At 64.8% G+C, this 455,266-nt stretch carries 416 protein-coding genes, 2 tRNA genes and 2 pseudogenes (2 of these 420 cut by a window edge); 223 read left to right on the top strand and 197 right to left on the bottom strand.

The features are described from left to right. The 10 genes from KT882_RS30045 to KT882_RS30000 form a co-directional block, all read right to left on the bottom strand. On the bottom strand, positions 1–230 hold the 5' end (the start) of the coding sequence (locus KT882_RS30045) for a thiamine pyrophosphate-binding protein (protein WP_228894026.1). 1,453 nt of this gene lie to the left of the window's left edge; only the first 230 of its 1,683 coding nucleotides appear in the window; it begins with the start codon at positions 228–230; its stop codon lies off the left edge, out of view. After that, complete coding sequence (locus KT882_RS30040; RefSeq protein ID WP_161071044.1) at positions 223–1,026, bottom strand: SDR family oxidoreductase; 804 nt, start codon at positions 1,024–1,026, stop codon at positions 223–225. Before KT882_RS30040 ends, KT882_RS30045 begins: the two co-directional genes overlap by 8 nt. 36 nt (positions 1,027–1,062) lie before the next feature. Next, entirely contained in the window at positions 1,063–1,899 is an 837-nt protein-coding gene (locus KT882_RS30035; protein ID WP_161071043.1) for an IclR family transcriptional regulator, read from the bottom strand. Positions 1,900–1,924: 25 nt separating this feature from the next. Beyond that, the gene (locus tag KT882_RS30030) at positions 1,925–2,848 is read right to left on the bottom strand and encodes an alpha/beta fold hydrolase (protein ID WP_161071042.1); all 924 of its coding nucleotides are present in this window, start codon (positions 2,846–2,848) and stop codon (positions 1,925–1,927) included. Position 2,849: 1 nt separating this feature from the next. Next, complete coding sequence (locus KT882_RS30025; RefSeq protein ID WP_161071041.1) at positions 2,850–3,389, bottom strand: cupin domain-containing protein; 540 nt, start codon at positions 3,387–3,389, stop codon at positions 2,850–2,852. A gap of 15 nt (positions 3,390–3,404) precedes the next feature. Continuing rightward, positions 3,405–4,166, bottom strand: a complete 762-nt coding sequence (locus KT882_RS30020) for an SDR family oxidoreductase (protein WP_228894025.1) — start codon at positions 4,164–4,166, stop codon at positions 3,405–3,407. An 11-nt stretch (positions 4,167–4,177) separates the two neighbouring features. Further along, complete coding sequence (locus KT882_RS30015) at positions 4,178–5,014, bottom strand: ABC transporter permease (protein WP_228894024.1); 837 nt, start codon at positions 5,012–5,014, stop codon at positions 4,178–4,180. After that, complete coding sequence (locus KT882_RS30010) at positions 5,015–5,992, bottom strand: ABC transporter substrate-binding protein (protein ID WP_161071120.1); 978 nt, start codon at positions 5,990–5,992, stop codon at positions 5,015–5,017. It abuts the gene before it with no gap. Positions 5,993–6,022: 30 nt separating this feature from the next. After that, positions 6,023–6,814 (bottom strand): ABC transporter ATP-binding protein, encoded by a 792-nt coding sequence (locus tag KT882_RS30005; protein WP_228894023.1) that lies wholly within the window; start codon positions 6,812–6,814, stop codon positions 6,023–6,025. 257 nt (positions 6,815–7,071) lie between these two features. Next, a complete protein-coding gene (locus KT882_RS30000; RefSeq protein ID WP_161071038.1) occupies positions 7,072–7,362 on the bottom strand; it encodes a hypothetical protein in 291 nt (96 codons plus the stop codon). Between the two features lie 151 nt (positions 7,363–7,513). On the opposite strand from KT882_RS30000, the gene KT882_RS29995 reads away from it, so the two are divergent. From KT882_RS29995 to KT882_RS29985, 3 genes are all read left to right on the top strand, one after another. Next, positions 7,514–8,626 carry an NADH:flavin oxidoreductase/NADH oxidase gene (locus tag KT882_RS29995; RefSeq protein ID WP_228894022.1) on the top strand — a complete coding sequence of 371 codons (1,113 nt, stop codon included), beginning with the start codon at positions 7,514–7,516 and terminating at the stop codon, positions 8,624–8,626. 132 nt (positions 8,627–8,758) lie between these two features. Beyond that, complete coding sequence (locus KT882_RS29990) at positions 8,759–10,231, top strand: APC family permease (protein ID WP_161071036.1); 1,473 nt, start codon at positions 8,759–8,761, stop codon at positions 10,229–10,231. A 4-nt stretch (positions 10,232–10,235) separates the two neighbouring features. Then, positions 10,236–12,191: a S9 family peptidase gene (locus KT882_RS29985; RefSeq protein ID WP_228894021.1), complete on the top strand. Its 1,956-nt coding sequence runs from the start codon at positions 10,236–10,238 to the stop codon at positions 12,189–12,191. A 56-nt stretch (positions 12,192–12,247) separates the two neighbouring features. Here KT882_RS29985 and KT882_RS30725 read toward each other — a convergent pair whose 3' ends face one another. Both KT882_RS30725 and KT882_RS29980 read right to left on the bottom strand, forming a co-directional pair. Further along, positions 12,248–12,370: a hypothetical protein gene (locus KT882_RS30725; RefSeq protein ID WP_260048463.1), complete on the bottom strand. Its 123-nt coding sequence runs from the start codon at positions 12,368–12,370 to the stop codon at positions 12,248–12,250. A gap of 2 nt (positions 12,371–12,372) precedes the next feature. After that, positions 12,373–12,603 (bottom strand): hypothetical protein, encoded by a 231-nt coding sequence (locus KT882_RS29980; RefSeq protein ID WP_161071035.1) that lies wholly within the window; start codon positions 12,601–12,603, stop codon positions 12,373–12,375. A gap of 182 nt (positions 12,604–12,785) precedes the next feature. On the opposite strand from KT882_RS29980, the gene KT882_RS29975 reads away from it, so the two are divergent. Beyond that, positions 12,786–14,597, top strand: coding sequence for a diguanylate cyclase (locus tag KT882_RS29975; protein WP_228894020.1), 1,812 nt, complete (start codon positions 12,786–12,788; stop codon positions 14,595–14,597). On the opposite strand, the gene KT882_RS29970 is transcribed toward KT882_RS29975, so the two are convergent. Continuing rightward, a complete protein-coding gene (locus tag KT882_RS29970) occupies positions 14,594–14,917 on the bottom strand; it encodes a YkgJ family cysteine cluster protein (RefSeq protein ID WP_161071034.1) in 324 nt (107 codons plus the stop codon). The genes KT882_RS29975 and KT882_RS29970 overlap by 4 nt on opposite strands. A gap of 84 nt (positions 14,918–15,001) precedes the next feature. Between KT882_RS29970 and lhpI the strand changes: the two genes are divergently transcribed. Further along, on the top strand, positions 15,002–15,937 hold the full coding sequence (lhpI, locus tag KT882_RS29965) for a bifunctional Delta(1)-pyrroline-2-carboxylate/Delta(1)-piperideine-2-carboxylate reductase (RefSeq protein WP_161071033.1): 936 nt from the start codon (positions 15,002–15,004) through the stop codon (positions 15,935–15,937). 6 nt (positions 15,938–15,943) lie between these two features. Here the strand turns inward: lhpI and KT882_RS29960 are convergent, their stop codons facing one another. The 4 genes from KT882_RS29960 to KT882_RS29945 form a co-directional block, all read right to left on the bottom strand. Then, on the bottom strand, positions 15,944–16,450 hold the full coding sequence (locus KT882_RS29960; RefSeq protein ID WP_161071032.1) for a hypothetical protein: 507 nt from the start codon (positions 16,448–16,450) through the stop codon (positions 15,944–15,946). Positions 16,451–16,522: 72 nt separating this feature from the next. Further along, a complete protein-coding gene (locus KT882_RS29955) occupies positions 16,523–18,715 on the bottom strand; it encodes an FUSC family protein (protein ID WP_228894018.1) in 2,193 nt (730 codons plus the stop codon). A 7-nt stretch (positions 18,716–18,722) separates the two neighbouring features. Next, entirely contained in the window at positions 18,723–20,411 is a 1,689-nt protein-coding gene (locus KT882_RS29950) for a M14 family zinc carboxypeptidase (RefSeq protein ID WP_228894017.1), read from the bottom strand. 104 nt (positions 20,412–20,515) lie between these two features. After that, positions 20,516–21,079 carry an NADPH-dependent FMN reductase gene (locus KT882_RS29945; protein WP_228894016.1) on the bottom strand — a complete coding sequence of 188 codons (564 nt, stop codon included), beginning with the start codon at positions 21,077–21,079 and terminating at the stop codon, positions 20,516–20,518. Positions 21,080–21,268: 189 nt separating this feature from the next. Here KT882_RS29945 and KT882_RS29940 point away from each other — a divergent pair, with 189 nt between their 5' ends. Beyond that, positions 21,269–22,276, top strand: a complete 1,008-nt coding sequence (locus KT882_RS29940; RefSeq protein ID WP_161071028.1) for an alpha/beta hydrolase — start codon at positions 21,269–21,271, stop codon at positions 22,274–22,276. 6 nt (positions 22,277–22,282) lie between these two features. On the opposite strand, the gene KT882_RS29935 is transcribed toward KT882_RS29940, so the two are convergent. After that, positions 22,283–22,732, bottom strand: coding sequence for a LysR substrate-binding domain-containing protein (locus KT882_RS29935; protein ID WP_161071027.1), 450 nt, complete (start codon positions 22,730–22,732; stop codon positions 22,283–22,285). Between KT882_RS29935 and KT882_RS29930 the strand changes: the two genes are divergently transcribed. Next, complete coding sequence (locus tag KT882_RS29930) at positions 22,731–23,210, top strand: glutathione S-transferase family protein (protein ID WP_228894015.1); 480 nt, start codon at positions 22,731–22,733, stop codon at positions 23,208–23,210. The two genes, KT882_RS29935 and KT882_RS29930, sit on opposite strands and share 2 nt — an antisense overlap. A 1-nt stretch (position 23,211) precedes the next feature. Beyond that, complete coding sequence (locus KT882_RS29925; protein WP_161071025.1) at positions 23,212–23,529, top strand: DMT family transporter; 318 nt, start codon at positions 23,212–23,214, stop codon at positions 23,527–23,529. Between the two features lie 97 nt (positions 23,530–23,626). Here KT882_RS29925 and KT882_RS29920 read toward each other — a convergent pair whose 3' ends face one another. Both KT882_RS29920 and KT882_RS29915 read right to left on the bottom strand, forming a co-directional pair. Further along, positions 23,627–25,783: a S46 family peptidase gene (locus tag KT882_RS29920; protein WP_228894014.1), complete on the bottom strand. Its 2,157-nt coding sequence runs from the start codon at positions 25,781–25,783 to the stop codon at positions 23,627–23,629. A gap of 132 nt (positions 25,784–25,915) precedes the next feature. Beyond that, the gene (locus KT882_RS29915) at positions 25,916–26,185 is read right to left on the bottom strand and encodes a GlsB/YeaQ/YmgE family stress response membrane protein (RefSeq protein WP_161071023.1); all 270 of its coding nucleotides are present in this window, start codon (positions 26,183–26,185) and stop codon (positions 25,916–25,918) included. Positions 26,186–26,412: 227 nt separating this feature from the next. On the opposite strand from KT882_RS29915, the gene KT882_RS30855 reads away from it, so the two are divergent. Further along, a complete protein-coding gene (locus KT882_RS30855; RefSeq protein ID WP_161071022.1) occupies positions 26,413–26,970 on the top strand; it encodes a glycine zipper 2TM domain-containing protein in 558 nt (185 codons plus the stop codon). Between the two features lie 39 nt (positions 26,971–27,009). Next, positions 27,010–28,128, top strand: coding sequence for an acyl-CoA dehydrogenase family protein (locus KT882_RS29905; RefSeq protein ID WP_161071021.1), 1,119 nt, complete (start codon positions 27,010–27,012; stop codon positions 28,126–28,128). A 6-nt stretch (positions 28,129–28,134) separates the two neighbouring features. Here KT882_RS29905 and KT882_RS29900 read toward each other — a convergent pair whose 3' ends face one another. Next, positions 28,135–29,097, bottom strand: a complete 963-nt coding sequence (locus KT882_RS29900) for an HD-GYP domain-containing protein (RefSeq protein WP_228894013.1) — start codon at positions 29,095–29,097, stop codon at positions 28,135–28,137. Positions 29,098–29,313: 216 nt separating this feature from the next. Here KT882_RS29900 and KT882_RS29895 point away from each other — a divergent pair, with 216 nt between their 5' ends. Beyond that, on the top strand, positions 29,314–30,474 hold the full coding sequence (locus tag KT882_RS29895) for an AraC family transcriptional regulator (RefSeq protein WP_228894012.1): 1,161 nt from the start codon (positions 29,314–29,316) through the stop codon (positions 30,472–30,474). Between the two features lie 50 nt (positions 30,475–30,524). Here KT882_RS29895 and KT882_RS29890 read toward each other — a convergent pair whose 3' ends face one another. From KT882_RS29890 to purB, 4 genes are all read right to left on the bottom strand, one after another. Further along, a complete protein-coding gene (locus KT882_RS29890; protein ID WP_161071018.1) occupies positions 30,525–31,091 on the bottom strand; it encodes a YceI family protein in 567 nt (188 codons plus the stop codon). Between the two features lie 41 nt (positions 31,092–31,132). Further along, complete coding sequence (locus KT882_RS29885; RefSeq protein ID WP_161071017.1) at positions 31,133–31,687, bottom strand: YceI family protein; 555 nt, start codon at positions 31,685–31,687, stop codon at positions 31,133–31,135. Positions 31,688–31,720: 33 nt separating this feature from the next. Further along, the gene (locus KT882_RS29880) at positions 31,721–32,257 is read right to left on the bottom strand and encodes a cytochrome b (protein WP_161071016.1); all 537 of its coding nucleotides are present in this window, start codon (positions 32,255–32,257) and stop codon (positions 31,721–31,723) included. Between the two features lie 283 nt (positions 32,258–32,540). After that, positions 32,541–33,917 carry an adenylosuccinate lyase gene (gene purB, locus KT882_RS29875; RefSeq protein WP_161071015.1) on the bottom strand — a complete coding sequence of 459 codons (1,377 nt, stop codon included), beginning with the start codon at positions 33,915–33,917 and terminating at the stop codon, positions 32,541–32,543. Positions 33,918–34,049: 132 nt separating this feature from the next. On the opposite strand from purB, the gene KT882_RS29870 reads away from it, so the two are divergent. After that, positions 34,050–34,658 carry a glutathione S-transferase family protein gene (locus tag KT882_RS29870; RefSeq protein ID WP_161071014.1) on the top strand — a complete coding sequence of 203 codons (609 nt, stop codon included), beginning with the start codon at positions 34,050–34,052 and terminating at the stop codon, positions 34,656–34,658. Beyond that, positions 34,658–35,050: a hypothetical protein gene (locus KT882_RS29865; protein WP_161071013.1), complete on the top strand. Its 393-nt coding sequence runs from the start codon at positions 34,658–34,660 to the stop codon at positions 35,048–35,050. Before KT882_RS29870 ends, KT882_RS29865 begins: the two co-directional genes overlap by 1 nt. Positions 35,051–35,054: 4 nt before the next feature. Here KT882_RS29865 and bfr read toward each other — a convergent pair whose 3' ends face one another. Further along, positions 35,055–35,525 carry a bacterioferritin gene (gene bfr, locus KT882_RS29860; RefSeq protein WP_161071012.1) on the bottom strand — a complete coding sequence of 157 codons (471 nt, stop codon included), beginning with the start codon at positions 35,523–35,525 and terminating at the stop codon, positions 35,055–35,057. A 202-nt stretch (positions 35,526–35,727) separates the two neighbouring features. Here bfr and KT882_RS29855 point away from each other — a divergent pair, with 202 nt between their 5' ends. After that, the gene (locus tag KT882_RS29855; RefSeq protein WP_161071011.1) at positions 35,728–36,408 is read left to right on the top strand and encodes a Fe2+-dependent dioxygenase; all 681 of its coding nucleotides are present in this window, start codon (positions 35,728–35,730) and stop codon (positions 36,406–36,408) included. 1 nt (position 36,409) lies between these two features. Here KT882_RS29855 and KT882_RS29850 read toward each other — a convergent pair whose 3' ends face one another. Then, positions 36,410–37,060, bottom strand: coding sequence for an energy transducer TonB (locus tag KT882_RS29850; protein ID WP_228894011.1), 651 nt, complete (start codon positions 37,058–37,060; stop codon positions 36,410–36,412). Positions 37,061–37,083: 23 nt separating this feature from the next. Next, on the bottom strand, positions 37,084–37,290 hold the full coding sequence (locus KT882_RS29845) for a (2Fe-2S)-binding protein (RefSeq protein WP_161071009.1): 207 nt from the start codon (positions 37,288–37,290) through the stop codon (positions 37,084–37,086). Positions 37,291–37,485: 195 nt separating this feature from the next. Between KT882_RS29845 and KT882_RS29840 the strand changes: the two genes are divergently transcribed. From KT882_RS29840 to KT882_RS29830, 3 genes are read left to right on the top strand one after another with little or no spacing between them, the layout of a single operon-like run. After that, positions 37,486–37,758 (top strand): FeoA family protein, encoded by a 273-nt coding sequence (locus KT882_RS29840; protein WP_161071008.1) that lies wholly within the window; start codon positions 37,486–37,488, stop codon positions 37,756–37,758. Positions 37,759–37,761: 3 nt separating this feature from the next. After that, positions 37,762–39,651, top strand: a complete 1,890-nt coding sequence (feoB, locus tag KT882_RS29835) for a ferrous iron transporter B (RefSeq protein ID WP_228894010.1) — start codon at positions 37,762–37,764, stop codon at positions 39,649–39,651. A gap of 1 nt (position 39,652) precedes the next feature. Further along, positions 39,653–39,925, top strand: a complete 273-nt coding sequence (locus tag KT882_RS29830) for a DUF6587 family protein (RefSeq protein ID WP_161071006.1) — start codon at positions 39,653–39,655, stop codon at positions 39,923–39,925. A 103-nt stretch (positions 39,926–40,028) separates the two neighbouring features. On the opposite strand, the gene KT882_RS29825 is transcribed toward KT882_RS29830, so the two are convergent. Further along, positions 40,029–41,633: an FMN-binding glutamate synthase family protein gene (locus tag KT882_RS29825; RefSeq protein ID WP_228894009.1), complete on the bottom strand. Its 1,605-nt coding sequence runs from the start codon at positions 41,631–41,633 to the stop codon at positions 40,029–40,031. Between the two features lie 149 nt (positions 41,634–41,782). After that, positions 41,783–44,131, bottom strand: a complete 2,349-nt coding sequence (locus KT882_RS29820) for a catecholate siderophore receptor Fiu (protein WP_228894008.1) — start codon at positions 44,129–44,131, stop codon at positions 41,783–41,785. A gap of 194 nt (positions 44,132–44,325) precedes the next feature. Between KT882_RS29820 and KT882_RS29815 the strand changes: the two genes are divergently transcribed. Genes KT882_RS29815 through KT882_RS29805 form a run of 3 tightly spaced genes read left to right on the top strand, consistent with a single transcriptional unit; the run spans position 44,326 to position 46,284 of the window. Then, positions 44,326–44,997, top strand: coding sequence for a glutathione S-transferase (locus tag KT882_RS29815; RefSeq protein WP_161071003.1), 672 nt, complete (start codon positions 44,326–44,328; stop codon positions 44,995–44,997). Between the two features lie 59 nt (positions 44,998–45,056). Then, positions 45,057–45,833 carry a 5'-3' exonuclease gene (locus KT882_RS29810; RefSeq protein ID WP_161071002.1) on the top strand — a complete coding sequence of 259 codons (777 nt, stop codon included), beginning with the start codon at positions 45,057–45,059 and terminating at the stop codon, positions 45,831–45,833. Between the two features lie 22 nt (positions 45,834–45,855). Next, positions 45,856–46,284 (top strand): ANTAR domain-containing response regulator, encoded by a 429-nt coding sequence (locus KT882_RS29805; protein ID WP_161071001.1) that lies wholly within the window; start codon positions 45,856–45,858, stop codon positions 46,282–46,284. Here the strand turns inward: KT882_RS29805 and mnmA are convergent, their stop codons facing one another. Together mnmA and KT882_RS29795 are read right to left on the bottom strand one after the other, a co-directional pair. Beyond that, the gene (mnmA, locus tag KT882_RS29800; RefSeq protein ID WP_161071000.1) at positions 46,285–47,394 is read right to left on the bottom strand and encodes a tRNA 2-thiouridine(34) synthase MnmA; all 1,110 of its coding nucleotides are present in this window, start codon (positions 47,392–47,394) and stop codon (positions 46,285–46,287) included. It abuts the gene before it with no gap. Positions 47,395–47,427: 33 nt separating this feature from the next. Beyond that, on the bottom strand, positions 47,428–47,910 hold the full coding sequence (locus KT882_RS29795; RefSeq protein ID WP_161070999.1) for an NUDIX hydrolase: 483 nt from the start codon (positions 47,908–47,910) through the stop codon (positions 47,428–47,430). 265 nt (positions 47,911–48,175) lie between these two features. Here KT882_RS29795 and KT882_RS29790 point away from each other — a divergent pair, with 265 nt between their 5' ends. Genes KT882_RS29790 through KT882_RS29780 form a run of 3 tightly spaced genes read left to right on the top strand, consistent with a single transcriptional unit; the run spans position 48,176 to position 51,089 of the window. Beyond that, on the top strand, positions 48,176–49,288 hold the full coding sequence (locus KT882_RS29790) for a Re/Si-specific NAD(P)(+) transhydrogenase subunit alpha (protein WP_161070998.1): 1,113 nt from the start codon (positions 48,176–48,178) through the stop codon (positions 49,286–49,288). Between the two features lie 11 nt (positions 49,289–49,299). Beyond that, the gene (locus KT882_RS29785; RefSeq protein WP_161070997.1) at positions 49,300–49,620 is read left to right on the top strand and encodes an NAD(P) transhydrogenase subunit alpha; all 321 of its coding nucleotides are present in this window, start codon (positions 49,300–49,302) and stop codon (positions 49,618–49,620) included. After that, complete coding sequence (locus KT882_RS29780) at positions 49,617–51,089, top strand: NAD(P)(+) transhydrogenase (Re/Si-specific) subunit beta (protein ID WP_228894007.1); 1,473 nt, start codon at positions 49,617–49,619, stop codon at positions 51,087–51,089. Before KT882_RS29785 ends, KT882_RS29780 begins: the two co-directional genes overlap by 4 nt. Before the next feature lie 13 nt (positions 51,090–51,102). On the opposite strand, the gene KT882_RS29775 is transcribed toward KT882_RS29780, so the two are convergent. The 5 genes from KT882_RS29775 to KT882_RS29755 are packed head-to-tail and all read right to left on the bottom strand — an operon-like array spanning position 51,103 to position 56,345. Beyond that, entirely contained in the window at positions 51,103–52,038 is a 936-nt protein-coding gene (locus tag KT882_RS29775) for a TIGR02285 family protein (protein ID WP_228894006.1), read from the bottom strand. An 18-nt stretch (positions 52,039–52,056) separates the two neighbouring features. Further along, positions 52,057–53,220, bottom strand: a complete 1,164-nt coding sequence (locus KT882_RS29770) for a UbiH/UbiF/VisC/COQ6 family ubiquinone biosynthesis hydroxylase (RefSeq protein WP_161070994.1) — start codon at positions 53,218–53,220, stop codon at positions 52,057–52,059. After that, positions 53,217–54,557 (bottom strand): Xaa-Pro aminopeptidase, encoded by a 1,341-nt coding sequence (pepP, locus tag KT882_RS29765; RefSeq protein WP_161070993.1) that lies wholly within the window; start codon positions 54,555–54,557, stop codon positions 53,217–53,219. The genes KT882_RS29770 and pepP overlap by 4 nt, the downstream gene beginning before the upstream one ends. Then, entirely contained in the window at positions 54,554–55,270 is a 717-nt protein-coding gene (gene murU / locus KT882_RS29760; protein WP_161070992.1) for an N-acetylmuramate alpha-1-phosphate uridylyltransferase MurU, read from the bottom strand. Before murU ends, pepP begins: the two co-directional genes overlap by 4 nt. 10 nt (positions 55,271–55,280) lie before the next feature. After that, positions 55,281–56,345, bottom strand: coding sequence for an aminoglycoside phosphotransferase family protein (locus KT882_RS29755; RefSeq protein WP_228894005.1), 1,065 nt, complete (start codon positions 56,343–56,345; stop codon positions 55,281–55,283). A gap of 99 nt (positions 56,346–56,444) precedes the next feature. On the opposite strand from KT882_RS29755, the gene KT882_RS29750 reads away from it, so the two are divergent. From KT882_RS29750 to rsmA, 4 genes are read left to right on the top strand one after another with little or no spacing between them, the layout of a single operon-like run. Continuing rightward, positions 56,445–58,688 (top strand): LPS-assembly protein LptD, encoded by a 2,244-nt coding sequence (locus KT882_RS29750; RefSeq protein WP_161070990.1) that lies wholly within the window; start codon positions 56,445–56,447, stop codon positions 58,686–58,688. 57 nt (positions 58,689–58,745) lie between these two features. Continuing rightward, positions 58,746–60,104: a peptidylprolyl isomerase gene (locus KT882_RS29745; protein WP_161070989.1), complete on the top strand. Its 1,359-nt coding sequence runs from the start codon at positions 58,746–58,748 to the stop codon at positions 60,102–60,104. 16 nt (positions 60,105–60,120) lie between these two features. Beyond that, positions 60,121–61,254, top strand: coding sequence for a 4-hydroxythreonine-4-phosphate dehydrogenase PdxA (pdxA, locus tag KT882_RS29740; protein WP_161070988.1), 1,134 nt, complete (start codon positions 60,121–60,123; stop codon positions 61,252–61,254). 17 nt (positions 61,255–61,271) lie between these two features. Beyond that, positions 61,272–62,048 (top strand): 16S rRNA (adenine(1518)-N(6)/adenine(1519)-N(6))-dimethyltransferase RsmA, encoded by a 777-nt coding sequence (gene rsmA, locus KT882_RS29735; RefSeq protein WP_161070987.1) that lies wholly within the window; start codon positions 61,272–61,274, stop codon positions 62,046–62,048. A 189-nt stretch (positions 62,049–62,237) separates the two neighbouring features. On the opposite strand, the gene KT882_RS29730 is transcribed toward rsmA, so the two are convergent. The 3 genes from KT882_RS29730 to KT882_RS29720 form a co-directional block, all read right to left on the bottom strand. Continuing rightward, positions 62,238–62,858 (bottom strand): hypothetical protein, encoded by a 621-nt coding sequence (locus KT882_RS29730; RefSeq protein WP_161070986.1) that lies wholly within the window; start codon positions 62,856–62,858, stop codon positions 62,238–62,240. 14 nt (positions 62,859–62,872) lie between these two features. Next, positions 62,873–63,448: a hypothetical protein gene (locus KT882_RS29725; RefSeq protein ID WP_161070985.1), complete on the bottom strand. Its 576-nt coding sequence runs from the start codon at positions 63,446–63,448 to the stop codon at positions 62,873–62,875. A gap of 146 nt (positions 63,449–63,594) precedes the next feature. After that, positions 63,595–65,052 carry a metallophosphoesterase family protein gene (locus tag KT882_RS29720; protein ID WP_228894004.1) on the bottom strand — a complete coding sequence of 486 codons (1,458 nt, stop codon included), beginning with the start codon at positions 65,050–65,052 and terminating at the stop codon, positions 63,595–63,597. 73 nt (positions 65,053–65,125) lie between these two features. Here KT882_RS29720 and KT882_RS29715 point away from each other — a divergent pair, with 73 nt between their 5' ends. Continuing rightward, positions 65,126–65,836, top strand: coding sequence for an HAD family hydrolase (locus tag KT882_RS29715; RefSeq protein ID WP_161070984.1), 711 nt, complete (start codon positions 65,126–65,128; stop codon positions 65,834–65,836). A 37-nt stretch (positions 65,837–65,873) separates the two neighbouring features. Next, positions 65,874–66,890 carry a heat-inducible transcriptional repressor HrcA gene (hrcA, locus tag KT882_RS29710; protein ID WP_161070983.1) on the top strand — a complete coding sequence of 339 codons (1,017 nt, stop codon included), beginning with the start codon at positions 65,874–65,876 and terminating at the stop codon, positions 66,888–66,890. 92 nt (positions 66,891–66,982) lie between these two features. Here the strand turns inward: hrcA and fur are convergent, their stop codons facing one another. Next, positions 66,983–67,411, bottom strand: a complete 429-nt coding sequence (gene fur / locus KT882_RS29705) for a ferric iron uptake transcriptional regulator (protein WP_161070982.1) — start codon at positions 67,409–67,411, stop codon at positions 66,983–66,985. A gap of 121 nt (positions 67,412–67,532) precedes the next feature. Here fur and KT882_RS29700 point away from each other — a divergent pair, with 121 nt between their 5' ends. The 5 genes from KT882_RS29700 to KT882_RS29680 are packed head-to-tail and all read left to right on the top strand — an operon-like array spanning position 67,533 to position 70,419. Further along, on the top strand, positions 67,533–68,138 hold the full coding sequence (locus KT882_RS29700) for an outer membrane protein assembly factor BamE (RefSeq protein ID WP_228896803.1): 606 nt from the start codon (positions 67,533–67,535) through the stop codon (positions 68,136–68,138). Positions 68,139–68,159: 21 nt separating this feature from the next. Beyond that, positions 68,160–68,966 (top strand): 4-hydroxy-tetrahydrodipicolinate reductase, encoded by an 807-nt coding sequence (gene dapB / locus KT882_RS29695; protein WP_161070980.1) that lies wholly within the window; start codon positions 68,160–68,162, stop codon positions 68,964–68,966. Between the two features lie 2 nt (positions 68,967–68,968). After that, complete coding sequence (locus tag KT882_RS29690) at positions 68,969–69,652, top strand: MotA/TolQ/ExbB proton channel family protein (protein ID WP_161070979.1); 684 nt, start codon at positions 68,969–68,971, stop codon at positions 69,650–69,652. Positions 69,653–69,670: 18 nt separating this feature from the next. Then, entirely contained in the window at positions 69,671–70,093 is a 423-nt protein-coding gene (locus tag KT882_RS29685) for an ExbD/TolR family protein (protein WP_161070978.1), read from the top strand. Then, positions 70,093–70,419: a barstar family protein gene (locus KT882_RS29680; RefSeq protein WP_161070977.1), complete on the top strand. Its 327-nt coding sequence runs from the start codon at positions 70,093–70,095 to the stop codon at positions 70,417–70,419. Before KT882_RS29685 ends, KT882_RS29680 begins: the two co-directional genes overlap by 1 nt. Before the next feature lie 182 nt (positions 70,420–70,601). On the opposite strand, the gene map is transcribed toward KT882_RS29680, so the two are convergent. The 4 genes from map to KT882_RS29660 form a co-directional block, all read right to left on the bottom strand. Continuing rightward, complete coding sequence (gene map, locus KT882_RS29675; RefSeq protein WP_161070976.1) at positions 70,602–71,387, bottom strand: type I methionyl aminopeptidase; 786 nt, start codon at positions 71,385–71,387, stop codon at positions 70,602–70,604. Further along, positions 71,380–71,622 (bottom strand): ParD-like family protein, encoded by a 243-nt coding sequence (locus KT882_RS29670; protein WP_161070975.1) that lies wholly within the window; start codon positions 71,620–71,622, stop codon positions 71,380–71,382. Before KT882_RS29670 ends, map begins: the two co-directional genes overlap by 8 nt. 64 nt (positions 71,623–71,686) lie before the next feature. Beyond that, positions 71,687–72,052 (bottom strand): VOC family protein, encoded by a 366-nt coding sequence (locus KT882_RS29665; RefSeq protein WP_228894003.1) that lies wholly within the window; start codon positions 72,050–72,052, stop codon positions 71,687–71,689. A 73-nt stretch (positions 72,053–72,125) separates the two neighbouring features. Beyond that, positions 72,126–72,896, bottom strand: coding sequence for an AraC family transcriptional regulator (locus KT882_RS29660; protein WP_228894002.1), 771 nt, complete (start codon positions 72,894–72,896; stop codon positions 72,126–72,128). A 55-nt stretch (positions 72,897–72,951) separates the two neighbouring features. Between KT882_RS29660 and leuS the strand changes: the two genes are divergently transcribed. The 13 genes from leuS to KT882_RS29595 all read left to right on the top strand — a co-directional run bounded on the left by leuS (position 72,952) and on the right by KT882_RS29595 (position 91,260). Further along, positions 72,952–75,600 carry a leucine--tRNA ligase gene (gene leuS, locus KT882_RS29655; RefSeq protein WP_228894001.1) on the top strand — a complete coding sequence of 883 codons (2,649 nt, stop codon included), beginning with the start codon at positions 72,952–72,954 and terminating at the stop codon, positions 75,598–75,600. Positions 75,601–75,602: 2 nt separating this feature from the next. Further along, on the top strand, positions 75,603–76,187 hold the full coding sequence (locus tag KT882_RS29650; RefSeq protein WP_161070971.1) for an LPS-assembly lipoprotein LptE: 585 nt from the start codon (positions 75,603–75,605) through the stop codon (positions 76,185–76,187). A gap of 18 nt (positions 76,188–76,205) precedes the next feature. Further along, positions 76,206–77,222, top strand: a complete 1,017-nt coding sequence (gene holA, locus KT882_RS29645) for a DNA polymerase III subunit delta (RefSeq protein WP_228894000.1) — start codon at positions 76,206–76,208, stop codon at positions 77,220–77,222. Between the two features lie 130 nt (positions 77,223–77,352). Continuing rightward, a complete protein-coding gene (locus tag KT882_RS29640) occupies positions 77,353–78,618 on the top strand; it encodes a glutamate-5-semialdehyde dehydrogenase (protein ID WP_161071115.1) in 1,266 nt (421 codons plus the stop codon). Positions 78,619–78,628: 10 nt separating this feature from the next. Then, complete coding sequence (locus KT882_RS29635) at positions 78,629–79,057, top strand: CopD family protein (protein ID WP_228893999.1); 429 nt, start codon at positions 78,629–78,631, stop codon at positions 79,055–79,057. A 15-nt stretch (positions 79,058–79,072) separates the two neighbouring features. Further along, the gene (locus KT882_RS29630; RefSeq protein WP_161070968.1) at positions 79,073–79,675 is read left to right on the top strand and encodes a 2-hydroxychromene-2-carboxylate isomerase; all 603 of its coding nucleotides are present in this window, start codon (positions 79,073–79,075) and stop codon (positions 79,673–79,675) included. A 54-nt stretch (positions 79,676–79,729) separates the two neighbouring features. Next, a complete protein-coding gene (locus KT882_RS29625; RefSeq protein WP_371869324.1) occupies positions 79,730–80,932 on the top strand; it encodes a THUMP domain-containing class I SAM-dependent RNA methyltransferase in 1,203 nt (400 codons plus the stop codon). Positions 80,933–81,178: 246 nt separating this feature from the next. Further along, positions 81,179–82,138, top strand: coding sequence for an IS110 family RNA-guided transposase (locus KT882_RS29620; RefSeq protein WP_228892791.1), 960 nt, complete (start codon positions 81,179–81,181; stop codon positions 82,136–82,138). A 107-nt stretch (positions 82,139–82,245) separates the two neighbouring features. Then, positions 82,246–83,517, top strand: a complete 1,272-nt coding sequence (locus tag KT882_RS29615; protein ID WP_161070967.1) for a multidrug effflux MFS transporter — start codon at positions 82,246–82,248, stop codon at positions 83,515–83,517. 262 nt (positions 83,518–83,779) lie between these two features. Continuing rightward, positions 83,780–85,882 carry an HDOD domain-containing protein gene (locus KT882_RS29610; RefSeq protein ID WP_161071113.1) on the top strand — a complete coding sequence of 701 codons (2,103 nt, stop codon included), beginning with the start codon at positions 83,780–83,782 and terminating at the stop codon, positions 85,880–85,882. After that, positions 85,882–88,116 (top strand): putative bifunctional diguanylate cyclase/phosphodiesterase, encoded by a 2,235-nt coding sequence (locus tag KT882_RS29605; RefSeq protein WP_161070966.1) that lies wholly within the window; start codon positions 85,882–85,884, stop codon positions 88,114–88,116. The genes KT882_RS29610 and KT882_RS29605 overlap by 1 nt, the downstream gene beginning before the upstream one ends. A gap of 16 nt (positions 88,117–88,132) precedes the next feature. Further along, positions 88,133–89,773, top strand: coding sequence for a tetratricopeptide repeat protein (locus KT882_RS29600; RefSeq protein WP_161070965.1), 1,641 nt, complete (start codon positions 88,133–88,135; stop codon positions 89,771–89,773). 59 nt (positions 89,774–89,832) lie between these two features. Further along, positions 89,833–91,260: a flagellin N-terminal helical domain-containing protein gene (locus KT882_RS29595; protein WP_161070964.1), complete on the top strand. Its 1,428-nt coding sequence runs from the start codon at positions 89,833–89,835 to the stop codon at positions 91,258–91,260. A gap of 82 nt (positions 91,261–91,342) precedes the next feature. Here KT882_RS29595 and KT882_RS29590 read toward each other — a convergent pair whose 3' ends face one another. Continuing rightward, on the bottom strand, positions 91,343–92,533 hold the full coding sequence (locus KT882_RS29590) for a dienelactone hydrolase family protein (protein ID WP_161070963.1): 1,191 nt from the start codon (positions 92,531–92,533) through the stop codon (positions 91,343–91,345). Positions 92,534–92,614: 81 nt separating this feature from the next. On the opposite strand from KT882_RS29590, the gene KT882_RS29585 reads away from it, so the two are divergent. The 3 genes from KT882_RS29585 (at position 92,615) to KT882_RS29575 (ending at position 96,079) form a co-directional block, all read left to right on the top strand. Further along, the gene (locus tag KT882_RS29585) at positions 92,615–93,625 is read left to right on the top strand and encodes a TraB/GumN family protein (RefSeq protein ID WP_161070962.1); all 1,011 of its coding nucleotides are present in this window, start codon (positions 92,615–92,617) and stop codon (positions 93,623–93,625) included. 91 nt (positions 93,626–93,716) lie between these two features. Beyond that, the gene (locus KT882_RS29580; RefSeq protein WP_228893998.1) at positions 93,717–95,171 is read left to right on the top strand and encodes a zinc-binding metallopeptidase family protein; all 1,455 of its coding nucleotides are present in this window, start codon (positions 93,717–93,719) and stop codon (positions 95,169–95,171) included. Between the two features lie 2 nt (positions 95,172–95,173). Then, positions 95,174–96,079, top strand: coding sequence for a LysR family transcriptional regulator (locus KT882_RS29575; protein WP_228893997.1), 906 nt, complete (start codon positions 95,174–95,176; stop codon positions 96,077–96,079). 35 nt (positions 96,080–96,114) lie between these two features. Here KT882_RS29575 and KT882_RS29570 read toward each other — a convergent pair whose 3' ends face one another. The 3 genes from KT882_RS29570 to KT882_RS29560 all read right to left on the bottom strand — a co-directional run bounded on the left by KT882_RS29570 (position 96,115) and on the right by KT882_RS29560 (position 100,629). After that, positions 96,115–97,779, bottom strand: a complete 1,665-nt coding sequence (locus KT882_RS29570; protein WP_228893996.1) for a methyl-accepting chemotaxis protein — start codon at positions 97,777–97,779, stop codon at positions 96,115–96,117. 139 nt (positions 97,780–97,918) lie between these two features. Further along, positions 97,919–99,184 (bottom strand): M28 family metallopeptidase, encoded by a 1,266-nt coding sequence (locus tag KT882_RS29565; protein ID WP_228893995.1) that lies wholly within the window; start codon positions 99,182–99,184, stop codon positions 97,919–97,921. 41 nt (positions 99,185–99,225) lie between these two features. Next, positions 99,226–100,629, bottom strand: a complete 1,404-nt coding sequence (locus KT882_RS29560; protein ID WP_228893994.1) for a PKD domain-containing protein — start codon at positions 100,627–100,629, stop codon at positions 99,226–99,228. Positions 100,630–100,800: 171 nt separating this feature from the next. Between KT882_RS29560 and KT882_RS29555 the strand changes: the two genes are divergently transcribed. The 4 genes from KT882_RS29555 (at position 100,801) to KT882_RS29540 (ending at position 103,679) form a co-directional block, all read left to right on the top strand. Beyond that, positions 100,801–101,748 (top strand): alpha/beta fold hydrolase, encoded by a 948-nt coding sequence (locus KT882_RS29555; RefSeq protein WP_228893993.1) that lies wholly within the window; start codon positions 100,801–100,803, stop codon positions 101,746–101,748. Between the two features lie 82 nt (positions 101,749–101,830). Continuing rightward, positions 101,831–101,904, top strand: a tRNA-Gly gene (locus tag KT882_RS29550). Between the two features lie 219 nt (positions 101,905–102,123). Next, positions 102,124–103,191, top strand: coding sequence for a helix-turn-helix domain-containing protein (locus KT882_RS29545; protein WP_228893992.1), 1,068 nt, complete (start codon positions 102,124–102,126; stop codon positions 103,189–103,191). Beyond that, a complete protein-coding gene (locus KT882_RS29540; protein ID WP_228893991.1) occupies positions 103,188–103,679 on the top strand; it encodes a PIN domain-containing protein in 492 nt (163 codons plus the stop codon). The genes KT882_RS29545 and KT882_RS29540 overlap by 4 nt, the downstream gene beginning before the upstream one ends. A 26-nt stretch (positions 103,680–103,705) precedes the next feature. On the opposite strand, the gene KT882_RS29535 is transcribed toward KT882_RS29540, so the two are convergent. Both KT882_RS29535 and KT882_RS29530 read right to left on the bottom strand, forming a co-directional pair. After that, entirely contained in the window at positions 103,706–105,187 is a 1,482-nt protein-coding gene (locus KT882_RS29535; RefSeq protein WP_228893990.1) for a DUF4214 domain-containing protein, read from the bottom strand. A 26-nt stretch (positions 105,188–105,213) separates the two neighbouring features. Further along, entirely contained in the window at positions 105,214–105,693 is a 480-nt protein-coding gene (locus KT882_RS29530) for a hypothetical protein (RefSeq protein WP_228893989.1), read from the bottom strand. Between the two features lie 200 nt (positions 105,694–105,893). Between KT882_RS29530 and trmB the strand changes: the two genes are divergently transcribed. Continuing rightward, positions 105,894–106,574: a tRNA (guanosine(46)-N7)-methyltransferase TrmB gene (trmB, locus tag KT882_RS29525; protein WP_161071110.1), complete on the top strand. Its 681-nt coding sequence runs from the start codon at positions 105,894–105,896 to the stop codon at positions 106,572–106,574. On the opposite strand, the gene KT882_RS29520 is transcribed toward trmB, so the two are convergent. Further along, entirely contained in the window at positions 106,561–108,330 is a 1,770-nt protein-coding gene (locus tag KT882_RS29520) for an amidohydrolase (RefSeq protein ID WP_228893988.1), read from the bottom strand. The two genes, trmB and KT882_RS29520, sit on opposite strands and share 14 nt — an antisense overlap. 17 nt (positions 108,331–108,347) lie before the next feature. Next, positions 108,348–109,250, bottom strand: coding sequence for a DMT family transporter (locus KT882_RS29515; RefSeq protein WP_161070949.1), 903 nt, complete (start codon positions 109,248–109,250; stop codon positions 108,348–108,350). A 225-nt stretch (positions 109,251–109,475) separates the two neighbouring features. Between KT882_RS29515 and KT882_RS29510 the strand changes: the two genes are divergently transcribed. After that, on the top strand, positions 109,476–110,360 hold the full coding sequence (locus tag KT882_RS29510) for an AraC family transcriptional regulator (RefSeq protein WP_161070948.1): 885 nt from the start codon (positions 109,476–109,478) through the stop codon (positions 110,358–110,360). Positions 110,361–110,443: 83 nt separating this feature from the next. Here KT882_RS29510 and recQ read toward each other — a convergent pair whose 3' ends face one another. Both recQ and KT882_RS29500 read right to left on the bottom strand, forming a co-directional pair. After that, entirely contained in the window at positions 110,444–112,270 is a 1,827-nt protein-coding gene (recQ, locus tag KT882_RS29505) for a DNA helicase RecQ (protein ID WP_161070947.1), read from the bottom strand. An 8-nt stretch (positions 112,271–112,278) separates the two neighbouring features. Continuing rightward, positions 112,279–113,112, bottom strand: coding sequence for an undecaprenyl-diphosphate phosphatase (locus KT882_RS29500; RefSeq protein WP_161070946.1), 834 nt, complete (start codon positions 113,110–113,112; stop codon positions 112,279–112,281). 201 nt (positions 113,113–113,313) lie between these two features. Here KT882_RS29500 and KT882_RS29495 point away from each other — a divergent pair, with 201 nt between their 5' ends. Beyond that, a complete protein-coding gene (locus KT882_RS29495; protein ID WP_228893987.1) occupies positions 113,314–114,513 on the top strand; it encodes an MFS transporter in 1,200 nt (399 codons plus the stop codon). Here the strand turns inward: KT882_RS29495 and KT882_RS29490 are convergent. Then, the gene (locus KT882_RS29490) at positions 114,452–115,378 is read right to left on the bottom strand and encodes a LysR family transcriptional regulator (protein ID WP_161070944.1); all 927 of its coding nucleotides are present in this window, start codon (positions 115,376–115,378) and stop codon (positions 114,452–114,454) included. The two genes, KT882_RS29495 and KT882_RS29490, sit on opposite strands and share 62 nt — an antisense overlap. Positions 115,379–115,482: 104 nt before the next feature. On the opposite strand from KT882_RS29490, the gene KT882_RS29485 reads away from it, so the two are divergent. Both KT882_RS29485 and KT882_RS29480 read left to right on the top strand, forming a co-directional pair. Then, positions 115,483–116,463, top strand: coding sequence for an aldo/keto reductase (locus KT882_RS29485; RefSeq protein ID WP_161070943.1), 981 nt, complete (start codon positions 115,483–115,485; stop codon positions 116,461–116,463). 93 nt (positions 116,464–116,556) lie between these two features. Further along, positions 116,557–116,730 (top strand): hypothetical protein, encoded by a 174-nt coding sequence (locus KT882_RS29480; RefSeq protein ID WP_161070942.1) that lies wholly within the window; start codon positions 116,557–116,559, stop codon positions 116,728–116,730. Between the two features lie 6 nt (positions 116,731–116,736). On the opposite strand, the gene KT882_RS29475 is transcribed toward KT882_RS29480, so the two are convergent. Beyond that, a complete protein-coding gene (locus KT882_RS29475; RefSeq protein ID WP_321170312.1) occupies positions 116,737–116,901 on the bottom strand; it encodes a Fe-S-cluster oxidoreductase in 165 nt (54 codons plus the stop codon). Positions 116,902–117,107: 206 nt separating this feature from the next. Here KT882_RS29475 and KT882_RS29470 point away from each other — a divergent pair, with 206 nt between their 5' ends. From KT882_RS29470 to KT882_RS29460, 3 genes are all read left to right on the top strand, one after another. Beyond that, positions 117,108–118,454 carry a dsDNA nuclease domain-containing protein gene (locus KT882_RS29470; protein WP_228893986.1) on the top strand — a complete coding sequence of 449 codons (1,347 nt, stop codon included), beginning with the start codon at positions 117,108–117,110 and terminating at the stop codon, positions 118,452–118,454. Next, the gene (locus KT882_RS29465) at positions 118,451–120,262 is read left to right on the top strand and encodes a hypothetical protein (RefSeq protein WP_228893985.1); all 1,812 of its coding nucleotides are present in this window, start codon (positions 118,451–118,453) and stop codon (positions 120,260–120,262) included. Before KT882_RS29470 ends, KT882_RS29465 begins: the two co-directional genes overlap by 4 nt. 138 nt (positions 120,263–120,400) lie before the next feature. Next, positions 120,401–121,534 carry a hypothetical protein gene (locus tag KT882_RS29460; RefSeq protein WP_228893984.1) on the top strand — a complete coding sequence of 378 codons (1,134 nt, stop codon included), beginning with the start codon at positions 120,401–120,403 and terminating at the stop codon, positions 121,532–121,534. Between the two features lie 225 nt (positions 121,535–121,759). Here the strand turns inward: KT882_RS29460 and KT882_RS29455 are convergent. Further along, positions 121,760–122,010: pseudogene (locus KT882_RS29455) on the bottom strand (hypothetical protein). Positions 122,011–122,436: 426 nt separating this feature from the next. On the opposite strand from KT882_RS29455, the gene KT882_RS29450 reads away from it, so the two are divergent. Beyond that, complete coding sequence (locus tag KT882_RS29450; protein ID WP_228893983.1) at positions 122,437–129,045, top strand: DUF3320 domain-containing protein; 6,609 nt, start codon at positions 122,437–122,439, stop codon at positions 129,043–129,045. 113 nt (positions 129,046–129,158) lie between these two features. On the opposite strand, the gene KT882_RS29445 is transcribed toward KT882_RS29450, so the two are convergent. Then, a complete protein-coding gene (locus KT882_RS29445) occupies positions 129,159–129,452 on the bottom strand; it encodes a YkgJ family cysteine cluster protein (protein ID WP_228893982.1) in 294 nt (97 codons plus the stop codon). Positions 129,453–129,803: 351 nt separating this feature from the next. Between KT882_RS29445 and KT882_RS29440 the strand changes: the two genes are divergently transcribed. The 6 genes from KT882_RS29440 to KT882_RS29415 all read left to right on the top strand — a co-directional run bounded on the left by KT882_RS29440 (position 129,804) and on the right by KT882_RS29415 (position 134,112). After that, complete coding sequence (locus tag KT882_RS29440; RefSeq protein WP_161070939.1) at positions 129,804–131,042, top strand: SpoIIE family protein phosphatase; 1,239 nt, start codon at positions 129,804–129,806, stop codon at positions 131,040–131,042. Between the two features lie 13 nt (positions 131,043–131,055). Next, the gene (locus KT882_RS29435; protein WP_161070938.1) at positions 131,056–131,613 is read left to right on the top strand and encodes a SiaB family protein kinase; all 558 of its coding nucleotides are present in this window, start codon (positions 131,056–131,058) and stop codon (positions 131,611–131,613) included. A 16-nt stretch (positions 131,614–131,629) separates the two neighbouring features. Beyond that, a complete protein-coding gene (locus tag KT882_RS29430) occupies positions 131,630–132,019 on the top strand; it encodes a DUF1987 domain-containing protein (protein ID WP_161070937.1) in 390 nt (129 codons plus the stop codon). 4 nt (positions 132,020–132,023) lie between these two features. Continuing rightward, positions 132,024–132,734 carry a GGDEF domain-containing protein gene (locus KT882_RS29425; protein WP_228893981.1) on the top strand — a complete coding sequence of 237 codons (711 nt, stop codon included), beginning with the start codon at positions 132,024–132,026 and terminating at the stop codon, positions 132,732–132,734. A gap of 74 nt (positions 132,735–132,808) precedes the next feature. Beyond that, complete coding sequence (locus tag KT882_RS29420) at positions 132,809–133,396, top strand: sigma-70 family RNA polymerase sigma factor (RefSeq protein ID WP_161070935.1); 588 nt, start codon at positions 132,809–132,811, stop codon at positions 133,394–133,396. Continuing rightward, positions 133,393–134,112 carry an anti-sigma factor gene (locus tag KT882_RS29415; protein WP_228893980.1) on the top strand — a complete coding sequence of 240 codons (720 nt, stop codon included), beginning with the start codon at positions 133,393–133,395 and terminating at the stop codon, positions 134,110–134,112. The genes KT882_RS29420 and KT882_RS29415 overlap by 4 nt, the downstream gene beginning before the upstream one ends. Here KT882_RS29415 and KT882_RS29410 read toward each other — a convergent pair. The 5 genes from KT882_RS29410 to KT882_RS29390 form a co-directional block, all read right to left on the bottom strand. After that, on the bottom strand, positions 134,109–136,211 hold the full coding sequence (locus tag KT882_RS29410) for a TonB-dependent receptor (RefSeq protein WP_228893979.1): 2,103 nt from the start codon (positions 136,209–136,211) through the stop codon (positions 134,109–134,111). The two genes, KT882_RS29415 and KT882_RS29410, sit on opposite strands and share 4 nt — an antisense overlap. A gap of 29 nt (positions 136,212–136,240) precedes the next feature. After that, positions 136,241–137,398: a HupE/UreJ family protein gene (locus tag KT882_RS29405; RefSeq protein ID WP_161070932.1), complete on the bottom strand. Its 1,158-nt coding sequence runs from the start codon at positions 137,396–137,398 to the stop codon at positions 136,241–136,243. After that, positions 137,395–138,681: a hypothetical protein gene (locus KT882_RS29400; protein WP_228893978.1), complete on the bottom strand. Its 1,287-nt coding sequence runs from the start codon at positions 138,679–138,681 to the stop codon at positions 137,395–137,397. The genes KT882_RS29405 and KT882_RS29400 overlap by 4 nt, the downstream gene beginning before the upstream one ends. Before the next feature lie 69 nt (positions 138,682–138,750). Then, positions 138,751–139,005 carry a hypothetical protein gene (locus tag KT882_RS29395; RefSeq protein WP_228893977.1) on the bottom strand — a complete coding sequence of 85 codons (255 nt, stop codon included), beginning with the start codon at positions 139,003–139,005 and terminating at the stop codon, positions 138,751–138,753. 7 nt (positions 139,006–139,012) lie between these two features. After that, a complete protein-coding gene (locus KT882_RS29390) occupies positions 139,013–140,518 on the bottom strand; it encodes a DUF4331 domain-containing protein (RefSeq protein ID WP_228893976.1) in 1,506 nt (501 codons plus the stop codon). Between the two features lie 162 nt (positions 140,519–140,680). Between KT882_RS29390 and KT882_RS29385 the strand changes: the two genes are divergently transcribed. The 8 genes from KT882_RS29385 to KT882_RS30710 all read left to right on the top strand — a co-directional run bounded on the left by KT882_RS29385 (position 140,681) and on the right by KT882_RS30710 (position 151,788). Then, complete coding sequence (locus tag KT882_RS29385) at positions 140,681–141,607, top strand: cytochrome-c peroxidase (protein WP_228893975.1); 927 nt, start codon at positions 140,681–140,683, stop codon at positions 141,605–141,607. Continuing rightward, the gene (locus tag KT882_RS30715; RefSeq protein WP_267478632.1) at positions 141,604–143,418 is read left to right on the top strand and encodes a DAHL domain-containing protein; all 1,815 of its coding nucleotides are present in this window, start codon (positions 141,604–141,606) and stop codon (positions 143,416–143,418) included. Before KT882_RS29385 ends, KT882_RS30715 begins: the two co-directional genes overlap by 4 nt. Positions 143,419–143,594: 176 nt before the next feature. Beyond that, a complete protein-coding gene (locus tag KT882_RS29365; protein ID WP_228893974.1) occupies positions 143,595–145,682 on the top strand; it encodes a sensor histidine kinase in 2,088 nt (695 codons plus the stop codon). After that, positions 145,679–146,299 carry a response regulator transcription factor gene (locus KT882_RS29360; RefSeq protein ID WP_161070925.1) on the top strand — a complete coding sequence of 207 codons (621 nt, stop codon included), beginning with the start codon at positions 145,679–145,681 and terminating at the stop codon, positions 146,297–146,299. The genes KT882_RS29365 and KT882_RS29360 overlap by 4 nt, the downstream gene beginning before the upstream one ends. 70 nt (positions 146,300–146,369) lie before the next feature. Beyond that, positions 146,370–146,759 carry a response regulator gene (locus KT882_RS29355; protein ID WP_228893973.1) on the top strand — a complete coding sequence of 130 codons (390 nt, stop codon included), beginning with the start codon at positions 146,370–146,372 and terminating at the stop codon, positions 146,757–146,759. Positions 146,760–146,781: 22 nt separating this feature from the next. Continuing rightward, positions 146,782–148,926 (top strand): EAL domain-containing protein, encoded by a 2,145-nt coding sequence (locus KT882_RS29350; RefSeq protein ID WP_161070923.1) that lies wholly within the window; start codon positions 146,782–146,784, stop codon positions 148,924–148,926. A gap of 22 nt (positions 148,927–148,948) precedes the next feature. Further along, a complete protein-coding gene (locus KT882_RS29345) occupies positions 148,949–149,911 on the top strand; it encodes a cytochrome-c peroxidase (protein ID WP_228893972.1) in 963 nt (320 codons plus the stop codon). Continuing rightward, positions 149,908–151,788, top strand: coding sequence for a DAHL domain-containing protein (locus tag KT882_RS30710; RefSeq protein WP_267478631.1), 1,881 nt, complete (start codon positions 149,908–149,910; stop codon positions 151,786–151,788). Before KT882_RS29345 ends, KT882_RS30710 begins: the two co-directional genes overlap by 4 nt. Here the strand turns inward: KT882_RS30710 and chrA are convergent. From chrA to KT882_RS29305, 5 genes are all read right to left on the bottom strand, one after another. After that, positions 151,710–153,050 (bottom strand): chromate efflux transporter, encoded by a 1,341-nt coding sequence (chrA, locus tag KT882_RS29325; RefSeq protein WP_228893971.1) that lies wholly within the window; start codon positions 153,048–153,050, stop codon positions 151,710–151,712. The two genes, KT882_RS30710 and chrA, sit on opposite strands and share 79 nt — an antisense overlap. Further along, entirely contained in the window at positions 153,047–154,552 is a 1,506-nt protein-coding gene (locus tag KT882_RS29320; protein WP_161070919.1) for a serine hydrolase domain-containing protein, read from the bottom strand. The genes chrA and KT882_RS29320 overlap by 4 nt, the downstream gene beginning before the upstream one ends. Before the next feature lie 73 nt (positions 154,553–154,625). After that, positions 154,626–155,024 (bottom strand): VOC family protein, encoded by a 399-nt coding sequence (locus KT882_RS29315; protein ID WP_228893970.1) that lies wholly within the window; start codon positions 155,022–155,024, stop codon positions 154,626–154,628. A 7-nt stretch (positions 155,025–155,031) separates the two neighbouring features. Further along, positions 155,032–155,727, bottom strand: coding sequence for an SDR family oxidoreductase (locus tag KT882_RS29310; RefSeq protein ID WP_228893969.1), 696 nt, complete (start codon positions 155,725–155,727; stop codon positions 155,032–155,034). Between the two features lie 16 nt (positions 155,728–155,743). Beyond that, positions 155,744–156,859 (bottom strand): alkene reductase, encoded by a 1,116-nt coding sequence (locus KT882_RS29305; protein ID WP_228893968.1) that lies wholly within the window; start codon positions 156,857–156,859, stop codon positions 155,744–155,746. A 103-nt stretch (positions 156,860–156,962) separates the two neighbouring features. Between KT882_RS29305 and KT882_RS29300 the strand changes: the two genes are divergently transcribed. Together KT882_RS29300 and KT882_RS29295 are read left to right on the top strand one after the other, a co-directional pair. After that, positions 156,963–157,886 carry a LysR family transcriptional regulator gene (locus tag KT882_RS29300; RefSeq protein WP_228893967.1) on the top strand — a complete coding sequence of 308 codons (924 nt, stop codon included), beginning with the start codon at positions 156,963–156,965 and terminating at the stop codon, positions 157,884–157,886. Between the two features lie 195 nt (positions 157,887–158,081). Next, on the top strand, positions 158,082–159,242 hold the full coding sequence (locus tag KT882_RS29295) for a zinc-dependent alcohol dehydrogenase (RefSeq protein ID WP_161070915.1): 1,161 nt from the start codon (positions 158,082–158,084) through the stop codon (positions 159,240–159,242). A gap of 86 nt (positions 159,243–159,328) precedes the next feature. Here the strand turns inward: KT882_RS29295 and KT882_RS29290 are convergent, their stop codons facing one another. From KT882_RS29290 to KT882_RS29270, 5 genes are all read right to left on the bottom strand, one after another. Continuing rightward, a complete protein-coding gene (locus tag KT882_RS29290; RefSeq protein WP_161070914.1) occupies positions 159,329–159,844 on the bottom strand; it encodes a hemerythrin domain-containing protein in 516 nt (171 codons plus the stop codon). A 54-nt stretch (positions 159,845–159,898) separates the two neighbouring features. Then, the gene (locus KT882_RS29285; RefSeq protein ID WP_161070913.1) at positions 159,899–160,366 is read right to left on the bottom strand and encodes a KGG domain-containing protein; all 468 of its coding nucleotides are present in this window, start codon (positions 160,364–160,366) and stop codon (positions 159,899–159,901) included. 346 nt (positions 160,367–160,712) lie between these two features. Continuing rightward, positions 160,713–161,696, bottom strand: a complete 984-nt coding sequence (locus KT882_RS29280; protein WP_228893966.1) for an IS5 family transposase — start codon at positions 161,694–161,696, stop codon at positions 160,713–160,715. A 244-nt stretch (positions 161,697–161,940) separates the two neighbouring features. After that, positions 161,941–162,090: a helix-turn-helix domain-containing protein gene (locus KT882_RS29275; protein WP_228893965.1), complete on the bottom strand. Its 150-nt coding sequence runs from the start codon at positions 162,088–162,090 to the stop codon at positions 161,941–161,943. A gap of 160 nt (positions 162,091–162,250) precedes the next feature. Next, positions 162,251–163,060: a hypothetical protein gene (locus KT882_RS29270; RefSeq protein WP_228893964.1), complete on the bottom strand. Its 810-nt coding sequence runs from the start codon at positions 163,058–163,060 to the stop codon at positions 162,251–162,253. 189 nt (positions 163,061–163,249) lie between these two features. On the opposite strand from KT882_RS29270, the gene arsN2 reads away from it, so the two are divergent. The 4 genes from arsN2 to KT882_RS29250 all read left to right on the top strand — a co-directional run bounded on the left by arsN2 (position 163,250) and on the right by KT882_RS29250 (position 166,057). Continuing rightward, positions 163,250–164,143, top strand: a complete 894-nt coding sequence (gene arsN2, locus KT882_RS29265) for an arsenic resistance N-acetyltransferase ArsN2 (protein WP_228893963.1) — start codon at positions 163,250–163,252, stop codon at positions 164,141–164,143. 17 nt (positions 164,144–164,160) lie between these two features. Beyond that, positions 164,161–164,652, top strand: a complete 492-nt coding sequence (locus KT882_RS29260) for an arsinothricin resistance N-acetyltransferase ArsN1 family B (protein ID WP_228893962.1) — start codon at positions 164,161–164,163, stop codon at positions 164,650–164,652. Positions 164,653–164,786: 134 nt separating this feature from the next. Then, complete coding sequence (locus KT882_RS29255; protein WP_228893961.1) at positions 164,787–165,332, top strand: hypothetical protein; 546 nt, start codon at positions 164,787–164,789, stop codon at positions 165,330–165,332. Positions 165,333–165,388: 56 nt separating this feature from the next. Next, positions 165,389–166,057 (top strand): hypothetical protein, encoded by a 669-nt coding sequence (locus KT882_RS29250; RefSeq protein WP_228893960.1) that lies wholly within the window; start codon positions 165,389–165,391, stop codon positions 166,055–166,057. A gap of 44 nt (positions 166,058–166,101) precedes the next feature. Here the strand turns inward: KT882_RS29250 and arsH are convergent, their stop codons facing one another. The 5 genes from arsH to KT882_RS29225 are packed head-to-tail and all read right to left on the bottom strand — an operon-like array spanning position 166,102 to position 168,907. Continuing rightward, on the bottom strand, positions 166,102–166,809 hold the full coding sequence (gene arsH / locus KT882_RS29245; protein ID WP_407682061.1) for an arsenical resistance protein ArsH: 708 nt from the start codon (positions 166,807–166,809) through the stop codon (positions 166,102–166,104). A 2-nt stretch (positions 166,810–166,811) separates the two neighbouring features. Further along, positions 166,812–167,540 carry an MIP/aquaporin family protein gene (locus KT882_RS29240; RefSeq protein WP_228893959.1) on the bottom strand — a complete coding sequence of 243 codons (729 nt, stop codon included), beginning with the start codon at positions 167,538–167,540 and terminating at the stop codon, positions 166,812–166,814. Beyond that, a complete protein-coding gene (locus tag KT882_RS29235; protein WP_228893958.1) occupies positions 167,537–168,037 on the bottom strand; it encodes an arsenate reductase ArsC in 501 nt (166 codons plus the stop codon). Before KT882_RS29235 ends, KT882_RS29240 begins: the two co-directional genes overlap by 4 nt. A 14-nt stretch (positions 168,038–168,051) precedes the next feature. Further along, a complete protein-coding gene (locus KT882_RS29230) occupies positions 168,052–168,531 on the bottom strand; it encodes an arsenate reductase ArsC (RefSeq protein WP_228893957.1) in 480 nt (159 codons plus the stop codon). Positions 168,532–168,568: 37 nt separating this feature from the next. After that, the gene (locus KT882_RS29225; protein ID WP_228893956.1) at positions 168,569–168,907 is read right to left on the bottom strand and encodes an ArsR/SmtB family transcription factor; all 339 of its coding nucleotides are present in this window, start codon (positions 168,905–168,907) and stop codon (positions 168,569–168,571) included. Positions 168,908–169,086: 179 nt separating this feature from the next. On the opposite strand from KT882_RS29225, the gene KT882_RS29220 reads away from it, so the two are divergent. The 4 genes from KT882_RS29220 to KT882_RS29205 all read left to right on the top strand — a co-directional run bounded on the left by KT882_RS29220 (position 169,087) and on the right by KT882_RS29205 (position 175,529). Next, entirely contained in the window at positions 169,087–169,476 is a 390-nt protein-coding gene (locus tag KT882_RS29220) for a hypothetical protein (RefSeq protein ID WP_228893955.1), read from the top strand. Between the two features lie 73 nt (positions 169,477–169,549). Further along, positions 169,550–170,869, top strand: a complete 1,320-nt coding sequence (locus KT882_RS29215; protein ID WP_228893954.1) for a TolC family protein — start codon at positions 169,550–169,552, stop codon at positions 170,867–170,869. Then, positions 170,866–172,404 (top strand): efflux RND transporter periplasmic adaptor subunit, encoded by a 1,539-nt coding sequence (locus KT882_RS29210; protein WP_228893953.1) that lies wholly within the window; start codon positions 170,866–170,868, stop codon positions 172,402–172,404. The genes KT882_RS29215 and KT882_RS29210 overlap by 4 nt, the downstream gene beginning before the upstream one ends. Continuing rightward, positions 172,401–175,529: an efflux RND transporter permease subunit gene (locus tag KT882_RS29205; protein ID WP_228893952.1), complete on the top strand. Its 3,129-nt coding sequence runs from the start codon at positions 172,401–172,403 to the stop codon at positions 175,527–175,529. The genes KT882_RS29210 and KT882_RS29205 overlap by 4 nt, the downstream gene beginning before the upstream one ends. 68 nt (positions 175,530–175,597) lie before the next feature. Here KT882_RS29205 and KT882_RS29200 read toward each other — a convergent pair whose 3' ends face one another. Beyond that, positions 175,598–176,488 carry a hypothetical protein gene (locus KT882_RS29200; RefSeq protein ID WP_228893951.1) on the bottom strand — a complete coding sequence of 297 codons (891 nt, stop codon included), beginning with the start codon at positions 176,486–176,488 and terminating at the stop codon, positions 175,598–175,600. Beyond that, the gene (locus KT882_RS29195; protein ID WP_228893950.1) at positions 176,489–177,481 is read right to left on the bottom strand and encodes an MOSC domain-containing protein; all 993 of its coding nucleotides are present in this window, start codon (positions 177,479–177,481) and stop codon (positions 176,489–176,491) included. Between the two features lie 268 nt (positions 177,482–177,749). On the opposite strand from KT882_RS29195, the gene KT882_RS29190 reads away from it, so the two are divergent. Beyond that, positions 177,750–178,421, top strand: a complete 672-nt coding sequence (locus KT882_RS29190) for a DNA adenine methylase (RefSeq protein WP_267478629.1) — start codon at positions 177,750–177,752, stop codon at positions 178,419–178,421. Then, positions 178,418–179,263, top strand: a complete 846-nt coding sequence (locus KT882_RS29185) for an 8-oxoguanine DNA glycosylase (protein ID WP_228893948.1) — start codon at positions 178,418–178,420, stop codon at positions 179,261–179,263. The genes KT882_RS29190 and KT882_RS29185 overlap by 4 nt, the downstream gene beginning before the upstream one ends. On the opposite strand, the gene KT882_RS30955 is transcribed toward KT882_RS29185, so the two are convergent. The 5 genes from KT882_RS30955 to KT882_RS29165 all read right to left on the bottom strand — a co-directional run bounded on the left by KT882_RS30955 (position 179,171) and on the right by KT882_RS29165 (position 182,649). Continuing rightward, complete coding sequence (locus KT882_RS30955; protein WP_407682060.1) at positions 179,171–179,866, bottom strand: nitroreductase family protein; 696 nt, start codon at positions 179,864–179,866, stop codon at positions 179,171–179,173. The two genes, KT882_RS29185 and KT882_RS30955, sit on opposite strands and share 93 nt — an antisense overlap. Then, positions 179,853–180,458 carry a 7-cyano-7-deazaguanine synthase gene (locus KT882_RS29180; RefSeq protein WP_228893947.1) on the bottom strand — a complete coding sequence of 202 codons (606 nt, stop codon included), beginning with the start codon at positions 180,456–180,458 and terminating at the stop codon, positions 179,853–179,855. The genes KT882_RS30955 and KT882_RS29180 overlap by 14 nt, the downstream gene beginning before the upstream one ends. After that, positions 180,455–181,669 (bottom strand): PfkB family carbohydrate kinase, encoded by a 1,215-nt coding sequence (locus KT882_RS29175; RefSeq protein WP_228893946.1) that lies wholly within the window; start codon positions 181,667–181,669, stop codon positions 180,455–180,457. The genes KT882_RS29180 and KT882_RS29175 overlap by 4 nt, the downstream gene beginning before the upstream one ends. Next, on the bottom strand, positions 181,662–182,006 hold the full coding sequence (locus KT882_RS29170) for a hypothetical protein (RefSeq protein WP_228893945.1): 345 nt from the start codon (positions 182,004–182,006) through the stop codon (positions 181,662–181,664). Before KT882_RS29170 ends, KT882_RS29175 begins: the two co-directional genes overlap by 8 nt. Before the next feature lie 241 nt (positions 182,007–182,247). After that, positions 182,248–182,649: a hypothetical protein gene (locus tag KT882_RS29165; RefSeq protein WP_228893944.1), complete on the bottom strand. Its 402-nt coding sequence runs from the start codon at positions 182,647–182,649 to the stop codon at positions 182,248–182,250. A 71-nt stretch (positions 182,650–182,720) separates the two neighbouring features. On the opposite strand from KT882_RS29165, the gene KT882_RS29160 reads away from it, so the two are divergent. Then, entirely contained in the window at positions 182,721–183,737 is a 1,017-nt protein-coding gene (locus KT882_RS29160) for an IS30 family transposase (protein ID WP_267478628.1), read from the top strand. A 70-nt stretch (positions 183,738–183,807) separates the two neighbouring features. On the opposite strand, the gene flgB is transcribed toward KT882_RS29160, so the two are convergent. The 15 genes from flgB to KT882_RS29085 all read right to left on the bottom strand — a co-directional run bounded on the left by flgB (position 183,808) and on the right by KT882_RS29085 (position 204,002). Beyond that, positions 183,808–184,272 carry a flagellar basal body rod protein FlgB gene (gene flgB / locus KT882_RS29155; protein ID WP_228893943.1) on the bottom strand — a complete coding sequence of 155 codons (465 nt, stop codon included), beginning with the start codon at positions 184,270–184,272 and terminating at the stop codon, positions 183,808–183,810. Positions 184,273–184,308: 36 nt separating this feature from the next. Beyond that, the gene (locus KT882_RS29150; RefSeq protein WP_228893942.1) at positions 184,309–186,897 is read right to left on the bottom strand and encodes a heavy metal translocating P-type ATPase; all 2,589 of its coding nucleotides are present in this window, start codon (positions 186,895–186,897) and stop codon (positions 184,309–184,311) included. 63 nt (positions 186,898–186,960) lie between these two features. Then, complete coding sequence (locus KT882_RS29145) at positions 186,961–187,545, bottom strand: cation transporter (protein ID WP_228893941.1); 585 nt, start codon at positions 187,543–187,545, stop codon at positions 186,961–186,963. A 53-nt stretch (positions 187,546–187,598) separates the two neighbouring features. Next, the gene (locus KT882_RS29140) at positions 187,599–190,778 is read right to left on the bottom strand and encodes a CusA/CzcA family heavy metal efflux RND transporter (protein ID WP_228893940.1); all 3,180 of its coding nucleotides are present in this window, start codon (positions 190,776–190,778) and stop codon (positions 187,599–187,601) included. A gap of 14 nt (positions 190,779–190,792) precedes the next feature. Beyond that, positions 190,793–192,046 (bottom strand): efflux RND transporter periplasmic adaptor subunit, encoded by a 1,254-nt coding sequence (locus KT882_RS29135; RefSeq protein ID WP_228893939.1) that lies wholly within the window; start codon positions 192,044–192,046, stop codon positions 190,793–190,795. Positions 192,047–192,054: 8 nt separating this feature from the next. Next, a complete protein-coding gene (locus tag KT882_RS29130; protein ID WP_228893938.1) occupies positions 192,055–193,230 on the bottom strand; it encodes a TolC family protein in 1,176 nt (391 codons plus the stop codon). Between the two features lie 223 nt (positions 193,231–193,453). Continuing rightward, complete coding sequence (locus KT882_RS29125; RefSeq protein WP_228893937.1) at positions 193,454–193,816, bottom strand: hypothetical protein; 363 nt, start codon at positions 193,814–193,816, stop codon at positions 193,454–193,456. Positions 193,817–194,293: 477 nt separating this feature from the next. Then, positions 194,294–194,854 (bottom strand): cation transporter, encoded by a 561-nt coding sequence (locus tag KT882_RS29120; RefSeq protein ID WP_407682026.1) that lies wholly within the window; start codon positions 194,852–194,854, stop codon positions 194,294–194,296. Between the two features lie 144 nt (positions 194,855–194,998). Then, complete coding sequence (locus tag KT882_RS29115; protein WP_228893936.1) at positions 194,999–195,421, bottom strand: MerR family transcriptional regulator; 423 nt, start codon at positions 195,419–195,421, stop codon at positions 194,999–195,001. 59 nt (positions 195,422–195,480) lie between these two features. Next, positions 195,481–196,632 carry a TniQ family protein gene (locus tag KT882_RS29110; protein ID WP_228893935.1) on the bottom strand — a complete coding sequence of 384 codons (1,152 nt, stop codon included), beginning with the start codon at positions 196,630–196,632 and terminating at the stop codon, positions 195,481–195,483. Positions 196,633–196,662: 30 nt separating this feature from the next. Further along, complete coding sequence (locus KT882_RS29105; RefSeq protein WP_228893934.1) at positions 196,663–198,459, bottom strand: TniQ family protein; 1,797 nt, start codon at positions 198,457–198,459, stop codon at positions 196,663–196,665. Between the two features lie 2 nt (positions 198,460–198,461). Then, a complete protein-coding gene (locus KT882_RS29100; protein WP_228893933.1) occupies positions 198,462–199,967 on the bottom strand; it encodes an ATP-binding protein in 1,506 nt (501 codons plus the stop codon). Next, a complete protein-coding gene (locus tag KT882_RS29095; protein WP_228893932.1) occupies positions 199,967–202,351 on the bottom strand; it encodes a hypothetical protein in 2,385 nt (794 codons plus the stop codon). The genes KT882_RS29100 and KT882_RS29095 overlap by 1 nt, the downstream gene beginning before the upstream one ends. Further along, the gene (locus tag KT882_RS29090; protein ID WP_228893931.1) at positions 202,348–203,346 is read right to left on the bottom strand and encodes a PDDEXK family nuclease; all 999 of its coding nucleotides are present in this window, start codon (positions 203,344–203,346) and stop codon (positions 202,348–202,350) included. Before KT882_RS29090 ends, KT882_RS29095 begins: the two co-directional genes overlap by 4 nt. A 227-nt stretch (positions 203,347–203,573) precedes the next feature. Continuing rightward, on the bottom strand, positions 203,574–204,002 hold the full coding sequence (locus KT882_RS29085; RefSeq protein WP_228893930.1) for a helix-turn-helix domain-containing protein: 429 nt from the start codon (positions 204,000–204,002) through the stop codon (positions 203,574–203,576). 288 nt (positions 204,003–204,290) lie between these two features. Here KT882_RS29085 and KT882_RS29080 point away from each other — a divergent pair, with 288 nt between their 5' ends. From KT882_RS29080 to KT882_RS29065, 4 genes are all read left to right on the top strand, one after another. Then, entirely contained in the window at positions 204,291–204,947 is a 657-nt protein-coding gene (locus tag KT882_RS29080) for a TetR/AcrR family transcriptional regulator (protein WP_161070912.1), read from the top strand. Between the two features lie 155 nt (positions 204,948–205,102). Beyond that, complete coding sequence (locus KT882_RS29075) at positions 205,103–205,753, top strand: protein-L-isoaspartate O-methyltransferase family protein (protein WP_161070911.1); 651 nt, start codon at positions 205,103–205,105, stop codon at positions 205,751–205,753. A gap of 18 nt (positions 205,754–205,771) precedes the next feature. After that, positions 205,772–206,095 carry a rhodanese-like domain-containing protein gene (locus tag KT882_RS29070; RefSeq protein ID WP_161070910.1) on the top strand — a complete coding sequence of 108 codons (324 nt, stop codon included), beginning with the start codon at positions 205,772–205,774 and terminating at the stop codon, positions 206,093–206,095. Positions 206,096–206,120: 25 nt separating this feature from the next. After that, entirely contained in the window at positions 206,121–207,443 is a 1,323-nt protein-coding gene (locus tag KT882_RS29065) for a TolC family outer membrane protein (protein ID WP_161070909.1), read from the top strand. A 141-nt stretch (positions 207,444–207,584) separates the two neighbouring features. Here KT882_RS29065 and gloA read toward each other — a convergent pair whose 3' ends face one another. From gloA to KT882_RS29045, 4 genes are all read right to left on the bottom strand, one after another. Then, positions 207,585–207,995: a lactoylglutathione lyase gene (gene gloA, locus KT882_RS29060; RefSeq protein WP_161070908.1), complete on the bottom strand. Its 411-nt coding sequence runs from the start codon at positions 207,993–207,995 to the stop codon at positions 207,585–207,587. A 67-nt stretch (positions 207,996–208,062) separates the two neighbouring features. Continuing rightward, entirely contained in the window at positions 208,063–208,584 is a 522-nt protein-coding gene (locus tag KT882_RS29055; RefSeq protein WP_161070907.1) for a PRC-barrel domain-containing protein, read from the bottom strand. A gap of 65 nt (positions 208,585–208,649) precedes the next feature. Next, positions 208,650–209,915, bottom strand: a complete 1,266-nt coding sequence (locus KT882_RS29050) for a PQQ-dependent sugar dehydrogenase (protein ID WP_228896790.1) — start codon at positions 209,913–209,915, stop codon at positions 208,650–208,652. A gap of 167 nt (positions 209,916–210,082) precedes the next feature. Next, positions 210,083–210,340, bottom strand: a complete 258-nt coding sequence (locus tag KT882_RS29045; RefSeq protein ID WP_161070905.1) for a hypothetical protein — start codon at positions 210,338–210,340, stop codon at positions 210,083–210,085. Positions 210,341–210,487: 147 nt separating this feature from the next. On the opposite strand from KT882_RS29045, the gene KT882_RS29040 reads away from it, so the two are divergent. After that, a complete protein-coding gene (locus KT882_RS29040) occupies positions 210,488–211,405 on the top strand; it encodes a DUF3667 domain-containing protein (RefSeq protein ID WP_228893929.1) in 918 nt (305 codons plus the stop codon). A gap of 4 nt (positions 211,406–211,409) precedes the next feature. Here KT882_RS29040 and KT882_RS29035 read toward each other — a convergent pair whose 3' ends face one another. After that, complete coding sequence (locus KT882_RS29035) at positions 211,410–211,790, bottom strand: VOC family protein (RefSeq protein ID WP_161070903.1); 381 nt, start codon at positions 211,788–211,790, stop codon at positions 211,410–211,412. A gap of 162 nt (positions 211,791–211,952) precedes the next feature. On the opposite strand from KT882_RS29035, the gene KT882_RS29030 reads away from it, so the two are divergent. The 27 genes from KT882_RS29030 to KT882_RS28900 all read left to right on the top strand — a co-directional run bounded on the left by KT882_RS29030 (position 211,953) and on the right by KT882_RS28900 (position 245,591). Beyond that, the gene (locus tag KT882_RS29030) at positions 211,953–212,855 is read left to right on the top strand and encodes an NAD kinase (protein WP_161070902.1); all 903 of its coding nucleotides are present in this window, start codon (positions 211,953–211,955) and stop codon (positions 212,853–212,855) included. Positions 212,856–212,885: 30 nt separating this feature from the next. Next, positions 212,886–214,553 carry a DNA repair protein RecN gene (gene recN, locus KT882_RS29025; RefSeq protein WP_161070901.1) on the top strand — a complete coding sequence of 556 codons (1,668 nt, stop codon included), beginning with the start codon at positions 212,886–212,888 and terminating at the stop codon, positions 214,551–214,553. Between the two features lie 112 nt (positions 214,554–214,665). After that, on the top strand, positions 214,666–216,159 hold the full coding sequence (locus KT882_RS29020) for a patatin-like phospholipase family protein (protein WP_161070900.1): 1,494 nt from the start codon (positions 214,666–214,668) through the stop codon (positions 216,157–216,159). A 127-nt stretch (positions 216,160–216,286) separates the two neighbouring features. Beyond that, the gene (gene hemH, locus KT882_RS29015) at positions 216,287–217,396 is read left to right on the top strand and encodes a ferrochelatase (RefSeq protein WP_161070899.1); all 1,110 of its coding nucleotides are present in this window, start codon (positions 216,287–216,289) and stop codon (positions 217,394–217,396) included. A 398-nt stretch (positions 217,397–217,794) separates the two neighbouring features. Then, positions 217,795–218,340, top strand: a complete 546-nt coding sequence (gene grpE, locus KT882_RS29010; protein ID WP_161070898.1) for a nucleotide exchange factor GrpE — start codon at positions 217,795–217,797, stop codon at positions 218,338–218,340. Between the two features lie 85 nt (positions 218,341–218,425). Beyond that, a complete protein-coding gene (dnaK, locus tag KT882_RS29005; protein WP_161070897.1) occupies positions 218,426–220,369 on the top strand; it encodes a molecular chaperone DnaK in 1,944 nt (647 codons plus the stop codon). 111 nt (positions 220,370–220,480) lie between these two features. Further along, entirely contained in the window at positions 220,481–221,611 is a 1,131-nt protein-coding gene (gene dnaJ, locus KT882_RS29000; RefSeq protein WP_161070896.1) for a molecular chaperone DnaJ, read from the top strand. A 115-nt stretch (positions 221,612–221,726) separates the two neighbouring features. Next, positions 221,727–222,413, top strand: coding sequence for a carbonate dehydratase (gene can / locus KT882_RS28995; protein ID WP_161070895.1), 687 nt, complete (start codon positions 221,727–221,729; stop codon positions 222,411–222,413). Positions 222,414–222,570: 157 nt separating this feature from the next. Next, a complete protein-coding gene (locus KT882_RS28990) occupies positions 222,571–223,812 on the top strand; it encodes a putative DNA modification/repair radical SAM protein (protein WP_228893928.1) in 1,242 nt (413 codons plus the stop codon). Beyond that, on the top strand, positions 223,788–225,272 hold the full coding sequence (locus tag KT882_RS28985) for a UdgX family uracil-DNA binding protein (protein WP_321170309.1): 1,485 nt from the start codon (positions 223,788–223,790) through the stop codon (positions 225,270–225,272). Before KT882_RS28990 ends, KT882_RS28985 begins: the two co-directional genes overlap by 25 nt. 187 nt (positions 225,273–225,459) lie before the next feature. Beyond that, positions 225,460–226,335, top strand: coding sequence for a TauD/TfdA dioxygenase family protein (locus tag KT882_RS28980; RefSeq protein WP_228893927.1), 876 nt, complete (start codon positions 225,460–225,462; stop codon positions 226,333–226,335). Positions 226,336–226,353: 18 nt separating this feature from the next. Then, complete coding sequence (locus tag KT882_RS28975) at positions 226,354–227,358, top strand: ABC transporter substrate-binding protein (protein WP_161070891.1); 1,005 nt, start codon at positions 226,354–226,356, stop codon at positions 227,356–227,358. 7 nt (positions 227,359–227,365) lie between these two features. Further along, complete coding sequence (locus tag KT882_RS28970) at positions 227,366–228,241, top strand: ABC transporter ATP-binding protein (RefSeq protein ID WP_161070890.1); 876 nt, start codon at positions 227,366–227,368, stop codon at positions 228,239–228,241. Beyond that, complete coding sequence (locus KT882_RS28965) at positions 228,238–229,110, top strand: ABC transporter permease (RefSeq protein WP_228893926.1); 873 nt, start codon at positions 228,238–228,240, stop codon at positions 229,108–229,110. The genes KT882_RS28970 and KT882_RS28965 overlap by 4 nt, the downstream gene beginning before the upstream one ends. Before the next feature lie 168 nt (positions 229,111–229,278). Then, positions 229,279–230,205, top strand: coding sequence for a MerR family transcriptional regulator (locus KT882_RS28960; protein ID WP_228893925.1), 927 nt, complete (start codon positions 229,279–229,281; stop codon positions 230,203–230,205). A 56-nt stretch (positions 230,206–230,261) separates the two neighbouring features. Further along, on the top strand, positions 230,262–230,675 hold the full coding sequence (locus KT882_RS28955) for a BLUF domain-containing protein (RefSeq protein ID WP_161070887.1): 414 nt from the start codon (positions 230,262–230,264) through the stop codon (positions 230,673–230,675). An 80-nt stretch (positions 230,676–230,755) separates the two neighbouring features. Then, entirely contained in the window at positions 230,756–232,459 is a 1,704-nt protein-coding gene (locus tag KT882_RS28950) for a methyl-accepting chemotaxis protein (RefSeq protein WP_228893924.1), read from the top strand. A gap of 93 nt (positions 232,460–232,552) precedes the next feature. Then, positions 232,553–233,800: a dipeptidase gene (locus KT882_RS28945; protein ID WP_228893923.1), complete on the top strand. Its 1,248-nt coding sequence runs from the start codon at positions 232,553–232,555 to the stop codon at positions 233,798–233,800. A 62-nt stretch (positions 233,801–233,862) separates the two neighbouring features. After that, complete coding sequence (locus KT882_RS28940) at positions 233,863–234,480, top strand: ANTAR domain-containing response regulator (protein ID WP_161070884.1); 618 nt, start codon at positions 233,863–233,865, stop codon at positions 234,478–234,480. Positions 234,481–234,527: 47 nt separating this feature from the next. After that, positions 234,528–235,670, top strand: coding sequence for a CmpA/NrtA family ABC transporter substrate-binding protein (locus tag KT882_RS28935; RefSeq protein WP_228893922.1), 1,143 nt, complete (start codon positions 234,528–234,530; stop codon positions 235,668–235,670). 32 nt (positions 235,671–235,702) lie between these two features. Continuing rightward, positions 235,703–236,383, top strand: a complete 681-nt coding sequence (locus tag KT882_RS28930) for a methyl-accepting chemotaxis protein (RefSeq protein WP_161070882.1) — start codon at positions 235,703–235,705, stop codon at positions 236,381–236,383. 23 nt (positions 236,384–236,406) lie between these two features. Then, positions 236,407–237,210: a uroporphyrinogen-III C-methyltransferase gene (cobA, locus tag KT882_RS28925; RefSeq protein ID WP_228893921.1), complete on the top strand. Its 804-nt coding sequence runs from the start codon at positions 236,407–236,409 to the stop codon at positions 237,208–237,210. Between the two features lie 213 nt (positions 237,211–237,423). Beyond that, positions 237,424–238,722: an MFS transporter gene (locus tag KT882_RS28920; RefSeq protein WP_228893920.1), complete on the top strand. Its 1,299-nt coding sequence runs from the start codon at positions 237,424–237,426 to the stop codon at positions 238,720–238,722. Between the two features lie 18 nt (positions 238,723–238,740). Next, a complete protein-coding gene (gene nirB / locus KT882_RS28915) occupies positions 238,741–241,272 on the top strand; it encodes a nitrite reductase large subunit NirB (RefSeq protein WP_228893919.1) in 2,532 nt (843 codons plus the stop codon). An 11-nt stretch (positions 241,273–241,283) separates the two neighbouring features. Then, a complete protein-coding gene (gene nirD, locus KT882_RS28910; protein WP_161070878.1) occupies positions 241,284–241,631 on the top strand; it encodes a nitrite reductase small subunit NirD in 348 nt (115 codons plus the stop codon). Further along, a complete protein-coding gene (locus tag KT882_RS28905; protein ID WP_161070877.1) occupies positions 241,631–242,839 on the top strand; it encodes an NAD(P)/FAD-dependent oxidoreductase in 1,209 nt (402 codons plus the stop codon). Before nirD ends, KT882_RS28905 begins: the two co-directional genes overlap by 1 nt. 19 nt (positions 242,840–242,858) lie before the next feature. Next, a complete protein-coding gene (locus KT882_RS28900) occupies positions 242,859–245,591 on the top strand; it encodes a nitrate reductase (RefSeq protein WP_161070876.1) in 2,733 nt (910 codons plus the stop codon). A gap of 176 nt (positions 245,592–245,767) precedes the next feature. Here KT882_RS28900 and KT882_RS28895 read toward each other — a convergent pair whose 3' ends face one another. After that, complete coding sequence (locus tag KT882_RS28895) at positions 245,768–246,901, bottom strand: MFS transporter (RefSeq protein WP_161070875.1); 1,134 nt, start codon at positions 246,899–246,901, stop codon at positions 245,768–245,770. 102 nt (positions 246,902–247,003) lie between these two features. Here KT882_RS28895 and KT882_RS28890 point away from each other — a divergent pair, with 102 nt between their 5' ends. The 7 genes from KT882_RS28890 (at position 247,004) to KT882_RS28860 (ending at position 255,321) form a co-directional block, all read left to right on the top strand. After that, positions 247,004–247,759, top strand: a complete 756-nt coding sequence (locus KT882_RS28890; RefSeq protein WP_228893918.1) for a gamma-glutamyl-gamma-aminobutyrate hydrolase family protein — start codon at positions 247,004–247,006, stop codon at positions 247,757–247,759. 76 nt (positions 247,760–247,835) lie between these two features. Continuing rightward, positions 247,836–249,206, top strand: coding sequence for a glutamine synthetase family protein (locus tag KT882_RS28885; RefSeq protein WP_161070873.1), 1,371 nt, complete (start codon positions 247,836–247,838; stop codon positions 249,204–249,206). Positions 249,207–249,219: 13 nt separating this feature from the next. Continuing rightward, on the top strand, positions 249,220–250,596 hold the full coding sequence (locus KT882_RS28880) for an aspartate aminotransferase family protein (RefSeq protein ID WP_223149300.1): 1,377 nt from the start codon (positions 249,220–249,222) through the stop codon (positions 250,594–250,596). Positions 250,597–250,797: 201 nt separating this feature from the next. Next, positions 250,798–251,934, top strand: coding sequence for an ABC transporter ATP-binding protein (locus tag KT882_RS28875; RefSeq protein WP_161070871.1), 1,137 nt, complete (start codon positions 250,798–250,800; stop codon positions 251,932–251,934). Between the two features lie 27 nt (positions 251,935–251,961). After that, on the top strand, positions 251,962–252,879 hold the full coding sequence (locus KT882_RS28870; RefSeq protein WP_161070870.1) for an ABC transporter permease subunit: 918 nt from the start codon (positions 251,962–251,964) through the stop codon (positions 252,877–252,879). Continuing rightward, entirely contained in the window at positions 252,876–253,727 is an 852-nt protein-coding gene (locus KT882_RS28865) for an ABC transporter permease (protein WP_371869322.1), read from the top strand. Before KT882_RS28870 ends, KT882_RS28865 begins: the two co-directional genes overlap by 4 nt. A 106-nt stretch (positions 253,728–253,833) precedes the next feature. After that, the gene (locus tag KT882_RS28860) at positions 253,834–255,321 is read left to right on the top strand and encodes an aldehyde dehydrogenase (RefSeq protein WP_228893917.1); all 1,488 of its coding nucleotides are present in this window, start codon (positions 253,834–253,836) and stop codon (positions 255,319–255,321) included. Between the two features lie 156 nt (positions 255,322–255,477). Here the strand turns inward: KT882_RS28860 and panB are convergent, their stop codons facing one another. From panB to KT882_RS28815, 9 genes are all read right to left on the bottom strand, one after another. Further along, on the bottom strand, positions 255,478–256,380 hold the full coding sequence (gene panB, locus KT882_RS28855; protein WP_161070868.1) for a 3-methyl-2-oxobutanoate hydroxymethyltransferase: 903 nt from the start codon (positions 256,378–256,380) through the stop codon (positions 255,478–255,480). Positions 256,381–256,500: 120 nt separating this feature from the next. Beyond that, entirely contained in the window at positions 256,501–256,836 is a 336-nt protein-coding gene (locus KT882_RS28850; protein ID WP_107873822.1) for a DMT family protein, read from the bottom strand. Between the two features lie 12 nt (positions 256,837–256,848). Then, positions 256,849–257,289: a DNA-binding protein gene (locus tag KT882_RS28845; protein ID WP_161070866.1), complete on the bottom strand. Its 441-nt coding sequence runs from the start codon at positions 257,287–257,289 to the stop codon at positions 256,849–256,851. Beyond that, complete coding sequence (locus tag KT882_RS28840) at positions 257,228–257,851, bottom strand: nucleotidyltransferase domain-containing protein (protein WP_161070865.1); 624 nt, start codon at positions 257,849–257,851, stop codon at positions 257,228–257,230. Before KT882_RS28840 ends, KT882_RS28845 begins: the two co-directional genes overlap by 62 nt. A gap of 53 nt (positions 257,852–257,904) precedes the next feature. Further along, the gene (gene folK, locus KT882_RS28835) at positions 257,905–258,402 is read right to left on the bottom strand and encodes a 2-amino-4-hydroxy-6-hydroxymethyldihydropteridine diphosphokinase (RefSeq protein ID WP_161070864.1); all 498 of its coding nucleotides are present in this window, start codon (positions 258,400–258,402) and stop codon (positions 257,905–257,907) included. After that, on the bottom strand, positions 258,399–259,973 hold the full coding sequence (gene pcnB, locus KT882_RS28830; protein WP_161070863.1) for a polynucleotide adenylyltransferase PcnB: 1,575 nt from the start codon (positions 259,971–259,973) through the stop codon (positions 258,399–258,401). The genes folK and pcnB overlap by 4 nt, the downstream gene beginning before the upstream one ends. After that, positions 259,966–260,637: a histidinol-phosphatase gene (locus KT882_RS28825; RefSeq protein ID WP_228893916.1), complete on the bottom strand. Its 672-nt coding sequence runs from the start codon at positions 260,635–260,637 to the stop codon at positions 259,966–259,968. Before KT882_RS28825 ends, pcnB begins: the two co-directional genes overlap by 8 nt. Next, positions 260,637–261,305, bottom strand: coding sequence for a DnaA regulatory inactivator Hda (gene hda / locus KT882_RS28820; protein WP_161070861.1), 669 nt, complete (start codon positions 261,303–261,305; stop codon positions 260,637–260,639). Before hda ends, KT882_RS28825 begins: the two co-directional genes overlap by 1 nt. Positions 261,306–261,341: 36 nt before the next feature. Then, positions 261,342–262,424, bottom strand: a complete 1,083-nt coding sequence (locus KT882_RS28815) for an AI-2E family transporter (RefSeq protein WP_161070860.1) — start codon at positions 262,422–262,424, stop codon at positions 261,342–261,344. Positions 262,425–262,563: 139 nt separating this feature from the next. Here KT882_RS28815 and purM point away from each other — a divergent pair, with 139 nt between their 5' ends. From purM to KT882_RS28800, 3 genes are all read left to right on the top strand, one after another. Then, the gene (gene purM / locus KT882_RS28810; protein ID WP_161070859.1) at positions 262,564–263,607 is read left to right on the top strand and encodes a phosphoribosylformylglycinamidine cyclo-ligase; all 1,044 of its coding nucleotides are present in this window, start codon (positions 262,564–262,566) and stop codon (positions 263,605–263,607) included. A 209-nt stretch (positions 263,608–263,816) separates the two neighbouring features. After that, the gene (locus KT882_RS28805) at positions 263,817–264,371 is read left to right on the top strand and encodes a flavodoxin family protein (protein WP_161070858.1); all 555 of its coding nucleotides are present in this window, start codon (positions 263,817–263,819) and stop codon (positions 264,369–264,371) included. An 11-nt stretch (positions 264,372–264,382) separates the two neighbouring features. Further along, positions 264,383–265,339: an enoyl-CoA hydratase/isomerase family protein gene (locus tag KT882_RS28800; RefSeq protein ID WP_228893915.1), complete on the top strand. Its 957-nt coding sequence runs from the start codon at positions 264,383–264,385 to the stop codon at positions 265,337–265,339. 404 nt (positions 265,340–265,743) lie between these two features. Here the strand turns inward: KT882_RS28800 and KT882_RS28795 are convergent, their stop codons facing one another. Beyond that, complete coding sequence (locus KT882_RS28795) at positions 265,744–266,661, bottom strand: LysR family transcriptional regulator (protein ID WP_161070857.1); 918 nt, start codon at positions 266,659–266,661, stop codon at positions 265,744–265,746. 126 nt (positions 266,662–266,787) lie between these two features. On the opposite strand from KT882_RS28795, the gene KT882_RS28790 reads away from it, so the two are divergent. Genes KT882_RS28790 through KT882_RS28775 form a run of 4 tightly spaced genes read left to right on the top strand, consistent with a single transcriptional unit; the run spans position 266,788 to position 268,899 of the window. Continuing rightward, entirely contained in the window at positions 266,788–267,528 is a 741-nt protein-coding gene (locus tag KT882_RS28790) for an SDR family NAD(P)-dependent oxidoreductase (protein ID WP_161070856.1), read from the top strand. 33 nt (positions 267,529–267,561) lie between these two features. Further along, positions 267,562–267,801 carry a tautomerase family protein gene (locus KT882_RS28785; protein WP_161070855.1) on the top strand — a complete coding sequence of 80 codons (240 nt, stop codon included), beginning with the start codon at positions 267,562–267,564 and terminating at the stop codon, positions 267,799–267,801. Then, complete coding sequence (locus KT882_RS28780) at positions 267,798–268,448, top strand: DsbA family protein (RefSeq protein WP_228893914.1); 651 nt, start codon at positions 267,798–267,800, stop codon at positions 268,446–268,448. The genes KT882_RS28785 and KT882_RS28780 overlap by 4 nt, the downstream gene beginning before the upstream one ends. A gap of 58 nt (positions 268,449–268,506) precedes the next feature. Further along, positions 268,507–268,899: a nuclear transport factor 2 family protein gene (locus KT882_RS28775; protein ID WP_161070853.1), complete on the top strand. Its 393-nt coding sequence runs from the start codon at positions 268,507–268,509 to the stop codon at positions 268,897–268,899. Here the strand turns inward: KT882_RS28775 and KT882_RS28770 are convergent. The 8 genes from KT882_RS28770 to KT882_RS28735 all read right to left on the bottom strand — a co-directional run bounded on the left by KT882_RS28770 (position 268,889) and on the right by KT882_RS28735 (position 280,867). Beyond that, positions 268,889–270,103 (bottom strand): 6-phosphofructokinase, encoded by a 1,215-nt coding sequence (locus KT882_RS28770; protein ID WP_161070852.1) that lies wholly within the window; start codon positions 270,101–270,103, stop codon positions 268,889–268,891. The genes KT882_RS28775 and KT882_RS28770 overlap by 11 nt on opposite strands. A gap of 42 nt (positions 270,104–270,145) precedes the next feature. After that, positions 270,146–272,140 carry an alpha/beta hydrolase family protein gene (locus KT882_RS28765; RefSeq protein WP_161070851.1) on the bottom strand — a complete coding sequence of 665 codons (1,995 nt, stop codon included), beginning with the start codon at positions 272,138–272,140 and terminating at the stop codon, positions 270,146–270,148. Next, the gene (locus KT882_RS28760; RefSeq protein WP_228893913.1) at positions 272,140–274,176 is read right to left on the bottom strand and encodes a S9 family peptidase; all 2,037 of its coding nucleotides are present in this window, start codon (positions 274,174–274,176) and stop codon (positions 272,140–272,142) included. The genes KT882_RS28765 and KT882_RS28760 overlap by 1 nt, the downstream gene beginning before the upstream one ends. 20 nt (positions 274,177–274,196) lie before the next feature. Beyond that, a complete protein-coding gene (locus KT882_RS28755) occupies positions 274,197–276,209 on the bottom strand; it encodes a S9 family peptidase (protein WP_228893912.1) in 2,013 nt (670 codons plus the stop codon). A gap of 77 nt (positions 276,210–276,286) precedes the next feature. Continuing rightward, positions 276,287–278,335: a sodium:solute symporter family protein gene (locus tag KT882_RS28750; RefSeq protein ID WP_228893911.1), complete on the bottom strand. Its 2,049-nt coding sequence runs from the start codon at positions 278,333–278,335 to the stop codon at positions 276,287–276,289. Beyond that, a complete protein-coding gene (locus KT882_RS28745; RefSeq protein WP_161070848.1) occupies positions 278,332–278,640 on the bottom strand; it encodes a DUF4212 domain-containing protein in 309 nt (102 codons plus the stop codon). The genes KT882_RS28750 and KT882_RS28745 overlap by 4 nt, the downstream gene beginning before the upstream one ends. Then, positions 278,633–280,171: a sensor histidine kinase N-terminal domain-containing protein gene (locus KT882_RS28740; protein ID WP_407682025.1), complete on the bottom strand. Its 1,539-nt coding sequence runs from the start codon at positions 280,169–280,171 to the stop codon at positions 278,633–278,635. The genes KT882_RS28745 and KT882_RS28740 overlap by 8 nt, the downstream gene beginning before the upstream one ends. A 3-nt stretch (positions 280,172–280,174) precedes the next feature. Further along, on the bottom strand, positions 280,175–280,867 hold the full coding sequence (locus KT882_RS28735) for a response regulator (protein ID WP_161070847.1): 693 nt from the start codon (positions 280,865–280,867) through the stop codon (positions 280,175–280,177). 160 nt (positions 280,868–281,027) lie between these two features. Here KT882_RS28735 and recA point away from each other — a divergent pair, with 160 nt between their 5' ends. From recA to KT882_RS28695, 8 genes are all read left to right on the top strand, one after another. After that, positions 281,028–282,095, top strand: coding sequence for a recombinase RecA (gene recA / locus KT882_RS28730; protein ID WP_228893910.1), 1,068 nt, complete (start codon positions 281,028–281,030; stop codon positions 282,093–282,095). Between the two features lie 121 nt (positions 282,096–282,216). Continuing rightward, on the top strand, positions 282,217–282,693 hold the full coding sequence (gene recX / locus KT882_RS28725; RefSeq protein ID WP_228893909.1) for a recombination regulator RecX: 477 nt from the start codon (positions 282,217–282,219) through the stop codon (positions 282,691–282,693). Then, on the top strand, positions 282,662–284,284 hold the full coding sequence (locus KT882_RS28720) for a phosphoethanolamine transferase (protein ID WP_228893908.1): 1,623 nt from the start codon (positions 282,662–282,664) through the stop codon (positions 284,282–284,284). Before recX ends, KT882_RS28720 begins: the two co-directional genes overlap by 32 nt. Positions 284,285–284,516: 232 nt before the next feature. Next, the gene (locus tag KT882_RS28715) at positions 284,517–285,089 is read left to right on the top strand and encodes a DUF2889 domain-containing protein (protein WP_161070843.1); all 573 of its coding nucleotides are present in this window, start codon (positions 284,517–284,519) and stop codon (positions 285,087–285,089) included. A 68-nt stretch (positions 285,090–285,157) separates the two neighbouring features. Further along, on the top strand, positions 285,158–286,327 hold the full coding sequence (gene sucC / locus KT882_RS28710) for an ADP-forming succinate--CoA ligase subunit beta (protein WP_161070842.1): 1,170 nt from the start codon (positions 285,158–285,160) through the stop codon (positions 286,325–286,327). Between the two features lie 13 nt (positions 286,328–286,340). Continuing rightward, positions 286,341–287,222: a succinate--CoA ligase subunit alpha gene (gene sucD / locus KT882_RS28705; protein ID WP_161070841.1), complete on the top strand. Its 882-nt coding sequence runs from the start codon at positions 286,341–286,343 to the stop codon at positions 287,220–287,222. Positions 287,223–287,289: 67 nt separating this feature from the next. Beyond that, positions 287,290–287,964, top strand: coding sequence for an FHA domain-containing protein (locus tag KT882_RS28700; protein WP_228893907.1), 675 nt, complete (start codon positions 287,290–287,292; stop codon positions 287,962–287,964). Between the two features lie 182 nt (positions 287,965–288,146). Then, the gene (locus KT882_RS28695; protein WP_321170308.1) at positions 288,147–288,644 is read left to right on the top strand and encodes a pilin; all 498 of its coding nucleotides are present in this window, start codon (positions 288,147–288,149) and stop codon (positions 288,642–288,644) included. 80 nt (positions 288,645–288,724) lie between these two features. Here the strand turns inward: KT882_RS28695 and KT882_RS28690 are convergent, their stop codons facing one another. Beyond that, the gene (locus tag KT882_RS28690; protein WP_161070838.1) at positions 288,725–289,438 is read right to left on the bottom strand and encodes a flagellar brake protein; all 714 of its coding nucleotides are present in this window, start codon (positions 289,436–289,438) and stop codon (positions 288,725–288,727) included. Between the two features lie 156 nt (positions 289,439–289,594). After that, positions 289,595–290,092: a cyclic pyranopterin monophosphate synthase MoaC gene (gene moaC / locus KT882_RS28685; protein ID WP_228893906.1), complete on the bottom strand. Its 498-nt coding sequence runs from the start codon at positions 290,090–290,092 to the stop codon at positions 289,595–289,597. 74 nt (positions 290,093–290,166) lie between these two features. On the opposite strand from moaC, the gene KT882_RS28680 reads away from it, so the two are divergent. Then, positions 290,167–291,708, top strand: coding sequence for a beta-barrel assembly-enhancing protease (locus KT882_RS28680; RefSeq protein ID WP_161071104.1), 1,542 nt, complete (start codon positions 290,167–290,169; stop codon positions 291,706–291,708). A gap of 119 nt (positions 291,709–291,827) precedes the next feature. Here KT882_RS28680 and KT882_RS28675 read toward each other — a convergent pair whose 3' ends face one another. From KT882_RS28675 to KT882_RS28660, 4 genes are read right to left on the bottom strand one after another with little or no spacing between them, the layout of a single operon-like run. After that, positions 291,828–292,430 carry a DUF2946 family protein gene (locus KT882_RS28675; RefSeq protein ID WP_228893905.1) on the bottom strand — a complete coding sequence of 201 codons (603 nt, stop codon included), beginning with the start codon at positions 292,428–292,430 and terminating at the stop codon, positions 291,828–291,830. 3 nt (positions 292,431–292,433) lie between these two features. Then, positions 292,434–293,426, bottom strand: coding sequence for a YheT family hydrolase (locus KT882_RS28670; RefSeq protein WP_228893904.1), 993 nt, complete (start codon positions 293,424–293,426; stop codon positions 292,434–292,436). 10 nt (positions 293,427–293,436) lie between these two features. After that, positions 293,437–293,856 carry a YybH family protein gene (locus tag KT882_RS28665; protein ID WP_161070834.1) on the bottom strand — a complete coding sequence of 140 codons (420 nt, stop codon included), beginning with the start codon at positions 293,854–293,856 and terminating at the stop codon, positions 293,437–293,439. Between the two features lie 22 nt (positions 293,857–293,878). Next, entirely contained in the window at positions 293,879–294,085 is a 207-nt protein-coding gene (locus KT882_RS28660) for a zinc-finger domain-containing protein (RefSeq protein WP_161070833.1), read from the bottom strand. 152 nt (positions 294,086–294,237) lie between these two features. Here KT882_RS28660 and KT882_RS28655 point away from each other — a divergent pair, with 152 nt between their 5' ends. The 13 genes from KT882_RS28655 (at position 294,238) to KT882_RS28595 (ending at position 308,507) form a co-directional block, all read left to right on the top strand. Then, positions 294,238–294,996, top strand: a complete 759-nt coding sequence (locus KT882_RS28655; protein WP_228893903.1) for an AzlC family ABC transporter permease — start codon at positions 294,238–294,240, stop codon at positions 294,994–294,996. After that, positions 294,989–295,321 carry an AzlD domain-containing protein gene (locus KT882_RS28650; protein ID WP_161070831.1) on the top strand — a complete coding sequence of 111 codons (333 nt, stop codon included), beginning with the start codon at positions 294,989–294,991 and terminating at the stop codon, positions 295,319–295,321. Before KT882_RS28655 ends, KT882_RS28650 begins: the two co-directional genes overlap by 8 nt. A gap of 63 nt (positions 295,322–295,384) precedes the next feature. Beyond that, on the top strand, positions 295,385–296,599 hold the full coding sequence (locus KT882_RS28645) for a phosphoglycerate kinase (RefSeq protein ID WP_321170307.1): 1,215 nt from the start codon (positions 295,385–295,387) through the stop codon (positions 296,597–296,599). Positions 296,600–296,723: 124 nt separating this feature from the next. Continuing rightward, the gene (pyk, locus tag KT882_RS28640; RefSeq protein ID WP_161070829.1) at positions 296,724–298,172 is read left to right on the top strand and encodes a pyruvate kinase; all 1,449 of its coding nucleotides are present in this window, start codon (positions 296,724–296,726) and stop codon (positions 298,170–298,172) included. A 49-nt stretch (positions 298,173–298,221) separates the two neighbouring features. After that, positions 298,222–299,286 (top strand): class II fructose-bisphosphate aldolase, encoded by a 1,065-nt coding sequence (gene fba, locus KT882_RS28635; RefSeq protein WP_161070828.1) that lies wholly within the window; start codon positions 298,222–298,224, stop codon positions 299,284–299,286. Positions 299,287–299,412: 126 nt separating this feature from the next. Beyond that, positions 299,413–300,306, top strand: a complete 894-nt coding sequence (locus KT882_RS28630) for a phosphoribosylaminoimidazolesuccinocarboxamide synthase (protein WP_228893902.1) — start codon at positions 299,413–299,415, stop codon at positions 300,304–300,306. Between the two features lie 2 nt (positions 300,307–300,308). Further along, the gene (purE, locus tag KT882_RS28625; RefSeq protein ID WP_161070826.1) at positions 300,309–300,815 is read left to right on the top strand and encodes a 5-(carboxyamino)imidazole ribonucleotide mutase; all 507 of its coding nucleotides are present in this window, start codon (positions 300,309–300,311) and stop codon (positions 300,813–300,815) included. Continuing rightward, positions 300,808–302,013 carry a 5-(carboxyamino)imidazole ribonucleotide synthase gene (locus tag KT882_RS28620; RefSeq protein WP_228893901.1) on the top strand — a complete coding sequence of 402 codons (1,206 nt, stop codon included), beginning with the start codon at positions 300,808–300,810 and terminating at the stop codon, positions 302,011–302,013. Before purE ends, KT882_RS28620 begins: the two co-directional genes overlap by 8 nt. An 8-nt stretch (positions 302,014–302,021) precedes the next feature. Then, positions 302,022–303,173, top strand: a complete 1,152-nt coding sequence (locus tag KT882_RS28615; protein ID WP_161070824.1) for an L-threonylcarbamoyladenylate synthase — start codon at positions 302,022–302,024, stop codon at positions 303,171–303,173. A 52-nt stretch (positions 303,174–303,225) separates the two neighbouring features. Beyond that, positions 303,226–304,713 (top strand): alpha/beta hydrolase family protein, encoded by a 1,488-nt coding sequence (locus KT882_RS28610; protein ID WP_161070823.1) that lies wholly within the window; start codon positions 303,226–303,228, stop codon positions 304,711–304,713. Between the two features lie 41 nt (positions 304,714–304,754). Further along, positions 304,755–306,269, top strand: a complete 1,515-nt coding sequence (locus KT882_RS28605) for an alpha/beta hydrolase family protein (protein WP_228893900.1) — start codon at positions 304,755–304,757, stop codon at positions 306,267–306,269. A 153-nt stretch (positions 306,270–306,422) separates the two neighbouring features. Further along, a complete protein-coding gene (locus tag KT882_RS28600; protein ID WP_161070821.1) occupies positions 306,423–307,790 on the top strand; it encodes an SGNH/GDSL hydrolase family protein in 1,368 nt (455 codons plus the stop codon). A gap of 27 nt (positions 307,791–307,817) precedes the next feature. Continuing rightward, positions 307,818–308,507, top strand: a complete 690-nt coding sequence (locus tag KT882_RS28595) for an OmpW/AlkL family protein (RefSeq protein ID WP_187358601.1) — start codon at positions 307,818–307,820, stop codon at positions 308,505–308,507. A gap of 105 nt (positions 308,508–308,612) precedes the next feature. Here KT882_RS28595 and KT882_RS28590 read toward each other — a convergent pair whose 3' ends face one another. Both KT882_RS28590 and KT882_RS28585 read right to left on the bottom strand, forming a co-directional pair. Continuing rightward, complete coding sequence (locus KT882_RS28590; RefSeq protein WP_161070820.1) at positions 308,613–309,797, bottom strand: acyl-CoA dehydrogenase; 1,185 nt, start codon at positions 309,795–309,797, stop codon at positions 308,613–308,615. 95 nt (positions 309,798–309,892) lie between these two features. After that, positions 309,893–310,396: a flavin reductase family protein gene (locus KT882_RS28585; protein WP_161070819.1), complete on the bottom strand. Its 504-nt coding sequence runs from the start codon at positions 310,394–310,396 to the stop codon at positions 309,893–309,895. Between the two features lie 124 nt (positions 310,397–310,520). On the opposite strand from KT882_RS28585, the gene msrA reads away from it, so the two are divergent. The 3 genes from msrA to KT882_RS28570 all read left to right on the top strand — a co-directional run bounded on the left by msrA (position 310,521) and on the right by KT882_RS28570 (position 314,523). Beyond that, positions 310,521–311,063 (top strand): peptide-methionine (S)-S-oxide reductase MsrA, encoded by a 543-nt coding sequence (msrA, locus tag KT882_RS28580; RefSeq protein ID WP_161070818.1) that lies wholly within the window; start codon positions 310,521–310,523, stop codon positions 311,061–311,063. A 64-nt stretch (positions 311,064–311,127) separates the two neighbouring features. Then, a complete protein-coding gene (locus KT882_RS28575) occupies positions 311,128–312,162 on the top strand; it encodes an HD-GYP domain-containing protein (RefSeq protein WP_228893899.1) in 1,035 nt (344 codons plus the stop codon). A gap of 18 nt (positions 312,163–312,180) precedes the next feature. Beyond that, positions 312,181–314,523: a PAS domain-containing hybrid sensor histidine kinase/response regulator gene (locus KT882_RS28570; RefSeq protein ID WP_228893898.1), complete on the top strand. Its 2,343-nt coding sequence runs from the start codon at positions 312,181–312,183 to the stop codon at positions 314,521–314,523. On the opposite strand, the gene KT882_RS28565 is transcribed toward KT882_RS28570, so the two are convergent. Together KT882_RS28565 and pdxH are read right to left on the bottom strand one after the other, a co-directional pair. After that, the gene (locus tag KT882_RS28565) at positions 314,496–315,710 is read right to left on the bottom strand and encodes a class I SAM-dependent methyltransferase (protein WP_228893897.1); all 1,215 of its coding nucleotides are present in this window, start codon (positions 315,708–315,710) and stop codon (positions 314,496–314,498) included. The genes KT882_RS28570 and KT882_RS28565 overlap by 28 nt on opposite strands. Before the next feature lie 27 nt (positions 315,711–315,737). Next, positions 315,738–316,949: a pyridoxamine 5'-phosphate oxidase gene (gene pdxH, locus KT882_RS28560; RefSeq protein ID WP_161070814.1), complete on the bottom strand. Its 1,212-nt coding sequence runs from the start codon at positions 316,947–316,949 to the stop codon at positions 315,738–315,740. Between the two features lie 138 nt (positions 316,950–317,087). Here pdxH and tcdA point away from each other — a divergent pair, with 138 nt between their 5' ends. Continuing rightward, positions 317,088–317,891 carry a tRNA cyclic N6-threonylcarbamoyladenosine(37) synthase TcdA gene (gene tcdA / locus KT882_RS28555; protein ID WP_228896783.1) on the top strand — a complete coding sequence of 268 codons (804 nt, stop codon included), beginning with the start codon at positions 317,088–317,090 and terminating at the stop codon, positions 317,889–317,891. Positions 317,892–317,971: 80 nt separating this feature from the next. On the opposite strand, the gene thpR is transcribed toward tcdA, so the two are convergent. Next, positions 317,972–318,508: an RNA 2',3'-cyclic phosphodiesterase gene (gene thpR, locus KT882_RS28550; RefSeq protein ID WP_228893896.1), complete on the bottom strand. Its 537-nt coding sequence runs from the start codon at positions 318,506–318,508 to the stop codon at positions 317,972–317,974. A 35-nt stretch (positions 318,509–318,543) separates the two neighbouring features. Here thpR and KT882_RS28545 point away from each other — a divergent pair, with 35 nt between their 5' ends. Next, positions 318,544–319,035, top strand: coding sequence for an FKBP-type peptidyl-prolyl cis-trans isomerase (locus KT882_RS28545; protein WP_228893895.1), 492 nt, complete (start codon positions 318,544–318,546; stop codon positions 319,033–319,035). Between the two features lie 85 nt (positions 319,036–319,120). Continuing rightward, positions 319,121–320,053, top strand: a complete 933-nt coding sequence (gene cysK / locus KT882_RS28540) for a cysteine synthase A (RefSeq protein ID WP_161070810.1) — start codon at positions 319,121–319,123, stop codon at positions 320,051–320,053. A gap of 12 nt (positions 320,054–320,065) precedes the next feature. Here cysK and KT882_RS28535 read toward each other — a convergent pair whose 3' ends face one another. Genes KT882_RS28535 through KT882_RS28520 form a run of 4 tightly spaced genes read right to left on the bottom strand, consistent with a single transcriptional unit; the run spans position 320,066 to position 322,904 of the window. Then, complete coding sequence (locus KT882_RS28535) at positions 320,066–321,106, bottom strand: cation diffusion facilitator family transporter (RefSeq protein ID WP_228893894.1); 1,041 nt, start codon at positions 321,104–321,106, stop codon at positions 320,066–320,068. 2 nt (positions 321,107–321,108) lie between these two features. After that, entirely contained in the window at positions 321,109–321,618 is a 510-nt protein-coding gene (locus KT882_RS28530) for a hypothetical protein (protein ID WP_161070808.1), read from the bottom strand. 12 nt (positions 321,619–321,630) lie between these two features. Beyond that, positions 321,631–322,359, bottom strand: a complete 729-nt coding sequence (locus KT882_RS28525; RefSeq protein ID WP_228893893.1) for a P-loop NTPase family protein — start codon at positions 322,357–322,359, stop codon at positions 321,631–321,633. 47 nt (positions 322,360–322,406) lie between these two features. Further along, positions 322,407–322,904: a CinA family protein gene (locus tag KT882_RS28520; RefSeq protein WP_161070806.1), complete on the bottom strand. Its 498-nt coding sequence runs from the start codon at positions 322,902–322,904 to the stop codon at positions 322,407–322,409. A 135-nt stretch (positions 322,905–323,039) separates the two neighbouring features. Between KT882_RS28520 and KT882_RS28515 the strand changes: the two genes are divergently transcribed. Genes KT882_RS28515 through KT882_RS28505 form a run of 3 tightly spaced genes read left to right on the top strand, consistent with a single transcriptional unit; the run spans position 323,040 to position 328,254 of the window. Beyond that, positions 323,040–323,621: a YfiR family protein gene (locus KT882_RS28515; RefSeq protein WP_228893892.1), complete on the top strand. Its 582-nt coding sequence runs from the start codon at positions 323,040–323,042 to the stop codon at positions 323,619–323,621. After that, complete coding sequence (locus KT882_RS28510; protein ID WP_228893891.1) at positions 323,618–325,678, top strand: ATP-binding protein; 2,061 nt, start codon at positions 323,618–323,620, stop codon at positions 325,676–325,678. The genes KT882_RS28515 and KT882_RS28510 overlap by 4 nt, the downstream gene beginning before the upstream one ends. Further along, positions 325,675–328,254 carry an EAL domain-containing protein gene (locus KT882_RS28505; RefSeq protein WP_228893890.1) on the top strand — a complete coding sequence of 860 codons (2,580 nt, stop codon included), beginning with the start codon at positions 325,675–325,677 and terminating at the stop codon, positions 328,252–328,254. Before KT882_RS28510 ends, KT882_RS28505 begins: the two co-directional genes overlap by 4 nt. Before the next feature lie 66 nt (positions 328,255–328,320). Here KT882_RS28505 and thiL read toward each other — a convergent pair whose 3' ends face one another. Together thiL and KT882_RS28495 are read right to left on the bottom strand one after the other, a co-directional pair. Next, on the bottom strand, positions 328,321–329,304 hold the full coding sequence (gene thiL / locus KT882_RS28500) for a thiamine-phosphate kinase (protein WP_228893889.1): 984 nt from the start codon (positions 329,302–329,304) through the stop codon (positions 328,321–328,323). Between the two features lie 34 nt (positions 329,305–329,338). Next, a complete protein-coding gene (locus tag KT882_RS28495) occupies positions 329,339–329,554 on the bottom strand; it encodes a hypothetical protein (RefSeq protein WP_161075584.1) in 216 nt (71 codons plus the stop codon). A gap of 287 nt (positions 329,555–329,841) precedes the next feature. Here KT882_RS28495 and KT882_RS28490 point away from each other — a divergent pair, with 287 nt between their 5' ends. From KT882_RS28490 to KT882_RS28470, 5 genes are all read left to right on the top strand, one after another. Then, entirely contained in the window at positions 329,842–332,160 is a 2,319-nt protein-coding gene (locus tag KT882_RS28490; protein ID WP_161075585.1) for an NADP-dependent malic enzyme, read from the top strand. Positions 332,161–332,295: 135 nt separating this feature from the next. Then, positions 332,296–333,339 carry a GDP-mannose 4,6-dehydratase gene (gmd, locus tag KT882_RS28485; protein ID WP_161075586.1) on the top strand — a complete coding sequence of 348 codons (1,044 nt, stop codon included), beginning with the start codon at positions 332,296–332,298 and terminating at the stop codon, positions 333,337–333,339. Then, entirely contained in the window at positions 333,339–334,292 is a 954-nt protein-coding gene (locus KT882_RS28480; RefSeq protein ID WP_161075587.1) for an NAD-dependent epimerase/dehydratase family protein, read from the top strand. The genes gmd and KT882_RS28480 overlap by 1 nt, the downstream gene beginning before the upstream one ends. A 5-nt stretch (positions 334,293–334,297) precedes the next feature. Further along, on the top strand, positions 334,298–335,422 hold the full coding sequence (locus tag KT882_RS28475; RefSeq protein ID WP_308807796.1) for a glycosyltransferase family 4 protein: 1,125 nt from the start codon (positions 334,298–334,300) through the stop codon (positions 335,420–335,422). Between the two features lie 4 nt (positions 335,423–335,426). Then, positions 335,427–336,557, top strand: a complete 1,131-nt coding sequence (locus KT882_RS28470) for a glycosyltransferase family 4 protein (protein ID WP_228893887.1) — start codon at positions 335,427–335,429, stop codon at positions 336,555–336,557. A 67-nt stretch (positions 336,558–336,624) separates the two neighbouring features. Here the strand turns inward: KT882_RS28470 and KT882_RS28465 are convergent, their stop codons facing one another. The 6 genes from KT882_RS28465 to KT882_RS28440 all read right to left on the bottom strand — a co-directional run bounded on the left by KT882_RS28465 (position 336,625) and on the right by KT882_RS28440 (position 343,728). Then, entirely contained in the window at positions 336,625–337,617 is a 993-nt protein-coding gene (locus KT882_RS28465) for an HD domain-containing phosphohydrolase (protein ID WP_161075590.1), read from the bottom strand. Beyond that, on the bottom strand, positions 337,614–341,033 hold the full coding sequence (locus KT882_RS28460) for an MHYT domain-containing protein (RefSeq protein WP_228893886.1): 3,420 nt from the start codon (positions 341,031–341,033) through the stop codon (positions 337,614–337,616). The genes KT882_RS28465 and KT882_RS28460 overlap by 4 nt, the downstream gene beginning before the upstream one ends. A gap of 101 nt (positions 341,034–341,134) precedes the next feature. Continuing rightward, positions 341,135–341,881 carry a substrate-binding periplasmic protein gene (locus tag KT882_RS28455; protein ID WP_228893885.1) on the bottom strand — a complete coding sequence of 249 codons (747 nt, stop codon included), beginning with the start codon at positions 341,879–341,881 and terminating at the stop codon, positions 341,135–341,137. 98 nt (positions 341,882–341,979) lie between these two features. Further along, entirely contained in the window at positions 341,980–342,843 is an 864-nt protein-coding gene (locus KT882_RS28450; RefSeq protein ID WP_228893884.1) for a DUF2141 domain-containing protein, read from the bottom strand. Between the two features lie 26 nt (positions 342,844–342,869). Beyond that, positions 342,870–343,160: a transcriptional regulator gene (locus tag KT882_RS28445; protein WP_161075594.1), complete on the bottom strand. Its 291-nt coding sequence runs from the start codon at positions 343,158–343,160 to the stop codon at positions 342,870–342,872. Positions 343,161–343,170: 10 nt separating this feature from the next. Continuing rightward, positions 343,171–343,728 (bottom strand): hypothetical protein, encoded by a 558-nt coding sequence (locus KT882_RS28440; RefSeq protein ID WP_228893883.1) that lies wholly within the window; start codon positions 343,726–343,728, stop codon positions 343,171–343,173. Between the two features lie 183 nt (positions 343,729–343,911). Here KT882_RS28440 and KT882_RS30950 point away from each other — a divergent pair. Then, positions 343,912–344,012: pseudogene (locus KT882_RS30950) on the top strand (IS5/IS1182 family transposase); the annotation flags it as partial. A 271-nt stretch (positions 344,013–344,283) separates the two neighbouring features. Here KT882_RS30950 and KT882_RS28435 read toward each other — a convergent pair. The 5 genes from KT882_RS28435 to KT882_RS28415 all read right to left on the bottom strand — a co-directional run bounded on the left by KT882_RS28435 (position 344,284) and on the right by KT882_RS28415 (position 347,223). Continuing rightward, positions 344,284–344,760, bottom strand: coding sequence for a hypothetical protein (locus KT882_RS28435; protein ID WP_228893882.1), 477 nt, complete (start codon positions 344,758–344,760; stop codon positions 344,284–344,286). Between the two features lie 209 nt (positions 344,761–344,969). Next, positions 344,970–345,392 (bottom strand): M23 family metallopeptidase, encoded by a 423-nt coding sequence (locus tag KT882_RS28430; protein WP_228893881.1) that lies wholly within the window; start codon positions 345,390–345,392, stop codon positions 344,970–344,972. A 104-nt stretch (positions 345,393–345,496) separates the two neighbouring features. Beyond that, positions 345,497–345,862 (bottom strand): hypothetical protein, encoded by a 366-nt coding sequence (locus KT882_RS28425; protein WP_228893880.1) that lies wholly within the window; start codon positions 345,860–345,862, stop codon positions 345,497–345,499. A gap of 131 nt (positions 345,863–345,993) precedes the next feature. Further along, positions 345,994–346,269, bottom strand: coding sequence for a hypothetical protein (locus KT882_RS28420; protein WP_161072861.1), 276 nt, complete (start codon positions 346,267–346,269; stop codon positions 345,994–345,996). A gap of 869 nt (positions 346,270–347,138) precedes the next feature. Then, positions 347,139–347,223: transfer RNA gene (locus KT882_RS28415), tRNA-Leu, on the bottom strand. Between the two features lie 123 nt (positions 347,224–347,346). Between KT882_RS28415 and KT882_RS28410 the strand changes: the two genes are divergently transcribed. Next, a complete protein-coding gene (locus tag KT882_RS28410) occupies positions 347,347–349,308 on the top strand; it encodes an APC family permease (RefSeq protein WP_161072860.1) in 1,962 nt (653 codons plus the stop codon). On the opposite strand, the gene KT882_RS28405 is transcribed toward KT882_RS28410, so the two are convergent. After that, complete coding sequence (locus tag KT882_RS28405; protein WP_161072859.1) at positions 349,305–349,775, bottom strand: GNAT family N-acetyltransferase; 471 nt, start codon at positions 349,773–349,775, stop codon at positions 349,305–349,307. The two genes, KT882_RS28410 and KT882_RS28405, sit on opposite strands and share 4 nt — an antisense overlap. A 179-nt stretch (positions 349,776–349,954) precedes the next feature. Between KT882_RS28405 and KT882_RS28400 the strand changes: the two genes are divergently transcribed. Then, positions 349,955–350,362 (top strand): hypothetical protein, encoded by a 408-nt coding sequence (locus tag KT882_RS28400; protein WP_161072858.1) that lies wholly within the window; start codon positions 349,955–349,957, stop codon positions 350,360–350,362. A 136-nt stretch (positions 350,363–350,498) separates the two neighbouring features. After that, on the top strand, positions 350,499–350,888 hold the full coding sequence (locus KT882_RS28395; RefSeq protein ID WP_161072857.1) for a hypothetical protein: 390 nt from the start codon (positions 350,499–350,501) through the stop codon (positions 350,886–350,888). 10 nt (positions 350,889–350,898) lie between these two features. Here the strand turns inward: KT882_RS28395 and KT882_RS28390 are convergent, their stop codons facing one another. The 9 genes from KT882_RS28390 to hutC form a co-directional block, all read right to left on the bottom strand. Next, positions 350,899–352,809: an AAA family ATPase gene (locus KT882_RS28390; RefSeq protein ID WP_228893879.1), complete on the bottom strand. Its 1,911-nt coding sequence runs from the start codon at positions 352,807–352,809 to the stop codon at positions 350,899–350,901. A 190-nt stretch (positions 352,810–352,999) separates the two neighbouring features. After that, entirely contained in the window at positions 353,000–353,743 is a 744-nt protein-coding gene (locus KT882_RS28385) for a substrate-binding periplasmic protein (RefSeq protein ID WP_228893878.1), read from the bottom strand. A 51-nt stretch (positions 353,744–353,794) separates the two neighbouring features. After that, entirely contained in the window at positions 353,795–355,510 is a 1,716-nt protein-coding gene (locus KT882_RS28380) for an ArnT family glycosyltransferase (RefSeq protein ID WP_228893877.1), read from the bottom strand. Between the two features lie 78 nt (positions 355,511–355,588). Then, the gene (locus KT882_RS28375) at positions 355,589–355,858 is read right to left on the bottom strand and encodes a type B 50S ribosomal protein L31 (protein ID WP_161072854.1); all 270 of its coding nucleotides are present in this window, start codon (positions 355,856–355,858) and stop codon (positions 355,589–355,591) included. Between the two features lie 251 nt (positions 355,859–356,109). Beyond that, complete coding sequence (gene rho, locus KT882_RS28370; protein WP_057153038.1) at positions 356,110–357,372, bottom strand: transcription termination factor Rho; 1,263 nt, start codon at positions 357,370–357,372, stop codon at positions 356,110–356,112. A 133-nt stretch (positions 357,373–357,505) separates the two neighbouring features. Then, on the bottom strand, positions 357,506–357,832 hold the full coding sequence (trxA, locus tag KT882_RS28365; protein ID WP_161072853.1) for a thioredoxin TrxA: 327 nt from the start codon (positions 357,830–357,832) through the stop codon (positions 357,506–357,508). 230 nt (positions 357,833–358,062) lie between these two features. After that, positions 358,063–358,509, bottom strand: coding sequence for a response regulator (locus KT882_RS28360; protein ID WP_228893876.1), 447 nt, complete (start codon positions 358,507–358,509; stop codon positions 358,063–358,065). 10 nt (positions 358,510–358,519) lie between these two features. Continuing rightward, positions 358,520–363,220, bottom strand: coding sequence for a PAS domain S-box protein (locus KT882_RS28355; protein WP_228893875.1), 4,701 nt, complete (start codon positions 363,218–363,220; stop codon positions 358,520–358,522). Positions 363,221–363,368: 148 nt separating this feature from the next. Beyond that, positions 363,369–364,100: a histidine utilization repressor gene (hutC, locus tag KT882_RS28350; protein WP_161072851.1), complete on the bottom strand. Its 732-nt coding sequence runs from the start codon at positions 364,098–364,100 to the stop codon at positions 363,369–363,371. A gap of 120 nt (positions 364,101–364,220) precedes the next feature. On the opposite strand from hutC, the gene ada reads away from it, so the two are divergent. Both ada and KT882_RS28340 read left to right on the top strand, forming a co-directional pair. After that, entirely contained in the window at positions 364,221–365,276 is a 1,056-nt protein-coding gene (gene ada / locus KT882_RS28345; RefSeq protein ID WP_161072850.1) for a bifunctional DNA-binding transcriptional regulator/O6-methylguanine-DNA methyltransferase Ada, read from the top strand. 98 nt (positions 365,277–365,374) lie between these two features. Continuing rightward, a complete protein-coding gene (locus KT882_RS28340) occupies positions 365,375–366,082 on the top strand; it encodes a 2OG-Fe(II) oxygenase (RefSeq protein WP_228896780.1) in 708 nt (235 codons plus the stop codon). A 397-nt stretch (positions 366,083–366,479) separates the two neighbouring features. On the opposite strand, the gene KT882_RS28335 is transcribed toward KT882_RS28340, so the two are convergent. Further along, positions 366,480–366,968, bottom strand: coding sequence for a penicillin-insensitive murein endopeptidase (locus KT882_RS28335; protein WP_161072849.1), 489 nt, complete (start codon positions 366,966–366,968; stop codon positions 366,480–366,482). A 10-nt stretch (positions 366,969–366,978) separates the two neighbouring features. Continuing rightward, positions 366,979–367,470: an Hcp family type VI secretion system effector gene (locus KT882_RS28330; RefSeq protein WP_228893874.1), complete on the bottom strand. Its 492-nt coding sequence runs from the start codon at positions 367,468–367,470 to the stop codon at positions 366,979–366,981. 139 nt (positions 367,471–367,609) lie between these two features. Between KT882_RS28330 and KT882_RS28325 the strand changes: the two genes are divergently transcribed. The 9 genes from KT882_RS28325 (at position 367,610) to KT882_RS28285 (ending at position 381,186) form a co-directional block, all read left to right on the top strand. Further along, positions 367,610–369,271, top strand: a complete 1,662-nt coding sequence (locus KT882_RS28325; protein ID WP_228893873.1) for an amidohydrolase — start codon at positions 367,610–367,612, stop codon at positions 369,269–369,271. Between the two features lie 185 nt (positions 369,272–369,456). Continuing rightward, on the top strand, positions 369,457–371,160 hold the full coding sequence (gene hutU, locus KT882_RS28320; RefSeq protein WP_161072846.1) for a urocanate hydratase: 1,704 nt from the start codon (positions 369,457–369,459) through the stop codon (positions 371,158–371,160). A gap of 10 nt (positions 371,161–371,170) precedes the next feature. Continuing rightward, the gene (gene hutH, locus KT882_RS28315) at positions 371,171–372,727 is read left to right on the top strand and encodes a histidine ammonia-lyase (protein WP_161072845.1); all 1,557 of its coding nucleotides are present in this window, start codon (positions 371,171–371,173) and stop codon (positions 372,725–372,727) included. Between the two features lie 29 nt (positions 372,728–372,756). Beyond that, complete coding sequence (gene hutG / locus KT882_RS28310) at positions 372,757–373,554, top strand: N-formylglutamate deformylase (RefSeq protein ID WP_161072844.1); 798 nt, start codon at positions 372,757–372,759, stop codon at positions 373,552–373,554. Further along, positions 373,551–374,957, top strand: a complete 1,407-nt coding sequence (locus tag KT882_RS28305; RefSeq protein WP_161072843.1) for a formimidoylglutamate deiminase — start codon at positions 373,551–373,553, stop codon at positions 374,955–374,957. Before hutG ends, KT882_RS28305 begins: the two co-directional genes overlap by 4 nt. Continuing rightward, positions 374,957–375,550 (top strand): HutD/Ves family protein, encoded by a 594-nt coding sequence (locus tag KT882_RS28300; protein ID WP_161072842.1) that lies wholly within the window; start codon positions 374,957–374,959, stop codon positions 375,548–375,550. The genes KT882_RS28305 and KT882_RS28300 overlap by 1 nt, the downstream gene beginning before the upstream one ends. Beyond that, complete coding sequence (gene hutI / locus KT882_RS28295; RefSeq protein ID WP_228893872.1) at positions 375,551–376,795, top strand: imidazolonepropionase; 1,245 nt, start codon at positions 375,551–375,553, stop codon at positions 376,793–376,795. It begins immediately after the preceding gene. 157 nt (positions 376,796–376,952) lie between these two features. Continuing rightward, positions 376,953–379,604 (top strand): zinc-dependent metalloprotease, encoded by a 2,652-nt coding sequence (locus KT882_RS28290; RefSeq protein ID WP_228893871.1) that lies wholly within the window; start codon positions 376,953–376,955, stop codon positions 379,602–379,604. An 85-nt stretch (positions 379,605–379,689) separates the two neighbouring features. Next, a complete protein-coding gene (locus KT882_RS28285) occupies positions 379,690–381,186 on the top strand; it encodes a glycine betaine ABC transporter substrate-binding protein (RefSeq protein ID WP_228896779.1) in 1,497 nt (498 codons plus the stop codon). Here the strand turns inward: KT882_RS28285 and KT882_RS28280 are convergent, their stop codons facing one another. The 3 genes from KT882_RS28280 to KT882_RS28270 are packed head-to-tail and all read right to left on the bottom strand — an operon-like array spanning position 381,187 to position 383,100. Further along, positions 381,187–381,675: a GNAT family N-acetyltransferase gene (locus KT882_RS28280; protein ID WP_161072839.1), complete on the bottom strand. Its 489-nt coding sequence runs from the start codon at positions 381,673–381,675 to the stop codon at positions 381,187–381,189. Further along, positions 381,672–382,616, bottom strand: coding sequence for a DMT family transporter (locus tag KT882_RS28275; protein WP_228893870.1), 945 nt, complete (start codon positions 382,614–382,616; stop codon positions 381,672–381,674). The genes KT882_RS28280 and KT882_RS28275 overlap by 4 nt, the downstream gene beginning before the upstream one ends. A 46-nt stretch (positions 382,617–382,662) precedes the next feature. Next, on the bottom strand, positions 382,663–383,100 hold the full coding sequence (locus tag KT882_RS28270) for an Mpo1 family 2-hydroxy fatty acid dioxygenase (RefSeq protein ID WP_228893869.1): 438 nt from the start codon (positions 383,098–383,100) through the stop codon (positions 382,663–382,665). Between the two features lie 77 nt (positions 383,101–383,177). Here KT882_RS28270 and KT882_RS28265 point away from each other — a divergent pair, with 77 nt between their 5' ends. Continuing rightward, positions 383,178–383,672 (top strand): DNA-deoxyinosine glycosylase, encoded by a 495-nt coding sequence (locus tag KT882_RS28265; RefSeq protein ID WP_161072836.1) that lies wholly within the window; start codon positions 383,178–383,180, stop codon positions 383,670–383,672. Positions 383,673–383,742: 70 nt separating this feature from the next. Here KT882_RS28265 and KT882_RS28260 read toward each other — a convergent pair whose 3' ends face one another. Both KT882_RS28260 and KT882_RS28255 read right to left on the bottom strand, forming a co-directional pair. Continuing rightward, on the bottom strand, positions 383,743–384,810 hold the full coding sequence (locus KT882_RS28260; RefSeq protein ID WP_161072835.1) for an SRPBCC domain-containing protein: 1,068 nt from the start codon (positions 384,808–384,810) through the stop codon (positions 383,743–383,745). Continuing rightward, the gene (locus KT882_RS28255; protein WP_161072834.1) at positions 384,807–385,163 is read right to left on the bottom strand and encodes an ArsR/SmtB family transcription factor; all 357 of its coding nucleotides are present in this window, start codon (positions 385,161–385,163) and stop codon (positions 384,807–384,809) included. The genes KT882_RS28260 and KT882_RS28255 overlap by 4 nt, the downstream gene beginning before the upstream one ends. 90 nt (positions 385,164–385,253) lie before the next feature. On the opposite strand from KT882_RS28255, the gene KT882_RS28250 reads away from it, so the two are divergent. Beyond that, positions 385,254–386,600 carry an MBL fold metallo-hydrolase gene (locus KT882_RS28250; RefSeq protein WP_161072833.1) on the top strand — a complete coding sequence of 449 codons (1,347 nt, stop codon included), beginning with the start codon at positions 385,254–385,256 and terminating at the stop codon, positions 386,598–386,600. Here KT882_RS28250 and KT882_RS28245 read toward each other — a convergent pair. Next, the gene (locus KT882_RS28245) at positions 386,577–387,302 is read right to left on the bottom strand and encodes a hypothetical protein (RefSeq protein WP_228893868.1); all 726 of its coding nucleotides are present in this window, start codon (positions 387,300–387,302) and stop codon (positions 386,577–386,579) included. The two genes, KT882_RS28250 and KT882_RS28245, sit on opposite strands and share 24 nt — an antisense overlap. Before the next feature lie 374 nt (positions 387,303–387,676). Here KT882_RS28245 and infA point away from each other — a divergent pair, with 374 nt between their 5' ends. Further along, positions 387,677–387,940 (top strand): translation initiation factor IF-1, encoded by a 264-nt coding sequence (infA, locus tag KT882_RS28240; RefSeq protein ID WP_161072831.1) that lies wholly within the window; start codon positions 387,677–387,679, stop codon positions 387,938–387,940. Between the two features lie 27 nt (positions 387,941–387,967). On the opposite strand, the gene KT882_RS28235 is transcribed toward infA, so the two are convergent. The 4 genes from KT882_RS28235 to KT882_RS28220 all read right to left on the bottom strand — a co-directional run bounded on the left by KT882_RS28235 (position 387,968) and on the right by KT882_RS28220 (position 393,303). Next, positions 387,968–389,911, bottom strand: coding sequence for a CocE/NonD family hydrolase (locus KT882_RS28235; protein ID WP_228893867.1), 1,944 nt, complete (start codon positions 389,909–389,911; stop codon positions 387,968–387,970). A gap of 58 nt (positions 389,912–389,969) precedes the next feature. After that, positions 389,970–391,136 carry a tetratricopeptide repeat protein gene (locus tag KT882_RS28230; protein WP_161072829.1) on the bottom strand — a complete coding sequence of 389 codons (1,167 nt, stop codon included), beginning with the start codon at positions 391,134–391,136 and terminating at the stop codon, positions 389,970–389,972. A gap of 90 nt (positions 391,137–391,226) precedes the next feature. Further along, positions 391,227–392,417 (bottom strand): DUF2863 family protein, encoded by a 1,191-nt coding sequence (locus tag KT882_RS28225; RefSeq protein ID WP_228893866.1) that lies wholly within the window; start codon positions 392,415–392,417, stop codon positions 391,227–391,229. Positions 392,418–392,436: 19 nt separating this feature from the next. Then, positions 392,437–393,303 carry an HDOD domain-containing protein gene (locus KT882_RS28220; protein ID WP_161072827.1) on the bottom strand — a complete coding sequence of 289 codons (867 nt, stop codon included), beginning with the start codon at positions 393,301–393,303 and terminating at the stop codon, positions 392,437–392,439. Between the two features lie 153 nt (positions 393,304–393,456). Between KT882_RS28220 and KT882_RS28215 the strand changes: the two genes are divergently transcribed. Continuing rightward, positions 393,457–394,023, top strand: a complete 567-nt coding sequence (locus KT882_RS28215; protein ID WP_228893865.1) for a DNA-3-methyladenine glycosylase — start codon at positions 393,457–393,459, stop codon at positions 394,021–394,023. A 5-nt stretch (positions 394,024–394,028) separates the two neighbouring features. On the opposite strand, the gene KT882_RS28210 is transcribed toward KT882_RS28215, so the two are convergent. Genes KT882_RS28210 through KT882_RS28200 form a run of 3 tightly spaced genes read right to left on the bottom strand, consistent with a single transcriptional unit; the run spans position 394,029 to position 396,947 of the window. Next, positions 394,029–396,248 carry a TonB-dependent receptor plug domain-containing protein gene (locus KT882_RS28210; protein ID WP_228893864.1) on the bottom strand — a complete coding sequence of 740 codons (2,220 nt, stop codon included), beginning with the start codon at positions 396,246–396,248 and terminating at the stop codon, positions 394,029–394,031. Then, a complete protein-coding gene (locus tag KT882_RS28205; protein ID WP_228893863.1) occupies positions 396,236–396,529 on the bottom strand; it encodes a hypothetical protein in 294 nt (97 codons plus the stop codon). Before KT882_RS28205 ends, KT882_RS28210 begins: the two co-directional genes overlap by 13 nt. A gap of 25 nt (positions 396,530–396,554) precedes the next feature. Further along, positions 396,555–396,947: a glutaredoxin family protein gene (locus KT882_RS28200; RefSeq protein WP_228893862.1), complete on the bottom strand. Its 393-nt coding sequence runs from the start codon at positions 396,945–396,947 to the stop codon at positions 396,555–396,557. Between the two features lie 1,188 nt (positions 396,948–398,135). Here KT882_RS28200 and KT882_RS28195 point away from each other — a divergent pair. Next, positions 398,136–398,684: a DNA-3-methyladenine glycosylase gene (locus KT882_RS28195; RefSeq protein WP_321170306.1), complete on the top strand. Its 549-nt coding sequence runs from the start codon at positions 398,136–398,138 to the stop codon at positions 398,682–398,684. 120 nt (positions 398,685–398,804) lie between these two features. On the opposite strand, the gene KT882_RS28190 is transcribed toward KT882_RS28195, so the two are convergent. Together KT882_RS28190 and KT882_RS28185 are read right to left on the bottom strand one after the other, a co-directional pair. Further along, complete coding sequence (locus tag KT882_RS28190; RefSeq protein ID WP_228893861.1) at positions 398,805–400,493, bottom strand: methyl-accepting chemotaxis protein; 1,689 nt, start codon at positions 400,491–400,493, stop codon at positions 398,805–398,807. Positions 400,494–400,508: 15 nt separating this feature from the next. Continuing rightward, a complete protein-coding gene (locus tag KT882_RS28185) occupies positions 400,509–400,970 on the bottom strand; it encodes a cache domain-containing protein (RefSeq protein WP_161072824.1) in 462 nt (153 codons plus the stop codon). 226 nt (positions 400,971–401,196) lie between these two features. On the opposite strand from KT882_RS28185, the gene KT882_RS28180 reads away from it, so the two are divergent. The 3 genes from KT882_RS28180 to KT882_RS28170 all read left to right on the top strand — a co-directional run bounded on the left by KT882_RS28180 (position 401,197) and on the right by KT882_RS28170 (position 404,888). Further along, entirely contained in the window at positions 401,197–402,594 is a 1,398-nt protein-coding gene (locus KT882_RS28180; protein WP_228893860.1) for a KamA family radical SAM protein, read from the top strand. Between the two features lie 145 nt (positions 402,595–402,739). Further along, positions 402,740–404,092, top strand: coding sequence for an MFS transporter (locus KT882_RS28175; protein WP_228893859.1), 1,353 nt, complete (start codon positions 402,740–402,742; stop codon positions 404,090–404,092). Next, complete coding sequence (locus KT882_RS28170; protein WP_161072821.1) at positions 404,037–404,888, top strand: fumarylacetoacetate hydrolase family protein; 852 nt, start codon at positions 404,037–404,039, stop codon at positions 404,886–404,888. The genes KT882_RS28175 and KT882_RS28170 overlap by 56 nt, the downstream gene beginning before the upstream one ends. Before the next feature lie 110 nt (positions 404,889–404,998). Here the strand turns inward: KT882_RS28170 and KT882_RS28165 are convergent, their stop codons facing one another. After that, positions 404,999–406,321 carry an aspartate aminotransferase family protein gene (locus KT882_RS28165; protein WP_161072820.1) on the bottom strand — a complete coding sequence of 441 codons (1,323 nt, stop codon included), beginning with the start codon at positions 406,319–406,321 and terminating at the stop codon, positions 404,999–405,001. Between the two features lie 278 nt (positions 406,322–406,599). Between KT882_RS28165 and KT882_RS28160 the strand changes: the two genes are divergently transcribed. After that, entirely contained in the window at positions 406,600–407,223 is a 624-nt protein-coding gene (locus tag KT882_RS28160) for a PEP-CTERM sorting domain-containing protein (protein ID WP_161072819.1), read from the top strand. Positions 407,224–407,306: 83 nt separating this feature from the next. Then, on the top strand, positions 407,307–407,858 hold the full coding sequence (locus KT882_RS28155) for a carboxymuconolactone decarboxylase family protein (RefSeq protein WP_228893858.1): 552 nt from the start codon (positions 407,307–407,309) through the stop codon (positions 407,856–407,858). Positions 407,859–407,868: 10 nt separating this feature from the next. Here the strand turns inward: KT882_RS28155 and KT882_RS28150 are convergent, their stop codons facing one another. The 4 genes from KT882_RS28150 to yjgA are packed head-to-tail and all read right to left on the bottom strand — an operon-like array spanning position 407,869 to position 410,659. Beyond that, the gene (locus KT882_RS28150; protein WP_228893857.1) at positions 407,869–408,750 is read right to left on the bottom strand and encodes a M14 family zinc carboxypeptidase; all 882 of its coding nucleotides are present in this window, start codon (positions 408,748–408,750) and stop codon (positions 407,869–407,871) included. 13 nt (positions 408,751–408,763) lie between these two features. Beyond that, positions 408,764–409,432, bottom strand: coding sequence for an alpha/beta hydrolase (locus KT882_RS28145; RefSeq protein WP_161072869.1), 669 nt, complete (start codon positions 409,430–409,432; stop codon positions 408,764–408,766). A gap of 20 nt (positions 409,433–409,452) precedes the next feature. Continuing rightward, positions 409,453–410,064, bottom strand: a complete 612-nt coding sequence (mog, locus tag KT882_RS28140) for a molybdopterin adenylyltransferase (RefSeq protein ID WP_161072817.1) — start codon at positions 410,062–410,064, stop codon at positions 409,453–409,455. Further along, positions 410,054–410,659, bottom strand: a complete 606-nt coding sequence (yjgA, locus tag KT882_RS28135) for a ribosome biogenesis factor YjgA (RefSeq protein WP_228893856.1) — start codon at positions 410,657–410,659, stop codon at positions 410,054–410,056. The genes mog and yjgA overlap by 11 nt, the downstream gene beginning before the upstream one ends. 92 nt (positions 410,660–410,751) lie before the next feature. On the opposite strand from yjgA, the gene pmbA reads away from it, so the two are divergent. Next, positions 410,752–412,104 carry a metalloprotease PmbA gene (gene pmbA / locus KT882_RS28130; protein ID WP_161072815.1) on the top strand — a complete coding sequence of 451 codons (1,353 nt, stop codon included), beginning with the start codon at positions 410,752–410,754 and terminating at the stop codon, positions 412,102–412,104. A 72-nt stretch (positions 412,105–412,176) separates the two neighbouring features. Next, positions 412,177–413,265, top strand: coding sequence for a TRAP transporter substrate-binding protein (locus KT882_RS28125; RefSeq protein WP_161072814.1), 1,089 nt, complete (start codon positions 412,177–412,179; stop codon positions 413,263–413,265). 91 nt (positions 413,266–413,356) lie between these two features. Here KT882_RS28125 and KT882_RS28120 read toward each other — a convergent pair whose 3' ends face one another. From KT882_RS28120 to KT882_RS28110, 3 genes are all read right to left on the bottom strand, one after another. Then, positions 413,357–414,481 carry a hypothetical protein gene (locus KT882_RS28120; RefSeq protein WP_161072813.1) on the bottom strand — a complete coding sequence of 375 codons (1,125 nt, stop codon included), beginning with the start codon at positions 414,479–414,481 and terminating at the stop codon, positions 413,357–413,359. 87 nt (positions 414,482–414,568) lie between these two features. Further along, positions 414,569–416,761 (bottom strand): TonB-dependent receptor plug domain-containing protein, encoded by a 2,193-nt coding sequence (locus KT882_RS28115; protein WP_228893855.1) that lies wholly within the window; start codon positions 416,759–416,761, stop codon positions 414,569–414,571. 241 nt (positions 416,762–417,002) lie between these two features. After that, complete coding sequence (locus KT882_RS28110; protein WP_161072811.1) at positions 417,003–418,136, bottom strand: M14 family metallopeptidase; 1,134 nt, start codon at positions 418,134–418,136, stop codon at positions 417,003–417,005. 139 nt (positions 418,137–418,275) lie between these two features. Between KT882_RS28110 and KT882_RS28105 the strand changes: the two genes are divergently transcribed. The 4 genes from KT882_RS28105 to KT882_RS28090 all read left to right on the top strand — a co-directional run bounded on the left by KT882_RS28105 (position 418,276) and on the right by KT882_RS28090 (position 422,872). Continuing rightward, positions 418,276–419,364 carry a TRAP transporter substrate-binding protein gene (locus tag KT882_RS28105; RefSeq protein WP_161072810.1) on the top strand — a complete coding sequence of 363 codons (1,089 nt, stop codon included), beginning with the start codon at positions 418,276–418,278 and terminating at the stop codon, positions 419,362–419,364. Between the two features lie 156 nt (positions 419,365–419,520). Continuing rightward, the gene (locus tag KT882_RS28100) at positions 419,521–419,982 is read left to right on the top strand and encodes a cache domain-containing protein (RefSeq protein ID WP_161072809.1); all 462 of its coding nucleotides are present in this window, start codon (positions 419,521–419,523) and stop codon (positions 419,980–419,982) included. A gap of 74 nt (positions 419,983–420,056) precedes the next feature. Then, complete coding sequence (locus tag KT882_RS28095) at positions 420,057–421,001, top strand: glycosyltransferase family 2 protein (protein WP_228893854.1); 945 nt, start codon at positions 420,057–420,059, stop codon at positions 420,999–421,001. Beyond that, positions 420,998–422,872 (top strand): glycosyltransferase 87 family protein, encoded by a 1,875-nt coding sequence (locus KT882_RS28090; protein ID WP_161072807.1) that lies wholly within the window; start codon positions 420,998–421,000, stop codon positions 422,870–422,872. Before KT882_RS28095 ends, KT882_RS28090 begins: the two co-directional genes overlap by 4 nt. A gap of 82 nt (positions 422,873–422,954) precedes the next feature. Here the strand turns inward: KT882_RS28090 and paaX are convergent, their stop codons facing one another. Continuing rightward, positions 422,955–423,881: a phenylacetic acid degradation operon negative regulatory protein PaaX gene (gene paaX, locus KT882_RS28085; protein ID WP_161072868.1), complete on the bottom strand. Its 927-nt coding sequence runs from the start codon at positions 423,879–423,881 to the stop codon at positions 422,955–422,957. A gap of 202 nt (positions 423,882–424,083) precedes the next feature. On the opposite strand from paaX, the gene paaA reads away from it, so the two are divergent. The 17 genes from paaA to paaZ all read left to right on the top strand — a co-directional run bounded on the left by paaA (position 424,084) and on the right by paaZ (position 440,685). Beyond that, entirely contained in the window at positions 424,084–425,073 is a 990-nt protein-coding gene (paaA, locus tag KT882_RS28080) for a 1,2-phenylacetyl-CoA epoxidase subunit PaaA (protein WP_161072806.1), read from the top strand. A gap of 11 nt (positions 425,074–425,084) precedes the next feature. After that, a complete protein-coding gene (paaB, locus tag KT882_RS28075) occupies positions 425,085–425,369 on the top strand; it encodes a 1,2-phenylacetyl-CoA epoxidase subunit PaaB (RefSeq protein ID WP_161072805.1) in 285 nt (94 codons plus the stop codon). 13 nt (positions 425,370–425,382) lie between these two features. Continuing rightward, on the top strand, positions 425,383–426,135 hold the full coding sequence (gene paaC / locus KT882_RS28070; RefSeq protein WP_161072804.1) for a 1,2-phenylacetyl-CoA epoxidase subunit PaaC: 753 nt from the start codon (positions 425,383–425,385) through the stop codon (positions 426,133–426,135). Then, positions 426,136–426,690, top strand: coding sequence for a 1,2-phenylacetyl-CoA epoxidase subunit PaaD (gene paaD / locus KT882_RS28065; protein ID WP_228893853.1), 555 nt, complete (start codon positions 426,136–426,138; stop codon positions 426,688–426,690). It abuts the gene before it with no gap. Between the two features lie 13 nt (positions 426,691–426,703). After that, a complete protein-coding gene (paaE, locus tag KT882_RS28060; protein ID WP_161072802.1) occupies positions 426,704–427,780 on the top strand; it encodes a 1,2-phenylacetyl-CoA epoxidase subunit PaaE in 1,077 nt (358 codons plus the stop codon). Positions 427,781–427,903: 123 nt separating this feature from the next. Continuing rightward, positions 427,904–428,695, top strand: a complete 792-nt coding sequence (gene paaG, locus KT882_RS28055) for a 2-(1,2-epoxy-1,2-dihydrophenyl)acetyl-CoA isomerase PaaG (protein ID WP_161072801.1) — start codon at positions 427,904–427,906, stop codon at positions 428,693–428,695. 2 nt (positions 428,696–428,697) lie between these two features. Continuing rightward, complete coding sequence (gene paaH, locus KT882_RS28050; protein ID WP_161072800.1) at positions 428,698–430,269, top strand: 3-hydroxyacyl-CoA dehydrogenase PaaH; 1,572 nt, start codon at positions 428,698–428,700, stop codon at positions 430,267–430,269. Further along, positions 430,262–430,735 carry a hydroxyphenylacetyl-CoA thioesterase PaaI gene (gene paaI, locus KT882_RS28045; protein WP_161072799.1) on the top strand — a complete coding sequence of 158 codons (474 nt, stop codon included), beginning with the start codon at positions 430,262–430,264 and terminating at the stop codon, positions 430,733–430,735. Before paaH ends, paaI begins: the two co-directional genes overlap by 8 nt. Before the next feature lie 45 nt (positions 430,736–430,780). Continuing rightward, complete coding sequence (gene paaK / locus KT882_RS28040; RefSeq protein ID WP_161072798.1) at positions 430,781–432,106, top strand: phenylacetate--CoA ligase PaaK; 1,326 nt, start codon at positions 430,781–430,783, stop codon at positions 432,104–432,106. Positions 432,107–432,115: 9 nt separating this feature from the next. Then, positions 432,116–433,321 carry a 3-oxoadipyl-CoA thiolase gene (gene pcaF / locus KT882_RS28035; RefSeq protein WP_161072867.1) on the top strand — a complete coding sequence of 402 codons (1,206 nt, stop codon included), beginning with the start codon at positions 432,116–432,118 and terminating at the stop codon, positions 433,319–433,321. A gap of 58 nt (positions 433,322–433,379) precedes the next feature. Further along, a complete protein-coding gene (locus tag KT882_RS28030; protein WP_161072797.1) occupies positions 433,380–434,528 on the top strand; it encodes an ABC transporter substrate-binding protein in 1,149 nt (382 codons plus the stop codon). A gap of 12 nt (positions 434,529–434,540) precedes the next feature. After that, complete coding sequence (locus tag KT882_RS28025) at positions 434,541–435,416, top strand: branched-chain amino acid ABC transporter permease (RefSeq protein ID WP_056402313.1); 876 nt, start codon at positions 434,541–434,543, stop codon at positions 435,414–435,416. Next, positions 435,413–436,408, top strand: coding sequence for a branched-chain amino acid ABC transporter permease (locus KT882_RS28020; RefSeq protein WP_161072796.1), 996 nt, complete (start codon positions 435,413–435,415; stop codon positions 436,406–436,408). The genes KT882_RS28025 and KT882_RS28020 overlap by 4 nt, the downstream gene beginning before the upstream one ends. After that, positions 436,401–437,156 carry an ABC transporter ATP-binding protein gene (locus KT882_RS28015; protein ID WP_161072795.1) on the top strand — a complete coding sequence of 252 codons (756 nt, stop codon included), beginning with the start codon at positions 436,401–436,403 and terminating at the stop codon, positions 437,154–437,156. Before KT882_RS28020 ends, KT882_RS28015 begins: the two co-directional genes overlap by 8 nt. Positions 437,157–437,164: 8 nt before the next feature. Beyond that, positions 437,165–437,902, top strand: a complete 738-nt coding sequence (locus KT882_RS28010) for an ABC transporter ATP-binding protein (protein ID WP_161072794.1) — start codon at positions 437,165–437,167, stop codon at positions 437,900–437,902. A gap of 107 nt (positions 437,903–438,009) precedes the next feature. Further along, on the top strand, positions 438,010–438,621 hold the full coding sequence (locus KT882_RS28005) for a phenylacetic acid degradation protein PaaY (protein ID WP_161072793.1): 612 nt from the start codon (positions 438,010–438,012) through the stop codon (positions 438,619–438,621). Positions 438,622–438,639: 18 nt separating this feature from the next. Then, a complete protein-coding gene (gene paaZ / locus KT882_RS28000) occupies positions 438,640–440,685 on the top strand; it encodes a phenylacetic acid degradation bifunctional protein PaaZ (RefSeq protein WP_228893852.1) in 2,046 nt (681 codons plus the stop codon). Between the two features lie 5 nt (positions 440,686–440,690). Here paaZ and KT882_RS27995 read toward each other — a convergent pair whose 3' ends face one another. From KT882_RS27995 to KT882_RS27970, 6 genes are all read right to left on the bottom strand, one after another. Next, complete coding sequence (locus KT882_RS27995; RefSeq protein WP_161072791.1) at positions 440,691–443,297, bottom strand: DUF4214 domain-containing protein; 2,607 nt, start codon at positions 443,295–443,297, stop codon at positions 440,691–440,693. A 6-nt stretch (positions 443,298–443,303) separates the two neighbouring features. After that, entirely contained in the window at positions 443,304–444,653 is a 1,350-nt protein-coding gene (locus KT882_RS27990; protein WP_161072790.1) for a DUF1501 domain-containing protein, read from the bottom strand. Continuing rightward, complete coding sequence (locus KT882_RS27985; protein WP_161072789.1) at positions 444,653–446,317, bottom strand: DUF1800 domain-containing protein; 1,665 nt, start codon at positions 446,315–446,317, stop codon at positions 444,653–444,655. The genes KT882_RS27990 and KT882_RS27985 overlap by 1 nt, the downstream gene beginning before the upstream one ends. 78 nt (positions 446,318–446,395) lie before the next feature. Further along, a complete protein-coding gene (locus tag KT882_RS27980; RefSeq protein WP_228893851.1) occupies positions 446,396–447,646 on the bottom strand; it encodes a M24 family metallopeptidase in 1,251 nt (416 codons plus the stop codon). 56 nt (positions 447,647–447,702) lie between these two features. Then, the gene (locus KT882_RS27975; protein WP_161072787.1) at positions 447,703–449,973 is read right to left on the bottom strand and encodes a M4 family metallopeptidase; all 2,271 of its coding nucleotides are present in this window, start codon (positions 449,971–449,973) and stop codon (positions 447,703–447,705) included. A gap of 492 nt (positions 449,974–450,465) precedes the next feature. Next, on the bottom strand, positions 450,466–450,618 hold the full coding sequence (locus KT882_RS27970; RefSeq protein WP_187358724.1) for a hypothetical protein: 153 nt from the start codon (positions 450,616–450,618) through the stop codon (positions 450,466–450,468). Here KT882_RS27970 and KT882_RS27965 point away from each other — a divergent pair. Next, a complete protein-coding gene (locus tag KT882_RS27965) occupies positions 450,617–451,246 on the top strand; it encodes a hypothetical protein (protein ID WP_228893850.1) in 630 nt (209 codons plus the stop codon). The two genes, KT882_RS27970 and KT882_RS27965, sit on opposite strands and share 2 nt — an antisense overlap. A gap of 103 nt (positions 451,247–451,349) precedes the next feature. Here KT882_RS27965 and argH read toward each other — a convergent pair whose 3' ends face one another. Next, positions 451,350–452,747, bottom strand: coding sequence for an argininosuccinate lyase (argH, locus tag KT882_RS27960; protein WP_161072785.1), 1,398 nt, complete (start codon positions 452,745–452,747; stop codon positions 451,350–451,352). Positions 452,748–452,890: 143 nt separating this feature from the next. On the opposite strand from argH, the gene KT882_RS27955 reads away from it, so the two are divergent. Then, positions 452,891–453,499, top strand: a complete 609-nt coding sequence (locus KT882_RS27955) for a hypothetical protein (RefSeq protein WP_228893849.1) — start codon at positions 452,891–452,893, stop codon at positions 453,497–453,499. Then, positions 453,496–453,915 carry a GNAT family N-acetyltransferase gene (locus KT882_RS27950; RefSeq protein WP_228893848.1) on the top strand — a complete coding sequence of 140 codons (420 nt, stop codon included), beginning with the start codon at positions 453,496–453,498 and terminating at the stop codon, positions 453,913–453,915. The genes KT882_RS27955 and KT882_RS27950 overlap by 4 nt, the downstream gene beginning before the upstream one ends. A gap of 107 nt (positions 453,916–454,022) precedes the next feature. Here the strand turns inward: KT882_RS27950 and KT882_RS27945 are convergent, their stop codons facing one another. Further along, positions 454,023–455,266, bottom strand: the 3' portion of a protein-coding gene (locus KT882_RS27945; protein WP_228893847.1) for a YfcC family protein. 142 nt of this gene lie beyond the right edge of the window; only the last 1,244 of its 1,386 coding nucleotides appear in the window; the start codon falls outside the window, past its right edge — the gene reads right to left on this strand; the stop codon is at positions 454,023–454,025.

Genomic DNA, 455,266 nt, shown 5'->3' with positions numbered 1-455,266 from the left:
GAGGTCAGGCATACGCCCAGGCCGCCGGTGCTGCGTGCATACGAGTCGGCCATATTGGCGCCGCCCGCTTCGCCGCGCGCCGGGATGAAGCGGATCTGTCCGCGTTCGCCGAAGGCGTCCAGGATGGGCATGTTGTGGATGGAGATCACGCCGAAGGCAGCTTTCACGCCGCACTGTTCGAGGAAAGCGGCGATGGCGCCGCCGACGGTGATTTGTTTGGTATTAGACATGGCGTGAAAGTCCTCCAGAGACGTCGATATGGCTGCCGGTAGTGTAGGAAGAGAGCGGAGAGGCCAGGAACACGATGGCGCGCGCTGCTTCTTCGGGGAGGCCGAGACGGCCGATTTGAATCTGTTTTTTCTGTGCCAGGCGGCGCGTCCACGCGGCCCAGTCCAGGTGCTGGTCTTCTTCGGGGCGGGCGTCGAAGCGGCGCTTCCACTGGCCCGATTCCACCAGGCCGATCAGGATGCCGTTCACGCGCACGCCGTCCGGCGCGAACTCGGTGGCCAGCGAGCGCACCAGGTTGTGCACGCCGGCACGCGCGGCGGACGTGGCCACCATGTGCGGTTCCGGCTGCACCGCCAGCAGCGAGTTGACGCAGACCACGGCGGCGTCGGCCGAGTTTTTCAGCTGCGGCAGGAAGGCGCGGGTGGGGTGGATGATGGAGAAGAATTTCAAGCGCAGTTCTTCCATCCACGCTTCGTCGGCGGTGTCGGCGAAGGTCGACACGCGGCCCTGGCCGGCGTTGTTGACCAGGATGGACGCGGCGCCCAGTTCCTGCTCCACGCGGGCGGCGAAGGCGGCCACCTGTTCCGGCGCCAGCACGTCGCAGCTTTGCGCCAGCAGGCGCGCGGCGGGGAAGCGCTCGCGCAGTTTGGCCACGGCCGTGTCGAGGCGGGCGGCGTCGCGGCCGCACAGGGCCACGGCGGCGCCGGCTTCGAGCAGCAGTTCCACGGTGGCGTAGCCGATGCCGGACGAGCCGCCCGTCACCACCGCCACCCGGCCTGCAAGATTGGTCATGCTCATTATGTGCTCCGTAAAATCAGCGCTGCGTGAGGCAGATCAACGCTGCCAGAGGTTGACGATTTGCGCGGTCTCGGTCGGCGCGTGGTCCAGCAGGCGCGAAAGCTCGCCTGCGCTGCCGCGCACCTGGGCCACGATGCGCTCCAGCTGTTCGCCGCCGATGTTCTGGTCGGGGATGGTGGCGCCCAGCGCGGCGACGACCTTGCCGCTGTGGTCGCGCACCGGCGCGGCCATGGTGGAAATGCCGCGCTCGAAGAAGCCCTGCTCCCACACGTAGCCGCGCTCGCGGTCCTGCTGCAGCAGGTTGAACAGGTCCAGCACGGTGTGCGGCGTGCTGTCCGAATACACCTTCAGGTGCTCTTCCGGATACAGCTCGCGCAACTGCGGCAGGGTCAGGTCCTGCAGCAGCACGCGGCCCAGCACCGTGGCATGGGCCGGCAGGCGGGTGCCGACGTTGACGGTGCTGACGAACGGCGCCGGGGTGCTGGACTTGGCCACGTAGACGATGTTGCGCGCGTCGCGCACCACCAGCGTGGTGGAGTAGCCGATTTCGTCGCGCAGGCGCTCGAGCAGCGGGCGGCCGATTTCGGTCAGCTCCAGCGAGGCCAGGTATTCAAAGCCCATGCGCAGCACGGCCATGCCGAGGCGGTAGTCGCGGCCGCCCTCGGCGCGTTCGACGAAGCCCATGCGCTCCAGTGTGGTCAGCAGGCGGAACACGGTGGAACGCGGCACGTCCAGGCGCTTGGCCAGTTCCGGCGCGGACAAGGTCTTCTCGTTGCGGCTGAATTCGCACAGCAGGCGCAGGCCGCGTTCCAGGCCGGGCACCGTGTATTTGTCGGCGCTGTCGTCTTCCGCTTGTTCAGGCTTGTTGTTCATTGTTTGTCCCGTTATGTTGTAGTGGTCAGTTCAGGATGGCGGCCATGGCAGCGGATGGCTGCTCCACGTAGCAGGCGTGGCCGGCCTGGTCTATCAGTGCGAAGGGCAGGCCGTGGCGCTCCGCCACCAGGCGGCAGTCGTCCGGCGTGGTGACGTTGTCGGCGCTGCCGCAGTGGACCGAGGCCACTGCGCACACGGCGCCGGACAGCGCGTAGTTCTCGATGGCGTCGCCGCACAGCAGATGCACCGCCTGCGTGTAGCCGGCCAGGTTCAGCTGCGCCATATTCCAGCGCACCCAGTCGCGCTGCGCGGTGGTGGCGTTGCCGGACAGGAGGCGGGCCGAGCGCTGCGTGGCCATGCCATGCACGCCCAGCTCGCCCACGGTGGACAGGCGTTCGCGGGCCACTTGCGCACCTTGCTCCAGCCGCGCCGCCTGGCCGTAGCCGCGCGCTGGGCTGAGCAGCACCAGCTTGTCCAGCGTGGCCGGATGGGCCGCCGCGTAGGCGGACGCCATCATGGCGCCCAGCGAATGGCCCACCAGCGTGATGCGGCCGCTGTCGTGCGCGCCCAGCACGCCCAGGGCCTGCAGCATCTGGCGCAGGCGGGCTGCGTAGGCGTCCGCGCCGGGACGTGCGGCGGGCAGCGGCGTGGAAGCGCCGTAGCCGGGTGCGTTCCAGGCGATGATGCGCGCGCCCGGCGCGGCGGCTGCCAGCTCCAGCGCGCAAGGCAGCCAGGAGGCGGCGCCCGAGCCTATGCCGTGCAAGAGCACAATGGCAGACTGCGTGGCTGGCGCAGGCGGCACGCCCGGCGCCGGAGCGATCTCGCGGTAGCTCACGGCGCCGCCTTCGACGGCCACGGTCTGCTCCGCGAAATGGCGCTCCAGCAGGGACAGGGCGTACTGCAAGCCGTCCGCTTCCGGTGCCTTGGCGCTGATGCCGGCAAAGTTCATCTCAGCCTCGCTTGATGCTGGCCAGCGGGTGCTCTGGCGGATAGGTTGGCGTGACGGGCTTCTGCGCGCCCAGCATCACGCACATCAGCGCGTCTTCCTCGCCGATGTTGATCTCTTCGCGGTACACGCCGGGCGGAATCGACACCACGTCGCGGTCGGTCAGGATGGTCTCGAAACGCTCGCCGTCCTTTTCCAGCACCAGTTTCAGCTTGCCGCGCAGGACGAAGAACACTTCTTCCACGTCCACGTGCAGGTGCGGCGGGCCTTCGTGGCCGGCCGGGATGATCATGGTGGAGAAGGTGAAGTGCTCGGACGGGATCACGCTGCTGTCATTGGCCACGCCGGTGCCGCCGGTGCCGATGTAGCGCATCTGCGCGCGGCGGTACTTCGGATCGTAGTCGGCCTGGAACTTCAGCGCGTTCCAGTCGTACTTGCGGGTGGAGAAGCGCGCCACGCGGGTGTTCATCCACTCCTCGAAGGAGGCGCCTTGCGGCTGGTCCCAGCTGCGCTGGATCTGCTTTTGTTCGGATACGTCGCTCATTGATATGCTCCTGATTTAGTTCATTACGAAGCCGCCATTGACGGCAAGGACTTGGCCTGTGACGAAGCGGGACAGGCCGGACAGCGCGAACAGCACCGCGCCGGTCACGTCTTCCGGCAACTGCAGGCGCTGCAGGGCGCGGCCGTCCTGGTAAGTCTGGTAGCGCTGGGCCGGCACGTATTCGGTGGCTTCCACTTTCGTCAGCCCCGGCGCCACCGCGTTGACGGTGATGTTGTGGGCGCCTTCCTCGCGCGCCAGCGAACGGGTCATGCCGATGATGGCGCCCTTGCTGGCCACGTAGGCCATCAGGTTGGGCGCGCCCCACAGCGGCGTGTCCGACGCCAGGTTGACGATGGCGCCGCTGCCGGAGGCGCGCAGCGCGGGCAGGCAGGCGTTGGTCATCAGCCAGGTGCCGCGCACGTTCACGTCCATCACCTTGTCCCACATGGCGATGTCGATCTGCTCGGACGACTTGCCGCCGGAGTTGGTGATGGCGGCGTTGTTGACCAGGCCATCGAGCCCGCCCAGCTGGGCCACGGCCGCTGCGGCGCAGGCCTCGATCGATGCCGGATCCGCCATGTCGAGCGGCAGGCCATGCACCTGCAGGCCGCGTGCGCGCAGCGCCGCCACCGAGGCGGCCAGCGTGTCGTGCAGGATGTCGGCCAGGGCCACGCTGGCGCCGGCTTCGGCGATGGCGGTGGCGAAGGCCAGGCCCAGGCCGCGCGCCGCGCCGGTGACGAGCACCTTGCGGCCGGCCAGGAGTTGGGTCGTAGTCATCTGTGGCTCCTTTACTTGGTGCTGGTGGCGGCTTTAGGCAGGTAGTGCAGCACGCGCCGCTCAGCCCATACCACTGCGCCGTAGGTGACGATGCCGGTCAAGGTCAGCGCGCAGATGGCGACGAAGACGGCGGCCGTGTTGCCCTGGCCTTCGCCGTCCACCAGCAGGAAGCCCAGGCCCTGGTTGCCGCCCACCAGTTCGCCCACGGTCACGCCGATGACGGCCAGCGTGGAGGCGATGCGCAGGCCGGAGAACAGGGCCGGCATGGCGGAGCGGAACTCCACCAGGCAGAAGATCTGCCAGCGCGAGGCGTTCAGCGTGCGCACCAGGTTCACCATGTCCGGGTCCACCGTGCGGATGGCCGACAGCACGTTGATCATCACCGGGAAGAACACGATCAGCACCGCGACGATGATCTTGGGGTAGATGGTGTAGCCCAGCCACATGACGAACAGCGGCGCGAAGGCGACCTTGGGCGCGATCTGCAGCGCCAGGATGTAGGGCGACAGCATGGCCTCGGCGCGCGGCGACAGGCCCAGCGCCACGCCGACCGCGAGGCCGAGCAGGGAGCCGAGCGCGAAGCCGATCACCACTTCCATGGCGGTGATGCCGAAGTGGCCCAGCAGGTCGCTGTTCTTCCACATGAAGAGCGATTCCTGCAGCACGCGCGAGAAGCGCGGCAGGATGAACTCAGGCATGCCCAGCGCGCCCGGACCCCATTCCCAGGCCGCCAGGAAGATGGCCAGCACCAGCAGGCTGCCCAGCACGGTGCGCGTTTTCTCGCTCAGCAGCGGGGCGGCTTTGGCGGGCGTGCTCATGGCAGGGGCGATAGAGGTTGCGGTGTCCATTTAGCGCGCCGTCCCGATGAACTGGTTGGTGAACAGGTCGTTGACGGCGGCCGCCTTGGAGACGATGCCTTCGCTGACGTAGAACTTCTGCACCGTGTCCATGCGCGCCGCGTCGATCTGGCCCAGTGGCTTCTGGTTGGCGTACACGTATTTGCGGTACATATTGAAGATCTGCTCGATGCTGGCTTCCTTGCCCTTGTAGGAAGGAATGGCTTCCACGTAGGCGGCGGTGGCGGCCTTAGGATCTTTCATGATGTCTTCCATGCCGCGCAGCGTGGCGCGCACCAGGCGCTTGAGCAGCTCCGGCTTGTTCTTGATGGTGTCGTCGGAAGCGAGGATGGCCTGCGCCATGGACTTGAAGCCGTTGGTTTCGATAATGTCCACCTTGGCGCCGGCGTCGGTGGCGCTGACGATCCAGTCCGGCACCCCGGCCAGCGCCTGCGCCTTGCCGGCCGCGAACACCTGCCACACGCCGGAAGGGCCGGCGGCCTGGATGGCGGCGTCGCTCTTGCCCAGGTCCACGTGCTTCATATTGCCCAGCAGCGCGTAGTAGGTGGTGTCGGTGTAGGACATGACGGTGATGGTCTTGCCTTTCAGGTCGGCCAGCGACTTGATGCCGCCGCCCTGGTGGACGCCCACCATGGTCAGCGAGCCCGCGCCCAGCACCGCGATGGCTTTCACCGGCACGCCGTTGGCGCGCACGATGATGGGGGTGTCGCCGATGGCGCCGCCGATCACCGCGTTGCCCGCGCCGATCTGCTTGGCCACGTCCACGCCGCCCTTGGCCGCCACGAAGGTCACCTTCAGGTTTTCTTCCGCGTAGTAGCCCTTCTGCTGCGCGATCATCCACGGCGCGAAGGCCGGGGTGTTCGGCGGCGCCGGCAGCAGGTAGGTGACTTCTTCAGGCGCCGCCATGGCTGGTGCGGCGGCGAAGGCCATGGCTACGGCGCAGGCGGCCGAGGCGAGGATTTTATGCATGCTCATATACGCTCCTGATTTCGTGAAAAGTTAGTGCAGTTCGGCTTCCTGGTCCTTGCCCACTTTCAGCAGCTCCATCAGGCGTCCCGCCAGGGGGCCGATTTCGGGCAGCTTGCGGCGCGCCAGCGGATCGTTGCGGTGCGGCAGATCGACGATGATTTCCTCGATCACGGTGCCGGGGCGTTCGCTCATCACCAGCAGGCGGTCCGACAGGGCAATCGCTTCGATCAGGTCGTGGGTGATGAACAGCGCGGTGCGCTGCTTCTCGTACAGCATCTGCGCCAGGTCCTGCTGGAGGATCATCTTGGTTTGCGCGTCCAGCGCGGAGAAGGGCTCGTCCAGCAGCAGCACGTGCGGGTCCACCGCCAGGGTGCGGGCCAGCGCGGCGCGCTGGCGCATGCCGCCGGACAGCTGGTAGGGATAGTGGCCTTCAAAGCCTTTCAAGTGGCACTTGGCCAGCAGCGCATTGGCCACCTGGTCGCGCTCCTTGGCGGACACGCCGTCGATCTCCAGGCCCAGCGCCACGTTGGCGCGGATGGTACGCCAGGGCATCAGCAAATCCTTCTGCAGCATGAAGGCCACCTTCTTCACCGGCTTGGTCACCAGCTCGCCGCTCACGTAGACCTCGCCCACCGTGGGCAGGTACAGGCCGGCGCCCATGTTCAGCAGTGTGCTTTTGCCGCAGCCGGACGGGCCGATGATGGAGACGACTTCCCCGCTGCGGATAGAAATGTTGACGTTGGTAACCGCGGAACGCGGCTGTGAGGTTTGCCGGTCGATGAAACTCTTGCCGACGTTGCGGAATTCGATTTCGATCATCATTTCTCTCACAATTCATGTGTTCCACATATAAAACAGTGCTTCGTATGTGGGTTGTAATGTGATTGAAATATAGCAGACATTTTTCACAAATCCAGCGTTTTGTCTCAAATAAAAATCAGCGTTTCACAGGTAAAACAATGTGTAAAAATGAGGCGGTCGCGGCCGGACGTAAAAAAGGGGACGCTTCCCTATGGAAGGTCCCCTTTTCGGGCGGCGGCGCCGCGCGGGCGCACCGTGGCTGCTGTTGTTTTTGTGACTTAGGTTGTGGAAGTCACGTGCGCGGCGCGGCGTGCGCGCGGCTGCATGGAGCGGTCGGGCGCCGGGGCAGCAGCGGGTGCTGCAACCGGAGCCGCAATCGGAGTCGCCTGCGGGGCGGAGGAAACCTGTGGCAGATCATCGCCGCCGTCGGCCGCGCGGTGCTGGCCCGGCAGCCAGCCGGCAATGGCGGCGGTGCCGGCCATGCACAGGGCGATGACGGAGATCGCCGCAATGACACCCAGCGCCGAGTAGCTGCTGCTGACGGTTGGAATTTTTTTGATGATCGCCATGATGATCTCCCTTTATTTTTTTGCTGAGACTCAAGATTAGCTATCCGGCACGCCCCAAGCTATACATGGCCCTGTATCAAAAGTAAGCAACTGTAACCACGGCCTTGAACTGGCGTTACACTGGCTGCTTTTGCTCTCCCTGGAGGCCGCCATGAGCCAGCTGTTCACCCCTTACGCACTCGGCCCGCTGAAGCTGGCCAACCGCATCGCCATCGCACCTATGTGCCAGTACTCGGCCGACGACGGCCTGGCCACGGACTGGCACATGATCCACCTGGGCCAGCTGGCCCTGTCCGGCGCGGGCCTGCTGATGACGGAGGCCACCGCCGTCTCGCCCGAGGGCCGCATCTCGGCCTGGGACCTGGGCCTGTGGTCGGACGCGCACCAGGCCGCGCTGGCGCCGGTGGTGCAGGCCATCCGCAAGTATTCGTCCATGCCGCTGGCGGTGCAGCTGGGGCATGCGGGCCGCAAGGCCTCCAGCCAGCGGCCGTGGGAAGGCGGCGCCAGCGTGCCGCCGTCGCAGGGCGGCTGGCAGACCGTGGCGCCGTCCGCCGTGCCGCATGCCGCCGGCGAGCACCCGCCGCTGGCGCTGGACGCGGCCGGCCTGCGGAAAGTGAAGGACGACTTCGTGGCCGCCGCGCGCCGCGTGCATGCGCTGGGCATCGAAGGCATCGAGCTGCACGGCGCGCACGGCTACCTGCTGCACCAGTTCCTCTCGCCGCTGTCCAACCAGCGCACGGACGAATACGGCGGCTCGCTGGAGAACCGCATGCGCTTCCCTCTGGAGGTGCTGCGCGCGGTGCGGGCTGCGGTGCCGGAATCGGTGTGTGTAGGCATGCGCATTTCGGCCTCGGACTGGGTGCAGGGCGGCTGGGACATCGAGCAGAGCGTGGCCTTCGCGCGCGAATTGCAGCAGGCGGGCGCGCACTTCATCCACGTGTCGAGCGGCGGCGTGTCGCCGCTGCAGCAGATTCCGCTGGGGCCGGGCTACCAGATCCACTTCGCGCGCCGCATCAAGCACGCCACCGGCCTGCCCACCATAGGCGTGGGCCTGGTGACGGAAGCCGAGCACGCCGAATCCATCGTGGCGCAGGAGGACGCGGACGTGGTGGCCCTGGCGCGCGCCATGCTGTACGACCCGCGCTGGCCCTGGCACGCGGCGGCCAAGCTGGGCGCGCAGGTGCAGGCGCCGCCGCAGTACTGGCGCTCGCAGCCGCGCGAACTGAAGGATTTGTTCGGCTCCACCCGCCTCGGCCAGCGCTGACGGCGGCGTGGGCCGAAAGCGTCCCAGCCCAACAACATTGTTGCCATTCTTGTACAAAATTCATCGTGGCGCGCGCCGCGTAAAGCCCTATAATCGCTTGTTTTTTACCGTACCCATCACCAAGGAATGCCTGTGAATCAAACGCTGGTCCAGAAACTGACCCGTACCAAACCGGTAGGTCTGCATGCCGAACAGGGCGACTCGCTTCCCGGAGGCCTGAGCCGGTCCATGGGCTTGTTCTCGCTGACCATGATAGGTGTGGGCGCCACCATCGGCACCGGCATTTTCTTCACCATGGTGGAAGCGGTGCCCAAGGCCGGTCCTTCGGTGGTGCTGTCCTTTCTGCTGGCGGCGCTTACCGCGGGCCTGACGGCGCTGTGCTACGCCGAACTGTCCTTCCGCATTCCCGCTTCCGGCTCCGCCTATTCCTTCGCCTACAGCACGGTGGGCGAGTTCCTGGCCTTTATCGTCGCCTTCTGCCTGCTGCTGGAATATGGGCTTGCCGCCAGCGCCACGGCGATAGGGTGGTCGGACTATCTGAACAACTTCCTCGTCAACGCCATCGGCTGGCAGATCCCCGAGACCCTGCGCACGCCGATGATACTGGCCACGCCCACGGGCTGGGCATGGAACGCCGGCCACTTCAACCTGCCGCCCATGGTGCTGGTGGCCATGTGCTGCGTGCTGCTGGTGCGCGGCACCAAGGAATCGGCCACCACCAACGCCATCATGGTGATGGTCAAGCTGGCCATCCTGATCTTCTTCGTGGCCATCGCCTTCAGCGGCTTCGACGCCAGCAACTTCACCCCCTTCATCAAGGCCACGCCGGGCGAGTGGGTGCCGGGCGCCACCGGCATTGCCGCCGCTGCGGGCACGGTGTTCTTCTCCTTTATCGGCCTCGACACCATCGCCACCGCCGGCGAGGAAGTGCGCAACCCCAAGCGCAACGTCCCCATCGGCATCCTGGCCGCGCTGGTGATCGTTACCGTGTTCTATCTGCTGGTGGCCATGGCGGCCATGGGCGCGCAGCCCGCGCACAAATTCGAGGGCCAGGCTGCGGGCCTGTCGGTGATCCTGCAGGACGTGACGGGCAAGGCCTGGCCAGCGCTGGTGCTCTCGGCAGGCGCCGTGATTTCGGTGTTCTCCGTGACCCTGGTGACCATCTACGGCCAGACCCGCATCCTGTACGCCATCTCCAAGGACGGCCTGGTGCCGAAGACCTTCCAGACCGTGAACGCGAAAACCCATTCCCCGGTCAGCAATACGCTGATCGTGAGCCTGGTGGTGGGCGTGGTGGCCGGCCTGGTGGACTCCACCTTCCTGTGGGACATGGTCTCCATGGGTACGCTGACCGCCTTCATTATCGTCTCGGTGGCCGTGCCGGTGCTGCGCCGCAAAGACCGCGCTGCGGGCATCCCGACCAAGGGCGGCTTCCGCGTGCCGTTCGGCGCCTACCTGGTGCCTGCGCTGAGCATCGCCGCCTGCGCCTACCTGATGATCAACCTGTCGCACGCCACCAAGGTGATCTTCACCGTCTGGATGGTGGTGGCGGTGGTGACTTACTTCGGATACAGCATCCACAACTCGCGTCTCAAAAAAGGATAAGCCCATGCAGGTGAAAGCAAAGGTAAAGGTCGCTGCGCAGGCAGTCTTTCTGGCCACGGCCGCGCTGTCCGGGGCCATGGCCCACGCCGAGGGGCCGGCCCTGCGCGACTACCGCTCGCTGGCCTTGTCCGGCGCGGGCGACCGCGTGGTGGCGCTGGAAGCCAATGATCCGGGCGGCCTGCCCAGGCGTCCGCATTCCACGGTGGTGGTGCGCGACGCCGCCAGCGGCAAGGTGCTGAACGAGTACGACCCTTGCGCCACCTGCTCCTACGACCGTCCAAGCTGGGCGCCGGATGGCCGCAGTCTGGCCTTCATCGCATCCGACAGCAAGGCCGGCACCGCCATGCTGTTCGTGGCGCAGCAGGGCAAAGCCAGGCAGCTGCTGACCATCAAGGGCGTGGCCAACACCGCGCGCTGGTCGCCGGACGGCCAGCGCCTGGCGCTGCTGGCCACGCTGAACGCGCGCAAGCAGGTGGGCGCGGTGGAGGCGGGTGCGCCGCAAGTGGGCGAGATCGGCGAAGTGGAAGACGCGCAGCGCATCGCCACCGTGCCTGCCGCCGGCGGCGCATTGAAGCTGCTGTCGCCCGCCGACAGCTACATCTACGAATACGACTGGACGCCGGACGGGCAGGGCTTTGTGGCCACCGGCGCCAAGGGCAACGGCGACAACAACTGGTGGGTGGCCAAGCTGCTGCATATCGACGCGGCCGGCAAGGAGCGCGTGATCGCCGCGCCGAACACGCAGCTCAACCTGCCGCACGTGTCGGAAGACGGCAAGACCGTGGCCTACATCGGCGGCTTGATGAGCGACTTCGGCTCCATCGGCGGCGACGTGTACACCGTGCCGCTGGCGGGCGGCGAGCCGGTCAACATCACGCCCGGCTACGCGGGCAGCTTCAACGGCCTGGCCTGGCGCGGCAAGCGCCTGCTGGCCACCGCGCTGATCGGCGCGGACCACGCGGCGCTGGAACTGAGCACCAGCGGCGGCAAGCACGCGGTGCTGTGGTCGGCCCCGGCCAGCACCTCGGGCGCGGACGGGCGCATGTCCTTCAGCGCGGACGGCACGATGGCTGCGGCGGCGGTGGAAGACTTCCGCACCGCGCCGCACATTGTTGCAGGCCGCCTGCCGCAGCTGAAAGCCGTTACGCAGGACAACGCGGCCTTCACGCCGCAGGTATCGGTGCAGAGCATCAGCTGGAGCAGCGACGCTTTCCGCGTGCAGGGCTGGCTGCTGGGACCGGAGAAGACCGAGCCGGGCAAGAAGTATCCCATGGTGGTGCAGGTGCACGGCGGCCCTTCCGCCGCCGCGTCGCCGCGCTACGTGGCGGGCGGCGAGCAGGCCAATCCGCTGATACGCGAACTGACCGCCAAAGGCTACTACGTCTTCCTGCCGAATCCGCGCGGCAGCTACGGCCAGGGCCAGGAATTCACGCGCGCCAACCGGCGCGACTTCGGCGGCGGCGACCTGCGCGACATCCTGTCCGGCGTGGACGCGGTGACCAAGGCTGCGCCGGTGGACGGCGAGCGCCTCGGCATGGTGGGCCATTCCTACGGCGGCTTCATGACCATGTGGACCGTCACGCACAGCCAGCGCTTCAAGGCGGCCGTGGCCGGCGCCGGCATCGCCAACTGGATCAGCTACTACGGCCAGAACGGCATCGACCAGTGGATGGTGCCGTTCTTCGGCGCCACCGCCTATGACGACCCGGCCATCTACCGCGCCGCCTCGCCGATCGAATCGATCAAGGCGGCCAGGACCCCGACCATGATGTATGTGGGCGAGCGCGACGTGGAAACGCCGGCCGTGCAGTCGCAGGAATTCTGGCACGGCCTGCGCGCCATGGGCGTGCCGACCTCGCTGACGATATACGAAGGCGAGGGCCACGCCATCCGCAAACCGGACAACCAGCGCGACATCCGCCGTCGCACCATAGGCTGGTTCGACCGCTACCTGAAATGACAAAAACCGGCCTCGGCCGGTTTTTTCTTGGGGTGCGGCAGCTTGGCTTTGCGCGCTTATTGCGCCTTGGCCAGCGTTTCCAGCTCTTCCAGCGAGCGGTCCAGCGCAGGCTGCAGGCAGATACGGGCGGCCACAACGGCGGCGCCAACGACGGTGGTGAACAGTGCGATCAGTTCCATTCTTAACCCCGCGAAGCCATGAAGTGCAGCTCGTTCATCAGGTTGGGCATGTTCGCTTGCGGACGACTGGCCAGCTCGAACAGGGTCGGCTGCGGCATGCTGCGCTGCGCTGGAGCGGCGGCTGGCTTTTGCGCCAGCAGGGCGGCGACCAGACCGCGTGCTGCGCGGCCAACGTTGGTGAAATAGCTATTTTGCGGGAAGCTGTCGAAAGTCAGATTGCTAGCGGTGCTCATAATGTGCTCCAATGTTTGCGATGTTGCAGTGCAGTATAAATGCCGCACGCCCATAAATAAACTTTTCATTTGTGATGTGGCCTATAAAAAATCCATATAACTCTCCACAAGAGGGAGACGCAGGGGTGTGGCTCTGCTGTATCATTAATGGCTTAAAAGCAATTAAAAACAGGGGATAGGGAATGTCTTTGCGTATCAAAATGATGCTTGCGCTGCTGCTGACCGGACTTGCGTCCGTGGCGGTGGTGGGCGGGCTGACTTATGCCAGCGTCGACAGGAAGTTCGACACGATCCGGAGCAAGCAGGCCGCCGAACACTTCCATACGTTCATGACGGCCTACCTGACCGAGTATGGCGACTGGAAGACCGCCATCTCCACCGAATCGTTCGACCACTTTGTGCAGCGCACCGAGCGCCGCCAGGGGCCGCCGGACGGCGAGCGCCCGAGCGAGCTGCTGGAGCGCATGCCGCCGAATATCGACCAGCAGTCGCGCGCCCCGCGCGCAGACGGCCCCCCGGCCGAAGACGGCGCCCGCCCCGGCGAGCCGCGTGATGAGCAGAATGGCCGCCGCCAGGAACCCGCCGGCCGCCGTGGCCCGCCCGACGGCCGCCGCCCCGAATTTGATGACCGCCGAGGCCCGCCGGACGGCGCCCGCCCCGAGTTCGACGATCGTCGTGGTCCTCCTGACGGCCGCCGCCCCGACCCTGATGACCGCCGTGGTCCGCCGGATGGCGCCCGCCCCGAGTTCGACGACCGCCGTGGTCCGCCCGATGGCCGCCGCCCGGAATTTGATGACCGCCGTGGCCCGCCGGATGGCCGCCAGCCGCCACCGGCCGAGCGCTCCACACAGGCGGACGGCGGGCAGGCCGCGCCGCGCATCTGGCGCACCGTCTCACGCCAGGCTGCACCGTCAGCGGACAATGCCCGGCAAACCAGCCCCGGCCCCGACGATCGCCCGCGCGGCCCCGAAGGCGACGGGGACCGCGAGCGCGACGCTGGTGGCCCTGACCGCCAGCGTCAGCCGCCATTCCGCTTCGTCCTGACCGACCCGGATTACAAAGTCCTGCTGGGCGCCGGCCAATACGGCCGCGACTCCATTCTGCCCACGGACGCCCGCGCCAAAGCCCGGCCTATCGAAGTGAACGGCAAGGTCGCGGCCTATGTTTCCACCGAAGGCGTGGTCACGCCCAGCCGGCAAGAGCTGGAATTCCTGGGCGCCATGCGTTCCTCGCTGGCCGCCGGCGCGGCTGGCGCAGCAGTGCTGGCGCTGGGCCTCGGCTTGGCGCTCGGCCGTGGTTTGAGCAGCCGCCTGAGCCGCCTCACCAGCGCGGTGCGCGCCATGCACGGCGGCTCGCTGCGCCAGCAAGTGCCGGTGCAGGGCAAGGACGAAGTGGCCACGCTGGCCAGCGCCTTCAATGAAATGAGCGAACAGCTGGCGCGCAGCCACGAAGAACTGCAAGCGTCGCACCAGACCATCCTGGAGCAAGCCGGCCAGCTGCGTGAACTGAGCATCCGCGACGCGCTCACCAACCTGTACAACCGCCGCCACTTCGACGAGCAGGCCAACAGCCTGTACAACCAGGCCGTGCGCCACAAGCGGCCACTGAGCCTGGTGATCGGCGATATCGACTTCTTCAAGAAGATCAACGACAACTACTCGCACGCCACCGGCGACGCGGTGCTGCGCCAGGTGGGCGCCATCCTGCGCCAGCACGTGCGGCTGAGCGATCTGGTGGCGCGCTACGGCGGCGAGGAGTTTGTGCTGGCGCTGCCCGAAACCGACCTGCCGCAAGCCGCCGCGCTGTGCGACAAGCTGCGCCAGATCATCGAACAGCACCCGTGGCACGAAGTGGAGCCCGGCCTGAAAGTCACCATGAGCATGGGCGTGTTCGCCGACTACGCGGTGGGCACCGCCGAAGCCATGCTGCAAAAGGCCGACGCGCTGCTGTACCAGGCCAAGGAGACGGGCCGCAACCGCGTCTGCCACGCTTAAGCAGGTTCGGGCTCGATCTCGGCCAGGCCGTAGTGGGCGCGCGCCGCGTTGCAGGCCGGCGTGCCCGCCTCGAACTCGCGGCAGGTGCTGGAACGCAGGGGATAAATGGAACAGCCGACCTGCTGGCCGACTTCGCCTTCCAGCGCCGAACAGCGCGAAGGCCGGTGCTCGGTGCCGCGCATCGCCACCAGGTGCGGCGAGATCGGAATCACCATGCGCTGCGGCACGGTGCCGCCTGGATGCGCATCCGTTTCACCCCAATAGAACGACACGCGGAATTTGGCGCAGCATGCGCCACAGCTCTGACAGAATGACGACATCTTCCATAGCAAGGTAACAATACTGGCTGTTATGATAATCAGGACGCCGCACGCGATCAAGCGTGCGCCGCACCTGGAGACGCCATGCCGCAACCCCTCCCTCCGCAGTCCGCGCTCGGCGCCGCAGACACCGCCGCGCTGATCCCGTTCCCCGTGCTGGTGGACGCGCTGCGCATCGCCGTGGCGCAAGCCGCGCAAGGCATCATAGCCTGTCCGGCGCGGCAGGTGGTGCCGCTGGCCGACGGCGGCGTGATCTTGTCCATGGTCGCCACCGCGCCCGACATCGCCGTGCACAAGCTGATCACCGTCGTGCCGGGCAACGGCGTGCGCGGCCTGCCCACCATTGCAGGCCAGGTCAGCGTGCTGGACGCCGCCACCGGCGCCATCGTCCTCACGCTGGACGGCGCCACCGTCACGGGCCGCCGCACGGCCGCGCTGTCCATGCTGGGCATCGCCACGTTGCTGGGCCGCGCGCCGCGCCATGTGCTGCTGGTCGGCACCGGCACGCAGGCGCTGAAGCATGCGCAGGCGCTGTCCGTCATCTACCCGCACGCGGCCATCAGCATAGGCGGCCGCAGTGGCGCCTCCGCCGAGCGCTTCATCGCCGAGCACCTGCACGCCGCGCACCGGCCCGCAGCGGCCGATGTCGCCGAGTTGGCGGACGACATCGATGTGGTCATCACCGGCACCACCAGCAAGCAGCCGGTCTACCTGCACCCCGCGCGCGCCGGGCGGCTGATCATCGCCGTCGGCGCCTTCAAGCCCGACGCCGCCGAAATCGCCCGCGCCACCGTGCTGGGCAGCCGCATCTACGTCGACGACCCCGAAGGCGCCCGCCACGAAGCCGGCGACCTGCTGCAAGCCGGCGCCGACTGGTCCCAGGTGCAAGGCATCGCCCAGGCGCTCGGCGCGGCCCCGATGGCCGACACGGAAGCGGTGCTCTTCAAAACCGTCGGCTGCGCCGCCTGGGACCTCGCCGCCGCCCGCGTAGCGCTAGGCACGGCCGGGACTAGGCGATAAACCAAATCAGGGCTGGACCTTGTGGTCTTCGGCCTGGGCTTCTTCCATGGCGGCGGGTTCGAGTTCTTCGGCTGAGCGGTTCAGGTGGATGAAGATGCCCCAGGAGGCCAGCAGCACGCCTACGCTGGCGATCAGGGCGGCGACGTAGAGCAGGTCGCCAGCGTCATCATGGACGGCGCGGAAGGTGGCGACCAGGCCTTCGATGGCCAGCGCGACCACCACCACCACGAAGAAGCGCGACAGGAAGCGCCGCACGCGGGTGGGGGCGCTGATGTCTGCGTCGCGCACCACTTCTTCTTCGATGATGGTTTCGGCGATCTGCAGCGCCACCACGGCGGCGGCCAGGATGCCGATCGCTTCGATCACTTCCTGCGCCGCCGAGAGCCCGAAGTCGCCGCCCGCCGCGTGCCAGCCCATGCGGGCGGCAATGGCGACCAGGAACAGCGCCCCAGCCCCGAACAGCAGCGCGATCATGGCGTGCAGGCCGCTGCAAACTAGCATCAGCTGTTTCATGGGGTGGCTTCCGTTCAGGTTGGGATTACCTGATTGTAGGCCCGTCTTTCCGCGCGCTATGTGCGCTACACATCACATGGCGCTGATGGAGACGTTGCGGACGATCGCCTCGCTGTGAACGATGATTTTGTCCGCATCCGCCTGCAGCAGCCGGATGCGCCGCTGCACCACCGGCCAGCCGGACCAGGCGACGTCGGCATGCGCGCCGGGCTCCGTTGCCGGCTCCGGCGCGGCGGCCATAGCTGACGTAGGCGCGGGCTGCGGCGGCATCGGCTGGCCGTGCTGCGCCAGCGCGCGCGACAGGGTCTGGAACACCTGCGCGTGGCTCTGCGCCAGCATGGCGTTCACCGCGTCCGCCGGGATGTCCTTCACATGCCGCCGCAGGATGGCGCGCAGCGCCGCCACGTGCGCCACCAGCAGGTAGTTCTGCACGATGAACAGGTTGATGTCCTCGGCCGCGCGCTGCTTGCTGGCCGGTTCGTCCATCATGCGCACCAGCGCCGCGCTCAGGCCCGCCAGACTGTCCATCAGCCGCTTGCGCTCGATGCGGTAGGGGAAGTCGTTGCGGCTTTTCCCTTGCAGCAGATCGAACGAGGCCTGCATGTAGCGCAGGTTCACGTCCAGCACCTGCCGTATCAGGCGCGGCAAGGTCTGGTACTCCCAGTTCGCCAGCACGAAGCTGAACACGGTGGCCACCGCCGCGCCGATGAAGGTGTCCACCAGGCGCTCGGTGATCAGGCTCGTGTTGCCCGGCGCGATCAGGTGCATCTGCAGCAGTATCATGATGGACACCGCAATCGCCGCGTAGCGGTAGCGCACGTAGATGAAGGTGGGCGTGGCCACTGTCGCCAAAATCAGGATGCCGATGATGACGGCCTGCGCCTCCACAAACTTCAGTATCAGCGCCGTGATGACGCAGCCGATAATGGTGCCGACGATGCGGTCGCTGCGCCGCTGCTTGGTCATGCTGAAGCTGGGCTTGAGGATGATGACGATGGTGAGCACGATCCAGTAGCTGTGCGCCGCGTACGGCAGCACATGGCCCACCGCCAGCCCGGCGGCAATCGCCATCGCCACCCGCAGCGAGAAGCGGAAGATGGGCGAGTCCATGCGGAAGTGCGACAGCATCAGCTGCAGCTCGTACTTCTGCTGCGACAGGAAGGGCTGCATGTCCGCGTCCACCCAGAACGGCGTGCCTTCGTACTCCTTCTGGCTGGCCACATGCAGCTCGCCTATCATGCGGATGATGGCGCGGATCTTGTTGCGCTGAGCGCGCAGCACGGCCAGCGCTTCGCCTGCGGGCTTGCCTGCATTGGCGTCCGCCTGCAGCTGCGCGATGGCCGCTTCCAGCGCCTCCATCTCCGGCGCGTAGCTGATGACGGCGTGCGACGGCAGCTTGCGCGTGACCGCATAGCCCACCGACTCAATATCGCGCGCGGCCTTGTAGGCCAGGTCGTGCAGCGTTGCCAGCACCGGCGCGTCGGCCAGGTGGGTGCGCAGCAGCGCGTAGTCGGTGTGGGTGGACAGGATCTGCTCGTACAGGTCCAGCATGCAGACGTGGATCTGCACCACGATGGCGTCCTTGCGGTTCTGGTGGCTGCGCAGTATCAGGTCGCGCGAGGCCTGCTGGCGGTCCGCCAACAGGGCCTGGTGCCGCACCAGCTTGTTGAACTGCTCGGTGAGGTTGTAGCGCGTGTCGTAGAAGTCGGCCTTGATGTCGATATAGGCCGCCAGCTCGAACAGCGCCTCGGCCAGCACCTGCTGCTTGATGCGGTGGCGCAGCAGCCAGGCCAGCGCCATGGCATAGCCGAGATAGGCCACGCTGCCCAGCAGGAACAGGCCGGCGTGGCGGAAGGACTCGCGCGCCGTCATCTGATGTTCCATGGACATGGTCATGATGAACAGCGTGGCGAGCTGCAGGGGCATGGACTTCTTCCCGTACACCACCATCATGCTGGCGAAGAAGCTCACCAGCACCAGCATGGTCATCAGCAGCCACGGCACGGGGCCGCACAGGCTGATGAGCAGGGTCACGGCGGTACACAGCAGCACCGACGCCAGCATCTCGTTGAACTTGTGCTTCAACGGACTGGGCATGTCCATCAGCGCCGTGCACAGCGCGCCTATGCACACCGTCATGGCGACGGCCATGCCGGCGAACTGCTGCGCGATGATGGTGACGCCGACCAGGCCTGCCGCGAAGCGCAGGCCCAGGTGGAAGTAGTGGCTGTAGAAGAAGGTCCGCAGGTTGAGTGCGTAGTGCATCGATCTCTTACAGGATCGACAGCACAGGGTAGCGGCGCCATTCCGGCTCGGCGTGCCGTTTACCGTGATGGAAGATGAAGTGCAGCACCGCGTCCTGGTCGGACAGCAGCGCCGGATTGGCCAGCTTCCACGCTTCGAACTTGGCTTTCAGCTCAGGCTCGGTCTCCAGCATCTCCAGCGCCAGGTCTTCGAAGACGTAGTCCGAGAAGGCTTCCTTCTTTTCCAGCACGCTGTTGAAGAAGCCCCAGCGGAAGAAGCTGTCGTGGCCTTGCGGCTCCAGCGTCTCGACCGCGTAGCGGGCGTTGTCCTGGTCCAGGGAGACGATGTAGTCGCCCACATTGAGCTGGAAGCTGCCGGTGCGCGCTTCCACTTCTACGCCGTCGTGGAACATATGGCCCTCGTAGGCGGTGGGGCGCGATTGCACGGAGGCGATGTGGTAGTACTGCGCGTCCACCGTTTCCGCTTGCTCAACGCGCGTCATCCGCACGCCGTTCCATTGCAGGCGCTCGATGGCTTCGCGCCACTGCTGCGGCACCACATAGGCTTTCGGTGCGCGCACGGTCACGCTGGCGGGGAAGCTGTTGTAGTAGGCGATGTCCTTTTCCCACGGCTGGCTGCGGTCGTAGGACAAACGGGTGTAGTTGCCGATCACGCTGGGGTGGCGCTTGGCGGCGTAGCCCTTGAAGCGGAAGGTGGATGGATTGTTCTCGTCCATCTGCCACATCACCGGCCAGGCAGTCTGCTTGCGGCCTGCGGCCTTGGCTTCGGCGCGCAGGCGCTTGATCTCGGCGCCGTGCCGCACGGTGAAGGCCAGCGTGGTTTCCACCAGTGCGCGCATGGATTCGTAGCGGTCCGCGAAGGGCTTGAGCATATGCGTTTCGGGCATGAAGCCGATCACGTGGTGCATCGCCGCGAAGCCGGTGGAGAAGCGCGGCACTTCCAGGAATTCGGCGATGCCGTCGTCCGGCGTGTCCTGCACCGGGTTTACATAGGGGCAGGTGGGCCAGCCGCGCTGCTCCATCTCCGCGTAGATCGCGGGCAGCATGGTGTTGCGCAGGAAGGGGCCGAGGCCGTAACCCAGCTTGTCGGCCTGGGTGTGGATCAGCGTCATGGTGTAGCTGTAGTCGGCGCCGTTGGAGGTGTGGGTGTCCACCATCACGTCCGGCTGCCACGATGCGATCAGCTGGTTGAACAGCCTGGCGTTCAGGGTGTCGCACTTGACGAAGTCGCGGTTCAGGTCCAGGTGGCGGCTGTTGCCTCGGAAGCCGAATTGCTCGGGGCCGTCCTGGTTCACGCGCGAGGTGTTGGCGCGGTTCAGGCAGCCGTCCACGTTGTACACGGGGATGAACAGGAACACGGTTTCGCCCAGCGCGGCCAGCCTGGCCGGGTCGTAGCAGAAGTCGCGCACCAGGGCCATGCAGCCGTCCACGCCTTCCGGCTCGCCGGGGTGGATGCCGTTGTTGTTGAAGAAGACGGTGCGGCCGGCGGCCTTGATCTCGTCGCGGCCGAACACGCCGTCGGCGCTCACCACGCCGCGATGCACCGGAATGCCGCCGTCCGACACGCCTATCTGTTCAAAGCGCAGCACCTGCGGGAAGCGGCGCGCCAGCTCCTCGTAGAAGGCGATGCAGTCGGTCCAAAGGGTGGTCTGGTTACGGTTGCCCTTTTCGTAGGGCGTGAGCATTTCTGGGTGCATGGCGTCTGGATCTCAGAGGTATGGTGGTGAAAGCGCACCGGGTAGGCGCTGAATCAGAGCCGAATTGTAGCATTGGGGGAGCCGCCTCCCCCGTGCCGGGCCGCTTACTGCGGGCCGTTCTTGTCCACCCAGGCGGCGTAGGCGGTGATGAATTTGCGCAGCACTTCGCGGGTCTGGTCGTTATTCACCTTGCCGTCCTCGCCCAGCATCTTGGTGGCGCCGCCGATATAGGCTTCCGGCGCGGGCATGGTGGCCACGTTGAGCGCCACCAGCGACTGGCGGATGGCGTGGTTGGCGCCGAAGCCGCCCACGCCGCCCGGCGACACCGTCACCACGCCGCCGGCCTTGCCGCCCCAGATGCTCTTGCCCGCCGGGCGCGAGCCCACGTCGAGCGCGTTCTTGACGGCGGCCGGCATGGAGCGGTTGTATTCGGGCGAGACGATCAGCACGCCGTCCACCTTGGCCAGCGTGTCGCGGAAGGCGGTCCAGGCGGCTGGGGGCTGGCCTTCGTCGTCCAGGTCCTGGTTGTAGAGCGCCAGGCCGCCGATGTCGACGAACTCGAATGCCAGCGAGGCGGGCGCCAGGGCGATCAGCTCGTGGGCGAATTTGCGGTTGATGGAATCCTTGCGCAGGCTGCCGATCAGCACGGCGATTTTTTTGGCGGACATGTGGTTCTCCTGTGTTGGTGTATGGGCAAGCCTGACTGTAGCGCAAGTGCCGCTCGCCCGGCGAACGATAAAAATAGCTTGCAATTAAATAGCGCACTATGTATTATTCGTCCCATGCAGCGGCAACAACGTTGCCGGTCTCTCTCAAATAAGTAGTGCACTATTAAATAACCAACGATAGGATAAATCATGCGCACCATCAAAACCCTGATCGCAGCATCCCTGGCCACCCTGATCGCTACCAGCGCCTTCGCCGGCGGCCTGCCGGGCGTGGAGTCCAAGACCGCCAAGTTCCTGACCGCGCTGGAAGGCGGCCAGCCGCTGGAAACCATGACGCCGGCCGCCGCCCGCGCCGTGCTGGAAGGAGCGCAGAAGGGGGCCGCCCTGCCCGCGGCCGACGTGTCGCGCAAGACCATCACGGTGGACGGCGAAGAGATCAAGCTGGTGATTGTGCGCCCAGCCGGCAGCAAAGGCACGCTGCCCGCGTTCATGTTCTTCCACGGCGGCGGCTGGGTGCTGGGCGACTTCCCCACCCATGAACGCCTGATCCGCGACCTGGTGTCCGGTTCCGGCGCGGTGGCGGTCTACGTGGACTACACCCGCTCGCCGGAGGCCGGCTACGGCGTCGCCATCAAGCAGGCTTACGCCGCCACCAAGTGGGTGGCAGCGCACGGCAAGGAAATCCAGGTGGACGGCAGCCGCCTGGCGGTGGCGGGCAACAGCGTGGGCGGCAATATGGCCGCCGTGGTGGCCCTGATGTCCAAGGACAAGGGCGAACCCAAGCTGCGCTCGCAATTGCTGCTGTGGCCCGTAACGGACGCCAATTTCGATACCCCGTCCTACCAGCAGTTCGCCGACAACCACTTCCTGACCAGGAATATGATGGTCTGGTTCTGGGACAGCTACACCAAGGACGCCGCCAAGCGCAAAGAGATCTACGCGTCGCCGCTGCAAGCCACGCTGCCGCAGCTGCAAGGCCTGCCGCCTGCGCTGATCCAGACCGCTGAATTCGACGTGCTGCGCGACGAAGGCGAGGCCTACGGCCGCAAGCTGGACGCCGCCGGCGTCACCGTGACCGCGGTGCGCTACAACGGCATGATCCACGACTTCGGCCTGCTCAATCCCCTGAGCGGCGTGGACGGGGTGCGCGCAGCGATGAGCCAGGCGTCGCAGGAACTCAAGGCCCGCCTCAAGTAAGTTAATTTAGCCCAGCGCTGCGCCCAGGTCTTCGTAGAGGAACCGGGTCAGCGCCTTGATGCGCGCGGTGTCTTTCAGGTCGCGGTGGGTCAGCAGCCACAGGCCGGTGTCGAAGCACGGGTCCGGGTCGGCAAGGCGCTGCAGGCGGCGCTCGGCGCCGGCCAGGTGGCACAGTAGCGGCGCCATGCCCATGCCGTCGCGCGCCGCGTCCACCATGGCCAGCAGGCTGTCCACGCGCATGCGCACGCGCCCGGGCGGCACGTTCTGCGCCAGCCAGCGGGCCTGCTCCAGGTGGGCCAGCGTGTCGTCCAGGCCGATCCAGTCGTGCGCGGCCCAGTCGTCCGGGGCGATGCCGCGCTTTGCGGCGGCCTTCAGATAGCTGTGCGAGGCGTAGATGGCGCTGGACAGCGCGCACCTGAACGCAGGCCAGCAGCACCAGCCCGAGTTCGCGGCCATGAGCCCCAACCACAAGATTCCCCTGCTGGTGGACGAGGGCGAGGCCATCTTCGAATCCGGCGCCATCCTGATCCACCTTGCCGACAAGGCAGGGCGCCTGCTGCCCAGGGACGGCGCGGCGCGCAGCACGGTGCTGCAATGGCTGTTCCTGCAAGTGGCCAGCGTGGGGCCGATGCTGGGACAGCTGTGGTGGTTCCGCCATGGCGCCGTCGCCGGGCCGCGCAATGAGCAGGCGCTGGAGCGCTATGGGCGCGAGGTGCACCGCCTGTACGGCGTGTACGAGCAGCGGCTGGCTTCCAGCGCCTGGCTGGCGGGCGCCAGCTATAGTATCGCCGACATCGCCACCTGGCCGTGGCTGGCGTCGCACCACGAGCTGGGGCTGGACATGGCCGGGTATCCGGCGGTGTCGACGTGGCTGGAACGCATTGCGCAGCGTCCCGCCACGCAGCGCGGCATGGCGCAGGCGAAAGGGGAGTGACATGGCCTGGACCATCCTGCTGGCCGCCGCGCTGGTCGATATCGCGATGGCGGTGGCCCTGAAATACGCCGAAGGCTGGACCCGTTTCTGGCCCAGCGTGGCGGGCCTGGTGTTCGCCAACGGCGCCATCGCGCTGCTGGCGATATCGCTCAGGCAGCTGCCGGTGGGGACGGCCTTCGCGGTGTTCACCGGCCTGGGCGCGGCCGGCGCCGCGCTGATCGGCATCGCCGCCTTCGGCGAAAGCGCCAGCCCCCTGCGCCTGTTGTTGATCGCCGCCATCATCGCCTGCATCGCCGGCCTGAAACTCGCCCCGGCCTGATCCGCATCAACCGTGCGGACGAAAAAAAGCCACGCGGGCAGTCGGGCGCGCGTGGCTTTCAAGGGGCGGGTGGCCGCCCCGGGGCAGACGCCTGTGCTTACTCGGCGCCCATTTCTTTCAGCAGGTTGTCGGCCTTGTCCACGTGCTTCATGTTCCACAGCATGTAGCGCAGGTCGACCTGGATGTCGCGCGTGTTGGCGTTGTTGAAGTCCCAGTCCGAAATGATGGAGTCCAGCGTGCCGTCGAAGGCCAGGCCGATGAACTCGCCCTTGGCATTCAGCGCGGCCGAACCGGAGTTGCCGCCGGTGATGTCCAGCGTGGCCAGGTAGTTGACCGGCACCGATTTCAGCGCAGGATCGACAAACTTGCCGAAGTCCTTGTTCTTGATCGCGTCCAGCTGGGCTTTCGGCGCGTTGAACTCGCCTTCGCCGGTGGCTTTGGCGGCCACGCCTTTGACGGTGGTGAACGCGGTCCAGGCGGTGCCGTCGGCCGTGCCCCATGGGCGGCCGGCGATCTTGCCGAAGGTCACGCGCAGGGTGCTGTTGGCGTCAGGGTAGACGGCCTGGCCCTTGGTCTTCATGTAGGCGATCTTGGCCTTCATGTAGCTCGAGTAGGCTTGCTGCAGGCTGCCTGCCAGCTCTTCTTCTTCGGCTTCTTCCTTCATCGCCACGTCGTACATGGCGACGGCGGCTTTGATGAAGCTGTCGTTCGATGCCTGGAAGTCGGCCGGCTTCTTGCCCAGCCATGCTTTGCGCTCGGCGGCGTCGCCCAGCTTGCTGCCGGCGTACAGCTTGTCGATGGCGGCTTTCAGCGCGGCGGCGTCCATGCCGTCCACGATGCCGATGGCGGCGTCCCAGTTGGCGTTGCGCTCGGCTTTCGGCATGGCGGCGTACTTGGCCAGGTGGTGCAGCACCAGCGCCTTGTCCACTTTCTCGTCGTAGCTGCGCACCAGTGCCGAGACCGATGCTTCGAAGCGCTTCAGGTCGCGTTCCTGGAAGCCGGCCTTGCGGTCGGCGTTCGGCTTTTGCGATTCCTGCGCCAGGCGGTACAGCGAACGGGCCGTGCTCAGCAGGCGAGGCTGCGAGTAGCTCAGTTCGAATTCGCGCTTCACGTTGGCGTCGCGCTTGGTGATCAGCTCTTCCACCTGGGCGATGCCGGCCGCGTATTCAGCCTTGCGCTTGGCGTCGCTGTTGACCCAGGCTTTCAGCTCTTCGTGCTCCTTGGTCTTGCGGGCCAGGAAGTCGCTACCGGCGTAGGAGTCCAGCATGCCCTGGCGGTTCTTGTAGTAGTTGTTGATGCCGGCCACCTGGCCTGCGTATTTCAGCGCGCTGTCCTTGTTGTCCTTGGTTTCAGCGGCGATGATGGCCAGGTTGTCGCCCGACGCTTTCACGAACTGCGGATAGTTCCAGCCGAAGGTGAAGTCCACTTCCGACGGCAGGCGGTGGCGGTTGGTGCGGCCTGGGTAGCCGGCCACCATGATGAAGTCGCCTTCTTTCACGCCTTCCTTGGCCAGCTTCAGCACGTGCTTGGGCACGTAAGGCACGTTGTCCTTGCTGAAGTCGGCGGCCTTGCCGTCCTTGCTCACGTAGGCGCGGTAGAAGCCGTAGTCGCCGGTGTGGCGCGGCCACATCCAGTTGTCGGTGTCGCCGCCGAACTTGCCCACGCCGGCCGGCGGCGCGTGCACCAGGCGCACGTCGCGGATTTCCAGTTGCTTGATCTTGTAGTATTCCAGGCTGCCGTAGTAGGCGGCGACGGTGCAGCGGTGGCCCTCGTCTTTTTCGCACTCGGCCACCATGGCCTTCTGGTTCTTCTCGATCGCGTCGCTGCGCTTCTTGCCGCTCAGCTTGGCCACTTCAGGCGTGATGATCTTGGAGGTCACGTCCACCACTTCCTTGGTCACGAAGATGCGGGTGCCCGGCACGGCCGGCACTTCATCGGCGAAGGACTTGGCCAGGAAACCGTTGGCCAGCAGGTCGTTCTGCGGAGTGGAGTTGTGCGCCACGCTGTTGTAGACGCAGTGGTGGTTGGTGGCAACCAGGCCTTGCGGCGACACGAAGGAGGCCGAGCAGCCGCCCAGGCTGACGATGGCGCCCATAGGGAACTCGGTCAGCTGGGTCAGTTTGGACGGGTCCAGCTTCAGGCCGGCGGCTTTCAGTTGCTTGGCTACTTGTGGCAGCTGTTGCGGCATCCACATGCCTTCGTCGGCGTGGGCTGCGGTGCTCAGGATGGCGAGCGCGATCAGGGTTTTATTCATTGAATAGGACACTCAAGGGGCGGAAAAATGCCGAGTATCCTTATGGAGTGCTATTCCGTCAACGACATTCTTGGTTGCTGTGCACAAAAAGCCAACGGTTGTGTTGGCTTTTGTGCATGCCGGCGGGGGGGACTAGCGCAGGCGGCCCCGGAATATCAGGTTGACAATGCCGAGCAGGATGACCGCGCCCAGGAAGGAAACCAGCAGCGACAAGGCGCTGAAGTCGTCGGCGTTGATGGTGCCGCTGCCGAACATCGGCGCCAGCAGCCAGCCGCCCAGCAGCGCGCCGACTATCCCCACCACCATATTGAGGAAGATGCCCTGCTGCGCGTCGGTCTTCATGACCATGCTGGCAAGCCAGCCGATAATGCCGCCGATTACGATCCAGATTATAAAGTTCATGTTGATCCCCTTCACGGTTGACTGACGGGCCAGCCCGGCCGGGTCTGGCCCTTGGGGCTATTCTCGGTGGGAAGGGGCCGTTGGTCCGTGCGCCAACGTACACAGGCCGCGTTGGTTTGGCGCTTACATTTGATTACTTGGGAAACATTTTTCCAACAGCCGGCTTCGTTTCTGGCGCGTTATCACCGTATCGGCGCGATTGTGCGCCTGTCCTACGGAGAATAAAAATGGAAAACACCTCGACCACCACCCGCATCCACCCGCTGATGGCTGTTGCCGCCGCCTCGGTCACCATCGCCAGCCTGGTCGGCGCCGCCGCCTTCGCCGGCTTGCTGCCCGGCACAAAACACAGTGTGGAGACCGCGCCCGTCACGGCGGCGGTGCAAGCAGGTTCGCCGGCCGAGCTGAGCACGGCTGCGCCGGGCGCGCTGGCTGCGCAGCCGGCTGCTGCACCGGCACCAGCAGCAGTCCCCGCACCGGCGGTCAAGGAAGTGGTGCATCACAAGACCGTGGTGCATCATGAATACGCCAAGCCTGCGCCGCAGGAACAGGCAAGCCAGCAGGTAGCCCAGCAGCCTGCGCCGGCCCCGGCCCCTGCTCCGGCGCCGCAGAACAGCGCGCTCGGCATCGGCATCGGCGCGGTGGTGGGCGGCCTGGTGGGCAACCAGGTGGGCGGCGGCAAAGGCCGCACGCTGGCCACGGTGGCGGGCGCCATCGGCGGCGGCTACATCGGCAACGAAGTGGCCAAGCGCAATCAGGCCGGCACGCCGCCTGAGCAGAAATAATGCGAGAATGCTGGGCTTAGCCACTGCGCCTAGCCCAGCATGACCGATACCGCCGCACCTTCCCGCCATCCCTTTGCTGCGCCGCTGGCCGGGCGCGACGCGCAGCGCATCCTGCGCCATGCCGCCGCCGCCGACGCGGCGCGCTTCCTGCACCCCGTCCAGCAAGCCTTGCTGCACCGGCGCGGCTGGCTGAAGATGCTGGCGCCGCGCAGCTGCGGCGGCGCCGAGCTGGCCCTGCCGGACGCCGTGCGGCTGGAAGAAGCGGTGGCCGCCGTCGACGGCAGCATGGGCTGGGTGCTCACGCTATGCGCCGGCGCCGGCTGGTTCGCCGGCTTCCTGCCGCCGCAGACGGCGCGCGCCATCATCGGCACGCGGCGCGTGTGCGTGGGCGGCAGCGGCGCGCCCACCGGGCATGCCGAGCTGGAAGGCGAGGGCTACCGCATCACCGGCCGCTGGGACTACGCTAGCGGCGCGCCCATGGCCACCCATTTCACCCTGAACGCGGTGCTGCGCGAACACGGCCGGCCCCTGCTCGACGAGCACGGCGCGCCGCGCATCCGCGCCTTCATCATCCCGGCGGCGCTGGTGCGGATGGAGCCGTCGTGGGGCAGCATAGGCATGCGCGCCAGCGCCTCGCACAGCTACCGCGTCGACGGCCAGTGGCTGCACCGCGACCACGGCTTCGCCATCCGCCCGGAAGCGGCCACGTCGCCCGGGCCGCTGTACCGTTTTCCCTTCTATTCGCTGGCTTTTGTCACCTTGGCGGCCAACGTGGCGGGCATGGCCGCGCACTTCATGCAGCTGGCCCGGCCCGCCATGAGCCGCCGCAAGCATTCCATGTCCGGCCTGCCGCTGCTGGAGGCGCCCGGCGTGGCGGAACTGCTGAGCAGCAAGGAGCAGGCCTACGGCGCGGCGCGCGCTCATTTCTATCAACTGCTGGACGATGCATGGGCGCAGGTGGCGGCGGGCGCGCAGCTGGATGCTGAAGGCGCCGGCTCGCTGCAGGCGGCGTCGCTGGCGCTGGTGGCCGTGTCGCGCCAGGCGGTGGATGAACTCTATCCCTACTGCGGCCTGTACGCGGCCCATGAGGGCAGCGAAATCAACCGCGTCTGGCGCGACTTCCACACCGCCAGCCAGCACTCGCTGCTGCTGCCCTGAAACCGTTCAAGCTCCCTGCGGTTCGCTGGCGCAGGTGAAGTGCGCGGCCGGCGTGATGCCGAGGCAGCGCACGAAGGCGGCGAACACGGCCGGATCGAAATGGCCGTCGCGGGTCCAGTCCGCCATGCGGCGCAGCGCGTCCGGCGGACTCCACGGCGCCTTGTAGGGCCGGTGCGAGGTGATGGCGTCGTACACGTCGCACACGGCGCCCATGCGCGCCTCCAGGCTGATGGCGGCGCCGGCCTGGCCGGACGGGTAGCCCTGGCCGTCGTAGCGCTCGTGGTGGTGCAGGCAGATATCGTTGACCACGGCCGGCAGGCCGCCCGCCGCGCACAGCAACGCATGGCCCGCCACCGGGTGCAGCTTCACCGCTTCAAACTCTGCCTTGCTCAGCCGGTCCGGCTTGTTCAGGATTTCGGACGGCACCACCGCCTTGCCGATGTCGTGCAGCAGGCCGCCCAGGCCGCATTCGCGCACCGCGCCGGCCTCCATGCCCATATGCTTCGCTAGCGCTACCATCAGGGCGCACACTGCCACCGAGTGCATATAGGTGTAATCGTCGCTGCTGCGCAGGCGCACCAGGCTCAGCATGGCGCCGGGGTGGTGGGTGATGGAACCGATGATGTCCTCCACCACGGGCAGCGCGGAAGATACCGCATCGGGCAATGCCGAGGGGAGCGAGTCCGGCAGCTGGGCGGCGGCCTGGCTGGCCGCTTCGAACAAGCGGCTGACCGCTGCGCGCGAACGCGCCACCAGCTCGACGGCTTCCGCGTGGCCGTCGCCGATGCCGATGCCCTTGCTGGTGTCTATCCACATTTCCTTCACTTCGCCGCCGTGGATCCGGGCCAGCATGGCCGCGTCGCGTATCAGGAAGGCGCGCTGCCAGAACGGATGGGCGTACCAGCTGCCGCACAGCTGATGGACGTACATGCCGATGCGGGCTTGTTCGCGCGTGATTTTCTTGAGCATGTCCGGCATCTTTCAATCGCGTCAGATCAGTATCAAGGCGATCACGAGCAAGCCCCAAAGGCAGGCTCGGATAACAATCATCGAATTGATCAATTGCGAAACCGGCCGGCAATGCCGGCCGGGTTATTTAATGATATTTGTAAAATACAGGATACAAATTGTTAAGTCTTTTGATATGCAATGCTATAATTTTTAGCTGGTTCAGTTGGCGCTGAATTGTACGAAAGACCAATATACTTCCTTTTTGGAAATACTCATAGGTCTATGCCGGACATTCTTCAGGTCAATTCAGGACAGGTCAACAGAGAGATGAATCAGTCAGTACCCAGCCCATCCACGCCTCCCCCGCCGCCCGCGCCCTACAGCCACGGCGTGCGCTGCTACCCCGCCCACCTGGTGGTATTCCTGCTCGGCGAGCTGGAGCGGCGCGGCGTGCCGGCAAGGCTGGCGCTGGCCGGCAGCGGCATAGGCACAGAGGAGATCCGGGTGGCGTCCACCCGCTTTTCCGTGCTCCAGATGCAGGCCGTGCTGCGCAACGCCATCGCTTACGCGCCGAGCATTTCGCTGCAAGTGGGCACTTGCTTCAACGCCTCCGCCTGCGGCATTTTCGGCTTCGCCCTGCTGAGCAGCCCCAGCCGCATCGCGCTGCTGCAGACCGTCCTCAAATACAACCGCCTGATTGATCCGCTGACCACCATGCGCTATGCCGGCAGCGGCGGCTGGGCCAAATGGGAATTCGAGCCCAACCTGGCTTGCGCGCCGACCGATCCCTTATACCAGTTTATTATTGAATTGAAGATGTCGTGTTTTAAATCCATGACGCGGGATTTATATGGCGAGGGGTTTGAATTTAATAGTATCCGCTTGCGCTTTTCCGCGCCGCCGCATGCCTGTGATTATATGGAGTTATTTAACTGCGATATATTCTTTGAGCAGGAAAGAAATGAAATCGTTTTCAACGAAATACAGACGGTAAAACAGCGTCCCGAAGCGGACGCCATTACCCACGCCATGCTGCTGGAATTGTGCGAGCAGTCCTTGCAGAAGATGACGCGCAACGCCACCGCCGCCGGGGCGGTGCAGACGATATTGCTGGGCTGCGCGGGGGCGTTTCCGAATATAGACGAGATTGCGCAGGAACTGGCCGTCAACGCGCGCACGCTGCGCCGGCGGCTGGAGGCGGAGGGCACCACTTACAGTGAAATCCTGTCGCGCCACCGCATGCAGCTGGCGCTCAGTTATTTAAAGACCAGCGGCCTGAGTAATAATGAGATCGCGGCGCGGCTGGGTTATAGCGACGCCACCAATTTCCGGCGCGCATTTGTTTCCTGGGCTGGCGCGCCGCCCAGCCATTACCGGCCGTCCAAAAACGACTAGCCCCCGCGGCCTTGCGGCGGCGGGGGCGGGCACAACAGCGGCAGCGCGGCTTATTCGGCCTTGATCGCTTCCACCTGGATGGCCAGCTTCACTTCCGGCGAGAAGTTGGGCAGGCCGTAGTTCAGGCCGAAATCGCTGCGCTTGAATTCGGCGGTGGCGTCGGCGCCGCACACTTCACGCTTCAGGCGCGGGTGCATGATGCACTTGAATTTGCTCACGTTCAGGGTGACCGGCTTGGTCACGCCCAGCAGCGTCAGATTGCCTTCCACCGCCACCAGCTTGTCGCCGTCGAACTTGAGCGAGCTGCTCTTGTAGGTCACCTGCGGGAACTGCTCGACGTTGAACATTTCCGGCTTGCGCGCGTGCGTGTTCATGGCTTCCAGGCCGAAGTCGATGGACTTGGCGTCGATCACGATGTCCAGGCTGCCCTTCTTGGCGGCGCGGTCCAGCTGCACCGTGCCGGTGGTCTTGCCGAACTTGCCGCGCCAGACGGACAGGCCCATGTGGTCAGCCTCGAAGCTTGGGTAGGTGTGGTTCGGGTCGATGTTGAAGGTGTCGGCCATGGCCGAGGTGGCGCTGGCGGCAATCAGGGCGGCAATCAGGAACTTGAATTTCATTGTGTCTCCGTCTGGATGGATGGGGGGGCTGCTAGTGCGAATTACGGTGCTGCCACTACATGGAACTTGATCGTAACATCATCGGCCACCATGCCGGTGTCCTTCCACTCGCCTTCGCCGATATTGAAGGCCAGGCGCTTGATCGGCAGGGAGCCGTCGAAGACCTGGTTCTTGCCGTCGGCCTTCACGGTCAGCGGGAAGCTCACGTCGGCCGACTTGCCCTTGATGGTCAGCTTGCCGCTGACGGTCAGCTTGCCGGCGCCGGCGCTCTTGATGGCGGTGGAGGTGAAGGTGGCTTTCGGGAACTGGGCCGAGTTGAACCATTCCTTCTTCGCCACTTCCTTGTTCATGTCGGCGTCGCCCAGGTCCATGCTGGCGGTGTCGATTTCCACCGTAGCCTTGGAGGCTTCCGGCGTGGCCGCGCTGTAGTCGATGACGATGTTGTGCTTCTTGAATTTGGACTCGATCGGCACGTTCATCTGCTTGAAGGTGGCCGACACGGTGGACTTGGCGGCGTCGGTCTTGAGGACGGCGGCGCTGGCGGCCAGCGACAGGCCCAGCAGGGAAACGAGTACGGCGCGTTGCGTGGTGTTCATGGTGACTCCTGGGTAGGTGGAAGGTTAAGGTGCTTATTTGCGCAGGGCCGGCAGCATGCGCTTGAGCACGTCGTCGCGGTCGATGAAATGGTGCTTGAGGGCGGCGCCGGCGTGGGCCAGCACGGCGGCGGCCATGGCCATGTTCAGCCAGTAGTGGATGGGCTTGAACAGTTCCTTCAGCTCGGGCGTGCCTTCGAACAGGGCGGGGATCTGCCACAGGCCGAGGTAGACCACCGGCACGTTGGCGGCCGTGGTGTACAGGTAGCCGGAGACGGGCACGGCGAACATGAAGAAGTACAGCGCGTAGTGCATAGTGTCCGCCGCCATGACCTGCCATTGCGGCATGCCGGCCGGGTGCGGCGGCGGCACATTGGCTTTGCGCCACAGGATGCGCACGGCAGCGAGCAGCAGGACGGTCACGCCCATCCACTTGTGCCAGGAGTAGTACTTGAGTTTGGTCGGCGAGAAGCCTTTGATATCCACCATCGTCAGCCCCAGGAAGAAGGCGGCGATGATCAGGATGGCAACCAGCCAGTGCAACAGCATTGCGGTTTTTGAGTAGCGTTCCATCGGTGTCTTTCAGAAATTAGTACGTGTTAGGACTAATATACCAAAGAAAACTGAATCGCGCTTAAGACTACCTTAGATTGGGGGATGTTGCGGAAGCGGCGGGTTACGCGGCGTTGCCGCTAACCCGCCCTACGCCTCATTGAGGAATTCATTCCGGTGGCGCCGAGGCCCGATGAACCGGCCGGTGCGCGGTGGCACCGCGTTGACGGAATTCCATTCATGAGGCGTCGAGGTCCGTAGGGCGGGTTAGGCGCGCAGCGCCGTAACCCGCCACTGCCGGCGTTTAGATGGCTTTGGCCAGCTTGTCCGCGATGCCGATGTAGTTGGACGGCGTCATGGCCAGCAGCAGGTCCTTGGCGTCCTGCGGGATCGCCAGGCCGGTGATGAAGTCGCGCAGCGCTTCTTTCGAGATGCCTTTGCCGCGGGTCAGCTCTTTCAGCTGCTCGTACGGGTTCTCGATGGCGTAGCGGCGCATCACGGTCTGCACCGGCTCGGCCAGCACTTCCCAGCTCGCGTCCAGGTCGGCCGCCAGGCGGGCTGGATTGACTTCCAGCTTGTTCAGGCCGCGCAGGCAGCTGTCGTAGGCCAGCAGGGTGTAGCCGAAGCCCACGCCGATGTTGCGCAGCACGGTCGAGTCGGTCAGGTCGCGCTGCATGCGCGACACCGGCAGCTTCTCGGACAGGTGCTTGAGCACGGCGTTGGCCAGGCCCAGGTTGCCTTCCGAGTTCTCGAAGTCGATCGGGTTGACCTTGTGCGGCATGGTCGAGGAACCGATTTCGCCGGCCTTCAGCTTCTGCTTGAAGTAGCCCAGCGAGACGTAGGTCCAGATGTCGCGGTTCAGGTCCAGCAGGATGGTGTTCACGCGCGCGAAGGCGTCGAACAGCTCGGCCATGTAGTCGTGCGGCTCGATCTGGATGGTGTAGGGATTGAACACCAGGCCCAGGCGCTGCTCGATCACGTTCTGCGAGAACGCCGCCCAGTCGAACGACGGGTAGGCCGACAGGTGGGCGTTGTAGTTGCCCACGGCGCCGTTCATCTTGCCCAGCATTTCAACCTGCTCGATGCGCTTCACGGCGCGCTGCAGGCGGGCCACCACGTTGGCGAACTCCTTGCCCAGCGTGGTCGGCGACGCGGTCTGGCCGTGGGTGCGCGACAGCATGGGCAGCTCGGCGTTGACGTGGGCGATCTCGGTCAGCTTGGCGATCACGGCCTTCAGCGACGGCAGCATCACGCTGTCGCGGGCGTCCTTCAGCATCATGCCGTGCGAGGTGTTGTTGATGTCTTCGGAGGTGCAGGCGAAGTGGATGAACTCGGAGGCGGCCACCAGTTCCGGCACGTCCTTCACTTGCTCCTTGAGCCAGTACTCGACGGCTTTCACGTCGTGGTTGGTGACCGCTTCGATTTCCTTGATGCGGGCGGCGTCGGCTTCCGTGAAGTCCGACACCAGCTTGTCCAGCAGCGCGGTGGCGGCGGCGGAGAAGGGCTTGATCTCGGCAAAACCGGCTTGCGACAGCGCTTGCAGCCAGTTGATCTCGACCTTCACGCGGTTGTGCATGAAGCCGGACTCGGACAGGATGGGGCGCAGCTTGTCGGTCTTGGAGGCGTAGCGGCCATCGAGCGGGGACAGGGCCGACAAAGTGGAATAAGGCGTAGTAGTCATGGAGGCGGGAAGCAAGGTTAAGGAAGACGGTGCAGTCTGCCATTTTACCACCGGCGCGCGCTGCCACGCCGCCGGCGCCCGCCCGCAGGCGGCAATGTTATACTGGCCCCACCTTCTTCCTTGTTGGCCCCTATGAAACTTATTGGTTCCCTTGCCAGTCCGTATGTGCGCAAAGTGCGCGTTGTGTTTGCAGAAAAAAAGCTGGATTACCAATTCGAGCTGGAAAACGTGTGGGTGGCCGAAACCCGCATCAATGAGGTGAATCCGCTGGGCAAAGTGCCTTGCCTGATCATGGAAGACGGCCAGGCCATGATCGACTCGCGCGTGATGGTGGAATACCTCGACACGCTGACGCCGGTGTGCAAGCTGCTGCCGCCCAACGGCCGCGACCGCGCCGACATCAAATGCTGGGAAGCCCTGGCCGACGGCGTGACCGACGCCGGCGTGCTGATGCGCCTGGAGCGCGCCCAGCGCCCGCCCGAGCAGCAGAGCGAGGAATGGATCGCGCGCCAGAGGAAAAAAGTGGAGCTGGGCCTGGCCGAGATGGCGCGCAAGCTGGACGAGTCGCCCTATTGCGCCGGCATCCACTACTCGCTGGCGGACGTGGCCGTGGGCTGCTGCCTGGGCTGGCTGGCCTTCCGCTTCCCCGAGATCGACTGGCGCGGCGCCCATCCCAACCTGGCGCGCCTGTACGACAAGCTGTCCGAGCGGCCTTCCTTCCGCGACACCGTGCCGCAGTAATGGCCATCGTCTTCAGCGGCCCGGCGCAGCACTACCAGGTCCTGAACTGGCGCGGAGACGAAGACGAGCCCGCCGTGTTCAACGCGCTGCGGCAGGCCGATACGGTGCTGGTGGACGAGCAGGAATTGCTGCAGCTGTTCGCGTGGTACGCGCACGTGGCGCCGGAGGCCGTGCCGGAGCTGGGGCCGGACTTGGAACTGGAAACGGCGCAGGCTTGCGCCGAGCTGATAGGGAATTTTTCTTTGCGCGGAATGATCGTCGCGCTGGGCGCGCGCGGCGCGCTGCATATCGGCGCGGACGGCGCGCGGCAGGCGGCGCCTGGCGTGGACGCCTCCGACCAGGAAGCGTTTGCCGCCGTCCACATGAACGGCGGCGTGTTCAGCCGGAGCTGAGAGCTTACTCAGCCATCTGGCTCTGCAGATAGTTCTGGATGCCGATCTTGGCGATCAGGTCGATCTGGGTTTCCAGCCACTCGATATGTTCTTCGGTGTCGTCCAAAATCATCAGCAGCAGGTCGCGCGAAACATAGTCGCCCACCTTCTCGCTGTGGGCGATGCCTTCCTTCACGGTCTTGTGCGCGCCCACTTCCAGCTTCAGGTCCAGCGCCAGCATTTCCTCGGTGTTCTCGCCTATCATCACCTTGTGCAGGGCTTGCAGGTTGGGCAGGCCTTCCAGCATCAGGATGCGGTCGATCAGTTTGTCGGCGTGCTTCATCTCGCCGATCGATTCTTCGTACTCTTTCTTCGCGATCTTCTCGAAGCCCCAGTGGCGGTACATGCGCGCATGCAGGAAGTACTGGTTGATGGCGGTCAGTTCGTTGGTCAGCTGTGCGTTCAGCAGACGGATTACTTCGGTATCACCCTTCATGGGAAGCCTCTTCTTATCTGGTTGTTGGTGCGGGAAATGCCGCCATTCTGCCACGAACGCCCCCATATCTGTAAGTAAAACATGAAAAAACGATCAGATAATAGTGGTGGTGAAAACGCTGTTGGAAGTGCGAACAATAATCATTTACATTAAATGCGCACAGGGCGGATAATACCGGCTTTGCCCCAGCAAGGACCTAGCCATGATGCTGCACATCCCCGGCGTGCTGACGCCGGACCAAGTACGCCAATTTCGCCAGCGCCTGGCGCAGACCGACTGGGTGGACGGGCGCGAAAGCGTGGGTGCCCAGGGTGCGCAGGTCAAGCGCAACCGCCAGCTGGCCGAAGGCTCGCCGCTGGCCAAGGAGCTGGGCGACATCGTGGCGCGCGCGCTGACGGCCAGCCCGCTGTTCTTCGCGTCCGCGCTGCCGCTGCGCGTGCTGCCGCCCTACTTCAACAGCTACGCCGGCGGCGAGCAGTACGGCCTGCACATCGACGGCGCCGTGCGCACCGACGGGCGCACGCTGCAAACCTTGCGCGCCGACGTCTCCACCACGGTCTTCCTCAGCGATCCAGAGGAATACGAAGGCGGCGAACTGGTGGTGATGGATTCCTATGGCGCGCACGAAGTGAAGCTGCCGGCCGGCGACGCCATCGTCTACCCGTCCAGCAGCGTGCACCGCGTGATGCCGGTGACGCGCGGAGAGCGGGTGGCGTCCTTCCTGTGGAGCCAGAGCATGGTGCGCGACGACGCCAAACGCGCCATGCTGTTCGAGCTGGACCAGAACATCCAGAAACTGCGCGCCCAGCACGGCGACAGCGAAGCCGTGGTCGGCCTCACCGGCCACTACCACAACCTGCTGCGCATGTGGGCCGAGCTGTAGGTCAGGAAAGCTGGAAGTTGATGGGAACGAGGACGTAGACGGCGACCGGCTTGCCGTCTTCCATATAGGGCTTGAACAGGGTGCGCATGGCGGCGCTGCGTCCGGCTTCGTCCAGGTTGCCGGAGCCGGACGATTTCTGGATGGTGGCCTGCTCGGGCAACCCTTTTTCGCTGATCAGCACGCGCAGCATGACCACGCCCGATTCGCCCAGGCGGCGCGAGATGGTGGGGTAGACCGGCGCCGGCGGTCGCACATATTCCACGCCCTGCACCAGCCTTGGCGCCGAAGGCGGAGCCGGCGGCGCGGGCGCGGCCTGCTGCGGCTGCGCGCTGGCCGGCTCGCTGGCCTTGTCATTGCTGCGCGGCTGGGCCGGCGGCAGCGTGATGGTGTTGTCGACGGTGATATTGAGCAGCGGCAAAGGCGGCGGCGTGATGGCCGGGGCTTGCTGCAGTACGGGAACGGTCTTGGCAGGCGGCGCCGGGGGCGGCGGGGGAGGGGTGACGAACGATACCGTCACGACTTGCGGCAGCACGGCATGCACGGCGTCGCGCAGCATGCCTGTTTGCAGCAGGTAGAACAGCCCTGCGTGAATGGCGACGATCGCCGAAAATTTTCCCAGCTTTGCCAGCCCCAGTGCTTGGGGGGCATCCATCGTCATCGCATTCATCGCGCTCCTTAAGTGGTCAAGGAGGGCCGCTTCAAAACTGTTTCGTTGATACGGCCCACGTGTTCGAGCAGGATCTCCTCGGCGGTCGAGGCGCACTGGCCGCAGCACGTGGCCAGGCCCAGGTCGGCGCGCAGTTCGTCCATGGAGGTGATGCCCAGTTCTATGGCTTGACGGATTTCGCGGTCTGAGATGTTGTTGCAGATACAAACAATCATTGCGTTACCTTCTGGCTGGATTTCGATGTTGATCCGTCATTTTTAATAGTTTCTTAATGAGAATCATTATCACTACGGTTCCCATTCTGCCGCAGTCCGGCGTACAATGCAAGCAGTTCCTGCAAATCCAACTCATTCGCATTTAGCCTTATAATGGCCGCACAGAAATTCATCACCGACCCGACTGGAAGCCCCATGACGCAAGCGCCCCCCCTGACCCAACTCGACACGCTGGAGACCGGCCGCAGCGCGGTGGTGGTGCATGTGGCGCCGGGCGACCCAGAGCAGGTGGAGGACGGCGCCGACCTGGCGCGGCGCCTGATGGAGCTGGGCTTTGTGCCGGGCGAGCGCATCCGCATGCTGAAGCGCGGCATGCCGGGCGGCGAGCCGCTGGCCATTAAAGTAGGCAACTCCACGTTCGCATTGCGCCGCTTCGAGGCCGCGCTGATCTCTATCCAACCGGAATAAATAATGGGTGCAGTAGACAAACCGGCGCAGGCCGTAGCGCAGGCGCCGATGGTGGCGCTGCTGGGCAATCCCAACTGCGGCAAGACGGCGCTGTTCAACCGCCTGACCGGCGCGCGCCAGAAGGTGGCCAACTACGCCGGCGTGACCATAGAACGCAAGGAAGGCCAGTTCACCTCGCCGGACGGCCACGCCTTCCGCCTGCTGGACCTGCCGGGCGCCTACTCGCTCAAGGCCCATACGCCGGACGAGGCCATCACGCGCGACGTGGTGGCCGGCCTGCGCGCCGGCGAAGCGTCGCCGGACGTGGTGGTGTGCGTGGTGGACGCCACCAACCTGCGCCTGAACCTGCGCCTGGTGCTGGAGATCCAGCGCCTGGGCTTGCCGATGCTGCTGGCGCTGAACATGGTGGACGTGGCCAGGAAGCGCGGCATCGAGATCGACGCCGCCAAGCTGTCCCAGGAGCTGGGCATGGCCGTGGTGGAAACCGTGGCGGTGACGGCGGGCGGCGAAAAATCGCTGCTGCGCGCGCTCGACGGCATGTGGCCGCTGGCCGCCACCCAGGCCCGTCCGCTGGCCGCCATCGACGCCGTATCGGTGGAAGAGACCCAGCGCGAAGTGCGCCGCATCCTGTCCGTGGTCAGCAACGACAGCCGCGACAAGGGCAACCTGAGCGAAAAAATCGACGACGTGGTGCTGCACCCGGTGCTCGGCCCCATCATCCTGGCGGTGCTGATGTTCCTGGTGTTCCAGGCCGTGTTCACCTGGGCCGCGCCGGTGATGGAATGGATCAAGGACACGGTGGACGGCGGCGGCGGCCTGCTCAAGGAGCACATGGCCGACGGCGTGCTGCGCAGCCTGCTGGTGGACGGCGTGATCAGCGGCGTGGGCAGCGTGCTGGTGTTCCTGCCGCAGATCCTGATCCTGTTCTTCTTCATCCTGATACTGGAAGACTGCGGCTACCTGCCGCGCGCGGCCTTCCTGCTAGACCGCCTGATGGGCGGCGTGGGCCTGTCCGGCCGCGCCTTCATCCCGCTGCTGTCCAGCTTTGCCTGCGCCATTCCGGGCGTGATGGCGGCGCGCACCATCCAGAACCCGCGCGACCGCCTGGTCACCATCATGATCGCGCCGCTGATGACCTGCTCGGCGCGCCTGCCGGTGTATGCGCTGGTGATCGCCGCCTTTATCCCCGAACGCGAAGTGTGGGGCGTGCTCAGCCTGCAAGGGCTGGTGCTGTTCGTGCTGTACTTTGCCGGCATCGTGTCCGCCATGGCGGTGGCCTGGTTCATGAAGCGCACCATGGGCGGCAAGAGCAAGCAGCCGCTGATGCTGGAACTGCCCAGCTACCACTGGCCGCATATGCGCAACCTGGCCATCGGCCTGTGGGAGCGCGCCAAGATCTTCCTGACCCGCGTGGGTACCGTGATCCTGACCTTGATGGTGCTGCTGTGGGCGCTGAGCAGCTTCCCCGGCGCGCCGGAAGGCGCCACGCATCCGGCCATCTACTACAGCCTGGCGGGCCTGCTGGGGCGCGGGCTGGAATTCGTGTTCGCGCCCATCGGCTTCAACTGGCAGATCTGCATCGCGCTGGTGCCGGGCATGGCCGCGCGCGAAGTGGCGGTGGGCGCGCTGGGCACGGTGTACGCGCTGTCCCAGACCGGCGACGCGCTGGCCTCGCAGCTCGAACCCATCCTGTCGCAGACCTGGTCGATGGCCACGGCGCTGTCGCTGCTGGCGTGGTACGTGTTTGCGCCGCAGTGCCTGTCCACCCTGTCCGTGGTGCGCCGCGAGACGGGCAGCGTGCGCTACTCCTTCATCATGGCCGGCTATATGTTTGCGCTGGCCTACGGCGCCTCCTTTATTACCTACCGCGTCGCACTGATGCTGGGAGCCTGATATGTGGCAGCAGATTATCGTGGGCCTGATCGTCGCAGCGGCGCTGCTGCACGCCAGCACCAAATACCTGCCGGCTGGCTGGCGCCGCCGCATCGTCTACGCGCTGGCCCGGCGCGGCCTGGACGAAGACAAGCTGGCCAAGTTCTTCAAGGTGCAGGACAGCTGCGGTTCCGGCTGCGGCAGCTGCGGCTCCTGCGGCCCCGGCGCCGATTCCTCCGCGCCCCCATCGCCGCCCGCCGCCCGCCGCGTCATCAAGCTCCACGTCCAGCGCTGATCTTGGCGGGTTACGCGGCTGCGCCGCTAACCCGCCCTACAATTTCCAGGCCCCGTATCCGTAGGGCGGGTTAGCGAAGCGTAACCCGCCATGCCACCGCGCGCTACTGTAGCGGGTGGAAGGACTCGGCTTGGGCGACCGGCCAGTAGAGGCCGAACACGGGCGGGAGCTTGGACAGCAGCGTGGGGTCGAGCAGCTGGCCGGGTTCGAGGTAGGGCAGCAGCGCCGAGGCGAGCTTGACCTGGTTGGGCGAGATGCGCCGCACAATGTGGTGCGGCTTGAGCTGCGAGGGGTGCGTCAGCCCGGCGGCGGCGATCAGCTCGGCCAGCGTTTTCATGGTGTTCTGGTGGAAGTGGGCCACGCGGCTGGTCTTGTCCGGCACCACCAGCGCGCGCTGGCGCAGCTTGTCCTGCGTGGCCACGCCGGTCGGGCAGCGGTCGGTGTGGCAGCTCTGCGACTGGATGCAGCCCAGCGCGAACATGAAGCCGCGCGCGGAGTTGCACCAGTCGGCGCCCAGCGCCAAAGTCCGCGCGATGTCGAAGGCGGTGATGATCTTGCCGGACGCGCCTATCTTGATGCGCTCGCGCAGCCCCGCGCCCACCAGCGTGTTGTGCACCAGTAGCAGCGCCTCCTGCAGCGGCGTGCCCACGTGGTCGGTGAATTCCACCGGCGCGGCGCCGGTGCCGCCTTCGCTGCCGTCGACCACGATGAAGTCGGGCGTGATGCCGGAGGCCAGCATGGCTTTGACGATGCCGAAAAATTCCCAGGGATGGCCGATGGCCAGCTTGAAGCCGGTCGGCTTGCCGCCGGACAGATTGCGCAGCTTGTCGATAAAGGCCAGCATTTCCAGCGGCGTGGAAAAGGCCGAGTGGTTGGCCGGGGAGATGCAGTCCACGCCCGCCATCACGCCGCGCGTGGCGGCGATTTCCAGGCTGACCTTGGGGCCGGGCAGCACGCCGCCGTGTCCCGGCTTGGCCCCTTGCGAGAGCTTCAGTTCTATCATCTTGACCTGCGCGGTGCAGGCGTTGGCGGCGAAGTTCTTTTCCGAGAAGCTGCCGTCCTCGTTGCGGCAGCCGAAGTAGCCCGAGCCGATTTCCCATACCAGGTCGCCGCCGTTTTCGCGGTGGTAGGGGCTGATGCTGCCTTCGCCCGTGTCGTGCATGAAGCCGCCGGTGCGCGCGCCGCCGTTCAGCGCCAGGATGGCGTTGGCCGACAGCGCGCCGAAACTCATCGCCGAGACATTGAACACGCTGGCCGAGTAGGGCTGCGCGCGCGGGCAGTCCGGATGGTTGCCGATCTCGATGCGGAAGTCGTGGCCGTTCACCGGCGCCGGCTGGATCGAGTGGTTGATCCATTCGTAGCCGGCCTGGTAAACGTCGAGCTGGGTGCCGAAGGGGCGCTTGTCGGTGTCGAGCTTGGCGCGCTGGTAGACGATGCTGCGCTGGTTGCGCGAGAACGGCGCGGCGGACTGGTCGTCCTCCAGCAGGTATTGGCGGATCTCGGGCCGGATGGCTTCGAACATGAAGCGGAAGTGCGCCAGGATGGGGTAGTTGCGGCGCAGCGCGCGCTTGGTCTGCAGCACGTCGGCGATGCCGACCACGGTGAGTGCGGCTGCGGCGGCGGCCACCCACAGCGGCGCCCCCATGGCCAGCGACAGCGGCAGGGCGGCGGCGGCGCCGGCGAACGCGGAATAGCGCAACATGGTCATGAACGGTCCTGTATCGGTGGCGTGGGCCGATTGTAGGACGGAAGCAAAAAAAACGCCACCGGGGCTCTGGGGAGAGGCCGGTGGCGGGCACACATTGCCTCCCGCGAGGGAGGCCGTAGGGAGGTGCTAAGGGGTGTGGTTGATCAATCTTAGAAGCGGATGTTGGCGGTCAGGCTGGCCGAGCGCGGCACGCCCGGGGTGTAGCGGTAGCCGGACTTGTTGATCGCCGCAACGTACTCTTCGCCGGTGATGTTATTCACGTTCAGCTGCAGGTCCACGTTCTTGTTGACGGTGTAGGCCGCCATGGCGTTGGCCACCCAGTAGCCGTCGGCGTAGGCCGGGGTGCCGACCGCGCCGTCGGTGCCGCGCAGCAGCTTGCCGGAGTAGCGCAGGCCGCCGCCCACTTTCAGGCCGAAGGGCAGCGTGTACGAGGTCCACGCTGTGAAGGAGTCCTTGGGCGTGTAGGTCAGCTGGTTCTGGCCATTGGCGGTGATGGTCTTGCCGGCCAGGACTTCGGTCTTCATGTGGGCATAGCCTGCGCTGATCAGCCAGTTCTTGGCCAGCTCGCCGGTCACGCCGATCTCGACGCCTTCCACGCGCTTCTTGCCGGTCTGGTAGTACTGCAGGTCGATCGGGTCCTGCTCAACCTCGTTCTTCACGGTGGTGCGGTAGATGGCGCCGGTCAGGGCCAGTTTCTGTTTCAGCAGGTCCCACTTGCCGCCGATTTCCTGGGTGGTGGTTTCCTGCGGGTCGAACTTCGGATTGGCCGCGCTGCTGGCGCTGGCCGACAACGAGAAGTTGGAGCCGCCCGGCGGCTGCTTGGACGTGGCCACGGTGGCGTACACGCTGCTGTCCGGGGTCGGCTTGTACAGCGCCGACAGCTTGCCGTTCACCAGGGTGTCGGACAGGTTCATATTGGCCGGCAGCAGGGTGCCGACCGGCAGCGTTGGATTGGCGGCGGCGGTCGACAGCGTGATGGCGTTGTAGGTGGTGCGGAAGTGGTCGGCGCGGATGCCGCCGCTGAACATCCACTGCTCGCCCAGCTTGGCCGTGTCGAACAGGTACAGGCTCTGGGTGTTGGTGCTGCCGTCGGTCATGGCGCCGTTGCGCACCGGGTTCAGGCCGACCGGTTTGATCGAGGAGTCCGGGTTGTACAGCGGCGTGTCGGCCAGGGTGCCCAGGCTGGCGGCCAGGTAGCTGTAGCTGACTTGCTTCTCGTTGGTGAATTCCAGGCCGGCGATGGCGGTGTGCTTCATGCCGGCGGCGTCGAATTCGGCGGTCAGGTTGGTCTGGTTGGTCAGGATTTCGTTGCGCTGGTCCTTGATGGTGCGGGTGGTGCGTTTCAGCAGCCAGGCCGACGGGTCCAGCACGGCGCCGGTGTTGTTGTTGGCGCGCGTGACCAGGTTGGCGGCGGTGCCCATGAAGGCGGTCAGCAGGTAGTCCTGGTCGGTCTTGCCGAAGCGCGAGGTGTTCTGCAGCTTGACGGTGGACGAGAAGTCGTGGTCCACGCGCACGGTGGCCATGTCGGCTTTCACTTTGTCGTAGTCGCTGCTGGAGCCGTAGAAGCCTTTCGGATTGACCATGGCGGCGGTGTTCAGTTCCGGACGCGGCGCGGCTGCGGTGCCAGGGCTGGTGTAGCCTGGCAGGCCGATGGTGGGCACGCCGCCGTCGGGGACGTTGTCCTGGTCCACGTGCAGATAGCTCAGCGTCAAACGGGTGGGGCTGCCGATGCCGAAGGCGACGGTCGGCGCGATGGCCCAGCGCTTGTTCTTGACCACGTCGCGGCCCGGCTTGCCGCTGTCCTGCGCCAGCGCGTTGAAGCGGAAGGCGATGCCTTTCTCGGCGCTGATCACCTGGTTCACGTCGGCGGTGGCGCGCTTCTGTTCGGCGCTGCCGAAGGTCACGCGGCCCGAGTAGGCGTCCTGCATGTGGGCTTGCTTGGAGCTCAGGTTGATCGAGCCGGTGGGCGCGCCGCGGCCGCTGTCGGTGCCGGCGGGGCCTTTCAGGATGTCGATCTGTTCAACGTTGAACACGTCGCGCGAGATCGAGCCCATGTCGCGCACGCCGTCCACGTAGATGCTGCTGGAGGCGTCGAAGCCGCGCATGAAGATGGCGTCGCCGGTGTTGGTGTTGCCGTTCTCGCCCAGGAAGAAGGCGCCCACGCCCGGGGTGTTGGCCAGCGCCTCGGTCAGCGTGGCGGCGCCTTGCTGCTCGATCAGCTCGCGCTTGATGACGGTGATGGTCTGCGGCGTGTTCACCAGCAGTTCGCTGTACTTGGCAGAGGCGGCGCGGTCGGCCTTGAAGTCGTTCTCTTTCGCGCCTTCCACGCGCACTTCCTGCATGGTCGCGGGCGCTGCCGCCGCGGCGGTTGCGCTTGCTGCGGCAGGCGCGGCGTCGGCCGCGTGGCCGGTGGCAGCCATCGGCAGCAGCATGGCGGCCAGGAGCGTGTTCATGGGAGTGAAAGCTGGGGTTGCGTGCTTGCGGCTTGTGATTGCCATGGTGTGTCTTCTCGGTAAAAGTTTGTAAAGATCGAGCAAGATGATAGCAACTGTATGCGTTTATGTAAACGAGAATTGTTATCATTCCCATTTCGATTACTATTCGCACTGGGAAGCGATACACCGGGAAGATGGTGGAAATGCTAAGCTGGCGGATTGCGGGCCATGCCCGGGCACTGTATGAGGGAAGCGTCATGATTGTGGTCCACCACCTGAACAATTCACGTTCGCAGCGCGTGCTGTGGCTGCTCGAGGAACTGGGGCTGGAGTACCAGATCGTGCGCTACCAGCGCGACGCCAAGACCATGCTGGCGCCGCCGGAGCTGAGCGCCATCCATCCGCTGGGCAAGTCGCCCGTCATCACCGACGGCGACGCCACCGTGGCCGAGTCGGGCGCCATCATCGAATACCTGGTGGAGAAGTACGGCAACGGCAGGCTGGTGCCGCCCGCCGGCACGGCCGACAAGCGGCGCTGGACCTATTTCCTGCACTACGCCGAAGGCTCGGCCATGGCGCCGCTGCTGATGAAGCTGGTGTTCGACCGGGTCGAGAGCGGCCCGGCGCCGTTCTTCGTCAAGCCCATCGCCAAGGCCATCGCGGCCAAGGTCAAGGGCAGCTACATCCTGCCGCAGATCGAGCGCCACCTGGACTACCTGGAAGGGGAGCTGGGCAAGACCGAATGGTTCGCCGGCGCCGAGTTCAGCGCGGCCGACGTGCAGATGAGCTTCCCGCTCGAAGCGGCGGCCGCGCGCGGCGGCCTTGCGCGCAGCCGGCCCCGCCTGATGGCCTTCCTGGAGCGCATCCACGCCCGCCCGGCCTACCAGCGCGCGTTGGAAAAAGGCGGCCCTTACGAACTGCTGCGCTGAGGCGCCGGGCTGTGGCGCCAGTGCTAGAATGGCGCCACTGAACCAGACGCAGATTTTTCATGGGTAGACTCCTCGCCATCGACGGCTTGAACATTGTGCGCCGCGTGTATGAAGCCAGCCCCGAACCCGATTCGGACCTGAAGGCCGAAATCGCGCTGCGCCATGCGCTGTCCTCGTTCCGCAACCTGATCACCGACCACCAGCCCACGCACGTGCTGCCGGCCTTCGACTATGGCGGCGCCACCTGGCGCCACCAGCTCTACGCCGGCTACCGCGAGGGCCGCGCGCCCATGCCCGGCGTGCTGCGCGAGGCGCTGCCGGAGTTCTACCAGAGCCTGGGCCGCTTCGGCCTGCGCGTGGTCAGCCTGCCGGACGTGGAGGCGGACGACGTGATCGGCACCGTCGTGCTGCGCTGGCTGGCCGAGGACCGCGGCGCCGCCGTGGTGGCCACCACCGACAAGGACCTGCATTGCCTGGTTGCCCAGGGCGCGCTGGTGTGGGACCATTTCAAGAGCGAGTGGCACGACCATGCCTGGTGCGAGAAGAAATGGGGCGTGCCGCCCGAGCAGCTGCCGGACCTGCTGGCGCTGATGGGCGACGCCACCGACAGCATTCCCGGCGTGTCCAAGGTGGGCCTGAAGACGGCGGCCAAACTGTTGCGCACATACGGCAGTCTGGACGCCATCATGGCTGGCGCCGGCATCCTCAAGGACACGCTGGGGGAAACCTTACGAAAAGAGCGCGAGATGCTGTATCTTTCTCGTCAGCTGGTGCAATTGAAGACGGATGTGCGGGTCGGCGTGAGCTGGAATATGCTGGCCTGGGAATCCGCGTAAAGATAAACAAGTGGGGTGAGAGATGTTAAAAGCTGTGATAGTCGACACCAGTGCGGTGGCGCGCGGCTTGCTGAATACGGTGCTGCTGGACGGCGGCTACGACGTGGTGGGCCAGGGCCATACCGGCGCCAGCGCCATCGCGCTGATGGTGAAATACCAGCCGCAGCTCGTCTGCATTGCGCGCGACGTGTTCGACGCCGACGAGGCCTCCGTGGCCGAGCTGCGCAAGGGCTGGCCGAAGTCGCTGATCTTCATGGTCTCGAGCGAGTTTGACGCGGCCACCGTGCAGAAGGCCCACGCCATGGGCGTGAACGGTTTTATCGTCAAGCCCTTCAACGCCGGCACGGTGCTCAACACCATCCGCAATACCGTGATCGCCATGGTAAAACGCCAGCAGAAAGCGCTGGCGGATCAGAACGGCGCGGCCGAAAACGGCGCCGGCGAGGCCTGATTATTCGAACGTCGAGGCGGCGATGATGCCGCCGCCCAGGCACACGTCGCCGTCGTACAGCACGGCCGACTGGCCGGGCGTGACCGCCCACTGCGCGTCCGGGAAACCGAGCGAGAAGTTGAGCATGCCGTCCGCCGCCACGTCGCACGGCACGTCGGCCTGGCGATAGCGGGTCTTGGCCGAGATGCGGCCGGCCTCGGGCGCCACGCCCGCGATCCAGCTGGCCTGGTCCGCCGTCAGCGCGGACGACAGCAGCCACGGATGGTCGTGTCCCTGCACCACCCACAGCGTATTGCTCTCGATGTCCTTGCGCGCCACATACCACGCGTCGCTGGAGCCGTCGGCGTTCTGGTAGGTCTTCACGCCGCCTATGCCTATGCCCTTGCGCTGTCCCAGCGTGTAGAAGGACAGGCCCACGTGCTCGCCCACCACCTTGCCGTCCGGCGTCTTCATCGGACCCGGCTTGTGCTGCAGGTAGCGGCCCAGGAACTCGCGGAACGGGCGTTCGCCGATAAAGCAGATGCCGGTCGAATCCTTCTTGGCGGCGTTCGGCAGCTGCAGCTTCTCTGCAATCTTGCGCACTTCGGTTTTCGGGATTTCGCCCAGCGGGAACAGGGTCTTGGACAACTGCGCCTGGTTCAGGCGGTGCAGGAAATAGCTCTGGTCCTTGGTGTGGTCGAAGGCCTTCAGCAGCTCGAAGCGATCATTCAGCGTGTTGTGGCGCACGCGCGCATAGTGGCCGGTGGCGATCAGGTCCGCGCCCAGGTGCATGGCGTGGTCGAGGAAGGCCTTGAACTTGATCTCGGCGTTGCACAGCACGTCCGGATTGGGCGTGCGGCCGGCCTGGTATTCGCGCAGGAACTCGGCGAACACGCGGTCCTTGTATTCGGCGGCGAAGTTGACGGCCTCGATGTCCACGCCCACCACGTCGGCCACGCTGGCCGCGTCTATCCAGTCCTGGCGGGTGGAGCAGTATTCGGAGTCGTCGTCATCTTCCCAGTTCTTCATGAACAGGCCGATCACCTCGTAACCCTGTTCTTTGAGCATCCACGCCGCGACCGAGGAGTCCACCCCGCCCGACATGCCGATAACGACTTTTTTCTTACTCATTCTTGATTTCCGTCAAACTTCTTATAACTTCGCTTAAACTTCGCCGAACACGGAGTCATGTGTGTGCAAAAGCTCCAAGGGCGCGCGCTTGCCCGCCAGGTACTCGTCCACGCAGGTGAGCAGCAAAGGACTGCGGTGGCGCTCCGCGCAGGCGGCAATTTCGTCGCGCGTGAGCCACATGGTGCGCAGGATGCCGTCGTCCAGCGGACGGCCCTCATGCAGGGCGCCGGCCACGCCGCAAAAGGCGAAGCGCAGGTACTGCACGGCCTCGCCGGTGCGTGCCGAACGGTAGCGCGACATATACATGCCCACCAGTCCGGTAGGCGTGAAATCGTAGGCGGTTTCCTCCAGCACTTCGCGCACCACGGCCTGCTCCAGCGATTCAAACGGATCCAGGTGGCCCGCGGGCTGGTTCAGCCGTATGCCATCGCTGGTCTCCTCCTCGATCAATAGGAATTTGCCATCGCGCTCAATGACGGCGGCAACGGTTACAGAGGGTCTCCAGGTTCGCGGCATGTGTCTCTTCCTTGAAAGAGCCGCCATTTTAGCTTGTTCCGATGCGTTGCGTTCCGATGTCGCCTAAATAGAGGGAAAGTTCGATTAAAACCGGTTTCCAGGGGCTTGTTTTGCACCACATGGGATGGCGTTTCCACGGTGTGAAACCGGGGGTGTCTTATGCGCGACAGGCGATGGTTGTTGCCGGGCTAAAAAGGTTAGCTTTCAGGAAAACCGTGCTATGTTCTACAAAGAGCAACACTATTTTGCAACTTCTGGAGGCTACATGAGAATAGGCATACCGGCGGAGACACGGCCAGGGGAAACCCGGGTTGCGGCGACGCCTGAAACTGTAAAAAAACTCGCTGCCAAGCATCAGATCATCGTGCAGGCGGGGGCCGGCTTGACGGCCTCGGTGACGGACGAGGCTTACGCCGCGGCCGGCGCCACCATAGGCACAGCGGCGGACGCCTACGGCGCCGACGTGGTGCTCAAGGTGCGCGCCCCGAACGCGGAGGAGCGCGCGCTGATGAAGGCCGGCACCGTCCTCATCGGCATGCTCAACCCATTCGACGCCGAGAACATCGCCGCCATGGCCGCCGCCGGGCTGCAGGCCTTTGCGCTGGAAGCGGTGCCGCGCATTACGCGCGCGCAGTCGATGGACGTGCTGTCCTCGCAGGCCAACATCGCCGGCTACAAGGCGGTGCTGGTGGGCGCCAATACCTACCAGCGCTTCATGCCCATGCTGATGACCGCCGCCGGCACCGTGAAAGCGGCCCGCGTGCTGATCATGGGCGTGGGCGTGGCGGGCCTGCAGGCCATCGCCACGGCCAAGCGCCTGGGCGCGGTGATCGAGGCCTCCGACGTGCGGCCGCCGGTGAAGGAGCAGGTGGAATCGCTGGGCGCCAAGTTCATCGACGTGCCTTTCCTCACCGATGAAGAAAAAGAGATCGCGCAAGGCGTGGGCGGCTATGCCCGTTCCATGCCGGCGGACTGGATGAAGCGCCAGGCGGAACTGGTGCATGAACGCGCCAAGCTGGCCGACATCATCATCACCACCGCGCTGATCCCGGGCCGCGCCGCGCCGGTGCTGATCTCGGAAGAGACCGTGAAAGCCATGAAGCCGGGCTCCGTGATTGTCGACCTGGCGGTGAGCCAGGGCGGCAACTGCCCGCTGTCGGAACTGAACAAGACTGTCATCAAGCACGGCGTGCACATCGTCGGCGAGCCGGACCTGGCCTGCCACGTTGCGGCCGACGCGTCCGCCCTGTATGCGCGCAACGTGCTGGACTTCCTCAAACTGATCATCGACAAAGAAGACAAGCTGGTGATCGACCGCGAAGACGAAATCCTGAAGGCCACTCTGGTGTGCGCCGACAGCGTGGTCTTGCGCAAATAAGGAGAATAAAAATGGAAGTTAGCCACACCATCACCAATCTCATTATCTTCGTGCTGGCGATCTACGTCGGCTACCACGTGGTCTGGGGCGTCACGCCCGCGCTGCATACGCCGCTGATGGCGGTGACCAATGCGGTATCGGCCATCATCATCGTCGGCGCCATGCTGGCGGCGGGCCTGACCGAAGGCCTGACCGGCCAGGTTGCCGGCACCATCGCCGTCGCGCTGGCCGCAGTCAATGTGTTCGGCGGATTCCTGGTCACCCAGCGCATGCTGGAGATGTTCAAGAAAAAAGAGCCCAAGGCCAAACCTGCGGCGGGAGACAAAGCATGAGCTTCATCAGCCTGAATCTTGTCACGATGATGTATTTGATCGCCTCGGTGTGCTTCATCCAGGCGCTCAAGGGCTTGTCGTCGCCGGCCAACGCGCGCCGGGGCAATGCCTTCGGCATGACCGGCATGGCCATCGCAGCCGTCACCACGGTGGCGCTGATCCTCAAACTGCGGGCCGAAGCGGCCAGCGCCGGCGCGGGCAACGGCCTGGGCCTGGGCCTGGTGGCGTTGGGCGTGGTGGTGGGCGGCGGCATCGGCGCCTATCTCGCCAAGACGGTCGAGATGACCAAGATGCCGGAACTGGTGGCGGCCATGCACTCGCTGATCGGCCTGGCCGCAGTGTGCATCGCGGTGGCCGCCGTGTCCGAGCCGCACGCCTTCAACATCGCCCAGGCGGGCCAGGCGCTGCCGGTCGGTAACCGCATCGAACTGTTCATCGGCACCTTCGTGGGCGCCATCACCTTCTCCGGTTCGGTGATCGCTTTCGGCAAGCTGGCGGGCAAATACAAGTTCCGCCTGTTCCAGGGCGCGCCGGTGGTGTTCGCCGGCCAGCACATGCTGAACCTGGTGCTGGCCATCGTCATGGTGGGCCTGGGCCTGGCCTTCGTGTTCGCGGGCGGCGTGGAGCCGGCGTGGACGCCGTTCATTATCATGACCGCCATCGCCTTCGTGCTGGGTGTGCTCATCATCATCCCCATCGGCGGCGCGGACATGCCGGTGGTGGTGTCGATGCTGAACTCCTACTCCGGCTGGGCCGCTGCCGGCATCGGCTTCTCGCTGAACAACTCCATGCTGATCATTGCCGGTTCGCTGGTGGGTTCGAGCGGCGCCATCCTGTCCTACATCATGTGCAAGGCCATGAACCGCTCCTTCTTCAACGTGATCCTGGGCGGCTTCGGCGGCGACGCGGCGGCGGCTTCGTCGGGCGGCGGCTCGCAGCCTGCGCGTCCGGTGAAATCCGGTTCGGCGGACGATGCGGCCTTCATCATGGCCAATGCGGAAACCGTGATCATCGTTCCGGGCTACGGCCTGGCGGTGGCGCGCGCGCAGCACTCGCTGAAAGAGCTGGTGGAAAAGCTCACGCACAAGGGCGTGACCGTGAAGTACGCCATCCATCCGGTGGCGGGCCGCATGCCGGGCCACATGAACGTGCTGCTGGCCGAAGCCGAGGTGCCGTACGACCAGGTGTTCGAGATGGAGGACATCAACGGCGAATTCGGCCAGACCGACGTGGTGCTGGTGCTGGGCGCGAACGACGTGGTGAACCCGGCCGCGAAAGATCCGAAATCGCCTATCGCGGGCATGCCCATCCTGGAGGCCTACAAGGCCAAGAGCATCATCGTCAACAAGCGTTCCATGGCATCCGGCTATGCGGGCCTGGACAATGACCTGTTCTACCAGGCCAATACCATGATGGTGTTCGGCGATGCGAAGAAGGTGATTGAGGATATGGTGAAGGCAGTCGAGTAAGCCGGCTGTTCTTTCATTCGTAGTCCGAAGCGGGGCTGGGTTTGCCGCGCTGGCGGGTGAACTCCGCCAGCGCGGCAGCGTGGCGCTGGCGGCTGGCTTCCGTTTGCCAGCGGGTCTGCGCCTGCATCAGCGCGGCTGCCCCTTCGCGTGTGCCGAGCAGGCGGTCTATCCTCCGTATTGCGGCCCGGCCCCAGGGCGTGCGCGGACAGGCCACGCCGACGGTGACCGGAGCGCTGCCGCCAGCCACCGCCACGGTTTTGAGCGTTGCCAGTTCCGGTGCGCGCGACATTTCGTAGGCCAGCGCGAAGTCGTAGTCCAGCGTGTAGTCGGCGCGCTTGGCGGCGATCATCCTGAGGATGTTGCCGCCGTAGCTGCTGACCGGAATGATCTGCAAGCTGGAATGCCTGGGCCGGCGCGCAATGGCGCCATCGGCTGCGGCGCCGTAGCTGCGCTTGTCGACCACGATGCCGTGCAGCTTGGCGCGTTCCAGCAGGGCGGCCAGGTCGGCTTCGCCGGCGCTGTTCAGCGGCACCGAGGGCAGCGAGGCGCCGCGCACGATGAGCACCGGCGGCGGCAAGAGGTTGGTGTTGCTGAAGTAGGCGATGCGCTCGCGCTCCGGCGTGCGCAGCGCGGCGGGAAAGCAGACCGCTTCGCCGCGTTCAAGGATTTCCCAGGTGCGCCTGGCGTTGGCGTAGATGTAGCGGTGCTCGGCTTCGGGCCAGCGGGCGGTGATGAAGTTGACGGCCTGGTCGGCGACGCCGTTGCCGGGTTTGCCGTTGACCGGAATGGCTGCGGGCGGGAAGTCGGGCATCACCCAGGTCATCACGTCTTTGGCCTGCGCCGCGCCGGGCGCCAGTCCCGCCGCGATGGCCAGCGCGCAAGCGGCGGCCGATACAGTGCGCCATGCCGCGTGCCTGCGGGTAGTGTGGGCGGCGGTATGGGCTGGCATGGCTGTGCTGTGGGCAGGTTAGCGGCGGCCGAACATCATCAGTTCGGCCAGCATGCCGCGCGCGGGGCCGAACAGGTCGATGGCGGCGAGCGAGGCGCCCAGCAGCGCTTGCGCCGGCGAGTCGTTGGCGAACACGCGCGCCATGGTGTCGGTCAAGTGCACGGTCAGGCTGCGGTCGGCGCTGCGCTGCGCTTCGTACTGCGCCAGCATGGCCGGCGTGGCGCCTTGCGCCAGCAGGCGCGCCAGCACGGCGGCGTCGCGCAGGCCGAGGTTCAGGCCCTGGCCCGCTACCGGATGCAAAGTCTGCGCCGCGTTGCCGATGGCGGCCATGCGCAGCCTGCCATCGCCGCCGGCCTTGCCGGCATTGAGCCCGAGCGGAAACGCCACGCGGCGCGAGGTGTGGGTGAAGCTGCCCACGCGCGTGCCGAAGGCTGTTCCCAGCTGCTCCAGGAAGGCCGCATCGTCCAGCGCAAGCAGCGCCTGAGCGCTGTCCGGACGCACGCACCACACCAGCGAATATTCCCCATCCTGCGGCAGCAGCGCCAGCGGGCCTTGTTCGGTAAACCGTTCGTAAGCGCGGTGCGCCACCGGCGCGCTGCTGCGCACCTGCGCGATGATGGCGGTCTGGCCGTAGTCGCGCTGCCGGGCCTTGGCTTGCTGCTCGCCGAACAGGCCGCCCTCGGCCTGCACCACGATGGAGGCCGTCAGCGTGCGCGGCTGGCCGTCTTCCTCGATGGCGATGGCGACGTGGCCGGGCTGTTCTTCCATACCCGTCACCAGCGCGGGACGCAGCGCGGCGATGCCTGCGCGTTCGCAGGCCGCGCCCAGTTCCGTCACCAGCGCGCCGTAGCGGCTCACATAGCCCAGCGCTTCCAGCTTGTGCTCCCCGCGGTCTATCATGCTGCGGCCGAACTGGCCGCGGCGCGAGACGTGGATCTGGTGGATGGCGGTGGCGGGCACGGGCCAGCAGCCGATGTCTTCCAGGATCTGGCGGCTGCCGTAGGACAGGGCCAGCGAGCGCGGGTCGTTGCCGGCTTGCTGCAGGGTGCGCGCGTCGACCAGCGCAATGCGCTGCGGCGCCACGCCGCGTTTCGCCAGCAGCGCCGCCAGCGCCATGCCGGCCGGGCCTGCGCCGCAGATGGCGATGTCGTAGCCGGGCGCGCCGTTTTCGATATGGCTCATGGCTGCTGCATCAGTTGTTCTATCTCGTCCACGGTCTTGGGCGCGGCGGCGCTCAGGATGGTGTAGCCGTCGTTGGTCACCAGCACGTCGTCCTCGATGCGGATGCCAATGTTCCAGTACTGCTCCGGCACGTCCGGCGCAGGGCGCACATAGATGCCCGGCTCCACCGTCAGCACCATGCCCGCATGCAGCGGGCGCGATGGGGTGCCGGTGGTGCGCACGTCGCGGTACAGGCCCACGTCGTGCACGTCCATGCCCAGCCAGTGGCCGGTGCCGTGCATGTAGAAGCGCGTGTAGTCCTTGCCGGCGATGGCCGCGTCCAGCGTGGGATAGCCGGACTTGTCCAGCAGGCCCAGGTCCAGCATGCCTTGCACCAGCACCCGCACGGCGGCGTCGTGCACCGACTGGTAGGGCTGGCCGGGACGGATCGCCTGCAGCGCCGCGTCCTGCGCCGCCAGCACCAGTTCGTACAGCGCGCGCTGCGGTGCGCTGAAGCGGCCGTTCACCGGATAGGTGCGCGTGATGTCGGAGGCGTAGCCGTCAAGCTCGCAGCCGGCGTCGATCAGCACCAGGTCGCCGTCGCGCGTCTGCGCGTTGTTGGCGTTGTAGTGCAGCACGCAGGCGTTGGCGCCGCTGGCGACGATGGAGTTGTAGGCGGGCGCCTGCGCGCCGTTGCGGCGGAACTCGTACAGCAGCTCCGCTTCGATTTCGTATTCATGCATGCCGGGCCGCGATGCGCGCATGGCGCGCGCGTGGGCCTGGCCGGAAATGGTGGCCGCGCGCAGCATGGTGGCCTGCTCGCTCTCGTCCTTGATCAGCCGCATTTCGTCTATCAGCGGCAGCAGGTTGTGGTGCGTTTCCGGCGCCGTCACGCCGCTGCGCGACTGGCCGCGCACGGCGTCCACCCAGCGCTTGATCTGGGTTTCCAGCTGCGCGTGCTGCGCAGCGCGGCCTTGCGGCGCGTACAGGGTAGGCACATTGGCCAGCAGGCGCGCCATTTCGGCGTCCAGCGCGGCGACGGGGAAGGCGGCGTCGAAGCCGAAGGCCTCGCGCGCCGCGTCCGGGCCGTGGCGGTAGCCTTCCCAGATTTCGCGCTCGGCGTTTTTCTCGCGGCAGAACAGCAGCGCTTGCGGCGCTTCGTCGTGGCGCGGCGCCACCAGCACCAGCACCGCCTCCGGCTCGGTGAAGCCGGTCAGGTAGTAGAAGTGGCTGTCGTGACGGTAGGGATAGTCGCTGTCGCTGTTGCGCGGCACTTCGGGCGCGGTGGCCAGCACGGCCACGCTGCCCGGCTCCATCAGCGCCAGCAGGCGCTTGCGGCGCAGGGCATGGGTGTTCATGGCGCGGCCTTTACGCCGTTCAGTTCATTGAGCTGGTCCACCGTGCCGACGTTGACCCAGTCGCCTTCATACAGCTCGCCGCCCACCTGGCCCAGGTCCGCGTACTTGCGTATCAGCTTGCCCAGGCCCGCGTGCTGGCCGGGCGCTATGCCGTCGAACATCTCGGGACGGTACACGCCGATGTTGCCGAAGTTCCACAGCGTGTCGCCCTCGTTGGCCACCGAGTACATATTCAGCGCGAAGTCGCCCTTGGGGTTGTGCCACGGGTTCTTGGTCAGCCACACCCAGGCCACGTCGCGCTTGTCCTTGGGATAGGGGTTGCCCCACATGTCCTTATCGTGCAGCACGTCCGTGACCTGCTCGAAGTCGAAGTAGGGGCAGTAGATGTCGCCCGAGATGGCCAGGAAGGGTTCCTCGCCCAGCAGGTGGCGCGCCTGCGCAATGCCGCCCGCCGTTTCCAGCGGCGAGTCCGCCGGCTCGGGCGAATAGCGGATCTGCGCGCCGAACTGGCCGCCGTCGCCCAGCGCGTCCTCTATCATGTGGCCCAGGTGGGCGTGGTTGATCACGATGTCCGTGATCCCGCCGCGCACCAGGTTCAGGATGTGCCACACGATCAGCGGCCGGCCGCGCACCTTCAGCAGCGGCTTGGGGCATGCGTCGGTGAGCGGGCGCATGCGCTCGCCGCGTCCGGCGGCGAAGATCATAGCTTTCATGGCGCCGCCCTCAGAAGGTGTAGCCGACTTGGGGCTGCTTGTTTTCCAGCGCGTCCAGCAGGCGCACCAGCGGCTTGAGGTCCTTGTAGCGGCCCGCCGTCTTGCGCACGTAATCCAGCACGGTGGGCAGGTCGCCCAGGTACATCGGCTTGCCGTCGCGGTAGTTCAGGCGGCAGAAGATGCCGAGGATTTTCAGGTGGCGCTGCAGCGCCATGTATTCGAAGTCCTTGTAGAAGGAGTCGATGTCCTTGTTCACCGGCAGGCCTTCGGCCTTGGCGTGCTGCCAGTAGCGGATGGCCCAGTCCAGCACCAGCTCCTCGTCCCACGAAATGTAGGCGTCGCGCAGCAGCGAGGCCACGTCGTAGGTGATGGGGCCGTAGACGGCGTCCTGGAAGTCCAGGATGCCGGGGTTTTTCTCGTCCATCCACATCAGGTTACGGGAGTGGAAATCGCGGTGCATATAGACCTGCTGCTGCGCCAGGCAGTTGGCGATGATGGCGTCGAACACCTTCTGCAGCTCGGCCGCCTGGGCTTCGGTCAGCACGGCGCCCAGGTGTTTGCCGATGTACCATTCCGGGAACAGGTTCATCTCGCGCAGCATGAAGGCGCGGTCGAATTCGGGCAGCACGCCGGGCTGGCTGGCCTTCTGGATCTGCACCAGCGCTTCCAGCGCCTCGGCGTACATGGTGGAGGCGTTGTCCGGGTCCAGCACCTGCAGATAGGTGCTCACGCCCAGGTCCTGCAGCAGCAGGAAGCCGCGCTCGACGTCCTGCGCCACGATGGCGGGCACGGACACGCCGGCGGCGGCGAACAGCGCGTCAACCTTGACGAAGGCCGGCACGTTCTCGCGTTCGGGCGGCGCGTCCATCACGATCAGGGTGGCGCCGTGGGCCTGCTGGTGCGCGGGCAGCACGTCGACGCGGAAATAGCGGCGGAAGCTGGCGTCGGCCGAAGCGGGGCGCGCGGACGCCGGGTCGACCAGGTTGAGGGAAGCGAGCCAATCTTTCAACAGGATCAGGCGGGTGTCGGCGCCGTCTTGGGCGCCGTTGGATGGTGAATTAGACAATAAAGACATGAAACAGCCTGTGGAATCCGGTTGGTGTGAACAATTCCCATATAATAAGGGATTAAAGTTAAAAAATCGCCTGTCAATGGTGTTTCGCCCCTTCATTTCATGAGCCGGTTCTCAGTCCCTCCTAGCCCCCACAGCTGGGCGTTCGCGCTCACGGCCCTCGTTACCGCCACAGCGGTGCCCGGCTACGCCCAGACCGCCCCCAAACGCACGCACGTGGCCGACCCGGACGCGCCGACCATTATCCGTGCCGAGGAATTCGATGGCCGCCCGGACCGGGAACTGAATCTGGCGCGCGACGTCGAGATCGTGCGCGACAAGACCCGCGTGACGGCCGACACGGCCTGCTTCCGCCAGGTCGAGGACGAGGTCGAGGCGCGCGGCGGCGTGAAGATCTGGCGCTACGGCGACTACTACACCGGCGACGAGCTGAAACTGAACCTGGAATCGGGCAAGGGCTATATGCTCAACCCGACCTACAAGCTGGAGCTGAACGCGGCGCAGGGCAAGGCGCGGCGCATCAACTTCCTGGGCGAGGACGAGGCGCTGGTCATCGACGGCACCTACAGCACCTGCCAGGGACCGGATCCGGACTGGTATCTGAAATCGAGCACGCTGAACCTGGACTCCGGGCGCGACGTGGGCGTGGCCGGCAAGACCATCGTCTACTTCAAGAACGTGCCCATCATCGGCACCCCGGCCATGTCGTTCTCGCTGTCGGGCGCGCGCCGCTCCGGCTGGCTGCCGCCGATCCCGGGCTTCGGCTCCAAGGGCCGCGCCGAACTGACGGTGCCGTACTACTTCAATATCGCTCCCAACCGCGACCTGACGCTGTTCCCGCGCCTGATCGCCCAGCGCGGCATCCAGCTCGGCGCGCACGCGCGCTACATCGGCGAAACCGACGCGGGCAGCTACGCCGGCGACACCTTCATCGAGTATCTGCCGAACGACAAGCTGGCCAATGCCGACCGCTGGATGATCACGTCCAACCACACGCAGGCCATCGCCAAGGACTGGACCTACGGCTGGAACGTGCGCGCCGCATCGGACAACAACTACCCGAGCGACTTCTCCAAGACCGTGTCCGGCTCGGCCGAGCGCCAGCTGCTGCGCGAGCTGCGCACCGACTACCGCGGCGAGTACTGGAGCTTGTCGGCGCGGGTGCAGAAATACCAGGTGCTGCAGGATCCGGCCGCCGAGACCGATCCCGCGCTGTTCGTGTCGCGCCCCTACGACCGCCTGCCGGCGATCAACTTCCAGGCGGCGCGCTACGACGTGGCCGGCTTCGACTGGCAGCTGAACAGCGAACTGACCAGCTTCTGGCACCCGACCCTGACGCGCGGCAACCGCCTGGTGGCGCTGCCGCAGGTGAGCTACCCCATCATCGGCGCCAGCTACTTCATCACGCCCAAGCTGATGCTCAACGCGGCGGCCTACCAGCTCGACGCGCACGACGGCAGCGACAGCAAGTCCCTCACGCGCGCCGTGCCCACCATGTCGCTCGATTCGGGCCTGGTGTTCGAACGCGACACCAAGCTGTTCGGCCGCGAGGCCACGCAGACGCTGGAGCCGCGCCTGTTCTACGTGAAGACGCCGTACCGCGACCAGAAGGAATTCCCCAACTTCGACACGGCGGCGGCCACCTTCAACTTCTCGCAGATCTTCAACGAGAACCGCTTCGTCGGCTCGGACCGGGTGGGCGACGCCAACCAGATCACGGCGGCCGTGGTGTCGCGCTTCCTGGAAGCGAGCGGCGCCGAGCGATTGCGCCTGGCCTTCGGCCAGCGCTTCTACTTCAGCGACCAGCGTGTGCAGCTGGACGCGAGCACGCCCACGCGCGACGCCAAGTCCGACATCCTGCTGGCGGCCAGCGGCGTGATCTCGGAAAGCTGGGTGCTCGACAGCGCGCTGCAGTACAATCCGGCCGACAGCCGCGTGGTCAGTTCCAACCACGCGGTGCGCTGGATCCCGGGCGCGAAGAAGGTGCTGAACCTGGGCTACCGCTACCTGCGCGACACGGTCAGCAACAAGACCGTGTTCAAGAACGTCGACCTGTCGAGCCAGTGGCCGCTGTCGTCGCGCTGGTTCGGCGTCGGCCGCATCAGCTACTCCCTGGAGGACAAGAAGATCCTGGAAGGCCTGCTGGGCCTGGAATACAAGGGCGACTGCTGGGTGTTCCGCATGGGCGCGCAGCGCTTCGTGACCACCGCCAAGGAAGCGTCCACCCCCATCTTCTTCCAGCTTGAGCTGGACGGTTTGTCCAAGTTCGGCGTCGGCAATCCGCTGGAGGCGCTGCGCAACAGCATCCCCGGCTACCAGCGCCTGAACGAGAATGTCCGCCGCTAACCCGGCGTTATCCATCACCACTGACTCATGAGCGTCACATCTATGCGTAATGCCCGTATGCACCAACTCAAGATCGCAGCCCTGCTGCTGTGCGCCATCACCGCCGGCGGCCAAGCCCTGGCGCAGGACGCCAAGCCGAAAGGTTTCACGCCGCCGGTCCCGGTAGGCCAGACCAGCAACACGCCGATCGACTCGATCGCCGTGGTCGTCAACGAAGACGTCATCACCCGCCGCGAACTGACCGAGCGCGTGAAGACCGTGGTGCAGCGCATGAAGGCGCAGAACGTGCAGCTGCCCGGCGACGCCGACCTGCAGCGCCAGATCCTGGAGCGCATGATCGTCGAACGCGCCCAGCTGCAACTGGCCAAGGAGATGGGCGTGCGGGTGGACGACAACCAGCTCGACCGCGCCATCGCCCGCATCGCCGAGCAGCAGAAGCTGACCGTGCAGGACATGCGCAACCAGATGGAAAAAGAAGGCATCACCTTCGCCGCCTTCCGCGAGGAGATCCGCGAAGAGATCATCATGCAGCGCCTGCGCGAGCATGAGGTGGACAACAAGGTGCAGATCTCGGACGCCGAAGTGGACGCCCAGCTGGCCGCCGAAGCGGCCATGGCGGCCGAGCAGTTCGAGATGAACATCTCGCAGATCATGATACGCATCCCGGAAAACGCCTCGCCGGAAGTGATCGCGCAGAAGAAAGCGCGCGCCGACGAAGTGATGCGCCAGCTGCGCACCGGCGCCGATTTCGCCAAGATGGCCGCCACCTACTCCGACGCCGGCGACGCGCTCAAGGGCGGCGAAGTGGGCTGGCGCAGCGCCGACCGCCTGCCGCCGCTGTTCGCCGAAGCGCTGGAAAAGCTGAAGCCGGGCCAGGTTACGCCGGTGATGAAAAGCGTGGGCGCCTTCCACATCCTGAAGCTGACCGAAAAGCGCAGCATGGCCGAAGCGCAGGCCGCGGCCGCCGTCACGCAGACGCGCGCGCGCCACATCCTGATCAAGGTCACGCCCACCACCAGCGCGGCCGACGCCAAGCGCAAGCTGGAAGACCTGAAGGAACGCCTGGACAACAAGGCCGCCAAGTTTGAAGACCTGGCGCGCCTGCAGTCGAACGACACCTCGGCCGCCAAGGGCGGCGACCTGGGCTGGCTGATGCCGGGCGACACGCTGCCGGAATTCGAAGCGGCCATGAACGGCCTGAAGATAGGCGAAGTGAGCACGCCGGTGGAAACCAGCTTCGGCTACCACCTGATCGAAGTCCTGGAGCGCAAGACCGACGACCTGTCGAAAGAGAAGCAGCGCACCGCAGCCCGCAACGCCATCCGCGAACGCAAGACCGAGGAAGCGGCGGAAGACTGGCAGCGCCAGGTGCGCGACCGCGCCTACGTCGAGTACCGCGGCGACGACCTGAAATAAGAAAGGGGCAGACTCGATGAGCGCCACTCTGCAATCCTGGCGCCCGCGGGTGCGCCCATCGGGAACCCGGCCCGCCATTGCCGTCACGGTAGGCGAGCCGGCCGGCATCGGCCCGGAAATCTCCATCCGCGCCGCCTGGGCCATGCGCAACGAAGTCAATTGCGTGCTGCTGGGCGACGCCGCCTTCCTGGCCATGACGGCCAGCTACATCGACCCCGCCATCCGCCTGTCCGCCCTGTCGCTGCAGGCGGTGCGCAACGGCGGCCTGCCGCACTTCGGCCCCGGCGCCATCAGCGTGATCGACGTGCCGCTGGCGGCCCACGTGGCGCCCGGCACGCTGGACAAGGAAAACGGCCGCGCCGTGCTGGCCACGCTGGACGCCGCCATCGAAGGCGTCGCCGCCGGCTGGTTCGAAGCGGTGGCCACCGCCCCGCTGCAAAAGAGCACCATCAACGACGCCGGCGTGCCCTTCTCCGGCCACACCGAATACTTCGCCGGCAAGACCGGCGCCGCGCAAGTGGTGATGCTGCTGGCCGGCCAGCCGCTGCAGGCGATGCCGCCCGCCGGCGAGGCCGCGCCGCCGGCTCCGCCGCCGCTGCGCGTGGCCCTGGCCACCACCCATCTGCCGCTGAAGGACGTGGCCGGCGCGCTCACGGTGGAAGGCCTGGGCGCCACGCTGGACATCATCGCGCACGACCTGAAGACCAAGTTCGGCATCGCCGCGCCGCGCATCCTGGTGGCCGGCCTGAACCCGCACGCGGGCGAGAACGGCTACCTGGGGCGCGAAGACCTCGACGTGGTGGCCCCGGCCATCGCGGCGGCGCAGGCGCGCGGCATCGCCGCCACCGGCCCCTATCCGGCCGACACCCTGTTCCAGCCCAAATACCTGCAGCACGCCGACTGCGTGCTGGCCATGTACCACGACCAGGGCTTGCCGGTGCTCAAGTACGCCACCTTCGGGCGCGGCGTCAACATCACGCTCGGCCTGCCGCTGATACGCACCTCGGTCGACCACGGCACCGCGCTCGACCTGGCCGCGCAAGGCCTGGGCCGCGCCGACTGCGGCAGCATGGAGGAGGCCATCGCCACCGCGCGCCGCATGGCGGACGCGGTGCAAGCCGGCTTGCCCAACAGCGGCGTCCGCGCCTAATCACTGAAAAGAAAAACATGAAACACATCGCACGCAAACGCTTCGGCCAAAACTTCCTGCACGACGACAACGTCCTGTCCAGCATCACCGAATCGATCAATCCGCGCGCCGGAGACGCCATGGTGGAAATCGGCCCCGGCCTGGCCGCCATGACGGACCAGCTGCTGCGCTCCCTGCCGCATATGCACGTGGTGGAGCTGGACCGCGACCTGGTGGCGCGGCTGGAAAAGAAATACCCGCGCGAGAAGCTGACCATCCACTCCGGCGACGCGCTCAAGTTCGACTTCGGCAGCATCCCGGTGCCGGAAGGGCAGAAGCTGCGCGTGGTCGGCAACCTGCCGTACAACATCTCCAGCCCGCTGCTGTTCCACCTGGCGGACTTCGCGCCGCAGGTGCAGGACCAGCATTTCATGCTGCAAAAGGAAGTGGTGGAGCGCATGGTGGCCGAGCCCGGCAGCAAGGTCTACGGCCGCCTGTCGGTGATGCTGCAGTGGCGCTACCAGATGGACCTGCTGTTCGTGGTGCCGCCGGAAGCGTTCGACCCGCCGCCGAAGGTGGAGTCCGCCATCGTGCGCATGATCCCGGTGGCCCATCCGCTGGCCTGCGACCGCGAGACGCTGGAAGCGGTGGTGCAGAAAGCCTTCTCGCAGCGCCGCAAGGTGATCCGCAACTGCCTGTCCGGCATGTTCACCGAAGAGCAGATCAAGGAAGCCGGCATCGACCCCACGGTGCGCCCGGAAACCGTCGCGCTGGAGCAGTACGTCGCCCTGGCCAACCTCCTCAAGCCCGCCTAAGCCCCAAGTCCCCACCCCTTTTTGGGGTTTTGGCATTGTTTTTTGCGGGCAAAAAAAAGCCCGCTCAGGGAGCGGGCTAAATCCAATTCTTTGGGAAGAAATGGAGGAGACAGGTGCATTATGCTGCGCCGCAGAATATATCGCCAATTTATTTTGGCGATACCAGTTATTCTCCTCCTGAATGACGCCTTACTTCGGCACGCAGGTCAGCACGATGTTGGCGCGCGGAGCCGTGCCCATCAGGTCGCTGCCGTTGGTGACCGTGCAGCGGATGGTTTCCGGCTTGGGAGAGATATCAAGCACCGTTACGCCGTAGGGCTGGCCGGTCGGGATGGCTGCCGGGAAGGTGAAGTTGAGGCTGTCCTTGGTCAGCACCACGGTGCCGCCCGTGCTGCCGTTGGTCAGCGTGACCACGGTGTCGTTCAGGATGCTGCCGGCCGTGATGGTGCCGCCTATGGTGTAGGTCTTCTGGGTGCAGATCACGCTGGCCGAGATGGTGGCGGTGCGGCCTGCCGAGCCGGCGCCGTTGACCACGCTGCAATCCATATTGGCGGGCGGGGTCAGCACCTTGATGTCGTACTCGGTGCCGTAGGAAATGCTGTTGTTGAACTTGAACGTGGTGGCGCCCACCGGGATCGTCAGGGTGTCGCTGCCGTTTTGCAGCACCAGGCCGCTGTTGGCCACCGGTTGCGGCACGCCTTGGCTGGTGACGAACACGCCGGTCACGTCGAACGACGCCTTGCCGCCGCAGGCGCTCAAGGCCAGCAGCAGGGCCGCCGCGGCGGTAGTGCGTACAGGAAATACTTTCATTTTATGCTCCAGGCTTATTTGCAGGTGACGGCGACGTCGTGTTTGGCGCCGATCGGCATGATGCCGTTGCCGTTGGCGACGGTGCAAGTCTGGCCGGTTGGCTGCTTGAGCACGCTGACGCCGTAGGGCGCGCCGTTCGCTACCTGGGCAACGAAGGTGAAATCGGTGGTGCCGGGCAGCGGGGCCACGGTGGCGTCGCCGTTGGCCAGCACCAGGCCGCTGCCGGTCAGGCCGCTGATCGAGCCGCCCAGCGGATACGGGTCGGTGGTGCAGCTGATCACCGTGGTGCTGTAGGTGTAGTAGTTGATCTTGTTCTTGTTGCTGCTCGGGGTGCAGACCTGGCCCACCGGGCTCTTGTCGACCTTCACTTCAAACGGCGTGTCCGGGGCCAGCAGGTCGGGGAAGGCGAAGTTGCTCGGCGTGCCGTCGATGACCAGCTGCTTGCCGCCATTGCTCAGGATCAGGCCGGCACGGTTCAGGCCGAGGATGCTGCCGCTGACTGGCAGGCTGCCGCTGTCGCTGCCGCCGCAAGCGGCCAGTGCACTGGCCAACACCAAGGCTGCGCCGCAACGCGAGGTCAAACTATTCATAAAACTCTCCAGATACTAAATAAGTACTAAGGTAAGGAAGGCCGGGCCTTGCGGCGGCGGATGCGTAAGGCGCATGCGGCGCCTATTTTAGTGCATCCGCCAGCGGCAACTTGTAACAGCTTGTGACTTTGGCATGGCGAAACCGGCTATTGTACTTGCGTCACGCTGCACACGGAGCGCTTGCCGCTGATCTGGCAGCGGTTTTTTATTGCGCCGTGCCGGTCGTGCACGGTAACGGTCCACTCGCCGGGGCCGCCGCGCTCCATGGCCATGAAGCCGAAGCCGCCTATCCAGCTGCTGAATTGCTCGGCCACGGCGCCCGGCGCCGGGCTGACGCCGGCCGGCAGCCGGGCCGGCAGCGGCGCCATGTCCTCGGCCGTGCCGGAGAAGCCGGCCACGAACTGGCTGGGATGCGGGCTGGAAAAGCTGAGCTGCTGCCACAGGTGCACATGGCCCGACAGCAGCACCTGCACGCGCTCGGGCAGCAGCAGGGGATTGAGCGAGCCGAAGCTTTGCTGCAGGCCGGCGTCGCCCAGGTGCCAGTCGAGCTGGCCGTCCGGCTTGAGTTCGGCGCCCACGCCCAGGATGGGGTGGTGGGTCACGGCCAGGTTCCACGGCGCCTGCCGCGACAGCGCGTCCAGGCGGCGGTAGGTGGCGCGGTACTGTTCGTAGCCGGCGTCGCCCGGCTTCAGGCCCTTCCAGGTGGTGGCGGCGGTGTCGGCCACCAGCAGCTGCGCGCCGCCGCCCAGGGGCACGGCGTAGGGATCGCTGTAGTTGCCGGGCGCGTCGCCGGCGTTGTCGCGCGCCGGGTCGACGCAGTCGCGGCCGCTTTGCAGGGGACGCGGGTCCAGCAAACGCCACCAGCCCTGGCCGGCGCGCTCGCAGCTTTCGTGGTTGCCGCGCGCCACCACCCAGGGCGCGGCGGCCAGCAGCGCCGCGCCGGGGCGGAAGAAGTCCTCGCGCCAGGTGTCCCAGCCGTAGCCGTGCGGGCTGCCGGCGCAGCCGGCCTGGCTGGCAGGGCAGGGCGATTCGCGGTAGTGGTAGTCGCCCACGTGCACCACCAGGTCGGGCTTCCACGCGGCGGCGGCGGCGGCCACGGCGGCGAAGGGATAGGCTTGCGGGTCGTTGCAGTCCTGGTATTCATTGCCGCTTTTCTTCAGGCGGCAGCCGGTGTCGCCGATGACGACGATGCGGCGCGGCTGGTCGCGCGGCAGCGGCAGGGACACGGAGTAGGCCGGCGCGGGTGCGCCCCCGCTGGTGACGCTGGCGGTGGCGGCGCCGGGCGGCAGCGCCGCCTCGCACACGCGCAGCGGGAAGGCCGAGGGCTGGGCGTCCTCTTTGGCCGAGTTGGCGCGCAGCGGCAGCGTGGCGGGCGCGGCGCGCAGCGCCATGGGGCGGCTGGCGCCGTCCACCACGAGAGCGGGGCAGGCGGGCGCGTCCAGCACCACGCGCGCCACGGCGCCGCCGTCGCCCATCAGCACATAGGCGGCAAAGCCGTCCGGCAGGGCCTGCGGGGCCTTGTCCGGGCGCTGGACCAGGGGGCCGGCGCAGGCGGCCAGCAAGGCCAGGGGCGCCAATGAGAAGGGGGCGGACAGTTTGGACAAGGGGCGCTCCGTGTGGACAATCCATTAATTTAACATGCTCCCCCAGCCGCCGCAGCCGTGCGACAATATCGGCATGACAGCCCGCCCGCCCCTGAAAGCCATTCTGTTCGATCTGGACGATACCTTGTGGCCGATCGCGCCCGTGATCGCCCAGGCCGAAGTGACGCTGCACGCCTGGCTGGCCGAGCACGCTCCGCGCGTGGCGCAGCAATTCTCCATCGAGGAGCTGCGCGCGCGCCGCATGGCGCTGCTGGCCTCCCGCCCCGAGCTGCACGTGGACCTGGCCAGCCTGCGCCGCGCCGGCCTGCAGGCCGCGTTTGCCGAGCTGGGCGAGGACGAGCGCCACCTGGACGGCGCCATGCGCCACTTCTCGGCCGCGCGCAACGCCGTCAAGCTGTACGACGACGTGCTGCCCGGCCTGCTCAAGCTGAAGCAGCGCCTGGTGCTGGGCACCATCACCAACGGCAACGCGGACCTTGAAGTGGTCGGCATGGCACACCATTTCAAGGTGTCGCTGGCGGCCGCGCATTTCGGCCGCGCCAAGCCGGCCCCGGACATTTTCCTGGCCGCCTGCGCGGCGCTGAATGTGGCCCCGGCCGAGGCGGTTTACGTGGGCGACGATTTGAAACTGGACGTGGAAGGGGCGCAGCGCGCCGGCCTGCGCGCGGTGTGGATGAACCGCAGCGGCAGCGACGCCCACCTGGCCGCCGGCATCGCGCCGGACGCCATCTGCGCCACATTTGACGAACTTCTGGACTGGCTGGAAAACCAGCTGGCATATTGATGCCCTGCCTGCGCGCGTCTGCGTGCATAATAAGACCATGCAACTCGATATCCGTGCCCAAACCCTGCTCAAAGCGCTCGTGGAGCGTTACATCGCCGACGGCCAGCCGGTAGGCTCGCGCGCGCTGTCGAAAATTTCAGGGCTGGACCTGTCGCCGGCCACCATCCGCAACATCATGGCGGACCTGGAGGAGCTGGGCTATGTGTCCAGTCCGCATACCTCGGCCGGGCGCATCCCCACGCCGCGCGGCTACCGCATCTTCGTCGACACGCTGCTGACCGTGCAGCATATCGACGAAAGCTCGGTGGAGGCGCGCATGCGCCTGCCCAGCCAGCAGCCGCAAAAACTGATCGCCAACGCGGCGCAGATGCTGTCATCGCTGTCCCAGTTTGCCGGGGTGGTGATGGCGCCGCGCCACGAGTCGGTGTTCCAGCAGATTGAATTCCTGCGCCTGTCGGAAAAGCGCATCCTGCTGGTCATCGTCAGCCCGGCGGGCGACGTGCAGAACCGCATGCTGCTCACCGACGTGGACTACACGCCGGCCCAGCTGGTGCAGTCGGCCAACTACATCAACCAGCACTACAGCGGCCTGGCGCTGGAGGACGTGCGCGGCCGCATGCAGGGCGAGCTGCGCCAGCTGCAGACCGATATGGGGCGCCTGATGCAGGCGGCGGTGGAGGCCGGCAGCGAGGCCATGGCCGGCAGCACCGACGACATGGTCATTTCCGGCGAGCGCAACCTGCTGTCGGTGAGCGACCTGTCCTCGAACATGAGTTCGCTGCGCCAGATGTTCGACATGTTCGAGCAGAAAACCGGGCTGATGCAGCTGCTGGACGTGTCCAGCAAGGCTTCCGGCGTGCAGATTTACATCGGCGGCGAGTCCAACCTGGTGCCGATGGATGAGATGAGCGTGGTGACTGCGCCTTACGAGGCCAACGGCAAGATCGTCGGCACCCTGGGCGTGATCGGGCCGACGCGCATGGCGTATGAACGCGTGATACCGATCGTGGATATTACCGCCAAATTGCTCTCGAATGCGCTGAGCAACCATTGATTGGCGGGTTACGCGCTGCGCGCTAACCCGCCCTACGGGCAGCTTGGGATTGCGTAGGGCGGGTTAGGCGGCACGCCGTAACCCGCCAAATTTTATTGCTTGTGCGGGCACTCGGTCTTGACGCAGTTGCCGTAGATGGCCAGCGCGTGTTCGGCGATCTTGAAGCCGCGCGCTTCGGCGATGCTTTGCTGGCGGTGCTCGATTTCCTCGTCGAAAAATTCTTCCACGCGGCCGCAGTCCAGGCACACCAGGTGGTCGTGGTGCGAGCCGGCGTTCAGTTCGAAGATGGCCTTGCCGGTCTCGAAATGGTTGCGGTTCAGCAGGCCGGCCTGCTCGAATTGGGTCAGCACACGGTAAACCGTTGCCAGGCCAACATCCATATTATCGGCCAGCAGGATCTTGTAAACATCCTCCGCGGTCAGGTGGCGCACCGGGCTATTCTGGAAAATGTCGAGGATCTTCAGGCGCGGTAAAGTCGCTTTCAGGCCGCTTGCCTTCAGGTCGGTTGGGTTGTTGCTCATGTTTCTTACTCGTGTGTGGGACAATGTGCTTTATCATATAGTGTTTTGGCACTTCCGCTCAATCGATTTGAGGTCATTTATGCGCATCACCCAGGCTATACCGCAGTCCCTGTTGCACAGTATGAAACGCCGCACGCCCCTCGTGGCGGGTGCGATTTGCCTCGCGCTGTCCGTTTCCGGTTGCGCCTCGCTCAGCACGCTGGGCGAGAAGAAGGCCGACCTCAAAGTCGAAGATAACGCGGTCGTGGCCGGCAAAGGCGCCCAGGTCCGCAGCATTTCGCAACTGCAGAAGTTCATGTGGTTCTTCTCGCCTTACCGTCCGGACATTCAGCAGGGCAACTTCATTTCCCAGGAAATGCTGCAGCAGCTCAAGCCGGGCCAGACCCGCGACCAGGTGCGCTTCATCCTCGGCACGCCGCTGCTGCAGGACATCTTCCACGCGGACCGCTGGGACTACCCCTTCCGCCTGGCGCGCGGCAATGGCGAGACCATAGACAGCACCGTGGTGGTGTATTTCAAGGACGGCAAGGTCGACCGCTTCGAAGGCGGCAACCTGCCCACCGAACAGGAATACATCGCGCTGATCGCCGGCCCTGCCAAGAACGCCAAGCAGGCGTTGAAGGACCAGAACAAGGGCGTGTCGCCAAGCTCGGCGCCGCTGCCGGCCGGCACCGACTCCGGCGCCGGCGCACCCGTGCCGGTAACGCCGAAAATCGAATCGAAATAAGGACAGAAGTTAGGGCTATTGATGACTGAACTGAACATTGCAATCGTGGGCGCGAGCGGCCGCATGGGCCGCATGCTGATCGAAGCCGTGCAGGGCACGCCGGAAGTGCGCCTGTCCGGCGCGCTGGACCGGGCGGACTCGCCCAGCCTGGGCCAGGACGCCGCCGCCTTCTCCGGCAAGCCGGCCGGCGTGGCCATCGTATCCGACCTGGCCAAGGGCCTGGCCGGCGCGGACGTGCTGATTGACTTCACCCGTCCCGAAGGCACGCTGGAGCACCTGGCCTACTGCGCCGAGCACGGCATCAAGATGGTGATCGGCACCACCGGCTTCGACGAGGCCGGCAAGGCCGCCATCGCCGAAGCGGCCAAGAAGACCGCCATCGTGTTCGCGCCGAATATGAGCGTGGGCGTGAACGTCACGCTCAAGCTGCTGCAGCTGGCCGCCAAGAACCTGAACATGGGCTACGACATCGAGATCATCGAAGCGCATCACCGCCACAAGGTGGACGCGCCGTCCGGCACAGCGCTGAAGATGGGCGAAGTGGTGGCCGAGGCCCTGGGCCGCGACCTGAAGGACTGCGCCGTGTACGCCCGCGAAGGCGTGACCGGTCCGCGCGATCCGTCCTCGATCGGTTTTGCCACCGTCCGCGGCGGCGACATCATCGGCGACCATACCGTGCTGTTCGCGGCGGACGGCGAGCGCATCGAGATCAGCCACAAGTCCAGCAGCCGCGTGTCCTACGCCAACGGTTCGGTGCGCGCCGCGCGCTTCCTGGCCGACAAGTCCGTGGGCTTGTTCGACATGAATGACGTGCTGTCGCTGAACTGACGATGGACGACCTGGAGAACCACTTCAGCCTGGGGCGCTATTGGGCGCAGGGCGACGCGCTGAGCCACGCGGTGGCTTATGTGCTGCTGGCGATGTCGCTGGTGAGCTGGTACTTCATCCTGTCCAAGGCCTTTGCCTCGTGGCGGGTGCGGCGCAGCGCGGACGCGGTGGAGGCGTTCTGGAACGCGCCCACCATGGGCGACGGCGTGGCCCTGCTGGATGCGGCCGATCCGGAGCGCGTCTACCTGCCGCTGGCGCAGCAGGGCGCGGCGCAGGTGGATATGGTCAGCAAGCGCACGCTGGCGGGCGGCATGGACCATGCGGAGCAGGTGACGCGCGTGCTGCGCGGCGCCATCCACCGCTCCACCATCAAGCTGGAAAGCGGCCTCACGCTGCTGGCCTCCATCGGCTCCACGGCGCCCTTCGTCGGCCTGCTGGGCACCGTATGGGGCATCTACCACGCGCTGTCGGCCGTTTCCAGCCACGGCACGGTGCAGATCGACAAGATCGCCGGCCCCGTGGGCGAGGCGCTGATCATGACCGGCATCGGCCTCATGGTGGCGATCCCGGCGGTGCTGGCCTACAATGGATTCAACCGCGTGAACCGCCTGACGCTGTCCGAACTGGACGCGTTCGCGCACGACCTGCACGCCTACCTGACCAGCGCCGAGCGCGCCCGCGGTTGAGCTGATCGAGGAATCCGCATGGCCTTCGGCGCATTCAACCACCACCGCCAGAAAGAAGCGATGTCCGACATCAACGTCACGCCCATGGTGGACGTGATGCTGGTGCTGCTGGTGATCTTCATCCTCGGCGCGCCGGCCTTCACCAGCGCGGTCAAGCTGGACTTGCCCAAGGCGCAGGCGGCGCAGCCGCAGCAGCCGGCCGCCACGGTGACGGTGGCCATCGACGGCGCGGGCAAGATGTACTGGAACAATGAAGCGGTCACGCAGGCCGTGCTCGAGCAGCGCCTGGCCGAAGCGGCGCGGCTGGAGGTGCAGCCTGAACTGCAGCTGCGCGCAGACAAGGACACCCGCTACGAAATCGTGGCGCAAGTGATGGCGGCCGCGCAGACGCGCGGCCTGAGCAAGATGGGTTTCGTTACCGACCCGAAGGAAAACAAATAATGGCTACCGCAGAACTGAACGGCGCAGCGATCAAGGATTTCGACAGCTTCCACGCCGAATGCAAGGCCGCCTTTGGCTTTCCCGATACCTACGGCAATACCATCGACGCCTGGATCGACTGCCTGAGCTATGTGCGCGACGAAGACGGCATGACCAAGTTCCACCTCAAGCCGAACGAAGTGCTCGACATCGTCATCAAGGATTCCGCCGCCATGAAAGCGGCCGTGCCCGACCTGCTGGAAGAAATCACCTTCTGCGTGGGCGGCATCAACGAGCGCTACGAAGACTACGGCGAAAAGCCGGCCCTCAAGCTCACGCTGCGCTGATGGCGGAGCTCGGCGGGTTACGCACTGCGTGCTAACCCGCCCTACGCATGGCTTGCGCCTGCGAGTCCGCAACCCGCCGGGCTTGCGAGTTCCGCAACCCGCCGGGTTACGCATGGTATGCGCCCTGCGCGTTCCGTAGGGCGGGTTAGCGCCGCAGGCGCGTAACCCGCCGGGCGCCGCCGCTAGCCCTGCTCTCCAGGCGCCAGCGTCAGCACGTCATAACCGGTCTCGGTGACCGCCACCATGTGCTCCCACTGCGCGGACAGCGAACGGTCCGCCGTTACCACGGTCCAGCCGTCCGGCATTTCGCGCGACTGCGGCTTGCCCGCGTTGATCATCGGCTCGATGGTGAACAGCATGCCGGGCTGCAGCACCATGCCGGTGCCGGGCTTGCCGTAGTGCCGCACTTCCATCGATTCGTGGTACACCAGGCCGATGCCGTGTCCGCAATAATCGCGCACCACGCTGAAGCCGGCCGCTTCGGCCACCGTCTGGATGGCGTGGCCCACGTCGCCCAGGGTGGCGCCCGGTTTCACCGCGCGTATGCCGGCCCACATGGACTGGTAGGTCACGTCCACCAGGCGCTCGGCCTGCTTGGAGGGCTGGCCCACGTAGTACATGCGGCTGGTGTCGCCGTGCCAGCCGTCCTTGATCACCGCCACGTCGATGTTGATGATGTCGCCGTCGCGCAGCACGCGCTTGGGCGAGGGGATGCCGTGGCAGATGACTTCGTTGACCGAGGTGCAGACGGTGGCCGGGAAGCCGCCGTAGCCCACATTGGCCGGGATCACCTGCTGCACTTTGACGATGTAGTCGTTGCAGATCTTGTCCAGGTACTCGGTGGTGACGCCGGCTTTCACGTGCGGGCCTATCATGGTCAGCACGTCGGCGGCCAGCTGGGCGGCCACGCGCGCCTGGGCGATCTGCTCCGGGCTCTTGATGAGGATTTCGTCGCGCTTCTTACGCATGGTGCCTCCGCTGCGCAATCGGCGTGGTGGCGACCGCGTCGGCCAGCGAGGGGCCGTCCTGCGCGGCGCGCAGCAGCATCTGGCAGATGTCGCTGTAGCGCAGGTCGGGATTGGTTTCGGCCAGCATGCCGATGCGCAGCCAGTGCTCGGCCTGCGCGTTGATGGAGCGGCTCAGCGCGCCGCTCGCCACACGCAGGTTTTCATGCATCTGGTCTGAAATTTTTACGATACCCATGAGGCATACTTTCATATATGGTTTGTATATGAAACGTATATTATCATGGATGGCGCCCTCCTGCCTAGCGCACGTCCTCGAGCTTGAAGACGGGGTTGTAGATCAGGCCCAGCATATTGCCGAAGGGATCGTTCAGCTCGGCCACCTTGATGCCTTCGCCCACGTCCTGGATGGCCGAGTGCTCGGTGGCGCCCAGCGCCAGGATGCGCGCCACGTCGGCCTCGATATTGTCCACGCCCCAGTACACGCGGCTGCCCGCCGTGCCGGGCACGCCGTCCGGCACCAGGCCCAGTTCGAAGCCGCCGACGGCGTAGCCCGCGTAGAAGGGCTGGTCGAAATACGGCGCCGCGCCGAACACGCTGCTGTACCAGGCCTTGCCCCGCTCCATGTCCGGCACCGGATAGATGGCGGTGCGCAGTCCTTTGATCATCTTGTTCTCCTTGAAATGTTGGCGATGGCTGCATCTTGCCATGCCCGCAGCGGCCGCGATTGGAAAAATGGAATCAGCGCAGGAAGCTTTCCGGCGCGCCGCCGGAAAACTCCTGGAAGTCGTGGATCAGATGGGACTGGTCGAAATAGCCGCAGTCCAGGGCCAGCCCGGCCCAGTCCGGCGCTGCGGCCTGCGCCAGCGCGCCGGTGGCGCGGCGGAAGCGGCAGATGCGGGCGTACATTTTCGGCGTCAGGCCCACCCTGGCGCGGAACTGCGCCGCCAGGTGCTGGCGCGACACGCCCAGGCCATCGGCCAGGGCCTCGATGCGCAGGGCGCCGCCGCTGCCGTCGATGGCGTGCAGCGCCGCGGCCACCAGGGCGCCGGCCGGAGAGGCCGCCGCGCCGCCTAGCCCGGCCAGGCGCGCCATCAGATGGCGTTCTATCAGGGCTATGCGCCGCCCTTCGTCCAGCGCGCCGCCCCACAGGCCGTCGGCCAGGCGGTCGGCGTCGCTGCGGCCCCACAACAGGTCCAGTTCGGTGCGCCGGTCGGCCAACTGGTGCAGGGGCAGGGCGGGCTGCAGGAACAGGCCGGCCGCGCCGGGCCTGAAGCGCACCGCCACCGTGCGCACGGTCTGCCCGGACGCCACGTGGATGGCGCGCGTCATCATGCCGACGGCAAAGGCCGGCGCGCCGGTGTCCTGCCACAGGATGTCGATGCAGTTGTCCGGCAGGACGCGGTGCGAGACCGGGCGGCCGTCCCGCGCCACCCCGCCGGACGCGCTTGCCCACAGGCACGCGACATACGGGCGCAAGGCTGGGTGGGGCGGAAATTCCTTATAGTGCATGCTGTTATAATGACCGGTTCATATCCACCAATATTTCATACTGGCCGCACACATCATGCAAGATAAATATAGTCCCGCCGACGTTGAAAAAGCCGCCCAATCCCACTGGAAGGCGATTGATGCCTACAAAGCGGTAGAAAACGACCCACGTTTCCCTAAAGGCAAGTACTACGCTTGCTCGATGCTGCCTTACCCTTCGGGCAAGCTGCACATGGGCCACGTGCGCAACTATACAATCAACGACGTGATGTACCGCTACCTGCGCATGAACGGCTACAACGTGCTCATGCCCATGGGCTGGGACGCGTTCGGCATGCCTGCGGAAAACGCGGCCATGGCCAACAACGTGCCGCCGGCGCAGTGGACGTATTCCAATATCGCCCATATGCGCGAGCAGATGGAATCCATGGGCCTGGCCATTGACTGGTCGCGCGAAATGACCGCGTGCAAGCCCGAGTACTACAAGTGGAACCAGTGGATGTTCCTGAAGATGCTGGAAAAAGGCATCATCTACAAAAAGACCGGCACCGTGAACTGGGACCCGATCGACCAGACCGTGCTGGCCAACGAGCAGGTGGTGGACGGCCGCGGCTGGCGTTCCGGCGCGCTGATTGAAAAGCGCGAAATCCCGATGTACTACGCCCGCATCACCGACTACGCCGACGAGCTGCTGGAATACGTGGACACCAAGCTGCCGGGCTGGCCCGAGCGCGTGCGCACCATGCAGACCAACTGGATCGGCAAATCGACCGGCGTGCGCTTCGCCTTCCCGCACGAGATCAAGGACGCCGACGGCAACTTGATCCAGGACGGCAAGATGTTCGTCTTCACCACCCGTCCGGACACTATCATGGGCGTGACCTTCTGCGCCGTCGCCGCCGAGCACCCGCTGGCCACGCACGCCGCGCAGAACAACCCTGAACTGCAGGCCTTCATCGCCGAGTGCAAGATGGGCTCCGTGATCGAAGCCGACATGGCCACGATGGAGAAGAAGGGCATGCCGACCGGCCTGTTCGTCACCCATCCGCTGACCGGCGCGCAGGTCGAAGTCTGGGTCGGCAACTATGTGCTGATCACCTACGGCGACGGCGCCGTGATGGGCGTGCCTGCGCATGACGAGCGCGATTTCGCCTTCGCCAACAAATACAATCTGCCGATCAAGCAGGTCATCACCACCGCCGCCAACCCGGCGTTCTCCAGCACCGAGTGGCAGGAATGGTATGGCGACAAGGAAGTGTCCATCGTCACCAACTCGGGCAAGTACGACGGCCTGAACTACGCCGCCGCTGTCGATGCGGTTGCCGCCGACATGGAAGCCAAGGGCCTGGGCGAGAAGAAGATCACCTTCCGCCTGCGCGACTGGGGCATTTCGCGCCAGCGCTACTGGGGCACGCCGATCCCGATGATCCACTGCGCCGACTGCGGTTCGGTGCCTGTGCCGGAAAAAGACCTGCCTGTCGTGCTGCCGGAAGACTGCGTGCCGGACGGCACCGGCAACCCGCTGAACAAATACGAAGCCTTCCTGAAGTGCGACTGCCCGCAGTGCGGCAAGCCTGCGCGCCGCGAAACCGACACCATGGACACCTTCGTCGATTCGTCGTGGTACTACATGCGCTATACCTCGCCGGGCGCGAACGCCATGGTTGACGAGCGCAACGACTACTGGATGCCGATGGACCAGTACATCGGCGGCATCGAGCACGCCGTGATGCACTTGCTGTACGCGCGCTTCTGGACCAAGATCATGCGCGATTTCGGCCTGGTGAAGTTTGACGAGCCTTTCGTCAACCTGCTGACCCAGGGCATGGTGCTGAACGAGACCTACTACCGCGAAGACGCGGCAGGCAAGAAGACCTGGTACAACCCGGCCGACATCAATCTGACCACCGACGACAAGGGCCGCCCGCAAAGCGCGCTGCTGAAGGACGACGGCCAGCCGGTGAACATCGGCGGCACGGAAAAGATGTCCAAGTCGAAGAACAACGGCATCGACCCGGCCGCGCAGATCGAGCAGTACGGCGCCGACACGGCCCGTTTGTTCACGATGTTCGCCTCGCCGCCCGAGCAGACGCTGGAATGGTCCGGCTCCGGCGTGGAAGGCGCGAACCGCTTCCTGCGCCGCGTGTGGGCGTACGGCTACGCGCAGAAGGCCCGCATCGAAGCGGCGGGCTCCACCGGCGCCGTGTCGGCGGCCGTGGCGGGCGACGCGCAGAAAACCCTGCGCCGCGAACTGCACAAGATCCTGCAGCAGGCCGACTATGACCTGAAGCGCATCCAGTACAACACCGTGGTGTCGGCCTGCATGAAGATGCTCAACACCATGGAGTCGGCCAAGCTGGACGACAGCGCGGAATCGAACGCCGTCGTCTCCGAAGGCTACGCCATCTTCCTGCGCCTGCTGAACCCAGTGGCGCCGCACATCACCCACGTGCTGTGGGAAGAGCTGGGCTACGGCAAGGCGATGGGCGACCTGCTGAACGCGCCGTGGCCGCAAGTGGACGCCGCCGCGCTGGAGCAGTCCGAGATCGAGATGATGATACAGGTGAACGGCAAGCTGCGCGGTTCGGTGAAAGTGGCCAAGGGCGCCGACAAGGCCGCCATTGAAGCCGCCGCGCTGGCCGAGGAAAGCGTGCAGAAGTTCATCGAAGGCACGCCGAAGAAGGTCATCGTGGTGCCGGGCAAACTCGTCAACATCGTGGTGTAAGCATGAAGACCACCACCCATGTTCTGAAACGCGGCGCCGGCGCGCTGCTGGTGGCGGCGGCGCTGGCCGGTTCGCTGTCGGCTTGCGGCTTCCATCTGCGCGGCTCGGGCGGGCACTACACGCTGCCTTTCCCGGCCATGTATGTGGGCCTGCCGGAGTCGTCGCCGCTGGCGATTGACCTCAAGCGCAATATCCGCGTCAACGGCAATACGGTGGTGGTGTCCGACCCGGCCCAGGCCGACGGCGTGATCGAGGTGCTGACCGACCCGGAAAAAACCCGCACCAAGACCATTCTGTCCCTGAACAAAAATGGCCGCGTGCGCGAGTACCTGCTGGCCTACACCATCGTGTTCCGCGTGCGGGACAAGCTCGGCAACGAGCTGCTTGCGCCGACCAGCATCAGCTTGAATCGTCCCATCACCTTCGACGAAACCCAGCTGCTGGCGAAGGAGCAGGAAGAGGCGCTGCTGTACAAGGACATGCAGACCGACCTGGTGCAGCAGATGATGCGCCGCATGGCGGCCATCAAGCCGGTGGCGGCATTGTCGCTGGCGCCTGCGGTGCCGGTGGCGGCGCCCAAGGAATAAACGGATGAGTAACAACGTATGCAACTGAGGCTGGAAGCGCTGGACGGGCATTTGAGCAAGCCGCTGGCGCAGCTCTACGTCATCACCAGCGACGAGCACCTGCTGGCGCTGGAAGCGGCGGACAAAATCCGCCGCAGCGCGCGCGCGCAGGGCTATTCCGAGCGCGACGTGCTCACCGTGGAGCGCAGCTTCAAGTGGGGCGAGCTGCTGGCGGCGAACCAGGCCTTGTCCCTGTTCGGCGACAAGAAGCTGATCGAGCTGCGCATCCCGACCGGCAAGCCGGGCAAGGACGGCGGCGCGGCGCTGCAGAATTACGTGAAGGATTTAAGCCCGGACAACCTGACGCTGATCACCCTGCCCAAGCTGGACTGGCAGACGCAGAAGGCGGCCTGGGTGGCCAGCCTGCAGCAGGCCGCCGTGTACATCGACATTCCGAATGTCGAGCGCGCGCAGCTGCCGGGCTGGATAGGATCGCGCCTGGCCGCGCAAGGCCAGAGCGCGGACCGCCAGAGCATAGACTTCATCGCCGACCGCGTTGAAGGCAATCTGCTGGCGGCGCATCAGGAGATACAGAAACTGGGCCTGCTGCACGAAGCGGGCAAGCTGGCATACGAACAAGTGCATGACGCGGTGCTGAACGTGGCGCGCTATGATGTGTTCAAATTGAGTGAAGCGATGCTGTCCGGCGATCCCGCGCGGCTGGTGCGGATGCTCGAAGGCTTGAAGGGCGAAGGCGAAGCGCTGCCGCTGGTGCTGTGGGCGGTGTCGGAAGAAATCCGCACGCTGCTCAAGCTCAAGGCCGGGATGGCGCAGGGACGGCCGCTGGGCGCGCTGCTCAAGGAGTACCGCATCTGGGGGCCGAAGGAACGCATGATGGAACCGGCGCTGCGGCGCGTGTCGCTGCAGCTGCTGGAAGCTGCGCTGCAGGAAGCGGCGCAAATCGATAAGATGATCAAGGGCCTGCGCGCCAAGGCATACGCGGGCGACGCATGGGACGCAATGCTGCAGCTGGCGCTGAAGGTGGCGCGCGGCTAGTTGTGGCGGCCGGGTTGGCGGGTTACGCGCTGCGCGCTAACCCGCCCTACGATCCGGCATGGAGCACGCTAACACGCAGGGCGGGTCAGGCGCGCAGCGCCGTAACCCGCCGGAACTGAACGGGACTGAAATGGACATCACGCAGTACATGGAACAAGTGGGCCGGCAGGCGCGCCTTGCATCGCGCGCCATGGCCCGCGCCGACAGCGCGCAGCGCAACCGCGCGCTGCTGCTGATCGCCGACGCGATCGAACGCGACGCGGCCGCCCTGCGCGCCGCCAACCAGCTGGACCTGGACGCGGCCGCCGCCGCCGGCCTGGCGCCGGCCCTGCTGGACCGCCTCACGCTGTCCGACAAAGCCATCGCCACCATGGTCGAAGGCCTGCGCCAGATCGTGGCGCTGCCGGACCCCATCGGCGAAATCAGCGGCCTGAAATTCCGTCCGAGCGGCATCCAGGTGGGCCAGATGCGCGTGCCGCTGGGCGTCATCGGCATCATCTACGAAGCCCGCCCCAACGTCACGGTGGACGCGGCCGGCCTGTGCATCAAGAGCGGCAACGCCACCATTTTGCGCGGCGGCTCCGAAGCCATCCACTGCAACCGCGCGCTGGCCAAGCTGGTGATGGAAGGCCTGCAAGGCGCCGGCCTGCCTGCGGACGGCGTGCAGGTGGTGGACACCACCGACCGCGCCGCCGTCGGCGCCCTGATCACCATGCCGCAGTACGTGGACGTCATCGTGCCGCGCGGCGGCAAGGGCCTGATCTCGCGCCTGATGAAGGAAGCCACGGTGCCGATGATCAAGCACCTGGACGGCATCTGCCACGTCTACATCGACGCCATGGCCGACATGAAGAAGGCGCTGGACGTGGCCTTCAACGCCAAGTGCCAGCGCTACAGCCCGTGCAACACCATGGAAACGCTGCTGGTGGCGCGCGCCATTGCGCCGCGGGTGCTGCCGGAACTGGCCAAGCTGTACGCGGCCGAGAAGGTGGAGCTGCGCTGCGATCCGGAATCCTACAAGATCCTGGAAGGCTACCCGCAGCTGGTGCGCGCCACCGAGGAAGACTGGGCGACCGAATACCTGGCGCCTATTCTGGCGGTGCGCGTGGTGGAAGGCATCGATGAGGCGATGGACCACATCAGCACCTGGTCGTCCAAGCACACCGAGTCCATCATCACCGAAGACTACAGCGACGCCATGCGCTTCCTGCGCGAAGTCGATTCCGCTTCCGTGATGGTGAACGCGTCCACCCGTTTCGCGGACGGCTTTGAATACGGCCTGGGCGCCGAAATCGGCATCTCGAACGACAAGCTGCACGCGCGCGGACCGGTGGGCCTGGAAGGCCTGACGTCGATGAAGTACGTGGTCTTCGGCCACGGCGAAGTGCGCAAATAGAAAGATCTCCATGCTCTGGGTAAAAGCGTTCCACATCCTGTTCGTCGTGTCCTGGTTCTCCGGGCTGTTCTACCTGCCGCGCATTTTCGTGAACCTGGCGCTGGAGAAGGAGAGCGTGAGCCGCGAGCGCCTGCTGCTGATGGCGCGCAAGCTGTACCGCTTCATGATGATGCTGTCGGTGCCGGCGGTGCTGCTGGGCGCGTGGCTGCTGTGGCTGCAGTATGGCGGCAATGGCAGCTTCAAGATGCCGGGCTGGATGCACGCCAAGCTCGCGCTGGTCATCCTGGCGATAGGCTATTCGCACGCCTGTGGCGCCATCCTGAAGAAGTTCGAGCGCGGCGCGAACACGCGCAGCCATACGTGGTACCGCTGGTTTAATGAAGTGCCGGTGCTGATGCTGCTGGCGATTATCATCCTCGTAGTTGTGAAACCTTTCTGAGAAAGCGAGCAGCGCATGAGCAAGACCTGCCAATACTACTTTGCCCCGCATTCGCCGTGGAGCTACCTGGGCCACGAGCGTTTCGTGGCGCTGGCCAAGGCGCACGGCGCGCAGATCGACATCCGTCCCTTCGATCTGGGCAAGGTGTTTGGCGTGTCCGGCGGGCTGCCGCTGGCCAAGCGCGCGCCGCAGCGCCAGGCTTACCGCCTGGTGGAGCTGGCGCGCTGGTCGGCATTCCTCGGCGTGCCGCTGACCTTGCAGCCGAAGTTCTTCCCGGTGTCGCCGGATGCGGCGGCCCGGCTCATCATCGCCGCGCGCCTGACGCACGGCGTGGACACGGCGCTGCAGCTGTCCGGCGCCATCATGCGCGGCCTGTGGGCGGAGGAGCGCAACATCGGCGACGAAGAGACGCTGGTGCAGATCGCAAACAGCTGCGGCCTGGACGGCCGCGCGCTGACCAAATCGTCGCAGACGGCCAGTGTGCAGGCCGAATACGACAAGAACACCGAAGCCGCCACGGCCGCCAATATTTTCGGCTCGCCGTGGTATGTGCTCGATGGCGAAAGTTTCTGGGGCCAGGACCGTCTCGATTTCCTCGAGCGGGCGCTGGCCTCGTGATGTACGCGCTGCGCGCAGGCGCAGCGTTTTTTTTAACGGATAAAAGGTACCCCTATGGCTTCCTATTTTTGCCCATGCCCGCGCGGCATGGAAGCGGCGCTGGCCGAAGAACTGACTGAAATCACGCAGCTGCCCGGCAGCACGCTCAAGGTGCACAACCAGGTGCCGGGCGGCGTGCACTGCTCCGGTTCGCTGGAGGATTCCTACCGCGTCAACCTGCACTCGCGCATTGCTTCGCGCGTGCTGATGCGCATGGCCGCCGGCGGCTACAAGAACGAGAACGACATCTACGACTTGACCCTGGAGCAGCCGTGGGAAGAGTGGTTCGGCGTGGACCACACCATCCGCGTGGATGTGACGGCGGTGAAGTCGCCGCTGAAAAGCCTGGAGTTCACCACGCTGAAGATCAAGGACGCGATCTGCGACCGCTTCCGCGACATGTACGGTTCGCGCCCGTCGGTGAACACCCGCGAGCCGGACATGCGCATTGTCGGCTTCCTGGACGCGCACCAGTACATCGTCTACCTGGACACCTCGGGCGAAGCGCTGTTCAAGCGCGGCTGGCGCGATGAAACGGGCGACGCGCCGCTGCGCGAAAACCTGGCCGCCGGCCTGCTGCGCGTGTCGGGCTGGAAGCCGGGCACGCCGCTGTTCGACCCCATGTGCGGTTCCGGCACCATCCTGTGCGAAGCGGCGCAGATGGTGCAGGGCATTCCGCCCGGCGCGCGCCGCCGTTTCGCCTTCGAGAAGTTCCACGACTTCGAGCAGGGCGCATGGATGGACATGAAAAACGCCATCAAGCCGAATCCGCTGCCGTCCGAGCCGACCATTTTCGGTTCCGACATCTCGGGCGACATGGTGGCCATGACGCGCCACAACCTGAAGTGCGCCGGCATCATGTTCGACATTCCGCTCAAGCAGATCGAGGCGCAGGAAGTGAAGGCGCCGACCGAGCAGCCGGGCATCCTGCTGACCAATCCGCCGTATGGCGAGCGTATCGGCGTGCGCGGCGACAGCACGCTGCCGGAAGATGAACTGGCGACTTCGTTCTACTCGGCCTTCGGCACCACGCTCAAGCAGCGCTTCGCCGGCTGGACCGCCTTCCTGTTCACGGCGGACCTGGGCCTGCCCAAGCTGCTGCGCCTGAAGGAAGCGCGCAAGACGCCGTTCTTCAACGGCGCGCTGGAATGCCGTTTGTTCCGCTTCGATATGGTGGCGGGCTACAACCGCCGCGAAGAAGCCAAGCCGAAAGGCTGATGCAAAGGCGGCCGCCGGCCCGTCCTGGCGGGTTACGGCGTGCCGCCTAACCCGCCCTTGTATTATTCCATCTGCCCCGAAAACGGAACGTCGGGGCAGAGCAACTGGATGCCGTACCCGCCCTTGGTCGCCAAGATCGTGATGTAGATTTCGCAGCAGTTGCTCTTATTCCATTAAAGATCGAACAGTATCTTTGGCCCGGCGTGCCGTGAGCCCGCATTTGCAAGGTTGATCAGGAGAAGAGTAATGTTGTGTCTTGGTATAGATGTCGCCAAATTGAAGGTCGATTGCGCACTGCGCCTGGAAACGGGCAAACACCGTGCGAAAGTTGTAGAAAACACCCAGGCTGGCTTTGCCAAACTGGAAGCGTGGCTGCAGAGTCATACGGACGGGTTGCCCCATATCTGCATGGAGGCCACTGGCGTCTATTGGGAGGCGATCGCGGAGTTCTTTGCCCGTCGGGGCTACCGCGTCAGTGTCGTCAATCCGGCCCAGATCAAGGCGTTTTCCCAGGCGCAGCTGGTGCGCACCAAGACCGACCAGGTCGACGCCAAGGTCATTGCCGAGTTCTGCGCCAAGCATGGTCCGGAAGCATGGCAGCCGCCGCCGCTGAGCGAACAGGAATTGAAAGCGATGGTGCTGCGCCTGGATGCGCTGCTGGCCATGCAGACGCAGGAAACGAACCGCCTGGACGTGGCGCGCGAATCGGTCCGGGCCGATATCGAACAGCATATTGCCTGGCTCGGCGAGCAGATTAAACAGCTGCGCAAGCGCGTACGTGATCACATCAACGACGATCCCGACATGCGCGGCAGACGCGACTTACTCGATACCATTCCCGGTGTCGGGGACAATACCATTGCGTTACTGCTGGCCTATGGCATGCATGCCGGGCGCTTCGACAACGGTCGGCAGGCTGCCGCCTTTGCAGGCCTCGATCCGCGCCAACATGAGTCCGGATCAAGCGTGAAGCAGCGGCCCCGGATGTCCAAGATCGGCCACGCGCATCTGCGCAAAAATCTGTACATGCCGGCTATGGTGGCGCTGTACCGCACCGACTGGGGGCGCCAGTTCCGCACCCGCCTACAAGCAGCAGGCAAGCCGGCCAAGCTGGTGATCGGCGCCATGATGCGCAAGCTCGTCCACGTTGCTTTCGGCGTCTTAAAATCTGGCAAACCATTCAATCAGGAGCTTCAAAACGCTTGACCGGCATAACAGTATCTACGCAATTAGCGAAATCCGTGAATCCGCGTAGGGCGGGTTAGCGGGGCGCAGCCCCGCGTAACCCGCCAACCTCCGCCGCGAGACCGTCAATGTTCCCCACTCCGCCCGCCAATCTCCCGCCCGATCCGGTCGCCGAGATCCCCCCGCCTGAACCCAGCCACGCCAAACCGCTGAGCGCCTTCGCGCTGGCCATCGTGCTGGCCTCGCTGTCCATGCTGGGGCCGTTCTCCATCGACGCCTATCTGCCGGCCTTCCCCAACATCCAGGCCTCGCTGCACGCCACGCCGCTGGAAGTGCAGCAGACGCTGACGGCCTACATGCTGGCCTTCGCCGGCATGGTGCTGTGGCACGGCGCGCTGGCCGACGCTTTCGGACGGCGCAACGTGGTGCTGGTGTCGCTGGTGCTGTTCGCCATCGGCACCATGGGCTGCGCCGCCGCGCATTCGGTGCATTACCTGTGGTTCTTCCGCGTGCTGCAAGGCGTGTCGGCCGGCGCCGGCGTGGTGGTGGGCCGCGCCATCATCCGCGACCTGTATGCGGACGCGCACGCCGCGCGCCTGCTGTCCATGGTCACCATGATCTTCTCCATCGCGCCCGCCGTGGCGCCGGTGCTGGGCGGCGTCATCGTGAAGTACCTGGAGTGGCGCGCCATCTTCCTGTTCCTGTTCGTCTACACGGTGGGCCTGTTCGTGGTGTGCTGGCGCCGCCTGCCGGAAACGCTGCCGCCGTCCCGGCGCCAGCCTTTCAACCCGCGCTACCTGGTGCACAGCTATCGCACCATCCTGTCCTCGCCGCTGTTCCACCTGAAGTCCGGCGTGGTGGCCTTCAATTTCGCCGGCCTGTTCGTCTACATCACGGCGGCGCCGGTGATGCTGCCGCGCCACCTCGGCCTCGGGCCGGACCAGTTCGGCTGGCTGTTCATCCCGGCCGTGAGCGGCATTTTCCTCGGCGCGCTGGCGGCCAACCGCATCGCGGGCAAGATGAGTTTCGCGCGCCAGATCGGCGTCGGCTTCTGCTTCCTGATCACGGCCGCCACCTTCAACGTGGCTTACCATTTGTTTCTGCCGCCGTCGCTGCCGTGGAGCGTGGCGCCGCTGTTCTTCTACACCTTCGGCATGTCGGTGGTGGCGCCGGCCGCCACGTTGCTGGGCCTGGACCTGTTTCCCCACATCCGCGGCACGGTCGCTTCCTGCCAGTCTTTCGCCACCACGCTGCTGGGCGCGGTGGTGGCCGGCGCCATCGCGCCGGTGCTGTCGGACTCAGTGTTGTGGTTGGCCTACGGGCAGCTGGCCTTTACCGTGACGGCGCTTGCATTCTGGTTGACGGCGCGGCATTACCGGAGCATGCTTCTGACGCAATAAGCGGGTGGTAGTTATCGGCTGGAAAGTGTGATAAGTTTAGCGAGAAATTTATCTTGCCGATAAGTTATCTTAGTTGTTTATGCTACTATCACTTTTTTTGGTGCCTTGTTTTACGACAGTTGGTTTAAATATTAATGCGGGCGCGCCTTGCCGTTGAGCGCCGTCCACTCCTCGACGAAGTTCCTTGGCGGCAATGCTTGATACGATGCATCAATCAGACCATGATATTCGCAATCGCTTGCTGATTGCCCGTCTGCCGGCCATGCCGCAGATACTCATCAAGTTGATAGAGCACTTGCAGGCCGACGACGCCGGCATGCCGGAGTTGGCCGCCCTGATCGCCAAGGATGCCGGCATGACCAGCAAAATCCTGTCGGTCGCCAACAGCTCCGCCTACCACCGCAACAACCGCGCCGTGGGGCTGGAGCAGTCGCTGGTGTCGCTCGGCACCGACATGATCAAGACGCTGGTGATCAGCGAATCCGTGTTCCAGACCTTTAACAGCTTCCCGCATTCCGGCAGCACCGATCTGCGCAGCTTCTGGAAAGGTTCGCTCACCACCGCCGTCATCGCGCGCGACATCGCCAAGCAGCTCGACTACCCGCACGTGGAGGAGGCCTATCTGGCCGGCCTGCTGCACAACGTGGGCCGCCTGGCGCTGCTGGCCACCGCGCCCAAGGAATACGCCTTCAACTTCACCGCGCGCGACGACGAGGACCTGTGCGCCGTGGAGCAGCGCACGCTGCAGATCACGCACTCCGAAGCGGGCGCCTGGCTGATCGAGCGCTGGAACCTGGACTCCTTCCTGGCCGATTCCGTGCTGTACCACCACGAGCCGGTGGCGCGCCTGGAAGCGGCCCATCCCCTGATACGCATCGTGCGCCTGGCGCACCTGCTGTGCTGCCACGAAGACGAGGACGAGGCCATCGAAGCGGCCGCCGGCCTGTGCGCCATCGACAGCGACGCGCTGCACGTGATCTGCCACGCGGCCGCGCGCCAGGTGGAGAAATCGGCAGCCTATCTGGGCATCGAGCTGGCCGGGGCGGACGACATCGTCGCGCCCACCGCCTACGCGCCGCCGCCGCCGGTGGACCCGGTGCAGCAGCGCCTGTCCGAGGAAGTGCGCAATATGGTGCTGGTGTCCGAAATGGGCCAGACCTTCGCGCGCCAGACCGGCGAGACCGGCATGCTGGAAGCGATGACGCGCTCGGCGCGCATCCTGTTCGACTTCGACAACACCGTGATCCTGCTGGAGAACCCCACCGGGCACGCGCTAGTGGGCATGGCGGCCGGCGAGCAGCAGCAGCGCCTGGCCGAATTCTCCATCCCGCTGGCCAAGGGCGGCACCGTGGCGGACGCCGCGCGTGAACGCCGCGTGGCCTACCTGAGCAAGGCGGGGCAGGGCGCGGCGCCGGTCGGCATCTCCGAGGAGCAGCTGTTCCGCATCCTCGGCACCGAGAGTTTTGTGTGCGTGCCGCTGGTGGCCGGGCAGCGCTGCCTGGGCGTGCTGGTGGGCGGCGCGGCCGCCTGGCAGCTGCCTTCCTACCACAAGCGCGAGCGCTTCCTGCAGGCCTTCGGCAACCAGGCCGCCGCCGCGCTGGAGACCCAGCTCTCCGAACGCGGGCATGCGCGCCGCCAGATTGCCCACGTGGCCGAGGAATACCGCGAGGCCTCGCGCCGCGTGGTGCACGAGGTGAACAACCCGCTGTCCATCATCAAGAACTACCTGTCGGTGCTGGACACCAAGCTGGCGCGGCGCGAGCCGGTGGTGGGCGAGATGTCCATCCTGAACGAGGAGATCGACCGCGTCGGCTCCCTGATCAACGGCCTGGCCGACCTGCAGCCCACCGAGGGCAACCGCGTGACCGACGTGGCGCGCGTGGTGGACGACGTGCTGCGCCTGTTCCGCGCCACCGACTTCGTGCCGGCCTCGGTGCAGATCCTGGTGCGCATGCAGGACGAGCCGGCCGAGATCGACGGCGACGCCGACATCCTGAAACAGATCCTGGTCAACCTGGTCAAGAATGCGGTCGAGGCCTTGCCCGACGGCGGCCGCATCGAAGTGGCCAACCGTGGCCATGTGAACCGCGAGCGCAAGCTTTACCTGGAGCTGGTGATCGCCGACAATGGCCCCGGCCTGTCGACCGAAGTGCTGGCCAATTTGTTTACGCCGGTACGCAGCAGCAAGGAAGGCAAGCACCACGGGCTGGGCTTGTCCATCGTCCACAGCCTGGTCAAGAAGCTGAACGGCATGATCACCTGCCGCAGCGGCAAGACCGGCACCACTTTTGAAATCCTGCTGCCCGCACGGGGCAGCACCACCCTCACCGCCGGCGCGCAAGCGCGGGCGATGGACTCCGTATAATGAACGCGCAAACCCCGCATCCGGCAACCGACGCAACGAGTGTAAGCGCCCCAGTCTCCACGGCGAGCGAATTCTGTCCCCGGCTGCTGCTGGTGGACGATGAGCCGCGCCTCCTGTCCTCCCTGTACGAGCTGCTGCGCGACCGCGACTACCACCTGGTGACCGCCACCTGCGGCAGCGAGGCCCTGGCCCAGCTGACCAAGGTGAAGTTCGACCTGGTGCTGCTGGACCTGCGCCTGCCGGACATGAGCGGCCACGAGATCATGGACTTCATGAACGGGCGCGGCATCGACAGCGACGTGATCGTGATGAGCGGCGACGTCGGCATCGAGGCGGCCATCGGCGCGCTCAAGCGCGGCGCCTACGACTACCTGCGCAAGCCTTACAGCCGCGAGGAGCTGCTCAAGACGGTGGAAAACGCGCTGGCGCAGCGCCGCCTGGCGGTGGACAACGAACGCATTGCGCAGCGCCTGGAAACCTCGGAGCGCATGTACCGCAGCCTGGTGGATAGCTCGCCGGACATCATCTACACCCTGAACCAGGAAGGCCAGTTCACCTTCGTCAACGACCGCGCCTACCAGCTGCTGGGCTTCACGCGCGAAGAGCTGCTGGGCAAGCACTATTCGGTGCTGATACACGACGAGGACCTGGAGCGCGCGCGCTATGTGTTCAATGAACGCCGCGTGGACGAGCGCACCTCGCGCCACGTGGAGCTGCGCCTGAAGTGCAAGGGTAACGGCATCGAGCGCACCTTCAGCAACACCCTGCTGACGATGCCGATGAACGCCATCGGCGTGCACCTGCCGGAGCAGTCCGCGCAGGCGCACTACGGCATCTACGGCGTGGCGCGCGACATCACCGACCGCAAGCGCGCCGAGGAAGTGATTTCCTACCAGGCCTACCACGACATCCTGACCGACCTGCCGAACCGCATGCTGTTCAAGGACCGCCTGGGCCTGGCCGTGATCCAGGCCAAGCGCAAGCTCACCGAGCTGGCCGTGATGTTCGTGGACCTGGACCGCTTCAAGCTGGTCAACGACACGCTGGGCCACGTCAAGGGCGACGAGCTGCTGCAGCAGGCCGCGCTGCGCCTGAAGGAATGCCTGCGCAAGGGCGACACGCTGGCGCGCCAGGGCGGCGACGAATTCACCATCGTGCTGCCGGAGCTGCGCGACCGCACCGACGCCAAGGTGATCGCCGAAAAATTCCTGGAAAGCCTGCAGAAGCCGTTCGACCTGGACGGCCATCAGGTGCACATCTCGGCCTCGATCGGCATCGCCGTGTATCCGAGCGACGGCGAGAGCATAGACGAGCTGCTGCGCCACGCGGACATCGCCATGTATCAGGTGAAGGCGCTGGGCAAGAACGGCCACAGCTTCTATCACAACTCCATGCTGGACATGTCGCACCAGAAGATCGCGCTGGAGCAGGCGCTGCGCCGCGCGCTGGAGCAGAACGAACTGGAAATGTACTACCAGCCGCAGATCGACGTGGCCACCGGCCGCATCATCGGCGCCGAAGGCCTGATGCGCTGGAACCATCCGCAGCGCGGCCTGCTGTCGGCCGGCGAGTTCCTGCCCTTCGCCGAAGAGAACGGCCTGATGCTGCCGATCTCGGACTGGATGCTGGGCGCGCTGTGCCGCGACCTGCTGCAGTGGAACGCGGCCGGCGGCGAGGCCATCCGCCTGTCGCTGAACCTGTCGCCGCAATACCTGGACCGGGGCGACTTCTTCGAGAAGATGCGCGGCGCGCTCACGCGCTACGGCATTTCGCCGGCGCAGATCGAGGTGGAGATCACCGAGAACATCTGCATCCGCAATCCGCTGTACGCCATCGAGCAGCTGAACAAGCTGTGCCAGCTGGGCGTGTCCGTGGCGATCGATGATTTCGGCACCGGCTACTCGTCGCTGTCCTATCTGCACCGCTTCCCCATCCACACCATCAAGATCGACCAGAGCTTCGTCAAGGAGATCCACGACGAGCAGGGCCACTATCCGGTGATCCTGGCCATTATCTCGATCGCGCGCGGCCTGGGCCTGCACCTGGTGGCGGAAGGCGTGGAGACCGAGATCCAGGCGCGCTACCTGCAGGCCAACGGCTGCAGCACCATGCAGGGCTATCTGTACCATCGCCCGATTTCGCTGACCAGCTTTATCGGCGTGCTGCAGCAGCAGGCGCCGGAGCATCTGCGCACCGAACTGGCGCCGCCCGTGCTGGCGGCCTTCCAGGCCTGACGCGGCGGAACCGGCCATGCAGAAATTCTCCGCATCCGAAGCGCACGCGCCGGCTGCCGGTCCGGGGCCGGAGAACTACACCGCCGAATTCCTGCGCATCAAAGACCTAGCCGAGCGCGGCGTGGCCAATGCCCAGCACAGCCTGGGCTTTATGTACTTCAACGGGCAGGGCGTGGCGCAGAGCTACGAGCTGGCCGTGGCCTGGTACCGCCAGGCCGCCACCGCCGGCCTGGAACACGCGCAGTACAACCTGGGCGTGATGTGCCAGAAAGGCCAGGGCCTGAAGCAGGACCTGGCGGAAGCGGCGCGCTGGTACCAGCTATCGGCCGAGCAGGGCTATGCGGCGGCGCAGTACAACCTGGGCTGGATGTACGCCAAGGGCCAGGGCTTGCAGCAGGACACGCAGCAGGCCATGCACTGGTTCAGCAAGGCGGCCGAGCAGGGCGACGCCGGCGCGCAGAACAACCTGGGCATGATGTACGACACCGGCAAGGGCGTGCCGCAGGACTTCAAGCAGGCCATCGCCTGGTACCGCAAGGCGGCCGAGCAGGGCTATGCGCGCGCGCAGTTCAACCTCGGCCTGCGCTACGACAACGGGCAGGGCGTGGCCAAGGACGCGCACCAGGCCATGTCCTGGTACCGCAAGGCGGCCAACCAGGGCTATGCGCCGGCCCAGTTCAACCTGGCGCTGCGCTACGACAAGGGCGACGGCGTGCCGCAGGACTGCCAGCAGGCCATCCAGTGGTACCGCTGCGCCGCCGAGCAGGACCACGCCAGCTCCCAGTTCAATCTCGGCCTGATCTACGACGACGGCAGCGGCGGCGTGCCGCGCGACGAGCAGAAGGCGCTGCACTGGTACCGCAAGGCCGCCGCGCTGGGCCACGCGGCCGCGCAGAACAACCTGGGCCTGCGCTATGACCACGGCCAGGGCGTGGAGCAGGACCACGAACAGGCGCAGCACTGGTACCGCATGGCGGCCGAGCAGGGCTATCCGGCCGCGCAATACCACCTGGGTCTGCTGTACGACAACGGCCACGGCGTGGTGCAGGACGCGCAGGAAGCCGTGTTCTGGTACCGCAAGGCGGCCGACCAGGGCCATCTGCGCGCGCAGTTCGACCTCGGCCTGCGCTATGAAACCGGGCGCGGCGTGCCGCAGGACGGCCGCAAGGCCATCGCCTGGTACCGCAAGGCGGCCGAGCAGGACTACGCCGCCGCGCAATACAGCCTGGGCCAGCTGCTCGACAGCGACGACAGCCCGGCGCCGGACAGCGTGCAGGCCGGCCTGTGGTACCGCAAGGCGGCCGAGCAGGGCCACGCGCTGGCCCAGTTCGCGCTGGCGCTGCGCTACGACACCGGCCACGGCCAGCTGCGCGACTACGGCGAGGCGCTGGCCTGGTACCAGAAAGCCGCGGCCCAGGGTCATGCGCGCGCCCAGTTCAATGTGGGGCTGATGTATTTCAGCGGCCAGGGCGTGGCGGCGGACATGGCGCAAGCCTGGCTGTGGCTGACCATGGCCGAACGCGGCGGCGTAAGCGGCGCCGCTCGCTATCTGCAAAGCGCCGCCGGGCGCATGGACCCGCCCCAGCTGGCGCTGCTGCGCGAACGCGCCGAATCGCTGCCGGCGCTGCCCACACTGCCCGCCCTGCTGCCCGCCTGAACTAAAGTTGCATCGGCTCAATGCCGTTAACCCGATGGAGAACCGTCTACCCATCGATCATGCAAATCAACTCCAACCTGGCCTCACTGAACGCGCAGCATAGCCTGCAGCGCGCGGCGTCGGCCGTGGGCGGCAGCATGGAGCGGCTCTCCAGCGGGCAGCGGGTGAACTCGGCGAAGGACGACGCGGCGGGCCTGGCCATCACGCAGCGCATGACGGCCACCATCCGGGGCATGCAGCGCGCCGCGCAGAACGCCAATGACAGCATATCAATGTTGCAGGTGGCGCAAGGAGCGGCCGGGCAGGTCAGCGAGAATTTCCAGCGCATCCGCGAGCTGGCGGTGCAGGCGGCCAACGGCACCTACGGCATCGGCGACCGCCAAGCCTTGCAGGGCGAGGTCGATACGCTGATGAAGGCCAATTACCAGATCCTGGACCAGTCCACTTTCAACGGCCACAAGCTATTGGACGGCAATTTCCGCGAGCAGCTGCAGGTCGGCGCGCACGCCGGGCAGGCGTTGTCGCTGGCGCTGCCGGCGGTGCTGCCGGTGGGGCTGACCATGGTCCGCCCGGCCGAGGTGCCGGTGCTGCAGCTGAACGCGGTGGGCAATGTGACCGGCGGCCTGGGGGCGGGCGACCTGACGCTCAACGGCCAGCCGGTGGGCGCCACCGTGGACGGAGTGGGGACGGGGCGTTCGCGTATCAGCGCCTATGCGGTGGCCGCCGCCATCAACCTGGCCGCCGTGCCGGGGCTGAACGCCACCGCCGCCACCACGCTGACCGGCACGGTGGGCGGGGGCGGGGGGATTGCGGCGGGCGCCATGGAGATCAACGGCGTGCCCATAGGCGCCATCAACGGCGCCACGGCCAGCGCCTTCGCCGCCAGCGCGGCGGCGGCCATCAGCGGGGCGGGAGCGGGCGTGAGCGCCTCGGCCAGCGGCGGCACGCTGACGCTGACGGCGGCGGACGGCGCGGACATCAGCTTCACCGGCGCCTCGCTGGGGCTGGGCAATGCGAGCTTGCGGAAGGAGGTCACCATCACCGGCGTGGCCGCGCATGACGCGAAAGGCTTGCTGGTGGGCGGGAAGAGCCCGGGGGCGGCGGGGTTTGGGGCGGGCCTGGTCGCGCCGCAGGACACGGGGCAGACCGTGATCGTGAAGCGGGCGGTGAGTTCGGGCGATCCGCCGGTGGACGTGAGCACTGCGGCGGCGGCGACGGCGGCGCTGGATTACCTGGACGGCAAGCTGGACGACATCAACGCGCTGCGCGCCAAGCTGGGGGCCACCGAGAACCGGCTCACGGCCAGCCAGCAGGATTTGCAGGGCGGCGCCATCAACCAGGCCGCCGCGCGTTCGCGGATCCTGGACACGGACTACGCCAGCGAGACCATGCAGCTCACGCGCAACCAGATTTTGCAGCAGGCCGGCATGGCCATGATCGCCCAGGCGCACAGCAGCCCGTCGCAGGTGCTGGCGCTGCTGCGTTGAGTGGCGGCTCATTGGCGGGTTACGGCTGGCGCCTAACCCGCCCTACGCGTTTGCAGCGCCTCCGCAACATTCGTAGGGCGGGTTAGCGCGGAGCGCGTAACCCGCCGTCTGCCGGCGTTTGCGCAAACTGGCGCTCCAGCCAGTCGTAGGCTGCGTCCTGCTCCGCTTGCGGGAAGACGTGGCCGCCGGGCAGCAGGCGCGCGTCGAACTTGTCCTGCGCGCCCCAGGCCCGCCACACCTTGGCCATCTTGCCGTAAGCCGTTTGCACCGACGCGGCCGGGAACAGCCTGTCCTCGGCGCCCGCGAAAAACAGCGCCGGCTTGGGCGCCGCCAGGCTGGCCACGTCCGGGTAGTCCATGTGCCGCAGCAGCCCGGGGTGCAGCATATTGAATGCCGAACTGCCGCGCAGCTGGTTATTCCCCGGCACCATCAGGCCTTCGGTGGTGGCCATCCAGTTGGCCGCCACCACCGCCTTCACATCGTCCGACAGCGCCGCCACCTGCCAGGCGCGGAAGGCGCCCATGGAGAAGCCGACGGCGGCCACCTTGCGCGCATCCACCTCCGGCAGCGAGGCCAGGAAGGCCGCCGCGCGCGTGTCCTCCAGCGCCATGATGCCGGCCAGCGAGCTGCCCAGGTTGAAGGCGTTGGCGGCCAGCGCCTGCTGCGTGTCGCCCGTCAGCTGGCCCCGGTCGCCCCAGCCCAGCGCGTCCACCGCCAGCACCACGTAGCCGCGCTTTGCCAGCGCGTCGCCCGGATAGCGGCCGGAGAAGTGCTTGTCGGCCCAAGCTTGCGAGGAGGCCAGGCGCGCCGCGTCCAGCGCGGTATCGCCCCAGGGCTGGATGGCTTTTTCCTTGCCGATGTCGAACTTGCCGCCGTGGTCGTGCAGCATCAGCGCGGCGGGATGGCGGCCGGCGGCTTTCGGCACCAGCAGCAGCGCGCGCACGCGGCTGTCCGCGCTCAGGTTGAACACCACCTGGCGCGCCACATAGCTGCCCCGGTCGATTTCGGCGATCACCTGCGGCTGGAAAGGCGTGGTGTCGGGCGCCTGCAAGGTCAGCTCCCACAGCTTGGCGCGGCCGGCGCTGCGCCAGGCCGGCAAGTCCTTGACCTGGGGCGTCCAGGCCATGGGGAAGGTCAGCCTGGCTTTGAGCGCCTGCTGGAACACCGGCATATTGTCGGCCACGCCGGCGCGCTGGTAATCCTGCGCGCCGGCGGGCAGTGTCAGCAAGCCTGCCAGCAGCGCAGGACCGATTTTGCGGAAGAGTTTAGGCATTTTGTAACATCCTGAAAAATTGCCACGCAACAAATACAAGAATAGTAACCTTGAGGATCTCACATTGAAAGGATGCCTGCCATGCTGAAACGCGTTTTCCCGGCGCTGAGCCTGTTTTTGCCTTTGGCCTCCGCTTGGGCTCAAGCCGAACCGTCGGCGCCGGAAGACGCTGCGCCGGTGCCGGAGAAAATCCTGGTGGTGGGCCAGAAGCCCGGACCGGGCCTGTGGAAGGTGAGCAAGGACGGCCACGTGCTGTGGGTGTTCGGCACCTACTCGCCGCTGCCGCAGAAAATGGAATGGCGTTCGCAGCAGGTGGAAACCATCCTGGCCCAGTCGCAGGAATACCTGGCGCCGCCGGGCGCCTCCGTCTCGGTGGGTTTCTTCCGCGGCCTGGCCTTGCTGCCCTCGCTGCCCCACCTGATCGGCGCGAAGAAAAATCCGGACGGCGCCACGCTGAAGGATGTGCTGCCCGCCGACGTGTACGCGCGCTGGCTGCCGCTGAAAGCCAAATACATCGGCGACAACGACGGCATTGAACGCGAGCGCCCCATCTTCGCCGCCGAGACCCTGTTCACCGCAGGCATGCAGCAGGCCGGCCTGTCCAAGGGCTACGAGGTGCACCGCAAGATCGACGGCATCGTCAAGCAGCACAAGATCAAGGTCACCGGCACCGGCATCGAACTGCCGCTGGACGAACCGTCCAAACTGATCAAGGATTTCAAGAAGTCGCAGCTGGCCGACGCCACCTGCTTCGCCAAGACGCTGGAGCGCCTGGAAAGCGACATCGACGCCATGCGCGTGCGCGCCAACGCCTGGGCCAAGGGCGACCTGGAAGCGATCCAGAAACTGAGCTACCCGGACCAGGAAACCGAATGCGGCGACGCCATGCGCAACGCCGAATTCACCAAGGACAGGCCCGGTTTCCAGAACGTGAAGGAGCGCATCCTGGCCTCCTGGGTGGGCGCCGCCGAAAAAGCGCTGGCCGCCAATACCAGCAGCTTCGCCACGCTGCGCCTGTCCGACATACTCAAGCCGGACGGCTACCTGGCCGCGCTGAAGGCCAAGGGCTACACCGTGGAAAACCCGGATTAATACGCCAGGATTGCCAACGCGGCGGCATCGCCTTAGCATAGCGCCTTTAGCGGCAAGGGCGCCGCTTAAGAATAAAGACAAGGGGATGTGAATGAAACAATACGGCAAGCTGGCCTTCATGGTGATGGCGGCGTGGGCATGCGCGGGCGCGCCGGCGCAGGCTCAGGATAATGCTGCTCCGGCCAGCGTCTGGGCGGGCAAGAAGTCGTCCTGGCTGGCGCTGCAAGGCGGCCAGCGCGATGAAGTGTTCCGCTTTGCCGAGCAGTACAAGGAATACCTGGCCGTGGCGCGCAGCCCCTACACCGCCACCGCCGAAGCGATCCGCCTGGCCAAGGCCGCCGGCTTCACCGAGCTGACCCGCCCCGAGCAGGTGAAGCCGGGCGCGCGCCTGTTCCTGCCGGCGCGCGACCGCGCCGTGATCCTGGCCGTGATCGGCCAGCAGCCGCTGGTGGCCGGCTCGCACGTGGTGGGCACCCACCACGACAGCCCGCACATCGCGCTCAAGGCGCGCCCCGTGAACGGCGCCGCGCGCGACGGCCTGGCGCTGTTCAACACCGTGTACTACGGCGGCATCAAGAAGTACCAGTGGGCCAATGTGCCGCTGGCGCTGACCGGCCGCATCGACACCACCGACGGCCGCACCATTCCGGTCTCCATCGGCTTCAACCCGGCCGACCCGGTGTTCGTCATCGGCGACGCCGCGCCCCACGCCGACAAGGACCTGCGCAACCGCAGCTACACCGAAGTATTCAAGGGCGAGGAACTCGACCCCGTGGCCGGCAGCATCCCCGGCGAGAAATCCTCGGTAGTGGCCGAAGTGCTGCGCGCGCTGAAAGACAAATACCGCATCACGGAAGAAGACTTCGTCAGCGCCGACCTGCACCTGGTGCCGGCCACGCAGCCGCGCGACGTGGGCCTGGATCGCGGCCTGGTGGGCTCGCACGGCCAGGACGACCGCCTGAGCACCTACTGCGCGCTGCGCGCCCTGATGGACCTGGAAGGCACCCCGGCGCAGACCGCGATTGCCTACCTGTCCAACTTCGAGGAAGTGGGTTCGGTCAACAACACCGGTGCATCGTCGCAGCTGCTCAACACGGCGTATGCGCGCCTGGTCGGCGGCCAGAAGGGCGCGCAGTACAGCGAGCTTGACCTGCGCACCGCGCTGCGCCACGCGCAAGTGGTGAGCGCCGACACCAACGACGGCATCTCGCCTATCTTCCCCGAAGCGACCGAGGCCACCAACGCGGCCAAGATCGGTTTCGGCGTGACCATCAAGCGCTACGGCGGCGGCTTCGACGCCAACTCGGAATACACCGCCAGGATCCGCGCCATCCTGGACCAGGCCTCGATTCCATGGCAGACCCACACGCCCAAGGTGGACGTGGGCACCGGCGGCACCATAGGCCGCTTCATGTCGCAGCAGGAGATGGAAGTGATCGACATGGGCGTGCCGCTGATTAGCATGCACTCCACGTTCGAGATGTCCAGCAAGGTGGACGTGTGGAACTTCTACCGCTTCATGAAAGCCTTCTACGCGGCGCGCTAAGCATGCGTTTGCGCCATATAGAGATATTCCAGGCCGTGATGCAGCACGGCTCGATCAGCGCGGCGGCCAAGGCCTTGTCGATTTCGCAGCCGGCCGCCACCAAGCTGCTGCAAAGCGTGGAGCGCAGCCTGGGCGTGGCGCTGTTCCAGCGCGTGGGCGGGCGCCTGGTGGCAACCGACGACGCGCAGCGCCTGTTCGTGGAAACCGATATGCTGAACCACGGCCTGCAGAAGATACAGCGCCTGGCCGCCAATCTGCGCACGCCGGAGCTGGCCGCGCTGGACATCGCCGCCACCGCCACCATGGCGCTCAACTTCGCGCCGGTGCTGTGCGGCCATCTGCGCCGGCAATTCCCGGCGCTGCGCCTGCGCCTCAGTTCCACGCAGACCCAGGGCGTGGTGGAGTCGCTGCTGCTGCGCACGGCCCAGGTGGGCCTGACGCTGAACGATCCCGCCCATCCTTCCATCTCGGCCCGCCTGCTGGCCAGCAGCGCGCTGATGGTGATCGCCCCTGCCGGCACCTGGAGCGCGGCCGAATGCGCCAAGCCGCTGCCGATCGCCGCGCTGCCGGACCAGCTGATTGGTTTCGATGAAAGTTCCCCGGTGGGCTCGCAGGTGGCGCGCTGCCTGGCGCTGTGCGGCCACGAGCAGCAATTTCTCACCGTGGTGCATTCGGCCCACATGGCGTCGGCCATGGTGGAGGCGGGCCACGGCTACGCCGTCGTGGACCCGGTGACGGCGGCCGCGCCCAACGCGCGCATCCAGGCGCGGGTGCTGGAACCGGCGCTGCCTATCGGGATGTATCTGCTGACGCTGAGCAGCGAGCCGTCGCCGTTCGCCGGCGGCGCCGTCGTCAAGCTGTTCGAGGAGGCTGCCCGCGCGCTGCTCGGGCAGCAGGTCCGCCCCTAGTGCCTGCAGCGGGGCGGTCCAGGCTCCGGTTGGCCTTATGCGCGGCGGGCCTGCACGGCCACGCCGCGTCCCTGCGCCGATGGGGCTTTGCGCGGCGCGCTGTGCACCAGGCTGACCTGCGCCTTGTCCTTCGCGCCAGCTTGCGGCGGCAGCTTGAACACCTCCAGCGCCTTGGCCACGGCCTGCGCCTGCAGGTCCAGCACGCCGGTGGCGTGCGAAGCCTCTTCCACCATCTGCGCGTTCTGGCGCGTGACTTCGTCCAGCTGCATGATGGCGTCCTTCACCTGGCTCACGCCGCTGGTCTGCTCGCGCGTGGAACCGCTGATTTCGCCCATGATGGCCGCCACCTGGCCGATGGCCGCGATCACCGCGTCCATATCCTGCCCGGCGGTGCTGGCCATGCCCGCGCCGGCGGCGATCTTGCCGGCCGAGGCGTCGATCAGGGCCTTGATGTCCTTGGCCGCCGCCGCGCTGCGCTGCGCCAGGTTGCGCACCTCGCTGGCCACCACGGCGAAACCGCGTCCGCTCTCGCCGGCGCGCGCCGCTTCCACCGCCGCGTTGAGCGACAGGATGTTGGTCTGGAAGGCGATGCCGTCGATCAGGCTGATGATGTCCACGATCTGGCGCGACGAGGCGCTGATGTCGTTCATCGCCGTCACCACCTGCGCCACGGCCACGCCGGTGCGCTCGGCCAACGCGGTTGCTTCGCTGGCCACGCCGCTGGCGGTGGTGACGTTGTCGGCGGTCTGGCTCACGGTGCCGGTGATCTGGCCCATGTGGGCGGAAGTCTGCTCCAGGTTGGAGGCCTGCGCCTCGGTGCGGGCCGACAGGTCGGCATTGGCGCTGCGCACCTGGGTGGTGGTGCTGCGGGTGAGCGCGAAGTTGCCGCGTATGTCGACCAGGATGGACGCCAGGTTCAGGTTCAGCTGGCGGATAAAGGCCTGCAGCTGGCCGATTTCATCGTGGCGGTCCACCGCCATGCGGGTGGTCAGGTCGCCCCCGGCCAGGATGCGCGTGGCGTGGATGCTGGCCTGGATGGGCGCCACCACGGCGCCGTGCAGATTGCGCCAGCCGTATCCGGCCACCGCGATCATCAGGACCGCCAGCAGGAGCTGCACGCTGTCGCGGTAGGGGAACCAGCTGTGGGCCGCCATGGCCAGCGCCAGCACCAGCATGGCGCCGAAGTACAGCGCCAGGCGCTGCGACAGCGTGATGTCGCGCAGCGCGTTGCTGACCTTGCGCCAGCCGCGCGGCGCGGCGGCGCCGCGCACGATGCGCACGCCGTCCGGATTGCCGCCCCGCACGGTGCGGTACAGCTGTTCGGCTTCCTGGATCTGTTCGCGCTTGGGCTTGGTGCACACCGACATGAAGCCGGTGGTCTTGTTCTTCTCGATGACGGGCGTGGCGTTGGCGATGCACCAGAAGTAGCCGCCGTCCTTGCGGGCGTACTTCACCAGGCCGCGCCACGGCTGGCCGGACAGCACCGTGCGCCACATGTCGGCATCCACCTCGGGCGGCATGTCGGGATGGTATAGCGAATTCTGCGCGCGCCCTGCCAGTTCCTCGCCCGCGTAGCCGCTGGCGTCGATGAAGGTCGAATTGGCGTAAGTCAGGCCACCCTTCAGGTCGGTGGTGGTGACGATGGGCTTGCCGTCTTCAAGGACGGTTTCGCGGGCGTCCGCTTGGGATGTGCTGCGCATGACATTCCTGTGCATCAAGTTAAAAGGTGGCAGGAATACTACCTGATTTAGCTATAAACTTATTTCCAAAATGCATGATCCGGGGCGGATGAGGCCGAGTTTGTCGCGCATAAAATACGGTCTGCGCCCCGGGGACCACTCAGGGCTTGCGGATCTGCACCCCGGCCAGCTGCGCCACCCCGGCCAGCGTGGTTTGCGCCGCGTTCAGGCCGAGCAGGAAATCCTTGTCCGAATAGTTGGCGTACAGGTCGGTGGGCTGGTGCCAGTGCGGATTCCAACCCGCGCCGATCTGCTGGCCGCGCTCGTTCTCGCGCAGCGAAATCGACGGCGCCACATCCATGAAGGGCGTTGAGTCGGTATTGGTCATGTGGAAGCCGACGGCGGCCGGGTAGTGGCTGGCGTACTTGTCGTTGGCGGCACGGAAGGCCCAGGCCAGCTTGGCCGATGCCTCCGCCTGCCTGGACTGTGCCTGGTACTCGATATTCACGTCGGCCTCGGCGCGCTGCTCCTTGGGCGGCGCGTACACCGGCTGGCCCTTGGCGTCCAGCACCGGCTTGCCCGCCGCGTCCAGCTTGGGCACCGGCATGCCGTGGTCGAACAGCATCATGTCGTGCTGGATCATGCCCAGCCACTTGGGCTCGGGATAGCGGCCCGAACCCTTGGGCGACTCCACGCCCTGCAAATGCTGGCGCTGGGCGACATAGGCCGCAGCGCCGTTCAGGCCGGTTTCCTCGTTATTCCACAGCACGAAGCGGATCGAGCGGCCGGTCTCCACGCCGGGCGCACTGAAGATGCGCGCCAGTTCCATCACCAGCGCGGTGCCGGAGCCGTCGTCATTGGCCGCCTCGCCGAAGCCGATGCCATCCATGTGGGCGCTGACGATATACATTTCCTCCGGATGGGTGCTGCCCACCTTGGTGCAATAGACGTTCTCGCGCAGCGAGGTGCCGATTGGGGTCTGCTCGGCGTTGAGCGCGCGCAGGCGCTCGTCCGGCTGCAGCAGGGGATCGTTGTTCACGCCGGTGGGCGCGCGCTTGCCGAACAGCGTGCTGCCGCCCTGGCCGGGCGGCCCGCCCGCGCCGCCGCCCGCCTGCACGGCCGGCTTGCCGCGCACCGCCGGCTCGGTGAACTGGTACTGCAGGCGCTCGGTGTTGCTGCAGCCGTAGGACTTCAGCTGCGCCTCGATCCAGTCCAGCGCCTGACGGTTGCGCTCCGTGCCCTGGCGCCGGTCGCCGAAGCGGGTCAGGCTCTTGATGGTGGCCTTGTACTTCTCCAGCTCCAGCTGATTGACCAGCTGCGCCACCGGGTCGGCTGCTGCGGCCTGCTGGGCGGCGGCGTGCGGTGCGGCGAAGGCGCAGGAGATGGACAGTGCCAGGGCGGCGCTACGGAGCGAAAGCGGTGTCATTCAAAATCCTTGGCTGAAGATTACTCGGATGCTCTGGGGCCTTAGAAGGCCAGCTTTTTTTGCTGAAACACGATTTGCACATTCGGATCGGCGGGCTTGTCGATGGAGACCAGCTCTGCTGCGGAATAGGCGTAAGCGAGGCAGGGATCACCGGGAGCCGAAATGTACTTGGTCGCGTATTCAACCACGAGCGTATTGCCAAGTAAATACACGCTGGTGATGCTGGTTGCCAGGCAAGACCCGAGCTGCTGGTAATACAGCGCCAGCACGGTCTTCTTGCTGAAGTCTACGGGCGGCGGGGTAGCGGGGCCTGCGCTGCCCATGTGGGCCTGCCATAGCGCGGTCCACTCCGCATCGCTGCGCGCGACGGCGCTGGCAGGGGCAGACTCGCGCCGCTGCGACTGGCCCTCGTCGATGACGGTGAAGGGGACGTCCTTGGCGCCGTCCGGCACCGGCTCGGGCTTGATGAATTTGCTGACCTGGTGGGTGCTGTCGAGGCCCAGGCTGCGGGCGTTGCGATTGGCGAACAGGGTGTCGAAAAGGGGCGCAATGCTGGCGTCGGGACAGCGGCGATACACTCCGCCAATAGAGTCTGCCGCGCTGCACAGGAGCTGCTCGGGTGTGAGGCCGTGCAATGCAGCGGCATAGCTCGCGTCGCTGCAGCTACCGGCGACATTGGAGAACACATACTTGCCATCGACCAGGTAGAGGTCGCTCGCGAAGTTGTTGCAGGGACCCCGGTTCACCGTTTTGACAAAACCCGTGAACGCGGCGGCATCCATTGCAGTGATGGTCGTCGTCGCCGGCACGCTCAGGCGCTTGCCGTCCGAGACAACCAGGCTGGCGGTGTAGGCGCCGGGTACGTCGGGCGTGAGACTCGCCTGCGCCGCGTTGGCCGACGCCAGCGTAGCGTTGCTGCCGGCCGGCTTGCTGCCGAGCGTCCAAGAATAGCTGAGCTTGTCGCCGTTGGCCAGGCGCCAGGATGGCAGGCCGAGGCTGATGGCGGCGCCGCTGGAGACGGTGCTGGCAGCGCCGCCGGCCAGGCGGTAGGTGGGATCTGTTGGCGGCGTGGCGGTAATCGTCACCGTGGCCGCGCTGCTGCTGGCCTTGCCGTCGCTGACGACCAGGCTGACGCTGTAGCTGCCGCCGATATCCGGCGTCAGCGTCGGCAGCGCGGTGGTGGCTGCGGCCAGCACGGCACTGCTGCCGGCGGGTTTCGCGCTCAGCGTCCAGTTAAAGGTGAGGGCGTCGCCATTGGCGTCGCTGCTGCCGCTGCCGTCGAGCTTGACGGTAGTGCCGAGCCCGACGGCCTGCGCGGGGCCGGCACTTGCTGTTGGTGCGATATTGGCCGGCGCGGGCGGCGGCGCGGAGGCGGACTGGCCGCCGCCGCAACCCGCCAGTGCACATGCCAGTCCTATCGCGATCCCTATGTTTGCTGCGTACATGGCTTCCCCTTATGACTCAGCGATGACGCCGCGCGGCACCGCGAGAACTGGGGCAGTATAGGTTGCAGTGCTGAGAGAGAATGTGATGATGAGCACAGAATCATTGTGAAATTGGCAACAAGGTGCAAAAAGCCGAGTAGAATGCAGCGATTGTCAATTTGGGATTCCACGATGAAAAAAAGCAGCGTCGCCGCATTTCTGTTTGCGGTCCTACTTCCATTCCATGCCTGCCACGCGCAAAGCGCGGCTACGCTGCTCACCCCGGAAATTGGCGGTATCAAGCAGGTTGTGGAAATCAAGACGAACGATACGAGCAAGCCGGTGCTGCTGTTCTTGTCCGGCGGCCCTGGAAGTTCCATGATGAACACCTCCAGCGCTTTCACCAACATCCTGAAAGACAGATTCACCCTTGTCCAATGGGACCAGCGGGACGCCGGCAAGACCTTGAAACTGAATCCATCGCCCACCCAACCCACTTTGGCGCAGATGGAGAGCGACACCTACGAGGTGATCGAGTTCGTCCGAAAAGAGTTGAAGCAGGAAAAAATCTACCTGCTGGGCAGCTCCTGGGGCAACGTTCTAGGATTTGACATCGTCCGCAAACACCCTGGTCTCCTGCATGCGTATTTTGCGGTGAACCCCGTAGTCAGCCAGCTGGCCAGCGAGCAGGAACTGCTGCAAGCGCTGAAGGTGACTTTCGCCGACAACGCCGATGCGAGCAAAGAGCTGGCCAGCGTCAACATCCCATTTAAGACGGATGAAGATCTGTTCTACTTGAGGAAGTGGCTGTTCTACAAGGAAGGCAAAAAGTACGTGACCAGCAACGAGTTCAGAAACGGCTTCCTGCAGTGGTCCAAAGTCTGGTCGCCGGTGTGGAACCAGGTCATGGCCGTTGACTTGCCCCGGACCTTGAAGCAGGTCGATTGCCCGGTCTATTTTTTCGTAGGCAAGAACGACATCCAGACGTCCACCAGGATCACGAAAGAGTACTTCGAGATTCTGCGGGCGCCGAAGAAGGGGCTGTTCGCATTTGAAAATTCAGGCCATCAGATCCATCACGACGAGCCGGAAAAATTTCAGCAAGCGATAGTGCAAACCCTGGATAAAGCAGTAAGGTAAAACCGCAGCGACGGCATCTCATCACACGGGGCCGCTTGCGGATTTGCCAACTGCTGGCCAAGCCGCGTAGAATGCACGGCATGCGGGTGTAGCTCAATGGTAGAGCAGAAGCTTCCCAAGCTTACGACGAGGGTTCGATCCCCTTCACCCGCTCCATAGGGAAAAAGAGTGCTTTCAATCATCTCCGCTACTTCGTAACCCCTGTCTTGTTTTGCCTTTCCCATTTCGCTCATTGAAAAAGCCTTCGCCGGTTGGCGTAGATCGCTTTGCAATCCGAACGTTATCGCCGCAGCGCGTGGTGTTTGTCATAGTTCGTCCTGCGCCCGCGTGTGAGGTTGGTTGACAACCATGGATTGTTTACGTAATTTGTCAACCATGAGCCAAGCAAAAATCAACGAACGAATTCGCCGGGCGCGTGTGTCGCGAGGGCTCAGCTTGGACGCTGTTGCTGAGCGGATGGGCGACATCAGCAAACAGGCGCTGAGCAAGTTTGAAAGCGGGCAAAGTGCACCGAACTCAGCTAGGCTTCTGAAACTGGCCAAGGCATTGGAGGTGAAACCGGAATACTTCTTCCGGCTGGAGTCATTCGCTCTTGCTCCGCTGGAGTTCAGGAAACTGGCGAAAATGCCTAAATACCGTCAGGAACAAGTTCGCGAACAGATGCGCGATCATTTGGAGCGGTACATTTCGCTGGAGGACTGTTTCGGCGGTTCGCTCAAGATTGGGGTCGCGTCTGCTCAATCCATCCTCGTCACTTCGGTGGAGGAGGCAGAGCAGGCTGCGGAGCAGCTGAGGCAAGAGTGGCGGGTCGGAGGGGATGCAATAGCCAACCTTGTCGATTTGCTAGAGAACAATGGATTCAAAATTGTGCTCCTGGACGGCGCGGACGATTTTGATGGGGCGTGCGCTGCTACCAATGATGAGCAGCATGTGCTCATCTCCTTGAATGCGTCGCGTCCAGGCGAAAGAATGCGTTTTACTGCGGCGCATGAGTTGGGCCACTGGGTGATGGATCTGCCGTCATCCATGCCTGAAAAAACCAAGGAGCGTTGCTGCCATCGCTTTGCGGGGGCCTTTTTGTTCCCCGCCGCTCAGGTTCGTGCTGAGTTCGGCGATGTTCAGCGTTCGAGAGTGCATCCGCAGGAATTGCTGAATGCGAAAGCACTGTACGGCGTTTCGATGCAAGTCGCGATGTATCGCATGAAAGACCTCGGCTTGTTGAGCGAGGCGGGATATAGAGCCTTGGTGATTACGATCAACGCAAACGGCTGGCGGAAGAACGAACCGGAAGCGCTGGAGGCCGAACGCCCAAGACGGTTTGAATCGCTGGTGTACCGGGGGCTGGCAGAAGAATTCTTCACGTTATCAAGAGCAGCTGAATTCCTTCAGCTACCTATCAGTGCGCTTGATGCCAAAGGCTACGGAGCGCAAGTGCTCGGATGAACGCCGTCTACATCAGCGATACGAATATCTGGATTGATTTTCGCCACGCTGGGCTGCTGGAAGCGTTGTTCACGCTTCCATTTTCATTGTGCTGCACGGACTTTGTGCTGAATGAACTGAACGACTTTGACCATGGCGATCTGGTCGCTAGCGGCCTGCAGGTTGTTGAATTGGACGAGGTCTCCATTGTTGGGCTGACAGCATTAAAGGCTTTGCACAACAATAGCTCTTTAGCCGATGTCTCTTGCTACCACTTGGCAAAGCAGACCGGTTTTCCGTTGCTGACGGGCGATGGCCAACTGCGTAAGCAGGCGGAAAAAGATGGCTTGCAGGTGCATGGTGCGATGTGGCTGCTTGATCAATTGGTTGAGCTTGATCTGATATCACCCCATCAGGCGCATGCGAGCCTGACGGCCATGTTGGCAGCAAATGCAAGGCTGCCTAAAGCCGAGTGTGCAATGCGCCTGCAAGCATGGAGCGCTGCGTAAGATATCTTCACCCGCTCCACACTCTCCTAGCCATACGGCGTGTACGCAAAGCCGTTGGCGATCAGGCCTGCGTTCAGCGTATGGCTTTCCGGGCTCTCGGAAAACTCCAACACCATATCCACCACGCTCAATCCGTGTTCCAGCGCATTGATCCAATATGCTTTGCCTGCCGCTTCCGGCTGGCGGTCCAGGGCGTTGACGTAGAGCGCGGTGACCAGCGTGTCGAAATTGGTGTTGACGCCGTACAGATTGATGAACTCCTGGGCGGTGGAAAAGCCGCCGATGATCTGTTTCAGCGTGGTGCCGTTGTCCAGGGCGGTGAGCCAGAAGCCGGCGCCGGCGGCGTCCGGGGCGCGGTTGAAGGCGCTCTGGTACAGGCGGTAAAGCTGGCCCGCGCTGCCGTTGACGTCCAGCGCGAGGCCGCCGTCGGCGAACTGGATGCGTTCGACGTTGATCAGGGTGTTGGCGCTGCCGCCGGCTGCTGCGCTCACGCTGAAGCCGCCGCCCGCGCCGGTGACGGCGTAGGTGGCGCGGTTGCCTGCGAAGACGGCCGTGTCGATGCCGGCGCCGCCGTCGATGGCGTGGCCGTAGTCGTTCATGACGATGATGTCTTTGCCGTTGCCCGCGTCGACCGACAGGCGCGCGCCGCCGCCGGTGATGCTGATGCGGTCGTCGCCGGCGCCGGAGGCGATCAGCCAGTTGGTGTTGACGATGGCGGGCAGGGTCACGGCGATGGAGTCGTCGCCGCCGAAGTTGGCGGCGTTGGCCAGCAGCTGCTGTTCGTTGGCGACCGTGCTGCCGGTGACTGCGATGGCCGCCGCGCTGATCTGGGCCGAGCTGCCGTCGGTGTAGTACTGGGCGTAGGAGCTGAGCGTGCCGCCGAATGCGGTGCTGGCGCTGCCCTGGCCGATGGCGGTGGAGTTGCCGGACACGGTGAAGTCGCCCGTGATGCGGCCGCCTTCTTCAAACAGTTCGGTGGTGCGCGTGAGGGTGTCCACCACGCCGGAGAACAGGTTGCCGTCGCTGCTGGTCACGCTGCCGTGCGCTTTCAGCACGGTGTTGCCGATGGTGTTGTCGTAGCCGGCTGTGCCGGCGGTGATGAGCTGCTGCAGCGTGAGCGTGTTGATGGTGCCGCCCTTGTTGCTGAGCAGCAGGCCGTTGCTGGCGGAGGTGCTGTAGCCGAAATTGAGCTGGCCGTCGTACACCAGGCGGTAGTTGCCCGAGATGTGGTCTTCCAGCGAGCCGGCCGAGAAGGTGCCGCTGGCCGCGCCGGGCGTGGTGTTGACCAGGCCGGAGAAGGTCTGGAAGCTGCCGTCCGGATAGTCGAGGTAGCCGTCCGGCCCCGCCAGCGAGCCGCCGGTGTAGACGGCGTGGGTGGAGCTGAAGTTGTAGCCGGCCTTGATGAGCTTGTCGAACTCGCCCGCCAGCGTCAGCGGCGTATGCGTGGCGCGATAGGTTTCCAGCGTGCTGAGCGTAGCCTGGCTGAAATTAATGGTAACGGTAGTCATTGCGTGTCACTCTGATAAGAATTCGTTCAACGGGACAGGTCCATGTCCAGCCACACAGCATACGCCAAATGCTTGCCCTGCCAAACTGAGCCGCCGCGTATTGCTGCATCGCATGAGACCGGCTGGCCGTCGATTTCCTCGCGGCGCTGGATTTCGCGGAAGGTTTGCGCGTCCTTGGGCGACAGATAGCCCGTCATGCGGCCGGCCACGAACACCGCCACCGGCTTGTCGTCGTAGGGGTTGAGCGGGTCCACCGCCAGCACGGCCTGCAAGCGGGTGTCGGCGCCCTGGTCGCCATGTTCTCCCGCCAGCTCGCGCACCGTGGCCTGGTAGCGCGATTCGGCCAGCACTTCGGTCAGCATGCGGCCACCGTCGGACCAGTGCTTGACCGGCGCGCCCGGCTGCGCGGGGACGTAGGCCGGGCCGGGCGCCCTGGCTGCGGGCGGCGCGGCGGGACGGAAGCCTTTTTTCAGCAGCAGATACATGGCGGCCAGGGACAGTGCCATGATGGCAAGAAGGATTGCGTCGGTCATCGTCGGAGGTGGCTAGTCGGTCAAAGCCGTATTATCGCAGGCTGGGGCGCGCGGGTGGAGGTCACGTATAATGGCGGATCGTCCTTAGAATTTGCCAGCAGCTTGGCCTCTTTACTTACTTTTACATGTCTTCCGATACTCCAAACGACAATCCGGGCAGCCCGGCACGCGCCATGCTGTATGACCCGACCGAACACCGCATCCGCAGCTTCGTTACGCGCGCCGGCCGCCTGTCCACCGCGCAAGCGCGCGCGCTGGAGGAGCTGGGTCCGAAATTCCTGATCGAGTACAGCAAGGCGCCGCTGGACTATGCGCAGGTCTTCGGCCGCAAGGCGCCGGTGGTGCTGGAGATCGGCTTCGGCATGGGCGGCACCACGGCGCACATCGCCGGCGTGATGCCGGAGAAGGATTTCATCGGCGTGGAAGTCCATACGCCGGGCGTGGGCAGCTTGCTCAAGCTGATCGGCGAGCAGCAGCTGAGCAACCTGAAGGCGATCCAGCACGATGCGGTGGAAGTGCTGAACCACATGATCCCGGACGGCTCGCTGCATGGCGTGCATATCTACTTCCCGGACCCATGGCACAAGGCGCGCCACAACAAGCGCCGCCTGATCCAGTCGCCGTTTGTGCAGCACCTGGTGCAAAAGCTGGAAGTGGGCGGTTATCTCCACCTGGCCACCGACTGGGAAGACTATGCGGTGCAGATGCTGGAAGTGCTGAGCGCCGAGCCCGGCCTGCAGAACACGGCCGAAGGCTACGCGCCGCAGCCGGCCTACCGCCCGCTGACCAAGTTTGAAAACCGCGGCCTGAAGCTGGGCCACGGCGTATGGGACCTGGTCTTCACCAAGAAGTAAGCCCGTACACTATCTTCCCGCCCACCACGGTTTGCAATACCCTGGTGTTGGCGATGTCCTCGGCCGGGACTTCCATGAAGTTCCGGTCCAGGACGATGAGGTCGGCCAGCTTGCCCACCTCCAGCGATCCCACCTCCTTTTCCTGCCTCAGGGTGTACGCCGCGTTCATGGTGATGGCGCGCAGTACCGCTGCGCGCGGCATGCCGGGCGCGTCGCCCAGGCGGCCTGCGTATTCGGGGCCTGCGTCCTTTGCGGCGGTGCGGGTCACGCCTACTTTCAGCGCGAACCACATGTCCAATGGATCGACCGGCCAGTCGCTGCCGTAGGCGATGCGCGCGCCCGCGTCCAGCAGCAGCGACTGCGGCTCGACGATGGCGTAGCGCTCCTTGCCCATGTACTCCTTCAGCGCGCCCACCGTGTCCGGCGCGGGCTTGGCCCACTGGAAGGACAGCACCGCCGTGGCGTCGAGCTGCTTGAAGCGCGGGAAGTCGGCCGGGTCCACGATCTCGTCGTGGGCCAGGGCGGGACGGACATCCTTGCCCTCCGGCGTGGCGCGCAGTGCTTGCAGCGCGTTGAGCGTGTCGCGCACGGCGCCGTCGCCGTCCACGTGGATGTGGGGATCGACGTGGGCCTTGGCCAGTCTGGACAGCGTGGAGCGCAGCAGCGCGGGCGTGAAGTAGCTGTCCGGTCCCTTGCTCGGACCCGGCGCCCAGTGCGGCTGCTGCGGCGTTCCCTGGTTGGTGTAGTAGGGCGCCAGCATGGCGCCGGTGAGCGCGGGTGCGGCGATCACGCCGTCCATGAACAGCTTGGCGTGGCGTACCTGCATGGACGGCTCGATGCGGGTGGCGCCCTGGTCGAACTGTTTGGCCAGCTGGCGCAGTTCCTTGAAAGCCTTGCCGGATATGGCGTCCTTCGGATCGATCAGCACTGCGAAGTGGGCGCGCGCGGTGAGCTTGCCCTGTTTTTGCAGCTGCGAGAAGGCGGTCAGTGTTTCGGGATCGGTATAGGCGTCGAGGAAGGTGGTGATGCCCTGCTTGCGCATGGCGTCCAGTGCGGCGGTGGAGGCGGCCAGGTTTTCCTTGGGCGTGAGCACGGGCATGAACTTGCTCACCATGTCCTGCGCCGCGTCTTCCAGGATGCCGGTGGCCTTGCCGGCGGCGTCGCGCGCGATCTTGCCGCCCTCGGGATCGGGCGTGCGGCGGGTGACGCCGGCCAGCGCCATGGCGCGCGAGTTGAGCAGGGCTGAGTGGCCGAAGGACGAGCGCACGACGATGGGGCGGCTGGTTTTCAGGCTGTCCAGCGCGGCGCTGCTCATGTCCACGCCGTCCGGCAGCATGCCTTGCTGGAACCAGTTCACCACCCGCAGCCAGCGCTTGGGGCTCGCGTTCTTTTCCTTGTCCAGGCAGGCCTGGATGCGGGCCTGGAACTGCGGCACCGTCAGCGGCATGTAATCGAGGCTGCAGTTGAGCAGGCGCGAGCCGCCGGACTGCGGGTGCATATGGCCGTCCACCAGGCCGGGCATCACCATGCGGCCCTGCAGGTCGATCACGCGGGTCTGGCCGCCGGTGTGGGCTTGCGCGCCGGCGTTGTCGCCGACGTAGACGATACGGCCATCGCGCACGGCCAGCGCCTGCTGCACGCTGTCCTGCGCATCCACCGTGTAGATGTAGCCGTTGCGGTAGACCGTGTCCGCCGGGGCGGCGTGCGCCCATGCCGGCAGCAGCAAACAAATCAGGGCGAATCCGGTCGCATGCATGTGTTCTCCTAGTCTGCCTATTTAGCGCGGGCCTCCGTGCGCCCCAGCGCAGGCCAGGACGGCATGAAGGCCAGCAAGTTGCCCGCCAGGACCAGCGCCAGGCCGCACAACGCCAGCGCGGTCCAGTGGTAGCCCTCAAAGATGGTGGACGCGCTCAGCGCCACGATGGGGAATAATACTGTGGAATAGGCCGCGCGGTCAGGTCCGATGCGGCCGACCAGCATCAGGTAGGCGGTGAAGGCGATGACCGAGCCGGGAATGGCGAGGTAAAGCAGCGAGGCCGTGTAGCGCGCGCCCGGCTCCCAGGTGAACGGCATGCCCAAGGCCAGCGAGCCCAGGGTGAGGATGGCGGCGCCTATCATCATGGCCCACACATTGGTCAGCCACGGCGCCAGGCCGAGCGCCTGCATGCGGCTGGACAGCAGGTTGCCGGTGGAAAAGCAGAGCGTGCCCAGCAGGGCCAGACCCAGGCCGGCCAGCATGCCGCCGTCGCGCCAGTGGCCCTGCATCTGCGGCAGGAACAGCAGGGCGATGCCGCACAATCCCAGCAGCGCGCCGCCCACCACCTGCTGGCGCAGCGCGCGGCCGAGGAAGAGGCGGCCGTTGAGCGCGTTCCAGATCGGCGCGGTGGAAAACACCACGGCCACCAGGCCGCTGGGCACCCACTGGCTGGCGTAATAAAAGCACAGGAAATTACAGCAAAACAGCGCCACGCCCTGCGCCGCTAGGTAGCGCCAGGCCGCGCGCGGCGGCCACACCTTCTTGCGCATGGCAAACAGCACCAGCAGCAGCACCGCCGCCGCGATCCAGAAGCGGTAAGCGATGGACACCGGCGCCGGCACCACGCCGAGCTGGAATTTGATGGCGATCCAGGTAGTGCCCCAGATCAGGACGGTCAGCAGATACAGAATAGCGTTCATGGCAAAGCCCGGTTGAAAACGAGTATGCATCATGCCGCCAGCGCGCCCCCGCCGCTTGTCTTCGCTTGCGCAAAATTCAAGCGACCTGAGCCGCATTCCACCCAATTTGGGGTCAGACCCCGAAGTGGGGTGAATGCGGCTCAGGTCGCTTGTGGGAATTGTCTGATCTTGCGCATTTTTGTGAGGGGGCGGGGGCGGATGGCGGGGGCGTGCTAGACTTTTCGGATGGCTACTTTTTCTCACGCGGTGTTCAAGACCATGTCGCATACCGATGCGACCCTGGAGCGTTTCGCCTGGCTGGGGGATGGCCTGGCGGCGGCGATCTGGCAGCGGGAGACGGATGAGGCGGTGACCGCTTACTTGCAGCCGGGGCACCATACGTTCTCGTGCTATCTGGGAGGGGGCTATCGCACCGAACGCGGCGGGGCGGGCGTGGCGCCGGGGCAGTATGGGGCGCCGAAGCGGCTTTGCACGCTGCCGGACTGGCATGAGTCGCACTGGCTGGTGCGCGATAAGCTGCGCTTGCTGCATGTGTATTTCATGCCGGAGCATTTTACGCAGCGGGCGGTGATGGAGCTGGACCGCGAACCGCGCGAGCTGACCCTGGCCGACCGCACCTATTTCGAGGACCCGCGCCTGGTGCAGCTGTGCGAGCAGCTGGTGGCCGCGCCGTGGGAGGGCGCCGATGCGCTGCTGCGTGCGAACGAGATCACGCACGCCACCTTGAGCGAGCTGCTGAAGTCGCAGTCGATGATAGACCCGGGCGCGCGCCTGCGCGGCGGGCTGGCGCCTGTGGTGCGGCGCAGGCTGGCGGAGTTTATCGATGCGCATCTGGCCGAGCCGATCACGCTGGGCATGCTGGCGCAGGTGGCTTGCATGTCCGAGTTCCACCTGGCGCGCATGTTCAAGCTGTCCTTCGGCATACCGCCGTCGGCCTGGGTGGCGCAGCGCCGCCTGGACCGGGCGCGCAGCATGCTCAAATCAACCGGCCTGCCTTTGCAGCAGGTGGCCGATGCTTGCGGGTACGCGGATCTGAGCCATTTCAGCCACCGCTTCCGTGCGGCGGTGGGCGCGCCACCCGGGCGTTACCGCCAGATCGTCGCGGCGTAGGGCGGGTTAGCGCAGCGTAACCCGCCGGCGCCACCGCGCCGCCAGCTTGGCGGGTTACGCTGCGCTAACCCGCCCTACCTTTCCTATAGCATTTCTGCGATCAGCGCGACGATCTCTTCGCCGTAGGAGGCGAGCTTTTTCTCGCCCACGCCACTGATTCCGCGCAGGTCGTCCAGCGACGTCGGCTGCGCCTTGGCGATTTCGCGCAGGGTGGCGTCGACGAAGATCACATACGCCGGCACGCTGTGCGCGCGCGCCGTCTCCACCCGCCACCAGCGCAGCTTGTCGAAGATGGTCTGCTCTTTGCCGGACAGCTCGGTCTCGGCATAGCCCTTGGCCGCCGCCGCCGTGGAACGTTTCTGCTTGACCGGCTTCTGGTACTGCCGCAGCTGCACTTTCTGCCCGCCCTTGAGCACCGGCCGCGCGGCGTCGGTCAGCTTGAGGGAGCTGTACTGTTCGTGGTCCACCGTCACCAGCCCGAGCGCGATCACTTGGCGCAGGATGGCGCGCCATTCCTGCTCGCTGCGGTCGGCGCCTATGCCGAACACGGACAGGCTGTCGTGGTGCCAGGTCTTGATGCGTTCCGTTTCCACGCCGCGCAGCACTTCGATCACGTGCCCTGCCGCGAAACGCTGGTCGACGCGGTAGATGGCCGACAGCAGCTTTTGCACCGGCACCGTGCCGTCGAAGCTCACCGGTGGGATCAAACAGGTGTCGCAGTTGCCGCAGGGCGTGGCCTGTTCGCCGAAATATTCGAGCAGCCGCACGCGCCGGCAGCTCAGCGTTTCGCACAGGCCGAGCATGGCGTCCAGCTTGGTGCCGAGCACGCGCTTGAAGGTTTCGTCGGCCTCCGATTCGTCTATCATGCGCCGCTGCAGCACCACGTCCTGCAGGCCGTAGGCCATCCAGGCGCTGGCGGGCAGGCCGTCGCGGCCGGCGCGGCCGGTCTCCTGGTAGTAGCCTTCGATCGATTTGGGCAGGTCCAGGTGGCATACGAAGCGCACGTCCGGCTTGTCGATGCCCATGCCGAAGGCGATGGTGGCGACCATGACGATGTTGTCCTCGCGCAGGAAGCGGGCCTGGTTGGCGGCGCGCTTGGCGTGTTCCATGCCGGCGTGGTAGGCCATGGCGCGCACGCCGTTCTCGTTGAGCATCTCGGCCGTTTCTTCGACCTTTTTGCGCGACAGGCAGTAGACGATGCCGGAGTCGTTGCCGTGTTCTGCGGTGATGAAGTCCAGCAGCTGCTTGCGGCCGTTGGCCTTTTCCACGATCTGGTAGCGGATGTTGGGACGGTCGAAGGAGGACACGAACTGCGCCGCGTCCTCCAGCTGCAGGCGTTGCACGATCTCGGCGCGGGTCTGGTGGTCCGCCGTGGCCGTGAGCGCGATGCGCGGCACGTTGGGGAACTGCTCGTGCAGGATGGACAGCTTGATGTACTCGGGCCGGAAATCGTGGCCCCATTGCGATACGCAGTGCGCTTCGTCGATGGCGAACAGCGCGATATTGGACGCCTGCAGCAGCTCGAAGCAGCGCTGCGTCATCAGCCGTTCCGGCGCCACGTAGACCAGGTCGATCTGGCCGGTGCGCACCAGGCGCTCGATGCGGCTGGCCTCTTCGTAGGTCTGGGTGGAGTTCAGGAAGGCGGCGCGCACGCCGACTTCGGCCAGCGCGTCCACCTGGTCCTGCATCAAGGCGATCAGCGGCGAGATCACCACGCCCACGCCGTCGCGCACCAGCGCGGGAATCTGGTAGCACAGCGACTTGCCGCCGCCGGTGGGCATCAGGACCAGCGCGTCGCCGCCCTTGCTGACATGGTCGACAATTTCCCCCTGCTGGCCGCGAAAGGCTGGGTAGCCGAAGACGGTCTGGAGGAGGTTGAGGGCGCGTTCGCTGGTGTCCTGATTGGTCATTTATTAACTTAGTCGGCCCACACTACGAGGCCGGAATAGGCGGTGGCAATGACCACCAACCCGAATATGATGCGGTACCACGCAAAAATTGTGAAGTCGTGCGAACTGATATAGCGCAACAACCAGCGCACGCAGAGGAAGGCCGACACGAAGGCGGCCAGCATGCCGACGCCGAACATCGGCAAGTCGGCCGCCGACAGCAGCGCGCGTTCCTTGTACAGCGAGTATACCGTGGCCGAGAGCAGCAGGGGAATGGCGAGGAAGAAGGAAAATTCCGTGGCCGCCTTGCGCGACAGGCCGAACATCATGCCGCCGATGATGGTGGCGCCGGAGCGGCTGGTGCCGGGGATGAGCGCGAAGGCCTGGGCGCAGCCCACTTTCAGCGCGTCCAGCGCGCTCATGTCGTCCACGCTTTCCACCCGCACGGCGGCCGGATTGGCCTTGGCACGCTTTTCCACCCACAGGATGATGAAGCCGCCCACGATGAAGGCGCTGGCCACCGGGATGGGCGAGAACAGATGCGCCTTGATGGCTTTGTTGAACAGGAAGCCGAGGATGGCGGCCGGCAGGAAGCCGATGATCAGGTTGATGATGAAGCGCTGCGCCTTGGCGTCGCTGAACATGCCGCTCAATACCGTGGCCAGGCGCACCCGGTATTCCCACATGACGGCGACGATGGCGCCGGTCTGGATCACGATCTCGAACACTTTCACTTTTTCGCCCACGAAGTTGAGCAGGCTGCCGGCCAGGATCAGGTGGCCGGTGGAGGAAATCGGCAGGAATTCGGTAAAGCCTTCAACCAGGCCCATGATGAAGGCCTGCAACGCGAGTGTGATGTCCATGTTTGTCGTAATAGCAAGTGATGGGGAAAGGGCGTCGAAGCTTACCACGCCCGGCCGCGTTCGCCATGGCCCGAATCGGGCGCGGTGCGCATTGTACCTTGCGGCTGATAAGCATGGCTTATCACAGGGCGGGGAAAGACGAATTGGATGTAAACCTGCGGCAATTCCATACTCCTGCCATCAACAAAGCAGGAGGTCGTCATGAATACCAAGGAAGTACCGAAAGGTTTGATTACGCTGCTGGCGCTGGTGTGCGGCGTGTCCATCGCCAGCGGCTACTACGCGCAGCCGCTGCTGGGCGACATCGGCCGCTCGCTGGGCGTGTCGGAAGCCCATGCGGGCGCGCTGCCCATGTTCACGCAGATCGGCATCGCCATCGGCGCGCTGCTGTTCCTGCCGCTGGGCGATATTGTCAATGACCGCAAGCTGATACTCGCCATGATCAGCGCGCATGTGGGCGCGCTGGTGCTGGTGGCGCTGGCGCCGTCCGCGCCCTCGCTCACTTGGGCCAGCGCGCTGATGGGCGTGACCACCATTACGCCTTATCTGCTGCCGGCTTACGCGGCCAAGATCGTGAGCCATGAGCAGCGCGGCCACGTCACTGGGCTGCTGGCGCGCGGTATCTTCGCTGGCATCCTGTTGGCGCGCACGGCCAGCGGCTATATTGGGCATTACACGGACTGGCGCACGGTGTACTGGATCGCCGCCGCGCTGATGCTGTTCATGACGGCGCTGCTGGCCTGGCGCCTGCCGCCCACCGTGCCGCGCAGCGATTTGAGCTATCCGCGCCTGCTGGCGTCCATCTGGACCGTGTTCCGCCAGCAGCCGGTGGTGCGCTACGCGGCGGCGCGCCAGGGCCTGGTGTTCGGCGCTTTCAACGCCTTCTGGATTTCGCTGGTGTTTTACCTGGAGACGCCGCGCTTCCACATGGGCAGCGACGTGGCGGGCCTGTTCGGCGTGATCGGCGCGGCCGGCGCCTTTGCCGCGCCCCTCTTCGGCAAGGTGGCGGACAAGCGCGGCCCGGTCTTCGCGGTGCGCCTGGGCACCGGCTCGGCGCTGTTGGCGTGGGTGGTGATGGCGCTGTTCGGCCAGCACCTGGCGGGACTGGTGGTGGGCGTGCTGCTGCTGGACCTGGGAGTGACGGCGTCCCACGTGTCCAACCAGACCATGATTTACCATCTGGGACAGGATATCCGCGGCCGCGTCAGCACCATCTACATCCTCGGCATCTTCATCGGCGCGGCGGTCATGTCCGGCCTCACGGCCTGGGTGTGGAGCTTGTGGGCGTGGCATGGCGTGTCCGCGCTGGGCATCGCGGCGACCGTGCTGGCGGTGGCGGTCAGCTTCGCGCAGCAAGATCAAGCTGGGCGCGGCGGGCTTCAGCCGCAACCAGCTCGATAAACTCCAGGATCAGCGGACGGTCCTCGCCGCTGCGGGAAAACACCTGAACCTGCAGCGGCGGCATGTCCGCCACCGGCAGCACCACCAGCCCGGCCGGCGGCGCCGAGAACACATAGGTGGTGCCCACCATGGTGCCCATGCCCTGGCTCACTAGCGACATGCCCATCTGGGCCTGCGAAGTCTGGTACACGAAGTTGGGCGTAAAGCCGCGCTCGCGGCAGGCGTCCACCATGCGGTCGTACAGCACCGTGTTCACGCCGCGCTCGAACATGATGAGGCGCTCGCTGCGCAAGTCGTCCACCGTCACGCTGGCGCGCGCGGCCAGCGGCGCGTCCTCGCGCACCAGCACGGCCCAGCTGGAATCGAAGATGGGCTGGGCCAGCAGGCTGCCGTCCTCCGGCAGCGGCGCCACCTGCACGCCGAAGCCCACGTCGATGCTGTGCTTCTGCAGCGCGTCCGCCTGCAGCACGGAGCTCATCTCGTGGCGCTGCACGCGCATATTGGGGTACAGCGCCTGCAGCCGTATCAGCGCGGGCGGAATGAACACCAGGTTGGTGTATTCCACCAGGCCGATGGACAAGGCGCAGCTGCGGTAATGGCCGGCCTCGCGCGTGAGGCGCAGGGCGCGCTCCATCTGGTCGAACATGGTGTCGAGTTCATCGCGCAGCACCACGCCGGCCGGGGTCAGCTCCACGCCGCGCCGGTCGCGGCGCAGCAGTTCCACGCCCACGGTCTGCTCCAGCTTGGCGATCTGCTGGCTTAGTGCTGGCTGGGTGACGAAGGCCAGTTCCGCCGCGCGCCGGAAGTGCAGCTCTTTCGCCACCAGCGAGAAATAGCGCAGTTGCCGAAGTTCGATTCCTCTCATACGTCCTCACTTACAACTCATGGTGGTTTCTGTTTTACCATGCATGATATAGATACAATGGGTTTGCCGCGCTATAGTGTCCCTTCAGATCATGGGAGAACTTGATGGACTATGTGAATCTCGGCCGCACCGGCCTGAAAGTATCGCGCCTGGCGCTGGGCTGCATGACTTACGGCGTACCCGACCGGGGCAGCCATGAGTGGACGCTGGACGAGGAACAGAGCCGCCCCGTGATCCGCCACGCGCTGGAAGCGGGCATCAACTTCTTCGACACGGCCAATTCCTATTCGGACGGCACCAGCGAGGAAATCGTCGGCCGCGCGCTGCGCGACTTCGCCCGCCGCGAAGAAGTGGTCATCGCCACCAAGGTCTACTTCCCGCAAGGTAAAGGCCCGAACCAGCGTGGACTGTCGCGCAAGGCGCTGATGGCCGAAATCGACAACAGCCTGCGCCGCCTGGGCACGGACTATGTGGACCTGTACCAGATCCACCGCTGGGACTACGGCACGCCCATCGAGGAAACGCTGGAGGCGCTGCACGACATCGTCAAGGCCGGCAAGGCGCGCTACATCGGCGCGTCGTCCATGTATGCCTGGCAGTTCGCCAAGGCGCTGTACACGGCAGAGCGGCACGGCTGGACGCGCTTCGCCACCATGCAGAACCAGCTCAACCTGATCAACCGCGAGGAGGAGCGCGAGATGCTGCCGCTGTGCGCAGCCGAAGGCATAGGCGTGATCCCGTGGAGCCCGATGGCGCGCGGGCGTCTCACGCGCGACTGGGCCGAAGCCAGCAAGCGTTCCGACACCGACCTGGTGGCCAAGGAGATGTACACCGCCACCGAAGCGTCGGACCGGCTCGTGGCCGAGCGCGTGAAGCAGGTGGCCGAGGCGCGCGGCATCCCGCGCGCGCAGGTGGCGCTGGCGTGGGTGCTGCAGAAGTCCGTGGTGACCGCGCCCATCATCGGCGCCGCCAAGTTCTCGCACGTGGACGACGCAGTGCAGGCGCTGAAAGTGCGGCTCACCAAGGAGGAGCTGGCGCTGCTGGAATCGGCCTATGTGCCGCATCCGGTGGCGGGCTTCAGCTGAGGCGCGGCGCTGTCTCCGCCTCTGTTCGCCAGCGCACGGTGTGCCTGGCGGCGGGGGCGTAAGGTGGTTGTTCACTCACCAGAGGAGATAGTCATGAGCAAGCACAGCAACGATCCGCGCGAACAGCAGCAGCGCGAGGCGCAGCAAGCGCAGCAGGAAGCGGCCAAGAACCAGCAGCGCGCCGAGGAAGCCGAAGTGGCGGGCCGCCACAAGAACGACGGCCAGAAGGACCACAAGGGCGCCGACAAAGGCCCGCGCGGCCAGTAATCCCGCTCAGGGCGCGGTAGCGCGCTCCAGGTCGGCCAGCCATACCATGGCGTGCTCGCGGCTGCCGCCGCACATGTCGGCGGCCGGCTGCAGGCCGGCGCAGAAGGCGGGGCGCTCGGGCTGGCCGAAAATCTTGCAGCGCATATCGTCGGCCAGCTGGATGCAGCGCACGCCAGCCGGCTTAGTGGTCGGAGTGTGTGGCACCTAAAGGGATACCAATAGCGATACTGATAACAGGGACGATATAGACTCCGTTTTCTGTATTGGTCACCTCCCTTTAGGAACCACTTGTGGCACAATGATTTATATGCGACAACAATTCCCCTGGGTACTTTTCTGGTTTTCCATTAAAAGCTAGTCACGTTGCGACTTGGGGTATGACAGTCGCTAATTCTCAAATCGACTATATCGACTTCATGATTACGGCGCCAACTGAACCTCCTCTCCAGCAAGTTGCGTCTGACTTGTTCCGGGACTTTAAAGGAGATGAAATAGGCGGCCGGCATGCCATCCGTGGTTTCAGCTTTCAGGTCTGGCATGCGGTGCTGGAGGCACTTCGCGCGCACCGCACCGGTGACGACTACGCAGTCGTACTTGAATGGCAGCAGGACGTCGCCATTCTGGACTCATCTTTAGAGCCGACTGGGGTTCGGTTCGTGCAGCTGAAGAAACACGAGGCATCGACCCATTGGAAGCTCAATCACCTCATTGCCTCTCCGAAAGGTAAGGACGGGGATGTGCAAACTGAGGCAGATGACGCCGATACCTCCGGGTCCAGTGGTGCCGCGACGGCGCCCACCCTTGAGCTAGCCAAAAACGGGAAGGCGGCGAAGGCAAAGGCGCCCAAGAAGCCGAAGCCGTCAATCTTGGCTAAGCTCTACGCACATCGCCGTCGCTTTAAAGCCTTAGGAAAGTCGCGTCTGGAGTTCTCCTCTGACGCGCAGTTTGAAATGCCAGATGGCACGGGTACACACTCGCTGCATAGTATTGTTGAGCTTTCGGACGCCGATTCGTCAGTTCAACAGGCCATCGAAGCGAAGCTGAGAGAACAGCTGGGCCTTGACCCGGCTGAGCCAGTGGACTTCTCCGATTTCGCTCTGGTAGTAAGCGATTGCCCGGTTAACGAGCCACACAAATATTTGGCCGGTGAGCTCGCTGAAATGCAGCTCGATTCGGAGTTGAACCTCAGCGGCTCCGCTACCATTCTCGCGGTGCTAATAATCGCTTCGTACGTAAACCTCAGGGCCGGCAGCACTCGACACGCAAAAAATTTCGCAGAGCTGTTGAACCGTGCGGTCACGCGAGGGGATATTGACCTTTATCTGGCTGCCGCCGACGAAGAATCAGTGTCAGCGCGAGAGCTGGTGGAAGAAATTATCGAGCGGCTGAACATCGAGGCGGCACCGTTCGCGCTGGTCAAAAACATGAAGAGGCAGGTAGTGCGGGCATGTATGGAAATCACGAACCGTGCAGGCCCGGTGCCGGTCGTAACTGCGCATCTTAAAGCGCTATACGAATTGAATTCGGAGTACAACTCTCTACCACAGGTCACTAATATATTCTCCGCTTGGTACGAGGACTTCCAGCTGCTGCAGTTAAGCGAGGCTCGCCCTTACAGCCGCGAGTACATTTACTGTCTAATGTCCATGATTATTCAAAATGCAAACCCCACAAAACAACTACCATTTGTTCCGGCTAGTCCGCAACCTGAGGACTCGCAATGAGGCAAACCGTCACCTATCACGAACTCTGGCTGGTATCCGAAAGGGACGAGAGCGGCCGATTCCTGAAGTTCAATCCCCGCAAGAACCTGCTGGCGGGAACGAATGAAACAGGTAAGTCTCGCATCCTGAAGCACCTCGTTTGGGCGCTCGGCGGCGAACCATCCACGCGCATCGCTGGGAACTGGGATGTCAATGTCGCTGCAAGCGTAGTCCTTAGTCTCGGACAGAAGCGGTTCACGTTCCTGCGTATGGGACGTGACCAGCGCGCCGCCTTCAACGCTGAAGGCAAGCTCTTGCTCGCTACGGAAAATGCCCAAACTTGGGCGAGGTTTTTTGCTGACACATTCGAGTTCCCCTTGAAGTTGCAGCGCCATCAGGAGGGGGCGTTCGCGTTGGCCGGGCCTGAGTATGCGCTGCTGCCGTTCTACATCGACCAAGAGGGCGGCTGGGCAAGGAAATGGGGAAACTTCTTGCGGTTGTCCCAGTTTGCACGGTGGGAGCCAGTTGTTTTCGAATCCTTCCTTGGCCTGCGGCCGCAGCGGTACTTTGATGCTCAGCTCACGCGTGATGAACTCGTCTTTAAGTTGCGCGAACTGCGTCTGCAGACCAAGGTGCAGGAGACCGCCTACAAGCACGTTAAAGCAATGCTGCCTGCGTCTGATGCGATGCTCGACGAAAGCGTGTTTGCAGAAGAGCTGCAGCAGGTTGCCAGCCAGGTTGAGGCCCTTGTCGATGACGAGAACCAGGTCCGCAGTGATTTATTCGCTATCGCCCAAGAGCGGCAGGAGCTCACTGGTCAACTCCAGCTCGCGGCCCGGGCAGAGCAAGACTTGGTAGAGGACTTGGCGTATCTGTCCAAATATCCCGATGACGAGCAGTTGAGCTGCCCAACGTGCGGCCAGGCGCACGGCTTGTCCTTCCGAGCGAAAGTAGAACTGGCCTCAGACGCGAACGACGCACATCAACTGTTCTTAAACGTACGCGGCCAGCTGGACAAGTTGAGTAAACGTGAGGAAGGCTTGCGCAACAAGCTCGCTAGCGTCACCAAACAAATGGAGAGCCTCCGCGTTTCAACGGAGAGGCAACCGGGGCAGGGTGGCATCGCCGAAATCATCGCCGCAAAAAGCTTGGCTACCATTGAAGAGGCATATGGGCAGACACGCCAGCAACTTGCAGATTCCATTGATGAACTCGATGAAAGCCGAACCGAGCTCCAGGCTGAACTGGACGGGTTGACGGATGCTGAGCGGCTGAAAGAGGTGCGGGCCTTTTACAAGGCCGCGGTGAAATCATGTGCTGACCGCCTCGGCATCGACAAGGCGGAAATTGCTTCCGTCAAAATCGGAGCGCGGCCAGCGATGGGGGCTGGTAGCTCGGGCCCTCGAGTCTACCTAGCGATGCACATGGCAATGCTGGAGACCAACGCAAAGTACGGCAGCGGGCCGCGCTTCCCCTTTATTGTCGATACCCCTCGTCAGCAAGGATTGGATGACCCGAATACAGGGCGGCTCCTCAGCGCGGTCTACAACCATGCGGAAGCAGAGCAGATTTTTATTGCAAATGAATCTGTGCCGTCCGACTGGACGCCCCCGCAGGACTGCACTGTTCAAACCTTCACGGAGAAACGCCATTTTCTGCGTGAAGACGAATATCGCGCTGGGGTTGAGCAGTTAGCGCCCTTGGTTGAAGCAATGAGTGACGCTATTGCAGCCGAGCGTGAACGCGTTGCGGAGATAGAGGCGGAGAGCGAGGTTGGTGAACAGGCCGCTCAAGATGACGCCAGCGACCCGGACGAGGATGACGACTGATATATCTTTCGACGAATGGGGATAACAACCCATTGACTAGGCCAACGTGCAGCTTGGCCAACGTCCTTAGATAGCGGAATGCGTCGCAGAATTCGAAGAATCCGTATCCCACAAGAACAACAACCTTTAAGCGCATACATGACCTATTTTATCGACATTTTCTCCGTCGAGACCTACGAGGCGTTCTCGAAGACATCAAAGACCATCGCAGGCTTCCATCCAAAACGGAAAGCTTGGATCACGAAAATTAAACCAGGTGACAAAATTCTTTGTTACCTCAAGGGATTGTCTTGCTGGGTAGGGATGCTGGAGGTTGTGGGACCGATGACGGAGGTGACTCCAGGCAATGAAGTCATCAGCGGCTACTCCCTCGAATTTGCGGTGACGCCCTTGGTCTGGTTAGATAAAGGGACGCTCATTCCCATCAAGCGGCCTGAGGTTTGGGCGGCCCTTTCTTTTACTAAGGACATAACGCCTGGCGCCGGTGGCTGGAATGCGGTCTTACGTAGTAGCGGTGTCCGCCTGCTTGAAGAGGATGGCAAGGCGGTGGAAGTTTTAATGCAGGAACAGCTCCAGAAGCTGGTCCCCGATGAGATAACTAACGAAGCTTGGAGCCAGCACCAGAGCTTCAAGATTACGACCAGCCAGGGCGAGACCGTTGCAGTGCAGATACCTGAACTTGATTCGGAGCCTAGTACTGAGGCTGCATTTGCCCACACATGCAGCACAACTATTGGAGAAGTGCCGACGGTTAGGACATCCCATAAGATGCAGGCACTCCTTGCCGAGATTGGTGTAGCGATGGGATTTCAAGTCTGGATTCCCAAGGCGGATAAAGATGCGGTCTCATCGGAGATGAGTAACCCTGAATTGCTGGTTACCCTGCCTTACACCCAGTTCTCCGAGCCGGCTCTTAAAACGGTTGAGCAGATAGACGTGCTCTGGTTGCAGAAGAAAACCATTGTGCGTGCTTTTGAGGTTGAGCACACCACTGCAGTTTATTCGGGCATCCTGCGTATGGCGGACCTGCTCGCATTGCAACCGAATTTCCATACGAAGCTGCACATTGTGGCGCCGGATGAGCGGCGAAAGAAGGTATTTCAGGAACTGATGCGTCCAGCCTTCTCTATATTCCCACAGGGGCCCCTATCGAAGCTGTGCACATACCTGCCATATGAGGGAGTGCAGGAACTGGCGGAAAATCCAAATCTCGAGTATTTGAAGCCAGAAGTATTGGACAAATTCGAAGAACTTGCTGAGGAGCAGGAGTAAGCCGAGGGAAGCTTTGATTTTTTTCTGAGGGGCTAAATGGGGGGGCTGGCTAATGAACGAAATCCGCTATATTGCCTACTTTCGTACCCCCAACGGGCAGCAACGTTGCCTCGCTGTCTCCGGTGAACCCACCGTAATTTGGGGGCGTCGTTTATACGCTTTGCACCGAATGCGGTACCGTGTGCATGTGCTCCTACGAGTGCGGTCGGCGCAGGGCCTGAAGGATTAGCCTGCCCAGTCGTGGCGAGCTAAATTTGCCGGCGCTGTCGCGCGCTCCAGCTCATCCAGCCAGCGTTAGCCTGTTCCCGGCTGGAACCACACATATCTTCCGATGGTTGCAACCCGCCACAAAACGCCGGCCGCTCAGGCTTGCCAAAGATGCGGCAGCGGTTGTTATCCACCAGCTGAACACACCTGACACCCGCAGGTTTTGCGCCTGGCATGCCTGGTATGGGACTCGTAATCGAAGGGGAGATGCAGCACGCACCGCAGTGGTCACGGCAGTCATGGCATCCCGTTAGTTGGCAACCGGCTTGGCGGTCGGAGTGTGTGGCACCTAAAGGGATGCCAATAATCATACTGTGAACAGGGACGATATAAACTCTGTTTTCTGTATTGGTGCCCCTTAGGGCCCATACAACATGGTCAATACGCCATGTTTCCCCCCCCCTGAATTGTTGCAACCAACGAGACCGTCGGAATCGCCACAAGAGCGAACCAAAGCGCATTCCTGTGTGATGTTTCAACGAAACGTCGAGTCGTTAGTACTTGGCGCAGCATAGTTTGACGTCAAAGTGACAATTGGTGATTAATTGTCGGTGTGAAATATGATAGGGTCCCCTAGCTGCGAGTTTTCCCTATTAAACAAAGGGTAAACTGCGCAGGCGAACAGGGAGAGGATTGTGGAACAATTGGGAGAAGTACCTGCCGCTCATGCGGTGGCAGTCATCGAGTATTCGCTGCATATTTCAAATGCGGCCAAGTTAAACCTGGCCGATTTTCAGAACTCGGTGCCACTTCTGCGAGAGCTCTGCATCGTAAATGACAGTGACCGCGAGCTCTTGAGTTTGCAGCTACGGTTGGAGTCTGTCCCGCCGTTCCTCAAGCCGAAAAGCTGCTTAATAGATGCTTGCGCCCCGAAGTCTCGCTATGAAATCAAAGATTGCGATGTCCAGCTTGATGGCGCGTTGCTAAGCAAGCTCACCGAGGCTGAAACAGCCACGGTTGTCTTCATCATTGTCGAGAAGGCTGGGACGCCGGATGAAAAGGTGCTCACGACCTCGGAGCGCAAAGTGGAGCTCCTGCCTCGTAACCAATGGGGTGGGCTCTCCCATCTGCCAGATTTGGTCGCGGCGTTCGTACAGCCGAATGAATTGGCGGTTGACCGGCTGCTCAAACAAACCGCTGAGGTTCTGCGCCAAGCGGGAAAGAGCCCAGCCATCGACGGATATGCCGGAGGCGCAAAGCGCGCCTGGGAACTAACATCGGGGCTTTGGAGTGCGGTTGCCGGGCTTGGACTGGACTATGCTCTTCCGCCAGCCAGCTTCGAGCATAAGGGCCAAAAGGTTCGCAGTCCCGCACAAGTCTTAGATGCCCGCATCGGCACATGCCTCGACCTGACGCTCTTGTTCTGCGCCGCGCTCGAGCAAGCTGGCCTCAACCCCATCGTCGTGTTCACCAAGGGCCATGCTTTCGCTGGCGTCTGGCTGCGGCAAGAAGAATTCTCGACGGTCGTGGTCGATGACGTAACCGCTATCCGAAAACGCGTAAAGCTAAAGGAGCTGGTGCTTTTCGAGACCACCCTCATCACGCAAAGGCCGACTCCGTCCTTTACGTATGCGACTGAGCATGCCGCTGCCAGAATCGCCGAGGAAAAAGGCGAAGAATTCGAACTCGCCGTCGACATTCGGCGCGCCCGCATGCAGCGCATCAAGCCTCTCGCAAGTGCAGAGAGTCAAGCCATTAGTCCACCACCGAGAGTGACCGACGAGGCGCACGAGGCGACCTTTGATGAAGCGCCTGACCTGCCCGAGGCGGACATAGCCGAACCCGATGCCGCAACGCTCGACCCCAAGGACCGGCTGGCAAGGTGGCAGCGCAAGCTGCTCGACCTCTCACTCCGAAACAATCTGCTCAATTTCCGAGGTGCAAAAAAATCCTTGCGTCTAGAAGCGCCCGAGCCGAGTGCACTGGAGGACATTCTCTCTGATGGCAGCCCCATTCGCCTTCTTGCTCGCCCAGACCTGATGGATGGCGCTGACCCGCGTGACCAGGCTATTCACGAGCGGCGTTCACGTGAAGATGTTCGCCGTGAGCATGCGCTTGATGCCCTCAAACGGCGCGAAGTATTCGTGAGTGTTGACGAGAAGGAGTTGGAAACACGCCTGGTCGATTTATACCGGACGGCGCGAACGACGATGCAGGAAGGTGGAGCGAATACGCTCTTTTTGGCACTGGGTTTCTTGAATTGGACACGAGACGATAAAGGCGGACAAAAGTACAAGGCGCCGCTCATTCTGATTCCGGTGTCGCTGCATCGAAAGAGCGCCCGGTCTGGCTTCACGGTGGTTCTGCACGAAGACGAGCCGCGATTCAACCCTACGCTGGTGGAAATGCTACGCCAGGACTTCAAGTTGAACTTGGGCGTAGCCGATGGCGAACTTCCCCATGACGATGCAGGCCTGGATGTAGCGCTAATTTGGAAGACCGTGTCCCACGCGGTGCGCGACATCAAAGGCTGGGAAGTATCGGAAGAGGTTGTCTTGGCCATGTTCTCATTTGCCAAGTACCTGATGTGGGTCGACTTGACGCAGCGTACTGACCAACTGCGTGAAAATCCTGTGGTCAAGCACCTGCTCGATACGCCGCGAGACCCTTATCCGAGCACGGTGGCTTTCCCGGAACCCAAGCGGTTGGATATTGATTTCACCCCGGACAAGACTTTTTGTCCGCTGCCGGCCGATTCATCGCAGCTGTCGGCAGTCATGGCCGCTGTCAGGGGAAAGGATTTCGTATTGGTCGGCCCTCCTGGGACAGGCAAGAGCCAGACGATTTCCAACCTCATCGCCCAATGCCTGGCGGAAGGCAAACGTGTCCTGTTCGTTTCCGAAAAAATTGCCGCCCTTGACGTCGTGTACCGGCGTCTCCGGGAGGTCGGTCTGGGTGAATTTTGTCTTGAGCTTCATTCAAGCAAAGCGCGCAAGCTGGATGTCTTAAGCCAACTGCAGAGAGCATGGGAGGCCCAGGGGGATATCGACCCCGAGGAATGGCGGGCTCAGGCGGATAAACTCAAGCGATACCGCGATGAGCTAAACCAATATGTTGAACGCCTGCACCAGAAGCATCGCAACGGGTTGACCATCTACAGAGCCATTGGCCGGGTAGTGGACGGCGAAGGTATCGCTGAACTCGGCCTTTCCTGGCCTGGTCCGGCCTTCCATGATGCGCAGCAACTCGATGCTATGCGAGAACTCGTTGAGCGACTAGGTGTAAATGCCTTGGAAGTCGGTGCCGACCAATTGATTAGCGGACCGTTTGCATTTGTCGGATGCAGCGACTGGACGCCGTCATGGCAGAAGATTCTCATTGATGCTGCCCGTGACGTCATTCCTGCAGCGGAACGGGCTCAACACGGCGTGGCGGCGTTTCAGGAGGCGGCATCATTGCCTGAGCTGCCCACTAACTTTCGTGCGCGGGCCGCGCTTGTTTCGTTGGCGCATACGTTGCCAGCCGCCGCTGGCAAGAACTGGGGATTCAGTTTCCGCAGCGATGCCCGCGACCTGCTTGTGCGACTGCAACAGGGTTTCCAACTCGTTGTCCATCATCGCGCGCTGAACGCTCAGATGAGCCAACCATGGACGGATGCCATCCACGCACGATGCAGGAAGGGACTTGCGCTGCTCGCCGAGTACGAACGCATTCGCTCCGAGCTTGGCCATCCCTGGCCATTGGACGTAGTTGAAGAGCTGGGCAAAGGCCTGGAGCTGTTGGAGGCGCTTTCGGAAAATCACAGGCGGCTGTCTGTGAAATATGGCGAGCAGATTGAGCAGCTCAATGTCCATCAACTTCAACGAGAGTATGCACTGGCGAAGCAAAGCATCTGGCCGCTTTCATGGCTACGCAAGCGGAAAATAGAGAAAACGCTTGAAGCCACCATCACTGGCGAAGGCCAGCCTCAGGTTGAGAGTGACCTTCTGTTGTTGGTCGCAATTCGTGACATTAGGGCTGAGGTCGGAAAAATCGAGATTGGCCCCTTGGCGGAAGGTATATGGGCGGGTCTGAAGACCCGGCCGGAATTCGCCATTGCGGCATTAAAATTTCAAGCAGTACTGGCCGCGGCACACGCACGCGAGACATGGATTGACCAAGGCTTCGAAGCCATCGCGAACGGTCGTTGTGGTGCTCGTCTGGCATCCGATTTGTCGCGCGCGAGGGAGCTTCAAGCACGTGATGCCGAGATAATGGTCATGGCGCCGCTATCGAGCGACACGAATGGACTTTGGGCGGGCTATGAGACGCGGCAAAACCTCCTGAGCGCGGCGATGCAGTTCACACTTGCCCACCGGGCTGTACAAGAATGGGGCGCCTTGCAGGGGCAGCACGATGAAATAGCGTCGGGGGATTGCGGTGCTCTACTCGCCGATGACTACCAACGACTGCATCAGCGAACTGCACTGGAGGAAAAGCTGAGTAGCTATGACGACCTGCGTTCCCTGACCGAAGGGACGTGGGCCGGCCTGCGTACCACGCTCGAAAGTATCGAACAGGTTAATGCATTCCGGACCGACGTCGCAGCGGCCATAGCAAACCTGGCTGAATCCCCGGAGATGGCGATATCCCTGAACTCGGCCTTGCAGCGCCTGGTAGTTGACGGTAATGCGATGCTCGATGCATCAGGGCGGATTGCCGCGACTGGCGCTAAGTATGTGGAGGCTGATTCGGCGATGTCGGCGGTGCTGGAAAAGCTTGCTACGGTTGGCTCATTCACTGGCGACAACGCATCCGAATTCAACGACGCATCGCTTCCCGACCTGATTACGCGTTGCCAGGCTATCGTCATTGCAGAGAATCGACTACATGCCTGGTGCGCATGGCGCAAGGTCCGCGTGGAGGCTATGAGTGTTGGCTTGGCGCCGCTGGTAATCGCGATGGAAGGCGGTGCTGTCGGCGCAAAAGTCACCGCACGGGTTTTTGAGACGAATTACAGCCGGTGGTGGCTCAATGCTGTGGTGGACAACGAGCCCGTCATCCGAGGTTTCGTCTCCGCCGAACATGAAAAGCGAATTGACGACTTTCGAACACTGGATAAGCGATTTACTGAACTGACGCGCTCTTGGGTGCGAGCCACTATGTGTGCCGACCTCCCCAAGGCGGACACGGTCACACGAAATTCCGAGTGGGGGATTTTGCGCCACGAGATGAGCAAGAAGAAACAGCACTTGCCGCTACGGACACTCATGAAAAACATCCCGACCGCGCTGACCAAGTTGACGCCGTGTCTTTTGATGAGTCCTCTCTCGATTGCTCAGTATCTCTCAGCAGATGCCGAAGCTTTCGATGTGGTTGTCTTTGACGAAGCCTCACAGATACCAGTCTGGGACGCCATTGGTGCTATCGCGCGTGGCAAGCAGGTTGTCATGGTGGGGGACCCGAAACAGCTTCCACCTACGGCCTTCTTCGACCGGGCAGAATCCGGGGCGGATGATGAAGACGTCGAATCCGACCTCGAAAGCATCCTTGACGAGTGCATGGGCGCCAACCTGCCGACAATGAATTTGGCTTGGCATTACCGTAGCCGCAATGAATCACTTATCGCCTTTTCCAATCATCGGTATTACGGCGGCGGCTTGGTGACCTTCCCATCGCCGGTGACCGAGGACCGCGCGGTTAGCTTCCACCACATCAAGGGTGTTTACGAAAAAGGTGGTGCCCGTATCAACAAGGCGGAAGCTAAAGCCCTGGTCGCAGACGTTGTCGCGAGATTGAAGTTGCCGAGCTTCAGAGAGTCGAAGCTCACAATTGGTGTCGTGACCTTCAACACCGAGCAAATGAATCTCATCGAGGATTTGCTCGATGAGGAGCGGCGCAAAGACCCTTCACTGGAACCATACTTTTCTGAGATGGAGCTGGAGCCTTTGTTCGTCAAGAACCTGGAGTCGGTCCAAGGTGATGAGCGAGACATCATGTATTTCTCCATGACCTTCGGGCCGGACCTTACCGGCGCGGTGTCGATGAATTTTGGGCCCATGAACCGTGACGGCGGAGAGCGACGCCTGAATGTCGCCATCACGCGAGCACGGCACGAGCTCCGCGTGTTTTCAAGTTTGAAGGGGGAGCAAATCGACTTGTCGCGCACTCAAGCCGCAGGCGTTCGGGATTTGAAGCACTTCCTGGAATTCGCTGAACGAGGGCCCAGCGCCTTGGCGGAGGCAACCAAGGGAAGTCTCGGTGGTTTTGAAAGCCCATTTGAAGAAGCTGTGGCCGCCGCGTTAGCCTCCAAGGGGTGGCAAGTTCATACGCAAATCGGAGCATCGTCTTTCCGCATCGACCTTGGGATTGTTCATCCTGACGCGCCGGGAACCTATTTGTGCGGAGTTGAATGCGACGGAGCGACGTATCACCGCTCGGCGACGGCACGCGACCGCGACATGTTGCGCGAACAGGTCCTTCGCGGCCTTGGCTGGGAAATTTTGCGCATTTGGTCTACGGATTGGTGGATAGACCGTAAAGGAACTTTCGAGAAGGTTCATCAAGCGCTGGAGAGATTGCTCGAGCAAAGTCGCGCCACGCGCGCCTGGCGGCAAGAGCAGGACGACGCGAAAATCGAAGCTGAGACGGCGATTGCTCATGCAAGGGATGGAACGGCAACCCCTACTACGGTGTTTGAGGGGGAGAACGTCCAGTATGTGCAAGGTTCAACTCAGACCAACGACCAGCTAACCATCGCTAGGGAGGAGACGGCCGAAGTCGCGTACGCTGAAAATGCAGCTGCGAGCGCCGCTTTGGAGCCTCCCTTGTTCGTTGAATCGGACCCGCGAGAGGTAGTTGCGTCTCTAAATCCGGAGGAGTTTTTCGATAGCACCTATGACCTTACTCTTCGTCAAATGATTGAATACGTCGTGAATATCGAAGGCCCTATCCTCGACACGGTGCTTGCACGTCGCATTGCGCGCGCCCACGGCTGGCAGCGTACCGGTGCCCGCATTCAGGAGCGGGTCTCTTCGTTAGCTCGCTCGTTCGCGACTTCCACGGATGAGGATATTGGTCTGTTCTTCTGGGCTAAGGGAAGAGGTCCAGAGGTCCCTGTCGTCTTTAGGGGCGGAGCGGATGATGGCCGAAACGTTGATGAAATTTGCATCGCCGAGCTAAGGTCATTAGTTCAAAAGGTCAGTGTGGCTGGACGGACCAGCGATGGCGTCATCACTGCAATGGCACGCGAACTAGGGCTTCAGAGAGTCCGTGCCGCAACTCGGGTTCGGTTCGAAAGAGCTTTGGAACTCGCTCGTCGATGAGTCAAGAAGGTACGTCACTTTAGTCCTGCCGATTTTTATCGGTATGTCTTGAATGATAACTCTCTGATGTGAATAATCGAGTTTATGTGCCCCTATCAGGGGCGACGCAGGGCCTAAAGATTAGCGTACTCAGTCGTTGTGCGAGCTAAACATTCCGGTGCTGTTGCGCGCTCCAGCTCATCCAGCCAGCGAATAGCCTGTTCCCGCCTGGAACCGCACATTTCTTCCGACGGTTGTAGCCCGCCACAGAACGCCGGCCGCTCCGGCTTGCCGAAGATGCGGCAGCGGTTGTCATCCGCCAGTTGAACACACCTGACACCCGCAGGTTTTCCGCTTGGCATGCCTGGTATGGGACTCGTAATCGAAGGGGCGATGCAGCACGCACCGCAGTGGTCACGGCAGTTCATGGCATCTCTTTTTTTGGCAACCGGCTTGCCCTTCGGTATGCCGGGGATGGGCGAGTGATGGAGGGGCGGTGCAGCAGGCACCGCATCCGGGCCGGCACTGCACTGCGGTTTCTGCTGTTGTCATGACTGTACTGTTGTGCCGCTGACCACGCGGCGGGCCGAATTCGAGGCCGATAGTATAACCCCCGCCGCCTCCAAGCCGCCTCGCTTTCCAGCCCTCAATGTTTCCCTGACGTCACACTGATGTCACAAAGGAATGGCAAGATGCCACCTGTTCGTCTCTCTCCCACTATGGATGTTTAGGCCCGCACACTCCCCGGTGCGGGCCGTTTTTTTCTAAAGGAACCGGCTGTGGAGTTCAACGCATCGCGACTGGATCTGCCCCGCTTCCGCCTCTCGACGGCGGCCGACCTGTGCATTGAAACCGTGTCGGTGCAGTCGGACATGAGCAATTTCGGCGTGCTGGAGCTGTTCACCGAGCGGCGCGACCTGATGAGCCTTCCGGTGATCGAGAACGAGCGGCCCATCGGCCTGATCAGCCGCAACATCTTCATGTCGCAGATGTCCAAGCCCTTCTACCACGAGGTGTACGGCAAAAAAAGCTGCATCGCCTTTATGGACAAGGAGCCGCTGATCGTGGACGCGGCCATGAGCATCGAGGCGCTGACCTTCCGCGCCGTGGAGTCGGGCGAGAAGGCGCTGGCGGACGGCTTCATCATCACGCGCGGCGGTGCGCTGGGCGGTGTGGGCTTCGGCCTGCAGCTGATGAACGTGGTGGCCAATATGCAGGCCGAGAAAAACCGCCAGATCATGCACAGCATCGACTACGCCAGCGTGATCCAGCGCGCCATGCTGCGCACCTCGCGCGCGGCGCTGGCCGAAACGCTGCCGGACGCGCACCTGGTCTGGCAGCCGCGCGACGTGGTCGGCGGCGACTTCTATTATTTCGTCAAATATGAGGACGGCTGGTTCGCCGCCATCGCCGACTGCACCGGCCACGGCGTGCCGGGCGCCTTCATGACGCTGATCTCCTCGTCGATCCTGACGCAGGCCTTGCAGGCGCTGGGTCCGCGCGATCCGGCCGCGCTGCTGGCGGAGGTGAGCCGGGGCGTGAAATCCATGCTGGGCCAGATGGAAGGGCAGGGCGGCGCCACCGAATCGGACGACGGCATGGACGCCGCCTTCCTGTGGTTCGACTCCGCCAGCCGCCAGCTCAGTTTCGCCGGCGCCCGCCTGGCGCTGCACCTGCTGCCGCCGGACCAGGATGGCATGGAGGCGGCCGTGCAGACGCTGGACAGCGACCGCATGGGCGTGGGCTACGTGGACACGCCGTTCGGCTTCAGCTGGAGCGCCAGGACGGTGGACGTGGCGCCGGGCAGCCTGCTGTTCATCACCACCGACGGCCTGGTCGACCAGATCGGCGGCCCGCGCGAGATCGCCTACGGCAAGCGCCGCATCCGCGACGTGCTGCTGGCCCAGCGCCGCGCACCGGCCGCGCAGCTCAGCCAGGCCTTGCTGGACGATTTCCAGGCCTGGCAAGGCGCGCAGCCGCGCCGCGACGACCTCACTTTTTTCTGCTGCCGTCCCTAAGGAAGGAACGATTTTGCTCTACGAAGAATTCAACGAGTTTTGGGACGTGGCGCGCAAGCGCAACATCATTTTTTTCTACGCGGGCTATTTCTCGCAGCACGTGGTGGCCGCCATCGCCGAAACCATCAAGGCACGGCTGGACACGGCCGGCGCGGCGGGGCCGACGCGGCGCCGCATCTTCTCGTCCTTTGTCGAAATGTCGCAGAACATCATGCACTACTCGTCGGACACGCTGACGCCGGACCACGCGCAGGCCAGCCAGATGCGGCGCGGCTCGTTCTGCATCGGCATGCGCGAGGACAGCTTCTTCCTGCTTTGCGCCAACCCGGTCTCCACCGAAAGCGTGAACGCCATCCGCGCGCGCCTGGAGCCGCTGCACAGTATGACCATGGAGGAAATCAAATCCGCCTACAAGAAGGCGCTGCGCGACGAAACCCCTGCCGACAGCAAGGGTGCAGGTCTCGGCTTCCTGACCATGGCGCGCGACGCCAGCGCGCCGCTGGAGTTCGAGTTCGTCAAGGAGACGCACGACCCGGACACCACGGTGTTCTGCATCAAGGCCATCATCTGAAAAAGAAACCAACGTCATGGAACCCTACTACATCTCCGCTTCGCCCACTTCGCCCGAGATCGACTTCCGCTTCGACCAGCACACGCTGTCGATCAAGGGCGAGTCCTACCCCGAAAACGCCGCGCTGTTCTACGGCCCGGTGATCGAACAGGTGCGCGCCTACCTGGCCGGCTGCGGCCAGGCCGACATCACCGTCAACGTGTCGCTGGCCTACTTCAACAGCTCCAGCACCAAGATGCTGTTCACGCTGTTCGAGGCGCTGAACCAGGCCGCCATGGACGGCAGCGCGGTGCGCCTGAACTGGTACTACGACGAGGACGACGACACCATCCTCGAATTCGGCCAGGAGCTGCAGGACGATTTCGGCGCGCTGGACTTCAGCAACCATCCGGTGGCGCATAACTGATCTTATGGCTGAACCGGACCTGTTCGCCGCCGAGAGCGCGGTGCTGGCCGCCGCGCGCGCGGCGCACGAGGACGACAGCGCCGACGCGGCCGAGTACCGCCGCGTGCTGGGCGAGATGATGGCGCACTACGAGCGCCTGATGCGCGAAACGCGCCGCCTGATACGGCGCAGCGACCGCGCCGAGCGCGACATGAACCAGCTGAACCGCCAGCTGCACGAGCTGGCCGGCCAGCTGGAATACCGCGCCACGCACGATCCGCTGACCGGGGCGCTGAACCGCGCCGCCCTGATCGAGCACGCCAGCCGCCTGCTGGAGCAGGGCGACCTGGCCCTGATCGTGCTCGACATCGACCACTTCAAGCAGGTCAACGACGACTTCGGCCACCCGGCCGGCGACGCCGTGATCCAGGCCGTGGTGCGCTGCCTGGTGTCCCTGCTGGGCGACCAGGTGGCCATAGGCCGCGTGGGCGGCGAGGAATTCTCCGTGGCCTGGCCCACGCGCCACGGCGCCGAGGCGGCCCTGCTCGGGGAGCGCGTTTGCCACGCCATCGCGCGCGAAGTGTTCGCCGCCCCCATCAACCGTCCGGTGACGGCCAGCGTGGGCATCAGCTGGAATCCCTGCGGCACCTCGTTCGACACCGCCTACCTGCGCGCCGACGAGGCGCTGTATGAGGCCAAGCGCGCGGGCCGCAACTGCGTGCGCCTGGCGCCCTGAATTTACGGTATCCTTGCAAGCTGCCGGCGCTGTCTTTCGTCGCCGTTTAACAGCTCGCTTCAACGAGGACTCCCGTGGCATTAGCGCCCATCAACGACCCCCAGCAGCTCCGCGCCTGGCTGGCCGCCGCCGCCGCGCGCGACGCCAAAGCATTCCGATCCCTGTATGACGCAACTTCGCCGAAACTGTTCGGCTACGCGCTGCGTATATTGCATAAGCGCGAGCTGGCCGAGGAAGTGCTGCAGGAGAGTTTCGTCTCCATATGGAATAGCGCCCGCAGTTACCAAAGCCAGCTGGCCGCGCCCATGACGTGGATGGCAGCCATCGTGCGCAACAAGGCGCTCGATGCGCTGCGCCGCGTGGACGGCACCCTGGAGATCGACGTGGATACTTTTGACAGCACCATACTGAATGCCCTGCATGACCCCGGTGCGACGCCGATCGAGGCGCTGCAGATCAGCAGCGACGCCAAGGCGCTGGCCTATTGCATGTCCATGCTGGAGGGCTTGCACCGTCAGGTGATCGGCATGGCGTTTTATCACGACCTGTCGCACAGCGAAGTGGCGCAGCAGATGGCCATCCCCATCGGCACGGTGAAAACCTGGATACGGCGCAGCCTGGAACGCCTGAAGACCTGCCTGGCGAAAGGGGAGCGGCCATGAATATCCGGGGCAATCCAGGCCTGCGCGAGAAGCTGGCGGCCGAATATGTGCTGGGCACGCTGCGCGGTGGCGCGCGGCGCCGCTTTGAAGGCTATATGCATAACGACGCGGCGCTGCGCCGCACCGTGGCCGAATGGCAGGACCGCCTGTTGCCGCTGTCCGAGTTCGCCGGCGAGCAGAAACCGCGCGCCGAAGTGTGGCGCGGCATTGAGCGGCGCCTGCGCCTGGTTGCGCCCGCGCCTGCCTGGCAGTTCTGGCGCCAGGAGTCGCTGAGATACTGGCGCGGCCTGAGCATGGCTTCGGGCGCGGTGGCGGCGCTGGCCATTGCCGTCGCGTTGACGCTGACGCTGGCGCCGCCGTCCGAACAGGCGGCGGCCATCAACTACGCCGCCACGCTGACGGACGAGCAATCGCAAACCGCCATCCTGCTGACCGGCGACAGCCGCCGCCAGGTGATGGAGGTGCGGGTGGTGAACGGCGTGGCCGTGGCGGACGACAAGACGCTGCAGCTGTGGGCGATACCCAAGCAGGGCAATCCGCGCTCGCTGGGCATCCTGCCGGATAACCGCAGCGCCAGGCTGGCGCTGTCCGAGCGCGCCATCGGCAGCGACGTGCAGCTGCTGGCCATCAGCCTGGAGCCGAAAGGTGGCTCGCCGAATCCCAACGGCCCGACCGGGCCGGTCCTCTACAAGGGCAACTGGGTCCGGCTGCTTTAAAAGCGGTGCGTGAGCGTGAGCCGGACGGTGCGTGGTTCGACCGGGTGGATATGCCGGTCTTCCACCCCGCCGGCCGCTTCGCCGCGCAGGCGGGAGGCATAGTAGTACTCGATATCGCTGGCTTTCTTGTCCAGCAGATTGAATACATCCAGCGTTAAAGCGGTGCTTGGAGCCAGCTTGTAGGCCAGGCGCGCGTAGGCCAGCGCGGTCGATGCCGAGCGCACGCTGTTGTCCGCAGTGAGCGGACGCGGACCAAAGTAGCGCACCTGCAGGCCGCCGGACCAGCGCTGCAGATCCGTCACCGTCACGCCGAAAGAGGCAGCCCGTTCCAGCGCGCCGCTGATGCGGTTCTCCGTTGCGGGGGCGTCGCGGTAGCGCGCGCGGGAGGTGGCCAGGTCCAGGTCGAACAGCAGCCAGGGACGGGCGATGTAGTGGTTGTTCCATTCAATGCCGCTGCGGCGGCTCGCGCCGCTGGCTTCGGTTTCCCCCGCGTCGCCGACGTACACCAGCTCCGACGCGCTATCCATTTTCCACAGCGCCAGCGAGCTTTGCAGCCCGGGCAGCAGTTCGCTGCGCAGGCCCGCCTCGTAGCCGCGCGTGGCCGCCAGCGGCGTGACCGGCTGCGCAGCCGCGCCGTCCGCCAGCCGCGTTTGCGTAACGCCGCGTGCGTCGTTGCTGTGGAAGCCTTTGCCGAAGTTGAGGAAATATTCCGTCCGCGCCCACGGCCCAAAGATCAGCGACAGCTTGGGCGACACGATGCCGCTGCTGGCTTTGCCGCTGTTGCCGGCCATGTCGCTGCCGACCTTGAACCGGTAGGCGTCGTAGCGCAGGCCGGCCACGGTGCGGAAGGTCGGCAGCCAGTTGGCCACGTTCTCGGCATACAGCGCGGCGCTGCCCTCGTCGAGCCGGTCTTCGCGTATGGTGCCGGTGCGCGCGCGTGCGGTGGTGGTGTACAGGCCAAGCGGGGACACCTTGTCGTAGCGGACCTGCAGGCCTAGCTTGCTGCGCATGGCAATGCCGCCGGCTTCATGCAGCCAGGTGTTGCTGGCGTCCGCGCCCATTACGTTGCGGCGTTCGCTTTGCTGGAACTGGTCGCCCTGTTCGGGGTTCTCCAGCAGATAGCTGAAGTTGCTGTACAGGTCCAGGCTGGAATGCAGCGCGTAGGCGCTGAATTCGAAGCGGCTGTCCGCGTTCCTGCGGTGCAGCGCGTAGGACAGGCTGTAGCGGCTGCTGATGCCGCCGTCGCTGGCGTCCAGCGTGCCGAAGCGGCTTATCAGGCCGGAATCGAGCGCGCGCTGCGGCACCTGGTCTGTGGCGCGCCAGCGGTTGCGGTAGGCCATGCCGGTGATGCTGTAGCCCTGGTCCGCGCCGCCCGCGCTGTAGCGCAGCACGGCGCTGTATTTGCGCACGCCTTCCGGCACGTCCCAGGGGCCGTCGTTGTGGTTGGCCTCCAGCGCGTACAGCAGATTGCCGCCGGCGTAGCCGCTGCTGTTCGCCACCACGGCGCGGCGGTAGCCGTTGCCGCCCAGTGTGATGCTGGCCATGCCCGGCAGCGTGTCCGCCAGGCGGATGCGCGCCGCGCCGGCCGAGGCGAAGTCGCCCGTGTCGGCGAAGTAGGCGCCTTTCTGGTAGTCGATGCGCTGCACCAGCTCGGGGATCAGGAAGTTCAGGTCGGAATAGCCCTGGCCGTGCGCGTGGCTGCGCATGTTGACCGGCATGCCGTCCACGAAGGTGGCGAAGTCGGTGCCGTGGTCCAGATTGAAGCCGCGCAGGAAGTACTGGTTGGCTTTGCCGTCGCCGCTGTGCTGCGTGACGATCATTCCGGGCACGAATTCGAGCAGCTCGCCGGTGCGCAGCGCGGGGCGGCTGGCAATGAGGCTGGAGGTGATGCGGCCCTGGCTGGCCGCGTCGGAAGTGCCGATGGCGTTGTCGTAGTGGCCGATGACGGCGACCACTTGCGGGGCACTTGCCGCGCCGGGGGCTTCGTCGCCAGGCGCGGCCTGTGCGCCGCTGAAGCCAAGCTGCGCCGCCAGCTGTGCGGCAAGCAAAGCGGCCAACCGTCCCGCCGCGCGGACGGCGCCATGCCGGGTTGTGTGCATGAGATGCTCCGTTTGTGCTGCCGCCATGTTCAAAGGGCGGCCAGTTTGATGTCGAAAGCGCGTTCGCTGAGCCACATGCTGGCGGTCAGCACGATCAGCGCGGAACCGCCCACGAATACCACCTGGCGGTAGAACCAGGTGGCGCGCAACAGGAAGGCCAGCGGCAGGAAGGCGGCCACAATGGCCAGCTGTCCCAGCTCCACGCCGGCGTTGAAGCCCAGCAGCGACAGCAGCAGCGAGCCTTGCGGCAGGCCGAGGTCCGCCAGCACGCTGGCGAAACCGAATCCATGTATCAGGCCGAAGGCGAACGCGCCCACCCAGCGCTTGGAACGCACGATGGGCGCCAGGTTGTTCAACGCAGCCGCGATGACGGAAGCCGCGATGACGGATTCCACCAGGCGCGAAGGCAGCGTTACCAGGTCCAGCGCGGCGAGGCTGAGCGTGATGGAATGCGCCAGCGTGAAGGCGCTGACGGTCTTCAGTACGTCGATGACGGTGCCGCGCAATTCAGGCGCGGCGCGCCAGGAATGGTCTTTCCACACCAGTACAGCGGGCAGCAGCAGCGACAGCAGGAACAGAATGTGGTCCAGGCCTATCCAGATATGCCACACGCCGTGCTTCACATAGGCGGCGAATTGGGCCAGCCGCGCGGGCTGGACCAGCTGTATCACCTGCTCTTGCTGGCCGCTGCCGAAGATGGCGCTGGTGGTGTCGGCGGATGCCGCATCCGCCGCGCCCGAGTGCTCCAGGCGCAGCAGGCCTTTGTGCTGCGGGTCGGTGTCGGCGAACAGGCTGTAGCGGATACGCAGCGCGGCGGGCGCCGTGGGGCAGTAGGCGCGGAAGCGCAGCACGGTGTAGGCGCCGTCGCTGTGGCGGTCGATCAGCTGATCGCCGGCGGTGATGGTGCATGCGGCCTGCGTCTCTCCATCCGCCGCCAGCGACAGCCGGGACAGCGCATAGGCAGCGATCTGGCTGTGGTGGTCGCGGATCTCGTCCCAGGTCAGCTGGCCGTCGCCGTCGCTGTCGAGGCCTATCGCGTAGTCCAGGTCGCGCAGGGCGATGTCCCACTGGCCGTCGATATGCTGGCCGCCCGCGCGCAGCACCAGGTAGCTGTCGCTGGGCTTGTGGGCGGCGGCCGGGCCGGCGGCGCAGCACAGCAGCAGGCAGGCCATAAGCAGGCGCATCATGGCTGCATCCTCGCGGCCAGGCGCGGCACGTCCGGCCGGCTGGCAGGCGTTGTGGCTGCGGCTGGCCTGAGCTGCGCAGCGAGCGGCTGGATGGCGGCGTCTTCCAGCGCGGTTTGCGCCATCCACGCCAGCGCGGGGGCGGCGGCGGCGCGGTCGCCGGCCTGCAGCGCCGCCTCAAGCAGGATGCGCAGATCGGCCGGTTCCTTCTGCACCGCCCAGTTGCGCTGCGCCAGCGAAAGCGCGGCCTTCGCATTGCCGCTCAAATGCAGTTCGTAGCGGGCCTGCTCGCGCTGGTGCACGCTGTCCCCGCGCAGGGCGGCGGCGTCGAAGCGCGCCTGGAGTTCATGGGTGTCCGCCGCCAGCTGTTCCTGGAGCTCGGACGAGGGACGCTGTCCTTGGCGCTGCCGCTGCGCTTGCTGCTGCTTGAGCGCCAGCGCATGGCGCAGCAGCAGGCCGTCGATGCGGCGGTGCTCTTTGGTCAGCGCCGCAGCGTCGGCGGCGCGCTGCCGGTCGAGCAGAAAGTCGGCGTAGGCGCCCAGCAGGTAGCTGTCGCGCGGCGCCAGTTTCAGCGCGGCCTGGTAGCGCGTTTCGGCCAGCGGAGCGTCGCCGCGCCGCGCCGCCATTTCCGCCAGCTGCGTCAGTGACCAGGCTTGCATGCCCGGCTCCGCGTTCGTGCTGCGCTGCAAAGTGGTGGCCAGCAGCATGTCGCTTTTGAGCAGGCGGCCGGTCAGGCCCGACACATTGGTCAGGCAAGTGATGCTGGACAACTGGTCCGCCAGCGTGGACAGGCGCGCGCAGCTGGCCGTGGCCGCGCTGTACTGGCCTAGCACGGTCTGCACGGTGGCGCGGGTGAGCCAGGCTTGGGCGTTGGACGGCTCGGCCGCCGTCACGCCGTCGAGGTCCGCCATGGCTGCAGGGAACTGGTGGATGTTTTGCAGCAGCGTGGCGCGCAACAGGCGTATGGCGGCCGGCGGCGCCGCCTCCTTCCACCACGGCGCCAGCGCAGCCTGCGCGTAGCCGAAGTAGCGCGGATCGGACTCGCTGCGGCCGATGCCGATATAGCGCTGCGCCAGCGCCGCAGCCAGCTCCGCGTTGCGCGGCGCGGCCATCAGCTGCAGCCGCAGGCGGCGCAGTTCGAGTTGCTGCGGGTCGCTGCGGCGCGGCAGCGCTTCGATGACGTCGGTCCCGGCGCTGGGGAGGTGGGGCGTGGCCCGTGCCGGCGGCGCTTGCAGCGAGAGCGTGGCGGCGAGGGCGGCGCCCAGGAATAGGGGGATGCTGGTCATGATCTTGCCATTTCTGTGTAAGCCCCGCGCCGTGCAGGGTTTGGGCACGGCGCGGGGAGGACTGCTTGCCTAGTTGGCCACCGGATCGGTGTTGTCCGGCGTGGTAACGGCCACGCTGTCGATCTCCACCGGCTCCTTGTCTTCCGGGGACGTGGCGATAATGGCCAGCACCGCCGAATAGAACGCGTCCAGCATGGCGACGGGCGGCGGCGCCGGGGGCGGCGTGGTGACGCTGCCGGAGTCGCCGCCGCCGCTGCCGCAGCCGGCCAGCAATAGCGTCAGCGCCAGCGCGCAAGGCGTGATACGGGTCAGTGTTTTCATCATGCTCTCCTTACTTCTGCGGCGAGCCGGCCAGCGGCGTCTTCAGGTAGGGGAAGCCGGCCGTGACGAAGGTCTCGTCGAGGTAGGCGCCGTCGGTGAAGCGCAAGGCGCCGGCCGGGGCGTCGGCCGGCGTGCAGCCCAGGTTGAGCGTGCACAGCTTGCCCATCATGACGCGCAGCGCGATATCCACCACGTCGTCGCCGGGGCGGCGGCCATTGGGGAAGCCCGCGTTGTCGCCGTCGATTACGCCCAGCCGCTTCTGTGCACCGCTGGGCGTGGGAGCGATGGAGGTGTTCAGCCGCAGCATTTCGGAGGCGGTGACGGTGGCGGGCTGGTTCAGGCCTTTCACGCCGGTGAGGAAGGCCGCCACCAGGTCGTTGCGCGGGAAGTTGGTCGGCGCCTTGGCGCCGGCGCTGCCGTACAGGATTTCCACCAGCGCGGGCAGGGTGGGGTTGGTGACGTAGTCGGCGAACTGGCTGTCGCCGGAAGGCTTGCTGTGGTTGAAGCGGTCCTTGTCCTTCAGGCCGATCACCACCTCGTTCACCAGCGGCGCGCCCAGGCGCGACACCTGCGTCCACGCGCCGCCTTCCCTGGATGATCCGACAGCGCTGCCCGGCGTGGGGTTCAGCAGGCGGCCCTGGCGCATGCTGGCGGTGGTCCAGCCGCCGATGACGGGGTCGCCGCCGGTGGCCGATGCGGTCAGGCAGTCGGCCGCCACTTCCAGTTCGATCGACGTGACGTTTTTGAGCGCCAGGTCGTCCCTGGCGTTCTTTTCGGCGCTGGCCAGGAACTCGACGGCGGGCGCCTTGATGTTGATCAGGTCGAAGGTCTCGCCCAGGTTGACCACGAAGGGATCCTTGCGCTGGCCGACGAACATGCGGGCCGGGGTGGCGCAGCCGGGGATATTCACCGCGTACATATGCTTGGCCGAGTAGGCGGCGTAGTCGGGTATTGATTTGTTGCCGATATTGTCAACCGGCTTGTCGAAGGTGGCGCTGCCGCCGGACGCGTTGGTCACCGAGGATCGGGCGCCGCTGCGGCGGTCGCCGCGCACCACGGCCACGGTGTAGGTCTCGCGCACATTCAGGCCGGCCGGATTGACGTCGTTCACCGCGCCGCCATTGATGACCAGCGGGATGGACACTTTCTTGCCGCCCACGGTGAGCTGCGTGTCCTTGTTGGTGCTGCTGAAGCGGAACTGGAAGCTGAGATCCTCTTTGGCGTCGCCGTTGTTGTCGATGTGGATCTCGTACAACGCGTCCGGATCCATGGCGAAGTAGTTCGGGCCGCCGTAGGCATCCTGCAGCGGCACGTAGTTGGCGATCAGGGTGACGAATTTCTCTCGTCCCGGCTCATAGCTGCGGAACATATAGAAATCGGTGGCGTCCACTTTGGGATTCTTGGTGATGAAGGGCGCTTCCCGGTGGCTGGATGCGAACGCTGCAGGCGCTAGTGCAATGGCCATCAGGCTGCCGATCAAGGCAGCCCGCAGCGGGTACTTCTGGTTAGTTGCCATGCTAATTCCCCTTTATGTAGGTGGTCTTCGAAGTGCTGCACAGGCATATACGGAGAGGGGAGCGGATCGGATTCAAAAATTGTGAAATTAATCTGCGACATGGTGCATTTTGTTTAATACAATCGAGGTCGGATGATCCGGCAGCAAGGAGGCGGTTCGCATATGCGCCCATCAGAGCAGCTTTCCAAACGCAAGCCAGCCAGCCGTGTCCGTGCCGGCCTGGCGGTGTGCTGCGTGTTTGCGGGGCTGCATGGCGCGCTGGCGGCGCCCGCAGGCGAGGCGATCCTGCCTTTGCCCCAGGCCGCGCGGCAGGATCCGGCCAAGGTCGCGCTGGGGCGGCGCCTGTTCAGCGATGCGCGCCTGTCCGGTGACAAGCGGCAGTCCTGCGCCGCCTGCCACAATCCCGCCGCAGCGCAGACGCGGACGCAGGCGCAGCCCCGTCCCGGCATGCTCGATGCGCCCACCGTCTTCAATGCCGCCTTCAACTTCCGCCTTTACTGGGACGGCCGCGCCGCCACGCTGGAGCAGCAGGCCGGCAGCGCCATCGAGAACCCCGCGGAAATGGCGGCGCGCTGGGCCGATGTGCTGCGCACCGTGGAGCAGGACGCGGACTACCGGCGCGGCTTTTCCGCCGCCTTCCGCGACGGCGTAACGCGGGCCAATATCGAGCAGGCCATCGCCGCGTATGAGCGCACGCTGACCACGCCCGGTTCGCGTTTCGACCGTTACCTGCGCGGCGACTACGGCGCCATCAGCGCCGCCGAGCGCGAAGGCTATGCGCGCTTCAAGCAGGCCGGCTGCGTCGCCTGCCATCAGGGCGTGAACGTGGGCGGCAATATGTACCAGCAGCTGGGCGTGATGGAGGCCTACCCGGACCGGGACGTCGCCGCCAGGCGCTTCAAGGTGCCCAGCCTGCGCAACGTGGCGCGCACCGCGCCCTATCTGCACGACGGTTCGGCCGCCACGCTGGAGCAGGCGATCGGCATCATGTTCCGCTACCAGCTGGGCCGCCCCGGCAGCAAGGAGGACCAGGCACTGATCGCCCAGTTCCTCGCCACGCTGTCCGCGCCGCCCGGAGCGCAGCCATGAAGGGCTGGCGGCGCGCGGCGCGCGGCTGGCTGCCGTTTGCCTTGTTGGCCGCGCTGCTGGCCGGCGCGCTGCTGTATCTGTACCAGGATGCCAGGGACTACGACGCGTCCAGCTATGCCGGCAACGTGGCGCTGCTGCGCCAGATCAAGGAGCTGGATGCGACCTGGGAGCTGGACGTGATGAAGTCCCGCATGGGCATGAACCAGAATTACGATGCGCTGGTGGCCACCCAGCGCGAGCTTGAAGCGCTGCCGCAGCAGGTCCGCCTGCCGCCGCTCCGGTCCGGCGACGCCTCCACCGAAGCGCTGGCCGCCGGCGTGGCGGCGCTGCGGCGTGAGCTGGCGGGCAAGGCGGCCATGATAGAGCTGTTCAAGTCGCACAACGCGGTGCTGCGCAATTCGCTGGCCTATCTGCCGGCCGCCACCGGCGACATCGTGGAGCTTGGCGCATCCGGCGCCGGCCGGGGCGGACTGCGGCAGGCGGGCGTGGCCGCCAACAAGGTGCTGCTGGCCACGCTGGTGCACAACGAGAACGCCAGCGACGAAACCCTGTTCGACATGGAACTTGCGCTGGCCGTGCTGTCGGCCGGCACGCGCGGCCTGCCGCCGCAGCTGGCGCAGCGCCTGGAGCTGCTGGGCGTGCATGCGCGCACGGTGCTGCGCGAACAGCGCGCCGTGCGTGATCTGCTGGCGGCCATCGTGGCCGCGCCGGTGGAGCAGCACCTGGACCGCATCGGCGACCTGCTGAGCGCGCGGCAGCAGAGCGACACGGTGCAGATGCAGCGGCACCGCCTGTATCTGCTGCTGCTCTCGGCCGCGCTGGCGGCGCTGCTGCTGTACGCGGCGCTGCGCCTGGTGCGCAGCCACGCCATCATCCAGCGCGTGAACCAGCAGCTGCGCCAGGCCAACGAGGGACTGGAGGCGGCGGTGCGCGAACGCACCGGCGAACTGCTGCGCGCCAACGGCCAGCTGCACACCGAGATCGCCGAGCGCAAGCAGCTGGAAGGGCGGCTGGTGCAGTCGGAGAAGCTGGCCTCCGTAGGCCAGCTGGCGGCGGGCGTGGCGCACGAGATCAACAATCCGCTGGCCTTCCTGGCGGCCAATTCGGCCATGCTGGAGCGCTACCTGGAACGCATGTTCGACATGCTGGCCGCCTACGAGGAGGCCGAGCTGGCCATGGCCGGATCGGCCGACGTGGCGGCGCGCCTGAAGGAAAAGCGCGAGCGGCTGGAGCTGGCCTATCTGCGCGAGGACATTCCGGCCATGCTGGACGAATCGCGCGAGGGCATGGGGCGGGTCAGCAAGATCGTGCTGGCGCTCAAGGAGTTCGCCAGCAGCGCCGCGCAGCAGCGCTGGGAGCTGGCGGACCTGAACGGCTGCGTCGACGCCGCGCTGCACTCCGTCGCGGCCGACGTGGACAAGGCCGCTGTCGTGGACAAACACTACGGCGCGCCGCCGCCGGTCGAATGCATGCCAGCGCAGCTTAACCAGGTGGTGGTGAATCTGCTGCTCAACGCCAGCCAGGCCATGGGGACGCAGCGCGGCCGCATCACGCTGCGCACCGGGACTGTGGGCGGCCAGGCCTGGCTCGAGGTGGCGGACGACGGCTGCGGCATGGCGGCCGAGGTGCTGCCGCGCATTTTCGATCCCTTCTTTACCACCAGGGACATAGGCCAGGGCACGGGCCTGGGCCTGGCGCTCACCTACGGCATCGTGCAGCAGCACCAGGGCCGCATCGACGTGCAGTCCGAACCGGGCAAGGGCAGCACCTTCCGCGTTTCATTGCCGCTACGGCGGAGCGGCGAAATATAGCCACGCGGCGCTGGTTCTGCAATAGAATCGTAGCGTCGTCTTCGCCAGCAGGAGGTGCACCACCCATGCGCTCGCGCAAGCAGCGTTCTCCCCGCAGGCAAGCTATCGGCGTGCGCGCCAGCCTCGCTTTGCTTGTCATTGGCTGCATTTTGCCCATGGCCGTAGTGGCTGCATTCTTGATAGTCGATTTCTACACCCGCGAACGCGCGCAGCTTCTGGCCAGCACGGTTACCCAGGCGCGCGCCATCATGGCCGCTGTCGACAGCGGCTTTGCCCGCACCGAGGCCGCGCTGCTGGCGCTCGGCACCTCCCACCAGTTGCAGCGCGGCGACCTGGCCGGCTTCCACAGCCGCGCCGTCGAGGCGCAGGCCGATATGCACGCCGACGGCATCGTGTTGATCGACCCGGACGGCCGCCTGCTGCTGTCCACCCGTCGGCCCTACGGCGAGCGGCTGCCCAAGCTGGCCAGCGCGCCGCTGCTCAAGCGCATCCTGGCCACCGGCCGGCCCGGCGTGTCCGATCTGTTCCCCTCCCCGGTGGACGGGCAACTGATCTACACCATCGGCGTGCCAATCCGGCGCGGCGCAGACGCCGCCATGACCTTGAACGCCACCGCTACGCCGGCCCGTCTGGCGGGGCTGCTGGCGGAGCGCTCGCTCCCTCGCACCTGGCGGGTCGCCATCGTCGACGGCAGCGGCAAGATCGCCGCGCGCAGCCACGACATCGAACGTTTTGTTGGCCGTCCCACCACATCGGCCTTGCAGCGCCAGCTGGCGCTGGCCGACGAGGGCGGCTTCGAGACCACCACGCTGGACGGCATCCCGGTGTACAGCGTGTTCAGCCGCTCGGCCACCAGCCGCTGGAGCGTGGCGCTGGGCATTCCGCTGGACGAGCTGACGGCCGGCTTGCGCCGCTCGCTGGCCTGGCTGATCGTGGCCACCCTGGCCGCGCTGGCGGCCGGTCTGGGGCTGGCCTGGCGCATCGGCGGCGGTATTGCGCGCTCGGTGCAGGCGCTGGCAGGGCCGGCGGCGGCGGTGGCGGCCGGCGTGGTGCCGGAGATACCGCCGCTGGCGCTGCGCGAGGCCAATGAACTGGGCCTGGCCCTGCAGCAGGCAGCCGCCTCGGTGCGCACCGCCCAGGCCGAGCGGCGCGAGAGCGAGCAGCAGCTGGCGCTGGCGGCCGAGGCGGCGCGCCTGGGCATCTGGGTGCGCGACCTGGTGCAGGGCAAGGTCTGGGTGTCGTCGTCCTGGCGCGAGCTGTTCGGTTTCCTCCCGTCCGAACAAATCTCGGTGGCGGCGCTGCTGCAGCGCGTGCACACGGACGACTGCGCCGCCGTGCGGCGCGTGCTGGCGCTGGCCGACACCGGCGAACGCTATGAAATCGAGTACCGCGTCGCGCTGCCGCAGGGCGGCCTGCGCTGGGTGGCTTCGCGCGGCAGCTGCGAGACCGGCGGCGACGGCAAGCCGCGGCTGGTGCGCGGCGTGGCCCTCGACATCACGCAGCGCAAGCTGGCCGAGCTGGCGATGCAGCAAAAGCAGCGCGAAGTGACGCACCTGGCGCGCGTGGCCACGCTGGGCGAGCTGTCCGGCGCGCTGGCCCATGAGCTGAACCAGCCGCTGACGGCCATCCTGAGCAACGCCCAGGCGGCGCAGCGCTTCCTGCGCCAGGCCACGCCGGACCTGGACGAGGTGGGCGACATCCTGGCCGACATCGTGGCCGAGGACCAGCGCGCCGGCGAGATTATCCGCCGGCTGCGGCGCCTGTTCGACAAGCGCGAGACGCCGCTGCAGCCGGCCGCCGTGAACCCGCTGGTGATCGAGGTGCTGCGCCTGCTGCGCAACGATCTGCTCAGCCACGGCGTGGCGCTGTCGACGGTACTGGGTGCGGAGGATGCGCACGTGCTGGCCGACAGCGTGCAACTGCAGCAGGTGCTGATCAATCTGCTCATGAACGCCGTCGACGCCATGGCCATGACGGACGCCGGCGCCAGGGCGATCGGCGTGCGCACCGGACTGGATGACGAGGGCTGGTTGCGTATCAGCATCGCCGACTGCGGCAGCGGCATCCCGAATGACGCGCTGGACCAGGTGTTCGCGCCGTTCTACACCACCAAGGACAGCGGCATGGGCCTGGGTTTGTCGATCTGCCGCAGCATCGTGGCGGCGCACGGCGGCCAGCTGTGGGCCGAGAACAATCCGGACGGCGGCGCCAGCTTCCATGTGCGCCTGCCGTTGGCGGCGGCTGCGGAAACGGCGGCGCCATGAGTGCCCCTCCGCCCCGGGTATTCCTGGTCGACGACCAGCCCGCCATTCTGAAGGCGCTGGCGCGCTTGCTGGCCTCGGCCGGCTTCGACGTGGCGCCCTATGAGTCGGCCCAGGCCTTCCTCGCCAGCGGCAGCGCGGCGGCGCCCGGCTGCCTGGTGCTGGACCTGGCCATGCCGGAGATGGACGGCATGGCCTTGCAGCAGGCGCTGGCCGGGCAGGGCAGCCTGCTGCCGCTGGTCTTCCTGACCGGCCACGGCGACATCGCCAGCGGCGTGCTCGCCATGAAGCACGGCGCCTTCGACTTCCTGACCAAACCGGTGGACGGCGACAAGCTGGTGGCGGCGGTGCAGGCCGCGCTGGTGCTCAATGCCCAGCGGTGCGCGGAGGACGCCGAACGCGGCGAGCTGCGCGCCCGCTACGACAGCCTGACCCCACGCGAGCGCGAGGTGATGGCGCTGCTGATCGAGGGCCTGCTCAACAAGCAGGTGGCGGCCGAACTGGGGACGGTGGAAAAGACCGTCAAGGTGCACCGCGCGCGCGTGATGGCGAAGATGCAGGTGCGCTCGCTGACCGCGCTGGTGCGCCTGGCCGACAGGCTGCGCGGCGCGCAGGACTGAGACCGGAAACCGGCCGCGTTGGGCCAAGGTCCAATATCGCGCCGCCCGCCGGCGCGTTATCTTGCTACTCATGGACACCAAAATACATCCCTGGGTAGCCGTCGTGGACGACGAAGCCGCCATCCGCCGGGCGCTGCTGCGGCTGCTGCGCGCGGCCGGCATTCCGGCCTGCGGCTACGACGGCGGCGCCGCGCTGCTGGCGGCGCTGCGCGACGACGGCGCCGGCGCCCCTTACTGCGTAGTGCTGGATCTGCACATGCCGGACATGTCCGGCTTCGAAGTGCAGCAGCACCTGGCGGAAGTGGCGCCACGCACCGGCGTCATTGCCGTCACCGGCCAGCACTCGCCGGAGATCCAGGCGCGCGTACAGCGCGGCAGCGCGCTGGCCTACATGCTCAAGCCGATGAACGACCTGGAACTGCTGGAGGCGATAGCCGCCGCCCGCAGCGGCTGGGAATAAAACAACAACACTGGAGAACATCATGGCAAGCTTGTCCGAATTGCAGCAGGCCGGCATCCTGATCGTCGACGACCGTCCCGCCAACGTGCTGCTGTTGAAGGCCATGCTGGAGTACGCGGGCTACACCCGCGTTGCCTCCACCAACGACCCGCGCGAAGTGGTGGCGCTGCACCGCCTGCACCGCTACGACCTGATCCTGCTGGACCTGAACATGCCCTTCATGAATGGCTTCGAAGTGCTGGCGGGACTGAAAGAGGTGGAGGCGGGCGAGTATCTGCCGGTGCTGGCGGTGACGGCCGCCCCCGAGCACAAGCAGCGCGCGCTGGACGCCGGCGTGATGGACTTCGTCTGCAAGCCCTTCGACCATGGCGAGATCCTGGCGCGCATCCGCAACCTGCTGGAAGTGCGCCTGCTGTACACCGGCACGCGCGACCAGGGCGCCCGCCTGGCCTGCTACGATGCGCTGACCGGCCTGCCCAACCGCGCCCTGTTCCAGCGTTCGCTCGAGCAGATGCTGGCGGCTATTGGTGGCCGGGCCAGCGCCGTACTGATGCTGGACCTGGACGGTTTTGCGCGCGTCAACGACACCCTGGGCCACGCGGCGGGCGATGGGCTGCTGAGCCAGTTCGCCCAGCGCCTGCAGCAAGCCGCGCCGGCCGGCAGCGTAGTGAGCCGATTCGGCAACGACGAATTCGCCATCGCGCTGGGCGGCCTGGCCACGCCGCTCGACGCGCAGCAGGTGGCCGAGCAGGTGCGCCACTGCTGCACCCAGCCCTTCCAGCTGGCGCAAGGAGAGGCGCGGCTGACGACCAGTATCGGCATCGCGCTGCATCCAGCCGACGCCGCCGACGCCGCCACCCTCATGAAATACGCCAGCACCGCGCTGCACCACGCCAAGCAGGGCGGCGAGGGCAACTGCCGCTTCTTCACCGACGCCATGGACGTGCAGGCGCAGCGCCGCTTCGAGTTCGAGCGCGCGCTGCGGCAGGCGGTGGTCAACGGCGAATTCGAACTGTACTACCAGCCCAAGGTGGACGTGGCCAGCGGCCGCATGGCCGGCGCCGAGGCGCTGCTGCGCTGGAACCGTCCTGGCCATGGCGCGGTGGCGCCGTCGGCCTTCATCCCGCTGCTGGAGGAGACCGGCCTGATCGTGGAAGTGGGCGCCTGGATCATCGACACGGCCTGCCGCCAGATCGCGCTGTGGTCGGCCCGCCCCGAGGGACCGGTGCCGGTGGCCGTCAACGTGGCCAGCCGCCAGTTCTCCGACAACCAGCTGCAGCACACGGTGGCGGAAGCCATCGCGGCGCACGGCATTGCGCCCGGGCTGCTGTCCCTGGAGGTGACCGAGAGCGCGCTGATGGACGACACCGAGCGCACCGCCACCAGCCTTGCCGCGCTGCGGACCATGGGCGTCAAGGTGGCCATCGACGATTTCGGCACCGGCTATTCCAGCCTGGCCTACTTGAAGCGCTTCCCGGTGGACGTGCTCAAGATCGACATCGCCTTTATCCGCGAGGTCACGGTGGACCCGGGCGCCGCCGCGCTGGTGGACGCCATCATCGCCATGGCGCACAGCCTGGGCCTGGAGGTGGTGGCCGAGGGGGTGGAGACCGAGGCGCAGCTGGCCTACCTGGCGCGCCGCCGCTGCGACCAGATCCAGGGCTATGTCTTCAGCCGCCCGCTGCCTGCCATGCAGTTCCAGCACCTGCTGCTGAGCGCGGCCGGCTTGCCCGCACCGGCCGCGGGCGGCGCGCCCGTGCGCACCCTGCTGCTGATCGACGACGAGGCGCATGTGCTGTCGGCCCTTCAGCGCCTGCTGCGCCAGGACGGCTACCGCGTGCTGACGGCCAATGGCGCGGCCCAGGCCTTTGAAATGCTGGCGCGCCACGAGGTGCAGCTGGTGATGTGCGACCAGCGCATGGAGGAGATGAGCGGCACCGAGCTGCTCGACAAGATCAAGGGCATGTATCCGGACACCTTCCGCATCATCCTGTCCGGCTACACCGACCTGGCCACCATCATGGACTCGATCAACCGGGGCTCGCTGTACCGCTTCTACACCAAGCCCTGGGACAACAATATGCTGCGCGAGAATATCCGCGCCGCTTTCCGCCACTACTGGCAGCTGCATGGGCTGTCGAGCGCCGGCGACGCGCTGTGCGCCTGAGCCCAGGCCACGTGAGACCGCCATGTCCGCCAGCCGTTTTGCCTCTCGTTTCCTATCCGCCGCGCTGGCTTTGGTGTGCGCGCCGGCGCTGGCCGGCCCGTCCGGCGAGCCGATCCAGCCGGTGCCGCAGTCGCTGCGCCAGAACCCGGCCCAGGCCGCGCTGGGGCGCCGCCTGTTCAGCGATCCGCGCCTGTCCGTCAACGGCCGGGTGTCCTGCGCCAGCTGCCACGACCTGGCGCGCGGCGGCGCCGACAGCCGTGGCGTGTCGCTCGGCCTGGATGGCAAGCCGGCCGCGCTGAACGCGCCCACGGTGCTCAACGCGGCGCTCAATTTCAAGCAGTTCTGGAACGGCCGCGCCGACACGCTGGAGGCGCAGATCGGCCTGGTGGTGGAGAACCCGGCGGAAATGGGATCGCGCTGGCCGGACGTGGTGCGCAAGGTGCAGCAGGACGCGGGCTACCGCAGCGGTTTCGCCGCCGCCTACAAGGACGGCGTCACGCGCGCCAACATCGAGCACGCGCTGGCCTCGTTCGAGCGCACCCTGATCACCCCCAATTCTCGCTTCGACCGCTACCTGCGCGGCGAGCACGGCGCGCTCAGCGCGGCTGAGCGGGCCGGCTATGCGCGCTTCAAGCAGTACGGCTGCGTGGCCTGCCACCAGGGCGTGAATGTGGGCGGCAATATGTTCCAGAAGTTCGGCGTGATGGAGGACTACGCGGGACGGCGCGGCGCCGCCGCCCGGCAGGACAGTGGCCGCTACGCACTGACCGGCAGCGAGGAGGACCGCTATGTGTTCAAGGTGCCCAGCCTGCGCAACGTGGCGCGCACCGCGCCCTATTTTCACGACGGCTCGGCCGCCACCCTGGAACAAGCCATCGACATCATGTTCAAGTACCAGCTGGGACGGCCCGGCAGTCCCGAGGACAAGGCGCTCATCGCGCAGTTCCTCGCCACGCTGAACGCGCAGCCGGCGGGCCAGCCATGAAAGCCGCCCTGCCTCTCGCGGCACTGGGGCTGGTGCTGTCCGGCGCGCTGCTGTTCCTGTACCGGCAGGCGCCGGGCAACGACGCGCCGGCCTACTTCGAGAACGTGGCGCGGCTGCGCCAGATCAGGCAACTGGACGCGCAATGGGAACTCGATGCGATGAAGTCCAAGCTGGGCATCAACCAGAGCTACGATGCGCTGGCCGAACCGCTGCCGCAGTTGGACGCCTTGCCGCACCAGCTCAATGCGCGGCCGGGCGCGCCGGACCGGGACGGCGGCGCGGAGCTGGCCGCCGGCGTGGCGGCGCTGGAACGCGAATTGGGGCGCAAGGCTGCGTTGATCGAGTCGTTCAAGTCGCACAATGCCGTCCTGCGCAACTCCATGGCTTTCCTGCCGGTCGCAGCCGACGATATTGCCGCGCTGGCCGAGCGTTACAGCCAGCCGGGCCGGGGGGGCACGCTGCGTTTCATGCGCACCGAGGCCGGGGTCCGCAAGGTGCTGCTGCAGGTGCTCATGTTCGAGGACGGCGCCCGCTTTGACCAGGCAGGCTTTGAGCGCGCGCTGGCCGGCATGATGGCCAGCCAGGACACGCTTCCGGCGGACCTGGCCGGCGCCCTGCGCCTGTTCGTGGTGCACGTGCGCACGGTGCTGCGCGAATGCCAGAAAGTGCAGGATCTGCTGGACCGCATCGCCGCCGTGCCCACCGCCGCGCACATGGACCGCATCAGCACCCTGCTCAACCGAGGTCAGGAGCGCAATGCGCTGCAGATGCAGCAGCACAGGCGCTACCTGCTGCTGCTGTCGGCCGCGCTGGCGGCGCTGCTGTTGTACGCGGCCTGGCGCCTGATCCGCAGCCACGCCATCATCAACAGCGTCAACGGCCAGCTGCGGCAGGCCAACGAGGGGCTGGAGGCGGCGGTGCACGAGCGCACCGCCGAACTGGAGGGCGCCTACGGCCAGCTGCAAAGCGAGATGGCCGAGCGCAAGCAGCTGGAGGGACGGCTGGTGCAGTCGGAAAAGCTGGCCTCCATCGGCCAGCTGGCGGCCGGCGTGGCGCACGAGATCAACAACCCGCTCGGCTTCCTGGCCTCCAATGCCGACATGCTGGAGCAGTACCTGGAGCGCATATTCGAAATGCTGTCCATCTACCAGGACGCGGAACCGGCCATGGCGCCCGTGCCCGGACTGGCGGCGCGCATGCGGGCGCAGCGGGTGCGGCTGGAGCTGGACTATCTGCGCGCCGACATTCCCGTGATGATGGCCGAATCGCGCGATGGCATGGGCCGCGTGAGCAAGATCGTGCAGTCGCTGAAGGACTTTTCGCGCACCGACTCGCTGCAACAGTGGGAATGGGCCGACCTGCACCGCTGCATCGACTCCACGCTCAACATCATCGCCAGCGAAGTGCGCAAGGTGGCCGATGTGCGCAAGGAATACGGCGCGCTGCCGGAGATTGAATGCATGCCGTCCCAGCTCAACCAGGTGTTCATGAATTTGCTGGTGAATGCCAGCCACGCAGTGGGGCCGCTGCGCGGCCTGATCACCATCCGCACCGGCGTGGCGGACCAGCAGGCCTGGATCGAAGTGGGCGACAACGGCTGCGGCATCTCGGACGAGGTGCTGCCGCGCATCTTCGATCCCTTCTTCACCACCAAGCCCATCGGCAAGGGAACGGGGCTGGGCTTGTCGCTGTCCTACGGCATTGTGCAGAACCACCACGGCCGCATCGATGTCGAGACCGCGCCCGGGGCGGGTAGCCGCTTCCGCATCACGCTGCCGCTGCGGCAGCGGACGGAGGTTTACGCCCAGCCCGCCAGGCGCAGCGCCAGCCCGGCCAGCGCGCAGGCGCCGATGACCGGCATGACGCCGGCCTTGTAGCGCAGCAGCGCCACCGCCGCGCCCAGCGCGATCAACGCGGCCGGCCAGTCCAGGCGGCCGGCAAAGCCCGGCGGCCAGAGCACGTGGTAGCCGAAGAACAGCGCCAGGTTGACGATCACGCCCACCACGGCGGCGGTGATGGCCGTCAGCGGCGCGGTGAACTTCAGGTCGCCGTGCGTGGATTCGACCAGCGGGCCGCCGGCCAGGATGAACAGGAAGGACGGCAGGAAGGTGAACCAGGTCACCAGCGCGGCCGCTGCGGCGCCGGCCAGGAACAGCAAGCCCGGCCCGAGCGCGGCCTTGGCGTAGCCGCCCACGAAGGCGACGAAGGCCACCACCATGATCAGCGGGCCGGGCGTGGTTTCGCCCAGCGCCAGACCGTCCATCATCTGCGCGGCGCTGAGCCAGCCGTAGTGGTCCACCGCCCCCTGGTAGACATAGGGCAGCACCGCGTAGGCGCCGCCGAAGGTGAGCAGGGCGGCCTTGGTGAAGAACCAGCTCATTTGCGTCAGCGTGTGCTGCCAGCCGAAACAGGCCGCCAGCAGCGCCATGGGCACGGCCCACAGCGCCGCGCCGGTGGCAGCGATGCCGGCCAGCGCGCGCCAGCGGAAGCGCGCGTGCGCCGGCGTGGGCGTGTGGTCGTCGATCAGCGCCGGGCCATAGGACTGCTGCGCCGCGCCGTGGCCTCCGCCGGCCTGGAACTGCTTTGGCAAATAGCGTCCGCCCGCGTAGCCGGCCAGCGCCGCCGCCAGCACGATGGCGGGGAAGGGCACGCCGGCGGCGAAAACGGCGGTGAAGGACGCGGCCGCGATACCCCACAGCCAGCCGTTCTTCAGCGTCCGGCCGCCGATGCGGTGCGCCGCCTGCAGCACGATGGCGGTGACCGCGGGCTTGATACCGTAGAACAGGCCAGCCACCAGCGGCAGGTCGCCGAAGGCCATATAGATCCAGGACAGGCCGATGAGGATGAGCAGCGACGGCAGCACGAACAGCGCGCCCGCCGCCACGCCGCCCCGGGTGCGGTGCATCAGCCAGCCGATATAGGTGGCCAGCTGCTGCGCTTCCGGGCCGGGCAGCAGCATGCAGTAGTTCAGCGCGTGCAGGAAGCGCCGCTCCGAAATCCAGCGGCGGCGCTCGACCAGCTCCTGGTGCATGATGGCGATCTGCCCGGCCGGCCCGCCGAAGCTGATGAAACCCAGCTTGAGCCAGAAACGGAGCGCCTCGCCGAAGCTGACGGGCGCTGGGGCCGGCGCTACCGTCATGGCTTCTTCTGCTGCAGCGACAAAGCCTGGATGCGCGGCGGCGAGGTGGGCGTGAGCAGCACGCTGCCGGCCACCCTGCCATGCTCGCAGCGCCAGACGAACTCGCCGGCCAGGGCGCCGCTGGCGCCGATCGGGGCCGAGGTGTCGCAGTTGCCGACCTTGGCCTTCAGGCTGGCCAGTTCGCGGCGCCAGCTTGCCGCGTCGGCGTCCATCAGGAAGTTCATGGCCAGTTGGCCTGCGGCGGCGCTGACGTCGCCCTGCTGGTAGATGTCGCCGGCGCTGCGGTAGGCGGCGGCCAGGTCCGCGCTGGCTGCCGTGCTGCGGCGCTTGAGGAAACCGCCCTTGCTGAGCACCATCGCCGCATCCCATACCGGCACCGACGAACCCGAGTAGCTGCGGTTGGTGAAGGCGAAAATGCCCACGCCCTGTTCCGGCAGCAGCAGCACGTGCGAGCCGTAGCCGGGATAGCCGCCCCCATGGCTGAGCGCCGTGCCCAGTTCGCAGTCGGTGGCCGCGATCATGCCCATGCCGTAGGCCGACGCCTGGCGGCAGCTGTCCGCGCCGGTATGGCCCTGGCGCGCGTTCGCGTGCGGGAAGTTGGAGCCCTGCGCCAGCTCGCGCACCGTGGCGCGCTGCACCGGGCCGGCGTCGGCGCCGTCGCGCGGCGGCCACGCCGACAGCAGATAGGCCACCCATTTCGAATAGTCCACGGCGCTGGTCTGCACGCCGCCCATGGCGCCGAACGCGCCGTGGGCCATGGTGGGCTCCAGCGTCCACGCATTGTCCGCCCAGTGGTAGCCTTGCGCGCGGCGCTCGCGCGGGGCGGCGTCGGCCACGAAGCCGGTCGATGTCATGCCCAGCGGGCGCATCAAAGTGGCGGAGATGGTGTCCGCATACGGCTTGCCGGAGACGTTGCCGATGATGCGGCCCAGCATGGCGTAGCCCAGGTTGGAATACTCCATGGTGATGCCGGGCGCATTGCTGAACGGGACGCCGCCGCGCAGCAGTTTGGTGAACTCGGCTTCGGGCAGCGGCGTCTGGCGGTCGCCCCAGGGATCGTCAGTGACCAGGCCGGCCGTGTGGTTCAGCAGGTCGCGCACGCGGATGCGGGGCGAGTCCTGGGTGGGATACTTCCAGGCCTTCAGCTCAGGGATATAGTTTTCGGCCGGCGCGTCGAGCTGCAGTTTGCCGTCGTCGCGCAGCTTGAGCACCGTGAGCGCGGTGAAGGCCTTGGTCATGGAGGCGATGCGGAACAGCGTATCGGGCGTGACCGGGCGCTTGCTGTCCAGGTCCTGCACGCCCATGCCGCGCACATAAGCCAGCTTGCCGTCGGCGACGATGCCGTACACCAGGCCCGGGACGTGCTGGTCCAGCGCATAGTCGGCAAAGATCGCGTCCACCTTGGCGAACAGCGCCGCGTCGCGTTGTTCGTTGGCCAGGGCCGGCGCGCATGCCCCGGCGGCAGCGGCGAAAATCATGACGGAAAGCTTGATTGGAGACATACCGGTTCCTCTGATTGGGCTATTTTCAGGAAAATGCTTTTTCACGCCATGCGAAAGTAGCACGATTCTGAAGCTAACCCAAATGCTGAGCCGCTATCACGAACTCCACCGTGATTTCCGGCCCCAGCGCGACGAACAGCTGCTGCTCCCGCAGCGCCCTCATATCGGACAGCTGATACGGCACCTGGTATTCATCCAGGCGCCGCAGCAAGGCCTGCCACTCGGCTGCGCTGTCCAAGCGCAGCGCCAGGTGGTCAATGCGGGCCGGCGCCCGCGCGATGGCCGTGCGCGGGCCGGACTGCGCATCGGGCCGCTCGATCAGGTGCAGCACCGGCCGGCCATCCAGATACAGCCAGTGGCCGCCTACGCCGAAGGCCGGCCGCGCGCCCTCTTCCATGCCGGCCACATGGACGAAGAAGCGGCGCAATGGCGCGCAGTCCGGCGCGACGATGGTGACGTGATCGAGCTGCATGGCGGATTTACAGCAAGCCGCCGCCGTCCACATCGACCACGCTGCCGGTCATGAAGCCGTTCTGCATCAGCATCAGGTAGGCCTGCGCCAGATCGCTGCCCTGGCCGACGCGGCCCACCGGTATGCTGGCGCCGGCGCGCGCCGCCATGGCCTTGCGGTCCGCCTCGCTCAAATCTCCCCACATGCCGGTTTCCACCATGCCGGGACTGACGGCGTTGACGCGCAGCGGCGCCAGTTCCTTGGCCAGCGTTTTGGCCATGATGTCGGTGGCGGCGTTCATGGCGGCCTTCACCAGGCCGCCGGGCACCGCCTTGCGCGACAGCAGGCCGGAAGTCAGCGTGATGGAACCGGCGCGGTTGATGCTGCCCAGGGCGCGCTGCGCAACGCGCATCTGGCCAAAGAACTTAACGTTGAAGGCGGCGATGGCGTCGGCCACATTCAAGTCCGCCAGCTTGGCCGACGCGATCACCGGGCCTGCCGTGACGACCAGGTGGTCGAAGGGGCCGATGCTGTCGAACAGGCGGGCCACCGATGCGTCGTCGCTGATGTCGACGTGGGCGGTGCTTATCGATGTTGGAAAATCGGCGGGCGCCGCGCGGCGGCCGGCGGCGATGACGCGCGCGCCTTCCGCTGCAGCCTGCTCCGCCACTGCGCGGCCTATGCCGGACAAACCGCCGATGACTACTACAGTCGTGTTTTTCATGATTGCTCTCCTCAGTTCAGGCTGCTGCCGCCAGCGGCAGCGATGGGTAATCCGTATAGCCGCGCTCCGTGCCGCCGAACAGCGTGGCGCCGTCGAATTCGGCCAGCGGCAGGTCTTGCAGCAGGCGGCGCGGATAGTCGGGATTGGCGACGAAGGGGCGGCCAAATGCGACCAGGTCGGCATAGCCGTGACCGAGCACCCACTCGGCGCGCGCCTTGTCGTAATTGCCCGCGACGATGATGGGGCGGGCAAAGCGCGCGCGCAGCTCCTGCCGGAAGGTCTCGGTGAATTCGGGCGCGTCGTCCCAGTCCGCTTCCACCAGGTGCAGGTAGGCGATGCCGCGCTCTTGCAGGAAGGCGGCCGCGTCCAGGATGGTCGGCAGGATGTCCGGGCAGTCCATGCCGCGCGCGGTGAGGAAGGGCGCCAGACGGATCGCCGTGCGCTGCGCGCCGACTTCGTCCGCGACGGCGTCGACCACTTCTTTCAGGAAGCGCAGGCGGTTCTCGCGCGTGCCGCCGTATTCGTCGGTGCGCACGTTGGACGTGGTGCGCAGGAACTGGTCGATCAGGTAGCCGTTGGCGCCGTGAATTTCGACACCGTCGAAGCCGGCCTCGATGGCGTTGCGCGCCCCGATGCGGAAGTCGTTGACGATGGCGGCAATCTCGGCGCGCTCCAGCTCGCGCGGGGTGGGGCAGTCCACCATGGCGCCGATCCCCGTGTCCGCATCAACCTTCCAGATCTGGCCTTGGAACGGCACGGCGGACGGCGCCACCGGCAGCGCGCCGCCGTGGAAGTCGGGATGGGACATGCGGCCCACGTGCCACAGCTGCAAGAAGATGCGGCCGCCGGCCTTGTGGACGGCATTGGTCACCAGGCGCCAGCCGCGCACCTGCTCCTTGCTGTAGATCCCCGGCGTAAAGGAATAGCCCTTGCCCTGCGGCGAAACTTGCGAGGCCTCGGAGACGATCAGGGCTGCCGAGGCGCGCTGCGCGTAGTAAGCCGCGTTCAGGGCGTTGGGCACATCGCCGGGCTGGGAGCTGCGGGCGCGCGTCATGGGCGCCATCACGATGCGGTGCGGCAGGGTGATGTCGCCCAGGGTGAGGGGAGCGGAAAGCTGCGGGATCGATTGCATGGAAGACTCCAGAGAGGTTTTGACTGGATTCATTATGCGGACGGGGCAACGAATTGATAATTGGGCTAACATTTGAACAATTATCAAAAATTTTGGAATAATGATGGACAATCTCGGTGACATCCGCCTGTTTGTCGAGGCTGCCAGCCTGGGCGGGCTGTCGGCCGCCGGGCGCAAGCTGGGGCTGTCGCCCGCCGCCGCCAGCGCCCGTTTGCTGAAACTCGAAGCGGCGCTGAACACGCGGCTGTTCGAGCGCACCACGCGCCAGCTGCGCCTGACCGCCGAAGGCGCCCTCTACCTGGAGCACTGCCGCCATGCCCTTGGCGCGCTGGACGACGCCCACGCCGCGCTGCAGGCCGGCCGCAGCGCCGTCAGCGGCAAGCTGCGCATCGCCGCCACATCCGATTTTGGCCGCCATGTGCTGCAAGGATGGCTGGAAGAGTTCAACCTGCTCTATCCCCAGATCACGCTGGCCTTGATCCTTGGCGATGCGGTTGCCAATTTGCTGCAGGACGACCTGGACCTCGCCATACGCTTCGGCGTGCCGCAGAACAGCTCCATGGTGGCGCGGCCGCTGGCGTTCAACCGCCGCGTGCTGTGCGCGGCCCCCGCCTACCTGGCGGCCCACGGCACGCCAGCGCATCCGGCCGACCTGCACCGCTTCGACTGCATCGCGCTGGTCACCGCGCCGGGCATGGTGAATGAATGGCACTTCGAGCGCGATGGAGAGGTGGAATCGTTTATCGTGCCGGCCGCAGGCGCGCGCGAAACCAATGACGGCGCCGTCGCACGCGAGTGGGCGATCAAGGGCCAGGGCATCGCCATGAAGTCGGTCTGGGACATCGGCGCCGACTTGCAGGCCGGCCGGCTGCAAGTGCTGATGCCCGAGTGGCGCACGCCGGACGCGCCGGTGCATGCGCTATACCAGCAAACCCGCTACATGGCGCCGCGCGTGCGCGCCCTGCTGGATTTCCTGACCGAACGCTTCGCCAAAGCGGGCGCCGAGCTGGAATCCCTGCTGGGCTAATCCGCTGCGCTTGGGCAAGGTCAGGCAAACGCGCGCAGTGGGCACAGTGAAACGGCGCCGCGTGCGTCATCCAGGAACTCAGCCCAGTCCTACCTGTGTGCGGCGCAAGCGCTGATATGGCGGTGCGGACAGCTCATGCAAGATCGAAGTCCGTAGGGCGCAAGTGCGCCCGCCAAACCATGATCGGAGACCCAGATGCGTGCCCTTGTTTACCATTCCGCCCACGACGTTAAAGTCGACACCGTTCCGGACCCCGTGATCCAGGAGCCCGACGACATCATTATCCAGATTACCGCCACCGCCATCTGCGGCTCCGATCTGCACCTCTATCGCGGCAAGGTGCCGGGCATGAAGGAGGGCGACATCATGGGCCACGAGTTCATGGGCGTGGTGGTGGAGGCCGGCCCCGCTGTGACCGCGCTGCAAAAGGGCGACCGCGTCGTCGTGCCCTTCGTCATTGCCTGCGGCAGCTGCTTCTTCTGCGATATGAGCTTGTATTCGGCATGCGAGACCACCAACCCCGATCGCGGCACCATTATGAACAAGAAGTCCCTGCGCTCCGGCGCCGCGCTGTTCGGCTTCAGCCACATGTATGGCGGCGTGCCCGGCGGCCAGGCGGAATATGTGCGCGTGCCCAAGGCGAACGTCGGCCCGATCAAGATCCCGGCCACGCTTGAGGATGAGAAGGTGCTCTTCCTGAGCGATATCTTACCCACCGGCTATCAGGCGGTGCTTAACGCAGGCGTGGGCAAGGGGTCGTCGCTGGCTATCTTCGGCGCAGGTCCGGTGGGACAGATGGCTGCGGCGAGCGCGCGCATGCTGGGCGTGGAGCAGATCTTCATGGTGGATCACCATCCTTACCGCCTGGAATTTGCCCGTGCCACGTATGGCGTCATCCCCATTAATTTCGACGAAGTGGATCCGGCCGAAGTCATCATCGAAAACACCCATTTCCGGGGCGTGGATGCAGCCATCGATGCGGTGGGGTTTGAAGCCAAGGGCAGTGCGGTGGAGACCACGCTGACGGCGCTGAAACTGGAAGGCAGCAGCGGCAAAGCCTTGCGCCAGTGCATCGCCGCCGTGCGGCGCGGCGGGATGGTGAGCGTGCCGGGGCTGTACGCCGGCTTCATCCATGGATTCCTGTTCGGCGACGCGTTTGAAAAGGGGATAGGATTCAAGGCGGGGCAAACCCATGTGCAGCGCTTTATGCCCGAGCTGCTGGCCTTTATCGAAGAGGGCAAGCTGAGTCCGGAAGTGATCATTTCTCATCGCCTGCCCCTGGCGGAAGCCGCCCAGGGCTACAAGATGTTCGACAAGAAGGAAGACAACTGCCGGAAGATTGTGCTCCGCCCTTAGTGCTTGGGGGGGGCTTGGCGCCGCCTCCGGCGCCCTTGTCGCTGCCGGCCTTGGTATGGCCGGCGGCGACCTTGCCTCCCGTGGCCTTATTGAGGCATCGCCGGCGCCTCGATCTCGGCCTTGCGGTCCTCGATCGCTTCGCCCAGCGCCACCAGATCCAGCTTTGCCTTGCGCGCTTTGGGGAACATCTCGCCTTCTTCCTCCTTCACATGGTGTTCGATCTGCTCGGACAGAACTTTGATCTTTGCGTCGTACAGCTCGTCGCCGGGTTCCATGGACAGGATCTGCACGATCAGCTCTTTGGCAGAGGCATGCTCCACTGTCGCCTCGTCGATCAGGTCTTCATTCTCGCCGCTGGCCTGGCGCACGGCGGGATAGAAAATTTCCTCCTCGGCCGTAGCGTGCTTGGTCAGTTCGATGCAGATTTTTTGCGCCAGTTTTTTCTTTGAAGCGAGGGCGCGGTCGCCGAGTTCTTCGTACTGCTCAAACATGGCTTTCACGTTGGCGTGGTCCTGCGTCAGCAACGAGATCGCGTCGATTTCGCCCTGCGCGGTGGGGATTTTTTGGGGCATGGCTGCCTCTGCCTTGTCAGTGGCTTTCATGGTGGCTCCTTGGTTAAGCGTTGAGCAGCGCCTTGCGGCGCCGGAATGGGATGGTTATTTGGAACGGGAGCCGGAGTCGCTGCCGGATTTCGAGGCCGAAGACTTGCTGCCCGAACCGCTATCGGTATCCTTGCTGGCGGACTGCTTGTTGCTGGATTGATTCCCGCCGGATTGATTCCCGCCGGATCCCGAGCGCGAGCCGCTTTGGCCCGAATCGCTCTGCTGGTTGCCGTCGTTCTTGTGGCTCATCGCGCCGGCCTTGCGCGCTTCTTCCGGCGTGAATTCGTGCGCGTTGCCGGAAGCGTGGGCGGCGCGGCCGCCTTCTGCCGCAATCTCGCGCTGCTGCTCCGGATCCATGGAGGCGAAGCCGCGATTGCTGGTGTCGCCGCTTTGGCTGTTGCCGCCGCTTCCGCCGCCGCTGCTGCCTTTGCCGGATTCGGATTTGCTACCTTGCTTGCCTGAGCCGGTGTCGCCGTCTTTGCTGGATTTGCCCGACGAGCCGGTATGTTGATTCGATGCCATGGTGATCTCCTGTGTAGTTTAGCGCTCCGAAGAATGTGGAAGCGAGACCATCTTAGGGTGGCCAAACCGTGCAGCTTGTAGGCGTCCGGGCGCGCAGCCCGTAGGAGAATGGCCTTGGGCTATACTGTTCCGGTTTTCATTCGGGCGTAACAGACAGGGTAAGCGCAGTGTTACGTCGGAAAAGAAACTTGAATGAGCCCCCTTATAAATCAAGGACCTAACAGCGTTAAGGAAGCGCTGATCTATTCGCTTTCCTGGCAAGGCCAGCGTGCCGAATGGTCCACTGGCGAGCCGTTCAAGCCCATTTTTCGTCCGATTTCACGCGATGCTTCACGTCTTTCTGTAATCAGGACGGACTACGGGATTCGGTGATCGTAAAGCGCCTTCCGGCCAGCACCAGATTGGCAAAGGCGAACAAGGTAAACAGCTGTGCCGTGTTCTTGGCCAGGCCGCGATAGCGCGTCTTACGATGACGGAACAGGTTTTTGATGACATGAAACGGATGCTCGACTTTCGCTCGCACGCTGGCCTTCAGATGCTCCAACTTTTCCTTCAAGCGTCCCAGTTTGTTATTGGGCAGCGCCTTGCGTTTAGAGCGCTTCATGGCCACGTGCCACGTCACCGATGTGCCGATATTTTCTGGCCGCTTTTCCACGCCTTGGTAGCCAGCGTCACCGAGGGCGGCGGTCTCGTCGCCGTGCAGCAAGGCATGCGCTTGAGTCACGTCGGCGACATTGCCGGCCGTGCCGATGACGGTGTGAACCAGGCCCGACGCGGCGTCCACGCCAACATGCGCCTTCATGCCAAAGTGCCAGTCGTTGCCTTTCTTGGACTGGTGCATTTCCGGATCACGCTTGCCATCCTTGTTCTTGGTCGACGGTGGCGCGGCGATCAGCGTGGCGTCGACGATGGTGCCTTCGCGCATCATCAGGCCTTTCTCGGCCAGGTGTCCGTTGATCGTGTCGAAGATCTGGCGCGTCAGTCCATTGGCCTCAAGCAGGTGACGGAACTTCAACAAGGTCGTTGCGTCCGGCGCCGACTCGCGGCCCAAGTCGATACCGACGAAAGCACGAATGGACTGGCTGTCGTAGATCGCGTCTTCGATGCCTTCATCAGACAAACCAAAGCATTGCTGGGCCACGTACATGCGCAGCATGCGGGCCAGTCCGATTGGTGGACGGCCGGCACCTTCGACCCTCGGATAGAACGGTTCGACCGCTTTATGCAACTTGCCCCAAGGGGTCACGCTGTCGATCTCTGCCAGGAAGCGGTCGCGCCGCGTCAGCTTCTTCTTGGCAGCATATTCAAGGTCGGAAAAGCTCTTTTGCATGGTCGATGGCGGACAGTGGGGGTGCCGTTATTGTCTCAGGTTGGACTGCCGCAGGGAACGGCGTCCGATGAATTAATCAGTGCTTCCTTAAACAGCTTTTGCAGAGAGTCTAAAGTCTTGAACAGCTACTGTTCAGAGCATCATTTTGATGCGCAATTTTAATATATTCTTGAATGCCAACCTAAGGAAGACCTCGGGTTGACCCCGTCGCTGGCGCCGATCAGTCGTATGGTGTGCTTGGATCTTAGTTCAGTTCGTCATCAAGCGAGGCAAACATCTCCGGATCGACGAACTGCTTAAGCGGCACGCCAATGGCTTCTACCAGAAGCCCCATGTTGTCAATTGATACATTGCGGATCCCTCGTTCTACTTCGCTTATGAGTATTCTCATCAAGGCGGACACCGATTCTCACGCCAAGCCGGACACACAGTGGCATTCCAATCCGGACAGTAAATTGCATCTCAATCCGGACAGGCGCTCTCTTACCGGGACACTCGGCCCCGGCAGGAGATGGTATCGGTCAATCAGCAAGGACCGCTGTTCTGAGCCGCTGCTACTGGCTTCTCCCGCGCTCACGCTGGCGAAGCCCCTTTACATATATCGAATCCACTAACTCTTCAGGACCAAGATCCAGCGCGCAGTTCACAATAGTGGCGAGCGTGGCATCGGTCAACCGGAAGTCGTCGGGCAACCGGCCGTGGTTACGCGCGCTGTTCTCGCTGATCGCAACGAAAAGCGCCTTAAAAAAATCACCCAGCGAGGAACGACGCGCCGAAGTGGCTACCTCCGTGAGCGGGTCCGAGGCTTCCGGGGCTGCGGCATCCGCATCCGAAGCTAGTTCGTGCATAAAGTCGCTTAGTGTTGGCCAGTACTTCAGGTCGAACTGGGTATGCAATTCTTCGAAGCGTTTTTGAACGCGCGACGTGAACAGGTGGTTATCTCCCGCCGCTGCCTTGAGCACTTCGCAAACGTGGTAATGCGTATCACTGGTGAAGCCGGAAGTGTTGTGAAGATTTTTTCGCCGCTGAAACAAGTCGGCTAGCTCAGCAGCTTTGCTCGCGATCTTGCGATTGGTCTCCTCGAGGTCATCGCGTGCGCTGCGTGCCTCCCTGATTTTCTCAGGATTCCAGAATGCAGCGGTGGTCAGGACTTGTCCGAGAAAAGTCTGCAACGCACCAGGGTGATGCGCAAGTTTTCCGTGCAGCTCTTGATATACATCCTTCAGTTCCAACCCGCGACCAAGCAATCGGTCCACGATGACGGTCTCGCTGGGCAAGATGTGGTTATTGATGTTGTACTGTTTTTCGTCGAGAAGGATCTGTTCGCAAATCTGTTTCGAATTGTCGGCTGGGTGAGATGTCATAGCGAGTCTGTGAAGTGATGAAGTGCTCCCAGTCTAGCCAACCGTTTTGACTCTGTCGGTATCTGAACCGCAGAAAAATTGCCGGCGTTCACATACCTGAGGTCATCCTCACTGCAATATGGTTGTTGTTGACAACTAAAATCCAACGGTGCACTATCGGGCTGTCTTCAACACCCCAACGGATGGACTATGCCTGCTTCGGGCGCCGATGTGCTTCTGCGTGAGATGGTCCGCCTCTACGTGCGTGGCCAGCGTACGCACGCTAAATGCGGCGACGGCACCTCGACGGTACAGTGTCATGTGTTGACGGAGTTGCTGCGGGCCGAAGGCGTGCCGCAGCAGGCCTTGGCTGAGAAGCTGGGCCTCGACAAAGGCTGGATCAGCCGCGCAGTCGACACGCTGGTGAAGGAAGGTTGCATCTCCAAGCTCCCCAGCGACCAGGATCGCCGAAGCGTCATGTTATTCCTGACTCCAGAGGGCCGTGCCCGTGCCCGAGAGCTGGAGCAGGAGCTGAACAATCATGCGGCACAGCTGCTGAAGCATGTTCCCCAGGAACAGCACGTGCAAGTACAAGAGTCGCTGCAATTGTTGCTGAACGCATTGTCCGCAGGGCCATCGAGCCGAGCCGAATGCAGCGCACTGGCGGTGCGCCCTGCGGCCAGCCAGGACTGGCCGGCGATCAAGCGCATGTTGCTGGCTGCCGGGCTTCCACTTGAAGGGGCACAAGAACACCTGGCGCACTTTGTTGTCGGCGAGGCTGCGGGCAAAATCGTGTGCGCAGGGGGACTAGAAGTGTATGGCGCCGACGCCTTGCTGCGCTCCATCGTCGTAGACGCCGAATCGCGGGGCAAACGATGGGCCGAACAAGTACTGGCGCGGTTGACGGAACAGGCCTTGCAGTTAAATGTCGCCACCCTGTATTTGTTGACGACCACTGCCGAATCTTACTTTTCGAGACTGGGATTCTTGCTCGTGCACCGGGACCACATTCCCGAGCAACTGATTCGGTCCCGCGAGTTTCAAGGGGCCTGCCCCGCCAGTGCGATCGCCATGAAGCTGTACATCCGTCGTTCCCTATCCTAATAACCGAAGCCACATTCATGATACGACCCGCCACAACCGCTGACGCCGGCGCCATCGCCGCAATCTATAACCACTACGTCACGAGCACGACCATCACCTTCGAAGAAGAAGCCGTCACTCCGGCTGACATGGCGTCGCGCATCGAGAGTATTAGTGCGCAGTTACCCTGGTATGTCTACGAGCGCGACGGAGTAGTCACCGGCTATGCGTATGCGACGCCATGGCGAGTACGAAGCGCTTATCGTTTTTCAGTGGAAACCACCGTGTACGTCGCACCGGACTGTGCGCGGCAGGGGATTGGCTTGCAGCTGTATTCAGTATTGATCGACGCGTTGCGCGGCAGAGGAATTCAAGTGGTACTGGGCGGGATTGCTCAGCCCAACCCTGCTAGCGTCGCGCTGCATGAGAACCTGGGGTTTGAGAAGGTGGCTCACTTCAAACGCGTGGGGCGCAAGTTTGAACAATGGATTGACGTCGGCTACTGGGAACTTCAACTGCACGGCTTGTAGAGGCCGAACAAGCCTTCAGTTCACCGGCGCGGCAGCAGCGTCATGATGAGCAATTCCTTGAAGACACCAATCACTGTATGCTTGGTGGTGCAAAGGAACGCCTTTCGGCGGCCGTACCAAACGGGGGATTTGCGATGACCGGAACTGGGCAAGGAATTTCGAAGCGTGAGGCTGCGAACCGGCAGCTTGAGGTTGCGATCCGCATGTACCTGGACGGCGGCGACGTGGTGGCGATCCACACTTTGGCCTGCGCCGCCCGCGGGATCTACGAGAAGCATTGCTCCATGGCAGGGATACCTCGTTTCTACGACCACATCGCTGCGACCTATCCTGAAATGCGGCAGAAAGAAATCTTTGACGCGCTTAACCATGCACGCAACTTCTTCAAGCATCCGGATGCCGATGGCGATCTGGCCGCCGAAATTGAGCTGAGCGACAAGGACAATAAGCTGATGCTCTTTTTGGCGGCCTATGACTGTTCTGCCTTACTCACTGCCCAAACGCCGCGACTCGTCCAAGCTTATAACGCCTGGTTCATGGCCACCGAGCCGGATTTTTCGGACCACGCCTGTGCTCAGGGATTGGAGGCCAGGTACCCGGGGATTTCACGAGGCACCGTCGACGAGCAGCGCATGTTCGGCCGGCGATTCGTCCAAGATGTCATTGCCGGGAAGATTTGAGTTTGGCCATATCATAATCAGGATGGTCAAGGCAGCGATTTCCCAAGGTGAAGACGATGAGTAAAGTGCCACGCGAGTGGATTGGCCTCACCTATTTCCGCCCGAGGCGGATCCTGGATGGGCTTAGGAGGATCGAGCAGAGCGGTCACCTAAACGGGCTGCCGTATAAGGTTGCCTCGCTACGCACGCACAAACTCAAACTCTATCTGGAGGGGCGCCAGGCGGCTCTGTTTTGCCACGGGATGAGCGCGCGGATCGGACGGGAGGTATCTTTCGCTCTCTTTGAGTCCGCCGATTTCGATATTGTGGCGAGGTATGAGGATGGCGGAGCGACCCGATTTGTGCCAGTCCAGCTTAAGGAACTTCCGCCAGTAGAAGTAAATTCCCGTGCTGAACTGCAGCACATCTTGGACAAACTTGATGCGAAGTTGACCGACTCGAAGGATCTGGTGGTGGCGATTCACATCAACCGGGACATCAAGGACCTCCGGCCTGCTGAACTACGGATTCCGCGAAACCTCGGCCAAATATGGTTGTACGGTGGACGGGATCGAGCCCAACACGCATGGTATCTGATTGGCGATCTTTTGAAAGACCCGAATCTTGTGACAGATTTCCACTACCCGTCGCCGGTGCTTTATTCAGCGAGCTGGAGACAAGAGTTGGGAGGCCGGCTTACGGGGCCGACCTCGTTGTTCCTTGGTCCGCTCTCTATGTACCGCTGATTTCAATAGATTGCCCGTGCTACATTGCATCCCAATAAAGATGCTCAGATCTTTTTGATCGTCGCGCTGATGGCTTTCATCTGGCGTTCATTGCGTTCGCTGTAGCGGTCGGTCAGGTAATCGGTGCGGCCACGCAGCAGCAGCGTCATCTTGAACAGCTCTTCCATTACATCCACCACGCGGTCGTAATACGCCGACGGGCGCATGCGGCCGGCGTCGTCGAATTCCTTGTAGGCCATCGGCACCGACGACTGGTTCGGTATTGTGAACATGCGCATCCAGCGGCCAAGCAGCCGCAGTGTGTTGACGACGTTGAACGACTGCGAACCGCCGCATACCTGCATCACCGCCAGCGTGCGCCCCTGGCTGGGACGGACAGCCCCTTGCTCCAACGGGATCCAGTCGATCTGGTTCTTCAAAACGGCGGTCACCGCGCCATGGCGCTCGGGGCTGCACCACACCTGGCCTTCCGACCAGAGACACAGCTCGCGCAGTTCCACTACCTTGGGGTGGTCTTCCGGCACGCTGCCGGCCATCGGCAGTTCCATCGGATCGAAGATCTTCACTTCGGCACCAAAGTGCTGCAGGATGCGCGCCGCCTCCTCGGTCAGAAAGCGGCTGAACGAGCGCTCGCGCAGCGAGCCGTACAGCATCAGGATGCGCGGCGGGTGATCCAGGTCGCCGACCGGCGCGAGCTTGTCCATGCTCGGCAGGTCCAGCAGTTCGGTCTTGATGTTGGGCAGGTCAGGCATGGTCATGCTTGTTGGTCCTCCAGGGCCGGGGCAAAATCGCCGGGTGCTACCGTACCGGCCACCGTGGCGTTGGCCGGTGCCGCAGGGTACAGCCAGCAGAATACCAGTGTCGCCGCTGCAGCGCCGGCCAGCTGGGCCAGGATAAAGCCTGGCGCGTCCGTGGGACGGATGCCGGCGAAGGTGTTGCTGGCGCTGCGCGCAAGCGTCACGGCTGGATTGGCGAAAGAGGTCGAGGCGGTGAACCAGTACGCGGCCGTGATGTAGGCGGCCACCGCGAACGGCGTGATGGCCGGGCGGCTGCGCGAGCAGCCGATGATCACGCCGATCAGCCCGAAGGTCGCCACGAATTCGCTCCACCACTGCGACGGCCCGGTGCGGGCGTGCTCGGACGCGAAGAACAGCGCCTCGCCGAACATGCCGTGCGCGGCGGCCACGCCGGTGAAGGCGCCAAGCACCTGCACCGCGATGTAGGGCAGCACCTCGCGCGCAGGGACATTTTTCTGCCAAGCTTCGGACAAGGTCACGGCCGGATTGAAGTGCGCGCCGGAGATGGTGCCGAACATCAGGATTAGCGCCACCAGCCCGGCGCCGGTGGCGATGGTGTTGGCCAGCAGCGCAATCGCAACGTTGCCGCCGGCGAGCCGTTCGGCCATGATGCCTGATCCGACCACCACCGCCAGCAGCAGCGCCGTGCCCAGACCTTCGGCCACCAGACGCCGGGCCAGGCTCATGGCTGTACCTCGCCGATCTTGTCCATCTCGCGCTTCAGGGCCAGCTTGTCCAGCTTCTCCAGCGGCAGGCTGCGGAAGATGTCCAGGCGCGTCTTGATCTCGCGGCAGACGGTGGCGAATTCGTGGCGGATGTCAGAGGTTGAGCCCAAGGCCGCAGCGGGATCGCGGAAGCCCCAGTGCGCGGTGACCGGCTGGCCGGGCCAGAACGGGCAGACTTCGCCGGCCGCCTTGTCGCACACCGTGATCACGAAGTCCATCACCGGCGCGTCGGCTGTGGCGAACTCGTCCCAGGATTTGCTGCGCAAGTCGCCCGGGGTGTAGCCGATCGCGGCGATCTGCTCCAGCGCAAAAGGATTGACCGCGCCGGCGGGATGGCTGCCCGCACTGAAAGCGCGGAAGCGGCCGACGTCGGCACCGTTCAATAATGCTTCGGCCATGATGCTGCGCGCCGAATTGCCGGTGCACAGGAACAGCACGTTGTAGGTCTTCTCGCTCATGGTGTGCTCCAGGCTTAGGCTTGCAGGGTGCCGATGCGGTCCAGCTCAACCTTCATGCGCGCTGGATCCTTCTTCAGTTCTTCCAGCGGCAGCGCGAAGAACGCTTCGATGCGGGCGCGCAGCGTGCGGTAGGCGTGCATGAAGGAGGCTTCGATCACTTCCTCGGTACCGGTCACGTGGCCAGGATCTTCAACGCCCCAGTGTGCGCGCATGACCGGCCCCAGGTAGGCCGGGCACTCTTCACCGGCGGCGCTGCCGCACACGGTGATGACGATGTCCGGCGTGACTGGCAGGTTGTCCCACGACTTGCTGTGGTAGCCCTCGGTGGAGATTCCCTCGCGCGCCAGCAAAGCCAGCGAACGCGGATGGATGTAGCCGGCCGGTTTGCTGCCGGCACTCATGGCGTGCCAGCCTTCAGGGGCCAGGTGGTTGAAGGTGGCTTCGCCCAGGATGGAGCGGCAGGAATTTCCGGTGCAAAGGATCAGTACGTTCATGTGGGGTCCTATTGGTGTAAATTTGACAGGCTGGCTGTTACGCCAGGGTCTTCTGTGGCACACAAGCGGCAACCGAGGCGGGTGTGCAGCTGGTGCCGCCGCAACAGTTGTCGGTCAAGAAAGCAAGCAAGCCGTTCATGGTGTCGAAGTTGGCGCTATAGATAACAAATCGGCCATCCTGGCGTGAAGTGACCAGTCCAGCGTGAGCTAGTTCCTTCAGATGGAACGACAGCGAGGAAGGTGCCGTATCCAAGTGCTCAGCGATCTTGCTGGCCGCCAGCCCGTCCGGACCGGTTTGCACCAGCAACCGGAATGCCTTTAACCGCGATTCCTGCGCCAGCGCGGCCAGTGCAGCCAAAACGTCTTTGGTTTCCATCTTTCTCATTCGATTCGATAGTTATACGATTGTCGAAATATTACATGATAGTCTCAGATAATTCGACAATTCGAATAATATCAAATTAATTTGACAGAATGATGACATCGGCCCAGTCGGCAATTTGGCGCAGCGCTCAGGGAGCTGCTTCGTAGATGCCATGCTATGATCCACAAACAATGAAACTGCCTCGTACCCAGCGCGTCTTCGCAGCGCTTCTCACTGTGCTCAGCCTACTGTTCACCCAGCTCGCTGTCGCTGCGTACGCTTGCCCGGATCTCGTGATGGAGGCGATGGCCGCCAAGGTCATGCAAGATGCCATGCCGGGCTGCACCGAGATGAATGTGGGCAAGCCAGGCCTGTGCCAGGCGCATTGTGCCAGCGGCCATCAGTCGCTTGATGCGCCGGCAACACCCCATATCGGTGCCTTCATCGCCACCGGCATGGTGGCGGTGATCCCCATTCGTGTCGTCTTCGATTCTGAACTCCCCACGCTTGTCAGCTCCACGCTTCTTGCGCGCTCGACTGCACCTCCTTTGGCGATACGGCACTGCTGTTTCCGTATTTGACCTTCCAGACTGCTGAGTTCGTCATCGCGCCCCATGCCGGGCGCGCTGTTTCATTTTGCACTCTGGAGTTCTCATGTCCGCAATTCTCTCGACACCGGCGCCTGTGCGCGCACCGGCAGTGCCACGCCGTCGCCAAATAAGCTTCGTCGCCGCCGCCTTCTCGCTGGCCGCTTCCATCTGTTCCGCCGGCACGCCACTGACGCTGCCCGAGGCGCAGCAGCTTGCCCTGCAGCGTACACACCAACTGGCCGCCCTTGATCTTTCAGCCGATGCCGCGCGCCAGATGGCGGTGGCTGCCGGCCAGCTGCCCGATCCCGTCCTAAAGGCTGGGATAGACAATCTTCCGGTCAGCGGCGGCGACCGCTTCAGCCTCGGCGCTGACTTCATGACGATGCGGCGCATCGGCATTTCCCAGGAGTTGACCAGCGCCGACAAGCGCCGGCGCCGCGCCGAGCTGTATGGCGAGGAGGCGGGCAAGGCGCTGGTGGCAAGGGACGCCGCAGTTGCCAAGATCGAACGCGAAACCGCGCTGGCCTGGCTTGAATGCCACTTCGCCCGCAAAGCGGAAAGATTGGTCGGCGAGCAGATGACACAGGCCCGCAACGAGGTCGAGGCCGCAGAGGCCGCTTACCGTGGTGGGCGCGGTAGTCTCGCGGACATCGCCACCGCGCGCGGCCTTCTGGCAGCAGTCCAGGACCGCGCGAGCGAGGCTGCTCAGCGCAGCCGCAGCGCGGCACTTTTACTGGCGCGCTGGACCGGTGCGGAATCTGGCGATCCGCTTGCCGAGCCGCCGTCCATGGACACCGTGCGGATCGATTCCGCATCTCTCGAAACGGTGCTGCCCCACCATCCCGACATCGCGGTGCTCACCCAGCAAGAGCGTATCGCCAAGGCTGAGGCCAACCTGGCGGAAGCGAGCAGAACGCCCGACTGGAGCGTGGAAGTCGCGTTCCAGCAGCGCGGCTCTGGCTACTCGAACATGGTGTCGGTCGGCGTTTCCGTGCCGCTTCAGTGGGACAGGGCCAAGCGCCAGGACAGGGAGCTAGGCGCCAAACTGGCGCTGGCCGAGGTGGCGAAGGCGGAACGCGAGGAAACCCAGCGTGGCCACCTGGCCGAAGTGCGTACCATGCTCACAGAATGGGAAAGCGGCCGCGAGCGTCATCGACGCTATGCGGAGGAACTGCTGCCTTTTGCCCGGCAGCGGACAGAAGCCACACTTGCCGCATATCGCGGGGGCAAGGCGACACTGGCGGACTTGCTGGGCGCGCACCGCGCAGAAACCGATGCTGGCCTGCAGGCCCTGCAATTGCAGGCGCAGACGGCCCGGCTTTGGGCGCAACTCAACTACCTGTTCCCGTCGGGCGCACGCAATTCGATTCAGGAGGCCAAATGAATCGCCAACGCATCATCGTAGCGGCGGTCGCCGGCGCAATCCTCGTCTCAGCGGGCGGCTATGGCCTATACCGTCTCGGCATGCGCCATGGCGCCGCGGCCGACCCGGCGTCCTCCGCTCCAAGCCAAGCGCCCGGTACTGCAGAAAAAAAGCCGTTGTACTGGCATGACCCGATGTATCCGACTCAAAAGTTCGACAAGCCCGGCAAATCGCCCTTCATGGACATGCAACTGGTTCCCGTATATGGGGAGGACAGCAACAGCGACGCCGGTGTGGCGGTCAGCGCCCGCATGCAGCAGAGCCTGGGCGTGCGCACGGCTGAGGTCACGCAAGGCAAACTGGCTTCCGAGCTGCTCGCCGTAGGCAGCGTTGCCTACAACGATCGCGATGTGCACCTGGTGCAAGCGCGCAGCGCCGGCTACATCGAACGCCAATACGTCCGCGCGCCACTCGACCCCGTTCGGCAGGGCCAGCCGCTGCTTGAACTTTACGTTCCGGACTGGATTGCAGCGCAGGAGGAGTTTTTGGCGGCGAAGCGGATGCAGAACGAGGGGATGGCAGGCCTGGCCGACGCCGCACGCCAGCGCATGCGCCTGGCCGGCATGTCGGACGCGCAAGTGAAACAGGTAGAAACGACGGGTAAGGTCCACGCCCGCATGACGGTCACTGCGCCCGCCAGCGGCGTGATCGCCGAACTGGGAGCGCGTGAAGGCATGACCGTGGCGCCTGGCGCACCGCTGTTTCGCATTAATGGCGTAACGACGGTGTGGGTGCTGGCAGACATCCCGGAGGCGGCGGCCGCGCAAATACGGCCAGGCGTCGCGGTAGAAGCCAGTGCGGCGGCGCTACCGGGCTCGGTGTTCAAGGGCAAAGTCGGCGCGGTGCTGCCCCAGGTCGATGCTACCACCCGCACGCTCAAGGCGCGCATCGAGCTGGCCAATCCAGCGGGACAACTGGTGCCGGGCATGTTCACGACACTGAAGTTCGCAGCTGCGGCTGGCGCCAATGTGCTGCAGGTGCCGGCCGAAGCGGTGATCCGCACCGGCACGCGCAGCGTGGTCATGGTAGCGCAGCCTGGCGGCAAGTTCCTGGCAACCGACGTCGACACGGGCGGCGCGGCGAACGGCATGATTGAGATCCGCAAAGGATTGCAACCGGGACAGAAGGTCGTCGTCTCCGGCCAGTTCCTGATCGATTCAGAAGCAAGCCTGAAGGGCGTGGCCGGCCACATGGCCGACGCCCCCAGCGCGGCACCAAAAGCCGCACCGGCCCCGGCGCATCACGCGGAAGGCAAGGTTGAGCGCCTTGCGGGCGGCAAGGTCACCATTTCCCACGGCCCGGTCGCGTCACTAGACTGGGGGCCGATGACGATGGACTTCGACCTGCCCGCCGCCGGCCTGCCGCGCAACGTTGCCGTTGGCGACAGCGTGACGTTCGACTTCGTTCAGGGCAGCGGCGGCGGCTTCCAAATCTCCGCTATTTCGCCCACCAGCGCAGCGCCCCGCGCGACGCCGACTCCGCAGGTGAAGAAATGATCGCCCGACTGATCCGCTGGTCGATCACCAACCGTTTCCTCGTGCTGCTGGCCACGGTGATGCTGACCGGTTGGGGCGTTTGGTCGCTGCTGCGCACGCCGGTCGACGCGATTCCCGACCTGTCCGATGTCCAGGTGATCATTCGCACCAGCTACCCGGGCCAAGCGCCGCAGATCGTCGAGAACCAGGTGACCTATCCGCTGACCACCACCATGCTGTCGGTGCCGGGTGCAAAGACGGTGCGCGGCTACTCCTTCTTCGGCGACTCCTTCGTCTATGTGCTGTTCGAAGACGGTACCGACCCGTACTGGGCGCGCTCGCGGGTGCTGGAGTACTTGAACCAGGTGCAGGCCCGGCTGCCGGCGCAGGCCAAGCCTGCCCTCGGACCGGACGCCACCGGCGTCGGCTGGATTTACGAGTATGCCCTAGTGGACCGCACCGGCAAGATGGACTTGTCGCAGCTGCGCGCGCTGCAGGACTGGTTCCTCAAGTACGAGCTGAAGGCGGTGGCCAATGTCTCCGAGGTGGCCAGCGTGGGGGGCATGGTGCGGCAGTACCAGATCGTGTTGAATCCGGACCAGTTGCGCGCCTACCGCATTCCGCACGGGAAGGTGATCGAAGCTGTCCAGCGGGCCAACCAGGAGAGCGGCGGGTCGGTACTGGAGCTGGGCGAAGCCGAGTATATGGTGCGCTCATCCGGCTATCTGCAGTCGCTGGAGGATTTCCGGCAAATTCCGCTGACGGCCAGCGATGCCGGCGTGCCGGTGCGCCTGGGCGATGTGGCGAACATCCAGCTCGGCCCGGAGATGAGGCGCGGCATCGCGGAACTCAACGGCGAGGGCGAAGTGGCTGGTGGCGTGATCGTGATGCGGTCGGGGAAGAACGCTCTGGAAACCATCGCGGCCGTCAAGGCCAAGCTGGAAGTGCTCAAGCCCAGCCTGCCGGCCGGCGTGGAGGTGGTGCCGGTATATGACCGCTCGCACCTGATCCGGCGCGCGGTAGACAACCTGCAGCACAAGCTGATTGAGGAATTCATCGTGGTGGCGGTGGTGTGCGCCATTTTCCTGTTCCATATCCGCTCGGCGCTGGTCGCCATCGTGTCGCTGCCGCTGGGTATTCTCGCCGCCTACATCGTCATGCACTACCAGGGTGTGAATGCGAACATCATGTCGCTGGGCGGCATTGCGATCGCGATCGGCGCGATGGTCGACGCGGCGGTGGTGATGATAGAGAACGCCCACAAGCACATCGAGGCCTGGAACCATGCGCACCCGGAGCGCAAGCTGGAAGGCGAGGAGCACTGGCGGGTGATCGGCGACGCCGCCTCAGAGGTGGGGCCGGCGCTATTTTTCTCGCTGCTGATCATCGTGCTGTCCTTCATTCCAGTCTTTACGCTGGAAGCGCAGGAAGGCCGGCTGTTCGCGCCGCTGGCCTTCACCAAGACCTACGCAATGGCCGCTGCCGCCGGCCTAGCGGTGACGCTGATCCCCGTGCTGATGGGCTATTTGATACGCGGCCGCATTCCCGAGGAACACCGCAATCCGCTTAACCGGGCGCTGATCGCGATATACCGGCCCCTTCTGGAAATGGTGCTGCGCCACCCCAAGTCCACGCTGGTGGTGGCGGCCGTCGTTGCGCTGGCCACCGCCTGGCCGGCGTCACGCCTGGGCGGCGAGTTTATGCCGCCGCTCGATGAGGGCGACCTGCTCTACATGCCATCGGCGCTGCCTGGCATCGGCGCCGGTAAAGTGGCCCAACTACTGCAGCAGACCGACCGGCTGATCAAGACCGTGCCGGAAGTGCAGAGCGTGTTCGGGAAAGCCGGACGGGCCGAATCTGCGACCGATCCGGCGCCGCTGGAGATGTTCGAGACCACGATTCAGTTCAAGCCGCGCGACCAATGGCGGCAGGGCATGACGCCGGACAAGCTGGTCGAAGAGCTGGACCGCATCGTCAAGGTCCCCGGCCTGTCCAATATCTGGGTGCCGCCGATCCGCAACCGCATCGACATGCTGGCGACCGGGATTAAAAGCCCGGTGGGCGTGAAAGTGGCGGGGAGCAGCCTGAAGGAGATCGACCGCGTCACCGGCGAAATCGAACGCGCCGTCAAGAAGGTGGCCGGCGTGTCGTCGGCGCTGGCGGAGCGCCTCAATGGCGGGCGCTACATCGACGTGCAGATCGACCGCCAGGCGGCGGCCCGCTATGGCCTGAACGTGGCCGACGTCCAGAGCGTCGTATCCAGCGCCATCGGCGGGGACAACATCGGTGAAACGGTGGAGGGTCTGCAGCGCTTCCCGATCAACGTGCGTTATCCGCGTGAGGTGCGCGATTCGGTGGAAAAGCTGCGCGAACTGCCGGTGCAGACCGAACGCGGTGCGCAGATCCGGCTGGGGGACGTCGCCGCGATCCGCATCGAGGACGGGCCGCCCATGCTCAAGAGCGAAAACGCGCGGCTGTCGGGCTGGGTCTATGTCGATATCCGCGACCGCGACCTGAGTTCGGCGGTGCGCGAGATGCAGCAGGCCGTCGCCAGGGAGGTCGTGCTGCCCGCCGGCTACTCGATCTCCTGGTCTGGCCAGTTCGAGTATCTGGAGCGCGCCAGCGCCAAGCTGAAGATCGTGGTGCCGGCCACCCTGCTGATCATCTTCGTCCTGCTATACATGACATTCAAGCGTTTCGACGAGGCGCTGCTGATCATGGCCACGCTGCCGTTCGCGCTGGCCGGTGGTGTCTGGCTGCTGTGGCTGCTGGGACATCACTTGTCGGTCGCCAGTGGCGTGGGTTTTATCGCACTGGCCGGAGTGTCGGCTGAGTTCGGCGTCATCATGCTGCTGTACCTAAAGCACGCCTGGCAGGCGCGGCTTGATGCCGGGAAGGATACCGAAGGCGATCTGTTCGATGCGATCCGCGAAGGCGCGGTGCTGCGCGTGCGTCCAAAGGCCATGACGGTGGCCGTCATCATCGCCGGCCTGGTGCCGGTGATGATCGGCGCAGGCACCGGTTCCGAGGTGATGCAGCGGATCGCCGCGCCGATGGTCGGCGGGATGATCACCGCGCCGCTGCTGTCGATGTTCGTGGTGCCGGCCGTGTATTTGCTGCTGCGCCGACGCAGGGGTGGTGGCTAACCGGGGGGACTTACAGATCAGCGCTCCGCCTTTGTGGAGACGGAGCGCTTCAGAATACGGTGCATTGACTACTTGCTGTCGGCGGTAGATGCGATTGGCGCCGCCTCGCCGGGCTGTCGCAGGGCAGGCGCCAACTTCTCGCGGTAGTCGCCCGAAAAGCTAAACGTTACCTTTGCCCTGGCTCGCGACAGCGGTTCAGGCTGGATAAGTGCATGTTTGCCTCGTTTAGTTTCGGTCGTCCATTTTTCACGCGTGGCGTTATTGTCGCCAAGGTCATCGTCCATATGGGCGAGATGCGAAGCGGGTAAGCCGGTGCACCCTTTCGGTGTGCGGGCGCGTTGGTCCGCTGGAGCGGAAGGACGAAGGACCAACGCAATAAACGGCGCCTTGTCGAACCGCCGGGTAAATGGCATGGGAACGAATGGAGCGATACCTAGTGCCCAGGATTCAAAGGAACTGTCCGGTGCTATCCAACGCAGACCGATGTGGATGGAATCACCTTCTTCACCTGGCAGCCAGCCGGTATCTTCGCAACTCCAGCGCGGGTGCGCTGCTAGCAAGGTAACAATCCGCAGTGCTTCTTCTGCAGTGCCATCGCCAGGCAGTAAAATCTGCAGCCCTTCCGTACCCAATTCGAAATGGGCGTCAACGATGGCAGTGAGCACGTCGGCGTCCCATGCGTCCTCGATCACCGCCGAATACCATTTCGCTTCCTCCCATCTGCGGGCTAAGTGCACCGCGAATAGGCATGCGATCTGGTTGGTCTTGTACCATTCGTAAAGCAGCTCTGGCCAGAGTTCTTTGTGCTCCTGCCTAACTGCTTCTACGCTTTCAGCGTGCCCTTGAGAAGCGGCCCATGCGGCCAAGCTGTCAAATGATGGATATGCACGAGAGGTGTCGCCCATCTGACGGACAACATCACGCGTAGCGCGTTGTAGTTGTTTTTCCGGTTTATTCAATTAGCTCAGCCAGCTATCGTAGTCGTCAGGAAGGGTGCAAGCAATCTCAGGATAAGGCTTTGGCTCCGACTCTGGCATCGCATCACCCTTGAACATCCGGCCTTTCGTAAACAGCACTTTGGTTCCTGCAAGTTGAAGAACCTGAGTCTGTTTCGTGTCTCCCTGGCTTAGCATGCTGACGATCTGCTCTTTTAAGTTATTTTGTGCGACAGTGGTCATGGATTTTCCGCAGAGTGAAGACGAATTGACGTTCATAAGGTTGTGAGCCGGGAGTGAGGTCTCAGCGCTCACATAGTCCGAGAGTGACAGATCAAACAGCGATGCGCCCTGCCACCTGGATTTTGGGGTCTTGCTTTGGACCGATACGGCTTTGTTCGAATAGCTCTTGCCAAACTCCCTGGTTACGCGTGGGAAGACTCGGCAATAGCTGGACGGCACGCCAGCCAAGCGGGCAAGTTGCTTGTACTCGATTACGTCGGTCGATGGGACTGCGTCGAGCACCATACGCACTCGCTCTCTCCAATCGTCGGACCACTTAGGCAGCAGCTGCCCCAAGTCCCGAACAGCATCGCCAGCGCGGATCAAGCCACCGTTGATAACGCGAGCCAGCATGCCGCGGCGCGTACCTATGACCTTCGACAGGCCATCATGATGCGAGTTCAGGTGGCCACATGCTTCGCACTGGAACGTCAACCACAGCAGTACGTCCTGGCCGATGCGCAGCACCGTGCCTGAGCTTAAGTTCGCGGTATCGAAATCGAGAAGAATGTTTTCACGCAGAGCCAAGGGCGGCAAGCCCAGGTCTTTGTAGGCACCTTCCCCCACCAGCAAAATCTGGCGCAGAGACAGGGGATCCGAGTGCATGTCCTCGGACAAACCGAGGCCGGTAATCGCTTGGGCAACAGCTACCGTACTGGGCGATTCCTGACGGGATCGCCGGACAGCCAATGCCTTGACGTGGCCGATATCGACGTTGCAGCGAGAGGTCAGCATACTGTCGTCATGATAAGTTGGCAGAAGAAAATGTTTGGGCAATCTGCGGATTATAACAGGCGATGCTTAGTCAATACTCACGCAATGTAACCAAAGCGATGCTAATACAGTATTTATACACACCGACAATTCAGTATAGGCACTTATTGCGTGAACAACAAATAAGAGTATTCTGAAATGACATTCCGTATCAAAACAGCCTCGGATTTGCGATCAGCCGAAACCGAAATCGCTTGCAATCATCGTCAAAATTGACGATGATGTAGGTATGAGATATCCCGGCGGAAAAGGAAAGTGCTTTCATCAGTTGATCAACCTGATGCCTCCCCATGCGACCTACATCGAGGCGTTCCTGGGTGGCGGCTCGGTCCTGCGTAACAAGCGGCCAGCGCAACGCACGATCGGAATCGATATCGATCCGGCTGTGATCGAGGCATGGCAAAGCTCTGCAGACGACATCGAGCTGATTCAGGGGGACGCCATCGATTATCTGGAGGCCTTCGATTTCACCGGGCAGGAATTGGTGTACCTCGATCCGCCGTACCTGTCGTCTACCCGGCGACAGGAGCGTGTTTATCGCCACGACTTCAGCGATGCGCAGCATGAGCGCTTGCTTGCGACGGCGACGACGCTCCCCTGCATGGTGATGATCTCGGGCTACGCCAGCGACTTGTACGGCACCCGCCTTCGCGATTGGAACAAAGTGAACTTTATGGCCAATTCGCAGGTGGGTTTGCGGGAAGAGAGTGTGTGGTTTAACTTCGAGCCGCCCAGTGTTTTGCACGATGTGAGTCACCTCGGCGCGAACTTCAGGGAGCGCCAGACGATCAAGCGCCGGCGCGAGCGGCTCCACGAGCGCATCGAAGGGCTCGATCCCGTAGAACGGCACGAACTGATGGCATGGATGACGGCGAAATTTGGTGAAGCGAGGGCGCGATGATGCAGTATGGTGCAGTGATGTTAGGCGCGGCCACGATTCAGATTGAGTTGCCGGCCGCCAGCCAGGAAGTTATGCCGGGTGTCCTATGGGGGGCCATCGAAGCCTTTCCTAGTCCGGCATATTGGGCATACCAGGTGCTTGCCCGGCGAGCCCAGGGCACGCGCATCAATCCCAAGCTGGGTGCGACGCTGCGCGAAGAAATTGGCGCCTGCTTGTTGGGGGGACATGGCATTCCGGCCAGCGTTGGATTGGCGGCGTTCGAAAGCCTTCGTGCTCGTGGTGCGTTTGCTGGTGAGGCGCATGATGAAGCGACGCTATTCGATTGGCTCAGTGTTCCCATGCCCGTCGGTGACCGCACGGTGCGTTACCGGTTTGCGCGGCAGAAGGCCAAGTATCTGGCTGCTGCGCTGGCCAGAATCGCCGAAGAGACACCGCCGGCACAAAGCGGGCGGACACTGCGCGACTGGCTGCTCGGAATCCCAGGCATAGGCTTTAAGACTGCATCCTGGGTGGCGCGGAACTGGCTCGATGCCGATGACGTCGCGATCCTTGATATCCACCTTCTGCGTGCGGGGCTGCTGGCAGGATTCTTCCCTCAGGATCTGACGGTGGAGCGCCACTATTTGCAGCTTGAGTCGATGTTCCTTGCCTTCAGCGAAGGGTTGGGTGTGCGTGCATCCGAACTGGACGCCGTCATCTGGTGGGAAATGATGTCCTCCAGCGGTACGGTGACACGAATTTTCGACGACTTACAGCTTGACGTCGTGCCCGCTTACGTCGGTGCACGGGGGCGCGCCAACAAGCGCGGCGCCAACTCCGCAGATCAGCTGCGCCTCATCTAGTTCGGCTCCCCAGGTGGCGCCTGTTGCGCCCAGTGCGCAAAAGTGCAGTCCAAGGTAGGACGCTACTATGCCGAGGTGTGCGATCAGGGCGCCGGCATCCCGCCATATAAGCGATTCAGGATTCTCGTATTTTGATGCGGTCTTCCCCACTTCCGCAGCGAGCCAAAGCAGCGTTCCTTGTTGCGGATCCACTGCCGGCGCAACCTGGGCCATTGCGTCGCGCGGCGCGAGCAAGCCATGGGGGACTTCCGTGAGGCAGTGCCGGTCGGGATCGTAGCGCTGCCAGGAGTCGTGCGCCGATGAGCACGCCAGCAGGTGTATCGGATGAATGGCGCCTGCCGATGGCGCCGGGCGTTGGCTAAGATCGAAACCCAGGGCTGACCCCTGTCGCGCCAGTACCCGGCTGGAGTACCAGAGTAGCGATGACAAGTCGGTCATCGTGAGCGGACCAAACGTGCGGGCGGATCGCCTGGCCGCAACGACATCGCAGAACGATTGCGCAATGTCTTCAGGGGGCACTAGGCCTACGCTAGGGCCTGAAGGCCAAGCGAACGGGTGGTACGGCTGTACCTGGCTGCGCGGCCGAGGCTCAGGCGGTTGCATCCAAATCATGGTCTAACTCCCGGTACACCTCGATGTACTTGTTGCACCCCCGGCATTGGCCGCAGGCGACGTTCGCCTTGTGGCAGCTATGTGCCCAAGCCAGCAGCGAGCGTGGAACCTTTGCCTCGCGGATCAGCTCGCTCGTCGACAGCGTGATCGCCGGTGCACTGATCTGGATACCACCCTCCTGGTAGGCCAGCAGCTTGCTGATCAGGTCAACAAATTCCGGCGTGCCGTCACGGTGCGTGCCGTCCGCTTTCACCGTGCCAATCCAGAGCTGTTTCACGCCCAATGCCACCGCTTTCATGGCCACCAAGGTAAGCAGCAATTGATTGCGGTAGGGCCACCAGTCACTGGCCGGCGCAAGCGCATCCTCTTTCGCACCAGCCATGTCACCTGAGCCTAGCGTGCGGCAATCGATGCGCAGAACATGGTGTTCGATTCCCAGGGTTTTGCAAACTTGGGTAGATGCCGCGATTTCCGCTTCCGCCGCCATCTGGCCGTAGTCGACGGTAAATGCAATGTCCGGCTTCTTCCACCAGGCCAGCGCCAGTGAATCCATTCCTCCCGACAGTAGCAGCGCAGTTTTCATAGTTCGATCGCAGTCCATAAAGTTTGGTATATCGCACTGACGTAGTCCTTGCTGACGATGCAGCCGGCGCCGACCATCATTTTCAGATGGTTGTCGGCTTCATTCTCGCAGTAGATGACGACGGATTTCTGCCTTGCCTGAGCGTGGCCGATTTCATACATGGTCCCGGAGTCAAGACCGTCGGCGATGGCGAACAAGACGTCGCAGTTGTCGATCGCAGCCAAGTCCTTGGCCGCCACATCGTTCGCGGACGCGTGGCCTACGTCGTGATAGGGCGAGAAGACATCGAGCCCGAGCGCGTGCAATTGCTCGCGTGCCTGCTCGACCAGCCAAAGCTGTGCGAGCGTAAAAAAGGGACCGGCCAGATATACCTTGGGGCGGTAGCCTTTCAGGCAACGCGCTGAAAGTTCAACCGGTGTCGGCCAATAAGCTGCCAGTTGCCCGGGCGTTGCGAATCCCCGAAACTGGCAGTAGTAGGCCGTCGCGCGGGACGCCAGAATGGCCGCTTGGCCGGCAGGCTGGCCCGACATCCAGTGGTGAGCAAAGTTGGCAACGAAGGTGTCGCCGGATCCTATTTTCCATACCTTGTCCGTGCGGAAGGCCGGGACTTGCGCTTCCTGGCCATCTGCATACACGAGTGCGCCTTGCGGGCCAAGTTTGATGATGACGACCTGGGCGCGAGATGCGCTGACCAGTGCCTGCGCCATTTCAAGCGGCGAGCCGTCGATGCCCGACAACACAGCCGCTTCGTAGCGGTTCAGCACCAAGGCAAGGTGCGTTGCCGTCGATCCGTTTTCAGCGAAATGCCGTGGATTAGAGACGTTCTGCGGATCATAAACCGCGAAGTTGGCGTGCACCACCGCATCGCCCTCGAGCATGCCAAAACGGACGACCCGCTCTTGCGAAATAGTCAGGCTTGGATGAGAGGCTGCTTGCGTTGTGATGGTCGGCGTGCCAAGGCCGTGGACATACTGGAAGGTTGTCGCATCGGCGACATCCGTCAGATTGACCTTGTATTGCTCAAGCGCAGCACGCTGCAGAAAGTTATCGGACGCCAGGGTATCGGCATATCCATGGAGACATGCCTTGCCGCCTGCCGCAGCGATTGCCGAGGCGGCGCGGCCGGCGGATCCGTAGATTTCACGCCAGCCTGGGCGCATGCACTCTTCCCTGTACAGCCCGCCGACGACATGGATACAGGTGTTATCCATGTGCTTGTACTGGATGGACACGGACGCGGACTTGTCCGCCGGTGATGTCGATTACGGTTGCGCTATAGTCCGTGCCCTGCGCGATACACTGGCGCAGTCGGGCTGTTTCCGGCGACGCTAAGCCGCCGGCGACGGCACCGTTGAACTTAGCCACGACAACGGTTGTTCCCGGAAGGGATTCCAGGCTGATGTCTAATTCAACCCCCTTGTCCAGTTCGGCCACCACGTCCGGCTTTGGAGAGCTCAACTGCGTGTTGATGACCAAACGATCGCACGTGATCGTGTCCGGACCACCAAAACTGCCACCGCCCCCACCGCTACCACCAGATCCGGACATAGTTGTCTCCGCTCAAGAATAGTTAAAAAATCGCCACTGATCGGACCATTATCGACTAAGGGTGAGCACTGAAATCTATTCAATAGTCACTTTTCTGCATCAGCCTGCTTGTCATCGTCGTCTCGCCGCTTACTTGCAAGCTTAGCGCGCGGCCCCTTGTGGATTCGCGTCAGGATGTTCCTTAAAGCAAATCACATGTGAAGATCGGGTAACTGCGCATAGGGACACGAGGTAAACCCGTTTACGAAACGCGCACCATGTGCTTATCGCATTGACCAATATTGACCTGGACGATGTCATCTACTCGAATGGTCGCGCCGGATGCAACCCGCACAATTGCATACCGGAGAGAAGATGAGCCAAATGTGGTGCGTCGGCTTTGCGCAACAGATGCACCCAACTTCACCAAGGCATAAGCCTGGCCAGATGCAGACAAGTCGCGACAATCGAGCGCGGCACGCGGAAATGTTGCGTCGGCACCGCCTATTTGCAGCACTCTGCCGTAACGCCAACCAGCCTCATAGGCAGGGGACGGCAACAATGCACATCCGACGAGGAGATGAGTACTCGCGAGCAGCAACATAGCCAGTGCCCGCCCGCCAATATATCGGGACGCGCGCAAGCCTTGGTTCGCATTTTTCATGTAATTCTCTGCGTAAATGGCCTGGTGTTCTCAAAGACCAAGTGCAACACCTTTTGCTGTAAGGTGCCGCCATGGCGAGAATCTACAAACATTTGACAACCCAGGAGCGCGCTGTCGTCATGACCATGCGCGACGACCAGTGCTCCACCCGATCCATTGCTAAACGCCTTTGTCGTTCTGCCAGCACGATCAGCCGCGAACTCAAGCGCACCAGCGGCGTCGGAGTCTATGACGCCGACGCCGCCCATGCGCAGTGTCAAGCCCGGCGCGTGCTGCCACGCCGCCTGCCGAAACTGCATCCGGACGGCGTGTTATTCCAGGTGGTCCGGCATCACCTGAATCTTTTCTGGTCACCGCAGCAAATAGCGCGCAAACTCAAGGCCCTTTGGCCAGACGACCCTACCGCGACCGTGTCCCACGAGACTATCTACAACGCCATCTACGTGCATCCGCGCGGTGAACTCAAGCGCGAGTTGATCGCCTGTCTGCGCCACCACAATCAAATCCGCAAACCCCGCAGCCGGGGCACTGACCGGCGCGGCCAAATCCCGGATATGCAAAGCATCCATATCCGTCCAGCAGAGGTTGAGGACAGGCTCATCCCTGGCCACTGGGAGGGCGACCTCATCAAAGGCGCCGCCAACCGCTCGTCGGTCGGCACGCTGGTCGAACGCACGACCGGCTTTGTGGTGCTCGCCAAGATGGACAACGCCACCACCAAGGCGGTCATCGACAGCTTCTCCGCTGTGCTCAACCGCGAGCCGGCGGCGATGCGCAAGACCATGACTTACGACCAGGGCCGCGAGATGCACGGCCATAAAATCCTTACCGCGCGCACCGGTGTCCAGATCTATTTCGCCGACCCGCACAGCCCTTGGCAGCGCGGCTCGAACGAGAACACCAATGGGCTGCTGCGCCAATACATGCCGAAGGGGTCCGACCTGTCGATCTACTCGCAGGACGAGCTCGACGCCATCGCCTTATCGCTCAATACGCGCCCCAGAGCAAGGCTCAATTACGAATCGCCACTCGTCGTTTATACTCAACACATCGAACTGCTACAACATCCAACTGACACTGTTAATTAACCCAGTGTTGCGCTTGGTATTTGAAACCGCCCCTTGTAGAATCACCGTAGCGGATAGTTTGGCGTTGCCACTACTCCGCTAAATTTTTGAATAGCGATGACATCTCTTTATATTCATCGAGCGCGCCCTGTAATATAAATTCATGCTTGATCGCCTGCTCCGAGAATGTGGACAATTCCTTGTCGATCTCAACCGTGTTGCCGTCGACTGAATGCTGTTCCGGCATGCGGTATAGCAGTGGCGCTGCAAAAGCAAGCTCCCTGGTGCCGCCTGGTTTGCTCTGGTTACGCGCACCCTCGCTTCTCTCGGCTTTGAGCGCTTGCTTTAATGCCGCACCGAAATCAATATCCCGGGCCTTGAAATTCGGGGTGTCCGCATTCGCTATATTCGATGCCAGCACCGCGAGCCTCTGCTCTGACAGCTTGAGGGCTTGTTCCCAAAAAATATCTTTATTTGCAGTCGTGCCCATCAATCCATTTTGGTTTGCAAGTTTGTTCATATTCCCACCCAATAGAGCAATACCCTGAAAGCTCATCAGAAATTCCGGCGAGCCCTCGGGCGAGGTCATAAATCAGGACTTAACCTGAGCCGAATCAGACGCTGTTGTCTTGCCTCCCAATTTGTCGTTATAGGCCAGCAGGCGCAGCGCATTCACCACCACCAGTAGCGTGGAGCCTTCGTGGAATAGAACGGCGGTGCCAATGTTCAGTCCCATAATGGTGGCCGGTATGAGGACAGCGACGACGCCCAGGCTGACCCACAGGTTCTGCTTGATGACGCGGCTGGTACTGCGCGAAAGACCCACGGCAAATGGCAACTGGGAGAGGTCGTCAGCCATCAGGGCCACATCCGCCGTTTCCAGGGCGACATCAGAGCCAGCGGCCCCCATAGCGATGCCCACTGTGGCATTGGCCATTGCGGGGGCATCGTTGACACCATCCCCGACCATGGCCACCTTGCCGTGTTTGGTGCGCAGCTCTTTGATTGCCACTACTTTCTGTTCAGGCATCAGGTCGCCTTTTGCTTCGGTCAAACCAACGGACTTGGCGACGGCATCGGCAACCTGCTGGTTGTCGCCGGAAATCATGATTAGGCGTTCGATGCCGAGCCCACGCAGCGCCGCCATCACTTCACCTGCGACCGGGCGCGGCGTGTCCATCACGCCAATAACGCCCAAAAATTTCGCTCCCTTGCGCACAATCATGGTGGTGCGCCCCTGTTCGACCAGGTTGCGGTTGGCGTCGTCCACGTCCTTGGGTAAGGCAGCGTTCGCGTTCTCCGTGAAGTAGACGGGTTTGGCAATATGGACCTGCTCACCATCGACCATTGCCTGCACACCGCGACCGGTGATGCTTTTAACGTGAGAGGCGACTGCTTTGGGTTGGTTGCCCAGACGCTCCTTGGCGCCCGCTATGACAGCTGCAGCCAGCGGATGATCGCTGTGTTCCTCGACAGCGAGCGCGACCGCCAGAAGGTCAGGTTCAGAGGCGCCGGTTGCCGTTACAACGTCGGTCAGCTTCGGCTTGCCCTCGGTCAGTGTGCCGGTTTTATCGAATGCAATTGAACTCAGTGTCCCCAGGTTTTCCAATGGAGCCCCGCCTTTGACCAGTACACCTCCCCGTGCGGCACGCGCCACGCCGCTGAGTACGGCACTGGGCACCGAGATAGCCAGCGCGCATGGGCTGGCAGCGACCAGCACCGCCATGGCGCGGTAGAAGCTGTCGACGAAGGGCTCGTCAATTACCACCCACGCGAACAGCAGCAATGCCACCAATCCCAGCACCGACGGCACAAACAGCTTTTCAAAGCGGTCGGTGAAATGCTGGGTCGGCGAGCGCTGGGCTTCGGCGTCGGTTACCATTTTCACGACACGCGCCATGGTCGACTGTTCCGCTCGGCGGGCAACCATCACATCGATGGCACCGCCACCATTGATGGTGCCGGCAAACACCCTATGTTCCGCCGGCACGCGGTCAAAAGATGCAATCGCAGCCTGCGGATCAGGCACGGGTTGCTTATCAATGGGAACACTTTCACCGGTCACCGGGGCCTGATTGACGCTGCTGGTGCCGACTGTTACCACGCCATCGGCTGGCAAGCGCTCGTTGGGGCGAACTGCAACAATATCGCCTGGTTGCAGTTCGCCCACCGGCACTTCAACCAGTTGTCCGTCCCTGCGTACGTTGGCGGTCTCGGGAGCAAGCTTGGCCAGCGCCTCGATGGCGCGGCGCGCACGTCCCATAGCATAGTGCTCCAGCGAGTGCCCCAGGCTGAACAGGAACAGCAACAGCGCCCCTTCTGCCCATTGACCCAATGCAGCGGCGCCTACGGCTGCCACCAGCATTAGTGTGTCGATTTCAAAGCGACGGGCTAGTATATTTTCCACGGCCTCTTTGGTCGTGTAAAAGCCGCCAAAGCCGTATGCGGCGATATAACACCCCAGCGGCAGCCAGTCCGGCCCCGAACCATATCTGCCGATCAGCCATCCCACCGCCAATAGGGCACCTGCCACAGAAGCAAAAATGAGCTCGGAATTTTCGCCAAAGATGCCGCCGTGAGCGTGTTCGTGATCGCCTTCCTTGCCCTCTGGATGGGGAAACCTTTCTCCATGATCATGTCCAGCGTGATCATGATCGTCATGCCTTTCGGCTTTGTTGGGGACTACTATGTGCTGCGCAGGCGCCGCAGTGTTCGTGCCGCTGCTCGCCCCTGCGGACGGCACAGCGCCAGGTTCGGATAGCACACTCCTTAGAGCTTCCTCCGAAACCAGTGCTCGCTCATACTCCACCGTCACAGCGCCGGATGGCGACACTTCGGCCTCGTGTACGCCAGGTACTGCACGCAGTCGATCGGCCAACGCTCTGGCCGATCGCGCGTGCAGTGCGCGTTCAATCCTGGTTGACAAGTGTCCGTATTTGGCTGTCAGTTCGGCGCCGGCCGCTTGGACCAGTTCACGCACGCGCTGCAACGAGATGGTCTCAGGCTGATAATGTACGCAGAGCACAGGGGTGTTGGCTTCCCCGCTCTTAATGTGAACCTGTTCGATGCCTGGACGGCCAAGCAGCGCTGCATTAAGACGGGCAATACAATGGTCGTGGTCGCCTTGCACATCAGGCAGAACCAATGGTAAATCGATGCGTATTTTCGTAGACGTATTCATGGATCTGCCTTCTCCTTTGATGGGTAATACAAATCGTGCTGACGACTTCCTTCGATACAAAATTCAGTGGTGGTAAGCAGCTAAAAAAAGACGCGGAAACAGCAAAACCATCGTCAGAATGGCAACAGCCGCGTCGAGCCAATGTGGATGTACCGTGATCAGCAGGAGTGCCAAAACGCACAGGGCAAGTGCACAAATATTGCCCAACCACAGGGACCATGCTGCATATCGTGAGCTGGTGGCAGTACAGTACGCGCAGATCAGCGATGCGACCAAACCGCCCGCTGCAACCCACAGCAATGCCTCCCCTTCGACTGCGAACGGATGTAGCAAGCGATGAGGACCGCGCAGAAGCACTGCGAAGAAAGCCAATAGCAGCAGTCCAAATAAGGTGAACGAGAACACGGCTTTGATCGCGTTGTAGCAGCGTGCATGTAACGAGCCGCTAGCTTTAATGGCTCGTGGCACCCGCATTGAGCGCAGCGACAAAACGAGGTCGAGTGACAAATGGACGGCGCCGGCCAGCATGGCCAAGCTATCCGTGACAACCCAAGCCACCATCTCTGCCAGCGTGACCATAGCTGTTAGCATCCACGCCAGTCGGATCGCACCGCGTCGATACCCCACCAATGATGAATTCCCTGCCATAAAAACTCCTTTGCAAGGGACGCCGCGATCCAACGGACCGCGGCGCTGGTGGATTATTGGATTGTCGTCACGGCCTCTTCAGCGATGAACGACTCCTCTTCCTTGTCCTTGCCATGCGCAATGCGGTACAGCAATGGCAGGACCAATAGCGTTAGTACCGTGGATGACAGGATGCCGCCGATGACCACTGTAGCAAGCGGGCGTTGAACTTCTGCACCGGTCCCCGTGGCGATGGCCATCGGAATAAAGCCGAGCGACGCCACCAGTGCGGTCATGAGCACGGGGCGCAGCCTGGTCAGGGCACCCGTGGAAATCGCCTGGTCCAGTGACATGCCTTCCTCACGTAGAGTACGGATGAACGAGATCATCACCAAGCCGTTGAGAACGGCCACGCCCGACAGCGCAATGAAGCCGATTGCGGCGGAAATGGACATGGGGATGCCGCGCAACATCAGGGCGATGATGCCACCGGTCAGTGCAAACGGAATACCGGTAAAGACCAGCAAGCCATCTTTGACGTTGTTGAACATAACGAACAGCAAGGTGAACACCAGGATTAACGCCAGGGGGACCACGATCAGCAGGCGCTCGCGTGCCGATTGCAGCTGCTCAAACGTACCGCCCCAGCTGATCCAGTAGCCTGGCTGCAGTTTGACTGTCTGGTTAATGGCGCGCTCGGCGTCGGGGACAAAGCTGCCGATATCGCGGCCGCGCACATTGGCGCTGACGACGATACGGCGTTTGCCGCTTTCCCGGCTGATCTGGTTGGGGCCTGGGGCGAAGTCGAGGGTGGCCACTTCACCCAGCGGAATGTAGCTGGCCTTGTTGCCTGCCCCATTGGCACCTTGGGACAATGGAATCGGCAAACGCTTCAACGCCTCAATGTCCGAACGCAGGTTTTCCGGCAACCGAACCAGGATTTCAAAGCGCCGGTCACCCTCGAATACCGTGCCGGCTTGCTTACCACCGGTAGCGATGGCGATAGTCTCTTGCACATCGCTGATGTTCAAACCGTAGCGCGCGGTCTTCTCCCGGTCGATGTTGACGGTCAACATAGGCAAACCAACGGTTTGCTCCACCTTGATTTCCGTCGCGCCCGGAATTTTCTTCAATACTTCGGCAACGCGATTGGCCGTGGTGTTTAGCACCGCCATATCATCACCGAAGATCTTGACCGCGACGTCACTGCGTACACCGGAAATCAATTCGTTAAATCGAAGCTGGATCGGCTGCGAGAACTCGTACGCATTGCCAGGATAGTTGTCCGCTTCTTCCTGGATCGCTTGCAGCAACTCGTCACGCGTACGCTTTGGCTTCGGCCAGTCGGACTCAGGTTTAAGCATGATGTAGCCGTCCGAGATATTTGGCGGCATCGGATCGGACGCGATTTCCGCTGTGCCGGTACGCGCGAACACGCGGTCAATTTCAGGGAATTTCTGCTTGAGGCTGCGCTCAACCTGTTTCTGCATTTCGACCGATTGAGTCAGGCTCGTGCCAGGGATACGCAAGGCCTGGATGGCGAAGTCACCCTCATTCAGGCTCGGTACGAATTCACTGCCCATGCGACTTGCCAGCAGTCCCGAAAGTGCAATAAGTACCACGGCGGCGGTCACCGTAACGGCACCGTTGCGCATCACCTTTTCCAGCAACGGCGCATAGATCCGCTTGGCCGCGCCCATGATGCGATTTTCCTTTTCGGCCACCCGCTCACCGATAAACAGCGCTACGGCAGCCGGGATAAACGTCATCGACAGGATCATGGCGCCCACTAGGGCGGCGACCACGGTAAATGCCATCGGATGGAACATCTTCCCTTCTACGCCGGTCAGCGCAAAGATGGGGAGATAGACAATCATGATGATGAACTGGCCGAACAGCAGCGGGCGGCGCGCTTCCTTTGCCGCGGCAAAGACTTCATGGAAGCGCTCAGTCCGGGTTAGCGGCCGGCCATGGTGTTCTTGCGCATGCGCCAGACGCCGTACGCAGTTCTCCACAATAACCACCGCGCCATCAATGATGATGCCGAAGTCCAGTGCCCCCAGGCTCATCAGATTAGCGCTGACGTGGTAGCTGACCATGCCCGTGAATGTAAACAGCATCGACAACGGAATCACAGTTGCGGTGATGATCGCGGCGCGGATGTTGCCAAGGAATAGGAACAGAATGACGATCACGAGAATCGCCCCTTCCAGCAGGTTTTTCTTGACCGTGTTGATGGCCTTGTCGACCAGCACCGTGCGGTCATAGACCGTCACCGCCTTGACGCCAGTCGGCAACGTCCGATTGATTTCGACCATTTTTTTGTCGACCGCTTGCGAGACGATACGGCTGTTTTGGCCGATCAACATGAAGACCGTGCCCAGTACCACTTCACGCCCGTCTTCCGTCGCGGCTCCTGTCCGTAGCTCGCGGCCGATTTCCACTTCGGCGATGTCGCGTACCCGAATCGGCACGCTTTGCACATTGGTGACAATGGTGTTGCGAATGTCGTCCAGTGAACCGACCTGACCCGGGGCGCGGATCAGGAACTGTTCTCCGCGTCGCTCGATGTAGCCGGCCCCGACGTTATTATTGTTGCGGTCTACTGCCGTGACGATGTCCTTGAGGGTCAGGTTGTATGAGGACAGTTTGGCTGGATCCGGCGTCACGTGATATTCCTTGGCGTAGCCGCCAATCGAATTAATTTCTGTGACACCGACCACGTTGCGCAATTGCGGTTTGATGATCCAGTCCTGGATTTCCCGCAAATCGGTTGGCGTATAAGGTGAGCCATCGGCCTTTTTGGCGCCAGGTGTGCTCTCCACCGTCCACAGATAAATCTCGCCTAGGCCGGTCGAAATCGGCCCCATGGTGGGGGTGATGCCATCGGGAAGACGCTCGCGGGCTTCCTGGATACGCTGATTGACCAGCTGACGCGCAAAATAAATATCGGTTCCGTCCTTGAAAATCACCGTCACCTGGGACAATCCATAGCGCGACAGCGAACGAGTCTGCTCCAGGTTAGGCAGGCCGGCCATTACGGTCTCGATAGGGAACGTGACGCGCTGCTCCACCTCCAGCGGAGAATAACCGGCAGCGGAGGTGTTGATTTGTACCTGTACGTTGGTGATATCGGGTACAGCGTCGATCGGCAGCTTTTTATAGCTGAAGATCCCGGCGCCGATCATCGCCAATACGGCAAGCATGACGAGCCATCGATGTTCGATGGAGAAGCGGATAATGCGTTCAAACATGGTTGATCTCCCGCTTAATGATCATGATCGACGCCGCCTTTACCTTGCTCCGCCTTGATGACGAAGCTTCCGGTAGCAGCGTATGGCGTTTGGGCCGACATTCCGGTAAGAATTTCGACGTACTTGCCATCATTCAGTCCGGTTGTGACGGCTTGCGCCTTGAACCCTTCCGCAGTTTTCACAAATACCGTTGTCTTGCCCTCGACGGTTTGCAACGCATCGGCGCGAACCGCTACCGGCACCTGTTTAGTGCCGCGCACCAGTTCCACGTTCACAAACAGGCCCGGGCGCCAAGCCATATTCGGGTTTTGCAAGGTGACGCGGGCTTTGGCAGCACGGGTTTGCTCACCCAGCAAAGAGCCGACATAGGCGACAGTGCCCGTCGCTTTGGAATCGAGCGAAGTGGCTTTGATGGTTGCCTTTTCACCGACGCGTACCGTTTCAAGATCCTTGGCTGACACGATGATTTCCGCCCATACAGCGGACAGGTCGGAAATAGTAAAGACATTCGTATCGCCTTTGATGGCTTCGCCCAAGGTGATGTGCTTCTCAACGATAACGCCATCGAACGGCGCACGGAGCGTATAGCTGTTCAACGAACCGATGTCCGCCACGCTGGCACCTAATGCATTGAGCTTTTGCTTAGCGTTCTGCAACGTGATCTCTGCTTCACGCAGCGCCTGCTGTGCTTGGAGATAGTCCTGTTCGGCGGAGATCTTGTCCTGCCATAGTTTCTTTTCGCGGTCGTGCGTTACCTGCGCCAGATTGAGTCGCTTTTGCGCCGTCAGCAACTCGCTGCGCATCTCAGCCAGTCCAGTGCTGGCGATGACGGCCAGAACCTGTCCCTTTTTCACTCGGGACCCGAGGTCGGCGGGAACACTTTCAACGACGCCATCGACGCGCGGGACTATGTGGGCGGTGCGGTCTTCGTTGAACCGAATTTCGCCAGGCAACTGCGTTGCGGTGCCAATCGTGGCAGACGCTGCCTTTTCGATAAAGATGCCAGCGGTTTTCAACTGCGCGTCAGTAAATTTGACGACTTCCTCGTCAGCGTGGTCGCCATCGGCTTTGGATTCACCTTTATCACCAGTGGCTTTATCTTTGCCTGCCGCCTTGCCTTCAGTACGCTTTTCGCCGCTTTCTGCGGCCGTTTTCACGCTGGTGTCATCATGTTTCCAGAACAGGAGGGCGGTAGCCAGGGCCACACCGGCCACCAGTACGGTCAGGACACCGCGACGCGATTTACTATCAAGATTGGGAAGCTTCATGGCATATCCTATTGTTGTTCCAAGGGCGAGGCGCTATGCAGCTGTGGCTGCTGTTCGCCGACAATGCGTTCGATCTCCGCGCTGGCGCGGTAAAAATCGGACAGAGCCCGGAAATATTGGGTTTTGCTTTGGAATAGCGTGCGCTGCGCGTCGAGTACATCCAGGAAATTGAATTTGCCAAGCTCAAATCCCTTGGTGGCTGCGTCGACAGCGCTCTGCGCTCCAGGCAGGATTTCTTCTCGCAACGCCTGAAGTTCGGCTTTGGCCGCATCCTGCTGCGAGAATGATTCCGACAAGGCCAGCGTTAGTCGGTTTTGTTCCGCAGTGAGTTCATTCTGAGCTTTGTCTGTCCGTCGTAGTGCGCTTAAGACGTTGCCCTGATTCCGATCGAACAGCGGCAGCGGTACAGAGAAGCCAATGATGGTTTGGGAACGGCTCTCCTGGGTGTTGTCGCGTTTGCGCCCAACATTGAGCGTAAGGTCCGGTACACGCCGGCTGCGCTCAACAGCCACTTGTGCCTGTTGACGTTCCACCTGCAACTTAGCCCGCTGCAATTCCGGACTGCTTTCAATATGCGTCAGCAATTCTGGCAGTGAGGACACTGACAGGGTTTCAGTCGGCATGATCAAACGCGCAGCAGATAAGGAGGTCGCACCCCATATCCCGGCCAGTTTGCGCCGGGCCAATGCCAACGCACTGGCGGCTTGGCCAAGCTCGATGCGCACGCTCGCTTCAGCTACTTTTGCGCGGGTTTCTTCGACAGGCGAAATTTTGCCGGCTTGGACGCGGCGTGATGCAGCGCTGGTGCCGAGTTGTGCAACCTGTTGAGAGGCCTGTGCCAGGGTGAGCCGTTCTTGCGCCGTCAACGCTTCGAAATAAGCGGCGATGACAGCAGCGCGTATGGTAGCGCGACGGATAGCCAGATCGGCCACCGCTATAGCACGGTCACGCTCGGCAGCATTAACCCGTGCTGCACGCTTTCCACCCAATTCGAGCGGTTGGCTTAACTGGAGCGTGGTGGTCCGTCCGTCCTGTCGTGCGCCTTCCTGAAGCCAAGATAGTTCTGGATTGGGGCGCGCCTGAGCCTGCAAGACGCCGCCCTCGGCAACATCGATTTCCCGCTCAGCTGCAGCCAGCTCCGGGTTGAATTGAAATGCCAGTTTAATCGCCTGGGCGAGCGACATTGACGCCGTCGAGGGCGTTGCTTCTGCTGTCAGGACCGTTGCTGGGGCGCCCGGCACGGGCGCCTGTGCGTGCGCAGCCTGGCTCAAGGCCAACGCAGCGCAGCACGATAAGTAAAACAATCGCATGGAATTCTCCGTAATGAAAATGGAAGAATCCGGCGACGTTACGCCTGCACGCTAACTCACTGTAATGAGAAAACTCGGAGAGGAAACGGCGCCGGAATTAAGCGACGCGTTGCCACTGAGGGCGCTCGGGAAGGCCGAGGTAAGGCAGGGGAAGTTCGAACACAGTAGACTGATGGTGCATCACTGCCAATGGCAATGGCGATGGTTCAGGGTTCCATGATGCCAAAGCGAACGAACCATGATGATTGCACGATGCGCAATCGGGATGAGCCGTGACTTTCTTGGCGGGAGTGGATTTCTCTGCATCCGCGACAACGTTGCCAGGCTTGTGTTCGTGCTGATGGTGGCCGAAGTGGCGGCTGGCTTTTCCAGTTTCATGCTGGCAATAGGCGCTCACCACTCCCCAGCTCAGCTGGAGGGCGAATGCAATCGTCAACATATAGATGAGCCGTTTAACCATGGGGAAAATTATACATCTAAAACTTCAGAGTAGTGTCCACGTATCGACATGGTTAGAGGTGCCGGATGGCTACTTCGCTTTTTGGCGTCTGGCCTTACGTGCTTCCCAGGTCTTGCCGGATTCGCTCCGTTTCTGAGGGCGAATTGTTTTTTTCAACACCCAAGGCAAAGATCCTATGGCGACAGTGATGACGATAGAGCCCCAAACCAGGATAGTCGTTAGCTCGTCATATATATTTCCTACCGCCATAACATTCTTCTCCACTAACCATCGCTGCCGCTACATTAGAGGCCATTCTAACGGCGCGTACATGGCCGTGCAAGTTGTCACATAACCCACTGCCATTTGCTCGCGAAGCTACTGACGAGGCCACCAGACAAGAGCATAGTCGGGCTCTGGCAGTACTGCTTGGGTATGCTAAGCACACATATGGGTGACCTTTTTATTACTTTTTCTGATCGCATACTACTTCTGGCCTTATCCCGACTGAACTTGTTTTACGGACTCGTTGTGGAGTTCTTGTCTGGACTGAGCGATCACGGTGCGTGCGGCTGTAAGTCCCAAGCCAGCCATTACAGCAGCGACGACCAGGTCGGGCCAATTTGTGCCGGTTCCGAACACCCCCAACGCGGCGAGCATGACCGCGACGTTGCCGATTGCGTCGTTGCGCGAGCAGATCCAAACCGAACGCATATTGGCATCACCGTCGCGGAACGCATACAACAGTAGCGCCACGGTGCCATTCGCTACTAGGGCGGCAAAGCCGATCATGCCCATCGTCGCTGGCTCTGGGGCGGTGCCGGCCGTGATACTCCAGGCCGCCTTTGCCAGTACGAAGATGCCGTACGCGCCCATCATGGCACCCTTGAGCATTGCCGCGCGCGAGCGCCAAATCGTTGCCATGCCGAGCACGAATAGCGAGAGTGCGTAGTTGGCGGCATCACCGAAGAAGTCGACTGAATCGGCCAGCAGGGAAACCGAGTCGGCCGATAGGCCACCCACCAACTCGACACCGAACATCGTGCCGTTGACCAGCAAGGCTATCCATAAAACACGTCGGTAGCGCGAATTCACCGGCGGCTTATTGGATGCGCAAACGCTACCGCAACAATTTGACATGGTCACTTCTCCTTTGTTCGTTCCCCCATTTGACACCTTGTAGCTACTACAAGGTCAAGCGAATTATTCATGGGCGCGGTCACGTGCAGAAGGAAATAGTCCGTCCAGGATTCGACAATCGGCCACCATCCCCCCCTTGCAGGAGGTACGTAACGATACCAGTTGCGCTTTGAGCGCAATCAAGTCGGCGATCTTTGCTTCGATTTCGGCAAGGTGCTGGTCGGTGAGCAGATCAACGGTGCTGCAGTCGCGCTCGCGCTGTTCGGTGAGCGCCAGGAGTGAGCGTACCTGTTCAATAGGGAATCCCAACTCGCGCGCCCGGCGCACAAAGCCCAATCGCGCCACATCGGCCGCGCCATACTTGCGGTAGTTTCCTGATGACCTGGGCGGCGCCTTCAGCAGTCCGATCTTCTCGTAATACCTGATCGTTTCGCTGTTAGTCGATGTGGCGCGCGCCAGTTCACCTATGCTTAGTGATGCGTCCATCGAGGCCTCCGGGTGAAGTGAAGAAGTGAAGATGTGATCTTATAGTAGGCCAGTGCTAGTCAGAACAATTTGCTTTGGGCGCGTCGCTTCCGCATGATAGGCAAGCAGGAGTTGAACCAGTCTTCGTCATAACGAAGCAACCATCGAAGCGATGTTGGGGCTGCGCGGAAGAAGCGGCTACGGGTGGCCACAGATTCGGCTGAGATGAAGTCCAGGCAGGTCTGGCGATGATGATCCCTTATAGCGTTTTGCTGTAGCGTCCCGTCGAATGGTGTGAAGTCATTCATGGTGGTCTCCCACATGCATCGCTGCTGAAAGGCTTCCCAGGTGCCGAACAGCCAGTCTATCAAAAGCAAGTTGTGAACTGCTGAAAGCGGGCCTTCAGGATGGAGCAGGTTTCGCTGCAAGATATCAATTCCTTTGGAGGATAACGCTGCGGCGTAGTCCGGGTGGCGTGCCAGGAAACCATAGCGGTGGTTGATTTCCTCAACGAACTGAACCCTTCTTAGCTTGCCAGTTGCAGTTAATAGTCCCCTGTTCGCTAAGCCGCTAAACAGCGCGGACCGATTGGTTCCAGTTGTCGCCGGAGGGTGTCTATCTTCAAGAACATCGATGCCGAGCGTTGTCAGCCGTACCAGGTCCATTTGGTTTGAGGTCAGTTCTTTGCCGCCAATGGCGGTGAGGCCGATGGTCTGCTCCGGTAGTACGAAGCGCTTGCCCAGTTCGAGGTGGGATGGCATGGCGATTGTGAGAAGGGAGCCGTGAATGGGGCAGACGAAGCTTGTTGGCAGATGGTGCGCGCGGCGCCAGATTGAAGTTGCATGGGACGCCAGATCGTTCTTCATGCAGCGCTGACAGATACGCCATCTTCCCGTCGATCCATTCGAGAGCGTGGCAAGGCCATATCCAGCATGATCAATGGGGTCAGGGCGGGAACCTTTTCGCCAGGGAGGGCAGCCAATGCGTTCAAAGAACAGCGCCATTGTCGTGTCCTGGAGAACAGTTGGCGGATCGCCGAAGATATTCTGCGTAGCGGCGCAGAAGTGTGGCAAGTGGACAGGGAAATCTGATACCCGCATATTGGGCCAAAGGCCAAACAGGCTCCGGCAGGCATCGCGGTCGTTTTTTGCCGCATTCGCTAGTCGTATCCGGGCGGCGACGCTGTAAAGGGTTTCGTCGGGGCGCGCGATGGGGAAAGTATGGATCTCCATCGCAGCGCCCCGAAACGTTCGATATACAGCTTACACATCAGTCGGCAGGTTTGATTCGCCGGCGAGTCCGCCGATAGGCCCCCGTCGATCTGTGCGCAGCCGATATGCCCGGCCGGCCCTGTAGAACTCACGTTCTGGACAAGGTCCTTGCCAGCCTTTTTCAATGCCGCGCTCCCTAAGGATAGATTTGATGACCTGGATCGACCCGCCGCCACAAGGCGTGAAGTCCGAAAAATACTCCAGCACAGCCTTGGCTTTGTACGTTTCAAGCTTCGAGTGGACGACTATCTTGTAAATTGGCGTTTGCGGATCGTGAAGGCATTGCAACGTCCATAGCAGGCGCCTGGCATAAAAATGCCACAGGCCTTCCTCGTGGGTTTTGAGTGCGGCGACCGTCAAAGGAAACGCAGGCTCTGTCGGGTAACTGCGGCAGCTACCGGTAAGCGCCTCCGCCGTCTTTAACAACTGATTTTGGGTAACACGAACAGGCCTTCCATTCTCTCCGTAGAGAGCCAATGAGGCTTTGTTGATCGCCTGAGACCACTCGACGTCGATGCGATGGCTGCGCTCCCGCAGACGAACTGCTCTTGCCTCATCCTGCCGTTTCTTTGCAGCTGCGTTGGCCAGCCTCTTTTCTATCACTTCGCCAGCGTCTGGGCGCAGCTTTACCAGCCGCTTCATGCTGCCGAAGTAGTGGCGCCACAATTGCTGTACGTCATAGTTGTCGCGCAGCGCCAGGCTTACCAGTTCCTCGAGCAGTTCGTCCTCAGGTTGCTTTTCCGGTTCGGTTTTGTCGGAAGATGCTGGGACGCTGTTTAGGACGTGAGGCGGATCACCGAGCTCTGGTTTGGTGTTGATGATTGCGTCGGCTCGAGCGAGGAACAGCGTGGCGTTCCGAAACAAAAAATATGCTGCCATCAAGTGGCGAGTGAGCGGGGCTTCCACGGCAGAATGGGCGCAGAAAATGTTGAGCCAGTGTCCTGTTTTGCCAGCCTTGTACGCAGGGTCGATTGTAGCGAGTAACTCCTTCCCGAAATGCGCCTCGATTTTCCCAAACAACATTTTGTGATTGACACGCGAATTGCCCCATTGGCAACCGATTTCAATCGCACGATCCTTATAGATGTTGATCAACTGTTGGATACTCAGCCGGCGTGGACTGGCGGCCAAAAGCGCTTGCGCAAATTGCGCGAATTCGATTTCGACGTTGGAAGCCGCTCGCTGGCCAGATTGTGCATGATCGGCGATCGAATAGCCGCATTCGCATCCCATCCAAGCGGAAAGGATCAGTTGATTCGGTTGCGCGAATGGACACCCGCATGACGGGCAGCAATCGATAAGCTGCGTGGAATGTCTCCAGCAAGCCGTCACGCCAGGGATCTGGTGCGCGCGATGGATATAGGGACAGCCGTGCTCCCTCTCATCATCAATCAGGCATTGTGCGCACATGTGGGTGAGCCGGCTATCGCCGGTGATTCGGCGGGACAGTTCGACCAACGGGATACCTTGACGATCAGCATGCTTCGTGGCGGTTTTAGGGCCAAAGAACTGCTGAAAGAGCGGTAAGAGCGTACTGCTTCTTTGCATCTCCAATAGATTTTCCTGGGCTGAGCCTGGTAATTTTTCAGCCAGCTTGTCGAGGTTTTGTTGTACCAGACCTGTCAAGCTGAAAGGGAGTTTGCCAAAGAGCTGCTTGTACGTCGCGTACATTGTCGGCTGGCCGCGGCGGATATGGTATCGGCTGACGCGCGAGCCTATGGTTTCGTCGGGGAAGCCTGCAGGGAAGAATGGAAGTTGGGCTTCCGATTTTTGGGGCATCGCGTGCATGGTCATACTCCTTTGGGGGCGAAGCTCTTTTGCGGCTGGCTGTTACTCTGTAACTGCGCCAATCCACTGATCAGATGGTTTTGCAGGCCTTGTTTGCGCATGTCCTCCGGATCGAGGTCTGCGCGCGAAGCTGCGTTCTCGGCCTTCTCATTCGCTTTACGCGTTCGCTTGCCCAGCGCGGCTTCTCTTGCCTTTTGCGATGCAGGCTTGCGTGGTTTTTCTGGCTCTGGTGAAGGCTGCGCCGGCTCTGGTGAAGCTGGCGCTGACGCATTGGGTGCAGCCGCATGCAGTCCCCACCGCGAGGCGTAGCGTCGCCAAGGGATATCGTCAAATTGCTGAAGAAGGATGGGATTTTTATCTCGAAAGCCGGCGATCAAATCGCGCTCCTTGGTGCTGAAATCCGGGCCGTTGAAAGCTTGCTCCATATGTTCTTCCGTGACGAAGGGGCTTTCCTCATCCAGAGCGATGCGTTGCGAACAGGCGCGGATGCGTGCGGCATAGTCTCGGATGCCACCGCAGTACTTGAACAGGATGGCACCATCCTCATCCTGGATTGGAGACGGCTCAGGCATCACGTTGTAACGCCATAGCGCGGGAGCAAGCGTGTCCGTAAAGTCGGTCTCGTAAGATTCCAAAGGATGCATTTCAATACTTCCTCCAGAGCCGACACGTCGCATGTCTTGCGAAAATGAATCCAGTGCGTCCATGCCAAAGGGATTGCCCATTAGTACCAGCGGGATGCCGAAATTGAGCAGCCGCAGAAAGAATGTCGCGGCCAGGCCGCCGCGCGCACCGCCAGCAAAGTTTCGCCCTTGCAGCTCGTCTATCACCAGCACGCCAACGCCGTGATTAATCAGGATGATGCCCACCTGCACCGCGAGCTTTTCGTTGCTCAACCCAGTGATGCCGCGATCACGGGCATAGGTTGTGCCAATAGCTGCGTCGAGAGTAGTAAGAATTTGGAGCAGCAAGCCGCCAAGTGAGCCATCATGGCTCATGGCGACGTAGAGCCATGGCGCTTGTACCATGTGGTTCCAATCCGCACTAAGTGACTTCCCGTGCACTATGCATTGAGGTATGCGGGTAAGTGCCCGCAAGATTTCGTAGGTCTTCCCCGACCCGGTGATTCCGCAGATTCGTATTCCCTTCGCGTAGTTCGCAAGCCAAGGCAGCTGATCCAGTTCTTTACCGGCCCAGCGGGCCAATGACATCGTTTTCTGCTTATACGAAATTGATGCAGGATTCCTTGCTGTGTAGCCACGGCGAATCATGCGATACAGCCGAGTCGTCGTATCGATCGCCGAAAGCGTCGGCTCGAACATCTGATCCTGAAGGCGGTCAAGCAGGTCGTGCCGGGCCTGCATGTTGAGATTCTTGACGTCGACACCTGCCAGCGGCCAATTCGATAAGCGTCGTTCAAGGCCTTCGTCAGATAAATAAGCCTCCAGCGGTTCCAAAAATGGATTGTCATTGGCAGCCGATGTGGCTTTTTCTGGGGATTCGTGCATCAGAATTTCCTTTCAGCGTTGAAACGAGCGAGGCGATCTATGCGAATTTGAATCATGCGAGAGACGGCTGGCCGCGAATGTCCTGCCGCAGGCATAACAGGCGGTGCTACTGGCGGCTGCTGCGCTGGACAAGTTGGGGGCGAGCACTCTGGTTCGGCTGCGCGTCGTGCGGCATCATCGAGCTGATCTCGTTTTTCCTGTGCTTGCGCCGCGCGGACACTGGATGCTTTTGCGCTGGGCGCCTTCTGGTTGCCGAGCTCTGCCCGAGCACGTTTTTGTTTTTCTTTCGCATCAGCCTCTTCTTCTTGCCGAAATGATTGCTGATCAACGCCGTCTTGGTCGCGTTGGGATGCCTTGCTTACCCCATGTAGTCGTTCGGCATCGTTGAGACCGCACAGATCCGCTATTCCCCCTTCATTGATGAGAATCACGTCGTCTTTGATGTTGGGTATGACGTGCGCGCCGGCTTTGTCGAGCAAAATGATGTGTGAAAGATCGTCAGGATCGGCACGGACGTCGATATGGATTTTTCCGCTGGTCAAGGCATCGCGAATCAGCCCCGAGTGAGCGAGGTACTCGTGATTGAAGCGTGCACCGTGCAGGAGCTCCACGGCATTGCCGGTGTTTGGTCGATGCAGCAGCAAGCCGCCGCGTTGGATGCTGGCAGTAAAGCGCGGCAGCAGGTGAGCTCGCAGGAAGGTGGGCTCAACCGGCTTTCCTGCGACGTAGCCATTTAACTTCGCCCAGCGATAGATGGCGATTCTGGTGCGCGGAACGATCTTTCCAAGCGATGCAAACTCGCGCTGCATTTCTGTTGGCACCATATGGAGCGGCAGCTCCTGTTTGGTGTTGACCCAGTGTATCCAGAGCAGCAGCAGGCGAGTGTAGGCGAATCGAGAAATCAAGGCTTTGCTGATCGCCAGTGGCTCCCCACGCTTGGCCTGCTTCCCTTTGGTACTGCCGGTAATGTGATGGTCGAAACGGCGATGGCGCGTATGGTGGCCTGACTCCGATGGACTATTCCGGTCGGCTCTCCCGCTGGCGATGAACTCTATGCGAGACGTCAGTTGGTCGACCAGGGTTTCAATCCCATCTTTGCTGCGCAACTCGCCGTTGTCTGAGAGGTATTTGGAGAAGAACATGGATGGAAAGTCTTCCGGTGGAAGATCTAGCCCGTACCGGCTGAGCAGAGAGCTTTTATCTGTCGCGGCCCGGAGTATCGCCATTTTTGCATCGTCGGTCCCTATGCCTCCTATACCGATATGCCATCCCAGATATAGTCCGAGCCATGCGTCACGGACGAAAAGACCACGGCCTACACCAATCGGCTGAAGTGGATTTCCGCAGGCGACAAAATTGACGTCAACTGGCGAGGCATCCAGCGAGCCCACCTGGCCGATAGTGAAGATGCCGTCGCGTGCGGTGCCGACCAGCGGCCGATAGTTGCGAGCCCACTCTCCCTCTCCCATTAGGCGCTGCGCTGCGCCGGCCGCGTCGGGAGCTAAGGGGCCGTGGTAGGCAAAGTTTTCATACGTAGGCCGTTGGTGACTGTCCAAAAGGATTGGTGTCAGATACCCGTGCTTCATCTCATGGCTCTTGCTGTAGTACATAGCGCTCATGGATAGAAATGCTTGCGTGATGGTTGTGCCTGGTCGGACGAATGTCACGTAGCCATCCTGGATGTTCAAGACGTCCGTGTCGGTAAGTATGAGTCCTGCTTTTTCTATGTCGCCGGCCTTGACCAGTGCGTTCTTGCGGCCCAGCTTTACGTTGTTCTTGCCGCGTCGCGGTACGCCGGGAGCGCCGGACCTGGTGATGGTATTGGGGAGTAAGGCGTTCTTCATGCAGCCGAACGCGTAATAGCGATGTAACGCGTCAAATACCTGGCCTGCGCTGACGTTCGCTGCTATTGCATGGTCTCTTACCAATGCGTCCAGGCAAGTAAGATCAGGAGGGCGCTTTCCAGTGCCGGCAGGGGCGGGAACAAGCTGCTCGATAAGTTTCCATTTGCGATCGCGCCGCAATTCGGAGGGGGACTTGTTGAGTTCTTCGGTACTGTCTTTGGTGAGGCGCATGGAAGGATGTGAGCGACGCAGTTCTTCGTCGCTGAGGTGCCAGTGGCTCGGCAGTATCAGTTCGGTTTGTTTTACGGCGGCCGTTTCGATCCAGAACTGCAGCTGCGAGAGCTTCACCAGGAAAAAGCCTTTGGCGTAGTAATTTTTCTGTTTCCGCTCCGGCGTTTCCCTTGGTGTGGCGGGAATGGGGATCACCGTGACCTGGTCTAAGTGCGGCATCACCTCCAGCACCCGATGTAAGCCGTTTAGAGGTGATTGATCGGAGGTCCCGATAATCACAAGGCCTGGTTCGATTACTGTCGGATTCATAGCCACGTCTCCCCAAAAAAATGCCTGCGCAAGTTGTCGCGCAAGGCCCTGCCACCTGGATGTATTGGGTACGAGCTGAGGTGGCGTACTGACGGATCGATATCGATGCTTTGCGTCCAGGCACAATGCCGGAACAGCAGCCATGCCTCGTCTGTCGTCAGCTGCAGTCTTCTCGCAGTAATGGCAACGGCCTCGTTGGCGGGCAGCTGTCGGCAGGCGTTAATCTCTTGAGCGAATGGGACCGCATTAGGTAGCAAGTGGGCGGCGCAATGCAAGGTAGATGCATCCAGCCACCATTCCAGCTGTCCGGCTGTGACCAGTGGAATCAATGCCGAGCTGGAGACGAAGTAGGAGCAGTTGATGCGTGCGGTGTAGCGGCGTTCGAGTTCCAGCCTCTCCAGTGTGCGCCATTTCACGTCATCGTTCGCCGACGTGAAGGGCTTGGAAGAAAATGCCGCCAATTTATACCCGCTAGGAAGCGCTGCCGTGGCCAGGAGATCAAGGCTGGCAACATAGGGCAGTCCGGTGCCAATCTCGTACCCATGATCAATACCGGCCTCTTTGGCTATGTCGAGCAATCCCGGCGCCCAAGGTCGTATGACGTCGGGGGCTCCGTGAGTACCGTCAAGGGGATGAGGATGGCGGAGCGGCCAAAGTGGGAACTGCTCCCTCACATCTTTCACGCCCAACCAGATCAGCAGCAGCGCGGTATGGAACTCTCCCCTGGAGAAATAGTGGGCGGGGCGGCCCAGCGGCGGCATCCATGACGGAACCTGATTTGATATGGGGGATGGATTTTTGCGACGGAGGGTCAGCCATGGCAAGTAGCCGTTGCCATGCCCCATGCCATGACCAAGGAGTATCCGCTCGCACAGCTTTTCGTAAGTCATCCCCTTTTGACGGGGCTTTGGCACCGGCTCCGTGGGCAGCGCAACGGCATCTGACAGGTCATCAACATGACCGGTATGGCCGACGTTTTGTGAGGCTCCCGACATGAACCGCTCCATTTCTGGTTATGGTTGCCGCATGCAGTGGTGCTCAGAGGTGCTGAAATCGCCGAAGGAGGCGAGAAAGATCAAAATTAAGAAATAGTAACTCCATTAATTGGAGATTTTTTGTGGCCGCAAGTATGTCTGTCGCTCCGAAGGTGGGGCGATGGAGCGCAAAAAAGCTTCCGGCAGCAGAGGGGGGGCTATCCGCTGCAGGCCCGAGGTTGCAAGGATTACTCGCTCACACTCGAGTCAGGTTCAAATGTGCGCCTTGGCACCCGTGCCGACTTCGGTGGCGCGGTTGATAACATCGTCGGCATCTGCAACGCCATCTGTATCAACTCCACCTGGGCCGGATGCAGCGCATCGATCTGTCGCCTCAGCTCATTAAACATCTTGTACATCTCATCCGACGACTCGCTGGGCAAGGTGATCTTTCGCTGCGACTCGTCGAGTGCCGACAGTAATCGCCTTGTCCAGTGCTCGTCGAGTTGCAAGCGCTCTGTAAGGCGCTCTATGAATTCGACGGACGGAGGTCCCTTGGTCCCAAGTTCTATAGCGGAGATGTAGCTTTGCTCGTAACCCAGCTTGGCCGCGAAATCGGCCTGCCTTAACTCACAAAATATGCGCAACTCCCTAAATGCCGTTGAGAAAGGACTCATATACTATTCTTGGAACTAGTAACAACTAGTGATAGAACTATTATGGACATCATTTTTCCTTTGTCAACCCGAAAATCGTTAGGAATCGCCCGTAGTGGGTGGTCGGATTTTTTCGCTTGCTGGGTGCGGAATTTCATTCAAGTTTCTATTACTCCGGCGATCTTGCCTGTTCAAGTTTCTATTACTCTGTTCAAGCTTCTATTCCGACGTAACACGCAGGGTAAGTCTTGACTGCCAGATGTCTGACGACTAAGATTAATGACTCAAAAGTAAGTAGTTATCAGACCTATGCAAGCCCCGACTGACACCAAACCGCGCTGGGAACGGCGCAAGGACGCCCGGCCCCAGGAATTGCTGGAGGCGGCGCTGGAGCAATTTGTCGAGCGCGGCTTCGCCGCCACCCGCCTGGAGGACGTGGCGCGCCGCGCCGGCGTCTCCAAAGGCACGCTCTATCTGTATTTCGAGAACAAGGAAGAACTGTTCAAGGCCGTGGTGCGCGCCACCATCGGCCAGGCCATCGTCCAGGCCGAGCTGGACCTGGCCGCCTCGGACGCCCACAGCAGCGTGCTGCTGAGCGAAATGCTGATGCGCTGGTGGGGCCAGGTGGGCGCCACCAAGCTGGCCGGGATTACCAAGCTGATGATGGCCGAATCGGGCAATTTCCCTGAACTGGTGCGCTTCTACGAGGACGAGGTGGTGGCGCGCGGCAATGCGCTGATCGTGCGCGTGCTCGAACGCGGCCTGGCGCGCGGCGAGTTCCGCCCGCACGATCCGCAGGTGCTGATGCCGGTGCTGAGCGCCCCGGTGCTGATGCTGATGATGTGGAACCACGCCTTCCTGCCCTGCGGCGGCGGCGCCAGCATCGACCCGGACCAGTATATGGCCGCCTTCCTCGACCTGGCCTTGCGCGGCCTGCGCCCGGACGGCGCCGCCGGCGTGCCATAAAATTAAGCAGCCCGGGGCGGTTTTTGCGCGTTCAGCCCCCCGAATCTGCAGACTGTCGCAATTTCCCTCAGTCCGTCGCCGATGTCGTTAATATGCCGTCCTGACCAGTTCAACGATAAAATGACGGATTATTTAATCCTTCACCGAGTTTAAAGATGAATATCGAACAAGCCCGCTTCAACATGATCGAACAGCAAATCCGCCCATGGGACGTCCTGGAACTGGACGTGCTGGACCTGCTGAACGTGGTCAAGCGCGAGAACTTCGTTCCCGCCAGCCATAAAAACCTGGCCTTCGTCGACACGGAAATCCCGCTGGGCAACGGCTACACCATGCTCACGCCCAAGCTGGAAGCGCGCATCCTGCAGGACGTGCAGCTGAAAAAACACGAAAACGTGCTGGAAATCGGCACCGGCAGCGGCTACATGGCCGCGCTGCTGGCGCACAAGGGCCGCCACGTCACCACCGTCGAGATTTCGCCGGAACTGAAGGCGCAGGCCGAGCAGAACCTGGCCGCCGCCGGCATCACCAACGTCACCGTGGAGCTGGGCGACGGTTCGCAGGGCTGGGCCAATGGCGCGCCGTTCGACCTGATCGTGCTGTCGGGCTCGGTGCCGCTGCTGCCGGAAGCCTTCCTGCAGCAAGTGAAAGTAGGCGGCCGCGTGTTCGCCATCATCGGCGAAGCGCCTTCCATGTCGGGCGTGCTGGTGACCCGCACCTCGGACGGCTACGAGCAGAAGAAATTGTTTGAAACCGACGTCAAGCCGCTGCAAAACGCCGCCAAGCCGTCGCAGTTCACGTTCTAAACCGGACGGGAGCGCCGCATGCAACATATTACTGCGCTGGAACTGGCCGACTGGCTGGCCGACGAAGCGCGCCCCAGCCCGTTTCTGCTGGACGTGCGCGAGAACTGGGAATACGAGACCTGCCATATCGCCGGCTCGACCCTAATGCCGATGAATTCGATTCCGGCCCGCATCGACGACCTCGATGAGGACGCGGCCATCGTCTGCATCTGCCACCACGGGGCGCGCAGCATGCAGGTCGCTGCCTTCCTGGAGCGCAACGGTTTCGGCAAGATCACGAATTTGACGGGCGGCATCCATGCCTGGGCTGTGCAGGTCGACAGCGCCATGCCAAAATACTAATTGTTATGATTCCACGGAGAACGCAATGCAGAAACCCTTAATCGCCTTGCTGATCAGCAGCGCACTGTTGACCATCAACGCACAGGCGGCCGACCTCATCCAAGTGTACCAGCAGGCGCTCGCCAACGACGCCACGTATGCCAGCGCACGCGCTGCACTTGCTGCGGGTCAGGAAAGGACGACGCAAGGGCGTTCCCAGTTGCTGCCGGTTATAGGCCTGGGCGGTTCCAGCACCAAGATCACCGGCGACTTCGAAACCAAGTCCAGCGACGCGATCTTTGGCCCGGAAAGCGGCCCACGCGACAGTTCGCGCAACCAGTGGTCGCTGTCGCTGTCGCAGCCGCTGTTCCGCTGGGACCGCTGGGAATCCTACCAGCAGAGCAAGCTGTCGCAGGCCGTCAGCGAGACCGTGTTCGCACAGGCCCAGCAGGACCTGATCACGCGCGTGGCGCAGGCTTACTTCGACGTGCTGACGGCGCAGGACAATCTGTCCTCGACCCAGGCGCAGAAATCGGCCACCACCGAACAGCTGGCCTCGGCCAAGCGCAACTTCGAGGTGGGCACGCAGACCATCACCGACACGCACGAAGCGCAAGCGGCGTATGACCTGGTGGTGGCGCAGGAGTTCGCCGCCATCAACGACCTGGAAGTCAAGCGCAACGCGCTGCAGCAGATCATCGGCGCCGCGCCGGCCTCGCTGTCCACGCTGCGCAGCGGCGTGACCATCGCCGCGCCGCAGCCGGCCGCCATCGAGCCGTGGATCTCGTCGGCCGAGCAGCAGAACTACTCGGTGATGGGCGCGCAGCTGAACCTGGAGATCGCCAAGCGCGACATCAACCGCAACCGCGCCGGCCACCTGCCGACGCTGGACCTGGTGGCCAGCAAGGGCCGCGACAGCGTGACCGCCTCCGGCATCACAAAGACCAACAGCATCGGCGTGCAGTGGAACGTGCCGCTGTTTAACGGCTTTGCCGTGACCAGCAAGGTGCGCGAATCGATCGCGTTGGAAGACAAGGCGCGCAACGATCTGGAGGCGACGCGCCGCGCCGCCGCGCAGAACGCCCGCACCGCCTACCTGGGCATGAACAGCGGCTTGGCGCAGGTGCGCGCGCTGGAAGCGGCCGAGGTGTCGAGCAAGTCGGCGCTGGATTCGAACAAGCTGGGCTACCAGGTTGGCGTGCGCATCAACATCGACGTGCTGAACGCGCAGCGCCAGCTGTACTCGACCCAGCGCGACCTGTCCCGCGCCCGCTACGACACCATCATGAACGGCCTGCGCCTGAAAGCGGCGGCCGGCACACTGAAGGAAGCGGACCTGGTGCCGATCAATGAATTGCTGGTGAAGTAAAGGAACCGGGGCCAGTCCCCGGTTTTTTTTCGCCGCAGGGCCGCTTGCACGGCGGGTTACGCACGGCTGCGCCGCGCTAACCCGCCCTACGCAGTCGGCGGCAAATTTCTGGCGCATGCGTGGCGCCGTAACCCGCCAAGGTCACCGCAGGCCGCCGCCCTGGCCGTCGAACTGGCGCTCGATCAGTTCGATCTTGTAGCCGTCCGGATCGGTGACGAAGGCGATCACGGTGCTGCCGCCCTTGACCGGGCCGGGCTCGCGCGTGACGTTGCCGCCGTTGGCCTTGACCGCCGCGCAGGCGGCCACGATGTCGTCCGCCGAGATCGCCAGGTGGCCGTAGGCCGTGCCTTGCTCGTAGCTGTCCACGCCGTAGTTATAGGTCAGTTCCAGCTCGGCATGGTCCGGGTTGGAGCCGTAGCCGACGAAGGCCAGCGTGTACTTGTATTCGGGATTGTCGCTGGTGCGCAGCAGCGTCATGCCCAGCACCTTGGTGTAGAAGTCGATGGAGCGCTGCAGGTCGCCGACCCGCAGCATGGTGTGTAGTATGCGCATAAAAATCCTTCTTTGCCGGTTGGGTAAAGCAGGAATTTTATGCGCTTTGCTCAAATCCCGCTGGGGTTCAGGATTTATTGCCGGGGTTGTAGCCGCTGCTGCCCACGCTGCCACTGCTGCTGCCGATGTCGCCGCTCTGCATGGTGCTGGTGCCGGAGCCCATCACGCTGCCGGTCGAGCTGCGGTAGCCGGCGCCCGGCTGGGTGCCGTAGTAGCTGTGGATCTCGCTGCTGAATTCGGCGCTGGCCATGTCCGGCCAGTTGTCCTTGTCGAAGCCGGGGGCGCTTTCCAGGCGCTCCTTGCTCACGTCCAGGATGAAGCGCTTGTTCACGGTGTCCAGCTCCAGCGCCTGGAAGGGCACGGCGAACAGCTTGTTGCCCATGCCCAGGATGCCGCCGAAGGACAGCACCGCATACGCCACTTGCCCGGTCTGCATGTCGAGCATGAATTCCTTGATGTCGCCCAGATCCTCGTCCATGCGGTTGTACACGTCTTCACCCATCAGCGTGTCGGCCCCCATCAGGCGCGGGCCGGGGCCGGCGTCGGTGTCGCGGTAAATGCCAAAGGTGTCTCGGTCCAGATAGCTCATTGTCGTCTCCAGTGTGTAAGGCCGGCTGGGCTGCTCCGGCGGATTTGCCCGTTGTGCGCGCTCTTTCAGTTGCCCTTCGGCGTTACGCGCCAGATGATGTTGCCGACGTCGTCGGCCACCAGCAGCGCGCCGCTCTTGTCCACTGCTACGCCTACCGGACGGCCTTGCGCTTTGCCGTCCGCTGTCAGAAAGCCGCCCAGGAAATCCTGCGGCGGGCCGGATGGCTGGCCGTTGGCAAACGGCACGTACACCACCTTGTAGCCGCTGTGCGGCTTGCGGTTCCAGGAACCGTGCTGGCCGATGAAGGCGCCGTTGCGGTAGCTGGCCGGGAAGAGTTTGCCGTCGTAGAAGGCCAGGCCCAGCGAGGCGGTGTGGCCGCCCAGCGCGTAGTCCGGCGCGATGGCCTTGGCCACCAGTTCCGGCTTGGGCGGCTTGACGCGCGCGTCCACGTGCTGGCCGAAGTAGCTGTAGGGCCAGCCGTAGAAGGCGCCTTCCTTGACGGAGGTCAGGTAGTCGGGCACCAGGTCGTTGCCCAGTTCGTCGCGCTCGTTCACCACGGTCCACAACGCCTGCGATTGCGGCTGCCAGGCCATGCCGTTCGGATTGCGCAGGCCGGTGGCGTACAGCCTGGCCTTGTTGGTGGCCAGCTCCAGCTGCCAGATGGCGGCGCGGCCGTCCTCCTTGTCCATGCCGTTTTCCGCCACGTTGCTGTTCGAGCCCACCGTGGCGTACAGGTATTTGCCGTCCGCGCTGGCGATGATGTTCTTGGTCCAGTGGTGGTTCAGCGGGCCGCCCGGCAGGTCCATCACCTTGACGGGCGCGGCCGTGATTTCGGTCTGGCCTTCCTTGTAGGGGAACTTCACCACGGCGTCGGTATTCGCCACGTACAGGTCCTGGCCCACCAGCGCCACGCCGAAGGGCGAGTTCAGGTTTTTCAGGAACACGGTGCGCGTGGCGGCGGCGCCGTTCGCGTCCAGGCCGCGCAGCAGCGTGATGCGGTTGGCGGACGGTGTGACCGCGCCCGCCTTCTTCATCTGCGACTTCATGATCATGCCCTTGATGCCCTTGCCGTCCTCCGGCTTGGGCGGGGCGTTGGTCTCCACCACCAGCACGTCGCCGTTCGGCAGCACGTGCAGCCAGCGCGGATGGTCGAGGCCGCTGGCGTAGGCGTGCACCGTGAAGCCGGGCGCGGCGGCGGGCGTGGCGCCGTTAGGCCAGCGCGCCACCGGCGCCACATTGACGGTGGGCACCAGCGAACGCTCGGGCGCGGGCAGCGCCGGCTGCGGGCCGAAGCCGGGCGGATAGCTTTGCGCGTCGGCCGCGCCGGCCATCACCACCAGCGCGGCGACGGCAAAGGCGGTGGCCGCGAGCGCGGGGCGGATAGACGGGGCGGGAATCTGCGCAGCGGTGCGCGGTGGGACGGGTTGACGCATGGACTCCCTTTCGTGTGCGTGGTTGCTCGGTTGCGGCTTATCTGCGGCTGCCGGGCGCGGACCTGTCAGTCCCGCTTGCTGCCGGGTTGCGGTTCTGCCTTGCCGGGCGGACGCGGCTGGACTTTTTCCACGCCGCGTGCGCCGTGCAGGTCGGTGTCCACCAGGCCCTGCTCCAGGTCGCTGGCGGCTTGCCGAATTACGCTGCGGGCCGGCGGCGGGTGGCCTTCGGGCGACTCGTCGCGCTCGTGCGGCAGGCGCTTGCCGCCGTCGCTGTGCACGGGCACAGCCGTGTTGACCTGGCGGTCCTTGCTTTCGGTAACCATGTTCGGCCTCCCTTGTCAGCATCGAGTGGCCATCTTAGCGCCGTGGACGGTGCGCAGTCGCGCAATTGAACTTTATTGAAATAGTGCATCTTTGGCATGAACTCAGGTAACATTCCCGCTTGTGCCGCCTCCATAGAGAATCCAGCCGTGAAGCCCGAACTTGCCGACTCCCACGCAGCGCCCGCCAGCTGCCTGAACTGCAACGCCACCGTCAGCGGTAACTACTGCCACAACTGCGGTCAGGAAACGCGCACGCACGCGCCCAGCCTGGCCGAATTCGCGCATGAATTCATCGGCCATTATGTGGCGCTGGAGGGGAGACTGTGGGGCACGTTCACGCGCTTGCTGTTCCGCCCGGGCGCGCTGACCAATGAGTACCTGGCGGGACGCCGCAAGCGCTATGTGGAGCCGCTGCGGCTCTACCTGACGCTGAGCATCCTGTTTTTCGCGCTGCTGAAATTTACCCACACGGAAGTGATCAACCTGGGCGACGACCACCCGCAGGTGGAGGAGGCTGCCGAGCGCGCGCAGGCGGTGGGCAAGGAGCGCGGCAGCAAGATACTGTCCAAGGCCAAGGTAAAAGACAGCTACGGCACGGTGGTGGCGCTGGACGACGATATGCGCGCCAGGCTGCCGGGCCTGGCGGAACGGATCGACCATTTCGACAGCCTGCCCAGGGAGGCCAAGAGCAAGGCCTTGTCGGACGGCTTCTTCCACTACGGCCCTTACGCCATGTTCGCGCTGATGCCGCTGTTCGCGCTCTACCTGAAGATGCTCTATCTCGGTTCAGGGCGGCGCTACGGCGAGCATCTGCTGTTCGCGCTGCACGTGAGCTCGTTCGCCTTTGTGATGTTCGCCGCCATCAAGATCAGCGACCATTCCTTCCTCAACCTGGTGCTGCTGTGCTGGCTGGTGGGCTATCTGCCGTGGGCCATGAAGCGCGTGTACGGCGGCGGCAAGCTGGCCACCGTGGCGCGCTGGTCGGTGCTGATGCTGGCGCACGGCATTTCGCTGTCGCTGGCCATCGCGGGCGCCATGATGGCGGGCGCGGCCAGCGGGCACTGAGGCATTATTTGGCGGCGACGGCCGGTTGCCACAGCTCGACCTTGTTGCCGTCCGGGTCCATGAACCAGCCGAAGCGGCCGTAGTCGAAGGTCTGCGGATCGCCCACCAGTTCGGCGCCGCCGGCCACCACCTGGGCCAGGGCCTGGTCCAGGTCGTCCACCACCAGGTTGAACATGAACTCGCGCTTGGACGGCGCGAAGTAGCCGGTGGTGTCCTTGAAGGGGCTGAACACGGTGCTGCCGCCCGCCGGCATGGCGGTGGGCGCGAAGGAGGCGTAGTCGCCGGACTCGGCGGGGAAGCCCAGGTGGGCCTGGTACCACGCCATCAGCGCCTGCGGATTGCGCGATCTGAAAAAGATGCCGCCCACGCCCAGTACTTTTGCCATGCCATTCTCCTGTAGGTTAGCTGCCTGCGCTTGCGCTCCGCCGTCCGCCGATTTATACTGGGTGCATATACAGTATTTGAGCGCGTGCTGATGCATGGCAGAAGGCTGCATTATCGGTTACTCTGACTAGTGTTGCTACCCCCAATCAAGACCGAGAGATCTATGCCCGCCAAGCACGCCTTATTCAACACCATCGCCCTGGTCGTCCGACAGAACACGGCCGGCATCGAAGCCCCCGTGCGCAGCCTGCTGGCTTTTCTGAAGGAGGGCGGCCACAGCGTGGTGCTGGAGGCGGAAACGGCGGCTCACCTGGGCATGGCGGACCTGCCGGCCATGACGCCGGACCAGATCGGCCAGCACGCCAGCGCCGCCATCGTGATGGGCGGCGACGGCACCATGCTGGGCCTGGCGCGCCAGCTGGCGCCCTATGACGTGCCGCTGATCGGCATCAACCAGGGCCGGCTCGGCTTCATGACCGATATCGCGCTCGAGGGCATGCTGCCGGTGCTGGCGCAGATGCTGGCCGGCAGCTATCAGGCCGAACGGCGCACCCTGCTGGAAGGCAGCGTGCGGCGCGACGGCAAGGAAATCCATGTGGGCCTGGCCGTCAACGACGTGGTGGTGTCGCGCGGCGCCGGCGCCGGCATGGCCGAGCTGCGCGTGGACGTGGACGGCCACTTCATGTACAACCAGCGTTCGGACGGCCTGATCATCTCCACGCCCACCGGCTCCACCGCCTACGCGCTGTCGGCCGGCGGCCCGCTGCTGCATCCCACGCTGGGCGGCATCGTGCTGGTGCCCATCGCGCCGCATGCGCTGTCGAACCGCCCCATCGTGCTGCCCGACTCCAGCGCCATCCAGATTGAAATCGTGCGCGGGCGCGACATCACCGTCAATTTCGACATGCAGACCTTCGCCAGCCTGCAGGCGCAGGACCGCATCGTCATCAAGCGTTCGCCGCACGCCATCACCTTCCTGCATCCGGAAGGCTGGAGCTACTACAACACCCTGCGCGAAAAGCTGCACTGGAACGAATACCCGTCCGGCGACGGGAAACTGGTCTAACCCTTACTCCGCTCACCTCCGCACTCGCCTATGCTTCGTACTCTGTCTATCCGCGACTTCGTCATCGTCGACACCATCGAACTGGAATTTTCCGCAGGCTTCACAGTGTTCACCGGCGAAACCGGCGCCGGCAAATCCATCCTTATCGACGCGCTGACGCTGGCGCTGGGCGGCCGCGGCGACGCCAGTGTGGTGCGCGAAGGCGCGCCCAAGGCCGACATCACGGCCGACTTCGCCGTCACGCCGCAGGCGGCCGAGTGGCTGGCCGCCAACGAGTTCGCGGCCGACGAGGGCGGTGCGCTGCTGCGCCGCGTGATCGACAACGCGGGCCGCTCCAAGGCCTACATCAACGGCGTGGCCGCCACCGCCGCGCAGCTGCGCGAGCTGGGCGACATGCTGGTGGACATCCACGGCCAGCACGCCCACCAGTCGCTGCTGAAGGCGGACGCGCAGCGCGAGCTGCTGGACAGCCAGTCCACCATCAAGGACGCCGAGGCGGCCGCCCAGCTGAAGGCCGTGGCCGCCGCCCACAAGGCCTGGCGCGCGCTGGCCAGGCAGCTGGAGGAATACGAAAGCAACGCCGCCAACCTGGCCTACGAGCGCGAGCGCCTGGAGTGGCAGGTGGGCGAGCTGGACAAGCTGGCCGCCAAGCCCGGCGAGTGGCAGGACATCTCCAACGAGCACAGCCGCCTGTCGCACGCCGCCAGCCTGCTGGAAGGCGCGCAGGAAACACTTGCCGCCATTTCCGAATCGGAAGACCAGCCGATTGTGTCGCAGCTCGGTTCGCTGAGCCAGAAGCTGGGCAAGCTGGCCGGCATCGACGCCGAGCTGCAGCCCACGGTGGACCTGATCGAATCGGCCCGCATCCAGCTGCAGGAAGCGGTGTACGCGCTGAACACCTATCTGGACCGGGTGGAGCTGGACCCGGAGCGCCTGCGCCAGGTGGACGCGCGCATGGAGGCGCTGCACTCGGCGGCGCGCAAATTCCGCGTGGCGCCGGACGACCTGCCGGACGAGCACGCCCAGCTGTCGGCCAAGCTGCGCCAGCTGGCCGACGCCAGCGACCTGGACGGCCTGCGCCAGCAGGAGGCCAAGCTGAAAGCGGCGTATATGGACGTGGCGCGCCAGCTGTCCGCCACCCGCGCCGCCGCCGCCCGGGGACTGGCCACGGCCGTCACGCAGGCCATGCAGGAACTGAACATGACGGGCGGCGCGTTCGACATCGCGCTCAACCCCTGCGAGCCGGGCGCGCGCGGCCTTGAACAGGTGGAATTCCTGGTGGCCGGCCACGCCGGCGTGGCGCCGCGGCCGCTGGCCAAGGTGGCCTCGGGCGGCGAGCTGGCGCGCATCGCGCTGGCCATTTCCGTCATCACCTCCAACGCCACCACCACGCCCACGCTGATTTTCGACGAGGTCGACAGCGGCATCGGCGGCGGCGTGGCCGAAGTGGTGGGGCGGCTGCTCAAGCGCCTGGGCCAGGCGCGCCAGGTGCTGTGCGTGACCCACTTGCCGCAGGTGGCCAGCCAGGCCAGCCAGCACTTCCAGGTGGCCAAGGGCACGCTGGACAACGGCAAGACCGCCTCCCGCATCGACGTGCTCGACAGCAAAGCGCGGGTGGAGGAAGTGGCGCGCATGCTGGGCGGCCTGGAAATCACCGCCACCACGCGCAAGCATGCGCGCGAGCTGCTGGCCTCCTAGCGCGGCTTTGCGCTCGTTTGCGTTTCCTCAACGCGGGGAGGGCGGCGCCGCAGTAGCATGGAAGAGCCGGGCATGCGCTTGGGCGCGCGGCAATCCATTGCGGAGGTGGCGCATGACTACGCCGGTCAAGATGCAGTTCGCATTCCAGGGCGGCGGCGCGCGCATCGCCGCGCTGTTGGCGGTTGCCGAGGCCATCCAGGATTTCAAGGCCGACCATAAAATCGAAGTGACCCAGGTGGCCGGCACCTCGGCCGGCGCCATCGTCGCCAGCTTTGTCGCGGCGGGCATTTCCGCGCAGTCCATCATGGCCGAACTGCGCGCAGGCAAAGGCGCGCAGCTGATGCGCGGCATGACCATGCCGGGCAAGCTGGCCGCCGCCTACTGCCTGCTGGTGAAAAGCAAATCGCTGCGCGACACGGCCGGCCTGCGCGGCTGGCTGAACGACAAATTCGCCCAGAAGAAGCTGGCCAAGGTGGGCGACGTCGAGCGCAGGGGCGTGCGCCTGAAAATCACCAAGACCGACCTGGGCAGCCGCGACACGGTGCTGGCCCAGCCGGGCGAAACGCTGGCCGACGCCCTGGTCGATTCCTGCGCGCTGCCCTTCTTTTTCCGGATCTGGGCCGGCAGCACGGCGCCCACGGTGGTGGACGGCGGCATCTCCAACAATCTGCCGGCCAAGCTGCTGACGGTGTCCGATCCCGCCTACGGTGAAATGCTGGCCATCACTTTTGCCGAGGCCGCCACCGGCCGGCCCGACGGCTTCCTGAGCTTTTCCGCCAGCCTGCTCGATTCCGCCATGGCCTCCACCATTGCGCTGACCAAGGAGGCCTTCAAGGGCCACCTGATCGAGGTGCAGACCTCGCTGACCACCTTCAGCTTCGAGCAGGCGCTGGCGCCCGAATTCGAGGCGGAGTACGAGCGCATCAAGGAGGACACGGCGCGGCAGCTGCAGGAGCACATCAACCGCATCACGCTGGCCCGGCGGCGCGCGGTTACCAATCCCTGGAAGGAAACCAATCCCACCGCCGTGCGCATGATGCGCGACGTGGGCGAGCTCTACTACAAGCTGCGCGGCGGCCTGCTGCTCTACGACAGCTGCCGCCTCACCGTCTACACCAACGGCGGCCGGCCGGTGGGCGACCAGCACGCCGGCGCACCGGACCTGGTGCAGTTCCACCTGCAGATCCGCACCGGCGCCGCAGCGCTGCACTGCCTGAGCATAGGGCTGACCGAGCAGTCCGACGAGGCCGCGTTTTCCAGCGAAACGGCGCGCTGCACGGTCACTGGCCCCGGCGGCGAGCGGCCCGACTTCCTGCAGCTGGCCATGCAGCGCGCGCCGCGCGAGGCGGGCAATGGCGACCGCGAGCTGTGCCTGTTCTTCACGCCCGCGCTGCCGGCCGGAAGCGGGCCGTACAGCATCGACTTCCAGGAGAACGGCACGGATCTGATGATAGAGCTGTTCAAGACGCACGCGGACGCGATCGGCTTTTACCCGCAGCGCGCCGACGGCGTGGTGGGCCGCGTGTTCCCCAATATGCGCGGCTGGGGCATGGCGCTGGACAACGCCAGGTCCGCCTGGAGCGTTGCCGTGCACCACTTGCATTGACAGGCCGCGCGTTCCGGCCTACCTTAGTCACATACACGCAGCGGAGTACACACCATGAAAATCATTCTGAAAGTTTGAGGATGCCAACTAATCTATAATGGCGCTTCGATTCCGTCATTGCAGATTCATGGCCTTCCTTAAAGAACCCCCTTACACCCACGGCAGCACCGGCGGCAGCGCCGTGGTGCTGGTGAATCTTGGCACGCCGGACGCGCCCACGCGCTCGGCTGTGCGGCGCTATCTGAAGCAATTCCTGTCCGATCCGCGCGTGGTCGAGATTCCGCGCCTGGTGTGGTGGTTTATTCTCAACCTCATCATCCTGCCATTCCGCTCCGGCAAATCGGCCAGGAAGTACGCGTCGATCTGGACCCGCGAAGGCTCCCCCCTCAAGGTCAACACCCAGCAGCAGGCCCTGCTGCTGCGCGCCGCGCTGGGCGAGCGCGGCCACGGCAACGTCACCGTGGCCATGGCCATGCGCTACGGTTCGCCGTCCCTGCCGGATGTGCTGGCGCGCCTGAAGGCGGACGGCTGCGAACGCGTGGCCATCCTGCCCGCCTATCCGCAATATTCCGGCACCACCACCGGCTCCATCTACGACGCGGTGTTCGCCCATTACAAGCAGATCCGCAACGTGCCCGAGCTGCGCTTTGTGCGCAACTACCACGACCACGAAGGCTATATCGAGGCGCTGCAGGCGTCCATCCTGGCGCACTGGGACGCGCACGGCCGCCCGGACAAGCTGGTGCTGAGCTTCCACGGCGTGCCCAAGCGCACCCTGCTGCTGGGCGACCCCTACCACTGCGAATGCCTGAAAACCGCGCGCCTGCTGGCCGCCAAGCTGAAGCTGGCGCCGGAGCAGTATGTGGTCACCTTCCAGTCCCGTTTCGGCAAGGCCGAGTGGCTGCAGCCCTACACCGCGCCCACCGTGCAGCAACTGGCGCGCGACGGCGCGCGCCGCGTGGACGTGATCTGCCCCGGTTTCACCAGCGACTGCCTGGAAACCCTGGAAGAAATCGCAATGGAGGTGCGGCATGACTTCATGGCGGCGGGCGGCAAGGAATTCCACTATATTCCTTGCCTGAACGACACGCCTGCATGGATAGCCGCGATGGCCGAGATCGCCGAGCAGCACATGATAGGCTGGCCGACCATGATGGCGCAGCCGCAGCGCGATGCGCTCAAAAAAGCCGGCGAAACCGCCCGCGCGGCGGCCCTCAAGCTTGGTGCGGAAAACTGACAGTCGGTGGGCGAGGGCTGTCCACGTGACAATCAGCACTTGCCGGTGGTGAGTGCCAGCCTGTTACAATACCCGGTCTTCGGGCGGCAAAACTATCGTAATAACTCGGAATAGCAGATCCAGGCGACGGCCAGAAGGATGTAGGCCACGACGGAGGCTGCGATGAGTGGCAACTTCATGATGCGCTCCAGTACGCTGAGCGACGGCGGCGCCGTCTTCATTACATAGTAGCTGTTGCGGTGCAAAAAAATATATCTCTTGTGAGGCAGTTTGTAACGGCGCAGTTACATATCGAACAACGCCGCGCCTATACCCCTTGAAAAGATAGGTTATAGCCCCACTTGCTGCCCGTGCCGTACCGAGTCACGTCTAACATACGATTTGTAGGAGTCTTTCAGATGCAAGATCAGGAAAATCAAGCAGTCCCTAATCCCGAGGCGGAAGCAGCGCCAGCGCAGCCATCGACTCCCGCCGACGCCGGCGCGCCTTCGCTCGAAGAGCAGCTGGCCAGCACCGAGGCCCGCCTGGCCGAGATGCACGACGCCTTTATGCGCGCCAAAGCCGACGGCGAGAACATCCGCCGCCGCGCCCAGGAAGACGTTGCAAAAGCGCACAAGTTTGCGGTCGAGAGCTTCGCCGAGGCCATGGTGCCGGTGAAGGACAGCCTGGAAATGGCGCTGAAAGTGGAATCGCCGTCGCTGGACTCGCTGAAGGAAGGCGTGGAAATGACGCTGAAACAGCTCAATTCCGCCTTCGAGAAGAACCGCCTGCTGGAAATCATGCCGGTGCAGGGCGAGAAGCTGGACCCGAACAAGCATCAGGCCGTGGCCGTGGTGCCCGCCGAGCAGGAAGCCAACACCGTGGTGTCCGTGCTGCAAAAGGGTTACATGATCGCCGACCGCCTGCTGCGTCCGGCCATCGTGACGGCCGCGCAAGCGAAGTAAAGCGTTTCGCGCAAGCACTTGAAATCACACAGCATTTCCCACATATAAGCAGCATCTGAAACTTAGAACACAAGGAAAATAAATCATGGGCAAAATCATCGGTATCGACCTGGGAACCACCAACTCCTGCGTTTCGGTCATGGAAAACGGTCAACCCAAGGTCATTGAAAACGCGGAAGGCGCGCGCACCACGCCTTCGATCATCGCTTATCAGGAAGACGGCGAGATCCTGGTTGGCGCGACTGCGAAGCGCCAGGCGGTCACCAATCCTAAAAACACCCTGTACGCGGTGAAGCGCCTGATCGGCCGCAAGTTCGAAGAAAAAGAAGTGCAGAAGGACATCGCGCTGATGCCTTACCAGATCACCAAAGCCGACAACGGCGATGCGTGGATCGGCGTGCGCGACAAGAAACTGGCTCCGCCGCAGATCTCGGCTGAAGTGCTGCGCAAAATGAAGAAAACGGCGGAAGACTACCTCGGTGAAGAAGTCACCGAAGCCGTGATCACCGTGCCAGCGTACTTCAACGACTCGCAGCGCCAGGCGACCAAGGACGCCGGCCGCATCGCCGGTCTGGACGTCAAGCGCATCATCAACGAACCAACCGCAGCCGCACTGGCTTTCGGCCTGGACAAGACCGACAAGGGCGACCGCAAGATCGCCGTGTACGACTTGGGCGGCGGTACCTTCGACGTGTCCATCATTGAAATCGCGGACGTGGACGGCGAGAAGCAGTTCGAAGTGCTGTCGACCAACGGCGACACCTTCCTGGGCGGCGAAGACTTCGACCAGCGCGTGATCGACTACATCATCGACGAGTTCAAGAAGATCAACGGCCTGGACCTGAAAAAAGATCCGATCGCCCTGCAGCGCATCAAGGCTTCGGCCGAGCGCGCGAAGATCGAACTGTCGTCCTCGCAGCAGACCGAGATCAACGAGCCCTACATCGCCATGGCGAACGGCGCGCCGGTCCACCTGACCCTGAAGATGACCCGCGCCAAGCTGGAATCGCTGGTGGAAGAGCTGATCAACGCCACCATCGAGCCATGCCGCACCGCCATCAAGGATGCAGGCGTGAAAGTGTCGGACATCGACGACATCATCCTGGTCGGCGGCATGACCCGTATGCCTAAAGTGCAGGAAAAGGTCAAGGAGTTCTTCGGCAAGGATCCACGCAAGGACGTGAACCCGGACGAAGCCGTGGCCGTCGGTGCCGCGATCCAGGGTTCCGTGCTGTCGGGCGACCGCAAGGACCTGCTGCTGCTGGACGTGACCCCGCTGTCGCTGGGTATCGAAACCCTGGGCGGCGTGATGACCAAGATGATCCACAAGAACACCACGATTCCGACCAAGTTCTCGCAAGTGTTCTCGACCGCCGACGACAACCAGCCTGCCGTGACCATCAAGGTCTACCAGGGCGAGCGTGAAATCGCGGCCGGCAACAAGGGCCTGGGCGAATTCAACCTGGAAGGCATCCCGCCGGCATCGCGCGGCACGCCGCAGATTGAAGTGACCTTCGACATCGACGCCAACGGCATTCTGCACGTGGGCGCCAAGGACAAGGCCACCGGCAAAGAAAACAAGATCACCATCAAGGCGAACTCGGGCCTGACCGAGGACGAGATCCAGAAGATGGTGAAGGACGCCGAGCTGAACGCGGAAGAAGACAAGAAGGTCAAGGAACTGGCCGAGTCGCGCAACCAGGCCGACGCGCTGGTGCACTCCACCCGCAAGTCGCTGACCGAATACGGCGACAAGCTGGAAGCGGGCGAGAAAGAGAAGATCGAAGCGGCCATCACCGATCTGGAAGGCTCGATCAAGGCCGGCGACAAGGCCGACATCGACGCCAAAGTGGCGGCGCTGTCGACCGCTTCGCAGAAGCTGGGCGAGAAGATGTACGCTGACATGCAGGCCCAGCAAGGCGCTGCCGGCGCCGAAGGCGGCCAGCAGGCAGGCGGCCAGCAGGAAGCCAAGCCGCAGCAGGACGACGTGGTGGACGCCGACTTCAAGGAAGTCAAAGACAGCAAGTAAGAGTCCACCGGCTGCGGCCGCAAGACTGACGCCGAGCCGTGCATCCCTGCAAAGGGGCCGGCTCGGCTTTTTCGCATAATCAGTACCAGTAAAGAGCAAGGTGCCTAGAACATGGCAAAGCGTGATTTTTACGAGATCCTCGGGGTCGCCAAGAATGCGTCCGAAGACGAGATCAAGAAGTCCTATCGCAAGCTGGCGATGAAATACCATCCGGACCGCAATCCGGACAGCAAGGAATCGGAAGAGAAATTCAAGGAGGTCAAAGAGGCCTACGAGATGCTCACCAATCCGGAAAAACGCGAAGCGTATGACCGCTACGGCCATGCGGGCGTGGACCCGAACATGGGCGGCGGAGGCGGCGGCGGTTTCGGCGCGGGCGGCTTCGGCGATGCCTTCGGCGACATCTTCGGCGACATTTTCGGCGGCGGCGGCCGTGGCCGCAGCGCCGGTCCGCAGGTCTACCGCGGCGCCGACTTGCGCTACAACCTGGAAATCACGCTGGAGCAGGCCGCGCACGGCTTCGACACCACCATCCGCGTGCCGTCCTGGGACAAGTGCGACACCTGCCACGGTTCCGGCGCCAAGCCGGGCACGTCGCCGGTGACGTGCTCGACCTGCGGCGGCCACGGCCAGGTGCGCATGCAGCAGGGCTTCTTCAGCATCCAGCAGACCTGCCCGAAATGCCACGGCACCGGCAAGATCATCACCGATCCATGCTCGCCTTGCGGCGGCGCGGGCCGCATCAAGCGCAACAAGACGCTGGAAGTGAAGATCCCGGTCGGCATCGACAACGGCATGCGCATCCGCTCGTCGGGCAACGGCGAGCCGGGCACCAACGGCGGGCCGCCGGGCGACCTGTATGTGGAAATCCACATCAAGCAGCACGCGGTGTTCCAGCGCGAGGGCGACGACCTGCATTGCGAAATGCCGATCTCGTTTGCGCGCGCGGCCCTGGGCGGCGAAATCGAAGTGCCTACACTGTCGGGCAAGGTGTCGTTCACCATTCCGGAAGGCACCCAGTCGGGCAAGACCTTCCGCCTGAAGGGCAAGGGCATCAAGGGCGTGCGTTCCGGCTATCCGGGCGACCTGTTCTGCCACGTGGCGGTGGAAACGCCGGTCAAGCTGACCGACAAGCAGAAGGAACTGCTGCGCGAATTCGACCGTGCCACGGTCGAGGGCGGCTCCAAGCACAGCCCGCAAAGCAAGACCTGGCGCGACAAGGTGAAGGACTTCTTCGAATAAGCGTCATAGCGCGTTGGAGATGATGCGCCGCAGCAAATCAGGTAAGATAGCAACATCCCGGACCGCCCCTTGCCAACCCGGCAAACGGGCGGTCTTCGCACGTATGAGAGGACATATGAGTGAACTAACCGTAAGCGACAACGTCAGCGTTTCCCCATTGGCGGACCTGCTGGTCAACAACCGTGCCTGGGCCGATTCCATGGTTCAGCGCGACCCCGAATTCTTCAAGCGCCTGGAGCAGCAGGCCTCGCCGGAATACCTGTGGATAGGCTGCTCCGACAGCCGCGTGCCCGCCAATGAGCTGCTGGGCCTGGCGCCGGGCGACGTCTTCGTCCACCGCAACATCGCCAACGTGGTGGTGCACTCGGACCTGAACTGCCTGTCGGTGCTGCAGTTCGCCATTGAAGTGCTGAAGGTCAAGCACGTGATCGTCGTCGGCCACTATGGCTGCAAGGGCGTGCACGCGGCCATGACCGGCACCCGCGTCGGCCTGGTCGACAACTGGCTGCGCCATGTGCAGGACGTGCACCAGAAGCACGAGCGCTACCTGGGCGACGTGCTGCCGCAGGGCCAGCGCGCCGAGCGCATGTGCGAACTGAACGTGGTGGAGCAGGTGGTCAACGTCTGCCAGACCACCATCGTGCAGGACGCCTGGGACCGCGGCCAGCCGCTGACCGTGCATGGCTGGGTCTACGGCCTGAAGGACGGCCACCTGCATGACCTGGAGATGACCGTGAGCGCCGGCCACGAACTGGCCGCCTGCATCAAGAACCGCCTGGAAAAGTACGCCGCGATCGCGTAAGCACTGCGCCGGCGCGTCCGCCAGGCCAGGCCCCGCTCCCATCTACAGGGGCGGCGCCTGGCCATTTTTACGCCTGTCCCGGTCTTGACCCGCTGTTCTGCCGAGCGTACCGCCGGAGTGCGATATACTGTTTATTTGTACAGTATCGAGGCCGGCAATGGAGCTCACCGACAAGCTTGAAATCCTGGCGGACGCGGCGAAATACGACGCGTCCTGCGCCAGCAGCGGCGCGCCCAAGCGCAACTCCATCGGCAAGGACGGCCTCGGCGCCAGCACCGGCATGGGCATATGCCACAGCTACACGCCGGACGGGCGCTGCGTCTCGCTGCTGAAAATCCTGCTCACCAATTTCTGCATCTACGACTGCCAGTACTGCGTCAACCGCCGCACTTCCAACGTGCCGCGCGCCCGCTTCACGGTGCAGGAAGTGGTCAAGCTCACGGTCGATTTCTACCTGCGCAACTACATCGACGGCCTGTTCCTCAGCAGCGGCATTATCCAGTCGGCCGACTACACCATGGAGCAGCTGGTCGCCATTGCCCGCGAGCTGCGCGAAACGCACCAGTTCCGTGGCTACATCCACCTGAAAACCATCCCCGACGCCGATCCCGCCCTGATCGCCGCCGCCGGCCTGTATGCGGACCGGCTCAGCGTGAACATCGAGCTGCCCTCGCAGGCCAGCATCGCGCGCCTGGCGCCGGAGAAGAACGTCCACACCATCAAGCTGGCCATGGGCGCCATCCGGCTGCGGCTGGACGAAAAGGCCGAAGAACCGAAAGCCCCCGCCTTCGCCCCGGCCGGGCAGAGCACGCAGATGATAGTCGGCGCCGACGCCAGCGACGACAAGCACATCCTCGGCACCGCCGAAACCCTGTACAGCAGCTACAAGCTCAAGCGCGTGTACTACTCCGCTTTCAGCCCGATACCGGACAGCCCGAAAAGCGTGCCGCTGGCGCCGCCGCCCATGCAGCGCGAACACCGGCTGTACCAGGCCGACTTCCTGCTGCGCAGCTACGGCTTCCAGGTCAGCGAACTGCTGCCGGGTGACAGCACGCAACCCGGCAACCTGGCCCTGGACATCGACCCCAAGCTGGCCTGGGCGCTGGCCAACCGCGAGCATTTCCCCATGGACCTGAACCGCGCCGACGCGGGCATGATCGCGCGCGTGCCGGGCATAGGCCTGCGCAACGCGCAGCGCATAGTCGAGCTGCGGCGCATGCGGCGGGTGCGCTACGCCGACCTGTCGCGCCTGCGCTGCAGCATGAAGAAGGTCGCCCCCTTCATCATCGTGGCGGACTACGCGCCCGCGCGCGACACCACCCCGTCCGAGACACTGCGCCGCGCCATGGCCGACGCCCCGCAACAGATGAATCTGTGGCCCGAACTGCAGGCGGGCTGATGGACGAGCCGTGCGAGCTGGTCGCCGTCGCGGACTTCGACGGCTGGCGCGCGGCGGCGCGGGATCTGATCGTGCGCCGCGTGCCGCCCGGCTCCGTACAATGGATGGCGCCGGGCGGCGGCGGCGACCTGTTCGCCAGCGCATCGCCTGAGTTCCCGCCATCTGTGCCCGGCCCGGCCGCCGCACCGCTTCCCGCCCTGCGCGTGCCGCGCGAGTTGATGGCGCTATTGCAAACCGCATCCTGCTACCGCGCCGGGGACCGCTGGGCTTTCCTGTACAAAGTCCTGTGGCGCTGGCAGCAGGGGCAGCAGGAGGTCATGTCGATGGCGGACGAAGACGGCAACCGCTTGCAAACCATGGCTCGCGCTGTGCGCCGCGAAGAGCACGACATGCACGCCTACCTGCGCTTCCGCGAACGCCCGGCGGGCGAGGGCGCGCCGCGCTTCGTGGCCTGGTTCGAGCCCGCGCACGACGTGCTGCCGCAAGTGGCGCAGCACTTCGCGGACCGCATGGGCCGCGCCACCTGGCTGATCGCCACGCCGGACGCCACCGTGGTGTGGGACGGCGCCGCGCTGCACGCCACCGGCGCGCTCGCCCGTAGCGCCGCCGATATCGAGGATGCGGGCGAAGCGCTATGGCTCACCTACTACCGCAGCATCTTCAATCCCGCCCGCCTGAATCCGGACGTCATGCACAGCCACGTCCGCGCGCGCTTCTGGAAGAACATGCCCGAAGCCGCGCTGGTGCCGGAGATGGTGTCGCAAGCTGCCGCCGGCGCGCGCCGCGTGGGCCAGGCCAGCGCCGTGGGCCGCCGCAGCGGCACGACGATTCCGATCGCGCCCGAGAAAGCCCAGCCGGAGCGCCAGCAGCCGCACACGCTGGATGAGTGCCGCCGCTGCGAGCTGTGGGAGCACGCCACGCAAGCGGTGCCGGGCGAGGGCGACAGGAAAGCGCGCATCATGCTGGTCGGCGAACAGCCGGGCGACCAGGAAGATCTGCAAGGCCATCCCTTCGTCGGCCCCGCTGGAGCGCTGCTCGATAGCGCGCTGGCGCAGGCCGGTGTAAAGCGAGACAGCGTCTACATCACCAACGCGGTCAAGCACTTCAAATGGGAGCCGCGCGGCAAGCGCCGCCTGCACAAGACCCCGGCGCAGAAAGAGATACTGGCCTGCCGCTATTGGCTGGAGGGAGAGCTGGAGCAGGTGGCGCCGCAAGTGGTGGTGGCGCTCGGCAGCACCGCGCTGAAAGCCGTGCTGGAAGACAGCTACGCCGCGCTGAAAGACTACATGGACGCGCCGATGCAGCACGCTGGGCGCTGGATCATCGCCACCTACCATCCCGCGTACATCCTGCGCGTCCCCGGCGCAGCAGAAAAAGCCCGCGCCCTCGCCGCCATGGTGGAGGCGCTGCGCACCGCGCAGGCGCTGGCGGAGCATGGCGGGTTACGCGCTCCGCGCTAACCCGCCCTACGGCGTATCTGAGGTATCGACGGTATTCTTTGCATCCGTAGGGCGGGTTAGCAGCGCAGCTGCGTAACCCGCCAACCGCAGGCGCGCGAAAACCGCATATGAATAGCCGATAAGCTTCGTTTTCTTCATGAAGGGAGCGGCATAGACTGGGCGCATATTCAATGCAAGGACCAGCCCCATGTCTGCCGTTCTCAGTCCCGCCCGGACTTTCGATATCAAGGTGTTCGACGCCCCGCTGGGCGCGGAGGTGACGGATTTCGACCTGTCCCAGCCCTTAAGCAACCGCGATTTCCAGCGCCTGCACCGCGCGCACCTGGACCACCACGTGCTGGTGTTCCGCGACCAGCGCATCACGCCCCAGCAGCAGGTGGCGTTCAGCCGCCGCTTCGGCCCCCTGCAAATCCACGTGCTGCGCAATTTCCAGCTGGCCGAGGCGCCCGAGGTACTGATCATCTCCAACATCATCGAGAACGGCCAGCCCACCGGCCTGGGCGACGCCGGCCATTTTTGGCATTCCGACCTGTCGTACAAGGACAAGCCCAGCCTGGGCTCCATGCTGCACGCGCAGGAGCTGCCGGAGGAGGGCGGCGACACGCTGTTCGCCAATATGCACCTGGCCTATGAAACCCTGCCGGTGGCGCTGCGCCGCGCGGTGCAGGGGCTGCGCGCGGAGCACAGCTACTTGGCGCAGTACGAGGAGCTGCGCCGCCGCAATCCCTTCCGCCCGCCACTGACGCAGGCGCAAATCGACGAAGTGAAGCCGGTGCTGCAGCCTGTGGTGCGCGTGCACCCGGAAACCGGCCGCCGCGCGCTCTTCGTCAGCGAGCATTTCACCACGCGCATCGCCGGCCTGCCGGAGGACGAGAGCAAGGCGCTGCTGGCGGAACTTTTTCCGCACAGCGTCAAGCCCGAACACATCTACCGCCACCAATGGCGCCCCCACGACATGGTGTTCTGGGACAACCGCTCGCTGATGCACCTGGCGGCCGGCTGTCCGCCGCAGATGCGCCGCAAGCTTTATCGCACCACCATCGAAGGCGACGTCCCTTTCTGAACCCATTCCGGAGCAAGCATGAGCAAACTGAAATTCATCGCCGCAGCCATTGCTGCCGCCACGCTGGGCCTGAGCGCGCAGGCGCAGGCCGAAGGACGCATCCGCATCGCCGAGCAGTTCGGCGTCACCTATCTGCTGCTGAACATTGCGCAGGACCAGAAGCTGATCGAAAAACACGGCAAGCAGCAGGGCATCGACATCGTGGTCGAGCGCACCCAGCTCTCCGGCGGCCCCGCCATCAATGACGCGCTGCTGTCCGGGAACATCGATATCGCCAGCGCGGGAGTCGGCCCGCTGCTGACGATATGGGACCGCACCAGCGGCAAGCAGAACGTGAAGGGCGTGGCCTCGCTGGGCAACTTCCCCTACTACCTGGTCAGCAACAACCCCAAGGTGAAGACGATAGCCGACTTCACCGAGAAGGACCGCATCGGCTTGCCGGCGGCGGGCGTGTCGGTGCAGTCGCGCATTCTGCAGATGGCGGTGGCCAAGCAGTGGGGCGACAAGGAATTCAGCCGCCTGGACAAGCTCACGCAAACGCTGCCGCATCCGGACGCCGCCGCAGCGGTGATCGCGGGCGGCACGGAGATCAACGCGCACTTCGGCAATTCGCCTTACCAGGAGCAGGAGCTGGCGCAAAATCCGAACGCGCGCATCGTGCTCAATTCCTATGATGTGCTGGGCGGCCCAAGCTCGTCGACGGTGCTGTACGCCACCGAGAAGTACCGCAACGAGAATCCCAAGACCTACCGCGCCTTCACCGCCGCGCTGGCGGAGGCGGCGCAGTTCGCAACGGCCAATCCCGAGGGCGCGGCGGACGCGTATCTGCGCGTGAGCAAGAGCAAAGTGGATCGCGCTTTGCTGCTCAAGATTATCAAGAACCCGCAGGTGCAGTTCAAGGTGGCGCCGCAGAACACCTACGGGCTGGCGCAGTTCCTGCACCGCGTGGGCGTGCTGAAGAACCAGCCTGCGAGCTGGCGCGTTTACTTCTTTGACGACCCGGCCATCGGCCAGGGCGGATAGGACAGCCATGAGCCAGCAGCCGCAATTGCATGCCGTGCCGAAGTGGCACACCCAGTCCATCGCCGCGCCGCGACCGGCCGTGCAGCCGCTGCTGCGCGCGGAAGGCATCAGCCTCGAATACCGCAGCCGGGCGCATACGGTGCGCGCCACGCACGACGTGAGCTTCGACGTGTATCGCGGCGACCGTTTCGTGCTGCTCGGGCCATCGGGCTGCGGCAAGTCTTCGCTGCTGAAGGCGGCGGGTGGATTCATTGCGCCCAGCGCGGGCCGCATCAGCATCAATGGGCAGGCGGTGAACGGGCCGGGACCGGACCGCGTGGCCGTGTTCCAGGAATTCGACCAGCTGCCGCCTTGGAAAACCGTGAAGCAGAACGTCATGTTCCCGCTGCTGGCTTCCAAAAAGCTGAAGCGCAACGAGGCCGAGGAAAGGGCCATGCACTGGATAGGCAAAGTCGGCCTGGCCGGGTTTGCGGACGCGTATCCGCACACGCTGTCCGGCGGCATGAAGCAGCGCGTGGCCATTGCGCGCGCGCTCGCCATGCAGCCGGAGGTGCTGCTGATGGACGAACCGTTCGCCGCGCTGGATGCGCTCACGCGCCGCAAGATGCAGGAGGAGCTGGGCCGCCTGTGGGAGGAGGCGCGCTTTACGCTGCTCTTCGTCACCCACTCGATAGAGGAAGCGCTGGTGGTGGGCAACCGCATCTTGCTGCTGTCGCCGCACCCGGGCCGCGTACGCGCGGAACTGAACAGCCACCAGTTCGGACTGCACAGCACCGGCAGCCCGGAATTCCAGTCCGCCGCCAATCGCATCCACCGCTTGCTGTTCGACGAGGACACCGCCGCTGCGCCGGAAAGCGCCGTCGGCAGGAGGCTGGCGTTATGAGTCTGCTGCTTGAACCGCCGATCCGGCAGGAATTCGAATACGCCGCCGCGCCGGCCGCCCCCGCGAGCGTCACCCGCCCCCTGCCGCTTGCGCAGCGCGCCTGGCAGCAGGACTGGCTGCGCAAAGGGCTGATCCTGCTGGCGCTGGCCGCCGGCTGGGAGCTCATCGCGCGCTGGCAGAACAATGACCTGCTGCTGCCCACCTTCCTGCAGACCGCGCGCGCCTTCGTGGACGGCATCGCCAGCGGCGAACTGCTGGAGCGCGTGCGCATCTCGCTGGCGGTGCTGCTGCAGGGCTATGTGCTGGGCGTGATCGCCGCCTTCGCGCTGACGGCGCTGGCCGTCACCACGCGCCTGGGCCGCGACCTGCTGGAAGCGCTGGTCGCCATGTTCAATCCCTTGCCCGCCATCGCGCTGCTGCCGCTCGCCTTGCTGTGGTTCGGCCTGGGCAACGGCAGCCTGCTGTTTGTGATCGTGCACGCGGTGCTATGGCCGCTGGCGCTGGGCGCCTACGCCGGCTTCCAGGGCGTGCCTGAAACGCTGCGCATGGCGGGCCGCAACTACGGCCTGCGCGGGCTGCCGCTGGTGGTGCAGATCCTGGTGCCGGCCGCGTTGCCCGCCATCGTCTCCGGCCTGAAGATAGGCTGGGCCTTCGCCTGGCGCACGCTGATCGCAGCCGAGCTGGTCTTCGGCGTCTCGTCCGGCAAGGGCGGGCTGGGCTGGTACATCTTCCAGAACCGCAACGAGCTCTACACCGACAAAGTGTTCGCCGGCCTCGCTGCCGTCATCCTGATCGGCCTGCTGGTGGACAGCCTGGTCTTCCGCACGCTGGAGCGCCTCACCATCCGCCGCTGGGGCATGCAGCGCTGACTGTGTAGTTTGCGCAGCCGCATGGCGGCAGCCGGCGCCACCGGTTAATTAGCCGCCAACTATATTGCCGATAGGAATTTTAAATGGCCATTCAGTAATAAACCGTTGCGCTCAGTCCATCGTTAAACGATAATTTGTCTAGGACATTTCGACATTTTATGGTTTTTCATGGCAAATATGCTCACAATTGCAAGTATTTCACTGGAGACCGGCGTCTCCAAGGAAGTGCTGCGCAAATGGGAGGAGCGCTACGGTTTTCCGGTACCCGAGCGTGACGCCAGTAGCCACCGGACTTATGCCCAACACCAGGTGCTGCGTCTGAAGCTCATCAAGCGTCTGATCGACCGCGGCATGCGTCCCTCCCAAGTGGTGCCGCTGGATGAAGAAGGTCTGCAATCGCTGCTCCTCGCACACGAAGAAGCGCCGGTTTCCGCCGAGGTGGACACAGGCGTGATGGCGGAATTGATGGCCCTGCTGCGCTGCCGCGACCGCAGCGCTTTGACGCAACGGTTGAAGCAGGAAGTCGGTCTGCTCGGGCTGGAAAAATTCGTGCTCGAAGTGATGTGCGCGCTGAACGTCGCAGTGGGGCAGGCCTGGGAACGCGGCGAGATCGGCATTCGCGATGAGCATGTGTACACGGAAGTCATACAGAACCTGATACGGGAAGAGTTATCGGCGGTCAGCAAGCCCGATGGGCTGCCGCGCATCCTGGTCACCACGCCATCCGGGGAACTGCATACGATGGGCCTGCTCATGGCGGAGGCGCTGACATCGCTGCACGGGGCCTGCTGCATCTCGCTGGGCGCACAGACGCCGCTGGAAGAAATTCCGCATGCGATACGCGACTACCGGGCCGATATCGTCTGCCTTTCCTTTAGCGCCGCCTTTCCGAGGCGACGCATCCCGCCATATTTGAAATCGCTGCGCGCCGCTGTGCCGCAAGCGGTGGAGATCTGGGTCGGCGGCGCCGGTGTGGCCGGGCTGGACCGTTCGCCGCGCGGCATCAAGCTAATGGCAACGCTCGATCAACTTGGCGCCACCCTGCACAAGTACCGACTGGCACATCAGGTGGCGCTGTCACGGGTCGCGGTGTAAGCAAGCGCCTGCGGTTGGAATACCAATTTCGAAGCATCACCATCAAAGGAAAACACATGTCCATCAATCAGTTGGTCTACATCAGCCAGGCGACGCGAAAAATGTCGAGCGAGGCCTTGCTCGAGATCCTCAAAACCGCCAAGGAAAACAATCAAACCATGGACGTGACCGGTAGCCTGTTCTACAACGGTGGCTGGTTTCTGCAGGTGCTGGAGGGGCCGCTGGAGACGCTCAATGCGCTCTACAGGAAGATTGAAAAGGACCCGCGCCACAAGCATTCCCGCATTCTCTACAACGAGCCGGCCAAGTTCCGCACCTTTACGCGCTGGAGCATGAACATGACCAACCTGGACGACCGCCAGGCGGACAAATACGACCAGCTGGTGGAAGTGATAGACGCGGCCAAAACGGACCGCAAGATCGGCGCGGCGTCGCCGGCGGTCACGCTGCTGAGAATCTTCAAGGATTAATTCCCGCCAGCAAAGCTGGCAACCGGCGTCGCAAGTCCGGCGCCTGCGTTTTTATCAACGCCTACATTCGAGATAGACCTATGACACTCTCCAACTTAAAAATCGGTGCGCGGCTGTACCTGGCATTTGGTGTCATCGTTGTCCTGCTGGTTGGACTGGTGACGCTGGCCGAGAACAATTTTGGCCGGCTCAGTGCCGCCAACAAGCTGAACGTGCACACCTATGAAGTGCTGGGCGAAGCAGCCGCCGTGCTTGAAAGCCTGATCAATATCGAGACCGGGCAGCGCGGCTATGCGCTGACCGGCAAAGACGCCTCGCTCGAGCCCTACCAGGAGGGCAAGAAGGACTTCAGCCTGCATCTGGACAAGCTGCGCGAGCTGACAGCGGACAACCCCGCCCAGCAGCAACGCCTGAAGGATCTGGCGGAGGCGCAGCGGAAATGGCTGGCCGACGCCATTGACCCGGCCATTGCGCGACGGCGCAGCGCTGGCGACGCCCCCGAGGCCATGGCTGCGGTTGCCGCGCTGGAGCAGTCGAACAGGGGCAAGGCCGGCATGGACGGCATGCGCGCCGTGCTGCGTCTGGTCAAGCAGGAAGAGCAGGGTCTGCTGAAACATCGCTCCGAGAGCGCCGAGCAGCAGCGCCAGCGCACCGACATCGTGATGATAGGTGGCGGGCTGGTGGCGGCGCTGCTGGCGGCAGTGCTTGCTGTGCTGCTGGCCAGGAATATCACGCGCCCGCTGCACCAGGCGGTGGCGGTGGCGCAGCGGGTGGCGCAGGGCGACCTGGGCGGCCAGATCGACGTCCGCAGCAAAGATGAAACCGGCGCGCTGATGCTGGCCCTGAGCCAGATGACTGCGGCGCTGGTGGGCATCGTGCAAAACGTCCGCAACGGCACGGACACGATCGCGACGGCATCGGCAGAAATCTCGGCCGGGAATATGGACTTGTCCTCGCGCACGGAACAGCAGGCCAGTTCGCTGGAGGAAACCGCCTCGTCGATGGAGGAGCTGACCTCGACCGTGAAGCAGAATGCCGATAGCGCGCGGGAAGCCCGTGACCTGGCGGATTCCGCCTCCAGCGTGGCGGTGCGCGGCGGCGCCATGGTGGCGGAAGTTGTGGACACCATGGCCTCGATCAACGAATCGGCGCGCAAGATTGTCGACATCATCGGTGTCATCGACGGGATCGCCTTCCAGACCAATATCCTGGCGCTCAACGCGGCCGTCGAGGCGGCGCGCGCCGGCGAGCAGGGGCGCGGCTTTGCCGTGGTCGCCACCGAAGTGCGCAACCTGGCCCAGCGTTCGGCCGGCGCCGCGAAAGAGATCAAGACCCTGATTGACGACTCCGTCGCCAAGGTCGACCAGGGCAGCAAGCTGGTCGACCGGGCCGGCGCCACCATGGAGGAAGTGGTGCAAAGCGTGCAGCGCGTCAACAGCATCATCAGCGACATCGCGGCCGCCAGCGAGGAGCAGCGAACCGGCATTGAACAGGTCAACGAGGCCATTGCACAGATGGACCAGGTGACCCAGCAAAATGCGGCGCTGGTGGAACAGGCTGCCGCTGCCTCCAGCGCCATGCAGGACCAGGCGATGACCTTGTCGGGCGCCGTCAGCGTGTTCCGGCTGGGCGAGCGCGACCCTGCGCCGGCATCGGCCGTTTGGACGGCAAGCCAGCCTGGCCAGGCCGGGGCACGCCAGGCGCAGCGCCCAGCCCCGCTGAAACAGCTGGCGCCGGCCAAGGCCGCCGCGCCCGCCAAGAGCGAGGAATGGGCCGAGTTTTAAGCCGTCCCGATTCGGCCGGGGATGCCGCCGCAGGTGATGCTGGCCCAAAAAATGGTTAAGATGGCTGTCCTGCCATCCAATGAAAGCCATCTTATGCGTCACGCTTGCGCCCTGCTGCTCGCCCTCGGATTCACCGCCGCCGCCCACGCCGCCGATGTGCCGGCGGAGGCGGCGCTCAAGCACGCCAAGGCGCTGCTGGACAAGACGCCGCTGGTCGATGGCCACAATGACTTGCCGTGGACCATACGCGAGGACGAGGCCCACCCCATGGACGTGGACGCCTACGACCTGCGCAAGCCCAACGTCCAGCAGACCGACTTGCCGCGGCTGAAGGAAGGCCGCGTGGCGGTGCAGTTCTGGAGCGTCTACGTGCCGGGCGAATTGAAGCAGGGCTGGGCGCGCACCCAGCTGGAGCAGATCGACCTGGCCAAGCGCATGATCGCGCGCTACCCCGAGCGCCTGGTGCTGGCCACCCGCAGCAGCGACATCGCCAAGGCCCGCAAGTCCGGCAAGGTGGCCAGCTTCCTCGGCATGGAGGGCGGCCACGTGCTGGAGAACAGCCTGGGCGCGCTGCGCGCCTATTACGACCTGGGCGCCCGCTACATGACGCTGACCCACAACGTGACCCTGGACTGGGCCGACGCCGCCCTGGACCAGCCGCGCAACGGCGGCCTCACCGCGTTCGGCAAGGAAGTGGTGCGCGAGATGAACCGCCTGGGCATGCTGGTGGACCTGAGCCACACCAGCCCGGACGTGATGCGCCAGGCGATCGACACCAGCGAGGCGCCCGTCATCTTCTCCCATTCCAGCGCCCGCGCCCTGGTGGACCACCCGCGCAACGTGCCGGACGACGTGCTGGCCCGCGTGGCGGCCAACGGCGGCGTGGTGATGGTGACTTTCGTGCCGGCCTTCGTCTCCAACGACTACAAGCGCTGGAAAGACGGCCTGGCGGCCCGCACCAAGACCGTGGACCGCGGCAGCGCGGCCTATAAAGTGGTGGAGGCGGCCTACATCAAGGAGGCCGGCGCCGCGCCCAAGGCCACCCTGAAGCAGGTGGCCGACCATATCGACCATGTGGCCAAGGTGGCCGGCGTGGACCATGTGGGCCTGGCCGCCGACTTCGACGGCGGCGCCACCACCGAGGGCCTGCAGGACGTGTCCACCTACCCGGCCCTGTTCGCCGAGCTGATCCAGCGCGGCTGGGAGGACGCCGACCTCGCCAAGTTGGCCGGTGGCAATCTTATCCGTGCCTTCGCCAAGGCCGAACAGGTCGCCGCCCGCCTGCAGAAAGAGCGCGCCCCCTCCCTCGCGGCGTTGCCGTCGAAACTCCCGTCAAAATAGTGATCGTTCGGGGGTGGTTTGATTCTTGCTAGTTACCCTGCATGGAATCAGAGCACCCCAAGATGGCATCCAAGCGACAATCAGCGCCCCCGGCGCGCCCCCTCCGTATCGTGGTGGTCCAGGCGGCCGACGCGGCGCTGCGCGCGCAGGCGCTGAACGTGGGCCTGCAGGAAGCGGGCTACGAGATCGTGGCCTCGCTCCCGGCCGACATGCATCTGCCCGAGCAGATCGCCCTGCTGCAGCCCGACATGATCATCATCGACGCCGAATCGGACGCGCGCGACGTGCTCGAGCACATCGTCATCGCCACCCGCGACGAGCGCCGCCCCATCGTCATGTTTACCGAGGACGACGCCACTTCCAGCATGGAAGCCGCCATGGCGGCCGGCGTGTCCGCCTATATCGTGGCGGGACTGCAGGCCGAGCGCATCAAGCCGGTGCTCAACGTGGCGCTGGCGCGCTTCAAGCAGGAGCAGAAGCTGCTCGCCGAACTGGACGACACCCGCCACAAACTGGCCGAGCGCAAGGTCATCGACCGCGCCAAGGGCCTGCTCATGACGCGCCACGGCATGACCGAGGACGCGGCCTACCAGAAGCTGCGCACCATGGCCATGAACAAGAATTTGAAGCTCGCCGAGATCGCCCAGCGCATTCTCGACGTAGAGGATTTGCTAGGCTGATTTGGTGCATCGCACCAAGACAGTGCATTTTTTAGAGGAAAAGAGCGATGACGAAGCATGCGGCACCGGAAAAGCAAATGGTCAGGATAGGGTTCAACCCGCTGACCGACTGCGCCTCCGTCGTCATGGCTGCGGTGCTGGGCTTTGATGAAAAATACGGCATCAAGATCGTGCCGAGCAAGGAATCGTCCTGGGCCGGCGTGCGCGACAAGCTGCTCAGCGGCGAGCTGGACGCGGCCCACTCGCTGTACGGCATGGTGTACGGCACCCAGCTGGGCGTGGGCTGGCAAAAGCGCGACATGGCCATCCTGATGAATCTGAACCGCAACGGCCAGGCCATCACCCTGTCGCGCCGCCTGGCCGAGCAGGGCGCGGTGGACGGCGCCACGCTGGCCGCGCTGATGCAAAGCGCGCCGCGCACCTACACCTTCGCCCAGACCTTCCCCACCGGCACCCATGCCATGTGGCTGTACTACTGGATGGCGGCGCACGGCATCGACCCCATGCGCCATGCGCGCGTGATCACGGTGCCGCCGGCACAAATGGTGTCCAACCTCGGCGCCGGCCATATGGACGGCTTCTGCGCAGGCGAACCCTGGGGCCACCGCGCGGTCATGGACGGCATCGGCATCACCGCCGCCACCAGCCAGCAGATCTGGCCCGAGCACCCGGAAAAAGTGCTGGCCACCTCGGCCGAGTTCGCGCGCGCCCACCCCAACACCTGCCGCGCGGTGATCGCCGCCGTGCTGGAGGCCAGCCGCTGGATAGACGCCTCGGCCGCCAACCGCATGGCCATGGCCGAGATTATTTCGGCCGTGCCCTATGTGAACACCAGCAAGGACGTGATCAGCGCCCGCATCCTCGGCCACTACCAGGACGGCCTGGGCAAGAGCTGGGAAGACCCGCATCCGCTGCGCTTCCACCACGAGGGCGCGGTGAATTTCCCCTTCCTGTCGGACGGCATGTGGTTCATGACCCAGCAACGGCGCTGGGGCCTGCTCAAGGCCGATCCCGACTACCTGGCCGTGGCCAGCGCAGTCCACCAGATAAAGCTATACCGCGAAGCAGCGGAAATGACGGAGACACCCGTGCCGCAAGGCGTTCTGCGCAGCTCCACACTGATGGATGGCAAGCAGTGGGATGGCAGCAACCCGGAACGCTATGCGGCGTCCTTCAGCATCAGGCAGTAGCGAGGCTGTAAACCAATACCAAGAGGGTGCAGATGGCAAATTACGGATCGGCCGCACTGGCCATGAAAAACGAGGCGCCCGCGCTGTCCGGGGAAGTATTCGGCGCACTGATCAACCTGTCCGGCCGGCGCCGCTTCACGTCGCAGCGCCTGGTGCTGTACGCGGTGCTGGCGGGGCAGGGGCAGGAAAACGCCGCCGCCACTGCGCGCGAGGCGCTGGCGCTGTTCCGCGGCGCGCACCACGCGCTGGTGAACGGCAGCGACACGGTGCCCGGCATCTTCTGCCCGGAGCTGGAGGAAGTCTATTTCGGCCGCACCGGCGGCGACCGCCAGATCCAGGACTTCATGGGCCTGGCCGAGCGCACCCTGGAGGCGGCCGAGAGCGCGCCCGGTTCGCCCCGCGCTGCCGCCCAGCTGGCGCAGCTGGTGGAAATGACCACGCCGGTGCTGGCGCTGCTCAACCAGATCACCGCCATCTATGAAGAACAGTCCAAAAAGCACGCGCTGCTGATGAAAAAGCAGCTGCGCGGCGTGATCACGGAAATCGAGACCATCGCCAAGCAGGCCAAGATGGTGTCCTTCAACGCCCGCATCGTGGCGGCGCGGGCCGGCTTCGCGGGGCGCGAGTTCGCCGTGGTGGCGGGCGTGCTGTCCAACATCACCGGCGAAATCGACGACATGGTGAAAGCGGCGCTGACCGCCGCCAACGCATAGGGCATAGGGGATAGGAGAACGGTATGAACAAGCAAGGCAAAGTCACCCTGGTGGGCGCCGGTCCCGGCGACCCGGACCTGCTCACCATCAAGGCCGCCAAGGCCATCGCCGCCGCCGACGTGCTGCTGGTGGACGACCTGGTGAATTCGGACATCCTGGCCTGCGCCTCGCCGCAGGCGCGCGTGATCCAGGTGGGCAAGCGCGGCGGCTGCCAGTCCACGCCGCAGGAATTCATCGAGCGCCTGATGATCGCCGAGGCGCGCGCCGGCCACAGCGTGGTGCGCCTGAAAGGCGGCGACCCCTATCTGTTCGGGCGCGGCGGCGAGGAGCGCGCGCAGCTGCTGGCGCACGGCATCGAAGTGGACGTGGTGCCCGGCATCAGCAGTGGCCTGGCCGCGCCGTCCAGCATCGGCATTCCGCTCACGCACCGCTCCTGGAGCCAGGGCGCGGTCTTCGTCACCGGCCACGGCAAGGACGCCGGGGCCGAGCCGAACTGGCCGGCGCTGGCGCAAAGCGGCCTGACGCTGGTGATCTATATGGGCGTGGCGCGCTGCGCCGCCATCCAGGCCGGCCTGCTGGCGGGCGGCGCGCGCGCGGACACGCCGGTGGCGGTGGTGCAGTCGGCCACGCGCGAGGCGCAGCGCCAGCTGGTCACCACGCTGGGCGAGCTGCCGCAGGCGCTGGCCGCCAGCGGACTGGGCAGCCCCAGCATCATCGTGGTGGGCGACGTGGTGCGCTGCGCCGACGCCTGGCCGGCCGATGCACGCAATGGTGCACCATCGCTGTGCGCTGCTGCACCGCAATATGCCACCGGCACCCTGAATTAATTTCATTGAGGAAATAATATCGGCCTCTAGCCCGGCAAACCGCCTGCGCCCTGTCTGGCACGCCTCTTGCAAAGGATAAGGACAGGATCAATGGCGATCCCCCAAACAAATGCGCTGGTCTAACGACGGACTGGCAGGACAACGGCGTCCGCCCAGCTTGAGTTAGATCAAGGCTGCGCGGACGCTTTTTTGTTTTCTAGACGGGATAAAAAAATGGCCAGCAAAGCTAACAGCATCAAGCTCTTCACGATCTCCACGCCGCCGATGCGTGCCTTCCACCTGACCTGGATGGCCTTCTTCATCTGCTTCTTCGCCTGGTTCGCCTGCGCGCCGCTGATGCCGGTCATTAAAGGCGAATTCGGCCTGACGATGGCGCAGGTCGCCAACATCAACATCGCGGCGGTGGCCATCACCATCATCGTGCGCCTGATCATCGGCCCGCTGTGCGACCATTTCGGCCCGCGCAAAGCCTACACCGGCCTGCTGCTGCTGGGCGCCATTCCCGTGCTGGGCGTGGCCGCGTCGCAGAGCTACGAAAGCTTTTTATTTTTCCGTTTGCTGATCGGCGCGGTGGGCGCCAGCTTCGTCATCACCCAGTACCACACCTCGGTGATGTTCGCCTCCAACGTGGTGGGCACCGCCAACGCGGCCGCCGCAGGCTGGGGTAACGCCGGCGGCGGCGCCGCGCAAGCGCTGATGCCGCTGCTGATGGCCGCCATGGTCATGCTGGGCGTGAACGAAACGCTGGGCTGGCGCGCCGCCCTGGTGGTGCCGGGCGTGCTGATGCTCATCATGGCCGTGGTCTACTACAAATTCACCCAGGACTGCCCGCAAGGCAATTACAGCGATCTGCGCGCCGCCGGCATCGCCATCGAGGGAGGGAAAAAAGGCGGCTGGGACAGCTTCAAGCTGGCCGCCACCAACTACCGCGTGTGGCTGCTGTTCGTCACCTACGGCGCCTGCTTCGGCGTGGAGATCTTCATCCACAACATCGCCGCCGTCTACTACACCGACCACTTCAAACTGTCGCTGGGCCAGGCCGGCATGGCCGCCGGCAGCTTCGGCCTGCTGGCGCTGTTCGCCCGTGCCCTGGGCGGCTGGATCTCGGACAAGGCCGCGCTGCGCGGCAACCTGAACAGCCGCGTCACGCTGCTGTTCATCATGATGATAGGCGAAGGCCTGGGCCTGCTGTGGTTCTCCCACGCCGAAAGCGTCGCCTTCGCGGTGATCGCCATGCTGGTGTTCGGCCTGTTCACCCACATGGCCTGCGGCGCCACCTACGCGCTGGTGCCCTTCGTCGACAAGCGCGCCCTGGGCGGCGTGGCCGGCATCATCGGCGCGGGCGGCAACGTCGGCGCGGTGGCGGCGGGCTTCCTCATGAAGGGCATGGGCGGCGACGTGCAGCAAACCCTGAGCATCCTCGGCGTGCTGGTCGGCGCCTCGGCGCTGTGCGCCATCGCCGCGCGCTTCGGCAGCGCAGCGCAAGAAGAATCGGCCCTGGCCGCAGCTTAAGAATCTAGGAGCAAAGCAATGAACATCATCGTCATCGGCCACGGCATGGTAGGCCACAAATTCCTTGAAAGCCTGGCCACGCACGGCGCCGGTACTGCGCTGAACGTCACCATCCTGTGCGAGGAACCGCGTCCCGCGTACGACCGCGTGCACCTGTCCGAATTCTTCGCCGGCAAAAGCGCGGAAGACCTGTCCCTGGTCAAGCCGGGCTTCTTCGATCGCGACGACATGGTGCTGCGCCTGAACGCCCGCGCCACGGCGATCGACGCGGCCGCCAAGACCGTCACCACCAGCGACGGCGATGTGCTCAGCTACGACAAGCTGGTGATGGCCACCGGCTCCTTCCCCTTCGTGCCGCCGCTGCCGGGCAAGGACCGCAAGGACTGCTTCGTCTACCGCACCATAGAAGACCTGGAAGCCATGCTCGAATGCGGCAAGCGCTCCAAGACCGGCGTGGTGATCGGCGGCGGCCTGCTCGGCCTGGAATGCGCCAAGGCCCTGCGCGACATGAAGCTGGACACCCACGTGGTGGAATTCTCGCCGCGCCTGATGGCGGTGCAGGTGGACGACGGCGGCGCGCGCGTGCTGCGCTCCAAGATCGAAGCGCTGGGCGTGACCGTGCACACGGCGAAGAACACCACCGCCATCGTGGACGGCGTGGACGGCACCCACCGCATGCAATTCGCCGACGGCTCCCACCTGGACGCCGACATGATCGTGTTCTCGGCCGGCATCCGCCCGCGCGACATGCTGGCCAAGGAAAGCGGCCTGGAAGTCGGCCCGCGCGGCGGCATCGTCATCGACAACAACTGCATGACCTCGGACCGCGACATCTACGCCATCGGCGAGTGCGCGCTGTGGGGCGGCATGGTCTACGGCCTGGTGGCCCCCGGCTATGAAATGGCGCGCGTGGCGGCCAAGCACCTGCTGGGCGAAGCGGCCGAATTCAACGGCGCCGACATGAGCACCAAGCTGAAACTGATGGGCGTGGACGTGGCCTCCATCGGCGACCCGCACGGCAAGGAAGAAGGCAGCCGCGTGTACCAGTTCATGGACGAGCGCAAGCAGATCTACAAGAAGATCGTGGTGTCGAGCTGCGGCCGCTACCTGCTGGGCGGCGTGATGGTGGGCGACGCCAGCGAATACGGCACCCTGCTGCAAATGATGCTCAACAAGATAGAGCTGCCGGACTCGCCCGAGTTCCTCATCCTGCCGCAGTCGGACGGCAAAGCCAAGCCCGGCCTGGGCGTGGACGCGCTGCCCGACAGCGCCCAGATCTGCTCCTGCAACGACATCTCGAAGGGCGCCATCTGCGCCGCCGTGGCCGACGGCGCCACCAGCATCGGCGCGGTCAAATCCTGCACCAAGGCCGGCACCGCCTGCGGCGGCTGCGTGCCGCTGGTCACGCAGGTGATGAAAGCCGAAATGAAGAAGCAGGGCATGGACGTGAACAACCACGTCTGCGAACACTTCGCCTACTCGCGCCAGGAGCTGTACCACCTGATCCGCGTCGGCCAGATCCGCACCTTCGACGCGCTGCTGGCGCAGCACGGCAAGGGCCTGGGCTGCGACGTCTGCAAGCCGCTGGCCGCAAGCATCCTGGCCTCCTGCTGGAACGACTTCGTGCTGAAGAAGGAACACGCCAGCCTGCAGGACACCAACGACTACTTCCTGGGCAATATCCAGAAGGACGGCACCTACTCCGTGGTGCCGCGCATGCCGGGCGGCGAAGTCACGGCCGACGGCCTGATCGCCGTCGGCACCGTGGCCAAGAAATACGGCCTGTACACCAAGATCACCGGCGGCCAGCGGGTCGACCTGTTCGGCGCGCGCGTCGAGCAGCTGCCCGTCATCTGGGAAGAGCTGATCGCGGCCGGCTTCGAAACCGGCCACGCCTACGGCAAATCGCTGCGCACCGTGAAATCCTGCGTCGGCTCCACCTGGTGCCGCTACGGCGTGGACGACAGCGTCGGCCTGGCCATCGAACTGGAAAACCGCTACAAGGGCCTGCGCACGCCGCACAAGATCAAGTTCGGCGTCTCCGGCTGCACCCGCGAATGCGCCGAAGCGCAAGGCAAGGACGTCGGCATCATCGCCACCGAAAAGGGCTGGAACCTCTACGTGTGCGGCAACGGCGGCATGAAGCCGCGCCACGCCGAGCTGATCGCCTCCGACCTGGACAAGGCCACGCTGGTGCAGTACATCGACCGCTTCCTGATGTTCTACACCCGCACCGCCGACCGCCTGCAGCGCACCAGCACCTGGCGCGACAACCTGGAAGGCGGCCTGGATTACCTGAAGGACGTGGTCATCAAGGACAAGCTGAACATCGCCGCCGAGCTGGAAGCCGAAATGCAAAGCGTGGTCGACACCTACGAGTGCGAATGGAAAGCCGCCGTCAACGACCCGGAAACGCGCAAGCGCTTCCGCCACTTCGTCAACAGCGAGCAGGCCGACCCGAACGTCATCTTCATGGAAGAGCGCGGCCAGATCCGCCCGGCCACGCTCGAAGAGCGCAAAGCCGTCGTCATCCCGATCAAAGTAGCTTGAGGAGAACCACCATGCACCGCGACATCCAAAACGACCGCTGGACCGCAGTTTGCGCGCTGGACGACATCGTCCCCAACACCGGCGTGTGCGCGCTGCTGCAAGGCGAGCACGTGGCCGTGTTCCACGTGAACGACGGCGAGCAGCGCGTGTTCGCCATCCACAACTACGACCCCAACTCGCAGGCCTCCGTGCTCTCGCGCGGCCTGGTCGGCAGCCTGGGCGAACGCATCGTGGTCGCCTCGCCGATCTACAAGCACCACTTCGACCTGCAGACCGGCGAGTGCCTGGAAGCCCCCGAGCACTCGGTGGCCACCTACCCGGCGCGCATCGACGGCGGCAAAGTCTGGGTGGGTGCGTAATGAAACCCGCACTGGTCGTCATCGGCAACGGCATGGCGGGCATGCGCACCGTCGAAGAGCTGCACAAGCTCGCGCCGGACCTGTACGACATCACCGTGTTCGGCGCCGAACCATACGGCAACTACAACCGCATCCTGCTCTCGCCGGTGCTGGCGGGCGAAAAGACGGTTGAAGACATCATGCTGCACACGCGCGAATGGTACGAGAAGCACCACATCACGCTGCACGCCGGCGACCCGGTGGTGCACATCGACCGCCGCAAGCGCATCGTGCGCGCGCAGTCCGGCAAGGAAGTGCGCTACGACCGCCTGCTGCTGGCGACCGGCTCCAAGCCCTTCATCATCCCCGTGCCCGGCCACCAGCTGCCCGGCGTGATCGCCTTCCGCGACATCCAGGACGTGGAAACGATGGTCGAAGCGGCGCGCAACCACAAGCACGCCGTCGTCATCGGCGGCGGCCTGCTTGGGCTGGAGGCCGCCAACGGCCTGCTGCGCCAGGGCATGCAGGTCACGGTGGTGCACGTTACCGACACCCTGATGAACCAGCAGCTCGACAAACCGGCCGCGCAACTGCTGCAGAAGGCGCTGGAAAACAAAGGCCTGAACTTCCTGCTCAACGCGCAGACCGCCGAAATCGCCGGTCCGGACCGCGTAACGGCGGTGCGCTTCAAGGACGGCAGCGAAATCCCTGCCGACCTGGTGGTGATGACGGCCGGCGTGCGTCCCAATATCGCGCTGGCGAAAGAAGCCGGCCTGCACTGCGACCGCGCCATTGTGGTGGACGACACGCTGCAAACCTACGACCCGCGCGTCTACGCCGTGGGCGAATGCGTGCAGCACCGCAGCGCCACGTTTGGCCTGGTGGCGCCGATCTGGGAGCAGGCGCGCGTATGCGGCGCCCACCTGGCCGGCGCAGGGCACCGCCGCTACGTGCAGCAAAGCTCCCCTACGCGCCTGAAAGTGACGGGCGTGGACCTGTACTCGGTGGGCGACTTCATCGGCGGCGAAGGCAGCGAAGACCTGGTGCTGCGCGACGCCAGGCGCGGCGTCTACAAGCGCCTGGTGCTGAAGGACGGCTGCGTCACCGGCGCCGTGCTGTACGGCGACGTGCAGGACGGCCCCTGGTACTACGACCTGATCCAGAACCGCACCGACATCACCCCGATACGCCAGCACCTGCTGTTCGGCCAAGCCCTATGCGCCGCGTAAAAATTGAGTGAGAAACATCGTGAACCTGTCTCAAGATAATCTGTCGGTACAAACCACCTGCGCGTATTGCGGCGTTGGCTGCGGCGTGAAGGCGACGCCCAAGGGCGATGGCACGGTGGCCGTGGCCGGCGACAAGGACCATCCGGCCAACCTGGGCAAGCTGTGCGTCAAGGGTTCGGCGCTGGGCGAGACGGTGGGCCTGGAGGGCCGCCTGCTGTATCCGCAAGTGCGCGATGCGCGCGGCTCCGGGTCGCTGCGCCGCGTGACCTGGGACGAGGCCCTGGGCCAGGTGGCCGACAAATGGAAGGCCGTCATCGCCGAACATGGCCCGGACGCGGTGGCGCTGTACGTGTCCGGCCAGCTGCTGACCGAGGACTACTACGCCGCCAACAAGCTGATGAAGGGCTACGTCGGCAGCGCCAACATCGACACCAACTCGCGCCTGTGCATGTCGTCCGCCGTGGCCGGCCACAAGCGCGCCTTCGGCGAGGACCTGGTGCCGGTCTGCTATGAGGACCTGGAGCTGGCGGACATGATCGTGCTGGTGGGCTCGAACATGGCGTGGTGCCATCCCATCCTGTTCCAGCGCATCGCCCGCGAGCGCGAGAAGCGGCCCAACCTGAAACTGGTGGTAGTCGATCCGCGCCGCACCGCCACCTGCGAACTGGCCGACCTGCACCTGCCCGTCAAGCCGGGCACGGACGTGTGGCTGTTCAACGGCCTGCTGAGCTATCTGTCGCGCATCGGCGCGGTGGATCCGGAATACTTGGCGGCGCATACCAGCGGCTTCGAGGCCGCGCTGGCCGCCGCCGAAGTCGATTGCGCCGACCCGGCCGCCGTCGCCAAGGCCTGCAAGATCAGCCTGGCCGCGCTGATGGAATTCTACGAGTCCTTCGCCGGCACGGCCAAGGTCATCACCGCCTTCTCCATGGGCGTGAACCAGTCGTCGGCCGGCACCGACAAGGCCAACAGCATCATCAACTGCCACCTGATCGGAGGCCGCATCGGCAAGCCGGGCATGGGGCCGTTCTCCATTACCGGCCAGCCCAACGCCATGGGCGGCCGCGAAGTGGGCGGCCTGGCCAATATGCTGGCCGCCCACCTGGATCTGGACAACTGCGCCCACCGCGACGCGGTGCAGACCTTCTGGGACTCGCCGCGCATGGCGGACAAGCCGGGCCTGAAAGCGGTGGACCTGTTCGAGGCGATCGAAGCAGGCCGCGTGAAGGCAGTGTGGATCATGGCCACCAATCCGGTGGTGAGCCTGCCGAACGCGGATCAGGTCAAGCGCGCGCTGGCCAAGTGCGAGCTGGTGGTGGCCTCGGACATCATCCAGGACACCGACACCAATGCCTACGCGGACGTGCTGCTGCCCGCGCTGGGCTGGGGCGAGAAGGACGGCACCGTCACCAATTCCGAGCGCCGCATTTCGCGCCAGCGTCCCTTCCTGCCTGCGCCGGGCGAGGCGCGCGGCGACTGGTGGATTATTTCGCAGTTCGCGCAGCGCATGGGCTACGCCGGTTTCGATTTCGCCGGCGTGCACGAGGTGTTCGACGAGCACGCGCAGTTGAGCGCGTGGCGCAACAGCGCGGATGATTTGCCGCGCGTGTTCAATATCGGCGGCCTGTCGCGCATGGACCGCAGCGCCTTCGACACTTTGGCGCCGGTGCAGTGGCCGGTTCTGCAGCATGTGGGTGTGGACGGCGGCACCGCGCGCCTGTTCGAGGACGGCCGCTACTCCCATCCGGACGGCAAGGCGCGTTTTATCGCCACCGTGCCGCGCCTGCCGGTGCACCCGGTTGACGAGGATTTCCCGCTCTCGCTGAACACCGGCCGCGTGCGCGACCAGTGGCACACCATGACGCGCACCGGCCGCTCGGCCAAGCTGGCCGACCACGTGCCGGAGTCGTTCATCGACATGCACCCGCAGGATGCGCTGATCCATGGCGTGCGCGAGGGCGAGCTGGCGCGCGTGACCAGCCAGTGGGGTTCGATGGTGGCGCGCGTGCAGCACGGCGGCGGCATCGCGCGCGGCGGCGTGTTCATTCCCATCCACTGGAGCGGCCAGACTTCGTCGGACGCGCGCGTGGGCGGCGTGGTCAATCCGGTGGTGGACCCGGTGTCGGGCGAGCCGGAGTTCAAGCACACGCCGGTGCGCATCGAGCAGTTCCGCGTGAGCTGGCATGCCTTTATCCTGAGCCGCAGCGAGCTGGATCTGGACAGTGTGGCGCACTGGACCCGCATCCAGGGCAAGGACTTCGCGCGCTACGAACTGGCCGGGCGCAACACCATCAGCGATTTCAGCGAGTGGGCGCGCGAGCTGCTGGGCGTGCAGGACCCGGATGCGGACTGGCTTGAATATGCCGACCGTACCGAGGGCATGTACCGCGCCGTGCACGTGGTGGACGACCGCATCGAGCAGTGCATTTTCCTGTCGCCGCGCCTGGACCTGCCGGCGCGCGGCTGGCTGGCGGGCCTGTTCGCCGAGCCGCAGCTGGCCGACGCGGACCGCGCCAGCCTGCTGATCGGGCGCCCGCTGAAGAAGGGTGTGGATGTGGGACCGACCGTGTGCTCGTGCTTCGGCGTTGGCCGCAATACGATCTGCTCGGCGATACGGGACCAGGATCTGAAGTCGGTGCCGGAGGTGACGGCCTGCCTGAAAGCCGGCGGCAATTGCGGTTCCTGCGTGCCGGAGCTGAAGAAGCTGCTGGCCGAGACGCGGCTGGAGATCGCAGCGCACGCGCCGGCGTGACGCCTTGGCGGGTTACGCGCGTCCCGCGCTAGCCCGCCCTACGCACGCACCCACGGACCCACGCACCCGCAGACCCACGAACCCACGGACCCACGAACCCACGGATCCACGAAATGGCGAGCCGCGTAGGGCGGGTTAGGCGGTACGCCGTAACCCGCCAAAGCGCCGCCTGCGGCCTAGGCGCGCCGCTCCCACCACGCGCTGGCGAGAAACAGCGCGCAGCCCGCAAACAGCACGGCGGGCAGCGCCTGTATCCCTGCGCTCTGCATCAGCACCCCCGTCACCAGCGGCCCGCCCGCGCTGGCCACGCCCCAGGAGGCGTTGACCACCGCGCTGGCCGTGGTCAGCGACGGCCCGCTGAACTTCTCTCCGCAGGCCACCAGCGACAGCATATAGATCGCCCCCGCCGCCGCGCCCAGCGCCACCAGCAAAGTCCACCACAGCCAAGGCGTGCCGGCTGCAAAAGGCAGCAGCGGCAGCAGCAGGCACACCGCCACGCCGCAAGCAATGTGCACGCGCCGGCGGCCGTAGCGGTCCGCCAGCCATCCCATGGCGAACTGCAGCGCCGTATCGCCCACCAGCACCACCGTGGCCGACAGCAGCGCCAGCTCCGTCATGATGCCCTGGCGGATCGCATACACGGGCAGGAAGCTCAGTATCAGCGTATCGAACAGGGCGAAGAAGGCTGCGCCCATCACGATCATCGGCATCCTGGGCAGCACGCTCTGCCAGGGCGGATGCGGCTCATCGCTGCCGGCGGCGCGCGCCGCGCTGATCAGCCCCAGCCCCGGCAAAGCCAGCAGGAACAGGCCGCCGCAGGCCGCGAAACTCCACGCCACCTTGCCGTTCAGCGCCGCCACCAGAGCAGGCCCGGCCAGTTGAAACAGCGTGAAGCTGGTGGTGTAGATGGCCACTACGCGGCCGCGCGAGTTGTCCGGCGCGAGCCGGTTCACCCACGCCTCGCCCACCGTGAACAGCACGCCCATGGTGGCGCCGAACACGAAGCGCAGCGCGCCCCACAGCCACAGGTTGTCCATGATCTGCATCAGGACGGTGGACAGCGCGGCCACCCACACCGCGCCTATCATGGTGCCGCGCGGCCCGAAGCGCGCCACCCAGCCGGTGACGAAAGGCGCCGAGCCGAGGATGCCGAGCGCGCTGGCCGCCGTCACCAGGCCGATGACGTGCGCGCCCGCGCCGCGCTGGTCCAGCGTGAGGGCGGTGAGGGGAATGGTGGCGCCGAGGCCGAGTCCGACCACGCCTATGCTGAGGATGAGCGCGAAGAAGTCGCGCCAGGGCAGATGTTTCAATGTATTTTCGCAATGCTGTGTTAGCCGTGATGATAGCAAATCCCGAAATGTGATAAATTGGCTTATCGCTTAAACGGAGGCCTCTGCATAGAGACTGAAGCCATGCGCCAGCCATTAGTCATCGTCCCCGCCTGCTCGCGGCATATCGGAGCGCATCCCGACCACGCCGTGCATTCCAAGTACATCGACGCCGTTGTACAGGGGGCGGGCTGCATGCCGCTGATCCTGCCCGCACTGGGCGCGAAAACCGACTTTGAAACCGTGCTGGCCGCCGCCGGCGGCGTGATGCTGACCGGCTCGGCCTCCAATGTGCAAGCCATTCTTTATGGCCAGGAGGTGCTCAACCTGGAGCTCCCGCAGGACGCCGCGCGCGACGCCACCACGCTGCCGCTGATACGCGCTGCCATCAAGCGCGGCATACCGCTGCTGGCGATCTGCCGGGGCTTCCAGGAACTCAATGTGGCGCTGGGCGGCACGCTGCACCAGGCCGTGCAGGAAGTGCCGGGCATGATGGACCACCGCGACAGTCCGCTCGATCCGCTGGAAAAGCAGTACGGCCCGGCGCATCGCGTGCAGATCGCGCCGGGCGGCACGCTGGCGCGCATACTCGGCGGCGCCGGCGAGATCATGGTCAACTCCCTGCATGGGCAGGGCGTGGACCGTCTTGCGCCAGGGCTGGTGGCGGAAGCCACCGCCGACGACGGGCTGGTGGAAGCCTGTTCCGTCTCCACAGCGCCGGGTTTTACGCTGGCGGTGCAATGGCATCCGGAATGGCAGTTCGCCGCCAATCCGGACTCCATGAAAATATTCAAGGCCTTCGGGCAGGCTTGCCGCACTTACCAGGAACGCATTCCTTAGCTGCGCTCTCATTGCAGTCGCATGGCGCACGGCCCGCAACTGGCCGTGCCAGATCAAGACTTTTAGAGAGCTCATTATGGCTATCCGCGAAAACTTCACCTACACCGATATGGATTTGTGGCTCAATGAAAAACGGGTCACAGAGATTGAATGCCTGGTCCCCGACTTGACCGGCGTTGCGCGCGGCAAGATCCTGCCGCGCGGGAAATTCACGCAGGAGCGCGGCATGCGCATCCCCGAGGCGGTGCTGGGCATGACCGTCACCGGCAATTACCCGACCGACGACGCTGCCTACGACCGCGCCATCTCCTCCACCGACCGCGACATGATCTTGCGCGCCGATCCCACCACCATCACCATGGTGCCGTGGGCCACGGACCCCACCGCGCAAGTGATACACGACTGCTACTTCGCCGACGGCGCGCTGGTGGATTTTGCGCCGCGCACCGTGCTGCGGCGCGTGCTCAAGCTGTACGCGGAGCGCGGCTGGAGGCCTGTTGTGGCGCCCGAGCTGGAGTTCTACCTGACCGCCAAGAATATCGATCCGGACCTGCCGCTGAAGGCGCCCATAGGCCGCAGCGGCCGCGCCGAGACCAGCCGCCAGATCTACAGCATCGACGCGGTGAACGAGTTCGATCCGCTGTTCGAGGACATCTACGACTACTGCGACCTGATGGGCCTGGACGTGGACACGCTGATCCACGAAATCGGCGCGGGGCAGATGGAGATCAATTTCCTGCACGGTGATCCGCTGGGCCTGGCCGACAAGGTGTTCTTCTTCAAGCGCACCTTGCGCGAGGCGGCCCTGAAGCACGACATGTACGCCACCTTCATGGCCAAGCCCATGGCGGGGGAGCCCGGATCGGCCATGCATGTGCACCAGAGCGTGGTCGACGAGAAGACCGGCCGCAATATCTTCAGCAACGAGGACGGCTCGCCGGCCGCCGTGTTCAAGCACTACATCGGCGGCCTGCAGCGCTACATGCCTTCGGCGATGGCCATCGTGGCGCCGTATGTGAATTCCTACCGCCGCCTGGTGCGGCACACCGCCGCGCCTATCAATATCCAGTGGGGCGTGGACAACCGCACCGTGGGCTTCCGCGTGCCGGAGTCCGGCGTGCAGGACCGGCGCGTGGAAAACCGCATCATCGGCGCGGACGCCAATCCCTACCTGGCGCTGGCCGTCACGCTGGCCTGCGGCTACCTCGGCATGACCGAGCAGCTCGAACCCACGCCGGCCACCACGGGCAGCGCCTACGACATGCGCTACGAACTGCCGCAAGGCCTGCCCGAAGCGCTGGCCGCGCTGCGCCGCGAGGACAAGCTGCGCGCCGTGCTGGGCGACCGCTTTATCGACGTGTACGCGGCAATCAAGGACCTGGAGCACCAGGAATTCATGACCGTGATCAGCCCCTGGGAACGCGAACACCTGCTGCTGCATGTCTGACCGGGAGACCATCATGACAGACACCAAGACCATCCAGCAGCAGGACCACGCGCACTATCTGCATCCCTTCACCGACCACCAGGCGCTGGGCCGGAAGGGCGCGCGCGTGATGGTGCGCGGCGAGGGCATCTACCTGTGGGACTCGGAAGGCAACAAGATCCTGGACGGCATGTCCGGGCTGTGGTGCGTGGCGGTGGGCTACGGCCGCACCAGCATCTCCAAAGCCGTGTACGAGCAGATGGAGACGCTGCCCTTCTACAACAGCTTTTTCAACACCACCAACGTGCCGGCGGTGCGGCTGGCGGCGCGTTTGTCGCAGCTGGCGCCGGAAGGCTTCAACCATGTGTTCTTCACCGGCTCCGGCTCGGAGGCGAACGACACCAATGTGCGCATGGTGCGCCGCTACTGGGACCTGATGGGTTTCAAGGAGCGCCACGTCATCATCAGCCGCCACAACTCCTACCACGGCAGCACCATGGCGGGCGCCTCGCTGGGCGGCATGAGCGGCATGCACGAGCAGGGCGGCTTGCCCATACCCGGCATCGTCCACATCGGCCAGCCCAATTACTACGACGACGGCGTGGGCCTCACGCCGGACGAATTCGGCCTGCGCGCCGCCTCCTGGCTGGAGGCGAAGATACTGGAAGTGGGGCCGGACAAGGTGGCCGCCTTCATCGGCGAACCTGTGCAGGGCGCGGGCGGCGTGATTATTCCGCCGGACAGCTACTGGCCCGAAATCCGCCGCATCTGCGACAAGTACGGCATCCTGCTCATCGCCGACGAGGTGATCACCGGCTTCGGGCGGCTGGGGCGCTGGTTTGCCTCAGAGCCCTACAAGCCGGACCTGATCACCTTCGCCAAGGGTGTCACTTCAGGTTATGTGCCGCTGGGCGGGGTGCTGGTGGGCAGCCGCGTGGCGGACGTGCTGATAGGGCAGGGCGGCGACTTCAATCACGGCTTCACGTATTCCGGCCACCCGGTGGCCTGCGCGGCGGCGCTGGAGAACCTGCGCATTATCGAGGACGAGGGCCTGGTCGAACGCGTGGCGAACGACACCGGGCCGTATCTGAAGCATGCCTTCGGCGCGCTGGCGGACCATGCGCTGGTGGGCACGGCCGAAACCTGCGGCTTCGTGGCGGGACTGAACCTCGTCAAGCGCAAGGCGGAGAATGTGCATTACCAGGTGCGTTTCGACCCCGCGCTGGGCGTGGGCATGCTGTGCCGCGCGCATATGTTCAACACCGGCATCATCATGCGCGCCGTGGGTGACCGCATGATCATCGCCCCGCCGCTCGTCATGACGCACGCGCAGATCGACGAGATGGTGGCCCTGATCCGCCGCGCGCTGGATCTCACCCTTGAGGAAGTGCGCGGGCGCGGCTGGCTGTGAATGGCGGGTTACGGCGTCCCGCCTAACCCGCCCTACGCTTTTGGTCACAAGCTGCACATTTCGTAGGGCGGGTTAGCACGGAGTGCGTAACCCGCCAGCATTTAGGTAGTCTTCCTGGATATGCTGCATTTATAATCACGTCTTTTGCCGTGCGGCTTCGCCGTGCGCGTGCATTTTAATAAAGTTTGTTTACTAGCCAATATGACGACAGCCCAACCCGCCGACGCTGGCCAGCCTTTCCTGTTAATCCGCAACCTGGTCAAGGATTTTGACGGCGTGCGCGCCGTGAACGATGTTACGGTGTCGATCAACAAGGGCGAGATTTTCGCCCTGCTGGGCAGTTCGGGCTGCGGCAAGTCGACCCTGCTGCGCATGCTGGCCGGCTTTGAAACGCCGACTTCGGGCGGCATCACGCTGGACGGCAAGGACATCGTCAGCACGCCGCCATACGAGCGTCCTATCAATATGATGTTCCAGTCCTACGCGCTGTTCCCGCACCTCTCGGTCTGGGACAACATCGCCTTCGGCCTGCGCCGCGACGGCCTGCCGGCGCACGAAGTGGCCGCGCGCGTGGACCACATGCTGTCCCTGGTCCAGCTCACCGCCTATGGCAAGCGCAAGCCGCACCAGTTGTCCGGCGGCCAGCAGCAGCGCGTGGCGCTGGCGCGCAGCCTGGCCAAGCGCCCGCAGCTGCTGCTGCTTGACGAGCCGCTGGGCGCGCTGGACAAGAAGCTGCGCGAGCACACCCAGGTCGAACTGGTGAACATCATCGAGCAGGTTGGCGTGACGTGCGTGATGGTCACGCATGACCAGGACGAAGCCATGAGCATGGCCACCCGCATCGCCATCATGAGCGAAGGCCGCATCCTGCAGGTGGGCGCGCCGGGCGAAATCTACGAAACCCCGAACTGCCGCTTCGTGGCCGACTTCATCGGCTCGGTCAACCTGTTCGAAGGCCGCGTCACCGAAGACCAGCCGGGCTACGTTGTCATAGAATCGGACGAGACCAGCCACTACGTCAGCCACGGCATCACCGGCACCGACAATATGGAAGTGACGGTGGCCGTGCGCCCCGAGAAGATCGTGCTGCAGCCGAACGCGCCCACCATGTCGCAGCGCGCCAAGGTGGAGGAGCACGGCCACAACTGCGTGCAGGGCGTGATCAAGGCGATCTCCTACTTCGGCAACGAGACCCACTACCTGGTGAAGCTGGACAGCGGCATGCAGATCAAGGTGGCGCGCACCAACTCGGCCCGCCACGCCGAGGCCAGCCTGCAGCGCGACCAGCGCGTGCACGCATGGTGGGACGGCAGCGACGTCGTCGTGCTGACCCGCTAAGCGGCCGAACCTGAGAGACCGCACCCCATGTCCAAATTCCTCAAAGACCTGCTGACGCTGCGCTGGCTGAACGGCCGCACCGCCGTCATCTCCGTGCCCTATGTGTGGCTGATCGGCGCCTTCCTGATCCCCTTCCTGATCGTGGCGCGCATCAGCTTCACCGAAGTGGATGCCGGCAACCCCTTCGGCACGCTGGCCACCTATGCCGACGGTATCGTCGACATCAAGATCAAGGTATCGAACTACCTGTTCATCGCGGCCGACGAGCTGTATGTGCTGACCTATCTCAGTTCGCTCAAGTACGCCGCCATCACCACCGCCTGCTGCCTGCTGATCGGCTACCCCTTCGCCTACTTCATGGCGCGCGCCCGGCCGTCGCTGCGTCCGGTGCTGCTGATGATGGTGATGCTGCCGTTCTGGACCTCCTTCCTGCTGCGCATCTACGCCTGGAAGGGCATCCTGGCCAACCAGGGCATCCTGAACCACTTCCTCATGTCCATGGGTTTTATCGCCGAGCCGCTGCACATGATGAACACCTCGTTCTCGCTGGTGATCGGCATGGTGTACGCCTACCTGCCGTTCATGATACTGCCGCTTTACACCAACCTGGCCAAGATGGACTTGCGCTTCCTGGAAGCTGCGGCCGACCTGGGCGCCACGCCGTGGCAAGCCTTCTGGCGCATCACGGTGCCGCTGTCGAAATCCGGCATCATCGCCGGTTCCATGCTGGTGTTCATTCCCGCCGTGGGCGAGTACGTCATCCCCGAGCTGCTGGGCGGTCCGGAAACGCTGATGATAGGCCGCGTGCTGTGGGACGAGTTCTTTACCAATAACGACTGGCCGATGGCGTCCTCCGTCACCGTGGTGGTCATCCTGCTGATCCTGGTGCCCATGGCCATCCTGAATAAATACCAGGCCGAACAAAGCGAAGGAGGCCGTAAATGAGCAACACCATGAAAGGCACCCTGATCCCGCGCTGGTTCGGCCGCGGCTGGCTTTCGCTCGGCTACCTGTTCCTCTACCTGCCCATCATCGTGCTGGTGGTGTTCTCGTTCAACAGCTCGCGCCAGGACATGGTGTGGAGCGGCTTCTCCACCCAGTGGTACGGCGAATTGATGAACGATGCCGAGATCATTTCCGGCTTCGGACTGTCGCTGCGCATCGCCTTCCTGACGGCCTGCTCCTCGGTGGTGCTGGGCACCTTCGCCGCCTTTGTGCTGAACCGCTACCGCCGCTTCGCCGGCCGCACGCTGTTCTCGGCCATGGCCAGCGCGCCGCTGGTGATGCCGGAAGTGATCATCGGCCTGTCGCTGCTGCTCATGCTGGTGTCGGTGCAGAAGATGTTCGGCTTCCCCGAGCGCGGCCTGGGCACGATCTGGATCGGCCACACGCTGCTGGGCATGGCCTACGCCACGGTGGTGGTGCAGTCACGCCTGCAGGAGATGAGCAAGTCGCTGGAAGAAGCGGCGATGGACCTGGGCTGCCGTCCGCACCAGGTGTTCTTCCTGGTCACCCTGCCCAACATCAAGCAGGCGCTGGCCTCGGCCTGGCTGCTCACGTTCACGCTGTCGCTGGACGACGTGGTGCTGTCGGCCTTCCTGTCCGGCCCCGGCTCGTCCACCATGCCGCTCGTGATCTTCTCCCGCGCCCGCCTGGGCCTGGACCCGCGCGTGAACGCCGTTGCGGCCATCACCATCCTGGTGGTGACAGTGGCGGTGGTCGTCTCCAGCATCATCATGGCGCGCTCCCAGCGCGCACGAATCAGGCAAGTCTCCGGCGCAGGTAAAGCGTAGAATCGGGGAACACCCGGCCGCGCCCTGCGCAGATGCGTAGGGCGGGTTAGGCGCGCCGCGCCGTAACCCGCCAAGCGCCGAGCCGGCCCACGACAAGGAGCACAGCATGGCAGACGCACTTTGGCACGAGCGCGCACTGGCGCTGAACATCGACGGCCGCGCCTTCATCAACGGCGAGCGGGCCTGGTCCCGCACCGGACAGCAGTTCGACAAACACTCCCCCATAGATGGCCGCAAGCTGGCCGCCGTCGCCCGCTGCGGCGCGCCCGACGTGGACGCGGCGGTACAGGGCGCGCGCGCCGCGTTCGAGGACGGCCGCTGGTCCGGCATGGCGCCCGCCAAGCGCAAGCGCGTGCTGATACGCTTTGCGGACCTGATCCAGCAGAACGCCGCCGAGCTGGCGCTGCTGGAAACGCTGGACATGGGCAAGCCCATCAAATACAGCCAGAGCGTGGACGTGGGCGCCGCCGCCAACTGCATCCGCTGGTACGGCGAAGCGGTGGACAAGGTGTACGACGAAATCGCCCCCACCGCCAGCAACAGCCTGGCGCTGATCACGCGCGAGCCGGTGGGCGTGGTGGGCGCGGTCATCCCGTGGAACTACCCCATGATCATGGCCGCGTGGAAGATCGCCCCTGCGCTCGCGGCGGGCAACAGCGTGGTGCTCAAGCCGTCGGAGAAGGCGCCGCTGACCTCCTTGCGGCTGGCCGAGCTGGCGCTGGCGGCGGGCATACCGCCCGGCGTGTTCAGCGTGCTGCCGGGCTTTGGCAACGAGGCAGGCAGCGCGCTGGCGCTGCACATGGACGTGGACTGCATCGCCTTCACCGGCTCCACGCGCGTGGGCAAGCAGATCATGCAGATGGCGGGACAGTCGAACCTGAAGCGGGCCTGGACTGAGCTGGGCGGCAAGTCCGCCAACATCGTCTGCGCCGACTGCCCGGACCTGGACGCGGCGGTGGAAGCGGCGGTCGGCTCCATCTATTTCAACCAGGGCGAGAGCTGCAACGCGCCGTCGCGCCTGTTTGTGGAGGAGTCCATCCGCGAGCGCTTCATCGAGAAAGCGCTGGCCATGATGCCGCGCTACCAGCCGGGCGATCCGCTGGACGAAGCCACGGTGATGGGCGCCATCGTGGACGAGGTGCAGATGAGAACGGTGCTGGGCTATATCGAAGCGGGCCAGCAGGGCGGGGCGCGCCTGTTGGCGGGCGGCGGGCGCGAGCGCGCGCAAAGCGGCGGCTACTATGTCGCGCCGACCTTGTTCGACCAGGTCGACAGCAGCATGAAGATAGCGCAGGAGGAGATATTCGGGCCGGTGCTGTCGGTGCTCGGTTTCACCGACGTGCAGGACGCCGTGAAGCAGGCCAACGCCACGCCGTATGGCTTGCAGGCGGCGGTATGGAGCGCCAATATGAGCAAGGCGATCCAGGTGGCGCGGGCGCTAAGGGCGGGCACGGTGCACGTCAACCAGTACGACGGCGACGACATCACAGTGCCCTTTGGCGGCTACAAACAGTCCGGCAACGGCCGCGACAAATCGCTGCACGCGTTCGACAAGTACACCGAGCTGAAAACCACCTGGATACAGATAGGCTGAAGCTTGGCGGGTTACGCGCCGGCGGCGCTAACCCGCCCTACGAATCCACGATCTGTCCGTGGGCACGGAGGGCGCGGAGGGCGCGGAGGTTGCGGAGGTTGCGGAGGTTGCGTAGGGCGGGTTGGCACGCAGTGCGTAACCCGCCATTGCCCGCAATCAGAAGCAGTGTTCCTGCGCCGGGAAAGAGCCGTCCTTGACTGCCGCCACGTAAGCGCTGACTGCCGCATCAATGCTGGTCTGTCCGTCCATGAAGTTCTTCACGAAGCGTGCTTTGCGGCCCGGGAACACGCCCAGCAGGTCGTGCATCACCAGCACCTGGCCCGAGCAGTCCGGACCGGCGCCGATGCCGATGGTCGGCATGGTCAGCAGCTCGGTCACTTCCTTGCCTAGCTGCGTAGGAATCGCCTCCAGCACCACCATGGCGGCGCCTGCGGCCTGCAGCTTCAGCGCATCGGCCTTCAGCAGATCCGCGCTCTCGGTGGTCTTGCCCTGCACCTTGTAGCCGCCCAGCTGGTGCACCGACTGCGGCGTCAGGCCCAGGTGGGCGCAGACAGGAACCGAGCGCTCGGTGAGGAACTTCACGGTATCGGCCAGCCACGCGCCGCCCTCGATCTTCACCATGTGCGCGCCGGCCTGCATCAGCTTGACCGCGTTGTCGAACGCCTGCTGCGGGTTGGCGTAGGTGCCAAACGGCATATCGGCCAGCACCAGTGCCGACTTGTTGCCGCGCGCGACAGCCTTGGTGTGGTAAGCCACTTCGTCCAGCGTCACCGGCAGCGTCGAATCCAGGCCGTTGCACACCATGCCCAGCGAATCGCCGATCAGCAGAACTTCCACGCCGCAGCGGTCCATCAGCGAAGCGAAGCTGGCGTCATAGCAGGTCAGCATGGTGATCTTGTCGCCGGCGGCTTTACGCGCGTTCAGCGCGGGGATGGTGACCGCCTTTTGCGCCACGGGTTTTGCCGGCGCCGCAGCCGGAGCTGCAGCCGCAGTGTTCGCACCAGCGGCCGGCACAGGAGCGCTGCCCGCCATTTCGTTACCTTGCAAATAACCAGACATGGATGTTCCTCAAGTAGTGTAATCCCGGTGGCGCCAGTGTAATCCCTGCCGCCAAACCGCGTATTCTACCCGCGAACGAACTTTCTTTTCATCGTGGGAAACCGAAATAGACGGCGGCCACTATTTGCCGACAAACAGGAAGGCCACGGCCGCCATGATGCAGCCGAACGCCGCCAGGTGCCGCCAGCTCACCGGCTCGCCCAGCACGGTCACCATGAACACGCCGAACACGATCAGCGCGATGGCTTCCTGCGTCACCTTCAGCTGTCCGGCGCTCCAGCCGCTGGCAAAGCCGATCCGGTTGGCCGGCACCGCCAGGCAGTACTCCACGAACGCAATCGCCCAGCTGATCATGATGACCATGAACAGCGGCTTGTTCATCCCGCCCTTCAAGTGCCAGTACCAAGCGACAGTCATGAAAATGTTGGAGGCGGCGAGGAGCAGGAGTGTTTGCATAGGATTGTGTCGTTATTTCAGATCAGGGTATGCCGCAGTGAGCCAGGCTTCTACGCGCACCAGCATCGCCCCGGCTTCGGCGATGCATGCTTCGAGAAGCGAAGGGCTGATTGGATCGCCATTGTAATCCGAGATGTTGCGTTGTTTGCGGAAGGTGTCCAGCAGGACCATCGTTTTGCTGTCGAGGCCTATGGTCAGAGGCAGGGCCTGGATTGCCGTCTGATGGTGGCCAGGCTGGTTCGTGGATGTGCGATATCCGCTTGCTCGCAGCGTGGCCATGGCGCACTGCATGATGCATTTGTAGGCGGAGTCGAATCGGCTCTCTTCGCTTACTGCATCCACTTTGGCGTCCGCGAGATTGCGCTTGGCTGCTTCAAGCAGGCGCTGGATGTCATCGCGGCTTGGGGCCAATAGTGACAGGCGGCCTATCTTCAATAAGTTTTCCAAAGTCATCGGCGTTGCCTATCACGAATAGTTTGGGGTTGTTTGCTACTTCGCTCGCCCAGGTATTGCCGCTGGCGAGCTTTTGCTGGAAATCCTCGGTGCGATACGTGACCGGATTGATTTCGCGGCGTAAAGTAGTTTGCAGTGGATGCAAGGTTGCCACAATTTGGTTGAAGCCGATATCGCCTAGCACAAGGATATCGATATCTGAGAAGGCTTGCTCTTTTCCCCGCGCGACGGAGCCGAAAATGAAGGCGCATTCGATTTGCGGCGAAAGAGGCTGGAGAGCGGAGCTAATCTGGTCTGCCAGGCCGGAGGTTTTGCGCAGCAGGCTGGTGATCTCGTCAAGGATCGGGCACGCGGGATTGGCGCGGTAGTGGATTTGGTTGCCGATTTGCTGGCGGACCAGAATGCCAGCCTCGGTGAGTTTGATCAGTTCGCGGTTCACGCTGCCAGGCAGGGCGTCCAGTTGGCGCGCCAGTTCGCGCACGTGCCATGAGTCTTCTGGGCGCAGCAATAGCGCCGACAGAATGCGGGCACGGAACGGGCCTAAAAGGAAATCGGCGAGCATGCCTGCAAGTGTATCCCAATCGGAGACGGTTGTCTCCGATTGGGATACGGCGTCTAGAGCCGGGTGATGCCTTGGCCGGCGACGGCGGATTCAAAGCAGGCGGCGCGCAGGCGGCCGGGGATGTTGATGCTGCGGTCGATTTCCAGCAGGGGGATGATGACGAAGGCGCGCTCGCACATGCGCGGGTGCGGCACTTGCAGCGCGGGGGTTTTGATTTCCTGCTGGCCGTAGAGCAGCACGTCGAGGTCCAGCGTGCGCGGGGCGTTGCGGTAGGGACGTTCGCGGCCGTGCGCCAGTTCGATGCCTTGCAGCGCTTGCAGCAGCTCTTCCGGTCCCAGCTCCGTTTCCAGGCAGGCCACGGCGTTGATGTAGTCGTCGCCACTGGAGTCGATCGGGGCGGTGCGGTACAGCGAGGAGACGGCGCTCACGGTGCTGCCGGGCAGGGCGCGCAGGCGCGCGATGGCGTCCTGCACGTTGGCCTGCGCATCACCCAGGTTGGCGCCGATGCCTATGTAGGCTGTGGTGCTCATGGTGCTCAATACCGCGTTCATTCGCCGCTATTACCACCATTGCCGCCGCCATTGCCCGAGTCCGAGCCGGCAGGGGCGCGGTTGCGGGGAGGGCGCGGCGCGCGCGCGCGTGGCGGACGCGGTTCGCGTGGCGCCGGTGCACCTTCGGTGCCGCTTGCATGGCCGCCCGCGTGGCCGGCTTCCGCGTAGCCGCTGTCTGCCTGGCCGCCGTAGCCTGCGTCGCCGCTGCCGCCTTCATCGCCGCCGGCTTCGCCCTTGTTGCGGCCGCCGCGGCGCGGTGGACGCTTGCGCTTGGCGCCGCCCGCTGCGCCGCCGCTCTGGCTCAGGCCGGCAACCAGCTGTTCGCGTTCGGTTTCGTCGCCGTCGTAGAAGGCGGTCCACCATTCGCCCAGCTCGGCGTCGATCTCGCCCGAGGCGCAGCGCAGCAGCAGGAAGTCGTAGCCGGCGCGGAAGCGCAGGTGCTCCAGCAGCTTGTACGGGTTCTTGCCGGTGCGGCGCTCGAAGCGCGGCTGCATCGACCAGATGTCGCGCATGTCGGAGCCGATCTTGCGCTGCAAGGCCAGCTTCTCGGTCTGCGAGTCGAGCACTTCGTCCGCCGCCAGGTGCAGCGCGGGAATCGGGAATTCGCCGGATGCCTTGTACGCGTTCCACTTCTCCAGCACCTGGTGCCACAGCAGCGACGCGAACAGGAAGCCTGGCGAGACGGTCTTGCCGGCGTGGATGCGGCGGTCGGTCGAATCCAGCGCCAGCGTGACGAACTTCACGCCCAGCGGCTGTTCCAGCACCACGTCCAGCAGCGGCAGCAGGCCGTGGTGCAGGCCTTCCTTGCGCAGCTGCTGCAAGCAGGCCAGCGCGTGGCCGGACATGAGCAGCTTGAGCATCTCGTCGAACACGCGCGCAGGCGGCACGTTGTCGATCAGCGGCGCCATCACGGTGATGGGTTCGCGCGTGCCGGGCTCGATCTGGAAGCCCAGCTTGGCGGCGAAGCGCGTCACGCGCAGCATGCGCACCGGGTCTTCACGGTAGCGCGCTTCCGGCACGCCGATGATGCGCAGCGTCTTGGCGCGGATGTCCTCGATGCCGCCGTGGTAGTCCCACACTTCCTCGCTGGCCGGGTTGTAGTACATGGCGTTGATGGTGAAGTCGCGCCGTTCGGCGTCCTCCGCCATGGTGCCGAAGGTGTTGTCGCGCAGGACGCGGCCGTGTTCATCCTTGGGCGCGTTCTCGATCGACGGGCCGCGGAAGGTGGTCACCTCCAGCAGGTCCTGGCCGAACATCACGTGCACGATCTGGAAGCGCTTGCCGATGATGAAGGCGCGCCGGAACAGGCGCTTCACCTGCTCGGGCGTGGCGTCGGTGGCGATGTCGAAGTCTTTCGGCTTCACGCCCAGCAGCAGGTCGCGCACGGCGCCGCCGACCACGAAGGCCTGGTAGCCCGCGTCCTGCAGGGTGCTGGTCACGCGCACGGCGTTGGAGGACAGCAGGCGCGGCTCGATGCCGTGCTGCTGGGCGCCCAGGATGACCGGCACGCTGGTGTCGCGTACCGGAGCTTCTTTGACGCCGAGGATTTTGCGGATCAATTTCTTAATCATTGAATATATTTATCGTGGGCCAGCCTTTTTCGGCGGCGTGGCTGGTCAGTGCGGCGTTCGGATTGGTGGCCACCGGGTGGGTGACGACCGACATCAGCGGAATGTCGTTGTGCGAGTCGCTGTAGAAGTGGACCGTCTCGAAGTCTTCCAGGCGCTTGCCCAGTTTTTCGAGCCAGGCCTTGGTGTGCACCACTTTGCCGGCGCCCTGGGTGGGGGTGCCCACCAGTTTGCCGGTGATGCTGCCGTCGGCCGCCACTTCCGGCATGGCCGCGATCAGGTGCTCGATGCCCAGCGCGGCGGCGATGGGCGCGGTGACGAAGTGGTTGGTGGCCGTGACGATGGCCACCAGGTCGCCCTGGTCCAGGTGCTTTTGCAGCAGCGCGCGCGCCGACGGGCGGATGGCCGGGGCGATCACTTCGCGCATGAACTGGGCGTGCATCTCGTCCAGCTTGGCGCGCGGGAAGCCGGCCAGCGTGCCGAGCGAGAACTCCAGGTATTCGACCGGGTCCAGCGTGCCGGCCTGGTACTGGGCGAAGAAGGCCTGGTTGCGGGCCGCGAAGGCTTGCGCGTCGACGGCGCCGATGCGGCACAGGAATTGGCCCCATTCGTAATCCGAATCGATGGGCAGCAGGGTATGGTCGAGGTCAAACAGGGCCAGGTTCATTATTCTTTCGCTTCCGCCTGCAGCCATTCACGCAGCAGCGGCAGGGTAATAGGACGTTGGGTTTCAAGGGAATACTGGTCCAGCGCGTCCAGCATTTCCGACAGCGAGCGCATGTCGCGCCGGTAGTGGGACAGCAAATAGGGTAACACGCCGGGCGACAGCGTCAACCCGCGGGCCGCCGCCGCCGTGGTCAAAGCGGCAATCTTCTCATCGTCGGTCAGGCCGTGCAGGCGGTAGATCAGGCCCCAGCCCATGCGCGTGCGCAGGTCCTCGCGCACCGGCAGCACGGCCGGCGCCACGGCGCCGCTGCACACCATGAAGGCGTTGTTGGCGCGGATCTCGTTGAACAGGGCGAAGGCGTCGATCTGCGCCAGCGGCGACAGCTTTTCGCAGTCGTCCAGCAGGTACAGGTCCACTTCTGGCGAGTACACGAATTCCGATTCGATCGAGAACGGCGAGATGTAGCGCGCGCGCTCGCACGCGCCCAGCGCCTTCAGGATATGGCTCTTGCCCGCGCCGCCGTCGCCCCACAGGTAGGCGAAGTGTTCGCGCGAAGTGCGGCCGGCGAACTCGCGCATCAGCGCGGCCACCTCGGCGTTTTGACCCACTTCGAAGGAATCGAGGGTGAGCACAGGCTCGGCGCCTAAATCCAGCACCAGTTGCTTCATGGCTCGCGCCCCACAGTTTGCAAATTCGTCTTCACACTACGCATTATAAAAGCTGCTGCGCAAGTAGTGGCCGCGAAGATGCTTGAAGGCCACCATCAGGATGGCCGAAGCGGGCAGGGCCAGCAGCACGCCGACAAAGCCGAACAGCTGGCCGAAGGCCAGCAGCGCGAAGATCACCGCCAGCGGATTGAGGCCGATGCGCTCGCCCACCAGGCGCGGCGTGAGGAAAAAGCCCTCGATCACCTGGCCGGCGCCGTAGATCACGGCTACCGCCACCACGCCGCTCCAGTCGGTGAACTGCAGCACGGCGGCGATCAGGGCCAGCGCCAGGCCCAGGCCGAAGCCCAGGTAGGGAATGAACACCAGCAGGCCGGTCAGGATGCCGACCGGCAGCGCCACGTCGAAGCCGGCGATGGCCAGGCAGGTCGAGTAGTACACCGCCAGCACCACCATCACCAGCAGCTGGCCGCGCAGGTACTGCGCCAGCAGGGTGTCGACCTCCTCGGCCATGGCCACGGTGGCGCCGATATAGCGGCGCGGCACGGCGCCGGCGATGCGCGCCAGCATGGGGTGCCAGTCCAGCAGCAGGTAGAACAGCAGCACCGGCACCAGCACCACGGTGGCGATCCAGCCCAGCACGGCGGTGCCGCCCACCTTCGCCGAGGCCAGCACGGCGGCCCAGATCTCGTCGCCGCTGCTGACCATCTGCTGCGACACCAGCTTCTTGATGCCGGCGCTGTCGAGCTGCACCTTGATGCCCATTTCGCGCAGGCGCGGTCCCAGCAGGTCGTTGGCCTTGGCCAGGAAGGCGGGGATCTGCGCCTGCAGCAGCGGGATCTCGGTCTGCAGCACCGGCACCACGATCAGCACCAGCGACAGGATGGCGCACAGGAACAGCAGCACCACGATGACCACCGCCAGCGGGCGCGGCACGTCGAAGCGGCCCAGGCGCAGGTGGTCGATGCGGTCCACGCCCGGATTGAGCGCGTAGGCGATGATGGCCGCCGCCAGGAAAGGCGTGAGGATGGGGCCCAGCGCCACCAGCAGCACGCCCAATGCCAGCCACAATGCTACCCAGAATGCCGTTTGTTTTTGTTCGACCGAGAGGGGAAATGGCATGTGGGGAAGATGTTTTTCTTAAAAACGGCAGGTTGACGGGGCATTTTGATAAAATAGCGGACTTGCCGGGTTTTGCGTCAGATTTGCACGAATTCCGGCCACCGCCTTCTATTTTACCGCCTCCGCTGCGAAATACACCATGAGCCAAACTTCTAATGTTTCCCTGTCCTACCGTGACGCCGGCGTCGATATCGACGCGGGTGATGCTTTAGTCGATGCGATCAAGCCGTTCGCCAAGCGCACCATGCGCGAAGGCGTGATGGCCGGCATCGGCGGCTTCGGCGCGCTGTTCGAGATCAGCAAGAAGTACAAAGAGCCGGTGCTGGTGTCCGGCACGGACGGCGTGGGCACCAAGCTCAAGCTGGCTTTCGAGCTGAACCGCCATGACACCGTGGGCATCGACCTGGTGGCCATGAGCGTGAACGACATCCTGGTGCAGGGCGCCGAGCCGCTGTTCTTCCTGGACTACTTCGCCTGCGGCAAGCTGGACGTGGCGCAGGCCACCGACGTCATCAAGGGCATCGCCCTGGGCTGCGAGCAGTCCGGCGCGGCGCTGATCGGCGGCGAAACCGCCGAGATGCCGAGCATGTACCCGGCCGGCGAATACGACCTGGCCGGTTTCGCGGTGGGCGTGGTGGAGAAAGCCAATATCATCGACGGCAAGAAGATCGCCCCGGGCGACGTGGTGCTGGGCCTGGCCTCGTCGGGCGTGCACTCGAACGGCTATTCGCTGGTGCGCAAGATCATCGAGGTGGCCAAGCCGGACCTGGAAGGCGACTTCCACGGCCGCAAGCTGGCCGACGTGCTGATGGAGCCGACCCGCATCTACGTCAAGCCGCTGCTGGCGCTGATGGCCGCGATGGAAGTCAAAGGCCTGGTGCACATCACCGGCGGCGGCCTGGTCGAGAACATCCCGCGCGTGCTGCAGCCCGGCCTGACCTGCGAGCTGGACGGCAAATCGTGGACCCTGCCGCCGCTGTTCCAGTGGCTGCAGCAGCACGGCGGCGTGGCCGACGCTGAAATGCACCGCGTGTTCAACTGCGGCATCGGCATGACGGTGATCGTCTCGGCCGAGAACGCGGACGCCGCGATGGCCCAGCTGCAAGCGGCCGGCGAGACCGTCTACCGCATCGGCGCCATCCGCGCCTCGGCGGAAGGCGAACACCAGTGCGTGGTGGTGTAATGCCCAAGGCGCGGACCTGATCCGCGCCGCTGCAACGTCAAAGGCATGCCCCGGCATGCCTTTTTTACGTCCTTATTGATTACATGGTGTATTAAATGAATTGCTGATTGTGTGGTTTATGTTCTCGTTGAGAATAATTATAGTAGTTCCATGCCGAACGGAAACGACGGCAGCAGCGCCATCCCAACATCACAATCCGGAGAAAAATCATGAATTCGAATATCGTCATCGTGTACCACAGCGGCTACGGCCACACCGCCAAGATCGCCGAGGCCGTCGCCGCCGGCAGTGAGGGAACCTTGCTGGCTATCGACGCCGAAGGCCAGCTGCCCGAAGCGGGCTGGGACTTGCTGGCCAAGGCGCAAACCATCATCTTCGGCTCGCCCACCTACATGGGCAACGTGAGCTGGCAGTTCAAGCGCTTTGCCGACACCGCCTCGTCGGTATGGTTCAAGCAGGGCTGGAAGGACAAGCTGGCGGCCGGTTTCACCAACTCGGCCTCGGTGGCCGGCGACAAGCAGACCACGCTGTACACCCTGTTCACCCTGGCGCAGCAGCACGGCATGCTGTGGGCCGGCACCGGCATGATGCCGAGCAACGCCAAGAACGCGCACCGCGACGATGTGAACTACCTGTCCTCCTTCGCCGGCCTGGCCACCGCCACGCCGTCGGACGCGTCGGTGGACGAGATCCCCGCCGGCGACCTGAAGACCGCGCGCCTGTTCGGCGAACGCATCCGCCAAGTCACCGCGCGTCTTGCTTGAGGAGAGCCAGCATGAACTTCGCCATGAAACGCGCGACCGCCGCGCTGACCGGGGCCTTCGCCGCCGCCGCCCTTGCCGCCAGCTTCGCCGGCGCCGCCCAGGCAGCGGCACCTACAGCCGCAGCGCCCATCGGCGCTGAAGCGCCGGACGCCAAGATCCGCCTGACCCGCGTCACCCCGGCCTACTGGAAAGTCACTTTCGCCAACGCGCCGCTGAACATCGTCGGGCCGAAGGAGGTGCGCGAACTGGTCGGTATCGTGGAAGCGATCGAAGCCGACCAGCAGGTGCAGGTGGTGGTGTTCGACAGCGCCATCCCGGGCAGTTTCATCGCCCACTACGACCTGCTCACGCCGCTGGAAGAGTCGACCGGCATGGCGCCCGGCCCCACCGGCATGCACCCGGTGCCGGACCTGATGGTGCGCATCGCCCGCCTGCCGATTGTCACCATCTCGTCGATCCGGGGCCGCGCCACCGGCATCGGCAGCGAGCTGATACTGGCCACCGACATGCGCTTCGCCAGCCGCGAAAAAGCCGTGCTGTCGCAATGGGAAGTGGGCGCCGGCCTGGTGGCGGGCGGCGGCCCGATGGCGCGCCTGCCGCGCCTGGTGGGACGCGGCCGCGCGCTGGAAATCCTGGTGGCCTCGGACGACATCAACGGCGACGTGGCCGAGCGCTACGGCTACGTCAACCGCTCGCTGCCGGACGCCGAGCTGGACGGCTTCGTCGATACCATGGCGCGCCGCATCGCCTCCTTCGAGCGCGCCGCCATCGTCGACACCAAGGCGCTGGTGAACCTGGCCAGCCTGCCGCCGGACGCCGAAATGCAGCCAGGCTGGGACGCCTTTATCGCCTCGGTCAAGCGGCCGGCCACCCAGCAGCGCCTGAAAACGCTGGTGGAGCAGGGCTTGCAGCAGCCCGGCGGCATCGAGGACAACCTGGGCCGCGCCACGGCCGCCTACCGCAAATAAGCGACTCCGGCTCCGCAGCAGGAAAATGCCCTAACGTTGTCTCAGGGGGATTTGCACAATATCGACGTTCTTGACAGCGCCACTGTCAGGATCGTCGAGATCGAATTGCAACTGCCAGCCCTTCAGTATGTCCTCATCCTTTGCTCGAATACTCACAACGTTCTCCTTGCATGAGCTTGACATGCGCTATCACGCTACCTACCTTGAATTGCAGGTTGCGCAAGGTGCAACGCCAGACGGGAGATAACTGTGATTACTATGCACCCTGGAGAATATTTAAAGCTGTGCTATGTCGATGCAGACCAGTCACAGCTTGGTCAAGGCACGCAAGAAGATTGACCCCCGGTCGGTTCTCCGAATCGAACTGAACGCATCAGCCAAGGTTGAGGCGGCGGCCTAGTGCGTCAGCCTCGCTTCCCCAGCCGCGCCGTCATGAAATCGACAAAGGCGCGCACCCGCAGCGACAGGTGGCGCGCGTGCGGGTACAGCAGGATGAAGGGGCGCGAGGTGCCGCCGAATTGCGGCAGCAGCTCCACCAGCGAGCCGTCCGCCAGGTCGCGCTCGACGATATAGCGGTAGGTCTGCGCCAGCCCGGCGCCGGCGCGCGCCAGCGTCACGATGCCGAGCACGTCCTCGGCGCAGGTGTAGCCGCCGCTGGTCATCACGTCGATCTGCTTGCCGTCCACCTTGAACTGCCAAGGGATCTTGCGTCCGCTGCTGGGCAGGTCGAACTGGATGCACTCGTGCTGTTTCAGCGCCTCCAGCGACTTCGGCGCGCCGGCCCGCTTCAGATACGCCGGCGCCGCCACCAGCACCAGTTCCGCATCCTCCAGCTTGCGCGCGATCAGCGATGAATCGGCCGGGTCGCGCCCGCGCACCACCATGTCGTAGCTTTCGTCGGCGAAATCGATGTTCCGGTTGCTGATGTGCACCTGCACCGTCACCTCGGGATACAGCGCGCGGAACTCGGGCAGCATGGGCAGCAGCCGGTAGTGGCCATAGGGCGTGGGCACGCTGATGCGCAGCGGCCCGGCCGGCGCCTTCTGCGCGCCGGTCACTTCGCGCTCCGCTTCCAGCAGCCGGTCCAGCGCCTCGCGGCACTGCTCGTAGTAGCGCTGGCCGCCGTCCGTCAGCCGGATCTGGCGCGTGGTGCGCACGAACAGCCGCACCCCCAGCCGCTCCTCCAGCCGCGCGATCGAGCGGCTCACCGCCGCCGGCGTCACGCCGCTCTGGTTGGCCGCCGCCGTGAAGCTGCCCAGTTCCGCCGCCTGGCAGAACAGCTCGATCGTGCCGAGCTGCATTTCGTCGAAGTTCCGCTGCATAGATTACACCGTGTATTAAGTCATGTTCCATATTAGCTATTTATTGGCTCGAATGGAATAAGTAAAGTGTGTTCCATGCCGCAGACAAACCCAGCGGTCACCCACACAACTGAACTGGAGCACACCATGAACACCAACAAAACCGTCATCGTCACCGGCGCCTCGAGCGGCATCGGCTTTGCCATCGCCAAGGCCTACCTGGAACGCGGCTACAACGTGGTCGGCAACGCCCGCAGCGCCGACGGCCTGCAGACCGCCGCCGCCCAGCTGGGCAACCCGGCCAACTTCCTGCAAGTGCCCGGCGACATCGCGCTGGCCTCCACCGCAGCCGCCCTGTTCGACCAAGCCATTGCGGCCTTCGGCAAAGTGGACATCCTGATCAACAACGCCGGCATCTTCCTGCCGAAGGCCGTGGGCGACTACACCGAGGAAGAAGTCAACACCATCGTCGGCACCAACCTGATGGGCTTCTTCTACCCGTCGCAGCAGGCTGCGCGCCACATGAGCGCCAACAAGGCCGGCCACATCGTCACCATCACCGCTTCCATCGCCGAGCAGCCCAACGCCAAAGTCAACGCGCTGCTGCCCATCCTGATCAAGGGCGGCCTGAACCACGCCACGCGCGGCCTGGCGATTGAGCTGGCTGGCGCCAACGTGCAAGTCAATGCGGTGGCGCCCGGCATCATCCGCACCCCGATGCACGGCAGCGACGAAGGCACGCAGAATTTCCTGAAAGGCCTGTCGCCCAGCAACCGTATCGGCGAGACCGACGACATCGTCAACGCCGTGCTGTACCTGACCGGCTCGTCCTTCGTCAGCGGCACCGTGGCCGTGGTCGACGGCGGCGCAGCGGCCGGCACCTGGTAAGCAAACCTCAACCCTGGCTCAAGGAGAATCACCATGCCATACGTAAATATCCGCATCACCAAAGAAGGCGCCACCCCTGCGCAGAAGCTGGAACTGATCGAAGGCGCAACCGACCTGCTGCAGCGCGTGCTGAACAAGAACCCGGCCACCACCTTCGTCATCATCGACGAAGTGGAGATGGACAGCTGGGGCGTGAACCGCGAGAACGTGGTCACCATGCGCGCGCGCGAAGCGGCAGCCCGCGCGGCGGCCAAGCTGGGAGACAAGTCATGAAACTGGTCTTCGCCGGCGACCCGATGTGCTCGTGGTGCTACGGCTTCGGCAAGGAGCTGACGGCCCTGACGCAGCGCCACCCGGAACTGGACCTGCAGATCCTGGTGGGCGGCGTGCGCGCCGGCGCCACCGATCTGCTGGACGACACCGGCAAGCAATTCCGCCTCGGCCACTGGGCCAGGGTGGAAGAAGCCAGCGGCCTGCCGTTCAACCGCGCCGCGCTCCTGGCGCGCGAGAACTTCGTCTACGACACCGAGCCGATTTGCCGCGCCGTGGTAGCGGTGCGGCGCTTGGCGCCGCAGGCCGACCAGCTGGCCGTGTTCCGCGCCCTGCAGCATGCGTTCTATGTCGATGGGTTGGACACGACCGACGGCGCGGTGCTGGCCGAAGTGGCGTCGGCGGCGCTGGCACAGGACGGCCATGCGGTGACGGCCGCCGCCCTGCATGCGGAGTGGCATAGCGCGGCGGCCATCGCCGTGACGTCGGCCGAGTTCTCGCATGTGCGTTCGCTGGGCATCCGCAGCTTCCCCGCGCTGCTGCTGGACACCGGCGACGGCCTGTACGAGATCAGCCCCGGCTACGCCCATGCCGACAAGCTGGAGCAGCAATTGCAGGCAACCTTGCAGCACGTGGCTGCCGCCGCATAGCGCTGCGGCATGGGGAGGGCGCCAGCCGGCGCCTTCCCCCTTTTGACAGGAGCACGAGATGAAGCAGCCATCCACGCGGCCCGCAGCGGCCGATATCGCCGCGATCACCGGCGTAGCCGAAGCCTACCTGCGCGGCGTGTACCAGGGCGACGCTGCCGCCCTGGCGGCGCTGTTCGCGCCCGAGGCCCAGGTCTACGGCGACATCGGCGGCCAGCCCTACTTCAAGACCATCGCCGCCTACCTGGAAGGGGTGGCCGGCCGCGCCAGCCCGCAGTCGCTGGGCGAGCCCTACCGCATGCGGGTGCTGTCGGTGGACAGCATGGGCAGCATCGCCACTGTGCGGCTGCATTCGCCCATGCTGGGCTTTAACTACCACCTGTACCTGACCTTGCGCCTGGCCGACGGCGCGTGGCGCATCGTCAACAAGACCTTCTCCCACCTCACTTCTTGAGGATCTTGGCCACCGGCGCCGGGCGCAGGCGGAACGCGTCCGGCATGCCGGAGCCGAGCAGGGGGCGCAGGTACATGCGGAAGGCGTCCGTCACGCCGGTGCCGCTGGCGGTGATGAACTCGTCCTCCATGGTGCGCGTCTTGCCGGCCACCGCGTCCAGCGGCAGCAATTCGTAGTCGGCCGAGTAGTAGCCGGTGCGCTTGATGGCCACCGAGCCGCAGCGGTCGCCCCACATGGCGAACTGCACCGCCTTTTCCCCCACCTCGCGCGCCTCGCGCTGGTCCACGTCGGACACGCAGCCGATGAAGGAGCGCTGCAGATAGCCGAAGGTGTCGCCGCGCACGCGCTTGATGCCCAGCTTGGCCTTGATCTCGTCGCACAGCAGGTCGGCCAGCGCGCCGGTGCCGGACAGCTGGACATTGCCGTGCGCGTCGCGCTCCACCTCCTTCGCCAGCAGGGAGGCGATGGCCTCGCCGGAGGCGTCGTGGATGCCCTCGGACACGGCGATCACGCAGCGCCCGTGTTGCGCGTACGCGGCCTTCACGTCCGCCAGGAAGCTCTCCAGCGAGAACACGCGCTCGGGCAGGTAGATCAGGTGCGGGCCGTCGTCGGGGAACTTCTTGCCCAGCGCTGAGGCGGCGGTGAGGAAGCCGGCGTGCCGCCCCATCACCACGCCCACGTACACGCCGGGCAGGGAGGCGTTGTCCAGGTTGGCCCCGGCGAAGGCCTGCGCCACGAAGCGCGCGGCGGACGGGAAGCCGGGCGTGTGGTCGCTGCCCACCAGATCGTTGTCTATGGTCTTGGGAATATGGATGCAGCGCAGCGGATAGCCGGCCGCCTTGGCGCGATCGCTGACGATGCGCACCGTGTCGGAGGAGTCGTTGCCGCCGATATAGAAGAAGTGTTCGATCTCGTGCGCGCGCAGCACCTCGAAGATCTGCTCGCAGTAGGCCGCGTCCGGCTTGTCGCGCGTGGAGCCGAGCGCGGACGAGGGCGTGGCGGCCACCATTTCCAGGTTGTGGCTGGTCTCCTGGGTCAGGTCGACGAAGTCCTCGTTGATAATGCCGCGCACGCCGTGCAGCGCGCCGTACACCCGCGTGACCTGGCGGAAGCGGCGCGCCTCCAGCACCACGCCCACCAGCGACTGGTTGATGACGGCGGTGGGACCGCCTCCCTGTGCGACCAGAATTTTTCCCGACGGCATGCGCATCTCCTCGTGAGTGGACTGCCGCCAGCTTACTCCGATTTATTTGGCCGTGGGGCCGATGTGGCGATCCAGGAAAACTTCCACCCGGCCCCAGAAATCAACACGGTTTTTCGGCAGCGACCAGCCGTGGCCTTCATCGTCGTAGATCACCAGTTCCACGTTCGGATTCGTGGGCTTGATGGCGTTGTAGAAGTCCTTGCTGTGCTGAATGGGAACGCGCTTGTCGGCGCTGCCGTGCGCCAGCAGTATGGGCTGGTGGATGCGGGCAGCCTGCTTGAGCGGCGACGTGGCGGCGAATTGCGCGGCGTCCTTGACCGGGTCGCCCACCCGTTCCGGTATGCCGTACTGGCGGTAGGTGTCGGACTGGTCGGAGATGGCGCTGTTGCCTTCCGTGGCCATCAAGGTCAGGTCCGACACGCCGGCCCAGCTCACGCCGCAGCGGTAGAGTTCCGGCGTCTTGAGCAGGCCCATCAGTGTGGCGTAGCCGCCGTAGCTGGCGCCGGCGATGCAGATACGCTTCGGATCGGCATAGCCCTGCGCAATGGCCCACTTGGTGGCGTCTGCCACGTCGTCCTGCATGGCCAAACCCCATTGCTTCCAGCCGCGCATGGCGTGGCGCGCGCCGAAGCCGCTGCTGCCGCGGAATTCCGGTTCCAGCACGGCGTAGCCGCGCGAGGCCAGGAATTGCGCTTCCGCGTTCCAGCGCCACTCGCCGCCGCGCACGAAAGGTCCGCCGTGCACCAGCACCACCATGGGCAGTTGCTTGCCGCCGCCCTTGGGCAGCGTCAGCCACGCCGGCACCGTCAGGCCATCCCGCGCCTTGAAGCGGTGCAGGTCCAGCTGCGCCATCTGGGCGGGGTCGATGGCCGGGTTGCGGCTGCCGATCCTGCTCAGCGCTTTGGTCTCGGTGTTGTAGACCAGGTAGGTGGTGGGCTGCTTGTCCGAATAGGAGGTGACCAGCACCCAGGCCGCTTCAGGCCGCAGCGGCGGCGTGACCAGGTTGGCCGTGTCGGGCAGCAGGGCGTCCACGGCCTTTTGCACGGCCGCCATGGCCGGGTCCAGCCACACCATGGCGCGGGCGTCGGACAGCAGCTCGACGCCGGCCAGGCGGTTGTTGCGGTACACCAGCTCGCCCGAAAAATCGTAGTCGGCCAGGCCTATCATGGCGTCCTTCTCCAGCGCGCCTTTGGCCAGGTTGAAGACGTACAGGCTGCGCTTGTCGGAGCGGCCCTGGCTGCTCACATACATCTGCCCTTCGGCACCGAAGCCCAGCGGCATGAAGTTGCCCGGCGCGTTGGCGTAGGCCGGGAAGGTGACCAGGGGGCGCCAGCTGTCCTTGTCCGGATCGAGATACTGGACGGTCAGCTTGTCTTCCTCCCGTGTCAAGGCCGCGCGCGGCAGGCCGCGCTGGTCCAGCACCCAGTGCTGCACTTCGCCCGGCCGGTTCAGCGTGCCCACCGCGCCGGTCACCGTGTTCAGCTTTTGCAGGTCGAAGCTGCGCGTTTCATTGCGCACCTCGTTCCAGTTGGCGCGCACGACATAGATGGAGTCCGAGTCCTGCGCACCTTCCTGCTCCAGCATATAGGTGTTGGCCGGCAGGATGCGCGACTTGATATTGGTCTGCGACGTGTCGCGCGCGTACCAGGCGCGCTCGGCCAACTGCCGCAGGTCGCTGCCGTCGCGGTTGGCCGCGTACAGGCCGGGCGCGTAGCGGCGGTCGCCCGGCGCCACCTGGTTGTCCACGGTGTCGAAGGCCAGGCGGCGGTTGTTCACCCACTGGAAATGGCCTATGTCGGTATCCGAGAAGCGCGCCACGCCGCTGACGCTGCTGCTGGCCAGGTCCACCACGGCCAGACCGTCGCGTTCATTGTTGTTGCTGATGCGCACAGCCAGAAAGCGCCCGTTGGGCGACAGCTTGGCGGCGCTGAAGTTGGGGTTGCCAAAGAAGCTGCCTATCGCCGGCAGGGCCGCCTGGGCCAGGCCAGCCATCAGGCCGAGTGAGATTGCCGCCACGGCACGCAGGCGCAGATGCATTATTTTTCTCCTTGAGATGAGCCGATATGTTTATTGAGGAAACCTTCCACCCGGGTCCAGAAGTCGTAGCGGTTTTTCTGCAGCACCCAGCCGTGGCCTTCCTCCTCGTATTCCACCCATTCGACCTGGCGGTTGGTCTTTTGCACCGCGTCGCGGAATTTCTTGCCGTGGTAGAGCGGCACGCGCATGTCCGAGCCGCCGTAGGCCAGCAGCAGCGGCTGCCTGATGCGGGCCGCCTGCTCCAGCGGCGAGGTGGCCTTGAGCTGCTCGGCGTCCTTCTCCGGGTCGCCTATCAGGTGCGGCATGCCGTACTGTTTCCAGGCGTCCGGCAGATCGGACTGGAAGCTCCAGTGGCCGGTGTACATCAGCTTGATGTCGGTCACGCCGGCCCACTCCACGCCGCACTGGTACAGCTCGGGATTGTTGACCAGCCCCATCAGCGTGGCGTAGCCGCCGTAGCTGGCGCCGGCGATGCAGATCCGCTTGCCATCGGCGATGCCCTGCGCGATGGCCCAGCGTGTGCCGTCGGCGATGTCATCCTGCATCTTCAGGCCCCATTGCTTCCAGCCGGCCTTGAAGTGCGCTTCGCCGAAGCCGGTGCTGCCCCGGTATTCCGGCTCCAGCACGGCGTAGCCGCGCGAGGCCAGGAATTGCACATCCGGACGCCAGCCCCACTGGCCGCCGCGCACAAAGGGGCCGCCATGCACCAGCACCACCATGGGCAGGTTTTTGTCCTTGCCATGCGGCAGCGTCAGCCAGGCAGGGATTTGCAAGCCGTCGCGCGCGGCGTAGGTCACCAGATCCTGCTTGCCCATCTGGCCGGGCCGGATCTGCGGACGCGACGCGCCGATTTTGCTGAGCTGCCTGTTGGCGCTGTTGTACAGCATGAACACGCGCGGCTGCACGTCCGAATACGATTCCACCAGCAGGTTGGGCGTTTCCGGCCGGGACGGCGGCGTCAGCAGGTTGAGGGTGTTGGGCAGCAGCTTGTCGACCTCCTGCTGGATGGCCTGCATGGCCGGGTCCAGCCAGCGCGTGCCTTGCGCGTCGGCCAGGTAGCGCACGCCCAGCAGCTTGTCCTGGCTCATGATGAGGCGGCCGCTGAAGTCGTAGTGCTCCAGCTCCACCAGCGGCTGCGGATTGATCTTGCCGGTCGCCAGGTCGTAGCTGTGCACGGCCGACTTGTCGCGGTAGGCGCTGGTCACCACGTACAGCGTGCCGTCCGGCGCGAAGGCCAGCGGACGGAAGGAGCCCTTGCCGCCGGTGAACTGCCCGAACGACCCCAGTTCGCGCCAGGCGCCGGTGGCCGGGTCGCGGTAGTGCACCGAGCTGCGGCCGTTCTCCACCACGGTGGCCAGGCGCGGTTCGCCCTTGCTGTCGAGTAGCCAGTCGTGCGTATCGCCGGGCCGCTTGAGGGTGGTGCTGTAGCCGGTTTTGGTGTTGAGCTGGAGCAGGTCGGCATATTCCATCTGGCCGGGGCCGGTGATCTTTCTGCTGAGGACGTAGACCTGGTCGCTGTCCTGCGTGCCGCGCTGGCCCAGCATATACGTGTGCCAGGGCAGCAGGCGCTGCGACTGCACCGCGTGCGCGTCGCCGCGGCGGCTGGCCAGCTGGCGGAACTGGCTGCCGTCGCGGTTCACCGCGTACAGGCCGGGGCCGTAGCGCGCGTCGCCCACGCCGACCTGCATGTCGACCGTGTCGAGCAGCAGGCGCTCGTCGTTGACCCAGGCGAACTGGCCCACGTCGGTATCGTGGAAGCTGGCCACCGACAGCGCCGAGTTGTTGCTCAGATCGACCACCGCCAGCCGCTCGCGCCCATTGGGGCTGGTCAGCTTGGCCGCGAGGTAGCGTCCGCTGGGCGACAGCTGCACTGTGCTGAATTGCGGATTGCTGAAGAAGTCCTGCACCGGCGGCAGCGCGGCCGGGGTGGTGGCGGGCGTTGCGGCCGGCGCCGCGTCGGCCGCGTGCGCGCCGGGATGGGCCAGCGCTGCCAGCAGTGCCACGGCGGAGGCGATCATGCGTTGCAGTCCGTGCATGGAGGCTCCAGTGAAGTGGCTTACGGTTGCGCGCCGATGTGGCGGTTCAGAAACTTCTCCACCCGGGTCCAGAAGTCGACGCGGTTCTTCGGCAGCGACCAGCCGTGCCCCTCGCCCTGGTAGACCACCAGCTCCACGTCCGGATTGTGGGCCTTGACGGCCGCGTGGAAGCTGCGCCCGTGCGGGATGGGCACGCGCCGGTCTTCATCGCCGTAGGCCATCAGCAGCGGCTGCTTGATGCGCGCGGCCAGGTTGACCGGGGAGGTGTCCGCCAGCTGCTGCGCGTCCTGCACCGGATCGCCCACCAGCTGCGGCAGGCCATATTGCTTCCACTGGGCACTCAAGTCGGACTGGAAGCTCCAGTGGTCCTTGTACATCAGCGCGAGGTCGGTCACGCCCACCCATTCCACGCCGCATTTGAACAGTTCCGGATTGCGCGCCAGGCCCATCAGCGTGGCGTAGCCGCCATAGCTGGCGCCGGCGATGCAGATGCGCTGCGGATCGGCGTAGCCCTGCGCGATGGCCCATTTGGCTGCGTCGGCGATATCGTCCTGCATGGCCAGGCCCCATTGCTTCCAGCCGGCGCGGAAGTGGCGCGAGCCAAAGCCGGTGCTGCCGCGGAACTCCGGCTCCAGCACCGCGTAGCCGCGCGAGGCCAGGAACTGCGCCTGCGCGTCCCAGCCCCATTCGGAACCGCGCAGGAAGGGGCCGCCGTGCACCAGCACCACCATGGGCAGCTTCTTGCCGGCGCCGCTGGGCAAGGTCAGCCAGGCGGGAATGGCGAGGCCGTCGCGCGCCTTGATCTGCACCATGTCCTGCTGGCCCATGGCGGCCGGGTCGATATTGGCGTGCGCGGAACCCAGCTTGCCCAGTTCCTGCGTGTCCGCGTTGTAGAGGTAGTAGGTTCTCGGCTGGCGGTCCGAATACGACGTCACCAGCATCCACGGCGTGGCCGGGCGCAGCGCCGGGCGCACCAGGTTGACCGTGCCTTGCAGCTTGCCGTCGATGGTTTTCTGCGCCGCCTTCATGCGCTCGTCCAGCCACACGGTGCTGCGCGCATCCGACAGGATCTCCAGGCCGACGATCTTGCCGCCGCTGTAGATCATCTGGCCCTCGTAGTCATAGTCCGCCAGCGACACCACCGGCTCGGCGGCGAGTTCGCCCTTGGCCGTGTCGTACAGATAGAGTGCGTCCTTGTCCTTGCCGGCGCGGCTGCTCACGTACAGCTTGCTGTCCGAGCTCATACCCACTGGCCAGAAGGCCTTGGGGGCGTTGCCGTAGGAGGGGAAGCTGGCGAGCTGGCGCCAGGCCTTGCTGGCCGGGTCGAGCAGGTGCACGCTGGAGGTGCCGTCCTTGTCCGACATGGCCAGGCGCGGCGCGCCGTCCGCGTCCAGCAGCCAGTCCAGCACCTTGGCCGGACGCGGCACCACGTCCGCCTTGCCGGTGAGGGTGTTCAGGCGCAGCAGGTCGAAGTTTTCCAGGTCCCAGGTGGCCTCGTTCCATTCGGCGCGGCGCACATAGATAGACTCGCTGTCCTGCGCGCCCTGCTGGTCCAGCAGGAAGGTGTTGTAGGGCAGCGCGCGCTGCTTGATCATGCTGCCCGTTTCGGAAGCCGGCGTGTAGCTGCGGTCCACCAGCATGCGGTAGCCGCTGCCGTCCACATTGGCCGCGAACATGCCGGGGGCGTTGGTGCGGTCGCCGACGGGCGCCTTGCTGTCGCGCGTGTCGAACACCAGGCGTTCGTGGTTGACCCACTCGAAGTTATCGATGTCCACGTCGCCGAACTTGGCCACGCCCTTGATGCTGCGGCTGGCCAGGTCCAGCGCATACAGCGCGGTGCGGCCGCCGTCGACGCTGCCCTTGAAGGCCACGTACTTGCCGTCCGGGGACAGCTTGGGGTTGCTGAAGCTGGGATTGTCGAAGAAATGCTCGGCAGGCGGCGCGGCGGCATAAGCCGGCGCGATGGAGGCGGCCCCCATCAGGGCGGAAACGAGGCAGGCGAGGGCGGTACGCAGTGGCAGGGATGTGGACATGGTCAATGTTAAATAGGCGAAAAGAACAATTGCAAATTAATCAATTTCCCTACAATAACATTTGTCTGAAGGTTTGCCTAGCCCTGCTCCGGCGCACGCACATGCGCCAGCAGCGCAGTGGTGTCGCGTCCCGGGGCGGGCGTCAGCAGGCTGACCACCGCCATCACCAGCATGCCAGCGGGCACGCCGAAGATGCCCGCGGAGACCGGCGCGATGTGGAACCACTGCCCGGCCGCGCTGCCGCCCAGGATGGGGTTGGCGTGCACCATGTAATACAGGCACACGCCGAAGCCGGCCACCATGCCGGCCACCGCGCCGTGGCGGTTGGCGCGCGGCCAGAACACGCCCAGCACCAGCGCCGGGAACAGCGTGGAGCCGGCCAGCGAGAAGGCGGCGCTCACCAGCGACAGGATGTCGGCCGGCTTGGTGGACGCGGCGTAGGCGGCGATGAAGGCCACCGCCAGCAGCAGCAGCTTGGAGATGGTCACGCGCTTTTGCGTGGAGGCGCTGGGGTCGACGATGCGGTAGTAGATGTCGTGCGACAGGGCGTTGGAGATGGCCAGCAGCAGGCCGTCCGCCGTGGACAGCGCGGCGGCCAGGCCGCCCGCCGCCACCAGGCCGGAAATCACATAGGGCAGGCCCGCGATCTCGGGCGTGGCCAGCACCAGCACGTCGCCGTCGATGGCGATTTCCGCCAGCTGCACCAGGCCGTCGTGGTTCACGTCCACGATGCTGATGAGCGGATGCAGCTTGTCCACATTGGCCCAGTACGACACCCAGGTTGGCAGGCGCGAGAAGTCGCTGCCCACCAGCGCGGTGTAGACGTCGAACTTCACCAGCACCGCCAGCGCCGGAATGGTCAGGTAGATCAGCAGGATGAAGAACAGCGTCCAGAACACCGACACCCGGGTTTCATGCACAGACGGCGTGGTGTAGGAGCGCATCAGGATGTGAGGCAGGGCGGCCGTGCCCACCATCAGGCAGAACACCAGCGCCAGGAAGTTGTTGCGCTTCTGGTCGGACTGCGCGATGTCCGGCGCCACGAAGGGCTCGGCGTGCGGCGCGGGCGCGGCGGCGCGGCGCAGGTTGTAGGCGCGCGCGGCCTCCCAGGCGGCGGCCGCTTCCTCCACGGTCTTCGGGTAGTTGATCAAGGCTTTTTCGGCCGCGCGGATGTCCAGCAGCGTGACGTTGCGCTGCTTGACCGCGTCCAGACGGCGCTGCGCGTCGATGCGGCCGGCGTCCCAGCTGGCGGGCAGGGCGTCGAGCTTCTGGCCGTAGTCGTCGGCGCGCTGCCGGAAGATGGCGCGCACCTCCTGTTCCTTCGGGTCGTGCGCCAGGCTGGCTTCGCGCGCGCCCAGCGTGGGCAGCAGCTTGCCGTAGGCCACCTGCGGGATGGGGTTGCCGCTGTGCTTGGCCGACAGCCACATGGCCGGCAGCAGGAACGCCACCAGAATGATGATGTACTGCGCCACCTGGGTCCAGGTGATGGCGCGCATGCCGCCCAGGAAGGAACACACCAGGATGGAGGCCAGGCCGAGGAAAATGCCGACCGAGAAATCCACGCCGGTAAAGCGCGAGGCGATCAGGCCCACCGCGTAGATCTGCGCCACCACGTAGATGAAGGAGATGATGATGGTGGCCGCCACCGCCATGATGCGCACGTAGCGCCCGTGGTGCGGGCCGCCGTAGCGCGCGGCCAGGAAGTCGGGGATGGTGTACTGGCTGAACTTGCGCAGATAGGGCGCGATCAGCAGCGCCACCAGGCAGTAGCCGCCGGTCCAGCCCATGACGTAGGCCAGGCCGTCGAAGCCGTGCAGGTAGAGCGTGCCGGCCAGGCTGATGAAGCTGGCCGCCGAGATCCAGTCGGCGGCGGTGGCCATGCCGTTGAACATGGCCGGCACGCGCCGCCCCGCGACATAGTATTCGGCCACGTTGGAGGTGCGGCTGACCAGGCCGATGGCGGCGTACAGCGTGATGGTGGCCAGCATGAACAGGTAGCCTATCCAGACGCGCGGCATGCCTTCCTTCTCCAGCATGGACAGCGCCACCAGGAAGCCCGCGAAGCCGGCCGAGAACAGCAGGTAGTAGCGCGACAGGCGCCGGAAGTAGCTGGGCTTGGCGTTCATGCCTGCCCTCCCTGCGCGGCGGCGGCAAACTGCTGGTCGAGCCGGCGCATGCGCCAGGCGTAGCCGCCTATGATGGCCAGGTAGACCAGCGAGGCGCCTTGCGCCGCCAGGTAGAAGGACAGCGGCCAGCCGAACAGCATCAGCCCGGTCAGCTCGCGCGCGAAGAAGACGGCGCAGAAGCTGGTGGCCAGCCATAGCAGCAGCAGGGCGGCGGTGAGGCGGCGCGTGCGGCGCCAGTGCTGCTCGCGCCGCGCGCGCAGGGACGCTGCCGCAGTGCTGGCGGCGGTGCTGGTGGTGTCATCCATAATGGGGCTCGTCTGCTGGCGGTTCGTCGTCGGGCGCGCGCAGCGGGAAGATCAGGCGGAACAAGCTGCCGGGCAGCTTGGCGTTGTTGCTGCGCGGGTTGCTGAAAATGTCGATGTCGGCGCCGTGCTGCTGCGCGATCTCGCGCACGATGGCCAGCCCCAGGCCGCTGCCCTCGGCGCTGCTGCCGAGGATGCGGTAGAAACGCTCGAACACGTGGCTGCGCTCGGCCGGCGGAATGCCGGGGCCGGTGTCCTCCACCTCCACCACGCCCTCGTGCTCGGAGCGCCGCACGCGCACGGTGACGGCGCCGCCGGCCGGCGTGTAGCGCAGCGCGTTGTCGATCAGGTTGGACAGCATCTCGCGCAGCATGGTCGGGTTGCCCTCGATCGGCACCTCGCCCGTGGCCGGGGCCTCGAAGCCCAGGTCGATGCGGTAGTTGAAGGAGGCCGGCACCCAGTCGCGCACGGCGCTGCGCGCCAGCTCGGCCAGGTCCACCGGCAGCAGCGCGGCGCCGGCCTGCGGCTGGTTCTCGGCGCGCGCCAGGGCCAGCAGCTGGTTCACCAGCCGCGTGGCCGACTCCGAACTCTTCGCCAGCTGCTCCAGCGAGCGGTGGATTTCGCCCTGGTCGGTCTGGCGCAGCGCCAGCTCGGACTGCATGCGCATGCCCGCCAGCGGGGTTTTCATCTGGTGTGCGGCGTCGGCGATGAAGCGCTTCTGCATCTCGATCGACAGCGACAGCCGGGCCAGCATCTCGTTGAGCGAGCGCACCAGCGGCGTGATCTCTTCCGGCACCTGGCGCGAATCGATGGGGCTCAGGTCGTCCGAGCTGCGCGCGCGGATGCGTTCCTGCAGCTGGGCCAGCGGCGACAGCCCCCGCGCCAGCGCGAACCACACCAGGGCCAGTACGATGGGCAGCACGATGAACTGCGGCAGGATCACGCCCTTGATGATTTCATTGGCCAGCTTGGCGCGTTTTTCCAGCGTCTCGGCCACCTGCACCAGCGCCACGCGCGACTCCTCGGCACCCTGGTCCTCCAGCGCCACCCATGAGTAGGCGATGCGGATGGGCGTGCCGTGCATATTGCCGTTGCGGAACTGTACCATGCCGGGCTTGGCCCGGTCTTCCTCCTGCGGCGCGGCCAGCTCGCGGTCGCCGTCCACGTAGGCGCCGTCGGGGCCGGCGATCTGGAAGTACACGCTGTCCACGTCGTCCGCGCGCAGGATGTCGCGGGCCGAGCCGGGCAGGCGCGGCGCCAGCTTGCCGTTCACTTCGTGGATCTGCTGCGCCAGCACGGTCACGCTGTCTTCCAGCGCATGGTCGAAGGGCTGGTTGGCGATGGACTTGGCCACCAGGTAGGTGATGGCGATGCTCATCGGCCACAGCAGCAGCAGCGGGGCCAGCATCCAGTCCAGGATCTCGCCGAACAGCGAGTGCTGGATGTCGTCCTCCTTGACGGCGCCGGCAGGCTCCTGCCAGGACAGGTCGTCCTGGTCCTGCTGGCTGGCTGCTGCGGCCTCGCGCTCGCCCACGGCTTACTTGGCTTCGCCGCGCGGCGTGTCGCTGAACTTTTCCAGGCAGTAGCCCAGCCCGCGCACGGTGGCGATGCGCACGCCGCCCACTTCGATCTTCTTGCGCAGCCGGTGCACATAGACTTCGATGGCGTTGTTGCTCACTTCCTCGCCCCACTCGCACAGGTGGTCCACCAGCTGCTCCTTGGACACCAGCCGCCCGGTGCGCGCCAGCAGCACCTCCAGCAGGCCCAGTTCGCGCGCCGACAGGTCCAGCATCTGGTCGTTGATATAGGCGCTGCGGCCCACCTGGTCGTAGCTGAGCGGGCCGTGCTTGATGATGGCCGACCCGCCGCCCTGGCCGCGCCGGGTCAGTGCGCGCACCCGCGCCTCCAGCTCGGACAGCGCGAAGGGCTTGGCCATATAGTCGTCCGCGCCCAGGTCCAGGCCGTTCACGCGCTGCTCGATGGAGTCGGCCGCCGTCAGTATCAGCACCGGCAGCAGCGAGGAGCGCGCGCGCAGGCGGCGCAGCACCTCCAGCCCGGACAGCTTGGGCAGGCCCAGGTCCAGTATCAGCAGGTCGAACTCCTGGGTGGCCAGGGCGGTGTCCGCCTCCTGGCCGTTCTTTACATAATCGATCGCATAGCCGGACTGGCGCAGCGAGCGGGTCAGCCCGTCGGCCAGGACGCTGTCGTCTTCGGCAAGTAAAATACGCATAATGTCACCCGGTTGCAGAAGCCCCCATTGTGTTTCATTTTACTCAAGGGGGCCAGTTTTTGATCCGCCTCAAACGCGATTGAAAACAATGCTTGCAAAAAGCACTGGTTTTTTATACAGTACCACCTGAATCGACTAAACCACTTGCCGAAAGATCATCATGGACGACAAAAAAGGCGCAGTACCCGCAGGCGAAAAAGCCAAGGCGCTTGCCGCAGCACTGGCACAAATTGAAAAGCAGTTCGGCAAGGGCTCGGTCATGCGCATGGACGCCAGCGCGCCGATCGAAGAAGTGCAAGTGGTCTCCACCGGCTCGCTGGGCCTGGACATCGCGCTGGGCGTAGGCGGCCTGCCGCGTGGCCGCGTGGTGGAAATCTACGGTCCGGAATCGTCGGGTAAAACCACGCTGACGCTGCAAACCATCGCCGAGATGCAGAAACTGGGCGGCACCTGCGCCTTTATCGACGCCGAGCACGCGCTGGACGTGGGCTATGCGCAAAAGCTGGGCGTGAACCTGCACGAGCTGCTCATTTCGCAGCCGGACACCGGCGAACAGGCGCTGGAAATCTGCGACGCGCTGGTGCGCTCCGGTTCCGTGGACATGGTGGTGGTCGACTCGGTCGCCGCGCTGACGCCGCGCGCCGAGATCGAAGGCGACATGGGCGACTCGCTGCCGGGCCTGCAAGCCCGTTTGATGTCCCAGGCGCTGCGCAAGCTGACCGGTTCCATCAACCGTACCAACACCCTGGTTATCTTCATCAACCAGATCCGCATGAAGATCGGCGTAATGTTCGGTTCGCCGGAAACCACCACCGGCGGCAATGCGCTGAAGTTCTACGCCTCCGTGCGCCTGGACATTCGCCGCACCGGCTCCATCAAGTCGGGTGACGAGGTGATCGGCAACGAAACCAAGGTCAAGGTCGTCAAGAACAAGATCGCGCCGCCGTTCAAGGAAGCGCACTTCGACATCCTGTACGGCGCGGGCACCTCGCGCGAAGGCGAGATCATCGACCTGGGCGTGGAAGCGAAAATCGTCGAGAAGTCCGGCAGCTGGTATAGCTACAACGGCGAGCGCATCGGCCAGGGCAAGGACAACGCCCGCACCTACCTGGTGGAGCGTCCGGAACTGGCGCACGAAATCGAAAACAAGGTACGCGCTTCCCTGGGCGTGCGCGAGCTGCCACCCCTGGGCGCCGAGCCGGCGCCCAAGCTCAAAGCCGTCGAGTAAGCTGGCTGTGCGGCGGGTTACGCCGCTGCGCGTCTAACCCGCCCTACGTTGTAGTTGCGTAGGGCGGGTTAGCGGCAAGGCCGCGTAACCCGCCAAGCCGGCGAACCACCGAATTCCCATCATGCCTCTGCCTCCCATCAGCCTGAAAGCGCGCGCGCTGCGACTGTTGTCCGCGCGCGAGCACAGCCGCATGGAGCTGGCGCGCAAGCTGGCGCGCCATGCGGAGGAGGGCGACGACATCGAAGCCCTGCTCGACTTCCTCGAAAAAAACAACTGGCTGTCCGAAGAACGCTTCTCCGAATCGCTGATCCACCGCCGCGCCGCGCGCTACGGCAACAGCCGCATTGTGGCCGAACTGCAACAGCACGGCATCAAGGGCGAAGCGCTGAGCGAATTGAAGGCCGGCCTGGCCGAAGACGAAACGGCGCGCTGCTGCGAAGTGTGGCGCCGCAAATTCGGCGCTCTGCCGCAGGACGCCCAGGAGCGCAGCAAGCAAATGCGCTTCCTGCTGCAGCGCGGCTTCTCCCAGCGCGCCATCCAGACCGCCATGAAAGGCGTGGACCTCGATGAGCTGGACGGCCTCGGTGGCGGCGCGTAGCGACGCCCTGAAGGCCCTGCTGCTGGCGGCCTGGCTATGGCTGCCCAGCTGGGCCGTTCTAAATACCGACCACGTCCAAGGCGCCAGCGACGCGCTGGCCCTGCTGGCCTTCTCCCTTCTGCTGCTGGCCGCGCCCCTGGTGCTGGTGCCCGGCGTGCGCCGCTATTTCCTGCTGTGGACGCCGCTGGCGCTGCTGGTGGGCCCGTATTGCTATCTGACCCTGGCCTACGGCAGCGTGCCCGGCGACGCGCTGCTGTCCTCCGCGCTCAACACCGGGCTGGCCATGAGCGCGCAGGTGTTGGCCTCCTTTGGCTGGAAGCTGTGGCTGGTGCCGCTCAGCCTGCTGCTCTACCTGTGGCTGGCCTTTTCCATCAGCCCCGGCTGGCGGCTGGACACGGCCGCGCGCAAGCGCCTGCTGGCCTGCTGCCTGATGCCGGTAATGCTGGCCCTGGTGGCGCGCCAGGCCGTGGGCCACGCCGTGCGCCTGCCGCCGCTGCTGGAACAATCCACCATCAACCTGGCTTTCCCCAGCGGCCTGGCGGCCTCGCTGTGGCGCGTGACCGGCTACGAGCGCGCGATCGCCGGGGCCGGTTTTGCCAGCGTGCAGGGCCGTTCCAGCGTGGGCGACGCGCCCATGCTGGTGGTGCTGGTGGTGGGCGAAAGCCTGCGCAGCGACCATCTCGGCATCAACGGCTACGCGCGCAACACCACGCCCGGATTGGCCGCGCTGGGGCCGCAATTGCTGTCCTTCCCCGACGTGGCGTCCACCGCCAATTGGACCGGCTATGCCATGCCTGCCATCGTGAGCCATGCGACGGGCAAGCAGCGCGCCACGCTGGTCCCCACCTTCCGCGAAGCCGGTTTCCGTACCGCCTGGCTGTCCAACCAGGAGGTGTCCGTCTACGGCGCCAGCGCCGAGGTGCGGGAATATGCCCGCAACAGCATGGACTTCCACCTGCGCACCGACGACAACCTGCTGCCGATGTTCACCTCCTTCGTGCGCCAGGCCGGGCCGCGCCAGTTCCTGGTGCTGCATATGATAGGCAGCCACATTCCGTACGAGGAACGCTACAGCGGCGCCTCGCGCGTGTTCCATCCCACCTTGAGTGACGCCGGCGTCGACAATCCGCTGCCGAAGAACAAGGCCGAGGCCATCAATTCCTATGACAACACGGTGGTCGAGACCGACCGCTTCCTGGCCCGCATGATCGCGGTGCTGCAGGCCGAGCAGCGCCCGGCCGTGCTGGTGTTTACCTCCGACCACGGCGAAAACCTGTTCGACGACCAGCGTCAGCTCTTCATGCACGCCCAGCCCGGCCCCACCCGCTACGACACCCACGTGCCCTTGCTGGTGTGGATGAACGCGCCTTACCGCCAGGCCTATCCGGCGGTGGTGGCCGCCTTGCAGGCCAACCGCGCCAAGCCGGTCGGCCACGCCAGCATGTTCGCCTCGGTGCTGGAACTGGGCGCCGTGGCGTGGCAGGGCAGCGACGCGCGCGCCAGTTTTGCGTCGCCCATGTACCAGCCAGGTCCGCGCCCGGTGACGCTGGAACTGAGCGGCCCCAGCGCGCCCTACGAGAGCCTGAAATAAGGCCGGGGACAGCCCCGGGGCTAGCATGGCGGCGGCCCGCGTGGGCTCATGAAAAGTCGCTAATTAACATATGCCACGTCGCAACTCGCGCCGGGGTGTGCTACACTTTTGGGGTTTTTGCAGCACCGCGGGTGCGGTGGTTGTCCGTAGAAGCTGCGGCAACGTGCATTCTTGTTAAGAGAATAGTGCAAGGCTGCTTACTAATTTTTGCCGCGCAAGCGGCATCGGTCTTATGTCCCTGTCAACTCCAGTCTCCCGACGTGCGCTGCGGCACACGCGCGCTATAGACATCCAGGCGTTCGCGCGCGAGGATGGCCTATGGGATCTTGACGCCCGTATCACCGACATCAAAGTTAACGCCACCAAGCTCGCCTCCGGCATGCGCGAAGGCGGCACGCCCCTGCACGACCTCTCCTTGCGCATTACGGTAGACCGCCAACTGACCATCGTTGCCGCCGAAGCCGTTTCTGACGCGGTTCCCTATCCTGGTTTCTGCAACACCATCGGCCCGGCGTACGCGGCCCTGGTGGGACTGAACCTGATGAAGGGGTTCCGGCATGAACTCAAGCAGCGCCTCTCTGGCGTCGCCGGGTGCACCCATCTGACGGAACTGGCCCAGATCCTGCCAACGGCGGCAGTCCAGGCCTTCGCTAACGATGTCTGGCCGACGCATGATGCGGCTAGCGACAACGTTCCGCATGAAAAGCCTTTCCAGCTCGACAAGTGCCACGCCCTGCGTACCGATGGCGGGGCAGTTGCCCGGTTTTACCCGCGCTGGGTAGCGAGCAAGCCCGAGTTGGCCTAGCGCACGCACCATCCTCGTTTTATACATATCAACTTTCAACATCAGTTTTAATCAAAAGGGAAGCCAGCATGAAAATCCATGAGTATCAAGGCAAAGAAATCCTCCGAAAATTCGGAGTGACGGTTCCGCGCGGTATCCCGTGCCTGTCCGTAGACGAAGCAGTCAAAGCTGCCGAGACGCTGGGCGGTTCGGTTTGGGTAGTCAAGGCGCAGATCCATGCTGGCGGCCGCGGCAAAGGCGGCGGCGTGAAAGTGGCCAAGTCGCTGGAACAAGTCAAAGAATACGCTGACCAGATCCTGGGCATGCAGCTGGTTACCCACCAGACCAGCGCGGAAGGCCAGAAAGTGCGCCGCCTGCTGATCGAAGAAGGCGCGGACATCAAGAAGGAACTGTACGTTTCCCTGGTGACCGACCGTGTTACCCAGCGCGTAGTCCTGATGGCTTCCTCCGAAGGCGGCATGGACATCGAAGAAGTGGCTGAATCGCATCCAGAACTGATCCACACCATCGCCATCGACCCAGCCGTCGGCCTGACCGACGCTGAAGCCGCCGGCATCGCCGCGAAAATCGGCGTACCGGAAGGTTCGATCGCCGACGCCGTCACCAACCTGCAAGGCCTGTACAAAGCCTACTGGGAAACCGACGCATCGCTGGCCGAAATCAACCCGCTGATCCTGACCGGTTCGGGCAAAGTCATCGCCCTGGACGCCAAGTTCAACTTCGACGCCAACGCCCTGTTCCGCCAGCCGGAAATCGTCGCTTACCGCGACCTGGACGAAGAAGATCCAGCTGAAGTCGAAGCCTCGAAATTCGACCTGGCCTACATCTCCCTGGACGGCAACATCGGCTGCCTGGTCAACGGCGCCGGCCTGGCCATGGCCACCATGGACACCATCAAGCTGTTCGGCGGCGAGCCGGCCAACTTCCTGGACGTGGGCGGCGGCGCAACTGCCGAGAAAGTCACCGAAGCGTTCAAGATCATGCTGAAGAACCCAGAGCTGAAAGCTATCCTGGTGAACATCTTCGGCGGCATCATGCGTTGCGACGTGATCGCCGAAGGCGTGATCACCGCATCGAAAGCCGTTTCGCTGAAAGTGCCTCTGGTGGTGCGCATGAAGGGCACCAACGAAGACCTGGGCAAGAAGATGCTGGCCGATTCCGGTCTGCCTATCATCGCCGCCGACACCATGGAAGACGCAGCCAAGAGCGTCGTCGCCGCTGCAGCCGGTCAAGCTTAATTAAGGAATCAACATGTCCATTCTGATCAATAAAGACACCAAAGTCGTCACCCAAGGCATCACCGGCAAGACCGGCCAGTTCCACACCCGTATGTGCCGCGAATACGCGAACGGCAAAAATGCCTTCGTCGCAGGCGTGAACCCGAAGAAAGCCGGCGAAGACTTCGAAGGCATTCCAATTTTCGCTAACGTTACCGAAGCGAAAAAAGAAACCGGCGCCAACGTTTCCGTGATCTACGTCCCACCAGCAGGCGCAGCTGCCGCCATCTGGGAAGCCGTGGAAGCCGAAATGGATCTGGCCATTTGCATCACCGAAGGCATTCCTGTCCGCGACATGATGGCCCTGAAGGACCGCATGGCCAAAGCCGGCTCGAAAACCCTGCTGCTGGGCCCTAACTGCCCAGGTCTGATCACCCCAGACGAAATCAAGATCGGCATCATGCCAGGCCACATCCACCGCAAGGGCCGCATCGGCGTGGTTTCCCGTTCGGGCACCCTGACCTATGAAGCAGTTGCACAGCTGACCGCTCTGGGCCTGGGCCAATCGTCGGCAGTTGGTATCGGCGGCGACCCGATCAACGGTCTGAAGCACATCGACATCATGAAGGCCTTCAACGACGATCCGGATACCGACGCGGTCATCATGATCGGCGAAATCGGCGGTCCAGACGAAGCCAACGCTGCTCTGTGGATCAAGGACAACATGAAGAAGCCAGTAGTCGGCTTCATCGCTGGTGTTACCGCTCCTCCGGGCAAGCGCATGGGCCACGCCGGCGCGCTGATCTCCGGCGGCGCAGACACCGCGCAAGCCAAGCTGGAAATCATGGAAGCCTGCGGCATTACCGTCACCAAGAACCCGTCCGAAATGGCGCGTCTGCTGAAAGCAATGCTGTAATTCACTCTTTTAGTGAATAATAACGGGGAGCTACGGCTCCCCGTTTTTTATTGTCCGGAGGGTAGGTTTGGGGAAGATCATCATTTCGCGCGACGGCGTGGTTGAGCAGGAAGTCCCGCTGAGCCGGGAGCGCATGAGCATAGGCCGCCGCAGCCGCAACGACATCGTGCTGGACCATGCCGCCGTCAGCGGCGAGCACGCCGTCATCACCACCATCCTCGACGAATCCTTCCTGGAAGACCTGCGCAGCACCAATGGCACTTTTGTCAACGGCCAGCGCGTGGGCAAGCATTTCCTGCAACACCAGGACAGCATCAAGATTGCCAAGTACAGGATTGAATACCTGGCGGACGGCGTGCGCCCGGTCCCGGGGGCTGTCCCGGCCAGCGAGGGCGCCACGGTCCCGGTTGCCGCCCCGCGCCGCCCGGCGCCGGCGCCGCTGGCCGCAGCCGCTGCCATGCCCCAGCCGGCCGCCGTGCTGGGCCGCATCGAAGTGCTGAACGGCGCCAACGCCGGCAAGCAGCTGCCGCTGACCAAGCCGCTCACCACGCTGGGCCGGCCCGGCGTGCAGGTCATCGTCATTTCGCGCGCGCCGGACGGCTATGCGGTGGCGCAAGCCGAAGGCGAGGCCATCGCCACGGTCAACGGCACGCCGCTGGGCAAGCAGCCGCAGCGCCTGCAAGACGGCGACGTGCTCGACCTGAGCGGCACGCAAATGGCATTCAAACAAGATTTCGCCTGACAAAAATCGTCAGCTGCCAAACTTTGACAGCCGAGCTGACAAAAATCGTCAGTTCCAGGAAGCAAAAGTGACGAAAATTGGCAGAAATCCGGTCCAAAAGCCGGTTTTCAGGCCTGGCACAGCAATTGCTCTAACTCAAGTGTGGCACCAAACAACCAGTTCACCTCTTGAGGAGCAATAAAATGAAATCCATGAAAATGATGAAGAAACAAGCACAAGCCGGTTTCACCCTGATCGAACTGATGATCGTTGTGGCCATTATCGGCATCCTGGCTGCTGTAGCGATCCCAGCCTACAGCGACTACACCGCCAAAGCAAAAGCGGCAAACGCGCTGTCGTCGATTGATTCGCTGAAAACCGCAGTTGCTCTGTGCGCTCAAGAAGCTGGTGGCATTGCGACCGATTGCAATTCCGGCAAGGGCGGCGTGCCTCTGGACTCGGCTTTCACGCCTACCAAAGAAGTTAAGAGCGCTACCGTGTCTGGCGCTGGCATCATCACCATGACTTTCGCCAAGGGTATCGCATCCGGTGTTGACGAGCTGGCCGTGAAGTTCACGCCAAACGTCGCGGCAGGTTCGTCGGCTACTACCTGGGCCGTGGATGCTTCGGCCATTACTCACACGGCAGTCAAAGCGGCGCTGGAGAAGAACAACATAGCTGCTGCTCCAGCAACGCCATAAGCTGATATCGCATTATTCACTAACGGCGCTACGGCGCCGGCGAAAAAAAACCTGGCCTTGGCCAGGTTTTTTTTTCGTCCTTACACAATCTTCTGCCGGTCGGCGATCAGCGCCTCGTAGGTGAGGTTTTGCAGCAAGGTGTAGTGGGTGGGATCGAGGTTGATGAACTGCACGCCGTAGGTAAACACTTCGGCCTTGTCCGCAGTGGCGGGCTTGATCACATTGATATTGCGGATGCTGGCCTGCGTATTCACCAGCACCTGCCGGTTGCCGGGCTGCGCGATCAGCGTGAACGACAGTCCCACCACCGCATCGCCGGACTCCAGCGGCCGCTTCGACTCGATCAGCGCGCCCGACACGCTCAGGTTCACCAGGAACACCGACACGCTGCCAGTCGCATCGCAGGTGAGCTGGGCAGGGATATCCACCTTCACCCGCATCGCGGTGCGCAAGCTGGTGCCCTGGATTTTTTCGGGGAAGGACAGGTGGGCGTAGAACAGCGGCCGCCCGAACACGCGCTGTACGATGGCGGAAAACGAGCACACGTTCACGCCCGAAAACACGCGTATGGTCAGCTTGTCGCCATCGTTGACGGCAATCGGCGCACCATTCTCGAACGGCACCTTGACGATCATATACTCGTCCTTCACCCAGCCGATCAGCGTGGAAAAGTGCTGTACAGGCTTGACGGTCCGGTGCGTGATGAACTGTATCCTGCCACCCACCTGCAGGTTCATCTGCTCGAACTCGTATTCCTGCGGCTTGACTTCACCCGGCGGAGTACCACTGCTCATTCGTGCGCCCTTTTGTTGTGCCTATGTCTATAAATTTAATTATATACCGGCAGTAAAAGTTTTACACTATTGCAATAAATCAGCCTTTGTCCAAAACATATGCCCTGATTCAGGTCTTCGCGCAGCTGCGCGGCAGATGGCAGCTGCCACAAGGGTTTAGCTGGTCACGCTCCAGTCGCCGCTCTTGCCGCCGTGTTTTTCCATCACGCGGATGTCCGTCATCACCATGCCGCGGTCGACGGCTTTGCACATGTCGTACACGGTCAGCAGGCCGACCTGGACGGCGGTCAGCGCTTCCATTTCCACGCCGGTCTTGCCGTAGGTTTCCACTTGCGCGCGGCAGTGCACGCTGGAATTGGCTTCGTCGGTGCTGAAGTCGACCGTCACGCGGGTCAGCGCCAGCGGGTGGCACAGGGGCACCAGGTCGCTGGTGCGCTTGGCGCCCATGATGGCGGCGATGCGCGCGATACCCAGGACGTCACCTTTCTTCGCGCTTCCCGCTAAAATGATTGCCAGCGTCTCGGGCTTCATGCGGATGCTGCCGCTGGCGACGGCCGTGCGGTGGTTTTCCTGTTTGGCGCCGACGTCGACCATGTGGGCCTGGCCTGTGGTGTCGAAGTGGGTCAGCTGGTCTGGGGTGGGAGTGCTGGTCATTGGGGTATAGTTAGTCAGTTGCAGGTATCGACAGGTATCATATCATTGTGAAATCAAAACGTTTTTTGCCGCGCTTGCTCCCCCTGGCTGCATCCCTGCTGTTCGCCGCGCCTATCGGCGTGGCCGAGGCGCAGCTGCTGCCGTCCAAGCCCCTGAACCTGCCCAGCCTCGGCGACACCGAGCGCCAGGAGCTCTCCCCGCTGATCGAGCGCAAGCTGGGCGAGGAGATCATGTATGACATTCGCAGCAACAAGGATTATCTCGATGATGCGCCCATCCTCGAATACCTGAACTCGCTGGGCAACACGCTGGTGACGGCCCATCCGGGCGCGCGCGGCGAGGCCAGCTTCAATTACTTCTTCTTCGCCGTGCGCGACGGCCAGCTCAACGCCTTCGCGCTGCCGGGCGGTTTTATCGCCGTGCACTCGGCGCTGCTGCTGGCGGCGCAGTCCGAGTCCGAACTGGCTTCGGTGCTGGGACACGAGATCGGCCACGTGGCGCAGCGCCACATTGCGCGCCAGCTGGGGCAGCAGAAGCAGGACGCGCTGATACCGCTGGCGGCCATGATACTGGCCATCCTGGCGGCCAAGTCCAGCCCGGACGCGGCCATGGGCGTGATGATGGGCGGGCAGGGCCTGGCCATCCAGCGGCAGCTCAATTTCGGCCGCGACGCCGAGCGCGAGGCGGACCGGGTCGGTTTCCAGATCATGGGCGAGGCGGGCTTCGACACCAGCGGCATGGTGGCCTTTTTCCAGCGCATGCAGACGGCCAGCCGCAACTACAGCGACCTGGTGCCCGCCTACCTGCTGACGCACCCGCTGACCACCGAGCGCATCGCCGACATCCAGGCCCGCATCCGCGAGCAGCCCTACAAGCAGCGGCTCGACAGCCTGGCCTTTTACCTGGTGCGTTCGCGCGCGCGGGTGCTGCAGGATATGAGCACGCAGGGGCTGGCCGAGGCGATGCAGTATTTTGAAAGCCTGATGGAGCAGGACAACCGTCAGCAGAAGACGGCGGGCCAGTACGGCATGGCGTTTGCCATGTTCAAGAAGAATGACTACGCGGCGGCGCAGCGCTGGCTGGACAAGGCGCGCGCCACCATCGAGGCGCCCATGCCGAAGGGCGTGTTCGGCATGGCCCAGCGCGATACGGCGCCGACGGTGTTCACCAGCTTGTCGCTGGATATCAAGCTGGCGCAGGAATCGAATGCGCCGCTGATTGCTGCGGCGTTGAAGGAGGCGTCGGCGGCGCACCAGCAGTTCCCCTTGTCGCGCGGGATTGCGCACCAGTACGCGGAGGCCATGATCGCGTCCGGCCAGCTCGAGGAGGCGGCGCGCTTCCTGCGCGAGCAGGCGCAGTTCTACAAGGAGGAGCCGGAGGTGCATGACTTGCTGGCCAAGGCTTATTCCAAGCAGGGCAAGATGGCTTTGCAGCATATGGCGCTGGCGGAGTCCTACACCTTGCAGGGCGGCACGCTGGCGGCGCTGGATCAGCTCAACCTGGCGCGCAAGTCGACCGATGCGTCGTTTTATGACCAGGCGCAGATTGACGCCAGGGAGCGCGAGCTCAAACAGCGGCGCAAGGATGCGATGGGGGATAAGTACAAGGAGCCGTAGGCGGCGCTTGGCGGGTTACGCGCGCGCCGCGCGCTAACCCGCCCTACGAAGTTACGAAATTTACGGAATTTGGAGGGGGCGTAGGGCGGGTTAGCACGGAGTGCGTAACCCGCCGGGCGTCACGCCGGCGCGTCCGGCTGCGGCTGGCGGATGAAACCGAATTGCGCGGGTATGCCGTCACTGCGCACGCGCTGCACGCCGATCGCGCCGCCATCACCGCTACGCAGTGTCAGCGCGCCTTTGCCGCCCTCCAGCCAGGCCATCAGCGCCTCGTCATCCATGGCGCGGCCATCGATTTCCAGCAGCGTCATGGCCTGCGCCACGTCGCGGTCGTCCAGCTGGGCGATCACGGCGCCGCGCTGCAGGAGCAGTTCGCCGGCCTCGGTCAGATACGCCGCCTCCGGCTGCCCAAGGGCCTCTCCGGTATGCAGCACAAAACCCTGCGCCGGATCGGTGCGCGCCACAAACGGCGTGGTCTCCAGGTTCAAATACACGCGCTGCGGACCGTTCTGGAAATACCAGCAGCCGCGCTCGTCGCTGGCGTAGTTGCGCACGATAAAACCCACCAGCGCCGCATTGCTCAGCTTGTCGCCCGGCAGGCCGAGGTGCTGCGCGCGCTCGTCGCGCATGCGCCAGTTGCCGCGCGCATCCAGGCCCAGCCAGCCGTAGCAGTGCGGCACGTTGGGCCATTTGGCCAGTGCTTGTTTTACGATGTCATCCATGCTTCAAGCTTCGCACATCCGGCCCTTGCCCGCCGCGCGGCTGGCGTTTTCGCCTTCCAGGAAATGGATCAGCCGCTGCGGCAGCCAGCTCAGCGAACCCGGCGGCGCGCCGGCCGCAAAGCCCACGTGGCCGCCGTGCTCCGGGTAATCGAGCAGCACGCCGGGCGCGGCTTTGCGCGGCAGGTGGATGCCGGGCAGGAAGGGATCGTTTTTGGCGTTCAGCACCAGCGTCGGCACCGTGATGTCGGTCAGCACATGCTTGGCGCTGGCGCGGTCCCAGTAGTCTTCCGTGTTGCGGTAGCCGTGCAGCGGCGCGGTGACCACGTTGTCGAAAGCGTACAAGTCCTTGGCGGCCATCAGCGCGTTCAGGTCGTACAGGCCGGGGAACTGCTTGAGCTTGGCCACGCACTTGGGCTTGAGCGTGTTCAGGAACATGCGCGTGTAGAGCAGGTTGAAGCCGCGCGACAGCGACTCCCCGCCGCGCGCCAGATCCAGCGGCGCGGACACGGCGCAGGCCGCATCGACGATCTCGGCCTGGTGCTGCGACTCGCCCAGCCAGCGCAGCAGCGCGTTGCCGCCCAGCGATACGCCGGTGGCGTAGAAGCGGCTGCAGGCCGCGTCCATGGCGCGCGCGTGCAGGCGGCGTATCACCCAGTCGATTTCGGCGGCGTCGCCGGAATGGTAGAAGCGCGGCGCCAGGTTGGGCTCGCCCGAGCAGCCGCGGAAGTGCGGCACCGCGCCGGACCAGCCGCGCGCCCGCACTTCGGCCATCAGGGCGCGCGCGTAGTGGCTGTCGGACGAGCCTTCCAGGCCGTGGAACAGCACCACGAAAGGCTGGCCGGGCTGGCCGTCGACAAAATCGACATCGACGAAATCGCCGTCCGGCGTCTGCCAGCGCTCGCGGCGGAAGGCCACCGCCGGCTTGCTGATGCAGACGGCGGGATAGATGGTTTGCAGATGGCCGCTGGGCAGCCACCGTGGCGCGGTGTACTTCATCGCCGGCCGCTCAGTGCAGCACCTGCGCCGGATTGTCCACGGGCACGGGGCCGGGCGCCACGGACACATGGCGCAGCACGATGCGCCAGCCTTTCGGCGTTTTGATATAAACGTTGCTGGCCACCAGGTGGGCCGGCTCGCCGGTGGCGGCGGTCACGCCCTCCACCACGGAATGAATCGAGCTCATCAGGTTGTGGGTCTCGTGCAGCACGGCCGGCATGATGTGCAGGCCGCCGTGCTCCAGGATGATGGACCACGATTCGCGGATGGCGCGGTGCCCCACCAGGCGCGGACCGCCCGGATGCACGCAGGCGATTTCCTCGTCGTCGGCCCACAGGGCCATCAGGGCGTCCACGTCGGCCCGGTTCAGCGCGTCGTAAAAGGCGGCTTCCACTTCGCTGGCGCTACCGTTCAATTGTTTTTTTGACATGGCAGACTCCGGGCCTGAATAATCAGTGATGGGCAACCACGGCGCCTGGCTTGAGGCGGTAGGCGGTGCCGCAGTACGGGCATTTGGCCACGCCGTCGTGATTGAATTCCAGGAACACGCGCGGGTGCGAGGACCACAGCGGCATGGCCGGGTTGGGGCAGTGGGCCGGCAGGTCTTTGCCGTCGAGTTCTACTGCGTTGGCGGCTGCTGGCTGGGTGGTGTTGCTCATCTTGGCGATCTCCGTGTAACGTAGGCTGAAAACACCGATTTTAACGGATTCGCGCAATTCCCAGAATCATCGGTAGAATAGCGCCTGATCTACAGTACCGGCCGCTTGCGTTCGTTTCCACAAAAACAACGCGCGCGTGGCAGGAAAACCACATGAACGAAGCCACTCCAGCCCCCGCCACTGTCGATGTTGCACGCCACGATGAAGCCTCCTGGCGCGAAGGCCTAAGGAGCGGCATCCCCACCTTGTTCGGCATCGGCGCCTGGGGCCTGGTGGTGGGCGTGGCCATGGTCAAGAGCGGTCTGACGGTGCCGCAGGCGCTGGGGATGACCTTGATGGCCTTCGCCGGCTCGGCCCAGCTGGCCTCGCTGCCGCTGATCGCGGCCGGCGCGCCGATCTGGGTGATCTTCCTGACCGCCATCGCCGTCAATCTGCGTTTCGTCATTTTCTCCGTGCTGCTGGCGCCGCATTTCGCCGGCCTGCCGTGGCGCCAGCGTTTCCTGCTCGGCTATTGTTCGGGCGACATGACGGCCGCGCTTTTCCTGCAGCGCTACCCCAGCGAAGCGCCGGTGGCCGGCAAGGTCTCCTACCTGAAAGGCCTGATGTACCCCAACTGGGCAGCCTGGCAGATCGGCTCCATCACCGGCGTGCTGCTGGGCAGCACGGTGCCGGCCGAATGGGGCCTGGGCTTTGCCGGCACGCTGGCCATTATCTGCATCATGGTGCCGCTGACGGCCAGCCGGCCCGCCGTGTGCGGCGTGATCGTGGCCGGCGCGGTGGCGGTGGCCGGCGTCGGCCTGCCGTACAAGCTGGGCCTGCTGGCAGCCGTCGTGCTGGGCATGCTGACGGCCATGGCGGCCGAGGAACTGACTGAAAAGCGGGCGCGCAACAAGGACGGCAAGCATGGCTGACTGGGAAATCTGGCTCACCATCGTGGCGCTGGCGGTGGCCACGGCGGCCACGCGCGCCTCGTTCTGGCTGATCGGCCACCATATCAATATCCCGAAACGGGTGCACGAGGTGCTGCGCTACGCGCCGGCCTGCGCGCTGGCCGCCATCGTCGCGCCCGACCTGCTGCTGGCGCCGGGCGGCCAGGTGCATATCGGCCTGGACAACCTGAAACTGGTGTCCGGCGTGGTCGCGATCGCGTTTTACCTGGTGCGCCGTAACATGCTGGAAACCATCATTTTCGGCATGGCCTTCTTCACCGCCCTGAGACTGTTGCATATTTTCTAAGGGATTCGCGTCCGGCGTTGCGGTAGAATAGCGGTCTTTCCAACCTTCGTCCTTTGGGTAGCCATGCAAGCTGTTCTGAACTTCATTCGTCTGCAAGATCTGATCGACCAACAAGCCCTGCAAGGCAAGCGCGTGTTCATCCGCGCCGACTTGAACGTGCCGCAAGACGACGCCGGCAACATCACTGAAGACACCCGCATCCGCGCCTCCGTGCCGGCCATCCGCGCCGCCGTTGCCGCTGGCGCCAAGGTCATGGTTACTTCGCACCTGGGCCGTCCCACCGAGGGCGAGTTCAAGCCGGAAGACAGCCTGGCGCCGGTCGCCAAGCGCCTGGCCGAGCTGCTGGGCCAGCCGGTGGAACTGAAACAGAACTGGGTGGACGGCGCTGGCCTGGAAGGCCTGCAGGCCGGCCAGGTGGTGCTGCTGGAAAATGTGCGCGTGAACAAGGGCGAGAAGAAGAACGCCGACGAGCTGGCGCAGAAGATGGCCGCCCTGTGCGACGTCTACGTCAATGACGCATTCGGCACCGCGCACCGCGCCGAAGCCTCCACCCACGGCATCGCCAAGTTCGCGCCGGTGGCCTGCGCCGGCCCGCTGCTGGCGGCCGAGCTGGACGCGCTGGGCAAGGCGCTGGGCGCGCCGGCCCGTCCGCTGCTGGCTATCGTGGCCGGTTCCAAAGTATCGTCCAAGCTGTCCATCCTGAAGGCCCTGTCCGAGAAAGTGGACGGCCTGATCGTCGGCGGCGGCATCGCCAACACCTTCATGAAGGCCGTGGGCCTGAACATCGGCAAGTCGCTGGTGGAGAACGACCTGGTGGACGAAGCCAAGGCCATTATCGATATCATGGCCGCGCGCGGCGCCGAAGTGCCGATTCCGGTGGACGTGGTGTGCGCCAAGGAGTTCTCGCCGACCGCCGCCCCCACCATCAAGGATGTGGCCGACGTGGCCGACGACGACATGATCCTGGATATCGGTCCCAAGACCGCCCAGCTGCTGGCGGCCAAGATCGCCGCGGCCGGCACCGTGGTGTGGAACGGCCCGGTCGGCGTGTTCGAGTTCGACCAGTTCGGCGAAGGCACCAAGACGCTGGCGCTGGCCATCGCCGGTTCCAAGGCCTATTCGATCGCCGGTGGCGGCGATACGCTGGCGGCGATTGCAAAATATGACATTACCGATAAAATTGGCTATATCTCGACCGGCGGCGGCGCTTTCCTGGAGTTCCTGGAAGGTAAAACCCTGCCGGCGGTGGAAATCCTGACGCAACGCGCGGCCGCTTGAGTTCTCGACGGCTCCTTGGCGGGTTACGGCGCGGTGCGCGCCTGACCCGCCCTACTTGCTAATTTGTTCGTAGGGCGGGTTAGCGCCGCAGGCGCGTAACCCGCCAACTCCGCAAAGGAAACTTATGTCCCGTGGTACCAAAATCGTCGCCACCATCGGCCCCGCTTCCACCGACTTCGGCATCCTGGTCAAAATGATACGGGCCGGCGTGGATGTGGTGCGCCTGAACTTCTCGCACGGCAAGGCGCAGGACCATATCGACCGCGCCGCGTTGGTGCGCCGCGCCGCCGCCGAGTGCGGCCGCGAGGTGGCGATCATGGCGGACATGCAGGGACCGAAAATCCGCATCGGCAAGTTTGAACACGGCAAGATCGAACTGGCCAACGGCGACCAGTTCATCCTGGACGCGAAGTGGGGCGAGAACGGCGAACTGGGCAACCAGGAGCGCGTGGGCCTGGACTACAAGTCGCTGCCGACCGATGTGCGCTCCGGCGACGTGCTGCTGCTGAACGACGGCCTGATCGTGCTGATCGTGGACCGCATCGCGGGCAGCGAAATCCACACCACCGTGAAAATCGGCGGCGAGCTGTCCAACAACAAGGGCATCAACCGCCAGGGCGGCGGCCTGACCGCGCCGGCCCTGACCGCCAAGGACATGGAAGACATCAAGACCGCGATGAGCTTCCAGTGCGACTACCTGGCCATCTCCTTCCCGAAAAACGCCACCGACATGGCGATGGCGCGCCAGCTGGCCAATATCGCCGGCGAGCCTTACCGCCACAAGCCCATGATGATCGCCAAGATCGAGCGCGCCGAAGCGATCCCCGCGCTGCAGGAGATCCTGGACGCGTCCGACGGCATCATGGTGGCGCGCGGCGACCTGGCCGTGGAAGTGGGCAACGCCGCCGTGCCGGCGCTGCAGAAGCGCATGATCAAGATGGCGCGCGAATCGAACAAGCTGGCCATCACCGCGACCCAGATGATGGAGTCCATGATCGTCAACGCGGTGCCGACCCGCGCCGAAGTGTCCGACGTGGCCAACGCCGTGCTGGACGGCACCGACGCCGTCATGACCTCGGCCGAAACCGCCTCCGGCAAATACCCGATCGAGACCGTGGAAATGATGGCCGCGATCTGCGTCGAGGCCGAGCAATCCGAATACAACAAACTGGACGCCGATTTCCTCAACGTCCGCTTCACCCGCATCGACCAGTCCATCGCCTACGGCGCGCTGTTCACCGCGCACCATTTGCGCGTGAAAGCCATCGTGGCGCTGACCGAGTCCGGCTCCACCGCCCTGTGGATGAGCCGCCACAGCATCGACACGCCGATTTTCGCCCTCACGCCCAGCGTGGCCACCGCCCGCAAAGCCTCGCTGTACCGCAATGTGCGCGCCTACGAACTGGCGCAGGGCGCCGACAGTTCGGTGGTGCTGAAACAGGCCGAGGACCTGCTGGTGGAATACGGCATCGTCAAGAAGGGCGACATGATCGTGGTCACCTGGGGCGAACCCATGGGCCAGGTGGGTGGCACCAATGCATTGAAGATAGTGAAGGTAGGCGAGTTTTCCTGAAGACCCGCCGGCCTCCCGTACCGATTTTTTTATTGTTTGGAGTAATACCATGTCCCTCGTATCCATGCGTCAGCTGCTGGACCATGCCGCCGAAAACGGCTATGGCATCCCCGCCTTCAACGTCAACAACCTGGAGCAGGTGCAGGCCATCATGGCCGCCGCCGATGCCCTGAACAGCCCGGTCATCATGCAAGCGTCGGCCGGCGCCCGCAAATACGCAGGCGAAGCCTTCCTGCGCCACCTGATCGACGCCGCCGTCGAAGCCTACCCGCACATCCCTGTCGTCATGCACCAGGACCACGGCCAGTCGCCGGCGGTCTGCATGGCCGCGATCCGCTCCGGCTTCACCTCGGTGATGATGGACGGCTCGCTGGAAGCGGACGGCAAATCCGTCGCGTCCTACGAGTACAACGTCGAAGTATCGAAAGAAGTGGTGAAGTTCTCGCACGCCATCGGCGTGACGGTGGAAGCCGAACTGGGCGTGCTCGGTTCGCTGGAAACCATGAAGGGCGACAAGGAAGACGGCCACGGCGCCGAAGGCACCATGACCCGCGAAATGCTGCTGACCGACGTGGCCCAGGCCGCCGACTTCGTGCAGCGCACCCAGTGCGACGCGCTGGCCATCGCCATCGGCACCTCGCACGGCGCCTACAAGTTCACCCGCAAGCCGACCGGCGACATCCTGGCGATCGACCGCATCAAGGAAATCCACGCCCGCATCCCGAACACCCACCTGGTGATGCACGGCTCCTCGTCGGTGCCGCAGGAACTGCTGGCCATCATCCGCGAATTCGGCGGCGACATGAAGGAAACCTACGGCGTGCCGGTGGAAGAGATCCAGGAAGGCATCCGTCACGGCGTGCGCAAGATCAACATCGACACCGACATCCGCCTGGCCATGACCGCCGCCGTGCGCAAGTACATGTTCGAGAACCCATCCAAGTTCGACCCGCGCGACTTCCTCAAGCCGGCCCGCGCCGCTGCGGAAGAAGTGGTGCGCGCGCGCTTCCTGGCGTTCGGCTGCGAAGGCCAGGCCGGCAAGATCAAGCCGCTGGCGCTGGACAAAATGGCCGAGCGTTACAAGGCCGGCGCCCTGGCGCAGATTGTGAAGTAAAATTCTGTCTGGAACGGGCCGAGCTTATGTCTCGGCCCGATTTTCTTGACCGGCGGGCACCCAAGGGATACTCCCCGGCGCGCCGGTTTCGCTTTATCTTTGCGTTATCTTTCCTCTCCCCCCGCTATGAACAGCCTTTACCAATCCTCCATCAAGTCCCTGCCACTGCTCGGCCACGGCAAAGTCCGCGATAACTACGCTGTCGGCGACGACAAGATCTTGATCGTCACCACCGACCGCCTGTCGGCCTTCGACGTCGTCATGAACGAACCGATCCCCGGCAAGGGCATGGTCCTGAACCAGATGAGCGACTTCTGGTTCGAGAAACTGGGCCACATCGTGCCTAACCACCTGACCGGCGTTGCGCCCGAGTCCTTGGTGGCCGCCGATGAGGTGGAGCAGGTCAAAGGCCGCGCCGTGGTGGCCAAGCGCCTCAAGCCCATCATGGTGGAAGCGGTGGTGCGCGGCTACATCATCGGTTCGGGCTGGAAGGACTACCAGGACACCGGCAGCATCTGCGGCATCCAGCTGCCGGCAGGCCTGAAGCAGGCCGAGAAACTGCCTGAGCCGCTGTTCACCCCGGCCGCCAAGGCCGACCTGGGCGAGCACGACGAGAACATCAGCTTTGCCGACATGGAAAGCCGCATCGGCGCGGAACTGGCCGCCAAGATGCGCGACGTCAGCATCGCGCTGTACAAGGCCGCGGCCGAATACGCCGCCACCAAGGGCATCATCATCGCCGACACCAAGTTCGAGTTCGGCCTGGACGAAAACGGCGTCATGCACCTGATGGACGAAGTGCTGACCGCCGACTCGTCGCGCTTCTGGCCAGCGGACTCCTACCAGCCCGGCATGTCGCCGCCGTCGTTCGACAAGCAGTTCGTGCGCGACTACCTGGAAACCCTGACCTGGGGCAAAACCGCACCGGCGCCTGCGCTGCCGGCGGACGTGATCAACAAGACCCAAGCCAAGTACTTCGAAGCCATTGAACGCCTGACCGGCGAGAAGCTGAAGGTATAAGCATGGCCGATCAGAACAAACCCCTGGTCGGCGTCATCATGGGCTCGTCTTCGGACTGGGACGTGATGCAGAACGCGGTTGCCATCCTCAAGCAGTTCAACGTGCCGTTTGAAGCGCAAGTCATTTCCGCGCACCGCATGCCCGACGAGATGTACGCCTACGCCAGGAGCGCCCGCGCGCGCGGCCTGCGCGCCATCATCGCCGGCGCCGGCGGCGCGGCCCACCTGCCTGGCATGGTGGCCGCGATGACCATCGTGCCGGTGCTGGGCGTGCCCGTGCCGTCCAAATACCTGCGCGGCGAAGACTCGCTGCTGTCCATCGTGCAGATGCCCAAGGGCGTGCCGGTGTCCACCTTCGCCATCGGCGAAGCGGGCGCCGCCAACGCCGCGCTGACGGCCGTGGCCATCATCGCCGGCACCGACGACGCTATGGCTGAACAGCTGGAAGCCTTCCGCGCCACGCAAACCGCAGCCGCCAAGGCCATGACTTTACCGCTTGAAAATGAGTAAATCTTCACCGCAGCAATTTACGCCCTTCCTGCCCAGCGCCAATCCGCAAGCCTGGCTGGGCGTGATGGGCGGCGGCCAGCTGGGCCGCATGTTCGCGCAAGCCGCGCAAAGCATGGGCTACCAGGTGGCCGTGCTGGAGCCGTCCGACGATTGCCCGGCAGGGCAGGTCGCACAGCGTCTCATCAACGCCGGCTACAGCGACGGCCAGGGCCTGGATGTGCTGGCGGCGCAGTGCTTCGCCGTCACCACCGAGTTTGAGAACGTGCCCGCCGACAGCCTGTCCCGGCTGTCGCAGCACGTGTTCGTGGCGCCGGACGCGCATGGCGTGTCGGTGGCGCAGGACCGCATCGCCGAGAAAAGCTTTTTTGTCGGCTGCGCCGCCAAGTCCGGCGTGCAGCCCGCGCCGCACAAGGTGATCGCCTCGCAAGCGGATATCGACGCCATCGGCGACGAGCTGCTGCCCGGCATCCTGAAAACCGTGCGCATGGGCTACGACGGCAAGGGCCAGGTGCGCGTGCGCTCCCGCGAGGACGTGCGCGCCGCCTTCGACAGCATGGGCCAGGTGGCCTGTCTGCTGGAGAAGATGCTGCCGCTGGCCTATGAGGTGTCGGTGCTGACCGCGCGCGGCGCGGACGGCCAGTCGGTGGTCTACCCGATCGCCGAGAACGTGCACCGCGACGGCATCCTGTTCACCACCACCGTGCCCGGCCCCAATGTGTCGGACGACTGCGCGAAGAAGGCGCAGGCGGCGGCGCAGGCCATCGTGGCCGAGCTGGGCTATGTGGGCGTGCTGTGCATCGAGTTCTTCGTGCTGGAAGACGGTTCGCTGGTGGTCAATGAAATGGCGCCGCGTCCGCACAACAGCGGGCACTACACCATGGACGCCTGCGTCACCAGCCAGTTCGCGCAGCAGGTGCGCGCCATGGCGCGCCTGCCGCTGGGCGACGTGCGCCAGCATTCGCCTGCCGTCATGCTCAACATCCTGGGCGACGTGTGGTTCAGCGACGAGACCGACGCCACGCGCGAACCGGCCTGGGACCAGGTGCTGGCGCTGCCGGGCGCCAATCTGCACCTGTACGGCAAGGACGACCCGCGCCGCGCGCGCAAGATGGGCCACCTGACCTTCGTCGCGCCCACGCTGGCGGAAGCGCAGCAGCAGCTGAACGCCGCCTGCGCCATCCTGGGCATCGCGCCGTGAGCGGCAGCATGGACGCCGTTCCCGGCCAGGCCGCCATCCGCGCGGCCGCCGTGCTGCTGGAGGCGGGCAAGCTGGTGGCTTTCCCCACCGAGACCGTGTACGGCCTGGGGGCGGACGCCGAAAACCCGCAGGCCGTGGCGGCCATCTACGCCGCCAAGGGCCGGCCGCAGGACCATCCCGTCATCGTGCATATCGCACCGGGCGCCGACATCGGCTACTGGTGCAGCGACATCCCGGCCGAAGCCTACAAGCTGGCCGAGGCCTTCTGGCCCGGCCCGCTGACCATGATACTCAAGCGCAACGCCCACATTCCCGACGCCGTCTCCGGCGGCCAGGACACGGTGGGCATGCGCTGCCCGTCGCACCCGGTTGCCATCGCCTTGCTGAGCGCCTTCAAGGGCGGCAAGGGCGGGGTGGCGGCGCCGTCGGCCAACAAGTTCGGAAACGTCAGCCCGACCACCGCGCAGCACGTGCGCGACGAGTTCGGCGCCATGGTGCTGGACGAGGCGGAAGCGGCCGAAGCCGCCGCCCACGCCTATGCCGCCGCCATCACCGCGCGCATGGCTGATCCGGCCGAGGCCGAGACTGGCGCCGCTGGCGCAGGCTCCGCTCAGGCTGCCGCCGCGTTGCGCCTGGCCGTGCTCGACGGCGGTTCCAGCCAGGTCGGCATCGAATCGACCATCCTCGACCTGTCGCGCCTGGCCACGCACGGCCCGGTGCTGCTGCGCCCCGGCCACATCGGCGCGCAGGACATTGCCGACGTCATCGGCGCCATGCCCAACCTGCCGGACCAGACCGCCCCGCGCGCCTCCGGCACGCTGGAATCGCACTACGCGCCCAAAGCCCCGGTCGCCCTGTGCGACGGCGCCGCGCTGGCGGACACGCTGGCCAGGCTGGCCGCCAAGGGCCGCAAAGCCGCCGTCATCCACTACTCGGCCTTGCCCCAGGCCAAGGCGGGAGCGCACCAGCACATGCCGTCCGACGCCGCCGGCTACGCCTTCGGCCTGTACGCCGCGCTGCGCGCGATGGACCAGACCGGCGCCGAACTCATCCTCGTGGAAACCCCGCCACAGCACGACGCGTGGCTTGGCGTCAACGATCGATTACGGCGCGCAGCATTCGGTTCTTCTGGTATTGTTGAGACGTTCCTGCAATCCTGACGGAACCACGCCGGAGCTGCTCCGGCGCGCATAAGGGGTAGAGGAGGTCGCCATGACCCGAACCTTGTATGCCTGGCTGACGCTGGCGTTCGCGCTGGCCTCGGCCTTGACTTTAACCCCGGCCTTGGCCTTGGCCGAGCCCGGCTTGCCCCCGCGCGGCGCGCTGCTCGCTGGCCCCACCCCCGTCCCCATCGACATCATCAGCGAAGTGGTCGACAAGCTCGAACCAGCGCTGCTGCGCAGCCTGCTGAAACGGCGCGACGGCCTGCTGGCCGTCACCGGCGAGCCGCGCTGCGCCATCGCCATCCACAGCCTGCGCTACCAGACCGTGGGCGGGCAGGGCGAGCCGGCCGACGCCGGCGCCGTCATCATGCTCCCCTCCGGCCCCGGCGCGCAATGCAGCGGCCCCCGACCGGTGCTGCTGTACGCCCACGGCACCGTGCTCGACAAAACCTTCAGCATGGCCCGCCTGAACGGCGAAGCGCGCCTGATCGCCTCCATGTTCGCCGCCCAGGGCTACATCGTGGTGGCGCCCGACTACGCGGGCTACGGCAGTTCCAGCCTGCCCTACCACCCCTACCTGAACGCCGACCAGCAAGCCAGCGACATGGTGGACGCGCTGCGCGCCGCGCGCATCGCCTACGCCATGCTGGGCGCGCAGGCCGCGCCGCAGCTCTTCCTCACCGGCTACTCGCAGGGCGGCTTCGTGGCGCTGGCCACGCAGCGCGCCATCCAGCAGCAGCACAGCGGCGAATTCAGCGTGACCGCCACGGCCGCGCTGTCCGGCCCCTACGCGCTGGCCCACATGGCCGACGACATCTTCAGCGGCCGCCCCAACACCGGCGTCACCTCCTATCTGCCCCTGCTCACCACTTCCGGCCAGCGCGCCGGCGCCGCCCTGTACAGCGCGCCGGAAGACCTGTACGAAGCGCGCTACGCCAGCGGCATAGAAAGCCTGCTGCCCAACAAGGTGCGGCTGGACGATCTGGTCAGCAAAGGCAAGCTGCCCAAGGGCGCGCTGTTCGCGCGCGACTCGCAGCCGCAGGCGGCCGACGCCTCCGCCTTCTTTGCCGACCGCAACCTGGTGCGCACCAGCTACCGCAACGCCTACCTGCAGGACATGGCCAGCAACCCCTGCGAGCTGGACCCGGCCCAGCCGCTGGCGTGCGCGCCGCAGCACACGCTGCGCAAATGGATGCGCAAGAACGACCTGCGCAACTACACGCCCACGTCGCCGCTGATGCTGTGCGGCGGCGCGCAGGATCCGGTGGTGCCGTTCTCCAACGCCACCGCCACCTATGCCTACTTCAAGGCCCACGGCGCAGCGCCGGTGCTGGTCGACCTGGAAAGCCCGCAGCCGGACGACGCGTATTTGCCGTTCAAGCAAGCTTTCGCGCACGAACGCGACACGATGCGGGCCGATGCTGTCAAAAAGGGTAGCGATGCTGTCAAGGCAGTGTCCGATCGCTACCACAGCCGGCTCGCTGCGCAGTACTGCCTGATGGCCGCCCGCAGCTTTTTCCAGTCTTCAATACCCTGAACCTGCTATGCTGATTTGACGGCGGAATCAGCGGAGTTCAGATGTTTTACCAGAAAGTTATCATCTCTTTAGTACTGGCGGTTCTGGCCGCCGGTTGCGGCGGCGGCAGCGCCGGCAATGGCGGCGTAACGGCGCCCGGCAGCACCAGTCCGGTGGTGATCGCACCCCCGCCGGCGCCTTCGCTGCGGGGCAACCAGGTGGGCGGCCCGGCCGCCGTCGCCGCCTACGAGCCGCAAGCCCTCAAGCAATTGCTCGACAGCGCGCAAAGCGGCACCAGCGGCATCACCAGTACGCCCGTGTGCGCCGTCGGCGTGCACACCGTGCGCTATCACACCATAGGCTCGGCCGGCGAAGACACCGAAGCCAGCACCGCCGTCATGCTGCCCTCCGGCGCCGACCCGGCGTGCAGCGGCCCGCGCCCGGTGCTGCTGTACGCGCACGGCACCTCGCCGCTGAAGTCCTACGATATGAGCAAGCTCGACGGCACTGAAGCGCGCCTGATCGCCGCCATCTTCGCAGCCCAGGGCTTTATCGTGGTCGCGCCCAACTACGCGGGCTATGCCGGCTCCACGCTGGCCTACCACGCCTACCTGGACGGCGAGCAGCAGTCGGCCGACATGGTGGACGGCCTGCGCGCCGCGCGCGCCGTGTTCAGCCAGCTTGGCGCCAGCGCCTCGGCCAAGCTCTACGTCACCGGCTATTCGCAGGGCGGCTACGTGGCGCTGGCCACCCAGCGCGCCATGCAGACCCGCCACGCCGCCGAATTCAGCGTGACGGCGGCGGCCGGCCTGTCCGGTCCCTACGCGCTGCTCAAATTCGGCGACGCCATCTTCGGCGGCGCGCCCACCCTGGGCGCCACCGCCTTCGTGCCCATGCTGGTCAACGCCGGCCAGCACGCCGGCGCGGCGCTGTACGCCAGTCCCGCCGACATCTACGAAACGCGCTACGCCGGCGGCATCGAAAACCTGCTGCCGGGCACGGTTGGGCTGGGCGAACTGGCCAGCCTGGGCAAGCTGCCCGCCAGCGCGCTGTTCGCCTGGAACTCGGTTCCGCAGGCGGCCGGCAGCAAGGAATTCTTCAACGACGGCAACCTGATACGCACCAGCTACCGCGACGGCTACACCGCCGACATGCAGTTGCGTCCCTGCGACGTGGCCGGCAGCGATCCGCTGGCCTGCACGCCGGCGCATGCGCTGCGGCTGTGGCTGAAAAAAAACGATCTGCGCAGCTACGCCCCGGCCGCGCCGCTACTGTTGTGTGGCGGCGACGCCGATCCGCTGGTTCCCTACTACAACACCAACGCGGCGGCCGACTATTTCCGCGCCAAAAATCCGGGCGGCACGCTGCACGTGGTTAACGTCGATTCCACGCCCTCGCTGTTCGGCGACGACTACTCCCAGCCCAAACTGGGCTTCCTCGCCGCCAAGACCGCAGTGCGGGCCAATGCCGCCATCAGCGGCGGCTCCGGCGACGCCGCCGTGCGCGACGCCTACCATGCCGGACTGGTGGCGCCGTTCTGCCTGCGCGCCGCGCGCGACTTCTTCCGTGCCCGCTAAAAATGCCTGAAAATAGCGTTTTGCTGCATTGGGCGAAACTGCCTAATTTACAAAATTGCGCTATACATCCTCTGCTGAGGCTGGCATATTAGTCGGGTAGCGAATAGCACGCCCGTGCGTTTAAAACAAGAACATTATTTTTCAGGAGACACAATGCGTCACACCAAACTCGCCCTGGCAGTTATGGCCTCGGCAATCCTGGCCGCCTGCGGCAGCGGCAGCCCAGCCGGCGGCGATCAAACCCTCAAAGTCAAATTCGCATCCCAGGTATCGTTCGGCGACAGCCTGTCCGACGTGGGCAGCTACAACGTCGGCACCGTGCAAGCACTGGGCGGCGGCAAGTTCACCATCAACGGCAACAACACGGCGGCCAACCCTGCGCTGACCGGCAAGATCTGGATCGAACTGCTGGCCGCGCAATTCGGCCTGCCGGCGCCTTGCGCGGCACAGACCGGCCTGGACGGCAACGCCGCCAAGGGCTTCAGCGTGCCTGTCGTGAACCGTGCCGGCTGCTACGCCTATGGCCAAGGCGGCGCGCGCGTCACCAACCCTATCGGCGAAGGCAACAAAGCCGCCGGCAGCGAACTGGGCGCGCTGACCGTGCCGGTCGTCACCCAGGTCAAGAACCACCTGGCTGCCGTAGGCGGCAAGTTCAAGGGCGACGAGATCATCTTCATGTGGGGCGGCAATAACGACCTGCTGGTCAACCTGGGCGCGCTGTCCGCAGCGGCCACCGCCGCCGGCAACGCCGCCGGCAACACCGCCTTCGGCACCAGCCTGGTCGGCCAGCTGGCCGCCGGCGCCACCAATCCGCAGACCGCCGCCGCCTCCATCGGCCTGGCCCTGGCGACCGAGAGCGCACGTCCCGGCCACACCGACACCTCGGTGGTGACCGCCGCCGTGACTGCCGCCGTACTGGCCGGCAACAAGAGCGCTGCCGTACCGGCCACCCAGGCCGCCATCGTCGACAAAGCCAAGGCTGACGGCGCCGCCGCCGGCGCCAAGGCCGGCGCCGACTACGCCGCCGCCAACGGTCCTGCGCTGGTGCCGCAAATGGTCACCGCCGCCAAGGACGTGGTTGCGCTGGTGAAGAACCAGCTGCTGGCCAATGGCGCGAAATACGTGGTGGTCAACAATATTCCCGACATCGCCAACACGCCGTCCGGCCTGGCGCAGTCCGAATCGACGCGCGCGCTGATCAACGCCATGGTGAAAGCCTTCAACGACGTCATTGCCACCGACCTGGCCGGCATGGACACCGTGCTGCTGATCGACGCCTTCTCGGAGAACCACAACCAGGCCACCAACCCTGCGCCGTACGGCCTGACCAATGTCAAGGAAACCGCCTGCGACCTGACCAAGAACCCGCTGGGCAGCTCGCTGGCATGCAACGCCACCAACATCAAAGCTGGCGACGTCAGCCACTACGCCTACGCCGACAACGTCCATCCGACGCCGTTCCTGCACCAGCTGCTGGCACGCTTCGTGGCCGAAAAGATGGTTGTAAAAGGCTGGCTGTAATCACTGCATTCCTGGAGACATAACAAGATGAAAATTCGTATCAATACCGCAGTGAAAGCGCTGGCCCTGGCCGCCGCCATGGGCGCCGCATCGGGCGCGTCGGCGCAGGCAGCAGGCGAGTGGGTTGTGAAGGCCGGCCTGAACAAGATCACCCCCAAGGTCAAGAGCGGCAACGTGAGCGCCCCGGCGCTGCCGGAAAGCCGTGCCGACATCGGCGCCGACACCCAGCCGGTGTTCACCATCGGCCGCATGTTGACCGACAACTTCTCGGTCGAGCTGGACCTGGGCGTGCCGTACAAGCACAAGATCTACGGTTCGGGTTCGCTGGAAGGCACCGGCCAGCTGGCCACGTCGGAAGTGCTGCCGCCGACCGCCTTCCTGCAATACCACCTGTTCGAGCCGACCGCCAAGTTCCGTCCTTACGCCGGCCTGGGCGTGACCTACGCCTACTTCCGCAGCGAAACCGGTTCCGGCCAGCTGACCGCGCTGCTGAACCCGGGCGGCCCGCCGTCGACGTTCTCGATGAAAAACAAATGGGCCGCCAGCGCCCAGCTGGGCGTGTCGATGGCCATCAACGAAAAATGGTTCGCCGACATCAACGTGGTCAAGACCAAGCTGAAGACCTCGGCGCGCTACTCCACCGGCCAGACCATGGACGCCGCGCTGGACCCGCTGGCCGTCGGCGTCACGGTGGGCTACCACTTCTCCGGCTTCTAAGCGCGTAAAAAAACCGCCGTCAAGGCGGCGGTTTCTCTGCTCCAAAAAGGGGTCAGGGTTAATTAATTTAGCAACTAAATTAATTAACCCTGACCCCTTTTTTTGTTATTGGAAAGCCTGGATGCCGGTTTGGGCGCGGCCGAGGATGAGGGCGTGGATGTCGTGCGTGCCTTCGTAGGTGTTCACCACTTCCAGGTTGACCATGTGGCGGATGACGCCGAATTCGTCGGAGATGCCGTTGCCGCCGAGCATGTCACGCGCGACGCGGGCGATGTCCAGCGATTTGCCGCAGGAGTTGCGCTTCATCATGGAGGTGATCTCCACCGCCGCCGTGCCGGCGTCCTTCATGCGGCCCAGCTGCAAGCAGCCTTGCAGGCCCAGCGTGATCTCGGTCTGCATGTCGGCCAGCTTTTTCTGCACCAGCTGGTTGGCGGCCAGCGGACGGCCGAACTGCTGGCGGTCCATGGTGTACTGGCGCGCGGTGTGCCAGCACGCTTCGGCCGCGCCCAGCGCGCCCCAGGCGATGCCGTAGCGCGCCGAGTTCAGGCAGGTGAACGGGCCTTTCAGGCCGCGCACGTCCGGGAAGGCGTTTTCTTCCGGGCAGAACACATTGTCCATCACGATTTCGCCGGTGACCGAGGCGCGCAGGCCGAATTTGCCGTGGATGGCGGGCGCGCTCAGGCCGGCCATGCCTTTTTCCAGCACAAAGCCGCGGATCGCGCCTTCGTCGTCCTTGGCCCACACCACGAACACGTCCGCCACCGGCGAGTTGGTGATCCACATCTTGGCGCCGGACAGGGCGTAGCCGCCCGGTACTTTCTTGGCGCGGGTGATCATGGAGCCGGGGTCGGAGCCGTGGTTGGGCTCGGTCAGGCCGAAGCAGCCTATCCATTCGCCGGTGGCCAGCTTGGGCAGGTATTTCTGCTTCTGCGCCTCGGTGCCGAATTCGAAGATGGGCACCATCACCAGCGACGATTGCACGCTCATCATGGAGCGGTAGCCGGAGTCCACGCGCTCGACTTCGCGCGCGATCAGGCCGTAGCTGACGTAGTTCAGGCCGGGGCCGCCGTACTGGTCGGGGATGGTGGGGCCTAGCAGGCCCAGTTCGCCCATTTCGCGGAAGATGGAGGTGTCCATGCGCTCGTGGCGGAACGCTTCCAGGATGCGCGGGGCCAGCTTGTCCTGGCAGTAGGCGGCGGCGGCGTCGCGCACCATGCGTTCTTCGCTGGTCAGCTGGTCGTTCAGCAGCAGGGGATCGTCCCAGTGGAATTGCGCGCGGGCTTGGCTCATGGTGTGTCCTGGTCTCGGGTTATGTGAATGATCCCAGCATTCTAAGACGCCCGCCCGCGCCCGGCTTTTCAAATGGCGACACCAATTTCCGTTTTTTAGCCCAGGCTGCGGAAGCCGCCGCCGTGGAACACCAGCGGCGCCTGCGGCGAGAATTCGCAGTGCTCCACTTCGCCCACGAAGATCACGTGGTCGCCTTCCGGGTAGCGGCTGCGGTTGTGGCATTCGAACCAGGCCACGGCGCCCTTCAGGATGGGCTGGCCGGTGCGCGACAGCTCGTACTCGGCGCTGGCCCACGGGTCCTCGCCGCGGCTGGAGAACAGCTTGGCCAGGTGGGCCTGGCCGGCGTTGAGCACATTGATCACGTAGTGCGAGTTGCCGGTGAAGATGGGCAGGCTGTTGGCGCCGTTGGCCAGGCTCCACAGCACCAGCGGCGGGTCGAGCGAGACGGAATTGAAGGAGCTGGCGGTCAGGCCGCGGAAGCTGCCGTCGGCCAGGCGGGTGGTGATGACGGTGACGCCGGTGGCGAACTGGGACAACGCCTGGCGGAAATGCGGCGTATCGAATTCACGCGAGTCGGCGCGGGGGGAGCTAATATTCATTGGAAACCTGTAATTTCCAACATTATGCCAAAGAATAGGAGCGCATATCATTTGAAGGTGCATGCGCCTGCGCTTTGCGTTACAGTAGCCATCATCACAGCATACTCTGAGCGGGAGGCGCGGTATGACTAGCAATGCGGGGGCGGCTGACGTAGCCGTGTTCGGCGGCGGCTGCTTCTGGTGCACGGAGGCCGTCTACCTGGAGGTGCGCGGCGTGCACAGCGTGGTGTCCGGCTACACCGGCGGGCAGCAGCCCGATCCCAGCTACGAGCAGGTGTGCACCGGCGCCACCGGCCATGCCGAAGTGGTGCGGCTGGAATTCGATCCGGCCGTGGTCAGCTACCGCGACCTGCTGGAGATTTTCTTCACCATCCACGACCCCACCACGCTGAACCGCCAGGGCAACGACGTCGGCACCCAGTACCGCTCGGCGATCTATTACCAGTCGCCGGAGCAGGAGGCCACCGCGCGCCAGGTGATGGCGGAAATGGCGGTGGTGTGGGACGCGCCCATCGTCACCGAACTGTCGCCCGCGCAGCCCTTCTATCCGGCCGAGGCCTATCACCAGAACTATTTCGAGCAGCATCCTTTGCAGGGCTATTGCGCCTTCGTGGTGGCGCCCAAGGTGGCCAAGTTCCGCAAGACCTACAGCAGTAAATTGAAATAAATCGGCGCTGCACCCCGCTGTACCCCGCTGTACTCATAACGCATATAACAATAAGTGGCTGCCCATGAAGGTAGTGATCGTTGACGATACCCACATCAACCTGGTGCTGATGTCGCGCCTGATCGGCAAGCTCGAAGGCGTGGAGACCGTCAGTTTCCAGGCCGCGCGCGCGGCCCTGGACTGGTGCAACAGCAATGCCTGGGACCTGCTCATTATCGACTACATGATGCCGGACATGGACGGCCTGGCGCTGATCGCCGCGCTGGCCGACGGCGTGCACGCCGACCCGCGCGAGCGCCCGCCGGTGCTGATGGTGACGGCCAGCACCGACGTCGAGGTGCGCCACCGCGCGCTGGAAAACGGCGCCAGCGACTTCCTCATCAAGCCCATCGACAAGGTGGAATTCCTGGCCCGCACGCGCAACATGCTGCAGCTGCGGCGCGCCACCGTGGGCCTGCGCGGGGAGGTGCGCAAGGCCACCGCCGAACTGCGCGCGCGCGAGCAGGAGACCATCATGCTGCTGGCGCGCGCGTCCGAATACCGCGACCCGGAAACCGGCGCCCACATCCTGCGCATGGCGCACTACTCGCGCCTGATCGCGGCCGAACTGGGGCTGTCCGAGCAGCAGCAGGAGGACATCCTGAACGCGGCCCCCATGCACGACGTGGGCAAGGTCGGCACGCCGGACCACATCCTGCTCAAGCCCGGCCGCCTGAACGACGAGGAGATGGTGGTCATGCGCCAGCACGCGCGCATGGGCTACGACATCCTGAAGGGCAGCCAGGCGCCCATGCTGCAGCTGGCCGCCGAGATCGCGCTGAGCCACCACGAGCGCTGGGACGGCGGCGGCTACCCGAACGGCCACGCCGGCGAGCAGATCCCGCTGGTGGGCCGCATCGTGGCCGTGGCCGACGTGTTCGACGCGCTCACCAGCGTGCGGCCCTACAAGCAGGCCTGGAGCATGGACGCGGCGCGCCAGTACCTGCTGGACAACGGCGGCAGCCATTTCGACGCGCGCTGCGTGCAGGCGCTGCTGGCGCGCTGGGGCGAGGTGCTGGCCATCAGCGCGCGCTACCGCGACGAGGGCACGCCGGCCTGAGGCCCGGCCGCGCCGCGCATGCAATCCGCCCGCCTGAAAAAACTGGTGCGGCGCGCGCTCGGCGCGCTGGACGAGGCCGAGGTGGAGCACCGGCTGGCGGCCTTGCGCGCCCTGGGCGAAACCACGCTGGCCAACGGCCTGCAGGCGCTGCTGCAGGAGGGCGAGCGCGCCGACCCCGGCCTGGCGCCGCGCCTGCGCGAGGTGGAGCGCGAGCTGGCGCTGGTGCGCGCCGACAATCTGCTGCTGAGCCAGGAGCTGCAGCGCCGCGCGGGCGCGCAGGCCGACGCCGGCGCCAGCGAAGAGACGGCGCAGCGCCTGGCCGCCATGCTGGCCGGCCTGGCGCAGCAGCGCGAGCCGGAGGACGACGCGCGCCACCGGCAGGAGCTGACCGAACAAATCCTGGACCAGCTGCCCATCCCCGTGTTCCTGAAGGACCGCGACGGCCATTTCCTGCGCTTTAACAAGCGCTTCGAGGAATTCACGCAGCGCACGCGCGAGGAGATCCTGGGCCGCACCATCGAGCATTTCGCCTCGCCGCGCTGGGCCGAAGCCACGCGCGCCGAGGACGGCCTAGCCTGGAGCAGCGGCCGCATGGTGACCAGCGAGCGGCGCCTGATGAGCTTTGATCCGCCGCGCGACGTGCTGGTCAGCCGCAACGTCATCAACAGCGGCGGGCGCAGCTATATGCTGGGCTACTTTATCGACATCAGCGAGCAGCGCGCCGCGCGCGACGCCATGCAGCGCGCGGTGGAATCGGCCGAAGCGGCCAGCCGCGCCAAGAGCGAATTCCTGGCCAATATGAGCCACGAGGTGCGCACGCCCATGAACGGCATCCTGGGCATGACGGAGCTGGTGCTGGAGTCCGAGCTCACGCCGGAGCAGCGCGCCGACATCGGCCTGGTGCGCGCCTCGGCGGACGCCTTGCTGGCCATCGTCAACGACATCCTGGACTTCTCCAAGATCGAAGCCGGCAAGCTCGATATCGAGGACGTGCCTTTCGACCTGCGCCAGATGGTGGAGGACAGCGTGCGCGTGATGGCGCTGCGCGCGCGCCAGAAAGGGCTGGCGCTGCGCTGCGAACTGTCCGCGCAGCTGCCGCGCAATGTGAAGGGCGACCCCGGCCGGCTGCGCCAGGTGCTGATCAACCTGATCGGCAACGCCATCAAGTTCACCGCCGAAGGCAGCGTGGCCGTGGCGGTGGCGCTGGGGCGCGAAGACGGCGAGCGCTGCGACATCGGCTTCTCGGTGGCGGACACCGGCATCGGCATCCCGCTGGAAAAGCAGAAGCTGATCTTCGAGGCCTTCGCGCAGGTGGACGGCTCCACCACGCGCGAATACGGCGGCACCGGCCTGGGCCTGACCATCTGCCGCCGCCTGGTGATTTTGATGCAGGGCCAGATCGGCGTGCGCAGCGAGCCGGGGCAGGGCAGCGTGTTCAGCTTCACGGTGCCGCTGCGGCACACCAGCCTGGCGCCGGCCGCGCCGCTGCCGCCGCTGTCCAGCCTGCCGCCAGCGCGGGGGCTGGTGATGGGCGAGGGCGATGCGGCCGCCTCGCCGCCCGCCGCCGCGCGCGTCGCCAATCTGCGCAGCGGGCGCGATCGCCGCCGCGACATGGCGGCGGCAGGCCGTCCCGGCTATCCGGCCGAAGGGCGCGACGGCAGCCTGCGCGTGCTGCTGGCGGAGGACAACCCGGTCAACCAGCGCCTGGCGCTGCGCCTGCTTGAAAAACTGGGCCACCGCGCCACCCTGGTCGACAGCGGCCTGACCGCGCTGGAATACGCCACCCACGCCAGCTACGACGTGGTGCTGATGGACGTGCAGATGCCCGGCCTGGACGGCCTGTCGGCCACGCGCCATATCCGCGTCTGGGAACAGAGCCGGGAGCAAAACGTGGCGCAGCGCCGCCTCCCCATCATCGCCATGACCGCGCGCGCCATGGCGGGCGACCGCGAGCGCTGCCTGGAAGCGGGCGTGGACGCCTACCTGTCCAAGCCCATCAGCCTGGCGCGCCTGCGCGAAGCGCTGGCCAAGTGCGCGCCCGGGCCGGGCGAACAGGTGCTGGACTGGCCGGGTTCGCTGCAGCGCCTGGACGGCGACCAGGACCTGCTGCGCGAGCTGGCGGTGCTGTTTGTGCGCGACGGGCCGCAGCTGTGGCGCGACGTGCTGCGGGCGCTGGCCGCGCGCGACGAGCAGGGCGCGCAGCGCGCCCTGCACAGCCTGAAGGGCGTGCTGGTCAACTTCGGCGCCGCGCGCGCCATCGCCGCCGCCGGGCAGCTGCGCACCGGCGTGGACGGCGCCGCCATCGCCGCCATGGAAACGGCGCTGCAGCAGCTCTACGGCGCGCTGGCCGGATACATATAGCCGCGCGACCAGGGCAGCACGCGCGGATTGCGGCCCGCCTTGCCGCACACAATCTGGTACAGGCTCAGCAAGTCCTGCTCGAAGCCATACACGCAGCCCGCCAGGTACACATGCCAGATGCGGAAGCGCTTGTCCCCGGCCAGCGTCTTGATGCGCTCCGCTTGGGCTTCAAAATTATCGGTCCAGATCGAGCAGGTGCGCGCGTAGTGGCGGCGCAGGTTCTCCACGTCGTAGGCCTCCAGGCCGCCCTGCTGCATGGCCTTGAGCACCTGGCCCAGGTGCACCAGCTCGCCGTGCGGGAACACGTATTTGTCGATGAACTCCCCGCCGCCATACGGCGTTTCGCCGTTGTCCGGATCGGTGCCGGTGATGCCGTGGTTCATGGCCACGCCGTCCTCCGCCAGCAGGCTGCCGATGGTGTTGAAATACTCCGGCAGATGCTTCAGGCCCACGTGCTCGAACATGCCCACGCTGGTGATGCGGTCGAACTGGCCGCGCACGTCGCGGTAGTCCTGCAGGCGGATTTCCACCAGGTGCTCCAGCCCCGCCGCGCGCACCCGCTCGCGCGCCAGCTCCAGCTGGTTCTGCGACAGCGTAATGCCGACGCAGCGCGCGCCATACTGCTGCGCCGCGCGCAGCACCAGCGCGCCCCAGCCGCAGCCGATGTCGAGCAGCGTCTGCCCCGGCTGCAGGCGGATCTTGCGCAGGATGTGGTCTATCTTCTTGGCCTGGGCCGTGGCCAGGTCCTCGTCGCCGCGCTCGAAATAGGCGCATGAATACACCATGGCCGGGTCCAGGAACTGCTGGTAGAACTCGTTGGAAACGTCGTAGTGGTAGCGGATCGCCTCGGCGTCCCGCTTGCGGTCATGGGTGAAATTGCGCGCGATGCGGGCGAAGCGCCCCTGTTCCTTGAGGGTGGAGCGCGCCAGCGCGTTCACCACCGCGATCATGTCGCGCGCCGCGCCGCGCACCTCGATCAGGCCCTCGACATAGGCCGAGCCCAGGTTGGACAGCGACGGCGTGAGCAGATAGCGCGCCGCCGACGCGCGCGGCAGGCGGATGGTGACGCGCGGCGGTTCGGCCGAAAAATCGAACTGCTGGCCGTTCCACAATTCTATGCGCAGCGGCATGGCGATCTGGTGCCGCACATCCGCCATCCAGGCGCTCAGTCGGTTTTGCGCGAACAAGGTAGCCTCCCATGGTCATGAACATGATCAGGGCTGCAAGCGCTCCTTCTTCCAGCTGCCGTCCGCTTGCAGCGTAAATACGATGCGGTCATGGAAGCGCGAGCGGCGGCCCTGCCAGAACTCCACCCGCTCCGGCACCAGGCGGTAGCCGCCCCAGTGCGGCGGGCGCTGCGGCTGGCCGCCGCTGGCCGCTTCCACGGCCGCATACTTCTCCTCCATCTCGGCCCGGCTGGCGATGTGCTCGCTCTGCTGCGAGGCCACCGCCGCCAGCTGGCTCTTCACGGGACGGCTGTAAAAATACGTGTCGCTGTCCTCGGCCGAGGTTTTCTCCACGCGGCCCTCGATGCGCACCTGGCGCTCCAGCTCGCGCCAGAAAAACAGCAGGGCCGCATGCGGATTCTGCGCTAGCTGCCGGCCTTTCTGGCTCTCGTAATTGGTGTACCAGGTGAAGCCGCGCTGGTCGTATTGCTTGATCAGCACGATGCGCGAGCTCGGCTTGCCGTCCGCGCCCACGGTGGCCACGCTCATGGCGTTGGCCTCGAATACTTCGGCCTTCATGGCCTCGCCGAACCACTTGGCGAACTGGTCCACCGGGTGGTCCAGCGTGTCGGCCTCGTCCAGGCTGGCGCGGCCGTAATCGAGCCGCAGGTCGGCGAGGTCCACCCCGGCCGCCACGGGGGCTTGCGCCGGCGCTGGCGCCGCTGCCGGTGCCAAGCCGCGGCGCGCCTGCATGGCGTCGCCCAGTTCCCGCATCTGCGCCGGGCTGAACAGGCGCTTGGCCATGGGCGCGATATGCTGCTCTTCCTGCTCCATATGGGCCGTGTAGTCGGCCACGAACTGCTGCACCGCGTCGGCGGACAAAGCCGTATCTGTCCCTATGGCAATTTTGTCAAGTTGTGATTTGATTATAAGCCAATCCGCATCCATTTGCCGGTGCTGTGCAAGGATGCGCGGCATCAGTTCATGCAGCAGGGCCGCGTCCGCGTCCTGGGCCGTGCCGTCCAGCATGGGCAGCAGATTGTGCTCCTCGTCCTCGTGGTGCAGATGGGCCGCGTTGTTGAAGTATTTCAGCACCGCGTGCGCCGCCTGGCGCGCCTGGTCGTCGGCGCCGAACTGGGGCAGGTGGGCCAGCAGCTTCTGCAGCGTGGCGAGCTGCTTGCGGATGCGGTCGTGGCAGTGCTTCAGGACGGCGATGGGCTGGCCGAAGTCGGGTGCGGTGTCGATCAGGGAGGTGCTCATGGTGGGCTTGGTCGGGGTGGTCTACAATGTTATCAGTCAGGTCAGACAGTCATTCTAGAATAATCTTTGCCGCCGCGTCCGCTAAAATGGCGGCATGAACCAACTTACCCCCCCCTCGCCACGGACGTCGATACGGACATCGACTTCGAGCGCCGCTTCGGCGGCATCGGCCGGCTGTACGGCCAGGCGGCGCTGGAACGCTTCCGCAACGCCCACGTGTGCGTGATCGGCGTCGGCGGCGTCGGCTCCTGGATTGTCGAAGCGCTGGCCCGCAGCGCGGTCGGCCGCCTGACCCTGATCGACCTTGACAACGTGGCCGAATCGAACATCAACCGCCAGATCCAGGCGCTGGCCTCCACCGTCGGCCAGGCCAAGATCCACGCGCTGGCCGAGCGCATCGCGCTGATCAACCCCTACTGCCAGGTCACGCAGATCGAAGACTTCATCGACGAGGACAACTTGGACCGGATGGTGGGCGCGCAGGGCTACGACTACGTGGTCGACGCCATCGACAGCGCCAAGGCCAAGACCGCGCTGGTGGCCTACTGCCACCGCAAGAAGATCCCGCTGATCGTGATCGGCAGCGCCGGCGGCAAGACCGACCCGGCCAAGATCGAAGTGCGCGACCTGTCCAAGACCGAGCAGGAGCCCTTGCTGAAAAAAGTGCGGCGCCGCCTGCGCAGCAACTACGGCTTCCCGCCCGGTATGAAGAACAAATACAACATCGACGCCGTCTTCTCGATGGAGCCGCTGCAGCTGCCGAACACCGGCGAAGCCTGTTCGATCGACGGCGACGAGCGCGCCGTCACCGGCCTGAACTGCGCCGGCTACGGCTCGGCCGTGGTCGTGACCGCCACCTTCGGCATGGTCGCCGCCGGCCACGTGCTCAACAAACTCGCCGCCCAAGCCCCCCCCGCCCCCATCCCCGCCGAAGCGGCCTGAGCCGCATTCACACCACCTCGGGGTCTGACCCCGGGGTGGGGGAATGCGGCTTAGCTCGCTTGCGTAAGCCATTGATTTGGTTAGACATGTTTTGTGGCAATGGGGACGTAGACGCCGCTGGGCAGGGATTCGACCAGGGCGACGTTGCTGGCGTGCCATAGCACCGGCGGGAAATCGGCCTGCGGCGGGGCTGTTTTGGCTTCACGGGCGAGCGTGACGTGGGGCTTGAACTGGCCGTGCGTGGCGGCGGAAAAGCCGGCCGCTTCCAGCCTTGCCATCAGCTCGGCTTGCATCGCCAGCAGCGCGGCGGGGGGATCCGACATGCCGGCCCAGCCTATGCGCGGCTTGTGGAAGTAGCCCAGGCTGTCTATCCGCAGCCGCAGCGCGGGCACGTCCAGGCCGGCCAGGATGTCGAGCAGCGGCGCCAAGGCCGCTGCGGGCTGCTGGCCGAGGAAGGCCAGCGTCAGGTGCAGCTTGGCGGCGGCGATGGCGCGGCCGGGCGCCAGCGGCTGCAGCCGCGCCAGCGCGGCGCGCGTGTCTTCGTCCGGCCACAGCGCGAAAAAAAGCTTGCGCCCGGGCGGCTGATTAATTGCATCGGGTGGCTGATTTGTTATCATGTGCGTCGCTTGAAACCTCAACGAAAGAATACATCATGACCCGTAGTTCCGTTTTGTTCGCTTTCCTGTTCGCCGCTGCCGCATCGGTGGCGCAGGCCGCCGGCCAGGCGCCCGCCGCCGCGCCGGCAGCCGCCGCCGCGCCGGAGGCGCCGGTGGTGGTGGGCTCGGCCCAGCCCGGCCCGGCCGCCGATGCCTTGATCATCAACGACGTCAAGGTGGGCGGCGGCAAGGAAGCCGCGGCCGGCAACATCGTGCGCGTCAATTACACCGGCTGGCTGTACCGCCCGCTGGCCAAGAACCAGCGCGGCAAGAAGTTCGACAGCTCCATCGGCCGCGAGCCGCTGGAGTTTACGCTGGGCAAAGGCCAGGTCATCAAGGGCTGGGACCAGGGCGTGCAGGGCATGAAGGTGGGCGGCAAGCGCGTGCTGATCATCCCGGCGGACCTGGCTTACGGCCCGCGTTCGGCCGGCGAGATCCCGCCGAATTCGGCGCTGACCTTTGAAGTGGAACTGCTGGACGTGAAATAATGCGCGGCAGGCCGTGCGCCCCTATGGCGCGCGGCTTGCAGTGGGCGTAGACTGAAGCTCCGAGCCACGAGAGCGGAGCTACGCCATGAATATTGCCAACGATGTGACTGAACTCATCGGCAACACGCCGCTGGTTCGCATCAACCGGATGGCCGCCGGCGCGCCGGCCCAGATCCTTGCCAAGCTGGAGTTCTACAGCCCCGCGCACAGCGTGAAAGACCGCATCGGCCTGGCCATGATCCAGGCCGCCGAAGCCGCCGGGTTGATACGCCCCGATACCATCATCCTCGAGCCCACCAGCGGCAACACCGGCATTGCGCTGGCCATGGTGTGCGCCGCGCGCGGCTACCGCTGCGCGCTCACCATGCCGGACACCATGAGCCGCGAGCGCCGCATGCTGCTGCGCGCCTATGGCGCCGAGCTGATACTGACCCCCGGCAGCGAAGGCATGCTGGGCGCCATCCGCCGCGCCGAACAGATGGCCGAAGCGGACAAGCGCTACCTGATCCTGCAGCAGTTCAACAACCCGGCCAATCCGGACGTGCACCGCCGCACCACCGCCGAGGAGATCTGGCGCGACACCGACGGCCGCGCCGATATCCTGGTGGCCGGCGTGGGCACCGGCGGCACCATCACCGGCGTGAGCGAGGTGCTGCGGGCGCGCAAGCCGTCCTTTCAGTGCATCGCCGTGGAGCCGGAGGCGTCGCCCGTGCTGTCGGGCGGGGTCAAGGGGCCGCATCCCATCCAGGGCATAGGCGCGGGCTTCGTGCCGGGCGTGCTGAACACGCAGGCCTACCAGGAGGTGATACGGGTGGCCAACGAGGACGCCTTCGCCACCGCGCGCACGGCGGCGTCGCAGGAGGGCCTGATGGTGGGGATTTCTTCCGGCGCCGCGCTGTGGGCGGCGATCCAGGTGGCGCGCCGGCCCGAGAACGCGGGCAAGCTGATCGTCACCATCATCCCCTCGTTCGGCGAGCGCTACCTGAGCACGGCGCTGTTCTCGGGGCTGGCGGACTAGGAAGCTGCCGCTTCAGGGCGCCTTCAGGCAGCAGGCGTGGTCGGTGGTGCCCATTTCCACTTGCAGCGTGCAGTGGTGTACCGAGAAGTCGGCCTTCAGGCGCGCGGCGATGTCGTCCAGCGCTTCGTCGCCGGGATGGCCATCGGGCATGACCAGGTGGGCGGTGAGCGCCGTTTCGGTGGTGCTCATGGCCCAGATGTGCAGGTCGTGCACGTCGTTCACGCCGGGGCGGGCGCGCAGGAAGCGCGCCACTTCGGGCGCGTTCACCGAGTCCGGCACGGCGGCCAGCACCAGCTTGAGCGCCTCGCGCAGCAGCGCCCAGGTGCTCACCAGGATAATCACCACGATGGCGATGCTGACCAGCGGGTCCAGCCAGGTCCAGCCGGTCCACATCACGGCCAGGCCGGCCAGCAGCACGCCCAGCGAGATGGCGGCGTCGGCCGCCAGGTGCAGGTAGGCGCCGCGGATGTTGATGTCGTCCTTGGCGCCGGCCATGAACAGCCAGGCCGAGAAGCCGTTGACGGCGATGCCCACCGCCGCCACCACCGAGACCGTCAGGCCGTGCACCGGCGTGGGGTTCATCAGCTGCTGCACGGCTTCCCAGGCGATGGCGCCGCAGGCGGCCATCAGCAGCAGGGAGTTGAACAGCGCGGCCAGCATGGAGCTGCTGCGCAGGCCGTAGGTGTAGCGCTGGTTGGGCGCGCGCCTGGCCAGGATGGCAGCGCCCCAGGCCAGCATCAGGCCCAGCACGTCGGACAGGTTGTGGCCGGCGTCGGCCATCAGCGCGGTGGAGTTGGCCATGAAGCCGTAGCCGAATTCGATGGCCACAAACACCGTGTTGAGCGCAATGGCGATGGCGAAGGCGCGGCCCTGGCTGTTCGGGTCGCCGTGGTGGTGGTGATGGCCGCCGTGGCTGTGGTCGTGGCCATGGCCGTGACCATGGTTGTGGCCTTCGCCGTGACTGTGATCATGGCCGAGGCCATCGCCGTGGCTGTGCGCCGGCGCGTGCTTGTGCTGGCCGTGGCCGTGGTGGTGGTTGTGATCGTGTGGCATGGTTACTTTTGCAGTTCGGCCTGGATCTGGTCGCGGGCTTTGGCGTCCAGCTTGCCGATGGCGCGGGTGAGTTTTTCGGCCTGGGCCAGGGCGGCGGCTTGCTCCTGGGTGAGCGCCGGAGCCGGCGCCAACGCGGCGGGTTTGCTGAACAGGGCTTGCAGGCCGACCACCAGCAGCGCCGCCAGCAGGGCCGCCGTGGCGGCAATGCCGGCCGCCGCGGCCAGCAGGCGCTGTTCGCGCGGCGTGACCAGCGGGGATTGCGTGGCGATGGGCTTGACCGGGCCGGCCGGGGCGGGCTCATAGGCCGCCGCCTTGGCCGGCGGCAGGCCGCCCGCCGCGCGCACCTGCTCGGCCAGTTCCAGCGAGGCCGCGTCGATGCGCGCGACGTGGCGCTCGACCGACTCGGCCAGCACCGCCTCGTTCAGCGCCACCAGCGCGAAGATGGGGTCGTCGATGTCGACCTTGACGCCGGTCTTTTCAAATACGAGGCTGCGCAGCTTGTGCTGGTCCATGGCGCCGTCCTTTTACCAGCTGACTTTGTCGAGCTGCTCGAACAGGTCGCGGAACACCACCTTGATGCGCTGTTTTTCCATGACGTTGAACTTGTCGCTGGCTTTCACTTCCTCGGCCGTCAGGCGCGCCGTGTTCATCTTCTTGATGTCGGCGCCGAAGGTGTCGGCGTTGCGCTGCGAGAGCACCACGCGGCCCGCCACCCGCTCGGCGTTGTCGGCATAGGTCTGCGATTCGATGAAGGACTTGCCGGAGGCCGACACCAGCTGGCCGAAGTGCTCGTTCTCCCACAGCACCAGCGGCACCGAGGTCGATTTGGCGGTCGACAAAAAGCCCATGGCGGTGTCGTGCAGGGTGTCGCCGCCGCCGACGATGGTGTGGATGTAGACCTTGCGGCCCGATTCCTGCAGCAGCGAGAAGCAGTCGTTTTCGATCAGGTAGGCCACCAGCGGCGAGAAGGTGTTGGCGCCGTTGTCGATCACGCAGTTGCCGTCTTCCTCGAGGATGTCTATCATCAGTGCGTCGAAGCGCTTGGGGTCGATGGTGCGCGCGTCCGTCATCACCGGCACGTGTTTCACGGCCATCGCCTTGTAGCGCGAGAAGGTGGCGTTTTCCTGGTCGGTGTCGTAGCAGCGCAGCGGCGTTTCGTCCTTGGCCGCCAGCCATTGCGCCAAGATTGTGGAAACCAGCGTCTTGCCGATGCCGCCTTTGCCCTGAAGGATGAAATGTACCGTGTTCTGCATGAAGTTCTCGTGAGTTACGCGTGATTAGTCGGCCAGCCCGGCTCGCACTATACCAAAAAGCGCAGCAGCCCTTGCAGCGAATGCGCCACGGCCTGTTCGCGCACGGCGCGCCGGTCGCCGCCGAAGACCAGCCGCTCGGTGCGCGTGCCGCCCGGGCCGGACCAGCCGAAGCACACCGTGCCGACCGGCTTGCCGGGCACCGCGCCGCCCGGCCCGGCGATGCCTGTCGTGGACAGCGCCACTTGCGCGCCGCTGTGCGCCACCGCGCCGGCCGCCATCGCGGCCGCCACTTCCTCGCTGACGGCGCCGTGCTGCGCGATCAGTTCGGCCGGCACGCCCAGCAGCTCGCTCTTGGCTTCGTTGGAGTAGGTGACAAAGCCGCGCTCGAACCAGCCGCTCGAGCCGGCAATGTCCGTCACCGCCTGCGCCGCGCCGCCGCCGGTGCACGATTCGGCCGTGGCCAGCAGCAGGCCCTTGCTGTGCAGGGCACGGCCCACCTCGGCCGCCAGCCTCCCGAGCGCGTCCTTGTCCAATGTGTCGCCCATAGCCTTGTCCATATATGATTTGCGAGAGCACATTCTAGCCCGCCGCGCCTTGCGCAAGGTCAAAAAAACCTGCTCAGCAATGCCAAAAATGCGTACACTCGTTTGGCCTGTACCTTTACCGATGAGAGGGGAGACATGCAGTTTGCAAGCCTGCCACGCCTGCTGCCGCAATTGTTTTTCGTGCTGCTGATACTGGCGGCTCATCTGCGCATTCAGGCCCAGGCGCAATCCGGCACGGCGGACCCCAGCCTGGAGCGGCAGGTGAAAGCCGCCTACCTGGTCAAGTTCGCCGGTTTCGTGGAATGGCCGGACGGCAGCTTTGTGCGCCCGGACAGCCCGCTGCTGATCGGCGTCATGGGCGCGGACGCGCTGGCCGAGCAGCTGGAGCGCAGCGTGGCCGGCCACAGCGCCAACGGCCACCCGCTGCAGGTGAAAAAACTGAAGAAGGGCGAGCAGCCCGGCCAATTGCACATGCTGTTCGTCGGCGCGCTCGACAAGGCCAGCCTGCAGGACGTGCTGGCCGCCACCCGCAGCCAGCCCCTGCTCACCGTCTCCGACAGCGAGGAGGCGCACGCCCTGGGCAGCATCGTCAATTTCCTGCTGGCCGACGAGCGGCTGCGCTTCGAGGTGGCGCTCAAGCCGGCCGCCGCCGCCCGCATCCGCATCAGCGCGCGCATGCTGTCGGCCGCCTACCGCGTGGCGCCGGGGGCCATATGAGCCGGGAGCCCATCATCCGCATGCGTTCCCTGCGCGGCAAGCTGCTCGGCGTGGTCATGCTCACCACGCTGGTGGCGCTGCTGGTGTCGCTGGCCATGATCGTGGCCTACGATTTGCGCGCCTACCACCAGAGCGTGAGCGGCGACATGAGCACGCAGTCCGAACTGATCGGCCACATGAGCAGCGCCGCGCTGGCCTTTGACGACAAGGCGCTGGCCAAGCAGACCCTGTCGCTGCTGCGGCTGCGGCCCAAGGTGAACGCCGGCGCCATCTACAACGCCAGGGGCAAGCTGTTCGCCAGCTATGTGGCGCCGGGCCAGGACGTGCATTTCCCGCAGCGGGCCGAGGCCGAGGGCATGCGCTTCGAGAACGGCAAGCTCACGCTGTTCAAGCCCATCGTCGACAATGGCGAGCTGCTGGGCACCGTCTACCTGCGCGCCGAGTACGAGATGCTGGGGCGCGGCGTGGACTACGGCGTGATCGCGCTGCTGGTGATGCTGCCGGCCATGGGCGTGGCCTACCTGATCATGCGCCGCGCCGACTACATCATCACCCGCCCCATCCTCGATATTCGCGACGTGGCGCGCGAGGTGGTGCAGACCGGCGACTATTCGCGCCGCGCCGCCCGCACCAGCGAGGACGAGGTGGCGCAGCTGGTGGAGTCCTTCAATTCCATGCTGAGCGAGGTGGAGACGCGGCAGCGCGCGCTGGCGCAGTCGAACGGCGAGCTGGCGCGCGAGGCCGAGCAGCGCGCCCAGGCGCAGCAGGAGGTGATGCGGCTGAACCAGGAGCTGGAGCAGCGCGTGCACGAGCGCACCTTGCAGCTGGAGGCCACCAACGGCGAGCTGGCCATGGCCATGGAGGAGGCCAAGAGCGCCAACCAGGCCAAGTCGGCCTTCCTGTCGTCCATGAGCCACGAGCTGCGCACGCCGCTCAACGCCATCCTCGGCTTCGCGCAGATACTCACCTCGGACAAGCTGCCCTCCACGCTGCCGCAGAAAAAAGAGTTCGCCAACCATATCCTGAAGTCCGGCCGCCACCTGCTCACGCTGATCAACGAGATACTGGACCTGGCCAAGATCGAGTCGGGCGCGGTGGCGCTGTCGATGGAGCCGGTGGCGCTGCAGGAGATGCTGCAGGAAGTACAGAGCATGACCGAGCCGCTGGCGGCCGCGCGCGGCATCCGCATGCTGTTCCCGGACGCCTGCGCGTTCAGCGTGGACGCCGACCGCACCCGCCTCAAGCAGGTGCTGCTCAACCTGCTCTCCAACGCCATCAAGTACAACCGCGAGGGCGGCGCGGTGGTGGTGGACTGCAGCGGCAGCGGCCCGGGCCTGCTGCGCCTGTCGGTGCAGGACACCGGCACCGGCCTCAAGGCCGAGCAGGTGGCCATGCTGTTCCAGCCCTTCAACCGCCTGGGCCAGGAGAGCGGCCCGGAGGAGGGCACCGGCATCGGCCTGGTGGTGACCAAGCGCCTGGTGGAGCTGATGGGCGGCGTGATCGGCGCCTCCAGCAGCCCGGGCGTGGGCAGCCTGTTCTGGATCGAGCTGCGCGCCATCGATCCGCTGCCCTCGCTGGCCGGCAGCGAGGCGGCGCGCGCGCTGGCCGTGCCGGCCGGGGCGCGCGGCCCGGAAGCCCCGGCTTCCATCCTGTATGTGGAGGACAATCCGGCCAATTTGAAGCTGGTGGAGGAAATCATCAGCTTCCGGCCCGATCTGCGCCTGCTGCCGGCGCCGGACGCCCATCTCGGCATCGAACTGGCGCGCGTGCACCAGCCGGACATCATCCTGATGGACATCAACCTGCCCGGCATGAGCGGGCTGGAGGCCATGCGCGTGCTGCGCAGCGACAGCCGCACGCAGCACATTCCTGTGATCGCCCTGACCGCCAACGCCATGCCGCGCGACATAGAAAAAGGAGTTGCGGCAGGATTCTTCCGTTACCTCATCAAGCCGATCAACATTGATGAATTCACGGAGGCCATCAGCAGCACGCTGGCCCATATTGCAGAACGCGCGGCGCTCAAGGCGGGCCGCGCCAGCAAGGAAACGTCATGATTACCCAGGCCGACATCCTTAACGCGAAGATCCTGATCGTGGACGACCAGGCGGTCAATGTCCAGCTGCTGGACTATCTGCTCACCACCACCGGCTACCTGGCCGTCAGCTCCACCACCGATCCGCGCGTGGTGGCGCCCTGGCACGAGCAGCACAACTACGACCTGATTATTTTGGACCTGCACATGCCCGGCATGAGCGGCTTCGACGTGATGAACGCGCTCAAGCCGCTGGAGGCGGACGCCTACCTGCCGGTGCTGGTGGTGACCGCGCAGCCGGACCACAAGCTGGCCGCGCTGGAGGCGGGCGCGCGCGACTTCGTCAGCAAGCCCTTCGACCCGGTGGAGGTGCTGACCCGCATCCGCAACATGCTCGAAGTGCGGCTGATGCACCGCGAGTCGAAGAACTACAGCGCGGTGCTGGAGCAGACCGTGCGCGAGCGCACCGCCGAGCTGCAGCGCTTCCGCAGCGCCATGGACGCCACTGCCGACGCCATTTTCCTGATCGACGTGGCCACGCTGACGCTGGTGGACGTGAACGACGGCGCCTGCCGCATGCTGGGCTACGAGCGCGCGCAGCTGCTGGCGCTGGAGCCCGAGCGCATCGGCCTGGGCCAGCGCGCCGATTTGCGGGCCCACTGCCGCGCCGTGCTGGCCGCCACCGTGCGCACGCCCGAGCTGCTCGAGACCGAACTGACGCGGCAGGACCTGGCGGCGGTGCCGGTGGAGCTGTACTGGCAGCTGCAGCAGGGCAGCGCCCAGCCCACGCTGATCTGCGTGGCGCGCGATATCAGCGAGCGCCGCCAGGCCCAGGAGCGCCTGCTGCACATGGCGCACTACGACAGCCTGACCGGCCTGCCCAACCGCACCCTGTTCTTCCAGACGCTGGCGGAATCGATCGAGCTGGCGCAGGACAAGGAGTGGCGCATCGTGGTGCTGTTCATTGCGCTGGACCGTTTCAAGAACGTCAACGACTCGCTGGGCACGGCGGCCGGCGACGAGCTGCTGCGCCAGTTCAGCAGCCGGCTGGTGCAGTGCGTGCGCATCCGCGACACTGTGGGCCGCCTGGGCGGCGACGAATTCGCGCTCATCCTCACCATGACGCGCAACCAGCAGGACGCGGTGCTGGTGGCCAACGAGGTGCGCGAGGCGCTGCGCGCGCCGTTCGACCTGGACGGCCACCCAGCGGCGCTGACGGCCTCCATCGGCATCGCCATGTATCCGGACGACGCCACCGAGCCCGAGACCCTGGTCAAGTACGCGGACACCGCCATGGAGCGCGCCAAGCAGGCCGGCCGCGACGGCTACCGCTTCTTCACCGCCGGCATGAACGTGCAGGTGCTGGCGCGGCTGGACCTGGAGCTGGCGCTGCGCCGCGCGCTGGACGAGAACGAGCTGCTGCTGTACTACCAGCCCAAGGTGAACCTGACCACGGGCCGCATCAGCGGCGCCGAGGCGCTGCTGCGCTGGCAGCGGCCCAACTACGGCCTGGTGTTCCCGGCCGAGTTCGTGCCGGTGCTGGAGGACACGGGGCTGATCGTGCGCGTGGGCGCCTGGATCATCGACGCGGCCTGCCGCCAGATCGCGGCCTGGGCGCGTTCCATGGTGGGGCCGGTGACGGTGGCGGTGAACGTGTCGAGCCGCCAGTTCGTGGAGGGCGACCTGGAAGGGGAGGTGCGCGCCGCGCTGGCGCGCCACAAGGTGCCGCCGGAGTTGCTGGAGCTGGAGCTGACCGAGACCGCGCTGATGTCCAACGCCGAGCGCACCATCGGCGTGCTGGAGCGGCTCAAGGAGCTGGGCGTGAAGTGCTCGATCGACGATTTCGGCACCGGCTATTCCTCGCTGGCCTATCTGCAGCGCTTCCCTATCGACAAGCTGAAGATCGACATCGCCTTCGTGCGCGACATCACCACCAATCCGAACGACGCGGCCATCGCGCTGGCCATTATCAGCATGGCGCACAGCCTGAAGCTGCGGGTGATCGCCGAGGGCGTGGAGACGCGTCCGCAGCTGGAATACCTGCGGCGCAACCGCTGCGACGAGATCCAGGGCTATTTCTTCAGCCGTCCTTTGCCGGCGGACGAGATGGGGCAGTTGGTGGAGGGCGGGCGCAGCCTGCCGCCGGACCCGAACCAGGCCGCCGAGCCGCCGCAGACCCTGCTGATCGTGGATGACGACGTGAACGTGCTGTCGTCGCTGCACCGGCTGTTCCGGCGCGACGGCTACCGCATCCTGACGGCGGCCACGCCGGCCGAAGGCTTTGAGCTGCTTGCGCTGTATCCGGTGCAGGTGATCGTGTGCGACCAGCGCATGCCCATCATGAGCGGCACGGAATTCCTGAGCAAGGTGAAGGAGATGTATCCGGATACCATACGGATTATTTTGTCCGGATATACCGGGCTGGAGGCGGTACTCGATTCGATCAACCGGGGCGCGATTTACCGTTTCTACACCAAGCCCTGGGACGACATCCAGCTGCGCGACAATATCCGCCTGGCCTTCCACCATTATTGGCTGATGCACGGCACCGGGCGCCGCGTGGGCGATCCGGGCGAGGATCATACGTCGCTGGCCTGATTCGGCGGGTTACGCTACGCTAACCCGCCCTACGGTCATTCGCCCGCCGCGTTGCCGCGTTGCCGCTTACGCGCTCCCGAAATGGTCGAATCCTTGCAGCGCGAGCGCCAGCGGCGCACCCTGCGCGTCCACCAGCCGCAGCCCGGGCTCGGCCTCGATGCGTCCCACGCGCGTGACCGCCGTGCCGCTTTGCACGCCGGCCGCCAGCACCGCCTCGCGCTGCGTAGCGGGCGCCGTAAAGCACAGCTCATAATCATCCCCGCCCGCCGCCGTGTAGGCGCGCCGCCATTCCTGTGCATAGCGGGACAGCACCGGCCCGGCCGGCAGCGCGTCCACGTCCAGCGTGGCGCCCACCCTGGACAGCTTGAGGATATGCCCGATATCCCCCACCAGCCCGTCCGAAATATCAATCGCCGCGTGCGCGATGCGCCGTTCGGCCAGCAGGCGCCCCAGCGCCACGCGCGGCGTGGGCGCATGCAGGCGCGCCGCCGCCGCCGCGAAATCCTCCCCGCGCGCCAGCTCCTCGCCCGCGCCCGGCTCGCGCAGGCAGGCCGCCAGCGCCAGGCGCGCGTCGCCCAGCGTGCCGGAGATCCAGATGTCGTCGCCGGGCTGCGCCGCGTCGCGCCGCAGCGCTTCGCCGGGCGCCAGTTCGCCGAAGATGGTGATGCAGATGTTGAGCGGCCCCTTGGTGGTGTCGCCGCCTATCAGTTCGCAGCCGTGCGCATCGGCCAGTGCGAACAGGCCGGCGGAAAACTCCGCCAGCCAGGCCCGCTCGGCCGACGGCAGCGCCAGCGCCAGGGTAAAGCCCACCGGACGCGCGCCCATGGCCGCCAGGTCGGACAGGTTGACCGCCAGGCTCTTATGGCCCAGCCGGCGCGGATCGGCCCCGGCGAAGAAGTGGCGGCCTTCCACCAGCATGTCGGAGGAAATGGCGGTCTGCATGCCGGCGCCGGGCGTGAGCAAGGCGCAGTCGTCGCCTATGCCCAGCGTGGCGCGGACGGGACGGGGGCGGTTGAAGTATTCTGCGATGAGGTCGAATTCGGAGAGCATGCCGCCATTGTACTAGCGTGCCGCGCCTCCGGCTTCAGGCGTTGCCGCCCTCGGTCATTTCGTCTTCGTGCGCCATCTGGCGCTTGTGGCGGCTGAAGCTGTAGCCCCACACGCCGGTGGACGCCACGGCCACGGCTGCCAGCAGGGCCGATTGCGCCGTGCCTGGCTCGGCAAAAAACAGCAGCAGCGTGGCCGCCGGGAAGACGATGCTGGAGAGTCGGAAACAGTGGTGCCAGAATTGGGTGTCCATCGTGTACCTTTCTTTCCAGGATGACAATCAACCCAGTCTATTACGCGGAAGTTACATTGTCTAGGAGAACTAAAGGCCTAAGTCCATGTTTTTTCAACGAATTGCTTTCAGAGAAAGTATGCGCAACAGTTGCAATCTGAAAGGTGCAAGGGCCATAGAAAAAATTGATAATTTTGAAAAATCCGATAGTTATTCTGTCCTATTCGTGAAAATACCTAGCTAACTGAAAGAATTGGTCTGATAGAATCGGAAGCTTTCCCGATAGACAAACAGGAAGGCTGTACAGCATGGATTCGTCATCTGATAAAAAAGAGGAATTGAGACAACAACTGCGCCTGGCCGCGCTCGAATACCACGAGTGCCCGAAACCCGGCAAAATCAGTGTTACCCCCACCAAGCAGTTGACCAATCAGCGCGACCTGGCGCTGGCCTACTCCCCGGGCGTGGCCGCTCCGTGCGAAGAAATCGTCGCCGACCCAGCCAACTCCTACAAGTACACCGCGCGCGGCAACCTGGTCGCCGTCATCACCAACGGCACCGCCGTGCTGGGCCTGGGCAATATCGGCCCGCTGGCGGCCAAGCCTGTGATGGAAGGCAAGGGCGTGCTGTTCAAGAAATTCGCCGGCATCGACGTGTTCGACATCGAGATCAACGAATCCGATCCGGACAAGCTGTGCGACATCATCGCCTCCCTGGAGCCGACCTTCGGCGGCGTCAACCTGGAAGACATCAAGGCGCCCGAGTGCTTCACCATCGAGCGCCAGCTGCGCGAGCGCATGAAGATTCCGGTCTTCCATGACGACCAGCACGGCACCGCCATCATCGTGGGCGCGGCCCTGCTGAACGGCATCCAGCTGGTGGGCAAGAACATCAAGGAATGCAAACTGGTGGTGTCCGGCGCCGGCGCGGCCGCGCTGGCCTGCCTGGACCTGATCGTCGATCTAGGCTTCCCGCTGGAAAACATCTTCGTCACCGACCTGGCCGGCGTGGTCTACAAGGGCCGCACCGAGCTGATGGACCCGGACAAGGAACGCTTCGCGCGCGACACCACGGCCCGCACCCTGGCCGAAGTGATACCGGACGCCGACATCTTCCTGGGCGTGTCCGCCGGCGGCGTGCTGAAGCAGGACATGGTCAAGCAGATGGCCCCGAACCCGCTGATCCTGGCGCTGGCCAACCCGAATCCGGAAATCCTGCCGGAAGACGTGAAGGCGGTGCGCGGCGACGCCATCATCTGCACCGGCCGTTCGGACTATCCGAACCAGGTCAACAACGTGCTGTGCTTCCCCTACATCTTCCGCGGCGCGCTCGACTGCGGCGCCACCACGATTACCCGTGAAATGGAAATCGCCGTGGTGCACGCGATCGCCGAGCTGGCGCACGCCGAGCAGTCCGACATCGTGGCCACCACCTATGGCGTGAACAACCTGTCCTTCGGCCCGGAATACCTGATCCCGATGCCGTTCGACCCGCGCCTGCTGACCAAGATCGCCCCGGCCGTGGCCAAGGCGGCCTTCGACTCCGGCGTGGCCACCCGTCCGATCAAGGACCTGGAAGCCTACGCCGACAGCCTGCAGCAGTTCGTGTACCGCTCCGGCACCTTCATGAAGCCGCTGTTCGCGGTGGCCAAGCAGACCCCGGCCGAGCTGAAACGCATCGTCTACGCCGAAGGCGAAGAAGAGCGCGTGCTGCGCGCCGTGCAGGTGGTGGTGGACGAGCGCCTGGCGCGCCCCATCCTGGTGGGCCGTCCGGCCGTGCTGGAAACCCGCATCACCAAATTCGGCCTGCGCCTGCGCCAGGGCATAGACTACGACGTCATCAATCCGGACTTCGACGAGCGCTACCGCGAATACTGGACCGCCTACTACGACCTGGCCAAGCGCAACGGCGTGACGCAGGAATACGCCAAGCTGGAAATGCGCCGCCGACACTCGCTGATCGGCGCCATGATGATCAAGAAGGGCGACGCCGACGGCATGATCTGCGGCACCTTCGGCACCACCGACCTGCACCTGAAGTATATCGACCAGGTGCTGGGCCGCCGCGCCGGCGCCTGCGTGTACGCCGCCATGAACGTGCTGGTGCTGCCTGAGCGCCAGCTGGTCATCGTGGACACCCACGTCAACGAGAACCCGGACGCCAACCAGCTGGCCGCCATCACCATGATGGCCGCCGAGGAAATGAAGCGCTTCGGCCTGCAGCCGCGCGCCGCGCTGCTGTCGCACTCCAACTTCGGCTCGTCCAACAGCGCCTCGGCGCAGAAGATGCGCGCCGCGCTGGCCATCGTCAAGGAACAGGCGCCGGAACTGGAAGTGGACGGCGAAATGCACGGCGATACCGCGCTGGACTCCAAGCTGCGCCAGAAAATCATGCCGGATTCCTTCCTGACGGCGGACGCCAACCTGCTGGTGATGCCGAACATCGACTCGGCCAACATCGCCTACAACCTGCTGAAAACGGCGGCCGGCAACGGCATCGCGGTCGGCCCCATCCTGCTGGGCTGCGCCGCGCCGGTGCACATCCTCACCCCGTCGGCCACCGTGCGCCGCATCGTCAACATGACGGCGCTGTGCGTGGTGGACGCGGTGGCGCAACGTAAAGCTTGACGCGAGGCCAGCCTCCGAAAGTTGCCGTGTAACAAGGTGTAAGTTGTGTAAGGCCCGTCCGGTGCAAATCGGGCGGGCCTCATGTCTCTGTTACAATACCCGGCTGTCAAAGTTTCGTTGGAAAACGTGAATATCATGCAAAAGACTAAAAAAGCGCTCGTTACGGGCATTACCGGCCAGGATGGCGCCTATCTGGCGGAACTGCTGCTGGGCAAGGGGTATGTTGTCACCGGCACCTATCGCCGCACCAGCTCCGTCAATTTCTGGCGCATTGAAGAACTGGGCATCCAGAATCACCCCAACCTGAAACTGGTCGAATACGACCTGACCGACCTGAGCTCGAGCATCCGCCTGATCCAGCAAGGCGAATTCGACGAGGTGTACAACCTGGCGGCGCAGAGCTTTGTCGGCGTGTCCTTCGAACAGCCGATCACCACCGCCGAAATCACCGGCGTCGGTCCGGTCAACCTGCTCGAAGCGATCCGCATCGTCAATCCGAAGATCCGCTTCTACCAGGCCTCGACCTCGGAAATGTTCGGCAAGGTGCAAGCTATTCCGCAGGTGGAAGACACCCCGTTCTACCCGCGCAGCCCTTACGGCGTGGCCAAGCTGTACGCCCACTGGATGACCGTGAACTACCGCGAGTCCTACGGCATCTTCGGCTCCTCGGGCATCCTGTTCAACCACGAGTCGCCGCTGCGCGGCCGCGAGTTCGTCACCCGCAAGATCACCGACTCGGTCGCCAAGATCAAGCTGGGCAAGCTGGACGTGCTGGAACTGGGCAATATGGACGCCAAGCGCGACTGGGGCTTTGCCAAGGAATACGTGGAAGGCATGTGGCGCATTCTGCAGGCTGACGAACCAGGCACCTACGTGCTGGCCACCAACCGCACCGAAACCGTGCGCGACTTCGTCACCATGGCCTTCAAGGCCGCCGGCATCGCCATCGAATGGAAGGGCGAAGCGGAGAACGAAACCGGCCACGACGCCAAGACCGGCAAAGTGCTGGTGCGCGTCAATCCGAAGTTCTACCGTCCGGCCGAAGTGGAACTGCTGATCGGCAACCCTGCCAAAGCCACCAAGGAACTGGGCTGGGCGCCGAAAACCACGCTGGAAGAGCTGTGCCAGCTGATGGTGGACGCCGACCTGCGCCGCAACGAGATCGGCTTCTCGTTCTGATGAACGCGCCGCTGCACCCACCGCACGCGACGCTGCCGCTGCTGTCCCCGGCCACCGAGGGCGCCGGCAAGCGCGCGCTCGTCACGGGGCTGGCCGGCTTCACCGGCCGCTATGTGGCGGCCGAGCTGCGCGCCGCCGGCTACCGCGTGATCGGCACCACGGTGCCGGGCCATGCGGACGTGTCCGAGGACATGCTGCCGGTGGACCTGACCGACCGCGCCGCCGTGGCGGCCATGGTGCAGGCGGTGCAGCCGGACGTGGTGGTGCACCTGGCGGCCATCGCCTTCGTGGCGCATGCCGACATCGAACAGATTTACCGCGTCAACGTGGTGGGCACCCGCAATCTGCTGGAAGCCCTGGCCGCGCTGGCGAAGAAACCGTCCGCGGTATTGGTGGCATCGAGCGCCAATATCTACGGCAACGCCGACCTGCCCATGCTGGGCGAGGACACGGCGCCGGCTCCGGCCAATGACTACGCCGTCTCCAAGCTGTCCATGGAATACATGGCGCGGCTGTGGATGGACAAGCTGCCTATCATCATTACGCGTCCGTTCAACTACACGGGCGTGGGCCAGCACGAGAACTTCCTGCTGCCGAAAATCGTTGCGCATTTCCGCCGCAAGGCCGCCGACATCGAGCTGGGCAACCTGCACGTGTGGCGCGACTTCTCGGACGTGCGCATGGTCGCCGCCGCCTACCGCCAGCTGCTGGCGCTGGCCCCGGCCGGACAAACTTTCAACATCTGTTCCAGCACCGGCTACTCGCTGGGCGAAGCGCTGGACATGATGGGCCGCATCGCCGGCTACCAGATCAACGTGCATGTGAACCCCGCCTTCGTGCGCGCCAATGAAGTGGTGCGCCTGGTGGGCGACAACACCCGCCTGGCCTCCGTGGTCGGGCAAATCGTGCCGGTGCCGCTGGAGCAAACGCTGCGCTGGATGTACGAGGCTTGAGTGTCTTGCGCATTGGCCTTTCCACCACTACTGTTGAACCGGTCCTGACCGGCGGACGCCTCGACGGCATCGGCGTGTATAGCCAGGCGCTGCTGCGCCAGCTGCCGCACGCTGGCTGCTCTGTGCAGCCCATGTCCTTTGCGCCGTTCGGCCAGGGCGCCGCTGCCCTCAGCGTGGGCGTGCCGCTGTCGCATTCCTTCCCCGTCACCACGCTGCGCGACCTGTGCACGCCGGGCGCCGTGCGCGAGCACATGCCCAGCGTGGACCTGTTCCACTCCACCGACTACCGCACCGTGCGCATGGACTGCATGGTGGTGGCCACGCTGCACGACGCGCTGCCGCTGTCGCATCCCGAATGGTGCAGCCCGCGCTTGCGCGGCCTGAAGAACTGGCTGCAGCGCAAGGCCGCGCGCAAGGCCGACCACGTAATCGCCGTGTCGCACTTCGCCGTGCGCGAGCTGGAACAATGCTTCGGCATCGATCCGCGCCGCATCAGCGTGGTGCATAACGGCGTCGACGAACGCTGGCTGGACGCGCCGGAGCCGGAAGCGGTGGCCGTCACCCAGGCGCAGTATGGCCTGAAACCCGGCTACTTCCTGTTTGTCGGCACGCTGCAGCCGCGCAAGAACCTGGGCCGCGTGCTGGCGGCCTACCTGGCCCTGCCGCCGGTGGTGCGCGCCAAGCGCCAACTGGTGGTGGTGGGCGCGCCGGGCTGGCGCAGCGAGGAGCAGCAGGCGCAAATGAAAGCGGCGGTGCAGAACGGCGAAAACGTCGTCTGGCTGGACCGCCTGACCCACGAAGAGCAGCTGCGCCACGTGTACGCCGGCGCGGGCGTGTTCGTGTTCCCATCGCTGTACGAGGGCTTCGGCATACCGGTGGTGGAGGCCTTTGCCTCCGGCGTGCCGGTGGTCGCCTCCAATACCAGTTCGCTGCCCGAAGTGACGCGCGGCGCGGCGCTGGAAGTCGATCCGCTGTCGGTGCCGGAAATCAGCGCCGCCATGCTGGAACTGGCGCGCGACGAGGCGCTGCGCGCGCGCTGCGCGGCCGCCGGCCGCGTGCGCGCCGTCGAGCTGACTTGGGCCGAAACCGCCCGCAAGACGGCCGCCGTGTACCACACCCTTTTATCCTGAGCTTATGCGCGTCCTTCATTTCTACAAGACCTATTACCCCGATTCGTGGGGCGGCATCGAGCAGGTGATACGCCAGATGTGCGTGGGCACCACGCGCCTGGGCGTGCACAACGAAGTGCTGACGCTGACCCGCAACGGCGGCCCGTCGCAGATGGAGATCGAAGGCCACACGGTGCACCGCGTGCCGCTCAACTTCGAGATCGCCTCCAACGCCATGTCGTTCGCGGCCATCCGCAAGCTCAAGCACCTGGCCAGGCAGGCGGACGTGATCCACTACCATTTCCCGTGGCCGTTCATGGACCTGGCGCATTTCATGGCCGGCATCGACAAGCCCAGCGTGGTGACCTACCACTCGGACATCGTGCGCCAGAAAGCCCTGCTGCGCGTGTACACGCCGCTCAAGCAGCGCTTCCTGAAAAGCGTGGACGCCATCGTGGCCACCTCGCCCAACTACCTGGCCTCGTCGCCGGTGCTGGGCCGCTACAAGAACAAGACCCGTACCATTACTTATGGCCTGGACCGGAGCATTTATCCCAAGCCGCCGCAGGCGGTGCTGGACAAATGGCGCGCGCGCTGCGGTGAACGCTTCTTCCTGTTCATCGGCATGCTGCGCTACTACAAGGGCCTGCACATCCTGCTCGACGCGCTGGCGGGGACCGACTATCCGGTGGTGATCGTCGGCGCCGGACCGCTGGAGCAGGAGCTCAAGGCGCATGCCGAACGCCTGGGGCTGACGCATGTGATGTTTGTGGGTGCGCTGGAGGAGGAAGACAAGGTGGCGCTGCTGGAGCTGTGCTACGCCATGGCCTTCCCCTCGCATCTGCGCTCGGAGGCGTTCGGCATCTCGCTGCTGGAAGGCGCCATGTACGGCAAGCCCATGATCTCGAGCGAGATCGGCACCGGCACGACCTATATCAATGTGGACCAGGTGACGGGCCTGGTGGTGCCGCCCAGCGACCCGCAAGCCTTCGGCGCGGCCATGCGCACCTTGTGGGAGCAGCCGGAACTGGCCGCCGCCATGGGACGCCGCGCGGCCGAGCGCTATGAGGAATTGTTCACCGCGGAGACGATGGCGCACAGCTATCTGGCGCTGTACCGCGAGCTGGCGGCTGGCGGGTTACGCGCTGCGCGCTAACCCGCCCTACGAAGCACCGTAGCACCGTAGGGCGGGTTAGGCGAAGCCGTAACCCGCCGGAGCCGCCTCAGGCCTCCGCCCAGCGCTCCTTGATCTCCACAATCTCCGGCAGGCGCGCCAGGAACAGGTCCACCAGCTCCGGATCGAAATGCTGGCCGCGCTGCTGGCGCAGGTACTGCACCGCTTCCTCCACCGGCCATGGCGCCTTGTAAGGGCGCGCCGAGGTCAGCGCGTCGAACACGTCTGCAATGGCCACGATGCGCCCCTCCAGCGGAATATCCAGCCCCGCCAGCCCGCGCGGATAGCCGCTGCCGTCCCACTTCTCATGGTGGGTGAGCGCGATATTGCGCGCCAGTGCCAGCATGCCGTGCGCGTGCTCGCCGATGATGTCCGCGCCTATGGTGGCGTGCGACTGCATGACGGCCCATTCTTCCTTGTCCAGCGCGCCCGGCTTCTGCAAAATGCGGTCCGGTATGCCGATCTTGCCCACGTCGTGCATGGGCGCCGCGTGCAGCAGGTCCTCGGCGGCGGTGGCGCTCAGGCCAGCCGCCAGCCCCAGCACGCGCGCGTAGTGGCTCATGCGGATCACGTGCAGGCCGGTCTCGTTGTCCTTGTATTCGGCCGCGAGGCCCAGGCGCTGCACGATCTGCAAGCGCGTTTCCTTCAGCTCGTCCACCCGCACCAGCGACAGATGCGTGCGTACCCGCGCGCGCACGATGGGAGGGCTGAGCGGCTTGGTGATGTAGTCGACCGCGCCGGCCTCGAAGCCGGTGACTTCGTCGTCCGGATCGTTCAGGGCAGTGGCGAAGATGACGGGGATGGCGGCGGTGGCCGGATCGGCTTTCAGGATGCGGCAGGCTTCGTAGCCTGTCATGCCGGGCATCATTACGTCCATCAGGATCAGGTTGGGCGTTTCCTGGCGCGCCAGCTCCAGGGCGCGCGCCGCGTCCTTGGCGAACAGCAGGCGGTAATGGTCTTGCAGGATGTGGCGCAGCAGTTGCAGGTTGCTGGCTTCATCATCCACCGCCAGGATCAGCGGCAGCGAAAGGGCTTGGTTCATTGCGTGCTTTCTGGTTTTGGGGGAAGCGCATCGGCCATGACGGCATCCAGTTTATCCTGCGCCAGCGAGAAGTCAAAATTGGCCACGGCCTGGTGCAGCTGGTCCAGCGTGGCGGGCGGAACGTGGGCCTGCACGCGCTGCGACAGGCTGGCCAGCGCCGCGTCGTCCAGCGCGCCGCGCCGCAGCGATTGCAGCAGCCGTTGCGCATCGCTGCGCGCCGCCTCGATGTCGAGCGCCATCGCGGCCAATGCGGCCGGATCCGCCGCCGCATGCTGCTCGTGTTTTCCCTGCTGCTTCAGCTGCGAGCGGACCGCCTTCAGGGCAGCCGCCAGATGCAGCGCCACGCTGGCGAGCACAGGTTCCAGCACGGGGGCTGGCGTCTCGCCGTGGCCGACGCGCTCGACCTGTTCCTCCATATCGGCCAGCGCCTGCGCCAGCTGCTCCAGCCCCAGGTTGGCGGCCACGCCGCGCGCGCGGTGGGCCAGGGCCTGGATGGCGGGATAGTCCCCGCTGGCGCACAGGGCGTCGAACTGGTGCGCGTCGTTGCTGTGCTCGGCGATGAAATGGGCCAGCGCCGCCTGGTAGGCCGCTTCGCTGCCGTCCCAGCGCCGCAAGCCTGCGGCCCGGTTCAGCACATGCAGGCCCAGGGCTGCGCGCGCTTCGTACAATTCGGCCGGCGCGGGCGCCGGCGCCGGGGACAGCGCCAGCACGCGCGCCAGCTCGCGCGAGAGCTGCGGCCAGTCCACCGGCTTGGATGCGAAACCGTCCATGCCCGCCGCCGAACTGGCCTGGCGGTGCGCTTCCAGCACGCTGGCCGTCATGGCGATGATGGGCACGCGCCGCCGTCCTGCCTGCGCCTCCCGCACGCGGATGGCGCGGGTGGCGGCCAGGCCGTCCATGACCGGCATCTGCACGTCCATCAGTATCACGTCGAAATCCTCGCTGTCCGCCAGTTGCGCGGCGGCCGCCCCGTCTGCCGCGGTGGCCACGCTGTGGCCGCGCTTTTCCAGCATCAGGCGCAGCAGTTCCAGGTTCTGCGCCACGTCGTCCGCCGCCAGTATTCTCAGCGGCGGCAGCGGCAGCGCGCCCGGCTGCTGTTCCTCCTGCGACGCCTGCTCCAGCGCGGGCCGCAGCGGCAGCAGCACGTGGAACACCGTTCCCTCGCCCTGCGTGCTCTCGGCCCAGATTTTCCCGCCCATCAGTTCCACCAGCTGCTTGCTGATGGTGGTGCCCAGGCCGGTGCCGCCGTAGCGCCGCGTCATCGACGGGTCGGCCTGCGTGAAGGGATCGAAAATGGCCTCCAGCCGGTCCGGCGCAATGCCGATGCCGGTGTCGCGCACCGCCAGGTGCAGCTGGCCCTCGCGCAGCGCCGCCTGCAGCGCCACCGAGCCGTGGGCGGTGAACTTGATGGCGTTGTCCAGCAAATTGGTGAGGATCTGCCGCATGCGCAGCTCGTCGCCGTGCAGGCGCGCCGGCAGCTGCTGCGCGTAGCTGACCTCCATCGCCAGCCCCTTCGCGCGCGCGCTGGCGCCGCAGCTGGAGGTCAGCTCGTCGACCAGCGCCAGGAAGTCGTAGTCGGCCTGCTCCAGCTCCACCGCGCCTTTGTCCAGCTTGGCCGTGTCCAGGATTTCGTTGAGCAGGCGTAGCAGCGAGCGGCCCGCGTTGCGCACCGTGTTCAGGTGGCGGCGCTGCTCGGGCGGCAGGTCGCTGTCGAGCAGCACGTCGGTGAAGCCCAGGATCGAATTCATCGGCGTGCGGATCTCGTGGCTCATATTGGCCACGAAGCTGGCGCGCGCGGCGGCCGCCTGCTCCGCGTTGTCCTTGGCGCGCCGCAGCTCCTGCTCCATCTGGCGCCGCTCGGTAATGTCCAGCATCACGCCGTCTATCCAGCGCACCTGGCCTTGCGCATCGCGCACCACGGCGCCGTGCTCCCAGATCCAGCGCAGGCCGCCGTCGGCGTGCTGCAGGGCGTATTCGATCAGGTAGGGCTGCTCACTGGCGATGGTGTGTTCGAGCGCGTCCAGCACGCTCTGGCGGTCGGCCGGGACGATCAGGCTGGTCAGCGTGCGGCAGGCGCCGGGGCCGGTGAAGTCGCTCGCCGGATAGCCCGCCACCAGCTCCACGCCGTCGCTCAGGAACACCAGCGGATGCTCGCCGCCCGCCAGGCAGCGGAAGGAGATGCCGGGGATATGCCCGATCAGCGAGCGGAATTGCTGCTCGCTTTCGCCCAGCGCCTGCATCATGGCGCGGCGTTCCGAGATGTCGGTAATAAAGAGCACGAACACGTCCTCGCCGCCGGTGCTGGTGTGGCCCAGCGCGCGCCGGATGGGCACCAGGCTGCCGTCCTTGCGCACGCCCACCAGTTCGGTGCCCGCGTGCGCAGCGCGCGCCTCCACCGCGTTGCGCTGGCGCAGATGGTAGAGCAGGCCGTCCTGTTCCGAGCGCACGGGATCGGCCACCAGCACCGCCACGTTCAGGCCGATGATTTCGCTGCGCCGCCAGCCGAAGATGCGCTCGGCCGAGGCGTTGAATTCCTGGATCACGCCGTCGCCGTTGACGGTGATGACGCCATCCACCGTGGTGGTCAGCAGCGCCCGCATCGAGCTCTCGCTGCGGCGCAGGGTGCGGTACAGTTCGCGGTAGCGCAGCAGGCCGTAGGCGCCCGCGACGAACACCGTGAAAGCCACCGTGATGATGGAGATGGCCAGCGCCAGGAAGCCGCTGCCGGGACCGGCGGCCGAGCCGGGCGGCGGCACGCCGACGAAGCGCGCCGCCGCCATGCCGGTGTAGTGCATGCCGGCGATGGCGCAGCCCATGAACAGCCCGCTCAGCGCCAGGCGGCCGCCGCTTTTCAGGCGCGTGGCGCCGCGCAGGCCGAAGCGCACCCACAGCGCCGCCGTGCCCAGCGCCACCGCCACCAGGATGGACACGGCCGACATCAGCGGATCGTAGCGCAGCACCAGCGTGGACTCCATGGCCGCCATGCCAGAGTAGTGCATGGCGGCGATGCCCAGGCCCACCAGCAGGCCGCCGCAGGCTAGCGTGGCGCCGGTCATCCGGCGGCGGCGCACCAGGGCCAGCGCCACGCAGGACGCGCCCAGGCTGGGCAGCAGGGACAGGATGGTGAGCGAGGGGTCGTAGCTGACGCTGGTGCACAGGCTGAACGCCAGCATGCCGATAAAGTGCATGGACCACACGCCGCAACCCAGCGCGAGGCTGCCGGCCAGCAGCGCCACGGTGCGCAGCATGCGGTTGCCGCCGCCGCGCGCCTGGCCGGCCAGCTGCAGCCCCATCCACGAGGAAAACACCGCCACCAGCACGGACAGCGCCACCAGCGCGGGGTCGTACTGTCCATACGTGAGCAGGGCCGGATCGGACGGCGGAGAGAACAATTGCAGCAGCGAGCTAGTGTCCATGGCAGTTGGCTGGTGAATAATCTCTGTTGCAAAAAGGATAGCTACATACAGTATCACATTTCCGCATGGAAATAAGTCACATTATTGCCGAGGGCTGCGCGCTAGCGCCACTGCCGCAAATACGTTTGGTACTCAGGGGTTTGCCGCGTTGTGCGGATGGCCTGCCAGTAGGCGTCGATGGCTGCGCGGTTGCGGTTGTAGAAGCTGCGGTTCACCATCAGGAACAGCGGCGTGAGATGGAAGGGCGTGGGCAGCGCCTCGATCCGGCCTTTGTAGGCCTGGCTGATGTAAAACCCCGCTTCCGCCTCCTGCGCGATGGCGGCCGAGAGCCGGTCGAAGGCCAGCTTGCTGAGGTTCTGGTCGGCGCTCTTGGCGCCGTCGTCCACCGCCACGCCGAGCTTGCGCAGCAGCGGCCCGTGGATAAAGCCCGCCTGCACGCCCACCGGCTGCGGCCCCAGTCCCTTGAACTGCTTGCCGTTCCACTGCACGGCGCTGCCGCTGCGGCGGTACACCATGAAGCGCGTGATGGCCAGCGCGTACGAGTCGTCCGGCTGCGCGCCCTGCATGGGAATCACGCCGTAGCCCACCCGCTCCGGCGCATAGGCGGCGATCAGCGCATCCGTCTCGCCATGCTCCAGCTGCGCCAGGCAGCGCGCGCGCGGCGCGAAGGTGTTCTCTATCTTGATGTCGCCGCCCTTGGCGGCCCGGCGCAGCAGCTCCTGCGTCTGTCCGCTGCCGTCGGGCATGGTGTAGGGCGCGAACGGACGGTCGAAGGTGCACAGCCGCACCGTCAGCGCGGAAGCGTTGCAGGCGATCAGGCACAGGCTGGCGGTCAATAAGCGGAGCACGGAACACCCAAGGAAATCGGATGACCGACTATAGCGGCATCCGCGCCTTATTGTCCAATGGGCGAGGGACGGCCGCGCATGGCAAACAACAGCAGGCCTTACTTGTGCAGTTCGATGGGGATGGCCTTGCCGTCGGCGGAGACGGTAAAGCGGGCGGCCTCGTATTTCGGCGGGCCGAAGCTGCCTTTGGCGTTGTTGCTGGTGCCCGTTGGCTCGGCGGGAATGCCGAACATCCTGGTGTCGAGCTTGCCGTCGCTGTTGATGTCCTGGAACAGCGATACGGCGTAGTCGCCTGCAGGCACATCGGTCAGGTCGACCCGCATGGCCGCGTTGGCGGCCGGCACGGTCAGCTTGCGCAGCGGCTTTTTCAGGAAGTCCTCGCTGCTGTTGTAGAGCGCAATCACCAGGTTACCCTGGCCGGCCTGCACGCCTTTGAGGTCCAGCGTCAGCGTGCCGGCTTGCGCCGAGCTTGCCAGCGCCGCCAGCGCGATCGCCGCCGCGCTGCTGCGGGCGGTCTTGCCCCAGAAATACGACAGTACCATCAGGAACACCATCATCGCCACGCCTTGCGCAAGGCCGGCCATCGCCTTCTGGCCATGCAATGCCGGGATGCGCACAAACGCTTCGTTGATCAGGCCTCCGACGAGCTGGTAATAGCTGAACAGCATGGCGCTCAGGTGGATGCGCAGCCAGTAGCGCCCCGGCTTGCGCCAGCGGGCCGAGGCAAAGGCTACCGCCAGACTGAGCAAGGTACACAGCGCCAGGATGTGAAAGACGTTGAAGCCGCCCAGCTGGTAGACGCCCAGCGCGGTCAGGTTAGCCAGCAGCATGGCATAGATATAGCGCATGCCGTCGCGCCGATGTACGGCGCCGCCTTTGGCCCGCCACAGCATGGCGCCGCCGATGATCAGGGCGTAGCTGCAGGCCAGTGTGTGCAGCCATCCGGTCAGAGTCAGGTGCATGGTTTGTCCTCTTGGAGTAGGTGGGGTCAGAGATCCAGCAGGGAGCGCAGCTGGGTAATGTAGTGGCGGTAGGCTGCGCGCCCGGCCGGGGTGGAGCGGATGCGTGTCAAAGGCTTCTTGCCGACGATCTGCTTGTCGATTTCCAGATACGCTGCGCGCGACAGCGTTTCCAGGTGCGAGCCGAGATTGCCGTCGCTGGCGTTGATCATGGATTTCAGGCGCACAAATTCCACCCACTCGTCTTTTTTCAGCGCGAGCAAGGCGGTCATGATGCGCAGGCGGGTGGTTTGGTGGATGACTTCGTCCAGCTTGCTCATGATGGCCTGCTCAGCGTGCGTTGCGGATCCAGGTGCCGCCCAGCAGCAGTCCACCGCCGGCAGCCGCTGCCATCGCCAGGTCGTACCACGGCCCGAGACAGAAGTAGGCGGCAAGGCTGGCCGCCATGACGGCAGCGCCGAGCACGGTCCAGCGCAGTCCCGCCCACAGGCCGTACAGCATGTAGCCGGTCATCGCCATGCAGGTCCACAGCACCTCGATGGCGCGGCCGTGCGGTCCGATCAGCAGGGAGGCGAGCATGCCGAACAACAGCAGAATGAGTGCCGCACACAGCAGGCGGCGATCAGTGTGCTTGCTGCTGGCGGCGTCCCGGCTGCGCAGGCGCAGCCATATGGTGGCAGCGAAGCCCACGGCATCGCACACCAGCCAGATGCTGCCGCTGCGGGCAGGCAGGAAGAATGTGGCCAGATGGGCGGCCATCCATACCAAGCCCCACATCTGGATGATACGCCCCTGCCGCCAATAGCCGAGAAAGCGTCCGCTACGTTGTTGTGTCTGCTCGACTTCCGCGAGCATCGCCTGAGCCAGTTGCTGGTCCATGATGTCCATAAAATACTCTGTAGTGCAGAGTACTTTATGGATTAATTGCAGAGATGTCAATCCAGATAACAAAAACCACTCTGTCTGTGCGACAAGCGGATTCTGAGTGGGAATGCTGTGGTGAGCTGTGCGGTAATGATGCCCGGGGCGGAATCGATTCCTAGCCCTATCTCGCATGGATACTTTTTAGAAGTTCTGCCTGCGCTGCTCGGCCAGATCCCGGCCGACGTGCGGATCAATATCGTTAGCGGCGACGGCGCGTACGGCCCGAAGCCTGTCACGTAGCCATTGCCGCTCTCTCACAGCGATCCCACTGCGAGAGGGCGCTGCGACATAGCGCTGTGCTGTAGCCACTGCGCAGGCGCTCGACTTGCGTATTCGCGTGGGTGTGCTCAATCGCATGAGTGCGCTGGCTTGCCCTCGGTCCGTCCGTGTCGCCTAAACTGCGCATGCTTGGCGGATATCAGGATACCATTGGATGAGCCGCCTCGGCAGGCTTGCGGAGGCGGTATTTCAGCAGATTGCTAGCGGTAAGAATTAGGAATTGGCCCAAAACTAGAAAAATTACTGAATATCTTGGATTACCCCTTTATTTGTACCTACTAGCATAATTTCTTCAGGAGGATTAACTATAACAAGTCGGGGGTCGATAGGAGTAGGGGAAAGATATTCTTTTCCCATGTTGGCATCCAAAATTACTCCAAGTCCGCCAAGCGAATTTGAACGGCCATCAGCTGAAAAGTAAGTATGGAAGGGGGGAGCCGACATTTCGACATTATTCATGTTTGCATAAACACTTTGTCCTTTTTGTGACAGAGAAGTGTCGCTGCCAGTGCCTGTCACACTAACACCATTCGCCATTTCAACATAATTGGCATTTCCGGCAAAAACAACATTTGCGCCGTCAAAAGCGTAAATATCGTTGCCCGAACCGATAATCGTGACGTAGCTATTCGGCGTTAATGCGACTATAGCGTCATTCGAATTTATTTGAGCACCGTAGCCTGCTGCATAAATGCTAATAAGATTGTCCGCGCGCACTAGGCTCTCAACGTGATAAGTAGCGGTCTCTGTAATATAGTTGGCAAGAATAAACTCGCTACCGCCAGTCGCGATGTCGGCGCCACCCTCAAATCCTGCCCTGGCATGGCTTTTCCGGCATCGTAAGCTTTTCCAGTCGATCCGCCCCAATTGTTAAAAGTGTTTGGATCGTAACGAATAGACTGGTTTGTCGAAATGACTCCTATTGGTCATCCGGATGCATGAGATATTGTTGCATTAGCATTTAATACTTCAAAGTGTAGATGCGCTCCGGTGCTGCGTCCAGTATTACCTACCTCACCAATTACCTCACCCCGTCCCACCCAAGAATCTAAAGCAGGCATGGAATTGCCGTTCTGATGCGCGTAGAGCGTGTAAAACGTGCTTCCATCGCCGCCTGTCGACTTGATTACCACTGTATTTCCATACCCACCAGCGTTGTAGCCTGAATAAACCACCGTACCTGTGGCTGCTGCAGAAATAAGTGTACCGGCAGGGGCGGCATAATCTTGTCCGGGATGGTATTCCACTCGACTTGACTGGAATGGGTCAGTGCGAGTGCCATAGCCAGATGTCGGGCGAAATTGACCGCCTGGGCCGTAAGAGGTATCAGTTGGGTTCGATAGTGGCATAAATTAGTCCAGGTAGTGTGAGGAAATTGTAACTTCTTGAACTTCGTTATTAAGAAATTTAATATTTATATCATTAGTGTCACACCCGTCGTTAATCTCATCTTTTACGTCAAAGCTGTTCTTGAGTAAAATTTTGAGAAAAATATCTTTTTTTGTATTTTTTTTTCGAAATAATTCTTTGAATATTTTGCTGATATAATCACTGGACCTTTTTCTTTCCTTATAAATCTAACTCGAATGGCTGCCGTGTTATACGAGATTGCGTTGTTGGTAATAGATTTTTCTTGTAAGTCTATTTCGTTTTTTTTCTGATCTATCAATTCAGAAGTCGTCTCATACAGGCGGGCGTAGATAAAGTTGCACATTGCTGTGCGCTGTGCTATCTGTCCATCATCATTTCTGACAGGGGCCGCAAATGCAGGGTTCAAGAAATTGATCGCAGAAATCCAAATAGCTATTTCTTTCTTCATTTTATTTCCTTTTATTTTAAGAGCGAGATTCTCATTGCTGCCAATTGAGCAACGTTATCACGGGAATTATGTTGCAATTCTATCAAAAATTCACTTTTTTCAAATATTTCTCAATACCATTTAGCTAGTTATTAACTTCCTAAGGTGAAGTTACATGCCAATATGCCTGCACTCAAGCGGCCTGAAAAGCGGGCTACTTTTGCAGGTGGGTTTTGCAAGCTGCGCAAGGCACTGATGGCCAAGCGTTTCATGTTGGCCTTGTCGATCACCAGTTTACGTGACACCTTGCCTTCCACGTGCGCCCAGATATGTCGTGTGGGTTCAGATGAGGCGAGTATTCCGCCAGGAAGGTAAGCGTCGCGCCAGCGCTGTCTTGAGCGGTTTGGAAATTTGATCGATGCTGGCATCCCCCTGCTGGTGGGGGCGTCAAATCGGGGAGCTGCTAGCAAGTTGTAGTTTTAAGGCAAGAATTCATCAACTCGGTGGACGGGGATCGGCGATAAGCGTCAGCAGGTGACGCTAGGCTTCGTGGTCGATAGCGTTCAGCTTGGCCCTGCCGATCAACGAGTCGATCGCAGTAGCGCAGCAGTGCCGGCCACAGTTTGAGCGCGTAGAGGACTGTTGACGCAGTGTCGGGCTTGCGTGACAAGGTATCGCGCGTATACGGTTAAGCTCATTGACCAACCGCGCGCTTGACACGTTCTATGGCCTCGCCGAGTGGGCTGAATAAAGGCTTTAATGGTCTCCAATGATGGAAGACTTTCCTCATCGGACTTGCCGGGCAATTCGACTTTTCCGTTTATAAACCATCGCCGAAAAAATTTCGACGGATGGATTAGTCCTGCACCTCAGAAGGGGGGGGCTTGCCTTTGGCCTCCCTCAGGGGGAGGCCACCTTAATCTGATTGTGGCTCTGGTAGGCGAGCACTGCAATATATGTGTGCAGCCCCAGCTGCCTTATGACCAATCCAGTATCGATGCGACTCACTTACTGAGTATGCCCAGCAGTATGGGCCTGATTGCCGATGGTACCGCCGTTGTAGCTTACGTGGCCCGTTGACGGCATGCCTTAATCCGTTTCTTTCTTCAGCCACGTATCTGACCTTCCATGATAGCGTCACGCTTGCTGCCGTTCGGGAAGTGGAACAGGTACGAGATGACGGTATTTCGACGCAATGGGATGGTATAGAGTGATGCAGTGCAAGAAACAAAAAACCCGCACTGCCTGGAAGACATGCGGGTTCTGAGTGTGGGTGCTGCGGTGAGCTATGCGGTAATGGTGCCCCGGGCCGGAATCGAACCGGCACGAATTTCTTCGGCAGATTTTGAGTCTGCTGTGTCTACCAGTTCCACCACCAGGGCGGCACGGTACGCGCAAGGCATGCATTATAGTCCAGCCCCGCTGAAATTGTAAGCCTGCGCATGGTCCGGCTGTGTCATCATTCTGGCTACCGATGCAAACCGCCCCCAGCGGGCGCCAAAGGCATGAAAAACAAGAAGATACGCGAACTTATCCTCGGCAAGGCGCTCGACCCGATGCGCAGCGAGACCCGCCACTCGATGGCGCTGGTGGCCTTCCTGGCATGGGTGGGGCTGGGGGCCGACGGCCTGTCCTCGTCCGCCTACGGTCCGGAAGAGACCTTCCGCGCGCTGGGCGCGCACACCCACCTCGGCCTGTATATGGCCGTCGCCACCGCCATCACCGTCTTCATTATCGCGCTGGCCTACAACCAGGTGATCGAACTGTTCCCGACCGGGGGCGGCGGCTACCGCGTGGCCACCAAGCTGGTGGGGCCCTACATGGGCCTCATTTCCGGCTGCGCGCTGGTGCTCGACTATGTGCTCACCATCGCCATCTCCATCGCCTCCGGCGTGGACGCGCTGGCGTCCTTCCTGCCGCTCGGCTTCCAGCCCTACAAGCTGTGGGCCGAGGTGTTCTTCATCGGCCTGCTGATCGTGATGAATCTGCGCGGCCTCAAGGAAGCGATCCAGATCCTGCTGCCCATCTTTGTCGGCTTCGTTATCACCCATTTGATACTGATCGTGTACGGCGTCTACGCGCACGCGGAAAACCTGCCCGGCCTGGTGCCCAGCACGCTGAACGAAACCGTCAGCCTGGCGCAGGGAATAGGCTGGACCGGCGTGGCCGGCATGCTGCTGCTGGCCTACTCGCAGGGCGGGGGCACCTATACCGGGCTGGAGGCGGTGTCCAACAACGTCAATCTGTTGGCCGAGCCGCGCGTGCGCACCGGCAAAATGACCATGCTCTACATGGCGCTTTCGCTGGCGGTGACGGCGGGCGGCATCATCATGCTCTACCTGCTGTGGGACGCGCAGCCGGTCGCGGGCGAAACGCTGAACGCGTCCACCTTCAAGAGCATCATCAACCACATGGGGCTGGGCGGGCCGATGCTGAACCAGCTGCTGCTGGCGGTGGTGCTGGCCTTCGAGGCGGGGCTGCTGTTCGTGGCGGCCAACACCGGCTTCCTGGGCGGCCCGTCGGTGCTGGCCAATATGGCGGCCGACTCCTGGGTGCCGCACAAATTCCGCTACCTGTCGACCCGGCTGGTGACGCAGAACGGCATCCTGGTGATGGGCCTGGCCGCGCTGGCCGTCCTGTGGTGGACCGGCGGCAGCGTCACCCTGCTGGTGGTGCTGTATTCCATCTCCGTGTTCCTGACCTTTGCCATTTCCCTGTTCGGCCTGTGCCTGTACTGGGTGCGCAACCGCAAGAAGAACCGGCGCTGGTTCGGGCGCTTCCTGCTGTCGCTGGTCGGCTTCACGATCTGCGCGGGCATCCTGGCGCTGCTGCTGATCGAGCGCTTTGCCGAAGGCGGGTGGGCGACGGCGCTGATCATCGGCGCCATCGCCGCCATGTGCGTGGTGGTGCGCAACCATTACCGTGAAACCAAGCGCGCCATCCATTCGGTGGACGAGGTGTTCGCCAGCCAGCCTTTCGGCAGCAACACAGAAGCGGTGGAGCCGGACCCGCAGGACCAGACGGCGGTTTTCATCGTCGGCAATTCGCGCGGCGGCGGCTTGCACGCGCTGCTGTGGGTGCAGCGCATGTTCCCGGGCCACTTCAAGAATTTCCTGTTCATCAATGCGCGCACGGTCGACTCGCACGCCTACGGCGGCGAAGGCGCGCTGGAGCAGATGCGCAGCGACGCGGAAACCACGCTGGAATACTTCGTGGACTTCTGCCACAGCCACGGCATGGCGTCCTCGTCCTATCTCGGCTTCGGCACCGAGGCGGTGGAAGAGGTGACGCGCATGTGCGAAGAAATCAGCAATGAATTCCCGAACGCGATCTTCTTTACCAGCAAGCTCATTTTCTCCTCCGACAACTGGTTCACCCGCGCCCTGCACAACCAGGCCTCCCTCGCCATCCAGCGCCGCCTGCACCTGGAGGGCTTGCAAATGGTGATTTTGCCGATGAAGGTCTAGAAGCCGGGCATCAGCTTGCGCATAGTGGCGTTGGAGAGCAGTTCGCCGCGGGTGGCGATTTCGTTGCGGGTTTCAATCGTGAAGCCGTGGCGGGCGAAGAAGGGCTCGGCGGTCAGGCTGACGTCGGAGCGCAGCACGGCGATGCGGCGCTCGGCCGCCAGCCCGAACAGGTGCCGCAGCAGCGCCTGGCCGATGCCGCGCCCTGCGTACGGCGGGGCCACGAAGAACATGTCTATATAACCGGACGGCTGCAGGTCGGCGAAGGCGGCCAGCGCGCCGTCCAGCTCCACCACCCAGCTCTGGTTGGCGCGCATGCGCTGTTCCCACAATGCGGCATCGTACTGCTCCGGCGCCCACGCGCGCAGCTGCTCGGCCGTGTAGTGGCGGCTGGCGAGGCCGTGCACGGAGGCGTGGAAGATGGCGCGCAGCTGGGCTTCTTCGCCGCGCCGGTAAGGTCGGATCTGCATGCGCTTATCTTACTCCGCCGCTTCACCGCCTGTCCGTGCGGACTGCAGTTCGCCCCCGCAAATCCACCGTTTGTCGCGCGCCGGCTGCGGCGCGAAATCCGCTTTGCTATTGTGAACCTGTCCCCGCTAAAACGAGAACAGCGGTGACCACCAGGTCAACCAGCATACGGAGAAGCATCATGAAAAAAGCATTCGTCGCAATGGCAGCAGCTGCCGCCCTTTCCATCTTCGCCAGCGGCGCCATCGCCGGCCCGCAGGTCGTTGGCGACAACGCCGACAGCGTGCAGATCAAGCGCAGCGGCTACAAGCTGGCGCCTGCCGAGTTTAACGAGTACGCCAATCTGTTTGTGCTCGACAGCGGCAGCAAGATCAAATTCTCCAGCACCGTGAATCGCTACTACGCCGAAGTGCCGGGCGAGTCGCGCACCGAGATGTATCCGCAGGCGCCGGGCGTGTTCAAGACCGCCGCCGGCACCCGCATCGAGTTCCGCGAAGGCGGCGACGTGGTTGCCATCGACAACCTGGAACGCCTGCCGATGGCGCACAAAATGCCCGCCACCGGTGTGACGGTACTCGCCCGCCGTTAAAGCGCGCCTTTACCTAAGGGCTATCAGCTGGTGTGCAGGGATAGAAATAATCAGTGCAATTGCAAGTTACGCTCTGCCGCATGACTGCTAGTATGGAGTGATGCGGCAGCGGCCTATCCGCTGATTGGAGTGCACCATGAGAGTCTATTTTGGCGCCGCCGTTTGCGCGGCCCTGTGGCTGGGCATGCCCGGCGCTTATGCTGATCCGCAGGCGGACAGCGTCCAGATCAAGGCGCCGCAGACCATGCGGCTGGCGCCCGGCGAGTTCGATGAGTACGCGTCTTCCTACCTGTTGAGCAACGGCCAGCGCATCGCGTTCTCGCAGCGCGGGCAGCGCTATTTCGTGCGCCTGGATGGCGAGCCGAGGATGGAAATACTGCCGCGCGCGCAGGGGGTATTCACCACCTTCTCCGGCGCGCGCATGGAGTTCGGCGATCGGGGCAACGCCATCACGATACGCAATTACGAGCGGCTCGTGACCAGCGTTGCGCTGCCGGCCGATACGGTGATGATGGCGTCGCGCTAGCGTTGCCGGCTTACGCTGCGCGCTGCAGCGGCGCCGTGTCCAGCCGCTCTTCCAGCAGCGCGAAGATGTCGTCCTTCGACAGCACGTAGCGTTCCAGCAGCTCGTCCTTGATGGATTCCATGGCGGCGCGGTAGTCGCCGATGGCGCCCAGCGTGTAGCTGTAGAGCTGGTCGGCTTTCGCTTCCACCTGCACCAGCGTGTGCTCGCCGCCTTCGCGCTTGAACTGGCTGTAGTCCAGCTTGGAGCGCGTGTACATCGACAGCTGGTTGACCATGGTGTCGAGCAGGCGCGTGGCTTTCTGGATGTCGTTCTGGCTGCCGACGGAGATGCCGCGCGCGCCGTAGAACAGCTCTTCCGCCGCCACGCCGCCGTACAGCTGGATCACGTCCTGTTCCAGTTCTTCCAGCGTGCGCAGCGCCATGTCGTCGCCGGCCGACAGCACATAGCCCAGCGCGCCCAGCTTGGACACCGACTCGGTGCTGATCTTGAGCAGGTGCGATTTTTCCTTCACCTCGTGCAGCGGCAGGCCCTGGCGCAAATAGGGGTCGATCTGCATGAAGAAGTGGCCCAGCTCGTGCAAGGCGATGCGCTCGCGCTGGCGGGTTTTCTCGGCCGTGGTGGCGCGGTCGGTCAGACCTATGGTGGCGCGCTCGAAGGCGCGGAACATCAGGTCCGTGTCGATGATCTTGCCTTCCTGGATGGCGATCATGCTGGCGCGTTCCACCACCGTTTCCAGCAGCGCCGGGCTGAGGTTGGCGGTGATCTCGGCCACCTGGTCCAGGTCCAGCTTGTGCCAGTCCACGCAGCCTTCCTGCTTGCGTTTGAGGAAGGACTCGAGCAGCTGCGCGCGCTCGTTCTTGTTCGGCAGGCGGAAGTTGATCTTCACCGAGAAGCGGCGCAGCATGGCCTCGTCCATCTGCGAGCTGCTGTCGTCGAAGTTGGAGGCCACCACCCAGATCACGTGCGCGCCTTCTTCCTTCTTCACGCCGTCCAGCAGGCCGAGCAGGGTGTTGGCGGTGTCGTCTTCCCATTTCTTTTCGCCGCGTCCGCGCGGCATGAACAGGGTCTGCGCTTCATCCAGGAAAATGATGCAGGAGCCGCGCGCGCAGGCTTTCTTGTACAGCGCGTTGAGCGCCTTGGAGCCGCCGCCGATATAGCCCGATTCCAGCGCCGAGCCGGAGGCCTGGATCAGCGGCATGTTGAGGCGCTTGGCCAGGTAGCCGGCCAGCTTGGTCTTGCCGGTGCCCGCCGGGCCGGTCAGCATCACGTTGAAAGGCTTGTCGATGTTGTGCGACTGGTAGACGCGGCGGTTGCGTATCATGTCCTCCAGGTGCAGCACTTCCTGCTTGATGTCGTCCATGCCGATCAGGTCGTCCAGGCTGCCCTTCAGCTGGTCCGGCGTGATCACGCTGGCGTTCATACCCATGCCGGGCAGGCCGAACTTCAGCCCCAGCAACAGCAGCAGCACCACGGTGATGTCGAAAGCGTGGCGCTGCAGGAAGTCGCGCGCGGGCGCGAGCGTGCCGCCGTCGTCCTGCAGCACCGCCTTGTGGCTGGCCAGCCAGTCCTCCTGCGCGATGCCGTAGGGAATGGCGTTGCGCAGCAGCACTTCGCGCTCCAGGCTCAGGTGGGAGGTGCTGGGCACTTTCACCACGTGCAGCTCGGGCGCGTCCTTGAACTTGTAGATGTAGCGCGGCGCTTCCGACAGCGGCTTGGCCACCAGCAGGTAGTCCAGGCGCGCGCGCTGGCCGGCCAGCGCGGTGATCTCGGCGATGTTCTGCGAACGCAGCACCGGAGCGCCGTCCTGCTCCACATTGCTGCGCCAGGCGGCGATGGCGATGGCCAGCACAATGACGGCCAGCAGGGCGACACGGACCCAGGTGTTCCTGAGCGCGAGCTGAAGCTTGTAGATGTTGAACATGGTGTTGGACTCTGCGGACTGCCGGCGGGCTGGGGCCGGGATGTCGTATGGGGCTGGGCGCAGGGTGGGGCGGAACCAGCATTGCTAGCCAGCACTATAGCGTGCCCTGCCTGTTTTGTGTGCAGTTTGCGCGAGAAAAAACTCTGCCCGGCGACATGTGGACAGCTTGATAATGCCTTGATTACAAGGACTATTTTTGTTTTTCCAACTGGGTGTACTTGCGTTCCAGGCGGATGAAGGTGCCGTCGCGGCGCATGCTGTCCAGGGCCGCATTCATCTTGTCGGCCAGCGCGTCTGGCAGGGCCGGGTTGCAGGCCAGGTAGACTTTCACCTTGTGGAAGCTGAGCAGCGGGGCCAGTTCGCCGCGTTCGATGGCGGGGAATTGCGCCAGCACATTGCTGCCGGCGCGCATGCCGATGGCCCACAGGTCTATGCGCCCGAGCAGCAGTTTCTTGGGGTTGGAGGCGTCGTTCTGCACCGGTTCCACGTTGAAGCCGCGCGCGCGCAGGAACTCGTCGCGCGCGTCGCCGTTGTAGGTGCCGATGCGCAGCGGGCGGGCGTCCTCCAGCGTGCGCAGCGGGAAGCTGTGGTCGGTGCGGCCGATGAACACCCATTCGGCCTCGTCGGTCGGGCCTATCCATTTGAATTGCTGCTCGCGCTCGGGCGTGCGGGAGGTGGAGTAGACGCAGGTGTTGGGCTGGCGCTGCGCCATGGTGTAGGCGCGCTTCCAGGGCAGGATGTCGATCTGGTAAGGCACGCCGGCGCGGGCCAGCAGCTCGCGCACTTTGTCCGTTTCGCGGCCGGTGACCAGCTCGCCTTCCTTCCAGCTGGCGGGCGGGCTATGCTCGCCGGCAATGAACAGCGTTTCCGGCGGGCCTGCATAAGCCTGCGCCGCGCTGAAGAACATTGCCAGTAAAGTAATTCTCATTGCCATGAAGACTCTCGTGATTGAGCACAGCATAGCATGCTGCCCGCGCGCAATCCCTTACTGCACGCGGCGGTACAGCCTGAACCGCTCCTGGCGGTCGGAGGCGCGGCGGCCGTCCCAGATCTGCTCCCAGTGCGGCGCGCGGTACTGCGGCGCCAGCTCCTGGCTGTCCTCGATACGGATGTTGTCTTGCAGCAACAACAATGGGCAATCCACGCCCGGCTTGCCGAACGGCAGCTTGCCGAAGTAGACGAAGGCGGCGCGCTGGGCCGGGGCCACATTGGTTTCCACGCAGCCGACGCCGGCCGGCAGCGCGGCGGCGGCCTGGCGCGCCACGGTGGCGTAGCTCTTGCTGTAGTTGGCGGCCGGCAGGAACAAGGTCATGGCCAGCACCCAGACCAGGATCAGGCCGCCGGACGACAGCACCACGGCGCGCCACAGCACGGCGGGCTGGCGCGACAGGCGCCAGTGCACCAGCAGGAACCAGCCCACGGTGGCGCAGAAGGCCACCAGCACGGCCGGCGTGTGGAATTCGGGCGTGAAGCCGGGCACCAGCTTGAGCGCGTTGTGGGCCGCCTTCGCGGGCCAGCCGGTCAGCATGGCGCTCCAGAACACCCACAGGATGGCGGCGCACAGCGTCAGCACCATGACGGAGAACCAGTCGATGGCGTTGATGGCGCCGCGCTTCATGGTCAGCAGGCCGAAGGCGGCCATGATGGCCAGCGGCGGCAGCAGCAGCAGCAGCTGGCCTTGCTCGGGCGCGGGGTGGAACAGGGCCAGCAGCGCGGCCATGCTGGCGAAGGTGACCGGCACCACGATGTGCAGCACGCGGGTCTGGCGGCGCCAGGCGTACACGGCCCAGGCGGCGAAGGGCCAGGCCGGCCAGAAGAACCACACGCCCACGCGCAGGAAATAGGCCAGCGACTGCAGCGACGGCAGGCTGATCTGCGCGTAGTTCCATTGCATCCAGGCGGCCAGCTGCGCGCTGCCGTGGCTGAGCACGGCGGGCAGCAGCCACGGCAGGGTGGCCAGCGCGCCCACGGCGGCGGCCACGGCCAGGTCGCGCAGGGTGCGGCGGGCCGGCATGGCCAGGAATTGCGCGCACAGGAACAGGGCCAGCAGCAGGAAAGCCGGGGCCAGCCAGCCGCGCGCCAGCACCATCAGGCCGAGCGCCAGGCCGATCAGGGCGGCGTTGCGCAGCGAAGGCAGTTCCATGTAGCGCACCGAGCGGTACAGCAGCAGCGACAGCAGGGCCACCTGCAGCGGTTCGGCGGTGGTGACGTGGCTCTGCACCAGCAGGCCCAGGCAGCCCAGGTAGATCAGGCTGGCCGCGTCGGCCAGGGTGCGGCCGAAGTCGTCCGGCGCCGGCTGGCCGCCGAAGGCCAGTTTCAGGGGCTGGGCGTCCTGGCGGCGGCCCAGCGCGAAGGTGACGTACCACAGCGACAGCACGCCCAGCAGGAAGACGAAGATGGTGGACACGCGCGCGGCCAGCACGTCGCCGAGCAGCCAGCTGAACAGCTTGATGCAGGCGGCGCCCAGCCAGAACGCCAGCGGGCCTTCGTCGGGCATGGGCAGGCCGGCGATATTGGGCCACAGCCAGTCCTGCAGGCCGCCTTGCGCCATGGTCCACATGATGCCGAAGCTGGCCGCGTCGTCGCTCTTCCACGGCTCGCGCCCGATCAGTCCCGGCAGGATGTAGAGCAGGAACAGGGCGTAGATGGCCCAGCGGGGCAGGGCGAGCGTGGCGGCGGCGGGCAGACGGACAGGCTTCATCGGCAGGGGCGCAAAAAGGAATGAGTATGAATGAAAAAAAGGCAGCCGTAGCTGCCTTTTTTCGTGCATGGAGGCAGATTAGCCTGCTGCAATCGCGGTCTTGGAACCGACTTTGCCGAATTTCTGGCGGAATTTTTCCACGCGGCCGGCGGTGTCGACGATCTTGTGCTGGCCAGTGAAGAATGGGTGCGATTCCGAGGAAACCTCGATCTTCACCAGTGGGTATTCTTTGCCTTCGTGCGTGATGGTGTCACGGGTGCCGATGGTCGAACGGGTGATGAATTTGAAGTCGCACGACAGGTCGTGGAACACAACTTCGCGGTAGTCTGGATGGATTTCTGGTTTCATGTGCTTCTCTCTGTGGTTTGGTAGCCAAACAGCACTTCGTCGGTCGTCCAGCTTCTTGACCCGATTGCCGCTCACTTGCCGGTGGTTAAAAACAACCGTCGATTATACAGCGGATAAAAAAAAGCGGCAAGCCGGAGGGCTGTGCCACTTTTTGTCATGTGCCGTATTGGCGGGTTACGCGCTGCGCGCTAACCCGCCCTACGCATGGCGAGACCGTAGGGCGGGTTAGCGAAGCGTAACCCGCCATGGCCTTAGCCGCCGCGGCGCATCATGTCGAAGAATTCCAGATTGGTCTTCGTGGCCTTCATCTTGTCGAGGATGAACTCCATCGCTTCGATCTCGTCCATCGAGTACAGCAGCTTGCGCAGGATCCAGATCTTCTGCAGCTGGTCGGCCTTGATCAGCAGTTCCTCGCGGCGGGTGCCGGACTTGTTCAGATTGATCGCCGGGTAGACGCGCTTCTCGGCCAGGCGGCGCTCCAGGTGCACCTCCATATTGCCGGTACCCTTGAATTCCTCGTAGATCACGTCGTCCATGCGCGAGCCGGTTTCGATCAGCGCGGTGGCGATAATGGTCAGCGAGCCGCCTTCTTCGATGTTGCGTGCGGCACCGAAGAAACGCTTGGGACGCTGCAGCGCGTTGGCGTCCACACCGCCGGTCAGCACCTTGCCGGAGGCAGGGATCACGGTGTTGTAGGCGCGCGCCAGGCGGGTGATCGAGTCCAGCAGGATGACCACGTCTTTTTTCATCTCGACCAGGCGCTTGGCTTTTTCCAGCACCATCTCGGCAACCTGCACGTGGCGGGTGGCCGGTTCGTCGAAGGTGGAGGCCACGACTTCGCCGCGCACCGAGCGCTGCATCTCCGTCACTTCCTCTGGGCGTTCGTCGATCAGCAGCACGATCAGGGTCACGTCAGGGTGGTTGGCGGTGATGGCGTGCGCAATGTGCTGCAGCATGACCGATTTACCGGATTTCGGCGAAGCCACCAGCAGGCCGCGCTGGCCCTTGCCGATCGGCGAGATCAGGTCGACGATGCGGCCGGTGATGTTCTCGGCGCCGTTCATCTCGCGCTCCAGGCGCAGCGGCTCGTTCGGGTGCAGCGGCGTCAGGTTCTCAAACAGTATGCGGTGCTTCGAGGCTTCCGGCGATTCGCCGTTGACCTTGTCTACCTTGACCAGAGCGAAATAGCGCTCGCCGTCTTTGGGCGTGCGCACTTCGCCTTCGATCGAATCGCCGGTGTGCAGATTGAAGCGGCGGATTTGCGAAGGCGAGATATAGATGTCGTCGGTCGACGCCATGTAGGACGCGTCCGGCGAGCGCAGGAAGCCGAAGCCGTCCGGCAGCACTTCCAGTGCGCCGTCGCCGAAGATCTGCTCGCCGGATTTGGCGCGCTTCTTCAGGATGGCGAACATCAGTTCCTGCTTGCGCAGGCGGGCCGCGTTGTCGATGTCCAGGCCGATCGCCATCTCCAGCAGAGCGGAGACGTGTAAGGCCTTGAGTTCAGATAGATGCATATGTGTGAGTGTCCCGTGACGGGAAGAAAAAGGTAGGGGAGGGAACTGCGTGGGGTTGATCAAAGAGGGAACTGGTGTGGCCCATTTCCCGGCCAAGCAGGCGGTGCTGCGGGCGCAGCGCCGCCTATCTTACTTAAATATTGCTGTCGATGAAAGAGGTCAGCTGGCCTTTTGCCATCGCGCCGACTTTTTGCGCCGCTGGCACGCCGTTCTTGAACAGGATCAGCGTTGGAATGCCGCGGATGCCGAACTTGGCCGGAATGGCCTGGTTGGAGTCCACGTCCAGCTTGGCGATGGTCAGCTTGCCGTCGTATTCCTTGGCGACTTCTTCCAGGATGGGAGCGATGCTCTTGCAAGGACCGCACCATTCGGCCCAGAAATCGACCAGCACAGGGCGGTCGGATTTCAGCACGTCGGCTTCAAAGGATGCATCGGAAATGTGTTTGATATTTTCGCTCATGTTTTTCCCTCAATGGGAGCTAGGGGTTAGTTACGCCTGGATGATTAGCCATTGTCGCTGGATATCGTCTGGACGCTGCCGGCTTACAGGCCGCAGATGGAGACGTATTCCATGAATTCAACAGATGCCCTAAAAGATGGCAAGAGGATAACAGGCGGGAGATAGCTCAAATAATAACGCATTTTTGCCGCCTGTGCGGAAAATGCTGCTGTTGTTGCACCGCAACGCTTTTAAGGCGTCGGCGCGGACTGCCGGTGCGCGGCCGCCAGCGCCACCAGGCGGCCCAGTTCGGTCGCCGCCACCGGCTTGCTGCACGCGCCCAGGATGACCAGTCCCTGCGCCATGGCCAGGCGCTCGGCGGCGCGCAGCACGCCCGCGTCCATGCCCGACAGCAGCACCACCGCGCCCCGGTAGCGGGCCTCGGCCGCCAGGCGCAGGAATTCAATGCCGTCCATGTCCGGCATGGACAGGTCGCAGATCAGCAGGTCCGGCGGGGCCTGCGCCAGCAGCGCCAGCGCGGCCTTGGCGGAACTGGCGCCGGCCACATCGAAGCTGCCGAGTTCGTCGAGCATGTCTTCCAGCAGGGCCAGCATGAAGCTGTCGTCGTCCAGCAGCAGCACGCGCAGCGGGGTGGCTTGCGCGGAGTGGGATTCTTGGCTTGTTTCTTGACTGCTCATTGCGCGCTTTTCAGTTGTCGTTGGCGAAAGTGGTGTTGTTCATGATGACTTCGGTCACCTGGTCCAGCAGCGGCCACAGGCCGGCGCACAGCGCGCGCGCATGCGCCAGTTCGTCCTGCGGGCTTTGCCCCGGCACGGACGGCAGCTGCTCCAGCGCCAGGCACAGCTCGGCCATGCCGAAGGCGCCCACGGTGCGCGCCGAGGACTTGATGCGGTGGCCCAGCTCGCGCAGGCGCGCCACGTCGCCGCGCGCCAGCGCCGCGTCGATCTCCTCGAAGCCGGCCTGCGTGGTCTGCAGGAACTTGAAGGCGAACTTGCGTATCTTCTGCGGATTGTAGCCGAGCAGCTGGGCCAGCACCGACAAATCGATCACCGCCGGGTCGCCCGCCAGCGTGGGGCGGAAGGCCGGTGGGCGCGGGCGCGGCGGCACAGCAGGGACAGGTGCGCCGCCGGCCGCCTGGGCATCGCCGTCCTCGGCGCGCTGGGCCGGCAGCCAGTTGGCGATGGTCTGGTACATCAGCGCTGGCTGGATGGGCTTGGAGATGAAGTCGTCCATGCCGGCGTCCAGGCAGCGCACCCTGTCCTCGCTGGTGGCGGTGGCCGTCATGGCCAGCACGCGCAGCTCGGCCAGCGCGGGGTCGGCGCGGATGCGGCGGGTGGCCTCCAGGCCGTCCATCAGCGGCATCTGCACATCCATCAGCACGCAGTCGAAACTGGCCTGGCGCAGCAGGGCCAGCGCCTCCTCGCCGTTGTTGGCCAGGCAGACCGCGCTGCCCACCTCCTCCAGCATTTCCAGCGCGATCTGCTGGTTGAAGGTGTTGTCCTCCACCAGCAGGATGCGGGCGTCCTTCAGCGTGGCCATGACGGCGGCGCTGCGCGCGCTGGCCACCAGTTCGGCGGCGGCGTCGCTCACGCTGTTGATAATCTCGGGCACCGCGCGCGGCGACACGCCCAGCCGCGCCGTGAACCAGAAGGTGCTGCCCTGGCCCGGCGCGCTGCGCACGCCCACCTCGCCGCCCATCAGCTGGGCCAGCTGCTTGCAGATGGCCAGGCCCAGGCCGGTGCCGCCGTATTCGCGCGTGGTGGACGTGTCGGCCTGCTGGAAGGACTGGAACAGCTTGCCCATTTCCTCCTCCGACAGGCCGATGCCGTGGTCGCGCACCTCGAAACGCACCAGGCAGTGCGCCGCGTCGCTGACCGCGTTGACCACTTTCACCACGATGTGGCCCTGTTCGCTGAACTTGATGGCGTTATTGGTGTAGTTGATCAGCACCTGGCCCAGCCGCAGCGGGTCGCCCCGCAGCACCGGCGGCAGCGTGGGGTCCAGCTCGAACAGCAGGTTCAGGCCCTTGCCGGCCGCCTTGGGCGCCACCACCGTGGTCAGGGTCTGGATCACATGGTCGAGCGCAAAGTCGACCTGCTCGATCTCCAGCTTGCCGGCCTCGATCTTGGAAATGTCCAGGATGTCGTCGATGATGCCCAGCAGGTGCTCGCCGGCGAAGCGGATTTTTTCCAGGTAGTCGCGCTGGCGCGGGTCGAGGTCGGTTTTCAGCGCCAGGTAGGCCATGCCGATCACGCCGTTCATCGGGGTGCGGATCTCGTGGCTCATATTGGCCAGGAACTGGCCCTTGGCCAGGCTGGCCTCCTCGGCCACCTGCTTGGCCTGGTCGAGCTGCTCGGTGCGCTGGGCCACGCGCTCCTCCAGGTGTTCGTTCAGTTCGCGCAGCGCCTGCTCGGCGTGCTTGCTGTCGGTGATGTCGATCGACATGCAGATCAGATAGGCCGGCTGGCCGCGCTCGTCGAACACCGGATTCTTGAAGGTGCGCAGGTGGCGCTGGTCGCGCAGCGTGGGGTTCCACACGGTTTCCTCGTAGTCCAGCATCACGCCGCCGGCGAAGGCGGCCGCGTCGCGCGCGCGGAAGGCTGCCAGCTCGTCGGGCGAATGGAAGGCGCTGTCGTCGCCGTCCATCAGCTCGTCGAAGCGGTAGCCGAACTGCGCCTCGCAGGCCGGGTTCATCAAGAGGAAGCGGCCGTCCGGCGCCTTGATGAACAGGCCGGTGGGCATCATCTTGATGATTTCCTGCAGCCGCTGCTCGCCCTGGCGCAGCGCGTCCTCGCTGCGCTTGCGGTAGCTGATGTCGGTCAGGCTGGCCACCGCCATCGGCGTGGCGCCCAGCTCGTCGCGCATGGGTTCGGCGTTCACGGACAGCCAGCTCAGGCCGCCGTCCGCCTGGCGCACCCCCATCACCACGCCGCGCACCGACTGGCCCGACACCAGGGCCAGGTAGACCGGGTGCTCGTCGCGCGCGAAGGGCAGGCCGTCCTCGTGCACGCCGGGCCACAGGCCGGCGCCCGGGTGGGCCGCCGCGCCCAGCATGCGCGCGGCGGCCGCGTTGCTCTCCAGGATAAGGCCGTCGCCGTTGAGCACCACCAGGCCGTTGGTGACGGCGTTGAAGACGGAGGCCATGCGGCGGCTGGAGTTGCGCAGCGCCTGGTCGGCCAGGCGGCGGTCGTTGATGTCGGTGATCATGGCCAGCGTGCCGGCGTAGGCGCCGCTGCCGTCGTTGAGCAGGGTGGTCGACAGCAGGCCCCACATCGGCGTGTGGTCCTTGCGGAAGAAGCGCACGTCGCCCTGCTCGGCCTGGCCGGAGCTGCGCCGGCGCTGGTGGCGCAGCAGCATGGCCTGGCCGTCCTCGTCCATGAAGGCGCTCATCGGCCGGCCCACCATGTCCTCGGTCTCGTAGCCCAGCATGCGCGCCATGGTGGGATTGACGAAGGTGGTCAGGTCGCTGGCGTCGGTCATCCAGATGCCTTCGGCGGCGGTCTGCACGATCAGGCGGTAGCGTTCGGAATTGGCTTGCAGCGCCTCCTCGGCGCGCTGGCGCTGGGTCATGTCGCGCAGCGACAGCACGGCCAGGCCCTGGCCGGCCATCTGCAGCGGCGCCAGCTGCACCATGGCGGGGAAGTGGCTGCCGTCCTGGCGGCGCGCGGTCAGCACGCGGCCCGGCAGGCCGTGCCGGCTGAACAGCTCGCGCGGACGGCCCGGCGCGCTGCGCATGGTGTCGGGCACCAGCTGCTCGAGCGACAGGCCGGCCATCTGCTCCGGCGCGTAGCCGAAGCACTGGGCGCAGGCGGTGTTGGCCTGGTGCACATGGCCGCGGCGGTCGGCCAGCAGCATGGCGGCCGGCGTGGCTTCCAGGATGGCGGCCACGCGCGCCTCCTCGGCGGCGGTGCGCTCGCTGATGTCGCCGAGCGTGCCGGTCAGGCGCAGCGCGCGCCCGGTGCTGTCGCGCGCCACCACCATGCCGCGCGCCAGCACCCATTTCCAGCTGCCGTCGCGGCAGCGGATGCGGAACTCGCAGGACAGCGCGGTGCGCCCGGCCGCGTCGGGCGCCGGTTCGGCCGCCGGCAGCATGAATTCGTTGCCCACGCGGGCCAGGTCGTCCGGGTGCACCAGCGCCATCACGCCCTGGGTGTCCGGCTTGAACTCGGCCGGGTCGTGGCCCAGAATCTCGCAGTAGCGCGGCGACAGCGTCAGCTCGTCCGCCTGCGGCAGCCAGTCCCATACGCCGTCGCCGGTGCCTTCCAGCGCGAAACTGGTCAGCTGCTCGGCCTTGCGGGCGCGCTCGCGGGCCGCCGCCAGCTCCCGGCCCAGGCGGCGCAGGCGCAGCGAGCCGGCCACCGCCAGCAGCAGCACCAGCAGCGCCGCGCCGGCGCCGTACTGCCAGGCCAGCGTGCTGGGCGGCGGCTGGTACAGAAAACCTTCCAGCGGGAAGCCGGCCGGCATCATGCCCAGGTTGGCGTAGGTGTCGGCGATGGCGCGCCAGCGCGCCGGATTGCTGTAGCCCAGCTCGATGAGGCGCTGCTCCAGCAGCGCGCTGGTCTGCTGGGCCTCGAACATCAGGTGCTCGCGGCTGTGGCTGTTGGGGTAGCGGGCGCGTATCAGGTCGGCGATTTCGCCCGGGTGGGCCATGGCGTACTGCCAGCCGCGCAGGGTGGCCGCGCGCATGGCGGCGGCGCGCTTGGGATGCTCGCGCAGCTCGCTCTCGGTGGTGTACAGGTTGTCGCCGTAAAAATCGATGCCGGCCGAACGCGGCGACACGATGTCGTAGCGCAGGTTGCTGCGGTCCAGCAGATAGGGCGCTTCCGAGGTGTAGCCCGACATGGCGTCCACCTTGCCGTTGATCAGGTCATCCAGATTGTAGCTGTGCGGCAGGTTTTGCAGCGTGGCCAGGTCGACCTGTTGCTGCTTCAGATAGGCGCGCAGTTCGTCGTTGTTGTTCGCCAGCATCAGGCGCTTGCCGCGCCAGTCCAGCGGCTTGCCGCCTTCGCCGCGCCGCACCAGCAGCGCCGCCGCCGAGTGCTGGAAGATGGACGCCAGCACCACCACCGGCTGGCCGGCCGCGCGCGTGAGCAGCAGGGTGCTATTGCCCACGCCGTACTGGGCTTTGCCGTCCAGCACGGCCTGCACCGGATCGGCGCCGGGCTGGGCCTCGCGCAGCGTGACGTCCAGTCCGGCGTCGCGGTAATAGCCCTTGTCCTGCGCCGCGTAGTAGCCCGCGAACTGGAACTGGTGCAGCCATTTCAGCTGCACGGTGATGGGTTCGGCCGCCCCGGCGCCGCCCGCCGCCAGCGCGCAGGCCAGCGCGGCCGCCCAGCGCAGGCGGCGCCGGCCGGGCGGCAAACTGGACTGAAGACGGCGGTGCAGCAAGAGCTTCCCTTTCACAATGGAACGGGGCCGCAGCCCCATCTTGTTCAGTCAACTATAGCATCGAAGTTTTAACAAAAGCGTTTACTTCTTGGCCTCCGGGCACAGGCTTGCACGCGGCTGGCAGCATGCAAGCGACGGCCCTCCGGCCTCAGGCGAAACTGCCGGCGAACTGGTAGCGGTGGCCGGGGTGCCACATGGTGGCGGTGGACGCCACCTGGCCTGCCGAGCGGGTCTGGCGCTTGAGCACCAGGCAGGGCTGGCGGGTGTCGATGGCCAGCATGTCGGCGATGTCGCGCGGCGGGCTGAGCGCTTCGATGCTGTAGGTGGCCCCTTGCAGCGGCGCGGCGGCCATCAGGTATTCGTTGGGCGTGATGGCGGCGAAGTCCTGGCTCATGTAGAGCGGCGCGCAGGCCGGGTTGACCCAGCGGTCCTCCACCTGGATGGGCACGCCGTTTTCAAAGTGGACGATCACGGAATGGAACAGCACGGAAGCGGGCGGCAGCCCGAACTGCTTGGCCAGCAGGTCGCCGGCCTTGCTCTGTTCCAGCAGCTGCAGGCTGCTGCGGTGGGCATGGCCGCGCGCGCGCACCTCGTCGGCGATGCTTTTGATCTCCAGCAGCGTGGCCTGGTATTTTTGCTGCGCCACATAGGTGCCCGAGCCCTGGCGGCGCGTGAGCACCTGTTCGGCGGTCAGTTCGCGCACGGCGCGGTTGACCGTCATGCGCGACACGCCGAACTGCTTGACCAGCGCCTGTTCGGATGGGATCACGTCGCCCTCCTTCCACACGCCGGCGGCGATCTGCTCGAGCAAATGGTCCTTGATGCGCTGGAAGATGGGAGTGGTTTCGGCTGCCTGTGGTTCGCTGGTGTGCTGGTTCATGTGGCGATTTTAGCATTGCGCAGGGGCATCAGGGCATGAATTCAAAAGCAAGACCCGGAGTGCGGCAGCCTTGGCGGCCCGATAGCATGGCCCCATAATGACACCATGACGGAGCAGGCCATGAAACCCACCTTCACCAATGACGAACAGCGCTGGGCCGCCGTGCAGCAGCGCGACGGCCAGGCCGACGGCCAGTTTTACTATTCGGTGCGCACCACCGGCATTTACTGCCGCCCCTCGTGCGGCTCGCGCCCCGCGCTGCGCGGCAATGTGCGCTTCCACGCCACGGCGCAGGAAGCCGAGGCGGCCGGCTTCCGCCCCTGCCTGCGCTGCAAGCCGGACCAGCCTCCGCTGGCCGAGCGCCAGGCCGCCCTGGTGGCGCGGATGTGCCGCCTGATCGACGAGGCCGAGAGCGAGCCGGACCTGGCCAGCCTGGCCGAAGCGGGCGGCATCAGCCGCTTCCATTTCCACCGCATCTTCAAGGCCCACACCGGGCTCACGCCCAAGGCCTACGCGGCCGGCGTGAAGCAGCGCCGGGTCCAGGCCGGGCTTGCCGGGCAGGCCAGCGTGACGGACGCCATCTACGCGGCCGGCTTCAACTCCAGCGGGCGCTTTTACGCGCAGTCCTCCGGCGCCCTGGGCATGACGCCGACCGCCTACCAGGCCGGCGGCAGCGGCGCGGCGATCCGCTTCGCCGTGGCCGAGTGCTCGCTGGGTGCCATCCTGGTGGCCAGCACGGACAAGGGCATCTGCGCCATCCTGATCGGCGACGACCCGGACGCGCTGGCGCGCGACTTGCAGGACCGCTTCCCGAAAGCGGAACTGATCGGCGCCGAGCCGGACTACGAACAGGTGGTGGCGGCGGTGATAGGTCTGGTGGAGGCGCCGGGCATCGGCCTGGCCCTGCCGCTGGACGTGCGCGGCACGGCCTTCCAGCAGCGCGTGTGGCAAGCCTTGCGCGAGATCCCGGCCGGGCAGACCGTCAGCTACGCCGAACTGGCCGAGCGGGTGGGCGTGCCGAGCGGCGCGCGCGCCGTGGCGGGCGCCTGCGCCGCCAACGCCATCGCGGTGGCGATTCCCTGCCATCGCGTGGTGCGCAACGACGGCAGCATTTCCGGCTACCGCTGGGGCGTCGAGCGCAAGGCCGAACTGCTCAAGCGCGAAGGCTCGCGGTGAGCGCCCGCCCGTCCGCGCCTGGCGCCGCCGCGCCGCCCGATCCCCGTAGGGCGGGTCCGTTGACCCGCCATGCCGGCGACCCCGCGCCGCGCGCCTTCATGGCGCTGGGCGCGCGCTGCGCAGCCTTGGACTGGCCGCGCATCGCCCAGGACCTGGACGCCCACGGCTGCGCCCTCGTGCCCGGCGTGCTGACCCCGGAAGAATGCGTCCGCCTGGCCGGCGCCTACGCCAAGCCCGAGCTGTTCCGCAGCCGCGTGGTGATGGAGCGCCACGGCTTCGGCAAAGGCGAATACCAGTACTTCGCCTACCCGCTGCCCGGCCCCATCGCCGAACTGCGCGCCGCCCTGTACCCGCCGCTGGCGCACCTCGCCAACCGCTGGTACGAAGCCATGCAGCTGGAGCCGCGCTTTCCGCCGGCGCATGAAGACTTCATCGCCCGCTGCCACGCCGCCGGCCAGCTCCGTCCCACGCCCCTGCTGCTGCAATACCGCGCCGGCGACTACAACTGCCTGCACCAGGACCTGTACGGCGAGCACGTCTTCCCCCTGCAGGCGGCGGTGCTGCTGTCCCGGCCCGGTACGGACTACGAAGGCGGCGAATTCGTGCTCACCGAACAGCGCCCGCGCATGCAGTCGCGCGCCGAAGTGGTGCCGCTGGAGCAGGGCGGCATGGTCATCTTCCCCGTCTTCCACCGCCCCGTGAACGGCACGCGCGGCAGCTACCGCGTCAACATGGGGCACGGCGTGTCCCGCCTGCGCAGCGGCTCGCGCCACACCCTCGGCGTCATCTTCCACGACGCTGCCTGAAGTCAGCAACTCATGGTCGCCACGCTGTCTCCGGTCTTGAGATTGATACCGATCCAGCATCGGTAAGGCCCTTCCTTCGCTCCCTTGTCCTTAGTTGTAAAGGTGCAGCTGACTCCTTTTTTGATTCGTGCCCTGTCGCCTTTCTCGTCCGAGCATGTCTCAGATAGATCCGGTCCTATCGAATTGAAGATTTCTCGTGCAGGTGCGCCATCAATCACAAGGGACAGCTTTTTATCGTTCGCAGTTGGGGTTTGCTGATCGGCTAGCGATCCGCCATGGATAATATAGGACGCGCCATGAAGTGACCGCCATCTGTCTGCGGGAACTGCGGCATGGACGAGTGTGATGGTCAAGCCTGCCGCCAAGGTTTGCCAGACTAGGGGGTAACTACGCATAGTCAGCCTCGCAGCTTTAGATGGAAATGGTCGTCGTGGCCTGGATACTGTGTCGTAAACGGAACGTCAGGTCCGTTGAACAATACTTTGCCAACTGGCGCGAAAGTTCGAAATAGCTCGATCAGCTTGATGGTTCCTTCCCTGTCGTACTGTGGATCTTGCCAACTCACCGGCTGCTCTCGGCCGTCTTTACGGAGTGGGCGGACGTCCACTTCCAGGCCTGTCCTGTGCGTGTCATGATCTGGGGGGCGTATTCCCCCTGCAAGGCTGATGTCCCCAACTCCCATTCGGCGCTGATCAATCGCTTGCCATTCAAGCGCCACGCGAAGGATGGCGGTCATCATAGTTGGGTGCGCGTACTGGTATGCGCCTCTGGCAGGCTTACCATGAAGCCTGCCGTAGACATAGTAGCCCGAGTCCATGGGGGATTGTGGAAGCATGAAAAAGCGGCGGGAATCCAGTGGTGGGCGCAGCGGATCGTCTTCGCTCATGGCGCCTCCTTTATATGCACCGATTGGTAGAAAGACACCAGCCGCCTGCGGTGTTTCCACCTGCGCCACCGCCAATTTTTTGCTGTGTATATTTCCATTGGACTTTCGAAAAACGAAGTCCGATGGAGTCATGCAGGATGTTGCCTTCGGTTGCCACTTGCTCAATGCTGGCGATCAGAACATTCTCCAACTCGACTTCGTCATATTTGACCGGATTGCCATTGCCATCGGCCCGCATGAATTCAAGCTTAGCCTTGGCCAAGGTCCTGCCCATGGAACAAGTCTGCATCAGGATCGGCGATGAAAGGTCCGCTAGCTTGGATAGGGAGAGAGTGCGATGCTCACACCGCTCGGATGTGTGGCCGCCGCCTGTTGACGCTGTTGCACTCTTGGGCTGAGTTACGCCCCAGTGCGCCGAGCTGATTTCGATCCAGCCGCAATGTGCGGAATCGGCGGACTCGCCTTTGATACCGTCAATTTTCAAATAGACGTCGATAGCCATGTCTTCTCCAATCCATAGTGAGTAGGAATGACTATCTTGCTCCGGGATCTTGATAGGGCCTTGTCCGAAATCAAGGATGTGGGCGATGGTTTTAAGTGCGTTACACTCCCCATCTCGTTTTTATACTGGAGAGACCCTGATGCGCCTGACCACCCTGATGCTTGCCCTCGCCGCCGCGCTGCCTGCCGCAGCCAACGCCGCCGCCATCGTCGATAATGCCAACGGCTACACGCTCAACGCGGCCGGCAAGCTGGTGAAATTCACAGCGCTGGCGTATGACGACGCGGGCAGGATCATTGCAGTGGGCAGCAGCAAGGCGGTGGCGGCCAAGGCCCCGGCCGGCGCTGCGCGCATCGACATGCAGGGCAAGACCGTGCTGCCCGGCCTGATCGACGCGCACGGCCATGTGTTCGGCCTGGGCGAAGTCGCCACCAGCGCGGACCTGTACAGCCCCGCCACGCTGGCGGCGGCGCTGCAGGCTGTGGCCGCGTTCAGCAAGGCCAATCCGCAGCGCGCCTGGGTCATGGGCAAGGGCTGGAATCAGGAGATCTGGAAGCTGGGCCGCTTCCCCACCGCTGCGGAACTGGACGCCGTGGTGGCCGACCGTCCCGCCGTCATGGAGCGCGTGGATGGCCACGCCATCTGGGTCAACAGCAAGGCACTGCAACTGGCGGGCGTGACGCGCGAGACGCCGGACCCCGCAGGCGGCAAGATCGAGCGCGACGCGCAAGGCAACGCCACCGGCATCCTGGTCGATGGCGCCATGGACCTGGTGAACAAAGTGCTGCCCGCGCCCACCGAGGCCGAGTCGCGCGGTGCGCTGGATGGCGCGCTGGCGCTGATGGCCAAAATGGGCCTGACCGGCGCGCACGACGCTGGCATAGGAGTGCGCGAAGACCGGTTGTTCCGCGACTACGCCGACCACGGCAAGCTCACCACCCGCATCTACGCCATGATAGGCGACACCACGGCCGACTTCGACCAGCTGTCGAAGCAGGGGCCGATGCAAAGCTACGCCAACGGCCTGTACGCGCTGTCGGCGGTGAAGCTGTATTCGGACGGCGCGCTGGGCAGCCGGGGCGCCGCGCTGATCGCCCCGTACAGCGACGCGCCGCACACGCACGGCCTGCTGTTCTACAAGAACGAGGAAATGCTGGCCAAGATGGAAAAGGCCATGAAGGCGGGCTACCAGGTCAATGTGCACGCCATCGGCGACGCGGGCAACCACCAGATCCTGGACGCCTACGCCGCGCTGCTGAAGAAATACCCGGCCGCCGCCGCGCAGCGCCACCGCATCGAGCATGCGCAGGTGGTGACGCTGGCCGACATCCCGCGCTTCAAGGAGCTGGGCATCATCCCGTCCATGCAGCCCACGCACGCCACCTCGGACCAGAACATGGCCGAGCAGCGCGTCGGCCCGCAGCGCATCAAGGGTGCGTATGCCTGGCACACCTTCCTCAAGCAGGGCTCGAAGATTGCCTGCGGCTCGGACTTCCCGATTGAATCGCCGAACCCGCTGGCCGGCATCCACGCGGCGGTGACGCGCCAGGACGGCAGCGGCATGCCGGCCGGCGGCTGGTACAAGAACGAAGCCATGACCCTGACCCAGGCCTTCCGCTGCTTCACCCTGGACGCCGCCTACGCCGCGCGCCAGGAAAAAGAAGTGGGCTCGCTGGAAGCAGGCAAATGGGCCGACTTCATCGTCACCGACGCCGACCTGTTCAAAGTCCCAGCAGCGGATATCGGCAAGATCACCGTGCTGCAAACCTGGGTCGCCGGCAAGGAGGTCTACAAACGATAAGCAAACCTGCCCCAAGCCCAAGCCGAGCTGAGCCGCATTCGGGTTGACCCAGAATGCGGCTCAGCTCGCTTCGGGACACAGAAATGGGTTGACTTGGTTGTCTATACAACTTATGCTGGGAAGATGCGCGGAGGGCGCGTGGCGATCCTATGCTCCTCTGCATCACCTGCTACCAAGGAGACGATATGAGCACTTCCCTCGCCAACGATCCACGTTTCGACGCCAGCCGCAATATCCGGGCACCGCGCGGGCCTGAGCGTGTCTGCAAGACCTGGGGCGCGGAAGCGGCCTATCGCATGCTGCAGAATAATCTCGACAACGAAGTGGCCGAGAACCCGCAGCACCTGGTGGTGTACGGCGGCATCGGCCGCGCGGCCCGCAACTGGGCGTGCTATGACCAGATCCTGGCGTCGCTGAAGGAACTGGAAGCGGACCAGACCCTGCTGATCCAGTCCGGCAAGCCGGTCGGCGTGTTCCAGACCCACGAGGACGCGCCGCGCGTGCTGCTCGCGAACTCCAACCTAGTGCCCAAGTGGGCCAACTGGGAGCATTTCAATGAGCTCGACCGCGCCGGCCTGTTCATGTACGGCCAGATGACGGCCGGTTCCTGGATCTATATCGGCACCCAGGGCATCGTGCAGGGCACCTATGAAACCTTTGCCGAAGCCGGCCGCCAGCACTTCGGCGGCGACCTGGCTGGCCGCTGGATACTGACGGCGGGCCTGGGCGGCATGGGCGGCGCGCAGCCGCTGGCGGCCACCTTCGCCGGCGCCGTGTCGCTGAACATTGAATGCCAGCAGAGCAGCATCGACTTCCGCCTGCGCACCAAATACCTGGACAAGCAGGCCGGCTCCATCGACGAGGCGCTGGAGCTGATCAAGCATCACACCGAACGCAAGGACGCCATTTCCATCGGCCTGCTGGGCAACGCCGCCGAGATCCTGCCGGAGCTGGTCAAGCGCGCGAAAGAGGGCGGCCTGGTGCCGGACATGGTGACCGACCAGACCTCGGCGCATGACCTGGTGAACGGCTACCTCCCGCGCGGCTGGAGCGTGGCGGACTGGAAGGCCGCGCAGCAGGACCCCGAGCGCCACCCGCGCCTGGTGGCCGCCGCCGCCGATTCCTGCGCCGCCCACGTGCAAGCCATGCTGGAGTTCCAGCAGCTGGGCGCGAAAGTGGTCGACTACGGCAACAACATCCGCCAGGTGGCCTTCGACCACGGCGTGGAAAACGCGTTCGACTTCCCCGGCTTTGTGCCCGCTTACATCCGTCCGCAGTTCTGCGAGGGGCGCGGCCCGTTCCGCTGGGTGGCGCTGTCCGGCGACCCGGAAGACATCTACAAGACCGACGCCAAGATCAAGGAGCTGTTCCCGCACCACGCGCAAGTGCACCGCTGGCTGGACATGGCGCGCGAGCGCATCGCCTTCCAGGGCCTGCCTGCGCGCATCTGCTGGCTGGGACTGGGCGAGCGCCACATCGCCGGCCTGGCTTTCAACGAGATGGTGCGCAGCGGCGAGCTGAAAGCGCCCATCGTCATCGGCCGCGACCACCTGGACACCGGCTCCGTCGCCAGCCCCAACCGCGAAACCGAAAGCATGAAGGACGGCACCGACGCGGTGTCCGACTGGCCGCTGCTGAACGCGCTGCTGAACACCGCCGGCGGCGCCACCTGGGTGTCGCTGCACCATGGCGGCGGCGTGGGCATGGGCTATTCGCAGCACTCCGGCGTGGTGATCGTGGCCGACGGCACCGACGCCGCCGCCAAGCGCCTGGCGCGCGTGCTGGTGAACGACAGCGGCTCGGGCGTGATGCGCCACGCCGACGCGGGATACGAAACGGCAGTCGCCTGCGCCAAGCGCAATGGCCTCAACCTGCCTATGATCAAATAAGGAACACCCCATGACTCAAGCACAAAACAGCAGCTGGACCCTGAACCCCGGCAAGATGACCCTGGCCGAGCTGCGCGCCGTATGGACCGCGCACGCCCCCGTCGCGCTGGCCGCCGAAGCGTATCCGGTCATTGAAGCGTCGGCCGCCGCCGTGCGCGCCATCGTGGCCAAGGGCGACGCCGCCTACGGCATCAACACCGGCTTCGGCCTGCTGGCCAAGACCCGCATCCCGGACGAGAAGCTGGAACAGCTGCAGCGCAACCTCATCCTGTCGCACTCGGTCGGCACCGGCGAGCTGCTGTCGGACGCCGTGGTGCGCCTGATCCTGCTGATGAAGATCGGCAGCCTGGCGCGCGGCTATTCCGGCGTGCGTCCGCTCATCGTGGACACGCTGCTGGCGCTGTACAACAAGGGCGTGATGCCCGCCATCCCGGCCAAGGGTTCGGTCGGCGCATCGGGCGACCTGGCGCCGCTGTCGCACATGACGCTGGCCATGCTGGGCGTGGGCGAAGTGCGCTACAAGGGCGAACTGATGCCCGCGCTGGACGCGCTGAAGGCCGCCGGCATCGCGCCGGTGGTGCTGGCCGCGAAGGAAGGCCTGGCGCTGATCAACGGCACGCAAGTGTCCAACGCCCTGGCGCTGCACGGCCTGTTCATGGCCGAGCGCCTGCTGGAAGCGGGCATGGTCACCGGCTCGCTGTCGCTGGACGCCGCCAAGGGCAGCGATTCGCCCTTCGACGCGCGCGTGCATGAAGTGCGCGGCCAGCCGGGCCAGATCGCCGCCGCCGCCATTTACCGCGAACTGGTGACGGACAGCGCCATCCGCGCCTCCCACCTGGTGGGCGACGAGCGCGTGCAGGACCCGTACTGCCTGCGCTGCCAGCCGCAAGTGATGGGCGCCTGCATGGACATCATCGCCAACGCCAGCCGCACCCTGCTGATCGAAGCCAACGCCGTCACCGACAATCCGCTGCTGTTCAAGGACGGCGACAGCGCCGTTGTGGTCTCGGGCGGCAACTTCCACGCCGAGCCGGTGGCCTTCGCGGCCGACACGCTGGCGCTGGCCATCGCCGAAATCGGCAGCATTTCCGAGCGCCGCATCGCGTTGCTGATCGACGCCACCCTGTCCGGCCTGCCGCCCTTCCTGGTGCGCGATCCTGGCGTGAACTCGGGCTTCATGATTGCCCACGTGACCGCCGCCGCGCTGGCGTCCGAGAACAAGTCGCTGGCCCATCCGGGCAGCGTGGACACCATCCCGACCTCGGCCAACCAGGAAGACCACGTCTCCATGGCCACCTACGCGGCGCGCCGCCTGGACGACATGGCGCACAATACGGCTGCCATCCTCGGCATCGAGCTGCTGGCGGCGGCGCAGGGCATCGACTTCCACCGTCCGCTGAAGACCTCGCCGCAGCTGGAGCATGTGCACGCGCAGCTGCGCGCACAGGTGCCGTTCTTCGACGCGGACCGCTTCTTCGCGCCGGACATCGAGGCGGCCAAGCAGCTGGTGCTGAAGGGCGAGCTGAGCGCTAGCTGCAAGCACCTGTTCACGCCGCTGCATCCTTAAGCTGCACCGGCCACGCGGAGGACGATCAGATGGACTATCAATTCACGGCAGGCAGCCTGCCCTTGCTGGTGTCGATGCCGCACGTGGGCACCGACATCCCGGACGATATCGCGGCCAGCTTCGCGCCCGCCGCTGCGGTCAGGACCGATACCGACTGGCACCTGGTGCAGCTGTACGGTTTCCTGCGCGAGATGGGGGCGTCCACGCTGTCGGCGCGCTGGTCGCGCTATGTGATCGATCTGAACCGTCCGCCCGAGAACACCAATCTGTATCCGGGACAGGACACCACAGGCCTGTGCCCGGTGGACACCTTCGGCCGCGCGCCCTTGTATCCCGAGGGCGGCGCGCCGGATGAGGCGGAAGTGCAGCGCCGCCTGACGCTGTACTGGCAGCCTTACCACGGCCAGCTGCGCGCGGAACTGGACCGGCTGCTGGCCATCCACGGCCGCGTGGTGCTGTGGGACGCTCATTCCATCGCCTCCGTGGTGCCGCGCTTCTTTGAAGGCAAGCTGCCGGACCTGAACTTCGGCACCGCCGACGGCGCCTCCTGCGCGCCCGGCATGACGGACGCCATCGCCTCGCTGGCGCTGGCGCACGGCGGCTACACCGTGGCCGTGAACGGCCGCTTCAAGGGTGGCCACATCACGCGCCACTACGGCAAGCCGGCGCAGAACGTGCACGCGATCCAGCTGGAGATGTGCCAGTCCACGTATATGGACGAGGCGGCGCCCTACGGCTACCGTCCCGACCTGGCTGAACAAGTGCAGCCGCTGCTGCGCCGGCTCACGCAGGCCGCTGCGGCGTGGGCAAGCGGGGAGGGGCAATGAGCGGCGCGTCCGCATCCGGGGCAGCCGCCAGCGCGCTGTTCGCCCGCAACGCCTTGCTGCCGTCCGGCTGGGCGCAGGACGTGCTGCTGCAGTGGGACGCGGGCGGCGAGCTGATCGATGTCACGCCCAAGGCCCTGCACCCGGCCGGCGTGGAACTGGCTGAATACGCCATTCCCGGCATGGTCAACCTGCACTCGCACAGCTTCCAGCGCGCCCTGGGCGGCCTGACCGAGAAGGCCGGCGACGCAGCCGGCAACGTCGCAGACAGCTTCTGGACCTGGCGCGACCTCATGTACCGCTTTGCCCGCAACATTACGCCCGAGCACATGGAAGCCATCGCCGCGCAGCTGTTCAGCGAATGCCTGCGCCACGGCTACACCTCGGTGTGCGAATTCCACTACGTGCAGCGCGCGCCGGACGGCGCCATGTACGCCAACCCGGCCGAAACGGCGGAGCGCGTGATCGCAGGCGCCAGGCTGGCCGGCATCGGCATGACCATGCTGCCGGTGCTGTACAGCTACGCCGGCTTCGGCAGCGAGCCGCTCAAGCCCGAGCAGCAGCGCTTCAAGACGGACGCGCAGGATGTGCTGAAGATTATCGGCGGGCTGGAAACCCTGCGCGACGCGCAGACCGAAGTGGGCGTGGCGCCGCATTCGCTGCGCGCCGCTTCCGTGTCCCAGATCAAGGAAGTGCTGGCCAGCTTGCCGCACAATCGCCCGGTGCACATCCATATCGCCGAGCAGCAGGGCGAAGTGCGGCAGTCGCTGGAATTCAGCGGCAGGCGCCCGGTGCAATACCTGTATGATGAGGTGCAGGTGGACAGCCGCTGGTGCCTGGTGCACGCCACCCATCTGGTGGACGGCGAAGTGCAGTCCATCGCCCGGAGCGGCGCCGTGGCGGGCCTGTGCCCGACCACCGAGGCCAACCTGGGCGACGGCCTGTTTCCGCTGGAGCCCTTCCTGGCGCACGGCGGGCGATTCGGCATCGGCAGCGACAGCCATATTTCGCAGAGCGCCGTGGAAGAACTGCGCTGGCTGGAATACGGCCAGCGCCTGATGCAGCAGCGCCGCAATATCGCGGTGTCGGCCACGCAGCGCAACGTGGGCGACTTCCTGTGGCAGTCGGCCCTGCAAGGCGGGGCGCAGGCGGCGGGGCGCGCGGTGGGCGCGCTGGAGGCGGGCAAGCGGGCGGACATCGTCGTGCTCGACGACGGCCACCCCAATCTGTACGGCGTGGCGGTGGATGAAGTCCTCGGCACGCTGGTATTCAGCGGTAACGACAATCTGGTGAAGCATGTATTGGCTGGCGGCCAGTGGGTGGTGCGCGAGCAGAAGCACGCGGCGCAACAGGCCATCGCCGCGCGTTTCAAACAGACGCTGGCCGAACTGCGGGAGTTCCGGTAATGAGCAAGCTGATACAGTACGCAAGCCTGCACGCCACGCCATGGAAGAACGGCGGCGGCAGCACCACCGAGATCGCCATCGCGCCCAACGGCGCCACCTTCGACAACTTCGACTGGCGCATCAGCCTGGCGACGATCGCGCACAGCGGGCCGTTCTCGCTCTTCCCCGGCATCGACCGCACGCTGACGCTGGTGAGCGGGCCGTGCGTGGTGCTGGACGTGGGCAACGAGCGCAAGGTGGCGCTTAGCGAGCGCGAGCCGGTGGTGGCCTTCCCGGGCGAACTTGCCGTATCAGCGACCGTGGGCGACGCCCCGACCACCGACTTTAACGTGATGACGCGGCGCGCGCGCTGCAGCCACCAGCTGGAGCGGCGCGTGGTGCGCGGTTTCTCCACGCTGGAGCGGCGCAGCGCCACCACCATCGTGTTCCTGGCCGAAGGCGAAAGCCTGGCCATCATCAGCGCCGACGAGCGCGTAGCCATGGTGCGCTACGACGCGGTGGTGCTGAGCACCGAGGACGTGTGGACGCTGGAGGCGGCAAGCGCCACGGTGTTCATCGTCGACATCATCCCCAATGACGAAGAAGACGAGTAAATGAGCGCTGCCTGGGACGTGTTGTACACCAACGTGCATCTGGCCACGATGGTTGAGGGGTACGGCGAACTGCGCTGCGGCGCCGTCGCCGTGAAGGACGGGCGCATCGCCTGGCTGGGCGCGGCGGACGATGCGGCCGCTGCAGGCACTGCGGCAGCGGTGCATGACTGCGGCGGCCACTGGCTCACGCCCGGCCTGATCGACTGCCACACGCACATCGTCCATGCGGGCAACCGCAGCGACGAATTCGAGGCCCGGCTGAACGGCGCCAGCTACGAGGATATTTCCAAGGCCGGCGGCGGCATCATGTCCACCGTGCGCGCCACGCGCGCCGCATCGGACGAGGAACTGTATGCGCAAAGCCTGCCGCGCATCGCCAGCCTGCTGGCCGAGGGCGTGACCACGCTGGAGATCAAATCCGGCTATGGGCTGACGCTGGAATCGGAAGCGAAAATGCTGCGCGTGGCGCGCCGCGTGGGCGAGCTGCTGCCGGTGAACGTGGCCACCACTTTCCTCGGCGCGCACGCGGTACCGCCGGAATTCGCCGGCCGCGCGGACGACTACGTGGACGCAGTCTGCGCCATGATGCCGGTGCTGGCCGAACAGGGGCTGGTGGACGCGGTGGACGCCTTCTGCGAATGCATAGGTTTCAACCTCGAGCAGACCGCGCGCGTGTTCCGCACCGCCGCTGCGCTGGGCCTGCCGGTCAAGCTGCACGCCGAGCAGCTGTCGGACATGCGCGGCGCGGAGCTGGTGGCGCATTACGGCGGCTTGTCCGCCGACCACCTTGAGCGCCTGAGCGCGGAAGGCATCGCCGCCATGAAGCAGGGCGGCACGGTGGCGGTGCTGCTGCCGGGCGCTTACTACTTCCTGCGCGACACCGTGCCGCCGCCCGTGGCCGAATTGCGCGCGGCGGGTGTGCCGATGGCCGTCGCTACAGACAACAATCCCGGGACGTCGCCGATGACGTCCTTGCTGCTGGCGATGAATATGGTCTGCACGCTGTGGCGGTTGACGCCGCTCGAAGCGCTGGCGGGTTGCACCGTGCATGCCGCCCGCGCGCTGGGGCGGCAGGATGAGATCGGGACGCTGGAAGTGGGCAAGCGCGCGGATTTCGCGCTGTGGGATATTGCGCGCCCTGCGGATTTGTCCTATTCCTTTGGCTACAACCCGTGCCGGGGCGTGGTCAATGGCGGTGTGTGGCGTTTGCCGCAGGCGGCTCTGGCGGGTTACGCGTTCCGCTAACCCGCCCTACGATTGCGTATGCTTGTGGTCGAATTGGCATTCCGTAGGGCGGGTTAGCGTAGCGTAACCCGCCAATGCGCCGCCGGTAAATTTCCTTCCGGACTTTGCCGATCGTGTACATTAATGCAATCCCATCTGCGCCATTGGCACACACATCATGCGACCGATCCGCCTTGCCGTCCTGCTGGCCCTGAGCACCCACGCTTACGCACAAACCCCGCCGGTCCCCGATGTGCCGCTGGTGGCCACCACGCCCGCGCAACCGACCGTGCCCGCCGCCGCGCCGGGCGCGCCCCGGCCGGACGCCGCCGCCCCCAAGCCCTTCGCTGAAATCATCAAGGGCGCGCAGCGCCTGCCGGGCTTCTTCGCGCTGTACCAGAAGGACGAGAAGGTCTGGCTGGAGCTGAAGCCCGAGCAGTTCGACCAGCCCTTCTTCATGTCCGTCAACACGGCCAGCGGCATAGGCGAGCGCGGTGTCTACGGCGGCCAGATGACGCGCAGCGCGGTCGTCATGTTCCGCAAGATCGGCAGCCTGGTGCAGCTCATCGCCCTGAACACCACCTACCGCGCCAAGCTGGGCACGCCGCAGGCGCTGGCCGTGGCGCAGGGCTTCTCGGACAGCCTGCTGAGCGCCGCGCCGGTGGCCAGCGCGCCCAACCCGCAAGGCAAGGGCGTGCTGGTGGAAGCGAACGCGCTGCTGTTCGCCGACATTCCAGGCTACAGTACCCGTCTGGAATCGGCCTTCCGCATGGCCTACACGCTGGACCCGCGCAACAGCAGCTTCGGCAACATCCGCAGCGACGACGGCATGACCGGCCTGCACGTGAACGCGCACTACTTTGTGCCGCGCGTGGCCGCCACGCCGCTGGTGGCCCTGCCCACCGCGATCTTTGCGCCGCCGCCGTTCACGCTGCCGGACCCGCGCAGCATGTTCCTCGGCTTCTACTACAGCTTCATGCCGCTGCCCGAGCAGCCCATGCCGGCCCGCGCGGCGGATGACCGCATCGGCCATTTCGTCAGCACCAGCTTCGATTTCACGGACGACCTCAAGCCCGAGCAGACCAGCCATGCGGTGAACCGCTGGCGCCTGGAGAAGAAGGACCCGGCGCTGGCCCTGTCCGAACCCAAACAGCCCATCGTCTACTGGCTGGACAAGAACATCCCCGTGAAGTACCGCGAGTCGGTGAAGCAGGGCGTGCTGGCCTGGAACGCGGCCTTCGAGCGCATCGGCTTCAAGGACGCCATCGTGGTCAGGCAGCAGGAAGCCACGGACACCTTCGACACGATGGATGCGCGCCATGCTTCCGTGCGCTGGTATGCGGGCGTGGACGCGGGCTTCGCCATCGGCCCCAGCCAGGTGGACCCGCGCAGCGGCGAGATCCTCGATGCCGACATCGGCATGAGCGATTCCTTCGCCCGCAGCGCGCGCCGCATGGCCAGCGAGGACACGCGCTTCGGCGCCGAGCAGTTAGGCCTGGAACACAATGAAGCGCGCTGCGACTACGGCATGGCGTCGGCACAGGAAATGGGCTTCGCGATGGATCTGATGGAAGCGCGCGGCGAATTCGAAATGGACAGCCCGCAAGCCGAGGCGCTGGCGCAAGCCTATGTGCGCTCCATCATCATGCACGAGGTGGGCCACACGCTGGGCCTGCGGCACAACTTCCGCTCGTCCACCATCTACAGCCTGAAGCAGCTGCAGGACAAGGCCTTCACCGCCAAGAACGGCATGACAGGCTCCGTCATGGACTATACGCCCTTCAACCTGGCCGTGAAGGGCGAGCAGCAGGGCGAATACGTCACCTCCGTGCTGGGGCCATACGACTATTGGGCCATCGAATACGCCTACAAGCCTATCGCGCCGGAACAGGAGAAGGACGAACTGGCGCGCATCGCCAGCCGCTCCAATGAACCGCAACTGGCGTTCGGCACCGACCAGGAAGCGTATGGAGGCGTGTCCGACCCCGGCGTGAATGTCTTCGACCTGGGCGACGATCCGCTGGCCTACTTCCAGCGCCGGCTGGCCATGTCGCGCGAGCTGTGGGACCGCGTGCAGACCCGCCGCCTGAAGCCGGGCGAAAGCTACGAGTCGCTGCGCCGCAGCTTTGAACACGGCTTCTCGCAGTTCGCGCGCGTGATGCCGGTGGTGGTGAAATACGTGGGCGGCGTCACGCACCTGCGCGACCACGCGGGAACCGGCCGCGCCACGTTCACGCCGGTGTCTGTGGAGCGCCAGCGCGCCGCGCTCAAGCTGCTGACCAACAACCTGTTCCGCGCCGACAGCTTCAAGTTCGCGCCGGACATGGTGAGCCGCCTGGGCGGCGACCAGCTGATGGCGCGTTTCAAGCCGGACGTTTCCGTGGGCAGCTATGTGCTGTCGCTGCAATCGGCCGCGCTGGACCAGCTGATGTCGGACCCGGTGGCCGGCCGCCTGCTCGATTCGCAGGAAAAGGTGGACAAGCCGAAGAAGGCGCTGGCGCTGGACGAGCTGTACACCACGGTGCAGTCGGCGGTGTGGAGCGAGCTCAAAACCGGCAAGGACATCAACAGCATGCGGCGCAATCTGCAGCGCGAACACCTGAAGCGGGTGGCCTCGTCGCTGCTGCGCGTTTCGCCCGGTACGCGGGCCGACGCGCGCAGCCTGCAGCGGCAGCAGGCGCTGGCGCTGCAGCGCGATATACGCGGCGCCTTATTTGGCAACCACACTGGTTCCGGCTCCCTCAGCAACGAGGCGAGAGCCCACCTGGCCGAAAGCTATGAAACGCTGAGCCAGGCCCTGAAAGCGCCGATGATGCGCGCGGGCGCCTGATTTGCGGGCTTATCTGCAAGCCCGCCTGCGCGCGCTCCTGCGCTTGGCCGGCGCGTTTCCGCTGGCTTTCTCGCTCGCCGTTGCGCTGCTCGCCGCGCCGCCGCTGGCTGCGGCGGATGACGGCGTTCTGCGCATAGGCTCCAAGCGTTTCACCGAATCCTACATCCTCGGAGAAATACTGCTGCAGACCGCCGCGCCGCACGCCAGGGCGGAACACAAGCAGGGGCTGGGCAACACAGCGATTGTGCTGGCCGCGCTCAAGGCTGGGTCGATTGACGTCTACCCCGAATACACGGGCACCATCGCGTTCGAAATCCTGAAGCGCAGCACGCCTGCGCCACTGGAGCAGCTGCGGCGCGAACTGGCGCCGATGGGGCTGGGCGTGGCGGTGCCGCTGGGCTTCAACAACACGTACGCGCTGGCCACGCGCGGAGACGGCGGCGCGCGCACACTGAGCGCGCTGGCGGGGCAGGGCGGCTACAAGTTCGGCCTGTCGCACGAATTCATCGGCCGCGCCGACGGGTGGCCCGGGCTCGCCCAGCGCTACGGCCTGGCGCAGAAGCCGATGGGGCTGGATCACGGCGTCGCCTACGAAGCGCTGGCGCAGAAGCAGGTGGACGTGATCGACATCTACTCCACGGACGCCAAGATCGGCCAATACGGCCTGCGTGTTCTGGAGGACGACAAAGGCTACTTCCCCCGCTACGACGCCGTGCTGCTCTACCGCCTGGACGCCGCGCAGCGCTTCCCCGCCGCCTGGCGCGCCATCCAGCAGCTCGAAGGCCGCATCTCCGCCGCCGGCATGATCGCCATGAACGCCGCCGCCGAAGTCGAGGGCAAGAACTTCACCTCGGTCGCTGCCGCCTGGCTCGCAGCCCAGGCCAGCTCCCGCGCATCCGCGCCAGCCGCCGCCGCCGCCGCCGCGACACCGGCTCCAGCCGCGCGCCCCGGCCTGCTCGCGAAAATCTTCGACGCCAGCCTGTGGACGCTCACGCGCCAGCACATCACCCTGGTGCTGCTGGCGGTGGCGCTGGCCTGCGCCGTGGGCGTGCCGCTAGGCGTGCTGGCCGCCTACGTGCCGCGCCTGCGCCAGACAGTGCTCGCGCTGACCGGCGTGCTGCAGACCATCCCCTCGCTGGCCCTGCTGGCCATGATGATCCCGCTGCTGGGCAGCATAGGCACGGCGCCAGCCCTGGTGGCGCTGTTCGTGTACGCCTTGCTGCCCATCGTGCGCAACACCTGCACCGGCATAGGCCAGGTTCCGCCCGGCCTGAAACTGGCGGCGCAAGGATTGGGATTGAGAGGATGGCACCAGCTGGTGCATGTGGAATTGCCGCTGGCCATGCCGGTGATACTGGCGGGCGTGAAGACGGCTGCGGTGATGAGCGTGGGCACGGCCACGATAGCGGCCTTCATCGGCGCAGGCGGCTACGGCGAACGCATCACCATCGGCCTGGCGCTGAACGACAACGACATGCTGCTGGCGGGCGCGCTGCCCGCCGCTGTGCTGGCCCTGCTGACGCAAGGCCTGTTTGAACTGCTGGAACGCTGGGCGGCGCCGGCGGGCCGGGCCGGCCGATAATCAATCCGTGGCCAGCTGCGACAGCGCGTCGCCGGTCACGCGGCAGATGCGCCAGTCCGGCATCACGGTAGCGCCCATGCCCTGGTAGAACTTGATCGCGTTCTCGTTCCAGTCCAGCACCGACCACTCGAAGCGGCCGCACTTGCGTTCCACCGCCAGCTGCGCCAGCGCCACCAGCATCTGCTTGCCATAGCCCTTGCCACGGCAATTCTGCTTTACGTACAAGTCTTCCAGGTACAAGCCCTTCTGGCACAGGAAGGTGGAGAAGTTATGGAAGAACAGGGCGAAGGTCACCACTTCGCCGTTTTCCACGCCTACGATCGCCTCGGCGGCGGGATGGTCGCCGAACAGGCTCTCATGCAGCTTGGCCTCGTTGGCCACCACCATGTGCTCCAGTTTTTCAAACACCGCCAGCTCAAAAATCATGCCGAAAATGGCATTCACGTCTTCAGGCAGGGCGGGGCGGATGGACAGGCTAGTAGAGTTCATTGCGCTTCAAGTTGGTTTTCTAAAGGGACGGATTTTGCGGATTTGACGGACGATGCGGGCGCCTTCAATGCCCACACCACGCTGGACAAGCACAATACCATGCCGAACCACTCCATGGCACCGGGCCGGTAGTGCTCCAGCTGGATCGACAGCAGCACCGAGATCACCGGCGTCACCACGCCGATATACACCGCCTTTTGCGAACCGATGCGGTGGATCAGCGTGAAATAGGCGCCGAAGGCGATCACGGAGCCGAACACGGACAGGTAGACCAGGCCGGCCCAGTAGCTGGGGCGCGACGGCAGGCGGAATTCCTGGCCGTTGAGCAGCGCCCAGCAGGCCACCGCCAGGGTGCCCCAGAACATGGCCCAGGCCATGGTCAGGAATACGTTCGAGGACTCCTCGCGCACCTTCACCACCACCACGTTGCCGATGGTGCTGGCCATGGTGGCGCACAGCGCGAGCGCGAGGCCCAGCAGGAAGTGGCCGCTGCCGCCGGACAGGATGTCTTTCCAGGCGTGGTGGATGGCGTCATAGAACAGCAGGATCACGCCGCAGATCGACACCGCCGCCGCGCTCCACATGCGCCAGGTGAGCGGCGTGCCGAACATGAAGCGGTTGCAGATCGGGGTCCAGAACACCATCAGCACGAACAGCACGGCCACCAGTGCGGACACCAAATACTGTTCCGACGTGTAGGTGCACACATAGCTGATGGCGAAGGTGGCCACGCCCTGCAGCAGCATCCAGCGCTGCACCTTCCACGGCATGCGCAGGCGGTCGCCGCGCAGCAGGCACCAGGCGAACAGCGTGGCCGAGGCCAGGCCGAAGCGGTAAACAATGGAAACGGCCGGGGCGACGTCGCCCAGCTGCAAGGTGATAGCCCAGAAGGTAGAACCCCAGATCAGGCAGGCGATGGCAAAGAGGATAGGCGAGGACATCCGCGCAGTATACGGATTTTCGCACCATCTTGCTCGGCGGATAGCGTCAGTAAGCCAATTTCAGGCGGCGGTACAGGAAGCCCAGCACGAACAGCGGGCCGATCAGCAGGAAGCGCACATCGTCGAAAAAGGACGGTTTTTTGCCCTCGATCTTGTGGCCGATGAACTGGCCGGCCCAGGCCAGCACGAAGATGGCGACCGACAGCGGCAGGATGGCCGGCGGCGGCAGCACCGACAGCACGCCCAGCATCAGCAGCGACATCACCAGCATGCCGGCGGCGAAGGGGATGGACAGGCGCACATAATACGCCAGCGACAGCAGCACCACGCCCAGCGCCGCCATGGGTTGCAGGCTCCAGATCAGGCCCAGCAGGGAAAACACGATGGCGGGCACGCACACGAAATGGATGATCTCGTTGGTGTGGTTCAGATGGCTTTCGCTATACTTGGCCAGCAGGACATCGATGGGACGCGGTTCACTCATGCTCAGAATCTCCAGCATTGTTATTGTTCAGTACTACCGTTCGATTCTACACTGTAAGCCCGCCCTCACAAGACGTCATGACGAACAAACAAGAAACCCTGGCGCTGGCCGGCTTGGCCCCGGTAATCGACGTCCGCACGCGCATCCTGATACTGGGGAGTTTCCCGGGCGCCGCCTCGCTGGCGGCGCAGCAATACTACGCCCACCCGCGCAACGCGCTGTGGCCCATCCTGTCGGCGCTGACGGGGGAGGATCTGGCCGGGCTGCCATACGCCAAGCGCCTGCCGCGCCTGCTGGCGCACGGTTTCGGCCTGTGGGATGTATTGGGCGCCTGCGAGCGCGAAGGCAGCCTGGATTCCGCCATCCGTAAGCCCGCCGCCAACGACTTCGCCCGGCTGCGCGAGCTGTGCCCATTGCTGGAAACGGTCGGCTTCAACGGCCAGACTTCAGGCAAGTTCGCGCCGCAGTTTGCCGCCGAAGGCTACCGCACGTTGGTGTTGCCCTCGACGTCGCCCGCCCATGCTTCGCTAACGCTGGTACAAAAGCTGGAGCATTGGAAACTGTTGCTCTGAGTTGTACTAACAAGGATCGCAGCCCTTTTTCAAGGAGTCCAACCATGCAAGTGCCAGCTGCAAGCCAGGGCTAATCCGCTGCCGCGAAATGCGCCATCTGGTCCGCGTGGGCTTTGAGGAAAGCGGGGCGGGCGGTGGCGCGGGCGACGTAGGCGCGGCAGGCGGGATAGTCGGCCAGGCCGTCGAAACGGTCCACCAGGCGCAGCACGTCGGCCATCACGATGTCGGCGATGGAGAAGGGGCCGGCCAGCCATTCGCGCTTGGCCAGCAGCGGCTCAAGGTGCGCGAGCCGGGATTTCTTGAGGAAGCTGTCCATCATGTTCCAGCCCGGCGTGCCGTCATTGTTGCCCGAGAATTGCAGGAGGGACCACGGCAGGCTGGCCATCTCGACCGAATTGAGGGCGGCGAACAGCCACTCCAGGGTCTCGGCGCGGCCGCGCGGGCCGGCCGGCAGCAGCGCCTCGCTGCGTTCGCCCAGGTGCAGCAGGATGGCGCCGGTTTCGAAGATGGAGAGGTCGCCGTCGGTCAGCCACGGTACCTGGCCGAAGGGCTGGTGCGAGAAGTGATCGGCATTCCTGTCGCTGAAGGGCACGCTCTGCACGCGGTAGGGCAGCCCTGCCTCTTCCAGCGCCCAGCGCACGCGGATGTCGCGCACGAAGCCCCTCGGCATTTCGGGCACCCAGTCGAAGGTGACGAGGACCAGCGGCTTGGCGGCCAGGTCAGCAAGCAGTTCGAACGCCAGCGTCCATCCCTGCGTATGTTCGGCGCAGGCCACCTGGCCGGGCAGGCGCTCGTGCGTGAGCACGATCTCGGTGCCGGCGCTGGCGACGTTGAACTCCACCGTCACCAGCGTTTCGCTGTGCTGCGTGGCGTCGGAAATCCAGGTGAAGCTGAGTTTCCGGTTGCGCTCGATCTGGCGGTACACGCCATGGTGGCGCAGGGGCTTGTCCGGGTAGTGCATCAGCACCTCGAAGGCGCCGCCCACGCGCGCATCCACGCTGGCGGTGCTCAGCGCGGTTGTGCCGGGATGCATCCATTGCGCGAGGCTGTCCGGGTCCAGCCAGGCGTCGAACAGCTCGTCGACGGTGGCGGCGATGGTGCGTTTGACCACGATGGTGCTGCTGTCTGCTTGGTTCATTGCGTGCTCCCGGGTTTGTCGGTGCTGCGTTTTTTGAGTACAAAGTCTTCCAGCGCGGCCAGGCGGCCTTCCCAGAAGCGGCGGTAGAACGCCATCCACTCGGCGGCTTCCGCCATCGGTGCGGCGTTCAGCGACAGCACATGCTCGCGGCCCTGCACCCTGCGCGTGACCAGTCCTGCGCGTTCGAGGATGCGGATGTGCTTGGAGGTGGAATTAAGCGAAATCGGAAATGCGCTCGCCAGCTCCGTCACGCGCGCGTCGGACTGCGCCAGCCGCGCCAGGATGGCGCGCCGCGTGCCGTCGGACACTGCCGCGAACAGTTCATCTAGCTGATTTGTTTTATATTCACCCATAAGGGTTAATATAGGCGCGCAAGAATTCGGCGTCAAGCGGTTTTGTGCGGTGCGCGAGGCTGTAGAATGCCGCCAACTGAGGAGGGTGGCATGCTGAAAATTTCGAGAATACTGCACGCGGGCTATGTGTTCGAGTGCGAGGGCGCGCAGATCGCGTTCGACACCATCTTCGAGAATCCCTTCAGCCGCAACTGCCACGCCTTCCCGGACGTGCGCTTCGACCACGAGCAGATCCGGCGCCAGAAATTCGCCGCCGTGTTCATCTCGCACTTCCACGACGACCACTGTTCGCTGGAGAGCCTGGACCTGCTGGACCGCGCCACGCCGCTGTACATCTACTGCATCTTCGACGAGCTGTTCGACATGGTGCGCCAGCTCGGCTTCACCAATGTGCAGCAGCTGCGGCTGAACGTGCCGGTGCACATCGGCCCGTTCGAGGTGGTGCCGCGCGAGGCGATGGATGCGGATGTGGATTCCATGTTCCAGGTGAAGGCGGCCGGCATGAATGTGCTCAACGTGGTCGACTCGTGGATAGACGAGACCACGCTGGCCCAGCTGGCGCAGGAAGGCCCGTGGGACATGGTGCTGTGGCCGTTCCAGACCATGCGCGAGATCGAAGTCCTGCAGCCGTCGCGCAGCAGCGCCGCGCCGCCGGAGCTGCCCGAGGAGTGGATCGCGCAGCTGAAGGTGCTCAACCCGCGCTACGTGGTGCCGAGTTCCTGCCAGTTCCTGCAGGAGCCCTGGTCCTGGTACAACCGCGCCTTCTTCCCCATCAGCTACCGCCAGTTCACGCGGGAGGTGGGCGAGGCGCTGCCGCAGGCGCAGGTGGTGCGGCTCAATCCTTCGGTGTCCGTGCTGCTGGACGCGGCCTCGCTGACGGCCGCGCCGCCGCTGCCGTGGATTGCGCCGATGGGCGAGCAGGACGTGGACTACCAGTATGAAGGCAACGCCGCGCCGCCCGCCACGGCCGACATCGCGCGCCATTTCGCGCCGCTCACGGCGGAGCAGCACGCGCGGGTGATGGATTACTGCCGGGTGGGGCTGCTGGAAAAATACGGCGATGTGGAAGCGTCGTCCGAATACTTTGATCAGCCGCGCATCTGGCAGCTATCGGTCTACGGGCATGATGGCCAGTGCGCGCAGTTCCGCTACCGGCTGCAGGCGGACGGCGCGGCCCTGGCCGGCGGCAGCGCGGGGCCGCTGGGCTGGACCACGGAGATCCCGGCGGCCAAGCTGTACGCCGCGCTGGAGCTGGGCGAATCGCTGACGTCCATGTATATGCGCATCAACGACGCCGTGTTCGATGCCGCCACCGAGCAGGACCTGGCGGAGGCGGACGCGGTCGACGACCCCCTGATACGCTGCCTGTTCAGCGATACCTTCGGCGCCTACCAGGCCGCCCAGCTGCGCCGCCTACTTGCCCAGCAAGGCCAGTGACTGTTCCCAGTCGCCGCTCCAGTCGTACAGGAAGTCGTGCGATTTGAAGGCGCGCTTCAGGGAGCCGATCGGCACGCCGTACACGTCGTGCAGGCCGAGCGCCAGCGTGACCGGGTTCCACACGGCGTTGCGCTTGGACTTCCTGGCGCTGGCTTTCACGCGCGCGCCGTCGTCGCCGAAGATGCCGATGGCGCCGTCCAGCGCCTTGTCCATATCCAGCTTGGCCAGGCGCCCGAACGCGGCCAGCACCTCGGCCTTGGGAATGCCGAACTGCGATTCGCGCGCGCTCTCCACCTTGGGCGGCTTGGCCGCTTCCTCGGCCTCGTGCTTGATACGCCCGGCCAGCTTCTCCACTTCCTTCTTCAGGAAGCGCAGTTCGTGCAAGGCGCGGCGGAAGCCCGGCTCCGGCAGCCGCGTGACGATTTTGTAGGCGTCCTTGGTGATGGTGATGAGCACGTCCTCGCTGCCGGCCGCCAGGCGCTGCGCGTCGCCTTCGTAGAAGATCGGCGCGGCGTAGCCGCCGTTGGCGTCGCCGAACAGCTCGGGGTAGGCGGCGTCGTAGTCCAGCCACACGTAGGGCGTGAGTCCGTGCCCGATCAGCCGCGCCAGCGTCCATGGGGTGGCGGTCTGCTGCGCCAGCCAGGCGCAGGCTTCGGCGGTGGTGGCCCGGAAGGGCAGTTCGGTGGTGCTGGAGGGATCCATGATTTTTTCTGAGAAATAGTTTTGTGCGCCGCACAAATGTGTGATACACTCGTGTCTTCGGTGGAGTTCTGAACCCCGCCGCCCCCTACGGGACAGCCGGTGCCGCATGTGTAAAGCAGTGAAGCTCATCAGGCCGGAGGGGATTGTAGTTCAAGATACGATAGTCGGTTTACACATTGGAGGCACTATGCAGATAGCATGGGCGTCCGAAGCTCCGGCACCGCGCAGATAGCACGGGCCAAGCAGCGATTGTAGCATTATTGGCAATACATTGAAACGAAGCCCGCAGCAAGCGGGCTTTTTTTTTCCTACCTCCCGTCCTCCCCCCGTTGGTCCCCGAATTGGCGCAGCAGCGCCCACACAGGAGTAAATGCATGGCTAAAGAAGAACTGATCGAAATGAGTGGCGTGGTGTCCGAAGCGCTGCCGGAACTGCGTTTCCGCGTGGACCTGGACAACGGCCACAAGCTGATCGCCTACACCTCGGGCAAAATGCAAAAGAACCACATCCGCATTCTGGCGGGTGACAAGGTGACGCTGGAACTGTCGCCGTACGACCTGACCAAGGGCCGTATTATTTTCCGCCATATCGAAAAACGTGGCCCGGCGCCGACGCAGAGCTTTCCGCGCCGCCGCTAAGCCGCCAAGCTTCACCGTAACGCCCTGTTACGGCATTACCTGCAGCGCGATACCCGACGCCATGCCTGGCGCGTGGTAGACGCGCTGCGTGCCTTTCTTGAAGTCCTCCGGCTTCGCGCGCGGAATCTCCATGAAGGTTTGCGGGTTCAGGTCCACCAGCGGGAACCATGAACTCTGCACCTGCACCATGATGCGGTGGCCGCGCCGGAAGGTGTGGTTCACTTCGCCGATGCTGTAGTCCAGCGCTTCCACTTTCCCCGGTACGAAAGGCTCTGCCTTTTCAAAACTGCGGCGGAACTTTCCGCGCAGCGGATTGCCGCGCACCAGCTGCTGGTAGCCGGCCATATTCACCTGCGGCGGCCCCACGTCGTGCTCCTCGTCCTTGCCCGCCTCCTGCTTCGGATAGTCGTCCGGATACACGTCGATCAGCTTCACCACCCAGTCCGCGTCGGTGCCGCTGGTGGACACGAACAGCTTGGGCGACACCGTGCCCGCCACCGTCACATCCTCCTCCAGCACGTCGCTGCGGTACACCAGCACGTCCGGCCGCGAGGCGGCGAAGCGCTGGTCCGACACCATGTATTCCTTGGGCACGCCGGTGGCCGGGTAGCCGATATACGGCACCGGCTTGGCCGGATCGCTCACATATTCGTCGTAGCCCGCGCCGGTGGCGGCGGCCGGCTGCTGCCAGCCCAGCGTGCCGTTGGCGCCGAAGTACAGCGTGCGCGCCTTGGCCTGCTGCGGCGGCCAGGCGCTGTAGCTGCGCCACACATTGCTGCCGGTTTCGAACACGCGCACATTGGCCGGGGCCGGGCCTTTTTCGTCCTTCAGGTGCTGCTCGAAGAAGGGCAGCAGGATCTGCTGGCGGTAGTATTCCGAGGTCTTGGCGTCGAAGCGCACATGGCCCAGGCGCTTGCCCTCGTCGGCCGCCCAGCCGCCATGCACCCACGGTCCGATCACCAGGCCGTTGTAGATGGCCGGGTTGTTGCGCTTGATGGACTGGTAGGTGGTGAACGGGCCTTGCGGGTCTTCCGCGTCGAACCAGCCGCCGACGGTGAGCACGGCGGCGCGCACATTCTTCAGGTGCGGCGCGATATTGCGGCTTTGCCAGAAGGCGTCGTAGGTGCTGTGCTCCACGTTCGGCCAGAACAGCGCGCGCTGCTTGTCCGTCATGGTGGCGCCGATTTTTTCCAGCGTGCGGTGCTTGAGGAAGAAGTCGTAGCTGTCGCTGCCGCCGTAGTCGAAATCGGTCCAGGTGGCCGGCAGCGGCGTGGGGTTCGGTTCCTCGGTGAAGGCGGCGTAGAAGTCGAAATTGGCGGCCAGCATGAAGGCGCCGCCGTGGTAGGAGTCGTCGTTCATGTACAGGTCCGTCACCGGCGCCTGCGGCGAGGCGGCCTTGATGGCCGGGTGCGAATCGATGATGCTGGCCGAGGTGTAGAAGCCCGGATACGAAATGCCGTGGATGCCGACCTTGCCGTTGTTGTTGGGGACGTTCTTCAGCAGCCATTCCACGGTGTCGTGCATGTCCTGGCTCTCATTGCCTTCGCCCGGCTTGCGGCCGGGATTGACGTGCGGCGTCATCTCCTGCCATTTGCCTTCGGACATGAAGCGGCCGCGCACGTCCTGCTTGACGAAGATATAGCCGCTGGTCTCGAACTCGCGCGACGGCCCCACGTGCTTGGGGTAGAAGTCCACGCCGTAGCGCAGCTTCTCGTCCACGGTCACTCCGGCGCTGTAGGGCGTGCGCTGCACCAGGAAGGGATAGCGTTTGGACGTGTCCTTGGGCACGTAGACGGCGGTGAACAGGCGCACGCCGTCGCGCATGGGGATGCGGTATTCGTATTTGGTGTAGTGCTCGCGCACCGAGTATTCGTCGGGGGCGGCGGCCGGCGCAGGAGCGGCGGCTGCACTGCCGAAAGCCAGCAGCAGGCCGAGGGCCAGGGCGGAGAGGGGGGAGCGCAATGCGGTCATGGGCGTTTACGTGGTCTGGACTAAGCCAGACAGTGTAACCCGCCCCTGACCTGCCTTGTCAATTTGAATAGGCGTTGCGCTGGCGTTCCTGGAAGCGCAGCTTGTCCAGCTTGGCCGCATACAGCTCGTGGTCGTTGCGCGTGGTGCTGTTGTCGCGCGCCAGCTTCATGTGCTTGTCGGCCGTGGCCAGGTCGCCCAGCTGATAGGACGCCACCGCCAGCCAGAAGTGGAACTCGTGGTAGTAGGGGGCGCGGTCCACTTCGCGCGCGAACAGCTTGCGCGCCTTTTTATAGTCGCCTTCTTTCATGGCCTGCTGGCCAAGATTGAAGAAATGGAAGGGCGGATAGGGTTCCAGCCGCGCCAGCTCTTCGCGCATGGCGGCCGCTTCGAGCGGGCGGCCCAGGCCGTCGAGCACCTGGACCAGGTTGAACATGGCGACGGTGTTATTGGGCTGCAGCACATGGGCGTAGCGCAGCGCCGCTTCGGCCTGCTGCAGGTTGCCGTGGTGCTGGTAGACGATGGCCAGCGTGTTGTAGGGACTGAAGAAAGTGGGGTCGGCCTCGGCCGCCTTGCGCGCCCACCAGTAGGCCCGGTTCAGTTCGCGGCGCGACAGCGATTCGGCGGCGCGGTTGTTCATGAACATGGAAATAATGCGCCGTTCCGATATTTCCTTCGTCACCAGGTTCCTGGTGTCGGCGGGCGGCTCGAAGTCCACCACCATGTACTGGTTGGGTTCCACGCTTTGCACGTCCAGCATGCGCGGCTTGCCCAGCACCAGGTTGACGTGGCCGCTGGCGAAATACAGATTGCCGCTGCGGCTCCAGGATTCCTCGGTCGTGACGGCCTGGAACTGCACCGTCATATCCATCTCGCGCGCCATGGCCGCCGTCATCACCACCAGCGACAGGCAGTTGCCTTGCCGCGCCGCGAAGGTCTGCGCGGCGTTGCGCGTCATGGTGGAGTCGTATTCCAGCTGCAGCAGGTCGCGCTTGTACAGCGCATCGAACAGCACCAGCTGCGGCTCGCGCTTGGCGCGCGAGTTGATCAGCGAGTGCGCATATTTCTTCATCTCGTCCGTGAGGGCGAAAATCTGGTCGGGGCCGATATCGGCGTCGGGCTGGCCGAATAGCTGGTCGTGGAACAGCTGCGGAGGCGGGGGCGGCGGCGCCAGGGAGGCGCAGCCGGCAAGCAGCACGGACAGGAACAGGGCAGCAAAGCGTTTCATGGCACACCTCCATGAAACAAGTATCCTCGGCTGCATTGTGACTGTCAAACAGCAATTATGCGGCGGCGCGTCATGGCCGCGCAGGGCGGATCAGCCCAGCGGCTGGGCGTCCACCGGCTGGCCCTGGGCGTCGAAACGCTGTGCCACGGACACCGCCTGCAGGCCTATGGTGGCCAGCGCGTCGGCGATATTGTCCACTTCCAGCTGCAGGTCGCAGCCGAGGTCGATCGGCTGGTCGCAGGACAGCAGCGGCGCCGCGCCGGGCGCGCTGTACAGGTTTACGCGCAGCACCATGCTGCCGCGCACGTCGGCCGGGGCGATCACGGCGCTGGCGCCGGGATGCGCTTCCAGCGCCCGGCCCAGCTTGGCCATGGTGTCCAGCAGCGCGTATTCGGACTGCGCCTGTTCCTTGGCGCCGTAGAACAGGTCCTGGTACAGGAAGTTCAGCTCCAGCGGACGCGCGCCGGCCAGGCAGCGCTGCACCAGCGGCGCGGCGTCCACCGTCCACTGGCGGTAGCGCTCCATGCGCGCGGCGTAGTAGTCGTCCTGTTCCTGCTCGCCTTCCGGCGCCAGGTAGAACGGGTCGTCGGCGCGCTTCATGGCAAAGCCCAGCAGGAAGCGCAGCTCCAGCGCCGTGTCGTCCGCGCCGAAGGCGGTGGCGGCCCAGCCGCCCATGCTGCGCTCGAGCGCGGGCGCAGCGTGCATTTTCTTGTCCGTCATGGACGTGGTGGCTTCGCGCACCATGGCGTTGAGCTGGCTGTAGCTGACGCGGTCGATCTCGTCCAGGTCGTAGGCGTGCTGCACCAGCACCACCTTGGCCTTGGGGCTTTCCAGGCCGCCCTTGGTGAAGCTCTGCAGCAGCGCCTCGAAGGCCGCCTCGTCCTGGAATTCCTGCGCCTGCGCCAGGCCGCCCGTGCTGCGCACGAACACCGGGATGGCAAAGGCGTTGATCTCGACGTCGGGCTGGCCTTCGCGCCGCACCAGCACGGTGCCGGCCGCTTCCTCCACCGTGTCGCGCAGCAGGCGGTAGGCGTCCACGTCCTCGAAGCGGGCCAGTTCGATGGCGCTGTAGAGCAGCTCGTCCTTCTTCTGCTGCACGTATTTGCGCACCTGGCGCGGGAACTCGGCGGCCTTCTGGCGCAGCTCGGCGCTCAGCTGCTCGCTGTCTTCCTGTTCGGCCAGTTCCAGGGCGGCGGCGCACAGCGCCTCGGCCAGGAATTCTTCTTTGTCTTCGGGGGGCGTGCTGTTCTTGCGGGGGGCGGGGCGCTTATTTTTAGGCATGTGTGCGCGAAAGGCGTGTTTAGTGTTCGATGTGGAAGGTTTCGTGCAGCTCGTCGAGCAGGTCGGCGGCTTCGTCTTCGGACAGGCCGAGGTGGGCGCAGGCGATCTCGCCGCCCTTGTCCCATTCCAGCGAGCCGCTGTTGCCGTGGAAGCGCTGGATGCCCTTGTCTGCCAGCACCGACAGCGCCACCAGCGAGCGCACCGCGTCGTCGGTGGCGTCGTCCGTCATGACGGCGTAGTCGTGGTGGTGCAGGATGGCCCAGGACACGTCCGGCGACAGGCCCCAGTTGCGCGCCAGCAGGCAGCCGATGGCGGCGTGGTTGGTGCTGTGGCGGGCGTCTTCGATGGCGGTGAACTTGCGCTCGGCGTCCTGGCTGGCCAGGGCGAAAGTGTCTTTGTAGTCGGGGAAGCGCGCCATCAGCAGCGGCACGCCGATGTCGCAGAACAGGCCGAAGGTGTGGGCGATGTCCGGCGGGGCGATGCGCAGCTTGCGCGAGGTGAACACCAGCGCCTGCGCGCGGCGCGCCGAGACTTCCCAGAAGCTGTCCAGGTTGCCGTCCTTGCCGTCGATGGCCTGGCGCGCCAGCAGCCCGGTCAGCAGCGCGGCGCACTGGTTGATGCCGAGGAAGTTGATGGCCTGCTCGACCGACTTGGCCTTGCGCGCGGCGCCGAAGTAGGGCGAGTTGGCCAGCTTCAGCAGCGCGCCCGACATGCCCACGTCGTTGCCGATAATGCGGGCGATGCGGCGCGGCGACGGGTCCGCCTCGGCCAGTTCCCGTTGCAGGTCGACCAGCAGGCTGGGGCGCGGCGGTATGCGGATGGAGCGCAGCAGCGCGTCTTCTACCGTCGTTTCGATTACCGGGGCGGGGGCTGCAACTGAGGTCATGATGTTTAGGACAAAGGCGGGTCGGCGTGGATCTTCGATTATCGCTTGTTCCGCGTTGCTATAGCGCAAAATTCCAAGAAAAAAATGTAAATGCGGGCTGTTACATTGAAATATTGGCAGTTGAGCACCGCGTGGCGCGCTACCATTGCCGATATGACTACTTTCATAGCCGGGATAGATTTTAACGCACCTTCGCACGAGGTGGCGCCGCAGCTGATCGGCGTGACGGTGCTGGTGAACGGCGTGGGCGGGCGCATCGTGGAAACCGAGGCCTATGATATGAGCGAGCCGGCTGCGCACACCTACAACGGGCCGAGCGCGCGCAACGCCTCCATGTTCGGGCCGCCGGGGCATGCTTATGTGTATCTGTCGCACGGCATCCACTGGTGTCTGAATTTCGTGTGCCGGGAGCCGGGACACGGGGCCGGGGTGCTGATACGGGCCATCGAGCCGCTGGCGGGGCTGGACGCGATGCGGGTGCGGCGCGGCGGCGAGGATGTGCGCATGCTGTGCTCCGGGCCGGGCAAGCTGTGCCAGGCGATGGCGGTGACGCGCGCGCACAACGGGCTGGCGCTGACGGCGCCGCCGTTCGCGCTGCTGCCGCCCGCCGGGCCGATGGCGCTGGCCGTGGGGCCGCGCATCGGCATCTCCAAGGCGGTGGAGCTGCCGTGGCGCTTTGGGGAGGCGGGGTCGCGGTTTTTGAGCAAGCCGTTCCGGTAAGCGTATCAAAGCGACATATCGATACCGACGACGACGCGCCGGAACGCAGAGCTACTGGCGCGGCGTAGCAGTGATTGTTGCGCGCCGGTGTATTCATCAATGCGGCTCGAATCCTGCTGGAGCAGGTTCTCAAGATTGACCTTTAGCCGCGTGCCTGGTCCCAGACTCCAGCTGGTGTTGGCATTGAGCGTGAATTGTTTGCCCTGGTAGACACGTTCAGCCAGGCTCTTGCGCGTCCAATCAGCAGGAAGCCAGTTGGCGTCCATGTTCAGCTTGAGCGGCCATTTCACCGACGTATATGTCAAGGCGACTTTCGCGCGCCACGGGGACTGGCCTGATAGTCGGTTGTCCGGGGCGGGTATCGCCGTCAATTCGGAGTGGGCAAATCCAAGGCTGCCCAGAAGCTCCAGGTTAGGCGCGTCCAGCCACAAGTCGCGTGCGCCCAGCCGGCCTTCCAAATTGACGCCAATCACTTCTGCGCTGCCGATGTTGCGGGGGCGCGATACGTACCTCGGGACGCTGGCCCAAACCACGTTTTCCAAGGCAAGCTCGGTACTGATTTTGTCCAGAATCGTGCGCGAATATAATTCGATCACCGCCTCGCTACTCTTGCCAATGCCATGGGTGTAAGACAGGTTGGCCCCGAATGCACGTTCAGGACGCAAATTGGGATTTCCTGAGGAATCATTTGTCTCCGGAGTGTTTGCACCGCATCGCTGAGATCCGTAGCACTGTGCCAAGGCATTGATGTGGGGACGCAGCAGCATCTGCTCAACGTTGGGCGCTTGGAAGGTCCGGGCAAGCGATAGTCTGACCTGGCGCTTGCGGTCTCCGTTTATCCGGTGCGAAACGTGCAGGGTTGGCGACCAGATGATGAAATCGCTTTCGTCGTGAACGGCGCCTTCTTGCGTCTTGTAGGTGCGATATTCTGTGGACAGTCCGGCGCCAGCCGCCCAGCTCCGGTTAATGCGCCAATCATCCTGGATGAATGCCTGGTAGCGAGTTGACAGGGTAGAAATTTGATTGCCAAGCAAATTCAGGCTATTGTCCGGCAGCCCATCAACAAGGTCCGCGTAATCTGTGCTGCGGCGATTGCGCGCCAGCTTGATACCAGTCGCAACTTCATGTCCACCCGGATATTCCGTGTAGTAGTCAAGATCCACAAAATGGTTGCGGGCGTCTCGTTGCTCACTTTTCTGCACTATATGCCGGCCGCTTCCATCGCGCGCATCAAGCAGTGTGTTGTCGATGCCAATGGAATTCCAGCCTGTATTGAGGCGCAATTTAAGACGGCTCTCGGCATTGACTTTCCAGTTCCATTGCAGGGGAAGCGAGAGGCTGGTGAAGGGCTGCCGATTCCTTTGCTCTAGAGTCTGGAGTTGCGCACCATCCCAGCGGCGGCTTTCCGAGCTGCTGCTGACACTTTGAACCCGGCCTGCGTCCGGAGAAAAGCTAAGTTTGTGGTCCGGACTCAGGCTCCACGAAAGCTCGCCGCTGATGATGAGGGTGTCAAGGCGATCTTCGCCGCTGCGCACTCCGCTCAGCCGGGTCTCGCGTTGATCGTTAGCCTGGCGCAAAACCTGCGCGTATTCCACATGGTTGGGGGTGTTTCGTTGTCCCGCGCTCAATGCCAAGTTGTAGATCAGAGGGCTGTCCTCGGCGGCTCGATTGCTGGACCAGGATAGGTCTACACCATGCTTGCCTTCGCTGAAGAGGGTGTCAGCACGTAACTGCATAAACGTCTTCCTCTCAGCCTTGCGGCGAACGATGTTGATCGTTCCGGCAATGCCAAACGGTCCGGTTGCCGCAGTGGCCGACTTGATAATTTCGATATTCTCTACATGAACCAGATCCAGACCGAATGGGTCTGCCCCCTGAGGCGGCAGACCATCAATCAGAACTTGCGTATATCCGGGTAGTCCGAGCAGGCCCAACTGGCCGTTTTTACCAACAGTGATTGCCGGCTCCCGCCGCAAGATCTCTGCGACGTTCCGTGCCCCGCTTTCAGCGATACGCTTCTTCCCTATCAAGATCTTGCCCGCGACGAAATCGCGTGATGCCTCTAAATCCGATAGCCCGCCCGTGACGACAACTTGGGCAGGTACGGCTGCAGTCTTTTCAACTTCTTCCGCATAAGCCGGCAAGACGATAAAAAACAATAAATAACCGTATTTCTCAAGGTGAATAGCAATCTTGCTTTTAAGCCCAAACCTCAGTACTTGCATATTTTCCTGCACATGCGATCAAGCGAGTCCTTCAGGTCGTCCATCTCACTCTTTTCTATATCTTCCAGTTCCTTCAGTTTTTCCGGATTGGTCTCGCCCTTTTTTCTCTCTTGTATTGCTTTCAACTTGGCTTTGAATTTCTCGTTGGTGTATTCTGGTTCTTCAAAGGCAAGAGTAGTGCAGCGACGATGGCACTCTGCCGGCGGTGTTGCGGTCTGGGCGTAGACTATAGTCAGTTTTAAAAAAAATATTGCAGCAAAAGCAATTTTAAATTGTTTCATAGTGTTTTAAAAATCTTATATTAAATTATTTCCCAGGGTAACTCAATTTCTTGTATTTCTCCGCATCAAATCCTACAACCAAGCCAGTTCTTGATACGAGAATTGGCACATATTTTTCTTCAAGTTTGTTATAGGAGATTTCTGCGGTTTTAGATTGATCAATTAAAAGATCGTTAAAGGGGATTCCTGCCTCATTCAAGAATTTTCGCGCATTTGCGCAGTGAGCGCAAGTCGTAGTTCCGTAAAGAGTTAAACTGTGGGGGAGTCCGGTAACATGTTCTGCATAACTGCGGCTAGAAAAAGATTTTCGTGCTTCATACACAATTTTTGGTAACAGTGCACCTAGCGCAACGGCTACGACTACCGTCAAAAAAATGACGGCAAAATTTAGAATTAATTTATTAGTTTTTTTTATCAATTCATTGGCTTTCGCGTTAATGATAGTAGGAGTAAATGAATTGCTTATCTTTTTTGAAATTTAAAAAAGATTTAATAATTTTGATAGTGCTGCGCAATAGGAAATCTGTAAAGCCGCAAGTGGTCCCCTTGCGGCCACGTAAAATCTTATAGTTTGCAGATGCGTACGCAACCTTGCAAAGTGTAGGGGCCGCTATCCATGCAGTCTACCAAACATTGCATCTCTGGTGAAAGCGTACCGCCATTGTCTGCAAATGCATAGCTTCCAGCCAGAGCGGAAAAGAACAGGAACACCAAACCAGTCAAGCGCTTCATAGTTCACATTAATTTTAAAATGGCAACATTGCCTTTTTGAATCATATTGGTGGAAATTATATGAGTCAAGTTATTTTAGTGATATTTTTGAAAAAATTTGGATTGTTATTGTTACATAGGTGGTGGGCGGATGCGAGTAGAGAAAAATAACTGGGATGTTGCATTGTGAGAGTTTTTTGTTCGTTAGCTCGTGCTATGGAAGTAACGAATTATGCAGAGTGCCTCTTGATCGCACGCCTGCGTTGACACCGCGTATCCAAACTGTTTATAACGCGAGCAATGAGGCAGTTTCTGCGTTGCTGCGGTAATACTGCCGTACTACGCAACGACGATAGTGTGCGTGCCCCGCAGAGTTACTTGGATAGCGCATGGGTGTACTGGTCGACGGACGCTCCCCGTTTCTCGTAGTGTCGCAAGAGCCGTTGCGCAGGCATTGTGGGGCTATCCCCACTGGTCTCGGCCCCTAGTCTAATATTGTTATATCAATAATAATTGGATTGTACGAGCAGACATGCGCGCGACCTCATCCGCTTGTCGACACTGGCAGACAGCTTTTAGCCAAAGCAGGACTTTCATGAGGACTTTCTCGTCCTTGCCCATCGATTGCTTCGGGGAGACTTGCACGAAGCTCGCGTCATTTATCTGGCCACCGCGCGTACGTGCCTGTGTTTGGCCAACTGACGATTGGCCGCGTTGAAGATGCTTTCGCTGGCACTGGCTGGAAGATCAGGCGGTCGAGCAACTGGAACTCCATCTGCTAGTCGCTGAGATTGAACAACTGCTGGATCAACAGCACCCGCATCATCAATCTGGTCGGGAACGGCGGGCGGCCACCGCGCTCGCGGCTTGAGCATGGCGCGCTACCATTGCCGATATGACTACTTTCATAGCCGGGATAGATTTTAACGCACCTTCGCACGAGGTGGCGCCGCAGCTCATCGGTGTGACGGTGCTGGTGAACGGCGTGGGCGGGCGCATCGTGGAAACCGAGGCCTATGATATGAGCGAGCCGGCTGCGCACACCTACAACGGGCCGAGCGCGCGCAACGCCTCCATGTTCGGGCCGCCGGGGCATGCTTATGTGTATCTGTCGCACGGCATCCACTGGTGTCTGAATTTCGTGTGCCGGGAGCCGGGACACGGGGCCGGGGTGCTGATACGGGCCATCGAGCCGCTGGCGGGGCTGGACGCGATGCGGGTGCGGCGCGGCGGCGAGGATGTGCGCATGCTGTGCTCCGGGCCGGGCAAGCTGTGCCAGGCGATGGCGGTGACGCGCGCGCACAACGGGCTGGCGCTGACGGCGCCGCCGTTCGCGCTGCTGCCGCCCGCCGGGCCGATGGCGCTGGCCGTGGGGCCGCGCATCGGCATCTCCAAGGCGGTGGAGCTGCCGTGGCGTTTTGGGGAGGCGGGTCGCGGTTTCTGAGCAAGCCGTTCCGGTAATTGGCCGGAGCCGCTGTGCCGCTTACATGGCGGGTTACGCTGCGCTAACCCGCCCTACGCTCCCCATCATGTGGAGCCAGATCGGATCGGATCGTAGGGCGGGTTAGGGCGCAGCCCGTAACCCGCCGGCAGGGCGCCGACGCGGCACGGGAGGCACGACCGCCACGCCGCGCATCGGGCTGGCGGCCGCGCGGCGTTCACCGTGCTGCGCGGCCGGTGCCGGCGCGGGCTGTTCGGCCCCGCCGCCCTGGTCCAGCTGGAACACGCCCACGGCCTGCGACAGGTGCATGGTCTGCTCCTGCAGGCTGGCCGCCGCTGCGGCGGCTTGTTCCACCAGCGCGGCGTTTTGCTGCGTCACGTCGTCGATGCGCTCCACGGCCTGGTTCACTTCCGTGATGCCTTGCGCCTGTTCCGCGCTGGCGTCGCTGATGCGGGTGATGATGTCGTTCACCTGCCGCACCGAAGCCACGATGTCGTCCATGCTGCTGCCGGCCTGGTTCACGCAGGCGCTGCCGCTGTCTATGGTGGCCACGGACGCGGCGATCAGCGCCTTGATCTCCTTGGCCGCGCCGGCCGAGCGCTGCGCCAGCGTGCGCACTTCGGACGCCACCACCGCGAAGCCGCGCCCGGATTCGCCGGCGCGCGCCGCCTCCACCGCTGCGTTCAGCGCCAGGATATTGGTCTGGAAGGAGATGCCGTCGATGACGCCGATAATTTCGACGATCTTGCGCGAGCTGGCCCGTATCGTGTCCATGCTGTGCACCGCCTGCGCCACCGCCTCGCCGCCCTTGCTGGCCAGGCCGCTGGCGCTGGCCGCCAGGTCGCAGGCCAGGCGCGCGTTGTCGGCGTTCTGCCGTACGGCCTGGGTCAGGTTCTGCATGGCGCTGGCGGTTTCCTCCAGCGAGGCGGCCTGGCGCTCGGTGCGGTTGGACAGGTCCAGATTGCCACTGGCGATTTCGTGCGAGGCGGTGTCGATGGCCTGCACCGCGCCCGTCACGGTGAGCAGGGTCTGGTTCAGGTTGGCGATGGTCTGGTCCAGCGCGCGCGCGGTGTCGGCGATCTCGTCGCGGCCCTCGTTGCGCCGGCCCAGCACCAGCCGGCCCGCCGCCAGCTCCCGCACCGCTTCGCCGATGGCGCGCACGTCGCGCAGCAGCGCCGCGCGCACCCGCACCGTGGCCAGCAGCGACAGCGCCACCGACAGCAGCACCAGCCCGGCCATGGTCGCGCCCAGCGCATGGAAGCCGGCGCGCGCCTCCGCGTGGGCCTGTACGCTGAGCGTCTTTTCCAGGGCGGCCAGCTTGCCCAGCTGCTCGTTGAGCAGCACGAACTGGGCCTCGGCCTTGGCCATGGAGTTGGTGGCGATGGACTGGTCCACGGCCGCGATCTCCATGGTCTCCAGCACCTGCTTGCGGTAGGCCGCCAGCGCCTGCGAGGACGCGTCGACAATGGCGCGTTCGGCCGGATCGGCCACGGCGGCCAGCGCGGCCAATTGCTTGTCCACGCCTGCGTGGCGGCTCTTGATCTGCGCGCCCAGCGCGTCCAGCCGCGCCTGGGCAAAGCTGCCGTTGATCCAGGCCAGCAGCTGGTAGATATTGGCGTGCGCCAGCCGGGCGTCGCCCATCACGCTGGCGGTGGCCTGCAGGCGCGCGGCGCGCACCTGCACCAGGTTTTCCATGGCCGTGTTCTGGCGCACCATGCCGTACCAGGCGCTGGCCGACGTGGCCACCAGCAGCACCAGCACCAGGCCGGGCGCCAGCAGCAGTTTCGGTCCTATCCGCATTTTGTTCAGCATGGCTGCCTCCAAGGCTTATTTTTTGTAGATGCCCGCTTCGAGCACCACGTCGCCCACCCTCAGGATGTAGGTGGTCTTGGGTTCGATCTTGCCGGTGGTGGGGTTTTTGTACATATAGTCGACCCAGCCCTTGCCCTTCTTCGCGGCCAGCTCGATGATCTCGCGGCGGTATTTTTTGCCGTTGGCGTCCGGCACGTCGGTCAGGTCCTTGCCGACGATGGCGGGGTTGACCGGGTGCGCCAGCACGATGCCGGTGTTTATGTCGCGCATGTCCACGTACAGCGAGCCCTGCAGGAACTCCGGATCCTTGCCGCTGATTTTTTTCATCATCTCTTCCTTGCCGTTCGCCTTCATGAAGGCGGCGCCGCGTTCGGCCATGGCGATGGCGTCTTTTTCGGTGGGTTCGCTGTTGGCCGAGGCCGCTGCCGCGGCGGCCATTCCCAGGCAGAGCAGGGCGGTGTTCATCAGTCGTTTCATGGCTTGACTCCCAGGGTTGTGTGTGTCGGATTAATTTACGCTCGGCAGGCGGAGTCCGAATTGCGATAACGCAAGCTTGCTGCAAGTCATGTCCGCGCCATGCAGATGCATCAAAGATTTCTTACTTTCTAGAAAATAGCCGGTCGCAAATTGATGTAAGGCAACGCGAATGACCGCATGAAAACTACGATGAAGTGCCGCCAACCACTTCAGACTGGAGATCGCAATGACCGCAGACGCCATGCCCGTGAAGTTCAAGCCTTACACCCGCCAGACCATCAAGCAGGCCCGCCAGTGGGAGTGGATGCCCGAGGAATTGCGCGAGGCCACGCAAGTGGTGTCGCACGTGCTGCCCTTCCGCACCAATGAATATGTGCTGGACCAGCTGATCGACTGGAACAAGGTGCCGGACGATCCTATCTACCGGCTGGTGTTCCCGCACCGCGATATGCTGCCGCCGGAGGAGTACGCCCACCTGCGCGACCTGGTGCTGGTGAAGAAGGACGACGCGGCCATCGCCAAGTATGTGCACGGCATCCGCATGCGCATGAACCCGCACCCGGCAGGGCAGATGACGCACAACGTGCCGCGCGTGAACGACGCGCCGCTGAAAGGCCTGCAGCACAAGTACAAGGAGACGGTGTTGTTCTTCCCCAGCGCGGGGCAGACCTGCCACGCCTACTGCACTTTCTGCTTCCGCTGGCCGCAGTTCGTGGGCATGGACGACATGAAGTTCGACGCCAGGGAAACCACGCAGCTGGCGGCCTATCTGCGCGAGCACAAGGAGGTGACGGACGTGCTGATCACCGGCGGCGATCCCCTCATCATGAACACGCGCTCGCTGGCCGAGTTCATCGAGCCGCTGCTGGCGCCGGAGCTGGCGCACATCCAGAACATCCGCATCGGCACCAAGTCGGTGGCGTACTGGCCGCAGCGCTTCGTGTCCGACAAGGACGCGGACGACTTGCTGCGCCTGTTCGAGCGCGTGGTCGCGTCGGGCAAGAACATGGCCATCATGGGGCACTACAACCACGCGGTGGAGCTGCGCCAGGAGATTGCGCAGAAGGCCGTCAAGCGCATCGTCGGCACCGGCGCCACCTTGCGCATGCAGGGGCCGCTGATCAGGCATATCAACGAGGATCCGAAAAGCTGGGCCGAGCTGTGGACCACCGGCGTGAGGCTGGGTGCGATCCCGTACTACATGTTTGTGGAGCGCGACACCGGACCGCGCGAATACTTCCAGCTGCCGCTGGCGCGCGCGCACGAGATTTTCCAGCAGGCATACCAGATGGTGTCCGGCCTGTCGCGCACGGTGCGCGGGCCGTCGATGAGCGCCTTCCCGGGCAAGGTGGTGATAGACGGCGTGGCCACCATCGCGGGAGAGAAGGTGTTTGCCTTGCAGTTCCTGCAGGCGCGCAATGCGGACTGGGTGCGGAAGCCCTTCTACGCCAAGTACGATCCGGACGCGACGTGGATGGATGACCTGGTGCCGGCCTTCGGCAAGGACAAGTTCTTCTTCGAGGAAGGCGAGCCTGCGCCGCGCAAGATTATCCGGCTGGCGACGGCGCGCGGCGAAGCGGTGCTGCCGCCCTCGGGCTGCGGCTCGCACAGCAACGCGGCTTGACGCCATGGATGATGCCGAGTCGGCTGGCGGCGCTCCCCTTCGGCGGGTTACGGCGCACGCGCCTAACCCGCCCTACGCGCCAGCTGCATGTTCGATAACCCGCCGTGGAGGCGCCAATGACGGCGCCTCCTTGCTGGCGTATGGGGTGCCTGCCGTTATTGGCCGGGTGCGTGCACCCGGTTCGCTGCCGGGCGTGCAGGTGTTTTTCCTGGTGTTCCTGCCGTTTGCGCTGGGCCACTACATCTCCAGCCTGCTGCGCAATGTGAACGCCATCCTGGCGCCGCAGCTGATGGCCGAGCTGTCGCTCACGCCGGCGCAATTGGGGCTGCTCACCAGCGCGTACTTTTTTTCGTTCGCGCTGGTGCAGCTGCCGGTGGGCGTGGCGCTGGACCGCTACGGTCCGCGCCGGGTGCAGTTCGCCATGCTGTGCGTGGCCGCCGTCGGCGCGCTGGCCTTCGCGGGCAGTCGCGAATTGAACCAGCTGCTGCTGGCGCGCGCGCTGATGGGCGTGGGCCTGGCGGGCTGCTTCATGGCCGCCGTCAAGTCCATCTCCATCTGGATCTCGCCCGCCAAGCTGCCGTCGGTGCAAGGCTACCTGATCGCCGCCGGCGGCCTGGGCGCGGCCAGCGGCACCTTGCCGGTGCGGCTGGCGCTGCACTACGTGGACTGGCGCTGGCTGTTCATTGCGCTGGCGGCGGGCTGCGCCGTCATCGCGCTGCTGATCTACCTGCTCGCGCCCACGCCGCCCGAAGCGCCGCGCAAGCCGCAGCGCCTGCCCTTGCGCAGCATCCTGGCCGAGGTCTACGCCCATCCCGTGTTCCGCGACACGGCCGCACTGGTGCTGATTCCGCACGCGGTGTTCTTCGGCATCCAGGGCCTGTGGATAGCGCGCTGGCTGAACGACGTGGCACACTTCGACCAGCAGGCCATCGCCTGGCTGCTTTACCTCGGCATGGCGGCGGTGATCTTCGGCGCCATCTCGGTCGGCATGATCACCGAGTGGGCCGCGCGCAGGAACATTGCGCCGCTCAGCGTTGCCGCCGCCGGCATCGCCGTCTACATCGCCATCCAGTGCGGCTTTGTGCTGAACTGGGCACCGAGCTACCAGCTGCTGTCGGTGTTGTTTACGCTGGTGGGCACCATCACCGGCATCGAGTACGCCATCGTCGCGCAGGCCATGCCGCCGGGACTGACGGGACGCGCTTCCACTTGCCTGAACCTGTTGATTTTCCTGGGCGCGTTTGCCGTGCAGGCGGGCTTCGGCGCCATCGTCGGCCTGTGGCGGCCGGACGCCTTGCAGCACTATCCGGCCAGTGCCTACCAGGCCGCGTTCGGCGTGCTGGTGCTGCTGCAAACCGTGGGCCTGGTACGCTTCCTGATGCGCCGCCGGGGTGGCCTCGCGCGATCCGGTAAAATGGCGGCTATCAACTCCAAGGAAGATTATGAAACTGGTTCGTTACGGCCGGCCCGGCAAAGAGAAGCCCGGCCTGATAGATGATGAAGGCAAGCTGCGCGACCTGTCCGGCGTGATCGATGACATCGGTCCCGAGCAGCTGTCCGACAAGGCCATCAAGAAGCTGTCCAAGATTCCGCATGCGGATCTGCCGCTGGTGCGCGGCAATCCGCGCATGGGTGTGCCGGTGGCGAAAGTGGGCAAATTCATCGGCATCGGTTTGAACTACTACGACCATGCAGAAGAAATGGGCCTGCCGATTCCGAAGGAACCCATCGTCTTCATGAAGGCCACCACCTGCCTGTCCGGCGCGGACGATCCGGTGATGCTGCCCAAGGGGTCGAAGAAGACCGATTGGGAAGTGGAGCTGGGCATCATCATCGGCACCCGCGCGCGCTACGTGAGCGAGAAGGACGCCGAGAAGCATATCGCCGGCTACTGCGTCATCAACGACCTGTCCGAGCGCGAGTACCAGTTCGAGCAGGGCTCGCAATGGGACAAGGGCAAGGGCTGCGACACCTTCGGTCCCGTGGGTCCGTGGCTGGTGACGCGCGACGAGGTCTACCAGGTCAATAAGCTGGACCTGTACCTGGAACTGAACGGCAAGCGCATGCAGACCGGCAGCACCGAAAACATGATCTTCTCGGTGGCGCAGATCGTCAGCTACCTGTCGCAGTACATGACGCTGGAACCGGGCGACGTGATCGCCACCGGTACGCCGCCAGGCGTGGGCAACGCCCGCAAGCCGAAGCGCTTCCTGAAGAAGGGCGACTTCCTGCGCCTGGGCATCGCCGGCCTCGGCGAACAGCAGCAGGACGTCATCGCCTACCAGCAGTATTGAGCCGGCGGCAGTGGCGGGTTACGGCGTGCCGCCTAACCCGCCCTACGGTTGACGACCCAGCCCAGGTCTTATCGTAGGGCGGGTTAGCCCGCAAGGGCGTAACCCGCCGCTCACGCCAGCGCCCTCGCCAGCGCCTCCTGCAGCCGCCCCACAATCTCGGCCAGCTCCGCCTCGGTGGCGATAAACGGCGGCGCCAGCAGCACATGGTCGCCGCGCTCGCCGTCTATGGTGCCGCCCATCGGGTACACCATCAGCCCGCGTCCCATGGCCGCCTCCTTCACCGCCGCGTGCAGCCTTGCCGCCGGCGGGAAGGGCTCCTTGCTGTCCCTGTCCTTTACCAGCTCCAGCGCCCAGAACAGCCCCCGCCCCCTGATATCGCCCACGTGCGGATGCTGCCCGAACGCGTCCTTGAGCATGCGCTTGAAGGCCGCGCCGCGCACCGTCACCGCGCCCAGCAGGCAGTCGCGCTGGATGATGCGCTGCACGGTCAGCGCCGCCGCCGCCGCCACCGGATGGCCGATGTAGGTGTGCCCATGCTGGAACACGCCGCTGCCGTCGCGTATGCGCTGCACCACCTGCTCGCGCGCCAGCACCGCGCCGATGGGCTGGTAGCCCGCACCCAGGCCTTTGCCCAGCGCCACCAGGTCGGGCAGCACGCTCTCCTGCTCAACCGCGTACAGCGTGCCAGTGCGCCCCATGCCGCACATCACCTCGTCCGCGATGAACAGCATGCCGTACTTGTCGCACAGCGCGCGCACGCCCTTGAAGTAGCCCGGCGTGGGCGGAATGGCGCCGCCCGTGGCGCCCACCACCGGCTCTGCGCAAAAGCCGATCACGTTTTCCGGCCCGGCCGCCAGGATCTCCGCCTCCAGCTCCGACAGCAGGGACGTGGTGTAGTCGCCCAGCGTCTGCTGCGGCAGCCGGTCGCGGTACTCGTAGCAGGGCGACACGCGCCGTACGTCCATCAGCAGCGGCGCGAAGTGCTTGCGCCGGAACGCGTTGCCGCCCAGGGCGAGCGCGCCCAGCGTGTTGCCGTGGTAGCTCTGGCGGCGCGCGATGAATACGCTGCGCTGAGGCTGGCCGCTTTCAACAAAGTACTGGCGCGCCAGCTTGAGTGCCGTCTCCATCGCTTCCGAGCCGCCGGAGACCAGGTAGACGTGATTCAGGTCGCCTGGCGCGTCGTAGGCCAGGCGCGCCGCCAGTTCCTCGGCCACTTCGGTGGTAAAGAAGCCGGTGTGGGCGTAGGCCAGGCGGTCGATCTGCGCATGCATGGCGGCGGTCACGTCCGGATGGCCGTGGCCCAGCGAGGACACGGCGGCGCCGCCGCTGGCATCGATATAGCTGTTGCCACGGTTGTCGCGGATGGTGATGCCGCTGCCGCTGACGGCGATGGGGGGCGTGTGGCGCAGGCTGCGGTGAATGATATGGCTCATGTCGTCCTCGCGGTGGATAGGAAAGACGACGATAAAACGCCGCGCGTACGGGCTTGTTGATTTTTGTCTTGCCCTGCGCAATTAACAATGTTCCCACGGGGATACTGTCGGAATTCTTTACACCACTGGCCTATCATGGCCGCCAAGAAGTGCCTGAGAAAAACAAAAATGCCCTTTGCGAAATTAATATTGCCGGAGTGGCATGAAAAGTGCTTTATAGGCAATAGTAACAATTTGCCGGCCTTGGCCGATCATTAAAAATATTGAAAGATGACAACATGTTTAAATTCATGAAGTTCTCCCTGCCAGCGCTGCTGCTGGCTTGCTCGGCATTGAGCGCCAACGCTGCCGTCATCCAGCTGGGCAGTATTTCCAAAGCCTACGGCTCGGCTGGCGGTTCCGCCGCCAGCACTGGGGTAGGTTCGTGCGACACCCTCAATGCCAACTCGATCACGGTGCGCGACACGTCGCCGTCCAGCTGCAACCGTTTCAGCGACCTGTTCAACTTCAGCAACCTGGGCTATAAGAGCCTCGACCACCTGACCCTGACGCTGAGCTTCAGCGACACCGGCAATATCCTGGCGGAAGACTGGAGAATGCGCCCCGCCGCCGGCACGCTGGGTAGCGCCACGCTGTACGACATGACCAATACCGGCAGCGGCAATGGCAGCACCACCCAGTCGTTCATTATTTCCGGCGCACAGAGTGATGTGTTCAGCTTGATTTCCAGCAGCCACAATTTCAACCTCTGGTTCGCCGAGCAGAGTACCGGCGCCGATACCTTCAACCTGATCTCGGCCAAGCTGGACGTGTACGGCACTGTGCCCGAGCCGTCGAGCGCCGCCTTGCTGGCGCTGGGCCTGGCCGGCGCGGGCCTGCTGCGCCGCCGCGCACGCCGCTAGGCATCCGCAGGAGGCGGCGCGCCGGTTGCGTTTCCATGGCAGTTGCTGGACACTCTGTCCAACGCAACGATCTCCCAGCCACCATGACCGACCGCCTGCCTCCCATCCCTCTCGAGCAATTGAACGCTGCCCAGCAAGCGGTGGCGCAGGCCGTGATAGACGGCCCGCGCGGCGCCTTGTACGGCCCTTTCGTGCCCTTGATACGCAGTCCCGAGCTGATGTCCGCTGCGCAGCAGATGGGCGAGTATCTGCGCTACCGCAGCGCCATCGGCACGCGCTTGTCCGAGCTGGCCATCCTGGTGACGGCGCGGCAGTGGGACCAGCAGGTGGAGTGGGCGATACACGCGCCCATCGCCATGGCGGAGGGCATCAGCCCCGCCATGGTGGAGGCCATCGCCGCAGGCCGGCGTCCCGCCGCCATGACGGACGGGGAGGCGCTGGTGCACGACTTCTGCGTGGAGCTGCAGCGCAACAAGCGCGTGAGCGACGCGACCTACAACGCGGCGCTGGCGCTGTTTGGCGAGCACGGCGTGGTCGATCTGATGGGGTTGAACGGCTACTACACTTTCCTGGCCATGCTGATGAATGCGGCGCAGACGCCCGCGCCGCCGTCCAGCGCGGCGCCGCTGCCGTAGCGCAGGGCTGTCAGGCAGGCGTGACGTTGCGCTGTATCCAGAGCAGCATGTCGCGCCAGATGCGCTCGATTTCGGCGTCCGGCGGCAGGGCCTGCGCGTGCGGCAGCTCGATGGTGATCACCGGCACCTGCTTGTGCCGGCCGCTGTAGTTGCCCAGCGAGCCGGGATAGACGCCCACCGGGCGGTAGGACAGGTGGCCGAAGCTGCGCGGCGGTTCCGGCTTGCCGTCGAAATCCAGCACGCCGTAGGGCGCGTGCACGGAGACGATGAGGTCCGGCTGGAAGCGCTCGATGGCGTCGTTGACCCAGCGGCTTTCCGGCTCGGACAGCGGCTTTTTGCCGGGGAAGCGGCGCGGGTCGCTGCGCGTGGCCTTGGCCCAGTAGCGCGGCGCTTCCTGCTGCCAGCCGGGCGTGGGGAAGTTGCGGTTCAGGTCCACGCCGCGCGCGTTCACGCGCTGCGGCTTGGCGGCCAGCAGGCCGTCCGGATTGACCAGCGGCGCCACCTTCCATTGCAGGCTTTGCGCGGCCGGCGTGTCCATCTGCTTCAGCCAGTGGAACACCAGGGCCGATGCGGTGAGTTCGTCGCCGTGGATGCCACCCAGCAGCAGCACGCGCAGCGGGGCCGCGCCCGTGCCGGCAGGCGCGCTCGCGGCGATGTCGCGTTCAAGTATGGGGAAGCCGAGATTGGATTTGGCGCCGCTGGGTACCACGGCGCTCTCGCGGCAGGCAGCCGCCGAGACTTTGGGCAGGCGCTCCGCCAGCCGGTCGCACCAGGGCGCCGGCGCTGCTGCTTTCGGCGCCGCCGTGCCGGTGGCGGCCGTGGCGGAAACTGCAAGCAGCAGCGTGGCCGCGCCGGGCAGCAGCGTCAGTAAGCGTATGCCCGCAAACATCATGGCCCTTTTAAACTCAGGCCAGCACTTTCTTCAGCCACGCGCTGATGTGCGTGACTTCTTCCTGGCACAGCGAATGCTGCATGTAGTAGTCGTGCCATTCCACCTGGTAGCCCAGCTTGACCAGCAGGTCGCGCGAGGCTTCGGCGCGCGCCACCGGGATCACCGGGTCCATGCGGCCGTGTACCATGAAGACAGGCGTGGCCAGGCTGGCTTCGCTGCGCTCGGCTTCGGTCTTGTCGGCCAGCGGCACGTAGCCCGACAGGCACATCAAACCGGCCAGCTTTTCAGGATGGCGCAAGCCGGTCTGCAGAGTCATGGCGCAGCCTTGCGAGAAGCCGGCCAGGATAATGCGGCTGGCCGGAATGCCGCGCGCTTTTTCGCGCGCGATCAGCGCTTCCACTTGCAGCTGCGAGGCGCGCAGGCCTTTTTCGTCTTCCTGGCGGCCCAGGTCGGTGTTGACGATGTCGTACCAGGCGCGCATCACGTAGCCGTTGTTGATGGTCACCGGCATGGTGTTCGCGTGCGGGAAGATGAAGCGGATGGCGGGCAGGCCGTCCAGGTCCAGCTCATTCACCATGGGCACGAAGTCGTTGCCGTCGGCGCCGAGGCCGTGCATCCAGATGATGGACACGGTCGGGTTGGCGCCCGATTCGATTTCGATGTTATCCAGCAGTGCAGTCATGTCAGTCATCAATGCGATCCTCAGGCAGGCTTGATAGCCGATTTGGGGCGGAATGCCTTGCATACCGCCGGATTGGTTTCCATGTAGGGGCCGCCGATCAGGTCCACGCAGTAGGGCACGGCCGCGAAGATGCCGCCCACCAGCTGCTTGCCGTCGGCGTCCTTCAGGCCTTCCAGGGTTTCCTTGATGGCTTTCGGCTGGCCCGGGAGGTTCATCACCAGCGCGGCGTGAGGTTCACCCAAACCCGCGATTTCCCGGATCACGGCGGTCTGGCGCGACAGGATGGCTGTCGGCACGAAGGCCAGGCTGATCTGGCGCATCTGCTCGCCGAAGCCGGGCATTTCCTTGGTGCCGATGGCCAGCGTGGCCTCCGGCGTAACGTCGCGGCGCGAGGGACCGGTGCCGCCGGTGGTCAGCACCAGGTGGCAGCGCGCGGTATCGACCAGCTCCACCAGCGTGGCTTCGATCTGCGCGCGCTCGTCCGGAATCAAGCGGGTTTCGACGCGGAAGGGCGTAGTCAGCGCGGACGCCAGCCATTCCTGCAGCGCAGGCAGGCCCTTGTCTTCATAGACGCCGCCGCTGGCGCGGTCCGAGACCGACACCAGGCCAATGACTAAGACATCACTCGTCATCTTCTTCGCTGTCCTCATCCTCGGCTTCAGCATCGTCAGCCTTGGCCTTGCGGTTTTTGGCGTCGATCTGCTTCAGGATCTGGAAGATTTCGCGGTAAGCCTTGGGCGGCTTGTTCTCGGCCTGCTCTTTGCGGGCGTTGCGGATCAGGGTGCGCAGGTGCTGCACGTCCAGTTCCGGGTTTTCCGACAGCAGCGTGGTGAGCGCGTTGTCGTCGGCCAGCAGCTTGTCGCGGCGGCGTTCCAGCGCGTGCATCGCAGCCGTATCGGCCTTGGACGCGCCTTTCCAGCCCTCGATGGTGCGCTGGATGATGGCCACTTCTTCCTCGTCCAGGGTGCGCATCTTCTTGCCCACGAACTGCATCGCGCGGCGGCGGCCTTCGTGATTAGTGATACTTTGGCAAGTCAGGATGGCCTCTTTCACGTCCTCTGGCATAGGGACGCGCTTGACGCGGTCGCGCGGGGCGTCCACCAGCTCGGCGCCGAGCGCCTGCAGGGCGTCGGACTGGCGCTTCATTTCGGTTTTGGACGGGCGCTCGTATTCTTGTTCGAATTCGGAGGATTTGAAGCCGACGGCGCCCCGGTTTGCATTTGGCATGATAACTGTGAGGCCGGGCTAAACCCGGCCTGTAAAAACTGTAAACGACTGCTATGATAACTGTTTTACCGGCTACCCGAAGAAAACACCACATGAGCGACTCCGCATTCAGCCACAGCCAAGATCAATTGAAGCAGCTTGCACGCGACGTTTTGGCGTATGCGCGCGAAAAGGGCGGCACCGATGCCGCCGTCGAGATCAGCGAGGGCAGCGGCTTGTCCGTCTCTGTGCGCAAGGCCAAAATCGAAACCATCGAGCAGAACCGCGACAAGGGCCTGGGCGTGACCGTGTTCATCGGCAAGAAGCGCGGCAACGCCAGCACGTCCGATTTTTCGGCCGCCTCGTTGCGCGCCACCGTGGACGCGGCCTACAACATCGCCAACTTCACGGCCGACGACGACTGCGCCGGCCTGGCCGACGAGGACATGCTGGAAAAGAACCCGCGCGACCTGCAGCTGTACTACCCGTGGCTGATCTCCACCGAAGAAGCGGTGGCGCTGGCGCAGCGCGCCGAAGCGGCCGCCTTCGCGGTGGATCCGCGCATCACCAATAGCGAAGGCGCCGGCGTGCACGTGCAGCAGTCGCACTTCGTGTCGGCCAACTCGCGCGGCTTTATCGGCGGCTACCCGTATTCGCGCCACACCCTGTCGGTGGCGCCGATTGCCGGCAAAGGCGCCAAGATGCAGCGCGACGACTGGTACAGCTCCGTGCGCGACGCCGCCAAGATGGCCGCGCCGGAAGCCATCGGCCGCTACGCCGCCGAACGCGCGCTGGCCCGCCTGAACGCGCGCAAGCTCGACACCCGCACCTGCCCGGTGCTGTTCGAGGCGCCGCTGGCCGCCGGCCTGCTGGGCGCCTTCGTGCAAGCCACTTCCGGCGGCGCGCTGTACCGCAAGTCCACCTTCCTGCTCGACAGCCTGGGCAAGTCGGTGTTCCCGTCCCATATCCAGATCGACGAAGATCCGCACGTGATCGGCGCGGTTGGCTCGGCGCCCTTCGACGAGGAAGGCGTGCGCACCCAGCGCCGCGACGTGGTCAAGGACGGCGTGGTGCAGGGCTATTTCCTGTCCACCTACTCGGCGCGCAAGCTGGGCATGAAAACCACCGGCAATGCGGGCGGTTCGCACAACCTGTCGCTGACGTCCTCGCTGACGAAGAAAAACGACGATTTCGCGGCCATGCTCAAAAAGATGGGCACCGGCCTGCTGGTGACCGAGCTGATGGGCCAGGGCACCAACTACGTCACCGGCGACTATTCGCGCGGCGCGTCCGGCTACTGGGTGGAAAACGGCGTGATCCAGTACCCGGTGGAGGAGATCACCATAGCCGGCAATATGAAGGAAATGTTCCAGCAAATCGTCGGCATCGGCGCGGATGTGCTGGTGCGCGGCACCAAGCAAACCGGCTCCATCCTGATCGAAAAAATGGTTGTTGCGGGAGGCTAATTTTTTCGTTGCAAGCATAGCCATGTTTCCATACACTGTCTTCGGCATATCAAAAAACCAAGGAGACAATGTATGGAACGCCGTTCATTCATTACCAAGGCCGCAGCCGGCGCCACCGCAGGCGTGATCGCCGCGCCGGCCCTGGCGCAGTCCCTGCCCACGATTAACTGGCGCCTGGCGTCCAGCTTCCCCAAATCGCTGGACACCATCTTCGGCGCAGCCGATACCTTCACCAAGCGCGTCTCCCAGCTCACCGGCGGCAAGTTCAATATCCGCTCGTTTGCCGGCGGCGAAATCGTGCCCGGCCTGCAGGTGATGGACGCGGTGCAAGCGGGCACCGTCGAGTGCGGCCACAGCGCCTCGTACTACTACTTCGGCAAGGACGCCACTTTCGCCTTCGACTGCGCCGTGCCCTTCGGCCTGACCTCGCGCCAGCACACCGCCTGGTACGACCAGGGCGGCGGCCGCGAGCTGACCCGCGAGTTCTTCAAGGGCTACGGCATCATCAACTTCCTGGGCGGGAACTCCGGCACGCAGATGGGCGGCTGGTTCCGCAAGGAAGTCAAATCCGTGGCCGACCTGAAAGGCACCAAGATGCGCGTGGGCGGCTTTGCGGGCAAGGTGCTGGAGCGCCTGGGCCTGGTGCCGCAGCAGCTGGCCGGCGGCGACATCTATCCCGCGCTGGAAAAAGGCACCATCGACGCGGCCGAATGGGTCGGTCCGTATGACGATGAAAAGCTGGGCTTCCACAAGGTGGCGCCGTTCTACTACGCGCCGGGCTGGTGGGAAGCGGGCGCCTCGTTCTCGTTCTACGTGAGCATCAAGGAATGGGAAAAGCTGCCCAAGGAATACCAGGCGGCGATCGAGGCGGCCAGCTACGAAGCGCACGTGGTGATGCAGGCCGAGTACGACTTCCGCAACCCGACCGCGCTGGCGCGCCTGCTGAAGAGCGGCGTGAAGCTGCGCAACTTCCCGAAAGACATGATGGACGCCTGCTACAAGGCCGCCAACGATGTCATGAACGAGGAAGCCGCGAAGAACGCCAAGTTCGCCAAGATCTACGAGCCGTGGAAGAAGTTCCGCCAGGACCAGAACCAGTGGGCTTCGGTGGCCGAAGCGACGATGCAGAACTTCCTCATCAGCGCGGGCCGGGGCAAGTAAGCAGGCATGGCGGCCCGGGGCCTGAATCGCCCGGGAACCGTAGGGCGGGTTAGCACGCCAGTGCGTAACCCGCCAGAGCCGCCAGCGCCCCTTACCGGCAAAGCTGGCTTTTCGGCTCTCCGCACGCAATAAGGCGTCCCACATCCGGATTGTCCAGATAGCGCACATGCGCATCGACCGGGTTTTCCAACGCCCCGAACCAGCTGCGCGCATTGGACACCAGCACATTGTGCACCGCCACCCCGGGGCGTTCGTACTTCTCCTTCAGCAGCGTATAAGACAGCAGATCGTTCGGGTCGGTAAACGCGACCAGCGTCAGGCCGGACAGCGCCGGCGCCGCGCCCGGTGCGGCGGCAAGCCGCGCGCCGCGCCGTCCCAGCACGCGCTGCAGGCTGTCCTGCGGCAGCGCGCGGCGGCCGACTTCCAGCGGCAGATCCTGGTCGGCCAGGCCCAGTATGGGGATCTGGTTGGCCGCCATCACCAGATAAGCCATGCGGTCCAGCGTCTGCTGGGCGGCTTCGGATGCGCGCCGCGCGTCCGGCGTGGCGCTGCGCTCGTCCAGCATGCTGCCCAGCGTGTCGAACAGGATCTTGCTGCCCAGGCTTTCCGAGATCACCACCAGCGGCGCGTCCGGCGCCGCGCCTGCCGTGGCGCGCATCACCGCCTCGCGCATGCGCTGCTGGATCTGGCCGCGCGCCACGCCCTGGTAGATCAGCGCGTCCGGCAGGCAGTCGTCCATCAGCAGGTCTTTCACTTTGGCGTTGATGCTGGCGCGCTGCGGCGTGTAGGGCGGGCTGCCCTGGCAGATGGGGGATTTTTCGCTCTGGTCGTAGCACAGCTGCTGCTTGAGCGGTGTGGTCAGCGGCGACCAGATCAGCGACTGGAAGCGGATGGCGCCGTCCCCGGTGGGCACCACAGCGGGAATGATCTCGATCTGCGGGGCGCCGGTTCCGGCCTGGGCGCGGGCCGCAGGGGCGGGCGGCGGCAGGTTGGCGGCCAGCGCGCTGCTCAGCTGCTGCACGGTCTCCGTGGCCCAGCTCGCGTCGTGCGTGCACATGCCGTGCACCAGCAGCACGTCGACCTGGTGGCCGGGCGCCTGCGCAAGGAAGTGGGCCAATCCGGGGAAAGCCGCAGCCGGCTCGATGAACTGCGCCGGCCGGTAGGGCATGCTGCAGGCGCTGAGGAACAACAGGGATATGAGCGGCAGCTTTTTCATGATGGTCTCCAGTCGGGGCGCTGGAAACCATCATCTGCGCAAGAGGACGCCGCCGCAAGGGGGAATCTGCGGCGGCTTTGTGCTACATCAGAACTTCATTTCCAGCAGGGCGCGCACCACGGCGGTGGTTGGCGTGATGGTGCCGTCGCGCAGGGTGCCGGTGGACTCGACGAAGGCCGATTCGTTGTAGTTGTCCTGGTGCAGGGCGTTGGCTACGGCAACGCGCAGCTGGGTCTTGGGCGTGAACTTCCACAGGCCGTACAGGTCCAGCGAACGCTTCGGAATCGAGTAGGCGTACTGGCGGTCCGAGATGCGTACCGGGCCGCCGCTCTGGAAGCTGAAGCTGCCGCCCAGGGTCAGCGGCAGGGTGTCCAGTTTCCAGTCCGCGCCCACGGTGCCGCTGATCGGGGTCTGCTGGTCCAGGCGGTTGTTCGGGCCGGGCACGGAGTCCAGGTCCGACCAGTTGCGCGACAGGTTGGCGCGCATTTCAATCGCCGGGGCCGTCGGGTACATGGAGCGCAGCGGCAACTTGGCTTCCAGCTCGATGCCGCGCGTGTTGGCGGTGCCGGCGTTGACCGGGCGCGACACGTACAGGCCGTCGATCAGGGCCACCTGCTGACGCGTGATGTCCTTGATGCGGCGCACGAAGGTGCTGGCCGTCATCAGGCCGCCGCCCGGCAGGTAGTGCTCGAAGGCCAGGTCCAGGCCCCAGGCCAGTTCAGGCTTGAGCAGCGGATTGCCGGTCTGGTCCGGGCTGGTGGCGGTGTTGTTGTTGGAGGCGAAGCGGCGCGGGATCAGGCTGTTCACGCCGGGCGCCTTGTAGGTGCGCGACACGCCCAGGCGCACCTGGTCGGCCTTGCTGCCGGGGATTTTCCACAGCGTCTGGAACAGCGGGCTCCACACGCTGGACTTGTTGCTCACCGGCGCGTAGTCGTTGCCTTCGCTGGTGGTCTCGATGCCTTCCCAGCGCAGGCCGAAGTACACCGACCAGCGGTCCGTGACGGTCCATTCGTCCTGCGCGTACAGCGCCAGGCGCTTCACGTCGGCGGCGTAGATCTGGTCCAGGTTGACGGCCGGCGCGCCCACCGGGCTGCTTTCGCGCTGGATGCGGTCTTCGTCGCGCTTGCTGTAGCCGGCGTCCCAGCCGGTGGCCAGCGCGTGGCCTTCGAACAGCGGCGTGGAGTATTTGCCTGTGGTGGTGAAGCCCTTGTCGGTGGAGTCGGACGACACCGTGCGCTTCAGGGCCAGCACATTGTTGGCGAAATATTGCAGCGACGGCGCTTCGGTGGAGCGCTTGTTGTAGTTGGCGCCGCCTTTCACTTCCAGCTTGGCGCCGCCGGCCAGCTTGCGGGTCCAGGTCAGGTCGGTGCGCAGCAGGGCCACGTCGGAATCGATGTCCACGCTGGTGGCGCTGTAGCGCGGCAGGCTGCCTTGCAGGGTGTTCACGCGCTCGTCCGTGTCGCCGCGGAAGCGGTTCACGTTGACGAAGCTTTGCGAGGTGATGATATCGTTCGGGCCGAGGTTGATGTTCACGCGCGGCGACAGGTTCAGCGCCTCGAACGAGCCGCTGCTGGTCTGCTCGGTGCGGCGCGACAGGTTCTGCACGCCGGCCGGGTTGGTGCCGGTGGTGACGATCTCGGCGGGACGGTTGAACTTGCCGTAGGTGACGCCGCCGCCCACCGCGTAGGAAATGGCGCCCTTGCGGTCGGAGATCTGGAAGTTGGTGTTGGTGCCCAGCTTGCCGTTGTCGTCCTGCAGGCCGACCTTGACTTCGCGCTGCGCCGTGACGATGGCTTTCTTCAGCACGATGTTGATGCCGCCGGCGATGGCCTGGGTGCTGAACTCGGCCGTGGCCGCGCGCATCACTTCGATGCGTTCTATCATGTCCGGCGACAGCGAGTCGAGCGAGAAGCCCGGCGGCGCCGGTTCGCCGTTCAGCATGATCTGGGTGTAGCCGCTGCCCAGCCCGCGCATGCGGATGTCGCCGCCGCGTCCCTGCACGCCGCCCACGGTGATGCCGGGCAGGCGCTTGAGCACCTCGGCGATGGTGGTGTCGCCGTTCTTCAGGATCTCTTCCTGCGTCACCACGATCTTGGTAGCGGTATCGTTGCGGCGCGCGTCATAGGTCTCCGCCGCGCCCTTGATCTCCACCTTTTGCATCGGTTCTTTGGCGGGCTTGACGGGTTCTTCGGCGGCAAAAACGTGGGCCGAGCTGATCAAGATAGGCGCGGCGGCCAGCAGGCGCAGCAGGGTAGGGGACGGGCGGAGCCGTTGGGTCATGGTGGTTGCCGATAAGGGAAAAGTTACACAAGGAAAAGCCCGCTCAAGGCGGGCTTTTCCACTTTGCTAGCATGGTAATAGGAATGTTGCCTGCTTTCAATTGCAAGATGCTGCGGCGAGAAGGCGATTTCGCCGAGCATGGACTGCAATTGCGTGCAGTTGGCGCCTATTTGCGCATATTGCGGCTATTCGCCGGAATATGGCCCCATCGGCGCCTGCACGCCGAGGGAAAAATAATTTCTCAGGCGTTGGCGCGCAGCGACAGTAGCACTGGCTGCAGGATGGCTGCGCCCAGGCGGGCGCTGCGGGCGCCGTCCCAGCCGGTGACCGGGTCGGGGTCGTTGGCGTTGTCCTTGAACGGCATTTCCAGCGTCAGCGACAGGCAGCCGAAGGCGTGCGAGATGTGCGGCGAACCCATGGACAGGGTTTCCGGCGTCAGCGGGCTTTCGCCGTAGCCGAATTCGTCCTGGAAGTCCGGGCTGGCGATCTTGAAGGCGTCGATGAAGTCCTGCTGGCGCTCGGCGTCGGCCTTGCTCCAGGTTTCCAGCGCTTCGCTGCCGGCCGTGAACACATAGGGCAGGCCTTCGTCGCCGTGGATGTCCAGGAACAGGTCGCAGCCCACTTCCTTCATCTTGTTCAGCACCAGGAACACTTCCGGGCTGCGCTCCATGCTCGGCTTGAACCATTCGCGGTTCAGGTTGGCGCCGGCGGCGTTGGTGCGCAGGTTGCCGCGCACGGATCCGTCCGGGTTCATATTCGGCACCACGTAGAACACGGCTTCCTGCAGCAGCTGGCGGCCGAAGGGATTGGCCACGTCCAGCAGGGCGTCGACCATGCCTTCCACAAACCATTCCGCCATGGTCTCGCCCGGATGCTGGCGCGCGATGACCCACACCTTGGGCTTGCCTTCTTCCGGCTCGCCGATCACCAGCAGATTCATGTCGTGGCCGTCCAGGGTGCTGCCCAGGTCTTCCAGGCGCACGTAGTCGTTCAGCTGGGCGTTGTCCAGCAGGGCAAGGTGGCGTTCCCACGAGTAGGGCTCGAAGTAGGCGTAGTAGACGCTGTCGTATTCCGGCGTGTGCTCGATGACCATGGTCTTGCCGTCATACGAGGTGGGCACGCGGAACCAGGTGTCGCGGTCGTAGCTGGCCACGGCCTGGTAGTCCTTCCAGCCGTCCGGATAGGCGGCCTGGCCGGCGTTCAGGAAGTTCATCGTCAGCGGGGTCGCCTTGGCGCCCTGCACGCGGAAATAGAACCACTGGATGATGTCGGCAGCGGAGTCTTTGCGGATGTTCAGGTCGATCGCGGAAGGGTCGTCCGCGCGCAGAACGTCGATGGCGCCAGCATCGAATTGGTGGCTGATTTTGATAGGCATTGCTTCGGTCCTGACGGTAAAAAATCGGGTGTGCCGACATGATACTAGTTTTATGCACAAGCTTGGGATTGCAAGCTTGCCAATTCGGTCATACACTAGGCCGGGATTCCTCACGAAAACAATACCGGAGACTGAACCTATGCAGCGTCGTTCCTTCCTGAAGAATGCCACCCTGGGCGCTGGCGCCGGCGCGCTGGCGGTAGCCCCGGCGCTGGCCCAGGCGCAGCCCGCCGTGACCTGGCGCCTCGCTTCCAGCTTCCCCAAGACCCTGGACACCATCTACGGTTCGGCCGAGCATTTCTGCAAGCGCGTGGCCGAGCTGACCGGCGGCAAGTTCACCATCCGCCAGCATGCGGCGGGCGAGATCGTGCCCGGCCTGCAGGTGATGGACGCGGTGCAGGCGGGCACGGTGGAAATGGGCCATACGCCTTCCTACTACTACTTCGGCAAGGACCCGGCCTTCTGCTTCGACTGCGCCGTGCCCTTCGGCCTGACCTCGCGCCAGCAGACCGCGTGGTACGACCAGGGCGGCGGCCGCGAGCTGATGCGCGAGTTCTACAAGGGCTACGGCATCATCAACTTCATGGCCGGCAACACCGGCACGCAGATGGGCGGCTGGTACCGCAAGGAACTGAAGACCGTGGCGGACATGAAGGGCCTGAAAATCCGCATCGCCGGTTTCGCCGGGCGGGTGATGGAGCGCATGGGCGCGGTGCCGCAGCAGATCCCGGCCAGCGACGTGTACAGCGCGCTGGAGAAGGGCACCATCGACGCGGCCGAGTGGGTCGGCCCTTACGACGATGAGAAGCTGGGCCTGCAGCGCGTGGCGCCGCACTACTACGCGCCGGGCTGGTGGGAGGCTGGGCCGCAGCTGTCGTTCTATATCAATATCAAGGAATGGGAAAAGCTGCCCAAGGAGTACCAGGCGGCGGTGGAGTGCGCCAGCTACGAGTGCCACGTCATCATGCAGGCCGAGTACGACACCAAGAACCCGGCCGCGCTGGCGCGCCTGCTGAAGAACGGCGCCAAGCTGCACACCTTCTCCAAGGAGATCATGGACGCGTCCTACAAACTGTCCACCGCGGTGATGGAGGAGGAGGCCGCGAAGAATGCCAAGTTCAAGAAGATCTACGAGCCATGGAAGAAATTCCGCCAGGACCAGAACCAGTGGGCCTCGGTGGCCGAAGCCACCATGCAGAATTACCTGATCAACGCCGGGCGCAAATAAGCTGGGCGAGTGGGCTGAGTGGGAGGGCGGTCCTGCCGCCTTTCCCCTTGTTGCGTCGCGCTGACAAAACCTTTTAGTGCGGAAAATGTGCGCTACACTGCCTTGGCCGCCGGCCCGGGCCGGTGCGGCGCACTTTCAAATTAAAAGGGGACCAAGATGAAGCAGCTGTTTCGGGTAGTCTTTGCGGCCTTGCTGGCCTGTTCGCTGGTGCAGGGCGCGTCGGCGGCCAATGTGGGCACGGCCGACGAGGCGGTGGCCATGGTGAAGAAGGCGGCGGCCTATATCGCCGCCAACGGCAAGGACAAGGCCTTCGCCGAAATCAGCAACCCCAGCGGCCAGTTCAAGGACCGCGACCTCTACATCGCCGTGCTGGACAAGACCGGCCTGACCCTGGCCCACGGCGGCAACCCCAAGCTGATCGGCAAATCCATGATCGACCTGAAGGACGTGGACGACAAGCACTTCATCAAGGCCTTCCTCGACGTGGCCGCCACCAAGGGCAGCGGCTGGGTGGACTACAAATGGCCCAACCCGGTCAGCAAGGCCATCGAGAAGAAATCCACCTATGTGGAAAAGACCGGCGACCTGGTCATTATTTGCGGCATCTATAAAGGCTAATCCAGCGCGGCATTGCGGCGGGAATGTTGATTGAGAGCAGCTATAATGCTCAATTGTCATTCCTGTCTGCTACGATGCCTGATCCATCCCCTGTGCGTATTGCGGTGCTCGTTCCCTGCTACAACGAGGCCACGACCATCGCCGCGATTATCCGCGACTTCAAGCGCTACCTGCCGTCGGCACAGATTTTTGTGTTCGACAACAACTCCACCGACGACACCGTGCGCATTGCCCGCGAGGCGGGCGCCATCGTGCGCCACGTGCCGGCGCAGGGCAAAGGCAGCGTGGTGCGCCGCATGTTCGCCGACGTGGAGGCCGACGCCTACGTGATGGTGGACGGCGACGACACCTACGACGCCTCGGTGGCGCCGGTGCTGGTCGAGCGCCTGCTCGACGAAGGGCTGGACATGCTGGTGGGCAGCCGCGTCACCGAAGAGCAGAGCGCCTACCGCTTCGGCCACCGCTTCGGCAACCGCCTGCTCACGGGCTGCTTGTCCGCCGTGTTCGGCCGCACCTTCAACGACATCCTGTCCGGCTACCGCGTGTTCTCGCGCCGCTACGTCAAGTCCTTCGCCGCGCATTCGGCCGGGTTTGAAATCGAAACCGAACTGACCGTGCACGCGCTGGAGCTGCGCCTGCCGGTGGCCGAGGTCGAGACCGTCTACAAGTCGCGTCCGGAAGGCTCGTTCAGCAAGCTCAACACCTACCGCGACGGCGCGCGCATCCTGATGACCATCTTGCGCCTGTTCAAATCGGAGCGGCCGCTGGCCTTCTTCGGCATCGGCTTCCTGCTGTGCACGCTGCTGTCGGCCGGGCTGGCCGTGCCGCTGCTGGCGACCTATCTGCAAACCGGCCTGGTGCCCCGTTTGCCGACCGCCGTGCTGTGCGCCTCCCTCATGCTGCTGGGGATTATCCTGCTGGTCTGCGGCCTGATACTGGACGCCGTGACCAAGGCCCGCATCGAGCAAAAACGCTTCGCCTACATGGCGGTGCCGGTGTTCAGCCGGGACGCTTCGTGAGCGCGGGTTTGCTGGGCCGCCTGGAAGCCAGGCTGCTGCGCTGGGCCGCGCCGCTGGCGCATCCGCGCGCGGCGCGGCGGGCCGCCTTCATCGTGCCGCTGCTGTGCGGCCTGCTGTCCCTGGCCATGGGCCAGGACGACGGCTGGGACATGCGCAACTACCATCTCTACAACGTGCATGCGCTGCTGAACGGGCGCATGGCGCTGGACATGTCGCCGGCCGGCTTCCAGAGCTATTTCAATCCCTTGCTCGACGTGCCGTATTTCCTGCTCACGCAATGGCTGCCGGCGCCGGTGGCCGGCTTTGCCTTCGGCGTGCTGCACGGCCTGGTCTTTGTGCTGGTGGCCGCCATCGTGCGCCAGTTCGTCGCCAGCGGCCGCACCGCGCTGCTGCTGGCCATCGCCGGCATGATGAGCGCGGCCTTCCTGTCCGAGCTGGGCAACTCCATGGGCGACAATGTGACGGCGCTGCTGGTGCTGTGGTCGCTGTACTGGCTGCTGCGCCGCTGGGAACAGCTGCCGTCCTGCACCGGCGCCGGCTTGCGCGCGCTGCTGGGTGCGGGCGCCGTCATGGGCCTGGGTCTCGGCCTGAAGCTGACCAATGCGAGCTTTGCGGTGGGCGCCTGCGTTGCGCTGCTGGCCCTGGCCGCGCCGCTGCGGCAGCGCGTGCTGGCCGCCTTCCTGTATGGCGTGGGCGTGCTGGCTGGCATGGCGGCAACGTCGGGCTACTGGATGCTCCGCATGTGGAGCAGCTACGGCAATCCCTTGTTCCCGCAATTTAACAACATCTTCCACAGCCCGATGGCGGCGGAACTGGGCGTGCTGGACGAGGGGCACTTGCCGCGCGGCCCGCTCGAAGCGCTGCTGTGGCCCTTTGTTTTCACGCGCAATATCGGCCGCATCGCCGAGGTGCCTATCCAGCAAATTATCTGGCCGCTGCTGTACACGGCGGTGGCGGCGTGGACCGTGGTGGCGCTGCTGCGCCGCGTGCAGGGAGCGCAAGGCAAGTTCGCCGCGCTGCCCGTGCTGGCGCCGCGCGCCTTGTTCCTGCTGGTGTTCTTTGCGGTCTCGTATGTGGTGTGGGTGCGCCTGTTCAGCATCTACCGCTATGTGGTGCCGATGGAGCTGCTGGCGCCGCTGCTGTTCTGGCTGCTGTTGCAGACCATGGCGCCGCCGCCGCTGGCGGCCCGCTTGGGCGGCTGGCTGCTGCTGGCCGCCACGCTGGCCGTGCTGCCCTTTACTACCTGGGGACACGCGGGCTGGACTGAACGCGCCTTCGCGGCCGATACGCCGCGCATCGCGCAGCCCGCGCGCGCCGTGGTGTTCCAGGCTTCGTCGGATAGCCCGATGGGCTGGCTGGCGCAGTTTATGCCGCCGGATGCGGCGGTGGTTGGCCTGGGTTCCGGCTTTCCGGAATCGCCGGCTTACCGGGAGCGCATGCGGCAGCTCATCGCCACGCGCGGCGGGCCGCATTACATCATGTTCCCGATCGCCACCGACAAGCGCGCCACCGGCATGGAGCGCAAGGCGCAGCTCGCCGGTTCGCTGGGCTTGACCGGCAGCGAAACGGGCTGCCGCGCGCTGGAATGGCTGACCAGCCATGTGCGGATGAAGGCCCAGGTCGACCGCGCGGCGGCGCCGTCCGGCCAGCTGTGCACGCTGGCCTTGCAGGCGCAGTACCGCAAGGATACGGCGCCGGAAGACAGGGCCATGGAAGCGGAGGCGGCGCGCCGTTTGGGCCTGATCGGGCTGGCGTATGATCCAGCAAGTTGTGTGGCTTACCGGGCGTCGGTGGGCACTGAGCCTTATCCGTACCGGATGTGTACGGTGGCGGCCGCCGACGGCGCTGGCGGGTTACGTGCTGCGCACTAACCCGCCCTACGGTTCTCCAGTGTTGGCGGTGTTGTTGCGTAGGGCGGCTTAGCGCAAAGCGCGTAACCCGCCTTGCCCGGCGTTAATCCAGTCCGCCGAAACGCTGGCGGAAGTCGCCGCCGGCTGCGGCGGCGCTGTCGTCCTCGCGGCGCAGCACGGCCAGCACGTGCTGCTCGGCCGCCGCCGCCACCAGCCGGTACAGCTCGCGCGCCAGCTCATAGGCTGAAGCGCCCGGCCACGGTTCGGGCAGCAGTTCCACCGGCAGCTGCGGATCGTGCAGCTGCACGCGGCGCCAGGCGTGGATCAGCAGCGATCGGATCACGAAGGCCTGTTCCGGCTCAGGCTGGTGGCCGCCGCGCAGCAGGGCCAGCAGCGGCTCGAACTGGGCGATGAACTGCAGGTAGCCGCCGCTCACGCCGCTCAGGTCCCATCCCTCGTCTATCATTTCCCGCAGCGGGCGCCCGTTGCGCGCGCCCGGCATTTCCGCCGCGTGGCAGATGAACAGCTTGTCGCGCATGCCGGTGCGCGCCAGCAGTTCGTCCAAGGTGTCCGGATTGCCGGCCGGATGGCCGAACACGCCGGCCGACACCAGGCCGTACCCTTCCCATACCAGCTCCTTGCGCAGCAGCGTGCGCTCGGCCGCGCCCAGGCTGTTGCCGCTCATGACCAGAGTCCAGTCGCCGTCCCAGTGCACCTGCAGCGGCGCGTAGATGCGGCGCTGCGCGCGCGCAAAGCGGGCCTGCGCCTCGGGCGCGATGGAATAGGACGAGCGCCGCCCGTCGCGCTGCGACACCAGCCAGCCCTCCTGCGCCAGCCGGAACACGGCGGTGCGCAGCAGCCTGTCGTTCACGCCGAAGGGCGCCAGCAGCTCGATCAGGCTGCCCAGCCAAACTGTGCCGCCATGCGGCACGATGGCGTCGCCGAAGATGGTCATTACCAGCGACTTCGAGCGCGGCGGGTCGCTGGCCAGGAAGTGGGCTATCCATTCGTTGCTGTTCAGGGTCTTCATCTTGCGCACGGGTGATGTTCTCTCAAGCCGGGAGTTTACTTTGCTGCGGCTTCGGCGCAGCATTATTTTTTTTGTATCTGCGCATTTTGGCACCGTTTCGCCCCAAAGGGATACGGTTTTTTGATTTGAGTCAAAAAATCAGTATGCAAACGAATTATTGTATCGTATGATGATTTCACACCCTTGACCAAGGAGACAAAACATGTACGCACAGATGGTTGAAACCGGCCTGAAGAAAGTTCAGACGAACGAGGACATGAGCGCCGACGAGCGCGAATTCCAGGCCCGTATCGACGCCGGCGTGAAGATCGAAGCCAAGGACTGGATGCCGGACGCGTACCGCAAGACGCTGATACGCCAGATCTCCCAGCACGCCCATTCCGAAATCGTCGGCCAGCTGCCTGAAGGCAACTGGGTAACCCGCGCCCCCACGCTGAAACGCAAGTCCATCCTGCTGGCCAAGATCCAGGACGAGGCCGGCCACGGCCTGTACCTGTACAGCGCCGCCGAGACCCTGGGCGTGTCGCGCGACGAGCTGCTGGCCGCGCTGCACAGCGGCAAAGCCAAGTATTCCAGCATCTTCAACTACCCCACGCTGAGCTGGGCCGACATGGGCGCCATCGGCTGGCTGGTGGACGGCTCGGCCATCATCAACCAGATCCCGCTGTGCCGCTGCTCCTACGGCCCGTATTCGCGCGCCATGATCCGCGTCTGCAAGGAAGAGTCCTTCCATGCGCGCCAGGGCTACGACATCATGATGTCGCTGGCCAAGGGCACGCCGGAACAGAAAGCCATGGCGCAGGACGCGCTGAACCGCTGGTGGTGGCCGTCGCTGATGATGTTCGGCCCGTCCGACGCCGAGTCGGTCAACAGCGCGCAGTCCGCGCAATGGCGCATCAAGCTGTTCTCGAACGACGAGCTGCGCCAGCGCATGGTCGACCAGACCGTGCCGCAAGCCGAATACCTGGGCCTGACCGTGCCCGATCCCGACCTGAAGTTCAACGCCGAGACCGGCCACTATGAATTCGGCGAAATCGACTGGAGCGAGTTCCAGGCCGTCCTGAAGGGCAACGGCCCGTGCAACCGCGAGCGCCTGCGCACCCGCGTGCAGGCCTGGGAAGAGGGCGAGTGGTTCCGCGACGCGCTGGTGGCCTATGCCGACAAACATCAAGAGGACAAGGCTGCGGCCTGAGGAGACATAAGATGAGCAAAGAATGGCCATTGTGGGAAGTTTTCATCCGTAGCCAGCACGGCCTGGCGCACAAGCACGTGGGCAGCCTGCACGCGTCCGACGCCGGCATGGCGGTCAACAACGCGCGCGACGTGTACACCCGCCGCAACGAGGGCGTGAGCATCTGGGTGGTGCGCGCCACCGACATCGTGGCCAGCAGCCCGGGCGACAAGGACGCGCTGTTCGAGCCGTCCAACAGCAAGGTCTACCGCCATCCCACCTTCTTCCCGATGCCGGAAGAAGTGAAGAACCTGTAAGCGCGAGGCGACGATGGACAACAAGATTGCATACCTGCTGCGCCAGGGCGACAACGCGCTGATCCTGAGCCAGCGCCTGTCCGAGCTGTGCGGCAAAGGCCCGGCGCTGGAGGAGGACATGGCGCTGACCAATGTGGCGCTGGATCTGCTGGGCCAGACCCGCATGTGGTACAGCTACGCCGCCGAGCTGGAAGGCGCGGGCCGCGACGAGGACAAGCTGGCCTACCACCGCGACGCGCACGACTTCAAGAACTGCCTGCTGGTGGAGCAAAAGAACGGCAACTACGCCGACACCATGATGCGCCAGTTCTACTTCGATACCTGGCACTACTTCTTCATCGGCGCGCTGACCAAGTGCGGCGACGAGCGTATCCGCGAGATCGCCGAGAAGTCGTTGAAGGAAGTGACCTATCACCTGCGCCGCAGCGGCGACCTGATCGTGCGCATGGGCGACGGCACGCCGGTGAGCCACGCCAAGACGCAGGCGGCGGCCGACCAGCTGTGGATGTACACGGGCGAGTTCTTCAAGTACGACGCGGTGGACGAGGCCATGGTGGCCGCAGGCGTGGCCCCGGCTTCCGAGCCGCTGCGCGCGCAGTGGCTGGCCCACGTGAGCGACATCTTCGGCGAAGCCACCTTGACGATGCCGTCGCCGGACGCGTGGATGCAGAAGGGCGGCAAGCAGGGCGTGCACAGCGAGCACCTGGGCTACCTGCTGGCCGAGATGCAGTTCCTGCAGCGCGCCTATCCCGGTTCGGAGTGGTAAATGAACGCCGCCGCTGCCATCAGCACTGAGCAAGTCTGGGCCTGGCTGGCCGAGGTGGCCGACCCCGAGATCCCCGTGATCTCGGTGGTGGACCTCGGCATCGTGCGCGAGGTGGCCGTGGCGGACGACGGCGCCTGCGTTGTCACCATCACGCCGACTTATTCGGGCTGCCCGGCCATGCAGGTGATCGCGGACGCCGTCACCGGTGCGCTGCGCGAGCGCGGCATCGAGCAGGTGGAGCTGCGCACGCAGCTGTCGCCCGCCTGGACCACGGACTGGATGAGCGAGGAAGGCAAGGCCAAGCTGAAAGGCTACGGCATCGCCCCGCCCGCGCAGCAGGTGATCGACATCAGCGGCTTGCGGCGCAGCGCGTCCGGCGCGCAGGACCTGGCAGCCGGTGTGCGGCGCGGCGCCGTCGCCAAACCCACGGTCGTGTGCCCGAATTGCGGCTCCAGCCATACCGAAAACACCAGCCAGTTCGGCTCCACGCCTTGCAAGGCGCTGTACAAGTGCCTCGATTGCCGCGAGCCTTTCGACTACTTCAAGTGCCACTGAGAGCATAACCATTATGAGCAAATTCTATCCGCTGTCCGTCGCCAAGGTGAGCAACGAAACGCGCGACTGCATCGCCGTCACCTTCGCCGTGCCGCCCGAACTGGAAGAAAGCTTCAAGTACCAGCAAGGCCAGCACCTCACGCTGCGCACCCACATCAATGCCGAGGACGTGCGCCGTTCCTACTCCATCTGCTCCGCCGTGCAGGACGGCGCGCTGCGCGTGGCCATCAAGCGCACCCCTGGCGGCATGTTCTCCAGCTGGGCCAACGACACGCTGAAGGCCGGCGCCGTGATCGAGGTCATGCCGCCCATGGGCCACTTCAACGTGGCGCTGGACGCGGCCAACCGCAAGAACTACATGGCCTTCGCGGCGGGCAGCGGCATCACGCCCATCCTGTCCATCATCAAGACCACGCTGCTGACGGAGCCGAACAGCCGCTTCACCCTGTTCTACGGCAACCGCGCCTCGTCGTCGGTGATCTTCAAGAACGAACTGGCGGACCTGAAGGACATCTACACGGACCGCCTGAACATCGCCTACGTGATGAGCCGCGAGCAGCAGGACATCGAGCTGTTCAACGGCCGCATCACGAAAGAGAAGGCGCAGCAGTTCCTGCAGCACTGGGTGCGCGTGGAGGACTACGACAACGCCTTTATCTGCGGCCCTGAAGACATGATGCACGGCGTCTCGGCCGCGCTGCAGGAAGCGGGCATGCCGAAGGCGAACATCAAGATCGAGCTGTTCGCGGCCAGCATACCGAAGCACCAGCACAAGCCGCGCGCGCAAGCCGACGCGGGTGCGGGCCTGACCGAAGTGACCGTCGTCATGGACGGCAACCACACCATGTTCACCATGGACCGCGACAAGGAGTCCATCCTGGACGCGGGCCTGCGCGCCGGCATCGACATGCGCTACTCCTGCAAGGGCGGCGTGTGCTCCACCTGCCGCTGCAAGGTGCTGGACGGGAAAGTGGACATGGACGTGAACTACGCGCTGGAAGACTACGAGATCGCGCGCGGCTTCGTGCTGAGCTGCCAGAGCTTCCCGGTGACGGACAAAGTGGTGGTCGACTTCGACCAGGCCGAGTGAGCAATGGCGGGTTACGGTGCTGCGCACCTAACCCGCCCTACGTGCACGCGAAATACACGGAATATCGTAGGGCGGGTTAGGCGCAGCCGTAACCCGCCAACAAGAATCAACGGAGGAGACGCCATGAGTTACGAGAATATTTTATTTGAAATCCAAGGCGGCATCGCCAAGCTGACGCTGAACCGTCCGGACAAACTCAATAGCTTCACCCAGGCCATGCACCTGGAGGTGCGCGATGCGCTGGCCAAGGTGCAGGCCGACAAATCGGTGCGCGTATTCCTGCTCACCGGCGCCGGCCGCGGCTTCTGCGCCGGCCAGGACCTGGGCGACCGCGCCGTGGAACCCGGCGCCGAGGGCGTGGACCTGGGCGACTCGGTCGAGAAATTCTACGCCCCGCTGGTACTGGCCCTGCGCAGCCTGCCCATGCCCGTCATCTGCGCCGTGAACGGCGTGGCGGCCGGCGCGGGCGCCAACCTGGCGCTGGCCTGCGACATCGTCATCGCCGGCAAGTCGGCCAGCTTCGTGGAAGCCTTCTGCCGCCTCGGCCTGATCCCGGACACCGGCGGCACCTGGATTTTGCCGCGCCTGATAGGCATGGCGCGCGCCACCGGCCTGGCCATGCTGGGCGAAAAACTCACCGCAGACCGCGCCGAGCAATGGGGCCTGATCTGGAAATCCGTGCCGGACGAACTGCTCATGACCGAAGCCACGGCCATGGCCGAACACTTCGCCACCGCGCCCACCAAGGGCCTGGCCTACACCAAGAAGGCGCTGCAGATCAGCCACTGCAACTCGCTGCCCGAGCAGCTCAAGCTGGAAGGCGAAATGATGCGCGAGCTGGGCTACAGCCACGACTACCGCGAAGGCGTGGCCGCTTTCATCGCCAAGCGCGCGCCTGAATTCAAGGGGGAATAAACATGGCCGCTCTGGATAAAGCCAGCATCGTCGCCGTGATCGGCAGCGGTGCCATGGGCGCGGGCATCGCACAGGTGGCGGCCGCCGCCGGCCACACCGTCAAGCTGTACGACACGCGCGCCGAGGCGGTGCAGAAGGCCATCGCCGACATCGCCAAGGTCTACCAGAAGCTGGTGGACAAAGAACGCATGACGGCGGCGGACGCGCAAGCCGCCACCGCGCGCCTGCAGGCTGCCGACGGCCTGGCCGGCGTTGCCGGGGCCGCGCTGGTGGTGGAAGCCATCGTCGAGAACCTGGACGTGAAGCGCTCCCTGTTCGCGGACCTGGAAGGCATCGTCGGCGACGACTGCATCCTGGCCACCAACACCTCCTCGATTTCCGTCACCGCCATCGCCGCCAAACTGCGCCGCCCGCAGCGCCTGGTGGGCATGCATTTCTTTAACCCGGTGCCGCTGATGGCGCTGGTGGAAGTGATCAGCGGCCTGGCGACCGACGCGGCCGTGGCCGAAACGGTGTACGACACTTCCATCGCCTGGGGCAAGAACCCGGTGCACGCCAAGTCCACGCCTGGCTTTATCGTCAACCGCGTGGCGCGCCCCTACTACGCCGAAGGCCTGCGCCTGCTGAACGAGCAGGCCGCCGACGCCGCCACCATCGACGCGGTGATGCGCGAGGCGGGCGGCTTCCGCATGGGACCATTCGAGCTGATGGACCTGATAGGGCACGACGTGAACTACTCCGTCACCCAGTCCGTCTTCAACGCCTACTACAACGATCCGCGCTTTACGCCGTCGGTCATCCAGCAGGAGCTGGTGAACGCCGGTTTCCTGGGCCGCAAGTCGGGCCGTGGTTTCTTCGCTTACGGCGACGGCGCCTCGGCGCCAGCCGCGCAAAGCGAGGCTGCGCAAGCGAAGCCCGAGTACGTGAGCTACAGCGTGGAACCTGGCGCCAGCGGCGCATCGGCCGTGACGGACGCGGTGCTGGCGCGCTTCCAGGAGCGCGGCGTTGCCGTCACGCTGCGCAAGAGCGGCGAAGCCCACGCACACGCTCAAAGCCAGGAGCATGCTCCGGCCTTCCACTGCAACGGCGCCGCCATCTATCTTACCGATGGCCGCACGGCGACCGAGCGCGCGGCCGACAACAAGCATCCGGACACGGTGGTGTTCGACCTGGCGCAGGACTACGGCAAAGCCACCCGCATCGCCATCGCCGCCGCCGACCAGTGCAGCGCAGCAGCGTACAGCGCCGTGGTGGGCCTGTTCCAGGCCGCCGGCTTTGCCGTGACGAAGCTGGACGACGTGCCCGGCCTGGCCGTGATGCGTACCGTGGCCATGCTGGCCAACGAGGCGGCGGACGCCGTCAACCAGGGCGTGTGCAGCGCACAAGGCGCGGACACCGCCATGCAGAAGGGTGTGAACTATCCGCGCGGCCCGCTGGCATGGGCGGACGCCGTCGGCGTCGAGCGCATCGCCACCGTATTGACCAACCTCGCAGCCGCATATGGCGAAGACCGCTACCGCGTGTCGCCGCTGCTGCGCCGCAAACAGGCATCGGGAGCCAAATTTCATGCATAAAGACGCACCAGTTTTATCCGCTGCCCATGATCCTGCCCAAGCGCAGGCGCTGGCCCAGGCCGCCGGCGACGCGATGTACTCGCGCGACCGCGCCACCCAGGCCATGGGCATGCTGCTGGCCGAGATCCGGCCCGGCTACGCGCGCATGACCATGCCGGTGCGGGACGACATGCTGAACGGGCACCAGACCTGCCACGGCGGCTTTATTTTCGCGTTGGCGGACAGCGCCTTCGCGTTCGCGTGCAACAGCCACAACCAAAACACGGTGGGCGCCGGCTGCACGATAGAGTACCTGGCCCCCGGCCGCCATCACGACCTGCTGACGGCGGAAGCCGTGGAGCAGGCGCTGGCCGGCAAGAGCGGCATTTACGACGTCAAGGTCAGCAATCAGGACGGACGCATCATCGCCCTGTTCCGTGGCAAATCGCACCGCGTCAGCGGTGAAGTGGCGCCGCAACAAGGCTAGATAATCAAGCAAAAATCAGCAGAACTCGAACACGAGGAGACAGCAATGGTTCAACGCAATCCCGCCCCAGCTGACCTGGAGCCTATCGAACGCGCCAGCAAGGACGAGCTGCAGGCGCTGCAACTGGAACGCATGAAGTGGACGCTCAAGCATGCGTATGAAAACGTGCCGCACTACCGCGCCGCTTTCGACGAAAAAGGCGTGCATCCGGACGACCTGAAGACCCTGGCCGACCTGGCCAAGTTCCCCTTCACCGACAAGAAAACCCTGCGCGACAACTATCCCTTCGGCCTGTTCGCCGTGCCGCGCGAGAAAGTGGTGCGCATCCACGCGTCCAGCGGCACCACCGGCAAGGCCACCGTGGTGGGCTACACGCAGAACGACATCGACACCTGGGCCAATGTGGTGGCGCGTTCCATCCGCGCAGCGGGCGGCCGTGCAGGCGACATGGTGCACATCTCCTACGGCTACGGCCTGTTCACCGGCGGCCTGGGGGCGCACTACGGCGCCGAGCGCCTGGGCTGTACCGTCATCCCCATGTCCGGCGGCCAGACCGAGAAGCAGGTGCAGCTGATCCAGGACTTCAAGCCGTCCATCATCATGGTCACGCCGTCGTACATGCTGAACATCATCGAGGAGTTCCAGCGCCAGGGCATGGACGCTGCCGATTCTTCGCTGAAAGTGGGCATCTTCGGCGCCGAGCCGTGGACGGACGCCATGCGCGGCGAGATCGAAGCGCGCGCCGGCATCGACGCGGTGGACATCTATGGCCTGTCCGAAGTGATGGGGCCGGGCGTGGCCAGCGAATGCATCGAGTCGAAAGACGGCCCGGTGATCTGGGAAGACCATTTCTACCCCGAGATCATCGACCCCGAAACCGGCGAAGTGCTGCCCGACGGTTCGGACGGCGAACTGGTATTCACTTCGCTGTCGAAGGAAGCGCTGCCCATTATCCGCTACCGCACGCGCGACCTCACGCGCCTGCTGCCGCCCACCTCGCGCTCCATGCGCCGCATCGGCAAGATCACCGGCCGCTCGGACGACATGATGATTATCCGCGGCGTGAACGTGTTCCCCACGCAGATCGAAGAGCTGATCTGCAAGATGCCCAAGCTGGCGCCGCAATACCAGCTGGTGGTGAGCCGCGACGGCCACCTGGACAAGCTGGACGTGATCGGCGAAGTGCGCCCCGAGTGGACCGGCAAGCTCACCTCCAACGAAGTGGAAGCGCTGGCGCGCGAGCTGGAACACGCCATCAAGACCTATGTGGGCGTGAGCACCCGTGTTAGCCTGCTGGCAGCCAACAGCATCGAACGCACGATGACTGGCAAGGCCAAGCGTGTAATCGATAAACGACCCAAGTTAGTTTGAGGAACGATGATGAACGAAGCTTTTATCTGCGACGCCGTACGCACTCCCTTCGGCCGCTACGGCGGCGCCCTGTCCGGCGTGCGCGCCGATGACCTTGCCGCCGCGCCTATCGCCGCGCTGAAGCAGCGCAACCCCGGCGTCGACTGGTCCGAAGTGGACGACGTCTACTACGGCTGCGCCAACGGCGCCGGCGAGGACAACCGCAACGTCGGCCGCATGGCCGTGCTGCTGGCTGGCCTGCCAGTGGAAGTGCCGGCCAACACCATCAACCGCCTGTGCGGCTCCAGCCTGGACGCGGTGGGCATCGCCGCGCGCGCCATCAAGTCCGGCGAGGCGCACCTGGTGATTGCCGGCGGCGTGGAAAGCATGACGCGCGCGCCTTTCGTCATGGGCAAGGCCGACAGCGCCTTCTCGCGCGCCGCGAAAGTGGAAGACACCACCATAGGCTGGCGCTTCGTCAACCCGCTGATGAAGCAGCAGTACGGCATCGACTCCATGCCGGAGACGGCGGAGAACGTGGCCAATGAGTTCAACATCAGCCGCGCCGACCAGGACGCGTTCGCCGTGCGCAGCCAGCAGCGCTGGGCCGCCGCGCATGCGGCCGGCCATTTCAAGAGCGAGATCGTGCCGGTCACCATCGCCCAGAAAAAAGGCGATCCCAAGATCGTGGACACCGACGAGCATCCGCGTCCGGACACCACCATGGAGATGCTGGCCAAGCTGAAGGGCGTGGTCAAGCCGGATGGCAGCGTCACGGCGGGCAACGCCTCCGGCGTGAACGATGGCGCCTGCGCCATCCTGCTGGCCTCCGGCGCGGCAGTGGACAAATACGGCCTCAAGCCGCGCGGCAAGGTGCTGGGCATGGCCACCGCAGGCCTGGCGCCGCGCATCATGGGCTTCGGTCCGGCTCCCGCGTCGAAGAAGGTGTTGGCGCAGCTGGGCCTGACCATAGAACAGATGGACGTGATTGAACTGAACGAGGCATTCGCCGCGCAGGGCCTGGCCGTCACGCGCGACCTGGGCCTGGCGGACGACGCGGCCCACGTCAATCCGAACGGCGGCGCCATCGCCATCGGCCACCCGCTGGGCGCATCCGGCGCGCGCCTGGTGACGGCCGCGCTGAACCAGCTGGAGCGCACCGGCGGCCGCTACGCCCTGTGCACCATGTGCATCGGCGTGGGGCAAGGTATTGCACTGGTAATCGAACGCGTATAAAAACTGGGGTCGGTCCCGACGGGACTGACCCCGGCACCTAAAACTACGGAGACAAAAAATGTTCGCGAATATCCTGAAGAAGACCGTTATTGCCGCATCCCTCGTCCTCGCCGCCGGCAGCGCCATGGCGCAGAACATCAAGATCGGTTCCGTGCTGTCCGTATCCGGCCCGGCCGCCTTCCTGGGCGACCCCGAGCTGAAAACGCTGCAGATGTATGTTGAGAAGATCAACGCCGAGGGCGGCGTATTGGGCCGCAAGCTGGAGCTGGTGCATTACGACGACGGCAGCGACGCCGCCAAGGCCAACGGCTTCACCAAGCGCCTGATCGAGTCCGACAAGGTGGATGTGCTGATAGGCGGCACCACCACCGGCGCCACCATGGCCATGGCCCCGCTGGTGGACAAGGCGGGCCTGCCCTTTATTTCGCTGGCGGGCGCGGTGGTCATTATCGACCCGGTGAAAAAGTGGGTCTTCAAGACTCCGCACACCGACCGCATGGCCGCTGAAAAGGTATTCGAGGACATGAAGAAGCGCGGCATCAGCAAAGTGGGCCTGCTGTCCGAGACCAGCGGCTTCGGCGCATCGGGCCGCAAGGAATCGCAGGCTGTCGCGTCCAAGTACGGCATTACCCTGGTGGCCGATGAAACCTACGGCCCGAAAGACACCGACGTCACCGCGCAGCTGACCCGCATCAAGAACACCGCCGGCGTGCAGGCGGTGTTCGTGTTCGGCCTGGGCCAGGGCCCGGCGGTCGTGACCAAGAACTACGGCCAGCTGGGCATGACCGCGCTGCCGATGTACCAGTCGCACGGCGTGGCGTCGGACGAGTACCTGAAGCTGTCCGGCAAGGCTGCCGAAGGCGTGCGCCTGCCTACGCCTGCGCTGCTGATCGGCCAGATGCTGCCGGCCAGCGATCCGCAGAAAGCCATCGTCGTCGGCTACGACAAGGCCTACAAGGACCGCTACAAGATCGACCCGTCCACCTTTGGCGGCTACGCGCTGGACGCGCTGAACCTGTCGGTGGACGCCATCAAGCGCGCCGGCGGCACCGACAAGGAAAAAGTGCGCAACGCGCTGGAGACGACCAAGGGCTTCGTGTCCACCACCGGCGTGTTCAATATGAGCGCGACGGACCACATGGGCCTCGACCTGTCGGCATTCCGCATGGTTGAAGTGAAGAACGGCGACTGGCAGCTGTCCAAGTAAGCGGAGTCCATCATGCTCGCCCAATTCCTGCAATTCCTGTACTCGGGAATGACGGTCGGTTCCGCCTATGCACTGGCGGCGCTCGGCTTTACCATCATCTACAACACCAGCGGCGTGATCAATTTCGCCCAGGGCGAATTCATCATGCTGGGCGGGATGCTGGCGGCGATGATGGCGGGGGCGGGCGTGCCGCTGCCGCTGGCCATTATCGGCGCCGTCATCCTCACCGCCATCGTGGGCCTGGTGATGGAAAAGGCGGTGATCGAACCGGCGCAGAACGCGCAGGTGGTCACGCTCATCATCATTACCATAGGCGCCTCGCTCGTGGTGCGCGGCCTGGTGCAGATCTGGCTGGGCAAGGGCACGCACACGCTGCCCGCGTTCTCGGGCGACACGCCGATCCAGTTCCTGGGCGCCAGCCTGCTGCCGCAAAGCCTGTGGGTGCTGGGCGTGACCATCGCCATCGTGGCGGCGCTGGGCTGGTTCTTCGGCCGCACGCTGCTGGGCAAGGCCATGCTGGCTACTTCGCACAACAAGCTGGCCGCGCAGCTGGTGGGCATCAATACGCGCCGCGTGCTGCTGCTGTCCTTCGGCCTGGCCGCGCTGCTGGGCGCCGTCGGCGGCGCGCTGCTCGCACCCATCACCTACACCTCCTACGATGCGGGCATCATGCTGGGCCTGAAGGGCTTCGTGGCGGCGGTGCTGGGCGGCCTGGGCGGCGGCGTGGGCGCCATCGCGGGCGGACTGATACTGGGCATCGCCGAGGCCATGACGGCGGGCTACATCTCGTCCGCCTACAAGGACGCGGTGCCCTTCGTGCTGATCCTGCTGATCCTGTTCTTTATGCCGCGCGGCCTGTTCGGCGCCAAGGTTTCGGAGCGCGTATGAAGACCTTCGCTTCCCGACACTCCGGCCTGCTGATCCTGGCGCTGGTGCTGGCCGTGCTGCCGCTGGCGCTGCCCAACTCCTACTACTACGACGTGGCGATCCGCATCGCCCTGAACGCGATGGTGGTGATCGGCCTGAACCTGCTGATGGGCTATACCGGCCAGATCAGCCTGGGCCACGCCGGCTTCTTCGGCATGGGCGCCTACGCGTCCGCCGTGCTGACCACGCACTACAACTGGCCGCCGGTGGCCGCCCTGGCTGCGGGCGCCGCCGCCACCGGCCTGCTGGCCTTGGTGCTGGCGCGGCCCGTGCTCAAGCTCAAAGGCCACACGCTGGCGATGGCCACGCTTGGGCTGGGCATTATCATCTCCATCGTCATCAACAACGAAGGCCAGTGGACCGGCGGTCCGGACGGCATCGCTGTGCCGGGCTTCGCCGTCTTCGGCTTTGAAATCACGGGAGAAAAATCCTGGTACGCGGTGGCGGCGGCCTTGCTGCTGCTGGTGACCTGGTTCGCGCTCAACCTGATCGATTCGCCCGTTGGCCGCGCGCTGCAGGCCATCCACGGCTCCGAGGTGGCCTCGCGCGTGGCCGGCATCGACACCACGCGCTTCAAAGTGCGGGTGTTCGTGCTGTCCGCCGTGGTGGCCAGCATTGCGGGCAGCATCAGCGCGCACTACATCGGCTTCATCACGCCGAATATGGCGGGCTTCTTCCACTCCATCGAGCTGGTGACCATGGTGGTGGTGGGCGGCATGGCTTCCGTGTTCGGCTCCATCCTCGGCGCCGCGCTGCTGACCGTGCTGCCGCAGCTGCTGTCCGCTTTCGAGGGCTGGGAAGTGGTGGTGTTCGGCGCCATCCTGATGCTGACCATGATCTTCCTGCCGCGCGGCCTGGTGCCGTCGCTGGCGCGCCGCCGCGGCAAGCCTGCAGCGGGCAGCGGCGCGGCGCCGCTCAAGCTGGTGAAGAAGGCGGGAGGCGGCCATGCTTGAGATCCGCAACCTGAGCAAGAGCTTCGGCGGCGTGCACGCCGTGCAGGACGTGAGCTTCGCCATCAAGGAAGGCTCCATCCATTCGGTGATCGGTCCCAACGGCGCGGGCAAGACCACGCTGTTCAACCTCATCACCGGCGTCTACACGCCCAGCAAGGGCGAGATCCTGCTGCGCGGCGAGAACGTGGCCGGCCTGTCGCCGGACCAGCTGGCCCGGCGCGGCATGAGCCGCACCTTCCAGAACCTGCAGATCTGCCTGAACATGACGGCCATAGCCAACGTGATGGTGGGCGCGCACCTGCGCCTGAACCAGAACCTGTTCGCGTCCATGCTGCGCCTGCCGTCGGTGCGCAAGGCCGACCAGGTGTGCCGCGACGAGGCGGCACAGCTGATGGAATTCGTCGGCGTGGGCCAGTACGTGGACGCCGATTCGAGCCAGATGCCGTATGGCGCCCTGAAGCGCCTGGAGATTGCGCGCGCGCTGGCGGCACGGCCGAAAGTGCTGCTGCTGGACGAACCGGCCGCAGGCCTGAACCACACCGAGACCGGCGAGATCGAAGCGCTGATCCGCAAGGTGGCGCAGTCCGGCGTGACGGTGGTGCTGGTTGAGCACGACATGAAGCTGGTGATGAATTTATCCGACCATATCCTGGTGCTGGACTACGGCAAGAAGCTGGCCGAAGGCACGGCGGCCGAAGTGCGCGCCAATCCGGACGTGGTGGCGGCCTATCTGGGAGCGGCAGCATGAGGGACGCCATGACAAACAATACCGACGTGACGGTGAAGCCGCTGGTGCTCGAAATCAAAGGGCTGACCAGCCACTATGGCCGCATCCAGGCGCTGCACGGCATCGACATCGAAGTGCGCCAGGGGCAGCTGGTGGCGCTGGTGGGGGCCAACGGCGCGGGCAAGACCACGCTGCTGCGCGCCATCTCCGGCGTGCAGCCCATCAGCGGCGGCAGCATCCATTTCAGCGGCCAGGACGTGAGCCGCGCCAGCGCGGACAAGCGCGTGCGCGCCGGCATCTGCCAGGTGCCGGAAGGGCGCCAGGTGTTCGGCCCCATGTCGGTGGAGGACAACCTGCTGCTGGGCGCTTACACGCGGCCCAAGGGCGAGGTGGCGGCGGACATGGAACGCATGTACCAGCTGTTCCCGGTGTTGCGGGAGAAACGGTCACTGCTGGCGGGCACGCTGTCCGGCGGGCAGCAGCAGATGCTGGCCATGGCGCGCGCGCTGATGGGCAGGCCGTCCGTGCTGCTGCTGGATGAGCCCAGCATGGGCCTGGCGCCGCTGCTGATTGCGGAGATCTTCCGCATCGTGGCCAGCCTGCGCGACCAGGGCATCACCATTTTCCTGGTGGAGCAGAACGCGCACGCGGCGCTGTCCATCGCGGACGTGGGCTATGTGATCGAGACGGGAGCCATCATCCTGTCCGGTCCCGGGCCGGAGCTGCTGAAGAACGAACAGGTGCAAAGCGCCTATCTGGGGATGTAATGGCGGGTTACGGCTCCGCCTAACCCGCCCTACGTTGTACCGAACATCTGCGAATACTCGTAGGGCGGGTTAGGCGCCAGCCGTAACCCGCCGAACAAGGAGCAAGCATGGTCAAAGTATATGAAATGAACGGCATCACGCCGGTGGTCCATCCCACCGCCTATGTGCATCCAAGCGCGGTGCTGATCGGCGACGTCATCGTCGGCCCGCGCTGCTACGTGGGGCCGCACGCGTCCATGCGCGGCGACTTCGGGCGCCTGATCCTGGAGGAGGGTTCCAACCTGCAGGACGGCTGCATTATGCACGGTTTCCCCGGCGAGGACACGGTGGTGGAAGTGGACGGCCATATCGGCCACGGCGCCGTGCTGCACGGCTGCCGCATCGGCCGCAACGCGCTGGTGGGCATGAACTCGGTCATCATGGACAACGCCGTCATCGGCGCCGAGAGCATCGTCGCGGCGATGAGCTTCGTGAAGGCCAATATGGTGGTGCCGCCGCGCTCCATGGTGGTGGGCACGCCGGCGCGCATCATCCGCCAGGTGAGCGACAACGAAATCAGCTGGAAGACGTCCGGCACGGCCCAATACCAGGAGCTGAGCGTACGCTCGCTCGCCACCATGCGCGAGACCGTGGCGCTGACCGAGGTGGAGCCGGACCGCCAGCGCATGCAGTGGGAGTCCTCGCTGCCGCTGCATCAGCACAAGAACGCAACCGAATAAATAGACTGGAGAAATCGAATGGCACCAACTCTGCAAAGCCTGATCGCCGGCCGCTGGCACGGCAAGGAAGCGGCCACCCCGCTGCACAGCGCGCTGAACAACAGCCTGATCTACCATACCCACGCCGAAGCCATCGACTTCAGCGAAGCCGTCGCCTATGCCCGCAAGACCGGCGTGCCGGGCCTGATGAAGCTGGACTTCCAGCAGCGCGCGCAGCGCCTGAAGGCGCTGGCCATGTACCTGATGGAGCGCAAGGAAGAGCTGTACAAGATTTCCCACCTCACCGGCGCCACCCGCGCCGACAGCTGGGTGGACGTGGAGGGCGGCATCGGCACCCTGTTCGCCTACGCCAGCATGGGCAGCCGCGAGCTGCCTTCGTCCAATGTGCTGCATGAAGGTCCGGCCATTGCGCTGGGCAAGCGCGGCGGCTTTGCCGGCACCCACATCCTGGTGCCGCGCGGCGGCCTGGCGGTGCACATCAACGCCTTCAACTTCCCCATCTGGGGCCTGCTGGAGAAATTCGCGCCCAGCTTCCTGGCCGCGATGCCCTGCATCGGCAAACCCGCCACCGCCACCAGCTACCTGACCGAAGCCGTGGTGCGCATGGCGCATGAATCCGGCCTGCTGCCGGAGGGCGCGCTGCAGCTGGTGATCGGCAGCACCGGCGACCTGCTGGACCGCCTGGGCGGCGCCGACGTGGTGACCTTCACCGGCTCGGCCGACACCGCCGCCAAGCTGCGCACCAACCGCAACCTGATCGCCAACTCGGTGCCGTTCACAGCCGAAGCCGATTCGCTGAACTGCGCCATCCTGGCGCCGGACGTGACGCCGGACGATCCCGAGTTCGACCTGTTCGTGAAGGAAGTGGCGCGCGAGATGACCGGCAAGGCCGGCCAGAAGTGCACCGCCATCCGCCGCATCATCGTGCCGAAAGACCGCGTGGACGCGGTGGCCGAACGCCTGCGCGAACGCCTGTCCAAAGTCACCATCGGCGACCCGTCGGTGGAAGGCGTGCGCATGGGCGCGCTGGCCTCGAAAGACCAGCAGAGGGATGTCGCAGAGCGCGTGGCCTTGCTCGCGGCGGGCAACGAGATCGTGTTCGGCGAGAAGGACGGCTACAAGCTGATAGGCGAAGGCGTGGCGGAAGGCGCCTTCTTCTCGCCCACGCTGGTCCTGTGCCGCAACGCCGGCAGCAACGACGCGGTGCACGACGTGGAAGCCTTCGGCCCGGTCAGCACCATGATGACCTACGAAGGCATAGACGAGGCGCTGGAGCTGGCCGCGCGCGGCAAGGGCAGCCTGGTGAGCACCCTGGTGACGAAGGATCCGAAGACGGCGGCGTACGCGGTGCCGGTGGCGGCAGCCTCGCACGGCCGCGTGCATATCCTGGAGCGCGAATCGGCGGTGGATTCCACCGGCCACGGCTCGCCGCTGCCGCAGCTCAAGCACGGCGGCCCCGGCCGCGCGGGCGGAGGCGAGGAGCTGGGCGGCATCCGCGCGGTGCGCCACTTCCTGCAGCGCGCAGCGGTGCAAGGCTCGCCGACCATGCTGGCCGCCGTGACGGGCGAATACGTGCGCGGCGCGGCCGTGAACGAAAGCGAAGTGCACCCGTTCCGCCGCCACTTCGAGGACCTGAAAATCGGCGACTCGCTGCTGACGCATCGCCGCACCGTGAGCGAGGCGGACATCGTCAACTTCGGCGGCGTGTCGGGCGACTATTTCTACATGCACTTCGACGATATCGCCGCCAAGGACACGCAGTTCGGCAAGCGCATTGCGCACGGCTACTTCGTGCTGTCGGCCGCTGCGGGCCTGTTCGTGTCGCCCGCGCCGGGACCGGTGCTGGCCAACTACGGCCTGGACAACCTGCGCTTCATCACGCCGGTGGCCATCGGCGACACCATCCGCGCGCGCCTGACCTGCAAGCGCAAGGTGGACCGCAACCGCACCGACGACAAAGGCCTGGGCCAGGGCGTGGTGGCGTGGGACGTGCAGGTGACCAACCAGAACGAGGAACTGGTGGCCAGCTACGACATCCTCACGCTGGTGTCCAAGAAAGCCTGAGCAGGCTAGCCGAAGGGTGTATAGGCGATGCCGTGCGAAATCGCGGCAATCACCTGCGCCTGGTTTTCCGGGCTCTCCGAAAATCCCGTCAGCACCGTCTCGCGGGTGGCCCAGCCATTGGCCAGCACGCCGGTCCAGTAGGCCTTTCCGCTGTCGTCCGCCGGGCGGTGCAGCACGTTCTGGTACAGCTTGTCGACGAAGGCCGCGTTGCTGGGATTGGCCCCGTACAGCTTGACCGCCTCGGCCGACTGCAGGAAGCCCTGCGCCACGCTCTGCATGCCGGTGCCGCCGTCCAGCACCGCCAGCCAGTAGCCCAGGCCCGCCACATCGGGCTTGCGGTCGAAGGCGGCCTGGTATAGCCGGTAGGTCTGTCCCGCCATGCCGTCCAGGTCGAGCGCCAGCGCGCCGTCCGAGAAGATCAAGCGCTCCACGTTGGCGAGGGTGTCCGTGCCCTGGCCGTCCGGCTTGCGCAGGGTCCAGCGCAGCCCGTCCTGTTCCACCGCATGGCTGGCCACCTTGCCGGCGTAGACGATGCTGTCGGTGCCGGCGCCGCCGTCGATCTCGTCATAGCCGGCGCTGGCGACGATGCGGTCGTTGCCCCCTTCGCCGTTGATGATGTCGCTGGTGGCCAGGCCGCCCAGCGTGTCGTTGCCTTCGCCGCCGGCCTGCAGGCCGCCCAGGCCGCGCACCGTCACGAACACGGTGTAGGTATTGTTGCCGCCCTGCTGGTCGGTGAGGATGTAGTCGAAGCTGTCGGTGCTGCTGAAGTTGGCCTTGGGCGTGTAGGTGAAGCTGCCGTCCGCCTTCACCACGGCGGTGCCGTTGGCCGGGGTTTTCGACAGCGCATAGGACACCGTGGCGCGGGCCTGGTCGCTCGGGTCGGGCAGCTGGCCGCTGCTGCTGGTGTTCTGGTCCAGCGCCAGCGCCAGGTCGGCGCCCAGCGCGCTTTTGCCCAGCGTGATGGTCTGGTCGCCGAAGGCCAGGATTTCGGTGTTGAGCAGCGTGTCGAAGCCGGAGGCGCCGTCGCGCGCGGTGACGAAGACCTTGCCGTAGCCGGTGCTGATCAGGTAGTCGCCGCGCAGGCCGGCGAAGACCGCCGCGTCCTCGCCCCCGGCGCCGTCGATCCAGTCGTTGCCTTTGCCGCCGGTGAGGCGGTTGGCCAGCGCATTGCCCAGCAGGACGTCGTCGTAGCGCGAGCCCACGGCGTTCTCGATCAGCGTATCGACGCCAATCGACAGATTGCCGCTGGCGCCCACGCCGCCGGCCGTCACGCCCACGCTGTTCAGGTGTCCGCCCACCAGGTCGATGGTGGCGCCGGTGCTGGCCGCCGAGGCGTCCAGCGTGTCGATGCCGCCGTCGTCCACCAGGCCGCGCTGGGACTGGAAGTCGGCCGTGCCGAGCAGGTAGACATTGTCGCCGGTGGCGACCTGCTTCGCGCCGTACAGATAGCGCAGCGCGGCGATGTCGTACGCGCCCCAGGAGGCCGGGTACAGGCCGTCCGGCGAGACCGTCTGCGACATCACGGTCAGGCCGGTGACGTCGTTGGCGGCCAGCATCTGGGACGCGTAGTTGTCGCCCGCTTCCACGTTGCGCGGATGGCGCAGGCCCAGCGCATGGCCGATTTCATGCAGCAGCACGGCGTAGCCTTCCTGGCCGGGCTGCATCAGCAGCAGGGTTTCGATGTCGATCCAGACGTCGCCGGCGCTGTCGCCGCCCACGCCCGGCAGCGTCCCCAGGCCCTTGGTGGCCACCTGCTGGCTGGCGCCAAAGCGCAGCTGCCCCACCGCGCTCCCGTCTTCGGCGACTTCCTTGAAGCTCAAGCCGGTGGCGGCTGCGGCCGCGTCCAGGATGGCCTTGACGGCGGCCCGCTCGCTGGCCGAGAAGGTGCGGAAGCCGCTCGCACCCACGCCGCTGGCGGGCGCCTTGGTGACGAAGCTGTAGCTCACTTCCACGGCGGTGCCGAGCGCGCCGGCGGCGTTCCAGCGGTTGGCGTCGGCCGCCACCAAGCCTTTCGTGGCCATGTCCGACGGCTTGATCAGGCTGCTCAGTTCATAGGTGACGTTCCAGTCCCCGCCATAGCCGAAGCGCTCGAAATTGCTGACCACCGCCATGAACTTCGGCTGCGCGGTGTTGGTGATGGTGGCGGTCTTGCCGTCGATGGCGACGTCGAAGATGAAGTCGGCGCGGCTGCCGTTGTCGAACTGGGGCAGCCAGAAGGTGTCGTCGCCGGCGCGGCCGTCTATGGTGTGCAGGCCGCCTCCGCCCAGGTAGAACACGTTCTGGTTGGCGTTGCCGATGCCGATGCCGCCTTCCCAGCCAAAGCTCACGCTGTCGATGCCGATCAGCGTGTCGTGCCCGCCCCAGTTGTCGTCGGCGTAGCCGGCCGTCAGGTCCACGTAGATGGACTGCCAGGTGTCCCAGTAGTTGACGGCGACGCTGCGCCAGCTGTCGCCGGTGGCGATGCGTTCTATCCTGTCGTTGCCGGGGCCGCCCACCACGCCGCCCTGGTAGACCTTGATGGTGTCGTCGCCCTCCAGGCCCCAGTAGGTGTCCCAGGCTTCCTTGTCGGTCTGGGTATAGACGTCCTTGCCGTTGGTGAGTTTGATATCCATTGCGTATCAGCCGTGCAGGAAGTTGAGGGTCTGGGTGCTGAAATTGGCGAGGTTGGGAAAGGCGCTGGTCAGCTGCGCGGCGGGCACGCCCATCCACTTCATCAGCGTGGCGCCCACCTGGTCGGTCGAGGTGGTGGGCACGAAGCGGCCGTCGCCGTTGGCGTCGCCGTCGTCCGGCCCGCCCAAGGTCAGCGTGGGCAGGGTGCCGTAGGCCTGGGCGCCGGCCACCGGGCCGCCCATCACGAACCAGTGGTTGCCCCAGGCGTGGTCGCTGCCGCCGCCGGAGGCCTGGCGCAAGGTGCGGCCGAAGTCGGACATCATGACGGTGGCCACGCTCTGGTCCACGCCGGAGGCCTGGTTGGCCTTGTCGAAGGCGGCCAGCGCGCGCGCCACCACGGCCAGCTGCGCGTCCTGGCTGGTAGCCGCGCTGCCGCGCTGGCCGCTGTGCGTATCCAGTCCGCCCCACTGCACCAGGAAGACCTGGCGCTTGTAGCCCCGCTTTTTGAACACCGGCAGCAGCGTGGCGAGCTTGCGCAGCATGCGTCCCAGGTCGTTGTCGTCGAAGTTGGCCGAGGGGGCGGGCGCGTTCAGCGCCGCCTGCGTGAAGATGGTGGACTCGGACACGCTGCGCCCGAAGGTGCGCGCGTACTCGGCCTCGTACTGGTTGGCGAACTGCCACTGCGCCATGCGGTTGAGCGCCTGCGTGCCGGGCAGCTGCGGCTGCGCCAGGTCGGCCGTGCCCCACCAGCGCGAATCCCAGGCGCTCAGGTAGGACACCGGCGAATTGCGGCCCAGCACCAGCGTGCGCTCGGTGTTCATGGTGATGGCGTTGACCGGGTTGCGCAGCGAGGAGGGCAGCAGCTCGAGCGAGCGTCCGGCCCAGCCGCTGCCGTCGGTGTCGCCCAGCCAGCCCTGCTGCCACATCACCTGGTCGCTGTGCGAGAGCAGGAAGGACGGCACCGCCACGCTGTGATCCAGCACCTGGCGCGCGGTGGCCGGCTTGACCAGCGGGCCGGCGTTCAGTATCCAGGCCAGGCGGCCCTGGTTGTACAGCGGCGCCAGCGGCGCCAGCGCGGGATTCATGCCGAAGCTGTGGCCGGCGGTGGAGCCGGACAGCGCGGTCAGGCTGTCCTTGGGCAGCGCCAGCGCGGGCCGGGCGGTGGCATAGTCGCTGTAGGCGCCGTCGGTGGGCACCAGGCTGTTCAAGCCGTCGTTGCCGCCGGTGAGGAACAGGCAGACCACGGCGCGGTAGTCGTCGGCGGCGGCGCTGGCGCTGGCGCCGAGCAGGCTGGCCCCGCCGATCAGGCCGAGGGTGGGGGCGGCTGCGCTCAGGCGCAGGAAGTGGCGGCGGTCCATCAGCGTATCACTCCATAGTAAGGGGTGGCCAGCGCGTACTGCAGCAGCGGCATGGTTTTCTCGAGCGGCGTATTGCCGTTGGGGGTGGCGGTCAGGTCCTGCAGATTCTGGCGCAGCGTCTGCGGCATGGCGCCCCTGAAATAGCGTTCGCTCATCAGGTCGATAAAGGCGCGCGGCGAGCTGCTCAGCGCCTTGATGAAGGGATCGACCTGGCAGCCGGCATTGCTCAGGCGCGAAGCCGTCTGCATGCCGTAGCCGCCGATCCGGCCCGACAGCTCCTCGGCGTTGAGCAGGCGCTGCTCCGGCGCCAGCAGGTTGCTGCCGGGGGCGCGGTCGGTCGGCATGTAGTAGCTGAACACGCTGGACTGCATGAAGGGCGACTGGACGCTGGGCTTGGCGATGCCGGGCAGCGGGTACTCCGGCGTGGCGTCCCAGCGCAGCGGCGCGGTGCAGCCCATGCCGCGCAGCATGCCGGTGTACCACAGTACCGGTTCGCGCATCTTGCCGAAGGAGAGCGAGTCCGCGCCCAGGGTGTCGCCCTTGCGCGCTTCGGTGTCGAGCAGCACCGCCTTGAGCACGGCCTTCATGTCGCCGGCCACGCCCTTGCCATTGTCGCGGAACACGGTGGCCACGCGGCGCAGATAGGCCGGCGAGGGATTGCTGGTGACCAGGTGCTGGATCAGGCGCAGGCTGACGAAGGGGGCGATGTTCTGGTGCCCCATCAGGACGTCGATTGCCGCCTCCATGTCCTGGGTGGTGCTCTGGCCGGCCGGAATGGTGGTGCCGAGCAGCGTCTTGGCTTCGCGGTCGTGCGCGGCCGTCCACGGGTCGGGTATCAGCACGCCGTCGAAGCCGGTGTAGTCGCCCCTGGGCACGTTCTTGGCCATCTGCCAGCCCGTCATGGCGCGCGTCATCGCCTCCACGTCCTGCTGGGTGTAGGTTTCCAGCGGCCGGTTGCTGGCGTCGCGCTGGATGCTGCCGTCGAGGTTGAGCTTGACCACCCCCAGCGAAAACAGCTGCATCAGTTCGCGCGAGTAGTTTTCATTCGGCGCGCACCACGGGCATTCGTCGGACTTGGGCCGGTTCGAGAGGTTGTCCAGGTAGACCCCCATCGGCGGGCTGGTGCTCACGGCGCGCAGCAGGGCGCCGTAGTTACCGAAGGCGTTGTCGTTGAGCAGATTGATCCAGGTCAGGGTGGCGTACTCCTGCACCTTGTTGCTCGATACGACGATCCACTGCGACATGGCCCACACCACGCGCTGGCGCAGCTGGTCCGGCCGCGCGATCATGGCCGTGAGGTTGGCGTTTTCGAAGTAGCGGTTGGCCGCTTCGGCCTGCGCCCGCACCTGGTCGTCGTAGTGGGCAACGGGGCTGGTGTCGTGGTGCGGCACCGGCAGCGCGAACTGCGCGTCTATCCAGGCCTCGAAGCCGAGTTTTTCTATTTCTGCCACCAGCGCCGGCGTGGCGCCGAAACTGACCTGGTCGGCGAAGCGGGCCGCCGCGTAGTGGCTCACCGGGCTGCTGGCCTTGACGGTGACCTGGCCGGTGCTGGCCAGCAGGGTGGGGGCGGCGGCGCTGCCGTCGTCCTGGCTATTGTTACAAGCGGCCAGCAGCAGCGGCAATGCCGCCACGGTGCAGCGCGCGGCGCGGGTCAGGGCTTTCATGCGTATCCTTGGGCAGAAGGCGGCTGGTCGCCGCAGACATCCGCCAAGGATAAGGCATGATTGTCAATAAAACATCCACTAACTGGGGGATGCGTGGTTTTCCCGCCTCAGGCCGAAGGGATCGTCGATGCTGTGCGCCGGCTCGGTGAACCAGCGCGGGCCGGCGTCGGTCATGTAGAAGTGGTCCTCGTGGCGCACGCCGAATTCGCCGGGGATGCAGATCATGGGCTCGTTCGAGAAGCACATGCCCGGCGCCAGCGGGGTGGTGTCGCCGCCCACCAGGTAGGGCCATTCATGGATGTCCAGGCCGATGCCGTGGCCGGTGCGGTGCGGCAGGCCGGGCAGCTTGTAGCCCGGGCCGTAGCCGTCCGCCTCCAGCGAGCGGCGCGCCGCCTGGTCCACCTGTTCGCAGGGCACGCCCAGCTGCGCGGCGGCGAAGGCGGCCGCCTGGGCTTTCTTCTCGCTGTCCCACACGCTGCGCTGGCGCGCGCTCGGCTCGCCGTACACATAGGTGCGCGTGATGTCGGAGATGTAGTTGTGCAGCTTGCAGCCGGTGTCGATCAGCACCGTGTCGCCCTGCTTGAGCGTCTGCACATAGCTCACGCCGTGCGGATAGGCCGTGGCCTCGCCGAACAGCACGATGACGAAATACGAGCCGGGCGCGCCCACCTTGCGGTGCGCGGCGGTGATGAACTGTTCCACTTCGGTGGTGGTGATCCCCTCGCGCAGCATGCTGGCGGTGGCCACGTGCACGGCCAGCGTCATGTCCTTGGCGCGCTGCATCAGCGCGATCTCGGCGGAGGACTTGCGGGTGCGGCAGTGCGCCGTCACCGTGCGCGCGTTTTCCAGCGCGTAGCCCGCGGCCAGCGGGCGTATGCCGTCGTAGATGAAGAAGGCCGCGCTTTCGCAGATGCCCACGCGCGGCGGCTGGCCGGCATCAGCCGCAATCCCCATGCCGGCCAGGGTGTCGACGAACAGCTGGTAGGGGCTTTCGTGCTCCTGCCAGCCGTTGACCTTGCCCTCCACCAGCATGAAGTCCAGCAGCGTGCTTTCCTCGAAGGCGGGGGCGATGTATTCCAGCGCGCCCTGCGCCGGCAGGATGGCGCCCACCATGCGCTCGCTGGCGTGCCAGCGCGTGCCGGTGAAGTAGAGCAGGTTGGCGCCCGCGTTGATATAGATGGCGGCGATGCCCTGGTCGCGCATGAAGGCCTGGGCGCGGGCGATGCGCTGCAGGTGCTCCTCCTTGGCGATCGGGACCGCGCCCGCCGTCATGTCCGACAGGCTCGCCAGTGCCTGCTCCGCTGTTTTACCGCCTACGCCTATGGTCATGCCGAGTCCTCCAGAATTGATGGCGGCGATGATATCAGTTCTGGAGGAGGGAGCGCTTACTGGGTGAGTACGCTGACCTTGTCCACCACGAAGGAGGTCTGGGCGGACGAGTCTTCCGTCATGGCGAAGGACAGCGTCACCGTCTGGCCCTTGTACGGCAGCAGGCTGAAGCTGCGGGTCTGGTAGCCGGTGGCCTTGTTCAGGTTGGAGTAGGTGGCCAGCGTGCCGAGCACCGCGCCGCTGCTGTTTTTCACCGTCACCGTCAGCTTGTCGTAGGCGGTGCTGGTGGTCGTTTCAGCGGTGTCGATATGCAGCGCGAAGCTCAGCGTGGCGGCGGTGGCGGCCGACGGGATGGCGACTGCCTGCGTCAGCGTTTCGGTGGCGGTGGTGCCGTTGCCGCCCAGCCAGGCGAAGCGCGTGCCTTCATAGGCGGTCTGGCCGCTGAAGGCGCCGATGGCGCCGGTGCTGCCGGCCCAGCCGGTGGCGCCCGACTCGAAGCCGCCGTTGGTGATGCGCTCGACGCTGGTGCCGCCGCCGCCGCCGGTGGTTTCATCCACGTCGGTGCCGACGTTGATGGCCGCGTAGGCGCGCTTGACGGCGGTGGCTTCCTTGCTGCCCACGCCGTACAGTTCCTCGGCCGAGGCGATCATCTTGGTGCGCGCGTCGGCGTAGTTGGTCGACGAGGTGAACTTGGTGGTCACGGCCTTGAACCAGATGCGGTAGGCCTTGTCGTTGCCCACGCCGGTCATGGCCAGCGGCTGCTTGGTCAGGTAGGAGCTGTAGTAGTCGCTGCCGGAGCTTGCGTTCGAGCCTTGCGACAGGAAGTAGAACATGCGGTTGTTCGGGCCGCTGCTGTAGTGCACGTTCAGGTTCTTCAGCGTGCTGCTCCACGCGTTCGGGCTGCTGCCGTCCTTGCTGGGCTTGTACATCCAGCGCAGCGGCTGGCCGCTCTTCGAGATCTCCTGGCCCATCACCCAGTCGTTGCCGGTGGCCGGTATCACGCTGCCGGTGCCGCCCGCGCGCGCATAGGCCTCGGTCATTTCGCCGGCGATGTCGGCGCCCGATTCATTCAGGCCGCCGGACTCGCCCGAGTAGGTCAGGTTGGAGGTGGCGTCGATCACGCCGTGGCCCATCTCGTGGCCGATCACGTCGATCGATCCCAGGTTGTTGAAGGACGAGCCGCCGTCGCCGATGTACATGCATTTGCAGTTCGGGTCGAAGAAGGCGTTGTCGTAGTTGTTGTCCACGTGGACGGCGATGTAGGTGGCGGTGTTGTTACCGTCCAGCGACTGCCAGCCCAGCGTGTTCTTCATGGTGTCGTAAGTGTTCATCAGGCCCCACAGCGCGTTCACGGCGGCGGTCTGGCCGTTGGCGCTGGTGGTGCTGCCGCCGCTCACGTATTGCAGGCCGTCGCCCCAGGTGTTGGTGCTGTTGGTGTAGATGGTGCCGGGCGTCGGATTGCTTTCCGGCGCGTGGTTGGCGTTGGTGATGGCCATGCCGCCGAAGGTGCCGCCCACGCCGCGCGTGGCGTCCTTCATCTGGTAGGTGCTGCCGGACAGCGTGGTGTTGATCGGCACGGTGCCGTTGTACTGGCTCTTGCCCGAGCCGACCACGGTTTGCAGCGCTTCCCACTGCGCGATGACGGCGCCGGTTTTCGCGTTGACCACGGTGTCGTGGTAGAGCACGCGCTTGCGGCTGTCGGCCATGCGGGTTTTCACCAGGTAGGCCAGCTCGTAGTGGTCCACCACGTCTTCCAGGTCGGTGGCGTTCAGGGCCGCTTCGGCCTTGTTCACGGCCGCAGCCACGCGCACCGATTTCATGACCGGATAGATCAGCAGTTCGGCCTGCGGCGCCCAGCGGTGCACGCCGTTCGGCGCCACGCTGCGCACCACGGCGGCGATGGCGTCGGCCCCGCTCAGTGCAGGGGTAAGGTCGGGCGCGCCGGTGCGCGCGCCGTTGGCGGCCACGCCGCGCGCCGCGTTCAGGCCGGCGCGGCGGTCGGACACGGATTCGCTGACGATGTTGTCGGCCGCGTCGGTGACGACCACGGACTCGGAGCCGAACACGCGCAGGCCGTTGTAGGTGTGCCGGGCGCGGGTGATCTTGGTGCCGGCCACGCCGGGGTGCTGGCCGGCGATGGCGAAGCCGTGCTGCATGCCCAGGCCTGCCGAGCTGGGACGGTTGGCCAGCTTGGCAGCCAGGCCTGCGCTCTCTTGTGGAGAGGTCTGTGCGACGGGGGCGGCCATCATTTGCGGGCCGGCGGCGTGGGCGAGCATCATCGGCAGGGTGGCGATGGATGCGGCAAGCAGGTTCTTACGTAGATTCATCTTCTCTCCAGAGGGCGTAGGTGGTTCTGGCATGGGCCAGCGCTGCGACACTATTCCTGGGCCGGGGGGCAAGTCAAAAAACTTGAGAAATGAGTCGCGCGGGCGGGATTTGTTAAATTTGGGACAAAGTTGCACGCCCGCCGGGCGTTGAATTGGCTTGGCAATTGCTAGTGATGGCGCACGATAGGCGGCTTTTGGCCCGATACTGTGTGGCGCTTACAACGAACTAGATGTAACACTCTATTTTCGTCACCTGCGCGACACATTGGCCGCTTCCGCAGCGCGCGCGGGTTGCAAAGTCTTAATGTTGCGATCTACACTAGGAGCACAAAGCGCAGGGCCAGGCCCGATAAAAACGACGCGCACCGGGAACCACAGGGAGCAGAGAACATGAGCAAACGCACAGCGCCACCACCGCCGACTTAGGCCAACATCCCCAGGGCAAGAGAGGGCATGGACCGGCAAGACCGGACCGCACAAAGCCCCGCAGCCTCATCCAGCACATCCATACGCCGCCTGCCGCAATCCGGCAAGCGCGGCGCCGTCGCGCGCCTTCGCCCAACCCGTGGCCAGGTGCGCAGGGACAGCTTTTTTTTTGTGGTTTGCCATGCTCTCGATATCTACCAAAGTTGAGCGGATCGTCATGGAGTCTCCCTTCCTCACGGAGGGGCTGGGACGCGGCTTGATCAATCTGTCGGAACTCGCGCGGCAGCTGCAGCCGCAGCTGGAAACGGACCTGTGGAAGCCTGTGGGACAGGCGGCCGTGGTGATGGCGCTGCGGCGCGTGGCGGAGCGCCTGCCGCAGCAGGAGGCGGCCGCGCACGGCGAGCTGTCGCTGGCGCGCAAGACGGGCGAGCTGACCACCCGCACCGACCTCACCATGTACACCTTCCGCTATTCGGAGAACACCTATGAATGCCACCGCAGGCTGCTGGCGGAAGTGGCGACTAGGCAGGGCGCGTTCGTGTCGGTCACGCGCGGCATCCATGAGGTGATGGTGGTGTGCAGCCGCTCGCTGACGAGCGCCATAGACGAAGTCTTCGTCACCGAGCGCCAGCTGGCGCGGCTGGAAAGCCTGAACGCGGTGACGCTGCACCTGGATCCGGAGACCTTCAATATGCCGGGGATTTACCATGGCATACTGAAGAAGCTGGCGTGGGATAAGATCAACCTGGTGAACATGATCTGCACCCACACCGAGCTGACCATACTGCTGGAGCAGCGCCAGACCGGCGCCGCCATTGCCGTGCTGTCGCGCCTGGTGGCGCAGTGATGGCGGGTTACGCACTGCGTGCTAACCCGCCCTACGAAGGAATGAGGACGGATGCTCTGCGTAGGGCGGGTTAGGCGAAGCCGTAACCCGCCAATGCTGGCGCTTAGTTGCCCAGCTGTCCGCGCACGCGGGCGATGGCTGCGCGCACCTGGTTCGGCGCGGTGCCGCCCACGTGGTCGCGCGCGGCCACGGAGCCTTCCAGGGTCAGCACCTGGAAGATGTCCTGCTCGATCAGCTTGGAGAACGCTTGCAGCTGCTCCAGCGACATCTCGGACAGGTCGATGCCCAGGTCCACGCAGGCGCGCACCGCGTGCGCCACGGCTTCGTGCGCGTCGCGGAAAGGCAGGCCTTTCTTCACCAGGTAGTCGGCCAGGTCGGTGGCGGTGGCGTAGCCCTGCAGGGCCGCCGCGCGCATCGCTTCCGGCTTGACGGTGATGCCGCCGGCCATGTCGGCGAAGATGCGCAGCGTGTCCATCAGCGTGTCCACGGTGTCGAACAGCGGTTCCTTGTCTTCCTGGTTGTCCTTGTTGTAGGCCAGCGGCTGGCCTTTCATCAGGGTCAACAGGCCCATCAGGTGGCCGTACACGCGACCGGTCTTGCCGCGCGCCAGTTCCGGCACGTCCGGGTTTTTCTTCTGCGGCATGATGGACGAGCCGGTGCAGAAACGGTCGGCGATGTCGATAAAGCCCACGCGCGGGCTCATCCAGATGATCAGCTCTTCCGACATGCGCGACACGTGCGTCATGATCAGCGAGGCCGCCGCCGTGAATTCAATCGCGAAGTCGCGGTCCGACACGGCGTCCAGCGAGTTGTGGCACACGTCGTCGAAGCCCAGCGTTTTCGCCACTTGCAGGCGGTCGATGGGGAAGGTGGTGCCGGCCAGCGCGGCGGCGCCCAGCGGCAGGCGGTTCACGCGCTTGCGGCAGTCGGCCATGCGCTCGGCGTCGCGGCCGAACATTTCAACGTAGGCCAGCATGTGGTGGCCGAAGGTGATCGGCTGCGCCACCTGCATGTGGGTGAAGCCGGGCAGGATGGTGTCGGTGTGCTGTTCGGCCAGGTCGGTCAGGGCGCCGCGCAGCTGGTTCAGCAGGCCGGTCACGTCGTCGATGGCGGAGCGCACGTACAGGCGGATGTCTGTGGCCACCTGGTCGTTGCGGGAACGGCCGGTGTGCAGGCGCTTGCCCGCGTCGCCTACCAGCTCGGTCAGGCGTTTCTCGATGTTCAGGTGGACGTCTTCCAGGTCCAGCAGCCATTCGAACTGGCCGGCTTCGATTTCCTGGCTGATTTGCGCCATGCCGCGCTGGATGTCGGCCAGGTCGGCCGCGCTGATGATCTTCTGGGCAGCCAGCATGCCGGCGTGCGCCAGCGAGCCCTGGATGTCGGCCTTGGCCAGGCGGTTGTCAAAAAATACAGAAGCGGTATAGCGCTTGACGAGGTCGGAAACTGGTTCGGAGAAGCGGGCGGACCAGGCTTCGCCCTTCTTGGAGAATTGATCAGTCATGATTTTTTTGAGAGGGTGGGCGTGCGGATTTGCGACGATTATAAACAAGGTTGGGCCATCCCACCGATTCCGGGCTTCCACGGGCGTGACAGGCGGGCCGAAATCGCCGATCATGGCGGCATGAAGAATGGGGAGAACAGAACATGAAACAGCCAGCCAAAGCCAGCTTGTTGTGCGTTTTAATGGCGGGCGCGCTGTCCTGCGCGGCCGCCTCGGCCGGGGAGGCCACCGCAGCCGCCGCTCCAGCCGCAGCCACTTCCGCCGCAGCAGCGGCCGACGACGGCGCCGCCCAGGCGATCGCCCCCGAACTGAAGACGCTGGACGGCATGCTGTCCGCGCTGTACGGCACCATTTCCGGCGCCGCCGGCGCGCCGCGCGACTGGGAGCGCCTGCGCAGCCTGTTCGCTCCCGAAGGCCGCATGGTGGTGCACGGCGTGAACAAGAGCGGCGAGATCACCACCCGCGTGCTCACGGTCTCCGACTACATCTCGCGCGTGACGCCGGTATTCGCCAAGGAAGGCTTTTACGAAACGGAGCTGGCGCGCACGACCGAGGCCTTCGGCCAGATCGCCCACATATTCAGCACCTACGAATCGCGCCACGCGCCGGACGAGGCCAAGCCCTTCCAGCGCGGCATGAACAGCATCCAGCTGGTCAACGACGGCCAGCGCTGGTGGATACAGTCGTTGGTGTGGCAGGCCGAAACGGACAAGAACCCGCTCCCCGAGCGCTACTTGAAGGGCAAGCATTGATTATCAGCACGGACAAGGCGGCGCTCGACATCGCGCTGATACATGGATTCCTGAGCGAGCGCTCCACCTGGGCCGTGGGCATGCCGCTGGCGCTGCTGGAAAAGGCGATCGCCAATTCGCTGTGCTTCGGCGGCTATGAAGACGGCAAGCAGATCGCCTTTGCCCGCGTGATTACGGACGGCGCCACCTTCGCCAACCTGGTGGATGTGTTCGTGCTGCCGGAGCACCGTGGGCTGGGCCACAGCAAGCGCCTGGTGGCGGCCGTCATGGCGCATCCCGAGCTGCAGGGGCTGCGGCGCTTCAGTCTCGCCACCAGCGATGCGCACGGCCTGTATGCCAAATTCGGCTTCGCGCCCCCGCGGCGTCCGCAGACGCTGATGGAGCGCTACGTTCCGGACGTCTATCTGCAGCGTTGAGCCCCGGGCGGCTCCGGCGGGTTACGCACTGCGTGCTAACCCGCCCTACGGTGTAAGGGTTGCTTCCGAACGGGTAGGGCGGGTTGGGCGCAGCCGTAACCCGCCAATTATTGCCAATGCATCAGGCAGGGCGGAATCAGCAGCAGCAGCGCCATCACCGCGTAGATCAGCTGCAGCGGCACCATCCACTTGGCCCAGGTAATCCAGGGCACGCGGGCCAGGGCCAGCACGCCCACGGTGATGCCGGAGGTCGGGATCATGGGCGTGGTCAGCTCGCCGAACTGGAAGGCCAGCACCGCCGTCTGGCGCGTGACGCCCACCAGGTCCGCCAGCGGCGCCATGATGGGCATGGTCAGCGATGCCTGGCCGGTGCCGGAGTGGATGAAGAAGTTGATCACGGTCTGGATGCCGAACATCTTATGCGCCGCGAACACGGGGCTGGACGACTGCACCAGCGGCAGCAGCCCATGCAGCATGGTGTCGATGATGTTGGCGTCGCGCGCCAAAATCATGGTGCCGCGCGCCAGCGCGATCACCAGTGCCGTGCCCACCAGGTCTTTTGCGCCCTGGATGAAGGCGCCCACCAGCTCGTCCGAATCAAGCCCGCCTATCAGGCCGATCACGATGCCCATCACCATGAACAGCGCGGCGATCTGCTCGATATACCAGTCGAACTTCACCACGCCCACCACCATGCCCAGCAGCGAGGCGGCGAAAATCGCCAGCACCACCTTGTGCTTGAGCGTCATGCCCTCGAAGCTGCTCAGGTCCAGGTGGCTTTCCTTGCGCTTGGCCTGGTCCAGCACATAGGTCGGGCTCAGCTCCGGATTGCGCTTGATGCGCGCCGCGTACCACATCATGAAGGCGGCGGTGATGGCGGTGGCCACCACCCAGCAGATCAGGCGGTAGCTCATGCCGGAGAACACCGGTATGCCGGCGATGCCCTGCGCGATGCCGACGTTGAAGGGATTCAGGAAGGCCGCGCCAAAGCCCACCTGCGAGCCGAGGAAGGGGATGGATACGCCGGTGATGGTGTCGTAGCCCAGCGCGAGCGCCAGCGGCACGAAGATGAGAATAAACGGGATGGCCTCCTCGTTCATGCCGAAGGTGGCCCCGCCCAGCGAGAACAGCGTGATGAACACCGGGATCAGCGCCGCGCGCACGAAGGAGGAATGCGTGTAGGCCTTGGCGATGGACTTGATCATCGCGTCGATGGCCTCGGTCTTGTGCAGCACCTGGAACGTGCCGCCCACAATCAGGATGAAGCCGATGATCAGGCCCGCTTCCGCGAAACCCTTGATGGGCGCCATCATCAGCGCCGCAAAGCCCTGCGGCTTGCTGTCTATGTAGT

Origin of the sequence: Pseudoduganella aquatica (assembly GCF_020865585.1) — a bacterium.
GTDB lineage: Bacteria > Pseudomonadota > Gammaproteobacteria > Burkholderiales > Burkholderiaceae_D > Rugamonas > Rugamonas aquatica_A.
This window is presented reverse-complemented; position numbering and strand designations above follow the sequence as displayed.

Bases quoted from the DNA above. Each gene is read 5' to 3' on its own strand.
- KT882_RS29350 (WP_161070923.1), top strand. From the start codon at position 146,782: ATGGCAAGCTTGTCCGAATTGCAGCAGGCCGGCATCCTGATCGTCGAC.
- KT882_RS28870 (WP_161070870.1), top strand. From the start codon at position 251,962: ATGTCCAAATTCCTCAAAGACCTGCTGACGCTGCGCTGGCTGAACGGC.
- KT882_RS29385 (WP_228893975.1), top strand. From the start codon at position 140,681: ATGCGCCCATCAGAGCAGCTTTCCAAACGCAAGCCAGCCAGCCGTGTC.
- KT882_RS29795 (WP_161070999.1), bottom strand. From the start codon at position 47,910: ATGCCGCGAACCTGGAGACCCTCTGTAACCGTTGCCGCCGTCATTGAG.
- KT882_RS28695 (WP_321170308.1), top strand. From the start codon at position 288,147: ATGAAATCCATGAAAATGATGAAGAAACAAGCACAAGCCGGTTTCACC.
- KT882_RS29890 (WP_161071018.1), bottom strand. From the start codon at position 31,091: ATGAAATTCAAGTTCCTGATTGCCGCCCTGATTGCCGCCAGCGCCACC.
- murU (WP_161070992.1), bottom strand. From the start codon at position 55,270: ATGAAAGCTATGATCTTCGCCGCCGGACGCGGCGAGCGCATGCGCCCG.
- KT882_RS29815 (WP_161071003.1), top strand. From the start codon at position 44,326: ATGATTGTGGTCCACCACCTGAACAATTCACGTTCGCAGCGCGTGCTG.
- KT882_RS29355 (WP_228893973.1), top strand. From the start codon at position 146,370: ATGGACACCAAAATACATCCCTGGGTAGCCGTCGTGGACGACGAAGCC.
- KT882_RS28105 (WP_161072810.1), top strand. From the start codon at position 418,276: ATGCAGCGTCGTTCCTTCCTGAAGAATGCCACCCTGGGCGCTGGCGCC.
- pyk (WP_161070829.1), top strand. From the start codon at position 296,724: ATGTCCCGTGGTACCAAAATCGTCGCCACCATCGGCCCCGCTTCCACC.
- KT882_RS28495 (WP_161075584.1), bottom strand. From the start codon at position 329,554: ATGGACACCCAATTCTGGCACCACTGTTTCCGACTCTCCAGCATCGTC.
- KT882_RS29935 (WP_161071027.1), bottom strand. From the start codon at position 22,732: ATGGCCGCGAACTCGGGCTGGTGCTGCTGGCCTGCGTTCAGGTGCGCG.
- KT882_RS28405 (WP_161072859.1), bottom strand. From the start codon at position 349,775: ATGCAGATCCGACCTTACCGGCGCGGCGAAGAAGCCCAGCTGCGCGCC.
- KT882_RS29940 (WP_161071028.1), top strand. From the start codon at position 21,269: ATGCGCACCATCAAAACCCTGATCGCAGCATCCCTGGCCACCCTGATC.
- KT882_RS29160 (WP_267478628.1), top strand. From the start codon at position 182,721: ATGGCGAGAATCTACAAACATTTGACAACCCAGGAGCGCGCTGTCGTC.
- KT882_RS29050 (WP_228896790.1), bottom strand. From the start codon at position 209,915: ATGGCCGGCGCGGCCGACGCGCAAAGCTATCCGCCCGGCTTCGGCCCG.
- KT882_RS28260 (WP_161072835.1), bottom strand. From the start codon at position 384,810: ATGAACCAAGCAGACAGCAGCACCATCGTGGTCAAACGCACCATCGCC.
- KT882_RS29080 (WP_161070912.1), top strand. From the start codon at position 204,291: ATGCAAGCCCCGACTGACACCAAACCGCGCTGGGAACGGCGCAAGGAC.
- KT882_RS29715 (WP_161070984.1), top strand. From the start codon at position 65,126: ATGACAGCCCGCCCGCCCCTGAAAGCCATTCTGTTCGATCTGGACGAT.
- paaA (WP_161072806.1), top strand. From the start codon at position 424,084: ATGTACGCACAGATGGTTGAAACCGGCCTGAAGAAAGTTCAGACGAAC.
- KT882_RS28975 (WP_161070891.1), top strand. From the start codon at position 226,354: ATGAGCAAACTGAAATTCATCGCCGCAGCCATTGCTGCCGCCACGCTG.
- KT882_RS28340 (WP_228896780.1), top strand. From the start codon at position 365,375: ATGGCGCTGGGCGCGCGCTGCGCAGCCTTGGACTGGCCGCGCATCGCC.
- KT882_RS28860 (WP_228893917.1), top strand. From the start codon at position 253,834: ATGGCAGACGCACTTTGGCACGAGCGCGCACTGGCGCTGAACATCGAC.
- KT882_RS29680 (WP_161070977.1), top strand. From the start codon at position 70,093: ATGGCTACCGCAGAACTGAACGGCGCAGCGATCAAGGATTTCGACAGC.
- KT882_RS30855 (WP_161071022.1), top strand. From the start codon at position 26,413: ATGGAAAACACCTCGACCACCACCCGCATCCACCCGCTGATGGCTGTT.
- KT882_RS28815 (WP_161070860.1), bottom strand. From the start codon at position 262,424: ATGCCATTTCCCCTCTCGGTCGAACAAAAACAAACGGCATTCTGGGTA.
- KT882_RS28195 (WP_321170306.1), top strand. From the start codon at position 398,136: ATGACTACTTTCATAGCCGGGATAGATTTTAACGCACCTTCGCACGAG.
- KT882_RS28300 (WP_161072842.1), top strand. From the start codon at position 374,957: ATGAGCAAGCTGATACAGTACGCAAGCCTGCACGCCACGCCATGGAAG.
- KT882_RS29980 (WP_161071035.1), bottom strand. From the start codon at position 12,603: ATGAGCACCGCTAGCAATCTGACTTTCGACAGCTTCCCGCAAAATAGC.
- KT882_RS28965 (WP_228893926.1), top strand. From the start codon at position 228,238: ATGAGTCTGCTGCTTGAACCGCCGATCCGGCAGGAATTCGAATACGCC.
- dnaJ (WP_161070896.1), top strand. From the start codon at position 220,481: ATGGCAAAGCGTGATTTTTACGAGATCCTCGGGGTCGCCAAGAATGCG.
- KT882_RS29950 (WP_228894017.1), bottom strand. From the start codon at position 20,411: ATGCACCCAGAAATGCTCACGCCCTACGAAAAGGGCAACCGTAACCAG.
- KT882_RS28465 (WP_161075590.1), bottom strand. From the start codon at position 337,617: ATGAACCAAGCCCTTTCGCTGCCGCTGATCCTGGCGGTGGATGATGAA.
- KT882_RS29460 (WP_228893984.1), top strand. From the start codon at position 120,401: ATGACCTATTTTATCGACATTTTCTCCGTCGAGACCTACGAGGCGTTC.
- KT882_RS29700 (WP_228896803.1), top strand. From the start codon at position 67,533: ATGAAACGCCGCACGCCCCTCGTGGCGGGTGCGATTTGCCTCGCGCTG.
- paaK (WP_161072798.1), top strand. From the start codon at position 430,781: ATGGTTCAACGCAATCCCGCCCCAGCTGACCTGGAGCCTATCGAACGC.
- KT882_RS29360 (WP_161070925.1), top strand. From the start codon at position 145,679: ATGAGTGCCCCTCCGCCCCGGGTATTCCTGGTCGACGACCAGCCCGCC.
- KT882_RS29295 (WP_161070915.1), top strand. From the start codon at position 158,082: ATGCGTGCCCTTGTTTACCATTCCGCCCACGACGTTAAAGTCGACACC.
- KT882_RS29885 (WP_161071017.1), bottom strand. From the start codon at position 31,687: ATGAACACCACGCAACGCGCCGTACTCGTTTCCCTGCTGGGCCTGTCG.
- KT882_RS28885 (WP_161070873.1), top strand. From the start codon at position 247,836: ATGGCTATCCGCGAAAACTTCACCTACACCGATATGGATTTGTGGCTC.
- KT882_RS29070 (WP_161070910.1), top strand. From the start codon at position 205,772: ATGCAACATATTACTGCGCTGGAACTGGCCGACTGGCTGGCCGACGAA.
- hemH (WP_161070899.1), top strand. From the start codon at position 216,287: ATGGCCTTCCTTAAAGAACCCCCTTACACCCACGGCAGCACCGGCGGC.
- KT882_RS29755 (WP_228894005.1), bottom strand. From the start codon at position 56,345: ATGTCTTTATTGTCTAATTCACCATCCAACGGCGCCCAAGACGGCGCC.
- KT882_RS29630 (WP_161070968.1), top strand. From the start codon at position 79,073: ATGAGCAAGACCTGCCAATACTACTTTGCCCCGCATTCGCCGTGGAGC.
- KT882_RS29500 (WP_161070946.1), bottom strand. From the start codon at position 113,112: ATGGACATCACACTCGCGTTGCAGGCCTTCATCATGGGCCTGGTTGAA.
- KT882_RS29970 (WP_161071034.1), bottom strand. From the start codon at position 14,917: ATGTCGTCATTCTGTCAGAGCTGTGGCGCATGCTGCGCCAAATTCCGC.
- KT882_RS29170 (WP_228893945.1), bottom strand. From the start codon at position 182,006: ATGTCCGGATCTGGTGGTAGCGGTGGGGGCGGTGGCAGTTTTGGTGGT.
- KT882_RS28480 (WP_161075587.1), top strand. From the start codon at position 333,339: ATGAACGCGCCGCTGCACCCACCGCACGCGACGCTGCCGCTGCTGTCC.
- KT882_RS28015 (WP_161072795.1), top strand. From the start codon at position 436,401: ATGCTTGAGATCCGCAACCTGAGCAAGAGCTTCGGCGGCGTGCACGCC.
- KT882_RS28800 (WP_228893915.1), top strand. From the start codon at position 264,383: ATGAACTTCGCCATGAAACGCGCGACCGCCGCGCTGACCGGGGCCTTC.
- KT882_RS29560 (WP_228893994.1), bottom strand. From the start codon at position 100,629: ATGTACGCAGCAAACATAGGGATCGCGATAGGACTGGCATGTGCACTG.
- KT882_RS28165 (WP_161072820.1), bottom strand. From the start codon at position 406,321: ATGAGCCATATCATTCACCGCAGCCTGCGCCACACGCCCCCCATCGCC.
- KT882_RS28375 (WP_161072854.1), bottom strand. From the start codon at position 355,858: ATGAAACCAGAAATCCATCCAGACTACCGCGAAGTTGTGTTCCACGAC.
- KT882_RS29415 (WP_228893980.1), top strand. From the start codon at position 133,393: ATGAATATCCGGGGCAATCCAGGCCTGCGCGAGAAGCTGGCGGCCGAA.
- KT882_RS29125 (WP_228893937.1), bottom strand. From the start codon at position 193,816: ATGGTTAAACGGCTCATCTATATGTTGACGATTGCATTCGCCCTCCAG.
- KT882_RS28720 (WP_228893908.1), top strand. From the start codon at position 282,662: ATGAGCTGGACGGCCTCGGTGGCGGCGCGTAGCGACGCCCTGAAGGCC.
- purM (WP_161070859.1), top strand. From the start codon at position 262,564: ATGAGCCAAACTTCTAATGTTTCCCTGTCCTACCGTGACGCCGGCGTC.
- KT882_RS28715 (WP_161070843.1), top strand. From the start codon at position 284,517: ATGTCCCTGTCAACTCCAGTCTCCCGACGTGCGCTGCGGCACACGCGC.
- KT882_RS28265 (WP_161072836.1), top strand. From the start codon at position 383,178: ATGACGAACAAACAAGAAACCCTGGCGCTGGCCGGCTTGGCCCCGGTA.
- KT882_RS28575 (WP_228893899.1), top strand. From the start codon at position 311,128: ATGAAGGTAGTGATCGTTGACGATACCCACATCAACCTGGTGCTGATG.
- purB (WP_161071015.1), bottom strand. From the start codon at position 33,917: ATGACTACTACGCCTTATTCCACTTTGTCGGCCCTGTCCCCGCTCGAT.
- KT882_RS29300 (WP_228893967.1), top strand. From the start codon at position 156,963: ATGGACAATCTCGGTGACATCCGCCTGTTTGTCGAGGCTGCCAGCCTG.
- KT882_RS28665 (WP_161070834.1), bottom strand. From the start codon at position 293,856: ATGTCAAAAAAACAATTGAACGGTAGCGCCAGCGAAGTGGAAGCCGCC.
- pepP (WP_161070993.1), bottom strand. From the start codon at position 54,557: ATGAACACCCATGCCCTGCGCCGCAAGCGCCTGCTGGCGCTGATGGAG.
- KT882_RS29410 (WP_228893979.1), bottom strand. From the start codon at position 136,211: ATGCACACAACCCGGCATGGCGCCGTCCGCGCGGCGGGACGGTTGGCC.
- KT882_RS28145 (WP_161072869.1), bottom strand. From the start codon at position 409,432: ATGACTGCACTGCTGGATAACATCGAAATCGAATCGGGCGCCAACCCG.
- KT882_RS29615 (WP_161070967.1), top strand. From the start codon at position 82,246: ATGTTCCCCACTCCGCCCGCCAATCTCCCGCCCGATCCGGTCGCCGAG.
- KT882_RS28615 (WP_161070824.1), top strand. From the start codon at position 302,022: ATGGACGCCGTTCCCGGCCAGGCCGCCATCCGCGCGGCCGCCGTGCTG.
- KT882_RS29845 (WP_161071009.1), bottom strand. From the start codon at position 37,290: ATGATTGTTTGTATCTGCAACAACATCTCAGACCGCGAAATCCGTCAA.
- KT882_RS29865 (WP_161071013.1), top strand. From the start codon at position 34,658: ATGGCCATCGTCTTCAGCGGCCCGGCGCAGCACTACCAGGTCCTGAAC.
- sucD (WP_161070841.1), top strand. From the start codon at position 286,341: ATGTCCATTCTGATCAATAAAGACACCAAAGTCGTCACCCAAGGCATC.
- KT882_RS29130 (WP_228893938.1), bottom strand. From the start codon at position 193,230: ATGTCGCTCGCCCAGGCGATTAAACTGGCATTTCAATTCAACCCGGAG.
- KT882_RS28595 (WP_187358601.1), top strand. From the start codon at position 307,818: ATGAAAATTCGTATCAATACCGCAGTGAAAGCGCTGGCCCTGGCCGCC.
- KT882_RS29305 (WP_228893968.1), bottom strand. From the start codon at position 156,859: ATGCAATCGATCCCGCAGCTTTCCGCTCCCCTCACCCTGGGCGACATC.
- KT882_RS29135 (WP_228893939.1), bottom strand. From the start codon at position 192,046: ATGAAGCTTCCCAATCTTGATAGTAAATCGCGTCGCGGTGTCCTGACC.
- flgB (WP_228893943.1), bottom strand. From the start codon at position 184,272: ATGAGCTTTCAGGGTATTGCTCTATTGGGTGGGAATATGAACAAACTT.
- KT882_RS28770 (WP_161070852.1), bottom strand. From the start codon at position 270,103: ATGCCGTCGGGAAAAATTCTGGTCGCACAGGGAGGCGGTCCCACCGCC.
- infA (WP_161072831.1), top strand. From the start codon at position 387,677: ATGGCTAAAGAAGAACTGATCGAAATGAGTGGCGTGGTGTCCGAAGCG.
- KT882_RS29290 (WP_161070914.1), bottom strand. From the start codon at position 159,844: ATGAAAGCCACTGACAAGGCAGAGGCAGCCATGCCCCAAAAAATCCCC.
- KT882_RS28735 (WP_161070847.1), bottom strand. From the start codon at position 280,867: ATGCGTATTTTACTTGCCGAAGACGACAGCGTCCTGGCCGACGGGCTG.
- KT882_RS29215 (WP_228893954.1), top strand. From the start codon at position 169,550: ATGTCCGCAATTCTCTCGACACCGGCGCCTGTGCGCGCACCGGCAGTG.
- KT882_RS28945 (WP_228893923.1), top strand. From the start codon at position 232,553: ATGCGTCACGCTTGCGCCCTGCTGCTCGCCCTCGGATTCACCGCCGCC.
- KT882_RS28010 (WP_161072794.1), top strand. From the start codon at position 437,165: ATGACAAACAATACCGACGTGACGGTGAAGCCGCTGGTGCTCGAAATC.
- KT882_RS28775 (WP_161070853.1), top strand. From the start codon at position 268,507: ATGAAGCAGCCATCCACGCGGCCCGCAGCGGCCGATATCGCCGCGATC.
- holA (WP_228894000.1), top strand. From the start codon at position 76,206: ATGCAACTGAGGCTGGAAGCGCTGGACGGGCATTTGAGCAAGCCGCTG.
- paaC (WP_161072804.1), top strand. From the start codon at position 425,383: ATGGACAACAAGATTGCATACCTGCTGCGCCAGGGCGACAACGCGCTG.
- KT882_RS29690 (WP_161070979.1), top strand. From the start codon at position 68,969: ATGGACGACCTGGAGAACCACTTCAGCCTGGGGCGCTATTGGGCGCAG.
- KT882_RS30005 (WP_228894023.1), bottom strand. From the start codon at position 6,814: ATGATGATCGAAATCGAATTCCGCAACGTCGGCAAGAGTTTCATCGAC.
- thpR (WP_228893896.1), bottom strand. From the start codon at position 318,508: ATGATAACAAATCAGCCACCCGATGCAATTAATCAGCCGCCCGGGCGC.
- KT882_RS28020 (WP_161072796.1), top strand. From the start codon at position 435,413: ATGAAGACCTTCGCTTCCCGACACTCCGGCCTGCTGATCCTGGCGCTG.
- KT882_RS28535 (WP_228893894.1), bottom strand. From the start codon at position 321,106: ATGCCACACGATCACAACCACCACCACGGCCACGGCCAGCACAAGCAC.
- KT882_RS29395 (WP_228893977.1), bottom strand. From the start codon at position 139,005: ATGATGAAAACACTGACCCGTATCACGCCTTGCGCGCTGGCGCTGACG.
- KT882_RS29185 (WP_228893948.1), top strand. From the start codon at position 178,418: ATGATGCAGTATGGTGCAGTGATGTTAGGCGCGGCCACGATTCAGATT.
- KT882_RS28545 (WP_228893895.1), top strand. From the start codon at position 318,544: ATGACCCGTAGTTCCGTTTTGTTCGCTTTCCTGTTCGCCGCTGCCGCA.
- KT882_RS30725 (WP_260048463.1), bottom strand. From the start codon at position 12,370: ATGGAACTGATCGCACTGTTCACCACCGTCGTTGGCGCCGCCGTTGTG.
- KT882_RS30000 (WP_161071038.1), bottom strand. From the start codon at position 7,362: ATGGCGATCATCAAAAAAATTCCAACCGTCAGCAGCAGCTACTCGGCG.
- KT882_RS29260 (WP_228893962.1), top strand. From the start codon at position 164,161: ATGATACGACCCGCCACAACCGCTGACGCCGGCGCCATCGCCGCAATC.
- KT882_RS27975 (WP_161072787.1), bottom strand. From the start codon at position 449,973: ATGAATCTACGTAAGAACCTGCTTGCCGCATCCATCGCCACCCTGCCG.
- KT882_RS29030 (WP_161070902.1), top strand. From the start codon at position 211,953: ATGCCCGCCAAGCACGCCTTATTCAACACCATCGCCCTGGTCGTCCGA.
- KT882_RS30040 (WP_161071044.1), bottom strand. From the start codon at position 1,026: ATGAGCATGACCAATCTTGCAGGCCGGGTGGCGGTGGTGACGGGCGGC.
- KT882_RS29175 (WP_228893946.1), bottom strand. From the start codon at position 181,669: ATGGATAACACCTGTATCCATGTCGTCGGCGGGCTGTACAGGGAAGAG.
- KT882_RS28305 (WP_161072843.1), top strand. From the start codon at position 373,551: ATGAGCGGCGCGTCCGCATCCGGGGCAGCCGCCAGCGCGCTGTTCGCC.
- KT882_RS28605 (WP_228893900.1), top strand. From the start codon at position 304,755: ATGTTTTACCAGAAAGTTATCATCTCTTTAGTACTGGCGGTTCTGGCC.
- KT882_RS28360 (WP_228893876.1), bottom strand. From the start codon at position 358,509: ATGAGCAGTCAAGAAACAAGCCAAGAATCCCACTCCGCGCAAGCCACC.
- KT882_RS28450 (WP_228893884.1), bottom strand. From the start codon at position 342,843: ATGCACCTGACTCTGACCGGATGGCTGCACACACTGGCCTGCAGCTAC.
- KT882_RS30035 (WP_161071043.1), bottom strand. From the start codon at position 1,899: ATGAACAACAAGCCTGAACAAGCGGAAGACGACAGCGCCGACAAATAC.
- KT882_RS29585 (WP_161070962.1), top strand. From the start codon at position 92,615: ATGCTGAAACGCGTTTTCCCGGCGCTGAGCCTGTTTTTGCCTTTGGCC.
- KT882_RS29635 (WP_228893999.1), top strand. From the start codon at position 78,629: ATGCTCTGGGTAAAAGCGTTCCACATCCTGTTCGTCGTGTCCTGGTTC.
- KT882_RS29730 (WP_161070986.1), bottom strand. From the start codon at position 62,858: ATGAAAGTATTTCCTGTACGCACTACCGCCGCGGCGGCCCTGCTGCTG.
- nirD (WP_161070878.1), top strand. From the start codon at position 241,284: ATGCACCGCGACATCCAAAACGACCGCTGGACCGCAGTTTGCGCGCTG.
- grpE (WP_161070898.1), top strand. From the start codon at position 217,795: ATGCAAGATCAGGAAAATCAAGCAGTCCCTAATCCCGAGGCGGAAGCA.
- KT882_RS29825 (WP_228894009.1), bottom strand. From the start codon at position 41,633: ATGACCATGTTGCGCTATTCCGCGTTCGCCGGCGCCGCCGCCGCCCTG.
- KT882_RS28395 (WP_161072857.1), top strand. From the start codon at position 350,499: ATGAGAGTCTATTTTGGCGCCGCCGTTTGCGCGGCCCTGTGGCTGGGC.
- KT882_RS28460 (WP_228893886.1), bottom strand. From the start codon at position 341,033: ATGGACACTAGCTCGCTGCTGCAATTGTTCTCTCCGCCGTCCGATCCG.
- hrcA (WP_161070983.1), top strand. From the start codon at position 65,874: ATGCAACTCGATATCCGTGCCCAAACCCTGCTCAAAGCGCTCGTGGAG.
- KT882_RS29670 (WP_161070975.1), bottom strand. From the start codon at position 71,622: ATGGGTATCGTAAAAATTTCAGACCAGATGCATGAAAACCTGCGTGTG.
- nirB (WP_228893919.1), top strand. From the start codon at position 238,741: ATGAACATCATCGTCATCGGCCACGGCATGGTAGGCCACAAATTCCTT.
- KT882_RS29785 (WP_161070997.1), top strand. From the start codon at position 49,300: ATGGAAGTTAGCCACACCATCACCAATCTCATTATCTTCGTGCTGGCG.
- KT882_RS28660 (WP_161070833.1), bottom strand. From the start codon at position 294,085: ATGAGCAACACCACCCAGCCAGCAGCCGCCAACGCAGTAGAACTCGAC.
- chrA (WP_228893971.1), bottom strand. From the start codon at position 153,050: ATGACGGTAGCGCCGGCCCCAGCGCCCGTCAGCTTCGGCGAGGCGCTC.
- KT882_RS29315 (WP_228893970.1), bottom strand. From the start codon at position 155,024: ATGCAGCTCGATCACGTCACCATCGTCGCGCCGGACTGCGCGCCATTG.
- KT882_RS28755 (WP_228893912.1), bottom strand. From the start codon at position 276,209: ATGTCCACATCCCTGCCACTGCGTACCGCCCTCGCCTGCCTCGTTTCC.
- KT882_RS29920 (WP_228894014.1), bottom strand. From the start codon at position 25,783: ATGAATAAAACCCTGATCGCGCTCGCCATCCTGAGCACCGCAGCCCAC.
- KT882_RS29115 (WP_228893936.1), bottom strand. From the start codon at position 195,421: ATGGACGCATCACTAAGCATAGGTGAACTGGCGCGCGCCACATCGACT.
- KT882_RS28180 (WP_228893860.1), top strand. From the start codon at position 401,197: ATGACCGCAGACGCCATGCCCGTGAAGTTCAAGCCTTACACCCGCCAG.
- paaG (WP_161072801.1), top strand. From the start codon at position 427,904: ATGAGTTACGAGAATATTTTATTTGAAATCCAAGGCGGCATCGCCAAG.
- ada (WP_161072850.1), top strand. From the start codon at position 364,221: ATGAAACCCACCTTCACCAATGACGAACAGCGCTGGGCCGCCGTGCAG.
- arsH (WP_407682061.1), bottom strand. From the start codon at position 166,809: ATGCCTGACCTGCCCAACATCAAGACCGAACTGCTGGACCTGCCGAGC.
- KT882_RS29610 (WP_161071113.1), top strand. From the start codon at position 83,780: ATGCCGCAGATACTCATCAAGTTGATAGAGCACTTGCAGGCCGACGAC.
- KT882_RS29870 (WP_161071014.1), top strand. From the start codon at position 34,050: ATGAAACTTATTGGTTCCCTTGCCAGTCCGTATGTGCGCAAAGTGCGC.
- KT882_RS28275 (WP_228893870.1), bottom strand. From the start codon at position 382,616: ATGTCCTCGCCTATCCTCTTTGCCATCGCCTGCCTGATCTGGGGTTCT.
- KT882_RS28235 (WP_228893867.1), bottom strand. From the start codon at position 389,911: ATGACCGCATTGCGCTCCCCCCTCTCCGCCCTGGCCCTCGGCCTGCTG.
- paaZ (WP_228893852.1), top strand. From the start codon at position 438,640: ATGGCACCAACTCTGCAAAGCCTGATCGCCGGCCGCTGGCACGGCAAG.
- KT882_RS28620 (WP_228893901.1), top strand. From the start codon at position 300,808: ATGAGTAAATCTTCACCGCAGCAATTTACGCCCTTCCTGCCCAGCGCC.
- KT882_RS28250 (WP_161072833.1), top strand. From the start codon at position 385,254: ATGCTGAAAATTTCGAGAATACTGCACGCGGGCTATGTGTTCGAGTGC.
- KT882_RS29095 (WP_228893932.1), bottom strand. From the start codon at position 202,351: ATGAATCCGACAGTAATCGAACCAGGCCTTGTGATTATCGGGACCTCC.
- KT882_RS28335 (WP_161072849.1), bottom strand. From the start codon at position 366,968: ATGAGCGAAGACGATCCGCTGCGCCCACCACTGGATTCCCGCCGCTTT.
- pcaF (WP_161072867.1), top strand. From the start codon at position 432,116: ATGAACGAAGCTTTTATCTGCGACGCCGTACGCACTCCCTTCGGCCGC.
- KT882_RS28765 (WP_161070851.1), bottom strand. From the start codon at position 272,140: ATGCATCTGCGCCTGCGTGCCGTGGCGGCAATCTCACTCGGCCTGATG.
- panB (WP_161070868.1), bottom strand. From the start codon at position 256,380: ATGTCTGGTTATTTGCAAGGTAACGAAATGGCGGGCAGCGCTCCTGTG.
- hutI (WP_228893872.1), top strand. From the start codon at position 375,551: ATGAGCGCTGCCTGGGACGTGTTGTACACCAACGTGCATCTGGCCACG.
- paaD (WP_228893853.1), top strand. From the start codon at position 426,136: ATGAACGCCGCCGCTGCCATCAGCACTGAGCAAGTCTGGGCCTGGCTG.
- KT882_RS27955 (WP_228893849.1), top strand. From the start codon at position 452,891: ATGAAACAGCCAGCCAAAGCCAGCTTGTTGTGCGTTTTAATGGCGGGC.
- KT882_RS28095 (WP_228893854.1), top strand. From the start codon at position 420,057: ATGCCTGATCCATCCCCTGTGCGTATTGCGGTGCTCGTTCCCTGCTAC.
- KT882_RS28825 (WP_228893916.1), bottom strand. From the start codon at position 260,637: ATGAACCTGGCCCTGTTTGACCTCGACCATACCCTGCTGCCCATCGAT.
- purE (WP_161070826.1), top strand. From the start codon at position 300,309: ATGGCCGATCAGAACAAACCCCTGGTCGGCGTCATCATGGGCTCGTCT.
- KT882_RS28115 (WP_228893855.1), bottom strand. From the start codon at position 416,761: ATGACCCAACGGCTCCGCCCGTCCCCTACCCTGCTGCGCCTGCTGGCC.
- KT882_RS28880 (WP_223149300.1), top strand. From the start codon at position 249,220: ATGACAGACACCAAGACCATCCAGCAGCAGGACCACGCGCACTATCTG.
- KT882_RS29225 (WP_228893956.1), bottom strand. From the start codon at position 168,907: ATGGAAACCAAAGACGTTTTGGCTGCACTGGCCGCGCTGGCGCAGGAA.
- KT882_RS28445 (WP_161075594.1), bottom strand. From the start codon at position 343,160: ATGAGCAAGCTGGACGAAGTCATCCACCAAACCACCCGCCTGCGCATC.
- KT882_RS29830 (WP_161071006.1), top strand. From the start codon at position 39,653: ATGTGGCAGCAGATTATCGTGGGCCTGATCGTCGCAGCGGCGCTGCTG.
- KT882_RS30710 (WP_267478631.1), top strand. From the start codon at position 149,908: ATGAAAGCCGCCCTGCCTCTCGCGGCACTGGGGCTGGTGCTGTCCGGC.
- KT882_RS28905 (WP_161070877.1), top strand. From the start codon at position 241,631: ATGAAACCCGCACTGGTCGTCATCGGCAACGGCATGGCGGGCATGCGC.
- KT882_RS28875 (WP_161070871.1), top strand. From the start codon at position 250,798: ATGACGACAGCCCAACCCGCCGACGCTGGCCAGCCTTTCCTGTTAATC.
- KT882_RS29465 (WP_228893985.1), top strand. From the start codon at position 118,451: ATGAGGCAAACCGTCACCTATCACGAACTCTGGCTGGTATCCGAAAGG.
- KT882_RS28655 (WP_228893903.1), top strand. From the start codon at position 294,238: ATGAACGAAGCCACTCCAGCCCCCGCCACTGTCGATGTTGCACGCCAC.
- KT882_RS29165 (WP_228893944.1), bottom strand. From the start codon at position 182,649: ATGAAAAATGCGAACCAAGGCTTGCGCGCGTCCCGATATATTGGCGGG.
- KT882_RS28805 (WP_161070858.1), top strand. From the start codon at position 263,817: ATGAATTCGAATATCGTCATCGTGTACCACAGCGGCTACGGCCACACC.
- pdxA (WP_161070988.1), top strand. From the start codon at position 60,121: ATGAGCGCCACTCTGCAATCCTGGCGCCCGCGGGTGCGCCCATCGGGA.
- KT882_RS28645 (WP_321170307.1), top strand. From the start codon at position 295,385: ATGCAAGCTGTTCTGAACTTCATTCGTCTGCAAGATCTGATCGACCAA.
- hutG (WP_161072844.1), top strand. From the start codon at position 372,757: ATGGACTATCAATTCACGGCAGGCAGCCTGCCCTTGCTGGTGTCGATG.
- KT882_RS29570 (WP_228893996.1), bottom strand. From the start codon at position 97,779: ATGCGCAGCACATCCCAAGCGGACGCCCGCGAAACCGTCCTTGAAGAC.
- KT882_RS29520 (WP_228893988.1), bottom strand. From the start codon at position 108,330: ATGCATGCGACCGGATTCGCCCTGATTTGTTTGCTGCTGCCGGCATGG.
- hutH (WP_161072845.1), top strand. From the start codon at position 371,171: ATGACTCAAGCACAAAACAGCAGCTGGACCCTGAACCCCGGCAAGATG.
- KT882_RS29085 (WP_228893930.1), bottom strand. From the start codon at position 204,002: ATGAGTCCTTTCTCAACGGCATTTAGGGAGTTGCGCATATTTTGTGAG.
- KT882_RS28790 (WP_161070856.1), top strand. From the start codon at position 266,788: ATGAACACCAACAAAACCGTCATCGTCACCGGCGCCTCGAGCGGCATC.
- recN (WP_161070901.1), top strand. From the start codon at position 212,886: ATGCTTCGTACTCTGTCTATCCGCGACTTCGTCATCGTCGACACCATC.
- hutU (WP_161072846.1), top strand. From the start codon at position 369,457: ATGAGCACTTCCCTCGCCAACGATCCACGTTTCGACGCCAGCCGCAAT.
- KT882_RS28610 (WP_161070823.1), top strand. From the start codon at position 303,226: ATGACCCGAACCTTGTATGCCTGGCTGACGCTGGCGTTCGCGCTGGCC.
- KT882_RS28890 (WP_228893918.1), top strand. From the start codon at position 247,004: ATGCGCCAGCCATTAGTCATCGTCCCCGCCTGCTCGCGGCATATCGGA.
- KT882_RS28110 (WP_161072811.1), bottom strand. From the start codon at position 418,136: ATGCCTATCAAAATCAGCCACCAATTCGATGCTGGCGCCATCGACGTT.
- cysK (WP_161070810.1), top strand. From the start codon at position 319,121: ATGAATATTGCCAACGATGTGACTGAACTCATCGGCAACACGCCGCTG.
- KT882_RS28795 (WP_161070857.1), bottom strand. From the start codon at position 266,661: ATGCAGCGGAACTTCGACGAAATGCAGCTCGGCACGATCGAGCTGTTC.
- KT882_RS29400 (WP_228893978.1), bottom strand. From the start codon at position 138,681: ATGACCAGCATCCCCCTATTCCTGGGCGCCGCCCTCGCCGCCACGCTC.
- KT882_RS28950 (WP_228893924.1), top strand. From the start codon at position 230,756: ATGACACTCTCCAACTTAAAAATCGGTGCGCGGCTGTACCTGGCATTT.
- moaC (WP_228893906.1), bottom strand. From the start codon at position 290,092: ATGACCAGCACTCCCACCCCAGACCAGCTGACCCACTTCGACACCACA.
- KT882_RS28675 (WP_228893905.1), bottom strand. From the start codon at position 292,430: ATGGATGACATCGTAAAACAAGCACTGGCCAAATGGCCCAACGTGCCG.
- KT882_RS29600 (WP_161070965.1), top strand. From the start codon at position 88,133: ATGCAGAAATTCTCCGCATCCGAAGCGCACGCGCCGGCTGCCGGTCCG.
- paaX (WP_161072868.1), bottom strand. From the start codon at position 423,881: ATGAAGACCCTGAACAGCAACGAATGGATAGCCCACTTCCTGGCCAGC.
- KT882_RS29310 (WP_228893969.1), bottom strand. From the start codon at position 155,727: ATGAAAAACACGACTGTAGTAGTCATCGGCGGTTTGTCCGGCATAGGC.
- KT882_RS29075 (WP_161070911.1), top strand. From the start codon at position 205,103: ATGAATATCGAACAAGCCCGCTTCAACATGATCGAACAGCAAATCCGC.
- KT882_RS28960 (WP_228893925.1), top strand. From the start codon at position 229,279: ATGGCAAATATGCTCACAATTGCAAGTATTTCACTGGAGACCGGCGTC.
- KT882_RS29805 (WP_161071001.1), top strand. From the start codon at position 45,856: ATGTTAAAAGCTGTGATAGTCGACACCAGTGCGGTGGCGCGCGGCTTG.
- KT882_RS28600 (WP_161070821.1), top strand. From the start codon at position 306,423: ATGCGTCACACCAAACTCGCCCTGGCAGTTATGGCCTCGGCAATCCTG.
- KT882_RS28390 (WP_228893879.1), bottom strand. From the start codon at position 352,809: ATGTTCAACATCTACAAGCTTCAGCTCGCGCTCAGGAACACCTGGGTC.
- KT882_RS29840 (WP_161071008.1), top strand. From the start codon at position 37,486: ATGACGCAAGCGCCCCCCCTGACCCAACTCGACACGCTGGAGACCGGC.
- KT882_RS28225 (WP_228893866.1), bottom strand. From the start codon at position 392,417: ATGCCTAAAAATAAGCGCCCCGCCCCCCGCAAGAACAGCACGCCCCCC.
- KT882_RS29880 (WP_161071016.1), bottom strand. From the start codon at position 32,257: ATGGAACGCTACTCAAAAACCGCAATGCTGTTGCACTGGCTGGTTGCC.
- KT882_RS29280 (WP_228893966.1), bottom strand. From the start codon at position 161,696: ATGCAAAAGAGCTTTTCCGACCTTGAATATGCTGCCAAGAAGAAGCTG.
- KT882_RS29595 (WP_161070964.1), top strand. From the start codon at position 89,833: ATGCAAATCAACTCCAACCTGGCCTCACTGAACGCGCAGCATAGCCTG.
- KT882_RS29780 (WP_228894007.1), top strand. From the start codon at position 49,617: ATGAGCTTCATCAGCCTGAATCTTGTCACGATGATGTATTTGATCGCC.
- KT882_RS28125 (WP_161072814.1), top strand. From the start codon at position 412,177: ATGGAACGCCGTTCATTCATTACCAAGGCCGCAGCCGGCGCCACCGCA.
- cobA (WP_228893921.1), top strand. From the start codon at position 236,407: ATGAACAAGCAAGGCAAAGTCACCCTGGTGGGCGCCGGTCCCGGCGAC.
- KT882_RS28935 (WP_228893922.1), top strand. From the start codon at position 234,528: ATGACGAAGCATGCGGCACCGGAAAAGCAAATGGTCAGGATAGGGTTC.
- dapB (WP_161070980.1), top strand. From the start codon at position 68,160: ATGACTGAACTGAACATTGCAATCGTGGGCGCGAGCGGCCGCATGGGC.
- KT882_RS29250 (WP_228893960.1), top strand. From the start codon at position 165,389: ATGAGTAAAGTGCCACGCGAGTGGATTGGCCTCACCTATTTCCGCCCG.
- KT882_RS29230 (WP_228893957.1), bottom strand. From the start codon at position 168,531: ATGAACGTACTGATCCTTTGCACCGGAAATTCCTGCCGCTCCATCCTG.
- KT882_RS29140 (WP_228893940.1), bottom strand. From the start codon at position 190,778: ATGTTTGAACGCATTATCCGCTTCTCCATCGAACATCGATGGCTCGTC.
- KT882_RS29545 (WP_228893992.1), top strand. From the start codon at position 102,124: ATGAGCCAAGCAAAAATCAACGAACGAATTCGCCGGGCGCGTGTGTCG.
- argH (WP_161072785.1), bottom strand. From the start codon at position 452,747: ATGACTGATCAATTCTCCAAGAAGGGCGAAGCCTGGTCCGCCCGCTTC.
- map (WP_161070976.1), bottom strand. From the start codon at position 71,387: ATGCGTAAGAAGCGCGACGAAATCCTCATCAAGAGCCCGGAGCAGATC.
- KT882_RS29770 (WP_161070994.1), bottom strand. From the start codon at position 53,220: ATGAGCCATATCGAAAACGGCGCGCCCGGCTACGACATCGCCATCTGC.
- fur (WP_161070982.1), bottom strand. From the start codon at position 67,411: ATGAGCAACAACCCAACCGACCTGAAGGCAAGCGGCCTGAAAGCGACT.
- KT882_RS29270 (WP_228893964.1), bottom strand. From the start codon at position 163,060: ATGACATCTCACCCAGCCGACAATTCGAAACAGATTTGCGAACAGATC.
- KT882_RS29850 (WP_228894011.1), bottom strand. From the start codon at position 37,060: ATGGATGCCCCCCAAGCACTGGGGCTGGCAAAGCTGGGAAAATTTTCG.
- KT882_RS29045 (WP_161070905.1), bottom strand. From the start codon at position 210,340: ATGGTTACCGAAAGCAAGGACCGCCAGGTCAACACGGCTGTGCCCGTG.
- KT882_RS29240 (WP_228893959.1), bottom strand. From the start codon at position 167,540: ATGAGCCTGGCCCGGCGTCTGGTGGCCGAAGGTCTGGGCACGGCGCTG.
- KT882_RS28470 (WP_228893887.1), top strand. From the start codon at position 335,427: ATGCGCGTCCTTCATTTCTACAAGACCTATTACCCCGATTCGTGGGGC.
- yjgA (WP_228893856.1), bottom strand. From the start codon at position 410,659: ATGCCAAATGCAAACCGGGGCGCCGTCGGCTTCAAATCCTCCGAATTC.
- recQ (WP_161070947.1), bottom strand. From the start codon at position 112,270: ATGACCAATCAGGACACCAGCGAACGCGCCCTCAACCTCCTCCAGACC.
- KT882_RS28330 (WP_228893874.1), bottom strand. From the start codon at position 367,470: ATGGCTATCGACGTCTATTTGAAAATTGACGGTATCAAAGGCGAGTCC.
- KT882_RS30715 (WP_267478632.1), top strand. From the start codon at position 141,604: ATGAAGGGCTGGCGGCGCGCGGCGCGCGGCTGGCTGCCGTTTGCCTTG.
- KT882_RS29150 (WP_228893942.1), bottom strand. From the start codon at position 186,897: ATGAATACGTCTACGAAAATACGCATCGATTTACCATTGGTTCTGCCT.
- KT882_RS28990 (WP_228893928.1), top strand. From the start codon at position 222,571: ATGGAGCTCACCGACAAGCTTGAAATCCTGGCGGACGCGGCGAAATAC.
- KT882_RS28215 (WP_228893865.1), top strand. From the start codon at position 393,457: ATGACTACTTTCATAGCCGGGATAGATTTTAACGCACCTTCGCACGAG.
- KT882_RS29190 (WP_267478629.1), top strand. From the start codon at position 177,750: ATGAGATATCCCGGCGGAAAAGGAAAGTGCTTTCATCAGTTGATCAAC.
- KT882_RS29470 (WP_228893986.1), top strand. From the start codon at position 117,108: ATGACAGTCGCTAATTCTCAAATCGACTATATCGACTTCATGATTACG.
- KT882_RS29575 (WP_228893997.1), top strand. From the start codon at position 95,174: ATGCGTTTGCGCCATATAGAGATATTCCAGGCCGTGATGCAGCACGGC.
- KT882_RS28780 (WP_228893914.1), top strand. From the start codon at position 267,798: ATGAAACTGGTCTTCGCCGGCGACCCGATGTGCTCGTGGTGCTACGGC.
- KT882_RS28245 (WP_228893868.1), bottom strand. From the start codon at position 387,302: ATGGATCCCTCCAGCACCACCGAACTGCCCTTCCGGGCCACCACCGCC.
- KT882_RS29530 (WP_228893989.1), bottom strand. From the start codon at position 105,693: ATGGCACTGTCCCTGGCCGCCATGTATCTGCTGCTGAAAAAAGGCTTC.
- fba (WP_161070828.1), top strand. From the start codon at position 298,222: ATGTCCCTCGTATCCATGCGTCAGCTGCTGGACCATGCCGCCGAAAAC.
- KT882_RS29055 (WP_161070907.1), bottom strand. From the start codon at position 208,584: ATGAGCTATCTGGACCGAGACACCTTTGGCATTTACCGCGACACCGAC.
- KT882_RS28185 (WP_161072824.1), bottom strand. From the start codon at position 400,970: ATGAAACGACTGATGAACACCGCCCTGCTCTGCCTGGGAATGGCCGCC.
- mnmA (WP_161071000.1), bottom strand. From the start codon at position 47,394: ATGAGTAAGAAAAAAGTCGTTATCGGCATGTCGGGCGGGGTGGACTCC.
- trmB (WP_161071110.1), top strand. From the start codon at position 105,894: ATGCTGTATGACCCGACCGAACACCGCATCCGCAGCTTCGTTACGCGC.
- KT882_RS29590 (WP_161070963.1), bottom strand. From the start codon at position 92,533: ATGCCTAAACTCTTCCGCAAAATCGGTCCTGCGCTGCTGGCAGGCTTG.
- KT882_RS30010 (WP_161071120.1), bottom strand. From the start codon at position 5,992: ATGCATAAAATCCTCGCCTCGGCCGCCTGCGCCGTAGCCATGGCCTTC.
- paaH (WP_161072800.1), top strand. From the start codon at position 428,698: ATGGCCGCTCTGGATAAAGCCAGCATCGTCGCCGTGATCGGCAGCGGT.
- KT882_RS28280 (WP_161072839.1), bottom strand. From the start codon at position 381,675: ATGAACTCTACTAGCCTGTCCATCCGCCCCGCCCTGCCTGAAGACGTG.
- gmd (WP_161075586.1), top strand. From the start codon at position 332,296: ATGCAAAAGACTAAAAAAGCGCTCGTTACGGGCATTACCGGCCAGGAT.
- KT882_RS28980 (WP_228893927.1), top strand. From the start codon at position 225,460: ATGTCTGCCGTTCTCAGTCCCGCCCGGACTTTCGATATCAAGGTGTTC.
- KT882_RS27965 (WP_228893850.1), top strand. From the start codon at position 450,617: ATGGAGTCTCCCTTCCTCACGGAGGGGCTGGGACGCGGCTTGATCAAT.
- KT882_RS28430 (WP_228893881.1), bottom strand. From the start codon at position 345,392: ATGCCACTATCGAACCCAACTGATACCTCTTACGGCCCAGGCGGTCAA.
- KT882_RS28530 (WP_161070808.1), bottom strand. From the start codon at position 321,618: ATGGACCAGCACAAGCTGCGCAGCCTCGTATTTGAAAAGACCGGCGTC.
- hutC (WP_161072851.1), bottom strand. From the start codon at position 364,100: ATGAACCAGCACACCAGCGAACCACAGGCAGCCGAAACCACTCCCATC.
- KT882_RS29580 (WP_228893998.1), top strand. From the start codon at position 93,717: ATGAAACAATACGGCAAGCTGGCCTTCATGGTGATGGCGGCGTGGGCA.
- KT882_RS29745 (WP_161070989.1), top strand. From the start codon at position 58,746: ATGCACCAACTCAAGATCGCAGCCCTGCTGCTGTGCGCCATCACCGCC.
- KT882_RS29195 (WP_228893950.1), bottom strand. From the start codon at position 177,481: ATGCTGACCTCTCGCTGCAACGTCGATATCGGCCACGTCAAGGCATTG.
- KT882_RS29985 (WP_228894021.1), top strand. From the start codon at position 10,236: ATGCAGGTGAAAGCAAAGGTAAAGGTCGCTGCGCAGGCAGTCTTTCTG.
- KT882_RS29750 (WP_161070990.1), top strand. From the start codon at position 56,445: ATGAGCCGGTTCTCAGTCCCTCCTAGCCCCCACAGCTGGGCGTTCGCG.
- KT882_RS28515 (WP_228893892.1), top strand. From the start codon at position 323,040: ATGCAGTTTGCAAGCCTGCCACGCCTGCTGCCGCAATTGTTTTTCGTG.
- paaB (WP_161072805.1), top strand. From the start codon at position 425,085: ATGAGCAAAGAATGGCCATTGTGGGAAGTTTTCATCCGTAGCCAGCAC.
- pdxH (WP_161070814.1), bottom strand. From the start codon at position 316,949: ATGAGCACCTCCCTGATCGACACCGCACCCGACTTCGGCCAGCCCATC.
- can (WP_161070895.1), top strand. From the start codon at position 221,727: ATGAGTGAACTAACCGTAAGCGACAACGTCAGCGTTTCCCCATTGGCG.
- KT882_RS29235 (WP_228893958.1), bottom strand. From the start codon at position 168,037: ATGAGCGAGAAGACCTACAACGTGCTGTTCCTGTGCACCGGCAATTCG.
- KT882_RS29535 (WP_228893990.1), bottom strand. From the start codon at position 105,187: ATGACTACCGTTACCATTAATTTCAGCCAGGCTACGCTCAGCACGCTG.
- rho (WP_057153038.1), bottom strand. From the start codon at position 357,372: ATGCATCTATCTGAACTCAAGGCCTTACACGTCTCCGCTCTGCTGGAG.
- KT882_RS28210 (WP_228893864.1), bottom strand. From the start codon at position 396,248: ATGCAAGTACTGAGGTTTGGGCTTAAAAGCAAGATTGCTATTCACCTT.
- KT882_RS29445 (WP_228893982.1), bottom strand. From the start codon at position 129,452: ATGAACTGCCGTGACCACTGCGGTGCGTGCTGCATCGCCCCTTCGATT.
- KT882_RS28290 (WP_228893871.1), top strand. From the start codon at position 376,953: ATGCGACCGATCCGCCTTGCCGTCCTGCTGGCCCTGAGCACCCACGCT.
- KT882_RS29810 (WP_161071002.1), top strand. From the start codon at position 45,057: ATGGGTAGACTCCTCGCCATCGACGGCTTGAACATTGTGCGCCGCGTG.
- KT882_RS28400 (WP_161072858.1), top strand. From the start codon at position 349,955: ATGAAAAAAGCATTCGTCGCAATGGCAGCAGCTGCCGCCCTTTCCATC.
- KT882_RS30030 (WP_161071042.1), bottom strand. From the start codon at position 2,848: ATGAACTTTGCCGGCATCAGCGCCAAGGCACCGGAAGCGGACGGCTTG.
- KT882_RS28025 (WP_056402313.1), top strand. From the start codon at position 434,541: ATGCTCGCCCAATTCCTGCAATTCCTGTACTCGGGAATGACGGTCGGT.
- KT882_RS29900 (WP_228894013.1), bottom strand. From the start codon at position 29,097: ATGCTCAAGAAAATCACGCGCGAACAAGCCCGCATCGGCATGTACGTC.
- KT882_RS28170 (WP_161072821.1), top strand. From the start codon at position 404,037: ATGAAACTGGTTCGTTACGGCCGGCCCGGCAAAGAGAAGCCCGGCCTG.
- KT882_RS29960 (WP_161071032.1), bottom strand. From the start codon at position 16,450: ATGAAACAGCTGATGCTAGTTTGCAGCGGCCTGCACGCCATGATCGCG.
- KT882_RS29485 (WP_161070943.1), top strand. From the start codon at position 115,483: ATGGACTATGTGAATCTCGGCCGCACCGGCCTGAAAGTATCGCGCCTG.
- KT882_RS29180 (WP_228893947.1), bottom strand. From the start codon at position 180,458: ATGAAAACTGCGCTGCTACTGTCGGGAGGAATGGATTCACTGGCGCTG.
- gloA (WP_161070908.1), bottom strand. From the start codon at position 207,995: ATGCGCATACTACACACCATGCTGCGGGTCGGCGACCTGCAGCGCTCC.
- leuS (WP_228894001.1), top strand. From the start codon at position 72,952: ATGCAAGATAAATATAGTCCCGCCGACGTTGAAAAAGCCGCCCAATCC.
- KT882_RS29090 (WP_228893931.1), bottom strand. From the start codon at position 203,346: ATGTCGGGAGCCTCACAAAACGTCGGCCATACCGGTCATGTTGATGAC.
- KT882_RS29430 (WP_161070937.1), top strand. From the start codon at position 131,630: ATGGAACCCTACTACATCTCCGCTTCGCCCACTTCGCCCGAGATCGAC.
- KT882_RS28505 (WP_228893890.1), top strand. From the start codon at position 325,675: ATGATTACCCAGGCCGACATCCTTAACGCGAAGATCCTGATCGTGGAC.
- KT882_RS27970 (WP_187358724.1), bottom strand. From the start codon at position 450,618: ATGACGATCCGCTCAACTTTGGTAGATATCGAGAGCATGGCAAACCAC.
- KT882_RS29725 (WP_161070985.1), bottom strand. From the start codon at position 63,448: ATGAATAGTTTGACCTCGCGTTGCGGCGCAGCCTTGGTGTTGGCCAGT.
- KT882_RS28750 (WP_228893911.1), bottom strand. From the start codon at position 278,335: ATGAACGCCAAGCCCAGCTACTTCCGGCGCCTGTCGCGCTACTACCTG.
- KT882_RS29650 (WP_161070971.1), top strand. From the start codon at position 75,603: ATGAAGACCACCACCCATGTTCTGAAACGCGGCGCCGGCGCGCTGCTG.
- KT882_RS28670 (WP_228893904.1), bottom strand. From the start codon at position 293,426: ATGAAGTACACCGCGCCACGGTGGCTGCCCAGCGGCCATCTGCAAACC.
- KT882_RS28525 (WP_228893893.1), bottom strand. From the start codon at position 322,359: ATGCAGAACACGGTACATTTCATCCTTCAGGGCAAAGGCGGCATCGGC.
- KT882_RS30020 (WP_228894025.1), bottom strand. From the start codon at position 4,166: ATGACTACGACCCAACTCCTGGCCGGCCGCAAGGTGCTCGTCACCGGC.
- mog (WP_161072817.1), bottom strand. From the start codon at position 410,064: ATGACGAGTGATGTCTTAGTCATTGGCCTGGTGTCGGTCTCGGACCGC.
- KT882_RS29915 (WP_161071023.1), bottom strand. From the start codon at position 26,185: ATGAACTTTATAATCTGGATCGTAATCGGCGGCATTATCGGCTGGCTT.
- KT882_RS28510 (WP_228893891.1), top strand. From the start codon at position 323,618: ATGAGCCGGGAGCCCATCATCCGCATGCGTTCCCTGCGCGGCAAGCTG.
- KT882_RS28785 (WP_161070855.1), top strand. From the start codon at position 267,562: ATGCCATACGTAAATATCCGCATCACCAAAGAAGGCGCCACCCCTGCG.
- KT882_RS27985 (WP_161072789.1), bottom strand. From the start codon at position 446,317: ATGAAAGCCCTGACCCGCGCCGCGCGCTGCACCGTGGCGGCATTGCCG.
- KT882_RS28030 (WP_161072797.1), top strand. From the start codon at position 433,380: ATGTTCGCGAATATCCTGAAGAAGACCGTTATTGCCGCATCCCTCGTC.
- KT882_RS29065 (WP_161070909.1), top strand. From the start codon at position 206,121: ATGCAGAAACCCTTAATCGCCTTGCTGATCAGCAGCGCACTGTTGACC.
- KT882_RS28255 (WP_161072834.1), bottom strand. From the start codon at position 385,163: ATGGGTGAATATAAAACAAATCAGCTAGATGAACTGTTCGCGGCAGTG.
- KT882_RS28845 (WP_161070866.1), bottom strand. From the start codon at position 257,289: ATGACTTTGGAAAACTTATTGAAGATAGGCCGCCTGTCACTATTGGCC.
- KT882_RS29685 (WP_161070978.1), top strand. From the start codon at position 69,671: ATGGCCTTCGGCGCATTCAACCACCACCGCCAGAAAGAAGCGATGTCC.
- KT882_RS29490 (WP_161070944.1), bottom strand. From the start codon at position 115,378: ATGAGAGGAATCGAACTTCGGCAACTGCGCTATTTCTCGCTGGTGGCG.
- KT882_RS28425 (WP_228893880.1), bottom strand. From the start codon at position 345,862: ATGAAGAAAGAAATAGCTATTTGGATTTCTGCGATCAATTTCTTGAAC.
- bfr (WP_161071012.1), bottom strand. From the start codon at position 35,525: ATGAAGGGTGATACCGAAGTAATCCGTCTGCTGAACGCACAGCTGACC.
- KT882_RS28385 (WP_228893878.1), bottom strand. From the start codon at position 353,743: ATGGCAATGAGAATTACTTTACTGGCAATGTTCTTCAGCGCGGCGCAG.
- KT882_RS28590 (WP_161070820.1), bottom strand. From the start codon at position 309,797: ATGAGCCAAGCCCGCGCGCAATTCCACTGGGACGATCCCCTGCTGCTG.
- KT882_RS29625 (WP_371869324.1), top strand. From the start codon at position 79,730: ATGGCTTCCTATTTTTGCCCATGCCCGCGCGGCATGGAAGCGGCGCTG.
- lhpI (WP_161071033.1), top strand. From the start codon at position 15,002: ATGCCGCAACCCCTCCCTCCGCAGTCCGCGCTCGGCGCCGCAGACACC.
- KT882_RS29110 (WP_228893935.1), bottom strand. From the start codon at position 196,632: ATGGAGATCCATACTTTCCCCATCGCGCGCCCCGACGAAACCCTTTAC.
- KT882_RS29955 (WP_228894018.1), bottom strand. From the start codon at position 18,715: ATGCACTACGCACTCAACCTGCGGACCTTCTTCTACAGCCACTACTTC.
- KT882_RS29425 (WP_228893981.1), top strand. From the start codon at position 132,024: ATGGCTGAACCGGACCTGTTCGCCGCCGAGAGCGCGGTGCTGGCCGCC.
- KT882_RS28840 (WP_161070865.1), bottom strand. From the start codon at position 257,851: ATGCTCGCCGATTTCCTTTTAGGCCCGTTCCGTGCCCGCATTCTGTCG.
- KT882_RS29205 (WP_228893952.1), top strand. From the start codon at position 172,401: ATGATCGCCCGACTGATCCGCTGGTCGATCACCAACCGTTTCCTCGTG.
- KT882_RS28940 (WP_161070884.1), top strand. From the start codon at position 233,863: ATGGCATCCAAGCGACAATCAGCGCCCCCGGCGCGCCCCCTCCGTATC.
- feoB (WP_228894010.1), top strand. From the start codon at position 37,762: ATGGGTGCAGTAGACAAACCGGCGCAGGCCGTAGCGCAGGCGCCGATG.
- KT882_RS29855 (WP_161071011.1), top strand. From the start codon at position 35,728: ATGATGCTGCACATCCCCGGCGTGCTGACGCCGGACCAAGTACGCCAA.
- KT882_RS28420 (WP_161072861.1), bottom strand. From the start codon at position 346,269: ATGCCAGCATCGATCAAATTTCCAAACCGCTCAAGACAGCGCTGGCGC.
- KT882_RS29255 (WP_228893961.1), top strand. From the start codon at position 164,787: ATGACCGGAACTGGGCAAGGAATTTCGAAGCGTGAGGCTGCGAACCGG.
- KT882_RS28630 (WP_228893902.1), top strand. From the start codon at position 299,413: ATGAACAGCCTTTACCAATCCTCCATCAAGTCCCTGCCACTGCTCGGC.
- KT882_RS29565 (WP_228893995.1), bottom strand. From the start codon at position 99,184: ATGACACCGCTTTCGCTCCGTAGCGCCGCCCTGGCACTGTCCATCTCC.
- KT882_RS28970 (WP_161070890.1), top strand. From the start codon at position 227,366: ATGAGCCAGCAGCCGCAATTGCATGCCGTGCCGAAGTGGCACACCCAG.
- KT882_RS29665 (WP_228894003.1), bottom strand. From the start codon at position 72,052: ATGATCAAAGGACTGCGCACCGCCATCTATCCGGTGCCGGACATGGAG.
- KT882_RS29555 (WP_228893993.1), top strand. From the start codon at position 100,801: ATGAAAAAAAGCAGCGTCGCCGCATTTCTGTTTGCGGTCCTACTTCCA.
- KT882_RS29405 (WP_161070932.1), bottom strand. From the start codon at position 137,398: ATGATGCGCCTGCTTATGGCCTGCCTGCTGCTGTGCTGCGCCGCCGGC.
- KT882_RS28325 (WP_228893873.1), top strand. From the start codon at position 367,610: ATGCGCCTGACCACCCTGATGCTTGCCCTCGCCGCCGCGCTGCCTGCC.
- trxA (WP_161072853.1), bottom strand. From the start codon at position 357,832: ATGAGCGAAAATATCAAACACATTTCCGATGCATCCTTTGAAGCCGAC.
- KT882_RS28440 (WP_228893883.1), bottom strand. From the start codon at position 343,728: ATGGACATCATGGACCAGCAACTGGCTCAGGCGATGCTCGCGGAAGTC.
- pcnB (WP_161070863.1), bottom strand. From the start codon at position 259,973: ATGATTAAGAAATTGATCCGCAAAATCCTCGGCGTCAAAGAAGCTCCG.
- KT882_RS28745 (WP_161070848.1), bottom strand. From the start codon at position 278,640: ATGGATGACACCACCAGCACCGCCGCCAGCACTGCGGCAGCGTCCCTG.
- KT882_RS28190 (WP_228893861.1), bottom strand. From the start codon at position 400,493: ATGCTGAACAAAATGCGGATAGGACCGAAACTGCTGCTGGCGCCCGGC.
- KT882_RS29100 (WP_228893933.1), bottom strand. From the start codon at position 199,967: ATGCACGAATCCCCAGAAAAAGCCACATCGGCTGCCAATGACAATCCA.
- KT882_RS29790 (WP_161070998.1), top strand. From the start codon at position 48,176: ATGAGAATAGGCATACCGGCGGAGACACGGCCAGGGGAAACCCGGGTT.
- KT882_RS28150 (WP_228893857.1), bottom strand. From the start codon at position 408,750: ATGATGTTTGCGGGCATACGCTTACTGACGCTGCTGCCCGGCGCGGCC.
- KT882_RS29510 (WP_161070948.1), top strand. From the start codon at position 109,476: ATGGCTACTTTTTCTCACGCGGTGTTCAAGACCATGTCGCATACCGAT.
- paaE (WP_161072802.1), top strand. From the start codon at position 426,704: ATGAGCAAATTCTATCCGCTGTCCGTCGCCAAGGTGAGCAACGAAACG.
- KT882_RS27980 (WP_228893851.1), bottom strand. From the start codon at position 447,646: ATGACCATAGGCGTAGGCGGTAAAACAGCGGAGCAGGCACTGGCGAGC.
- KT882_RS29995 (WP_228894022.1), top strand. From the start codon at position 7,514: ATGAGCCAGCTGTTCACCCCTTACGCACTCGGCCCGCTGAAGCTGGCC.
- KT882_RS29820 (WP_228894008.1), bottom strand. From the start codon at position 44,131: ATGGCAATCACAAGCCGCAAGCACGCAACCCCAGCTTTCACTCCCATG.
- KT882_RS28490 (WP_161075585.1), top strand. From the start codon at position 329,842: ATGGATTCGTCATCTGATAAAAAAGAGGAATTGAGACAACAACTGCGC.
- sucC (WP_161070842.1), top strand. From the start codon at position 285,158: ATGAAAATCCATGAGTATCAAGGCAAAGAAATCCTCCGAAAATTCGGA.
- KT882_RS29975 (WP_228894020.1), top strand. From the start codon at position 12,786: ATGTCTTTGCGTATCAAAATGATGCTTGCGCTGCTGCTGACCGGACTT.
- KT882_RS29210 (WP_228893953.1), top strand. From the start codon at position 170,866: ATGAATCGCCAACGCATCATCGTAGCGGCGGTCGCCGGCGCAATCCTC.
- KT882_RS28005 (WP_161072793.1), top strand. From the start codon at position 438,010: ATGGTCAAAGTATATGAAATGAACGGCATCACGCCGGTGGTCCATCCC.
- KT882_RS28955 (WP_161070887.1), top strand. From the start codon at position 230,262: ATGTCCATCAATCAGTTGGTCTACATCAGCCAGGCGACGCGAAAAATG.
- pmbA (WP_161072815.1), top strand. From the start codon at position 410,752: ATGAGCGACTCCGCATTCAGCCACAGCCAAGATCAATTGAAGCAGCTT.
- KT882_RS28920 (WP_228893920.1), top strand. From the start codon at position 237,424: ATGGCCAGCAAAGCTAACAGCATCAAGCTCTTCACGATCTCCACGCCG.
- KT882_RS28270 (WP_228893869.1), bottom strand. From the start codon at position 383,100: ATGAGTGAACCGCGTCCCATCGATGTCCTGCTGGCCAAGTATAGCGAA.
- KT882_RS29605 (WP_161070966.1), top strand. From the start codon at position 85,882: ATGAACGCGCAAACCCCGCATCCGGCAACCGACGCAACGAGTGTAAGC.
- KT882_RS28205 (WP_228893863.1), bottom strand. From the start codon at position 396,529: ATGAAACAATTTAAAATTGCTTTTGCTGCAATATTTTTTTTAAAACTG.
- KT882_RS28380 (WP_228893877.1), bottom strand. From the start codon at position 355,510: ATGAAGCCTGTCCGTCTGCCCGCCGCCGCCACGCTCGCCCTGCCCCGC.
- paaI (WP_161072799.1), top strand. From the start codon at position 430,262: ATGCATAAAGACGCACCAGTTTTATCCGCTGCCCATGATCCTGCCCAA.
- KT882_RS29105 (WP_228893934.1), bottom strand. From the start codon at position 198,459: ATGCACGCGATGCCCCAAAAATCGGAAGCCCAACTTCCATTCTTCCCT.
- KT882_RS29640 (WP_161071115.1), top strand. From the start codon at position 77,353: ATGGACATCACGCAGTACATGGAACAAGTGGGCCGGCAGGCGCGCCTT.
- KT882_RS30955 (WP_407682060.1), bottom strand. From the start codon at position 179,866: ATGCAACCGCCTGAGCCTCGGCCGCGCAGCCAGGTACAGCCGTACCAC.
- KT882_RS28220 (WP_161072827.1), bottom strand. From the start codon at position 393,303: ATGACCTCAGTTGCAGCCCCCGCCCCGGTAATCGAAACGACGGTAGAA.
- KT882_RS28865 (WP_371869322.1), top strand. From the start codon at position 252,876: ATGAGCAACACCATGAAAGGCACCCTGATCCCGCGCTGGTTCGGCCGC.
- KT882_RS29515 (WP_161070949.1), bottom strand. From the start codon at position 109,250: ATGAACGCTATTCTGTATCTGCTGACCGTCCTGATCTGGGGCACTACC.
- KT882_RS29285 (WP_161070913.1), bottom strand. From the start codon at position 160,366: ATGGCATCGAATCAACATACCGGCTCGTCGGGCAAATCCAGCAAAGAC.
- KT882_RS28760 (WP_228893913.1), bottom strand. From the start codon at position 274,176: ATGCACGGACTGCAACGCATGATCGCCTCCGCCGTGGCACTGCTGGCA.
- KT882_RS28570 (WP_228893898.1), top strand. From the start codon at position 312,181: ATGCAATCCGCCCGCCTGAAAAAACTGGTGCGGCGCGCGCTCGGCGCG.
- KT882_RS29925 (WP_161071025.1), top strand. From the start codon at position 23,212: ATGGCCTGGACCATCCTGCTGGCCGCCGCGCTGGTCGATATCGCGATG.
- KT882_RS29930 (WP_228894015.1), top strand. From the start codon at position 22,731: ATGAGCCCCAACCACAAGATTCCCCTGCTGGTGGACGAGGGCGAGGCC.
- KT882_RS29540 (WP_228893991.1), top strand. From the start codon at position 103,188: ATGAACGCCGTCTACATCAGCGATACGAATATCTGGATTGATTTTCGC.
- hda (WP_161070861.1), bottom strand. From the start codon at position 261,305: ATGAAGCAACTGGTGCTGGATTTAGGCGCCGAGCCTGTGCTCACCCTC.
- KT882_RS29620 (WP_228892791.1), top strand. From the start codon at position 81,179: ATGTTGTGTCTTGGTATAGATGTCGCCAAATTGAAGGTCGATTGCGCA.
- KT882_RS29660 (WP_228894002.1), bottom strand. From the start codon at position 72,896: ATGCACTATAAGGAATTTCCGCCCCACCCAGCCTTGCGCCCGTATGTC.
- msrA (WP_161070818.1), top strand. From the start codon at position 310,521: ATGACTAGCAATGCGGGGGCGGCTGACGTAGCCGTGTTCGGCGGCGGC.
- folK (WP_161070864.1), bottom strand. From the start codon at position 258,402: ATGAACGCGGTATTGAGCACCATGAGCACCACAGCCTACATAGGCATC.
- recA (WP_228893910.1), top strand. From the start codon at position 281,028: ATGGACGACAAAAAAGGCGCAGTACCCGCAGGCGAAAAAGCCAAGGCG.
- KT882_RS27995 (WP_161072791.1), bottom strand. From the start codon at position 443,297: ATGGATATCAAACTCACCAACGGCAAGGACGTCTATACCCAGACCGAC.
- KT882_RS29775 (WP_228894006.1), bottom strand. From the start codon at position 52,038: ATGCCAGCCCATACCGCCGCCCACACTACCCGCAGGCACGCGGCATGG.
- KT882_RS29345 (WP_228893972.1), top strand. From the start codon at position 148,949: ATGTCCGCCAGCCGTTTTGCCTCTCGTTTCCTATCCGCCGCGCTGGCT.
- thiL (WP_228893889.1), bottom strand. From the start codon at position 329,304: ATGCTCTCCGAATTCGACCTCATCGCAGAATACTTCAACCGCCCCCGT.
- KT882_RS29020 (WP_161070900.1), top strand. From the start codon at position 214,666: ATGACTACGCCGGTCAAGATGCAGTTCGCATTCCAGGGCGGCGGCGCG.
- KT882_RS28160 (WP_161072819.1), top strand. From the start codon at position 406,600: ATGTTTAAATTCATGAAGTTCTCCCTGCCAGCGCTGCTGCTGGCTTGC.
- KT882_RS29390 (WP_228893976.1), bottom strand. From the start codon at position 140,518: ATGGCAACTAACCAGAAGTACCCGCTGCGGGCTGCCTTGATCGGCAGC.
- arsN2 (WP_228893963.1), top strand. From the start codon at position 163,250: ATGCCTGCTTCGGGCGCCGATGTGCTTCTGCGTGAGATGGTCCGCCTC.
- KT882_RS28120 (WP_161072813.1), bottom strand. From the start codon at position 414,481: ATGAAAAAGCTGCCGCTCATATCCCTGTTGTTCCTCAGCGCCTGCAGC.
- KT882_RS28230 (WP_161072829.1), bottom strand. From the start codon at position 391,136: ATGAAACGCTTTGCTGCCCTGTTCCTGTCCGTGCTGCTTGCCGGCTGC.
- KT882_RS29035 (WP_161070903.1), bottom strand. From the start codon at position 211,790: ATGGCAAAAGTACTGGGCGTGGGCGGCATCTTTTTCAGATCGCGCAAT.
- KT882_RS27990 (WP_161072790.1), bottom strand. From the start codon at position 444,653: ATGGACCGCCGCCACTTCCTGCGCCTGAGCGCAGCCGCCCCCACCCTC.
- KT882_RS29945 (WP_228894016.1), bottom strand. From the start codon at position 21,079: ATGTCCGCCAAAAAAATCGCCGTGCTGATCGGCAGCCTGCGCAAGGAT.
- KT882_RS28650 (WP_161070831.1), top strand. From the start codon at position 294,989: ATGGCTGACTGGGAAATCTGGCTCACCATCGTGGCGCTGGCGGTGGCC.
- KT882_RS28100 (WP_161072809.1), top strand. From the start codon at position 419,521: ATGAAGCAGCTGTTTCGGGTAGTCTTTGCGGCCTTGCTGGCCTGTTCG.
- KT882_RS28155 (WP_228893858.1), top strand. From the start codon at position 407,307: ATGACCGACCGCCTGCCTCCCATCCCTCTCGAGCAATTGAACGCTGCC.
- KT882_RS29495 (WP_228893987.1), top strand. From the start codon at position 113,314: ATGAATACCAAGGAAGTACCGAAAGGTTTGATTACGCTGCTGGCGCTG.
- KT882_RS28930 (WP_161070882.1), top strand. From the start codon at position 235,703: ATGGCAAATTACGGATCGGCCGCACTGGCCATGAAAAACGAGGCGCCC.
- recX (WP_228893909.1), top strand. From the start codon at position 282,217: ATGCCTCTGCCTCCCATCAGCCTGAAAGCGCGCGCGCTGCGACTGTTG.
- KT882_RS28410 (WP_161072860.1), top strand. From the start codon at position 347,347: ATGAAAAACAAGAAGATACGCGAACTTATCCTCGGCAAGGCGCTCGAC.
- KT882_RS28690 (WP_161070838.1), bottom strand. From the start codon at position 289,438: ATGAGCAGTGGTACTCCGCCGGGTGAAGTCAAGCCGCAGGAATACGAG.
- KT882_RS29480 (WP_161070942.1), top strand. From the start codon at position 116,557: ATGAGCAAGCACAGCAACGATCCGCGCGAACAGCAGCAGCGCGAGGCG.
- KT882_RS29905 (WP_161071021.1), top strand. From the start codon at position 27,010: ATGACCGATACCGCCGCACCTTCCCGCCATCCCTTTGCTGCGCCGCTG.
- KT882_RS30015 (WP_228894024.1), bottom strand. From the start codon at position 5,014: ATGGACACCGCAACCTCTATCGCCCCTGCCATGAGCACGCCCGCCAAA.
- dnaK (WP_161070897.1), top strand. From the start codon at position 218,426: ATGGGCAAAATCATCGGTATCGACCTGGGAACCACCAACTCCTGCGTT.
- KT882_RS29320 (WP_161070919.1), bottom strand. From the start codon at position 154,552: ATGTCTCCAATCAAGCTTTCCGTCATGATTTTCGCCGCTGCCGCCGGG.
- KT882_RS28585 (WP_161070819.1), bottom strand. From the start codon at position 310,396: ATGAATATTAGCTCCCCCCGCGCCGACTCGCGTGAATTCGATACGCCG.
- KT882_RS30025 (WP_161071041.1), bottom strand. From the start codon at position 3,389: ATGAGCGACGTATCCGAACAAAAGCAGATCCAGCGCAGCTGGGACCAG.
- KT882_RS29145 (WP_228893941.1), bottom strand. From the start codon at position 187,545: ATGGCAGGGAATTCATCATTGGTGGGGTATCGACGCGGTGCGATCCGA.
- rsmA (WP_161070987.1), top strand. From the start codon at position 61,272: ATGAAACACATCGCACGCAAACGCTTCGGCCAAAACTTCCTGCACGAC.
- KT882_RS29220 (WP_228893955.1), top strand. From the start codon at position 169,087: ATGAAACTGCCTCGTACCCAGCGCGTCTTCGCAGCGCTTCTCACTGTG.
- KT882_RS28850 (WP_107873822.1), bottom strand. From the start codon at position 256,836: ATGCAAACACTCCTGCTCCTCGCCGCCTCCAACATTTTCATGACTGTC.
- KT882_RS28520 (WP_161070806.1), bottom strand. From the start codon at position 322,904: ATGGGCGACACATTGGACAAGGACGCGCTCGGGAGGCTGGCGGCCGAG.